Source organism: Streptomyces sp. NPDC021225 (assembly GCF_044332865.1).
GTDB lineage: Bacteria > Actinomycetota > Actinomycetes > Streptomycetales > Streptomycetaceae > Streptomyces.
Window position 1 is genome coordinate 435,793 of the sequence record NZ_JBIRPV010000003.1, and the last position, 461,373, is coordinate 897,165.

Genomic DNA, 461,373 nt, shown 5'->3' on the forward strand with positions numbered 1-461,373 from the left:
GGCCCTCGTGTCCCACCGTAATGCCCCGCTGACGCCGACGGGCAGGCTGCGTCTGGCCCGGTGTGTCGTCGAGGACGGCTGGCCGCTGCGTCGGGCAGCGGAACCCTTCCAGGTCGGCCACACCACCGCCGCACGCTGGGCCGGCCGCTACCGGCAGTGGGACGCCGAGGGCATGCACGACCGCTCCAGCCGCCCCACCACCGGTAGCAAGCGCCACCGGCGGCGGCACCGCGTTACGGGATGGCCCACGGGCTGGTGAGCGTTGCCAGCCCCCGCGCTCCGTCGACGTATGGGCGCTGACGTTGTCGCGTGACCCGGGTCACGCCGTCAGCGCTGCAGTGTCAGCAGACCCGGACGGTAGGGCAGGAGGCCGTAGTCGCCGCCGGAGTTGGGGCTGCGCCCCTGGTAGAGCAACTGCAGATTGCAGGGATCGACGGTCATGGTCTGATCGGGGCTGGTGCGGATCAGTTCGCCATGGCTGATGTCGTTGGTCCAGGTGGCGCCACTGTTGGCCTTGCCGGCGAAAGGATTGCTCTCGGTCGCGGCCTGGGGTGTCCATGAGCCGTTCAGACTGGTGGCCGTGAACGAGCGGAAGTAGCGGCCCTGCGAGCCGATCGCCTCGACGATCATGAGGTAGCGGTTCTGGCCCTGCAGCTTGTAGACCTGCGGGGCTTCGAACAGGTTGTTCGTCGTATCGCTCATGATCACTGTCGAGGTTGTGCCGAAGCTGCCCGGGAAGTTCCCGATTGGCATACTGGCCCGGTAGATCTTGCCGTTGTCACCGGCGAAGAACAGGTACATGTTCGTCCCGTCACCGATGAGCGTCTGATCGATGGGTCCTGTTCCGGAGCCGGAGATGCTTCCGGAGAAGAGCACCTGCTGGGATGACCAGCCATTCGGGTTGGTGGGGTCGCTCGACGTCCGGTAGGAGAAGGCGGTCCCACCCCACTGGTAGGCGAGCACCCAGATGTTCTTCGGCGCGAAGTAGAAGAGCGTGGGCGCGACGGTGGAAGCCGACATCGTGTTCTGACTGGCCGAGGCCATCTCCGGCCAATTGGTGAACAGGCCGAAGTTCATCGAACCCCAACTCGTCCCCGTGTCGTGCGTCGTCGCATAGACGAGTTGCCTGCCGTTGTAGGGGACGACGGTGAAGTCCTTGAGCGAGACCCACCCCGGCTTGGGCTGCGCCAGCGCGCCCGTTGATGTCCAGCGGTATGTCGATGGAAGATCGCACGGGCCGGGGTTGCCGCCGCCGACCTTGACGAGCTGCCACTGCTGGTTGGTGCCGCCCCAGTCGTCGTACTGGACGACGTTCGCGTTGTCGGCGGTGGAGGCACCTTGTACTTCGAGGGCCTTGTTGCTGTGGCGCGAAATGAACCTCACGTAGCCATCCGAGCTGTCGGCCAGCTGCCACTGCTGGTTGGTGCCGTTCAGGTCGGCCCACTGGACGATCGAGCCGCCGTTCGCGGTGGACGAGTTGTGGATGTCCAGGACCTTGTCGGAGTGGCGGGACTTGATGCGGTAGTAGCCGCCCCCGGAATCGACGAACTGCCACTGCTGCTGGTTCTGATCGTTCCTGGTCCACTGGGTGATGCGGGCGCCGTCGTCGGTCGCCATGTTGTAGACATCCAGGGCCTTGCCGCTGTTGCGGTTGACCAGCACATACGAGGCGTTGAGGTCTACGGTCGCCGCGCCGGCGGGCTGGGCACCGAGGAAGGTAGCCATGAGCAGCAAGGGCGCAAGGACGGAGAGTAAGCGTCTCAGACGGACCGGGGACGGGTGGCGAAACCACATAAGAGGGCCTCCTTTGGGGGCGGGGGTGAGGTGACCTCGATGAACCGCGGAGCGCACGTGCCGGGGGACAGCAACAACCTGGAAATTTTCGAACAATTTCCGGATGCTTTGACGCCACAAGCTAGGAATGGGGGGCCCTCTCGTCAAGGCCTGTCGCCGATCTGTCCACAAACAGCGCCTCCCTTTGGGCTTGACACGTCAAGCAAGTGGCGTCTGCGCAGCGTCCCGACCCCGATCCCGACTCTGGAATGTTTCGGGCGAGGAACCGAAAATTTTCTGCGGGGAGTATTGACGATCCATCGTCAATGCCTCAATCATCCCTGTCTGAGAAAGCGGTCATAGTTCGAGATATCGAACCACGTCAGCCCTGAGCAATCTGTGCTGCACGGCAGATCCATGCACAGCTGCACGACAGATCCGCGCACCCAAGCACCTGCGCCACCCCGTTTCGTTCCGGTGAGGTTCGCACCAGCGCCTCCTGGCTCTTCGCGCAGTTGGAGAGGTACGCGACGCCGCGGGGCGGTCCCCCCCCGGCTGAGCTGCGATGGAGTACCCCATGCCTGTATCGAAACACCGCCGCTGCCCGCCGTACGTCACCCGACGACCGACCGGGTGCCGTCCGTGCCGGTTGAGATCGTCCCGGTCCCGTGATCGTGGTGTCCGGTGATTCCGTGCTGCCCGGGTTCCGGCCCGCCCCGTCCATCTGCCGAGTGGGAGCGGACGACGCATTCCCCTGCGCTTCAGTCCTTCCGTGATTCCTACCTTGGAGGCACAGCCATGGGCTCGTATGCCCTTCCCAGACGCGTTATCCGCCAGAAGATCCGCGGCCTGCTGTTAGCGCTGGTCGTCGGCGTCCTCGGTGCGGTCGCGACACTGGTCGCGCCGCCGACCGCACACGCCGCCGAGAACACGCTCGGCGCCGCGGCGGCGCAGAGCGGCCGCTACTTCGGCACCGCCATCGCCTCGGGCAGGCTGGGCGACTGGGCGTACACGACGATCGCGGGCCGTGAGTTCAACTCGGTGACGGCCGAGAACGAGATGAAGATCGACGCCACCGAACCGCAGCGGGGCCAGTTCAACTTCACCGCCGGTGACCGCGTCTACAACTGGGCGGTGCAGAACGGCAAGCAGGTGCGCGGTCACACCCTGGCCTGGCACTCCCAGCAGCCCGGCTGGATGCAGAGCCTCAGCGGCAGCACACTGCGCCAGGCGATGATCGACCACATCAACGGCGTGATGGGCCACTACAAGGGCAAGATCGTCCAGTGGGACGTCGTGAACGAGGCCTTCGCCGACGGCAGCTCGGGAGCCCGGCGCGACTCCAACCTGCAGCGCACCGGCAACGACTGGATCGAGGTCGCCTTCCGCACCGCGCGCGCCGCCGACCCGGCCGCCAAGCTCTGCTACAACGACTACAACGTCGAGAACTGGACCTGGGCCAAGACCCAGGCCATGTACGCCATGGTCCGGGACTTCAAGCAGCGCGGCGTACCGATCGACTGCGTCGGCTTCCAGTCGCACTTCAACAACGACAGCCCCTACAACAGCAACTTCCGCACCACCCTGCAGAACTTCGCCGCCCTCGGCGTCGACGTGGCCATCACCGAACTCGACATCCAGGGCGCCTCGGCCACGACCTACGCCAACGTGACCAACGACTGTCTGGCCGTCCCGCGCTGTCTCGGCATTACCGTCTGGGGTGTGCGCGACTCCGACTCCTGGCGACCGGAGCACACGCCGCTGCTGTTCAACCGCGACGGCAGCAAGAAGCCCGCCTACACCGCCGTCCTCAACGCACTCAACGGCGGCTCCTCTACACCCCCTTCGGATTCCGGACCGATCAAGGGCGTCGGTGCGGGCCGCTGCCTGGACGTGCCCGGCGCCAGCACCACCGACGGCACCCAGCTCGACCTGTGGGACTGCCACAACGGCACCAACCAGCAGTGGACGTACACCGCCGCCGGCGAGCTGACGGTCTACGGCAACAAGTGCCTGGACGCCGCCGGCACCGGCAACGGCACCAAAGTCCAGATCTACAGCTGCTGGGGCGGCGACAACCAGAAATGGCGCCTCAACGCCGACGGATCCATCGTCGGCGTCCAGTCCGGCCTCTGCCTCGACGCCGTCGCAGGCGGCACCGCCAACGGCACCCTGATCCAGCTCTACTCCTGCTCGAACGGCAGCAACCAACGCTGGACCCGCACCTGAGAGGACCTGCCACAAACGAAAGGGTGAATCGATGAAGACCTACGGTGCGGCTTCCCTTGCCCCTCCACGAAGACTTCGCTGGTGGTCCCGGGTCGCCGCCGTGGTGGCGGCGACCCTCGCGATCGGCATGGTCGCCGCGGTGAATCCGGCGCCCGCCGAGGCGGCGACGGTGGACACCAATGCCTGGTATGTCCTGGTCAATCGCAACAGCGGCAAGGCGCTGGACGTCTCCGGCGCGTCCACCGCCGACGGCGCGCAGGTCAGCCAGTGGACGCGCAACGACGGAGCCAACCAGCAGTGGCAGTTCGTGGCCTCCGGCGACGGCTTCTACCGCCTCAAGGCCCGGCATTCGGGCCAGGTTCTCGACGTGGCCGACGCCTCGACCGCAGACGGTGCCGCGATCCAGCAGTGGGCCGACCACAACGGGGCCAACCAGCAGTTCCGCCTGGCCGACTCCGACGCGGGCCACGTCCGGCTGATCAACCGCACCAGCAGCAAGGCGGTGGAGGTGCAGGGCGCCTCCACCGCCGACGGCGGCAACGTCGTCCAGTACACCGACTGGGGCGGCGCCAACCAGCAATGGCAGATGATCAAACTGTCGTCCGGTGGCGACGGCGGATGCGGCAGTGCCCCGACTCTGGCGAGCGGTACGCACACGATTCAGAGCGGCGGTAAGAGCCGCAGCTTCATCCTCAGGGTTCCCGCCAACTACGACAACAGCCACCGCTACCGGCTGATCTTCGCGTTCCACTGGCGGGGCGGAACGGCCGGCGACGTCGCCTCGGGCGGCACGAGCGGGAACGCCTGGTCCTACTACGGCCAACAGGAACAGTCGAACAATGGCGCGATCCTCGTCGCCCCCCAGGGCCTCGGCAACGGCTGGGCCAATTCGGGCGGTGAGGACATCACCTTCGTCGACGACATGATCCGGCGAATCGAGGGCGGCCTCTGTGTCAACCCGGCACAGCGTTTCGCCACGGGATTCAGCTGGGGCGGCGGTATGAGCTACGCACTCGCATGCAGCCGGGCGAACGTCTTCAGGGCCGTCGCGGTCATCTCCGGCGCTCAGATCAGCGGGTGCAGCGACGGCACCCAGCCCATCGCCTACTTCGGAATCCACGGCATCAGCGACTCCGTCCTCAACATCGCGCAAGGACGGTCCCTGCGCGACAGATTCGTCAGCAACAACGGCTGCACCCCCCAGAGCCCGCGCGAGCCCGCGCCGGGCAGCCGAACGCACATCACCACCACCTACGCGGGCTGCCGTGCCGGATACCCGGTCCAATGGGCCGCGTTCGACGGAGGCCACATACCCGGTCCGGTCGACGGCTCCCCCGGCGAGAGCGGCGTCGCCACTTGGACCAAAGCAGAGATCTGGAGGTTTTTCTCACAGTTCCAGTGACATGCCCGAACCACGGAGTGGACCCAGGATGATCCTGGCTCCACTCCGTGGGATCAGCTTTGTGCCGCCGTTCACGCCGAATCGGAGCCACTGGCCCCACCGTCCTTACTGGCTCAGGCGTTTCAGGGTCAGTCCAGTCTCTTGAGGCGCGGGACCCGTCGTGATCTCGAACACTGGCCTGCCTCGGCCGAGCTCAGGGTGTACTGGGCCATAAGCGACCGGATGTCGAGAATGCTGACCGGAACCTCCACCCCCGCCTGGCGGGGCGTATGAGTGGTGGGGAATCGCCTCTGGCAGCGGTGTTGGCCCGGCTGGAGGAGCGTGAGCGGGAGATCGCCGCGCAGGCCGAGGCGGCCCAGGAACGCATCGCGGAGTTGACCGCGCAGTTGGATGGACTCGGCAAAGCTGCCGAGGAGATCCGGATCACCCGCAAGACCCTGCTGGAACTGCCCGAACCTCAACCGCCCGCGCCGCCGCCCGCCCAACTGCCCGACCATCCGGCCTACCAGCAGATCATGGCGGTGTTCGCCCAGGCCGACACCCCGCTGTGGGCACGCCAGGTGCCTCCGGCTTGGGCGGCGACGGCCTCGGCGTGGACGGTGTGGTAGCCGAGCATCCCAGCGCCGCACCGCCGCCTCCGGCGGCGCCCTGAGCCGCGGCGGGCCGAGGTGGTCGGCCCGCCGCGGCTACCGGTCAGAGCCCGAACAACTGCTCTGCGTTGCGGTGGGTGATCGCCGCCCGCTCCTCGGCGGTGAGGTCGAGCCCGTCGATGAAGTCCGGTACCTTCCCGAGCTGCAGGAAGGGATAGTCGGTTGACCAGATCACCCGGTCGAGTCCGATGGTCGAGCGTACGAACTCGAACTCGGCGCGGTGCTCCATGCCGCTCGGAGTGACCCAGACGTTCGAGCGGTAGGTCTCGGTGATGGTCCGCGACAGCCCCGTGTCACCCGGCGACAGCACGTCGTCGAGGCGGTTCAGGAAGAACGGCACCATCTCGCCCCAGTGACCGCTGACGACCTGCAGGTCCGGGAGACGGTCGAAAACCCCGCCGAGGATCATCCGCAGCACCTGGATCCCGGCCTCGTGGTGCCAGCCCCAGCCGCCCAACGACAGCTCCGCCGTGACCTTGTCGCCGAACCCTGCGTAGTACGCCTGCTGGACCTGGGGAACCGGGACGAACGGGTGCACGTAGAGCGGCACCCGCAGCTCGGCGATCCGGGCCAGGACCGGCCGGTACACCGGGTCATCGAGGAACCGCTCGCCCGGCCGGCCGAGGATCAGCACCCCGCGCATGCCGAGCCCGGACACGGCCCGGTCCAGCTCGGCGACCGCGGCGGCCGGGTCCTGCCACGGTAAGGCCGCGAACCCATGCAGCCGGTCGGGGTGGGCGGCCACCGCCGCCGCGAGGCGGTCGTTGGCCGCGCGACACAGCGCGATGCCCGGATCGGCGGGCACCATCTGGACCGGGCTCGTCCAGGACACGATCTGCACGTCGATGCCATGGTCGTCCATCCGCCGGATCCGGTCCTCGCCGAGATCGGCGCCGAACCGGTACGCGGTCGCCTGGTCGACCGCGGGGGACCGCCCGGGACCCGGCCGCACGGGCGCCGAGCTGGTGCTCTGGATGCGCAGATAGGGCGCCTCGCGGGCGAGCATCGGGCCTGCGGCCTCCATGATCGCCAGGTCGATCGCGTGTTCCTCGACACAGATGAGAGTCATCTCGTCCTCCTGTGGTGCGGTCAGAAGCGGGCCGCGTCGACGGCGGGTCGGAGGACCTCCGTGCACCACTGACGGAAGGTGGTCGGCGTGCTGTTCTCGGCGATGCGGACGACGCCCTCGTCGAGGCCGTCGATCTTGGCCCTCGCCATGTCGGCCATCGCCCGAGCCATGCCGGGCGACGCGCCGAAGGAGAGCATGGCGGCCTCCAGCGACGCAGCCTCGACCTGCACGTAGCGCACCGGGATACCGAGCACGTCGGTGATGACGGCGGCCATGTCGTTGCCCGACAGGTCCTCCGGGCCGAGCACCGGGACATCGGCGAACCCGGCCCAGCTGCGGTCGAGCAGCAGGCGGGCGGCGGCGGTGCCGATGTCTCGGGTGGCCACCAGCGGCAGCTTGCGGTCGGGCGCGAAGGGCCCCGAGATCACGCCCTCGCCCAGGATCGTGCGGATGTCGCGCAGCGTGTTGTCCATGAAGGTCGGGTTGGCGAGCGAGCGGTAGTTCGTGACCGTGGCGAACAGGTCGTCCATGGCCAGTGAGGCGGTGACGTTGCCGGCCCGGCCGGCGACGGCGGTCCCCCGGCCCAGCGCCGAGACCCCGACGACGTGGCGGATGCCGTGCGCGGTGACGGCCTCGACGCCCGGCCTGCTGGCCTCGACGTAGGAGGTCATCACGTCGGGGGCGCGGAGGTCGCTGGGCATCAGCCAGAACACCGCGTCGGCGCCTGCGAAGGCCTTGTCGACCACTGCGGCGTCGCGATGGGAGCCCTCCACGAGCTCGACACGGTCGCGGACGGTGGGAGAGAGTCGCCGCGGGTCGCGGACGACGACCCGGACGGGCTCGCCGGCGTCGAGCAGCTGCTCGACGACATGGCGGCCGATTTTGGCGGTGGGTGCGGTGACGACGATCATGAGCAGTCCTTTGCACGGCGCAACATGTAAACTCAACTGTACCGTTTACTTCAGGGAGGGGTCACCATGGTGGCGCGACGAGGCGAGAAGCTCCGCGAGCACATCCTGTGGACCGCGAAGGACGTGTTCCTCGAGGCCGGCTTCGAGCGCACCTCGATGGACGTCGTCGCCCAGCGGGCCGAGACCTCCAAGCGCTCGCTCTACGCCCACTTCCCCAGCAAGGACGCCCTCTTCTCCGGGGTGGTCGCCCTGGTGCGCGAGCTCTACCTCGACCGCCTGGGCTCGCCGGAGTGCTACGTCACCGCGGAGCGGGCCGATCCGGCCGACGCCCTCGTGCGCTACTGCGGGCGGCTGCTGCAACTGCTGCTGTGGTCCTCGTCCCTGCGCACGCTGCGGATGGGGATCGCGGAGGCCGAGCGGGTACCCGAGATCGCGTCCGGCTACTACGAGGCGGTCTTCGAGGCCCCCATGGCGCGTATCGGCGCGTATGTCTCCCGGACCTGGGGCCTGACGCAGGAGGAGGCGCGGGAGGCGGCCGAGATCCTCGTCGGCCGGACGGTCTACCCCGGACTGGTGCAGGGCCTGCTCGGCGTGCGGGAGCCGATTGCCGAGCGCCCCGACGAGGCCACCCTCGCCGCCGACGTCGACCTCGACCAGATCGCCGCGAGCGTCCGGCGACTCGTCCTGGGCGAACCAGCGTCCTAGCCTCAATACCGGTAAAGCCTCCCTGTTTCGCTTGGAGTCGGCTGGGCCGGGTTGATTGGGTTGGGCGGGGCTTTTCGCTGTCTGTCGGCGGGTGGGTGTGGCTGGGGCCCGCGGCGGGCGGCCACGTGCAGCAGGCGGTAGCGGAGTTCCTTCGGTTCTGTGGCGGCCAACTCAACGTCCAGCAAGAAGGTCTGGGTCCAGGCAAGCAGGTCGAGAGTGCCAGCAGCCCTCGAGCAATTCCCGGCTCAACGGCGGGTCGATTCGCAGGTGGCAACTGCGGAGTTCGCCGTTGGTCCAGGTGCTCCGCGAGTGGCGGACGGGTCCGATGTAGACGGCTGGACCGTCGACCCGGACGAACAAGTGCGCCGCCTGGTCCAGATCCGGTTCCGGTCCTGCGAACGGTTCGCGAGATCGAGTGTCACGCTCACGTCAACGATGTCCGAACGCTGCGGGTGCCGATACATCATCCACGCAGCTCAGGCCGCATGCTGGTATGCGTGGAGGGTTCTGCCGAGTCGGTCTCTTCGGTCGATGTTCAGGTGGGCGAGCTGGGCTTGTCGCGTGATGAAGCCGGCGGGCTGGTGGCCGGCCACGCCGGGTGGGTCGTCGTCGGGTGCGCGTTCCTCGACTCGCCGGCGGCGTCGTTCGTCACCGGCGTCGAGATCCCGGTGGACGGCGGCTTCTCCGCGCACTGATCTCTCCTCGCTCAGGATAGGGGCGCGCCGACTGCGGTGGGCCCCTGTCCTGAGTCCCGCGCGGTCCGAACAGGGTGCTACGCCTACCGGGCCGAAGCGCTCATACACGCGGAGCACGACGGGCAGCACAAGGGCCGGGTCTTGGCCGACGAGCACATGGCCCGGCCCCGGTTTCCGATGCTGCGGCAACCGGGGCCGAGGTGGTGACGCGGGCCCAGGAGAACTCAGCGTGCGTCGACGAGGGGGACGTCCAGCAGCGATTCGAGGTCGGCGAACGTCGTCCCGTGGACGGACAGGACCTCGACCCCGTCTCGGGAGACGGCGAAGGTCGCGAGGTCTGTGTAGATCCGATCCACGCACGCGAGCCCTGTAAGGGGGTAGGTACAGCTCGACACGATCTTGGGCGCACCATCCTTCGTGAGCAGCGTCATCATGACGAACACGTTCCTGGCTCCGCTCGCCAGATCCATGGCACCGCCCACCGCGGGGATGGCTCCGGGAACGCCGGTGTGCCAGTTGGCCAGGTCGCCTTTCACCGACACCTGGAACGCACCGAGAACGCAGAGGTCGATGTGGCCGCCGCGCATCATGGCGAAGGAGTCCGCGTGGTGGAAGTAGGACGCTCCCGCAGGCTCGACGACGGGGATCTTGCCGGCGTTGATGAGATCGGGGTCGACCTCATCACCGACCGCGGCCCGGCCCATGTTCAGCATGCCGTTCTCGGTGTGGAGGACGACACCGGCGTCGGCGCGGATGTGGTCGGCGACGAGGGTCGGTTGTCCGATGCCGAGGTTGACGTATGAGCCGACGGGGATGTCGCTCGCGATGGCCGCGGCGATCTGGTCCTTGGAGAGCGGGTGATCCGTACTCCGCGCATGCGTGATGGTGTTCACTGATGGTCTCCGACGGCGACCACCCGGTCGACGAAGATCGACGGGGTGATGATCGTTTCGGGGTCGAGCTCGCCGGTTTCGACGATGCGATGGACCTGGGCGATGGTCGTTGCTGCGGCAGTCGCCATGACGGGGCCGAAATTCCGCGCGGTCTTTCTGTAGACGAGGTTGCCCATCCGGTCTGCGATGTGGGCTCCGATCAGGGCGACGTCGCCATGGAGCGGGTACTCGAGGACGTGGGTCCGGCCACCGAGCTCACGGGTCTCCTTTCCCTCAGCCAGCACAGTGCCGGCGCCGGTGGGGCAGTAGAACGCGCCGATGCCGGCACCTGCGGCGCGCAATCTCTCGGCGAGGGTTCCCTGGGGAACAACCTCGAGTTCCACGTGACCACGGCGGTACAGGTCGTCGAAGACCCATGAGTCGCTCTGCCGAGGGAATGAGCAGATAACCTTGCGGACCCTGCCCTTCGCGAGCAGTGCGGCCAGCCCCGTGTCTGCGTTGCCGGCGTTGTTCGACACAACGGTCAGATCGCTTGGACCCGCGTCGATGAGCGCGTCGATGAGCTGAGTGGGCATCCCCGCCATGCCGAAGCCGCTCACGAGAACGGTCGCACCGTCGCCGATGCCGGTGAGTGCTTCCCGGGCGCTTGCGTAGATGGCGGTCATGTGACGTTCTCCAAGACCACGGCCAGACCCTGGCCTACACCGATACAGATTGCGGCGACGCCCCACCGCTGGTTCGCTGCCCGCAGCCGTTTGGCAAGGGTGGCGAGGATACGGCCGCCCGAGGCCCCGAGCGGGTGTCCGAGAGCGATCGCGCCACCCCGTGTGTTCACCAGTTCCGGGTCGATGTCCCATGCGTCGATACAAGCAATCGCCTGCACTGCGAAGGCCTCGTTGAGTTCGACGGCACCGATGTCGCTCCAGCCGATACCCGCTCGCCGGAGGGCCTTGTTGGCGGCTTCCACGGGCCCTATCCCGAAGTCCTGGGGGTTGAGCGCGTGGACGCCCCGGGCTGCGATCCTGGCGATAGGCGTTGTGCCGACGATGTCCGCGGCCTTTTCGCTGCCGAGAACGAGAGCAGAGGCACCGTCGGTGAGCGGAGAAGCGTTTCCGGCAGTGATCGTTCCGTTGGGACGGAACGAGGGGCGAAGCCCCGCGAGGCTCTCAAGGGTGGAGTTCGGCCGGATGCACTCATCCCGCTCAAGCGTGGTTCCTGGTATCGGTGTCACCAGGTCGTCGTAGAAGCCGTCCTCCCACGCCTTGTGCGCGAGCCGGTGCGACCGTGCGGCGAGAGCATCCTGGCGTTCCCGGCCTATCGCGAGCCTGTCACCCAGCGCCTCGTTCGCTTCGCCGAGCGACACCGTCCATTCGGCCGGCATCCGGTCGTTGACGAGCCGCCACCCGAGCGTTGTGGAGAACGCGGCCACGTTGCCGGCCGGGAACGCTCGCTCGGGTTTTGGCAGCACCCAGGGTGCTCGCGTCATCGACTCCACACCGCCGGCGATGATGACGTCTGCGTCGCCGGTCTCGATGGTTCGCGAGGCGGTGATCGCCGCGTCGAGCGACGAGCCGCACAAACGGTTCACGGTTACTGCGGGCACTGAGGCCGGGAGCCCGGCAAGAAGCGCGGCCATGCGACCGACGTTGCGGTTGTCCTCTCCTGCCTGGTTCGCGCATCCCCAAGCCACGTCGCCGATGGCGGCCGGGTCGAGGCCGGGAACCTTCGCGAGGACAGAGGTGAGCGCGGACGCGGCCATGTCGTCGGGCCGCACCTCGGCGAGGGCGCCTCCGAAGCGGCCGAACGGAGTTCGGTTAGCGGCAAAGATGAAACTGGAAGTCACACACCCAACGCTAGGCACGACAATCAATTACGTCCAAGATTGAATCCGACTTGATTTATCATGTTGAAGCATGGAACTGCGGGATCTTCGATCATTCGTTGCCGTCGCGGAAGCTGGTGGGTTCGGACGAGCCGCAGATCAGCTTCATATCGCGCAGCCAGCCGTGTCACAGCAGGTCAAGCGGCTTGAGCGCGAGCTCGGAGCGCCTTTGTTCCACCGCACGACCCGCAGCGTGGAACTCACTCCCGCCGGTCGGCGCCTGCTGGAGCGGGCCAAGTTCATCCTTGCGGAGATCGGCCGAGCGGCAGACGAGGTGCGGCAAGTCCACGCCGGGGGCATCGGGAAGGTGTCCGTTGGATTCGTCGGGACGGCGACCTATGACCTGCTGCCGACCCTGTCCCGCCGTGTGCGCACCCAGCTGCCCGGCATCGAACTCGACCTTCGAGGCGAACGACTGAGTCCGGCGCTCTCGGCCAGTCTCCTCGAATCGGAGCTTGATCTCGCCGTCATGCGTGATCCAGGTCCGGAGAGCGGGCTCGAAGTGTCGAGGCTACGCACGGAGCGGCTGGTGGCAGTCCTGCCCACCGACCATCGACTCGCGACCGCAGGGAGCATCGAGATCGCCGACCTACGCGACGACGTCTTCGTCCTGCACCCCTCCGGCCGGCGCTCGGTCGTCCATTCGGCGGTCATCGCGGCCTGCCGGTCGGCAGGCTTCGCTCCGGTGGACATCATCGAGGTTGCCGAGACCGCGACCCTCGTCAACTTCGTGGCAGCAGGCGTCGGTGTTGCAGTCGTTCCGCATCCGGTGAAGGCCCTCACTCTTGAGGGTGTTCGCTATGCAGAGCTGGTCAACCCACCGCAGCTCGACCTGGTGCTGGCCTGGCGTGCGGGTGGCCAGCGCCCCGATTCGGCAGCGGTGGCGCGCATCATTGCCGCGATTATTTGAGCAGGCCGGGGCGGATTCAACTGGTCGTCGCAACACCTCGATGATGGAGGAGAGTGTTGTGGCCCAAGGAAGAGCGCGTGCGGCGATTCAGGCCGGTCGTTCGCCGCTGCGGTCGCCGGGGCGTCCCCCGGCCGACCGGCGGGCGGCAAGCGGTTCACGAGTCACCCCAGCCGATGCCCTGCGGCACGCTACGGGCAGCCAACCCGCCCGCGCACCACTGCCGCCATACAAGTCAGCGGTTCACACCGAGACTCCCAGAGCGGGATGAGGCGACAGCGTCGGCCCTTCTCCAAGCGCTTCGGAGAAGGGCCGACGCCAATGGGCTGATCAGCGCGCCGTGTAGCCGCCGTCGATCGGCAGGTTCACGCCCGTCACCCAGTCCGCTTCGTCCGAAGCCAGGTAAAGGACCCCGTAGGCGACATCGATCGGATGACCCAGGCGACGCAGAGACTGGTTCCCCGTCATGTACTCCTCGTAGGCCGACAGACCACCGGGGAACTCAGCCGCGATGCCCTCGACCAGCGGGGTCAGGACCGTACTCGGGTGCACCGAGTTCACGCGAATGTTGTACTTGCCGTAGCTGGCCGCGTCCTGCTTGGTCTGCATCGAAACCGCGCCCTTGGCAACGTGGTACGCCGTGAACTCGTCGTTCCCGATCATCCCGTAGATGGATGAGTAGTTGACGATGCTGCCCTTGCCGCGCTTGATCATGTGCGGGATGGCATGCTTGGTGCAGAAGAAGACGCCCTTCACATCGACAGCGAACAGAGCGTCCCACTCGGCCTCGGTGAGCTCGTGGGTCGGCTTGTCGACGCCGATGATGCCGGCGCAGTTGACGAGGATGTCGAGACCACCGAACTCCTCTGCTGCTGCGTCGATCACCGACTTCGCCTCGGCCTCCCGGGCAACATTCAGGCTCCAGAACTCCGCGGTCCCGCCTGCCGCGCGGATCGCCGCCACGAGCTCCTGGCCCTTGACCTCGTCCAGGTCTGTGACTGCGACCTTGGCGCCCTCAACCGCGAACAGCTCTGCGGTCGCTCGGCCCATGCCCATTGCGGCCCCGGTGATCAGGGCGACCTTGTTCTTCAGACGTCCCATGCCGATTCCCCTTCCCCGTTTGGTTCTCAGGCCCTGACCGACTGGTTGGCCAGAAAGGAGCGGTAGCCGTCCGCCTCAGCTGCACGGCAGAACTGCTGATAGACCTGTCCGCCGCCCATGTAGACCTGGAACTCCTCCGGCTTGCCGGGCAGGTTGTCGCCCAGGAACCACGCCTTGGCCTTCTTGCCCTCGGAGTACATGACGGTGGCCTTGCCGGCCCGCTCGGTCTCCTCCATCCACCAGGTCTCCGACTCGGGGGTGGCCTCGAGGAACGGAACGTCGTTCTCACGCGCCCACGCGATGGCCCTCTGGAGCCACTGGGCACCGAGCTGGATCGGGACCGGCAGGTTCGAGTACGGCGTCTGCGGGCCGAGGGACATGAAGAAGTTCGGGAACCCGTTGGCGTTGATGCCGAGGTTCGACTTCAGGCCGTCGGCGAGCCACTTCTCACGCAGCGTGCGGCCACCGCGACCCACGATGTCGATGTTGGTCAGGGTCCCGGTCATGGCGTCGAAGCCAGTGGCGAAAATCAGCACGTCGAGCTCGTACTCGGTGTCGCCGACCACCACGCCGCGCTCGGAGATCCGGCTGATCGGCTGCGAGGCGACGTCGATGAGGTGCACGTTCGGCTCGTTGAACGCCGCGTAGTAGTTGTGGCCGGTCGGGACACGCTTGCCGTTGAACGAGTAGGTGGTCGGCGAGAGAAGGTCGGCGACGGCCTGGTCTTCGACGATCTCGTGGATCTTCTTGCGGATGAACTCCGAGGCGAGCTCGCTGGCCTCATGGCTGGTGGCCAGATCGGTGAAACACTCGTTGGCGAAGTGGAATCCGCCCTCGTTCCACTTGCTTTCGAAGATCCGGTCGCGCTCCTCCGCGGAAACCTCGAGGGCGCTGTGCTCGGCCGACTCCATGGCGACGCCGAAGGGATGGTTCGCCGCCTTCTCGTAGATCTCGTCGTAGTGGTCACGCAGGTGGACCATGTCCTGCTCGGTCACCGGGTCGTTCGTGGTCTCGACGATAAAGTTCGGCGTGCGCTGGAAGACGTAGAAGTCGCCGACGACCTTGGCGATCTCAGGCACCATCTGGATGCCGGAGGCACCCAGCCCGATGAGGCCGACACGCTTGCCGGTCAGGTCTGCGCCGCCACGGGGCCACATCGAGGAGTGGTACTTCTCGCCCTGGAACGTGTCAATGCCGTCGATGGCAGGGAAGATCGCCTGCGAGAGGACGCCCATGCCAGAGACGAGATAGGTCGTGGTCAAGGTGGAGCCGTCGCCGAGGTGGACGGTCCACGTGTTCGCATCCTCGTCGTAGACGGCCTTGTTCACGCGGGTGGACAGGCGGATGTCCTTGCGCAGGTCGAGCCGGTCGGCGACGAAGTTGAGGTACTTCAGGACCTCCGCGCCAGCCGGGTACCGCTCGGTCCAGGTCCACTCGTCGCGGACCTCCTTGGAGAAGGAGAAGGAGTAGTAGCTGTACTCGCTGTCGGTGCGGACGCCGGGGTAGCGGTTGACCCACCAGGTGCCGCCGATGCCGTCCTCGCCGTCGACCACGAGGGTCGAAAGACCGATCTCGCGCAGGTGGTGGAGTATCGCCAGGCCGGAGAAGCCGGCGCCGATGACGATGGCGTCGTAGTCGCGCTTGCTGGTCATGTGTGTGTCGGTCCTTTCACCGAGTGATGACAGATGGGCACTCAGGGGGGAGCGCGCAGCAGGAAAGGCGGATAAGACCCGGTCAGAGGTCTGGCCAGGGTGCCGGTAGGTGCTGGTCAGGACCGGTACCAGGCGGCCATGGAGGCGATCTCCTCGTCGGCGCGCGCGAGGCGCCCGGCCTGGAACGGGAAGACGTGCTGCATGCCCTTGCCAATGGAAAACGTCACGTCGACGCCGGCGTTCTCGGCCAGGTCGACCAGACGCTCAGAGTCCTCGAAGAGAGATTCGGTGTCGGCTGCGCAGACGTAGAGCCGCGGGAACCCCTCATAGGTGGCGTACAGCGGGTTGACGTACGGGTCCGTCGGGTCCGTGCCCCCGGAGAGGTACCGGCCGATGTTCCCGGCGAGGCCTTCGCGAGTGATCAGGAAGTCGGTGTCGTTGTTGGTCTCGATCGTGGCACCGCTGTTCTCCATGTTCAGCCACGGCGACATCGTCAGGACACGTCCGGGCAACGGGCGGCCGTCGCGACGCAGCCTGAGTGTCATCGCGACCGCGAGGTTCCCACCGGCGCTGTCGCCGACGAAGCACACGTCGTCGGCCTTGATGCCCTGGTCCAGGACGGCCTGGTAGACAGCGAGGCCGTCCTCGATCTGCGCCGGGAACGGGCACTCCGGCGCGAGCCGAAAGTCGAGAACAAACGCATGGGTTCCGCAGGCCTTGGCCAGGTGCCCAGCGAGCTTGCGGTGGCTGGCAGAGGATCCGAGCGCGAACCCTCCGCCGTGCATGACCACCATCACCTGAGAGGGATCCGCGTCAACCGGGGTCACGAGGACGCCCGGTACGCCACCGATGGTGGTCGTGGCGTAGGTGACCCCTTCGGGCTCAGTGGTCGCTCGCTGCCAGTCCTCGAAGACCCAGCGCATCAGCTGGAGCGACATCTCCGGGTTGGCCTCGAACTCCATGCTCCACTCGGCGTAGATCTCCCCAAGAGGGTCTGAAGGACGGGGAAGGGGCATGGGGGCTCCTCAACGTCATCGTTGGTGGTACTGGCTGTTCCTCGGGCCGACAAACGACCGACCCAGCCATTCGAGGATCCCCACGCCCAAGCGTCGAAGGTGAACGCTGTCACAAAATGAGGCACCACCGTCTCACAGTGACTCGCGTCACACGGTCCTGCTCGCGACAGCCTTCAATCGAGGCCCTCACCGAGCCCGTTTCCCTCACCCAAGCGATCACGTCACTCCGATCACGCCGGCGATCCCGGCCCTCGGAGTCAGGCCAGGCACTCCGCTCTCACCGCTCGGCGCTTCCGCGCACCTGGTGCTCGCGGGCCACCGAGGTCCTTCACAGCTCTCAACGAGGAGACATTCCATGCACATCAAGAAGCGGGCCGTCGCAGCGACCAGCGTCGCAGCCGCCACGGTCATGGCGCTCAGCGCCTGCGGCGGTCTGTCGACCGGTACCGGTGGCTCCGACGCCTCCGGCGGCTCCAGCAGCCCGTGGCCGACCGTGAAGGTGGGCGGTGTCGGCGTGCAATCCGACATTCCAGACATCACCAAGTTCTGTGGCACCAAGCCGATCAAGGTCGGCTACGCCGACGGCAACAACAACAACACCTGGCGCAAGGCTACGATCGCGCTCTTCAAGGCCCAGGCGGCCAAGTGTCCGAACATCACCCAGGTCATGGTGACCGACGCCCAGAACAACACCCAGAAGGCGATCTCGGACATCAACTCGATGGTCGCCCAGGGCGTCAACGTGATCGTCACCTTCGGCGACGCCGGACAGGCCCTCCTGCCGACCATCCAGAAGGCGACCGCGGCCGGCGTGGCGGTCGTGCCGATCGTCTCGGACATCGGCGGTACACCAGGCAAGGACTACGTCGACTTCGTCTCCGAGAACGTCGACACGTACGGCAAGACCCTCGCTGACTGGACCATCAAGGCGATGCACAAGAAGGGCAACCTGGTGATGCTGGGCGGCGTCGCCGGCAGCGCCTACTCTCAGGCCGTCTACGACGGCGTCAAGAAGGCGGTCGCGGAGCATCCCGGCGTCCGCCTGCTCAACTCCGACGGCTACGTCGCCACCGATTGGGACGTCAGCAAGACGCAGCAGGTCGTGGCCGGTCTCATCACGAAGTACGGCAAGATCGATGGCATCGTCTCCGACTTCGGCGGCGGCTCGGTCGGCGGTATCCGCGCATTCATCGCCGCGAACAAGCCTCTGCCGGCCTGGTCGGCCAATGACTCCAACGAGTTCGCCTCCCTCTGGTACCAGTACCACAAGCGGTACCCGAGCTATCAGATCGCGACCGAGTCTTCCCGCAACTGGGTCGTCGAGGCTGCTCTGAACAAGGGCCTCGCGGCCTACAACGGCATCACCGACACCGAGCCCTCGACGTACAACCTTCAGATCATTGAGGACTCGACCAACCCGAAAATGATGCCGAAGTATGACAAGTCGCTGCCGGCTGACGCGATCCTCTCCTCCGGACTGACCACCGAGCAGATCAAGGCTCTCTACAAGTAGCCCTTGAGCAGCCCAGTCGGCTTTCAGGCCATCTCGGCCAGACCACCGTCATGTTCACCGACAGAACCGGCCGCAGTTCTGGCATTCCCCGCAGGTGCCCGGGCCTCCGCGACTCCCTGGAAGGCCCGGGCAACTCACCGCGACAACGCAGCGGCGTACGGATATCCGAGGAGCATCATCATGAACCGACTCAAGGGCAAGGTCGGCATCGTCACCGGTGCCTCGCGAGGCATCGGCCACGCGATCGTCGACGCCATGGCAGCTGAGGGCGCGGCCGTCATCGCGACCAGCCGCGCTGCCGTCGACGACTCATTCGGCGCCGGCGTCATGTACGCGACCCTTGACGTGGCCAGCGAAGCCGACTGGCAGCGTGTGATCACCGAGGTCATCGACCGCCACGGGCGCGTTGACTTCCTCGTCAACAACGCCGGCATCATCGCCTATGAAACCGTCCACGACCTCACCAGTGAGGAGTGGAACCGGGTCATCGCGGTCAACCAGACCGGCACCTGGCTCGGGATGCGCGAGGTGATCCCACAGATGATCGCTCAGGGCGGCGGCAGCATCATCAACGTCTCCTCGATCTGGGGCAGCGCCGCTGTCGCCGGTGCGCACGCCTACCACGCGACCAAGGGCGCGGTGCGCAACATGTCGAAGAGCGCCGCCGTCAGCTACGCCAAGGAACGCGTCCGCGTGAACTCAGTTCATCCCGGTTTCATCTGGACCCCACTGACCGAGGCACAGGCCCCGGAGGTGAACGAGTACGTCATCTCCCAGACCCCGATGGGTCGCGCTGGACGACCCGAGGAGATCGCCGCCGGAGTCGTCTTCCTCGCCTCCGACGAGGCCAGCTTCGTGACCGGTTCCGAGCTCGTCATCGACGGCGGCTACCTCGCCCAGTAATGGGTCCATCAACGGGCCGAGGCGCCGGCCCGACTCCTCAGGTCTGCGCCCCTCAACATCTTCCAGGAGTCCGACGTGACCAACTTCGGCAGCAACGGACCTGAGACTCAGGTCAGGCCACCGCAGCAGGGTGCGAGCCCCGTCCCCACCCAGGCCAACCACGCGGCAAGTCAGACAGCAAGCCAGGCGGCCGACCATGTCGCATCGGTGCTCTCCATGCAGGGCATCGGGAAGTCCTTCCCGGGCGTGCGCGCGCTGGACGAGGTGAGCTTCGATGTCCGCCCGGGCGAAGTTCACGCCCTGGTCGGCGAGAACGGCGCCGGCAAGTCCACCCTGATGGCCGTGGCCTCGGGTGCATTGGCGGCAGACGACGGCACAGTCCTCATCGGCAGCGACCAACTCACGCATGCGCAACCCGAGCAGGCTCGCAGCCTCGGCCTCGGCATCGTGCGTCAGCATCCGGCGCTTCTTCCGGACCTGACCGTGGCGGAGAACATGGCACTCGGCGTCGGGTACAAGCGCGTCGGCGGGCTTCGCCGCGCGGTCGCCTGGGCCTGCGAGACCCTCGCGCCGTGGGAGATGAACATCGACCCGCGCGCCCGCGTCGCCGATCTGTCGATGGAGAAGCGGTTCATCATCGAGATCGCCAAGGCCCTCGCGCTGAACCCGAAGGTTCTGATCCTCGACGAGCCCACCGAGCATCTCAACGCCGAAGAAGTACAACGTCTCTTCACGAAGGTCCGCGAGACCGTCGCAACTGGCGCCGGTGTCGTCTACATCTCCCACCGCATTCCTGAAGTCAAACAGATCGCCGACCGGATCACCGTCCTTCGCGACGGCCAGACCCGCGGAACCTTCGACGCCGACGCCGTTACCGAGGAGCAGATCGTCGAGCGCGTCGTGGGCCGCAAACTCGAGACGGTCTTCCCCACCAAGGAACCCGTACCTGCGGACGCGGCCGAGCGACTCGTCGTGACCGGACTCTCCGGTCCCGGCTTTGACAACATCTCCCTGACCGTCCGCTCCGGCGAGATCGTCGGCTTGGCCGGGGTTCAGGGCAATGGCCAAGCCGAGCTCGTCCGTGCCCTGGCCGGCCTGGCCTCGACTTCAGGCAAGATCGTCGTCGACGGGCAGCAGGTCCGCGGCGGAAACGCAGCGGCCGCGAACGCCGGTGTCGTCTACGTGCCTGCTGACCGGCACGGCGAGGGTGTCTTCCTACCACTCGGCGTGAGCGAGAACATCGTGGCGCGCACCTTGCACAAGGTCTCACGCCTCGGCCTTGTCAGCGACGCGCTGACCCGGGCCACCGCGAAGGACCAGATCCGCAACCTCGCGATCAAGACCCCGACCCCCGAGACGCCGATCAGCTCTCTCTCGGGAGGCAACCAGCAGAAGGCCGCCATGGCCCGCACGCTGTTGGCTGCACCGAAGGTCCTCGTGGTCGAGGAGCCCACTCAGGGTGTCGACGCCGGTGCACGCGTCGACCTGTACAAGATCCTGCGCACCGCGGCCGATGACGGTGCCGCCGTCATCGTGCTCTCCTCCGACAACGTCGAGCTCGAGGGCCTGTGCCACCGCGTGCTGATCATGTCTCGCGGAAGCGTCGTCGAGGAACTCACCGATGCGGAGATCACCGAAGCGGCCATCGCTCACGCCGCACTGACCTCGACGACCGTGCGCGGCCACGAGAAGACCCGCCCGGAGAAGCGTCGCCGACTGCGGGCCTGGCTGGCCGGCGACCAGGCCCCTGCGGCGGTGATCGCCGCGATTGTGGTGCTCCTCGGCCTCGGGACCGGGCTGCACAACAGCGACTACCTCGGTCAGCTCAACCTCAACAACCTCCTGCTCATGCTTGCGCCCCTGTTGCTGGTCGGTGCTGCGCAGCAGGTCGTCGTCATGGGAGCCGGGTTCGACCTCTCGGTCGGACCCCTCATGGGCTTCCTGGTCGTGATCGCGTCGTACTGGATCGTGGACGGCGGAAACCTGGTCCTCGGTCTGGTCCTCATGGCCCTCGGCGCGGTCGCGGTAGGCGTGATCAACGGCGTCATGGTGACCTGGTTTCGCGTCAACCCGGTCGTCGCGACCCTCGCGGTCTACATGGCCCTCCAGGGCATCTACCTGTCCCTGCGAGACACGCCGGGCGGCACGATCTTCCCGTCGGTGGCAGCCGACATCCAGGCCCACTTCGGTGCGGTTCCGCTGGTGACCATCGTCGCGGTGCTCCTCGTTCTGCTCCTTGAGCTGGCGCTGCGTCGCACCAGGTGGGGCGTCGAGCTTCGGGCTCTCGGGTCTGAGCCGGACGCCGCGGAGCGTCTCGGGGTGAAGATCCGACTGATCCAGTTCACCTCGTACGTGATCTGCTCGGCACTGGTCCTGCCCGCCAGCATCATCCTGATGGCCCAGATCGGTATCGGTGACGGTCGTCCTGGTCTCGCGTACACCCTCAACTCAGTGACCGTGGTCGTGCTCGCGGGAGCCAGCATCTTCGGTGGCCGTGGTTCGTTCATCGGGATCATCGCCGCTGCTGTCCTCGCTCAGCAGCTGGTCAATGTCTCCCCGTTCCTCAACCTCTCCCCTGCCTGGGGCTACTGGCTCCCGGGCCTCATCACGATCGGCGCCGCGGCGCTGTACGCCCAGCTGCGCCGTACCCGCCGGACGGGAGCACACGCATGAGCACCCGACCCACCAACGCCTCCCGCCGCAACCCGCGCCATCAGGGGAACGCGATGAACAACTTCGACGCGGGCACCACCTGGCGCCGCCTCCTTTCGGGCAGCTGGGTCGGGATCGTGATCGCCACGATCATCCTCTTCGCCCTCAGCCCCGCCATCGCGCACGGCAGCGTCGGCTCAGCCCCGTTGCTCAGCATGCTGCCCTTCGCCGCTGTGCTCGCCATAGCAGCCGCCGGGCAGACCCTCGTCGTGCAGCAACGTGGCCTCGACCTGTCGGTGCCAGGCATGATCGCGCTCGCTGCGGCCATCTGCACCTGCATGGTCCAGTCCCACGGTTGGCCGGCGTGGCTCGCCGTCATCGTCGCCGTGGTCGCCCCCGGTCTCGTCGGCCTGGTCAATGGAGTCCTGGTCGCTGTCGCCCGCGTCATGCCGCTGGTCGTGACGCTCGGCATGAACGCGGTCCTGCTCGGCACGGCCCTGGAGATCTCCGGCGGCTCGCCGGCCACAGCACCCAACGGCCTGAGCCGGTTCGCCGTCGACCGGACCCTCGGAATCCCCAACACCTTCATCATCGCGGTCGTCATGCTCGCCGTCGGTGGCATCATCGCCAAGCGCTCCGCGGTCGGGCGCCGATTGACCTACATCGGTGTCAGCGTTCCCACGGCCTCGGCTCTGGGCATCCGAGTCACCCTTTACCAGGTCGTCGCCTACGGTTTCGCGGGCCTCGCCTACGGCGCCGCCGGCGTTCTCCTGGCCGGCTACACCCGGACTCCCGGGCTCTTCATCGGGGACACCTACGTGCTTCCGACCGTCGCGGCCGTGGTCCTGGGCGGCACCGCGATGACCGGCGGTATCGCGAGCATCGTGGCCAGCGGCGTCGGGGCGCTGTTCCTGACACAGCTCGGACAGCTGCTTCGCTCGTTGGGCTGGAACGACGCTCAGCAGCTCATCGCGCAGGCAGCAGTCCTCGCCGCGGTGGTCCTGCTTCGCCAGGCCACCCCCGCTCTTCGCGGGCTGGCACAGCGTCGCCGGCAACGGGCGTTGCCTACGGTCAGCTGACGGCCGAACCACAGGTATGCACAGAGTGTCCGGGAGCTCTGCTCCCGGACCACTCTGTCGCGCCGCACCTCCGAGGTGGCTGCGCGGCGGCCGTTCTGCAGTCACCCGTCACGAGTCGGTGATCTTGTAGGCCTTCATCTTGCGGTAGATCGTCGCTCGGGACAGGCCGAGCATCTCCGCGGCGCGGGAACGGTTTCCGTCGGCTTCCCGCAGCGCCCGAGAGATCACCTCAAGCTCGGCACGCTCGATCATGGTCCGCGAACTGGCACCCTGGATCCGCTCCGGCAGGTCACTGGGGAGGACGTATCCGCGTTTGCCGGCAAGCGCCAGCCCCTCCACGACGTTGTGGAGCTCCTTGAGGTTGCGGGGCCACTCGTATCCGGTGAGCAGGTCAAGGGTCTCCGCACGTGGCTCCAGGCCGACGCCCGGCATGGCCCGGTCCGTGAAGTAGCGCCACAAAGCAGACAAGTCGGCGGTGCGCTCCCTCAGCGGGGGAACCCATACGTGTGACGCCCCGAGACCCACCGCCGTCTCCTCGGCCTCAGCGGCCGAGCGAAGCGTGGCGGTGAGCATCACAGGGCCCTTCGGAACGCTCATCTCCAACAGCCCGGACAGTGCGAGCCTCGCTGCGGGGTCGAGGGCGTCGATCCCCTTGACGATCACGGGCGCTCCGCCTTGCAACCGCTCCGCGATGCCGCGAAGCCATCGCTTCCCGCCGATCAGGGTCCGCTCCACCGTGTCGATCACGATGTGAGCGCCTGGTCCGGGCTCGCCGGAACGGAACGGGAACCCCAGGGCAAGTGACGTCTTCCCGACGCCGGCCTCGCCGGCGATCACCACCGGCCGCGTCGCCCCCCGTCTTCGTGCGACCGCGTGCAGAGCCGCCATCCAGTCCGGCGAGCGTCCGATCAGCTGCGCCCGAGCCGGCCCCAGCGCAGTGGTGGTCGAGGTCCTGCCCCGCTGGAAGGACACGATGGCTCCGGCGCCGCCCTCAACTGGTGCCAGCCGGACCTCGGTGGGGGCGCCGGAGAGTTCGATGATGAACCGGCCACCGGATTGCCGCTGGGCCAGATCTCCAAGCGCCGCGACATCTGCGCTGGACAGGCGGGCAGCGCCCTGGCTCTGCATGATCAGTCCCTGCGGACCGAACCCGACCACCGCACCGGCCTTTGCCTTCGAGGCGTCCAGGAATGCTTGGAAGACCGCCCGGGCCTTGGGGGAGGCCACATCAAGGAGATGCTGCTGCAACTGGTCGGCGACCGTCTTGACCATGGGCCGCAGCAGCGAACGGCCCTCGATGAGCCCGCTGGACAACGTCACCACAGCAACGATCTTCTGGGTCAGCGGGTGCCGGATCGGCGTTCCGGTACAGACGGCCTCGCTGTACATGTCCGCGTAGTGCTCCGCGCCCGTGATCTGGATGCTCTGCCCGGTCGCCAAGACCGTGCCGACGCCGTTGGTGCCCACGAGCGACTCATCCAGGACGGCTCCGCGGCCGGTTCCGACCATGTCGAAGTGACGCCACGCGTCACGGTCTGCGGCCCAGCGTCCGAGAATACGACCTTGGGCGTCCGCCAGCAGAAGGCCGACGCCCGTTCCTGACAAGTCAGCGGAGAAACGTGACATCGGCGCCTGAAACAGATCCAGGAGATGCTGATCGAGCTCATCTTCCGCCACATGCGGGACCTCCCGGACGTTGGCCGGCACACCGAGCGCCTCCCGGGAACGCTCCCAGGACCTCAGCAGCGCAGGCTCGACATCTATGCGGTCGGTGCTCCCTGTCAACCACTCGTCTTTGAGCGCGTGGACTGGCCCAATCGACATGCTCTTCCCTTCCTCATGCAGAGCCGGAGCATAATGCGATATGGCGCGTATAGTGCCACATCACAATTCATTCCGTAATGGGAGAAGCTCGACGAGCGTCGATTCCTGATCATGCGAGTCGCTCGAGGTCTCAGGCCAGACGACGGCGATACTCATCGACGGCCAGCGCTGCTGCGCCGCGGACATGGTGCTCGCACGCGGCTCGCGCCGCGGCGGCGTCACACGCAACAGCCGCGGCTTCGATGATGCGGCCGAATTCCTCAAAGGAGATCCCCGCCCGTTGGTCGTCCATGAACGCGTAGCGGCGAAAGATCTGGACCCGAGCGTGAATGCGGGCGACATCCTCGGTGAGGACCGGGTTGCCGGCGCCTTCGAGCAGGAGCCCGTAGAACCGCTCGTTTGCCTCCTCGCGTGTCTTGATGGTCCCCCTGAGGTAGGTCGTCTCCATCTCGATCAGGAGCTGTCGCAACTCGCTCTTCACCTGCTCTGACGCGCGTGCCACGAAGAGTTCGCCCATCAGGCCCTCGAGCGCGCGCCGTACCTCGTAGATCTGCTCGATGTCCTGCGGTGTCAACACGGTGACGACCGGTCCGTGGTGGGCGACCACCGTCACCAGCCGCTCAGCCTCGAGCTGGCGCAGTGCTTCTCTGACTACGGTGCGCGAGACTCCGTAGGCCTCGCACAGGCCGCTCTCGCGCAGGGCGTCGCCAGGCTGGAAGGCCCCGCTCAGGATGTCTTCACGAAGCAGGCGTGTGATCTGCTGCCGCAGCGGTGCCGCATGTCGAGTCAGTCTCGAAGTGCTCATGACGGGTCCCTCAGCCTCCAACTGTTGCTTGCCAGGCCCAGCGGCTCTTGGGGCTCGTGAGGCACTGTCTCAAATCGATGCACCGGACCATATCCCGCGCTTTGGCTCGTAGCGTATTACGAGATGACGGTAATACGTCACCGCGCGAACGTGCCGTGCGGCACCGACGGCAGCTCTACCCGAGCCGGCTGGTTGCCGCCGCACCCGCTCCCGCCGAAAGAGGAGGACCCCTTCCATGACGACACCGACCGCGCCGGTCACAGCACAGGTCCGCGGACGGGAGATCCCCGTCGATCTGTACATCGACGGTGTGTGGACACCCGCCGCCGAGACGTTCTCGGTCGTCAACCCCGCAAAGGGTCAGACGATCGCCGAGGTCGCTGACGGCACCGTCGATCAGGCACTCGCCGCGCTCGATGCGGCCGTCGCCGCTCAGGATGCCTGGCGGCACGTGCTTCCGCGCGAGCGTGCCGACCTGTTCCACCGCGCGCACCGGCTGCTCCTGCAGCGTGCCGACGAGATCGTCGAGACCATGACGCTGGAGAGTGGCAAGCCGTTGGGCGAGGCCCGGGGTGAGTTCCAGCTCTCGGCCGACTTCTTCCTCTGGTACGCCGAGCAGATCGCCCACCTTCACGGCACCTACGCACACGGCTCCCGAGGCGCCTACCGTGTCGTCACCACCCACCAGCCGGTCGGCCCGTGCCTTCTCATCACTCCGTGGAACTTCCCGTTGCTGATGATCGCCCGCAAGGCCGGCGCGGCGCTCGCTGCCGGATGCACGGTCGTGGTGAAGTCCGCGAAGGAGACTCCGCTGACCTGCGCGCTGTTCGTGCAGGCGCTGCACGATGCCGGTTTCCCGGCGGGTGTGGTCAACCTCGTCCACACGACGACCTCGTCCAAGGTGTCGGCAGCGCTCATGGCGGACAGCCGTCTGCGCAAGGTGAGCTTCACCGGCTCGACCGGTGTGGGGAGTACCCTGCTGAGCCAGGCGGCTGCGAACATCACCAATGCTTCGATGGAACTCGGCGGCGACGGTCCGTTCATCGTGCTCGATGACGCCGACCTCGACCTGGCGGCCGAGCAGGCGATCGTGTGCAAGTTCCGCAACGCCGGTCAGGCGTGTGTGGCGGCCAACCGGATCATCGTCGACAGCCGCGTCGTGGAAGAGTTCACGGCCAAGTTCGTCGCGTTGACCGAGAAGCTGAAGGTCGGCGACGGGTTCGACCCGGCCACGGAGGTCGGCCCGATCATCTCGGCCCAACAGCGCGACACCGTCAAGGAGCTCGTCAACGGCTTCTCTGAGATCGGCGCGACCCTGCTGACCGGAGGCAAAGAGGTGCCGGGCGACGGATTCTTCTTCGAGCCGACCGTCTTCTCGGTGACGGAGGCGGATGACCACCTTTGCCACCAGGAGCTGTTCGCCCCCATCGCGACGATCTACACCGTTGACTCGGTCGCCGAGGCCGTCAAGGTCGCCAACGACACCACCTACGGCCTTGCCGCGTACGTGTTCACCCGCAACGTGGACCGCGCCATTGCCGTGAGCGAGCGCCTCGATTTCGGCATGGTCGGCATCAACCGCGGCATCATGGCCGACCCCGCAGCGGCGTTCGGCGGCATCAAGGCCTCCGGCCTGGGCCGCGAAGGCGGACACGAGGCGATCTATGAGTTTCTCGAGCCCAAGTACCTCGCCATCACCGTGGACGAGACGGAGGCAGGCCTGTGACCGCCTGCGTCGCCTCCATCGGCGTCCTGCGCCAGCCCAAGACCGTTCTTTTCGGTCCCGGCGAGCGGCGCCACCTGCCCCATCTCCTTGCCGAGATCGGACGGCACGTCCTCGTCGTCACTGACGCCCGTATGGCACAGGTGACCGAATTCAAGGACATGGTGACTGCCATCGAAAGACAAGGGATCACGGTCTCGGTGTTCTCTGAGGCTGAGCCGGACCTGCCTCGCGAGAACGTACTCACCCTCGTCGACCGGTACGGCGACGCCGGCGTGGATGCGCTGCTCGCGGTCGGCGGCGGCTCCTGTCTCGACTTGGCGAAGGTGTCCGCTGCCGTCCTCGCACACGGCGGCGACGTTCGGGACTACTACGGCGAGTTCCTCGTCCCGGGCCCCGGGCTTCCGGTCATCACCGTACCCACCACCGCCGGTACCGGCGCCGAGGTTACCTGTATCTCGGTCGTCTTTGACCGGGAGAAGGGCATGAAGGTCGGCGTGGCCAGCCCACACCTGGAGGCGTACGCCGCCGTCATCGACCCTGAGCTCACCGTCTCCTGCCCGCCGGCACTCACCGCAGCCACGGCGGCCGACGCGCTGACTCACCTGGTCGAGACGTTCACCGACCGGGTCAAGGACGTGACGCCGGAGTTTCTGGTCAATCATCTCTACGTCGGGAAGAACCCGCTGACCGACATCTTCTGCCGCAGCGGCCTGACTCTGCTCAACTCGTCCCTGGAGGGCGTGGTCGCTGACCCGTCCGACATCGAAGCACGCTCCGCGACAATGCTGGCCGCGTACAACGCAGGCATGGCCATCAACACCGCCGGTACCGCCGCGGCACACGCGATCCAGTCCCCGATCGGTGCGCTGACCCACACCTCGCACGGGTTCGGTGTCGGAGCGCTTCTGCCGTACGTGATGCGCTTCAACCTTCCGACCCGGATCGCGGAATTCGCCGAGATCGGGGCGCTGCTCGGTGCCGCGGACCCCGAGTCGACCCCGTTGGATCAGGCGAAGGCCGGCATCGCCCGCGTAGAGGCGCTGCTGGAGACCGTCGGCTGCCCAACCGACCTGAAGACGCTCGGCCTGGACCCGAAGGACTTCTCCTACGTGGCCGACCAGGCGATGCTCGCGACCCGCCTGACGGCCAACAACCCGCGCGATCTCACCCACGAGTCCGTTGTTGAGATCCTGCAGCGTGGCTACGACAACGACCGCACCTGGTGGTCGGTGTGACGAGCACAGCTGCGACACCGACAAGTGGCCCGATGGAGCCGGTCGCCGTCGCCGGCGCCGGCTCCATCGGGGTCGCCTTTGCAATCGTCTTCGCACGAGCCGGGCACGCGGTCCGGGTGTGGGATCCGTTCCCGGACGCTCTGGAGCGCGCCCACGGTGAGCTCTCCGATCGCCTTGTCCAGTTGTCCGTGCACGGCCTCGTCGAGAATCCAAGCGCTGTGAGTGCGCGGGTCACGTTCGCCCGTGACTTGGCGGAGGCGGTCGCGGGAGTAGCGCTGGTGCAGGAATGCGCCCCGGAGCGGGTAGACGTCAAGCAGGAGCTGATCCGGCGTGCGGCCCAGAGCGCGCCTGATCAAGCGGTGTTCGCCAGCTCGAGCTCAGCGATACGTCCCAGTCTCATCACAGCCGACCTGCCCGAAGAGCTACGGGACCGGATCCTGGTCGGTCACCCCGGCAACCCGCCGTACCTCATCCCGGTGATCGAGCTCGTCCCCTCCCCCTGCACTGCTACGTGGGCCGTCGAGCGCGCCCGTGCCATCTACACGGGCGCAGGGCTACGCCCGATCACGGTCAACCATGAACCGGAAGGGTTCGTGTTCAACCGTCTTCAAGGCGCGGTACTGCGTGAGGCCTACTGCCTGGTCCGAGACGGGGTTGCGACCGTTGACGAGATCGACGAAGTCGTCCGCAGTGGTCTTGGGCGCCGGTGGAGTCTCGTCGGCCCATTCGAAACCGTCGACCTCAACACCCGCGGCGGTCTTGAATCACACGCGGAGAAAATGGGACCCGCGTATGCACGAATGGGCGCTGAGCGCGGTCAGAACGACCCATGGACGCCGGACCTCGTGTCGACCGCCGTACACCAGCGTCGCACTCTTCTCTCACTCGACCGATGGGAAGAGCGGGTTCGCTGGCGAGACGAGCAGCTCATGCGGCTGACGCCACTGTGGGAGGACATCCGCGCCACCTCCTGAGTTCCTCTCGGGTCTTCACTTGTCGGCGCGGATGGCTGGTCGAGGGACATCAAATATGTGAACTGTCCGAGGCGCCTCGATCACCCAACGACTCCGACACGTGACGGCGGCCATGGAGAACGGTTCTGATCCACTCTCTGTGGAGCGGTGACTGGCTGTGACATCGGTCAGTCCGCGTGGAGGATCTGCAAACGGAGTAGGTCGAAGCCAGCGCGTCCATACCAGTCCCTCTTGATCCGTTTCACCCGGTTTACGTTCCCCTCGACTCGACCGGAGTTCCACTCCATCGTGAGGCCGGCGATGACGGCGTCGAAGTCCTGGCGGAGCCCTGCGCTTGCCGAATATCTCGTCCGTGCAGGTCACGCGGCATGTCTGTATTCGTGGAGGATGCCGCCAAGGCGGTCGTGGCGTCGGATGGCGAGGTCGTTCAGCTTGTCGGGATCGTCGATTGGTGTGGGGAGTGGGTGTAGTGGTCGGGCGTTCGCGATGCCCTGGTGCGGTCGATGGGAGTTGTAGAACTGCTCGAATTCTCGTAGGGCGTGGAGGAGGTGGCGCTGGTTCCGGATCAAGGTCCGGTCCAGGAGTTCGTGTCTGCAAGGTCTGCGCCCACCTTTCCGTGATCGAGTTCATTCTCGGCATCTGGATGCCGGTGAGGACGATCTCGATCTCCGTGTCCTTGAGGACGGCGTCGAACGGGGCGGGGAACTTCCCGTCCCTGTCCCGGATCATGAATCGTGCCCGGCAGCCTACGTCCTCGAGATCCATGACCAGATTCTTCGCCGCTTGGGTTACCCAGGATGTGGTCGGGTGTGCGGTGGCGCCCAGGACCCGGATGCGGCGGCTGCTGTGTTCGATCACCGCGAGTACGTACATCCGGGCGCCGGACAGGGTGACCGCCTCAAAGAAGTCGCAGGCCAGGTGGGCGTCGGCTTGGGAGCGCGGGAAGTCGGCCCATGTGCTGGAGCTCCGGTCGGGCGCCGGATCGATGTCGGCATCCTTCAGGATCTTCCAGACGGTCGAGGCGGCCACTTTCACTCCCAGCACGAGCAGTTCGCCGTGAAGGCGCCTGTAGCCCCAGCTTGGATTCCTCGCCAGCCGCAGCACCAGAATCCGGATGGACCGTGCTTTACGAGGTCGACCGGGTCGCTTGGGCCGCGATAAGGCGGCATGCCGGCGCCTTGCGAGGTCGCGATGCCAGCGCAGCACCGTGTCAGGCGCATGAGCAGCCGCACCCGCCGCAGAGCCGGCAACGGCAGCCGGTGCAGCAGCGCCGCCAGGAACGCCCGGTCGCCCGGGGTGAACCGTACTCGGGCACCACCGAGTTGGCGTTCGAGCACTGTGATCTGATGGCGGAGGGCCAGGATCTCCGCATCCTTGTTCCGGTCGCTCATCGGCAGCAGACGCAGCAGCGCGAATGCGTTGGTCACTCCCCGGTAGGCCACTCGCAGCAGCACGGTCGATCATCATGACGCGTCGACTACCGGCTACGCGAGAGCGCCGACTCGAGCGACGAGGCCGACGACCGCCAGTCCGGGTCCAGGCTTCCGACCAGGGCGGATGACATTCTCGGCAAGCGCAGGGCCTCGAAGGCCAACGCCCGCTGCGAACGAGTGATCGGCACTCTCCGTCGAGAAGTCCTCGACCACATACTCATCCTCGGTGAAGGTCACGCGCGCCAGGTCCTGGCCGCGTACCAGAGGCACTACAACGCGCACCGCCCCCACCGGGCCCGATGCCAACTACCTCCCCAAGCTCACGGACAACCACCTCCAGTCCTGAAGCCGGCCAGCCGCAAAGTCCTGCGCACTCGCGTCCTCGGCGGTGTGATCAACGAGTACAGATATGCCTCTTGACCAGGAGCGACGATTATTCGAGCCCCGCAGGCCACAGCCCACATCCGTGACACGCCGTGTGCCTTCTGCCTCGTCCAAACGGTCTCGACACCACCGTGCCTCCCGTCGGCGGCCGCAATCCGGGAGTCAGCGGCGTCGAGACCGCATCGCGCCATGTCATCGGCGGGCATCCAGTGCCGCATCAGGCAGCGTCTGCCCTGTTGTGGTGTGACGCGCCGCTCGGGTGCTGGCACAGGCGGTGCGTCACCACGTGAAATCGGCCTGTGTGGGTGTCAGCCTTCTGCGGTGTGTGGTTGGGGCCATGTGGTCTGGGTGACGTGGTCGTGGAAGTCGGCTCGCAGGGTCAGCTCGCCGCCGAGGGCGGTGATGTAAGCGGCCATGGTGTCGATCTGCGGGGTGCTGGCTCCGTTTTCGATCTGCGCGATCCGGGCCTGGCTGACTCCCAGTTCCCGGGCCAGTGCCCGCTGGCTCATTCCTCGGCTGCGCCGGGCCTTTTTCAGGAAGGCCCCCCAGATGTGGGTGGTGGTCTTGTCAGGCGGTGCCGCGTCGGTGTGCTTGGCCGGGTGTGTGGTGTGGTCCATGGTGGCCGTTGTCCTTGTCAGTCGACGCTGCCGCGTGGGGCGATCCACTGGTGGGGTTGTCCGGTCACTTTGGCGATGGTTTCGAAGTCCGCGTCGTAGTGCAGCAAGGTCAGTCCGCATAGTTCTGCGGTGGCGGCGGTCATCAGGTCGACCGCTCCCGGCCCCTGGTGCCAGCTTGTGGCGACGAGAAGGTCTTGCACCTGCCGGGCCCGGGTGAGAGCACGGTCGGGCACAGGGGTCCATCCGAAGGCGTCGTGGAGGTAGCGCTCCAGCACGGCCCGCTCGTCGCGGCCGCCGGTGGCGCGGACCAGTTCGAGTTCGGTGATCTCGCACACACTCGCGCGGCCCTCGTCCAGGACCGTGGCCCAGTGTCGTTCCACGGCGGGGGTGAGGAACAGGCGGTTGCAGGCGCTGGTGTCGATCAGGTAGTGGGACGTGCTCACGCCGGGCGGGCCTCGCCGAAGGCGCCGCCCTCACCCGCGAGCTCGCTCAGCCGCTGCCGGGCCGCGCGACGCTGGTAGATCGCACCGACCGCAATATCCACCGCCTTGGCCACGACTTCGGCGTCATCCTCGGTGTGCAGGAGTTGCTTGGCCTCGGCGAGGCGCTCCTCGTCGATCTCAATGGTGATCTTGGCCATCATGTCCTCCCTGAATGCCTGGGCACCCTCATGACGATAACAAATCCCTTATCGGCGGCGCCGGCGCAGGTGTCGCGCGGTCGACATCAACGCGTATGCCGAGGGTTGGCCTCGGCTGCGATACCCCGCGCCGGCTCCCATGGACGGGCGAGGGGGGCTCGGGTCCACGCGGTCAAAGTCGCCGGACCGTGGTCCGCGTCACTCGAAGGAGGGATACGTCGCCCGACTGCGCCCCGGCGACGCCGACTGGCGCGTAGTGTGCGGGGTGTGTGCTTCTTGGGCTTCGTGCGGCGGTGTATGGCCCTGAATGGATTGCTACAGCCTGATACGGGTGGTTGCAGAGAGTAGTCACAGGGCTGGGGGTCAAGGGGTCGCAGGTTCAAATCCTGTCGTCCCGACCAGCATCATCGCAGGTCGGAGGCCGTTTCCGCGAGTAGCGGAGGCGGCCTTAACCATGTCCGGGCTGGGAGCAAGTGGGAGCCCTCGTGCTCCCAACTCGCAGACGTGTCAACGGTGCCCGATTCGTCCGTCACCCGATCCGGTAGACCTACAGCGCCGTACCGCGCCGTCAACCACAGTCCCCCTACGTCACCCGATCGATCCGGATGTCTTCTGCATCGAGAGGCATAAGGACCCCTTGTCGGCTCCCGAGCACCTTTCGCGGTGGGAGCACGATGTCGTGCTCCCCGTGCGACAGGGGCGGGGCTGACTGCTGTTGATCTCTCCGGGCCAGTTTTCGCAGGCAGCTCGCGCGTGGGGTTCCTGGCTGCCGGGGTGCGCCCCGCGTCAAGGCGGGGTAAAGCCCCTTGTCGCCGGCCGGCAGATGGGGCACTCCCAGGGCGTGAGCGCCGTATCCGGCTCTGTGGTGCCGTAGCGAGACAGTTCGCAGAGGTGCGCTTGCCGGAAATCACATCCTGACAGGTCATGCGGCATGTCGGTGCTCGTGGCGGATGCTGCCGAGGCGCTCGCGCCGTCGTATATCGAGGCTGGCGATCTGGGCCGGGGCGGTGACCGCCGCGGGTCGAGTCTCCAATCGATCCGCGGCGGTTCATGATCAGCTCGCGGGGTGCCGCTGGCGGTAGCCTCCAAGACGCCGGCCACCACGCCTCTACAGCCACTGGGTCCCCAACGCAGCCCGCGAGGCCGTCACCGCCATCGGCACAACCCTGGAACGCGCCGACCGCAAACACGCTCTCAAGGGCCCGGCTCAGCAGCCCGCTCGGTAGGTTGACACACCGAAGGGTTCAGCCGAACTCGCCTGGTCAGTCGTACAGGGCGACCAGTCGGCCGATGACCTCTCCTCGTTCGAGCCTGCCGATGCCGTCGCCGATCTCGTCGAATCCGATGTGGGTGATACGGGAAGCGACCTTGGCGTCGGCGATGAGTTGGACGACCGCCTGGCAGTCCTCGGGAGTGCCGGCCTGGGAGCCGATGAGCGTGACCTGGTTGAGGGTGAGCGTTTGGAGATTGATGGTGCCTTCACCGGTGCCCAGACCCACGAGTACGACGCGCCCGTCGCGTCGTACGGCTTCCACCGCCGCGTTGGTCGTGGTGCCGACTCCGACGAAGTCCACGACGACGTCGAACTGCACGTGGGCGAACGCGGCGATGTCCGCCGCGACATCCGTGACGCCGAGTTCGCGGGCGAAGGCGTGCACCTTCTCGTTCTTCTCGATCACATAAACCTCGGCGCCGACGGCGAGGGCCACCTGGGCACCCAGCGAGCCCAGCCCGCCGAACCCGATGACACCCACCTTGGTGCCGGCCGTGACGCCTCCCTGCACGATCATGGCGTGGTAGGAGGTGAGCCCCGCGTCGGTCGCGGCGGCTGCCTGGTCCCAGGCGATGCCGTCCGGCAGCGGGATCACCAGGTCTTCGCGTACGGCGATCCTGGGCTGGAAGCCTCCGTTCGACGAGGTGCCCGGACCTTCGATCGCGGCGGGCACGGCGACCTTGTCGCCGACGGAAAAACGGGAGGCTCCGACGCCGGTGGAGGCGACGACGCCCGCGATCTCGTGGCCGAGGGTGATCGGGCGGAAGGGCAGCAGTGAGGTCAGGGTGCCGTCGAGGAATCCGACGTCACTGTGGCAGAGACCGGCCGCCTTCACCTCGATGACGATCTCGCCGGCCCCGGCTTCCGGTTCCGGGATCTCGTTGCGGGCGAGGGGCTTTCCGACCTCGGTGAACTGCCATGCCTTCATGTTGATTCCTTTCGGGTCCACCGGCCGGTGGACCGTGTTGCTGGTCCGGCCGCTCGTTTCCTGCTATGCGGCGTCGTGCTTGGCGGCGGCGGAGAAGTGGGGGTCGACGCCGGTGATGCCCATGGCGGTGAACGCCTTGCCGACGACCGAGCCCATGTCCCGGTTGGACACGGAGGTGATACCGCCGTCGACCGCAATGTGCTGGCCGGTGATGAACGCCGAGCGGTCGCTGGCGAAGAACAGGGCCGCGTTGGCCAGATCACGGGGCAGACCGCCGCGGCCGATCGGGTGCAGCTCCCCCAGCGGCTCCTTGAGCGCGTCGACGAAGGCCGGGTACTGCGAGGGATCGAGGTCGGTTCCCTTCGCCATGATCGGCGTCAGAATGAGACCCGGCAGGATGACATTGGAGCGGATCTTGTAGGGGGCCAGTTCATGGGTGGCGGTCCGGGCGACCTGGAGGATTCCGGCCTTCGCGGCGTCGTACGACACCGAGGACAGGCCGGCCTGGATGCCGGCGATGCTCGACATGGACACGATGCTGCCCCCGGTGCCCTGCTGCTTCATCCGGCGGCCGGCGTACGTGTGGCCCAGGACCACCGAGCGGAGCAGAAGGTCGCTGGTGCGGGTGAAGCCGTCGGGGTCGAGGTCGAGCAGCCCGCTCTGTTCGCCGAGGGCTCCTGCGTTGTTCACCATGATGTTCAGCTCGCCGTACCGGCTCACGGCCCGAGCGATGAGGGCCTCCATGTCGGCGGGGACCGTGACATCGGTGTGCTCGAAGGTGACGTCGTCGCCGAGCTCCCGCTGGAGTGCGTGACCGGCCTCGTCGTCGATGTCGCCGACGACGATCCGTGCACCCTCCTCCAGGAAGACATCGACGATGCCCCGGCCGATTCCGCTCACCCCTCCGGTGACGACGGCGACCTTGTCCGCGAGTTCCTGTGCCATGCGCGTGTACCTCCTTGGGACGGCGGAAGACCCTCCGGGATCGCCCGCGCTCCCGCGCGGCCCGGTCCCGCCGGTTAATAATGGTACTTGGTTCCGAAAATATTCTGAGCGGTGAGGACGTGCCGAGATGACCCAGGTCAAGCGGCCCCGAGGACGGCCACCGGTGTCGTCGCGCGAGAAGGTCGAGGCGGTGGCCATCGGGCTCTTCCTGGAGCGCGGCTACACCGAGACCAGCCTCGCGGAGATCATCGCGGCGTCCGGCGTCAGCAAGACGACGTTCTTCCGCTACTTCGGGTCGAAGTCGGAGATCATCTGGTACGCCTTCGACGCGCACACCCGTCATCTGCGACACCTGTTGGCGGAGGCGGACGCGCGGGAGCCGGCCATGACGGTGGTCAGCTCCTGCGTCGTGGAAGCCCTGCGCTCCTCCGTCGACGAGCGGGGAATCTGGTTGACGCGGTTCATCGTCTTCGACAACTCCGCCGAGCTCAGGGCCGAGGGGCTGGTGCAGTGGATCAGCTGGGCCGACGCGGTGAGCGAGTACGTGGCATCACGTCTGGGTGTCAGCGAGCGCGATCTGGTGCCGGCGAGCATCGGTGGCGCCGTCCAAGCCGCCTTCCTCGCCGCCCTCCGCAGCTGGCGGCCCTCGTCGAAGCCCGCTTCCGAGCTGCTTCGCGGCCTTGCGGCGGATCTCGCTCCGCTCTGCGATGTGCTGCAGGAATGGCTCGACCGACGGTGAGGTCCTTGGGGGTTACCTCAGGCTCCGCACGCCGCGATTATTCGCGACGCACGCTGAGGCGGGGACGGGCCTTGTGCACCGGCCCGGGTCCTTCACCGGCGATTTCCGCTCAGCACAAGCGACTTGTCGGTGAGTGGCTGAGTCGTGGGCCAGCGGCAGCGGATGCAAAGCGGGCCTCTGCTGTCAGCTGATGTTGGTCATTCCCCGGTGCTGGCGGCAGGAACCCGTCCGAGGTCGCGTCCGCGCATGCGGTAGCTGTCTCCCTTGAGGGAGATCACTCGGCATGGTGGACGAGGCGGTCGATCATCGCGGCTGCGACGGTGTCGTCGCCGAAGACATCGCCCCAGCATCCGGAGAGGTTGTTGCTGGTCACGATCACGGACGCGCGTTCGTAACGGCCCGAGACGAACGGGAAGAAGAGGTCCGCCGCCTCCGGATGTCGCGGGTGCCGTCCACGGTCACCGCCATCACGACGTAAACCGGACGGTTCGCGACCTGCCCATCCCTGATCTTCACGTTGATGGCGTCCACGAACAGGACCGGGTAGCCAGCGGCCGGTTCTGCCATTCGGCCATGCCGTCCATGATCTTGTCAGTGATGGTGGAGATGATCTGCTTGGACACCTCCGCGCCGTACACCTCGGCCAGGTACGCGGAGATCTCGCCGTGAGTGACTCCCTTCGCGGACAGCGACAGCACCATCTCGTCCACGCCGGTCAAGCGCCGCTGCCGCTTCTTGACGATCTGCGGCTCGAAGCTGCTGGCGTGGGCCGCCACTCTCCCGGGCCTGGAGGGAGCGCTCCAGGCTTGCCGGAGGAGATCTACCGGGGAAGGGGTGCGTGGCCCCCGTCGAGTACGGCGGCCACGCACCCCTTCCCATGACCACGGGCATGGATGGCTCAGCCGTGGTCCCCGAACGGGCGGACGCAGGGGTGCCTGCTTACCGCGCCGGTTGAGGAGACGGAGTCGGCCCCGTCCCCTGCGTTGGGATCAGGTTGCTGTGGGGCGCTTCAGTTCAAGGTGAGTTCGAGCACGGTGACGGAGAGCGCTGGCACGGTGGTGGTGAAGGTCGCGGCGGCGCCGGTGACGGTGGCGGTCTTCGGCGTCAGGGTGTCCGGCTTGTCGAGCGTGTTGGTCGTGGTGCGTGAGGGGCCGGTGAGGACGGTGGCCTTGGCCTTTCGCCTGACGCCTCCGTTCAGCCCGTTGAGCGTGATCGGCAGGTCCACTTGGTGGGAGGCGGAGTTGACGATCGCGAGGTAGACGGTCTTCCCGGAGCGGGTGGCGACCGCGGCGACGGAGGGCAGCGCCCGGGCGGTGGCGGGCAGCACGGTGGTGCCGAGCTGCTGGGTGAGCATGTGCTGGACCCAGTAGCTGGGTGAGGCGTAGCTGGTGAGGTTGTTGTAGGCGATGAGGTTGGTGGCCCAGGTGTTGTTCTCGACGTGGGAGAAGAGCGGTGCGTAGCACTCCATGAGTACCTGGTCGGAGTTGCGGATCAGGCCGGTGAGCCAGGCGGCGTCGGCCAGGGCGGCGTTGAGGTTGGGTGTGGGCCTGCCTTCCTGTGCGGCCCACTCGCCGACGAACACCTTGGTTGAGGCGCGGTCCCGATTGTCGTACTTGTGGGTGGAGGCTTGGCCGGCCGAGGACGAGAAGTAGTAGTGCTCGTCGATCACGTCCGGCGTGCGGCTGTTCACCGGCATCGTGGCGATGAGCTTGATACGGGGATACGCCGCCCTGATCGCGTCGTGGAAGGCGGCGTAGCGCTCCTCGTAGGAACCGGACGTGTCGAAGAAGTCCTCGTTGCCGATCTCGACGTACTCCAGCGGGAAGGGCGCGGGGTGGCCGTCCGCTGCCCGCTTCGCGCCCCACGTGCTGGTGACGGGCCCGGTGATGTACTCGATCTCGTCGAGGGCGTCCTGCACGAACGGCTTGAGTTCGTCGCCCGTGACGTGCCCGCCCCACAGTGAGTAGCCCGCGAAGACGCCGAGGACGGGCTGGGCTCCCATGTCCTCGGTCCACTGGAGGTATTCGGGCAGGCCCAGGCCGTCGGTGGACCAGTAGCCCCAGGCGTCGTCCTGGTGGCCGGGGCGCTCCCACGCCGGGCCGATGGTTTTCTTCCAGGCGAACCGGTTGGCGATGATGCCGCCCTCGAGGAAGTTGCCCCCGGGGAAGCGCAGGAACTTCGGCTTCAGGGCGACGAGTTTTTCCATCAGGTCGATGCGCAGCCCGTTGGGACGGTTCTTGTAGGTGGGTGGGAAGAGGGAGACATGCTGGAGCCAGAGCGTCGTTCCCGCGGCGGTGGGGTCCGTGGTGGTGACGGTCAGCCGGGCGTTGCCGGTTACCGGGACGTCGCGTCCGGTGTGCAGGGTGAGCGTGACGGGCTGGTCGGGGAACTGCGTGCCGACCTGCCGGAGCTGCGCGGACGCATACACCCGGGAGCCGTCCGCTGATTCGACGGCCACGGTCAGTGGCCCGATGTGCTGCGACGCCTTGGCGAAAAGCAGGGCGGTGTAGGTGGTGTTGGGGCGCACGGGGATTCCCCAGAACCCGTCGTTGGAGACTCCGGCGCGGCTGCCTGTCCCGGTGCCGGCGGGCAGTTCCACTCTGAGGGAGCGGTCGAGGGCGTCGTTGAGGGGGTGCGCGGTGTCGAGACCGAGGGTGGATCCGCTGACTGCCGACCAGTGGACTGGTGTGTTGTTGTCCGCCATCATCGAGCGGTTCTGCACCAGTTCGGCGTAGATGCCGCCTTCCCCGGAGTGGTTGATGTCCTCGAACATGAGGCCGGGCAGGATCGGTGAGACGGCGTGGGCAGGCGAGCCCGTCTCCACGGTGAGCAGCGGTGTCGTGGAACCGACCGGCACTCCGGCCAGCTGCGCCGCCTGCTCGGCGGTGAGGACGGACGGGAAGAACCAGACGTCGTCGATGAGCCCGTGCCACTGGTCGACGTGGCCGCCGCCGTAGAGCGCCCGGCCTATCGCGGTCTCGCCGGTGCCGGCCCAGCCGGCGGTGCAGTCGACCTCGCCTTCCAGAACGCCGTTGACGTAGAGGCGGATGACACCGGACGACGGGTCGCTGACCCCGGTGAGGTGGGTCCAGGCGCCGGTCGTCGGTGCTGCTGCGGCGGCCGCGACCACAGCGCTGCCGCCGGCATCCGTGTTCAGACGGGCGAAGGAGAAGGTGCCGGTGTCGTCGCGCACCCCCAGGTAGAAGGCGCTGACGGTTCCTCCGTTGATACTCACCGCTGTCTGGTAGCCGCCGAGCTGGGCGAGGTTGACCCAGGCGGACACGGAGAACGCCTTGGAGGTGTCGAGGACCGGCGGTGGTGGTGGTTGCGTTGCCGCCACCCGTGAGGTCGAGGCAGTGAGCACCGGTCTTGCCGGTGCCCCAACCGGCTCCGCCCTTGAGGGCCGCGTCCTGACCGCTGCCGGAGGAGTCGGCGGCGGTCGTTCCGCTGCCCTCGTCGAAGGTCCAGTGCGCGTCCGCTTCGGGGAGTTCGACGGCCGCGGTGGCCGTCGGCGCGTCGGCGGCTCGTGCGGAGCCGGTCGTGCCGAGGGCGCTGACGAGCGGCACGGCACTCAGTGCGGCGATGACGGCCCTGCGGGGCAGTCCGTTGTCGGTTGGCACGGCGCACTCCTTTGCGATGAAGGAAAATGGGGTCTGCGCCGGCTACGGCGCGGCCGCCTCGGAACGGAGCGCTCGCTGGGGCGGCAGGATGAAGAGCGATGAAGCGGCTGAGGGCGCTGCCCTTGACCGGTTGGCCACAGAGCTGCCGGGCGCTCCCCGGCCCCGGTTGTGATCACTGCGCTGTCCGTTGCCGCCCGCCCCCCGCTCCGTGCGCTGCACGCCCGCAGCACCTGCTGAGGGCATCGGCGCAAGCCGAGGATCATGGGGCCGTTGAGAACTGCCACGAGTTCACGTTGAACAGGTAGCCGCTGCCGCCGGCGAACTTGAGGTACAGGTCGCGGGTCCCGGCCGCGCCGTGCACCGGGCAGGAGACGTTCACCCAGGTCTGCCATCCGCCGGTGCCCGGGACGGTGCACGTCCCTACCTGCGGGCCGTCGGCGCCGTCCAGGCGCAGCTCGATCCGACCGCCGGTGGTCTGGGAGGCGACCCTCGCGGTGAAGGAGGCCGCACCAGCACCGAAGGCTGCGCCCTTGACCTTGATCCAGTCCCCGTTCTCGATCCAGCCGACGCTCATGCCGCCCTCGCTGGACGGCTGTGTTTCGATACCGGAGGCCCAGGCGCTGGTTTCGGCTTCCTGCCGCACGTAGGGGTTCAGCGTCCCTACCTGGGGTGCCCCGGCCGAACTCATGGTGATCGTCGGGAACGTGCCGTCGGCGTTGTACGCGAAGCGCTCCACCGCGACCGACCGGGTGAATCCGCCGCCGCCCGGCAGGGCCCCGTTGTGGTAGAAGAAGTAGGAGTTCCCCTTGTAGTCGACGACACCGGCGTGGTTGGTGAAGCTGCCGCCCTCCCGCGGCATGATCGTCCCCCGGTAGGTCCACGGCCCCGTCGGGCCGGGCGCGGTCGAGTAGGCGATGAACTCGGAGCAGCATTCCGCCGCGAACACCATGTAGTAGAGGCCGTTGCGCTTGTAGACCCACGGCCCCTCCTCGTACAGGGTCGAGCGGTCCGGGTTCCCGGTGCGGCTGCCGAACCCTTCGGTGGTGAGGGGGATCTGGGTCGGGCTGCCCGAGTACGACGTCATGTCCTCATTCAGCGTCACGTACCACAGGTTCGGATTGCCCCAGTACAGGTAGGCTTGCCCGTTGTCGTCGATGAAGACGGTGGGGTCGATTTCGCCGTTCTCCACCAGCGGGTGTCCGAGGGCGTCCTGGAAGGGCCCGAGGGGGCTGTCCGCGACCGCCACCCCGATGGCCATGCGTCCGGTGGCCGCGTTCGTGACCGGCACGTACCAGTAGAACTTCCCGTTCCGTTCGGTGACCTGGCCCGCCCACGCGTTCGCGCTCGCCCAGCTGAAGGTCTCCACGCTGAGCGGGGAGCCGTGATCGGTCCAGTTGGCCATGTCCGAGGACGAGAACACCCGCCAGTCCTTCATGGTGAAGTTCGTCGAGCCGTCCTCGTCGTGACCCGTGTAAAGGTAGACGCGTCCGTCGTGGACCAGGGGGGCTGGGTCGGCCGTGTAGATCGTTTGGACGACGGGGTTGTCCGCTCGGGCCGCGGTGGGCGCCAGTACGGCGGTGAGGCAGAGCAGGCTCACGAGCCAGATCAGGCTGCGACGGACCAGGGCGGACGACATTCTCGGCAAGCGCAGGGTCACCCAACTCGCCCGCAATCTGTTCATGGGCATCGAGGACAGAGGCGGATGCTTCCGATTCCTCATCTGTGACCGGGACAGCACTTCATCGCCGTGTTCGACGCCGTCTTCGTCGGCAACGGCACAGCCGTCATCCCGACCCCGCCGCACAGGCCGCGGTCAAACGCGTTCGCCGAACGATGGATACGCACAGCCCGCGTCGGATGCACCGACCGACTCCTCATCACCGGTGAGCGACACCTGCGCACCGTTCTCACCATGTATGCCCAGCACTACAACGTCGGACGAGCTCACCTCGGCCTGAGTCTTCGGGCGCTGAACGATGCTCCCGACGGCATCCCACATTGACACCCTTCAGGAGGAACCCGGGCGGGGGAGGCGCCCGAGGGAGCGGGTGGGGGCTCAGCCCTTGACCGCGCCCTGCATGATGCCGCCGACTATCTGGCGGCCGAAGACGATGAACATAGCCAGCAGCGGCAGGGTGCCGAGCAGCGCGCCGGCCATGATGAGCGACTGGTCGCGCACATAGCCCGCGCTGAGCTGGGTCAGCGCGACCGGGACGGTCGGGTTGCTCATGTCCAGCACGATGAACGGCCAGAAGAAGTCGTTCCAGGCGTGCACAAAGGTGATCATGAACAGGACTGCCATCGGCGGACGGGCGATCGGCAGCACGATGCTCCAGAAGATGCGGAGCGAGTGCGCGCCGTCCACCCGCCCTGCTTCGATGAGTTCGTCCGGTAGCGCCTCGGAGAGGTACTGTCGCATGAAGAACACTCCGACCGCGCTGACCAGCGTCGGAAAGATGACGGCGGGCAGCTGCTGACCCCATCCCAGTTCCGTCATCATCATGAAGAGCGGTACGACACCGAGCTGCGGCGGCACCATCATGGTCCCGATGACCAGCATCAGCGCGATGTTGCGTCCCTTGAAACGCAGTTTGGCGAGGGCGAACCCGGCCAGGGTGGCGAACAGCACGGTGGACAGGGCGATGGCGCTCGCCACGATGAGACTGTTCATCATGGCCTTGCCCAGTGCCGCGTCCTCCCACGCCTTGCCGAGGTTGTCGAAGAGATTCGGCCCGGGCAGGAACGGTGGCGGGGTCTGCGTGACACGGGTGTTGTCGCTCGACGCCGCCACCACCGTGAAATATAGCGGGAGGAGGGAGAACACCGTGGCCAGGCCGAGCAGGACGTAGGCGACCGGACCGGCGTGGTGCTGGCGCCCGGCCCTGGGGCGCAGTGAAGGGCGGAACCGGCGCCTGGACAGCGTTGACGTGTCCCAGGGGGTCCCCGAACGCGCGCCCGCCCGGGGCTGGAGGCTTTCGGTGGTCATGGCTGGCTGCTCCTGGTCAGGACTTGCGGGAGGTGAAGCGCTTGAGGACACGCTGCAGGGCGAAGATGAGGATCAGCAGCAGGAACATCGCCCAGGCGACGGTTGCCGCCCGCCCCATCTGGTAGTTCTTCCAGCCCTCTTCGTACAGCAGCAGGCCGAGCGTCTGATATTGGTTGTCCGCACCGCCGGTGACGCCGTTGGGTCCCTGGCCGAAGATCAGCGGTTCGCCGAACAACTGGGTTGCGCCGATGGTGGACAACACGATGGTGAAGAGGATCGTGGACCGGATGCCGGGGACGGTGACCTTGGTGAACTGCTGCCAGCGTGACGCGCCGTCAATGGCCGCCGCCTCGTACCGGTCCCGCGGAATGGCCTGCATGGCCGCCAGGTAGAGCAGCGCGTTGTAGCCGGTCCAGCGCCAGATAACGATCACGGAGATCGCGCTCTGAGCAGCCCATTTGTTGTTCTCCCAGTCGACGTTGTCGATGCCGACCAGGCTCAGCATCCAGTTGATCAAACCGAAGTCGCGTTCGAACAGCATGGTGAACACCAGGGCAGCAGCACCCACCGAGGTGGCGTACGGTGTCAGGGCGGCGACCCGGAAGAACGTCGAGCCGCGCAGTCTGTAGTTGAGCAGATGGGCCAGACCCAGGGCCATCAACAGCTGGGGGACGGTGGACAGCACACCGATGGTGAAGGTATTGGACAGCGCGTTCCAGAACCGGTCGTCCTGCCAGAGTTCGGTGTAGTTGCCGAAGCCGCGCCACTCCATGAGGTTCATGGAGGCTAGCTCCACGTGGTGCAGGGAGATCCAGAACGTGTACAGCAGCGGGTAGAAGCCGAAGGCCGCGAAGACGATGAAGAACGGAGCGATGAAGGCGTACGGCGCCCCCTTGATGTCCAGGCGGTGCAGGAGGTTGCGCCGGCCCTGCCTGGGGCGGTCTCCGTCACCGCTGACGCCGGGCGCCTTCACGGCGCCGGCCGGGATGTTCTGGGTGCCGTCGGCGTGCGGTACCGAACTGGAAGTGACCACCTTCAGGCCTCCTTTCGAGACATGGGTGAGGGGTCGGTTCCGGCGGCCGCCGCCGTGACGGCCGCCGGAACCCTGGAAGTGCGTACGGTCAGCCGGTGGCCTTCGCGATCCGCTTGTCCGTGGTGGCCCATGCCTTGTCGGGGCTCTGGTTCTGCGACTCGATCAGCGTCAGCCCCTGGGAGAAGATGTCCTTGATCGTGCCGTCCTTCCGGCCCAGCACCTGCTTGTCGGGGATCTCCTGGGCCGCGGTGCCGAAGATCTTGCCGATCGGTGCGCCGCTGAAGTACTCGGACTTCGCCTCCGCCACACCGGGGGACTTCAACGCCCTTTCGGAAGAGGGAAAGTTGCCGAGCTTCTTGAACAGGTACTCCTGCTGCTCCGGCGCGGTGAGCCAGGCCACGAGCTTCTTGGCCTCCTCCTTGACCGGGCTTTTCTCCAGGACGCCGAGGAAGGAGCCGCCCCAGTTGGCGCCCTTGGGCGCCTTCGCGACATCCCACTTGCCCTTGTTCGCGGCTCCGGATTTCTCGCTGATGTGGGCGAGCATCCAAGCGGGGCAGACGGTGGCGGCGAAGGTGCCGTTGGCCAGCCCGGGATCCCAACCGGGCTGGAACTGCCGGAGCTTCGCCGTCAGCCCCGAGGTGGCGGCCTCCGAGGCCGTGGCCCAGGCCTCCTTGACCACAGGGTTGTCCTGATAGATCAGGTCGCCCTTCTCGTTGTAGTACTGCTTCGAGGCGCCGTAGACCATCGCGTTGAACAGCCCGCTGGCGCTGTCGATGTAGGCGACCTTGTCGTCCTTGGAGCTGGACTTGAATTCCTTGCCCACGTCGACGAACTTGGACCAGTCGCCTTCCCAGAGCCTGCCCACCTCCTCGCGGTCGGTGGGCAGGCCCGCCTGCTTGAAGAGATCCTTGCGATAGCAGACGGCCATCGGTCCGATATCCGTGCCGAGACCGATGACCTTGCCCTTGGAGGTGGTGACCTGGTTGAGCTTCCACGGCAGGAAGTGATCCGTGCCCGGCACGTCCGACAAGTCGACGAACTTGTCCGCCTGGGTGTCGACGAGTTCCTTGGCCCGGCCGATCTCTATGCCCTGGATGTCCTTGAGCCCGCTGCCCGCCGCGAGGTGTGTCTGCAGGGCGGTGTAGTACGTCTGCTCATCGCCGGCCACCTCGGCCTTGATGGTGACGTTGGGGTTTTCCTTCATGTACCGATCGAGGAGATCGGTCTCCTTGAAGCCCATGACCCCGAACAGGCCCATGGTGATGGTGACCTTGCCGTCCTTGGACCGTCCGCCTCCCGTTCCCGAGTCACTGCCTCCACCGCAGCCGGCGACCAGCCCGAGAGCGAGCGCGGCCGAGACGGCAGCCGCACTTCTTGTACGTAAGAGCTTGTAGGGCCCACCCATTTCTTCCTCCTGACAACGGCACCGGCGCACCGGAGTACCAACCACTGGGACGGCTCATGGCTACATCCGCAAGTGGGAACGCTCCCATTCGTGGTGGGTACGTTCCCAGTAAGTCCAGGGAAGACTGGCGGCGGGAAGACGGCTGTGTCAAGAACTTGAATCCAAGTTTGTTGCCGCCAGATGTCGTGCCTTCACTTTCCGGCCGGTGGCCGGTGAAACGCTCTGGCACAATGCGCTGGTGAGCGCCAGGGGAGCAGCGCGCAGGAGGAGGGAATCATGGGCGCCAGCCAGCGACCGACCATCAAGACCGTGGCCGCACGGGCCGGGGTCGGACGCACCACGGTCTCTCGGGTGATCAATGGATCACCGCTGGTCAGCGACAGGGCCCGAGCAGCGGTGGAAGCCGCGATCGCCGAACTCAACTATGTGCCGAACTCCGTGGCGCGCGGCCTGGTCACCAGCAGGACCAACACCATCGCACTGGTCATCCCTGAAGTGGAGAGCAGGCTGGACTCGGAGCCCTACTTCTCCGCCGTGATCCGTGGCGTGAGCACCGGTCTTGTTGACACCAAGACGCAGCTGCAGCTCGTCCTTGTGCGTGACAAGGGTGAACTCGACCAGCTCACCGAGTCGGTCGCCGAGCGACGGGTCGACGGCGTACTCCTCGTCTCCGTGCACAGGGACGATCCGATCCCCGGGCTGCTGGAGGAATTCGGCCTTCCCACGGTGCTGGCCGGGCGGCGGTCTCCCTCCGAGCCGCTGAGTCATGTTCGTTCGGACAATCTGGGCGGCGCCGAGGAGGCCGTGCGTCATCTGCTGGGACGCGGCCGGAGAAAGGTCGCGACGATCACCGGGCCGTTGGACATGGAAGTCGGCCGCAGCAGGCTCCAGGGCTGGCGGAACGCCCTGCGGGAGGCCTGCCGGGAACCCGAGGAGGTGCTTGTGGCCCGGGCGGATTTCACCGAGAAGAGCGGGCAGCGGGCCATGCGCGAGCTGCTGCGACGCGTTCCCGACCTCGACGCCGTGTTGGTCGCCTCCGACGTCATGGCCGCAGGCGCCCTGGTCGAACTGCGCGCGCAGGGGCGGCGGGTCCCGGAGGATGTGGCCGTGGTCGGCTTCGACGACTCGATCATTGCCCGTCACACCACCCCGTCCTTGACGAGCGTGCGCCAGCCCGTCGAGGAGATCGGCAGTACGATCGCCCGGATCCTGATCCAGGAGATCTCCGACCCCAAGACGCCCCGCCGACACGTGGTCCTGCCCACCACGCTGGTCGTCCGCGACTCCTCCTGATCCGACCGAGAGGGTCGCCTGGCGGTTTTCTCCCGCTCCTGTGCCGTTGAGGCCCGGATCGTGGCCGTTTCCTGTTGTGCAGGCAACCGGAAGCAGTCTTCGCTGTCGAGGCGGCATCGGTCAGCTATAAGACGCCGAGTGATGGAGCCCATCGGCCAACGCTCCGCGCAGTCCCTGTCAAGGTTCACCAAGATCCAGGCTCGGAGCCGCACTCGGATCTGCGGATGTGTGCGGGGGACGCGACCCAGCGAGGACCTGCGTCGGATGCGTTCGTGGGAGCACCGGGTTGACACTTGACAACTGCCGGCTACGGCTTCGTAAGGAGCTTGACAGCGCGCCAGATCTGCAGGGGTAACAAGATGGGCTATAAGAGACCTACCGCGCCGTACCGAGTCCCTGCGCGCCGGGTGCGCCCCGCGTCAAGGCGGGGCAAAGCCCCTTGTCGTCCGCCGGCAGATGGGGCACTCCCAGAGCGTGAGCGCCGTATCCGGCTCTGTGGCGCCGTAGCGAGACAGTTCGCAGAGGCCCTGCGGTAAGAAAAAGTGTGCCAAGCGGGTGGGAAAGTGGCGGCGGTGGTGCATGGGCCAGGTGTGGTGATCGAGGCCGGGGCGTGCGTCACGGGGCATGGTGTCGCCGAAGCGGACGACGTGTCGGTGTCGATGCCTGGGTGGCTAGTGCTGTGACCGCATAGGTTCGCCGGGTTGGTCGTCGTGGCGGTTGGATGTGCGGTGACGTCTGATCCGACCGCTGGAGGCGCGGTGGCCGAGCCCGTCCGTGTGCGCAGACTGACCGACCAGGAGGGGCAGCGGCTGCAGCAGATCGTGCGCCGGGGCAGCACCAACTCGGTGCGCTATCGGCGCGCGATGATGCTGCTGGCCTCGGCCGGCGGGAATCGGGTGCCGGTGATCGCCCAGCTGGTGGCGGCCGACGAGGACACCGTGCGCGATGTGATCCACCGGTTCAACGAGATCGGCCTGGCCTGCCTGGACCCTCGGTGGGCGGGAGGCCGTCCCCGCCTGCTCAGCGATGACGACGAGGACTTCGTCGTCCAGACGGCCACCACCCGCCCCACCAAGCTCGGCCAGCCTTTCACTCGCTGGTTGCTACGCAAACTCGTCGCCTACCTGCGCACAGTCCACGGCCGAGTGATCCGTATCGGCCGCGAGGCGTTACGCGGCCTGCTCGCTCGCCGTGGAGTCACCTTCCGGCGCACCAAGACCTGGAAGGAATCCACCGACCCCGACCGCGAGGCGAAGCTGGACCGGATCGAGCACGTCCTGGACCGTTTCCCCGACCGGGTCTTTGCGTTCGACGAGTTCGGCCCACTCGGGATCCGGCCCACCGCAGGCTCGGGCTGGGCCGAACGGAAACACTCCGACCGGGTGCCGGCCACCTACCACCGCACCCATGGAGTCCGGTACTTCCACGGCTGCTACTCGGTCGGCGACGACATGTTGTGGGGCGTCAACCGCCGCAAGAAAGGTACCGCGAACACGCTGGCCACGCTCAAGTCGATCCGCGCCGCCCGGCCCGACGGCGCCCCCATCTACGTGATCCTGGACAACCTGTCCGCCCACAAAGGCACCGACATCCGCCGCTGGTCTACAAAGCACAAGGCCGAGCTGTGCTTCACCCCGACCTACGCCTCTTGGGCCAACCCCATCGAGGCCCACTTCGGACCGCTGAGGCAGTTCACCATCGCCAACTCCAACCACCTCAACCACACCGTGCAGACACGAGCCCTGCACGCCTATCTACGCTGGCGCAACGCCAACGCCCGCCACCGCGACGTCCTGGCCGCCGAACGCAAGGAACGCGCCCGCATCCGAAGCGAGAAGAGCATCCGTTGGGGCGGACGCCCCCTCAACACCGCAGCCTGACCAACCGCGAACTTACACAGCCACAGCGCATCATCGGTCCGCTCGTGGCCAAGCGCGGACGACCGAAGCGTTGTGAAGATGATCTCGGCTGGGCAGACCCGGAGCCCCGAACGGGGCCGGTTCAGGAGAAGGACGGCGCCAGAGGAGAATGACTCAGGAGGCGGCCGGCTCGATCTCCCCCGCGAAGACGATGACCTGGTCGATGAGGCTCCGCCGCAGATGGACGACGTCCGTTCCCGCCAGGCGGGGGCCTCCATCCGGCGTCGTGAAGACCCACTGGTACCGGGCCCACTCGTTCGGCATGTCCACCGCCGAACAGCGCACCATCGTGCCGGTCCCCGCGGGGTGGCGCCGGATGTCCAGCACGAACCGCTCGACCGCCTCGATCCCCTCACTGCGGCCCAACGGTCCCCAGAAGACCACGTCCGAGGTTAGGGCCTGGGAGAGCAGCGCAGTCACATAGCTGTCGTCCGAGGCGTTGAACGCGGAGATGAACGTGTCGATCGCGGACCGCGCGGTCTCTTCCTGCATGCACCAGTAATACCACTCGCCTCGCGGACCGCGCTCGTCCCGTGAGCCGTCTCCCGACCACGGTGAACCATCCCGGTCGCAGCACTAGCTGACTGGCGTTACCCAAGCCGAAGTTGAGTTGGGCATTGGGTTTATGGAGGCGTTGTGGATGACGCTCCAACCGGCCGAGTCGAGTCGAGTCGAGTCGAGTCGAAGCAGCGGTCATCTGGTATCACTGATACCGCAGGTATCATGAGTGAGTCCAAAGAGCCCAAAGCCATGAGCCTGCGCTTCCCTGACCCGCGGCAGCGTGCGGCGATCGCCGCCGCGGCCAAGAATGCCGGGGTCAGCTCGGCCAGCAGGAACGTACCGACGCAGATCGCGACGACGGCCTCGCCCGCGGCGGCGTGGGAGCGGATCGCCGCGATCTCGGGGGCCAGCGACGCCAGTTTCATGTCCACGTCAAGGCCGGGCGCGAGTTCGAAGCCGGGGACCTCGAGGACGCAGCCAGCAAGGCAAAGTTGCTCATCCGCGACCGCGACTCGAAGTTCACAACCGCCTTCGACGTCCTCACGGCCGATGCCGGTCCCAAGGCCGTCACCACCGGCATTCGGATACCCCGGATGAACTCGGTCATGGAGCGCTGGATACAGACCTGCCGCACGTGAACTCCTGGACCGGACCCTGATCTGGAACCAGAGCCACCTCCTCCACGCCCTGCGCGAGTATGAATCCTTCTACAACGAGCACCGCCCGCACAGGGCCCTGGAACAAGCCGCTCCATGCCGCCCACTACCCACACCCATCACCCAACAGGCTCAACTCGCCCACCTGAATATCGACCGAAGAGACCGACTCGGCGGGGTCCCTCCACGCATACCAGCATGCGGCCTGAGCTGCGTGGATGATGTATTGGCACCCGCAATCTCGGAGTTGTTGAAGCAACGAGGTACGCAGGAGGCCCTGTTGTCGCAGTTGTACGTTCTCGAGCCGTCCGAGTCCAACGCGTACACTTCGTCGTGTGACTGTCTCGCGCACAGGTTCGGTAACGCGGCGGATCAGCCCGACCGGGCGCCGGTGTGCGACACGGATCTGACGGATGAGCAGTGGGCCCAACTCAGGCCGCTGCTGCCGGTGCCGGCGTGGATGGAGGGCCGGGCCGGGCGTCCTAAGGGCTACTGCCACCGCCAGATGCTCGACGCTGTCTTCTACGTCCTGGAATCGGGATCAAGTGGCGGGCGATGCCGGTGGACTTTCCCGCCTGGGACCGGGTCTACGCCTTCTTCCGCCGCTGGCGCCGGACCGGGCTGATCGCCGAACTCCACGACCGGCTGCGCGGGAAGGTCCGCGAACAGGCGGGCGTGAAGCGGAGCCGAGTGCGGCGGTCATCGACTCGCAGTCGGTCAGGGCCGATGCGGTGGTCGGGGCCGGCAGCCGGGGCTACGACGGCGGAAAGAAGATCAACGGCGGGCGTCGGCACCTGATCTGCGACACGACCGGCCTGCTGCTGATGATCAACGTGACCGCGGGCGACGTCACCGACCGCCAGGCAGCCACCGACATGCTGCCCGCCCTGCACAGGCGCTTCCCTGCTGGTAAGTCCGGCTATCAGAACCTGCGGAATGACCTGCGGTTGAGGTCGTCAGGTACCACGCGGGGCGTACATGATCACGGTCATTCCCGTGAGGCAGACGAGGGCTCCGATGACGTCGAAGCGATCGGGGCGGTATCCGTCGGCGATCAGGCCCCAGGCGATCGACCCGGCACCCACCCGAAGGCGGTCTCGGACCTCAGGACATGCTGCCCCGGCACACCGTCCCCGGGGCCGGGGTGCGGCCCGTGCGGAGGTATTGGTCGACCGTCTCCGTGACGCAGCGGTTCTGCGGGTATGTGCCGTGGCCCTCCTCCTCGGCCGTCAGGAGCACGCCGACACCGTCGCCCAGGGCGCGGGCCATGTGGCGGGCGCCGGGGTATGGGGTAGTCGGGTCGCCGGTGCCGCCGACCACTAGGACGGGGGCCGCGCCGTCGGCGTTCACCTGGGGCGTGGCGCGCTCGCCGTCGAACGGCCAGTCGTAACAGAGGTAGACGCCGGTGGCCCAGGCCGCGCCGAAGACGGGTGAGGCGGCTTTGATGCGGGCCTTGTCCCTGTCGAGGCGTTCGAAGCCGGGGCGCAGGCTGGAGTCCGCGCAGGTGATCGCGGTCTGGGCGGCGCGGCTGCTGTCGCGCGGGATCGCCGCGCGGTCGGCGGAGCCGATGCCGTCCGCGCCCTTGCTCAGCGGACGGCCGTCGTTGTGGTCGATCAGCGCGGTGAGGGCCTTGGCAAGCGGCGACCAGCCGTCTGTGCCGAGGTCGAGATGGTCGCTGACGGCGTACGCGAGGTCGTCGGCGTCGAGGTTCCTTCCGCCGCCGGCCGGGGCGGGCTTCTTCTCCAGGCGGTCGGCCAGGCGCGCCATGCGTCGCGCGGCCTCCTCAGGCCTGTCGCCGGTCGGGCAGCGGGGGATACGGGCCGCGCAGTGCACAGCGAACCGGTCGAACGCCGCCTGGACCGCCTTGACCTGCGACACCTGCTCCTCGTCGAGGTCCTCGGTCGGATCGACGGACGCTTCGAGGACGAGCCGTCCGACGTGCGACGGGTACAGGTGGGCGTAGACCGCGCCGAGCGCCGTTCCGTACGAGACGCCGAAGTAGTGCAGCCGCTCGTCGCCGAGGAGGTAGCGCATCAGGTCGAGGTCGCGCGCGGTGTGCGAGGTGCCGATGTACGGGAGGAGCGCCCCGGAGTGTTCGGCGCAGGCGTCGGCCCCGTCGTAGCCGGTGTCGTCCGCGGTCTTCCCGCAGCGCACGGGGATGGTCGCGCCAACGCCGCGCGGGTCGAAGGAGACCAGGTCGTAGCGGTCGAGGAGCGGCTTGTACTGGTTGAGGAGTTCGGGCAGTCCGCTCACGCCGGACACGCCGGGGCCGCCGAAGTTGAGGACGAGCGAGCCGATGCGCCGGGCGTTCGGGCCGGTGGCCTTGCGGCGGATCAGGGCGACGTCGATCGTCCTGCCGTCTGGTTTCCGGTAGTCGAGGGGGGCCTTCATGGCGGCGCAGTCGTAGCCCGTGCGCGCGGTGGGCGGCGAGGTGCAGCGGGACCAGTGGAGGTGCTGGCCGGTGGTGAGCGCGGTGGGCAGACCGGCGGGCGGATTGTTCGCGGTGAACTCCGTACGCGGCTCCGCACTCCGGCCGGGAGCGTCGTGCTGGAACCAGGCGCCGACGGCCCCGATCGCGGCGAGGACGACCCCGGCGATGATGCGCGCACCGACCGAGAGGCCCGGTCTGCGGCTTCGTATCGGATGTGCGTCACTCATCGAAATCCCCGCGCTCCCGCCCCTGGACGCCCACCCCGTGCCCGCATGCCCGTACCCGTGATCGTCCGATCGTCGAATGAGTGCAGGGTACATGCCGCCTCCGACAGCACGGCTCGCGAGAGTACGCGGAAATTTAGACCGTTCCGTGCTCACACGACTCCTCCTGCGGTCCGGCCCGGCGTGTGCTGGACGCCGGGCTGCTGGGTGTGCGGCGGCGAGGCCGTCACCGGGGCGGACTTGTGGCCGGGGGCCGCGGGCGACGGCGCGCTCCCGCATGCCGTCCTGGAGCCTGGCGGCCAGCAGGGCGGCTGCTTCGAAGGTCCGGCGGGACTGCTCCACCGTGTCGACGTCGACGCCGGACTCCTGCTCCAGAAGGCGGCCGGCCCTCCGGCCGGTGTGGAATGGCCGCGAGTGCGACCTCGATGCGGCAGGCACGGCGACGGCGTACGGCCGGGAGCCCAGGCGCTCCGCATGTCGCGCTGCGTTGACCCGGGCGGCCAGGGCGCCGGCAGCGAGGCGGACCGGCTCGTACGGGGGCGCGGACCGCTTACCGCTTACCGGGCAGCGGGCGCAGCCACGGCCTGGTCCTCGGTGTCGCGCGGGTCCAGGGCGACGCGTGAACGCGCCGCGCATCACGTACACCACGGCGACAGTGTCCACGGCCGCCAGGACGACGCTGACCACCGGCCGCACCCGGGCCCATACCACCGCAGCCGCCTGAAGGGTGTCATTACTGCCGTACGGCGGCTGACCTGGGGCTTTGCGATGGCCCGAATATGGGCATGATCGCTGATTGTGGGTCCGCGACTGCTCTACCTGATCTTCTGCCGACTGCTGGGCTGCCTCCTCGAAGTTTCAGCTCAGCAGCGCAGGAGCCCTGTTGGTTTCCTATCCTGCCGCACTCGACCTCCCACACGCCCTGGTCGAGTGGGTCACGATGCTCCAGTTGACGGGTTTCGCCAGACAGCACGCTCAGCACGTGACCTTGCGCCCCGCCCAGCAACTCGTGGGCATCACATAACCCTGAACGCGTCATTCACGCTCCAGGCAGGATGTCTCCGTGCATCACATCCTGTGCGGGCTCGCCGCCAACCCTGCCTTGTCGTCCGAGCTGGTCGACCGGCTGATATCCATCGCGGACGACGACATCGCCGCGGGCCTCTCCTGTCGCGCGGACCTCAGCCGTGCACAGGCGGTCGCGCTGGCCGAGCGCGTCGACGAGAGCGCGGTGCAGCTCGCGTACGAGGGTCGGCTGACCGCCGCCGACATCGATCCCGCTGCCTGGCCGGATGCCGCCCTCGCCCTGCTCGACCAGGGTGTCGGCCGCCCGGAGTGGGCGCGTCTCCTTGTGGCGGATCCGGTCCGTGAGCGTCGGGAGAAGCTGGCAGCCTGCCGCGGACTCCCGTCCGACGTGGTGGACACGCTCGCGGCGGACCCGGACGTACGTGTCGTCGCCGAGCTTGCGTTGTGGACCACCCCGGACGTGGCCGCGAGGCTCGCGGCCCATCCGCACGCCGAGGTCCGCCGTGCGGTGGCGAGCAACGAGGCGACACCCCCGGCCGCACTGGCAGCGTTGGTGACCGGGGAGGGGCTGCCTGCGGCGCGACGCTGTCTGGTCTGTGACCGCGAGGAGACCCCCTTCGTTCACGATCGGCAGTGTCCACGGCCCGACTGCGACCTGCTGCCGGGCGCCTCCTGCGACGGCTCCCACCAGTCCACCGTCCACGTTATGCGGGAGGCTGCGCTCCGTAATCCCGCCACCCCCGTCGAAGCCGTCGTCGGCTTCGTGGACCATCCGTCGATGCAGTTGCGCTGGGCGCTCGCCGCCCGTCAGGACCTGCCCCAGCAGGCCTGCGCACGGCTCGCTTCGGACCCCACTCCCGGCACCCGCGCCGACCTTGCCGAAAATCCTGCGATCGACGATGCCCTGATCCGTGCGCTGGCTGGCGACCGTGACCCCGACGTGCGCCGCAGGCTCGCACACCATCCCCGCGTACCGCTCGACGTGCTCGCCCACCTGGCCCGGACTACCAAGATCGGTGCCACCCTTCTGCCCCGTATTGCCGCCTCTTCTCCCACCGAGGTCGAAGAGCTGGCCACGTCGCCAGACCCGGCCACCCGAACGCTCGTGGCCCAACGACGCGATTTGCCGCCCGAGATACGCGACCGGCTGGCCGACGACCCCGACGCGAAGGTGGTCAAGGCCCTCGCTCCGCACCCGGGCCTCACCGAAGCGCAGTTGCGCACCATGGTCGACCGACACGGTGTCCGTGTCCTGGCCAAGGTGGCGGCCAACCCAGACGCGCCCCCGGCCCTGCTGGAGGACCTGCTCCGGCACGAACCAGCGGTGCAGAAGGTGTTCCGTGAAGTTGCCCGACATCGCGGGGCGACGGCCTCGGCGCTGGTCGCTTGCCTGGCGGACAAGCGGGCGAGACCCGCAGCCGCCGGCCACCCAGCACTTCCGCCACCGGTCATCGCAGAGCTGCTCGCCGACACGGACTGGCAGGTAGTGGAAGCAGCAGCAGCCAACCCGTCCCTGCCGCTCGCCGTGATATCGGATCTGGTTGGCCGGCAGTGAGCGCACCCCCCGCCAAGTCGACAGCTCACTCGCCAAGTGAAGCGCTCAGTCACACTGCGCCGCCAGAATCCGCGCGCCAGTCCTCTACCCGCAGTAGAGTCGAGGTATGGCAGACGAAACGAGTATCAAGGTGAGTGCGGCTACCCGCGACCGGCTGGCTGCGCTGGCGGGCGAGCAGGGCACCACGATCCGGCAGCTCGTCGAGGAGCTCGCCGAAGGCCGGCCGACCCGGGCCGAGTACGCCGAGCGCGCCGAGCAGGCCCGCGCCGAGCTTGCCTCCGTCCTGGGCGTTGTGCCCAGCGAGCAGGCTGAGGCGAAGGCCCGCGGTCTCCTGGAGCGCCTTGGTGGCCGCCAGGGCTCGGCGGTCGCGTAGTGGGGCCGATTTCGGTCGTCCTGGACCACACGACCGCCGCCGCCCTCCATGATCCCAAGGACCCGCACAACGAGGCCGTCGCCGCGTTCTACGTCCGGGCCTCCGGCGGGCTGGGCACCCTGTACGCCCCCGCGCTCTCCCTCACCGCCGGCGACGCCGAGCAACCCGGGCTCCTCGCCTACATCAACGGACTGCGGTTCATCACGATCGAGCCCTTCGACACGCAGGCCGCGCTCATCGCCAGCGAGCTGCTGTACGCCGGGCACTCCTGGGCGGCCGTCCACGCCATCCACGCCGCTCGCCCCTCCGCCGACTTTCCTGCTGGGCGCTTCCTGCTCACCCTGACGCCCGAGGTGTACGAAGGGACCGGTGTCCAGGCCGTCCATCCCGACCAGTAGGCCGATTGGTGATGGCGATTCCTGAAAACGGCCGGGGTCACTCCTCGCCTCACTTGGTTGGTCCTTGATGTGTGTGGGGAAGCTGGGGAGCGAGGAGCGCGGCTTGATCACCTGTGGGTAGGTTCTGGCCATGACTGGTGACTGGCGGATGGACCGGAGCGGGGCTGCTCTGCGCGGGGAGAACCCAACCGTGCTGCGGCGGCTTGAGTCGGGATTCGCGGTGATCGGGGACGTTCAGTTCTTGTCGGGCTACTCGGTCCTCCTCGTGGACGAATCCGGTGTTCAACGGCTGTCTGACCTGCCGAAGGCCAAGCGGCTGGCGTTTCTGTCTGATATGGACCAGCTCGGGGAAGCGGTTGAGCGGGCCTGTCGGCGGCTGGATCCCGATTTTCGCCGGGTCAACCTGGAGATCCTCGGCAACACGGACCCGTTCTTGCATGCCCACGTCTGGCCGCGGTTCGAGTGGGAGCCGGCCGAGCTGGTGGGCAAGCCTGTGTGGCTGTATCCGCATGAGCGGTGGAGTGATGAGCGGTTCAGGCTCGGTCCGCAGCATGACGTGCTTCGGGATGCGATCAGCAGCGAATTGGACCGGTTGCGTTCGACGGTCTGACGGTGTGGGTCCGCCGACCGCCAGGTCGGCGGGATCATTGGCAGGGGTGGCGGCTGGGCACCGCACTCCAAGGCGCTCGTCGGCTACCTTGAAGTCGTCGACCAGTGGGAGGACAACGCCCTGCTCGGCGTGCTGTAGGTCACGCTGTCCAGATAGCACTCGCGGCGCGTCTGACGTCGATGAAGGCGTTCCGCCGACCTTGCGCTTGCCGAAAATATCATCCGCCCTGGTGGGATGCGGTGCGCACGGTGTACCGGAGGTCGACCGGCGAAGTCGCCTGAAGGGGCGCCCTCGCGAGGCCGGCGCTTACCGCGGCAAGATGATCGACCGTGTTGCTGCGACTGGCCTGCTTGGGCGTGGCGAATGCGTTTGCCATGCTGCGCCTGCTATCGATGGGCGATCGGGACAAGACTGTCGAGATACTCGCCTTGCGGCACCAGATCATGGTGCTGGAGCGCCAACTCGGCAAGGAATCGGCTGCGGTTCACCCCGAGCTCCTCGCCCTCGGCTATCCGCCCTTCGTCCTTGAGGGCACCCCGGCCCACCGGCTGGTCGCCTACTGTGCCGAACCCGCGACTCCCGAGCACGACGCCGCGGCCCTGCTGGACCTGCTCACCCAGGAGCCCTCCCGGCGCGGCGTGGACCGGGTCACCCCTTCAGACCTCCGGCCAGGAGATCCGCTCGCCAGAAGCGCTGCAAGCTCAGGACCAGGGCGATCAGTGGAAGGACCGAGACGGCCGAGCCCATGATGACCAGGGGGTAGAGGTCGGTGTCTCCTGCTCCCTTGGAAAGAAACGTGTACAGGCCCAGCGTAATGGGGTATTTGTCCTGGTCGGAGAGCATGACGAACGGCAGCAGGAAGTTGTTCCAGATGCCGACGAACTGCAGCAGGAACACCGTCACGAGACCGTGGGTCATCATGGGCAGGGCGATGGAGGCAAAGGCCCGCACCTCGCCGGCCCCGTCCAGACGAGCGGCTTCCAAGGTGCTGTCCGGTACCGCGGAGGCGGCGTAGACCCGGCACAGGAAGATGCCGAACGGGTTGATGATGACGGGCAGCAGCACGGACCAGTACGTTCCGGCGAGTCCGAGGCGCGCCATGAGCAGGTACTGCGGGATGGCGAGCACGATGCCGGGGACGAGCACGCCGGCGAGGATGGCGGAGAAGAGGATTTCCCGGCCGCGGAAGCGGAATTTCGCCAGGGCATATCCGGCCATGGCGGAGACCAGGGTGGATGCCAGCGCGCCAACGCCCGCGTACAAGAGGGAGTTGCTCGCCCACTGCCAGAACTGTCCCCCGGCGTAGGTGCTCAGGTTGCTGAGGTTCCGGAGCAGTCCCGTACCGGGCGCGAAGGAAAAGCTGGTGAACAGTTCGCGGGGGCTCTTGGAGGCGGCGATGACGACCCACACGACGGGGGTGAGGCAGTACAGCGCGCCGAGGAGGAGGGCGATCGTCGGCAGCCAGGGCCGTCTGACCGGGGGGTTGCGCCGGGGCAGCGGGCGGGTGGCCGGGCGAAGGGCGCGTTCCCGGGCGGGCGCGCTCATGCGTTGTCTCCGAAGGTGCGGCGCTGGAGAACACGCAGCAGGAGCAGCGAGAGGGCGAGGATGCCCAAGGCCAGTACGGCGGAGGCGGCGGCCGCACCACCGAGATTGTCGTTCATGAAGGCCTCTTGGTAGATCTTCATCAGAGGTACCCAGGTGAAGGAGATGGTCGTGGTGAGCGGCCGTAGCGTGGCCGGTTCGCTGTACAACTGCAAGGTTCCGATGACGGAGAACAGGCCGGTCAGCACGAGGGCGGGCGCGACCAGGGGGACCTTGATGCGGAGAGCGATCTGCAGTTCGCTCGCGCCGTCGATGCGGGCCGCCTCGTAGACCGAGGGCGGGATGGACCGCAGCGCGGTGTAGATGATCACCATGTTGAAGCCGACGCCGGACCACAGCGCGATGTTGGCGAGGGAGAAGTACAGCGTCGGATAGCCGAAGAAATCCAGTGGGCCCGCGTGGAGTTTGTCGGCGAGGTAGTTCACCGGGCTGGTGCTGGGCAGATACAGGAAGCCCCACAGGAGGCTGGCGATGACGCCGGGCACGGCGTAGGGCAGGAAGATGGCGGTTCGGGCGAAGCCACGGGCACGGATGCGGGGAGTGTCCAGGAGCAGCGCAAACAGCAGCGCCAGACCGAGAACACTGGGGACGGCGATGACGCCGTACAGGAGGGTCCGGCCGAGCCCGGCGAGGAATTCGTGATCGGTGAAAACAGCCTGGTAGTTGTCGAGCCCGACGAAGGTCTCGACCCGTCGGCCGAACGCACCGCCGCCTTGGATCCGGAACCCGCGGAAGCTGAGGTAGAGCGAGTACCCGATCGGGATGATCAAGAACATGACGAAGAGGAGGAGGGCCGGGGCGGCGAACAGCCACGGCGTGGCCTGGGTCCGGATTCGCCTGCGGCGGCTCGGCGGTGGGGCGGTGGCGGGCCGCGGGGGTGAGGCGGCGGTGCGTGGCATAGTGGGTCCTGGTGTTCTCGGAAGGCCGCGTAATGGAAGCGTCCGGCCCGGGCCGCGTTACTGAGTGACGGTGTAGCCCGATTTCTTCAGGTCGTTGACGACCGTTTTCTGGGTCGCTCGGTACACCTCGCGGAACGAGGTCTTGTTGAGCGCGGCTTTGTTCAGCGCATCAGTGAACGCGCTCTGGGCGACGTTGACGTTGGGGCCCCAGACGACCCGGATGGTGGTGTTCTTGATGACCCGCTCGGCGACCTTGTAGAAGTCCTTCTGCTGCGGCATGAGCTTGGGCGGCTCATGGGTGAGGGTCGCGGCACGGCCGGCGTTGCCGCTGGGGTAGATGTCGAGGCCGAGCAGCAGTTTGGAGCCCTCGTCGGAGGCGCCCAGCCAGGCCGCGAAGGCCGCCGCCTCCTTGGCGTGCTTGGACTTCGCCGGCACCAGGTAGGTGGAGCCGCCCTGGAAGGGCACGGCAGCGTCCCCGGCCTTCCACTGCGGCAGCGGCGCCGAAGCCCACTTGCCCGCCGTGTCCGGGGCGACGGAGTAGAGGACACTGGGAGCCCAGGAGCCGGCGGCCCAGCTGAGGATCTTCCCGTCGTTGACCTGTGCGTTCCACTCCGGTGTCAGGAGCGGCTCGACCTTGACCAGGCCCCGGTCGACCAGGTCCTGCCAGAAGTCGGCCGTCTTCAGCGACGCCTCACTGTCGATGCCAACGGTCCACCTCTTGCCGTCGTTGCTCCACCATTGGGCGCCGGCCTGGGCGGCGTGAGCTGCGAAGAACTCGAACTGGGTGGCGGAGAAGCTGGCGATGTAGGCGTCCGGGTCCTTCTTGTGGATCTGTTTGGCCGCGCTGGCGTACTCGGCCCAGGTGGTGGGGACCTTGACGCCGTACTTGGCGAAGAGGTCCTTGCGGTAGGTGAACATCATGGGCCCGATGTCCTGCGGAACGCCGTAGATCTGGTTGTTGAGGGTCGTCACGTCCCAGATGTTCGGATCTATCTTGTTCTTGACGCTCGCAACGTCCTTGGTGATGTCCTTCACCGCCCCGGCCACCACCAGGGACGGCAGCGCCCGGTACTCGAGTTGCACCACGTCGGGGGTGTCGTCGGCGCGATCGGCGGCGAGCAGCTTGGAGGCGGTCTCCGCGGTGCCCCCGACCTCCGACAACTTGATCGTGACGTTGGGGTGCTCCTGGTGGTACTTGTCCACGATGGCCTTGGCCGCCGGGTCCCCGCCCTTGACGCTATAGGTCCAGAACTGAAGCGTGACCGGCCCGCCGTCGGAGGCTGAGTCGTCGCTGGAGGAACAGCCGGTCAGCGAGGTGGCCGCGAGAACGCCTGCCAGTGTGGCGGTGGCCAGGCTCGCGGGGACTGGACGCCGCCACGGGCGGCCTGACCGGCTGGAGGGCAGCGGTGATGCGGTCATTTCACGTCTCCTTCGACGTGTGGTGCGTTCCGGCGTCTGCCGGTGTTCTTTGTCGGGATCTTGATGTTAACGTGAACAAGTTGTCAAGGCCTCTGCCGTGACGAATGCCGCTACGGCCCCACACCTGCCTCGGGCTCCCGCCCCACACCTGCCTGGAGTGCGCCCCATGCTGACCTTCGCCAACCCCGTTCTTGCCGGCAATCATCCGGACCCGTCGATCTGCCGGGTCGGAGAGGACTTCTACCTGGTCACTTCATCGTTCGCGTACTATCCCGGGATCCCGGTCTTCCACAGCCGCGACCTGGTTCGCTGGAGGCCACTGGGGCACGTGGTGCATCGGTCTGCCCAGGTGTCACTGACTGGGCTGGACGTCTCGGACGGCATCTGGGCCCCCACCATCCGTTATCACGAGGGCACCTTCTACGTGGTCTCCACCGTGGCGAAACACCGCCGGGGCAGCGTCACGTTCCTCTCCACCGCCTCCGACCCCGCCGGCCCCTGGTCGGACCCGATCGTGCTGGAGGCGGAGGGCATCGACCCCTCACTGTTTTTCGACGACGACGGTCGCTGCTGGTTCACCGCCTGCCGCGACGCCGTCCAGCCGGACGCGGGTGGCCCCGGTGAGCTGTGGATGCGCGAACTCGACCTCGAAACGCTGGCCTTGACCGGCCCGACCCACGTCCTGTGGCACGGCGCGATGCGCGGCGCCTGGGTCGAAGCGCCACATCTGTACAAGCGCGAGGGTGTGTACTACCTGGTCGCCGCGGAGGGAGGCACCGAAAGACATCACGCCGTGACCGCGGCCCGTTCCGACGCCGTGACCGGCCCCTATTCCACGGACCCCAGGAGCCCATTGCTCACCCACCGCCACCGCGGGGCGGCGGAACCGATACACAACGTCGGCCACGTCGACCTCGTCGACACACCTGCCGGAGAAACCTGGGCCGTGGCCCTGGGGGTGCAGTCGATCGGCGGCACGCACACCCTTGGCCGCGAGGTGTTCCTCGTCCCGGTCGAATGGACTCCGAGAGGTCCCGTCTTCGCACCGGACACCGGACGGGTGAGGCTGGCGGAACGGCTGCCTGCGGGAACCACGGCGACGGCCACGGGCCCACACCAGGACAGCCGAGTGCGGGACAACTTCAACGGCACCGCACTCGGCCTGGAATGGAACAGCCTCCGCGGACCGGTCGACGACCTCATTTCACCCCGCCCTGGGGGCGGCCTGACCATCCGCCTGTCCCCCGAGCCCCTCACATCCACGGGTACCCCCGCCTTCATCGCACGCCGCCAGCAGCATCTGCGCGTACGCGTCAGCACCCGCATCCGCTTCACCGCCGACACACCGGCCCAGGAAGCAGGGCTGACGGTCTTCCAGAACCACAACCACCACGCCACCCTGGCTCTCACCGTCGACGCCACCGGCACCCCTCATGTCGTACTCACCACTCGCGAGGCAGGCGCTGAGACCCGCCTCGCGGCGGTCGCCATGACGGACAGCGAGGTCATCCTCGCGGTCGACAGCGACGAGTCGGGTTACACATTCCACGCCAAAGACAGCACGTGGACCACGCTGGGCAGCATCGACCGGCCCTTCTTCAGCACGGAACGAGCCGGCGGGTTCGTCGGCGTCTACATCGGCCTGTACGGCACCGGCCACGCCGAAGCCGGCGAGGGGGAGGCGCACATACACTGGTTCGACTACGAGCCCGCTCCGGCCTCCCCGGACAGGGCCGGGAGCGACGGCACGGGCGGGCAGCTACAGCTGACCACCCGCTAGTGCTGTGACCGCAAACGATCACCGTGGTGCTCGGGCCGGTTGGATGTGACGACACGTCCGATCGGCACGGGGAGGCGGGATGGCGCAACCGGTCATGGTCCGCAGGTTGACCGGGGCGGAGGGGCAGAAGCTGCAGCGGATCGTGCGGAGGGGCAGCACCAGCACGGTGAGGTTCCGCCGGGCGACGATGCTGCTGGCCTCGGCGGGCGGGAACAGCGTCCCGGTGATCGCCCGGCTCGTCCAGGCGGCCGAGGACACCGTCCGTGACGTGATCCACAAATTCAACGAGGTCGGACTGGCCTGCTTGGACCCTCGGTGGGCGGGAGGCCGCCCCCGCCTGCTCACGGATGACGACGAGGACTTCGTCATCCAGACGGCCACCACCCGCCCCCACCAAGCTCGGCAAGCCCTTCACCCGCTGGTCGATCCGCAAGCTCGCCGACCATCTGCGGCGCAACATCGCCCGTCCGATACGGATCGGGCGCGAGGCCCTGCGCTGCCTGCTCGTGCGCCGCGGCATCACCTTCCAGCGCACCAAGACGTGGAAGGAGTCCAACGACCCGGACTTCGACGCCAAGCTGGACCGGATCGAGCATGCGCTGAACGAGCGCCCGGACCGGACTTTCGCCTTCGACGAGTTCGGGCCCCTGGGCATCCGCCCGACCGCCGGGTCCTGCTGGGCCGAGCAGGGCCGTCCCAACCGGCTGCCGGCGACCAAGCTGTGCTTCACGCCGACGAATGCCTCCTGGGCCAACCCGATCGAGGCGCATTTCGGGCCGCTGCGCCAGTTCACCCTCGCCAACTCGAACCATCCCAACCACACTGTTCAGACGAGGGCGTTGCACCGCTACCTTCGCTGGCGCAACGCCAACGCCCGACATCCCGACGTCCCGACCGCCCAGCGGCGTGAACGCGCCCGCATCCGCAGGGAGAAGGGCATCCGCTGGGGACGCCCCGCTACCAGCCGGCGACGTCTGATCGGTCACTCCGGCAAGGCCGGGCAGGTCAGCTCCGTGGCGTGAGTTCCCTCGGACCGTAGAGGGCCGTTGTCTCTCCGGTGGTCAGAGCCCAGTAGCGGTCGCCAAAGGACCAGTGCCACCATTCCGTGGGGTAGTTCACCAGGCCCGCAGCAGTGAGCACGGCACCCAGCACCTTCCGGTTGGCGCGGGCTTCCTCGCTGATGTTGAGGGCGTGGGTGTAGCAAGCGCCCGCGCTTTCCTCCGGATCCGCATTCATTCGCGTGCCCAGGTCCAGCTCGCGCCCGGCGGTGTCGGCCAGGGTGAGGTCGACGGCCGCGCCAGCACTGTGCGGGGCAATATCGGGCGGGGACACATATCGGCTCGCCGCCGCGTGGATCTGCTCGGCAGGCCATCCCGGGTGGTCGGCGCGCAGTTGGCTGGCATACTCCTCGAAGTACTCCCGCTGCAGTGAGGGCGGCCGGTACCCCTCGACGAAAAGCAACCGCATGCCCTGCGGAAGCATCGCCTGAGCCTTGAGCAGCCGCTCCAGCATGCCTTCCCGCAGGTACGCGAAGGCATCCGCTGGATCTTGCTTGCGTACATCGACCAGCAACGAGCCGCCACGGCGGACGTCCACGAGGCGTTCACCGCATTCCGCAACGGGTATGGCGGCGACTTTCGGGTCAGCCATCAAGACGATCTCATTCATGACGCGATCATCCCGCACGGCTCACCCCTGCGAACCTCCCGGTCAGAGCACTAGACGCAATACCAGGACTCTGTTGGTGATCTTCTGGGGTCATGCGGTGGCCGTACACAGGGCGTGGAAGCGTGTTGACCGGGCGGCGGGTGGTCGTGGGCTCGGCTACCCAGTCGGCGATGCGGGTGAGGTTGCAAGCCAGCGCGGTCAGGACGTGCTGTACGTGCGTTCTGGCGAGACCGCGGTAGCGGGATCTGGCGCATCCCGCAGGTGCGGATATTCTGGGAAATGGCGGCCTCGATCCCAGACCGGATCGCACAGCACCGCTGCCATGCCTCGGTCTGCTGTTCCACCCGGTTGCGGGTCTGGATTTCGTGGAGTTCACGTGTAGGCAGGAGCGCGAGAGCGCGGGGGACGGGTGGCGGAGGTGGTGCACTGGGGACGGTCGGAGCAGGCCAGGCATGTGGCCTTGTCGAAACGGACCTGGATGTAGTCATGGCCGTTGATGCGCAGTGGCCCCCAGTTCCGGCTGACCTGCCCGCGAGCGCAGGTGACCTGCTCGTTGTCCCAGTCCACGGCGAAGGCGGACTTGTCGAAGCCGCCACCGCTTTTGGCCTGGCGGCTGTGGTCGGGCACCACCGGGCCCAGCAGGGTGATGCCGTGGACCCGGCGGGCACGTTCGATCCGGGCCGGGGCGATGTAAGTGGCATCGACGGCATGTTCGGACGGGGCCAGGCCCTGCGTCGGCAAGATCGTCGTGGATCTGCTCTGTGAGTTCGCCGTCCTGGACCGGGGCGATCGTGGTGGCCACGTGGATGACCACCTCGGGCCGGTCGGTGTCGCAGGTTTCGGTCAGGTGGACCCGGTAGCCGCTCCAGGCGGTGTCCCGCTGACGCAGTAGTGGGCATCGGTGTCGTACGGGGAGTCGAACCGCAGGCGAGCAGGGGGCAGCGCTGACCGTCACGCCAGCGCAACCGCCCTCGGGCGTCCCAGTGGTAGTGATGAACCCACACCCGACGCAGGATCTCCACCTGCGGTAACACTCGCAGCCGGGTGGAGCATCAGGTGCCCACGCGGCGGTCAGGATCTTCTGGCCGTCCCGGCCGAAGGTCTCTGCCATCGCGGCGACCTTCGGCCCTCCCGCCGAGGACCTTGCCGATATCCACCTTGCGTCCGTAGCGCTTGCCCCACTCCGGCTCGATCAACGGCAGCAGCCAGTCCCCGTCGACCCCGGCCAGCTCCTCCAACGGGCCCGCAGTATCTCCCCGGCCAGTTCCAGTCGGCTCAGCGTGCGGACCGCCGCAAGCACATGGGTGGCATCGGTACGCTGCCGGCCCCGGATTTCAGCAGCCCGGCCTCCACCAGCCGCTTCAGCATCACCTGCAGCAGCCGGTCAGCGGCATCCCCTTCCGCCGGCCGGCCCGGAACTCGCTGAGCACTGAGTAGTCGAATCCCGGATCCTCCAGCTCCAGCCCCAGCGCGTACGTGAAGTCGATCCTTGTGCGCACGGCGTCCGCACGGTCCGACAGGTTCTCCGCGAACTGCAGCACCGACACCAGGGCCAACTGCCGCGGCGAGAACCCCGGACGGCCATCGCAGGGATACAGGTCCGCGAACTCCCCGTCCGCGAACAGCACATCCAACCGGTCCCGCACCAGCATCGCCGGCGTCCCCTTCGGACACGCCGCCGGTATTCAGGACGCGGAACCGGCGCGCGGAGCAGCGGTGCTGTGCCGCACGACGAGCTCCGGCGCGATCTTCTCGCGCGCTGCCTGCTCCCCGCGCAGCATCCGCATCAGCAGCTCGATGGCGTTTCTGCCGAGGCGGACGAAATCCTGTCGAACCGTGGTTAGGGCAGGCACCAGGAATCCGGCGCCCTTCATATCGTCGAACCCGACAAGTGACACGTCGTGCGGCACCTTCACGCCCCGTTCCGTGAACGCTGCCAGCACTCCCATGGCCATCTGGTCGTTCCCCGCGAAGACCGCGGTCGGCAGACCGGCGTCGTCCGTGCAGAGTTGGTGGCCGAGGCGAAACCCGCTCTCCGCGCTGAAGTCCCCTTCCAGCAGGGTTCCCTCCCCTCCCGCGGCAGCGAGTTCGGCCTGCCAGCCTTCGACGCGCGCCCGCGCGTCGAAGGTGCGCAGGGAACCGGTCAGATGGGCTATGCGCCGGTGCCCGAGGTCGAGAAGGTGCCGAACCGCCAGACGTGCGCCGAGCCCCTGATCGATCTCCACGAAGCTCAGATCGGGGTTGGGCACGCTTCCGGACATCACCACCGCCACAGGCACCCCAAAAACGAGGTCGGCCAGCGCTTCCACCGCGACGGGGCGGTCGGCGACGACCGCGATCGCCTCCACCGACTGATCGGTGAGCCGCTGCAGTGTCTCCACCAGGTCACCGGTGGTGCTCTCGCCCTGCCAGCTCGCCAGGCTGACCCAGTAACCGGCCTGTCTGGCAGCCGTCTCCACTCCCAGAAGTACGCGGGGCAGTTCAAACAGCTCCGACCCGACGATCACCACACCTATCGTCGACGAACGGCGGCTCTTGAGGGCCCTGGCCACGCTGTTACGGCGATAGCCCAGCTTCCGGATCGCGGCCTCGACTCGGGTACGGGTCTCCGGTCGCACCGACGGATGACCGTTGACGACACGGGAGACGGTGATGTGCGAGACGCCGGCCTCCCGCGCCACGTCCATCATTCCCGGCGGCCGGTTCATGTCACTCATTTCCCTGCTCTCGACCCCAGCACACAGCCTTACGCCACCACCGATACTGTCACAGGCTTGGCCTGTGCAGCCGAGCCACCGGCTGCGTCGTGCGGGGCGCATGCCCGCACGGCGCCGACCGAAGGCCCTCACGAAGTGATCACGAGCGCTCCGAGACCGTCACGGGGTCGCCCTGCCCGTCAGCGGGGGCGGCGGTCAGGGTCCAGGTGTTGGCGCCATCGGGGACGGTGGGGTGGCCCTCGGTGGTGGTGCGGTCTCAGGGACCTCGACGGTGCTCCCTGAAGGGTGTCTTTATTGCCGTATGGTCGTTGACCTGGGGCTTTGTGATCGTCCACGTGTGGGCATGATCACTGATTGTGGGTCTGCGACTGCTCTATTTGATCTTCTGCCGGCTACTGGGCTGTCTTCTTTTGTTGGGCCGGTCGGCCGCCGCGAACAACGCCGAGATCCTCGTGCTTCGTCATGAGGTCGCTGTGCCGCGTCGGCAGGTCGAGCGGCCGCGGCTTTCATGGGCTGATCGTGCCGTGCTCTCCGCTCTTGCCCGGCACCTGCCATCCGTCTTGCGCCGGCATCGCCTGGTTACCCCGGGGACGCTGCTGGCCTGGCACCGTCGTCTGGTGCGCAGCCGTAACTGTCGCAGGACGTGCAGTGGCAGCCGGTGAAGCAGCGCCGCCAGGAACGCCCGATCGCTGGGCGAGAAGCGGATCTTTTCCTTGCCGAGTTGGCGTTCCAGCACGGTGATCTGGTGGCGCAGGGCGAGGGTCTCCGCGTCCTTGTTCCGGTCGGTCATCGGCAGCAGGCGCAGCATCGCGAACGCGTTCGTCACACCGAGATAAGCCAGTCGCAGCAAGCACGATCGATCATCATGACGCGCTGACAGCAGCCGCGCGAGGGCGTCGGCTCGAGCGACTGCGGACATATTTCGGGAAACTGCGGGTGCCGATAAATCATGCGCGCAGCTCAGGCGGCGTGGTGGTATGCGTGGAGGGTTCCGCCGAGTCGGTCTCGTCTGTGGACTTCCAGGTGGGCGAGTTGGGCTTGTTGGGTGATGGGTGTGGGTAGCGGGCGGCGGGGCGCGGCTTGTTCCAGGGCTCTGTGCGGGCGGTGCTCGTTGTAGAAGGATTCGTACTCGCGCAGGGCGTGGAGGAGGTGGCTCTGGTTCCAGATCAGGGTCCGGTCCAGGAGTTCGGTGCGGCAGGTCTGTATCCAGCGCTCCATGAGCGAGTTCATCCGTGGTATCCGAATGCCGGTGGTGACGGCCTTGGGACCGGCATCGGTCATCAGGGCGTCGGAGGCGGTTGTGAACTTCGAGTCGCGGTCGCGGATCAGGAACCGTGCCCTGCTGCCCGCGTCTTCGAGGTCCATGAGGAGGTTGCGTCCGAGCTGCACGATCCAGTCCCCGGTCGGATGCGCGCTGGCACCCAGAATCCTGATGCGACGGGTGATGTGCTCGATGACGGCGAAGACGTACAGGCGCGCCCCCGTCAGCGTGCGGACTTCGAACAGATCGCAGGAGAGAAGGGCCTCGGCCTGGCTGCGGAGGAAGTCGGCCCAGGTGGTGCTCTGCCGTTCGGGGGCGGGTGGGATGCCGTGCTCGCGGAGGATCTCCCAGACGGTGGAGGCGGCGACCCTGATTCCCAGGGCTGCGAGTTCGCCGTGGACCCGGCGATATCCCCACGAGGCATTCTCCTTGGCCAGGCGCAGGATCAGGGCGCGGATCGATCGCATGGTGCGTGGGCGTCCGCGTCCCCTGGGTACGCAGGTCGCGGCATGGCGCCGCCTGAGCAGTTCACGATGCCAGCGCAACACTGTGTCGGGGCGGACCAGGAGCAGAAGGTGTCGCAGTCTGTCTTTGGGGAGGTGGTGGAGCAGGCCCGCGAGGATGGCACGGTCGCTGTCGGTGAAGCTCGGCTTGCCGACCTGGCGCTGCAGGACCAGCAGTTGGTGCCGGCGGACGAGGATCTCGATGTCCTTCTCGTTGTCGCTCATCGGCAGGAGGCGTAGGACCGTCAGGGCATTGGTCGCGGCGAGGTAGGCCAGACGCAGCAGCACGGCACATCATGATGCCGCCGGTGCGTTGGACAGGAGAAGACGCCTGGGCCAGCTCATGCAGAGCCGAAGATTACTGATCAAGCCCCCACCTGCATGGATGATTTTTCGGCACCCGCAATGTGCGGCCGGGGACGACCGGTGGCACGCGCACCGTCTGGGTTACACGGTCAAGACCCTGACCCGTGCGTGCATGGTTGCCACCGGACAGCCGGTGAAGCATGTGATCGATGCCCGTGCCGCGTTGGAGGTGCAGCGGTTGCCGGCGCACACGGATGAGCCGGTGGCGACCGTCGCCAGCCGTCTGAGTTTTCCCGCCCCCACCAACTTCGGGACGTTCTTGACCCGTCACATCGGCACCTGCCCCGGCACCTTCCGCCACATCCACCAGGGCCAGTAGCGGTTCCGTGAAGGCTAGGTGGCGGGCGCGGCCGATGTTTCGAAGCGCTTCGACAGCGATGTCCGCAGGTGAAGGAAATGTGTCTTCCTGTGCAGAGCCTTGCTGTTCAGAGGCCCCGTCATTACTGTCCACGCAGACGCAAGCGCTTCGACACTTCGCACCTGCGTCTGGCAAGCCCGGTGCTTGAAAGTAAGGGGACCGAGCACCGTTCCCGCAGTTCTTGAGCGCGCCACCTCGACGACACGAGCCACCCACCATCGCGAGCAGCACCGCATGCGAACGGAGCGAAGGTGTCAACACGTCAGCTGATCGACCATCTCGGCCGCCTCGCTTTCGGCAGGGACTCCAACTGCGAGCAGTGGAAGGAACCACTTCGCCCAGGGCCGGCCATCAAGCCGATCAGTCGGCCAACTGCGCAAGCACCTCGGACGGGGCTGGGTCGCGCCGCCCCGAGCCCGGACTCGCCGGCGAGCGACACCTCGCGGCGCCAGAGTCCGACACCAGACCGGGGAGTCCGGAACAACCCATCGCCGTCCTTGGAGGGACACATGAGATGGCAAGCCCTTAAATCCATCAGAAGCAAGTCGGCCGGGTTCGGTCGGCTGGCCCTGATCGTCGCCGTGATCGCCGGGTTCCTGAGCTTCGCGTCTCCGGCGCAGGCCCAGGTGTCCTCCACCTGTGACCGGTGGGGTCAGTACACCCAGGGCACCTGGACGATCTACAACAACGTCTGGGGCGAAAACTCCGGCACGCAGTGCCAGACCGTCAACAGCATCAAGTCCTGGTACGTCGATGCCAACCACTCCGGCGGCGGGATCAAGTCCTACCCGAACACCTCGGTCCGGCCCCAGACGCCGCTGTCGCAGTTGAACTCGGCGGGCTTCTGGTACAACACGTCGTCGGCTCCCGTCGCCGGCAGTGACCACTGGAACTGGACGAGCGACTTCTGGTCGACCGGCAACCAGGACGAGATCATGGTCTTCACCAGCTGGTCCGGGACGGCAGGCGGCTGGGGAAGGCAGATCGCGTCCAACGTGACCATCGGCGGCGTCCAGTACGCGTCGGTCTGGCAGGCCGATCCCGGTTGGAACGTCCTGCAGCTCATCCCCGCCCAGCAGAGCGACACCGGCTCCATCGACGCCTCGGCGGTCTGGCGATGGGCCGCGTCGCAGAACCTCCTGCGCAACACCAATTTTGACACGATGCAGTTCGGCATCGAGATCACCTCGACCAGCGGCGTGCAGAAGCGGTACTCGCTGAACGCCTACAGCGCCTGGTGGAACAACACCTCCGGCGGCGGATCAAGCATCTAGCCGCAATACGCGCGACACGACGGTGCACTCCGTCCGCGCACAGAGACGAACGCCGGAGCGATTCCCCAACGCATACCTTGCCGCCGGGCCTCGAACGACGAATTCCGGCGGCAAGGTTTGCGGAGTCTTCGAATTCAGGCGGGGTGGAGGTGGCCTCGGGCCCGGCGGATGGTGACGCAGCGTGTGCGTAGGCGTTGGTTGGTGGAGTTGCGGAAGCCGTGGGCGGCTCGCGCGGCGAGCTTGATCATGCGGTTGATGCCTTCGCTCTTGGCGTTGCCGTGGCCGGTGGCAACGAACGCTTGGATCTCGGGCCAGTCGCAGTCGGCGCACCAGGTGAGGAACATCCAGCGCAGGTGGCCGGCTCGGTGCCGTGTCGGCGGAGCGGGCGCGTGCGAGCAGGTCACGCAGCTTCTCCTTGGCGATCCACGCGGTCAGCAGCGTCATGCCGATGTCGCCGGTGCCGATGAGCTGGTTCCACATCGTGCTGAACTGGGTGTCGGTGAGGTCTTCGCAGTTGCGCAGCAGGCGGCGCCGGGCCTTCCATTCCGGGTCGCCGGCCCGTCCGCGTCGGCCGCGCAGGGTGGCGGTGGCGCGGCGGCGCACCAGGTTGAGCATCTTGTTCGCCGGCTGGACGACGTGGAAGTGGTCGACTACCACGGTGGCGTGGGGCAGTCCGGTACGCACGGCGGCCCGGTAGCCGGGGGACATGTCGATGGCGATGTAAGCGATCTGCTCATGCCAGGGCTTGGGGGTGGTTGCCGGCCAGGCCTGCACGTCGCTGGGGGCGCGGCCTTCGGCCTGGCCCAGCAGGCCCTGGATCCCGGTTGCGTCCACGAAGCCGGTGTGCCAGCGGTCCGCCGTCGGCTCCCACCGGCCGGTGCCCGGATCCTGGCGCCACTGCATGCGACCTCGGCGGGTCTCGTCGATCCCCAGCACCGTCACCGGCTCGGGAGGGGCCGTCATCACCTCCTGCCCGACCTGCCGGAAGGCGTCCATCACCGTCGGCCACGACAGGCCCAGGTCCCGGCCGGCCTGCACGACCGTGGATCCGGCATCCCGCACCCGCCTCCCGGCCGCCTGCCGCAGCCGGGTGGTGATCCTCGCACCGGCCGGGACCTGGCGAACCTGCTCGGTGAACGACCGGCGGGCACAACCCGGTCGGGTGCAGTACCAGCGGCGTTTACGCCATACCAGCTCCAGCCCCCGCTCCCCGCAGGGCAGGTCACGTGGCCGGGTGACCACCCAGCCCTTCACCCGCGTGGCGAACACCCCGCACGCAGGGCGGGCCCGCGCCTGCTCATCGGCGGTGGCCAGGTACACCCGCCGGGTGCCGTCCTCCAGCCGCTCCACCCGCACGACGGCCAGGCCGTCAAGGTCGAGCAGCAACGTCGTATCGTTGTCCAAGCCCGTGGTTCCTGATGCTCGTTCTGCGTCGAGAACAGAAATGATCACTCACGACCACGGGCGTCCTGCTGCCGGGACCACCCCTGCCCCTCACCCAACGTGACAGCCAGTCAGCCGCTCAGGACGACACACCGCTCAAGTTCGAAGACCCGACATACGCCGACACGATCGCCTCGGCGGCATCCTCCACGCATACCAACATGCGGCGTGACCTGCATGGATGAGGTTTCCGGCAGGGGCACAGTCGCAGCAGCGCGGTCGACATCATGACGCGTGAACCACCGACTACGCGAGAGCGCCTACCCGAGCGGCGAGGCCGACGCGACCGGCTGATCGCCCACGGCCTGGAACAGCAGATCTTGGACGCCATCCTCGCGCAGTGCGGGACTGGAGAGGCGACCGGCCATGTCAACACTATCCACGAGGCCGGCTTCGCTCCGGCACCAAAGGGCTGTCCATCCGCCCAGCTCGGCCATTCGATCGGCTTGACCTGCGGCGTTCATCCATAAAGTCCTGCGAAATATTTCGGCGTTGCTCGCGAATCTTGCGAGAGGTATTGACGCCGCTCACCGGTCTCCTACCATCCAGATTGCTCGACACGTCGACGCTTTTTCGATATCGCGAACATATAGAGCTGCTCCACCCGCACAGCAGGGCACCTCCGTCACGCCCACCGAAACGGCCGAGCCGCAAGGAGCATGCCGCTCATGCAGATGTCATGGCTTCATCAGCTCTCCCGTCGTCGTGCGCTGGGGGCCGCCACCGGCCGCATCCAGGGCCTCACCGCCACCGCCACGGTCCAGCTCGACCACTCCGCGGTGCGGGACGGTGACCGGGCCGGACTCGCGCCGCTGCGCGACTCCTCCGCGTGGATCGGTGTCAAGCGCCGGGGCGGAGCCATGCGGGTGGCGATGGTCAGCGGGCTGACCATGGACAGCAACTGGAACACCGTCGGCACTGGCCTCGAGCTCGCGAGCGCGGACCGTTCCGGGGAGCTGCATCTGGCTGCGCGTCAGCGCGGACATCCGCCCCGGCGCGGCACGCCGGGACTTTCTCCCGCAGCATCGACGGCATCACGTTCACCTGCCTCGGACCCGACTTTTTCACGGGCAACGACTGGCGGTTGTTCACGGGCTACCGGTTCGCCCCTTCAACCACGCCACCCCGGCGCTCGGCGGCTCGGTCCGCCTCACACGGTTCGAGCTGTCCACGCCCTGAACCAAGCCGACCCCGGCCGCGCCCACCGCAACCGAAGGCCCAGGGCGCCACCGGTGTGTCAGAAGGTCCTGCAGGACCGAGAAGCCTCAAGGGGTCGGTCCGGTGCCCACGGACCGCTACGAACCGCAACCACATCGACAGTCCGGACAGCCTCTGGCGGGGCCAACCGGAACCGCTTACTCAAAAATCAAGAGGTCCTCATGCGCAGAGGAAATTCCAGCCGCAAACGTCTGCCTGCGGTGCTCGCAGCCGCGGTTGCGGCCCTGGCCTCGTTGGCGGCGACGCTCGTCGCCAACCCGGCTCAGGCGGCCACCAGCGCCTGTTCTCTTCCGTCGACGTACCGGTGGACGTCGACGGGCGTGTTGGCGCAGCCGGCGAACGGGTGGGTCTCGCTGAAGGACTTCACCAACGTGGTGTACAACGGCAAGCACCTGGTCTACGCGTCGAACGTGTCGGGATCGTCTTACGGCTCGATGAGGTTCAGTCCCTTCACGAACTGGTCGGACATGGGGTCGGCCGGCCAGACCGGGATGAGCCAGGCCGCGGTGGCGCCCACGCTGTTCTACTTCGCGCCCAAGAACATCTGGGTGCTGGCGTACCAGTGGGGTGCGTGGCCCTTCATCTACCGGACGTCGAGCGACCCCACCAATCCCAACGGCTGGTCCTCGCCGCAGCCGCTGTTCACCGGTAGCATCTCCGGCTCCGGCACCGGCCCGATCGACCAGACCCTGATCGGTGACGGCCAGAACATGTACCTGTTCTTCGCTGGTGACAACGGCAAGATCTACCGAGCGAGCATGCCGATCGGGAACTTCCCGGGCAACTTCGGCTCGTCGTACACGACGATCATGAGCGACTCCACGAACAACCTGTTCGAGGGGGTGCAGGTCTACAAGCTTCAGGACCAGAACCAGTACCTCATGATCGTTGAGGCGATGGGTGCGAATGGGCGCTACTTCCGCTCGTTCACGGCCTCCAGCCTGAGCGGTTCGTGGACTCCGCAGGCCAGCAGCGAAAGCAATCCCTTCGCGGGCAAGGCCAACAGCGGTACCACCTGGACCAACGACATCAGCCACGGTGACCTGGTCCGCAACAACTCCGACCAGACCATGACCATCGACCCCTGCAACCTGCAGTTCCTCTACCAGGGCAAGTCCCCCTCCGCGGGCGGTCCCTACGACCAACTGCCCTGGCGGCCGGGTGTCCTTACCCTGCAGCGCTAACCTGCCTGATCCACGGTGATCGCGATTTGTGCGGTCTGCCGGCGCGTAGACGAGCGGTTTACGGCATGGGCAACTTCCACCTGCTGACCGCCCGATAGTCACCGCCTCGAGGAACCCCAAGCCTGCGCCGGCTGGGGTTCCTCTCCTTTGTGAACTTCATCGTGGGTACGGACCGAAGCGCTACGACGCCTCTTCGCCACACCGGACGGGCCCACCGCAGCCTCGACCTACGAGCACCCGACGACCACCCGAGCGTCACCCCCTGCCCGCTGCCGTAGTCCGACGGCGACAGCTACTCGGCGGCCTGCTCAACTCCGCCCCGGCCGTTGGCGTTCCAGTAGACGGTGTAGTTGTGGCCGTGCGCGTCGTGGAACGGGCCCAGGTTGACGGTGGAGCCGTTGGCGGTGGCGGTGAAGGCGAGCGAGGTGCTGCTGGTCCGTGTGATCGAGGACGTGTTCAGCGACGGGAGGGAGTTGAGCGAGGTGTTGCCGTAGTTGCCGGACAGCACCACCGGGCCGTAGGTGACCGCGGCGACGTTCGCGTTGTCGTTGGCCGGCCGCATGATGATCCGCATGGGGAGGCGCACGGTGACCGTGTCGCCGGAGGTCCAGGAACGGGTCAAGGTGGCATAGCTGCCGGGTGTTGTGGTGATGTTCTGCGTCGTGCCGTTGACGCTGATGGTGGCCCCGGTGGTCCAGCTCGGGATGCGGACGCGCATGGCCCAGGTGCCGCTGACGTTGCCGGTGACCTGGAGGGTGGTGGTGTCGCTGACGGGGTACGACGTGGTCTGGGTGACCGTGATCCCCCGCTGTGACCAGTTGAGCACCGAGGGCACGAACAGGTTCACGATCAGCGTGGTGTCGCTGGAAAAGTAGACGGAGTCCATCAGCTTGGTGTGCATCTCCAGGCCCGTGCCCTGGCAGCACCAGAAGCTGTCGTAGTCGGTGCTCCAGGTGCCACCGCCCCACGCCGGACCCACCCCACGTCGGCCCCCCGGGTTGAGCGGGGTGAAGTAGGTGACGTGGCCGTGGTTGTCGGCCGGGTTCTGCTGGCCGATCATCTGGTTCAGCCACGCCCGTTCGTAGTAGTCGAACAACGCGACCCGGTCCGGGTCCAGCGTGAACAGCTCCCGGGTGAGCGTGAGCATGTTGTACGTGTTGCAGCTCTCGCACGTGTCCTGGTTCAGGTAAGCGGCGATGGCGTTCGGGGGGCGGAAGTGTTCCGCCTGGCTGTTGCCGCCGATGACGTAGGTGTGCGCGTTGACGCAGATGTTCCAGGCGTTGGTGGCGATGTCCCGGTAGCGGGTGGTGCCGGTGGCCTTGTATTCCCGGGCGGCGCCGATCCACTTGGGCACCTGGGTGTTGGCGTGCAGTCCGTTCAGCCGGTCCTGATTGGATGCCAGCGGGTCGAACACCGCGCCGTGGTCGAACCGTTGCGCGGTGGTGAGCCATCGCGAGTCGCCGGTCTGGAGGTAGAGGTCGGACAGCACGGCGTTCATGCCACCGAACTCGGTGCCCAGCGTGGACTGCATCTGCTGGCCGCTCAGCCGACCGGTGCGCCAGTCGACCCATCCGGCCAGGCTCAACAGCACGTCACGGGCTTGCGTGCTGCCCATATGGCGCCACACATCCAACAGGCCGGCCAGGAGCTTGTGGATGACGTAGTACGGCACGTTGCCGTTGGACAGGGTTCCGGCCTCGAGAGCGCTGAAGTCGGACTCGGGGAAGCCGGACAGGTACCCGCCGTTGAACCCCGCGGCGCCGTTGTTGGCCTGGCACTTGGCCAACTCTGCCACCATGTAGGCAGCCTTGTCCCGGCAGATGGTGTCCCCCGTCACGGCATACACCTGCGCCCACGCGGTGAGGAAGTGCCCCTGCACGTGGGTGCGGAAGGGGAACGTCGGTCCGTCCCAGCCGCCGTTGGAGGCGGCACCATGGGTGGGCAACCGGTGGTTGGCCCGGAAGTTGTACAGCAACCGGTCGGCATCGACGAACCGCAGGTAGTTCCGCGTGCGGTTCTCGTTGTCCAGCCATCGGCTCGCGGTCAACCGGACCTGACCGAGTTCGAAAGGATAGGCGGACACCCCGATCCCGGCCCGGGCAGGGGCGCTTTCCGCCCGGGCGGGGGAGGATCCGACGACGGATTCAGCGGCGGAGGCCACGGCCGTGGCCCCGGCGGCCTGCAGCAGCCGGCGTCGACTGACGGAGGAGGACAATGTGCACCCTTTCCATGATCAAGGAAAGCGGGATACGTCCGTGGTGCTGACATGGCCATGTAATGCTCTGCTCATTTTTGCGCTGCCTTGTCGTTGGTGCAATCCCTCGCCCCTGCCTTCCGCGGAACGGTGTGGGTGCCAAGAATCTTGTCCGCGCTGGTCGCGCTGCATGTTGGTACTCGCGGAGGGTTCCGCCGAGTCGGACGGCGCGCCGCCGACGGCGAGTAGGTGTCACGAAGCCCTACCCGCCGTCCCCACACCCATACGGAACTTGCCCCGCGGGTAGCACATCGGCGCGACCCGGGACACCTCGGCCATCAGACAGTCCGGGCTGCAGGGGCCCCGCCCTGGCTGTCGGGTTCAGGCCGGGTACGGCAGGTGGGCCTCCGAGGTGCCGGCGGGCCGGGTGTGCACGGTTGCGTTCGGGCCGCCGGTCCGCAGCTGCCACGGGTGCGGGCTGTCGGTGGTCACGTGCAGGTGGCCGCCCTGGCGGCGCAGGTGGAAGCGGGCCGTCTCGCCGGGGCCGTCGGTGCTGGGAATCACCACGGTGCGCTCGGCGCCGTCGGCGAAGGCGTGCACCCGCAGTTCGACGCCGTCCGCCCAGGCGGAGACCGGGTGCTGGTCGTCGGCTGCCAGCGCGATGACCGAGTCGGGGCGGGCCAGCAGCGGCAGGGTGTGGAAGCCGTGCTGCTCACGGGTCCAGCGCGGACCGGTGACCTGAGCCCCTGTCAGTACATTGGTCCAGGTGCCTTCCGGTACGTAGTACTCGACTGTGCCGTCGTCGGTGAAGACCGGGGCGACGAGCAGGTCGTCGCCGAGCATGTACTGCCGGTCGAGGGTGGCGGCGGCCGGGTCGTCGGGGAACTCCAGCACCATGGCGCGCATCACCGGGACACCGGTGGTGTGCGCCTGCTGCGCGGCGCGCTGGAGGTACGGGGCGAGGCGGTGCTTGAGCAGGGTGAACTCGCGGGTGACGTCGACGGCCTCCTCGCCGTAGTCCCACGGCACACGGTACGACTTGCTGCCGTGCAGGCGGCTGTGCGAGGAGAGCAGCCCGAACTGCACCCAGCGCTTGAACACGGCCGGGGTCGGGGTGCCCTCGAAGCCGCCGATGTCATGGCTCCAGAAACCGAAGCCGGACAGGCCGAGGGAGAGCCCGCCGCGCAGCGACTCGGCCATGGCGTTGAAGTGGGATTCGCAGTCGCCGCCCCAGTGGACCGGGTACTGCTGGCCGCCCGCCGTGGCGGAGCGGGCGAACAGCAGCGCCTCGCCCTCGCCTCGCTCGGCGCGCAGCAGTTCGAAGACGGCCTGGTTGTAGAGGTGGGTGTAGTAGTTGTGCATCCGCTCGGGGTCGGAGCCGTCGTGCCAGACGACGTCGGTGGGGATGCGCTCGCCGAAGTCGGTCTTGAAGCAGTCCACGCCCTGGTCGAGCAGCGTCTTCAGTTTGCCGGTGTACCAGTCGCGCGCGGCCGGGTTGGTGAAGTCCACCAGGGCCATGCCGGGCTGCCACAGGTCCCACTGCCACACGCTGCCGTCCGGGCGCCGCACCAGGTGGCCCTCGCGCATGCCCTCCTCGAACATCGCCGACTTCTGCGCGATGTACGGGTTGATCCAGGCGGAGATCCGCAGCCCCTGCTGCTTGAGCCTGCTCAGCATGGCGGCCGGGTCGGGGAAGGTCTCCGCGTCCCATGCGAAGTCGCACCACTGGTACGCGCGCATCCAGAAGCAGTCGAAGTGGAAGACGCTCAGCGGGATGCCGCGCTCGGCCATGCCGTCGATGAAGCGGCCGACCGTGGCCTCGTCGTAGTCGGTGGTGAAGGACGTGGTCAGCCACAGGCCCAGTGCCCAGGCAGGCGGCAGGGCCGGGCGGCCGGTGAGCGCGGTGTAGCGTTCCAGGACCTGCTTCGGGGTCGGGCCGTGGACGACGAAGTACTCCAGCGACTGGTCCTCGACGCTGAACTGGACCTGGCCGACCGACTCCGAGCCGACCTCGTAGCTGACCTTGCCGGGATGGTTCACGAAGACGCCGTATCCACGGTTGGTCAGATGGAACGGGACGTTCTTGTAGGCCTGTTCGCTGCTGGTTCCGCCGTCGGCCTGCCAGATGTCCACACTCTGCCCGTTCTTGGCGAACGGGGTGAAACGCTCGCCCAGGCCGTAGACCAGCTCTCCGACGTCCAAGGAGAGCTGGCCGAGCATGTGGTGGCGGCCCTCGGCGTCGGTGACGAAACCGGTACCGCGCTCGCCGGCGGAGGTCAGCACGCGTCCGCCGGCGGTGAACTCCAGCCGCCACGGCTGTTCCGTATCCACCCGCAGCGTCAGTTCGCCGGAGGACAGCTCCAGCACCGCTCCGTCCCGGCATACCTTGCCGGCGTCCGCACCGGCGCCGGGCAACGCGAACTCCGGTCCCCGGCGGACCGATCCGGCATGGTGGGTGGTCCGCACGCCGATGATTCCCTCGGCCGGGGACCAGCACTCCACCGTCAGTAGCGGGCTGTTGAGGGTCTGCCCGCGTCGGCTCACGTGTTTCACGGGTGCGTACAGCGTCATCCGGTGGTCATCGGCGCGGATGTCGGCGACCTCGGTGGCATAGCGGGCGGTGCAGCCCGGACGCATCAGCCAGTAGCCGTCTGTGAACTTCATCGGGCAGGTTCCTCCGTCCGCGCGCGGTGCGCGGTGATCAGCCCCCGGTACCAGTGGTAGCGGTCCTTGGGGGCGCGGTTCAGGGTGTCGTAGTCGATCGTCGCGATGGTGTGCGCTGGAGAGCCGGTGGTCCCACGCAGTGCTGAAGAAGCCGAGTCCGGCACCGAGCCTTCCGGTGCCGGACTCCTGTGCGGCGACTCCCGCGCACATGGGGTCGATGCGGAACTCAGACGGAGAAGGTGACGCGCGCGAGCCGCACCGGGCCACGCAGTCCGAGGCGGACGTCGTGCACATCGGCCGCCACGACGACGGGGACGCTCACCGTGGAGTAGTCGTAGGGCCCGGCCGTACCCGGGGACAGCGTGAGCACTGCCAGTACCGGACCGTCACCCAGCGAGAGTTCGACCGTGCCCTCACCCGCGGCCTCCACCGTGATTCCGGCAGCCCCCTCTCCGAAATCACAGTCACGGAATACCAGCTCGCCCTCCACGCCGGCCACTGGAGCGACGGAGTCACCGGAGGTCTTCGCGCGGTCCACGATCTCCGTGTCCCTCTGGTCGTCAAAGTCCACCGCGTCCAGGCCGCCTACCATGACCGGCCGGGGGACGGACGGCTCGCCGTCGAGGTCGACGGTCTGGACCAGGCGGATGTCCTCGCTGGACGCTCCGACGAGGATCTCGTGGAGGCCCGGTGCCACCCGCAGACGTCCCTGCGCCACGTCCCAGAACGCGAACGCCGACATCGGCACCCGGAAGGCAATCTCCGTGACCTCGCCGGGCGCGAGCGTCACACGCTGGTGCGCGGCCAGTTCCCTGCGGGGCCGTGGCACGGACGGCTCCATGGCCCGGGTGTAGAGCTGGGCGACCTCCTCCGCGGTGACGTCACCGGTGTTGCCGACCGTGAAGGACACGTGCAGAGTCCCGTCCTCGACGCGAGTCGTGAGGCCTTCGTAGGAGAAGGACGCGTACGACAGGCCGTGGCCGAACGGGAAGAGAGGCGTGCCCTCGAAGTAGAGGTACGTCTGGCGGCCAGCGATCACGTCGTAGTCGAGGAGGTCGGGCAGGTCGGAGTCGTCGGCGTACCAGGTCTGCGGGAGGCGGCCGGCGGGGGAGACGTCGCCGGCCAGGATCCGGGCCAGGGCGCTGCCGGCCGCCTGGCCGCCGTGGGCCGTCCACAGCAGCGCCGGCACCTCGGCGTGGTCGACCGCGTACGGGTACGCCGACACCAGCGCCAGCACCGTGTTCGGGTTGGCCGTGCGGGCCGCGCGCAGAAGGCGCTCCTGGTGGCCGGGGAGGGCCAGGGTCGTACGGTCCTCGGTCTCGCGTCCGTTGATGTGCGGATCGTTACCCGCGACCACCAGGACCACGTCCGCCTGCGAGGCGACTTGGCTCACCGCGTCCTCGCCGCTTTCGACGACGACGACCTCGAAGATCTCCCCGTCGCCGTCGGCGACCTTGAGGCCGTCGGCGGCGACGGAGATGGGGTGACCCGTACCGATGTGCCGAAGAAGGTGCCCGTTCTCGTGCGGTTCCAGGCGGAACGTCTCCTGGACGACCCAGCCTCCGGGCTGGTCCGCGGAGGCTCGGACATGGCCGTCCTCGGCGACGGAGAGATAGCGGCCGTCGGGGGCGCGCAGGGTCAGCACGCCCTCGCCCCAGTCGATGAGGGAGAGCTCGGTGCCGGTCGCGTCGGTGGTGAGCGGGGGCAGGTCCGTCCGGCCCGCGAGCAGGGCCGGGTCGAGGGCGCCTTCGACGCCGCGAACCTCGTCCTCGGCGTCCGCCTCGGGCACATGCAGGAAGGTTCCGGCCGAGGTCTTCAGCAGAATCCGGTCCACGCCCTCCGCGAACTGCACGCGCTCCGAGCCGAACCGCTCGCGCAGGCCCGCCAACGGCGTGCAGCGGTGCAGGAGCGTGCCGCTGTACCAGTCGAGCTTGCACTCGTCGGCGAGCAGACCGACCACGGCGAGCCGGGTGTCCGGGGCGAGCGGCAGCAGGCCGCCGTCGTTCTTGAGCAGCACGACCGCCTGCTCGGCGGCCTCCTGGGCGAGGGCGCGGTGGGCCGGGGTGTCGAAGTCCGTGGTGCGCGCGTGCGGGTCGTACTCCGGGTCGAACTCGCCGAGGCGGAAGCGGACGGAGAGCTGGCGGCGGACCGCCGCGTCGATGTCCGACTCGGTCAGCAGGCCCTGCTCCAGGGCGCCGCGGACCCGTCCGGTGATCTGCGAACTGTCGGTGCCGTGGTCGGTGAAGCTGTCGACGCCGGCCCGCAGAGCGGCGGCCGTCGCCTCCTCGTGGGTGTCGAAGTAGTGCTCGGAGTCGACCAGATTGGAGGGCGCGCCCGCGTCCGAGCAGACCAGCAGGTCCTCGTCGGTCCAGGTGCGCAGATGCTCGCGCAGATATGGCGAGACATGGTTCGGGCGGCCGTTGACCAGGTTGTACGCCGGCATCACACCGGCCACGGCGCCCGCCTCGACCGTTTCGCGGAAGGCGCGCAGGTCGTATTCGTGCAGGACGCGCGGGCGGACCGAGGAGGACGTGACGTCGCGGCCCGTCTCGTTGTTGTGGGCCAGCCAGTGCTTGAGGACGGGCGCGGTGCGCCAGTACGTCGGGTGCTCGCCGCGCAGGCCGTGCGTGTAGGCGGTGGCGATGGCCGAGGTGAGCTTCGGGTCCTCCGAGTAGCCCTCCTCGTTCCGGCCCCACAGAGGGTGGCGCAGCAGGTTCACGGTTGGGGACCAGACGTTCAACCCCACGCGGTCGTCCCGGGCGCGCATCGCCCGGACCTCCTTGGACACCGCCTCGCCCACCCGTCGTACGAGATCTGTGTTCCAGGTCGCGCCCAGGCCCACCGCTTGCGGGAAGACGGTGGCCGGACCCATCCAGGCCACGCCGTGCAGGGCCTCTTGGCCGGTGCGGAACGCGGCGACGCCGAGCCGTTCCACGGCGGGCGCGAACTGGTGCAGGAATCCGATCTTTTCGTCGAGGGTGAGCCGCGACAGAAGGTCGTCGATGCGCTTCGCGAACGGCAGTTGCCGATCACGGAAAGGCGGAGTTGGCGGCGTGTTTGCGGTCACTTGGGGGTCCCCTTGCGGTGGAGCGGTGAGGCGCTTTCGAAGCGCTTCGATGCTCAGTCGACCCGGGGGTGGGTGTCAAGTCTCCCCGGCGCAATATCTCCGACTCCTGACTGTTATTCAGGTGAGATCTGGGCGTGGTCGGGTCCTCCACACCTCGGAGGAATCTTGGAATCGACTCTTGTGCGCCCTCATGCCTTCACTTAACCTCGCAGCAACATCGAAGCGCTTCGACTAAGAGGCCGACCCGCCCTGTGTGGTGGGTGCTCCTCGGTAAGTGGTCGGAGGACTGCTTCAGCTCAGCGAGTTCCACTCAGGACACTACAGCCGACGGCCACCGCCGAGTGTCCAGGTGCGCCATGAAGGGTTGACGCAATGACGCCGAATGCCGCCTCCATCTCCTCAGGACCCAGCCGGAGAAGCTTCCTCGCCTCCACAGCGGTCGCCACCGCAGCGGTGGCCGGTGGGATGCCGCTGCTCACCGCCTGTGGGGGTTCGGACAACGGTTCGCGAGAGGGTGCCACGTCGGGCAAGGCCGCAGACAAGCTGATCCCGACGTACGTCGCCAGCGCGGTCGCCAAGCCGGACCTGCCGTCGAAGAACGGTTCGTCAGCCGGCTACACCAGCAAGGTCGACATCGCGGCGCTTGCCACCTCGGTCCCGGACAAGCTCGGTACCGGCGCTCCCATCAAGATCATGTCCCCGTTCTGGGGCACCCCTCCGAAGCCCGGGTGTGCGTACTACAAGGGGGTCGATGCGGCGGCGGGCACCAAGGTCACCTGGCAGAACCAGGACGGCACCACCTACGGCGAGAAGCTCGGCGCCGTCCTCGCCTCCAGCTCCATACCCGACATGGTGGTCGTGCCCAGCTGGGAGATGGTCAGCAACAAGATCCCGAACGCGGTGAGCGCGAAGTTCATGGACCTCGGCCCCTACCTGGCGGGCGACAAGGTCAAGAAGTACCCGAACCTGGCCGCGATCCCCTCCGACTCCTGGCGCATGTCCATCTTCGGCGGCGCGCTGCGCGGCATTCCGATGCCCTCCGCCCCCGCGACGTTCATCATGCCCTACTACCGCAAGGACATTTTCGACAAGAAGGGCTACACCGTACCCAAGTCGGCCGACGAGTTCCTCAGTTGGGCCAAGGACGCCACCAGCGCCAGGGCCAAGGTGTACGCCTGCGGCGACATAGCCTGGGTCTCGGGGAGCATCTTCGGCGCCTGCCCCGGCTGGAACATCGATGACGACGGCAAGCTGAGGTACGGCTTCGAGCGGCCCGAATACCTTGAGGCCCTGGAGTGGACCCGCAAGCTCTTCGATGCCGGCGTGGTCCATCCCGACGACAAGGCGCGCACCGGCGACGCGGGCCAGCGGTTCACCGCCGGAGAGATCCTGGTCTACGCCAGCGACGCCTCCGCCTGGTACGTCAAGACCGCCGAACAGGCCAAGGCCAACCCCGACTTCCAGATCGAGGCCATGGACATCTTCGGCGCCGACGGTGGCAACCCGACGCTGTACGCCTCCGCGCCCGCCACCATCTGGTCGATGATCCGCAAGGGCGCCTCCAAGGAGACCGTGGAGAACGCGCTGGCCGCCGCCAACTTCGCGGCAGCGCCCTACGGCACCAAGGAGCGGATGCTCGTCGACTACGGCGTCGAGGGCACCCACTACACGGTCAAGGACGGCGTCCCGGTCAAGAACGACCGGGGCAACTCCGAGGTGATCAACGCCTGGGTGATGCTGGCGGCCCCGGCTCCCTACTTCGCCCACCCCGACTTCCCCGAGGTCGCCCGCAAGCAGGCCGAGTGGCAGCAGCGGATGGGCGCCTTCATGAAGAAGACGTCCACGTACGGCATGAACATCGTCGAGCCGACCCGATACGCCAGCCTCACCAGCCAGTTCGAGCAACTGCAGATCGACTACGTGCGGGGCCACAAGAAGCTGTCCGATGTGCAGCAGGCCATCTCCACCTGGAGGTCCTCAGGCGGCGACAAGCTGCGCGACTGGTACAAGAAGCTCCTCGACAAGAACGGCAGCGGCAACTGATGTCCATCACGGCCGGTAGCAGGCCTGACGGGACCCGTCCCCCCGCGGCCGTCGAGGAGCCGACGGCCGCGGTCGCCTCCGCGGCGGCGAAGGACCGGGCGCCACGCAGGACGAGCAAGGCCGGCAAGGCGGGCAAGGTCCCCTGGCGGATCCGGCTGCGCCGCGACCGCGCGCTCATCCTGATGACCTTGCCCGTCATCGTCCTGCTCCTCCTCTTCAACTACGTCCCCCTGCTGGGCAACGTCGTCGCCTTCCAGGATTACGACCCGTACGTCTCCAGCAACGGCATCACGGCGATCTTCCACAGCCCCTGGGTGGGCGTGGAGCAGTTCTCGCGGATGCTCGACGACCCGCTGTTCTGGAGCGCCACGAAGAACACCATCGTCCTGTTCATGCTCCAACTGGTGCTGTTCTTCCCGGTCCCCATCGTCCTCGCGCTGGTCATCAACAGCGTGATCCGGCCCCGGGTGCGGGCCGTGGCGCAGGCGATCATGTATCTGCCGCACTTCTTCTCGTGGGTCCTCGTGATCACCGTGTTCCAGCAGATCCTCGGTGGCGCGGGCATCATCGCGCAGACCCTGGAGAAGCACGGGTGGAGCGGCTTCGACCTGATGACCAACGCGGACCTCTTCAAGTATCTGGTCATCGGGCAGGCCGTCTGGAAGGACGCCGGCTGGGGGATCATCGTCTTCCTCGCGGCCCTGTCCGCCGTCAGCACCGACCTGTACGAGGCCGCCGCCATGGACGGCGCGGGGCGCTGGCGACGCATGTGGCATGTCACGCTGCCCGCGCTGCGCCCGGTGATCGCCCTGCTGCTGGTCCTGCGGGTCGGCGACGCGCTGAGCGTGGGATTCGAGCAGTTCCTGCTCCAGCGGTACGCGGTCGGCGCGGGGGCCAGCGAGGTCCTCGACACATACGTGTGGAACATGGGTATCCAGAACGGCGACTTCAGCTATGCGGCCGCGGTCGGCCTCGCCAAGGGAGTCATCGGAGTGTGTCTCGTCCTGGGCGCGAACAAGTTCGCGCACCTGCTCGGCGAGCAGGGGGTGTACAAGAAGTGAGTGTCAACACGCAGCTCATCCGCAGCCTGAAGGCTCCCGCCCGCCCCGCCTGGGAGGAGCCGCCGAGCAAGGTCGGACTCACCGCCAAGGGCGGCTTCCTCCTGCTCTGCTGCCTGGGGGTGCTCGGTCCGCTGTGGATCGTGATCGTCACCAGCCTGTCTCCCAAACCCGTGATCGACCGGGTCGGCGGCCTCGTCGTGATCCCTCAGGGCATCACCTTCATCAACTACACCGAACTGCTCAGCGGTGGCCAGGTCAGCCGCGCGATCATGGTCTCGGTCGGTGTCACGCTCTTCGGCACGCTGTTCTCGATGACGGTATCGGTGTTCGCGGCCTACGGGCTGTCCCGGCCGGGCAGCCTGGGGCACCGGTTCTTCCTGATGACCATGATGGCGACCATGTTCTTCGGAGCCGGGCTCATTCCGACGTACCTTCTGGTGCAGTCGCTGGGCCTCACCGACAGCTATCTGTCGCTGGTTCTGCCGAGCGCGGTCAGTGTCTTCAACATCCTCGTCCTGCGGGCCTTCTTCATGGGGATCTCCCCCGAGCTCACCGAGTCCGCTCGCATCGACGGGGCCAGTGACCTGCGCATCCTGCTGACCATCATCTTGCCGCTGTCGCGCGCGGTACTGGCCGTCATCTCCCTGTTCTACGCGGTCGGCTACTGGAGCGCCTGGTTCAACGCCTCCATCTACCTCACCGACCAGCAGATGATGCCGCTCCAGAACGTGCTCATCCAGCTGGTCCAGAAGAACACCCAGGCCCCGACCGGCCTCCAGCAGGCGGTCCACACCGGACAACTCTCCTCTCTGGGGCTCCAGATGGCCGTCATGGTCCTCGCGCTGATCCCTGTCGCGGTCGCCTCCCCCTTCGTCCAGCGGCACTTCAAGAAGGGCATGCTCACCGGAGCCATCAAGGGCTGAGCCCCCTGGGCTCCGAGTCCCGCCGTAGGTCCGGCCGTCGTGTGCCGCCCCCGGCTCTGCCGTGGCTGGTCGCGCAGGTCCCGGAGCCCCTGGCCCCAGCTCAACTTCTCCCTTCGTCAAGTCCGAGGTATGTCATGGGCACGTTTCACTTCAGCAGACGTTCCGTTCTTGCCGGTTCCGCTGCTGCCACGGCCGTCGCGAAGAGCGGATACCGGTGGCGCAGCGTCGTCATGGGCGGCACTGGTTCCATCACCGGCGTCCTCTTCAACCCCGCCGTCCGCGGCCTCGCCTACGCCCGCACCGACATCGGCGGTGCCTACCGCTGGGAGGACCGGGCCGACCGCTGGATCCCGCTGACCGATCACCTCGGCTGGGACGATGTGAACCTGCTCGGCGTGGAGGCCATGGCCGTCGACCCGGCCCACCCGAACCGGGTGTGCGTCGCCACCAACGGGCGCGGTGTGCAGTACGGGGAGTCCGCCTGATGCCCGGCCTGAGTGACGCGACACGGGGCCGCCTGCTCTTCGGCGGCGACTACAACCCCGAGCAGTGGCCCGAGGAGACCTGGCACGAGGACGTCCGGCTGATGAACGCGGCCGGGGTCAACTCGGTCACCCTCGGCGTCTTCTCCTGGTCCACGCTGGAACCGGAGCCCGGCGCCCGGGAGTTCGGCTGGCTGGACACGCTGATGGACCTGATGCACAACAACGGCATCGGCGTCGTCCTCGCCACTCCCACCTCCTCACCCCCGCCCTGGATGGGGCGGCTGCACCCGGACACCCTGCCCGTCACCGAGGACGGCCGCACCGAGTGGTGGGGCGGCCGGCAGCACTTCTCGCACTCCAGCGCCACCTACCGGCGCTACGCCGCCGCCATCACCGAGGACCTCGCCGCCCGCTACGGCGGTCACCCGGCCCTCACCATGTGGCACATCAACAACGAGTACTGCACCTTCGACTACGGCGACCAGGCCGCAGCCGCCTTCCGCCGCTGGCTGCGCGAGAAGTACGGCTCACTCGACGCCCTCAACGAGGCATGGGGCACCGCCTTCTGGAGCCAGGGCTACGACACCTGGGACGGCATCCTGCCGCCCCGCCTGCCGCACTACATGCGCAACCCCGGTCAGATGCTGGACTTCAGGCGCTTCACCTCCGACATGCTCCTGGAGTGCTACGTCGCCGAGCGGGACATCGTCCGCCACCACACCCTGCACCTCCCGGTCACCAGCAACTTCATGCCGCTGTGGCTCGGCCAGGACGCCTGGCGCTGGGCGGAGGAGGAGGACGTCGTCTCCGTCGACATCTACCCGGACCCGCGCGACCCGCTGGGCGCCCAGGGCGGCGCACTCGTCCAGGACATGACCCGCTCCCAGGCACGCGGGCCGTGGATGCTCATGGAGCAGGCGGCCGGGCCCGTCAACTGGCGGGGGGTGAACCACCCCAAGCCACGCGGCCTCAACCGGCTCTGGTCCCTCCAGGCCGTGGCCCGGGGCGCCGACGCCGTCTGCTACTTCCAGTGGCGGCAGTCCCGGCAGGGCGCCGAGAAGTTCCACTCCGGCATGGTCAGCCACGCCGGGGAGGAGGGGCGGACCTATCAGGAGGTCAAGCAGCTCGGCGCGGACCTCGCGCGGATCGCCCCGGACGTCACGGGCCGGCACGGCACCGCCGACATCGCCGTCCTGCACGACTGGAACTCCTGGTGGGCCGGCGCCCAGGACGGCCGCCTGTCCACCCAGGCGGACTACCCGGACGTCCTGCGCGCCTGGCACCGAGCACTCTGGCAAGCGCACCTCACCACCGACTTCGCCCACCCCGAGCACGACCTGACGCCGTACCCGGTGGTCGTCGTTCCACAGCTGTACGCGCTCACCGACGCGGCGATCGACAACCTCCTCGCCTACGTCCGCGGCGGCGGCACCCTCGTGTGCGGTTTCCAGACCGGCGTCGCAGACGAGGACGACCGGGTCCGCCCCGGCGGCATGGACGCCCGGCTGCGCGAGCTGTTCGGCATCCGCACCCTGCACGAGTGGTGGCCGCTGGGCGCCGGGGAGACCGTCACCTGCGAGGGCTTCCGGGCGTCCCTGTGGTCCGAGGAGCTGGAGGCCGACGGCACCGCCGAGGAGAGCGTGCCGTACGAAGGCGGTGAACTCGACGGACTGCCCGCCGTCCTGCGCAAGGGCCGGGCCTGGTACGTCTCCACGCTCCCGGAGCCGGAGGCGCTGCGCGACCTGCTGGCCCGGATCGCCTCCGGCGCGGGCGTCCGGCCGGTGCTCGACGGCCTCCCCGAGCAGGTCGAGGCCGTACGCCGGGGCGAGGTGTTGTTCGTGCTCAACCACGGCCGCGAGCCGGTGACCGTGGAGGTGCCCGGCACCCACCACGACCTGCTGACGGGGGAGGCCGTCACCGACCGGGTGACCCTCGGCCGCTACGGCGTGGCGGTGCTCCGGCCATGACCGCGATCAACGGGCCCGTCCACGGCACCTGGGAGCCGCACCCGGCCGCCCGCTGGGAGGACGGCTTCCTGAGCGGCAACGGCCATCACGGCGCACTTGTGTTCGGGGGACCGGACGCCGAGCGGGTCGTCGTCACGCATCACACCCTGGTACGGCCGGGCGGCGACGGCGAGCACCGCCGGCCGCCCCGGCTCGCCGCCGAACTGCCCGCGCTACAGGACCGCCTCCTGGCAGGCGACCGCACCGCCGCGGAGGGCTTCACCGACGGCCGTCCGATGCAGTGGGTACGGCCCTTCCACCCCGCCTTCCAAGTCCGTCTGACCCGCCCCGTCGCCGGCTGCCACGACTACCGCCGCGACGTCGACTTCACGACCGGCGTCGTACGGGCGACCTGCGCCGGCTGGAGAAGCCGGGTCTTCGTCTCCCGCGCCGACGACGTGATCGTCCAGCACATCACGGCGCCCGGCCTCACCCTCGACATCTCCCTGGACCACCGCCTCCCCGGCGCCCCCGCCCACCTGGCCGTCGGCCACGGAGCCGTCGTCACCCCCGAGGGCGCTCTGCTGAGCCTGCGCGCCCGCTACCCCAACAGTGACCGCGCCTTCACCGGCGTCACCCTGGTCGTCGTCACCGGCGGCACGACGACCCTCGCCCCACCTCACGCGCACGTCGAGGGCGCCCGTTCCGTAACTCTCCTCACCCGGGTCCGGCGGCACACCGGCGAACTCGACCTGACCGTGGAAGGCCGGGCCCTGCGCGACCTGCCGACGGTGTACGACGAGCTCCTCGAACGCCACGTCGCACTCCACCGCACCGCCTATCAGCGAGTCACCCTCGATCTCGCCGCCAACGCGGCCGAACGGGCGCTGCCAGGCTCGGAGTTGCTGAAGGCCCCGCGCGACGCTGCCCTGCTGGAGCGCCTCTTCGCGGCCGGCCGCTACCACCTGCTGTCCGCGGGCGGCCTCTTCCCGCCCCGCCTGACCGGCCTGTGGACCGGCGACTGGAACACCGCCTGGTCGGGCGCGTTCACCAACAACGCCAACCTCAACCTCCAGACCGCCTCCGCCGCGGCCGCCGCCCTTCCCGAGGTCACCGAGGCCCATGCCGCGCTGATTCACCGCCAGCTCCCCGACTGGCGCGACAACGCCCGCGCGGTCTTCGGCGCCCGGGGCGTGGTCGCCCCCGCCCACACCGACGGCGAGTCGGGCCACTCGTACCACTTCAACCGCGAGTACCCCCTGCACCTGTGGACCGCGGGCGCCGACTGGCTGCTCAAGCCGCTCGTCGACCACGACGAGACCCACGGAACCCGCGACCCGCGCACCGCGTCCGCCCTCACCGAAGTCGCCCTGTTCTACGAGGACTTCCTCACCCGCGTCGACGACGACGGCCACCTCGTCGTCGTTCCCTCCTACTCACCCGAGAACCGCCCCGCAGGCGCGAGCTGGGGCACGATCAACGCCGCCATGGACCTCTCAGCGGCCCGCCACGCCCTGCTCACGGCGGCCGACTACCACTCGGACACCCCGGAAGCCGACCGCTGGCAAGCTCTCGCCGAGCGGCTCCCGCCGCATCGGATCAACGAGGACGGCGCCCTCGCCGAATGGGCGTGGCCCGGCCTCCTGGACTCCTACGACCACCGTCACCTCAGCCACCTCTACGGCGTCTGGCCGCTCGACGAGATCACCCCCTACGACACCCCCGACCTCGCGGCCGCCGCCCACCGCGCCCTCGAGCTGCGCGGCGCCGAGAACGACTCCGCGCACGGCCACCTCCACCACGCGCTCATCGCCGCCCGGCTCCGGGACGGCGAACGCGTCGCCCACGCCCTAGGCCAGGTCCTGGACGGCGACTTCTTCCACGCCTCCCTGATGAGCGCCCACTACCCGAACCGCCACGTCTACAACGCGGACGCCGCGCACACCCTGCCCGCCGTACTGATCGAGATGTTGCTCCAGTCGACCCCCCACCGACTGGCCCTCCTGCCCGCGCTGCCGCCCGCTCTCCCGGCGGGCCGACTCACGGGCGTGCGCACGCGATTCGGCGCCGAGGCCGAACTGACCTGGGGGCCCGACGGGGCGACGGCGGTCCTGAGGCCGACTCGGACCGTCCGAATCGAAGTCAGATCTCCGTCCGGCGAGGCGGAGCTGATCGATCTCGTCGCCGGAGAGGACCACGCCCTCAGCATGGGGGCGTGGTAGCACCCCCCCACAATTCCCCTCACCCGTGGAAGAGACACCTGGTTAAAAGCAGAACACGCAAGATCACCATGGCGGTGCTCGCGCCGGCGATGGCTCTCGGCGCCACCGTCGGCCTCGCCTCCGCCCCCGCTTCGGCTGCGGCAGTCTGGAACTCCTGCGACCAGTGGGGCAGCACCAGCCTCGACGGCTACAAGCTCTTCAACAACATCTGGGGATCCGGCGCGGGCAGCCAGTGCACCTGGGCTGCCCGGCGGCGAGACCATCGGCGACGTCCAGTTCGGCTATGAGATCACCTCGCCGGAGGTTGCGAGTACCTCGTCGCCGGCTCTCTCGTGTCCGGCCGCACGTATGTGACGAGGGCTCGCTCCGAGCTCGCGGCGGCAGGCCTTGTTGAAGGCCTGGAGGTCGGCAATGCCCACGGCCCCGGCGATGGCGGTGATGGACAGAGTGGACGACAGAAGGAGGTGGCGGGCGCGTTGAAGGCGCCGGCGCCGGACGTACGACACGACCGTGAGGCCGGTCTCGGCACGGAACACGCGCGTCAGGTGCGTGTGGGAGATTCCGACGGCCCGAGCGACGTCCGGTACGGACAGCGGGCCGGCCAGGTGCTCCTCGATGTAGCCCTGGGCGGCGGCGACGAAGGGGTGGTGGCGCCCGGCTCCGTCGTTCCTCGGCAACTCGGCAATGCGCCACAGGGCGGCCCAGACCTCGGCGGAGGCCCGGGAGGGAGAAGCCGGCATGGCCGTCACGGCGTGTCGGAGCAGATCGGCCAGGCGCGTGCTCTTGGCCGCGGCGTCCTGCATCACCGGTACCACCCGCGCGGTTCCGCCATCGTGAAGCCGTAGATGAACGTAGAAATGCTCCGATCTGCCCCGGTAGTGAAAGTGTACCTCCGTGTTCGGCGGTACCAGGCTGACGTGACCGGGCCGGATGGCGTGGACCGACTGCCCGAGGGAGAGTTCGCCCGCGTAGTTGTACAGGTGTAGCTGCCACAGGTCGGGCAGCCGGAAGACGTCGTGCGCGGTGGAGACACCGTGCACCCCGACGCCGGCATCGACCACGGTGGGCGGCTCCTCGAGCCGTAGTGTTACGAGCTTCACGAGGACGGAAATTTACCAGCAATGGAGGATTTTAGGCCACGACTCAGCCGGACGGAGCACGTACGTTCGTCGCATGTCAACCAGCAAGCAACTCCTGACCTCGGTTCAGGTGGCGCGCTTCGTGGCGCAGGGATTTCTGCGCTTGGACGGAGTGGTGCCGGATGAGATCAATGAACGGGCCGTCGCAACCTTGACCGAGGGCATACCAGATGTGCCCTACGGCACTCCGCTGGGCAAGGCGTTCGCGCAGAGCAACTTTGTCCACGAGCTGCTCGCTCTGCCGGTCATCGCCGGCGCCGTGGAGAGCCTGGTCGGCCCTGAGCCGACCGTGGATCACCATGCGGTGCATGTGCGTGAGCCGCACGAGGGACAGGCACAGCCGCTCCACGGAGACGCGATCATCGACGTGCGGCCGGACGCGTTCGACATCCAGCTCATGTACTACCCCCACGAGGTGACCGCCGAGATGGGCGGCACGCTCAGCGTGCCCGGAAGCCATCTGCGAAGGATCAACGAGACGGACGTCGGCCGCGTGCAGAACCTCAGGGGACAGACACGGCTGACCTGCCCGGCAGGCACGGTCGTCCTCGTCCACCACGGCATCTGGCACAGTGGTCGCCGCAACGACACCGCGCGCCGTCGCCACATGTACAAACTCCGTCTCAATCCGACCGTGCCACAGGTGCGCCTGTGGGACACCTCCGACCTGCACGACCCGGCCGTTACCGCGGAACTCAACACGTATTTCCCCTGGTACGAGCAGGCCACCGCTCGGCTGGAGATCTACAACCGGGTCCTCTTGTGGCGAGCCCTGACCGGCGACCACTCGTTCGACATCGATTACTGGGTCACGCGCGTCAGCAACCGGCCGACCTTGGGGAGCCACTCATGAGACAGCACGTTCTGGTCCTCTATCTCGCGACGTCGGCGCTCGACTCCCACGTCGTGGGCTGGTCCCGATACGACGGGACCGGCCGAACTCGTCCGACAACCGGCGACAGCGACGAGCCGCCCTACCCCACCGGGCTTGCCGCCCTGCACGACGGGTGGCGTCTGTTCCAGGCCTCCCAACTGCTGCCGCCGCAGTCCGGCCACGAGTACGACGTCTCCTTTCTCAAGCACGAGTTCTTCTTCGAGAAGCTGGAGGAAGGCTCCCGCCCTTGACCCGGTACGGCAACCGCGCCCGAGCGGCCCGGCCGGAAGCGTCCAGCCACGGGTGAACGGTAACTCGTGGCTGGACACGTCCAGGGTGCCCGGCGGAGTTCAGCGGTTGAACGTCAGGCGCGGTGCCGCGTTGCGGGCCAGTGCGTGGGCCTGGTCGGGCGACCAGGTGCCGGCGGGCGGGTCGACGATGCCGTACTCGGGGTCGATCGTACCGGCGGTGTTGCGCGTGCAGCGGCCGTCGGACTCACCGGGGAGCTTTATCCACAGGTAGGCGTCGACGAGCGGGACGCGGGTACATGGATGGATGTGAATCAGTAGCCGTAGATCATCTTGTAGGCGACCTCGGGGAGGAACTGTCCGGCCGAGGAGCCGCCTCCGACGCCGCAGTTGCCGTCGGACTCGCCCGGGGCCTTGATCCACAAGAGCATCTCGGCGCCTCCACCCTGCTGGGTGGGGGTGCCGATACGGCGGCCTGAGGGGTTGCACCACTGGCCGTTGGAGCCGTTGCCATTGCGGCTGGTGTCCACGACGAACGGCTTGGTGTAGCCGTAGCGGGCGTTGAGTTCACTGTTGACGGCGTTGCCGTAGGCGGTGTTCTCGGCCGTGGTGAAGTAGTTGGAGACGTTGAGGGAGAAGCCGTGGGCCTGGCGGAGGCCGGCTTCGTGGAGGCGCCGGGCCATGGTCGCCGCGTCCGCCCAACCGGGGTTGCCGGCGTCGAGGTAGACCCAGGTGTTGGGGGCCTGGCGGCTGAACTGGGTGAGGGCGCCGGTGAGCATGCCCTCACGTTCATCGATCTGAGCCTGGGTCATGCAACCGTAGTCCCCGAGGGAGTCCGGTTCGAGGATGACGACGGCCGGGCGGTTGGCGATCCCGCCGGCGAACTGGGCGATCCAGGTCGCGTAGGCGGACGGCGAAGCGGCTCCGCCCGCGGAGTGCCCACCGCAGTAGTCGCGGTTGTAGACGTTGTAGGCGACGAGGATGGGCAGTTTGTCCCTGGAGTCCGCGGCGCCCGCGTACGCGCCGGTGGCGGTGCCGATGGTGCCGCTCCAGGAGCCGAACCAGCGGGCCATCGGGGTATCGGCGAGGGAGGCGTTGATCGCGGGCGCCCGGCCGTCGCCGGGGTTGGCGGCGACCCACCTCTTCGCGCTGGAGTCGGGGTCCACGTAGAACCCGCTGGTCATGGTGGTCGGGTCGGCCGCGTGGGCGGACGGTGCGACAGCGAGCGCAAGCGGCAGCGTGAAGAGCGCTGCCACCAGGACGCGGAGTCTGCGGCGCATGACTGTACCTCGGTTTCCTGACAGGGATGCGTCGCACGCTCTGGTCCCGAGCGTGCGACCTGCTGAGGAAGTGCGGTGGTACGGCGTCCCGTCGGCGCGGCGACTCTCCGGCAGGGACGACATCTCCGAAGGTCGGCAGAGAGCATCACTGGGAGCGCTCCCATTGGGAGCGGTCCCAACAGCGCCGTGGCCTTTGGGGTGTGGTCGGTATCGTGTTGCGGGCTGGTCAAGCTGTCAAGGGTCGACGTAACAACCCGCCCTTCACATGGCGAGGACGAAGCTTTACAGTCCACAACTGGAAGCGCTCCCAGCCCTCTCCGGTCCCTGAAGCTCCGTACCTGTCCTGTCTCGCCCACCGGGCGGTGGCGGCGGCATGGGCCGGGGTGAGACGCTTCCCGTCCGGCCGAGCGGGAAGGGCTCATGGCTCATGGCAGAAGATGCGCCGCGTCGGCAGCCGACGCTCGACGAGGTGACCGAACTCGCCGGCGTCTCCCGCTCCGTGGCCTCCCGCGCCCTCAACAACGCACCGCACGTCAGCCGCGCCAAACGCGAGGCGGTCGAGCGGGCCGTCCGGCAACTCGGTTACGTACCCAATCCGACCGCCCGCGCTCTGGCCACCCGCCAGACAGGAGCGGCCGCCCTGGTCGTCTCGGGAGAGGATCCGTCGATCTTCGCGGATCCGTTCTTCGCCCAGGTGATCGTGGGGGCGTCGGCCGCTCTGGAGGAGGCCGACCTGCATCTGATGCTGTGCCTGGCCGCTTCCGACCGGGGTCGCAAGCGGGTGGAGGAACTCCTTCGCTCCAAGGGCGCCGACGGCGTCATGCTGATGGCGCTGCGTGAGAACGATCCACTGGCCCGTATGGCCGAGGAGGCGGTGATGCCCGTCGTGTTCGGTGGACGCCCGGTCGGATCGGCTCCCCGGTGGTACGTGGACGTCGACAACGTCGGTGGAGCGCGCGAGGCGACCGAGTACCTGGTCTCGCGGGGCCGGACGCGCGTAGCCGCGATCTGCGGGCGTCTGGACACCGAGGCCGGGCGCGCCCGGTACCGCGGCTACCGGGACGCCATGCTGGCCGCCGGCCTCGATCCGTTCCCGCCGCAGGAGGGGGACTTCACCGAGCCCAGCGGGGCCGCCGCCATGGCCGCACTCCTGGCGAACCGCCCCGACCTGGACGGGGTGTTCGCCGCCAACGACAACATGGGTGCGGGAGCGCTGCGCACGTTGCGCGAGGCCGGCCGACTGGTCCCCGCCGATGTCGCAGTGGTCGGCTTCGACGACCTGGCCGTCGCCCAGATCGCCGATCCGCCGCTCACCACCGTCCGTCAGCCCATTGCGGCTTTGGGACGGGAGATGGCACGCATGCTCGTCGCGCTCGTCAACGGACAGGACCCCACCCCGCTGATCCTGCCTACCCGCCTGGTCACCCGCTTCAGCGCCTGACGGCTGTGACCCCTACTGCTGAGGGGCCAGACCGCGTTGGCGCAGCCACTTCAGCTGCACCGCGGTGTTCCGGCCGAAGCCGCCGCCGTGGTCGGCGAAGGGCCAGACGGTCATGGTCCGGTCCACACCCGCGTAGTGGTTGAAGGCGGCGTAGACGGTGGAGGGCGGGCAGATCGGGTCCATGAGGCCGACGCTGAACAGTGCCGGGGCCGTCGCCCGACGGGCGAATTGGACACCGTCGAAGTAGTCGAGTGTGGCGAAAGTCGTCTCGACGCGGTGCGGACTGTGCCAGCGCAGATATCTGGTGAGTTCCAGGTACGGGCCCTCCCCGCTGATCCGCGCCGCCTGGCGGAAGTGGCACAGAAACGGGAGGTCCGGAACGACTGCCGCCACCCGGTCCGGGGCGAGTCCGGCGACCGCGAGGGCCAGGCCGCCACCCTGGCTGCCGCCCGCGACAACGACCCGCCCGGCATCCAGTCCGGGCAGTTCGACGATCGCGTCCAGGGCGCGTACACAGTCCGTCATGAGGCGGCGGTAGTAGTAGTTGTCAGGTGAGTCGACGCCGCGGGTCATGAAGCCTTCGGCCCATTGCGTTCCGTCGCCCTCGCCGTGGTCCGGGGTGTCGTGGCCCTGTCCGCGGCTGTCGACGACGAGCTGGGCGTAACCGGCCGCGGACCACAGCAGGTGGTCGGTGGGCAGCCCGCGGCCGCCGGAGTACCCGATGTAGGTGACGACGACCGGCAGCGGCGCCTCGGCGCCGCGCGGGCGCAGCAGCCAGGCGGCCACGGGTTCGCCGTTCCAGCCGGGGAAGCGTACGTCGTCGACCTCGACCGTGCTCAGCAGGTGCCGGTCGGTGACCCGCTCAGCCTTCACCGCTCCGCCTCGGGCGCGGGCTTCTGCCAGGGTCCGCTGCCAGAAGGCATCGAAGTCCTCCGGCGCGGACACCTCCGGCCGGTAGGCGAGGAGTTCGTCAGGATTTTGATCAGACAGAGCCATGGTGGTCCTTGTGACGAGGGGCAGGAAGGGAAGCAGCGTGGCGGCCTCGGGCGCGGGAAGCCGACTCGACGCCGGAGACGGCGCCGGGGTGCAACGGGCAGGCGAGGCAGGACGCAGGGTTGATCGAAGGTGTCAGAATGGCGGTTGCAGCAGTCGAGGGGATGGGGAAAGGCGACCGTGCCGGACAACCGATCGGGAAGACCTTCGGCGGACGAACACAGGGAGCGTGGCGCGGGACCCGCATCGGTGACGATTGCGTACATCGCCGAGTCCGCGGGCGTCTCGATTCCCACCGTGTCGAAAGTGCTCAACGGTCGTTCCGGAGTGTCCGACGAGACCCGGGCCCGGGTCGAGCAGCTGATCCATGAGTACGGCTACCGCAAGCCTCCCCAGAGCCGGAGCAATCTGGTGGAGCTGGTGTTCCGCGAGCTGGAGCACCTGTGGTCCGTGGAGATCATCCGCGGAGTCGAGCGCGTGGCCCGCAGGAACGGGGTCGGGTTGCTGGTGTCGGAGTTCGGGCTTCTGGACGCGGACGGAAGGTCCATCGGCGACACGGTGGGGCGGCGACCGCAGGCCGTACTGTCGGTGGCCCAGCTCCTCGAGACGGAGCGGGAGCAACTGACCGCCAAGGGCATCCCCTTCGTTGTGTTCGACCCGATCGACGAGTTGCCCGACGGAGTGCCGTTCGTGGGAGCGACGAACTGGAGAGGTGGTCAGGCGGCGACCCGGCATCTGATCGAATTGGGGCACCGGCGCATCGCCATGATCAGCGGGCCGGACCACGACTTCTGCCGCGCTCGGCTCTCCGGTTACGTCTCCGCCTTGGCGGAGGCGGGCCTGCCGACGGACCCCGGTCTGGTGGTGAAGACGCAGCTCTCGCGTGAACACGGGTACGTGGCGGCGCGGGAGCTGCTGTCCCGCCCCGAACGTCCCACCGCCGTGTTCACCGCCAACGACATGCAGGCGCTCGGTGTCTATCAGGCCGCGCGGGAGCTGGGCCTGGGTATCCCGCATGACCTGAGCGTGGTGGGTTTCGACGACGTGCCGGCCGTGGCCTGGATGGATCCGCCCCTGACCACTGTCCATCAGCCGCTGGCCGAGATGGCGACGGCCGCCACCGAGCTGGCCCTCGCGCTCGGCCGGGGTGAGGCGGTGCCCCAGGTGGGGCTGGAGATCGTGACCACCCTCACCGTCCGGGAGAGCACGGCTGTGCCGAAGGAGGAGTGAGCCCGCGGGGAACGGACCGCTGTGCCCTGGCCGCCCGGGGGAGCGGGCGGCCGGGGAGCGAGGCCGGTCAGGAGGCCGTGCCGGTGACCGAGGATCCGGACTTGGTGACGTGGTAGGTGACGGTGGCTCCGCTGTAGAAGTGGAAGGTCAGCGTCACCGGCTCGGTGTCGCGGAGCGCGTTCAGGAATTCGGGGGTCAGGATGATCTCGCCGCCCGGGTAGTCCGGTGAGTAGGCCTTGTTGAACTCCTGGTAAGGAGTCCAGCTGGTCTGGCCGGCGTTGGTGCCGTCGGCGTACGTGGCGTGCATGGTCGCCAGTACGTCACCCCGGTACTGCGTGGGGATGGTGAACGAGCTCGTCGTCCCGGTGGCGTCCGTCAGGACCGGCGTGTCGTGGCTGACCACGTCGATCTGCCACGGCAGCCCGCGGGAGAACCGGGCTCGGAGCGTGGCGTTGACCCCGTAGGCACGATCGCCGGCGAGCCGGGTCAGGGCCTTGGCCGTGAGGGTGAGCCGGTTTCCGGAGACGGTGTAGTCGCGTCCCGCGACCAGCTTGGTGCGGCCGTGCCACAGGCCGCGGAAGCTGGTTCCGTTCCGGTTCAGGGTGAGCGACTGGGCGGTGATGGGGCTGGACTTCGGCAGGAAGATCTTGTCGAAGGAGGTGGTTCCCGAGCGGGTGGTCCAGCTGGACTTGATCCAGGCGAACAGGGCGGGGTCCCGCCATTGCAGGGTCTCGCGGTTCAGGTAGGCGAAGGGGTCCCACAGCGCCGTGGTGACGCCGGCGACTCGCGCCTTGTATCCGAGGTGTTCGAAGTACTTCAGCGCCTCGCCGCGCTCGACGCGGTCCGGATGGTTGTGGTCCGGCCAGCTGAGCAGGCCGTACTCGCCGAGGTAGACGGGGATGCCCTTGGCGACGAACGTGTCGTGCATGCGGGCGAAGGCGTCGTCGAGGTCCTTCTGGGCGTTGTCGTCGTAATGGGTGCCGCCCGCGATGTTCACGCTGAACGGGTACCAGCTGTAGTAGTGCACGGTGGCGACGAGGTTGCTGTCGTCCAGCGCGTCGATGGTGGCGGACAGATCGTCCATGAGGGTCTGGGAGGGCGTGCAGCCCACCGTGGGCAGGACCAGCAGACGGTTTGCGTTGCCGCCGCCGGAGGAGCGGACGATGGAGTGGAAGGAGGTGTTGAGCTCGTTGAGGAGCTGGGTCTTCCGCGCGTCCGTGGCGTTGTCGAAGACCGGTTCGTTGACGCTCTCGAAGAGCAGGGCGCGCGGCGCGTCCCGGAATCTCTCGGCTATCTGGCTCCACAGGGCGTTGAAGCGGGCGAGTACCTCGTCATGGTCGGTGGACATCTTCGAAATCCACTGCCATGAGTCGTGGTGGATGTTGATCACGACGTACAGGCCCTCGGCGAGCGCCCAGTCGACAACCTGCTCGACGCGGTTCATGTACGCGGCGTCGATGGTGTAGGGGGCGGTGGCCGAGTGGTGGTCGGTCCAGGTCACCGGGATGCGGACGCTGCGGAAGCCCTGCGCGCGGACGGTGGCGAGCAGCTTTCTGGTGGTCAGCGGGTTGCCCCAGGACGTCTCGTCGGGAATGGCGTCCAGGGTGTTGCCCAGGTTCCAGCTGGGCTGCATCGCCGCGACGGCGTCCATGGCGGAAGCCGGGACCCTGACCGCCGACGATGACGCTTCCCTTGTGCCGTCGGGCGCGGCCAGTGCCGTGCCGCCGGTCAGCCCCAGCATGACGACCAGGGTCAGCAGCAGGGCCGCCAGGCGTCCCGGGCCCCGACTTCGGCGGTGTGCGGGGAGCCGTATGTCCTTCATATGTCGTCCTTCTCGGTCGGTCGGGCCTTGATGCGCACTGCTGTCATGACGGCTCTTTGGGCGGAGAGGGTTGGCTAGCACTGCTCTGGCGGATGGTCAGAGTCGGCTGCAGAAGGACCCGTTCGTCCGTCGGCGGCTCGCCCCGCTGTGCGGCGGTCAGCCGCCGGATCATCTGGCCGACCGCCACGCGGCCCAGTTCCTGTCCGGGGCCGGACACGGTGGTGAGGGCGGGTGTGTGCTGCTCGGCAAGCTGCTCCGGGCAGAGGGCGACCACCGAGGCGTCCTCGGGAACGGACCGTCCAGCGGCCTTCAGCAGGCCGAGCAGCGGGCCGATCGCCGCCTCGTTCTGCACCACGAAGCCCGTGGTGCCGGGTCGGTCGGCGAGGATCCGGGTCAGGGTCCAGGCGGTGGATTCGTACGTGCCCTCGCAGGGCCGGTGCAGGAAGCGCACTCGCCGCTGCTCCGCCCGTTCGCGGAAGCCGGCCAGGGTTCGTTCGGCGTATCCGGCATGCCGCTCGTAGACGCCGGAGCCGTAGCCGATGAAGCCCACGTCCCGATGGCCGAGGTCCGCCAGATGGTCCGCGCACAGGGCGCCCGCGGCGGTGAAGTCGTGGTCGACGCAGGACAGTTGGTGCGGGTCGTCCGGTAGGCCGATCAGCACGGTCTGTGTGCCCCGGGCGCGCAGCGCGGGGATGCGAGGGTCGCCCAGTTGGACGTCCATGAGGATCACGCCGTCGGCCAGCCCGCTCGCCGCGACGCGCCGCACTCCCTCGGGGCCCTCCTCGTCGGTGACCAGCAGGACGTCGTACCCGTGCCGCCGTGCCTCGGTCGTGACCGAGATGGCGATCTCCATCATGACCGGGACGTACATGTCCGTCCGCAGCGGCATCACCAGCGCGATGATGCGGGAGCGGCGGCCGGCCAGCGTCCTGGCTCCGGCGTTGGGGTGGAAGCCGAGTTCCGCCACGGAGCGCAGGACACGGCCGCGGGTCGTCTCGGAGATCTGGTGGGAGCCGTTCAGGACGTAGCTGACCGTGCTGGACGAGACACCCGCGTGTTTCGCCACGTCGGCGATGGTCACCATGATGGTGTGCCGGCGTCCTTGAACCCGGGATCGATGCCTGTCTTCTGCTGTCCGCCATCGCGGTTCAACTCGTGCGTCATGGTCGGGCCCCTTCCCCTGGAGCTGTCGAAGCGCTTCACTTGGCACGGGAAGTTAGCGGGCTTGTTTCGTGCGAAACAAGAGCCCAGATGGAAAGAAAGTTTCTCTGCCTGGTCCATTGACAGCCCGTGCGAGCACTGGCAGCGTCGATGCGCTTCGACAAACTCACGCTCAAGCCGTCATTCATATCCGCCTGCAGAGGGATCTGATTCGTGGCCACTCCGTTCCCTTCCGCTGCCGTCCGGCTGCCGTTCCGTGATCCGGCCCCGCGACGCCGACACCGGCTGCTACCTCGGTCTCAAGGACGACGCCTCGCTCGTCGTGGACCGGACGGTGCTCAAGAGCTGGTTCATCAACGAAACTTTCCAGCCCGGCGTAGCGAGGACGGCCGGCGCCGTCCGCCCGGGACTCCCATCGGGCGGACAACGGCTCTGACGCGAACGACGGTGCTCACCGTGGTGACCGCCCTGTGGGTGGCGCTCCTGGCCGGATTGGGTGCCGCCGCGACGGCACGGGCGGCCACCGTGGATCCGAACGCGTGGTACGTGCTGGTCAACCGCAACAGCGGCAAGGCCGTCGAGGTGGAGAACGCCTCCACCGCTGACGGCGCCAAGGTCATGCAGTTCACCGACGGGGGCGGGGCCAACCAGCAGTGGCAACTGGTCCCCACGACGGGAGTGCTGGCGCAGGCGCACACCGCCGGGCGGGTGAAGGACGCCGGGAACACGGTGCAGTACAGCTGGCCCGGCGTGTACTTCGAGGGCACCGTCAGGGGTACCGGCGTGGGCATCGTGCTCAACGACTCGGCCGCCGACTACGACGTCCAGGTCGACGGAGCCACCGTCGCCACGCTCGTCACGCCCGGCCGGACCACGCACTGGATCAACGGTCTACAGGACCGCGTGCACACCGTCCGGCTCGTCAAGCGCAACGACAGCCCAGGGGACACCAGCACGTTCGGAGGCTTCGTCGCCGCGCCGGGCGGTGCCGTGCTGAGCAAACCGGCGGCCCGCAACCGCCAGATCGAGTTCATCGGGGATTCCCTCACGGTGGGCTACGGCAACCTCTCGACCTCGCGCGACTGCACCTGGGACCGGGTCAGGCGGACCACCAACGCCGACGTGAGCTACGGCGCCCTGACCGCCCGGCAACTGAACGCCGACTACCAGATCAACGGCTATTCGGGCCTCGGCATGGTGCGCAACTACAACGGAGGCTCTCCGGACGTCACCTACCGGACCTTCTACGACCGTGCCCTGCTCAACGTGTCCGGCGACGTCTGGCAGAACCCGGGCACCTGGCGCCCTCAGCTCGTGGTGGTCAACCTGGGCACCAACGACTTCTCGACCGCCATCAACCCCGGTGAGCCGTGGACGCCCGACAGCCTGGCGGCCGCCTACCGCACCGCCTACGGCGACTTCCTCCAGAAGCTGCGGACGCGCTACGGGGCCACGACCACCATCGTGGCGGTCGGCACCGGTCAGTTCGCCGGCCATGTCCAGCAGGTGGTCAAGGCACGCAACGACGCCGGTGACAGCCGGGTACGCTACTGGTCCCTCGACGACTCGGGGCTGGACTTCCTGGGCTGCGACTGGCACTACTCGGCGCACGACGACCGACTCATCTCCGACCGGCTCACGTCGTTCATCGCCGGTCTGCCGATCGGCTGGTGACGGCACCGACCACCCAAGAGCACCACAGACCCGACTACGGGACCTCCCACTCCGGAAGCGGTGCGGCTGGACCCGACGGTCGGGATCGCCACCCCCGGCCACCGTGCTCGGGCCGCCATGAGCTTCTTCATGGCGGCCCTTGCATCGGTGTCGTAGCACGGCGTTTTCGTGGCGCTGGACGAGGAGTCCGGCCCCCTTCGAGGCGTTCCGCCCGTAGAAGCACCGCGGGAACGCAAGCCCCCGGACTCGCCTCGCCGCCGGTCTTCACCGCCGCCAGTACGACCTGGTGATGGCCGGTTCCGTGCTCGCCGTCCTGCCGACCGTCGCGGTGTTCGTCCTGCGGCCCCCATACAGACAGAAGTGGAGAAACGCGTGTACGAGCCTGCCGAGCGGGTCCTTTTCGGCGCCGCTTACTACCACGAGTACCAGCCGCACGACCGGCTCCAGGAGGACCTGGACCTGATGGCCGAGGCCCGGTTCTCGGTGATCCGGGTCGGGGAGTCGGTGTGGTCGACCTGGGAACCGGAGAACGGCCGGTTCGCGCTGGAGTGGCTGCGCCCGGTGCTGGACGGCGCGCACGAGCGTGGGATAGGGGTGATCATCGGCACTCCCACCTACGCGGTTCCGCCGTGGCTGGCCAGGCAGTATCCCGAGATCGCGGGGGAGCGGCGCACCGGGGAGCGGATCGCGTGGGGCCACCGGCAGGAGGTCGACTTCACCCACCCGGCCTTCCGCTTCCACGCCGAGCGAGTCATCCGCAAGATCGTGGAGCACTACGCCGACCACCCCGCGGTCGTCGGCTTCCAGGTCGACAACGAGCCGGGCGTGGCGCTTCTGCACAACCACGGGGTCTTCCAGAGGTTCGTCGACGACCTGCGCCACCGCTACCAGGATGTCGAAACGCTCAACCGGGAGTGGGGCCTGGTCTACTGGTCGCACCGGCTCAGCGACTGGGCTGACCTGTGGCGCCCCGACGGCAACGCGCAGCCGCAGTACGACCTGGCGTGGCGGCGCTTCCAGGCCCGCCAGACCACCGAATTCATCGCCTGGCAGGCCGACCTCGTACGGGAATACGCCAGGCCGGGGCAGTTCGTCACCACGTGCATCTCCTACGACCGGGTGGCGGCCGAGGACGCCGAACTGACGAAGGCGCTGGATGTCACCGCCGGGAACCCGTACTACGCCATGCAGGACGGTCTGGCGCTTCCGGACCGGGACACCGCCCCCCAGGGGTGGGCGAGCCGCGGGACCTGGGCCCTGTACCAGAGCGCCGATCGGATGTACGCCTCCCGGCAGGAGCCGTTCCTGGTCACCGAGACCGACGCCCAGGCCATCGGCGGCCCGGAGATGAACTACCCGGCCTACGACGGCCAGTGGCGCCAGGCGGCGTGGGCACTGATCTCCCGCGGCGCGTCCATGATCGAGTACTGGCACTGGCACACCCTGCACTTCGGCACCGAGACCTTCTGGGGCGGGATCCTCCCGCACAGCGGCCGCCCTGGCCGCAGCTACCGGGAACTGGCCCGGCTGGGGGAGGAGCTGGAGACGGCGGGCGGTCTTGTCGCGGGACTGCGCCCGGACGCCGACGCGGCCTTCCTCTTCGACCACCCCAGTATGTGGGCGCTACAGCACCAGCCGCCGCTTTCCACCCCCGACGGCGGTCCCGACACCGGCTCCTACGGGCGCCTGTTCGGCGCCTTCTACCGCGGCGCCTTCGACGCGGGGCTGCAGGCACGCATCGTCCACCCGGGCCAGCTGGACACCGCCGACCTGCCGCCGCTGCTGGTCGCGTCCGGCTACTACATCGCCGAGGACCAGGTCCTGGACCGGCTGCTGGCGTACGCGCAAGCGGGCGGCCATCTCCTGCTCGGTCCGCGCACCGGCTACGCCGACCACGAGGCCAGGGCGCGTACCGACGTCCAGCCCGCACGCCTGGCCGCGGCGGCAGGCGTCGCTTACGAGGAGTTCTCCAACCTGGCGTCGGCGCTGCCGGTCACCGGTACGGATGCGATGCCGCTGCCGTCGGCCGCGCGCGCGACGGCCTGGGCCGACGCGTTGTCCCCCGCCGAGGCCGAGGTACTGGCCGCTTACGAGCACCCGCACTTCGCCCGGTGGCCCGCTGTGACCACCCACCGTTACGGAGCCGGGCGGATCACCTGCGTGGGCACCGTCCCGGACCAGACCCTGGCCCGCGCGCTGTTCCAGTGGGCCGCCACCGGCACGGACCCGTGGCGCCCCGGCCACCCGTCGATCACCTCCACCGGGGCCACCGCCAGGGACGGCAGCCGGCTGCGCTTCGTGCACAACTGGTCATGGGACCAGACCGCCTTCCCGCTGCCGAGCCCGGTCCGCGATGTCCTCACCGGCCGGCGGTACGCGGCCGGCGACACCTTGTCTCTGGGCCCGTGGGACGTGCGGGTGTGCGTCGAGGAAGCCGTGCCGTCGGCCGAACCGGGCGCCGACGCGAGCGAGTAGCCAAAGTGGTCGGGCCCCGGCCACGACCGGGGCCCTGCCCTTGCCGGGACGGCATCGGCCTGGGCCATCAGCATGGCTCATCTGCCGGTGGTCCCGCCGCCGGCCGCCCGCTTCGGCCTCCGGTCCGGGAGCAACCGCACCCCCGGACCGACGAATGGCTGGTCCAAGGCGAAATCGCCTAGGTGAGGGCCGCTTGCCAGGAGGTGCCGTTGCTGGTGGCATCGCTTTGCAGGCGGTCGCGAGCGGCGGTGTCGCCGTACAGGCTCCAGCGGAACCAGTCCAGGAAGGTGTTCTTCGTCTGGGCGTAGTACCGGTAGTCCGGGACCAGGTACTGGCCGTGGTCCGCCCCGACGTGAGTGAGGAACGCCTTCGGCGCGCGGAGTTCGTTGTACGCCTGCCGCGCCGAGTTGATGTCGCAGGTCCCGTCGTTGCTGCCGTGGATGAACAGCACCTTGGCGGCCAGGCCTGCCGGGTTGCCCATGTCCACGCAGGCGACCGGGACGGCGGCGACGATGCGGTTGTCCGGCCAGGCGGTGAGCAGGCCGTGGGTGGTCATACCGCCCATCGAGTGGCCGGATACCCCGACTCCGGCTCGGGTGTCGATGTGCCCGGCGAACGGGTCGCCCGCGGTGTTGTTCAGCGCCAGTGTCCGGGTGAGGACCTCGGAGACGTCCTTCGACCAGTTGCCGTTGTAGACGCTGCCGATGTTGGTGTTGTCGGAGAACGAGGGAGCGGGGCAGATGAAGCCCGCGGAAGCCAGGTCGTGGGTCTGCGAGGAATAGCAGTCGGAGTTGCACCCCATGCCGTGGCTCCATTCGGCGATGGGGAAGACGCCGCCTGCGATGGGGGCGTTCGGGATGGGGTTGCCGCCCGGGGTGCCGGCGGCCGGGTAGTAGATCTTCGTGGTCAGTTGGCGGTTGCCGCGGGACCAGTTGAACTGGCGCACACCGATGGCGAACTGCGCGGTGGGCGCCTGCCGCGGTGAGGACATCCGGGGTGCCAGCAGGGTGCCGGCGGCCGCGCTGCTGCCGAGCAGGGACATGCCAACGCCCGTCGCCGCTGCCGCGCCGAGGCCCAGTAAGGTACGCCGTCGCACTGACATTGATGACTCCTTGTTGGTGTGGGGGTGAGGCGGGCCGCACAGACGCGGTGCATCAGCGTGGTGGGTCCCGCGGTGTTGTTTTCATGGGGCCGGGCCGTCAGCTCGGTCCCCGGCCCCATGAAAGAGGGGCCGGGACGCTCATTGCCGGTGCGGATCAGTTCTCCGTGGCTGATGTCCTTGGTCCAGGCGCCGGAAGGGAAGCCCACGTTGTTGGCACGGGCGAAGGGATTGGATTCGCCGGCCGCGAGTGGCTGCCACTGGCCGTTGAGGCCGCCCCATTTGTTCGCGGTCGTCATGAAGACGTGCCACTTGCCGTTCGCGTACACCACTGACGGCTCCTTGAACGGGGGTCCGCGATGCGGGGGTGCCTCCGGAAGCGATGGTGGCTCCGGAAGGGGAGGCGAACAGCGCCATCGCCAGCCTTAGCAGCAGAGTTACGGCAGCGCGAACGTATCGCGAGCGCGGTCGGCGTCCTGGATGCATGAAAGCTCCATGGGGTCGGCCGGAGGCCCGTCACACAAATGTCGCGTGTGTCCTCGGAAACCAGCATGGCGGCAACGCGTGGGGGGCCTTACCGGTACGGATGGCGCGGGTGCTGTCGTGGGCGATCTGCGGGGGGTACTCGATATTCAGGCGTGGACGAAATATCGCGCGGTCGGCGAGGCGTGGCCGGCCGGGAAGACGCGCCTGTTGGTCGTCATGACATGACCTTCCGACGGCATGTACGGGCGGGGAGCGCAAAAACGGGGGGCGGCAAGTGGCGCCGATACATCCCATGACCTCTCTAGGGGTCCCATGGGACCTTGGAGCCTGTCAAGAGGCTTGACGTCGAATGATGCAGGGGGTTGCCGTGCCATTCGGGACGAAATCCTGCGGTGTGGCGGCGGTAGAGGAGGTCAAACATCACATCACGTTGACGAGCACGCCCTGCGGGAGCAACTCCGGTCGGCGGTTTCGTCGCGATTGCTACGCGAGTCCGGTGCGCGGTATTGACACTCTTCAGCGCTGCTCTACCATCCATCGTTGTCCGATAGTTCGGCCTTAGTTCGAGATGTCGAACACCTTGATTTCCACAGGAGAGGGGCGGCCTGTCGACCAACCCCACCTTTCTGCGGTTCCGCCAGGGAGACGCGGTCCTGGAATCGTTGCCGCTGTCGCCCGTCGGGGACGGCCGCGGGACGGCGCCGGCTCCCGCCGCCGGCGCCGTCGACGTGAGTTCATCGCTGCCGTACGAGCGATTTCGACTCGGTGGATGCCTGACCCTGCGCGTCCAGGACGTAGAGGTGATAGTCACCGACCGCTGGCGGAACCTTGATGGTCGTCGCGGTTCCCCTCGCCTTGGTCATGGTGGGGCCGACGGCGAACGTCGTCGTACCGGAAGGAGCCAGCCAGAGAGTTCTGCTCCCGTCACCGGCGCTTCGGACGGGAATGGACGACACACCCTTGCCGACGAACGTGCTGGCCGGCAGAACGTAGTCCGGCAGGGCCAGTCTGCCCCGGGGGACGATGTCCTTGTAGGTGTTCTCCAGGCCTGCGTTCACGGCGATGCTGTACGCCTGTGACGGCCACACGTTGTCCGCGTACGCGCGCACGTCCTCGATGGTGCTGTTCGGGACGTTCTTGTCGGCGATCTTGTTGATCGTGCCGTAGGTGTTGGTGATGCTCAGGTCGTGCTGTCGGCCCCACGTGCCGGAGTTGATGGCGTAGTTGACATTCGGGTCCAGGTGGAGCACGTTGTCGCGGTAATTGATGTAGGCGGAGCCTTCATCGGGGTGGAGTCCGTACTTGTGGCCGGCCGGAACGCCCTGGATATAGTTGTTGTCGATCTCGGTTCCCGGCTGGCTGCCCAACGTGTAGATGGGAGCGGAGTCGCCGAGCACCTGCATCGTGTCGATGATCTGGTTGTGGCTGATGGTGTTGTTCTTCGCCGTGGTGGTCGGCACGCCGGGGCGGACCGAGTTCGCCGAACCGTCGAAGTTCCACCATCCCCAGCCGAGTGTGATGCCCGCCCAGGGGGTCTTCTCGATCTGGTTGTGCCGCACGGACAGGGAATCGGCGAAGTAGGCCGATACGGCGCTGGACCCCTGGAACAGCACCGCACTGTCGTAGAGGTAGTTGTCCGTTATCGAGATGTTCTTGCAGACTCCCTCGACGTTTGCCGGGTACTTCTCGCCGTTTGACGAGGTGTGGTCCCCGATGTACACATGCTGGGGATGCCCGACGGTGACGGCGGATCCGGCGATGTCATTGGTGTAGTTGCCGATCAACTGCGTGTCCGTCACGTCGTTGACCATGTTGATTCCGTCAGCGCCGGTGTGCTGCACCGTGTTGCGCCGCAGGATGATCCCGTCGGCGTTCTCGATCTGTATGATCCCCGGCGGCAGGTCGACGTTGCGGTAGGAGTAGGCGTGGAAGTTCTCCTTCGCGTACACGAGTGAGCTCGCGTTTCCCTGCTGGCCCTGTCTGAACACGGAGCCCGCCACTTCGACCAGGTTCCAGTCGGAGTGCTCGACGGTGAGTCCGGAGAAGGTGATGTTCCGAACGTGGTCGGTCGTGGACGTTCCCGCGATCCTGATCAGGGTGGACAGCTTGTTCGGCGCGAAGACCTGTGCGGTCGTCATGTCCTCGGGGTCGGACTTGTAGTAGTACAGCCGGTGATTCGTCTTGTCGAAGTAGAACTCGCCCGGCTGGTCCAGGAACTCGTACGCGTTCATGAAGGTGTGGGTACCGTCGGCTTTGAAATGCCCGTTCGGCGGGCCCTGGGCGATGGCCGCGCCCGGCTGCTGGAAGAGAGCCACGCGATGGGCGCCGTCCGAGCTCGTGGTGATCTCACGGACTCCCACGATGGCCGTGGTCCAGGTCGTCGCGGACTTGATTTCGACGTCGTCCTGGTTGAGGGCGACCGCAGGCAGATCCGCGAGGCTGTACTTGGCTCCGTCGCACTGCGAACCGGACTCCCAGGCCCAGGGAGCCTGGCCGGCCGTGATGGTGTAGGTACCGTGGCATCCCGCCGAGCTGATCGTCTTCGAAGCCATCTGGGCCCGCTTGCCGTTGACGTAGAGCGCGCGGAGCTTGTCGTCGCGGTTCAGCCGAGCCTGCCAGATGTTCCCGCTGTGCCGAGTCCAGCCGGTCACCTGAACGCCTCCGTTCAGGACCGGCTTCTCGCCCCGGTAGGCGGCGTACACGACACGGTGGCCGTTGGTTCCGGAATCGGCCGGTGTGAAGTCGATCGTGCTGCTCACCGGGTAGTTTCCGCCGCGGAGATATACGTGGATGTCTCCGTTCATGTTGTTGTTGACGGTGCGCACGACGTCCCGCGCGTGCCGCAGGGTCTTGAACGGCGCCGTGATCGTGCCGGGGTTGGCGTCGTCACCGTCGGGGGCGACGTAGTACGTCGCCTGAGTCGCGGCCGAGGCCGGGGTCGGTGCCGTGAGGGATGTCAGCGGCACAGCGGCGACCGTCATCGCAAGCGCTGCCGACAACGTGCGGACGGTGGAGGTGACTGGCTTCATCGGCTGCTCCTCGTGCTGGTTCGGGCGGTGGGGCAGGCGTTCATGCGGCGGCTCCCTGGGCCGGGGTGTCGAACGGTGTGCGGTAGCTCGGGGCGTTGGTGCGCAGCTGGAGGCGGAGGGTGAGCCGAATACGGGTGGACGCGGGCAGCCGGACCGTCAGGAAGACGCTGTCGCAGGACTCCTCCGTCTCGGTGGCGGCCGGCTCGGTGTGGCCGTAGTCGTACATGTCCCCGATCCAGCCGTCGTCCTCGCAGGCTGTGTAACGGACGGCGGTGATGGTGTGCTCGGCGAAGGCGCCGGCCTGAACGATCACCGTGCGGTCTGCCTCGGCGGAAAGGTTCACCAGTTCGACCGTCGTCGCCTCGGGGTCGATGGAGGTGACCAGCGCGGCCACATCCGGCGGCAGTCCGGCGCGGCGGGCGTCGGCGTCGTGGTAGCGCAGCCGGGCCTGCTGGAGGCCGCCGTTGTACAGCACCTGGGGCCCGCCCCAGGTCAGCTGGACGAGGGCTTCGGTGACCACGGGGTTGCTCTGCTGCCACACGTGGATGTCGGCCTCGGGCACGTCCAGGTCGCGGTAGCGGTCGATGCGGCGCAGCCGGTGGCGGACCTGGGCCTGGGCGGCGGCGAGGATGCGCTCGGGATAGCCGGGGTCGTCACCGGCGAGGAAGGCGAACCACGCCTTCTCGTGTCCGGACTCCTCCTTGGCCCGGAACGGCCGGACGGTGCGCCAGTCGAGGCCGTCGGCTTCGCGCAACCGCTCCAGCCGGGTGCGGTCGGCGGCGGAGGCCGTGTGGTGCCACAGCGCCACCGGTACGGGCGGGGTGACCGGGTTGTAGTCGAACCAGCCCGAGTCGTTGTGGCGGAACGGAAGGTGGAGGGTGGGCGTGTGGATGTCCGGGCCGAGTTCGGCCACCCACTTGGAGGGGAGACTGGAGTCCGAGTCGGTGAAGGGCATCACCCTGCCGTGGCCGATGAGGGTGTCGAGTGAGGTCGCGACCATGGCGAGGTAGCCGTCGTCCCTGGTGACCGTCGCCGCCGCGAGCGCTGCCACACAGGCCGCGTGGCCCACGCTGTGCCAGCCGTGCGGCCAGGACCAGCCGTAGTGGCCGCCGTACCAGCGGCCTTCCAGCAGGCTGCCGACGACCCCGTCCGGCCCCGCGTTGTCCGGAATGAGACCGTTGTGTGCCTGGGTGCGCTCTCGCCACGCCCCCACGTACTCGACGATCCAGTCGCGGTAGCGGTCCTCGCCAGAGAGGATCCAGGCGTTGAGCACCAGACCGGCCGCCGCGAGGTTGACGGCGGTGTCGCCGACGCCCATCCGGTCGCGCATCCGGGCTCCGAGCCGAGGGTCCGAGGAGAGCGGGTACGGGCCGCCGTCCGCCTCGGGGATCCAGTCGAGCGGGAATCCGTACGTCTGCGCTTCCTTGGGCAGCCAGGGATAGACGTCGCCGTCGAACAGGCCCCTGCGGTCGGGGTCGCTGCCGTTGTGCGGATGGGTGATGACACGGTGCTCGGGGTCGTAGTTGCCCTTGACGGGGTCGACGTACAAATCGGCGAAGCGCAGGGCGCGTTCGGACCAGCGGTCGGGGGCGGCCATGCACAGGAAGTAGAGCAGGAGCAGGCTCTCGCCCTGGTGGAACCAGTCGTAGCCGCGTTCGAACTCGTCGCGCAGCATGTCCAGTTCGGTGAGCTGCCGGGTCACGCCTTCCCAGTGCTTCTCACTGGCCGGCAGCAGATCGTCGGCACCACCGAGGAGATACAGCTGGGGCCAGTTGAAGAACACCTCGTAGAAGTCGTCCACACCGTCACGGGTGGTCAGTCGGCCGGTGTAGTTCAGCCGTCCGTCCGGGCCGGTGAAGTCGCGGGCGAAGCGCCGCCAGGCGTGGTCCAGCAGGTCGAACAGGGCCCGCTGGGCCACGGCCCAGCCAGGTGGTTCGAGCAGCGGCAGCCCTGCCCGGATCTCGGGTGGCGGAACCGGGGGGCCGGAGGGCGGGGCGTCCTCGGCCGAGGAGTGGTCAGCAGAGCTGAGGGGCATGGAAGGAGCTCCGTTCGGGGTGGCGGCGCGATCGCGCACGCCGGGGACGACGGCCGGGCGGACGAGGCAGGTGTCATTCCTTGGTGGCGCCGGCGAGCATCCCGCCGACCAGGAAGCGCTGGGCGAAGAGGAAGACGATCAGCACGGGCGTGATGGCCAGCAGTGTCGCCAGCGCCAGCTGCGGACGCTGGATCGCGAGGGTGCCGACGGCCGGATTGAAGGACGGCACGTTGCTGAGCAGGGTTCCGACGCCCACCTGGACCGGCATCTGGCTGCTCTCGGGAAGCATGACGTACGGCAGGAAGTAGTTGGTCCAGTTGGCGACGAAGCTGAAGAAACCAACGAGCGCGATGACCGGAGTCGCCAGCGGCAGCGCGACGTGCCGGAAGACGCCGAATTCCGAGCAGCCGTCCATGCGTGCCGCTGCCAGCAGGTCCTTCGGCACGGCGGTGGTGAAGTAGATGTACGTCAGGTACACCCCGAACGGGTAGAACGAGTACGGCAGGATGATCGACCACATCGTGCCGATCAGGTGCACCGCATTGATCTCCAGGAACAACGGCACCACCAGCGTGGCGTTCGGCATGAGCATCACGACCAGGGTCGAGACCAGCAGGGTCCGTCGGCCGCGGAACTCGGTCATGGCCAGCGCGTAGCCCGCCGGTACGGCCACACAGAGCGTGATGACCAGGGAAATCGCCGCGTAGAGAGCGGAGTTGCCCAGCCACTGCATGATGGCGTTGTCCTGGAACGCCGTGAGCGCGTCCCAGTTGGCCTTCAGCGCCTGCCAGGAGCCGAAGGAGAGCGGGTTGTCGTGGACCAGTTGCTGGTCGGTCTTGGTCGCCGCGAGGACGAGCCACAGCACCGGCAGCACGAAGAACACCACGAACACGGCCAGCACGGAGCCGGTCAGCAGCCGGGAGGGGCTTTTAGTCGGCATCGAAGAATCCCGACCGTGCGACGAAGATCGCGGCGGCAGAGGCGCTGACGACCAGGAGCTCCACCGAGACCGCGGCGGCGCCGTTGATGTTGTTCATCTGGAAGGCGAAGTCGAACGTCAGCTGGTTGAGCGAGTAGTCGCGTCCGGCCACACCCACGCTGGCGAGGGAGAGCAACTGCGGCTCGACGAAGAGCTGCGCCCCGCCCGCGAAGGCCAGGATCATCATGTACACGATCCACTTGCGGAGCATGGGGATCTGCACGTGCCAGGCGGTCTGCCAGGCGCCGGCGCCGTCGATGCGCGCCGCTTCCATGACGTCCTTGGGGATGTTGTTGAGCGCGCCGTACATGACGACGATCCAGCCGCCCGCGCCGGTCCAGAACGCGATGACCGTGAACAGCAACGGCAGGTTGCCGGGAGCGATGACTTCTCCGAAGGTGTGGAACCCCAGCATGCTCAGGAGCGAACTGACCGGGCTCACCGTGGGGTCGAGCACGAACAGCCACACCAGCACGCTCGCGGCGCCGGCGAGCGCTCCGGGGATGTAGAAGAGGAAGCGCAGTGCCTTGCTGACGGTCCCGGAGGCCAGGCGGTGCAGCAGCAGCGCCAGACCCACCACGAACACCACCAGCGAGGCAAGCCAGAAGATGAGGTAGACCGCGACGTGGTTCACGGCGTCCAGGAAGCGGAAGTCGTGCGCCGTGGTGACGAAGTTGGAGAAGCCGGTAAACCTTCCCCCGGCTTCGGTGAAGGCGAAGTAGACGGCGTACCCGGTCGGAAGGATGCCGAAGGCGATCAGCAGGAGCACATAGCCGGCGACGAAGGCGGTGCCGGCCCGGCTCTGGCGGGCGGCGCCGCGACGGCGCCGGTGGGCGGGGCCGGCCGTGGAGTGGGCGAGGGTCACTGGGCGACCTTGTATCCGTTGGCCTTGGCGTACTTGACGACGGAGTCCTGCCAGGCGGGCAGCATCGACTCGACGGTCTTGCCCTGGGTCAGGGCGGGTTTGACGGTGGCCGCCCAGATCGCCTCCTGGCTGAACTGGCCCGAGCCCCAGCCCGGCCAGACCTGGGAGGCCGCGTCCTTGAGCGCGCTCAGGTCGCCGGCGAAGTATCCGGAGGCGTCCTGCTCCTTCAGCCAGGTCTCGGCTGCGGGTGCGTAGGCCGGGAAACCAGGCGCCTTCTCGCCCTGGTAGGCGTTGTCGGTGGTGACCCACTTCAGGAAGTCGGTGGCGGCCTTGATGTGAGCGGAGTGCCGGGACAGCAGCCAGGTGCCGCCGCCGACGTTGCCGGTGGACGGCGAGGTGTCCCCCTGCCACTGGGGAATGGGCGCTGCCGCGATGTGCTTGGCCGGGGTCTTGAGGGTGTCCTTGAACACCGCGCCGCCGAACCAGGCGGGGCCGGGCATGAGCAGGACCTTGTCGGCCTTGTTCTTGCCGAAGTCGGTGCTGAAGACCCCACTGATGGACAGGGACTTGTTCTTGATCAGCACGTCCATGAGCCTGGCCATCTTGGTACAGGCCTCGCTGGTGGTGTTCACCGAAACCGACTTCGGGCCGGTGATGTGGTTGGCGCCGCACTTGCTCGCCCACAGGTAGATCTCGGGGGCGAAGGAGTCGCCCGCGTCACCCACGAGATAGCCGGGGTGTTCCTCTGCCACCTTCTTGCCGAGCTGCTCGTACTCCTCCCAAGTCGTCGGAACCTGGTAGCCGAACCTCTTCAGCAGTGGCGCGTTGTACCAGAGCACCGCCTGGGAGAGGTCATTGCGCAGGCAATACACGGTGCCGCTCACCGTGCAGACGTCGTTGGCGCCCTCGGCGAACCGCCCCAGGGTCGCAGGGGGGATCAGGCCCTTGTTGAGCGGCGCCGCGAAGCCCGCGTCGACTGCCCAGGTCACCTCGTTGTTCTGAGAGCTGAAGACCACGTCCGGCCAGCCCTTGCGGGTGCGGTTGAAGAGCTGGACCTTGGTCTGAAGGTAGTTCGAGCCGTTGGCGTTGCCGTCGTAGGTGACGATGTCCAGCTTCACGTCCGGGTGCAGCTTCTGGTACAGCTTCGCGGAGTCCAGACGGGTCGCGTCCACCCAGACGGTCAATGCGCCGTCCTTCTGGGGTACCTGGGCGAAGCCGTCCTTGGTGGTCGTACCGGCAGCGCCTCCGCCGCCACAGCCGGCCGCGGTCAGCACCACGGTGGCCGCGCAGCCGGCCAACCATGCCGAACGTCTGTTGCTGACCACCCTTACCTGGCTGAGCGAAGGCTTGTTGACGGTCATATGCGACTCTCCTGGGTTAGCAGGCGGCCCGAGCAGATCGGCAGAGCAGCGGCGCGGATGAGGTGACGCCGGACCGTCCCGGCCGGGCGTCGGGTAGCGCGGACGGCTGTGCCGCTGCCGTCTCGGAAGAAATTAGCCGCCTTATCGAGGCATCCGTCAAGGGTGTGTGTGGCTGTCTTCTCGATGATTTATGGATGATGGCGCAAAGTTGAGGCCGAACTATGCCCAACAGATTCATGAATCTTCCGAATTGCCATAGAAGTCTATGGCGTGGAGTCATCTCCGAATGAGTACGACTCATTGTTGCCTGCGGTACGATGAGCGCGGCTCCACAGCGATCAGCGGCCCTCGTCGCAGTCACCCCGGAGGCACGACAGATGAACGACACGCCCGCAGCCGAAGCGGCCTTGCCTGCGCAGGTCTCTTACGCCGAGGCGGCAGCGGTGAACGGCTCGGGCCAGCGGCGTGACTATCGCCCCGGTTACGAAGTCGTCGCGGAGCGGATCCTCGAGTTCATCGCCGAGGCCCGTCTGGTGGCGGGCGATCGGCTGCCCACAGAGAACGATCTGGCCCAGATGCTGAATACCAGCAGGGCGGTGGTGCGTGAGGCTGTGAAGATCCTTTCGGCGCTTGGCCGGGTCCGGGCGCACAAGGGGCGCGGACTGTTCGTCGCGGACGACGAGGGCATGCTCCTCACCAGCCGTTGGGGCGGCTTTTTCCGCCCCGTCGACCTTGATCACGTCCTCATGCTGTTCGAGTTCCGGAGGATTCAGGAGATGGCTGCCAGCAGTCTGGCCGCCACCCGTGCCACGCCCGCCGAGCTGCGTACCATCGAAGCCGCCACGCAGCAGTGCCGAGACGGGTTCGTCCACGGTCAGGTCGATGTGTTCAACCAGGCGGATGAGGACTTCCACGCGGGCGTCGCCGCGGCCTCGCACAACACCTTCCTCGTCAGCGCCGTGCGGGACGCACGGCGACTACAGCGGCAGTCGAGCGCGATCGGGATCCACGACAGGCTCGGCGAGGGCACCGAGTCGGCGGTCGAGGAGCATGAGGCGATCTACCGAGCCATTCGTGACGGCCGGCCCGACGAGGCGGCCCAGGCCACGGCGGCACATCTCGACAGGACGCTCGAGGATTACCGGCGGGAGATCCAGCGGCGCCTGTTCGGATAGCGTTCCCCATCGGACCCCGCCGCGACACGCGGTCTTCTCGGCCACCTGTCACGCGGCCTGCCGGTGCCCGGGGCGGCAGGCGGAAGACCGCTCCAGCCGCCCCGGGCGCCCCCGGGCCCATCGAGGTTCGGTTCGAAGCGGTCGGCCCGGCGCCCACCATCCGGCTGCGCCACGTGCGCTGATGCTGTGGTCAGAACCGGTCACTGGCGGCCGGGGTGAACTGCCACCAGTTCACGTTGGCCAGGTAGCCGCTGCCGCCGGTGAACCGCAGATACAGGTCCTGGGTTCCCGTCGCCCCGCTGACCGGGCAGGACACCGTCGTCCAGGTTTGCCAGCCGCCCGTGTTCGGTACTGCGCACCGGGCCGCGACCGTCCCGTTCGGACCGCCCACTCGGACTTCGACGGTGCCGTCGCCGGTCGCCGAGGCCACGCGGGTGGTGAAGGAGGACGCGCCGGTGCCGAAGGCCACGCCCTTGACCTTGACGTAGTCGCCGTTCTCGAGCCATCCGAGGTTCATCCCGCCCTCACTCGACGGCTCGGTTTCGATCCCGGAGCCCCAGGCGATCGTCTCGGCCTCCTGGCGTACGTACGGGTTGAGCGTGCCGACCTGGGGCGCTCCCGTGCTGGTCATGGTGATGGTCGGGATCGTGCCGTCGGCGTTGTAGGTGAACTTCTCCACGGCGACCGAGCGGGTGTAGCCGCCGCCTCCCGGCAGGGCACCATTGTGGTAGAAGAAGTACGAGTTGCCCTTGAAGTCGATGACGCCCGGGTGGTTGGTGAAGCTGCTGCCCTGTGTGGGCATGACCGTCCCTCGGTAGGTCCACGGTCCGGTCGGGCCGGGCGCCGTGGAGTAGGCGATGAACTCCGAGCAGCACTTGGCCGCGAACACCATGTAGTACAGGCCGCCTCGCTTGTAGACCCAGGGCGCTTCCTCGAACAGCGTGGGCCGGTTGGGGTCGCCGGCGCGGGTACCGAAGCCCGCGGTGGTGAGCGGGATTTTGGCCGGACTCCCCGAGTACGAGGTCATGTCGGCGTTCAGCCTGACGTACCAGAGGTTCGGGTTGCCCCAGTACAGGTAGGCCTGGCCATCGTCGTCGACGAAGACGGTGGGGTCGATCTCGCCGTTCTCCACCAGGGGGCGGCCGATGGCGTCACGGAACGGCCCGGTGGGGCTGTCCGACACCGCCACGCCGATGGCCATCCGGCCGGTCGCCCGGTTCGTCACCGGCACGTACCAGTAGAACTTGCCGTTGCGGTAGGTGGTCTGCCCCGCCCACGCGTTGGAGGACGCCCAGCTGAAGGTGGCCAGGTTGAGCGGCGAGCCGTGGTCGGTCCAGTTGACCATGTCGTCGGAGGACCACACCCGCCACTCCTTCATGGTGAAGTTGGTGGAGCCGTCCTCGTCGTGCCCCGTGTAGAGGTAGACCCGGCCGTTGTGGACCAGTGGGGCAGGGTCGGCGGTGTAGATGTGCTGCACGATCGGGTTGTCCGCCCTGGCCGCCGGGGGCTGTACCGCGGCGGGGACGACGGCGAACGCCAGGACGAGGGCTACCACCCAGGCCACGGCTCGGCCGAGCCTCGCATGGGTCGGGGTGGGCCGGGCAGGGAGCATCGTGGCCTCCACGGAGGGCTGGTCGACGAGTGACGTTGGACGGCCGCCAGGGCGGACACCGCCGCGATCGGGCCTCACGCACGGCTCCATTTCTGGCCGGCCCGGCCGTCGCAGGTCCACAGGACGAGCGGGGTTCCGCCCGCGGTGCCGGCTTGGTCGACGTCCAGGCACAGGCCGGCGTGCGCGTTGCGGATCGACCCGTCGGAGTTCACGGTCCACTTCTGGTTGTCCTGCCCGTTGCAGGGCCAGGTGATGACACGGGTACCGTTGGTGGTGCCCTGGTCGTAGGCGTCCAGGCACTTGTCGCCGAAGACGCGGACCTCACCGTCGGCCCATGTGGTCCACAGCTGGCTCGCGGCGGTGTGACAGTCCTGGATCAGTGTCCTTGCCCCGGCCGCGGTGGAGGCGCTCTCCACGTCCAGGCAACGGCCGGACCCGTTGCCGCGCAGCCGGGACGTGGCGGCGGCCAGCGGGGTGCCCCCGGTCACCCGGAACACGGCGACGCCGTGTGCGGGCACGCTCGCCGAGATCTGGCCGGTCGTGCTCGAAGTGCCCCCGGTCCACAGGTCGGTGAGGGTGAACGACCCGCCGGACAGACCGGCCTGGGCCGCCGTGGTGGTGACAGTCGCGGCGCCGCCGCCCCGGTTGAACAGGCCCACGGCGACCGAGCCGTCGGACAGGGGCTTGGCGAACACCTCGGTGTCTCCGTCGTCGCGCACTCTGCGCCCGCCCGCGCCCAGGGGGTCCTGGTTCACCGCCAACAGGCGCGGGTTGCGCAGGATCGCGCTCACGTCGGCCGACATGGTGCGGATGTCGTTGCCCGCCATGAGCGGCGCGGCCATCAGCGCCCACAGGGCGAAGTGGGAGCGGGACTCGGTCAGCGACAGGCCGGGTCGGCCGACGACGAGCATGTCCGGGTCGTTCCAGTGGCCCGGACCCGACTGCGCGGCCAGCGGCGCGGTGACGTCCAGGACGTTGCCCACGCCCATCGGATAGCTGTTGGTGTTGCCGTTCTGCCAGATGTCGAGCAGATCCTCGGTCGTCCGCCACAGATCGGCGACCTCGCCCCAGTTGTACCTGTCGCCGGTGATGGCGTGGAAGCTGTTCGGGTTGATGCTGTAGACGATCGGGCGCCCGGTCGCGCGCAGGGCATCGCGCATGAGCGTGAACCGTGCGACCTGCTCGTCCCGGGTGCCGGCGGAGGAGCACCAGTCGTACTTGAGGTAGTCCACGCCCCAGGAAGCGAACATGCGAGCGTCCTGGGTCTCGTGCCCCTTGCTGCCGGTGGACCCCGGGTAGCCGCCCGTGCCCTGGGCGCAGGTGCGCTCGTTGGGCACCTGATAGATGCCGAACTTCAGGCCCTTCTGGTGGATGTAGTCCCCGAGTGCCTTCATCCCGCCGGGGAACTTGGTGGGGTTGGCCCGCAGGTTGCCCGCGGCGTCGCGCTGCGGGTCGAACCAGCAGTCGTCGACGACCACGTACCGGTATCCGGCGTCCCGCATGCCCGAGGACACCATCGCGTCGGCGGCTTGGCGGACCTGTGCCTCGGTGACCCCGCACCCGAAGCTGTTCCAGCTGTTCCAGCCGAGCGGCGGGGTGAGCGCCGGACTGCCCGGCGCGGCCTGAGCCGGCGAGTGGACCGAGGCGGTGGTGAACGCGGTGGCCGTCAGAGCGGCGGCCACAAGGAGGCGGAGCAGTCGTCCGCGTGGTCGTGTGGGCACCTTGGTTCCTTTCCCGGAGGGGTGCCGCAGGGGCGTCACTGACGGCACCCGCCTGTGTGCTGGATGGAGTGACCGGGTCGATCGGGAGGGACCTCGGCGCGGTGCGCGTCCCGGGGGCTGATGTCCGCGCCGAGACCGGGTGTCTCCGGGTCGGTCAGCAGGAGGAGTTGGTCTGGGTGAGCAGGCCGAGCCGCCAGGGGAGGGTGTTGTAGTCGCCGCCGGCGTTGGGGTTCATGCCCTGGTAGAGGTACTGCATCTTGCAGGGACTGATGGTGAGGGTCTGGTCGTAGCCGGCGCGGATCAGCTCTCCGTGGCTGATGTCCTTGGTCCAGGCTCCCGCCGGGAAGGTGGTGTTGCTGGCGCGGGCGAACGGGTTGTTCTCGGAGGCGGCCAGTGGTGTCCAGGAGCCGCCGATGCTGCTGGAGGTCCAGGAGCGGAAGTAGCGCCGTCCGTCCGAGCCGATGGCCTCGACGATCAGCAGGTACTGGTTGCTGTCCTGCACCTTGTACACGTTGCTCGCCTCGAAGAGGGCGTACTTGTTGGAGTCCTGGGCGGCGATGACGGTGTTGGTGAACCCGTTCGGGAACTGGGCGAGGGTGGTCTGGGAGCGGTACAGGTGTCCGTTGTCGTCGGAGGAGAACAGGTAGCAGTTGGCGCTGTCGCAGATCACCCACATGTCGACCCAGTAGCCGTTGCCGATGTTCTGTTTGATGATGTCCGGCATCGAGGAGTAGAAGTTGCGCGGGGCGCTCCACCCGTTCGGGTTGCTGATGTCGGTGTTGGTGGAGTAGGAGGCGTTGCCGGTCTGGTAGACCAGGTACCAGGTGCGTTGGGGGGCGAAGTAGAAGACCTGGGGTGCGGCCCGGTATCCGGTGCCGATTCCGCTGCGGTCCAGGTAGTAGTGGGTGGCCGAGGCCGCCTGGGACCAGTCGGTGAAGTTCAGGTACACCAGGCTGTATCCGGAGGAGCTGGCGACGCTGGCGAACACGTGGTACTTGCCGTTGTAGTAGACCACGGTCGGGTCCTTGAGCCCGGCGATGTTGTGGGTGGAGTCCGGCTTGGGGGACATCAGGACCCCGCTGGAGCTCCAGCCGTAGCTGCCGGGCAGGGCGGCGGCCGACGAGGCGGGGGAGGCCGGGCTCTTCGCGGGGGTCTTTGCCGCGGCCTTCGTCACGGTGTTTGCCGCGGCCTTCACTGCGGGGGTGCCGCCCAGCGCGGTGAGCGCCGAGTTGTAGGCGGGTTTCTTGTTGCCGCCGCCGTCGAAGAGCAGGGGGTTCTCCCCGGCGCGCCAGGAGTCGGTGTCCCGGATGCCCCACACCGTGATGCCGTTGCACCGCGCCACGTTCATGCAGGCCTTGACCGTGTTCGTGTACGCGGTCGTCGGCGCCTGCGCGATGTCGAGTTCGGTGATCTGCACGTCCACACCGAGGGCGGCGAAGTTCGACAGGGTGGTCTGGAAACTGGCCGGCGGGCCGCCGGTGCCGAAGTGGGCCTGGAAACCGACACAGTCGATGGGCACACCGCGCGCCTTGAAGTCGCGCACCATGCGGTAGACGCCCTGGGTCTTGGCGTCGGTCCAGTTCTCGATGTTGTAGTCGTTGTAGCAGAGCTTGGCCGACGCGTCGGCCGCCCGCGCGGTGCGGAACGCCTCCTCGATGAAGCCGTCGCCCAGCAGGTTCTGGAACACCGAGGGGCGGTGCGCTCCGCTGCCGCCGTCGGCGAACGCCTCGTTCACCACGTCCCAGGCGTAGACCTTGCCCTTGTAGTGGCCCATCACGCCGTTGATGTGGTTGTTCATCACGCTGCGCAGGGTGTTCGCGTCGCCGATGGAGCTGACCCAGCTTGGCAGCTGGGAGTGCCAGACCAGGGTGTGGCCGCGTACGCGCTGTCCGCGCGAGGTGGCCTGGTTCACGATCTGGTCGGCCGGGCCGAAGTTGAACGATCCGCGGGAGCGCTCGGTGGTGTCCCACTTCATCTCGTTCTCGGGGGTGACCATGTTGAACTCGCGGTTCAGGATGGTCGAGTACGTGCCGTCGCCGAGTCTGCCGCCGGCCACGGCGGTCCCGAAGTACCGCCCGGACTGGGCCGCCTGAGCACCCAAGGTGGACGCCTGAACGGAGTCGGAGGCAGCGGCGGAGTCAGTGGCCGTGGCAGTGGCGGACGCGGGCGCGGCGGTCCCGGCCACCGCCATCACGCCGGCGGCCAGCAGACCTAACGCGAGGTTTCGGTATCGGCCGGGTGGCTTCACAACAGTCATGGTTCTCCTTGGAGGTCGAGGCGTTCTCATTGGGAGCGCTCCCAATGACGGCTGTGGTGCGGTCATGCCCATGTTGAGGAAGGCTGCTGACGGCCCCGGCGACCGGGTGGCCGCGGCTGCCGGTCGGGTGCGGGTACGGGGAAACTCCCTGTGTCGGCTGGGGATGGCTCCCTTGAACGTCGCCGCCCGTGTCCTCGAACTCCGGCACGGTGACGTAGGGGGGAATCTCACCGGGATACGGCTGTCAACGGTGGTCTGTGGGGCCGACACAAACCTGTCCACCCGGATTGTCGTTCGGTATGGCGAACGACAATCGGAAGGCCGGACAAGCATGGATGATAGGCGGACTCCGTGGGACGTCAACACCCCTCGCGCCAACCAGCCCGTCGATGGCCGATGAAGGCTGTTTGCGCGTCCGGCACTCGGCTCATGTGGCCGGAACGGCACTCGCGCTGCCGCTTATTGGCCGGTCCCGCGCCATGGGCCGGTGCTCTCGCGGACGATCAGGGCGGGCTCGTCGCAGGGGTCGGGAGCGGGGGCCGCGGGGTCGAGCAGCCGGTGCAGCAGTCCGAAGCAGGTGCGGCCGAGCCCCTCGAAGTCGAGTCGGACCGTAGTCAGCGCTGGGGCGAGGAAGGCCGCGACGGGTACGTCGTCGAAGCCGGCCACGCTCACGTCGTCGGGGATGTGACGTCCGGCTTCGCGGGCCGCCCGCATCACCCCGGCGGCCACGTCGTCGTTGCCGCACAGCACCGCGGTCACCGTCCGGTCCGCGACCAGCTCCCGCGCGGCGAGGTAGCCGGTACGCGGCGTCCAGCCGCCTTCCGCCACGGGCGGTTCCGGGGCACCGGCCGCGCGCAGCGCGTCCAGCCAGCCCTGCGTGCGCTGGGCCACGTCCGCGGTCGAGGAAGGCAGCGCCAGGTAGTGCACCGTGCGGTGGCCCAGGCCCAGCAGATGGCGGGTGGCGTGGGCGGCGGCGAGCCGGTCGTCCAGCCAGGCCTGCGGCCGAGACGAAACCGGCTCACTGCCGGAGGGGTGCTCTACCGCGGCCACCACCGGTGTGTCCGCGGGCAGCAGCCGCAGGGCATGCACCCCGGGGGCGTCGAAGGCGATGACCACGACGGGTTCGCCCGGCCGGGCGAGGCGGGCGCGTAACTCGGCCCGGTCCGCATGGGCGTGCCGGTCCAGCACACTGACCGCGACCGCGAATGAGGCGGCTCGGGCGGCCTCTTCGATGCCGCGCAGTGTCGAGGCGGCCCCGTACAGGCTGGTGTCGCTGGTGAGGACGGTCAGCGAGCGGGCTGCCTTGCCCGCGAGTTCGCGGGCCGCGTGGTTGGGCCGGAATCCGAGCGAATCGATGGCCGCTTCGACCCGGTGACGGGTGGCATCCGCCACGGCGGAGTGGCCGTTGATGACGCGGGAGACCGTCTGGTGGGAGACGCCGGCTTCCCGCGCGACATCGCGGATGGTCACGGTGGGGGCGCCGCTGGCGTCAGGGGCCGTGCCCATCACACTGTGCCCACTCCGGGAAGGCGACGGTAGCCGCTCGGCATGGCTGGCTCCTTGCTCCTTGCCGGTGCGGCCATGTGACCGGTCACGCGGGCGCGGGTCCATCCTCAGCGATCATCTGCACGGCCGCCGGGCCCGGCCCGGCGGAAGAAGCCCGGAGAAATCCATGCTGCGCGAACTCTTGACACTTCGGATTCCGACGCCACAATCATGCGGTGATGTGACCGTTAACACAAGTGGTCGGGAACGGATGGAAACCGAACTCCTGCCGCGCCTGGGGCTGCCGTACCCCGACGACCACTCCTGAACGGGTCCACGGTCGCCAGGGCCGGCGCCGTGAACCCGTGATCGACGGCTCCCAAGGGCAGCGGCTGCTCAGCCCCGGAGCCGAGTGAACAGCAGGATCACCGGGGCGTGGGTACGTCCGGCCGGCATCACCACATCGGCCGCAGTCTCGTGCAGGAAGCGGGCGAGCATGGCCGACTGGTTCATGCCGGTGCCGATCGCGCCGATCACCCCCCTGGTCGCGCAGGTCCGCAAGGGTGGACGGGGCTTCTCGGCGGCCTGCCGTCAGTGGGCGTCGGGGGCGTGCACGTAGACGACGTCGAGGCGATCCAGACCCGTACGCTCTCGCTGCTCGGAGAGGCCGAGCGCGTAGTGCGGCGCGGTGTCGAAGTACCGGATGCCGCTGTCCCGGGCCGCCTCGATGGCCGCTGCCGCGTCCTGGGCCGGTGTGACAGCCGGATCGGGGGTCACCGTCCCAGCCATCCGCCGTCGACCGGAAGTACGGTGCCGTGGACATAGGCGGCCGCGTCGGAGGCCAGGAACACGGTGGCGCCCGCGAGGTCGTCGGCGGTGCCCCAGCGCCCGGCAGGGATGCGGTCCAGGATCGCCTTGCTGCGCACCGGATCGTCCTGCAGCGCCTGGGTGTTGTCAGTCGCGATGTAGCCCGGGGCGAGAGCGTTGACGTTGACGCCGTGCGGTGCCCACTCGTTGGCCAGGGCCTTGGTCAGGCCGGCGATGCCGTGCTTGGCGGCGGTGTAGCCGGGGACGGTGATGCCGCCCTGGAAGCTGAGCAGCGAAGCGGTGAAGATGATCTTCCCCTGGCCGCGGGCCACCATCGCCGCGCCCACCGCCCGGCTCAGGGCGAACTGCGCGTTGAGGTTCACCTGGAGCACCAGGTCCCAGTCGGTGTCGGTGTGTTCGGCCGCTGGTGCGCGACGGATGGTGCCGGCGTTGTTGACCAGGATGTCCACCGGACGCGCCCGTGCGGCGAGGTCCGCGCCCAGAGCACGTACGGCGTCGGCGTCGGCGAAGTCCGTGCGGATCGCCTCGAAGGTGCGTCCCGTGGCGAGGACATCCTTCTCCACCTCGCTCCCGGACTCCTCCAGACTGGCGCTGACGCCGATGACGTCTGCTCCGGCCTCGGCCAGAGCACGGGCCATGGCCCGGCCGATGCCCCGTCGGGCTCCTGTGACGACAGCCAGTCGGCCCGTCAGGTCGAACGCGCTCATACGGCCGCTGCCTCCGTCTCGTCGGTGCAGTCCACGAGGATCTTCATCACATCGCCACCGGCCTCCAGCGTCTCGAACGCGGCAGGTGCCTCGGTGAGCGGCACGATCTTGCTGATCAGCCGCTCCGCGGAAATCGTGCCGTCCGCCACCAGGGCGACCGCCCTCTCGAAGTCGGTGCGGTCGTACAACCGCGCCCCGACGAGGGTGAGTTCGCGCCAGAAGAAGCGGTGTAGGTTCACCTCGCGGGGACGGGGGTGGATGGCCACCAGGCACAGCCGACCGCGCACCCCGAGGACATCGACCGCCGTATCCACGCCACCTGCCGCCCCGGAGACCTCGAAGGCGACGTCGGCACCCGCGTCGCCGGTCCACTGCCGCACCAGCTCGGGCACGTCGCCGGCGGCCGGGTCCCAGGCGAGCAGGCCCAAATCAGCGGCGAACCGCCGCCGATGAGCGCTCGGCTCGACGACGCGAACGTCGGCTCCTTCGGCGCGCGCGACCAGCGCGATGAGCACGCCCACCGGCCCTCCGCCGACCACGACGACCCGCTCCCCGCCACGGACTTCGGCCCGGCCGACGTCGTGGACGGCGACGGCGGTGGGTTCGACGAGCGCGGCCCGGTCCAGTGGGACGGACTCAGGCAGGCGTACGAGTGTCGAAGCGGGCACTGTCCAGCGCTGCTGCATCGCGCCGGGCGAGTCGATGCCGATGAAGTCGAGTTTCTGGCAGATGTGCTGGTGGCCGGTCAGGCAAGCGCGGCAGGTGCCGTCCCAGCGCAGCGGCATCACGGTCACCGCGTCACCGGGCTGCCAGCCCTCCACGTCCGGTCCGACGCGTACGACACGTCCGGACATCTCGTGTCCGAGGACCGCGGGGGTGGCGACCCGGCTGTCCATGTCTCCGTGGAAGATATGCAGGTCGGTGCCGCAGATGCCGACGTAGGCGGGGGCCAGTTCCACCTCGCCGGGGCCGGGGGAGCGGGTATCGGCCGGCCCCGTGTCCAGGGTGCGGGCGGCCGTGTAGCGGACTGCGAGTGTCATCGTGGAGTCAGGGTCCCTTCAGCGCGGACGCCGATGGTCAGCAGCAGATTGGCGTAGGTACGGATGTCGGCGGTGACGATCGTCAGCGCGAGGTCGGGGGAGCGGGCGGCGTCGTAGAACTCGAATCGGCCCAGTGCCTCCACCGGGGCGGGCGCCAGGCGGGAGCGGCACTCGGCGACGGCCGGCGGCTCCGGTTCGCCCTCGGGCCCCACCATGACATGGGCCGACTCGACGGGGATCGCCCGCAGCAGGACATCGAGCACGGTGGTGACGTCCAGCAGGCCCGGCCGCAGATTGAGGTGCACGGTCCGCGCCCACTCCCCGGTGGCCGTACTGGCGGGGTAGTGGCCGTCGGCGAGCAGGACGCGGGCGCCGTGGCCCGAGCCGGCCAGGGATTCGAGGATTGCGGGGTGCAGCAGTTCCGTCAGGAGCACGGAGTCCCCTCCTTCGACGGGGCGGTCGTCAGGTGGTAGAAGGCGGTCGCGGTGCCGGCGAGCACCGCGTGGATCTCGGTGGCCGAGCAGCCGTCCAGGAGTTCCTCGACGGTGGCGGCCCAGCGGTTCCAGCCGCCGGCGAGGACGCAGACCGGCCAGTCGGAACCGAACATCAGCCGGTCGGAGCCGAAGGCGGAGAGCAGGACATCCCACACCGGGCGGATGTCGTCGACGGTCCACTTTTCGTGGTCGGCCTCCGTGACAAGCCCCGACACCTTGCAGCGGACCTGGGGATGCCGGGCGAGTCCGCGCAACTGCTCGGCCCAGTCGGTCAGTTCCCGCCGTGCGAGAGGCGGCTTGCCCGCGTGGTCCAGGACGAGGGGCAGCTCCGGCAGCCTTTCCGCGAGCCGGATCGCCTGGGGCAACTGGTGGCTGCGAATGAGCACGTCGTAGCCGAGACCGCTGTCCTGCACGGCCCGCAGGCCCCGTTCGACGGCGGGCCGCTGTAGCCACTCCGGATCGGACTCGTCCTGCACGATGTGTCGCAGGGCCCGCAGGTACTCGCCTCCGGGCCGGGCGCGCAGTTCGTCGAGCACGTCGCCGATCGCCGGGAACGTCAGGTCCGCCCAGCCGACGACGGCACCGACCAGCGGGTCGCTGTCGGCCAGAGCGAGGAGGTCGCGTGTCTCGGGTACGGACGTGATGCACTGGACGACCACCGTTCTCGTAAGCCGCCGTCCGGCGATCGGCCGGGTCGCGGCCGATCGCAGGGCGCGTGAGCTGAAGCTGCGGCGGAGCGGCTCGTGCCCGGGCTCGTCCAGCCAGGGCTGCGGCCGGAGGTCCAGGTTCCACACGTGGTGGTGGGCATCGACGAGGGCCAGGGCGTCAGACACGGGCGGTCCAGACGGGGCCGTCGGGGTACGCGTACTCCTTCAGCGACTCGGGATGCATCTGCGCGCTCAGCCCGGGAAGTTCCGGCGCCAGGTAGTGGCCGTCGGCGATGCGTACCGGGTCGACGAAGTGCTCGTGGAGGTGGTCCACGTATTCGATGACCCGGTCCTCCAGGGCGCCGGAGACGGCGATGTAGTCGAACATCGACAGGTGTTGCACCATCTCGCACAGACCGACGCCGCCGGCGTGGGGGCACACCGGTACGCCGAACTTCGCGGCGAGCAACAGGATCGCGATGTTCTCGTTGACCCCGCCGACCCGTGCCGCGTCGATCTGCACGATGTCCACCGCGCCGGCCTGGAGAAGCTGCTTGAACACGACCCGGTTGGCGATGTGCTCGCCGGTGGCGACCTTGATGGGGCCGACGGCCCTGCGGACCGCGGCATGACCGAGGATGTCGTCGGGGGAGGTGGGTTCCTCGATCCAGTACGGCTGGGACGGCGCCAGAGCGCGCATCCAGTCGATGGCCTGCGCGATATCCCATCTCTGGTTGGCGTCCACGGCGATACGGACACCGTCGCCGACCGTCTCGCGGGCGGTGCGCATGCGCCGTACGTCGTCCTCCAGGGACCCGCCCACCTTCAGCTTGATCTGGGAGAAGCCGTCGGCGACGGCCTCGCGGGCCAGGCGGGCCAGCTTCTCGTCGGAGTAGCCGAGCCAACCGGGGGTGGTGGTGTAGGCCGGGTAGCCGCGTTCCAGCAGGCGGGCGATCCTCTCGTCGCGTCCGGGTTCGGCGCGGCGCAGGATGTCCAGGGCCTCCTCGGGGGTGATCGCGTCGCTGAGCCAGCGGAAGTCGACCTGCGCGACCAGATCCTCGGGGGACATCTCGCCGAGGAAGCGCCACACCGGCTTGCCCGCACGCTTGGCCGCCAGGTCCCAGGCGGCGTTGACCACCGCGCCGGTGGCCATGTGGATGGCGCCCTTCTCGGGTCCCAGCCAGCGGAGTTGAGGATCGTGCACGAGGGAGCGGGAGAACGCGCCCAGGTCGGAGCAGACCTCCGCCACGGACCGGCCGACCACGTGTGGGGCGAGGGCCGCGATGGCGGCGGCCTGCACGTCGTTGCCGCGTCCGGTGGTGAAGGCCAGGGCGTGGCCCTCCAGCCCGTCACCGGCGTCGGTGCGCAGGACGACGTAGGCGGCGGAGTAGTCGGGTTCGGGGTTCATCGCGTCCGACCCGTCCAGATGCTCGGATGTGGGGAACCGCACGTCCAGGACGTCGAGGGCGGTGATACGGGCAGATGCCGAGGGAGGGGACACGGCAGAGGGCATGACAGCGACTCCTGTGAGAAGCAGGTGGAAACCCGGCTCCCCGCGACGGAGGGGGAGCGGCGGGCGGTGTTCGGCGGCGACGGCCGCCTGATTCACTCCTGGACCCTGCCGCCCGTGATGGTGGAGCCGCTGCCACATGCGCTGAGCAGCGCCGGTGCGGACAGGGTGGAGACGGCGGAACAGAGGACGGTTCTGAGTCTCATCGATGCTTCCTCGTACTGGTCCCGTAGCGGGAGAAGTTTCGCCTCGACGACATCTGTCTATCGCCGTACAACAGAGATGGGATGTCTTTATAGGCGCGCTCCTGCTGTGCTGTCCAGTCTCTCGCTCGATCTCTTGCAAAGTGCCAGCTCGGTGCGCATTCAAAGTGAGGGCCTGGGGAGTCGGGATCGCGATCCATCCCATCAATCCTGCCCCTTCGGTGAGGGAGCCGGTCGCGAAGTAGCTGCCAGACATGCCATGTTTCAGCAGTCGCAAACACCCATCCAAAGGTGTAAATCATGCAAATTGACTGGCTGTGCGATGCTTTTCATCCCTGCACGCCCGTTGACATCCCTGGGAGACATGGTCGACCTTCGTGCCTAACAAGCGACGCTCCAGGCACAAGCAGCCATGCCAATCGCTGTCCCCTGATCCCCCTTCCTCTCCGCCCCAGGGATGTGTCCATGCCGAGCTCGATCAACAGACGCCAGTTCCTGGCCAACGCCACCTGCGTGGCCGCGGCGGCCGTCGGTGGAGGTGTGTCAGGCGCCGGCGTCGCCCAGGCGGCGCCCAGCACGTACACGCCCGACTGGAACTCGGTCGACCAGCACCCGCCGGCCCCGGAGTGGTTCCGGGACGCGAAGTTCGGGATCTACTTCCACTGGGGCGCTTTCAGCGTCCCCGCCTTTGACAACGAGTGGTACCCGCGCAGCATGTACCAGGCCGGCAGCCGGGCCAACCAACACCACACCGCGACCTACGGCCAGCCATCGGCGTGGCCCTATCACCACTTCATCAACGGAGCGCGGGACCTGGCGGGCACCGTCGTGAAGTTCGCGCCGAAGCTGAAGTCGGCCGGCGGGAACTTCGACCCCGATGAGTGGGCGCAGTTGTTCGTCGACGCCGGCGCCAAGTTCGCCGGCCCGGTCGCCGAGCACCATGACGGCTTCTCCATGTGGGACAGCCAGGTCAACGAGTGGAACTCGGTGAAGAAGGGTCCGGGTCTCGACCTGCTGCGGCTCTTCTCCACGGCCATCCGCGCCAAGGGCCTGAAGTTGCTGGTGGCCATGCACCACGCGTACAACTTCAACGGCTTCTATGAATTCGTATCCCCCCAGACGGACAGCAGCCTCAAGAAGCTCTACGGGCAACTGGGGCCGGCCGCGGAGAACCAGCTGTGGTTCGACAAGCTCAAGGAGGTCATCGACCGCGCCCAGCCCGACATCCTGTGGCAGGACTTCAAGCTGGACGCCGTCGACGAGACCAAGCGCCTGAACTTCCTGTCGTACTACTACAACCAGGCGGGCAGCTGGGGCCGTGAGGTCGTCGCCACGTACAAGGACGGCATGAACAGCAAGGGCGAGGTCTTCGACTACGAGCGCGGCGGCCCGGCCGACATCACCACCCCGTACTGGCTGACCGACGACAGCATCTCCAGCAGCAGCTGGTGCTACACCCAGGGCATCGGGTACTACACCATCCCGCAGATGCTGCACTCGTTCATCGACCGGGTCAGCAAGAACGGCAACATGCTGCTGAACATCGCGCCGATGGCCGACGGCACCATCCCGCAGGCGCAGAAGGACATCCTGCTCGGTATCGGAGACCACCTGACACGCTTCGGCGAGTCGGTGTACGCGACCCGCGCCTGGACGGCGTACGGCGAGGGCCCGACGAAGATGGGCGGCGGCTCGTTCACCACCCCGCATGCCGGCACCGCGGAGGACATCCGCTTCACCCGCAACAAGGCCGACAACATCCTCTACGCCACCGTCCTGGGCTGGCCCGGCAGCTCGCTGACGATCAAGACCCTCAACTCGGACCGGATGAACACCTCGTCGCTGACCTCGGTGAAGCTGCTCGGCTCCACCGCCGGCACCTACATCGACCTGCCCACGCCGACCCAGAACACCTCCGGTCTCATGGTCACCCTGCCGTCCGCAGCCCCGTACAGCGCCGGCGCCTACGTCCTCAAGCTCGCCTTCTCCGGCACGATCCCGGGCCTGCGGCCGCTCGCCGGAGCCGTTGCCTTCAAGGAGGTCGACTACAGCGGCGACGCCGCCGTGCTCGCCCTCGGCGACTACACGGCGGCCGACCTGATCGCGGCCGGACTGGGCGCGCGCACCCTCTCCTCCCTCCGGCCGGCCCCCGGCTACCAGGTGATCGGCTACGCCGGGGACGACTTCACCGGCACCTCCTGGACCTTCACCACCGAAAACCCAGACCTGCGGATCACCGGCAACAACGACCAGATCACCTCGCTGAGAGTCCAGTTCAACCCGGGGACGCACTTCCGGATCACCAACGTCACCAACGCCCTCGCTTTGGACAGCGGCGGCAACGTCGCCTCCGGCTCCAACCTCAAGCAGTGGACCTGGGACGGCAGCTCCAACCTCCAGTGGCAGGCGGTGGAGGTCCCGGGCGGCTGCTACAGGCTGGTCAACCGCACGAACGGCATGGTCGCCGACGGCTGGGGCGCCACCGCCGACGGCTCCGCCGCCAGGCAGGCCGCCTGGAACGGTGGCAACAACCAGCAGTGGACGATCACCCACCGGGGCGGCGACCACTATTCGATCGCCAACCGCGCCACCGGCCTGGTCCTCGACGGCGGCGGCAACGTCGCATCGGGGTCGGTCACCAAGCAGTGGACCTACGGAAGCAGCACCAACCTGCTCTGGACGTTCACACCTGTGAGCATGGCGACCCCTCGAGGAGACATGGGATGAATTTATAGGGCGCTACGGGAATGGCGTCCGTCGCTCTCGCGCGCAAAAGCGATCGAGAGGCGATCACCTGCGGGTACGGGCAAGTCGATGCGAACCCTGATGATGCGATCACTCCGCTCCTTCCTGGGCTGTGGGATGTATTGGTACGCTGCCGACGCCCGGGGATGAGCAGGGGGTAGCGCAGCATGTCATTGACCGACAAGGCCATCGACCGCATCAGGGAGCTCGTCCAGTCGGGTGAGCTTCCTCCGGGTGCCAAGCTGCCGCCCGAACAGCAGCTCGCCGCGGAGCTGGGGCTGTCCCGCAATCTGATGCGGGAGGCGGTCAAGGCGCTGGCCGTCTCGCGAGTGCTGGAGATCCGGCGCGGCGACGGCACGTACGTGACCAGCCTGGAACCGGAACTGCTGCTGAGCGGCATCGGATCCGCGGTGGAGCTGCTGCGCGGCGACACTCTGCTGGAACTCACCGAGGTCCGCCGACTGTTCGAGCCAGTCGCCACCGGCCTGGCCGCCGGCCGCATCTCGGCCGAGGGGCTCGCGGAGGTGAAGCGACACCTGGAGGCGATGCAGGCGGCCCGCGACGATGTCGAGGAGCTCAACGAGCACGACGCCGCGTTCCACCGCGCGGTGATCGCGGCCACGGGCAACGCGACGCTCGCCACGTTGCTGGAGGGCATCGCGAGCCGGACGCTGCGCGCGCGTGTCTGGCGCGGACTGGTCGACGAGGATGCCGCCGGCCGCACGCTGGCCGAGCACGAGGCGATCTACCACGCGCTCGCCGCCGGCGACGCCGCCCTCGCCCAGGCCGCCGCCCTCATGCACGTCAACACCACCGAGCAGTGGCTGCGCGAGCACCTGGACCGGGACGGCGCCTCGTAGCCGCGAGCGCTGCGCGTGGGCCCGTGGGCTCCGAAGCCCCATTGACCGCTGACATCGACGGCGCGTTCCTGGCCGTCACAGGCGCTCAACGGAAGGTGTCAGAATGGCGGCGGGAGCAGGCGAGGCGATGGGGAAAGGCGATTGTGCCGGACAACCGATCGGGAAGATCTTCGGCGGATGACGACAAGGAGCGTGGCGCGGGACCCGCGTCGGTGACGATCGCGTACATCGCCGAGTCGGCGGGTGTCTCGGTTCCCACCGTGTCGAAGGTCCTCAACGGCCGTTCCGGAGTGTCGGACGAGACCCGCGCCCGCGTCGAGCAGTTGATCCTTGAGTACGGTTACCGCAAGCCTCCCCAGAGCCGGAGCAATCTGGTGGAGCTGGTCTTCCGTGAGCTGGAGAGCATGTGGGCCGTGGAGATCATCCGCGGTGTCGAGCGCGTGGCCCGCAGGAATCGGGTTGGGCTGCTGGTGTCCGCGTTCGGAACCCACGAGTCAGCGGGGATGATCGACGACACGGTCGGACGGCGCCCTCAGTGCGTTCTGTCGGTGGCACAGCTCTCCGATGCGGAGCGGGAACAGCTGAAGGCGAAGGGCATCCCGTTCGTCGTCTTCGACCCGATCGACGAGCTGCCCGACGACGTGCCGTTCGTCAGCGCCACGAATTGGCGGGGCGGCCAGACGGCGACCCGGCATCTGATCGACCTGGGACACCGGCGCATCGCCATGATCAGCGGGCCGGATCACCCCTACTGCCGCGCCCGGCTGTCCGGTTACTTCTCCGCTCTCTCGGAGGCCGGCCTGCCGGCGGCACCCGAACTGGTGGTGAAGACCCAGCTCACGCGCGAGCACGGATACACCGCGGCGCGCGAGCTGTTGTCCCGCCCTGATCGCCCCACCTCGGTGTTCACCGCGAACGACATGCAGGCGCTCGGTGTCTACCGGGCCGCGCGCGAGCTCGGTTTGCGCATCCCGCACGATCTCAGCGTGGTGGGCTACGACGACGTCCCGGCCGTGGCCTGGGCGGATCCTCCCCTGACCACTGTGCATCAGCCGCTGGCCGAGATGGCGACAGCCGCCACCGAGCTGGCCCTGGCGCTCGGCCGCGGCGACGATGTGCCGCGGCTCGGACTGGAGATCGCGACGACCCTCACGGTCCGGGAGAGCACGGCTGTGCCGAAGGAGGAGTGAGGTCGCGCGGGGTCGCGGGTGTGCCCTGGCTGCCCGGGGAGCGGGCAACCAGGGCGAGGGGCCGGGTCGGTCAGGACGTCGTGCCGGTGACCGAGGATCCGGACTTGGTGGCGTGGTACGTGACGGTGGCGCCGCTCCAGAAATGGAACGTCAGCGTCACCGGTGCGCCGTCGCGGAGTGCGTTCAGGAAGTCGGAGGTCAGGATGGTCTTGCCGCCCGGGTAGTCCGGCGAGAAGGCCGTGTTGAACTCCTGGAACGGAGTCCAGGTGGCCTGGCCGGCGTTGCTGCCGTCGGCGTACTTGGCCTCCATGGTCGCCAGCACGTCACCGCGGTACTGCGTGGGGATGGTGAACGAGCCGGTCGTGCCGGAGGCGTTCGACAGCACCGGAGGGTCATAGGTGATGATGTCGATCTGCCAGGGCAGCCCGCCGGAGAACCGGGCCTGGAGCGTTGCGTTGACCCCGTACTCCCGGTTGCCGGTCAGCCGGGTCAGCGCGGCGGCCGTGAGGGTGAGCTGATCGCCGGAGACGGTGAAGTCCCGTCCCTCGACCAGCTTGGTGTCGCCCTGCCACAGGCCCTGGAAAGTGGTGCCGTTCGGGTTCAGGGTGAGTGTCTGGGCGGTGATCGGGCTCGACTTCCGTACGAAGACCTTGTCGAAGGAGGCCGTAGCCGAGCGGGTGGTCCAGCTGGACTTGATCCAGGCGAACAGGGCGGGGTCGCGCCATTGCATGGTGGAGCGGTTCAGGTAGGCGAAGCCGGGGTCCCACAGGGCGGTGGTGACACCGGCGGCGCGTGCCGCGTACCCGACATGCTCGTAGTACTTCAGTGCCTCGCCCCGCTCGATGCGGGAGGGGTGGTTGTCGTCGGGATATCCGAGCAGACCGTACTCGCCGAGGTAGACGGGGATGCCCTTGGCGACGAACGTGTCGTGCATGCGGGCGAAGGCGTCGGTCAGGTCCTTCTGGGCGTTGTCGTCGTACCGGGTGCCGCCCGCGATGTTCACGCTGAACGGGTACCAGCCGTAGTAGTGCACGGTGGCGACCAGGTTGCTGTCGTGCAGTGCGCCGATCGTGGTGGACAGGTCGTCCATGAGGGTCTGGGACGGGGTGCAGACCTGCGTGGGCAGGACGAGCAGGCGGTCGGTGTTCCCGCCGCCCGAGGAGCGGACGACCTTGTGGAAGGAGGTGTTCAGCTCGTTCAGGAGCTGGGTCTTCTGGGTGTCCGTGGCGTTGTCGAAGACCGGCTCGTTGACGCTCTCGAAGAGCAGGGCGCGCGGCTCGTCCCGGAACGTCGAGGAGATCTGAGTCCAGGTGGCGTTGAAGCGGGCGAGCACGTTGTCGTGGTCGGTGGGCATCTTCGATATCCACTGCCACGAGTCGTGGTGGACGTTGATCACGACGTAGAGGCCGTCGGCCAGCGCCCAGTCCACCACCTGCTTGACGCGGCTCATGTACGTGGCGTCGATGGTGTACGGGGCGCTGGCTGACTGGTGGTCGTTCCAGGTCACCGGGATACGGACGCTGCGGAAGCCCTGCGCGCGGATGGTGTCGAACAGATCCTTGGTGACCTTCGGGTTGCCCCAGGACGTCTCGTCCGGAATGGCGTCCAGGCTGTTGCCCAGGTTCCAGCTGGGCTGCATCGCCGCCACGGCGTCCTTGGCGGCGGCCGGAACCCTCACCGCCGACCGCGATGGCTCCCTGGTGCCGTCGGGCGCGGCGGACGCGCTGCCACCGGACAGCCCCAGGATGACGAGTAGCGCCAGCAGCAGGGCCGCCAGGCGTCCGGGACCCCGGTTCCGGTGGTGCGCGGGTTGCCGTATGTCCTTCACGTGCCGTTCCTTTCGGTCGGTCGTGCGGATGGTGATCCGACCCGTGGCGATCAGCCGCCACAGTCGGCCCTGCCTGTCCGTGCAGGTCCATGGGGCGGTGCCGGTTCAGCGGCTGATGGGCTCGTAGTCGAACCAGTCGAAATGGACGGTGCCGGCCGCGGCGTACATGCCGATGACGCGGCCGGTGAAGCCGCCGGCGACCTCGGTCGACAGGTAGCGGCCGTCGAGCGTCGCGAGCACGCTGAGGGTGCCGTCGGGCTGCTCGACACCGAAGGAGATGGCGTCGGGGCCGGTGCGGGCGTCGTGCGGAGGCGGCGGGTCGCCGATCATGAGGCCGAGGACCACAGGCCCGTCGGGTACGGGCTGTGCGGCCACCACCGTGCGCAGGGAGCCGACCCGCGCGACCACCCGCACCTCGCCCCCGGACACCTCGATGGCGTAGTGGTGCCGCTCGTCCAGCCGCACGGCCAGGCCGCCGCATCCCTCCGAGGGATCGACCAGGGTGCGCGCCCGGCACGACAGGTGCTGCTGGCGCCGGCCGGTGAAGACGACGTCGGGCTCGTCCAGGGAGCCGCCCCGCGCGCGCAGCGTCAGCCATCCGGGGCGCTCCTTGGTGGTGCAGTGCTCTGCCGGACGGTCACGCACAGAGATCCACAACGGCCGCAGTTCGCTCAGGTCGAAGTCGTCCCGCTGCTCCTCGACGGGGCCCGGGACAAGGGGCCAAGGGAGCTCCGGCAGGTCCAGCGCGACCTCGCCGACGACCGGCCAGCCGTCCACCCAGGTCACGGGCGCCAGAAAGGACTCGCGGCCGAGTACGTGCCAGCCGGGCGTGCCGCCGCCCGGCCGTACCCCGAGCAGCACCATCCACCACGAGCCGTCCGGGGCCTGGACCAGATCGGCGTGCCCGGTGTTCTGCACGGGATGGTCGGTGCTCCGGTGGGTGAGGATCGGGTTGGCCGGGCAGGGCTCGAACGGGCCGCTCGGCGTACGGCCGCGGGCGATCGCCACGCCGTGGCCGCGCTCGGTGCCCCCCACGGCGATGAGCAGGTACCAGTAGTCGCCGATCCGGTACAGATGCGGCGCCTCCGGCGCCTTGGCGCCGGGTGTGCCGGACCACAGCTTCTGCGGTGGTCCGTACGTCCGGCCGGTGTGCGGGTCGATGCGGACCTGTGCGATCCCGGCGACGGTGCACCAGCAGGTGCCGTCCTCGTCCCAGGCCAGGTCGGGATCGATGCCGGGCACGCCGGGGAGCCGGACGGGATCCGACCACGGTCCGGCCGGGTCCGTGGCGGTGACGACCAGGTTGCCACCGCCCTTGCTCACATTGGTCACGATCAGCCAGAAGCGTCCGTCGTGGTACCGGAGAGTGGGGGCGTAGATCCCGGCGGACGACGGCACGTCGGCCGCCAGACGCAGCTGGCTCGGCCGGTCCAGGGCATTGCCGATCTGCGTCCAGTGCACCAGGTCACGACTGTGGAAGACGGGCACACCGGGGAAGTACTCGAAGCTGGAGCAGACGACGTAGTAGTCCTCGCCCACCCGGCAGATGCTGGGATCGGGGTGGAAGCCGGGGATCACGGGGTTGGCGGGTCCGGTGTCTGACAAGTCACCAGGTCCTTTCGAGGTGTCGGGTGTCATGGCCTGCGCAGCACCGCGCAATCACCGGGTGGCAGCTCATGGGCCGTGGTGTCGGTGAGCAGGTCGTGGACGGGCTCCGGCAGGGGCACGGCGTCCGCGCCATGGTTGATCAGTACGTGCCAGCGGCGGCCGTCGGGCGCGTGCCGGGTGACGGCTTCCACACCGCCCGGCAGACCCGGTGCTTCCGGGCCGGCACCGGCCTCGTCGAGCAGTCGGCGGACCAGAGCGCCGTAGTCGGCGTCGTCGAGGCGAGTGGACAGATACCAGCCCTGTCCGGTTCCGAACCGGTGCCGGGTCAGCGCCGGGCTGCCGGCCAGCATGCCGTGGGTGTAGGCGGCGAGCGTCTCGGCACCCTTGGTGTGCAGGGACTCGCTCCAGACCGTGCCCAACGACCCGTCCGACAGGGCGATCCGTTCATCCGCCCGCAGCGGTCGGTGCTCCTCGACACGGACGCCCAGGGCGTCGCGCAGCGGGCCGGCGGGATAGCCGCCGAGCCGGGCCTGCATGCGGTCGTCGACGCATCCGTTCGCGTGCTGGACGAGGAGCGTCCCGCCGCCGGCGACATAGCGGCGCAGGTTCTCGGCGCCCGCGTCGGAGAGGAGGAACAGGGCCGGGGCGATGACGAGCGCGTAGCGGTTCAACTCGTGCTCGGGATGGGCGAAGTCGACCGTGACGCCGGCGTCCCACAACGCCCGGTGCGCTCGGCTCAGCTCCTTGTGGTAAGCGAGGCCGGCGGAGGGCAGACCGTCGACGCTCAACGCCCACCAGGCGTCCGCGTCGTGCAGGACGGCCACGGACGCGTCGACCGTCGAGCCCGCCAGCTCGCCGAGCCGGGCGACCGCCTCGCCGACCTGTGTGACCTCCCGGAAGATACGACTGTCGGGCCCCGCGTGCGGGACCATTGCCGAGTGCCATGTCTCGGCGCCGGCCCGGGACTGCCGCCACTGGAAGAAGAGGGCGCCCTCCGAGCCGCGCGCGATGTGGCCGAGGGTGTGGCGCAGGATCTCCCCGGGCTCCTTGCCGAGCACCCGGTCACCGTCGTAGACGGTGTTGGTGCCCTGTTCCATCAGCAGCCACGGAAGACCGCCGGCCAGGGAGCGGACGCGGTCGGCGTGGAAGGCGACGTCGGCGGCGGCGTCCAGACCCGGTGACCCCGGGTAGTGATCGGAGGAGACCACGTCGAGTTCGCGGGCCAGGGCCCACAGGTCCACGTTCTGGTAGGCGGGCAGCATCAGGTTGGTCGTCACCGGCCGGTCGCTGTGCGCGCGGATGGCGTCGCGCTGCTCGCGGAAGGCGGCGATTGTCTCGTCGGACCAGAAACGGCGGAAGTCCAGGGTCTGGCCCGGGTTCTTGTGCCACTGCGTCGCGCGTGGCGGCAGCACCTGCTCCCAGGAGGTGTAGCGCTGGCTCCAGAAGGCCGTTCCCCACGCCTCGTTGAGGGCGTCCAGCGAACCGTGGCGCGCGCGCAGCCACTCCCGGAAGGCCGCCGCGGCGTGCTCGCAGTAGCAGAGGGTGGCGTACTCGTTGTGCACGTGCCACAGCGCGAGGGCGGGGTGGTGGCCGTACCGTTCGGCCAGGGCGGAGGCGATCCGGCGGGCGGCGCTGCGGTAGGCGGGCGCGGCCAGGCAGTAGGTGTCGCGGCTGCCGTGGGTGAGGCGGGTGCCGTCGGGGGTGACCGGCAGTGCGTCGGGGTGGGTGAGGGTGAACCAGGGCGGCGGGGAGGCGGTCGGGGTGGCGAGGTCGACGGCCACGCCGTTCGCGTGCAGCCGCTCGATGTGGGCGTCGAGCCAGGCGAAGTCGTAGCGGCCCTCCTCCGGTTCGAGCAGGGCCCAGGAGAAAACGCCCACGGTGACCAGGTTGACCCTGGCCTTGCGCATGAGTGTGTCGTCCTCCTTCCAGACGGGCTCGTCCCACTGCTCGGGGTTGTAGTCCCCGCCGAAGGCGAGGCCGCCCAGGCGGTCGGTGATGCTGCGGGTGGTCATGGCTGCTTCTCCGGTACGGGAGTCAGGTCGTGCTCCGGCGGGTGGCCGGCACCGGCGCCGCCAGGAGGTGAAGGCCGACGGCCGACGCAGCCGTGGCGGGGGAGCGATTCCTATCACGCGGCGGGGAAGGGCGAGAGCGTCGAAGCGCTTCACCTGGACAGTGGAAAAGTAACCGACAGGTTTCGCGCGAAACAAGAGGCTTAGCTCGAAGAAAGTTTCTTTCCGCAGGTCCATTGACAGCCCGTCGCGCGCGGTGGCAGCGTCGATGCGCTTCGACATTCCGGCTCTCAGCCCGCCATCCACATCCGTCTGTTGAGGGGTCTGACTCGTGGGATCTCCCTCCCTTTCCGCCGCTGCCGTCCGGCTGCCGTTCCGTGATCCCGCGCTTCCCCTCGGGGAGCGCGTCGGCGACCTGCTGGACCGGCTCACACTGGACGAGCGGGTCGCGATGCTGCATCAGTACGTTCCGGCCGTCCCACGCCTGGGCATCGCCTCGTTCCGCACCGGAACGGAAGCGCTGCACGGGGTGGCCTGGCTGGGAGTGGCGACCGTATTTCCGCAGGCGGTGGGGCTGGGAGCCTCATGGGACGAGGATCTGGTGCGTGCCGTCGCCGAGGCGGTGGCGGTCGAAGTGCGCGCCTTCCACCGGCACCGGCCGACCCCGACCGGGTCCGGCACCAACGGCCTCCAGGCCTGGGCGCCGGTGGTGAACCTGCTGCGCGATCCGAGGTGGGGCCGCAACGAAGAGGGTTACTCCGAGGACCCGCTGCACACCGCACGCCTCGCCACCGCCTACTGCCAGGGCCTGGCCGGCGACCATCCCGACTTCCTGCGCGTCGCCCCGGTGCTCAAGCACTTCCTCGCCTACAACAACGAGACGGATCGCTGCGTCACCTCCTCCGGCCTGCGCCCCCGTGTGCTGCACGAGTACGACCTGGCCGCCTTCCGCCCGGTCGTCGCCTCCGGTGCGGCCACCGGCGCGATGGCCGCCTACAACCTGGTCAACGGCCGCCCCTGCCACGTCAGCCCGCTCATCGAGACGGAGCTGCGGACCTGGGCCCGGACCACCGGCCACGAGCTGTTCGTGGTCAGCGACGAGCAAGCGCCCTCCAACCTGGTGGAACTGGAGCACTACTTCGAGGACCACCCCACCTCCCACGCCGCCGCGCTGAAGGCCGGCATCGACAGCTTCACCGACCACCGCGAGGACAGCGCCACCGTGATCGGCCGACTGCGCGAGGCGCTGGAGCGCGGACTGATCGAAGAGGAGGACGTGAACCGGGCGGTGCGCCGCCAGCTGCAACTGCGGTTCCGCCTCGGAGAGTTCGACCCCGACCTCGACCCGTACGCCGCGATCGGCTCGGAGGTGATCGACAGCCCCGAGCACCGCGCCCTCGCCCTGCGTGCCGCGACCGAGTCCGTGGTGCTGCTCAAGAACGACGGGCTGCTGCCCCTGAACCCGAACCGCGCACCGCGGATCGCCGTCATCGGGCCACACGCCGACACCTTGTACGAGGACTGGTACAGCGGCACCCTGCCGTACCAGGTCGGCGTCGCGGCCGGCCTGCGCACCGCGCTCGGACAAGACCGCGGCGAGGTGACCTGTGTGCCGGGCGCCGCCCGGATCACGCTGCGATCCCGCACCACCGGCGAACCTCTGGGCGGAACCGCCTTCGACGCCGAGGAGTGGGGCGACGGCGTCCTCACCCTGCGCGACGCCGACACCGGCCGCTACCTCAGTCTCCAGGACGACGCCTCACTCGCCGCGGACCGGACGGTGCTCAAGACCTGGTTCATCAAGGAAACCTTCCGTCTGGAACCCGACCCGGGCGGCGACAACGACACCTTCCTGCTGCGCAACGTCTTCACCGGCCGCTACGCCGCCCTCGATCCCACCGACGGCCGGGTGCGCGTCACCGCCGATACCCCCGAGATGGCCGAGCGGTGGCAGCGCGAGCTGCTGCGCGACGGCGCGGCCGAGGCACGGGCCGCCGCGAAGGAGGCCGACGTGGCGATCGTCGTCCTCGGCAACCACCCGATGATCAACGGCCGTGAGACCGAGGACCGTACCGGAACCGGCCTGCCCCGGACACAGGAAACGCTGCTGCGCGCGGTCGCCGCCGTCCGCCCGGAGACCGCGCTGGTCGTCATGAGCAGTTACCCCTACGCCGTCGACTGGGCCGACACCCACCTGCCGGCCGTGCTGTGGACCTCCCACGGCGGACAGGAAACGGGCCGCGCCCTGGCCGCCGTCCTGCTCGGCGAAGCCGAGCCCGCCGGCCGGCTGCCACAGACCTGGTACCGGGGCGGCGACCCACTGCCGCACCCGCTCGACTACGACATCATCAAGGCGGGCTGGACGTACCAGTACCACCGGACAGCACCCCTCTATCCCTTCGGACACGGCCTGTCGTACACCGACTTCACCTGCCGTGACCTGCGGCTGTCCACGCCCGCCATGGCCCAGGGCGGCGCGGTGCACGTCTCGGTGACACTGACCAACACGGGCACGCGCTCCGGGAGCGAGGTGGTCCAGCTCTACGTCCGAGCGGTCGACGCCCGCTACGAAGCCCCCCGGCTCCGGCTCGCGGACTTCCGTAAGGTGCGGCTCCACTCGAGGGAGAGCCGGGAGGTGACCTTCGACCTGTCTGCCGAACGACTGGCGCACTGGGATGTCGCCGCGGGCGCCTTCACCGTCGATCCCGGCCGTTACGAGGTGCTCATCGCCCGCTCGGCCCAGGACATCGTCCTCAGCACGCCGCTCGTCGTCAGCGGTACCGCCCCCACGCCGCGCGAACTGGTGGGCCGACGTACTCTGGCCGTCGACTTCGACGACTACGCCGACATCACTCTTGTCGACGCCACCCGCGCCACGGGCGATGCCGTCACCCCAGCAGAACCCGCTCGCCCCGCGACCCTGCTGTTCCGCTCCGCGGATCTGACCGGTGCTTCGCAGTTCGAAGCCGAGGTCGCGCGCGAGGCCACCGGACCGGGTGAGGCGCGACTGGAGGCGCGGGCGGGAGACCAGCTCCTTGCGGAGTTCGCCGTACCGGTCACCGGCGGCCGCCACACCTGGACGACCGTGACCGCCGCGATGGCGGCGCGGAGCGACGGCCACCACGACCTGTGCCTCACCCTGCACGGCGACTTCCGGCTGGCTTCCTTCCGCTTCACCGCGCCCGACGGCCCTGCCACGTAAGGGCCTTGGACCGCAGGTCTTGACAGGCCCCCACGTCGGGCCTACGGTCGACAACCGACAGCCTGCCGTGAACGTTCACGGACGAGCCAGGAGGTGAACATGGCGAGGCGCGTCACGATCAACGATGTCGCCATGGCTGCGGGTGTGTCCCGGCAGACGGTCACACGCGCCCACAACGACCTGGGCGATATCAGCGAGGCCACCAAACGACGTGTTCTCGAGGTCAGTGCCCAGTTGGGTTACCGGCCCAACCGCTTCGCCCGCAACCTGGTCGGCCGACAGCGGCCCCGCGCTGCCGGCCTGCTGGTCGGTTCCTTCAGTAATCCGTACTACACGGAGATCGCGGGCGCCTTTCTCGCGGCCGCCGCCGAGCGCGGCTGGCAGGTGATGATGGCCTCGGGGGAGTCGGGGGACGAGACCGCCGCCGTCGAGATGCTGGCCGGACACGTCGACCTGTTCGTCGGGCATTTCAGGCTGTCCGGCGACGAACTGGCCGCGGCCGTGCAGGGTATTCCGACGATCCTGCTCGATGACCGCTGTTCGCGTCGTGGCTTTCACTCTGTCGAGATCGACCTGCGCGCGGGCGTCCGTCAGGCGATGGCCGCGCTCGAGACCAAGGGTGTTCGCCGGGTGGGAATGATCGACTCGTCCTATTCCCTGCGTGCGTCACCCACCTACTCGCCGACGCCGCGCCGGCGGTTCTTCGAGGAATTCGCCTTCGGCGCCCCGGAACCCGCGGTCGTGGTGGGGGAGGAGTCGATGGCCGGTGGCGGCCATGCCTTCCGCGCGCTCATGGCCCAGTATCCGGATGTCGACGGCGTCCTCGTATTCAACGACATGATGGCCATCGGTGCGCTCCAGGCCGCCCAGGCGCTGGGCATCGAGATCCCTGGCCGTATGAGGATCCTCGGTGTCGACGGCCTGACACTTGGTGAGGCAGTGCATCCGACGGTCAGCACCATCTCGCTCGACCGCGAGGCACTTGTCACCAGTGCTCTCGATATCGCCGACGCCCTTGCGGCGGGCAATTTCACCCACACCGAGTCGTTGCACCGCACCGTCATGCCGCGCCTGCTGTGGCGGGAATCGGCGTGACGCCACCCCGAATACATCGCTGAAACAAACAGCCGAGTGAACCACCGCCGCAGGCAGGATACGCCAGCGGCGTTTAATGCTCTGCCGTTACAAATTGATTCGGCAAACCCCGTTCTACGGCCGTGAACGGGGCTTTTGGCATGTGATCCGGCTGGCGAACCGGTGTTGAAATTTAACGTGCCGGCAACCTTGACAGCCGAGTTCGGCCTCCTTAGCGTGTGCTGCACGCTGCGGCCGTGAAGGTTCACGGCCCGTTGTGAGATGCAGCCGGCGGAGTCTTCGCGATTCGAATGACTCGTCAATTCATCAATACATTCAAAAGAATTCATGGACCGGATCTCGGCGGCCCGGGCCGCGCCGCTGACGTGGAAGGGACCGCAGCGTGAACCGCAAGGAACTGATCAACAGGAACTGGAAGTTCACCCACGGAGACCCCGAGGGCGCGACGCTGGAGGCCTTCGACGACAGTGACTGGTACGACGTGGGGCTGCCCCACTCGTTCGGGATCCCGTACTTCATGGAGACCGGCTTCTACGTCGGCCGCGGCGTGTACCGCCGCACCTTCGAACTCGCCGCGGAGGAGACGGGCAAGTTCGTCGCGCTGGAGTTCCACGGTGTCTTCCAGGATGCCGAGATCACGGTGAACGGTGTGCCGGTGGACCGCCATCTGGGCGGTTACACGGCCTTCATCGTGGATGTCTCCGAGGCCGTGCGCCCGGGGACGAACCAGCTCGCGGTCCGCGTGAGCAACGAGTGGAACCCACGGCTGGCGCCCAGGGCGGGAGAGCACGTCTTCAACGGCGGCATCTACCGCGATGTCTCCCTGATCATCGCCGAGCGGACGCGGATCGCCTGGTACGGCACGGGCGTGGTGACGCTCGGCGTCGGCACCGACGGCGCGGCGGTGGAGGTCACCACCGAGCTGGTGAACGAGACCGACGCGCCTTTCGATGGACTGCTGGCCGCGGAGGTGACCGGTCCCGGTACACGCCCCGTCGAGGCGGTCGCAGCGGTGAACCTCCCGCCCCGCTCGACCACGGTGCACCGGCAGCGTCTGGTCGTGGACGACGTACGCCTGTGGCGCCCGGACTCCCCACACCTCTACACCCTCAAGCAGACGCTGCGGACGAGCGAGGGCGCCGAATGCCACCGCACGGGTACCGAGTTCGGCATCCGCACCTTCGAGTTCACCGCGACCGACGGCTTTCACCTCAATGGGGAGCGGTTCGCGATCCACGGTGCCAACGTCCACCAGGACCACGCCGGATGGAGCGACGCCGTCACCCACTCCGGGATGCGCCGGGACGTCGCACTCATCAAGGAGGCCGGGATGAACTTCATCCGCGGCTCCCACTACCCCCACCACGACCAGTTCGCGACCGAGTGCGATCGACTCGGTGTCCTCTTCTGGTCCGAAGCGCCCTTCTGGGGCATCGGCGGAGCCAACTCCGAGGGGTTCTGGAACGCCAGCGCGTATCCGCCGGACGAGGCGGACCAGGCCGAGTTCGAGGACAGCTGCCTGCGTGCCATGGCGGAGATGATCAGGGTGAATCGCAATCACCCGAGCATCGTGGCCTGGAGCACCGGCAACGAGGTCTTCTTCAGCGACGAGCATGTGATCCCGGCAGCGAAGAAACTGACCCGGCGTCTGGTGGACCTCGCCCACGAACTCGATCCGACACGTCCCGCCGCGGTCGGCGGCGCACAGCGCCGGGGCTTCGACGAGCTGGGTGACCTGGCGGGATACAACGGCGACGGCGGTGAGCTGTACCTCAACCCGCCCTGGCCCAACATCGTCTCCGAGTACGGCAGCGTCGTCGAGGACCGGCCCGGCAGCTACACCCACCGCTTCCGCCACGGCAGCGAGAACGCATACGCGTGGCGCTCCGGAGTCGTCCTGTGGTGCGGCTTCCACCACGGCAGCATCGTGCCCGACATGGGGCGGATGGGCTTCGTCGACTACTACCGCCTTCCCCTGCGGTCCTGGTACTGGTATCGCCATCAGTTGAGAGGGATCGCGCCGCCCGCGTGGCCCGAGCCGGGCACGGCCACCGCGCTGAGGCTGACCGCCGACCGCACCATGGTGCTCACCGACGGCACCGACGACGCGCAGCTTGTCGTGGAGATCGTCGATGACACGGGCCGAGTGGTGGCGGACGAGCGCCCCGTGCGGATCGAGGTCGTCCAAGGTGGCGGTATCTTCCCCACCGGCACGTCGATCGAGCTCAACCCGGACAACAAGGGGCTGCTCGACGGCCGGGGCGCCATCGAGTTCCGCTCGTACCACGCCGGCCCCAACCGGCTGCGGGCGACCGCGGAAGGGCTTGCTCCCAGCGAGATCACGATCGAGGCGGTCGGCCCCGAGCCGTGGACGGGACAACACCGTAACTTCGCCCCCGGCCCACCGTCACGGGTCCACTTGCCCGAGACCCTCATGCCCCCCCAACTCTCCGAGATGCGACCCGCCTTCAGCAGCGGGGCCCGGCCGGACCGTCCCGCCCGTCTCGTCACCGACCACAGCGTCGACCACGGATGGATCAGCGCCACGGACGACCCGGGTGCCTGGCTGTCGGTCGACCTCGAAGGACTGTGGTCGATCACCACGATCCACGTCGAGTTCGGTGCCGGGCCCCAGGTGCCGTACGTCATCGAGCTCTCCGACGGCGGCCGGGACCTCGTGCCGCTGGCCGCCGGCACCACCGGGTCCACCACCGTGCGGCTGGAACCCGACAACACGCAGGCCCGCGCGGTCAGGGTGACCTTTCCGCAGGCGCCCATCGAAGTGATCAACATCCGGGTGCACGGTCACTGAGCGAGAACTGCCCTCAGAGCATCCGATCACGATCGGCAGTACATGCGATACATGTTCACGAAAGGCCAGTTCAATGAAGAACAGAAGAGTCCTGCCGCGGGTCGCCGCCTCGGCCACCGTGACAGCCATGGCGCTGGCCCTGACCGCCTGCGGCGGCAGTGGTTCCTCGGCGAGCGACGGTCTCACCGTCTGGTACGCGCCGGGCTCCGTGCCCAAGGCGTCCCTGGCGGTGCAGAAGAACTTCCCCGGCCTGAAGATCAAGCTGATCCCGACGCCCAACCTGGAAACCAAGCTGAAGACCACTTTGCAGACCGGCTCCGGACTGCCGGACGTGGTGGTCATCGGCAACCACATCAGTTCCTACGCCGACATCTCGACCAAGTTCGTCGACCTGAAGACCATGGGCGCAGACCCGAAGAAGGACTACGTCACCTGGAAGTGGACCAACGGCACCCTCCCCGACGGACGGGTGATCGGGTACCCGATCGACACGGGGCCGCAGGGGCTGTTCTACCGCAGCGACCTGTTCCGCAAGGCCGGCCTGCCCACCGACCCGGCCGCGGTCTCCAAGATGGCCTCCACCTGGGACGGCTACCGCACCATGGCCGAGAAGGCGAAGAAGGCCGGCTTCAAGGCGTGTGACGACGCCAACCAGGTCTACTTCCTGCAACTCGAGCAGAAGGGGCAGGGCAGCTTCGACACCTCCGGTAAGTACCTGGGGGACAACGCCTCGACCCGCAAGGCGTTCGACTACTCCGCCAAGCTGCTCTCCGACGGCCTGTGCACCAAGGCGGCGCCATACAGCACGGACTGGAACAGCTCGGTCGCGCAGAACGCTCTCGGCGGCTTCGTCGCCCCGGTGTACGAGGGTCCGCTGCTGGAGACCGCGGGCAGCCCCAAGGGGGTATGGCGGGTGGCCTACCCGCCCGGTGGCCCCGGCAGCAAGGGGGGCTCGTACATGTCGATCCTCAGCTCCAGCAAGCACCGGAAAGACGCGTACAAGGTCATCAAGTGGATGATGTCCCCGGCCAACCAGGCGTCGGGCTTCGACGACGGCCTGTTCCCCTCGGCCCTCGCTGCGTACAAGAGCCCGGAGCTGAACGCAGCGCAGCCGTTCTACGGCGGTCAGTCGACGGGGGTGGTGTTCGCGAAGGTCGCCCAGGAGTCGCCGACGGTCCCGGTCACACCGCAGGACGGGGTCGTGGAGGGCGCTCTCGTGGACGCACTCAAGTCGGTGGCGCAGGGCAAGGCCTCCGCTGACGAAGCCTGGAAGTCCGCACAGGCCCAGATCGCCAAGGAACTGAAGCGGTGACGAAGGTCGTGGACACGAGCATGGGCGCGTCGGTCCCGGCGCGACCCACTGCCCGCCGGCCGACGGCGGACGGGCCCCGGCCCGCTCCCGGCCCGTCCCGGCCCCGGCGCTGGCGGTCCTATCTGGCCAGCTATCTCGCCATCTCCCCGTTCTTCGTGCTCTTCGCGGTGTTCGGAGTGTTTCCGCTCGGCATCGCGGCCTATCTCAGCTTGCACACGTGGGACGGCATCGGGACGATGCACTACGTCGGATTCGAGCAGTTCCACCGGCTGCTCGAGGACTCCCAGTTCTGGCAGTCGCTGGTCACCACGATCGAAATCTTCGCCATGTCCCAGGCGCCGATGGTGGTGGCGGCACTGGTCGCGGCCTTCGTGCTGAGCAGCGACCGGCTGCGCTTCCGCGGTGTCTACCAGACGGTCTACTTCCTGCCCCAGGTCACGTCGATCGTCGTGATCGCGATCGTGTTCCAGTCCCTGTTCGGCGGCAACTTCGGGATGATCAACCGGCTGCTGGTCGCTGTCGGTCTGCCTTCGGTGGACTGGATGGCGAGCACCTGGGGTGCCAACACGGTGATCGCTCTGATGATCATCTGGCGTGGCTTCGGCTATCTGGTCATCTTCTTCATGGCGGGCATGGCCACGATTCCCCCCGAACTGTACGAGGCGGCGGAACTCGACGGGGCGGGGGGCCCGCGGAAGCTGTGGTCGATCACCCTGCCGATGATGCGCCCCACCGTCGTGTTCGCGCTCCTGACCGGCATCGTCGGCGGCCTCCAGGTCTTCACCGAACCCCAGATCCTGGACGTCAGCGGCACGTCCGTACCCGGGATGACCATGATGCTGTTGCAGTACCAGTACCTCGGACAGTCGCCGAGCGCGAGCGTGGGCGCCGATCTGGGCTACGCCAGCGCGATCGGCTGGGCCGTGTTCGCCCTCGTCACTCTGGCCTCGCTGGGCACTCTGCTCATGCGGCGCGTCACCGGACACAAGGAGGTGATCTGACATGAGCGCCGATGTGCAGGAAACGGGCCGTGGCACCTACCCGGTGCGGAAACGCGGCGGCGGACGCCGACCACAGGTCGGCAAGCACCTCCTGCTGCTGTGCGCCGCCCTGGTCAGCCTGTTTCCCTTCTACTGGCTGCTCATCATGGCGACGAGCTCCAGTGGTGAGGTCTTCAAATTCCCGCCCCGGCTGATCCCGGGAACGAGGCTCTTCGAGAATCTGGGGAAGGTGTCCGACGCGGTCCCACTGGGCGCCACGTTCGTCAACTCGCTGGTGGTCGCCGTGAGTGCGGTCGTCCTGACGGGCTTCCTGTGCTCGCTCGGCGGGTTCGTGTTCGCCAGAATGCGTTTCCCCGGCCGTGACAAGCTGTTCGGATGCGTGCTGGCGACACTCGTCTTCCCGACGGGCGTGAGTCTGGCGCCCTCCCTCCAGATCTACTCGCACCTCGGCTGGATCAACACCTTCCTGCCGTTGATCGTGCCGGGCGCCGCTTCGGCCTTCGGGCTCTTCTGGATGCGCCAGTATGCGGTCTCCGCGATCCCGTACGAGCTGATCGAGGCGGCGAGACTGGACGGCTGTGGCCTGCTCCGCATGTACTGGCACGTCGCGCTGCCCGCCATGCGGCCCGCCATAGCCTCGTTCGGGATCTTCACCTTCATGTGGAGCTGGAACGACTATCTCTGGCCGTTGCTGGTTCTGAACGATTCGCAGAAGTACACCGTGCCCGTCGCCCTCGCGCAGCTGAAGGGGGCCTACGGCAACATCGACTACAGCGTCGTCACGGCGGGCACGCTGGTCGGTGCCATTCCGCTCATCGTGCTCTTCCTGTTCGTCCGGAAGTGGATCTTCCGCAACATGGTCGCCGGCGCCGTCAAGTAGGCGTGGGCCGCGTGACCTCCGGTGCTCATGCACCCGCCCTACGTGGCAACTGGGCGGTCGCGTAACGGGCCATCGCCACCGGACACCGTCACCGAGAAAGAACGACAAAATGCGACGTCACACCATCCAACTGACCGAGCCGGCGACGGCGTTCCACGACAGTTTTCTGATCGGCAACGGATCACTGGGCGGGACACTGCGCGGAGCCGTGGGAACCGAGCGCATCGACCTGAACCTCGACAGCCTGTGGTCGGGCGGCCCGGTGACCGCTGAGAACACCGGGTCACCGGCCGACCTGCTCCCGCAACTGCGCGAGGCCATCCGGGCCGAGGACAACGTCCGGGCCGAGAAGCTGGCACAGGCCATGATGGGACCTGGCTGGACCGAGTCCTACCAGCCCCTCGGATGGCTCGAATGGCACTACGCCGACACGTCGGACGCCACCGGATACCACCGTCGGCTGAACCTGGCCGACGCGGTGGCCACCACCGGCTACGGGCCCGCCGGAGCGGAGGCCGAGATGTCGAGCTTCGTCTCGGCCCCCGACAACGTGCTCGTGGTCACGGTGACCGGGCCCGGTGCCGCCTCGCACCCTGTCCTGCCCACCTTCGTCTCCCCCCACCCGGTCACCACCGCCACCCCGCGACCGGGCCTGCTCGTGGCCACCGGCCGGGTGCCGGCCCGGGTGCTGCCCAACTACGTCGACGAGGAGCCCGCGGTCGTCTACGGCGAGGACGAGCCCGACGGTGCCGGCACCGTGGCCGCCGGCGCCGGGTTCGCGGTAGCGGTGGCGGTCGAGCGAACGGGACCGGAGGAACTACGCCTGATCGCCGCAGCCGCCGGCGGGTTCCGTGGCTACGACCGGCGGCCCGGCGCCGACCTCGCCGCCCTCGCACGCTCGGCGGAAGAGACGGTGACCCGAGCCCTGACCCGCACTGCCGAACAGCTCGTCCAGCGCCATGTCCAGGACTACCGGAGCTACTTCGACCGCGTCGACCTCGACCTGTCGGCGTCACCCGCCGCGGACCACGGCGACCCGGCACGGGCCGAACTCCTCTTCCACTTCGGCCGCTACCTGCTGATCTCCAGCTCCCGCCCGGGCACTCAGGCCGCCAATCTCCAGGGAATCTGGAACATCGACGTCCGCCCCGGCTGGAGCGCGAACTACACCACCAACATCAACGTCGAGATGAACTACTGGGCCGCCGAGAGCACGGCCCTACAGGACGTGCACGGCCCGATGCTCACGCTCGCCGGCGACCTCGCCGAGAGCGGCACGGACACCGCCGCGCGGTACTACGGCGCCGCGGGCGCAGTGGTCCACCACAACACCGACATCTGGCGGTTCTCCACACCCGTCAAGGGCGATACCCAGTGGGCCACCTGGCCGACGGGCCTGTACTGGCTGGCCGCGCACGTGTGGGACCACTACGAGTACGGCGGAAACGATGACTTCGGCGCGGGGTCCGCCCTGCGTGTGCACCGCTCGGCCGCCCTGTTCGCGCTCGACATGCTCGTACCCGACGACGACGGCTTGCTCGTCACGAGCCCCTCCACGTCACCCGAACACCGCTTCGTCCTCCCCCCGGCGCCGCGGGGGTCCGCGGTTTCCGAGGGAACGACGATGGATCAGGAACTGGTCCATGAGGTGCTCTCCCGGTACGTCACTTTGGCCGAACGCTTCGGACGTGGTGACGACGACGGGCTGCTTGCCCGCGCCCGACACGCGCTGGGTGTCCTGCGTCTGCCCGGCATCGGCGCGAGCGGTGAACTGCTCGAGTGGAAGGACGAGCGGCCTGGTTCGGAGCCGGGCCACCGCCATCTGTCCCACCTCTACGGCATCCACCCCGGGACGCGTATCACCGAGGGTGGCACTCCCGAGGTGTTCGCGGCAGCCAGGAAGGCTCTCGCGACCAGGCTCCAGCACGGCAGCGGATACACCGGCTGGAGCCAGGCTTGGATCCTGTGCCTTGCCGCGCGACTGAGGGACACCGGGCTGGCCGAGCGTTCCCTCGACGTCCTGCTGAACGACCTGACGTCGTGGTCCCTTCTGGACCTGCACCCGCACTCGGAGTGGCCGGGCGGCTACATCTTCCAGATCGACGGCAATCTCGGCGCCGTCGCGGGCATCGTGGAACTGCTGGTGCAGAGCCACGAGGGAGCCGTCAGCCTGCTGAAGACGCTCCCGCGTGGCTGGCGGAGCGGTCACGTGGCCGGTATCCGCTGTCGTGGCGGACTGACCGTCGATGTGGACTGGGACGCGGGAGAACTGACCACCGCCACGATTCGCACGGGCTCCTCGGGCCCCGTCGTCGTGGAGATCCCGGCCACCGGGGGCGACCTCACCGTCACGGACGCGGCGGGTGATCCGGTCGATGCCTTCGACACACCATGTGCGGTGCCCGGACGCCGTCGCCTCACGTGGGACGGACGTGCCGCTTCGTACTACCGGCTCGTGAGCCAAGGGGGCCGGAGCTGAAGCTTCCCCTTGATCGTGGACCGGAGACTGGATGTGAGATTCCAGAGGAAGCAGTGCCAGGTGGGCAGTCAGTACTCGAAGCGGTATTTCGAGGAGCTCAAGTGGGACGCGATCGCGGTGGCCCGCTCCTCCAGCAAGACGATCACCGAGATCGTGCGGGATCTGGGGGTGAGCCGGCAGGCCCGGCCAGCCCGGAGCACCGGCCGGACCGGTTCCTGCTTCTACTCAAGGAAGAGATCGGTACCCGCGACAGCGGTTCCGCAACGAGAGGCTGATCTTGAGGATCTGAGCACGGAGTCACCGTGTGATGATGAGGCACTACCTACCGGAGGTCCAGCGGGATGCGGTCGCTGTACACCTCGCGGCCGGGGCTGGCGCCGCACTGCGGTCGCGAGGGTGGGCCGACAGACCGGCGACGCCCGGCGCGCCGCGCGGATTCGGACGATCCACCGGGACTCCGACGGGACCTACGGCGTTAGTGTGTGGCGGTTGACGTCGGCCGCACGGAACGCGATGTGACCCCGCAGCGCCTTCTCCCCGGCCGGCGGTATCGCTTCCTCCTTCGCGTCGCGAACTCCGACTCGCTGGACGGCTCGTGCTCCCGTGCTCGCGGGGATGGTCCCCTGGGTGCGCGCGACCGTAGAAGCGATGGTGGCTGCCCCCCGCGCCCGTCACCTGCCACCCGTCTTACGTCGCCAACGGCCGGTCACCCCGGGCACTCTGCTGGCCTGGCACCGCCGTCTGGTGCGCTGGAAATGGCGCCAGACCCCAACCGGACCCGGCCGACCACCGCTGCCGGAAGAGACAGTCGTGCTCATCCAGCGCCTGGCGAGAGAGAACCCGACCTGGGGGTACGTCAGGATCCAGGGTGAACTGCGACGGCTTGGTCATCGGGCCGCCGCCGCAACTATCCGGCGCGTTCTGCGCCGTTCCGGCCTGCCACCCGCACCGCAGCGCGCCTCCCTACAGACCTGGGGGGGGCAGACCCGCTCGCTATGTATCAACCGCAACGACTGCGGCTGAAGTGTCAGCGGCCAGTCCGGGATCCCCATGTACGGCCAGTTGAGATGTCACTCTCGGTTTCGGATTGACCGGTTCCTGATGTGGCCGGTCACGTACAGGTGGACGCGATGGGATGCCGGCCAGGTCGGTACCGGGGACAGGCGATCAACTGTCTGCGCAGGCGTCTTGGCCGACGAGTTGTGCCACGCGCTCCATGCAGCGGATCCGGGCAGGAGAGAAGTCGTAGGGCATCTTGGTGATCGCCTCCGAGGCGCCCATCTGCGTGTCCTCCTGCTCTGCCAGGTCGGCGTCGTAGGTCTCGAAGAGCTCGTCATCGGCCGTGTCCAGCCCGGCTGCCGTGATGGCCTGTACGAGGGCCATGTGGTGGGTGTATCGCTGTACCGCGATTTCCTCGACGCGCGGGTCATCGGGGTCGACGCCGTCGTCGAGGGCGGCCTCAGCCTCGTCGAGACGGTCCTCCTCGGCCCGTAGGTCGGGATGGGTGGCCAGCACGATGTACACGCTGGCCTGTAGTGCGGAGCCGAGCGGACCGAAGATCCGTTCCGTGACCAGCAGGGCCTCCATGTCGGAGGCGCGCAATGCGCCAGGGGGCAGGTGGCTGAGCCGATCCGTCACCAGTTCGGAGAGCAGGCCCTGCGGGCTGCCCACAGCCCGCAGGCGCCTGACGGCCGCGCGCTGACGTTTGATGTCGGCCTCCTGGGCAGCCAGGGATTCCTCCAGCCGGCCCAGGGTCTCCTCGATGTCCCCGGATTCGTCGAAGGCAGCTCGCATGTCGTCCAGACTGATGCCGACCTCCGCCATTCTGCGGATCCACAACAGGCGGATCATGTCGTCGTAGCCGTAGCGGCGGCGGCCGTCTCCACCGCGCTCGGGTTCCGGCAGCAGACCGATCTGGTGGTAGTGGCGGATAGCGCGTGGGGTGATCCCGGCGAAGGCAGCGGCAGCGCCGATCTTGACCTGGCGGGGCGGTGTGACGGAGGGGTACATCGCAGACGGAGCCTTTCGTGCTGTGGTGCCTCAACGACACCACATGCCGCTACGGCAGGTGCAACAACACACCACCCGGGTTCCACCGACCGCGAGGCCCTGGCCACTGCCGGAACCGATCACTGTGACGAGGCATCCCGCATCCCACTGGCAGACCTCTGCACCCTCATCCGCCAGCCGTTGTGTGCGAGCCCTCCGCGCCGCCCACCTCACCACCGCCCACCGCGACGGCAAGACCGTCTGGCACTCCTGCACCCCACTGGGGCTCGGATTCCTCACCGGCTCTCCCAGCACCACAAAAACCTGACTGCCTCGGGCACGGCGAGGTAGTAGCTCTCGATGTCGCGCCCGTCGGGCACCGATGTCGGTTCGTCCTCGCGCCACGGTCCGAGCCGCACAAGCAGCTCGTTGCGACCGCGCCTGAGCGCACCGCCGAGGCGCGTCGCTGCTCGTTGCGGTGATCCTCGACGCGCTGGGTGAACAGCTTCAGCGCCGCGACTTCACCGACGTCGCCGAACTCGCGGTAGGGGCCGATGCCAAGTGTGACAGCGTTGGCCTCTTGCTCGATCGCATCCTGTGCCGTTCGGAAACTCGTCGTTCCCGGTCAGGCGGCGTATCTGTACTCGTTGATCACGCCGCCCACGAGCCTGGTGGGGGCGATGACCGTTGCAATGCCGGGGTAAGCATCGAGGACCTGCCGAGCGTGCGTCTCGTTCCAGATCAAGAGGTGGTCGAGGGCCTCGCGGCGCAGGGTGCCGATGACACGTTCGCAGTGCGCGTTCATCCGTGGGGACCGTGGCGCGGTCCTCATGACCTGGATGTCGTCGGCTTTGAAGACCGCGTCGAAGGACTCGGTGTACTTCGCGTCCCGGTCGCGGAGCAGGAAACGCAGCGAGTCCACCCGAACACCCAACTCGACGGCGAGGTTTCTTGCCTGCTGCACCGTGTGCCGTTCAGAAATGCGTCGCTGCTGCTCATAGGGGGCTGGCGAGACCGGGGATGTTGGGAACACGCCGGGGTGATCGTCTCGCTGGTGTATCAGGTGACGCGGAAGCTGTTGTCGGTTCCGGCGGTGCTGCTGCGTCGGCAGGCGGCCCAGGATGCTGAACTGCTGGCGCTCCGTCATGAGAATGCGGTGCGGCGCAGGCAGCTTGCGGGCCGGGTGCGGTTCGAGCAGGCGGACCGGCTCTGGTTCGCGGTTCTGTCCTCGCTGATACCCCGGTGGCGCTGGACGCGGGTTTTCCCGGTGACTCCGGGGACCCTGCTCGCATGGCACCGAAGGCTTGTTGCACGCAGATGGGACTACAGCAAGTGCCGGAGCAGCCCTGGGCGGCCGCCTACCGCGAATGTGGTAAAGGATCTGGTGGTGCGGTTGGCTCGGGAGAATCCGCGCTGGGGCTGCCGCAGGATCCAGGGCGGGCTCACGCGGTTGGGGTATGAGATCGGCGCCTCGACGGTCTGGGAGATCCTGACGGCGTCCGGCATCGGCCCGGCTCCCCGCCGCGGCGGGCCGGCGTGGCGTGAGTTCCTCACAGCACAGGCCGATTCCATCATCGCCTGCGACTTCCTCCATATCGACCTGGTGGACCTGCGCCGGGTCTACGCGCTGGTCTTCCTTGAGCACGGCACGCGTCGGCTGCACGTCGCTGGGGTGATCGCACACCCGACCGCGCGGTGGACGGTTCAGCAGGCTCGCAACCTTGTCGTCGAAATGGGCGTGCGTTTCGAGTCGCTGCGCGTCTTGATCCGCGACCGGGACGGCACATACAGCGAGTCCTTCGACGCGGTCTTCGCGGCCGAGGACGTCGAAACCGTGAAGACCGCACCACGGACCCCGCGGATGAACGCACACTGGCGAGAGAGTCATTGGGACGTTACGGCGTGAGGCCCTCGACCACGTGCTGATCTGGAATGAGGCCCACGCTCGACGCGTTCTCGAGACCTGTGCCGGGCACTACAACGGGCATCGCCCGCATCAGCCCCGAGGGCGACTACCTCCCCTCGCCGACGACCGGACCGCGCCGTTGACCGACCTGGGCACCAGGCGATGGCTAGTCCGCACTCGTGTCCTTGGCGGCCTGATCAACGAGTACAGGTACACGGCCTGACCTGCCGCGACGGGTTCCTGAACGGCACAGGCTTGACGCCTTGTGGTTCCGGAGCGGCAGCGCGGGCAAGCGCCGGATTACCGATGAGGCGCTTGCCTTCGGCAGGATGGGCGCATGACCGAGATCCGCACATCCCGTCTCCTCCTACGCCGCTGGCACGACGACGACCTCGCGCCGATGGCGGACATCAACGCGGACCCGCGGGCTATGCGCTGGATCGACGACGGTTCGGTGCGCGACCTGGACCACACGGTGGAGGCCATCGAGCGATGGGAGGAGGAGTGGGACGAGGAGGGCTTCGGCCTCTTCGCCGTCGAGCTGCTGGCCTCGGGCGAATTGATCGGCTTCACGGGACTGTCCGTGCCCGAGTTCCTGCCGGAGGCGATGCCCGCCGTGGCGATCAGCTGGCGGCTCGGCTCACAGTTCTGGGGCCAGGGATACGCGTCCGAAGCCGCGCATGCCACACTGGAGTTCGCGCTCCAGGACCGCGGCCTGGACCGCGTCATCAGCATCAACCAGGTGGGGGACAACGCCTCCGAGAACGTCATCCGTAAGCTCGGCATGGTGTCCGAGCGGGAGACGGCGCACCCGGTGTACGGCTACCCGCTGCGCGTTCACGCCATTGATCTCACCGAGTTCCAGGCGTGAACCGGCCGAGCTGTCGATCATCACAAGACAGCCGACCACTGTCCCTACGTCCCTGAGCGCATTGATCGCGACAGTGCGGACATCGAGGGACGGACGGTGTCTTCCCGTCGCTGACCCACGCTTTCACGGAACTGCGGCCAGAGCCGTGAAATCGGCCAATATCGCTCTTCATGCCCCACTCGGTTGCCGTCGGCAACGGGAGCCGGGGCCACCCGCCTGTGGAGTGTGCGGGCCGTGACGAGCGGTCGTGAGATGTCTTCGGCGGCGCTGCGCGCTGGGCTTCGCCCGCCCTGGACAGCTCGACGCGCCCCCAGACCTGGCCGGCTACGGGGCGGACCCTCCGCTGTGGTGCCCGACCTCAGGCAGGCGCGGGCGGCTGGGGTTACGAGCGCGTCGTGCGCCCGCCGGGCGGCGTCGCCGACCGCGACCCGGTTCCCGACGGGATGGCACCGAGGGCGCTGGAGGCGGCGACGACGTCGACGGCGAGAACGGCGTACCGACGAAATGGGGCTGTGTGGGTAACGAAACGCAGTCCGTCGTCGGCCGGACGATTGGGCTGACACCGATCCCACCGAAGGCGGCTCCCGTGTGCGGGAACTTCTGCGTATCTGCGCGGGATACACGCCCTGCTGGACTTGCCGGCCCACGATGCCAGCGCATTGCGTCGGTGGCCCTATCGCCCATGTGCATCGACGCGTAGTACCGCTGGCGAGCTTCCTTGACGTCCTCCGGGAAGGCGTCCACCAGGCCGAAGTCGGTGATCGAGTTGTCGAGCTTCTCAATCGCCGTGTGCACTCTGGAGGTTCGCCGCGGTCTCAGTCTCGGGCAGTGCGGCCTCGCGCCGATGGTCGGCGGCTCCTTACTCTCCCCCGTCGGCGGAACGGAGCTGGAAGTCGACGACGACGCAACCAACCTGTCCGTCGTCGGTGCGGCCGATCCAGACGGGGTAGGCCCCGTCACCCCGGCCGGCACGGAAGGCGATGAGGTTCGGCTCGGGCTCCGTGCTGGGCAGTTCGACGGTGAAATGGCTGTCGAGGGGTATGAACAGGTCCTCGTCCAGCTGGTCTTCGATCCGTGCGCGCCTGTGTCACCGACTCCGAGCCCGTCTCGCCCTGGTCCGCCGTGGACCGCATGTCCACCGTCACCCGGTTCTGCGCCTGGTGCCTGGAGGAGTTCCTCCCCCTGGACCGCGAAACGCTGTTCACCCCCGACACTGTCGAACGCTACGTTCTGACCGGTATGCGGGATCTGCAGGCCTCATGCCGGCGCACGCATCGCTCCCAGCTGTCCGCCATCGGCCGCACGATCACCCGCCGTGCACCCTGGCCACCTGCCAGGACTGGGCTGGCCCGCAACCGGCTGGCCACCCCCTACACCCCCGCCCAGGTCGCCGGATACCTGGAAGCAGCCGGGCAGCAATCCACACCAGTGCGCACCAGGGCGGCGTTCGGGCTCCTCGCCGCAGGGCTCGGTGCCGGACTCATGCCCGGCGAACACCTCACCATCACCGGCCGCTCCCTGGCCACCACCGAGCGCGGTACCACCGTGCTGAGCATCGCCGGTATCCGGCCGCGCGCCATCCCCGTGCTCGCCGCGTACGCACCCCTGCTGCACACCCTCGCCGCCCGCCATCCCGGCGAGCCACTGATCGGCCCGACCCACAACACCGACAAGAACCGCCTCAACCACCTCCTCCCATCAAGGCTCTGACCGGCTACGACCCCTGGGACGCCCTGCAGCGTTCCACCCTGGAGACGGCGGCGACGGGGGCACCTCTGCTCGGCTGGCCGGAAGCGCCGCTGTAGACGCCTTCCCGCACCGTTCGGTTCCCGCGTTAACGGGACGTCAGGGGTGCATAAAGATTGCCGGAATCCGGCAATGTGCGGCCGTGCCTCCAGGTGCCAGCATGACGGGGCCCGAAGACGAGGAACGGGGGTGGCATGTTGCTGAGTTCTTGTGGCCCGCGCTGGGGTTCCCGGCCGTCCTGTTCAGCTTCGCGCTCCTCGTCGTCGCCGGTTACTGGCTGGTGGTGCTGATCGGGGGAGCCGGCGGCGTGGACGCTTTTGACGGGGGCGATGGCGTCCACGCCGACGTGGCGGGCCTTCCGGTCACCATCATCGTCTCGACGGGCGTGGTCATTTCCTGGTTCGTGAGCCTGATCGGTACGGTGCTGATCGGCTGGCCCTGGCTGCGCGCCGCAGTACTCCCCGCCGCGCTGGGCGCGGCCTGGGTCGGTGTCCGCCTCCAGCGACGCCTGGCCGCCCGGCTGCCGTCCTGAGCACCTCAGGGGACTTGAAGCAGTCGTTCACGAAGCGTGACGACCCAATCCCTGCCCGAAGGGTCATGGCGGGGGCCCGCAACGTGCCCATGGCCAGCGCTGGGCACGGCACCTGATATGCAGCGATCTTGCTTACTGAGGCAACTTTGGGGGACTCATGCCGCAAGTTGACGATGACGACTACGAGCCGGTCTTCAAGAAGAGCAACTGGGGTACAAGCCGGTACGTCTACAACCCCAACAACCCCGTAGGGATGGCCTTGATCATCTTGAGCCTTGTCTTCGCGCTCGTGATGATGTTCCTGATGGAGGAGCGGAAGGGCCCCTTCGAGCCCCCGAAGGAGACGCCCTGGAGCCCGCAGATCGATGACAATCCCACCTATCCGTGGGACGAGGACCCATACGCGACGCCTCCCGACGGCACGACGCCGATGCCAAGCCCTACCCCCTGAACACTCAGCGGGGCGGCCAATCGGTATCCCCGCAGTTCCGATGCCCGGTGGCTGGGGCCGACGGCGTCCGAGCCTTTGGGATTGTCCGTGTGTCGGATCTGCCTGAAGGGTGTCCTTATTGCCGTACGGTGGTTGACCTGGGGCTTTGCCATCGCCCAAGTATGGGCATGATCTCTGATCGTGGGTCTGCGACTGCTCTACCTGATCTCCTGCCGACTCCTGGGCTGCTTCCTGTGCTGGGTCGATCGACCGCGGCGAACAACGCTGAGATCCTTGCTCTCCGCCATGAGGTCGCTGCGCTTCGCCAGCAGGTGGAGCGGCCGCGGCTCTCGTGGGCTGACCGTGCCGTGCTCTCTGCCCTCTGCTCTCGCCCGGTACCTGCCACCTGTCTTACGTCGCCATCGGCTGGTCACCCCGGGCACCCTGCTGACCTGGCACCGTCGTCCGGTGCGCTGGAAATAGCGACAGGCACCAGCCAGGCCCGGTCGGCCACCGTTACCGGAAGAGACGGTCGTGCTCATCCAGCGCATGGCGAGAGAGAACCCGGCCTGGGGGTACGTCAGGATCCAGGGCGAACTGCGACGGCTCGGTCATCGGGTCGCCGCCTCCACCATCCGGCGCGTTCTGCGCCGCTCCGGCCTGCCGCCCGCACCGCAGCGCGCCTCCCAGCAGACCTGGCGTACTTTCCTCCGAGCCCAGGCCCACACGCTGCTCGCCTGCGACTTCATGCACGTGGAGACCGTCTTCCTCAAACGTCTCTACGTCTTCTTCGTCATGGAGATGCACCCTGCACGTTCAGGTCCTGGGTGTCACCGCCCGTCCCACCGGCGCATGGGTCGCCCAACTCGCCCGCAACCTGCTCATAGATGTCGAGGAGAGGGCTGGGTGCTTCCGGTTCCTCATCCGCGACCGGGACAGCAAGTTCACCGCAGCATTCGACGCCGTCTTCACCGGCAACGACACAGCCGTCATCCCGACGCCGCCGCAAAGCCCACGGTCCAACGCGTTCGCCGAACGATGGATACGCACAGCCCGCACCGAATGCACCGACCGACTCCTCATCACCAGCGAACGACACCTGCACACCGTCCTCACCATGTGCGCCGAGCACGACAACGCCAGACGAGCCCACCGCAGCCCCGACCTACGTGCCCCAGACGACGACCCGCACATCATCCCCCTGCCCGCCGCCACGGTCAGGCGCACGCAGATACTCGGCGGACTGCTCAACGAGTACCACACCGCGCCACCCCGACCGTCTCACCATCTACAGGAAACGCCCAGCTCAGCAGCCTGATCGGAGTATTGACACCCTTCAGGCGTTTGACAAGGTCGCGGTGCCAACGCAGCACCGTGTCGGGGCGGACGAGTAGCCGTAATCTTCGCAGGACATGCAGTGGCAGCCGGTGCAGCAGCGCTGCCAGGTACGCTCGATCGCTCGGCGTGAACCGAATCTTGTTCTTGCCGAGTTGGCGTTCCAGCACGGTGATCTGGTGGCGCAGGGCGGGGCTGATGAGATCGGGCAAGACGTCGGGGCCCGCCTCCTGACGGAAGCAGGCCCCGACGCAATCATCCGCTCCGGGTCGGTCGAACTGTCAGGCGACCTGAGGTGCAGGCGGATCCAGGAGGTGATGGACGCCCAGCGGGTCGACGCCGTCCTTCAGTACCTCCTCGAGACCCGGGTGATCTTGGTCGTGAACCCGTCTACCAGGGGCTTCACTTATCTGTCACGGCAACTGCCGAACCAGCACGGCAGGTTGGAAAGGGCTCAGTGGATCCGGGGTGAGTCAGCGCACCAGGCAAGGGGGGCTCTCACAGTACCTGTATCACCAGGGTCTCCCAGACGTCCAGAACGCCTGTCAACCTGGTTGAGTCGAAAGCGCCGACAACACTCCATGGACACGCACTGCAGCTTTACCCCCATCAGTTCAATTCAGCTGCCCCGAATGCGCGACCATGTCGGCGATTTCTTCCACGAACGAAGGGACGGAGACCAATGGCGGACAACCAATTCACCACTCGCACAGAACTTTTCGATCTGAGTGGGAAGTACGCCCTTGTCACTGGCGGCACCAGGGGCATTGGGATGATGATAGCGCGCGGCCTTCTCCAGGCGGGCGCCCGCGTCGTCATCAGCTCACGCAAGGCAGACGCGTGCGCGGAGGCACAGCATCTACTGTCTGAATTCGGCGACGTTCAAGCAATCCCCGCCGACCTGTCCAGGCACGACGAGTGTCAGCGCCTCGCTGATCTTGTCATGGCCGACTCGGAACGCCTGGACATCCTTGTCAACAACGCGGGAGCGATGTGGCGCGAGCCGCTGGCGACGTTCCCGGACGAGGCCTGGGACGCAGTGATCGACCTCAACCTCAAGTCGCCGTTCTGGCTGGTGCAGGCGCTGCTCCCCGCACTTCGCAGGGCGGGCACCGCCGATGATCCCGCGCGGATCATTAACATCGGCAGTATCGCCGCCATCCACGTCGCCCAGGCGCCCAACTACTCGTACGCCAGCAGCAAAGCGGCACTCCATCAACTCACCAGAGTGCTTGCCAGGGAGCTGGGCCCACAGCACGTCACGGTGAACGCGGTAGCACCGGGAGTGTTCCCGTCGCAGATGATGGCGTCCACGCTCGATGCCATCGGCGACAAGATCGCGGCGGCGGCCCCTCTGCGCCGGCTCGGCCGCGACGACGACATGGCGGGTATCGCCGTGTTTCTCGCTAGCCGGGCTGGGTCCTACCTCACGGGCACCATCATCCCGGTAGACGGCGGCACCGCGACGACCGCAACGGGTACCCCCTAGACTGCGGGACGGGCTTACGGTGAGGGGATGGCCACGATGGATCTACGCACCGAGATCCGGGAGTTTCTCAGCTCGCGTCGCGCCCGCATCGCACCCGAGCAGGCGGGCCTGCCCGCTTACGGCGGCAACCGTCGGGTCAAAGGTCTGCGCCGCGAGGAGGTAGCGCTACTGGCGGGGGTATCCGTCGACTACTACGTGCGCATGGAGCGCGGCAGCCTCGCCGGTGCCTCCGATGGCGTGCTCGACGCGTTGGCCTCTGCCTTGCAACTCGACGAGGCCGAGCGCGACCACCTGTTCCACCTCGCGCGCCAATCCAGGGCGCCCAGCGGCCCACGCCGGCGTAGGCCTGCCGTGACGGTGCGCTCGACGTTGCAGCAGGTGCTCGACGCGATCTCCGATGCGCCGGCCTGGATCGGTAACGGCCGTTATGACGTGCTCGCCATGAATCAACTCGCTCGCGCGTTGTATTCACCGGTGCTGGCCGACCCGCGACGGCCCGCGAACACAGCGCGGTTCGTCTATCTAAACCCCGAGGCGGCCAGAGATTTCTTTGTCGACTACGACCAAATTGCCGGTGCCGCGGCCGCGAAGCTACGCATGGAGGCCGGCCGCAATCCGCATGACGAGGAGCTGATCGCCCTAGTCGGCGAACTGTCAACGTGCAGTGAGCTATTTCGGCAGCGGTGGGCATCTCAGGACGTGCGGCTGCACCGGTCCGGCCGCAAGCGTATGCGCCATCCGATCGTGGGCCAGCTCGACTTGGACGTCGAGTCCCTGGAACTGCCCGCCGAACCCGGCCTGCACCTCAACGTCTACACCGCACCCGCGGGCACACCGACCGCTGACAATTTAGCGCTCCTGGCGTCGTGGGCGGCCACCCAACAGACGCTGGCGACCGAGCTCGAAGCACACAACGGATAGTCCAACCTCTTCAGCCGTACTAGTCAGCGGACCATGACGTGGGGCAACAATCTGCCGGAAAGTAAACACGGGAGTGAGACAAAAATCAGTGTGGACACGCGGGTGAACCGTTGAAGATGGCGCTGTGGTGGCGCGATGACGCCCGACGCCGTGTCGGTGACGGGCTGATCCATCACAGCGATGCCGGGCCGATACAACTCGAATGCGATTGCGGAAACTGCTGCGCTGGATGGAATTGCATCATCGATTAGCAGTAGGGGGATACCTACGACAACGCGCTAGTGGCTCGTGTGCCGCTCAAAAAGTCATCGCCGCAGGTGAGCGGGGCGCGGTCAGTCCGCTGGGATCATGTCCTCTGTGATCGTGTCCTTGCTGTACAAGGTGACCCGGAAGCTGCTGACTGTCCCATCGGTGCTCCTCCGTCGCGGGACGGCGAAGGACGCGGAACTGCTGGTGCTGCGGCACGAGAACGCTGTCCTGCATCGCCAGTTGGCCGGGCCGGTCCGCTATGAGCCTGCCGACCGGTTCTGGTTCGCAGTCCTGTCCGGGCTGATACCCCGGCGTCAATGGCGCGAGATCTTCCCTGTCACCCCTGGCACCTTGCCTGCCTGGCATCGCAGGTTCATCGCCGCGAAGTGGGACTACACCGCGCGCCGGCGTACCGGACGCCCACCCACCTCGGTAGCGATCAGGACGCTCGTTATGCGGTTGGCCCGGGAGAATCCGAGGTGGGGGCACCGGCGGATCCAAGGGGAGTTGACTCGACTCGGGCATCGGATCGCCGCCTCGACGGTGTGGGAGATCCTCGACGCGGCCGGCATCGACCCTTCTCCACGTCGCTCAGGTTCCACCTGGCGCGAGTTCCTGACCGTGCAAGCCGAGGGCATCATCGCGGCAGACTTCTTCCACATCGACACAGCCCTCGGCAAGCGGCTGTACGCGCTGGTGTTCCTCGAGCACGGCACCCGGCGACTGCGCATCACCGGGGTCACCGCCCACCCGACCCGGGACTGGGCGGTGCAGCAGGCGCGGAATCTCCCCTCCGACCTGGGCATACGCATCGAGTCCCTGCGCTTCTTGTTACGCGACCGCGATGGCAAGTACGGCGAGGCCTCGACGCTGTCTTCCAGTCCGAGGAGATGGAGATTCTCAACAGTGCGCCACAGGCTCCCCGCATGAACGCGCACTGCGAACGGACTATCGGCGGCATCCGACGCGAAGCCCTCGACCACGTTCTCATCATGGACGACGCCCATGCCCGCCGCGTCCTCGCGGCCTACGAGCGGCACTACAACGAACACCGACCCCACCAGGCCCGCAACCAGCTACCACCCGACGCTCACAAACAACCCGCCACGGCGCATGACCTCCACACCCACAGAGTCGAGCGCACCCGGATCCTCGGCGGCCTCATCAATGAGTACAGATATGCAGCATGACATGCAGCGATGACTTTTCGAGCGGCACACGATGACCCATGTGATGACGAGACGCCTCACCGGCGCGAACACCCCCACCTGACGTGAAGCGGCGGTGGCCACGTGAACATCCAACCTCTCCTTCAGGCACTGGACATCCAGGAGGAAGCCACCCGGGCCCAGGCCGACGACCTCCGCACGCAGATCGACGACCTGCAGACCCGGCTGCGAGAGGCCGAGACACACCTCGAGCACCTCGCGATCACCCGCAAGACCGTCACCAGCCTCGCCGACCGGATCCCCGCCGGAACTGCCCGAGCATCCGGACTACGCCCGCATCCTCACCGTGTTCAACGAGGCGACCGGACCACGGCGGGCCACGGACGTCTGCCAGGTCCTCGACCACGAACTCTTGCCCAAGAACGTCGAGGGCATCCGAGCCAAGCTAAAGCGTCCTGGTCAAACTTGGCGTCCTCACCGAAGCCGACACGGGTAACTTCACGAGTAAGCAATAGTCACCGCCACGACCAGCACCTCTGACACAAGCCCCACCCGCAAACGGACATCACTTCACGAACCGTCCACTCAGGGCTGCCTACCACCCTCCCGCGCGTCTCCGCGATCAGGCTGCCCTCAGCTTCGCCAGCCTGCTGCGACAGACCAGCGGTGGGGGTTCTTCCACCCCCACCCGGAAATAGCGGCGCCTCGTGGCGCACCATGGCGTACTTGAAGTCGATGCGGCAGCACACCGCCTCGGCCGCCTGCCGGTCCGACAGGTCGAGCAGGAACTGCAACACACAGACGGTGGCAAGCTGGGCGGGCGAGAGGCTCGGACGCCCGTGGCGCGGGTACCAGTCGGCGAAGTCCTCATCGCACCACAGCCGTCGAGGCGGTCTCTCACCCACATCGTCGTCGTACCGCCAGGGTTGCTCGCCCGAGCAATCTGCACGGTCAGAGACCGGACTTGCTCACCGGAACGAGGACGGAGCGACAACGAACACCTCGGCATGTATCGGTCTTCGGAACAGCCGAGCATGCCCGCTGATCATGCTGCCGCACCGGGAAACTCCAAGATCCCCGACAGAGTCAAGTTAGCAACGCCCTTGCCATGGGACTTGGTAGGAGCTGCTGATCTTGTATTGACCTGCGGCAGGCACCTTGAGACGCGTCCATTCGCCATCGCGTTCCAGGCACCCCTCATTGGCACGAAGCCAGGGGGAGTACGCGATGCGCAGGCTGACCGTCCCACTATCCCGCGCCTGTAGCGTCACCGTGGCGTTATCACTGCTGACGACCTCCGCCCCGGCACCTGAAATCATCGGCTTCGCACCCTTGACTTCATATATTCGCCAATGGGAATCCCGCCACACAGGTTTCAACCAGTCAGGCTCGTTACGGACGAGTTCAGCCTCATCCTTTGCGGCCCAGTCCGGTTCACCTTCTGGCAGAACTACGTAGCCTACAGCCCAGTCGTTGAGCCAGGCACGGTACTTCGCTGACGAGAAACGATTCTTGTAGAAGAGATCGCCGCGCTCCACATCGACTTGACGATTCCAGCCCCGGGCCAGATTGATATGGGGCCCTAGCACAGTGGTTTCTCGGTGATTCACAGCCGGGACCACCTCAACGCGTGTGCGGTCCGCCCCCAGCCGATCAAGGGCCGTCAGCACACCGCGGGATTCCGTAGCCCACGTTGGCACCGGAGTTGACATCCTCGTCACATGAATGGTGTGTTCCGTGACCCAATACACGGAAAGCGCCAGAGCGAGGGCGAGCGCCACCCTTTGAACTTTTAGCCCCTTATGGGAGAGAAGCGCAGCGAGCAACACCGGACCGCCAAACACTTCGGCTAGACGAACGACGTTGGAACCCACAGGCGAGGGAATCAGGGCCGACAGAAGGACTCCGACCGCGTACGTCGCGGCGCCGAAGCGGAGCACTCGCCACTCCCGCGGAGCAAACACCGCAAGCAGTACGCCGAAAAGGACCGGCTTCCAAATATCGTTTGCGGACATTGGCATCATGCCGCTGAAGGGGAAGAGCAGGGTCGTCAAGCCCACCACCACAGTGGGTGGGACGCACAGCGCGAGTGCACTACCGAGGTCTCGATTCAAAAGCCAGCCTGCCCCGCACACAAGAAGGAACAGTCCTGCCACCGGGCTAGCCATGGTCGCCAGCGCGCTGAAGATACCGGCCAGGGCAAGGCGCCGACCATGCCTCACCAGCACGAGGCACGACACCAAGGCGAGCGCAACGCCCAGCGCGAAGGCAGACCGACCGGACGCTACGTTGCCCCAAAGGAACAAGACCCCCAGGAGGGTGGGCCACAAGGGGTGACGGACACCGCTACGTACGAACACGCAGCCCACCAGCCATGAGGCAGCCATACCCGCGGCGACAGTGACAGTTCGCACACCGAACAGTGCCATCAACTGTGGGGCCAAAACACTGTAGTTGCCTACATGGACGCCCCCATACCAGCCAAGGCTGTAGGGCGATCCAGGATGTTCGGCGACGAAGTTGGTCCAGGAGACCTGTGCCGCAAGGTCCCCCCCTCCGGTCCCGAGGAAGATAAACCATAGAACGTACAGAGGAAGGGCGAGCGCGCTGGCCAGGATAGGCACACGATGCCGCTTCCAGAAGGCGCGAACCCACCTCTGTCCAGCAAGGGGGATACGTATACGTCGCGCAGGCAGCTCGGTCGACGAGACAGTGGATGCCACTGATGATTCCGTTCAGTAATTTGCCGAGAAACCGGCCCACCTCGTAGGCCTGTTCGAAATTGGCGACTATTTCCGGGACAGCACTGCCTGGGCGTTACCCATATAGCGCCGGTTTACCTTTTTGATTTCATCGAAATAGGACCTACTATTGTGATTTCGATTTCCTCTAGCCTCTTTTCGGCGGAGAGCCAAACAGCAACTATCTTTGGTCTGCTGCTTGCACTTGACATCAGCCTCAGCGGTTGCAATCTCGCGCTCCAAAGGGTCCCCCTCAGTGCCCCATTTACTAGCCGCACCCCAGGGCGTCGCGTAGTCAAAACCAGCCGTCTTCATGCATGCACTCCAACGACTCACTACGCTCCTCACGCTTTGATCACGTTTCTCGGCATCGAACCTACTCGACTTCCGCAGTTGTTCTTTCCAGAGTTGGCGTCGTCGTTCATCGCCGTGCCGCTGGACCAGTTGTTGCCAACGAAGTTCGAGTCATTCCCCGAGAACGCGCGGGACTCGTCCTTGTCGCCAGCGGCCTGCCAAAGTGTGACGCACGAGGCTTGCGCGCCGCTTTCCGAAGCAGTCGCAGCAGGAGCAATGGCGATGAGGCTGGTGGCGCACACGGCCGCAAGGCTGAGCGAAAGAGTGAGCTTACGCATGAGTTCCTCTCGAAGTTTGGTCAGAAGCGAGAGCGCGTGATGCGGAGCGGAATTTCTCCCTCCACTTCCCGTGAGCCCGCCGGTCGAACTCCTGAATACAAGCATTGCGTTCGTGTGAAGGTCAATGAATTTCCAATGACGGCGGCCTGTGCCGCTCGAAAAGTCGTCGCTGCATGTCACGCGGCGTATGGGTACTCGCTGATGAGGCCGCCGATGATGCGGGTTCGCAGCAGTCGGTGAGCGCCGGTGTCCGTTGGGCAACAGGCTGATTCTGGGCATCGGGTTGTAGTTGGGTGCGGGCCTGGTGGGGCCGGTGCTCGTTGTAGTGACTCTGGTAGACAGCAAGGACCTTTCGGGCGTGTGCTTCGCCCAGGATGAGGACGTGGTCGAGGACTTTGCGGCGGATGCTGCCGATGACGCGTTCGCAGCGGGCGTTCATCCGAGGTGCTCGTGGCGCGCTCTTGATCACGTTCAGTTGCTCGGCGTTGAAGACGGCGTCGAATGCCTCGCCGTACTTGCCGTCCCGATCGCGCAGCAGGAACCACGGGGACTCCATGCGCATGTCCAGGTCAGCGGCGAGATTCCTCGCCTGCTGCACCGTCCATCCCCGCGTGGGGTTGGCGGTGACGCCGGTGATGTGCAGGCGCCGGGTACCGTGCTCGAGGAAGTCCAGCGCGTACAGCCGCCTGCCGAGCACGGTGTCGATGTGGAAGAAGTCCACTGCGATGATGCCCTCGGCTTGTGCGCTGAGGAACTCACGCCAGGTCGGACCGGAGCGACGCGGCACCGGGTCGACGCCGGCTGCGTGCAGGATCTGCCACACCGTCGAGGCTGTGATCCGGTGTCCGAGCCGGGCCAACTCGCCCTGGAACGGGCGTCGACCCGCTGGTCCCGAAACGGTCCTGGCCCGCGGAATCCACGATCCGGCGACTGCTCGCCAGAATCGACGCGGACGCCCTGGACCGGGCGGTCGGAGCCTGGCTCGCGGACCGGCAGACCAGGGGACAAGGGCTGCGAGGGCTCGTGGTCGACGGGAAGTCGCTGCGGGGTGCGGCCCGCGCGAAGGGACGGAAGATCCACCTCCTGGCCGCCTGCGACCACGTGAACGCACTGGTCCTGGCCCAGATGGACGTCGGTGAGAAGACCAACGAGATCACCCGCTTCCGGCGTCTGCTCGACACCCTCGAGGATCTGGCCGGCACAGTCGTCACCAGCGACGCGATGCACACCCAGCATGACCACGCCGTCTACCTGCTCGACCGGCAGGCCCACTACATCGCGATCGCCAAGCGCAACACGAAGAAGCTCCGTCGGCAGCTCAAGTCCCTTCCCTGGACGCAGATCCCACTGCAGGACAGGACCCGTGCGACCGGTCACGGCCGCCAGGAGATCCGCCGGCTGAAGGTGTGCACGGTCACAACCTGCTCTTCCCCGGCACCCGCCAGGCCGTCCAGATCGTCCGCCGCCGCGTCCACCGCAAGACCGGGAAGATCAGCCTCAAGACCGTCTACGCGGTCACCAGCCTCACCGCCGAACAGGCCGGCCCGGCTCAGCTCGCCCGACTGATCCGAGGGCACTGGACCGTCGAGGCCCTGCACCAAGTCAGGGACGTCACCTTCGCCGAGGACGCCTCCCAGCTGCGGACCGGAAACACCCCCAGAGTGATGGCCACCTGCAGAAACCTCGCGATCGGAGCTCTCCACCTGACCGGCGCCCGCAACATCGCCTCCGACCTCCGACGGGCAGCCCGAGACCAAACCCGGCCCCTTGCCCTTCTCGGCCTCACGTGATCAAAACGGACGACAGCAAACTACGCCGAAGCCCTGGCCGGCTTGGGAGCGCAGGAAGTCGGCCCATGTGCTGGAGGTCCTGTCGAGGGCTGGATCGACGCCGGATTCCTTGAGGATCTTCCAGACGGTCGAGGCGGCCACCTTCATGCCCAGCACGAGCAGCCTGCGCCATGTTCCGTGGTCGGATGGTCGTTCCCGCCGCACGGATGGCACGGCGACCGATGTGCACGTGCGGCGGTACGATTCAGATCGACCTGGGCGAGGCAGCGGCTTCGTCCGAGCGCAATGAGATCCGGCACACCGCGTATGTTGCTCACAACTCCGTCCCATAACCTCGTGCATGGAGACGTCGGATGCCACGTGTATCCACTCTGAGGAGGCGATGGTGTTCGGAAGGGATACGCGGTTGTTCGCGGGCGTCGTGATCGTGGCCTGCATGGTGCTCGTCGGCCCCAGCGCACCAAGCGGCGCGCCCCTCGCCAGGCCACTGCCCGTCGATGCCGTCAAGGGTGTCGTGCCGAACCGGGTCATGACGTGGAACATCTGCAACCCCTGTGAGGAAAGCAACGTCGACCGCGCAGCGGAGATCGCCACGTATGCGCCCCAGGTGATCGGCCTACAAGAAGCGTGCGTGCGTGACGTCGAGAGGATGCGGGACTATCTGGAGGGCTTTTACGGGCTGGTTTACCACGTCGAGTACGGAATGGTTCTTCGGAATTGGGGCCGCTGCGGGGGAGCGCCGTGGAGTCCGGGGGCATTTGGCCAAGCGGTCCTCTCGGCGGCGCCGATGACGAACCCGGTCAACGTGGAATACCCCGACGGCGGATCCGAGGACCGTGGGTACATGGCAGTCACCACCAGTGTGGGCGGCCGGTCTGTCCGGGTCTTCAACACACACCTCGCTGAACGACGTCAGGAGGCAGTCCGAGCAGACCAGACCGACATACTCGCCGCAGACGTCGCCCGGCACGACCGCGCGATCGTTCTCGGCGACTTCAACGCTGTGCCGGACGCTCCCGAGCTCACCGGGATGTGGGCACTGGCCGCGGACACAGACCCCTAGTGTCATCCCTCGTCTACCGGAACCTGCAAGCCGACCACCGACTGGCAGAGCAAGTTTGACTACATTTTCCTGCGAGGCATCGTCCCGCTCGAGCACCGTGTGCTTCCGACCCCGTACTCGGACCACCACCTGCTGCACACCGACCTGGACCCAACTTGAGTGGGCGCCCGCGGCTTGGAGGTCCATGGTCATATTGCGGGCGGCCTGGGTGGCCCAGGCCGCGGTGGGGTGTGCGGTCGCGCCGGGGATCCGCACCCGGCGGGTGGCGGGCTCGATCAGCGCGAAGACGTACAGCGTCGATCTCGAAGAAGTCGGCGGCGAGGATGGCCTGGGCCTGGGAGCGCAGGAAGGTCGCCCAGGTGGTGTGTTGGCGTTCGGGTGCGGGGTCGATGCCGTGGTCCTCGAGGATGTTCCACACAGTGCCGGCGGCGACCTTGATACCGAGGACGGCGAGTTCGCCGTGGATGCGCCGGTACCCCCAGCTGGAATTCTCTCGTGCCAGCCGTAACACCAGGGCGGGCACGGATCGTACAGTGCGGAGTCGTCCCGGCCGTTTGGGGCGGGAGGCCTTCGCGTGGCGCCGGCGCAGCAGCTCACGGTGCCAGCGCAGCACCGTGTCACGCGAGATCATCAGCGGTAGTTGACGAAGATGGACCCGGGGGAGACGGTGCAGGAGGGCGGCCAGCAGCGCACGGTCTGGCCAGGTGAGCTTTGGGTTGTCGGTCTGTCGCTGCAGCACGGCCAGTTGATGGCGTAACACCAGGATCTCGGCGTCTTTGTCACGATCACTCATGGGCAGAAGCCGTATCAGCGTGAACATGCTCGTCAAGGCCAGGTAGGACAGTCGCAGCAGCACCGGACCATGCTGGAATCGGTGAGGTCGCGTCGGCAACGGGGGGATGGGTCCTCCACCGTCACGGTTGACCGGCAGGCCCGCTGCAGCGCTCAGGCTCCCTGACCAGCACGGACGAGGTTTCTGGCGCGTACACGACTGCCGCGAGCAACGTCGACATCCTCGCGCTTCGCCATGAGGTCGCCGTCCTGCGCCGTCAGATGGAGCGTCCGCGGCTCTCATGGGCTGATCGTGCCGTGCTCTCCGCTCTCGCGCGGCACCTGCCACCCGTCTTGCGCCGCCACCGGCTGGGTGACCCCGGGCGCACTGCTGACCTGGCACCGGCGTCTGGTGCGCTGGAAATGGCGCCAACCCCCGACCGGACCCGGCCGGCCACCGCTGGCGGAATAGACGGTCGCGCTCATCCAGCGCCTGGCGCGAGAGAACCCGACCTGGGGATACGTCAGGATCCAAGGCGAACTCCGACGGCTCGGTCATTGGATCGCCGCCGCCACGATCCGGCGCGTCCTGAGCCGCTCCGGTCTGCCGCCCGCAGCGCAGCGTGCCTCCCAGCAGACCTGGCGATCCTTCTTCCGCCCCCAGGCCCACACGCTGCTCGCCTGCGACTTCATACACGTGGAGACCGTCTTCCTCAAGCGTCTCTACGTCTTCTTCGCCATGGAGATCAAGACCCGGCGAATCCATGTCCTGGGCGTCACCGCCCACCCAACCGGCGCATGAGTCACCCAACTCGCCCGCAATCTGCTCATGGATCTCGAGGAGAGGGCTGGGCGCTTTCGGTTCCTCATCCGTGTACCGGGGCAGCAAGTTCAAGGACGCGTTCGACGCCGTCTTCGCCGGCAACGGCACAACCGTCATCCCGACCCCGCCGCAAAGCCCCCTATCCAACGCGTTTGCCGAACGATGGATACGCACAGCCCGCGCCGAATGTACCGATCGCCTCCTCATCACCGGTGAACGACACCTCCGCGCGGTCCTCACCACGTACGCGGAGCACTACAACGCGGGACGGGCCCACCGTGGCCTCGGCCTACGAGCACCTGACGACCACCCAAACGTCATCCTCCTGCCTGCCGCCGCGGTCAGGCGCCGCCAGGTACTTGGCGGACTGCTCAACGAGTACCACACCACGTCACCACGGCTGCCGCACCGTCCACAGGAAACGCCCAGCTCAGCAGCCTGATCGGAATATTGACACCCTTCAAGCATACGGTCGTGGACCTTGGCATCCCGACCATGCGTGGTGATCGATGAACCCACGAAGGTGGGCTGCCGCATGGCCCTCAACCAAGATCGAGAACAGGTTTAAAGTAGCGTGCCTCAAACGCCCTTCAGAACACGATCAAGTGCCGCGCGGCCTGCAGGCCCCCAGTGCGGCTTGCCGCCGGGAAGGCCCCGATCTCCGTTCTGCCCCATGAGCATCAGGAAGAGACTCTTCATCGCGGCCAGCCCGCGGGCGCGCCGGATCGCCGGCTCGTCTGCATGCGCGTACATGTCGAAGAACCGTGAGGCCATGCCCGCAGGCAGCAGCACCCATACGGCGGCGAGGTCCCACGCCGGGTCGCCGGCGAACATGGCACCGAAGTCGACGATGCCCGAGAGCGTTCCGTCCGAGACGACGACGTTCGCGGGATGGAGGTCGCCGTGGACCCACACTGGCGGGCCCTCCCACGCATCGGCCGCAACGGCGTCGTCCCAGACGGCCCGGACGTCAGCAGCGATGTCGTCGGGGACAACGGCCTGGAAGAAGTTCTCGAAGCCGTCCGTGCAGCTCCTGGGATGGGCACCGCGGTCCGTAGAGATCGGTGGACGGGGGCGATCAGGGGGATGTAGCGCATCAGCCGGTGCAGTCGGCTCTGCCGCGGCGCTTGCGCTTCACCCTCGGCGGGCCGGGTGTTGCTGGTGTCGGTCACGCTTCCCCTCCCTGACCGGGCTGCCGTCTCGCGCACTGTATCCGGTCGCCTTGGGCCGGCCGGACCGGCGTTCACGGGCGCGGCCCCTTAGGACGAAGGGTTCTCTGCGAAATGGCAAGACGCCGCCGCAGACACCTCCCTTGGCGTGAGCGGCGATCAGGTGCTACTGCCCGGCTTGGTACTGCCGCCAGTGGAGGGCGTGGTCGGCGGGACGATGGCCTAAGCCGATGATGGCGAGTACCGGCCTCACTGAAGCCGGTCAATGCACTCCCGAAACAGGGCGTTGATGTACCCCGAGTGAGGGAGGTCGTCATCACGCCTCCTCCGTGCTGAGCCTTCTGGAACAGCGGCGCTCACCCCAGGACAGGGCCTGCGCCGGGCCATTCAGGGGAGGCGTGCTGTGGGTTGGACACGCGGCCGCCGCTGCCGGACGGTGGTGAGCCTGTTCCCCCGGGCAGCAGGCATGCCGGTCCTGGGACGAGGGCGGCTCCGACTACGTGCCGAACCCGCAGACTGAAAGGGGGCCGGGTCATCGGCGAGGCCGACCACGCTGCCCTGCTCGTACACGACGATCACAAGCTGTTTGTTCTGCCAGGCCTGGAGTCGGGAACCGCCGCTCATGGAGTGCACGAGCCCGCCCATGGCGCGGTTCGACGCGATCCCCGAGAAGGACGAGGGCACTGGTATGCCGTCGCTGCGCTGCACGTCATCTCCCACCTGAAGCCGCCGGCCGTGGCTCCGCTCCCCGGCTGGGCAGGCCAGCTTCAGCCCGCACCGTACACCGGACGTGAGCCAGAAGCTTGCTCTGCGCTCTCGCACGGCACCTGCCATCCGCCCTACGCCGCCATCGACTGGTCACCCCGGGCACACAGCTGACCTGGCACCGCCGCCTCGTGCGCTGGAAATGGCGCCAGACCCCAACGGAACCCGGCCGGCCACCGCTGGCGGAGGAGACTGCGGCGCTCATTCAGTGCCTGGCGCGAGAGAATCCGACCTGGGGGTACGTCAAGATCCAAGGTGAGCTCCGACGGCTCGGTCATCGGGTCTCGGCCGCCTGTCGGACTCTGTCGCCCGATTCGCGGTGAGGCCCGATTCGATCAGCGTGACCTGAGCATTCAGCGTCAGCGGCCTACCGGTTGCGCCAGGTCGACCGAATCGGGCGACAGGGTGGCACAGGTTGGGCGTGTGCGGTAGGCGTCCCCGTCAGGACAGGCAGCCCACGTGGGCGAGTGCCTGCTTGAGCAGGACTCCCTGGCCGCCCGGCATTTCGTTCTGCACCAGTGGCGATGCGGCTTCTTGAGGGCTGAACCAGACCAGGTCCAGGGCGTCCTGGCGGGGGCGGCAGTCACCGGTCACCGGGACGACGTAGGCAAGGGCCACCGCGTGCTGGCGGGGATCGTGGAACGGTGTGATCCCTTGCGTCGGGAAGTACTCGGCGACAGTGAAGGGTTGCAGCGAGGCCGGGACGCGGGGCAGCGCCACCGGTCCGAGGTCCTTCTCCAGGTGGCGCAGGAGGGCGTCCCGGACCCGTTCGTGGTGCAGCACTCGGCCCGAGACGAGAGTGCGGCTGACCGCGCCGTCCGGTCCGATGCGGAGCAGTAGTCCGATGCTGGTGACTTCGCCGCTGTCGTCGACTCGCACGGGCACGGCCTCGACATACAGGATTGGCATCTGCGCGCGCGCCTGTTCGAGGTTGTCGGGACTCAGCCAACCGGGTGTGGTTTCGGTCATGTCAGCCATTGCGTGATCGTACGTTCAGCGCGTTCCGTTGTTCGCGCGCCGCTCCAGGCACCTGCGATCCGTACGGGCCTGTGGGTGCCGTCACGCCGCATGGGTGTACTCGTTGGTCCGGCTGCAAGGACGTGGTGGGCGTGGGGCTCGTTCGTGATCAGGATGTGGTTGAGGCTTCGCGTCCGCCGCCGCCGACGACACGTTCGACTGGCGTGTTCATTCGGGGAGCTCGTGGTGCAGCTGCCGGGCGCGGCAAAGCTGCTTTCCCGCAAAGCAATGATGAGTCTGTCTATAATAGGGTGGCTCATCATTGGCTGGGGTGATGGAGGTGTGTGGTGGACAAGCCGGTGGGGATGTTCGACCGGGATTTCGAGTGGGAGGAACTGGTCCGGTTCGCCTCCTACGCGGGGGCGGAGGCGACGCTTGGAGTGGTCTCGGGCCGGCGGCGTCAGGGGAAGACGTTCCTGCTGGATGGGCTGTGCCGGGCGGCTGGAGGTTTCTTCTTCGCGGCGAGTGAGGCGACCGAGGCGGAGTCGCTGCGCCAGTTCGGGGCGGCGCTGGCACGGTTTGAAGGGCGCCGGGCGCCTTACCGGTTCGCGCACTGGGAGGAGGCGGTTTCCGAGCTGATGGGCCTGACGGGACCCGGTGGTGCGCCCCTGGTGGTGGTGCTGGACGAGTTCCCTTTCCTGGCGAAGGCTTCGCCGGAACTGCCCTCGCTGCTGCAGCGGGCCCTGGGGCCACAGGCTCGGCACGAGAGCGGTCCGGTGCGTCTGCTGTTGTGCGGCTCGGCGCTGTCGTTCATGGGGCGCCTGCTGGCCGGCACTGCTCCCTTGCGTGGCCGGGCCAGCCTGGAACTGGTGGTGCCGACTCTGGACTATCGCCTGGCCGCCCGCTTCTGGGAACTGACCGACGATCCCCAGCTGGCGCTCTTGGTCAACTCCGTGGTCGGCGGAACGCCTGCCTACCGGCGCGAGTTCGTCCTCGGCGACACGCCCGCCGGTCTGGACGACTTCGGCCCGTGGGTCCTGCGCAACGTCCTCAACCCGGGGCGCCCGCTGTTCCGGGAAGCCCGCTTCCTGCTGGCCGAGGAGCCCGACCTGCGGGACACCGCCCTCTACCACGGCGTGCTCGCCGCCATCGCTCAGGGCAACCACACCCGCGGCGGCATCGCCGGCTTCCTGCAACGCAAGTCCACCGACCTCAGCCACGCGCTGACGGTGCTGGAAGACACCGGCATGATCGTCCGCGAGCCGGATGCCTTCCACGGCAAACGCTCCGCCTACCGCATCGCCGAACCCATCCTGACCTTCTACCACGCACTGATGCGCCCGGAGTGGAGCGACCTGGAGCGGCCCGGCCAGGCACCCGCCGTATGGGAACGCTCGCAGGCCACGTTCCGCAGCAAGGTCATCGGCCCCCACTTCGAACAGCTCTGCCGCACCTGGACCCGCTGGTACGCAAGCCCCGACACCCTCGATGGACAGCGCACCCGCGTGGAATCCGGCACCGTCCCAGACCCGACCGCCAAGACCACCCACGAAGTCGACCTCGCCACCTTCGGCCGTGACGAGGACGGCCGCGAGGTCCTGCTGGCCATCGGCGAAGCCAAGTGGAACGAGACCATGGGCCTGGGCCACCTCCAACGCCTCGACCACATCCGCACCCTGCTGCGCGCCCGGCACGGTGTGCACGCTGAGCGGACCCGGCTGCTGTGCTTCAGCGGCGCCGGCTTCACCAGCGACCTGCGCGACCTCGCCCACCGCGATTCCACGGTCCAACTCGTCGACCTGGACCGCCTCTACAGCGGAGACTGATGCCCACCTTTCCCAAGGCGCAGGAGACGGTGCTCGCGTGTCGCCGGATCTCCTCGTGCGCACCGCGGCGAGAGGGGATTAAGATGCCGGGTGGGCCCGCAGTTGTCGGTGTGAGCTCGCGGGCGTCGGCCCGGCGGGCCTGTCCTTGACGGGCACAGCAAGCGTAAGCTGGACGTATGTGCTGCATGGTCAGGCTGTCAACTCTCAATCAGCCAGAAGTTCAGGGGCCGAAAAGCGACCCTGGCCAGGCGCAGGACCAGGGCGCGGATCGAGCGGATTGTGCGGGGGCGTCCACGTCGCCTGGGAACGCAGGTCGCGGCATGGCGCCGCCTCAGCAGCTCACGATGCCAGCGCAACACCGTCTCGGGGCGGACCAGCAGGAGAAGGTGCCGCAGTCTGTCTTTGGGTAGGTGGTGCAGAAGGCCGGCGAGGACAGCGCGATCACTGTTATTGAAGGCAGGCTTGCCGACCTGATGTTGCAGGACCAGCAGTTGGTGCCGGAGCACCAGGATCTCGATGTCCTTGTCTCTGTTGCTCATCGGCAGGAGGCGTGGGATGGCCAGGGTGTTGGTGGCGGCGAGGTAGGCCAGGCGCAGCAGCACGACAGATCATGATGCCGCCGGGGCCGGGGGCAGGTGAAGACGCCAGGGCACGTGTCGGTCACAGCCGAAGATCTCTGATCGAGCTCTCACCTGCGTGGATGATTTATCGGCACTCGCGGAGACAACCTCTAAGCCTTGATTGGTGCGGCCGACCTGGCGGCCTGCTCGATCTTCGTGCAGTAGGCTGCGCGGGCTTCCTCGTCGATCTGCTGTTCGTGTTCGGCGCGCACCCCGGTCCGGCCGTCGAGGCCCTCGCGCAGGATATCGGCGTGCCCGGCATGCCGGATGGACTCGCCGAGGACATGGACCATGATGGCGAACAGGTTCGTGTTGGGATAAGGCTCCGGCCACCACGGCACGTGGCCTGGGGCGTCGAGGGGAAGTTCGTTGATCGTCGCGTCCGAGTGTTCCCACGTGCGCCGGTAGAACCCGATGATCTGATCGCGGGTCTCGTCCTCGGTCGCCCACAGATCGCTGCCGTTGTAGTCCTGCCACCGGGGCAGCGGTTCCGGGGAAGGGCGGTCGAAGACCTCGCCGAAGTACCTGGCCTCGACGGTGGCCACGTGTTTGACCAGGCCGAGGAGGTTGGTCCCGGTCGCTGTCAAAGGTCGGCGGGCGTCGTATTCGGACAGGCCGTCGAGTTTCCAGAGCAGCGCCTTGCGGTCCCGCCGCAGCCTCCCGTGCAGGTTGTCTTTCGCGAATTCATCGATCATGCGGTATGAGCCTGCCATGGGCTGCTCGTGGTCTCAAGATCCCCTCGCGGAGCGCGGGTTGCGACAAGGCGGCGTGCGCGGCCCCGACCGGCGCCGAGCCTCGGCGCCCCTGCGAGTCACTTCTGTCCGCCGAAGGGTTGACGTCCACAGAAAGCGCTTGTTACAACGTTGCAACAACGTGGCAACGGCGCCCGGTGTGACAGGTCGCGCGTCGGTGCTCCTGCCTGCCTCCACGAAAGGGCCGTATGCCTGACGTCGCCGCGCACCCGGCCGCCGCACTGCGCGCGGTGCCGACGCGCGCCCCGGCCCGGACTGCCCACGGCTCGTCGCACGCCCGACCGGCTCCGGAGCAAGGGCACCGCCCAGGACCAGTCGCCAACCACTCTTGATGGAGCGTGACATGGCCAATGTCCCCAACCGCCGTGCCGTCGTCGGCGCCACCGCCGGCGTGGTATTCACCGGGGTGCTCGCCACACCCGCCAATGCGTCCGCCGCGCCGCCCGGCCACGTCACGATCGTCTCGCCGAACGGCCGGCTGCGGATGACCGTGCGGGTGACGGACGGACGGCTGCGCTACCAGGTCGCACGACACGGAAGGGTCCTGGTGCCCTCTTCCGGGCTGGGGCTCGACCTGGCCGACCGACCCTCGCTCACCGGCGGCCTGGTGCTGGAATCCGTGCAGCGCAGGACCATAGACGAGAGATGGCGGCCGGTGTGGGGGCCCGACGCGCTCGTCCGCAACCATGCACGGGAGTGCGTACTGCGGACCGTGCAACCGGCGACCGGGCTACGGCTGGACCTGATCGTCCGGGTCTTCGACGACGGCGTCGGCTTCCGCTACCGCCTGCCGGCCCAAGCCGGGCTCGACCGCTACACCGTGACCGCTGAGAGGACCGAGTTCTCCTTGCCACCGACCGCCACGAGCTGGTCGCTGGCGGCGGGCACGGACTGGAATGCTGATGAACGGCACTACCGGCATGCCCGGCTGGCGGACGTGAAAACCGCCCAGACCCCGCTGTCGTTGGCCACCCAGGGTGGTGAGTACATCGTGGTGCACGAGGCGGCGCTGATCGACTATCCGAGCATGACCCTCGCCGCCGACGGTAACCGGCCCGGCACCTTCACCAGCGAGCTGATCAGCCTTCCCGATGGCGCGAAGGCCCACCTCAGGGGTGAATTCTCCACCCCATGGCGCACGCTGGTCATCGGCGGCCGACCCGGCGATCTCGCCGAATCGCATCTGATCGAGAACCTCAACGAGCCGTGCGCGCTCACGGACACGTCGTGGATCTCACCCGGCACGTACGTCGGTGTCTGGTGGGAACTACAGCGGCGACACACGACCTGGACCGAGGGACCGCGTCACGGCGCCACGACTGAGCGGGTCAAACGCTACATCGACCTCGCCAGAGAGGCGGGCGCGAGTTCCGTACTCGCCGAGGGCTGGAACACCAACGCCGGCGGCAACTGGACCGGCCAGGACTTCCTCACGCCGCGGGCCGACTTCGACCTGGCCGAGGTACTGCGCTACGCCCAGGCCAACGGCATCGGGTTCACCGCGCACAATGAGACCCGCGGCTTCGTCGACTACTACGAGCAGCACCTGGAAACGATCTTCGCGCGATACGCGGAACTGGGCATCCACTCGGTCAAGACCGGCTACGCCACCAAGTTCGTGCTGGGCGGGGTCAACCGCAGCCACTTCGACCAGGAAGCGGTGCGTCACTACCAGCGTGTCGTCGAGACTGCGGCCCGCCACCAGATCATGATCATCGCGCACGAGGCAATCAAGCCGACCGGGCTGGCGCGCACCTATCCGAACATGATGACCAGCGAGGGCGTCGCCGGCATGGAGCAGCACAACTACATGGGTCGGCTGGGCAACCCGCCGGAGCAGGCCACGATCCTTCCGTTCACCAGGTTCATGGGCGGGCCGGCCGACTACACCCCGGGCGTACTCAACGTGACCTGGGACCCGGCCGGACTCGGTACCCGCGTACAGACGACCTCGGCCGCACAGCTCGCGCTGTACTCGGTGTTCTTCAGCCCGCTGCAGATGCTGGCCGACACCGTGGAGAACTACCACTCCCACCCTGGATTCGCCTACCTCAAGGACATGCCTGCCAGCTGGGACGAGACCCGCTTCCTGGACTGCGTGATCGGCGACTACACGGTGGTCGCCCGCCGCAAGGGCCACACCTGGTATCTCGGCGCCATCACCGACGAGCACGACCGGACGCTGAGGCTGCCGCTGCGGTTCCTGGGACGCGGCCGGTACAGAGCCGAAATCTACAGCGACGCCGCGGACACCAGCTGGCACGACAACCCACTGCCGATCGACATCCGGACCGAGACGGTGCGAGCGTCCACCGTACTGAAGCTGAAACTCGTCGCCGGTGGGGGCACCGCGATCCGCTTCCGCCGCGCGCGCTCCTGACCGTTGGGCTTTCCAGGAAGAACGCGCTCAGATGCCCCGCTGCCGTTGCCGGTCTGCCTGCGCTTGCCGGAAATCCCATCTGTGCAGGTCAGTCTGCACCCACCGCTCCGTGATCGCGTTTACTTTCGGCATCTGGACGCCGCTGAGTACGACCTCAATCCCCGCATCGGTAGGGACGGCATCGAACAGGGCGGGGAACTTCCCATCTCGCTCCCCGATCAGGAACCGCGCCCGGCAGCCCGCGTCCTCAAGGCCCATGACGCATGTTCAGCACGATTGATCATCATGACGCGTGGACCACTGGCTACGCGAGAGCGCCGACTCGAGCGACCGAGGCCAACGACCGTGGGGCCCGGTGCGCGCCTTTGACCAGGGCGGATGACATTCTCGGCAAGCGCAGAGTTGGGTGACCCATGCGCCGGTGGGACGGGCGGTGACGCCCAGGACATGGACGCGCAGGGTGGTGATCTCCATGACGAAGAAGACGTAGAGGCGTTTGAGGAAGACGGTCTTTATGTGCATGAAGTCGCAGGCGAGCAGCGTGTGGGCCTGGGCGTGGAGGAAGGAGCGCCAGGTCTGTTGGCTTGTTCGTTGCGGTGCGGGCGGCAGACCGGAGCGGCGCAGGACGCGCCGGATCGTGGCGGCGGCGACCCGATGGCCAAGCCGGCGCAGTTCACCCTGGATCCTGACGTATCCCCAGGTCGGGTTCTCTGTCGCCAGGCGCTGGATGAGCGCGACTGTCTCTTCCGGCAACGGTGGCCGACCGGATTCGACCGCTGTCTGGCGCCACTTCCAGCGCACCGGACGGCGGTGCCAGTTCAGCAGGGTGCCCGGGGTGACCAGCCGATGGCGACGCAAGGCGGATGGCAGGTGCCGTGCGAGAGCGGAGAGAACGGCACGATCAGCCCATGAGGGCCTTGGCCGCTTGATCTGCCGGCGCAGCACGGTGACCTCATGACGACGGGCAAGGATCTCGGTGTTGTTCGCGGCGGTCGATCGGCCCAGCAAAAGGAAGCAGCCCAGCAGGCGGCAGAAGATCAGGTAGAGCAGTCGCAGACCCACAATCACTGATCATGCCCACACTTGGGCGAGCACAAAGCCCCAGGTCAACCACCGTACGGCAACAAAGACACCCTTCAGGTCAGCACCCGGCCACCTCGGCCCCCGCCGGGCAGAGCTGTGATCCGGAGCCTGACCACCGCCCGGTCCCCGCGGCTGCGAGCCCTGGTGGACCGGGCCGACATCGCCCGATGCGGCACTGGGCACATGGCGTCGGCGTACGCCACGGAACGGGGTCCCCTGTGGGGCCTGCTGGGTCGGCTTGCCGGGGCCGGGCAGAGAGGGAGGGCGCTGAGGGACCCTATCGGGGATCTTGATTTTCGAAGGTCGCTGTCCTTGGTGGCTCTCACGGTGATTCGTGGGGTCCGGCACAGGCCCCGCGAGTGGTCAATGTCCGTGATGCTGAAAGCGGGACTTGCTGATCGACCCCGACGGGCCGTGGGCCGGCTTCGCCCGCGACACGGTCGAGGACTGGCCGGCGCTGCTGGCCCGCAGCCAGCCCGCCGCCGGGCGCGACACCGAGGCCGCACGCGCGCAGCGCACCCTCGTCCTCGCCGTCCTGCGCGGCGCCCTGCTGGACCTGCTCGCCACCGGTGACAGCGCGCGCACCACTGCGGCGCTGCACCTCCAGCTCGACCTGTTGGAATGACGTGCTGCGGCACGACGGGTCTTCGGGGCCTCCGGCACAGGGGGGCGTTCTCGCACCTGGCGGCCGGGGTGAGGGAGTGGCCGTCGGGTGACAGGCCTCGGAGCTACGACACGATCGGGCGGTCGGACACGTGGGCGAGCCTGGTGAAGTAGGTGCGGTAGAGGGGCTCGTCGGCGGTCGGGATCTCGATGGTGGCGAGCAGGTGTCCGGGCTGGGTCTTGGGCGCGTACAGCGGTTCGTCGAGGTGTGCGATGTTGCCGAAGTGCAGCCGGGTCACCCCACTCTTGCAGGTCTCGGTGCGCACCTTGAGCCAGCTCAACGGAGCCCGGTAGGGGCCGATGGTGCGGTTGCGCCGGAACACCTCGAAGATGCCGTGATCGACCCGCAAGTGCACATTGCCGTGTTCGAAGACCAGTGGTTCCATGTCAGATCACCGGCCGGTCGGCGAGCGCGGCCACTTCGGTGAAGTACGCGCGGAACAACGGCTCGTCGCTGTGGGGCACCCGGACCGCCTCGGTGGAGCGGTACCCGAAGGAGGCCAGGTCGGTGCCGTAGAGGGCGGCGTGTGGATTGCGTACGCCGCCGAAGATCAGCTCGCCGGGTTTGCCCGGCTTCCTGTAGTGCACCAGTACCCCGAGCCAGGGCAGCGGGATCCGGAGCGTGGTCTCGAGGTTGTACGGCCGGAACAGTTCGAACACCCCCCGGTCCACGCGCACATGCAGGTTCTCGTAGTCGAACGTGAGGGGATCCATGGGGGAGAAGTCCTCCGGTGCGTACCATCGCTCGTCGGGTGTCACAGCAGTGTCGCCCCGACGACGACCGCGGCCACACCGAGGAGCAGCGCCACGGTGCCGCTGGTGATGTCGAGCGCGCGGGAACGGTCTTCGGACGCGAGGTCCGGGGTGAAGACGGCGGGGTCGTCGGGGTCGTAGTGGATCGTGATGTTGCGGCCGTGGGAGTTGGTGGGGTCGGGCAGTTGGTCGGTGCAGTAGGCGGTGACGGTCGTGCCCTCGCGGGTGGTGAAGGCGATGACCGGCGTGTGGCTGGTGTAGGTGCCGCCCTCGCTGTCGGTGTCGGTGTCGGTGAGTACGGCGATGACGTGGCCGGGAACGGGGGGTTGGGAGGACAGCGCGTCGGTACGGCGGCGTACCGCGCGTGCGTTCTGGGGCATGTACCACACGCCGGACAGGGTCCAGGGCACGCCGAAGCCGATCAGGGCCCATGGCCAGCTCCAGTCGATCGCGGCGAAGACCACCAGTCCGACGTAGATCAGGAAGAGCGCGAAGTTGGGCCACCCGAGGCCGCGTCGGCCTGCCCCGAGGTCGCCGGTAGAGAACTGGTAGGCGTGCGGTCTTCCGCGCGGGTAGCGGACCCCGATCTCCCGGCCCGTCCAGGCCGCCGTGATTCTCTCCCCGTGGTCCCGGTCGTTCGTCACGGTGAACACCTCACCGCTGGAGGGATCCTGGAAGGAGACGACCACGGGTATCCCGTCGCGCTGCGAGCTTCCGTGTCTGGGCTTGCGGACCTGCTCGATCCGCCCCAGGACCCGGACCGCCCGCTGGGCCGCGGTCACTCCGGCCAGCGACCGGGCGTAGCCGACCAGTGCGACGGTGCCGAACACCGCACACCACAGCGCCAGATACCCCTGCAGGCCCATGCGGTTTCCCCTGTCTTCCTCTTCGTCGGTGAGATGCGGCAGTGAGACGCGGCCGGCGCGGCGTCCGTCAGTGCGCCGGGGTGCGCCGCACCACCTTGCCGTCCCCGTCCGCCTCCAGCGAGGCCGCTCCCTCGGTCCCCGTCACACTGACCCTGATGGTGAGGGAGCCGGTGAGGCGTTCGACGGTGAGCTGCCAGGTCTGCGGCGAACCGACGCCCAGGCCCGTCCGCGCCTTCTCGACGAGGGCGGGGAAGCGGTCGTAGGGCAGGGAGTCCGGGTCGAACGTCGGGGCCTGCGAGCCGGTGGGCGCGTACACGATCGACAGCAGCCGGTCCTGTACGACGACGGTGAGCGCCGCGCGCGCGTCCGTGCCCTTGGCGAGCGAGGCGACGGCCTTGCGCAGCTCGCCCTTGTCGAGGAACGACTGGTGCGGACCGAGGGTGACCGTGCCGGAGGCCGACGACACCACCGTGGTCGACGAAGAGGAGGAGGCCGACGGCTGGGCGGAGGACGGCGGCGGTGCGGAGGCGTCCTCGTCGAACAGGTCGGCGCGGAACAGCAGGACCACACCGGCCGCGGCGAGCAGCACGGCGAGCAGCGTGACGATGCCGACGGCACAGCCCTCTGGGGGCTCGCTCACCAGGGCCGGCCCCGGCGCCGAGTCCAGGAGGGCACCGGCCGCCCGCTCCTCCCACTCCGGCGTCGGCCGCTTCACGATCCTCACCCGCCACGGCCGGTCCGGCGGGTACTGGACCACCACGACGCCGCCCGGCCGGTAGTCGGGCAGGTCCGCGAGGTTGATGTCCTGCGTGAACGCGACGCGGTACGCCGGTACGTCGTCCGGCGCGACCGTCGACACGAACCGCACCGCCACGTCGCTGGTCGCCTCGCCCCCGACGGCTTCCACGCTTTCGACCATCGCGAGCGCCGTACGGGGCGCGATCGCCGCCTCCCGGGCCCGCCTCGGCACACCGGCGAGGAAGTAGAGCAGGCCGTAGACCACGGGAAGACCCAGTCCGGCGGCGAACAGCGGCCACTTCTCGATGATGCCGCCGACGACGAGAGCGGCCAGCGACGCCCCGATCACACCACCTGTCAGGACCCCCCGGGCGAGGACGAGGGGTGTGTTCCGCGCGGGGGGCGCGGCGCCCGTGGCGATCGTCATATGGGTGATTGTGTCGGGGTCGGGTGACGGCCGGTGGATCTCCACGTGTCTGCCTCCGGGGCTGCTGGGAACGACCCCACGCGGGGAGTGGGCGGGCCCGGCGCCGGCGTCCGGGCCCGGTGCGCCGGCAGGGGCCGTTCCGGCCTCATTTGAGGCCCGAGTGGGCCAGGCCCTCGACGAACTGGCGCTGGGCGATGACAAAGACGACCAGGACCGGCAGAACGGTCATGGTGGCGGCCGCCAGTTGGGTGTTCCACATCTCGGCCCCGTAGGAGTCGGTGAACCGGGTGAGGGCCTGCGGCAGCGTGAACAGCTCCGGCGAGGTGAGGTAGACGGTGGGTTCCAGGTAGAGGTTCCACGAGGTGAGGAAGGTCAGGATCGCGACCGCGGACAACGCCGGCTTGGCCAGCGGCAGGAAGATCCGCCACCAGAGCGCGGGGCGGCCGAGGCCGTCCAGCCGACCCGCCTCCTCCAGCTCGGCCGGAAGGGCGATGAAGAACTGCCGCATGATGAAGGTGGCCAGGACGCACGGTCCGGCCAGCGCGGTGACCAGGATCAGCGGCCAGTGCGTGTTGATCATCCCGGCTCGTTTGAACATCTGGAACAAGGGCACGATCGTCACCTCGCTGGGCACCAGGAGGCCGACCAGCACCACCAGGAAGAGGGCGTTCGCGCCGGGGAAGCGGATCCGGGCGAAGGCGTATCCGGCGAGGCTGGAGACCAACAGGGTGATCAGGGTGACCAGGACGGCGATGTAGACGCTGTTCATGTACTGCCGGGCGAACGGCTGGAAGCTGAACGCCTCGGTGTACGCGGACAGGGTGGGGTCGGCGGTCCACAGTGACGGCGGGGCTTTGAAGATCTCGGGCAGCGGCTTCACCGAGGCCGCCACCATCCAGACGGTCGGCACCACGAACGGGATCGCCAGGACGCCGAGCGCGGTCAGCAGGGCCACCCGCCTGAGGACGGGGGAACGCGGCTTACTCCTCATGGAACACCCACTTACGGCGCAACTGCCACTGCACCAGCGTCAGCAGCATGACGAAGGACAGCAGCATCAGGGCCAGCGTCGAGCCGTAACCGATGTGGTTGAACTCGAAGGCCTGCTGGAAGACGTAGTACACGAGCACGGTGGTGCTCAACTCCGGGCCACCGCTTGTCAGTACGGCGATCTGCGCGAACGACTGCAAGGCTCCGACGATGGTGATGATGGCGGTCAGCAGCACCGTGGGGGAGATGAGCGGCAGGGTGATCCGGGTGAAGATCACCCTGCTTCCCGCGCCGTCGAGCCGGGCGGCTTCGTACAGCTGTGTCGGCACGCCCTGCAAGGCGGCCAGGAAGAGCACCATGTTGACGCCGACGCTGCGGACCACCTGGGTGACGATCACCGACAGCATCGCGGTGTCGCCGCGCTGGAGCCAGTTCGGGCCGTCGATGCCGACCGCGCCGAGAACCCCGTTGACTCCGCCGTTGTCCTGGAGCAGGAAGCCCCAGACCAGGGTCCAGGCGACCACGGAGACGACGACCGGGGAGAAGAACAGAGTGCGGAAGAAGGTCGCGCCGCGGAACCGCCGGTTCAGCAGTACGGCGAGCAGCAGGCCCAGGCCGATGTTCAAGGCCACGACCCCGCCGCAGAAGATCGCGGTCGCCCCTAGTATCGACGGGAGTTGCGGATCGTCCGCCAGGGCCTTGTAGTTGTCGACCCCGACGAAGGTCTGCTCGCCGGAGAAGACGTTCCAGTCGTTCAGGCTGTACCAGATCGCCAGCCCGACCGGGATCAGCACGAACAGCACGACCCCGAGGAGCTGCGGCGTGATGAACAGGTAGCCCGCGAGTACGTCTCGGCGCCGGGTCGTCCAGAACGGCGCTCCGGAGGTGTTCCGGGCCGTGGCCGGCGTCCTGGAGGTGTCAGGTGCCCTTGTGCGGGGCTTCGTGAGGCCGGACATGGTCACTTGGCCAGGATCGGATTGATCGCGGAGCAGACCGACTTCAGTACGGCGGGGATGTCGGCGTCGGCCTTCCACATCCCGTCCAGCGCGGTCTTGCCCTTCTGGGCGATCTCAGCCGGGTTGGTGTGGTTGGGCAGGGTGACGGCGTTCGGCAGCTGGTCGACCACAGCGGCCTGGAGCTGCGCGGCGGTCAGGACCTTGTTGTCGGCGGCGAGCTTCGCGCCGGTGAGCATCGACTTGCGCGGCGGCGGGAAGAACTGCGCCAGCTTCGCGGAGTTCGCCGGATTCGTCAGGTAGGCGAGGAAGTCGGCGGCCTGGGTCCTGTGCTTGCCCGAGGCGAGGACGCCCACGCCGGCCTGGCCGATGACGGAGTACCGGCCGGCCGGGCCCGCCGGCAGCGGGTACAGCGCGTACGTGAACTTGTCGGTGAGCAGCGAGGCGCGGGAGACCTGGGCCACGGTGAAGGCGGAGTCACCGGCGAAGAAGTCGGCCGTCGTGCCGGGGCCGGGCATGGCCTTGGTCTTGAACGCGGCGTCGTGCAGGAAGGTGAACGCCTTCTGCATCTCGGGGCTGGTGAACGTGCAGGTCTTGCCGTCCGGGCTCCAGGCGGATGCGCCGAAGCCGGTCCACACGGTGGCCAGCGTGTTCCACGACTTGTAGTCGAAGTCCCGGACGACGAATCCGGCCTTGCCGGTGTCCGCGTGGACGGCCGCGCCGGCGACTGCGACCTGGTCCCAGGTCAGGTTCTTCGGGTCGATCTTCTGGTCGGCCTTCGCCAACAGGTCGGTGTTGACGTACAGCGCGTACGGCGAGGTGGAGAACGGGTAGGCGTACAGCGTGCCGTCCCGGCTGAACTCCTCGGTCGCGCTGGCCTCCAGGTCGTCGTACTGCCAGCCGGGGGTCGCCTTCAGCTTGTCGGTCAGGCCGACCAGCGCGTCGGAGGCCATCAGGTCCCTCGACAGGTCGCCCATCCAGGCCAGGTCGGGAGCGTTGCCGCCGGCGATCTGGGTGGTGAGGGTGGTGTTGTAGTCCTCGAAGGGCAGGCTCTCGAAGGTGATCGAGGAGACCTCGGGGTGCTTGGCACGGTAGGCGTCGGCGATCGAGTCGAACAGCTTGAGCTGGTCCTGGTTCGAGGTCCAGACCGTCATCCGCAGCTTGACGTTCTTGGCGTTCTTCCCGCCGGACCCGTCGGTGGATGCACCGCAGGCGGCTGTCAGCGTCAGCGAGGTCGTCAGCGCGAGGGCGCCGAAGACCTTTCTTGCTCTGTTCATGGTGTGCGTCTTTCGTGGTCTCGGCGCGTGCTGCGCCTTCGGGTTGGGGCTAGTAACCGGCGATCTGCGGCCAGTGGAGTTCGATACCGGCCGCGGTCAACCTGCCCTGGAGTCGGTCGACGAGGCGATCGTCGGTCGCGATCTGCCTCGGGGTCAGACCGAGTTCGAGACAGTGAGCAACCAACTCCCCGGCCGATTCGCCGACGTTCCACTCGACAGGATGCAGCCGGTAGGCGCCGTTGGTGATGTGGGTGGTGCCGATGTTCTTGGCGGCCGGAACCAGGTTCTGGGTGGCCACCGGGACCAGCGCGCCGAGCGGTATCTCGAACGGCGCGCACTCGACGTCGATGTAGTTGTCGCCACCGGTGGAGGGATGCAGGTCGATCCGGTACATCCCCACCCCGACCGAGCCGTCGAAGCGGGCCGGTCCGGCGCCCCCGCGGGCCTTGACCGAGATGTCCTGCTCGCGCACGGTGGTGAGCGCCCTGATCCGCCGGGACTCGCGGATGTACGGCGCCTGCGCGAAGCCGTCGGCGGTGCCGACCAGGTCGCCGCGCAGCCGCAGTCCGGGCCAGCCGCGGCCGCCGTCCGGGCGGGGCGCCTCGGTCTGCAGCCAGTACACGTAGGCACGGGACTGTGCCTTCGCCGCCTCCAGATGGAGCTGCCGGTCGTCGGTGTCGATGATCGAGCCGCCCACGTAGTCCAGTTGTGGCCAGTTGGCCAGCACGATGTCGCTGTCGTAGAAGCCGTCGGCGAAGTTCTGCCGGGCGGCGATCCGCCGGAACTGCCACAGATCCCGGTCGCCGGCGTCGAACCGCGGGTCCCCGGTGGCGTCGGCGGCCGGGTTGACGTTCATGGTCCGGTCCTCCGGCACGAGGGTCCGGGGGTTCGGCGCGGTGAAGGACAGCATCGGCGCGCCCCAGAAGGGCAGTTCGAAGGCGCGCCAGAAGTCGTAGTCGTCCGGCCGGGCGATGGTGTGGTCGCCCGCGACGTGATCGAAGACGAAGCACCACGCGATCGACTGCACGTTGCCCGGATCGGCGGTCTCGGGAGCGCTTGGCTCACCGGTGTCGGACCGCGCCTCGGCGCCGACGACGTACTCGGTTCCGGTCAGCGGCAGCAGATCGCCGGTCTCGGTTCCGTCCAGGACGTACTCGGCGGTGATCACGGTCTCGGCCCCGGTGCGCGGGTCCGCGACGGTGACGGAGCGGACCGTCGCGTCGCGCACCTCGGCCGCGACGGGCACCGCGGGTTGCAGGACGGTGAGCCGCCCGGTCGACCGGTACGGCGCCAGCAGGGAGGTGATCACCGCGTCGGCCACTCGCGGTTCGTGGCACAGCCTGCTCACCCGGCCACGGCCCGGGTTGAGTTCCCGGTCGGCGCGCGCGGCGGCCGTCAGCGGGTAGTGGTCGCGGTAGTAGCGGCGGATGTCCTCGCGCAACGCGCGGTAGCGGGCGGTGACGCCGAACTGCTCCACCCAGATGTGCTCGTCGGGCGGAACGGCCTGCGAGGTGAGCTGTCCGCCGAGCCAGGCGTACTCCTCGGTCATCACCACCCGGCGGCCACGTTGCAGAAGAGCCAGCGCTGCGGCGACGGAGCCGAGTCCGCCGCCGATGATCGCCACCTCGGCCGTGATCCCGCTGGTCATGACGGCGACTCCGTTCGCGCGACGATCGTGTCCCCCGGCTCGACCTCGGCGACCAGCAGCCGCTCACGGTCCAGACCGGCCCACTCCTGCGGGGCCGTGCCGATCAGGAGCTGGAGGAGGTCGAGCGCCTCGGCCGCCAGTTGTGGTCTGGGCACGTGGAAGCCGGTCAGTGTCCGGCCCTCCACCCGATGGCCGCGCACCTCACCGAGCGCGGCGAGCGAGACCTCGTCCGGTACGGCGACCCCGGCACCCAACAGGGCGTGCGCGACGTCCTCCGCCAGGAACGCGTCCTCCGCGATGATCAGGGTGGCACCGGTCGCCCGCGCCAGTCGGGGCAGGTCGGCGATTCTCTCCTCACCGACCAGCAGGAAGGCCAGTCGGCCCGCCGCGGAGGCGCCCTCGACGGCATCGCGCCGGTCCCGCGCGGTCGGCGTGTCACGGCCGCGGTGGACATACAGCGCCTGCTGATGCCCGCCGGCCGCCGCCTGATCGAGCAGCGCGGTGGTCGGAGTGGTGTAGTCGATCGCCACGTACGGCACCGCGGCGGCGGTCTCGTCCCGGCGGCCGATCGCGACGAACGGGAACTGCTCGGCGACCAGCCGCTCCAGCTCGGACGCGACCATCTGCTGGCCGAGCAGCACGCAGCCGTCGGTCAGCCGCAGCCGGGTCTTGCGGTGGAAGAGGCTGCGCGTGTTGTTCTCCACCGGTGAGGAGGTGAAGAACAACAGGTCCCAGCCGATCCGCTCGGCGGCCCGCTCGATCCCGTTCAGCAGCGGACCGTAGAAGTCCATGCTCTCGGGGGACAGCGCGGCCTCGTACGTGAAGACGCCGATGATCTGGTTGTCCAGCCCGGCGAGCCGCCGGGCTGCGGGGTCCGCGACGTAGGAGAGCTGCTCGATGGCCCGCTTGACTCGCGCCCGGGTGGCCTCGGGGACCCGCACGTTCGAGCCGTCGCGGTCATTCAGTACCACCGACACCGTGGTCTGGCTGACGCCCGCCAGCTCCGCGATCTCGCGTTGCGTGACACGGCGAGGTCTCGGCGACATCGCTCCTCCATCGTGATAATGCCTAACTTCTTCTGCTGGCGATGACCGTAACGCACGGTGGATCGCCAGGACAAGCGTCTGTTGACACCGGGGTAGCGGCCTGGAAACGTGTCGTTCACGAAGTTGAAGATAGGCATTATCAGCGTGCGCACCCAGCGCTGGACAGGAGCAGACGATGACCTCCGAAGCCTTCTCCCGACCCGCCCTCGACCGCCGGCGCTTCCTCGGCGCGGCCCTCGCCGCCGGTGTCGTACTCGTCGCGGAGTCGACCCCGGTCACCGCGCACGCCGCGGCCGGCGACGTCACCCTGTCCGCCGGTGGCATCAGCCTGCTGGCCAGTGCGGGCGGCAGGCTCGCCATCCGTGACGACCGTGGCGTGACCCGGTCGGCCGGGTCGAAGTTCCAGGTCAAGGACAGTGTCACCGGCATCCACGTGTCCACAGGCGGCACCCCGACGCTGAGCGCGCTCGGGGACGGGACGCCGGCGATCCGGATGGACTACACCTTCGACGCCGCCGCCGGATCGACCGCCGTCACCGGCTGGTTCAGCGTCACCACCTCCCATGCCGTACTGGAGTGGCACGTCACCGGGGCGGACACGCTGGTCCCGGACGGCTTCCTGTTCAGCCGGGCGATCCAGGCGCCGACCGCCCCCGACGACTACATTCCGATCACCGAATGGGTCCGCGACACGGGCGGCGGCATCCCCTACGAGACCACCCTCGGCGTCGCCCACACCTCCACCTGGTCAACCGCGCTGCACGGCCTGTTCCTGCTGGACCGGTCCCGCCAGGCATGGACGAACGCGACCTGGGTGCACGCTCCGGGTCTGGCCGAAGCGGCCGGCGGCTGGACCAGCCGGGCCGACTTCTTCTTCTCCGAGACCCGGCCGTCCGCCACCGCCACCATCGGCCGGGGCCGTGAACTCGGACTCGAACTCACCACGAACCGCGACTTCAACCTGTACGAGTCGGCCGGTGAACAGATGGAACTCACCGCCCTGGTGGCCAACGGCGGCGCGGCCAAGACGGCCGAGCTGGAACTGTGGATGCGCGACTTCGACGGTGACCTGCTGGCCGCCACGACCACGACCGGCAGCGTCCCCGCGGCCGCCACCTGGCAGCACACCTTTACCCTGACCGCACCGGCCGGCGGGATCGCACTGGCCGAAGTGGTCGTCAGATCCGGTGACGACGAGGCGTTCGCCCGCACCAATCTCGCGGTCCTGCCCTCCTACGACTACCAGGCCGGCACGGACAGCATGTTCGCCGTCGCCAACTACCCATGGCTGCAACGGCCGAGCGCCGACACCGTACTGGACCTGTGGCAGAAGGTCGGCATCAGCCTGGTCCGGATCTCCTACGACGGCGGACCCGGGCTGCCACCCTCCGTCTTCGACGCCCGCGGCATGCGCCACAACATCGAACTCCAGCCGTCCCTGGACGTCACCGACACCGAGGCTGCCACCTGGGCCGCGGACAAACTGGCGGTGGCGGTCGCTGCCGGCGCCGACTACTTCGAGGTCGGCAACGAGCTGAACAGACCCTTCAACACCGGCGACGCCGCGCAGGCATACCTGGACAAGGCACTACGCCCGGTTTTCGACCGGCGAGCAGCCACCGGCGACACCGTGAAGCTGATGAACAACGGACTGGCCGGCATGGACAAGCCATGGGTGGAGAACTTCATCGCCGCCGGCGGCTGGGACCTGATCGACGCCTTCGCCTACCACCCGGGACGCGGCAACTTCACCCCGGACTACATACCGCCGGGCGACGACTGGACCACCGGCGGCGACGGCACCTACTGGAACTTCTACGGCGGCCTGCGGCAGTTGAAGGCGCTGATGGCCGAGCACGGCGAGAAGGAGATCTGGCTGACCGAGGCATACGCGCCGACCAAGCCCAACAGCTGGTGGCACGACACCTACCGGCATGCCGCGGAGAACGTGCTCCTCACCCTCGCCCTGGCCAAGGCCGAGGGGATCCGGGGCGTGTGCTGGTACCAGTTCCACGACAGCGTGCTCGGCATGCCCCAGGTCGCCGACCCGGACAACGTCGAGTACCACTACGGCCTCATGAACCGCGACCTCAGCCCGAAGCCCTCGCTCCTGGCCTACGCGACCGCGGCCCGCACGCTCGACCAGGCCACCTTCCGGGGCCGGCTGACCTTCCCCGACCCGCAGACCTTCGGCCTGTGGTTCGACACACCCGACGGCCCCGCGGTCGTGCTGTGGAACCGGGCCGACGGCTACCTGCTGAACACCGCCGGCCAACGCACCGACTGGCACTTCCCCGCCCCCGAGGTGTGGACCGACCCCTGGCCGACCAAGACCCCGCTCGTGGTCGCCGCCACGACCGCCGTACGGCAGGTGGACGCGATCGGACAGGTCACCCAGATCCCGGTCACAGGCGGTGGCGCGACGCTGACACTCGACGGCGCGCCCCGGATCTACTACGGCCTCGCACCGCACGCAGACGCCGCGGGCCACCACAGCCTGCCGACGCCCGCCTGAGACACACCGACAGGTCCGAGTCCGACATGAAACGACCAAGGAGCAACAACACCGTGCCCGCCACCACCGCCACCACTCCCTGGTGGCGCGACGCCGTCATCTACCAGGTCTACATCCGCAGCTTCGCCGACGGCGACGGCGACGGCGTCGGCGACATCGCCGGCATCCGCTCCCGGCTGCCCTACCTCAAGTCCCTCGGCGTGGACGCCCTCTGGATCAACCCGTGGTACAAGTCACCGATGGCCGATCACGGTTACGACGTGGCCGACTACCGCGAGATCGATCCGCTGTTCGGGACGGTCGCCGAGGCGGAGCGACTCATCGCGGAGGCGCACGCGCACGGGATCCGCATCATCGCGGACATCGTCCCCAACCACTCCTCCGACCGACACGCATGGTTCCAGGACGCGCTGGCGGCAGGCCCCGGCAGCCCCGAACGCGCGCGCTACATCTTCCGCCCTGGCCGCGGCCCCGAGGGCGCCCTGCCGCCCAACGACTGGGACTCCCGCTTCGGCGGCCCGGCCTGGACCCGGGTGCCCGACGGCGAGTGGTACCTCCACCTCTTCACTCCCCAGCAGCCGGACCTCAACTGGCAACACCAAGACGTCCACACCGAGTTCGAGTCCGTCCTGCGCTTCTGGTTCGACCGCGGAGTGGACGGCTTCCGCGTCGACGTGGCCCACGGCCTCGTCAAGGACCCCGAACTGCCGGACCTGGCCGACCGCGACGGTGGCGTGCACCCCTTCTGGGACCGCGACGAGGTCCACGACATCTACCGCGCCTGGCGCAAAGTGGCCGACGAGTACCCCGGCGACCGCTCCTTCGTCGCCGAGGCTTGGACGGACACCCCGGAACGGCTGGCCGCCTACGTCCGCGACGACGGCCTGCACACCGCCTTCAACTTCGACTTCCTCATGGCCGAGTGGGACGCGAAGGACCTGCGCGCCGTCATCGACACCACCCTCACGACACTCGGCACCGTCGGCGCCCCGGCCACCTGGGTCATGTCCAACCACGACGTCATGCGCCACGCCAGCCGCTACGGCCGCAGGGCCGCAAAGAAGTGGGTGGCCAACGAGTCCTACGTCCCCGCCGGCCCCGCCGACCTCGAACTGGGCACCCGGCGAGCCCGCGCAGCAGCCCTGCTCACCCTCGCCCTGCCCGGCGGCGCCTATGTCTACCAGGGCGAGGAACTGGGCCTGCCCGAGGTGGAGGACCTGCCCGAATCCATGCTCCAGGACCCCGTCTGGGAACGCTCCGGCCACACCGACCGGGGCCGCGACGGCTGCCGCGTCCCGATCCCCTGGTCCGGACGGACCACACCGTACGGGTTCAGCCCCCAGCCGCCCGCGGGCGCGGAAGACCCCATCGCCGCGCCCTGGCTGCCACAGCCCTCCGACTGGGCGCCGCGCACAGTGGAAGCCCAGAGCGGCGACCCGGGCTCCATGCTGGAGCTCTACCGCGCCGCCCTCCGCCTGCGCCGCGAACACCCTGCCCTCGACGACTCCACCCTGACCTGGCTGGACGACACCCCCGCCGGAGTTCTCGCCTTCCACCGCAAGCCCGGCTTCGTGTGCGTGGTCAACCTCTCGACCGAGCCGTACCAACTGCCCGAACACGCCTCGACCCTGCTGGCCAGTGGCCCCCTCGAAGACAACCGACTGGCCCCGGACCAGACGGCCTGGCTCAGCGTGTAGCGAGCCACACCCCGATATCCCCAGGGCCTGTCCGGCCTCACGCCCCGCCGTCCGGACAGGCCCTGGCCTTCACCAGCCCATGGCCGCCGCCGATGCTGCGCTTGCCGGAAATCTCATCCGGGGAGGTCACGCCGCCGGCTTCGAGCCGCAGATCGCCTACGAGGCCCACGACTACCAGGAGGCCCGGGCCATGGTCGCCGCCGGCATCGGCATCGCCCTCGCCCCCACCCTGGCCCTGGAGGGCATCCGAGCCGGCGTCAGCGTCCTGCCGCTTCAACCCCCCGCTCCGGTGCGTCGCATCCTCCTGGTCCGCATGAGTGACCACGTCCTCACCCCTGCCGCCGAGGCGTTCGCGGGCTTCCTGCGCGACAGTTCCGCGGCTTGAAGCGGCGCCTGGCGCGTGTCACCCGCCAGTAGCCCGGGACCGCCGACCATGGCGGACCCGGGCACCGTGCCTTCGTGGCACCGACGGTTTGAGTGGACGCGACCCTGCCGGGCGGGGCGTGGCGGAGCGGTCGCTACCCGATCTTTGCGCGCGGCACATCGCCGCCGGTGTTGATCACCTCATCGCACCTCCTCTGCGTACGGCGCGACGGTGATCCGGTCGATCAGCGGTGCGTAGCGGGAACGGAGCAGCACCCCGGGGAAGGTGTCCGAGGCGTAGGTGGTGCCGTCGAAGTTCGGCAGTTCCTCGGAGCGGAAGGTGATGGTGTTCTGTCCCTTCTTGAGGTGGACCGGCACGGTCAGCTCCCAGAAGTTGTTCTGGTGGAAGCTGTGGGGGAAGGTCACGCGCTGCGCCTTGCCGCCGCCCACCGTGATGTCGGCGTGGCGGGCGAGTGGGTCCGGGTTGTAGTGGGTGGCTTCGGACTGCTCGGGGTTGGAGTAGCGGATGCGCAGCGCGTTCAGGCCGGCCCGGTCGGCATTCACGGTGAAGGTCGCGGTGTTGCCGTTGCCGGGGTCGCCGCCGATGCCGGTGATCGCCGTGCCGTCGGTCGCCAGAGAGAGCGGGGTGAGTGTTGCCGAGCCCGCGAGCTTGGCGTCCTGGGCCTCGTATGTGCGCGCCGTGAGCGTGCCTTCGGTGGGCGTGACGGTGAGGCGGTCGACGAGGGTGGCTGACGAGCCTCCGGTGAGTGTCACCTTGTTGATGCCGCCGGAGAGGGAGACCGCGACGCTGTGCTTGCCCCTGGACAGGCGCAGGACGTTGTGTCCGTTGACGGAGAGCCTGGCGTTCGCGCCGCCGAGGGTGTCGACCTTGAGGGTGGCCTCGCGGTCGGCGGGGGAGTAGACCCAGAAGGTGGCGGTCCCGTTCTTGGGGAGCTGGATCGCGCCCGAGCCGGTGGCGGGGGTTCCGGTCCGCTTGGGCAGGTCGTAGACGGGCCGTGCGCCGCCGTCCGGCCAGGCCAGTTCGCCTTCGTACACCTGGGTGGCGGCGGAAGGATCGGGGAGGGAGAGGGCGAGGCGGTCGACGATGGCGTCGCCCTTGGTGGCGCGCTTGCCGTCGAGGCTCTTCGCGGCGAGCGTCAGGTTGTGCTTGCCCTTGGTGAGGTGGACCTTGGTGTCCGTGTGGTCCCACACCACCCACTTGTAGGCGAGCGGCAGGTGCAGTTCCCGTTCGCTGTCCGCTTTGCCGTCCACGCGCAGGAAGACGTTGGTGGGGCCCTGCTCCTTCACCTTGTCGAAGGTGTTGAGGGAGTTGGCGAAGACGCCCAGGTCGTAGGTGCCGTCCTCGGGCACGTCCACGGTGAAGTCGAGCGTGACGTCCGAGCCGGTGCGCAGACCGCCCACGTCGTAGCCGCCGGAGGTGTAGAACTTCGACACCTCGCGGGGCGAGCCCTCCGGGCCGTTCTTCGAGTAGCCGGACCCGGTGTGGGCGGCGTCCTCCGCCTCGTACGAAGCCTGCCAGCGCACGGGCGTGGACTGCGTGTCCTTCGCCTTCCCGGCCGGGCTGAGGACGATCTCGTACGCCGAGGACTCCTTCAGCTTCGGCAGTCCGCCGTCGCCGAAGTCGACGACGACCTTGCCGTCGTCACCGACCTTCAGATTCGTCTCCGTGAGCAGCTTCGGGCCGGAGTTGTCGCCCAACTGTCCGCTCCACTCGATCTCTCGCACCCAGGCGTGCACACGGTTCCCGAAGAGCTTCTTCGGGACATCGGCGAAGCTGATGTGGCCTTTCCCGGTGGACCCGCCGAAGAGCAGCCGGGCCTGCCGCTTCTTCTCGTCCACGGTGGCGACGCCCTGCATGGTGTAGTTCTCGCCCGGGAACGGCGGGGTGACCTTCACCGTGTGCCCGCTCATCGAGGCGTAGGAGTGCAACAGCCACCACTGGCCGTTGGCGCGGTTCGACTGCACGGCGGAGTCGGAGAGGTTGCCGTCGATGTTCCAGTACGCGATGTCGGCGTCCACCTTGGACTCCTCGATCGCGGATACCCACTGGATCATCTGGCCGGGGACGGAGGTGTGGTAGTTGAAGGCGTACTCGTTGATGTTGATGGGGAGCTGGGTGCCCTCTTTGTCGGTGCCCTTGAACAGTTCCTTCTCCCACCCCCGGTACTTGGCGACGCTCTCGCGGACCGCCTCGGGGTGGCTCAGCTCGTGCCAGGTGATGACGTCCGGGAGGGTGCCGGCGGCCAGGGTGTGGGTGAGGAAGCCCTTCACCTGGTCGTACAGGATGCTGGTGTTGGGACCGGCGATGCGGGCGCCGGGCATCTTGCGCTTGATGAGCTTGTAGACGTCGTCCCAGGCGGCGAAGTAGTCGTCCGGGTCGCTCAGCCAGCTGACCTTGTTGTAGCTCCACTCCCCGGTGCCGAACATGTTGCCCTCGGGCTCGTTGAACGGCACGAAGACGATGTTGTCCTGGTACTGCTTCGGCAGGTGCAGGACCTGGTCGACCTGGACCGCGATCTTCTCCTTGTAGAGCCCCAGCTTCTCCTCGGGGGTGTCGCCCGGCCACTCGTACGGGAAACCGCGGTGGATGTCGGTCATGTAGATGTACACGTCACCGTCGGTGGAGTCGGCCAGCGGCTTGACCACCTCCAGAGCGTCGGCGCCGGGGTGCTGTGGGCCGTCCTGCGCCTTCGTGGAGACCGTGCGCAGGCCCATGCCCTCGATGAGGTTGTTGGTGGGGACGTCCGGTCCGTACACGCCGTAGAGGGTGCCGGAGGCGCCGCCGTGGAACGCGCCGGTGTCCGAGCCGAGGTCGACGGTGAGCTGCCCCTCGCGGACCACGGTGACGGTCGCCTCCACCGCGCGCCCGGCGGCCGTTCCCGCCACGGTGAAGGTGCCCGGCTGGGCGTACTTGTCGGGAGCCACGGCGTCCCAGGTGATCGGCGTGTCGCGGTCGTATCCGTCGGAGAAGGAGGAGCGGACGGCGGCGGGGAGGGACGGGGCGGTCCCGGTCGCCGTACGGACCTCGAACGACATCTTCGAGAGCTGCTGGAGGGTAGGCACCTCCCCGGCCATGCCGGCCACCTGCTCGGGGCTGAGCGCCGAGTGCCATACGGCGAAGTCGTCGATCGCGCCCTTGAACAGCGGATCCGGGTAGAAGGACTTGCCGATGTAGCCGGCGGCCGTGGCCGAAGTGTCCAACAGCTCACTGGCCTTGATGCCGGTCGCTGCTGAGGAGACCGCCACGCCGTCGAGGTAGGTGGTGAGCCGGCCGGCGGTGGTGTCGAGGGTGACGGTGACGGTCCGCCACTCGTCGGCGGGGAGCGGTGCGTAGCCGCGGATCTGAGTCTCCGCGCCCCCTCCGCCGGTGGTCACGGAGGTCTGCAGCAGCCCGCTGTTGTTGGACGGGGTGGCGAAGAGGTACTTGGTGGTGTTGGTGCCCAGATCGAAGATCCGCTGCCACGACGACGTGTCGCCGCTCCACCTCACCCGGGCGGAGACCGTCAAGTTGTCGGCGTCGCCGACCACTTCACGGGGCAGACGGACGTACGCGCCGGTGGAGGTGGGCGCCCCGCCGGGGAGAGCGAGCGCCTTGCCCCCGCCCGTGCCTGCGACGGACCGGGCGGTGGAGCCGTTGACCAGACTCGCCGTCAGGCCGTTGCCGGAGCTGTCGGTGATCTTGCCGGAGGACAGGTCGTCCTGGTCGAAGGTGTAGCGGGCGGTGGGCTGGGGCGTGTCGGCCGCCTGTGCGGGGACGGCTGGTGCGGCCAGCAGGCCCGCGCCGAGGGCCAGCGCCACGGCGGCCGGTGCCCGGCGCCGGGCGGATCTGTCAGCGGATGGCATGGATTGCGTCCTCATCCTTGAGTTGGCGGTTCCGGTCGGCCGGCCTCGGTCGGCTGCTCGTCCATGGGGCGCGGCCCGGCGGGAGAGTTTGAGGGTGGGAGGGTGGTGTTGGTGGCAGGCGAATGGGTTCGATTTGCTGCGCCACGGGAACCTCTCCGGCCGGCCGGGGCGGCAGCTCCTCCCCTCGAGGGTGTACGGAGCGCGCCCAGGGTTGCCGGAAGGATCGCTTCGTCGAACCGGTTCGCGAAGCTAGCACCGGGAATCCCGACCAGCAATCCCTGCGACGGAACTGCGATACCCAGACCTTGGGCGGGTCGAGAAAGTGATGTTCAGGGTGTTGACAGGCGTTCAGGCGGTTCCTACCGTCACTTCACGCGAACCGGTTCGACGACCGGGGCGCCCCTCTCCTCCCGTACCGCATCCCCACAACCGGCGGCCGCTCCTCCTGTGAAGCGGCGAGCCGGTTCGAGCAAGGAGTTGCCGTGAACATCGGTGAGATCGCGCGGCGGGCCGGTGTCTCGCGGAGCACCGTGTCCTACGCGCTGAGCGGCAAGCGCCCGGTGTCGGAGGACACGCGCCGGAAGATCCAGCAGGTCGTCGACGAGCTGGGCTACCGGCCAAGCGCCAGTGCCCGCGCCCTGGCCAACGGGCGGACCAGCACCCTCGGCCTGGTCTTCCCGCCGGCCGGGAACCACTACACGGGGATGCAGCTGGACTTCATCGGGAGCGTGGTGGAGGCCGCCGCGGCCTACGACTACGACGTGCTGCTGTCGCCGAGCGGTATGGACAGTGACCGGTCGTTCCAGCGGCTGCTGGGGGAGCGGCGGGTCGACGGGGCCATCCTGATGGAGATCAGACTGGAGGACGACCGGGTGGACCATCTGGCCGCCCTGGAGTTCCCCTCCGTCACCATCGGCCGCACCGCACGTCCCGAGGGCATCTGGTGGGTCAGCCTGGACCACACCGCGCTGGTGCAGGCGTGCGTCCACCACCTGGCGGATCTCGGCCACCGCAGGATCGCCTTCGTCAACCGTCCCGAGCAACTGCTGCGGACCGGGTACGAATCCGCGCACCGCGGCCTGGACGGTTTCACCAAGGCGGCGGCCGAGCGCGGACTGACGGTCCGGACGTACTGCTGCGGGGACGACGCCGCCTCGGGCCAGAGCTGCGTACAGCGCATCCTGCACGACGATCCCGCCACCACGGCCCTCGTCACGCTGAACGAGGCCGCGCTGGGCGGTCTCTACCGGGGGCTCGCCCAGGCCGGCCGCCACGTACCGCGCGACTTCTCCGTCACCGGAGTGGTGGCCGGCCGCTGGGCGGAGACGGTGACCCCGCAGCTCACCGCGGCGGACGTACCGGCCGCCGAGATGGGCCGGCTCGCCGTCGAGCTGCTGGTGGAGCGGCTCGACCATCCCCACGCGTCGCCCCGGCACCATCTCCTCACGCCGCCCATCTCCCTGCGGGCCAGCACCGGGCCCACGGGAGTCACGCCCGCGGCGGACACCTGGCCCGACACGACCCCCTGACCGCACCTCACGCTCACCTCCTCACGCCCACCGGACGCTCGAACCGCTCAGCAGTTCTCGTTCGCCGTGCCCGCACCCTCCCCACCACCTCCAGCCCTCGGCACCGGCATGCCAAAAACAAAGGACCGGCCATGAAAAGCTCCTCCAGACGGCGTCGCCTCACCGCCGCAGCCCTCACCGCCCTGGCCGTCGCGACCAGCGCCACCGCCTGCGGCTCGGGAGGCACCGGGACGAAAGCGTCGGACAGCGGCACGTACACCATCTGGGACCCGTATCCCCAGTTCGACAAGGGCTCGGCATGGGTGAAGCTGCTGGACGAGTGCGGCACCAAGGCCGGCGTGAAGGTCAAGCGCACCGGCTTCGACACCAGCGACCTGGCGAACAAGGCACTGCTGGCCGCGCAACAGGGCAACTCCCCGGACGTCCTCATCGTCGACAACCCGGTGGTGTCGACCCTGGCCGAGGCGGGCGTCCTCACCACCACCGACGACAACAAGCTCGACTCCTCGAAGGTGGATCCCAACCTGCTCGCGGCCGGCCAGTCGGGCGGCAAGACCTACGGCACCCCCATCGGCGCCAACACCCTCGCCCTCTACTACAACAAGAAGGTCCTGAAGGAGGCCGGGGTCGACATCGCCTCGATCAAGGACTGGAAGTCGCTGACCGCGGCGCTGGAGAAGGTCAAGAAGGCAGGCAAGAAGGGCATCACGTTCTCGGCGATCGGCACCGAGGAAGGCAGCTTCCAGTTCCTGCCATGGTTCTGGGGCTCGGGCGCGAAGCTGACCGAGCTCGACTCCGCCCAGGCCGTTTCCGCGCTGTCCCTGTGGAAGGACTGGCTGGCCAAGGGCTACGCCCCGAACTCGGTGCTCAACAACACCCAGACCACCAGCTGGCAGGAGTTCGCGACCGGCGACTACGCGTTCAGCGAGAACGGCACCTGGCAGCTCGCCAACGCCAAGAAGGCGGGCTTCGACTACGGTGTCCTGCCCATGCCCGGCATCGAGGGAGGCAAGGCGTCGGCCCCGACAGGCGGCGAGTTCGTCACCGTCCCGGTCCAGGACTCGACCGACCGCTACGCCACCACGCAGAAACTCGCGACCTGCCTGACCAGCACCCAGAACCTGTACGACACCGACACCACCCTCTCCTACGTCGCCCCCACCTCCGAGGTCCAGGACAAGCAGGTGGCGGCCAACCCCGAGCTGGGGCCGTGGGTGGACGCGGTCAAGGCCGCCCGGGGCCGCACCAGCGATGACCTGGGCACCAAGTACCCGAGGATTTCCGAGCAGCTGTGGAAGGCCGTGCAGTCCGCCCTGAGCGGCTCGAAGTCTCCGAAGGACGCACTGAGCGCCGCTCAGTCCGCCGTCAAGTGACGCACTCCAGGGCCTTTTGATGAGTCACACGACACAAGTGCCGCATCGCCGAACCGTGCCCGACCCCACGGCGGTCCCTACCGCACCGCCCCGGGCACGACGCCGCCCCAGCTCCCAGCAGTGGGCCGCCTGGGCCTTCCTCGCCCCGGTCACCCTCTACCTCACCCTCTTCTACGCCTATCCGCTGTACCGCAACCTCGATCTGAGCCTTCGCAACTACACCGTGCGCTCCTTCGTCCAGGGCGACGCACCCTTCACCGGCCTGGCCAACTACCGCACCGTCTTCGACGACCCGACCTTCGCCCCCGCCCTGTTCCACACCGTGGTGTTCACCGCCGTGTGCCTGCTCTTCCAGTACGCCATCGGCCTGGCCCTCGCGGTCTTCTTCAACCAGCACTTCCGGCTCTCCGCCACCCTGCGCGCCCTGTTCCTGGTGCCCTGGCTGCTGCCGCTCATCGTGTCCGCCTCCACCTGGTCATGGATGCTCAACAGCGACTCCGGTGTCGTCAACGCCGCCCTGCACGCCGTCGGCATCGACCCGGTGAACTGGCTGACGTCACCCTCCTGGTCGCTGACCTCGGTGATCACCGCCAACATCTGGATCGGTGTCCCGTTCAACCTGGTGGTGCTCTACAGCGGCCTGCAGTCCATCCCCGCCGGCCTGTACGAGGCGGCCGCCCTCGACGGGGCGGGTGCCTGGCGCCGGTTCTGGAGCATCACCTTCCCGCTGCTGCGCCCCGTGTCCGCGATCACCCTACTGCTGGGGCTGGTCTACACGCTCAAGGTCTTCGACATCATCTGGATCATGACCAAGGGCGGCCCGGCGGAATCATCCACGACCTTCGCCACCTGGTCCTACCAGCTCGGCTTCGGCAACCTGCTGCCCGCATTCGGCCCGGGTGCGGCCGTCGGCAACCTGCTCGTGATCGCCGCCCTGGTCTTCGGCCTGGTCTACGTCCGGGTGCAGAGAAAGCAGGCGCTGACATGATGCGAAGCTCCAAGCGCACCTGGGGAAAGACGACGATCGGCCTTCTGCTGACCGGGATCATGCTCTTCCCGGTCTACTGGATGCTGAACGTGTCCTTCACCCGCGACCAGGACATGCGTAAGAGCCCACCGGACCTGTTCCCCGTCCACGGCACGCTGGCCGGCTACCGCAGGGTCCTCGACGAGCAGTTGCCCTACCTCGGCACCAGCCTCGTCATCGGCCTGGGCACCGTCGTACTGACCGTGGCCCTGTCCGCGCCCGCCGGTTACGCCCTGGCCAAGCTGCGCCCGCGCGGCGGCGGGGTACTGAGCTTCCTCCTCCTGGCCGCCCAGATGATCCCCGGCATCATCATGGCGATGGGCTTCTACGCCATCTACCTCCAGCTCGGCCTGCTCCAGTCCGTGCCCGGCCTGATCGTCGCCGACTCCACCCTGGCCGTCCCCTTCGCGGTCCTCATCTTCACCGCGTTCATGTCCGGGATCCCGGGCGAACTGCTCCAGGCCGCGAAGACCGACGGCGCCGGCCCCCTGCGCACCTTCTGGTCGATCGTCCTGCCGATGAGCCGCAACGCCGTCGTCACGGTGTCCCTGTTCGCCTTCCTGTGGTCCTGGTCCGACTTCGTCTTCGCCAGCACCCTCGCGGGCGGCGCCACACACAAGCCGATCACCCTCGGCATCTACCACTACATCGGCAACAACAACCAGGAGTGGAACGCCATCATGGCCACCGCCGTCGTGGCCTCGCTGCCCGCCGCGGTCATCCTCGTCCTCGCCCAGCGGTACGTCGCCGCCGGCGTGACCGCCGGCGCTGTCAAGGACTGACCTTCCTCGGCGATCCTTCCCCCGCCCGCGGGAAGCTCCCGCCGGGACGCCGCACACCATCGACCGGTACGCCGCCACAGCCGCCCGGTATGCCGCCGACCCGCCACCGCTGAAGAAACGAGTAACGCTCATGACCGCCGCCCCGTCCGGCCCGGCCTTCTCCGTCCACGACATTCCGTTTAGCACCCACGGGTCCTGGTTCGGCATCTCGCCTGTGGTGGCCCAGAAGACCTACGCCGACGACCTCCACCTGGTTTCGCACCAGAACGGTATGCACGCAGTGCTGCGGTTCGTCCCCCTCGATGCCGGGACGGGTGCCCGGGCCACGACCCGCATCGAGGCGACACCGGGACTGCTCAGCTGGACCGGCGAAGGCGGCCGTATCGACCTCGCCTACGAGTCACCGGACACCATACGGCTGCGCGGTGAGGGGCTCGGCCTGCGTATCTGTGCCGCCGAGCAGACCCTGACACCCTTCACCGGCGCCTACTTCTTCCGTGACCCGGTGGACGGGGCGTACGTCTTCACCTCGTATGAGACCGGACGCCGCTACCGGATCACCGCGCTGTCCGCCGGCGCGGTCGGTGCGTTCGGCGCCCAGGACCTGGGCAGCGCGGAGCGCGGTCTGGCCATCGCGGCAGAGAACGGCGGGGTCTGGGAGGCCGCTGTCGAGGAACTGGACAGCGCACGCTGCCCCTACACCGCGCAGACGGCCTTCGACCAGGTCGTGACCGCCGCACAGAACGCCTTCGCCCAATTCGCTGACGCGGTCGCCCCGTGGCGCTCGGCCGACACCCCGGCCGCCGAACTGGCGGCCTACGTCCTGTGGTCCGCGACGGTGAACCCAGCGGGCTTCGTCACCCGGCCCGCGGTGCTGATGTCCAAGCACTGGATGGACAAGGTCTGGAGCTGGGACCACTGCTTCAACGCCCTGGCGATGGCCCCCGGTCTGTCGGCGTCCGCCTGGGACCAGTTCTGCCTCCCCTTCGACCACCAGGACGAGAGCGGCGCCCTGCCCGACTCCGTCTGCCACTCCGAGATCCTCTACAACTACGTCAAACCCCCCATCCACGGCTGGGCTCTGGGCCACCTGCGCCGACGCCTGCCCGAACCGCTCGACCCGGCGGAGCTGGCCCGGACGTACGACCGGCTGGCACGCTGGACCGCGTTCTGGCTCACCGCGCGAAGAGCGCCCGGCAGCGCCCTTCCCCACTACCAGCACGGCAATGACAGCGGCTGGGACAACGCCACGACCTTCGACCCGGAACGGCTGGTCGCCACCGCCGACCTCGCCGGGTTTCTGGTCCTCCAACTGCGCGAACTCGCGGCCCTGGCCGAAGAGCTGGGACGGCCGGACGACGCCGGCCGGTGGACGAGGACCGCGGACGCGACTCAGGCCGCGATGCTCGACGACCTGTGGAAGGGTGACCACTTCGTCGCCCGCGGAGCGCACAGTAGGGACACGTGGAGCAGTTCCAGCCTGCTGGACCTGATGCCGATCGCGCTGGGCGAGCACCTCCCGCAGCACGTCGCCGCGGTGCTGGCCGACCGTATCGAGGCACACCTGACGCCGTACGGGCTCGCGACCGAACTGCCCAGCTCACCGCACTACCTCTCCGACGGCTACTGGCGCGGCCCCGTCTGGGCCCCCGCCGTCGTCCTCATCGAGGACGGCCTGCGCCGCAGCGGTCACCAGAACCTCGCGCACGAGATCAGCGCCCGCTTCCGGACCCTGTGCGAGACACACGGCTTCGCGGAGAACTTCGACGCCCTCACCGGAACCGGCCTGCGCGACCGCGCCTACACCTGGACCGCCAGCGGCTACCTGCTCCTCGCCGAAGCCCACGCACTCCGGCCCGCCAGGCCCGCCCCGCAGACGGGCGGATGAAGATGTCCTTGCCGAGAACTGCATCCATGCAGGTCAGGCAGCATGGTGATATGCGTGGAGGAGGCTGCCGAGGCGGTCGCGTCGTTGTATGTCGAGGTGGGTCAACTTGTCCGGATCGGTGATCGGTGCGGGCATCGGGTGCAGTGGCCGGGCGTTCGTGATGCCCGGGTGGGGCCGATGAGTGTTGTGGAACTGCTCGAACTTCCGGAGTGTGTGGCGGAGGTGGCTCTGGTTCCAGATCAGGGTCCGGTCCAGGAGCTCGTGTCTGCGGTCTGCCCCCACCGTTCCGTGATCGAGTTCATTCGCGGCATCTGGATGCCGCTGAGGATGACTTCGATCCCCGCGTCTTTGAGGGCGTCATCGAACGGTCCAGGGAACTTCCCGTCCCTGTCCCTGATCATGAACCGGGCCTGGCAGCCTACGTCTTCGATCCAGACGGTCGACGCGGCCACTTCCACTCCCAGCACGAGCAGTTCGCCGTGCAGACGCCTGTAGCCCCGGTTCGGATGCTCCCTGACCAGGCGCAGAGCCAGAGTCCGGACGTAGCGCATGGTACGAGGCCGGCCGGGTTGCCTGGGCCGTGATGAGGCGGCATGCTGGCGCTTTGCGAGGTCGCGATGCCGGCGCAGTACCGTGTCAGGACGCACGAGCAGTACTCCAGCGCCGTGCACACCGCGTCCCGCCGCCTGGGCCCCCCGCTCCCGGCTCCGTCACGTTTGCTCCGGGTCAGGGCTGTGCCGACTGCGGGATGCCCAGTCGGCTGGCCACGGAGGTGAGGGCCGTTCCCAGCGGGAGCGCGACCCGGGTGACGGCGTGCCGGTCGCCGCGGGTCGGGTCCAGGTTGACGATCAGTACCGGCTTTCCGGCCTGGGCCGCCTGGCGGACGAACCGGAGCCCGGACATCACCGTCAGTGACGAGCCCAGGACCAGCAGCGAGGTCGCCTCGCGGACCAGCTTGCGGCAGTGCTCGACCCGCCGTGGCGGAACGGCTTCGCCGAAGAACACCACGTCCGGTTTGAGGATGCCGCCGCAGACCGTACAGGGCACCACACGGAAGTCCCCGACTTGTTCGTCGGTGAGGTCGGCGTCACCGTCCGGGTTGATTCCGGCGGCCACCGGCTCGAAGCCCTCATTGGCCTCCTCCAATCGCCGGGCGAGTTCGCGGCGCGGGCCGAGGGCGCCGCAGGAAAGGCAGACGACCCGGTCCAGGCTTCCGTGGAGTTCCACGACGCCCTCGTTGCCGGCGGCCTGGTGAAGGCCGTCGACGTTCTGCGTGATCAGACCCGAGAGCAGGCCATGCCGAGCAAACGCGGCCACGGCCCGGTGCCCGGTGTTGGGGCGGGCGCGGCCGAAGGTGCGCCAGCCGAGGTGGCTGCGAGCCCAGTACCGGCGCCGGGCCTGGGCGTCGGCTGTGAAGTCCTGGTAGGTCATCGGGGTATGCCGGCTCAGGCTCCCGCCCTCGCCCCGGTAGTCGGGGATGCCCGACTCGGTGGAGATGCCGGCCCCGCTGAGTACCAGCACACCGCCGGTGCTCAGCGCTTTGGCGACCGGTTCCAGATCCGTGCTGCCCGCCGGCAGGTCCTCGGCAGGGGTCCAGCTCAAAGTGGGACGCATGCGCATGCCGCCAGAGTACGGAACAGGCCGCCACCCCCGCTTCCGCCGTCGATCGCACCATCTGGGCGTTCACGGGTCCGGCGCATGGGGCCAAAAGGTCGCCGAGGCCGGGCCCAGCGCCGTTTGCCCTGGGCGCCTCGGGGGCCCGGACGGGAGCGACTCGGCGGACGGAGTGTCGCCTGTCCAGCGGGTTGCCCTCGTACAAGTTCGGGTACGGCAGCACCATCCATTCGACACCGGGGTCGGCAGGTGGATCAGCCGTATCACCACGACCGGGACGCTGCCTCGGAAGGGCCCGCTGTTCTGAGGTCTGGCACATCCGAACCAGCGGGTCAGCCCGGATGACCGGCGCCCGCAAGCCTGAGCGGGTGTCCGCTTTCCGTGGTGCATGGCTGGGGCCATGTGGTCTGGGTGGCGTGGTCGTGGAAGTCGGCTCGCAGAGTCAGTGCGCCGCCGAGGGCGGTGATGTAGGCGTGCGTGCGCCGGAAATGTCATCCGCCCTGGTGGGAGGTGGTGCGCGCGGTGTACCGGAGGTTGACCGGCGAGGTCGCCGGAACGGGCGCTCTCGCGAGGCTGGCGCTGACCCGCGGCAAGATGATCGACCGTGCTGCTGCGACTGGCTTATCTCGGTGTGTCGAACGCGTTCGCGATGCTTCGTCTGCTGCCGATGTCCGACCGGGACAAGGACGCGGAGATCCTCGCGCTGCGCCACCAGGTCACCGTTTTGGAACGTCAACTCGGCAAGGTCAAGGTCCGGTTCACGCCCAGCGATCGGGCATTCCTGGCGGCGCTGCTGCACCGGCTGCCACTGCACGTCCTGCGAAGATTACGGCTGCTCGTACGCCCTGACACGGTGCTGCGTCGGCACCGCAGCCTCGTCGCGCGCCGCCATGCCGCCTCCTGTCGGCCCAAGCGTCCGGGTCGGCCGCGCACGGTGCGCTTGATCCGCGTCCTGGTGCTGCGGCTGGCGAAGGAGAACCCGAGCTGGGGGTACCGGCGTCTGCACGGTGAGCTGCTGGTGCTGGGGGTGAAGGTGGGCGCGTCCACCGTCTGGGAGATCTTGAAGGAGGCCGGCATCGACCCAGCACCCGAGCGGAACTCCAGCACCTGGGCCACCTTTCTTCGCTCTCAGGCTGATGCCCTGCTGGCCTGCGGCTTCCTGGAAAGAGTCACTCTGTCGGGGGGTGCGGATGTACGTGCCACCCTGGGTAGCGCAAGCGGCGAAGAACCTGGTCATGGACCTCGAAGGCCTCGGCTGCCGGGCACGGTTCATGATCCGGGACCAGGACGGGAAGTTCCCTGTCCTCTTCGATGCCGTCCTCAGGGACGCGGGGATCGAGGTCGTGCTCAGCGGCATCCAGATACCGAGGATGAACTCGATCGTGGAGCGCTGGATACAGACCTGTCGCCGCGAGCTACTGGACCGGACGTTGATCTGGAACCAGCGACACCTTCTCCATGCCCTGCGCGAGTTCGAGCAGTTCTACAACGGACACCGACCACACCAGGGCATCGCGAACGCCAGGCCGCTACAGCCCCTGCCCCCGCCGATCGACGACCCGGACACATTAGCCCGCCTCAACATACGTCGACGCGATCGCCTCGGCGGCATCCTCCACGAGTACCGGAATGCGGCTTGACCTGCACGGATGAGGTTTCCGGCAAGGGCACTGTTCCAAGCGGATGTGTCGGTCCGTCGAGTGCTATGTCGAGGTGGGCAGGTGCGGGGAGCGGAGCACGAGCAGGGTGATCTCGCTGGGGGCGAAGACGCGGAACGGTGGGCCCCAGAAGCCGGTGCCGCGGCTGGTGTAGAGGAGGGTGCGGGGGCCGTGGTGGCTGAGGCCGGCGAGGGCGGGCTGGTCGATGCGGACGAGGTGGTGGAAGGGCCAGATCTGGCCGCCGTGGGTGTGGCCGGAGAGTTGGAGGTCGATGCCGGCTGCTGCTGCCCGGTCGATGAATTTGGGCTGGTGTGCCAGGAGCAGGACGGGTAGGTCGGGGTCGGCGCCGTTCAAGGCTGCGGCGAGGTGGGCGCGGTGGCCTGCCAGGCCAGAGGACTCGGCGGTGACGTCATCCACGCCGGCGACCACGAGGGTGTCGCCTCCGCGTTCGAGCAGCAGATGGCGGTTGCGCAGCGGCTCCCAGCCCAGCTCGTCCATCAGGTCGACCCAGCCCTGGGCCTCGCTGTAGTACTCGTGGTTGCCGGTGACGTATACACGGGCCCGGGTGGCCCGCACGGTACCGAGTGGGGCGGCCTGGGCGCGGCGGCGTTCGGCCGTGCCGTCCGCGATGTCGCCGGTGTGGCAGACCAGGTCGGCTTCCAGAGTGTTCACCGTCTCGCATACCTGTGCCGACCAGCGAGTGCGATCGAGCGGGCCGTAGTGGGTGTCGGTGATGAGGACGACGCGGATGCCGTCCAACCCGGCACCAAGTCGTGGGAGTTGCACGTCGAGTCGGCGCACGCGTGGCACGCGGCGGGCCTCGGCGTACCCCCAGCCGAGCAGTACGGCGGTTATGCCGAGGACGGCCCAGGTGACGATTCGGGCTCGGTCCTGGCTCTCGCCGACGCCGGCCACGGTCAGGGCGAGCCGCAAGAGGACGCCGAGCAGAACGGACCAGGTGAACAGAATCCAGATGGTGCCCAGCAGGGTGTCGCCGATGATCGCCGCCCGGTCCTGCTGGCGCCGGCCGTGGCCGCGCACCATCGCGAGCGGCATACCGATGAGACCGAGGGTGAACAGGGCGGTGCCGGCCAGCGTGACGGGCAGCGGCCAGTGCTGGCTGGTGTGCAGGAGCACCCAGCAGGGCACGGCCCACAGCAGGACGGGGGCGATCAGGGGGATGTAGCGCATCAGCCGGTGCAGTCGGCTCTGCCGCGGCGCTTGCGCTTCACCCTCGGCGGGCCGGGTGTTGCTGGTGTCGGTCACGCTTCCCCTCCCTGACCGGGCTGCCGTCTCGCGCACTGTATCCGGTCGCCTTGGGCCGACCGGACCGGTTCGGCCTTCGCTGAACTCCTGAAGGGTGTCTTTAGTGCCGTACGGTGGTTGACCTGGGGCTTTGCGGTCGTTCAAGTGTGGGCATGATCGCTGATCGTGGGTCTGCGACTGCTCTACCTGATCGTCGGCCGAACCCGACCTGGGGATACGTCAGGATCCAGGGCGAGCTGCGACGGCTTGGCCATCGGGTCGCCGCCGCCACGATCAGGCGTGTCCTGCGCCGCTCCGGCCTGCCCCCCGTACCCCAGCGCGCCTCCCAGCAGGCCTGGCGCTCCTTCCTCCGTTCACAGGCCCACGCGCTGCTGGCTTGCGATTTCATGCACGTAGAGACCGTCTTCCTCAGACGTCTGTATGTCTTCTTCATCATGGAGATTGCCACTCGGCGCGTCCATGTCCTGGGCGTCACCGCCCACCCGACCGGCGCATGGGTCACCCAACTTGCCCGCAATCTGCTCATGGACCTTAAGGAGAGGGCTGGGTGCTTCCGGTTCCTGATCCGGGACCGGGACCGGGACCGGGACCGGGACAGAAAGTTCACCGCCGCGTTCGACGCCGTCTTCGCCGGCAACGGCACAGCCGTCATCCCGACACCGCCGCAAAGCCCACGGTTCAACGCGTTCGTCGAACGATGGATACACACGGCCCGAGCCGAATGCACCGACCGCCTCCACGGCTGTAGCAGGCCAGGTCTGTGCCCTTGGGGAAGTACTGCCGTAGCAGGCCGTTCGTGTTCTCGTTCGAACCGCGCTGCCAGGGACTGCCGGGATCGCAGAAGTAGACCGGCATGTCGGTGGCGGTGCTGAACTGCTTGTGCAGGCCCATCTCGGAGCCCTGGTCCCAGGTGAGAGAGCGTCTGAGCTGGGCCGGGAGGGACGAGACGGTGTGGATGAGAGCGTCCCGCACCTGGGCGGGCTGGCGGCCGTCGGGCAGATGGACCAGGGCGACGAAGCGGCTGGAGCGTTCGACGAGCGTGCCCATCGCGGACTGCATGGCTTTGCCGATGATGAGGTCGCCTTCCCAGTGCCCGGTGAGCGCACGGTCGGTGGCCTCGGCCGGCCGCCCGCTGATCATCACCATGTCCGCCGACATGCGAGGCCGGCGCCGGTAGGACTGCCGGTGCGGCCGGCGCATGGTCCTGCCGGTCCGCAGGGCCCGGGTCAGCTCGCGGCGGAGTTCTCCGCGGCACTGGACGTAGAGGGCCTGGTAGATCGTCTCGTGGACCACGTGCATCTCCGGCCGCTCGGGGAAGGCGGTCCGTAGAGCCTGGCAGATCTGTTCGGGGCTCCAGCGGCGTTCGAGGTGGTGCTGGATGAAGTCCCGCAGCTCGGTGTTCTGACCGATCTTCCCGGGCTTCGGGCGTGGGCGACGCTCCTCGGAACGTCGCTGGGCGGCATGAGGCCGGTAGGTCCAGTTCCTGCCCCGCCACAACGCTCCGTTGCGCCGTATCTCCCGGCTGATGGTGGACGGGCTGCGGCCCGGTTCAGCGGCTATCTGCCGGATGGACGCCTTCTCCCGCAGCCGGTCGGCGATGTGGATGCGGTCCGTCTCGCGGAGATACCGCGATGGCTGGGGCGCCGGAGCTTCCACGGTGATGGGCGGCTTCGGCTTCCCCGTCGGCGGAGTGTGCCAGCCGTTCCGCCACCGCTTGCCGGTCCGCGGGTTGATACCGACGATCCGGCCGGCCTCTCGATTGCTGTAGCCCTGCTGCATGAGCTGGAGATATACCTCCCGCTCACGCAGCAGACGGCTACCGCCCCCTGGTCCCCCGTTCTCCCGGATCTTGAAGTCCATCGCACCCCTTGAGCTGGGGTGTTGCGACGACCACTAGAACTGAAGGACTGGGTAGGGGGCTTCTGGCCATTGACCAGGCGACTGGGCCGCAGTCATGTCCGCACTCCAGCATCCCGGCCGCATCAGTCATGGGCCAAAACCTGAAGTCGCCAGCCGGGCCGACTGTCACCCCGGGTCGAGGATCGCGGAAACCACCGTTGTGCCAGCGCGACAGGTGAGGTAGCCCCTCTGGCCACCCGTTCACCAGCCGTTATATTCCCCACAGGCCGGTGCGGCTTCAGCCTTTGTGGAGTGCGCGGCTGGCGCCGCCTGGGCAGGCGCGGCCACCCCGATGAGGACGAGTGTGCCGCCGAGGACAGCGGTCACGAGAGCGGTACGTAAACGCATGTGCAGGCTCCTTATCTGGTGGGAGGAATCTGCAACAGGGCCGACGAGGGAACCCGTCGGCCCTGTTGTTCAGTGGCCCGCGTCAGCGGTGGATCAGGCATTCAGGTCACGGAGCAAGCGGTCCGAGGGCCCTGGGCGCGGGTGACGTCGCTGATCACGACCCGGTGGTCTTCGTTGACCGTTCGCAGGATGCAGTTCCGGGAGTTCACGCCTCGGTGGAGGATGTAGTCGAACTTCTTACCCGAGTTGCGGCCAACCTGTGTCCCGTTGCATCGGCGGTCCCAGTCCTTGCGGCAGAAGGGATCAACATCCGAGTACTGGGCATCCCAGATCGCACGCATTTCCCGGTACCACGGCTGGGCGTTGAAGTCGCCGCCGAGTAGCGTCGAACCGTACCGCCGCCCTGCGGCCACCAGTTCCTGAACCTGTGTCTTCCTCTCCGCAGCGTGACCGCTGTCGCTGAGATGGGTGTTGAACACCCGGACCTGTCGGCCTGCGAGCCGAGTGGTGAACGCCGTGTAGGCGCGGGTTTCCCACGGCCCCTCGTCGTCGCTGTACCTGACCTCGCGGTAGTTCTGTATCGGGGTGCCCTTGGCGTACACGATGGCCTGGCCGTTCATGCTCCAGCCGTCGCAGCCGATGTTGACGGTGCCCGGTCCGAGTTTGAACTCGTACTGGAACCCGATTTCGTTGAGGAACTTGACGGCCTTGCGTACTTCGGTCCGGCAGGATTCCTGTAGGAGGACCAGCTGCGGGCGGAACCGCTTGATGTGGTCGACGATGTCTTGCGGTGTGCTGAGCTTTTGCCCGTTGGAGTTCCAGCTCATGACCCGGTTCGGGATCACTGTCGCGGGCAGGTTGACGGCGGCCTTGGCCTGTGCGGGCGCCTGGTTGGCGGAATTGGCTTGTGCGGGCGTGATCAGCCCTAGGATCACCACTGATGTGGCTATGCCGGCTTTCGCGGCGAGGCTGCCCGCGCCGCGGGTTGTGCTGTTCATCATTCCCCCTGTTGTGGACCTTGGGTGTGGCCGTGTCATCCGCTGACGAGCCGCTCTTGGGGGCCTTGGTGCTTCGTGTTGACGCGGCCCGACTGGTGGGCCGGTCGGTCACCGGATCAGAAGTAGGTGACCCAGAGATCCCACCCACGGAGGGTCTTGGTGCAGGACCACGACGACCACCGGCCGTGTATGTCTCCGGTGACTCCCGCGTTCTCGCACGCGGCCTTGCTCGAGTAGGTGCTGTAGTACTCCGCGTGCCCCGGTGCCCACGTAGTGTTGGTGCCGATTGAGGCCGACGTGGACGGGGCGGCCGACGATGCCTGGGCGGATGTGGCCATAGCGGTGAGGGCGAGTGTGCCGCCGAGGGCAGCGGTCACGAGGGTGCGACGTAAACGCATGCGGGCTCCTTGTTCAGGTGCGGAGACTGTGCAGCCGTCCGGCTTCGGAGGGCCGCAGCACCACCGTGACGAGTGGGCATTGCGCAGACGTTGGGCGAACCTTGAATCGCCTGGTCGCACTGGAGCAATGCGGAGCCCCCACTCGAGACCGTTAGTGGGGGCTTCGCTGTGGTCGCCTCAGTTGGTTGCGCCGGCTAGGGGTCGGTCGTCGATGACCATGCGGGTGAGCGGGAAGTCCGGCTGACTGGATTCTGCCGACTCTTCTCGACGCGTCGTCTCGTCGGCCGGCTTCGCTTTCGCGAGGGCTTCACCGATGCGCTGGGAGAAGATGCGGGCGACGGCCTGTACGCCCAACGCGGTCTTCGCCTCGTGCTGGAGTGCCCAGAGGGCTTCAAGCGCGGCGGTGAGGGTGGGGCCGGACGCGTGGACGGAGACGCGGCCGTCGGCCTGCTCCGTCGCCTTTCCGGGGGGCCGGAAGAGGTCTCCGTTGACGGCGTGCTTGACGAGGAAGTTCCACATGTCGCGATGGCAGGTGATCTCGGCGGAGCTGATGCTGGCGGCCCGGTCCAGGTGGTCGCGATGGTTCTCGTCGTCCTGCTCGCCGTTGCCAGCGGGTGTCTCGGGGGTTTCCGTGGGCGCGGCCGATGCGTCGTCCGCGGCTCGGCCGACTTGTGCGGCGTCTGCTCGCCAAGTGTGAGCTTGGGATGACGCGGCGGGTTTCGGCCGCCGTCGCGCGTCCGAGGCGACCACCACCCGGTCTCGAGTGGGAACGCCACTTTGCTTGTCGCCCGTTTGGGTGATGGTCGGCCCGGGTGGCGACGTCCGTCGCTAGCCTGCTGTGTCGATGACTGATGTCGCCGATTGGGTCTGCGACTGCTGTACCTGATCTTCTCCCGGCTGCTGGGCTGTCTTCTTTTGCTGGGTCGATCGACCGCCGAGAACAACGCCGAGATCCTCGCGCTTCGCCATGAGGTCGCCGTGTTTCGCCGGCAGATCAAGCGGCCACAGCTCTCATGGGCCGATCGTGCCGTGCGCTCTGGTCTCGCACGGCACCTGCCACTCGCCTTACGCCGCAATCGGCTGGTCACCCGGGGCACACTGCTGAACTGGCACCGCCGTCTGGTGTCCTGGAGATGGCGCCAAACCCCAACCGGGACTGTGGGCGCCGGAAACGGTGTCACCCTAGGCGACCTGCGTGTATTCGTGGACGAGGCTGCCGAGTCGATCGCCTGGGGAGGGAGCCGATCCGTAAATGTGTCGCGTGTTATTGCAGGCATCGGGATACTGCCGCGGTGACGCTTACCGCACTGCCTCAACTGCCCCAACTGCTGCGCCCTCGGGCCCTCGTGTCCGGTGATCTTGTCGTCATCGCGGCGCTGTCCGGGCCGCTCCATGCCAGATACGCGCCCGATCTCGAGCGGGCCGTGGCCGAGCTCGAGGGGATGGGATTCCGCGTGCGTCTCGCACCGCTCCTCGAGGCCGGGCGGCACCGTTGGTGGAGCGTGGCGCGGCCGGACGAGATCGCTGGGGAGTTCAACGGTCTTTTGCGTGACCCCGAGGTGCGCGCGATCGTCGCGCACGACGGTGGCCAGACAGTGTTCGGATATCTCGATCTGATCGACTTCGACGCGATCAGGGCCGACCCCAAACCGATCCTCGGCTACAGCGACATCTCGCTGCTGCATCTGGTGCTCTACGCGCGTACGGGCCTGGTCGGATTCCATGCCGACCTGGCCACGCCCGGTCTCGGCGGGCACTGGCAGAGAGCGTCCGTGGCCCGCCGGAAGGAGCTGGGGAAGCTGTACGCGACGCTGCTGACCGGCACGGAGCCGATCGGCGCGCTGCCCGCCGGCCCGTCGTGGGAATGCTGGCGTGCTGGGCGTGTCGAAGGTCCGCTGATCGGCGGGGTCATCAACCGCATTGTGCTCGCGCAGGCGACGCCTTTCGCGCTGCCGCTCGAACGGTTTGACGGTGCGGTGCTGTTCTGGGAGGAGTTGGGCGGCCAGGCGTCGTACGTGTGGAGCTACCTGCAGATATTGCGGCACAGCGGCATCCTCGATCGGATCGCCGGCATGGTCGTGGGTGTTCCTGAGGCGATCGACGGGCTCGGCTCACCCGACGGCTCCCCGACCCTGGCCGAGATCGTCCTCGACGTTCTCGGCGACCGTGACATCCCGGTCCTGGGCAACGTCGAGGTCGGACATGCGGGCCCGAATCTGCCGATGCCGGTCGGCATCCGCGTCGCTCTCGATGCGGAAGAGAAGACGTTGTCGCTGCTCGAACCGGCAGTACGTGCCGCTCGTGGCGACGTGACCGGTCGGTCGAGCCACGCGGATCAGTGAGGATCTTGCATCCTCAGGCTGCGGCGGTCAGCTCCAAGGTGAGGACGGCCTTGACCAGGTCGGTGATGCGGGTGTTGCTGCACCGGAGTTTGCGCAGGAACCGCCAGGTCTTGAGGGTCACCATGGCTTGCTCGCCGAGCGCGCGGACCTTCGCGTGAGCGCGGTTGACGGCCTTCTGGCCTGCGGAGAGCTTGCCAGTCGCAGCAGCACGGTCGGTCATCTTGCCGCGGTGAGCGCCAGCCTCGCGAGAGCGCCGTTCTGGCGACTTCGCCGGTCGACCTCCGGTACACCGCGCGCACCGCCTCCTACCAGGGAGGATGACATTTTCGGCAGGCTCAGGGTCAGGTCAGCACCGACGCATGTGTCCCCGCCTCGGTTTGGTCGGGCAGGCGGGACAGGCGCACAGCCATGTAGGGACGGCCCGGCAGCTCCACGCGGACGCAGCTGCCTGTCGTTATGCCGACACGGTCGACCGTCATGGCCCATGTGTCGATCACGTCGATCGCGAAGCGCTCGTCGGCGGGCACGCTGATATTCCGGAAACGAGGGCGACTGAGGCCGAAGTAGATGACTTCATACGTGCCCTGGATCCCGCCGCGCGGGGCGTCCCAGTCGGAGGGGAGCGGGTCGAGGACCCCGGTGGGGGAATCGCGGATGACACCGTGAAGGAACGCTATGCGTTCGGGGCTGGTGCCCGTCAGCCGGCCGCCCTTGGACCACCACAGCTCCTCGGCGTCGTTGAGGTAGGTCTCACCGTGCTGCACGTACCCGCCGCGGACCGCGCCCTCCCAGCAGCGCCGCACCAGTTCCTCACTCGTGAGGTTGCCCCAACCCTGGTCGATGTCGCCCTCGTACCCGCACTCGTCGATCACGACGGGCTTGCCCCACAGCTCTCGCCAGGTGTCCGTGTTCTCCGCAGTGCGGTACACGTCGACGCGCTGGATGCTGCAGTGCGTGATCCAAGGTGTCGTGTGGTCGTAGAAGGAAAAGCAGTTGTGGATGGAGGCCAGGTGGCCGAACGGGTCTTCCTCGGCCACGATGCCGGCGAGGCGCTCCCAGTCGGCCTCGGTCTTGGCCCGGACCAGGTCGTACTCGTTCGCCATTGACCACCAGACGTTGGACAGCGCCGACAGCCGGCGCACGGCGTAGCGTGTCAGCCGGTCGTCGGCCTCGCGGCCCAGCTCGGCGAAGCCCCACCGGTCGTACGGGTGGAAGAGGATGACGTCCGCCTCGATCCCCAGCTCCCGCAGCGCGCGCACCTCGTCCTCGAAGCGTCGGAAGAACCGGGGGTCGAACCGGGTGGTGTCCCAACTGTCCGTCGGGGAGCCGGGGAAAGGGTATAGCTCCGGCTCGTCGGTGTTGTACGCGTACGACTTGGGCAGCAGGCACATACGGATCTTGTTGAAGCAACTGGACGCCAGCGTACGTCGGGTGGCGGCCCGCAGGCGTTCCACCTGGTGCGTCCAGGCGTACGCGGTGGTGCCGATCGGCAGGTATCGCGTGCCGTCGGCGTACGCGAAGTGATGGCGGTCGGCCACCCGGACCGGACCGTGGTGTTCCGGTGCGGCGGGCCCGGCCAGGAAACGGCCCGCGATCCCGTCGAGCGACCGTGCCGTGGAGGACGTGACGAAGGTCCAGGGGCCCTCGGCATCGGGCATGAACCGGATCAGGTACTTTCCGTCTCCGTCGTAGAAGCCGCCCGCACGCTGCTCACGCCGGCCGTCGCTGAAGGTCGCGCCGAGGTCGACATCGGTGAACGGGTTGCCGTGCGAGGGCCCGTCGAGTTCGATCTCGAACACATCCCACCGAGCGCAGTGCTCGTCGTGACGGATGCGCGCTGTGGCCTTGGTATGGGGAGCCATGGAGCGGACCTTTCAGTCGGAGGGCAGGGACCGTGCAGGACGTTGCGGGGTGCCGTTGAGGCTCGTACGGTGCGGCCCGGCCGGCGAGACGCGATGGTGTTCCAGCCGAGATCTCAGGTGGGGCTGGAGAATGTGACTTCCGCCTCCAGGGCCTGCGGTCACGTCACCGGTACCGGTTCCCCGGGTGTGATGCCTCCTTCGCCGAACGCGTCCACCGCTACCCAGTACTCTGCGTCGGCGTTGAGCGAGCGCAGGTCGAGTGAGGTCCGCTCGTGGACCTGCCAGCTGTGGTAGAGCTTCTGTGGATGGCGGCCGTAGCGGATGTTGTAGCCGGTGGCCTCGGTGGCGGCGTCCCACTCCACCCTGGCGGTGCGGCCGTCGACACGGCGGGCCTGAGCGCGAACCGAGCGCGGAGCCGCGCCGTCACCTGTGCCGAAGACCCGTACACCGCTGACCGCGAAGACGCCGTCGAACGGCATGCGGCCGCCGGTGACCCGGACGAACCGGGCGCGCAGCGGCGTATCCAGCACCATGAATGCGTGCGGGGCATCGGTGTTCGTTTCCCGGGAGTCGCGCAGGACGGTCCACTGCCGGCCGTCCGGCGAGATCTCCACCACGGTCTCCGCCGGTTCATGGGCGGGGAAGATGCCGCGCCAGATGTGGGGGTTCCAGTCGGCTCCTTCGGCGGTCTGTGGCGCTATGTCGCCCAGCTCGTGATCCGCCAGGTTGATCTGTACCGCGTGCACCGTCTTGCTCGTTCCGAGGTCGACGGTCAGTGACTCGCCGGGTTCGCGCCCCCCGGCTGCCCACCAGGTGCGGATGTCCTCGTCGGCCGCCGACGTGGGGGTGTGGCCGGGGGCGGAGGACGAGGCGGTGGTGTGTGCTTTGTAGGACAGCAGCATCCAGGGCGGGGGCGTCCACGGGTCGAACGGCCCGTCCGGGACGACGAAGGGGTAGTCGGCGAAGTTCTGGTTACAGAAGAGGACGCCGTCCTGGTCGAATCCGGCGGGGAAGATTCCGACGCGCCGCTCGAAGTCGTCGTTCACCGAGATACGCATGGTCGACGCGTGCCACCAGTTTCCATGACGGTCCTGGAATGTGCTTCCGTGACCTGCCCCGGTGATGAAACCGCCCGGCTTCGACGAGAACGGGCTGTCGAGCGAGTACTCGAACGGGCCCAGCGGGGATGGGGCCGTGTAGTAGCCGTCGGCGTAGGTGTTGAGTTGCGTCGCGGGCGCCGCGTACTGGAGGTAGTACATGCCGTCGTGCTTGGTCATCCACGCGCCCTCGATATAGGGCTTGCCCTGGAGACGGGAGAGGACTGCCGCCTGGTCGGGCTGCGCCGACGTGCCGATGTAGTCCTCACCGACCTGTTCCCAGCCGTGGGTTGCGACATCAGCCCGGATCAGGGGCGTCGGTTCGCCGATCTGCTCGAAGGTGCCCGAGAGCCGCGCCCCGTAGAGGGGCGTGTTGTTGTCACATCCCCAGTAGAGATAGACGTCGCCGTCGTCGTCCTGGAACAGATTCGGGTCCCAGAAGGGGAAGGTCCCCGGCGTGACCTCGACGAAGTCGTCGGCCAGCGGGTCCACGCTGCGGAAGAAGGGGCAGTTGTCCGTCTTCCGCGACGCGCTGATGTACAGGGCTCCGTCGACCTCCCGGACATCCGGTGCGTAGTCGAGGGCGGGCAGTTTGGAGGTCGGGCGGTACTCCCACCGCAGCAGATCCTCCGAGTGCCAGAAGCCCGCCGACATCGAGACGAACATGTAGAAGCGATCCCGGTACAGCACGACGGAGGGATCCGCCGCCTCCCGGTGGACGGACCGCCGTGGCTCACTGTTGTTCATGCCGTCGGCGCTGCCGGTGGCGCGGATGTCCTGGTAGCGGTAGGCGAGGTCGAGGGGATTGCAGAGCACGCGCCGGGAAGAGCGCATCGTTGGGTCTCCTGAGGTGTGTGGCAGTCGCGCGTAAGGGCAGCGCCGGTACAGGGTGACGTCGGATCATCGAGGCACAGGACGACGCTCGGTTCGCATACCGGTCCGGGGGCTGTTCAGCTGTTCCCAGCCCCCGGACCTGCCGGATCAGCCGCGTTCTATGAGCACCTTTACGTCCCATGGACCGAGGTCGACCGACTGGCCGACCTCGTAGGCGGTGTGCGTGAGGACGTCTTCCGCGGCGGTCGGCATCGAAACGGACACCGGGTTCCACGACCAGTTGTGCAGGAAGCGGACCCGACGGCCGTCACGGGCGGTGGCCGAGGTCGCTGTGACGCTCGGGTGGGGGCGGCCCCCTGCCTCAGCCGGGGCGGTCCAGCGGAACAGGGCCTCGCCGAACGCATGGTCGGGCACCGTGCCGACGTAGGTGATGCGGCCGGTGCCGTGCCGGCGGGTCGTGGCGGCGGGCCAGTGCCCGAGGTGCGGGTCGTCGTAGGTGGCCAGCACCTCCGCCCCGTCCGGGATGAGTCCTTCTGCCCAGTGCAGGGCCTGGGCCGCGGGCGGCAGCACGAGCGCGGCACTGCCCCGCACCTGCACCGCCGTGTCCAGATTGCTGAACTCGTCGTAGGAGACTCCGGCGGCTGTGGCGAGGCGGCCCGGCTGGATGTCGGTGCGGGCCCGGGCTTCGAGGTCCGCGTAGCCGGTGCGCGGGCCGATCACCAGATGCCCGCCGGACTCCGCGTAGGCGAGAAGCCGGTCCAGCGTGGCATCGTCCGCGGCATAGAACGCCGGGACGACGAGCAGTGGCGGCAGGTCCACGGTCTCCAACTGGTCGGGATGGATCAGGCGTGCTTGCAGGCCCGCGTCGAACGCGCCGCGGTAGAAGGCGTCGAAGATGGTTGCGTAGGAGCGCTCGTCCGGCGAGCCGTCCGGCTTGGCCAGTGACGGCTTGGCCTCCAGCGCCCATTTGCTGGGCAGCGAATACAGGAAGACGACGTCCGCGTCCGGGGTGAGGGAGGCGACCAGCTCGCCTGCTGTTTCCAACTCGGCGCCAAGAGCGGCGAGTTCGCGGTATATCCGTCCCGGTCGGCCGCTGTGCGGGAGGATGCCGCCCACGTAGGTCTCGGTGCCGTAGTGCAGGGTGTGCCAGTGCCAGTACTCGATCATTGAGGCGCCCCGGGAGATGAGTGCCCAGGCGGCCTGCCGCCATTGCCCGTCGTAGGCGGGTTTGTTGCGCGAGGAGCTGCCGATGGTCTGGGCGTTGGTCTCGGTGACCAGGAACGGTTCCTGCCGGGAGGCGTAGATACGGTCGGCGATGCGGTAGAGGGCCCAGGTTCCGTCGTTGGAGATCGTGCTCTGGTGCGAGGGGCGGGTGTCCGGCAGCGCGAGGGAGTCCTGCATCGCGTAGTAGGGGTTGCCGGCGGTGACGTCGAGGTTGCGGGTGAGTGCGTCGTCCTCTACTGCCGGGCGGTCGTAGGCGATGCAGGTGGTGACGAACTGGTCGGGGCTCGCGTACTCGCGGACGATGCCGGCCTGCCAGTCGATGAACTCGGTGGTCAGGCGGGCCTGGAAGCGTCGCCAGGCCAGGTCGTACTGCGGCTGGGTGTTGCCGTCGGGTGTCCACAGGTCGGCCCAGGTCGACAGCCGGTGCGACCAATAGGTCAGGCCCCACTCGCGGTTGAGGGTGTCCACGTCGCCGTAGGTGTGGCGCAGGTGGTCGACGAAGCGCTGAAACACTCCGTGGTTGTGGAACAGCTCCAGGCCGGGCTCGTTGTCGACCTGGAATCCGATGACGGACGGGTGGTCGGCGTACCGGGCGACGACTTTGCGGATGACGCGTTCGGCGTGGAAGCGGAAGGCCGGGTGGGTGTAGTCCACTTCCTGGCGGGAGCCCCAGGGGATGCGGTGTCCGGTGCCGCGTTCGCCGGCGATCTCGGGGTACTGGCGGGCGAGCCACGGGGGTATGGCGTAGGTCGGGGTGCCGAGGATCACGGCGATGCCGCGTGCGTGCGCGCCGTCGAGGACCGGCTGGAGCCAGTCGAGGTCGAAGCGCCCGTTGTCGGGTTCCCAGGTCGACCACACCGACTCGCCGACGCGGATGACGGTGAAGCGGGCCTCGGCCATGAGGTCGAGGTCGTCCTCGAGCCGTTCGTAGGGCTGGTACTCGTGGTAGTAGGCGGCGCCGAACAGGACGCGCTGAGGAGGCTGGAACATGGCTTTCCTTCGGGTGCGTCGGTTCTGGTTCTGAACTCTCCGCAGAGGGAGGGAAGGTGGAGCTGATAGGCAGCGCCTCCGCTGATACACACGGTTGGAGCGGTCCGTCATCCGTTCGCGAGCATGTCCAGATGCCGGTCGCGTTGTACGCACTGGTCCAGTGCGAAGGAGTCGGCCAGGGCGAGTACGTCGTCGTCGCCGAGGCCCCGGAAGAGCTCGGCGTACTCCTGGACCAGCGGCTGGCCCAGCATGATGTGCCGGATGAGGACGTCGAGCCACTGGCGGGTGCTGAACGGCTGTGCGACGAAGCCCGGGAATTCGTCCGCGAGGATTTGTTCGAGCGGCCTGACCAGCTCGCGGGCAGCGCCGCCCGGGGAGCCCCAGGCCTCCGCGCCCAGGCGGTGCTTCTTCGCCATGAACGCGGCGAAATGCCGGTCGTAGGCGCTGTCCGGGGTGAGATGGACAAGCCCCTGTAGACCGACGTCCTTGTAGGTCCAGATGGTCCAGTTCGCCTCGTGACGACGGTAGATCTCCAGCTGGTCGGCGAGCAGCCGGCCGCACTGCTCGTCCCGCACGGGGTCGCCGGTGTACACGGGGCCGAACTCGCCGACCCAGATCGGGGTGCCGGTTCTGCGCATGTACGCGGTGCGGCGCAGGAAGGCTTCCTCGACCTGTTCCTTGTCGATCCAGACGCCGTCGGTGTGACCGGGGTAGCCGGTGCTGCGGGCGAAACCGGCGCGTGCGTAGTCGTGGCAGGTGTAGACGGCGTTCTCGATGGGGTCACCGAAGATGTCGAACTCGGTGGAGTAGTGGTTGCCGTCGAGGAAGAGGATGTGGCGCGGGTCGACCGAGCGAATCGCGGTCGCGAGGCGGTCGTAGAAGGCGGGCAGCACCCGCCCGGACTCGTCGGCGGGCTCGTTGACCGGGTTGTAGCCGGCCACCCACGGGTTGTCCTTGTAACGGTCCGCGATGACTTCCCACAGGTGTACCACCCGGTCCTGGAAGTGCGGGTGTGTCCAGAAGGACGGAAGGTGCGTGGGGTTGTCCGAGTGCCACTGGTGGTTCTGGGCGCCGGGCAGGGAGTGCAGGTCGATGATGGTGTAGATGCCGTGTCGACCGCAGAGTTCCACCACTCGGTCGAGGTGGGTGAAGCCCTCCTCGCGTATCTCGAACGGGCGGGCGTCGTCCTCGAAGTGACGGTAGTTCACCGGCAGGCGCAGGCAGTTGAGGCCCTTGGACGCGAGCAGCGCGGCGTCGGCGTCGGCGAAGAAGACGCTCAGCAGCCGGTCGAAGAACAGCTCGTAGCGGCGCTCGCCGAGGACCTTCCGTACGGCTGAACGCATGGCGTCCTCATTGCCCGGATAGCCGGTGATGAAGTTCTCCATGTTCATCCAGCCGCCGAGCCCGGCGCCGCGGAGCCGGACTGGGGTCCCGTCATGGGTGGTCAGACCGGTGCCGGAGATCCTCAGCAGCGGGTTCGGGATCGTGCCGTGGGAGCGGGGAGCCGCAGGTGTCGTGGTCAACGCGGGTTGATCCTTCGCGGTGCGGTGGTGGACAGTGATCGGTGGCGGGGCCGAGGCGTACGCGGACGGCCGGGCAGTTGGGAAGCACCCGCGGTCGCGTTCTCGGGCTGCCGACGCCGCGTCGTCGGCGGTGACGACGATCCGTACGTCCCAGGGCGCCCAGCCCCGGTGGGGGACGCCGAGCAGGCTCCGCTGGGGCTGCTGGAACATTGCCTGACTTCGGGTCGGTGGTGTGCGGGCGGCGGGCGACTGGGGCCCGGTTGAAGGCGGCGGGATGGGGACGGTGGCGCCCCGGCAGCGGGCGGCACAGCGCTCGGGGAGGCCGGGGTGGCTGCCGGTATCAGTCGCGCGGGGGCCGGGTGGACTCCCGCACGACCAACTGCGTGGCCAGCTCGACGTGGTGGGAGTCGATCTTCTCCCCGGCCGCCAGCTGAAGGGCGGTGCGCAGGGCCACGGCGCCCATCTCGTGAACGGGGCCGTGGATGGTGGTCAGCGGCGGGGAGGTCACCTGGGCCAGCGGGGTGTTGTCGAAGCCGATGATGCTCAGGTCGTCGGGTACGCGCAGGCCGCGTAGCCGGGCGGCTTCGATGACCCCGGCGGCCAGTTCGTCGGAGGCGGCGAACACCGCGGTGGGCGCCGGGTCCACGGCCAGCAGGTGTCCGCCGTGCTCGATGCCCTCGGCGGCGTGGAACGTGCCGGCATGGCGGACCAGTTCGCCCGGCACCCGTGCGCCGACTGCCTCCACCGCACTGCGGAACCCGTGCAGCCGGGCCTGGTTGGACCAGGCGTGCTCCGTGCCGCCGAGGTAGGCGATACGGCGGTGGCCGAGGGAGAGCAGATGCGCGGCCGCGGCGTGGCCGCCGGAGAAGTTGGTCGCACCGACGCTGACGATCGAGTCGTCGGGCAGTGACTCCGGGTCGAGCAGTACCAGCGGCATTCGGACCCGGTTCAGGGCTTCGTGGATCGCCGGCGACAAGGTGTTCGCCGTGACCGCGATGACGGCGCGCCGTCCGGCGGCGGCCAGGTCGCGGGCCCAGGCGGCGGGATCGGCCGTCGGGTCGTGGTCGCCGCGCCTGCCCACCACCACGGCGATGCCCTCACGGGCTCCCGCGTCCACCACGCTCTGAATGATCTCGGTGTGGTAGATGCTCAGCCGCTCGAACCCGAAGAACAGCTCCACGGTGGGGTGCGAGCGCAGATCGTCCCGGTATCCGCCGTAGTTGTAGTGCCGCAACAGGTCCAGAACCTTGTCGCGCGTCTGCTGGGCCACGTCGGGGCGGCCGTTGATGACCTTGGAGACGGTGGCCACGGATACGCCGGCGGTCTGGGCGACCTTCGCAAGGGTGACGCGTTGGGGGTCGGATGCCATAGCTCTCCCAGGACAGGGCGGCGGGTCAGCGGCCCGCGCTGCGCAGCACCGTAGCACCGAAACTATTTTCGAAATACCTCTAGATCAAGACCGTCGATGCGCGAAAATTCACCGTGCGGTAAGGATTGACGGACACGTGACACCCGCTTAACGTTCACCGCCAGCGCGACCGACAGAAATTACTTTCGAGCAGCAGGGGCCAAACTTCTCGGTCCTCCATGCCTGGCGGCTCCTCGCGCGACGTCTTCGCCACTCACCCAAAGGGGCAGACCCGAGATGACGCGATTCCACACGGCAGGTTCGACAGGTCCGACCGCCACCACCACGGGACCCTCCCGACGCGGCTTCCTCCTGGGAGCCATCGGCACCGGTCTCGCCACTACGTCCCTGGCGGCCTGCGGTTCCGGCGGCTCGGGCGGCTCGGGCGGCTCGGAGGTCGTGTTCATGAACCAGTCCCGCGGCCAGGCCGCGACGCTGAAGGCACTGGCCGAGCAGTACACGAAGCAGTCCGGGGTGAAGATCAGGATCGACGACGTCGGCCCCACCGACTTCCTGACCAAGCTCCAGTCGAGCTCCCAGTCTCGCAACATGCCGGACATGTACTCGGTGGTCGACGGCCACTCCATGGCGCCGTACTACAAGGCCGGCTGGGCCATGGACCTGACCGACCGGATGAAGGGCGGCTGGGGTGACACCTTCCGGCCCGCCACGCTCAAGACGACGACGTTCGGGGCGGACAATCCGCAGCATGTGAAGCCGGGGATCTACAGCGCCCACTGGGAGACCCCGGCCCTGGGGATCTTCGTCAACGCCGCGATGTACAAGGCCGTCGGCCTTGACCCGGACAAGGCGCCCGCCTCCATGAGCGAGTTCATCGATCAGCTGCGGAAGATCAAGAAGTCCGGGAAGGGCCCCTTCTGGTTCGCGACCAGCCTCTCCAACCAGGTGATCCAGTCGTACGCGTCCAACTACATGACCGACGATGAGCTGAACGCCACCTTCGTCGGCGATAACAGCTGGAAGAGCGAGGGCTGGCGCAAGACCCTGCAGCTCGTGGTCGACCTGCGGGACGCCGGCGTGATCGCCACCGGGTCGCTGCCGAGCGGCAACACCGACAACCCCACGGTGGAGAAGGCCTTCTTCAACACCCAGGGCGTCGCGACCATCTTCGACGGCACCTCGGCCGTCGGCGTGGCCCGTGCGACCGCCCCGGACTTCACGGACTTCCGCTCCTTCCCGTTCCCCAAGGCCGATGACGGCACACAGGCCCCGCGCATGGTCGGCGGCGCCGCCAAGGGCGCCGCGGTCAACCCCCGGAGCAAGAAAGCGGCCAAGGCGCTGAAGTTCCTCCGGTGGCTGACGGCGCCTGACCAGCAGCAGGCCTGGGCCAAGGGGGTCCCGCTGATCCCCTCCGCGCGCGCCGTGTCCGAGAAGAACATCCCCAAGCAGCTGACCGGCATCGCCGCGAAGATCTCGGACATCCAACTCGTCCAGAACCAGATTCTGGAGCAGGTCAACACCGCCCTGCAGAAGGGCACTCAGGCACTCGTCCTCAAGGAACGCACGGTCGACCAGGTCCTCGGCGATCTTGACGCTGCACAGAAGAGCGCGTAGTGCGGCGCCGCAGTCGCGTGCTGGCCGCCTGGCTGTTCCTGGCGCCGGCGCTGGCCATGATCGCCGTGTTCACGGTGGTCCCGTTCGGGCAGGGCATTCTTCTGAGCTTCCAGACCTGGGACGGGGTGAGCCTGGACACGCCGTACGTCGGGCTCGACAACTACCGCTATGTTCTGCACGACACCCAGTTCTGGGGTTCGATGAAGAACGCCGTCTTCTACGGCGTGGTCGGACTGATCGTCGCCAACGCGGTGTCGATGGTCATGGCGCTGGCCGTGCACCGGGCCCGCCGCGGGTCCGCGTTCTTCCGCACCGTCTACTACTTGCCCGGCGTGTTCTCCACGGTGGTGGTGGGCGTGATGTTCTCGTGGTTCCTCGACCCGAACATCGGGGTCGTCAACCAGATGCTGAAGGCTGTCGGCCTCGACGGTCTTCAGCACAACTGGCTGGGGGACCCCAAGACGGCCGTGATCGCGGTTGCCGCTGTGTTCGTCTGGTACCACTGGGGATTCGGCTTCATCCTCTTTCTCGCCGGCCGGCAGGACGTACCCAAGGAGCTGTACGAGGCCTCGTCACTGGACGGAGCCCGCGGATGGGCCCAGTTCCGCTACGTCACCTGGCCCGGCATGTCGCATGTCACCGGCATCGTCAGCGTGCTGACCCTGCTGAGCGGCCTGCAGATCTTCGGCACCGTCCAGGTCCTGACCAACGGCGGCCCCGCCGGCCACACCGAGGTCCCCACCCTGCACATCTATCAACAGGCCTTCCAGTACAGCGAGTACGGCCGCGCAGCCGCGATGTCCGTCATCTTCGGGCTGTGCCTGGTCGTCCTCGCCTGCGTCCAGCTGTGGGTCTCCCGCAGGCTCGGCGGATCCACCGAGTCCAGCACGGAGAAGGGACGTTGACGGTGAACACGCTTCTTGACCCGGCACGGGGGTCCGATACGTCGTCGGTGCCGAAGCCGGTACCGAGCCCACGACGCCGCGGCAGCCGCCTGCCGCGTATGGGCCTGTACGCCCTGCTGATCGCCGGAGCGCTCGAAGCACTGGTGCCGGTCCTGTGGGTGCTGAGCGGTTCCCTGCAGAACGCCGAGCAGTTGTACAAGGGGACCGACCCCGTCCCGCACCCCTTCGAGTGGGGCAACTTCGCCACCGCGTGGAACGAGGGCGGCTTCAGCCAGTACCTGCCCAACAGCCTTCTCTACACGACGGCCGCGGTCGTCGGGATCCTGATCATCGCGAGCCTGGCCGGATACGCCCTGGCCCGCATCGAGTTCCCCGGACGAGGCGCCATCGTGGCCGCCATTCTCGTCATCATGATCATCCCGCTGCCGGCCTCGTTCATCGCCCAGTACAAGCTGCTGATCACGCTCGGGCTTGCCAACACCCGCATCGGCTACATCCTCGTGCTCATCGCCGGCGGGCTGCCGATCTCCATCCTGATCATGCGCGGGTTCTTCGCCAGCCAGCCCAAGGAACTGGAGGAGGCCGCCGCCATCGACGGCGCCTCCCTGCTCGGCACCTTCTGGCGGATCATCCTCCCGCTGGCCCGGCCGGGCCTGATCGCGGTGGCCGTCATCCAGGCCATGCAGGTCTGGAACGAGTACCTCATGGGCCTGGTGCTGTTCAACGACAGCTCGCTGATGCCCGTACAACGCGGGCTCACCAACTTCGTCTCCGCGGAATCCCCGCAACAACAGATCCTGCTCGCCGCCTCGCTCATCGCGGTGCTGCCGATCGTCGTCTTCTACGCGATCGCGCAGCGCCACATCATCAGCGGTCTGTCAGCAGGAGCGCTCAAGTGACCAGGCAAGCCACCAGTGAGGAAGCTGCAATGATCACGAGAGTTCGGAGTGTGCGTTCCATCCTCGCGAGAGGCACCGCGGCCGCCGTACCGGCGCTCGCCGCAGCCCTGCCCGGCGCCCAAGCCCCGGCTGCCGCCCAGGCGTCCACGGTCACAGAGGCGGCGGGTGCGAACCAACCGCGGGTCGACATCAAGGAACTGCCGGTGCCGCCGACCGTTCCGGACAACGGGGTCTGCACCCATCCCCGATCACCGCTCAGCTGTCCACCGCAACGGCAACCGCCGCTTCTTCTCACCGTGGCTCGTCGACGTACGGGCCAGCCGCGGCTTCCAGATCAACACTGGGAACGACCCGCACTGGAACGCCGCCGCGGACCCGGTGTGGCTCGCCGACAGCACCGCCGTGGTCTACGCCGAGAACCTGGCCTGCGGCGCCAACCCGACGCCGCACCGCTGTGCCGACTCGACAGAACCAGGGGGACGCAACAGCCGGCTGATGATCGCCCGCTTCCCGGACCTCGAGCCCAGCACGGCCGTGTCCCCTGCGCCGGTCTCCGACAAGACCTGGGGTCTGCCGTACGACCCGGACACGACTCCGGAACAGGCGAAGCCGGTGCCCGCCGGCACCTGCACCCTGCCCGGGCGTGCACAGGGCTCGGCCACCGTACGGATCACCAACAACAGCGCCGGCACCCAGAGCCTCAGCATCGCCGTCGACTACAGCAACTACAGCGTCGACGGCACGAACATCATCAACGGCTCCGAAAAGGTGGAGCGCGTCTCCAACACGACACTCGGCTGCACACCCGGGACAGCCACCGCCCTCGCCTGCGTCACCTGGACCGAGGATCTGACACTGTCCGGCCGGCACACCGGCACCAAGCGCACCGGCCCCGACGGCTTCACCCTCGGCCCGGCCGTGTGGTTCAACAACGACTTCCAGGCAGACGGCACCCTCACCACCGAGATCGACGGCACCACCTACACCCGGCCGCCCAACGGCGGCTGACCCTCATGTCCCCAAGCCCCCTGACTCGCCCGGAAGCCGGAGGAGAGAGTGCTCATGGCCCCCAACGTTCCGTACGACCTTGCGATCGACTATGGGGGCGACGGGATTCCGGTCGGCGGCAGCCGCCCTCGCCTCTCCTGGAAACCTCCCCGGACCGCTGCGGCGCCGGACGGATACGAGCTGCAGATCCATATCCACGGAGATCCGGAGTACAGCGCCCGTGCAGTCGGCCACTTGTTCGTCGACTGGCCGGTGCGCGCGCTGCGCAGTGGTGAACGGGTGCGCTGGCGCGTGCGATCCCGCGCCGCCACGGAGGTGTCCGCATGGAGCGTCTGGCATGCCTTCGAGGTCGGGCTGCTCGACGCAGACTGGACCGCGTCCTGGATCACCCCCGCCGACGACCCGCAGGCCGCGCACCTCGCGCCCGGAACGCGCCCGGCGCACGTCCTGCGTGGCTCGTTCCACACCTCGGACGTGGTCCGCGCCCGTCTGTACGCCACGGCCCTGGGCGTGTACGAGGCGTTCGTGAACGGCGAACGCGCCGGCACCGTCGAACTCTCGCCCGGATCGACCTCCTACGACCGCAGCTTGTACGCCCAGGCCGCCGACGTCACCTCGTCCGTCCGCCCCGGCACCAACACCATCGAGATCGTCCTGTCCGACGGCTGGTACCGCGGCCAGGTCGGCGCCTTCCGTAAACCGGCAGGCTGGGGCGAACTCCTTGCCGCCCGGCTGGAACTGCATCTGGAACACGCCGATGGGACGCGACAGGTCGTCATCACCGACGAGCGCTGGACCTCCGCCCCGAGCGCCACCACCCGGGCCGACCTGATGGACGGCCAGATCACCGACTTCCTTGCGGCCCGAGGCCCGGAGCGGCCGGTCCTCGCCGACGCCGTCACCGCGCCCGCGATCGACTGGTCCCCGGCCCCGCCCGTACGACGTGTCGAAGACCTCCCCGCCTCCCTCACCCGGCTGCCGAACGGCGCCTGGATCGCCGACTTCGGCCAGAACGCCTCCGGCTGGATCGCCCTCACCGACCTGGGCCCGGCCGGCACCCGCACCGTGATCGACTACGGCGAGCACCTCGACCCCTCAACCGGAGACCTGACCACCTCCCACCTCGACTGTCAGCGCCCGGGTGACCCGGTGACCGTGTTCGTCCAGCACGACGAGGCCGTCTCCTCCGGAGCGGTCGGCGAGGTCTTCGAGCCCCGCCACACCGTGCACGGATTCCGCTACGCCCGCCTGGAGCGCGGTGACGTCCCGCTGGGCGCGTCGAGCCTCACCATGCGGGTGGTCCACACCGACCTGCGGCCCACCGGCACCTTCGCCTGCTCCCACCAGGACCTCAACCGCCTGCACGAGGTGGCCCGCTGGAGCTTCCGCGGCAACGCCGTCGACGTGCCCACCGACTGCCCCACCCGCGAGCGCATCGGCTGGACCGGCGACTACCAGGTTTTCCTCCCCAGCGCCGTCCGCCTCTACGACGTGTCCGGGTTCAGCCGCAAGTGGCTGCGCTCGGTGCGCGACGACCAGCTCGACGACGGACGAATCGCCAACTTCTCCCCGGACGGACGCCGTATCAAGCTGCGCGGCGATCAGCGGTTGGACATGATGACGGGCTCCGCCGGCTGGGGCGACGCCATCGTGCTGGTGCCATGGGCGCTGTACGAGACCTACGGCGACCGCCAGGTGCTCAGCGGGAACTGGGACGCCATGGTCCGCTGGGTCGAATGGGCGCTCGCCACCGCCCGCACCGCACGCCACCCCTCCCGGGTGGCACGCTCCGCCGAACCACTGCCCCATGAGGAGTTCGTCTGGGACGGCTCCTTCCACTGGGGCGAGTGGGCCGAGCCGAAGCCCCGCACTGAGGACGGCTCGCTCGTCGAACCGGCGCAAGGCGACCCCGACGGATGGATGGCGACCGACAAGGGCGAGGTCGGCACGGCGTTCCTGTTCCGCTCGACCGCCACCCTCGCCACGATCGCCCGAGTCCTGGGCCGCAGCGACGAGGCCGCCCGGTACGCACACCTCGCGGAACGGATCAAGGACGCCTGGCGTGCGGAGTTCCTCGACGACACCGGCCGCACCACCGTCGACACCCAGGCGAGTTACGTCCGCGCCCTCGCGTTCGGACTGGCACCCGAGAAGCTGCGCGACGCGGCCGCCGCCCGCCTGGCCACGCTGATCCGCGAGGCCGGAACGCACCTGGGCACCGGCTTCCTCTCCACCGCCGACCTGCTGCCCGTCCTCGCCGACTCCGGCCACGCCGACCTTGCCTACGAGGTCCTGCTCCAGCGCACCTCGCCGTCCTGGCTCGGCATGCTCGACCGTGGGGCCACCACGATCTGGGAGGAGTGGGACGGCGTCGACGACAACGGCGACGCGCACGCCTCGCTCAACCACTACAGCAAGGGCGCGGTCATCAACTTCCTGCACACCCACACCCTCGGGCTGCGGCAGGCCGAGGGTTCCGTGGCCTGGGAGTCCTTCGTCGTCGCACCGGTAGCCCACTCCTTGATCCGCTGGGCACGCGGCACGTTCGACAGCCCACAGGGCACCATCGCCGTCGAATGGCGACTGGAGGGCGAGAACCTGCACATCGACGTCGATATACCACCAACCGCCACCGCCACCGTCATCCTCCCCGATGGCAGAAGGCTGGAAGCGGGCCCGGGCCGTTTCCAGGCAACCGGCCGCAACGTTCCGTCCTGACCGCGCGGCACACATCCGCACCAAGGAGTACACGTGTCCGCCTCCCACAGCGACGACTCGGTCGCGAAACTGGCCTCCCGGCTGACACTGGAGCAGAAGGTCGCCCAGCTGTGCGGTTTGAGCGTCATGAACCTCACCGACCGAAAGAAGTCCCTCCCGGCCGGCCGGGGCCCGGAGCCCGATCTGAGCAAACTGGCCGAGCTGCGGCCGCACGGCGTGGGCCACCTCTCGATGGCCTGGTTCCTCGGCCACCACGCGGACGGTCTGCGAACCGGGTTCGCCGACCTCCAGGAGGCGGTACGGGAGGTGACGCCGTTCGGGATCGGAGCGCTGATCCACAATGAGGCGGTCAACGGGTTCATGCACGCCTGCGGCTCCGTACCCGGCCGGGCCGTCACCCAGCTGGGCCGCCGCGCGCTGACCGACGAGTACGCCCTCCCGTTCCGGCGCGCGATCGCCGAGTCCGGGCTGGGCGTGATCATGAACTCCTACAACGAGATCGACGGCATCCCGGCCGTCGCCAACCGATGGCTCTTCAACGACCTGCTGCGCGGCGAGCTCGGCTTCGACGGACTTGTGGTGAGCGACTACGACGCACTGCCCATGCTGGTCCAGGTCTTCCACACCGCCACCACCTCCGGGCAGGCAGCCGCCCAGGCGCTGACCACGGGGATGGACGTCGACCTACCCCACGGCAAGATCTACGATCACCTCGTCGCCGAGGTGGAGTCCGGACGGCTGGACGAGAAGCTCGTCGACCAGGCCGTGCTCCGTGTCCTTCGCGTCAAAGCGCGCGTGGGGCTTATCCCCGCGTTCGGTCCGCCGCCGCCCGTCGCTGCCCCCGATCCGGCACAGGGCGCGGCCCTGCGCCGGGAGATCGCCGACCGCGCCGGTGTTCTGCTGTCCAACGACGGAACGCTCCCGCTCACCCCGCAAGCACAGCAAATGGTCGTCCTCGGCCCCGCCGCGGACGAACTGCGCATCCACTTCGGTGCCTACACCTCGGCCGCGAGCCGGGAGATGCTTCTGGGCACGCAGGCCCTGATCACCGGCCAGGTGCCGGGGGTCGATCCGTCCTCGCTGCTCTTCACGGACGTCTTCAACGTGACGATGCCCGGCATCGAGCCGCACTTCGAGGAGACGACGCGCTCGCTCCACCCGAACATGGCGACCGTGATCGAGGCCCTGCGGGGACAGGACAACTCGATCCGCCATGTGCCGCTCGGCGGATTCCAGGCCGACCCGGCTTCGCTGACCCCCGACGCGGTCGCCGACGCGGTGGCCGGCGCCGACGTGGTGGTCGCGGTGCTCGGTGAGCGCACCGGATGGCTGGGCAACAACACCGCCGGGGAGAACCAGTCCACGGCCCACCCCGCACTCCCGGGCGACCAGGAGCGACTGGTGGAACTGCTCGCCGGCACCGGCAAACCCTTGATCACGGTGGTGATCTCGGGCCGGCCGCTGCTCCTGGAACAGGTGGCACGGCAGTCGAACGCCATACTGCTGTCCCCGCTGCTGGGGGAGGAGGGACCACGTGCCATCGTCCAGACCCTCTACGGCGTGATCAACCCCAGCGGCAAGCTGCCCAGCACCTTCCCCCGCGCCATCGGGCAGGTACCGCAGCACCACGGCCACCACTTCGGCAGCGGCTACGACCATCCCACCGGGCCGCACTCGCACTACAACGATCTGGCGGCGGACCACGGACCGCTGTACGCCTTCGGCCACGGACTGTCCTACACACAGTTCGCGCTGTGCTTCGATGAGACCCGTCCGGCACCAGTAGTCGAGCAGGACATGATCACGGCTCATTTTCTGGTCCGAAACACCGGTCGGTTCGAGGGTGAGACCGTGGTCCAGCTCTACGTCCGTGACGAGGATGCCGCCATCGTCCGCCTGGTGCGTCAGCTGCTCGACTTCACGCGTGTCCGGCCCACTGCCGATGAAACTCGCCCGGTGTCGTTCTCGGTCCCGCTGGAGCGGCTGCAGTACACGCTCCCCGACGGCCACCGTGGCTTCGAGGCGGGTGACATCACCGTCCAAGGGGCCTTCGCCGCGGACGACATCCGATGCCACGCGACGGTGTCGGCTCACGCGCTGACGTAATCTCGGATCGTCGGCGGGCTGCATGCCCGAAATCCTTCTGTCGAGTTCATCCTTGGCATCTGGATGCCGCTGAGGACGATTTCGATCCCCGTGTCCTGAGGACGGCATCGAAGAGGGCGGGGAACTTCCCGTCTCTGTCCCGGATCATGGACCGTGCTCGGCAGCCGAGGTCTTCGAGGTCCATGACGAGGCAGCTCGGGTTCTCCTTCGCCCGGCGCAGCACCAGGATGCGGATCGAGCGCACGGTGCGTGGTCGTCCCGGGCGTTTGAGCCGGTAGGAGGTGGCATGGCGGCGTGCGACGCGGTTGCGGTGTCAACGCAGTCCCGTGTCGGGGCGTACGAGCAGCCGTAATCTTCGCGGGACGTGCAGGGGCAGCCGGTGCAGCAGCGCCGCCAGGTACGCCCGATCGCTGGACGTGAACCGGACGTTGTCCTTGGCGAGTTGGCGTTCCAGCACGGTGATCCGGTGGCGCAGGGCGAGGATCTCCGCATCCTTGTCCCGGTCGGTCATCGGCAGCAGGCGAAGCACCGCGAACGCGTTCGTCACACCGAGATAGGCCAGTCGCAGCAGCACGATCGATCATCATGACGCGTGGACCACCGGCTACGCGAGAGCACCGACTCGAGCGACCGAGACCAACGACCGTGGTGCCCGGTACAGGCCTTTGACCAGGGCGGATGACATACCCGGCAAGCGCAGTGTCTTTATTGCCGTATGGTCGTTGACCTGGGGCTTTGCGATGGTCCACGTATGGGCATGATCGCTGATTGTGGGTCTGCGACTGCTCTACCTGATCTTCTGCCCGCCGCCGGCTACCGAACGAGGGCCATCGACCACGGTGCCCGCCATCGGGCACTGGCGGACAGTGTGGGGGCGGTGAAACGCCCCAGTGGGCGCGTATCTGAGTACGAGCGCTCATGCGGTATCCGACCTGGTGGAGTGGGATGATGGCATGACCACTTCCCCAGCATCTCCGGGGGATCAAGCCTCCGCCGCAGCGGAATCCCCGTTCCACGATGCCGGCCCCGCCGCGCGGAAGTTCGCCGTCGTTGGCCTGGTTCTGCTCCCCCTCGCCCTGCTGATCGCGCACCTCACGCAGGGCGTCCGGCAGCTGGAACGCGACACATGCACCGGCGCGGGGTGCCACTACGGGCTGATCGAGTACGAGCAATGGGCCGTGCCGATCTTCGGCGCATCCGCCGCTCTGGGACTGATCGCCCTGCTCCTGCCCGCGGGGAACGCCCGCTACTGGCCCGTCCGCTTTACTGCCCTGATGCTCCAGTGGGTCCTGCTCGTCTGTCCCACACTGATCTGCGGCTACCCATAGCCGACCGAGCCCTGCGGCACCGATTCGGAGTCGCCGCGGTACTCCTCGCAGGTCGGACCGGAGCGACGCGGCGCCGGGTCGATGCCAGCTGCGTGGTTCGCGGGTCACATGCGTCGCACGCCGTGACACCGGGCATCTCCAAGACCCGCCGGCCCTCAGTTGGCTATGCCGACGGGGTGGACCTGGATCTTGTCGTCGTACGGGCCGGCCAGCTTCAGTGCGTCCGCAGGCCATTCCAGGGTCACGCTGTGGGTTTCGTTCGGCGGCGTCACGATGATGTTGGTCGGGGACGCGAGGCTGTCGCCACTGAAGTCGACCTCGTAGGAGATGCTGAAGGTGGCGGTGTCACCGGGCTTCAGGTCGGTGATGCGGGGTTGCTCACCGCCGCGGTCGACAGGGGCGGACGTGCCGTCGATGTCCTTCAGGTCGACGCCCGCGAAGCCCGTCGCCGAGCAGGTCTTCGCGCCCTTGTTGGTCATCTGCACGGTGACCTCACCCACCTTCTCGTCGGGCGAGCTGTCCACAGCCTCCATGATCAGGTCGCTCGTGCGGCAGAACTTGCTCTTGCCCCCGCCCTTCGCCGCACCGTCGGTGGCGTCCTGCCCGCCGCCCGCCTCCGAGCCCCCCTTGTCCTTGGTGTCGGAACCCTGCGCACCGCCGGAGGAACCCGAGGAGCTGCTGGACCCGGCCGGGGCCGTCTCGGCCGGGCCCGCGGACTTCGCGTCACCGTTGCAGGCCGTCAGGGTCAGCGCGGCGGCCGCGGTCAGGACCGCGGCGGCAACGCGGAAGGAGCGGCGGCGGGCGTTGCGGGCGGTGGTGTTGGAGCGCATTCCGGGTCCCCCAAGGGCGATCGGTGTCGTCGTCTGCTCGGTACGACAACAACTCTGGCCGGGCCCACTACCGCACCACTACCGCCCCACTAACATCCCACTAACACGACAGTGACCAGGGAAAAGACGCCACCATGAGACGGTGAAGCGCCGTCGGCCGCCTTACGCGGACCGCCGGCCGGCGCGAGGCGAGCTCGGCCGGGCTGGCCGTGTACGTCTCCGGCCGCCGCCGTACGTCTCCGAGATGACGTACGGCGGCGAGCGCCGGGAGCACGACCACTCGACGGGTTGCGGGCTCAGGCAGCCGTGGCCCTGACGCCTCCCTTGCCCCGGTAGTCCGAGGTCTGCGTCGTCTTCTGAGGCTGCTTGTGCTGCCCGGTACGCGTCTTGGTCGTGGCGGGGGTTGCCTTCTTCTGGGCCCGGAGCTGGGCGACCCGGTCCGTGACGCAGGTGTCGTATCCGCCGCACTCGACACGGGCCTGCTGGTACAACGGGTCCACATTGGACTTGTCCGCGACCGCCTTCTGAGACTCGATCAGCTGCGGGTTCTCGCGCCCCAGATAGGTCAGGTATTCATCGCCGATGCCATCGCCGATGACCCCGAGAACTTCAGTGCCGATGCCGGTGCCCGTGCTGCCCCGGAACCCGGTATTCGGCATCTTGAGACTGCCTCACCCCTTCCAGGACGCCCTGGGGCCGGTGGCGGTTGTGCTGCTGTGCGGGGCTGGCGCTGCACCGACGGAGCACCGGGGACACACTGCGATGGGGCGTGTGGGCCGGGCTCTTATCAGGTCACGTCCGGCGGTCCGCCAATGCCACTGCACGCGCACTCCCGGGTGCTGGACTGGTGGTCGAGCCCGCTGCGAGGTTGCGCATGTCCCGGCCGGGCGAAGGCCAGTCCGCCGGTTATGCGGCGGTGGCGCCCAGCAGGAGGTCGAAGGCGTCATTCGCCTCGCGGAGCACCGCCGTCGCGTCGTGGCTGCCGAGGCGCCACGCCGCCTGGTAGCAGGCGACGGTCAACTGGGCGGCGAGGACGGCGGTGGCCGACGGGGTGCCGTGGTCGATCAGGTGTTTCTCGAGGAGGTCGGCGTAGTGCCGGGTCTTGCGGGTGTGGCGGTCTTCGAGCTCGGGGTGCTGCTTGACCAGGCGGTGGTAAACCGCGTAGTGGCCGGGGTTGCGGGCGGCCTCGGTGCAGATCACGAGCAGCAGCCGCCGAGATGTGGCCAGTGCCTGCGCGAGATCCTGGAGCGGCTCGGTGGGCGCATCGCGCATGGCCGCGGTGAGCGCGCGCAGGAAGTCGTCCTCGGTGGAGAAGACGACTTCCTGCTTGTCGCCGAAGTAGCGGAAGAAGGTGGTGCGGCCGATCTCGGCCCGCTGGGCGATCTCGTCCACGGTGACGACATCGAACCCCCGCTCCATGAAGAGCGCGAAGGCCGTTTCGATGATCCGTTCCCGGGTCTGGCGGCGTTTGCGGTCCCGCAATGACTCCACCGGAAACTTTCTCGCGCTCATTCGGCCAGGATATCCGCCCGTTCCACCCCGCGGTCAGCGTCGACGAGGCGGGCGGCCTCGCGCCACAGCTCCTCCTCGCGGGCCTCGTCGTGCGACTCCGGCGACGACGGCATGTTGCGGCCGCGATCGAGGTAGGACCCGGTCCGGGCGGTCAGCCCGGTCAGGATCGTCTCAGCGAGCCGCGCGCCCGCCTGCTGCGGCGTCATGCCCCGGCCGAGGAATCGCTGAAGCTGGAAGAATCCGTTGAGCACGCCCCGCACGGGCCCCGGGGCGTGGCGGAAGAAATCGGTGCCCGCGACGAGCGCCGGGTTGTAGGAGTAGACGCCGACGCTCTCGGGCAGGCGGCGGGCCAGCGCGTGGGTCAGGTAGATGACGCCGAGTTTGCTGGTCGCGTACGCCCGCCCGGCCTCCCGCGCGCCACCGGCACGAGGCGTGGCCAGTCGTTCCGGCGTCTCCCAGCGCGGCGGAGGCGTGGCGCCGAGCGTATAGCGGAACTGCCCGAAGTGGCAGTCGCTCGAGGTAAGCACGATCCAGCCCGGACCGGTAAACCGGGGCAGCAGCTCCCTGACGAGCAGATAGTGGGACAGCACATTGACCCCGAAGGTCATCTCGTACCCGTCCGTGGTGCGTTTCTCGGTCGTCGTGACCGTCAGGCCGGCGTTGCCGAGATAGCCGCCGAGCGGCGGCAGGTACCCGGTGTCGAGCCCACGCAGAATCTCCTCCACCGCCCGCCTGATCTCGGCGAGCGAAGCGAGGTCACAGTCCACGCCAGTGACCGCGGAAGCGCCGGTGGCCTGGGCGAGTTCCGCAGCGAGGCGTTCGCCGCCGCGGCGAGCCAGGACGACGTAGTGGTCCTGTGGCCGTTCCCGGATCAGCAACTCGACGGACTCGCGGCCGAAACCGCGGGTCACGCCGGTCAACACGATGGTCCGGCTATCCATGGCACACTCCTTGGTATCAAGTTCCAAGTGGTACTCAGTACCGTAACATGCCATGGCCGACTTCCACATCGAGCGACGAAACCGCAGCTGACACGCCGGCCCGCATTCCCAGGCTCGAACGGATCTGCATCCGCGGCGTGTACTTCCCGGCCGCGAGGCGTGTGCGGGACCCCGCGGACTGGTACCCGAACTTCAAGCCGGCGATCGACGGGCCGACCGACAAGAAGCGCTGGGACCCCACCCTTTCGGCTCCCCGAGCGGTGATCATTGTTGCTGCAAGGCGGCAGGCCGGCAGGGTGGCCGCCATGGCGAACACCAGGCGCTCCAAGCCGAGTTCACACTCCGCACCGAGCCGGACCGTCCACAAGATCAAGGTCACCTTGCGAGACTCCCGCCCTCCCGTCCGGCGCCGCCTGGAAGTGCCGTCGGGCATCACCGTGCGGGCGTCGCACGGCATCATTCAGGCAGCCTTCGGCTGGGAGGACCACCACATGTGGGCCTTCGGGATCGGCCACGACCGCTACGGCGTTTCCGACCCCGGGCTCGGCATCCGTAGTGCCGCCTCCAAGCGGCTCGACCAGGTGGCGCCCAGGACCGGCGACCGGCTGCGCTACACCTACGACTTCGGCGACGACTGGGAACACGACATCCTCGTCGAGCACGTCACCGAGCCCGAGCCGGGTGCTGCCTACCCCCGCTGCCTCACCGGCCGCCGGGCCTGCCCGCCCGAAGACAGCGGCGGCATCTGGGGCTACGAGTACCTCATCGAGATCCTCGCCGACCCCCAGCACGAAGAACATGAAGAGCGCCTGGAATGGCTCGGTCTGGTCTCCGCCGACCAGTTCGACCCCGCGCCCTTCGACGCAGCCCAGGTCAACTCCGCGCTATCAGCCCTAGCCGCCGTACTGGTCAAGAACTGACCCGCCACCTGCCACTGCCGTCGGCCCGACCGAGACCGACGGCAGCCACAGACCCTCGCAAGATCAATGCGGCGCTGCACTAGGCCGCGCTTGATGTGGACGCTCGCACGTCGTGCGCTCGTGCTTCTTGCGTGCCGCCGGGCAGAGCGTCCCTCGGCATCGATCCCGTCCGGGTGAGCGAGACGATCAGTCCAGCGGCTGTTATGGCGAGTGTTGCGGCGGCGTAGATGATTGCTGCGGGCACCAAACCGATGGCGTCACTGAGGAAGCCGGCCACGATGGTAGGGATGCCATACGCGAGATAAGCGACGACGTAGACGGCGGAGAACAGCTTCGCGCGCTCCTGCGCTCGCGTCAGCGGAACAAGGAGCCCGAGCGTACTGGAAAAGACGGCGCCGAAGCCGAGGCCGGTGATGATCGCGCCGCAGATGATGAGCGACGCGAGGCCCGCCGCGAACGAGCACGCCTCCAGCGACACACCGGCGAGGACCGCTGCATATCCGGCGAGCATGAACCGTCGGGGCGGCATCAGCGGGCCGAGTACGAGCGCGGAGACGGCCGCGGCCAGGGGCTGGGCTGCGACCACCAGGCCGAGGGCGGCTCCGCTGGTGATGTGCAGGGCTTGATGGACGATCGACGCCCCGAGGCCGAGGATCAGCCCGGCCGACATCCAGATCCCGATCATCCCTGGGGCAGTGCGAGCGAACGCGGTCCGGGCCGCGGATGGAACGCCGATGCGTGACACGAGGGCATCGCCGATCCCTTGACGCTTGCCGACCGTCTCAGGCGAGGCCGCTGTGACGACGATGGCGATGACGATGATCGCGAGTCCGGCTCCGAACACGACCGCGGCGGGTGCTGCCGCGAACTGGATGGCGACGCCGGTCAGGGCGACACCGATGCCGAGACCGGCGACGGATGCGATGCTCCCGACCAGTGCTGCGACCTTCTTCTGCGCCGCTGGTGCGACCTCGGCGATGTAGGCGCTGAACGCGCTCGTGGCCGCTCCCGTCGCGAAGCCCTGCAGCGCCCTCGCGACGATGATGACGCCGATATCCGGGGCGAACAGGAACACCGCCATCGCGACCGCCTGGAGTGCGAGGGCCGCGATGAGTACCGGACGGCGACCGATTCGATCCGACAGGGAACCGATGACGAGGAGCGCGAGGAGGAGCGCGAAGGCGTAGATCGCGAACGCGACCGTCAGCTCGCTGTCGGGGAAATGCCAGTGCTGCTGGTAGACGACCAGCAGGGCGCTCGGTGCTCCCGCGGCGGCCATCACTGCCATGAACGCGATAGCCGATGTGACGAAGGCGACGACCGGCGGAACCGTTGGACGCGGCATGGAACCCCTATCCACTCGACGTAGGACCGAACCCGACTGGACGGCCCACTCAGTGTCGAGCGGTTGGACGACACCCTCTAGTGGCAGGAATGCCAATATGTGCGAGGATTGTGCCACTGGGGATTGATCGCCGCGAGCTGTGGAGATGGACGACGATGAGTTCACACCGGGTGACGGTGCTTGTGCTGGACGGCGCGCTCCCGCTCGACGTCGGCATCCCGACCCAGGTGTTCCATCCGCGTGACGGACTCCCGTACGAGCTGACAGTGTGCGGCGTCGCTGCGGGAACGGTGCCGTCCAGTGAGGGTTTCGGGTACGCGGTGCCGCAGGGTCTCGACGCGCTGATCGGGGCGGACACCATCATCGTCCCCGGCTACGCGCCGGTCGGCCGACCGATCCCGGCCACAGTGCACGAAGCGCTTCGGAGGGCGCATGCAAGAGGATCCCGTATCGCATCGATCTGCTACGGCGCGTTCGCCCTGGCCGACGCGGGTCTGCTGGAAGGGCGGCGCGCGACAACGCATTGGGACGCAGCGGAGATGCTGGCGCTGCGCCATCCGGACATCCTGGTGGAGCCCAATGTTCTGTTCGTCGATGAGGGTTCGGTCCTCACATCAGCCGGTGTCGCGGCGGGCATCGACCTGTGCCTTCACATCGTCCGGCGCGACCTCGGCGTGAGCGTGGCGAACGACATCGCCCGCCGTCTGGTGACGGCGCCCTATCGGAGCGGCGGCCAGGCTCAGTACCTTCCCCGCAGCAGCCCGGCACCGCATGGCGATACGCTCGCGGCGACCCGGGAATGGGCGCTGACGCGCCTCCACGAACCGCTCGCAGTCACCGATCTCGCGAAGCACGCGCGGATGTCGCTGCGCACCTTTATGCGCCGCTTCGCCGAGGAGACCGGCGACACGCCGCTGCAGTGGGTCCTGCGCGCTCGGGTCGACGCTGCCCGAGCGCTCCTGGAAACCACGAAGCTCCCGGTCGACCAGATCGCCGAGCGCGTCGGGCTGGGAACCGGATCCAACCTCCGCCTGCATTTTCGGAGAATCCTCGACGTGTCGCCCTCCGCGTATCGGGCCGCGTTCTCCGGCCGGACGATTCTGACTCCTTGAGCGGGAGCTCCTGGCGCTCTGCGGCTCCCTGGCCTGCCCCCACGGCGGGACCAGCTCACCCTGGAAGCCCACCCTCGGCGATGGGCACCCCGGCTGCCGGTGCTCTTTCCACGCAAAGCCTGCCGAACGGCCCTGGTTCGAACAGAGACTCGATTTCATGAAAGGATCGAGTCATGGCACGACCTTCCGGTGCCCGCTTGAGCTCCGCCGCTGCGCGGTGCGCATGGTCGCCGAGGTGTGCGACGACTACCCGAACTGTGAGTATGGGCTGTGAGTATGGGGTCGTGCTGTTTCGGCCGGTGGCCTGACTCATTCCCTAACTGGCCTTCGGTGCCTGTTGTCTCGATCTGTCGACCACGGACGGGAGCGGTGCTCGCTGCCGTCGGACCGGCGCGGACGTGCCCCGATAGGGGCTTTCGCGACAGGCGCCGTCACGGTTCCGACCGCCCGCCCAGTCCGACGTCGGCTATCCCACCCCGAAGTCGTCGAGAATCGGGACAGTCATGACCAGCACGCCGGAGCAGACAGCGACCGTCGAATCCACCCGCCTGCCCACCGCCGACTAAGTGGTGCTCGGAGTCGACACCCACAAGGACGAGCACGTTGCGGCTGTCGTCACCACCCTCGGACAGGCCGGGTTCGCGGCGCAGATGCCCGAGAGTCGCGAGGTGGCGCAGGGTGTAGCCGGTCGGTTTCAGCGTGTGTTCGACGTCGCCGCGCACGTGCCTGCCGAGGGCTGCGAGCAGGAAGGCGGTACTGGTGGGCTGCGGCGGGACGGTCACGGCACCCCACTCGATCGAAGGTTTCAGTTTGACTGTAACTTGCGGATGAGGCAGTCTTCGCTCCTGTCGGTGAACGGCGCGGTGGAGTACCCCCCTCCCGCGTTTCAGTACGACAGGAACGCTGCAAGCCTTCTAATCTAGGAGGTTCCGAAAAATGACGGATCAAACCACGAACTGGCCCGATCACCTGACAGGCGATGCGCAGCCACTGGAAGTGGGCATCCTTCTCTACGAGGGACACACCGCACTCGACCTTGTTGGTCCATACACCACGTTTGCACTGGCGGGCATGAAGGTCCACCTCGTGGCCGAGACCCTCGACCCTGTCGTCTCGGACGACGGCGGCATGACCATCGCTCCCACCACCACCTTCGATGACTGCCCCGAGCGGCTCGACATTCTGTTCGTCCCTGGTGGCGGGATGGTGTACAAGCCGATGCTCGACCCGGCCACCATCGCCTGGCTGGCAGACCGCGGTGCGACGGCTTCCTACATCACCGCGGTCTGCAACGGTCCGCTCGTTCTTGCGGCGGCCGGACTGCTCGACGGTTACCGCGTAGCTACGCACTGGGCGTCCCGGGACCAGCTGGCACGGCTGGGCGTCGAGGTGTCGACGGAACGTGTGTGCATCGACCGGAACAGGTTCTCCGGGGGCGGCGTGACCGCGGGAATCGATTTCGGGCTCACCGTCGTCGCGCACACCCTCGGCGATGGCCAGGGCGTCCTTGGCATCCGTTTTGGCCTCGCCGCGGCAGGCGCCGGACATGCGGTTGACCGTGCGACCGGGCACGTAGACCGCGTTCTGACCGTGCGCGACGAGCAGGGCCAGCAGCAGGGTCGAGGAACGGCCGGCGATGTCCATCGCCCACCGCACCTCGTCGGCGCGCGCCCGAGCAGCCTCGATCAGCGTCAGCATCTGCGCCTCGTCGTTGATCACCTTCGTCGAGAACCACGTCTTGCCTGAAGGGTGCGGTGGAAGTGGCGCCAGATGGCGGTCGAACCCGGTCGGCCACCGCTGTCCGAAGAGATTGCGGCGCTCATCCAGCGCCTGGCGCGAGAGAACCCGACCTGGGGATACGTAAGGATCCAGGGCGAGCCTCGTACATCGTGCTTACGGCTTGTCGAGCACCGTCCCCGTCAGCACCGGCCTGTCGGGCAGCGGCTCGGCGTTGCGGTCGGTCAGCGCGAGGCGCATCGACTCGGTCGGCTCGACCACCTGGTCCCGCACGGTCGGCACGACGAAGTCCACGCTGGTGCTCCCGGGCGGGATGTTCAGCCACATCCACAGGTTCGCGTCGGACAGCGGCCGCTCCGGGTCGGGCACGTCACCGGACCACTCCTGGAGCCACTGCGGATCCACGTCCTTGGTGGACAGCTCGGCGCCCTCGGTGACCGGAAGCACCCGCACCGGCTGCCAGATCTCCACTGCCGTGGGCGCGTCCACGGACATCCGCCAGGTCAGCGCCTCTCCCTCGGTCACCCGGTCCACGACCGGCGACAGGGTGATCACCGGCTCGGGGTCGTCATTCTCGACGGTGAGCCCGCCCCGGTGCTTGCCGACAACGGCGTTGTGCACGGCCTTGACCGCGATGTCGTGCTCTACGTCGTCGCCGTAGACCGTGTCGCCCTTCACCTCGACCGGCACGTCGATCCCGTCGCTGCCGGGCCGTACGGTCACGAGGCGGTTCTCGGCCGGACCGCCTTCCGGGTCGAGGACGTACACGCGGACCTGCCCGCTGCCGTGCCCGGAGATCTCGACCGGAATCCGGTAGGTACGGGTGCCCGAGTCGCCCTCCTTGACGACCGCGCGGCCCACGTCGACACGCGGCAGTGCGGCCGCCTTCACCGCCAAAGTGCCGGGTGCCCAGCCCCAGGCGTCCATCAGCCAGGCCCGACCGGACTGCGAACGGGGCGTCAGCCCAAGAGACTTGACATGCCTGAGATCGAGCCCGGCCCGGGTCGCGGCCGACAGCGGGACACGCAGCTCCTGGGCCCAGTACGAGGCGGTGTTCACAGAGCCCGGAAGCCCGTCCACCTGGACCGAGCCCAGCGTCACCCGACGGTTGGATGAGTCGGTGACGGACACGTCGAACTTCGTGCCGGTCGTGTTCGGCGGTACGAAGACCCGGAGCGCGAGCTTCTGGGAGCCGCGGAGGGAGAGCGGCTTGGCCGGAGTGAAACGCGCGGCCGTGCCCGGCGCGGACCATTTCAGGTCCACCGCGCTGCGGCCGGTCTCCTGTTCCGTCTCCCACGACGCGAAGTGCGGTGACGATCCGAGGGTCTCCGGGTCCAGACAGGCCACGGCCGGGTCGGGGTCGATCGCCGAACACAGCCGGGCGCCGGTCACCTTCGCCCCGCCGTCCGGCAGAAAACCACCGCTGCGGCGGCCGCCGACCGCGTGGGTCAGCACCCGGGCCGGGTCCGCGGATGGGGCCCGCTTGCCGGAACCGTCGAGCAGCGGACGCACCCGATCGTCCCCGGCGAGGAAGAGCCGGGCCGCGGCGGCGATGTACGTGGCGCCCGCCTTGTGCTGCTGGGCGGCGGTCAGCCGGGTCGGGGCACCCGGCGTGCACACCGGGTCCGGCTGCTCCGGGTCGGTCCCGAAGTCGTCCATGGCCGGTGCGACGGCCTCGCCCGGGGTCCACTCGCTGTTGAAGTAGTTGTGGTTGGCGCCGACCATGTAGACCGCGCTGTGCAGTGCCGTGCCTCGGCTGATCCCGCGCGTCCCATCGACGAAGTCCTCGCCCTGAAGGTTCGACACGTCGCCGTCGCAGCCCGGCAGCAGCGTCACGGACGGCACGTCGGCGACCGGATTCTGGCCGAAGATCGTCGGTCCGATGAGCACAGTCCCGCGCACCTTCCAGCGCACCGGGCCCCGGTAGCCGTCCTCGGCGGCCGGCGGCGGATAGAGGCTGTCCATGGCGGCCCGGTTGACGCCCTCGCCACCGCGCGAGTGGCCGACGAGCAGGACCTGGGAGAGGTCCGCCTTCGCCGCCTCGCGTACGACGGCCGGGGCGGAGGAGCGATGAGCGGTCCAGTCGGCCCAGCGGGCGAGGTGCTGCCGTACCAGCGAGGAACGCGCTTGCGCGCCGGCGTCCTCGGGCTCCCAGTCCTGAGCGTTGATGCCGTTCGCCGAGATCGACACCGTCACATATCCCTGGGTGGCCAACAGTTGCTGGTCTCGCAGATAGCCCAGGTAGCTCGGGATCGGCTTGTAGCCGTCCGCGCAGGGCCAGTCGCCGGTCACGTCGTCCTCGGAGCCCGGCTTGTAGCAGGTGTCGTGGCGGCCGTGCAGGAACAGGGCGAGCGGCCGGCTGCCGGTAGCACCCTTCGGCGCCACCACCTTGGCGGTCATCTCCACCGGGGTGTCGAACCCGGGCAGGCGCACCGGGTCGAGGTCGTACTCCCCGGTGACCGTGCGGTACGAGCCGGGTTTGCCCGGATCAACGCCGTTCGCCGGCGCCTGCGCGGGCATCCGGGCCCCGCGCGAGCCGGACTTGTGCGTGTCGTCGGCCGCCGCGTCCAGCCGACGCCCCGCGGCCGTTACTTGAAGGCCCGCCAGCTTCTTGGGCAGCGCCTCGTCGAGGGCGAGCCGGAAGGTCCGCCCGTCCCTCGCCGGCTTCGGCACCCCGAGCAGCCGGTCCCCGGTACGGAACTCGACCCGCGCATCCCCCATGGGCACGGCCTTCGGCGCACGCCAGACCAGCTCACGCGCCCCGCCCTCCCCGTCGATCCGCCACCCCGGCGGAAGTGGGTTGTCGTCCGTCGCGCTCAACGGCCCCGGTTGGTGTGGCTGTTCAGCCTGTGCCAGTCCGGGCGAGGCCGCTAGGGCCGCCAGCACCGCCACGGCGGTCACACATATTCGCCGGGCACGGATCAATGGTCCTCTCCTCAAAACCCCGTGCGCAGACGTCCCGTCGGTCCCGGGCGCCTCTCGCGTCACCTAGGACGAGGGCGAGGTGTCTGTGGGTTGTCTGTGAGGAGACGCCGAAAGCGGGCGGGCGACGCGATCAAGCCAGCGCAGCTGCGGGGACTAGCCGATCACCGAACGGGGGAAGCCCCGCACCGCGGCGCGCCTCCCGGCAGACCTGGCGTTCCTTCCTCCGAGCCCAGGCCGACACGCTTCTGGCCTGCGATTTCATGCACGTGGAGGCTGTTTTCCTCAAAGCCTCTATGCGAGTCTGCCGGCCAACAGCCGGGGCATCGCCTGGGTTCCCGATCACGAGCAGGACCGGCAAGGCGGCCGCATAGGGACCTTCCACAAGAAGCAGCGCGTGCTGGACGGGGACGCCTTCTGGGGCGAAGTCCGACCCAAGCCCCCACAGCCATAGGGTCCGCCGTGTGCAGCACCAACTGCGGAAGACGGCGTCAATGTACCGCGTCGTCCGCAGCGTATCCGGGGCAAACGGGTGAAAGGGTGCCGTTTGCGCAGGTAGAACGCTTGCGGTCGCGTCCGTGAGAGATCGGTGCCGGGGGCGTGGCATCGTCTGAGGCGGCGTCCGGGGGCCAGCGTCCCGGGCGACTTCGCGTACCTGCTCCTTCGGTAGCCTGGCGGATAGGCTCGACAACGTGTCGCAAGATCACCAAAGCCCTGGTTCCGGGCACCGAGAGTCGTCTATGCAACACCCGGACCCGCGGTATGCCGCGCGGCTTGCCACTTATGGCACCGTGGCCACGCACCTGTCCCTGCTGAGTGACGGTCGGCTCGGCGAGGTGGTGGGCGCAGCCGACCCGCTCGGGTCCGGCATCGGCGGCAGGTCGGCGGAGCTGGACATCGACGGCACGCGGGTGTTCGTCAAGCGGATCCCCCTGACGGAGATCGAGTTGCGGCCGGAGAACGCGCGGTCGACGGCGAACCTCTTCGGACTGCCGATGTTCTACCAGTACGGGGTGGGCTCAGCGGGGTTCGGGGCCTGGCGGGAGCTGGCCGTGCACGCCATGACCACCAACTGGGTCCTCGGGAACGAGTACGAGGGCTTTCCGCTGATGTACCACTGGCGCATCCTGCCCGACTCACCTCCCGAAGGGGTCGCCGCCGAGTTCGGGGGCATCGACGGGGCGGTCGTGCACTGGGAGGGATCACCGGCCGTGCGTGGGCGGCTGGAGGCTATCGGCCGGTCCTCGTCCAGCCTGGTTCTCTTCTTGGAACACCTCCCGCAGACACTTGCCGACTGGCTGCACGACTACCGGACCGCCGCGCCGGAGGGTGGGGAGAGCTCGCCGTACCCGTGGGTGGAGCAAGCCCTGGCGCGCGGCACCGCCTTCATGAGCTCGCACGGACTCGTCCACTTCGACGCCCATTTCACCAATGTCCTGACCGACGGTCGACTGCTGTACTTCGCGGACTTCGGACTCGCCCTGAGCTCCGGCTTCGAACTGTCGGCATCCGAGGCGGAGTTCTTCTCCGACCACCTCGTGTATGACCGCTGCCACACCGTGAGTCATCTGCTTCGCCACCACCTGCCCGATGGCCTGCGCGGCGATATGGAACACGAGGTGTTCCTACGCGAGTGGATCGCCGGCCACCAGCCCGGTGACGTCCCGCGCGAGATCGCCGCGATCATCGACCAGCATTCCCGAGCTGCCGTTGTCATGGGCGAGTTCGCCCGCCGTCTGCTCATCGAGAGCAAGCGGACGCCATTTCCGACCGCCGAGATCGAGCGGGCCTATCGCACCACTGCGGTCGCGGCGCCCCACTGAGGCCAGATTTCCCCAGAGGATCGCCGTCAGGACGTCTCGGGACGGGTGGTGTGCCGGGGCCTGCGTGGCGGGCCGCGGCGGATCCCATCGCTGTCCCTGATCATGATCCGGGCCCGGCAGCCTGCGCCTTCGAGGTCCATGGCCAGGTTCTTCGTCGTTTGGGTTACCCAGGAGGTGGACGGGTGTGCGGTGGCGCCCAGGATCCGGATGCGGCGGTTGCTGTGTTCGATCGCCGCAACTACGTACATCCGGGCGCCGGATCGACGCCGGATTCCTTGAGGATCTTCCAGATGGTCGACGCGGCCACCTTCACTCCCAACCCGCCGGCGATCCCTTGGAGCCAGCCGTCCAGCGGCGGACACGCCCAGGTCCTCCCACACAGCCCATGGCTCCCTGACCTCGGTCAGGAGTCCTGTACGAGCAACCGCCCCTGCTTGGCGTCCGGCGAGACGAACGCGAACGCTGTAGGCGCTGCGCCGAGATTGAGGTAGAACGGCTGGAAGTTCGGGCTCAGCTGCAACGCCAGCTTCCAGGGCCCGCCGTCAGGCCAATCATCGCCTTGAAAGAACGCTGGCGTTCCGCCGATCTTGGCACCGCTGATCTGCTCCCAGTATTGATCGTGATCATTGGGCGGCGGCCTCCCGTGGTCGTGCTGAGGACGGAAGTCGGGGTCCTTGTCCGGCTGGAGCCGGACGGTGTACTCGGCGTCGGACCCATCCTCGATGTGGTATAGGCTGGGCCCGGTGGCCAGCGGGAGCGTTGAACCGCCGTAGACACCACCCGGCTGCACGATGACCGCGTTCGCGCCCTCGTCTGGAAAGGCGATGTCGGGGTCGAAGAACGTCTCGTCGCCGTGGGCCGCGTGAGTCACGAAGACGTACGCCAGCTTGCCTCGCCCCACGTCGCCGAGCACAGCCCCGAGCTCGATTTGGCAGATGAAGCGCATCGGCTCATCCCATGCGTCATTGACCGGCCACTGCGGCTCGGAAAGCCACACCGGCTGGCCCCCGAACTTGGTGACCGGGGCCGTGATCGGCACGCCGGCGGGAACGAACGCACCGATCCTCAACGTCGGAACCATGAGCACTCTCCTCGTCGTGACGGCCCAGAGACGAGGGTGCCTCGTCAGCCCAGACTGCTGACCTGTCGGCACCCGCACTGCACGCGGCAACAACCGGCAGCCTGGCCCAGGGCTCGTTGATCGTCTTCAGCTGATGGTCGGGGCCCTGCCCCGCCGGCCGGACTGGGTGAAGATGTCGTTCGCCACCATCTGGGCCAGGTCCCTGTCCTTCTCCGGCACGTTCACCTTCACCCACATCCGCCAGGTCAGCTGCCTGCCCTTGCTGTGCCAGATGAAACTCCGGCGCAGATACATGGTGTAGCACTGTTCCTGGTCGACCGTCTTGGCCTCCTGCGCGTAGGCGGCCGTACCAACGCGCTCAGGGGACGACGGGACGCTCGTCCACCGCGGATCGCCGTACTTCAGGAGGGCGCGCTCGTAGGCGTCGGCGTCCCGTTCGTGGCAGGAGGCCCCGCAGTCGAGGTTTGACGCGATCCGGATCTTGATGTCGGGCACCTGTGCTGCCGCCGTCGCCGTGGCGCTGCGCTCACACTCGTACGTGAGGAGATCGTCCTTGCCGCCGGTTTGGCAGAACAGCGGCTTGGGCGCGCGGAAGGCGAACGGCAGGCGCGAACTTGCCCACACGTACGACCGCTCCTTCTCCTTCCAGGTCGCCCCGTAGACGGACTGGCTTGGGATGTGGGTGTACTTGGCCAGTCGGGTGCCCTGCTTCGGGACCTCGGCGCGCGGAACTTCGGCCAGTCGGCGCCTGCTCGCCGTCAGCGTCCCCGTCCCGTGCCCGCCACCGGAGTCGTCCAGGCCCGCGCGCCGCAGGAAGTCACGCATCAGGATCTCCGCGATCACTCTGGTGCGCTCGCGGCCGGCGAACTCCTCGGCGTAGGTGACGACGGACAGCGCGTTGCCGACCCGTACCCGCACCATCGTCTGCCAGGGCTTGGTCTCCATGGCCGACATCCCGAACCCGTCCTTCGTGACGAGTTCGGTGGCCTCGATTACACGAGGTCGCCAGTTTCACACCCCACTCGGCGCCGAAGCGGCGGTGCGGGACGCGGTGCCGCTGTACCTGCTCATCGACACCGGCATGCGCATCGGCGGCGTGGTCGGCGCCGACCACGCCGACCTGGGATTCCAGGACGTGTATTACTCGGCTGTTGGGTGGTTGTGGTCACCGTGAGTGCCTGTTCCTGATGCGGTCATGCCATGAAGGTATTGGTGGATCCTGGGTTCGTTGCGCTCGCCCGTCAGCCGTGCTTGGCTCGCCCGATGAACTTTCTGTTGACGGCGAGTGGCCTGCGCAACGAGACACTGCGGGATGCGCTGCGGGACATGCTGGGAAAGCCGTTCGGATCCGCGAACGTCGTGTACGTGCCCACGGCATCAGTCGCCGAGCCCGGGGACCACGGGTGGTTCGTCGCGGACATGAACCGGCTGTACGGCCTCGGCTGGCGGGAGTTCGACGTCCTGGAACTGAACGGCCTGCCCCGGCAGATGGTGCTCGACCGGCTGGCCCACGCCGACGTCATCTATGTTGAGGGCGGCAGCCACTACCACCTCGCGCGCAGCATCACCGGCAACGGCCTGGCCGACGGCTTCCTGGAGACGCTGGAGAACCGGGTCTATGTGGGGGTCAGCGCCGGCTCAATGATCTTCAGCCGTAATCTCACCGGACACTCCGCCGACGTCATCGGGGACACCGCGGACCTCCACGTGCTCGGCGCGACGACCGTGGAGCCGCCGTTCGGCCTCTTCGACTGGTATCTCAAGCCTCACCTGTACTCGCCGGATTTCCCCGAGAGGGACGACGCCTGGGCTGATCGCATCGCTGCGCGGGCGGACTTCCCGATCTACTTCATCGACGACGAGACGGCCGTTCGCGTCAGGGACGGCAAGGTGGATGTCATTTCTGAAGGCCGGTGGCGGTTCCATCCGTGACTCAACGCGTGGTGGGGAGCCGGCGACCGCTGCCGGAACGCGATGAGGTGGCTTGGGAGTCACCGTGAGTGGTCACCGGGGGCATAGTGGCGCCAGGTTCCTCCGGCCTCTTCGGCGAGGCGGGCTGTGGTGTCGGCGTTGTAGCCCAGCATCCGGGCGACCACCGGGTCCGGGGCCTGGAGGACGAGGTGGCGGATCGCCGCGGCGCGTCCTCGCTGGGTCGGGGAGCCCAGGTGGCGGAGCCGGAGTTCCAGAGTGCCTGCGGTCATGGGTTGTCCGGCCCGGCGGCCGGGGAAGAGCCATCGGGCGTTGGGGTTGGTCGCGGTCATGGTGTTCGGCCGCTGCCCCAGGTAGTCCAGCAGCTTCCCGGCGAACGGGGCTGGGACGGGCGACGGCGGGTCACCGAGTCGGACGAGGACTTCGCCGTCTTCGTGCTGGACGTCGTCGGTGCCGAGCCGCGCAATCCGTGTCAGCGGCTGCGCGTGGAGGAGGACGAGCGCGGCACCCACACGGCCCTGGAGTGGGACGTCGTCGTGGTCGACAAGCTGTGCTGGTGAGGCTCTGGCCGGGGGACATGTTCCCCGGCCAGAGCCTCACCAGCACAGGGCTGACTTCGTGGTGCTCAGTTGGCTATGCCGACGGGGTGGACCTGGATCTTGTCGTCGTACGGGCCGGCCAGCTTCAGTGCGTCCGCGGGCCATTCCAGGGTCACGCTGTGGGTTTCGTTCGGCGGCGTCACGATGATGTTGGTCGGGGACGCGAGGCTGTCGCCACTGAAGTCGACCTCGTAGGAGATGCTGAAGGTGGCGGTGTCACCGGGCTTCAGGTCGGTGATGCGGGGTTGCTCACCGCCGCGGTCGACAGGGGCGGACGTGCCGTCGATGTCCTTGAGGTCTACGCCCGCGAAGCCCGTCGCCGAGCAGGTCTTCGCGCCCTTGTTGGTCATCTGCACGGTGACCTCACCCACCTCCTGGTCGGGCGAGCTGTCCACAGCCTCCATGATCAGGTCGCTCGTGCGGCAGAACTTGCTCTTGCCCCCGCCCTTCGCCGCGCCGTTCCCGGAGCCGGCACGGGACGAGGCGCCGTCGCCGGAGCCCGACTTGGCGTTGTCCGGCTGGGCATCAGTGCCCTGCGCTCCGGCGGAGGAGCCTGCGCTGCCGGCCCCGGCCGCAGGCTTCGAGGCGGTGTCGTCCGAGTTGTTGCAGGCGGTCAGGGAAAGGCCGGCGGCTGCGATGAGTGCCGCGGCGGCGACGCGCAGGGTGCGGCGACGGGCGGTGCGGACAGTGGTGCTGGAGCTCATTTCGGTTCCCCCCCCGGGGGTGGTTTGCGTCGTTGTCTCCTCGGTACGTCACCCACCCTGGTCGAGGCCACTATCGCTAGGCTGCCGCTCCACTAACGCCCGGCTAAAACGGCCCGGCGCTCGTCTCCGACGATGGTGACCAGTAGCCCCGCTCCGGCGAGCGCGACCGTCAGCGGCTGGGTGCGCACCGGGTGGCGGCACTCGTCGCAGACGATCGGTGCGGGCGGCCGGGTCTTCCGCACGGCTTCCCAGCTTTGTCCGCACCCGAGGTCCGGCAGGTGCCGAGGGCATGCGGATCATGCGGGGGTGCTGGCGTAGGTGTTGGCCTGAGTGCGACACACCGCCGCATACGCGCCGCTCCCGGTGCTGTGGTCGAGGAGAGTCTCGTGGGTCCCTTCTTCGACGATCTCGCCGCCGTCGAGGACGACGATGCGTGCGGCGGCGATGCGCTGCCATTGGCCGCCGGAGAGGTCGCGGCCGCCCCACCAGGAGGGGGGCGAGGCTGGTGTCGAGTCCGTCGGGGAGGGTGGCGAGGACGCTGTCGGCTCCGGCTCCGGCTCCGGCTGCGGCTGCGGTGATGGTGGGGTCGTCGCCGGGGCCCTTGGCCGAGGGTGATGTTCTCGCGGGCGGTGACGGGCCAGCGGCGCCAGCGGCGGTAGTCCTGGGGCAGCATGGCGAGGTTTTGCCAGATGTGTTCGGGAGGCTCTGAGCCACCCGGAGTGAGCGGACAAGTTTCAGGCAGTATCACGGCAATGGGCAGGCAATGGGCCGGGGCTACGGTGAGTGCGGCCGCGTCGGTGCTTTCGCGGGGTGGCCGTATCGTTGTTCATTTCATCGGGAGAAGCGTTGAAGAACAAGCGCCGTACATTCGCGGCTGTTGCCGCCACCGCGATCGCGACCTCGGTCCTCGCCCTGGGGGCTGCTGGTGCGGCCTCCGCCAGCCCCGTACAGCCCAGGTGGTTCAGCACCATCGGGGAGTGCCAGACCTACGGCAACCAACTGGCTCAGCAGGGGAGGCTCCTGGGCTTCAACTGCGTGGCCGCGGAGGGTGGGTACTTGTTCTACAAGTGGTAGACCCTCGGCTCCGCCATGAGGGCAATACCCACGTCGGGTTGGCGTAGGACCACAGGTCATCTGTGACCCTATGCGCACGCGTGGGGGTGGCGGACCACCCCCACGCCCGCGGGGCGGGTCCCGGCGTGGCCGCCCGGTCAGCCGTCGAGCGCGGCGGAAGGTGCGTCCCCGTTCTGGGCCTGTCGGGTACGCTTGGCGAGCATTGTGGCCAGGTCCCGGACTCCGTCCTCGTCGATGCCGCCCTTGCCCGCGGAAGCCGCCTCGGTCCACAGCAGCGCCGTGCCGACCCGGGTCTGGGTCACGGCGCCGGGCTCGCCGCGGAAGCCCAAGGAACCGAATCGAGCGTCGCGCTCGTCACCGATCGGGCCGATCCCGAACGTCTTGGCCCTCTGTCCCGCCCTCTTGGCGTAGTGGCCGTCCCAGAGCACGTCGTACGCCTCCCGGGCGGCCTGTTCGCTGTCGTAGGCGATGATCAGAAAGGTGACGGTGGCGGCGCTGTCGTCGTGCCGGAAGGTCGAGGCGCCGAAGAAGCGGGAGTTCTCGCAGCCCGCGTTGTCCTTGATGGGGCAGGCCTGCGAACGGTAGAGCTTGTCCATCTCAACGGCCGTGGGCCGAGCGGACTCCTTCCAACCCGTCATGGCCTCGCCATCCGGCAACGTCTCCCGTACTTGTTCCTTCGTGAGCGCTACCGCCTTGTCGTTCCCGCTGCCGCTCTCCGCGCCACCGCCACAGCCGGCCAGTAGCAGTGCCGCCGCGATCGCCGCGCACCACCGGTAGTTCCTCATGGTCATGCCACCACCCCTCGAGCGGTGATCTTACGCGGACCGTCTTCGCACACAAGGCGCTCGCGTTGTTCCCAGCGGATCCGCAGTCGGCGGAAGCCGTGCAGCCAGGCGATGCCTGACCCACCACCTGCTGCCCTGACCAGATCCGTCCACGTGGGAGCCGCAACAAGACCGCGGCTCTCACGCCGCAGCCTGCCGTAAGCGGTGTCCCACGTATGCCCTGTGCCACGCAGGCACAGCACGGGTGCCGCTATTCCTGCCACCGTGCCCATGCCGGAGGGGCCATGCCCGTCGTGCCGTCGTCCCTGCTTGAGCCGCTCTGGCAGCACCCCAAGCGAGACAAAGAGACTTCGCTCGGCAGCGTCGCCGCCGAAGCGGCGACGCTGAGAGAGTGCAGCGAGCCCGTTGCGCGGGTCAGCTGGGCCCGAAGTGACGGAAATTGACGCTGATCCTGTTGGGTGCGACGTCGAGGACGTGCATGGCCGAGCCATCAGGGCGGGAAAGGAAGACGAGGCCCTCGGTTTCGGTGTCTTCGGAGAGGCCGGAGTCGAGTACGTCGCTGACGGATCCGGAATCGGGGTCGATACGGAGGACCGATTTCGTGGGGCCGTTGGACGAGGCGTAAAGCTGTCCTTGGTAGATCTTGGCTCCCTGGACCTTGGGCACGGGCTGGCTGAGGGGGATCTGCTTGACCAGGTGGCCGTCGGTGAGGCTGTAGGCATTCAGTGCCGTGGCGTTGTACTCGGACGAGTAGAAGTAGCCGCGGGCGGGATCCACGGCGACCCAGGGGACACCGTCGCGCTGGACGGATTGGGGAAGATCGTAGGATATGCCGGTGTATTCGAGCGTGGCGGCGTCGAAAACGGCCACGTGGCCGTGTTGGTAGGCGGAGCCGTCCTCGATCGGTACATAGAGTCGGCTCTGGTAGTAGTCGATATCGCCGATGTGGTTGTCCCCTTGGGCCAGGAATTCGGCGGGAATCGCGAGCGTCTTGCTGGTCAGCGTCGACTCGCCGTCGAGGGTGACCTTGCTCAGGCCGAACTGCCAGGAGAAGTACCAGTACTGGCCGTCGGTGGTGACTCCCTGAGATCTTTGCAGCGCGGTGAGCAGATGGAAGCTCTGGTTGGAGACCTGCCGCCACTCCGCGGCGCTCGCTGTCGTCGTTGTGGTACCGAGAATGAGTGACGTTGTGGCCGCGACCACGGCCAGGGAAATCCTTCTCATGGAAAATTCCGTTCTGGCGTCGAGGGAATGAGCCAAGCGTCAGGTTCGATGGCCTCGCTGATCAGAGGTCCTACCTGCCGGGTGGGGTCGGTAGTGGTGCGCGCCGACACGGTGGTTGCTCCTAGGGGTTTCGAAGAGGAACGGGTGTCGCCGTACAGGGCGCGCCCCCGCACACGTCGATCACTCGCCCCGTCGTGAGGAACGCGCCCTTCTGCGCGCGCGCCGCCGCGGAGTTGCGTGGGTCGGAGTGCGGGTCGTGGCCGTGGCCGGTGGGCGGGGCGTTGGTGGTGGGTGGCGACGGGGCGCCGCTGTCCCAAACCGTCATCGCCGAGCCGCGATAGGGGAGTCGGCGGATCGGCCGGATGCCCCAGTACGGGGTGCGGTCGGGGCTGCGTCCGGCCGCGAGGGCCGGGGTGACGAGCCGGGCGCCGAGGGCGCGGGCCTCCACGTCCGCCGCCACGTTGGCGACCTGGTGGTCGCCGTACGCGATATGCATCAGGACCTGATGGTGTGGCGTGCCCGGGAGATGGTCGTGGGTGAGGTGTGCGGCGTATCCATTGGTCTCGCCGTGGTCCCAGAGGAGCTGCGCGAGCCCCAGGTACAACTGCTGGTCGAGTTTGTCGGGGTAGGACCGGTCGAGCACCGCCCGGAAGGGGGCGAAGTCCACGCTGCGGTTGAGCAGCAGCCCGTAGTTCATGCCGGTGACGCCGAGCACACCCCGCTCGATGTCGGGCGAGACCGCGATGAGGGCGCCGCCGAGGATCCCGCCCTGGCTGTTGCCGTCGTACGCGAGTCCGTGCGTGGTGTCGAGCAGCGGCCGTCCGTCGGCGGTGCGCAGGGCAGGATCGGCGGGGAGCCCATCCGGATGGACGAGGGCCCGACCCAGGAACACGGCGTTGAGCAGGCCTTGTTGGAGCCGTTCGGAGAGTTCCGGGAAGCGGCCGAGGTCGCCGAGCGCGGCGGCTGCGGTCGGTACGTCCTCCCTGGCCATCCCGGCCCAGTCCGTGGCGCAGAAGGTGAAGCCGTGTTCTTCCGCCATTGCCCTGACGTTGCCGCCGCCGACTTCGTCGCGCCCGCCGAAGAGCCCGTGCCCGTACAGGGCAGGCCTCGCCGGCTTCGTCAGGGCGGACCGGGGGATCTCACAGCGAAACGCCGCCTTCTGGGTGTTGCCCGGCAGCTGTCGCGGCGCCCCGTCGGAGCCCCGGTGGAAGCGGGAGCCGGGTGGCCCCCCGGGCGTGTCCAGGTAGCTGGGAACGGTCACCTCGCCGCGTACCTCACGGGTGACGTACGGATCCTGCTGCTCGGTGAAGTCCTTGACCCCGGTGATGGCGTACGGGGGTGCGAAGCCGCCGAGTCCGCGCAGGGCGTCGTCACGGATGGTGAGGAGGTCGCCGGTGAGGCTCTGCCGCGAGGCCACCGTAAAGTCCCAGGCGAGTCCGAGCCTTCCGAGCCCTCCCGACCTTTCGCGGGCCACGCCCGCTCGTGCCAGTGTCCTGAGCGCGGGCCGGAGTTCCCGCTGCCGGGCCGCCAGGGGGTCTGTGGCGGGCAGCCGCGGACCCGCCACTTTCGCGAAGGCCTCCGGTACGGGCAGCGGGGCGCCGTTCGAGTCGCGCAACATCCGCAGCCCGACGGCGTATCGATGTCCTTCGACGAGGTTCTTCGCCGGATGGATGAGGAGGGCCCGCCGGTCCGGGCGCGTGGCGTTCGCGTCCGGTTCGACCCAGTAGGGTGCGCGCTTCCCGGTGTCCATGTCGACGAGGACGATCGGGGCGTCCGGCGCGAGGGAAAGTCCGATGTCGGTGACCGGAGCGATGCCGGTCGCGTCCGGGTCGAGGTCCGGGACCTGGACGGTGAGGGTGGAGCCCGGCGAGAACCCGTCGAGCCGGTTCCAAGGCGCCGGATCGGGCCGCGTGCCCTGGGAGTTCGCGGGCAGCGCGGTCCGGTCGAGGGCGAGCCTGCGGCCGGTCGGGGAGCGTGGGTCGGGCCGGGTGAACCAGTCGTTGGGGAAGGGGAGGAGGCAGGCGGACGTGCCGAGCGGGTCACAACCGCTCTGCCTGCCCCACCCGTTGTCGGCGGGCAGGGCGGGCTGGCTGCTGCCTTGCTGAACAGGCCTGGTGCTGCCGGAATCATCGCCGTACGAGACCGGGGCGCCCGCAAGACTCAGGCCGAGCGCCCCGACCAGCGCCCCGACCAGCGTCCCCACGAGCCCGACCGACCGGAACCTCCCGTCGCGTGGCGCTCGCACCGTGCTCAGCCCTTCTGGAGCTGATCGTCGATGATCCGGGCGTAGTTCTCCTCGCCCTGCCGGTTGGGGTGCAGTGGCGCCGCGAGGTGCATCGGGATGAACCCCTCGATCCAGCGGTCGCCGGGCGCCGCGCAGGCGTCGTGGCCCTTGCTCGGGGTGCGCAGGTCGACGTACTCGGCACCGTGCGTGGCCGCGGCCTGGGCGATGGCGCCGTTCATGCGGTCGACACTGGCCTGCAAGTAGTCGGCGTCGACGCCGAGCACGGGCTGGAGCGGGAAGCATCCGCCGGGCTTGATGTAGTCGCCGTAGCCGACGGCGACGACACGGGCCCTGGGGGAGCGGGCGTGGATGCCGTCGAGCACCGCGGCGATTCTCGGCTTGAACTCCTCGATGCGCTGGGCGATTTGGTCCACACCACCCTGTGTGTACCTGTCCTTGCACGGGGTGGCGCCCGGGTCGAGCGTCATGCAGTTCTGGGCGACGCCGACGAGCCCGGTGTCGTTGCCGCCGAAGGTCAGAGTGACCAGGGTCGTGTCCGGGCTCAGCGCGTCGAACTGGGGCGGCTCGGTTCCAGTGGGCAGGCCGAGTACGCTGCCCGACTGGGGCTCGGTGGTGTGCTTGGTGCTGGCTCCGCTGCACGTCACATCCTTGAAGGAGGCGACGTTGAGGCGAGCGGCCAGCTCGTGCGGGTAGTTGTGCGTGGAGCGCCCGCAGGCCAGCGGGCCGGTGATGTCGGGGACGAGGGGGCCGGAGGCGAAGGAGTCACCGAGCGCCAGGTAGGCCTCTCCCGAGGCGGGGGCCGCCGGCCCGGGCTCGGCCGACGCGGCGCCGGTCCCCGCGCCCACCAGCATCCCGGCCAGCGCGACCGCTCCGAGTGAACGCTTGACGGGTCGGCGAGTCCCCGGTAACCGAGTTGAGTTCACGGATAACTCCTCTCATAGCCGTGCAGTCCTGTGGCCCTGTTCTTGCATCGCGGGACATCATGCAGACTTGGCCAACGTTCGTTAACTGGCGAGTACGGCAGACTTCGCGGAGGCCCTTTGTGACGGGCGACAAAACCGGGACCACACACGACCTCCGTATCGGCGGCCGCTCCCTCGCCCCCTTGCTGCGCGCCCGCGCCCCGCGCCTCTCCCAGCGGGTCCTGGAGCGGCTGCTCAGCGAACTCCCCACCTACACCGAACTCCCGCGCGAGGCGGTCGCGGGCGACGTCGCGGACATTGTGCAACACAGCGTCCGGCTCTTCGCCGACGTCCTGGAGCGGCGGCGGCCCGCCGCCGACGCCGCGCTCGCCCGGCAGCGGGAGTCGGCCGCACAGCGAGCCGAGGAGGGGGTGCCGCTGGACGCGATCATCACCGCGTACCACCTTGGCGTCGCCATGATCGCTGAGGAGCTGACCGCCGACGCCCGGCCCGGCGACGTGGCCGACATCCTTGAGCTACAGCGTCATCTGCTCCGCACACAGCGACAGTTGACGTCGGCCGTCAGCGCCGCCTATCTGGAGACGCGGCAGCTCATCGACAGCCAGGAAGACGGCGGGCGGCACGCCCTGATGGCCGCGCTCCTCGCGGGCGAACCCGTCGGGGACCGCTCAGGACGGCGCGGCGCACTGCGCCCCGCCGACTGGTACGTGACGCTCGCCCTGTTCCTCGTCCCACACCCGGACGAGACGGACCACGGCCGCGCCCCGGGCGCGGCGATCGCCGCGCGCCGCAAGATCCGCAGGGTCCGGGTGGTGCTCGACCGTTATGCCGGACAGCCGGTGATGACCGACCTCGACGCGACGGGCGGCACCGCCCTGGTCCCCGTCCCGGCACCACCGCCCTGGGACGAGCTGCGCGGGCTCGTCGCCGCCTGTGCGAAAGCGGCGGGCGCGCCCATCACCGCGGCGGCCGCCACGGCCGACCCTGCCGACCCGGCCGCCGTCCCCTCGGCGGTTTCCCAGAACACCGACATCGTGGAACTCCTGCTCCGCACCGGGAGACCTCCCGGTCTCTACCGCCTTGCCGACGTCCTCCTCGAATACCAGCTGAGCCGCCCCGGCGAGGCCCGCGACAGACTCGCCCTGCTCCTGGCCCCGCTCGACCACAAGCCGGTGCTCCTGACCACCCTGGAGACCTATCTCCGCGAGGACTTGGATCGCACTGCCACCGCCACGTCACTGCACGTGCACCCGAACACCGTGGCCTACCGGATCCGCCGTATCACCGAACTCACCGGGCTCTCCCCACACCGCCCGACAGACCTGCACCACCTCCACGCGGCGCTCCTGGCGAGACGTTGCGGCCCCTAGCCACTCCGGCCGGACATCTGCGTATCTCCTGGTCACCGGCCCGACGGTGGGGGAGTGGCGGTTCGTGGCGCTGTTGTCGCTGATCCCGCGGTGACGGTGGGCGAACGGGGCAACTCCGGGTCAGGTCTGCGGCTGCTCGACATCCGCGCGGATCGCGCGCATGATCGGAGCGACGCCCGGGGAACACGAGTTCCGGTGGTGGATCCGCTGTTTGCAGGACACGAAGTGGCCGAGGGCTGAAGGGGGCATCACCAGGTACGCCGAGCATGACAACGCCGGACGAGCCCACCGCAGCCTCGACCTACGTGCCCCGGACGACGACCCGAACATCATCCCCCTGCCCGCCGCCACGGTCGGGCGCGAGCGGATACTCGGTGGACTGCTCGACGAGTACCACACCACGGCACCCCGACCGCCGCAGCATTCGCCGGAAACGCCCAGCTCAGCAGCCTGATCGGAGTATTGACGCCTTTCAGGTCCGGAAGCTGCGGTACCGCTGCGCGTCCGCCGATCGCGACTCCGCATTACGCGACCACGCCCTGCGCTGGATGCCGCGGTGGTGGCCCGACCACCCGGAATACACCGCTCTCTTCGTCACCGACCCGCGAGCGGCGGACGCGCCCGGGAGGAGGGGCTCTGGATCCAGAACCGGATGCGGCACGTCGAGCGGCTGCGGACGGCTCCCGGAGTCGTGGCCCCCGCGTGGCCCCCGCCGTCTTCCACGAGCGGCTGTTGACCGGCCTGCGGCGGCTCCTCAAGGCCCGGGCCCGGGTCAAGGCCCGGGCCCGGGTCGGCAGCGCGGGCTGAGCCGCCCTGACCACCGGTGAGGCATACGCCCGCCCCGCCCACCACCAAAAAGGAACGAAGCCGCGCCGCCAACCGGATTACGCTCCCGCGAGTGACCACACGTCCGACGAACGAAGTTTCTATCCAGCAGTGGAACACGATGCCCCGCGAGGTCATGGAGGCGATGGAGCCTGACGGCGACTTCGCCAAACGTCATCTGATCAACCCGGTGCTGCTGCGCATGCTCGGTGACGTGCGGGGCCGGTGCGTCCTGGATGCCGGATGCGGCCAGGGCTACTTCAGCCGCATGCTGGCCACTCGCGGCGCCCACGTCACCGGCGTCGAGCCCACCGACGCGATGTTCGCCTACAGCCAGGAGAAGGAGCTTGCCCTCCAGCAGGGCATCCACTACATCCAAGCCGATCTGACCCGGATACCAGACCTGGGCAGCGGGTACGACGCCGTCGTCTGCAGCATGGTGCTACCCGCCATCCCCGACTGGAAGCCCGCCATGCGAGCCTGCGTGCAGGCCCTGAGACCTGGCGGGCTGTTCCTTTTCTCCGTCAACCACCCCGCCTTCGAGCAACTGCTGGCCACCTGGCGCAAACACGGGGAGTACCGCCTGAGGCGGTACCTGGAGGAATACGAGATCCCCCTCACCCACGCGACCGACTTCCACCGGCCGATCTCGGCCTACCTCAACGAACTGGCCGCGCTCGGATGCCGACTACGCGAGATCGCCGAGCCGGGCCTCGAACCCGACATCGCGCGGGAGACAGCGGACAGCGAACCTGGCATCGAGAGCTACGTCCACCTCCCCAACTTCTTGATCGTCGCAGCCGAGCATCCGTGAAAGCGGAGGTTGAACGACCTTCGCCCTGTCAGTGGTGTCTTGCATGATCGGCGCATCGGTCCTTTCAAGGAGACGGGGGAGCCTCATGTCGATCACAAACGAGCGGGTAGCAGGGCATGCGTTTCTGCGCCAGCTGTCGCGCGGGAGGAGATTGCTGAGGACTTCTGGTTTGTCGCATCGGCCTATGGGTTCACGGACGTGGACGTAGAGGAGATGATCGCCACCCGGGATTGGTGAGCAACGACCGGGAAAGCAGGCACAGGTCAGGGCCATTCGCTGAGGGCTGCGATCAGCACGGTCGCTTCGTAGCGGACGGCGAGCTTGTCATACCTCGTTGCCACGGCCCGGTGCCGCGTGACGCTCGCGGTAGTCGGTCTTGTCGAACTTCGGTGGGCGTCCACCTCGGGAGCCGCGCCTCCGCCGGTTCCGGGCGCGGTCTGCGGGGACCGGGGCGAGGTGATCGACTACACGGCGGTCGACTTCACCGGGGCGGTCCGCGACATCGACGTCGTGCTCGACACGATCGGCGGCGACACCGTCGAGCGGTCGCTCGAAGTACTCCGCCCAGGCGGTCACCTGGTGACGGCGGTCGCCGAGGAGGATTCGGAGCTCGCGGCCAAGTACGAGGCGGCGGGGATGCGCTTCAGCGGTATCGCGGTCGACCCCGATCCGGTCGCCCTGCGAGGTCTCGTCGAACTCGTCGAACAGGGCAGGCTCCGGGTCCACGTGCAGGAGACGTTCCCGTTCGAGCGCGTCGCCGTCGCGCACCGGCTGCTCGACGGCGGTCACCTCCAGGGCAAGCTCGTCCTCACCGTCTGATCCCGTCGTGGGGCCTCGCGCCAGGGGCTGGATGAGCGCAGCTCTCTTCCGCCGGCGGTGGCCGTACGCGACGCGGAAAGGGCGCCGGCCCCACGCACTCCCGGATGCACGCTCGGCTGCCAAGCGATGTCACAAATCGAGTCGCCTGCTCGTCCTCCTGGAGAACGGCATCCCGTCCCGGAGTGCCCGACAGTACTATTCTCTACAGAAGCGGATAATTCGTGTACGCCACCTACGTTACGGTCACCATCCTCGGCGCGGTCTTCAACGGTGCCGCCGCCGTCACCTACTTGATCGGTCACGAATACCCCAAGACCCAGGCGGACATGAAGGGCATACCCCGGAAGTGGGTTCCGGTACTGGGCACCCTGCTGGCGGCGGGCACCGTGGGGCTGCTGGCCGGGTTCGCCGTTCCGCTCCTGGGAACCCTCGCTGCCACCGGCCTCGTGCTGTACTTCATCGGCGCGATCATCGCCCACCTGCGGGTAGGCTCCCGCAACATCGTGGGCGGGATCGTGTTCCTGTCCACCGCGGCAGCCATCCTGGCGCTGGGACTGGTCGACCACGGCCCCTGGTAACCCGCAGGGCCCAGCAGCTCCCTGAGGGTCCTTTGCGCCGTGGGTGCGCCGGTCAACGACCTTGTGCCGTTCGGAAGCTCGTCGTTCCTGGTCAGGCAGGGTATCTGTACCCGTTGATCACACCGCCGGGTATTCGGGTGGGCAGAACCTGGTGAGTGGACGGGGCGGCCATGGACGTGGGGTGTTCCGGGGGAGGGGAGGGAGCTGCCGGCGAGCCCGGTGGGGGCGATGACCCGGGTGCGGTAGCCGGTACTTGCGAGGTCGAGGCTTGAAGAAGTGTGCCGAGCGCCCCTGGTCGCCGGGTGCTATGCGGTGGCCGGCAGCACATGATCGCCGACCTTGTCCGTGCTCAGGCACAGTGAGCAGACGGCCGCGTCGTGGGTGGCGCAGGCGGTCAGGTCGGGGCGTTCGTAGGGCTGGTGGCAGACGTGGCAGTCGAGGGTGAGTGCGCTCGGGTTGCCGTCGGTGTCCAGGAGAGGCTCGGCGATGCCGTCGTCGGTGCGGCGCAGATAGTACCTGCCCTTGGTGACGATCGCCATCAGCGGGGTGAGGATGAAGGCGATCACCGCCGCGGCGACCGGGGAGTACGGCTGGAGGGTGTCGCCGAGGACGTGGAAGTACATGGCGATCGACAGTCCGGAGGCTGCGACGAACGCCACGACGCCGACCGGGTTGACGGCGTGCAGCATGCCGCGGCGGAACTCCGGCTGAAGCGGGGAGAGCTTCAGCAGGTACTTGTTGATCCCGATGTCGGTGGCGACGGTGACGACCCAGGCGATGGCGCAGTTCGAGTAGAAGCCCAGGATGTCGTTGAGGAAGCTGAACATGTCGGCTTCCATCAGGGCCAGCGCGAAGCCCAGGTTGACCAGGACGAATACCATGCGGCCCGGATAGTGCTTGGTGACGCGGGTGAAGGAGTTCGTCCATGCCAGCGAACCGGAGTACGCGTTCGTCACGTTGATCTTGATCTGGCTGATGACCACCAGGGCCACGGCCAGCGGGATGACCATCCAGGAGGGCATCATCGCGTCGAACGCGCCGCGGAACTGCTGGATCGGCTCGGTCGCGGCGGCCGGGCCGACCTTGGCGAGGATGTACACGGCGAGGAAGACGCCGATGGCCTGCTTCAGCGCGCCGAGCACCACCCAGCCGGGGCCCGCCATGATCACGGCGGCCCACCAACTGCGCTTGTTGGCATCGGTCTTGGGCGGCATGAAACGCAGGTAGTCGATCTGCTCGCCGATCTGGGCGATGAGGGAGAGGCACACGCCCGCGCCGAGGAGTACGGAGGCGGTGTTGACGCTGCCGTCGCCTTCAGTACCGGTGTAGGCGAGGAAGCGGTCGACCGTGCCGGGATCGGTGGTGACCAGGTAGACCAGCGGGCCGACCATGAGCAGCAGCCAGATCGGGGTGGTCCACACCTGGAGCTTGCTCAGGGCCTTCATGCCGTAGATCACCAGGGGGATGACCATGAGCGTGGAGACGAGATAGCCCAGCCACAGCGGGAGCCCGAGGCCGAGCTTGAGGCCCTGAGCCATGATCGAGCCTTCGAGGGCGAAGAAGATGAAGGTGAAGCTGGCGAAGATGACACTGGTCAGCACCGAGCCGTAGTAGCCGAAGCCGGAGCCGCGCGTGATCAGGTCCAGGTCGATGTTGTAGCGGGCGCCGTAGTAGGCGAGCGGGAAGCCGGTGATGAAGATGACCACGGCGGCTACCGCGATTGCCACCAGCGCGTTGCCCGTGCCGTGCGCCAGCCCGATGCCGGCGCCGATGGAGAAGTCGGCCATGTAGGCGATGCCGCCGAGTGCGGTGGTGGCGACGACCATCGGGGTCCAGCGGCGGTAACTACGGGGCGCGAAACGGAGGGTGTAGTCCTCCAGCGTCTCCCGGGCCGCCTGGTCGGCGGCGGTCTTCGTCGCGCCTGTCGTTTTCAGCGGTGACTCGGTGGTGCTCATGTCGCGCCTCCCGGTGGTGCTGGGTGCCGGTGCTGCGATGCGGTGGAGAGCCCCGCGTGGCGTCATCGACAGAACGGGGGAGTCTCGACGGGTCGTCATGAGTCGTTCCGGCGGCCCTGTATACGACTCTGATCCCTCGGCCGATCACGCTAGGAAGCAGTTGTTACCGTCGGTTTCCTCTTGTCATGAACGCCATGTTTCCGGGGGCTCACGGCGCTGGCACCGCCGACCGCTGAAGGGGTCTTCCGCTCACGCCGGGGCCCTCGTTGGTAGGCCAAGCCGTCCTTCGACGCATCGCGCACCTCAAACCGCGTGCCTTCCGGACACTGTCCTCGACGTCAACTAACCGTCTGGGCGGCCAGGTTGAGCGGGACGCTCCCCGTTGAGCTGTCGTAGCAGGCCGAGCAGGGTTGCTCGGTCTGCGGACGGGAGGAGCGAGAAACACTCTTCCAGGACCTTGTTGCTGACCAGGTGGCCGGCGGCCAGAGTCTTTTCGCCGGCGGGCGTGAGGCGATGTTCGACGCGGCGTCCGTGGCCCGGTGTGCGCTCCACCAGTCCCTGGGCGGCCAGACGGCCCACGAGCGCTCCGAACGCCTGCTCGCTCTGGAATGTCACGGCGGCCAACTCGCGCGCCGACGCTCCGGGCCGGCGGCTGATGGCGCGCAACGCATCCCACTGCGCCAACGTCGTCCCGACCTCGCCCAGCGCACTGTCCAGCGCTCGGTGCTGCCGGTACTGCGCCTGCTTGACCGCGCGCCCCAAAACCTGCAGATCAGCATCCATGCTGCAAGTCTACCCGCATTGAAACTAGCTTAATTAAAGAAGCTTAGTTAGTGTGTGGGGCATGACAGCGGACATCAACTCCCTTGCCCACAACGCCTCGTGCGACGACCTCGCCCTCACCCTGTCCGAGGCGGGCACCGGCCGCCCGGTGCTCATCCTGCACGGAGGCGGCGGGCCCGCCACGGTCGCCGGCATCGCCGCACATCTCTCGTCCACCGCGCACACTCTCACCCCCGTGCACCCCGGCTGGGAGGGAACGCCTCGCCCCGGCTGGCTGACCGGCGTGGACGATCTGACCATCACCTACCTGCACCTCCTGCACGACCGCGGCCTGCGCGACGTCCTGGTCATCGGCTCCTCGCTCGGCGGCTGGATCGCAGCCGAGATGGCGGTACGTGACACAGCGGGTGTGATCAGCGGCCTCGTCCTGATCGACGCGGTAGGTGTGCACATCGCCGGCGAGCCGATCACGAACTTCTTCGCCCTCGACGCCCGCGGTGTGGCGGAGCATTCCTGGTACGACCCGGACCGTTACTACGTGGACCCCGCCGCCATTCCGGCCGACCAACGCGCCACCCGGCAGGCCAGCATGGCCACCATGCACGTTCTCGCAGGCGAGCCGTACATGCACGATACGAAACTGCTGCGCCGCCTGAGCCGTGTGGATATACCGGCACTCCTGCTGTGGGGGGAGAGCGACCGCGTGGTCACGCCCGCTTACGGCGCTGCCTACGCCGCGGCCTTCGCCGACGCCCACCTCGAAGTCATCCCCCGAGCCGGTCACCTGCCGCATATCGAACAGCCCGAAGTCACGCTCGCCCTGATCGAAGCCCACGCCCGTCGCACGACCACCTCCAACGCCACCTGAATTCCTCTGTGCGGAGTGCCTGGCGGTACTGCGTGATGACGTGTCCCATCTCTCCCGTTGCGGATTCCGTGTGCCGTTACCTGTTCCCCGGCGCGGTTCCGGCAGACGACCCCCGGCAGGCGACCCCCGCGATGCGGCGCCCGTACCGAGGGCCGCGTCGACACTCCTCGACCGGAGTGGGCGGCACCGGCCACTTCACCCGGGCCGCTTGGCCGGCTCGGCGCGACAACACCCTTTCAGGGATGAAGAGTTCCGTACCACCGGGGGTTCTCCGGGGCTTCCCCGATGCCCTGTCCGCCGCCCGGCTGGTGAGCTGGACTCATGGGATCACATCGGTTACGTCGTCGCCCTCTGGCACTGCTCTGCGCATGGGGCGCCCTGGCTCTCGCGACCCCGGCACTCGCAGACTCCTCCGACCCGCCCCGTCGCGCGCACGACCGTACGCAGGCGGCTCTCGACCGGATCGTCGCGCAGGGCACGCCCGGGGTCATCGCCCGCCACCTGCTCAACCACACCAGCGGCATCTCACGGCTCCTCAGAGGCGAGCTGCTGCCCGCCGCACAGCAGCGCCGACTGCTCACGGCCGTGTCCGTAGCGGGGGACAAGGGACATGGCGGTGAGGACGACCTGTACGGCCTCGGCATACGCCGCTTCAAGCTCGACGGGGACGGGGACGGCGACGGCGATGGCGATCGCGACGGCGACTGCTGGGCCTGGGGACACGGCGGCATGATCCCCGGCTCGGGAACCCGCACGGTCGTCTCCGGTGACGGGCGGCACGCCATGACGATGAACCGCAACGGTGACTGGGGCGAGCAGAAGCTGGAGGACGCCGCCGTCATCGCGGAGTTCTTCCGGTGAGCCGGCCCTCGGCGCCACCCCAGAAAGCCCTTGGACGGTAGCATTTCGCCTGCGGGCCGGATGGTGGACGCGGGGCCAGGGGGAAACGTGGAGAGCACCGGTCATCACAGCGACTCACTCGTCGTGCTGACCGCGCTGGACGTGGAGTACGAGGCCGTTCGGGCACATCTGGTCGATCTGCTGCCGCGAATGCACGCGTCCGGCACCCTGTTCGAGGTCGGCCGACTCGTCGGTACGTCATGGCGTGTAGCGCTTGCCGAACTCGGCGACGGCAACCAGGGGGCGGCCGTGCTGACCGAGCGGGCGATCGCCATGTTCCGCCCGCGGGCGGTGGCGTTCGTCGGGGTGGCCGGGGCGCTCAAGGGCGATATCGAGCTCGGCGACGTGGTCGTGGCCACGCATGTGTACGCGTACCACGGCGGAAAGGACGAGGACGGCGAGTTTCACTCCCGCCCGAGGGTCTGGCCGGTGCGCCAGGAACTCGACCAGCTGGCCCGCTTCGCCCGCAGGTCCGGTTCATGGACCGGATTGCTGCGGGACCGCCCGCCCGGCGCCTCCCTCCCGGCCGTCCACCTCAAGCCGGTGGCCGCCGGGGAGGTCGTCCTCAACTCCGCGGACTCGCCCCTGCGCCGGCAACTGCGCCGGAACTACCAGGACGCCGCCGCCATCGAGATGGAGGGCGCCGGCGTGGCGCAGGCCGCCCATCTCAACGCGGCCTTACCCGCCCTGATCGTCCGCGGCATCAGCGACCGGGCCGACGGGGAGAAGTACGACGCCGATGCCCAGGGCTGGCAGTCCCGCGCGGCCCGCCATGCCGCCGCCTTTGCTTTCTCCGTTCTCCGCGCACTGCCGCCCGGTGGCGATCCGGCCCCACCCGGGCCGGGAAATCCCACGGGCCCGGCGCCGGCGTACGAGGTGGGCCCGGAAGGGCCGGCGGCACCGGAGCCGGCACCAACACCAACACCGGCACCGGAGCCGGCATCGGATCCCGACGAGGGGAGGCCGTCGGACAGCGAGTCGGCCGCACACCGGCAGCTCCTCCGATGGGCACGGAGGTTCTCGGACGATCTGGACATCGTGGCCTCTCCCCGGCCGGACGGCGGCACCGGCTCCCCGCCGCAGCTCAGCGGCGGGCTGTATGTGCGGCGCACCGTCCAGGACCGGGTGATGGAGGCCCTCTACGACGGTGATCCGCAGGCAATCCTGGTGACCGGGGACGCCGGGAACGGCAAGAGCAGTCTGTTGTGGGGCATCGCCCAGGACCTGACCGCGCTGGAGGACACCGAGGTCTTCCTGGTGAACGCCGCCTGGCTGTTGCGCCCCCTGAGCGGCACCTCCGGAAGCCCCATGCTGACCTCCCGGACCGTGGTGTCCGGGGCGGACCATGCCCGGGCTCGGGGGCGCGCACCGGTCGTGCTCCTCGACACCGCCGATCTGCTGCTGCACGACGACTTCCACGAGATGGCGCTGCTCGACCTGTGCGAGGATCTCGCCGCCGCTGGTGTCCGCATGGTGCTGACCTCCCGGCCGGAGGAGGCGAACCGGCTGCGCACCGGCTTCGTCCGGATGTCGCTGGGCCCCTACGACGACGGCGAGATCCCCCACGCCATCCGTGGACACGCCGCGCTCTACTGCCCCGATGCCGTGCCCCGGGACGACGGGGCACGGGTGCGGAGGCTGATGGAGCCCGTCGCCCGCGGACTGCCGGTGCGCGAGGTGTGCAGAAGCCCCCTCCAGCTGCGGCTGCTGTTCGAACTCGCGCGGGACGACGGGGCGTTCCCCAGCGCCGAGATCGACGCCACCGGCCTCTACCGTCGCTACTGGGACCACCGGGTCGTCACCGATCGGCGCGTTTACGGCAACCAGAGCGCCACGTCGCCGGAGGATCTCTCATCGATCACCGGTGCGATCGCCGTCGTACTCATGTCGGCCGGCCGGACCGAGCTGTCCCACGAGGACCTGGTCGAGCGGCTCACCTCGGCGGACGCCGGCCCCCGCCCCTCGCGGCCGTACGAACCGGCCCGCGTCGGGGCGGCCATGGATCTGCTGATCGACCGGGGCGTGCTGGCCAGAGGAGCTTCGGACGGTATCCACTTCTTCCACCAGACCATGTTCGAGTACGCGGCCGCGCGTGGCCTGCTGCGCCTCACCGGGGTGCGAGCGCTGCGGTCGCTGTCCGAGTGGGTCGGCTCCCATCCCCATGACTTCTTCGTCGGGGCGATCCTCGAACAGTTCCTCATGCTCGCGGCGGGGCCGGAGCGGTATCGCGGCCCGGTACGGGACACGCTGAGGCGCATGGCGGCGCACCCGGACGCCGTGATCCTCCATACCGTCGCGGTGGCCGTCGCCGCCCGGAACCCGGCCGTGGGCGTGTCCGTCGAGCCTCTGCTCGCGACGGCGCCGCACGGCGTGGCCCGGCGGTACGCGGTCCTGGCCCCGACCGTACGCGACACGGACGTCGACGCACTCCTCCCGCTGCTGCGTGGGCTGTGGGAAAGGAAGGAACCCAGTCTGGAGGAGGCCGTGCTCGAAGCCCTGGAACGGCTGGCCGCGCAGAACTCGCTTGCCGTGCACGCCGCCCTGGCCGACTGGGGCTGCGTCCGGGAACTGACCGGGCGCCGTACGGGCAGCGTGGGCATCGACATCCTGCCTCGGCTTCTCGTGCTGACCTCACACCTCGATGTGGCATCCGCCCAAAGGGGTCTCATGGGGGTGCTCGACTTCGCCCTGTCCCGGGGGTTGGCGCAGCTGGCATCCGGTGTGATGACCCTCTGGGCGCGGCACTGGAGAACACTGGGCTCGCCGGAGTGGGCCGCCGCCGTCCAGAAGCGGATCGAGCGTGTGCGCATCCCGCCGAAGTCGGGGGACGTCGAAATCTTCCGAACAGCCCTGGCCAGGGTGGTGGCCGCCTCCTGGACCCATGACCACGGGCTCCCGGGCGACGGCGCCGACGGCCGTCCCGACACCGGAACCCACCCCTGGACCCACTGCCTCGACCATACGTTGGCGCTGCTCGAAGCGGACGACCAGGACACCGTGGGCAATGCCGGACTCATCGCCGTCACCGCGATCCTGACCACGCTGCCGCACGGACACTGGGCCATCGAGACCACCCTCGACCGCTGTCTGGAGATGACCGGCCACGGAGCGCCGCACGCACTGCAGCACCGCATGGTCTTCCCTTCGCTGCTCAGCAGCGACTGCGCCGCGGCAGAGGTTCTCATGCACAGGCTCGCGGCCATGCTGAAGGCACTGCCCTGCCCCGAAAACCAGCCGGTCACGCCCTCGAAACGGCGAGCACTGGTCGCCCGCCGGATCCTCGCCCACCGGGACGTTCCCCCGCACCGCGTCCGGCAGGTCCTGGAACACTCCGGCTGGGACGCCGACTCCGACATGTGGCTGTCCCGGGACGGCCTGGCGACGCTCCTGCTGCCGGCCGCGCTCGGCGGTCACCCCACCGCGGTCCACAGGATCGAGAAGGCGACGACCGCCCCCGCAGCCGCCCGGGGCCTCATCCGCCGTTCCCTGCACCGAGCGGTCACGGACGCCGGTCTCCACACCGAGCGCCACATCGGCCTGTTGGTGACCCTGTCACTCCTGGACGCCGACACGGTGCTCCTGGAGGCCATCACCACCGGCCGGGCCAAGAAGGGCACCGGTCCGCTGACTCCCCTCGCCCATGAGCGGGTGCTGGGCGCACTACGGGCATCGGCCCCGGCCCTCACCGGACTGATCGCGGACGAAACGGCCGAGGGCAACAGCGGCAAGCGGCAGCGCCAGGCACTGACGCTCTGGGAATGCTCCGTGTCAGCCGGTGTTCTCCCCGCGCCCGGCTTGACCGATCTCCTTCCGCGGTACGGCATCTTCTCCGATCAGAAGACCCGGGCGGCCTTTGTCGGGCTGGTGGGAACCATCGCCGCGCGCGAACCCGGCCAGTACCCCACGGCAGACCTCTTCCTTTCGGGGCTGGTGTTCGACGCCTCGGGAGACATCCCCCACCTCAACGACACATCGGCCAGCACCCGAAACGCGGCCCGGAAGGCGCTCCTCCACGCCGCCTGCGAGTCCGGCCCTCTCACCCACACGGCCGTCACCAAGGCCCTCGACCTGGCTTTCGCCCCACCGACCGACGCCGGACTGATCAGCGGGCTCGGCCAGCTGGTGCGCCGGCTCAGCACCGCACACGGCGCGGCACCCGCCACCGAGCTGCTGATCCGCGTCATCGGCAGGGCCGTGGCCTCACGACAGGGCCCGGCCGCGGAGAACCACCTGGCCAAGGCGCTCCGCGGCGCGATGGACAGCATCTTCGACCACGGTTCCCCGGCTGTGTACCGGAGACTGTGGGAGCACCTCAAGGAGCCTGGTGCGGAGGGCGACGTCGGCCACGTGGCTTTTCCGGAACGGTACGCCTTGGGGCTGGTGAGCTGCGCGGTCCGCCGGGCCTATCCGACAACCCGCCACGACTTGGAAGAACTCGTCGCCCACCCACGGGTGCCGCAGCGCACCAAGATGTGGATCAGCGACCAGCTCAGCGCCCGGTCCCGGGAGCACACGGATCACGACCTCAGCTGGGTACTGGGAGGTGAGGGGCCTGACCGGCACCTCTCACACCCCGTCAACCCGAGCTGAGGACCGGAGTCGACCGCTACGACTAAGAAGCATCCAGCCGACTCCCGCGCCAGGCGCAGTGCTTGCGAGGCTGCGATGCCGGCGCAGCACCGTGTCAGGACGCACGAGCAGCCGCACCCGTCGCAGAACCGGCAATGCCAGCCGGTGCAGCAGCACCGCCAGGAACGCCCGATCGCCCGGAGTGAACTGTGCTCGATCATCGCTGAGTTGGCGTTCGAGCACCGTGATCTGATGGCGGAAGGTCAGGATCTCCGCGTCCTTGTTCCGGTCGCTCATCGGCAGCAGACGCGGCAGCGCGAACGTGTTGGTCACTCCCATGCAGGCCAGTCGCAGCTGCACGGTCGATCATCATGACGCGCCCGCTACCGGCTACGCGAGAGCGCCGACTCGAGCGACGGGGCCGACGACCGCCAGTCCAGGTGCGCGCCTCCGACCAGGGCGGATGGCATTCTCGGCAAGCGCAAGCTCCTTCAGGTCGACGTGCTCTCTCCTGCACGGCAACACCGTGCTCCAGCGGCTCGACAGGATCACCCAACTGCTCGGCAGCACATGGCGGAACTCGGAGTCGTCGCGAGTGGAGCGGAGCGGCGTCAGGAGTAGAAGCGCACGTAGTCGAAGCGTGCGGTCACGCCCTTACCGGCCAGGGAGACGAGGCCGATGCGCGGGTCGGAGCCGGCGGGCAGATGCCAGACCCCGCCCCAGATGTAGTGCTTCCCGTCCCGGCTCGTGGCCGGCTGGAATGTGTGTTCGCCGGTCTTCGGATCGACGGTGTGGCGCAGCCGCAGCCACATGGTGTCGGCCGACGGGCCCAGCTGCATCTCCGGCCAGCTGTCACGGTCTCGGCCGATCCACAGGAAAGCCTGCCGTGACGGGCCGGTCCGTGTCGGGGCCAGATGGATTGAGTTCTCCGGGCTCTGGAAGGCGATCATCCCGGCCTGGCTGCGCCCGTCGGGGGCGTCGGTGATCGGGAAGTGCAGCTTGGTCTCGACCGTGTAGGTGCCGGTCGGAGCGTCACGGAGCAGCGCCGATGCCATGGTGCCCTTGCCGGAGAAGTCGGCATCCTGCGTCGGCCACACATACTGGCCGTCGGTGACCTTCCCGTCGGCGGGGCCGAACCACGTCCAGCCGTCCAGCTGGTTGTCGTCGAAGTCCTCGTCGTACTCCGGCAGCCGGGTTCCGATGTGGGGGTCCGGCTGTTTGACGGTCACCGGCCGGTAGAGCCGGGTCACGCCGACGTTGTCCACCTCGCCGGCGCCGCGGGTCGAGGCGGCACCGCCACGGCGCCAGTCCTCGGGCACGTCCACCTTCAGCTCGGCCAGCGGCATGTCGAGCATGGCCGAGCTGACCTGAACATGCGCCGCCCCGTCGCGGATCTCGGCCGTGAGCGAGTGCCAGGTCCGCGGATCGGCGTTCGTGTGCAGACGAGCGGTCCGCTTCCGCACCACCTTCCGGTCCCGGGTGACCTCGACGGAGAGTGTGCCGGTGGAATCCAGCCAGGCCACGGCGTGGTCGGACGGGCCCGCGGACGCCAGGACCAGGCCGACCCGGCCTTCGTCGTCGCGCAGCCGGACGTCGGCCTCGATCCTCACATCGCCGTCCGGGGCCCGACGCGGCAGCAGCAGCTGCGGGACCGCGGCCCGGGACCGGCTGCGGGCATAGCGTCCCGAGTCGGGATCCGAACCCGTGGTCCAGGAGCCGTGTCCGGGGATGTCGAAGTGGACGAGGCCGTCCTCGAAGGTGCTGCCCGCGTCCCATGCGCCGGTCGGCGCGGTCTGCCGGTCCTCGCTGGTCCAGGCCCCCGCGCGGACCGTCGGCCAGCCGTCGATCCAGTCGAGCCGGTCCATCACGCTCGGCCGTCCGCCCCAGTGGGGATCGCTCTCGTGGCGGTCGAATCCATTGGTGAGGATCCAGTCCTGGCCCGATTTGTCGACCACGTTCGCCGAATGGCCGGTCGCGACCCACTTGTTGCCGTTCGGCGCGTTGACGATCGTGCCGCCCGGGTGCAGATCGGCCAGGCCGACGCTCTCGGCGTCCTTGAACGGGCCCATGGGGTTCTCGGCCCGCCCGACGAACACCGGATAGGCGCCCTTGTCCCGGGCACAGCAGCCCAGGCCGGAGTAGAACAGGTAGTACCAGCCGTCGCGCTTCACCGCGTACGCGGCCTCGCCGCGCCGGGCGCCGACCACCTGCACCGGATCGCCGACCGGCGCGGTGCCCTCCTCGTTCAGACGCACCGCCTGGATTCCGCCGTCGCGGAACGAGCCGTAGTAGAGGTACTTCTGGCCGTCGGAGTCGACGAACACCGACGGATCGATCTGATTGACCGTCGTCCCGTACGGCAGCACGGGGTGACCGATGTCCTTCCACGGGCCGGCCGGATGGTCCGACGTGGCCAGCGCGATGGTGTTCTTGTCGCCGCCGGCGACCGAGTAGTAGAGGTAGTACTTGCCGTTGATGTAGCGGATGTCGGGTGCCCAGTAGTAGGTCGTCGCGAAGTCGCGCCACTCCGGGTGGTTGTCGGGCCCGAAGACGTCACCGACGTAGGTCCAGTTGACGAGGTCGGCCGAGCGTGTGATCGGCATGAAGTGCTGTGACTCCCAGGGGCCTCCCTGGTTGTCCCGGCGCATGCTGGTCTGGGTCGCATAGGCGTACCAGTAGCCGTCCTTGCCGCGGATGATCGACGGGTCGGAGAAGGCGTCCGCGACGTTGTCCATCACGGGGTTCTGGTACGTCCCGGGCTGATCGGCGGGATCGGCCGCGGCCGGTCCGGGATGCGCACTGCCGAGGCCGAGGACCATGAGCAGGGCGAGGAGGGCGGCGCCGGGTCTGCCCCGGAGCGCGGGGAATCGTGCCGGCTTCCATGTCATGTCGGGGACTCTCCTTTGCGGATGACGGATATGCCGGAGGTGGGTGTGCGGCGCGGAGGTGGCTCAGACGACGACGAGGGCCGCGATGCGCCAGAGGCCGTTCAGCTTCGAGCCGGTGATCTCCAGGTCGGCGGTGCGCCCATCGGCTCCACCGTCGAGGGCGAAGGAGAACCAGACGAAGGCTCGGCTCGGCAGGCTGTCGTCGCCGGAGCGTCCGAGGACCGTGCCGTCCTCGGAGATGGTGGTGACACCCGAATCGGTGAGGGAGTCGCCGGTCAGCACCCACACCGTGTGCTCGCCGGCCGGCACCGGGACGCGCAGGACGGTGGGCTTGCCCCGCTGCATGACGATGTCGCGGCGCAGATCGTCGGCGTTGCCCCGGTCACGGGTGTTCGGCCGGTCGCCGACCCAACCGAAGCCGCGGTCGGCGGAGTAGACGTCCTCGGGGGACAGCCTGGTGTATCCGGTCAGCAGCGGGCTGGACGGCGGGCCGGCGTCGAACGCCGTGGCCGCGTCATCGGGGTGTGGTGTGGTGACCACGGACACCGACCGGCCGTGCTCGATCTCCTCGTCGCCGCTGGTGAGCCGGATCTCGACGGTGGCGAATCCCGGAGTGGGCACCGGGGTCGCGGTGACGGTCAGCTCTCGCTCGGCTCCGGCGGTGACCGTCACGGTCCGCTCGGTGCCTGACCAGCCGTCGGGGGTGACGAGGCGGGCGGTGACATCGCGGTCCTTGGTGCCGGTGTTGCGTACCAGCACCGTGACCGGGTTGGCCCGGCCCGCCCACCACACCGGATCCGCCACCGCCCTCATGACGACCAGGGACGGCACCGGGGCGCCGGGGTCCGTGACGGCGAACGCGGACAGCCGCCAGGGGCCGCCCACCCCCGTGAACGTGATGTCCGTGGTGCGGCCGGTGGCACCTCCGTCGAGGGGGAGCTCCAGCCAGGTGAAGGTCCCGCCGGGCTGCTTCGGACTGGTGGCGACCGTGGCGCCGTCGACCGCGACCCGGGTCGGCGAGGCCGTGGCACCGGTGTCACCGACCAGCGCGTACCCGGTGTGCTTGCCGGCCGGCAGGGCGACGCGCAGCACCCGGGACGCGTTGTGCCAGAGGTGGTCGCGCAACAGGGGCTCGCCACCGCGGTCCCTGGCCGACGGGGCGGCGCCGACCCAGCCGTGGCCGGCCGACGCCGACCACGCCGACTCGGGGGTCAGCGCGTCGTAGCCGGGCATCGACGTCCCGTTCCGTGGACCGGCGTTGAGCGCCTTGAGGCAGCGCCTGCCCTCGGGGGCTACGACCAGGGACGGCGGGCGGCCGTCGAGCCGGGTGAGCTTCGGCGCCACCTCCAGGTCCAGGGCGGCGACGGTGCCCGACAAGGGGGGCGTGACCGGCAGTTCGAGCTCGGCGGTCGCAGCGCCGGCCGCGGACTGCTCGGCGGGCTCGGTGCGCCAGTCCGCCGCCGGTGGCCGCAGCGCGACCGTCAGGTCGCGGTCCCGCGCCGAGGCGTTGGTGACGGTGACCGGCAGGAGGTTCGGCCGGCCGCCGAGCAGCACCCGCGAACCGTTCAGCGCCGCTTGCAGCCATTCCCGCCGCGCGTCGACGACGCGGCTCTTGTCGAAGAAGAATCCGACCACCGTGTCGCGCCAGAACCTCGCGTGCGCCCGCTGGGCCTCGATCCCCGCCTTGACGGCGGCATGGCGCTGCCGGTCGACTTCCCCGGACAGTTTGCTCCATCCGGCGAGGAACCGGTCGATGCGGTCGACCCCGGTGAAGTGCGTATCGTAGATGTGCTGGATGACGGTCTTGCCCGACCGCAGTCGATGGTCGTACGGCACCCAGTGCATGAACAGCAGCAGGTCGTCGGGACAGGTCGCCGTGGACTCGTAGTGCTTCTGCCACAGCCGTGGGTAGAGCCCGGTGAAGCCGCTGCCGGTCGCCTCGGTGCGGTCGAAGCCGGTGCCCTCGGTCGTGGAGTGGTGTGACTGGAAGAGGGTGCCCAGCGGGCTCGGGTCGAGATGGTCGCCACCGGGGTCGGTGAGATAGCCCATCCCCAGCGGCGAGGTGTAGTCCTCGTACGTCCGGCGCGAGTGCACGAGGATGTCGGCCACGACCTCGGTGACCGCGCCGTCGGTGCCGAAGGTCAGCCCGGCCCACTCCGCGGCCAGGTCCCGGGGATCGGCGTCCGGGTCCCAGCACATCCTGCCGAAGGCATAGGTGTTCGCCGCTCCCATCAGATAGCCGGTCCAGTTGCGGGCGTTGCCGAAGTTGCTGACCCCGGCGATGCCCGCCCGCGGCGCACGGCCGTCGCCGGCCGCGAGGATGTCGGCGACGGTCGGTCCGGTGCCGGGCCCCCGCGTCGGGAAGGTCAGCACCTCCCGCCACAGCGGAGCCAGATAGGTGGCGTGGAGCGTGTGGCCCGTGTACTCCTGTGTGAGCTGGAGTTCCAGCATCTGGTTCGTGTGCCGCATCGCGCCGAACAGGGGGTGTACGGGCTCGCGGATCTGGAAGTCGATCGGTCCGTACTTGGTCTGGAGGATGACGTTGTCCTCGAACGTGCCGTCCAGCGGGGCGAACACCCGGTACTGGTACTCCGCCCAGTCGCTGAAATCCTCGTGGACGAAGCTGCGCCAGACGATCTGCCCGTCGTGCGGGGCGACCGTGCGAGCCAGCATGTTCGCGCCCTCGGCATGGGTGCGTCCGTAATCCAGCGGGCCGGGCTGCCCCTCCGAGTTCGCCTTCACCAGCAACCCGCCGAATCCGGGCAGGCTGTTGAAGATTTCGGCGCTCTTGTCCTGCCACCACCGCTGGACCCGTCGATCGGCGGGATCGGCCGTCGTGATCGGATCCGCGTCGTCCGCGGTCAGGATCATCGGACTGGCGTAGTTGACGGACAGCCAGACGGAGATGCCCCATGACTGGAGAAGTGCCGCCAGGGGTCTGAGCGCGGTCAGCATCTCGCCGGTGATGAAGTCGGCGTCGGCGTTCACATTGTTGAGCACCGAGGCGTTGATGCCGATCGATGCCATGGACCGTGCGTAGTCGACGAGCCGGTCGGAGATGTCCGGCAGCTTGTCCCACTCGAAGAGCGAAGTGCCCGCGTAGCCACGCTCGACCGACCCGTCGAAGTTGTCCCAGTGATTCATCATGCGCAGCGCGGTGCGCGGTTTCTCCACGACGGACAGCTTGTGCAGTGGCCGCTCGAGCTGGAGCAGACGGATGAGATGGAAGACTCCGGCCAGCACGCCCCGATCGCTGCGGGCCCCGACGACCAGTCGCCGCCTGCCCGGCGGTCCGGTCATCTCGATCACGTACCCCTGCTCACCGATCCGGGCCAGCCGATCGGGGCTCACCTCGGAGCGCACGACCGGCGACTCGTCCACCGTGCCGATGACGACCGAGGCGCGATCGGCGGGAACCCGGGCCGGTTCGCTTCCGGTGAGGCCCCGGGCGGCTCGGCGCAGTTCCGACTCGGCGTTGCCGATGACCTGGCCCTCGCCCTGACGTGCCAGACCGGCCAGGGCCTTCCGGTACTCGGCGAGCCGCCGGGGATCGGCGGTGGGACGGTAGCGCAGCCAGAGTTCGTAGCCGTCCTCATCGGGGGTGCCTGCCGAATCGGGGGTGCCTGCCGATAGGGCGAAGCCGGCCGCCGTGCTCCACGGGCTCAGTACGGTGGCCAAGGCGAGAGCGGATGCCTGGAGGACTCGGCGACGACTGTGCCCGTACTCGGATGGCGCCATTGCGGTTTCTCCTCTGCGGAATCAGATGGCGAGACGCGCTATGTGCGGGTTCGGGTGAGAATTTCGCGCAGTTCGGCCAGGGGAATCTTCGGTTGGCGGTCCGGTGTGAGCAGGCCGTTGATCTCTTGTTCCGTGTCGGTGAACTGGGTGTAGCAGTAGCCCGCGAGCCCGGAGTCCACCGCGGCGGTCACCAGGTCGGCGAGGCGTTCCGCGAACTCCTCCTTCGTGGCCACGGTGTCGTAGCCGAACCACTCGGCGCCCTCGGCCGGCTCGAAGGTCGCGCCGCCGAACTCGCTGAGGACGACGGGCTGCCCTTGGTGGCGGACGCCGTCCAGGGTCAGCCGTTTGGCGCCGGGCCACTGCTCGGCGAGCTCGCCCTGCCGCAGCGAGGCGTGGCCGTAGCGCCTGCGCAGTACGTCCCCGTGCTGGGTGTAGTCGTGGACGCCCCAGATATCGGCGGCGGAGATCTCCCAGCCGTCGTTGGAGACGGCGGGGCGGGACGGGTCCAGGGCCTTGGACAGGTGGTACAGGGCGTCCATGAAGTGGCGCTGCGCGGGGACGAGCGCCGGGTTCGGCACGGACCAGGACTCGTTGATCGGGACCCAGGCGACGATCGAGGGGTGGCTGAGGTCGCGGGAGATGGCTTCGGTCCACTCGGCGACCACGCGCTCGACGGTCTGTGCGCCGAAGGCGTACGCCGACGGCATCTCCTCCCACAGCAGCAGCCCGAGCCGGTCGGCCCAGTACAGGAAGCGCGGGTCCTCGACCTTCTGGTGGATACGCAGCCCGTTGAGGCCGATCTCCTTGGCCAGTTCGACGTCGCGGCGCAATTCCTCGGCCGAGGCCGACAGATGCGATGCGGGCCAGTAGCCCTGCTGGAGCGCGAACCGGAGGAAGTACGGCTTGTGGTTGAGGAGGAAGACGCCGTCGTCCCAGCCGATGTCGCGCAGGCCGAGGTAGGACGTCGCACGGTCGACCGGTGTGTCCTCGGCCGCGTCGCGCAACTCCACCACGGCGTCGATGAGTTGCGGCCGCTCCGGACTCCAGAGCAGCTCGTCGAGATCCTGCCCGTGGCGCAGGGCGGGCACCGCGACATCGAACTCCGTCTCCTGGCCCTCGATCAGCGTCCGCTGCTCGGCGAGCACCCGCTCACCTCGCGTGAGGCGGACCGTCACGGTGAGCGGGCGCTGCGGCCAGTGGCCGAGCCGCAGCCGGCAGCGGACGCGGGCGTGGGCGACCTCGGGGGTCCAGTGCAGGAGCGCGATGTGCTCGGCCGGGACCTCTTCCAGCCACACCGGCTGCCAGATCCCGGAGGTGCGGTGGTACCAGATGACATGCGGATCCCGGCGCCAGTCCTGCTTGCCGCGGGGCTGTGCGGCGTCGAGCGGCTGGTCCTCGGCGCGAACGACGACGGTCTGCTCGCCGTCCCGGTCGATGGCGTCGGTCAGATCGCAGGTGAAGCCGGTGTGCCCGCCCTCGTGCCGTCCCACCAGGCGGCCGCCCAGCCAGACCTCGGCCCGGTGGTCGACCGCACCGAAGTGCAGCAGGAGCCGCCGCCCGGCGGTCGGCCGGGACACGTCGATCGTGCGCCGGTACCAGAGCACGGGGTGGAAGGCGGTGTCCGCCACGCCCGAGGCCGCGGACTCGGGCGGGTAGGGCACGGTGACGGTGCCGGTGAACGGTGCGGAGTTCGCCGGGTCCATCCAGCGGTCGGCGCGACCGCGGTCCTCGTCATCGTGGGCGAACTGCCAGGGACCGCCGAGGTCGCGCCAGTCGGGATCGCGGATCAGCTGCGGCCTCGGATGGCCTGCGGCGTCCAGGTGCGGGTGGGGCATGCGTGAACTCCGGTGGTGTGGTGCGTGGGTGGGGGATGGGAGGGTGCCGCGCTGCCGTTCAGTTCTCCTGGGCGTTCACGGGCTCCTGGGCGTCCGCGGGGGAGCGGAGGTCCACGACCGTGGCGGCGAACGCCAGTGGGCCCGGCAGCAGCGGGATCAGCAGCGGAATCGACCAGGCCAGGAGCCCGCTGAGGATCACTGCACCGGCCAGCAGAAGGCTGCCGCGCGGGTTCGCGGCCGAGCGGAGCAGCGCTTCGCGTGCGGACAGGACGTGCGGTGCCTCCAGCGAGGCCGCCCGTAGCGCCACGACCGCGGCGCCCAGGACGAGCAGCGCGAGGGCGGGCGCCATGACGGCCGCTCCGGGCAGCGCGGCACGCATCAGCGCGGCATCGATCAGGACGACCACCGCGAGCAGTGGCGGCACCAGACCGAGGGCCGCCGACCGCGCGGACAGGTGGGCACGGAGGTGTGCGCCGTACGTACCGGCCCTGACCTGCACGCCGTTGCCCGCGGCCCCCCGGAGCGTCGCGGACGCCGCGGCGAACGCGGCCGGGGCCGTGACGACCGGCAGGCAGGCGAGGCTGGTGAGCAGGCCGATGAGCAGCATGTCGGCGAAGAGGGTGAAGCCGGAGCCGAAGACCTCTCCGGGTTCCCGGCGCTCGCGCCCCGGCGCGATCGGTGCGTGGGCCATGGTGTGCCGTGTGTCGGCCATGGTGTGCCTCACCCCTTCAGTCCGGACGTGGCCATGCCCTGCACCAGGTAGCGCTGGAAGACGAAGAAGAACAGCACGATCGGCAGCACCGAGATCACCGACATGGCGAACATGGGCCCGTACGCGGAGGTGCTGGACTGGTCGACGAAGCTGCTCAGGGCGAGGGTGATGGTGTACTTCTCCGGCGCGAAGAGATAGATCATCTGCGTGAAGAAGTCGTTCCACGTCCAGATGAACGTGAAGATGGCCGTGGTGATCAGCGCGGGCCGGGCCAGCGGCAGGGTGATCGACCAGTACGTACGGAAGGGACCGCAGCCGTCGATCCGCGCGGACTCCTCCAGCTCACGCGGCAGGCCGCGCATGAACTGGACGATGAGGAAGACGAAGAACGCCTCGGTGGCCAGGAACTTCGGCAAAATCAGCGGCCAGTAACTGTCCACCAGGCCGAGCCGGTTGAAGATGATGTACTGCGGGATCAGTACGACGTGGTGCGGCAGCATCAGCGTCGCCACCATGAAGGCGAACATCACCTTGCTCATGCGGAAGCGCAGCCGGGCGAAGGCGTAGGCGGCCAGCGAGCAGGACAGGACGTTGCCGAGGACGGCGCCCCCCGCGATCAGCAGGGTGTTGCCGAGCAGCTGGGTGACCGTGACGCCCGAGACCCCGTCCAGGGCGGTCGTGTAGTTCGACCACTCCAGGTGGCTGGGCCACAGGTCGAGGCTCGTCATCACCTCGTCGGCCGGCTTCAGCGAGGTGGCCAGCAGCCAGGCCAGCGGATACAGCAGGACGAGCAGCGCGACGGCCGAGACCGTATGCGGCAGCCACCGCTTCGTGGCGATGTTCATCGGCCCTCCTCGTCCGCGTAGAAGACCCAGGACCGGGAGGTCCGGAACAGGATCAGGGTGATCGCGCCGATGGCGATCAGCAGCAGCCAGGCCATCGCCGCCGCGTATCCCATATGCGAGGCCGTGAAGCCGCGCTCGTACAGGTACAGCGTGTAGAACATCGTGGAGTCGGCGGGGCCGCCGTCGCCGCCGCTGATGGCGAAGGCCGGGGTGAAGACCTGGAAGGAGTTGATGACCTCCAGGACCAGGTTGAAGAAGACGACCGGGGACAGCATCGGCACGGTGATGGACACGAACTGCCGCCAGCGGCCGGCGCCGTCGAGCGCCGCGGCCTCGTAGAGGTCGGGCGAGATCTGCTGGAGGCCCGCCAGGAAGATCACCATGGGCGCGCCGAACTGCCACACCGTCAGCAGGACGATCACGTACACCGCGAGATCGGGGTCGCCGACCCAGCCGCCGGTGTGGATGCCGACCGAGTCCAGGACGTCTGCGACGGTGCCGCCGTCGTTGAACAGCGCCTTCCACACCAGGGCGATGGACATGCTCGCGCCGAGCAGGGACGGCGCGTAGAACGCGGAGCGGTAGAAGCCCCGGCCCCGGCTGAGGTTCCTCAGCAGCATCGCCACACCGAGGGCGAGGCCCAGCTTCAGCGGGACGGCCACGACGACGTACAGCATCGTGGTGCCGACCGACCGCCAGTAGCGGGGGTCCTCGGTCAGCATCTCCCGGTAGTTGCGCAGCCCCACCCAGTGCGGCGGGTCGAACAGGTTGTAGTCCGTGAACGACAGGTACAGGGACACGGCCATCGGCACGAGGGTCAGCACGACCGCGCCGATCATCCATGGGGAGAGGAACACATAGGCGGGCCACTGCCGTTCCCGCACCTGGCGCCGCTTGCTCTTCCGCGGGCTCGGCCGCGTCGTACGGGCGGTGCGTTCGGGCGCCCTCGTCGTCGAGACCGTGCTCATGACTCCAGCTCCCGGTTCGCCTCGTCGATGAATTCACGTGCCGCCTGCCGCGGTGTGGCCATGCCGTACATCACGCGCTGGTAGCCCCGATTGAGCGCCGTCTGGATCGCGAGGTCGCCGGGCGGCGGTGCGGTCGGCGGGGCATCCAGGCCGTACTTCTCCATCGTCTGCGCGTAGTCGTAGATCTCCCGCTCCGGTCCCTCGAGCGCCTTGGCGACGCGGGCGGCGATCTTGCGGTTGGGCGGGGTGGACCGGGAGAAGCCGAGGATGTCGCCGGCCCGTGGGTCGTTGAGGAGGAAGTCGATCAGCTGGGCCGCCTCCTGGGGGTGCTTGCTGTTCGCGCCGATGCCGAGGAGCATGCTCGGCTTGAAGTACGCGCCCTGCCGCCCGTCGGTCGTGGGCACGGGTGCGAAGTGGATGTCCTCGCCGAGCAGGGCCGTGTATCCGGGGAACGGCGCGTCCCAGGTGAAGTCGGCGGCCGCGAGACGGCGGCCGATGGGGCTGGTCTCGGTGCTCCCGGCCTGCACGGTGTCCCGGGCCTGGGCGATGGCTCCCTCCCTGCGGAGCCGGTCGCGGAACGACCAGAAGGCGGTCAGGTCGTCCTCGTTGAAGCCGAGTTCCGTCTGGTCCGCGTAGAGATTCTTGCCGCGGCTGCGCAGCCAGGTCTCGAAGACGTCCTCGTTGTCGCCGCCGTCGTTGGAGCCCGTGTAGGGGCGTCCGTCGGGGGACTTCAGCCCCAGGGCGGCGATCTTCTTGTTGGCCTCTGCCCAGTCCTGCCAGGTCCAGCTGGGCCGGGGCGTGGGGATACCGGCCTTTTTGTAGACGGCGGAGTCGTAGGCGTATCCGGTGATGCCACGCCCCATGGGCAGGGCGAACTGCCTGCCCTTGTAGGTGCCGGTGCGCAGGAAGTCCTGGTCCATGTCGGAGGTGCGGATCGTCCGGCCCTTGATGGCACCGTCCAGCGGCATGATCGCCTTGCCGCCCGCGTACTGGGAGATCTGCCGGTAGTCGAGCTGCACCACGTCGGGTACCCCGCCGCCGGCGGCCTGCGTGGCCAGCTTCTGGAGATAGGAGCCGAAGTCGCTGTTCGATGTGCGCACGGTGACACCGGGGTGTTCCTTCTCGAAGAGGCGGACCGCCTTCTCGGTGCGCGCGGCACGGTCGTCGTTGCCCCACCAGGAGAACCGGAGGGTGATGCCGGACGTGTCGCCGCTCGCGGCGGAGCACGCGGAGAGCGTGCCGGTCAGGGCGGTGCCGAGGCCGACGGCGGCAACGGCCAGGACGGCCCGGCGGCTCGGGTGTGGGAGCCGGCCGCAGTTGACGGTGGGCCAGTCGTAGACGCGCAGCCGGGACACGCCGACCGCCGCGGGAAAGCCGTCGTACGTCGCGCTCACCATGTGTGCCTGTCCAGGTGAGCGGTGACCTGCTCGCGGTCCCAGGCGCCGTCGGCGACGGTCACGCGGTAGCCGCGGGAGAGGGTGTCGCCGGGGGCGAGGACGAGCTCCTCGTGGAACGCCCAGGACGGCGCGACCGCGGCGAACGGGTCGCTGCGCACGAACCAGTGCGCAGGGTGCGTCCCCTTGTCGCCCGCGTGGTCGTTGGCCGGGGCGTGCTCGAAGACGACCGTGGCGTGGCCGTCGCGCCCGTCGTGCTCACCGACGTACGCCAGCCAGGGCGCCTGGCTGCCCATGAGGTCGCCGCCGTCCGCCTCGGCGGTGAAGACGTGGCCGTCGCGGAAGGCGCGCGGGCCCCGCCAGAACAGGCCGGTGTATCCGGCCGCCGGGCGGCCGTGGGTGGTGGGGCTGCCGAAACGCAGCGGTTCGGTACGGCGGTTGGTGACCGCCGAGGTCCACGTCAACGACCAGCTGCCGGCGCGCGGATCGACATCGCTCACCTCGATGCGGCGCTCCTCCTCGGCCCACAGCTCACCGTCGTACGGATGCCAGGTCAGGCGCTCGGCGATCACAGCCCGGCCGTCCTCGGCGGCGACCTCCTCGAAGGCGGCGTGTGCCATCGAGCCGATCCGCTCCGGCAGCGCGACATACCCCTCGCCGTGGACATAGGTGTTCCCGCCCCACAGGTTCTGGCCCGACAGATGGGAGGCCGTCAGCTGGAGCCCCTTGTGCCAGCGGTGGTCGTTGGGGCGGTAGTCGGTGACGAGTCCGCCGGAGAGGGTCCGGACCGGGTGCAGATACGGCTTGGGGGACTCCCACGCGGCTTCGGGGCGGTACACATAGGCGAACAGTTCGGTGCCGGTCGCCTCGTGGGCCACAGTGATGCGGTCGCCGTGGGCGTGGGTCAGTGCGAGCGTCATGCGTGGGCCTCTTCCTTGCGGGCGGTGTCCGGCGCCCAGCCCTGGGCGCCGCCGTGCAGCTCGGTGTAGTAGGGGTCGCCGGGGCCGATCTCCCCCGCGCGCACCGGGGCGTCGGTGAACGCGGACTTGTACAGGGCGGTGATGAACTCGAGCGTCTGCCGGCCACCCGCGCCGCTGGTCGCGTGGCGGCGTCCCGCCCTGATGTCGGCCACCAGGGCGCGGAGCTGGGCCAGGTGCGAGCTGGGCTCGTCCGTGCCGAAGTCGCGCCAGGCGGCCACGGTCTCCTCGGGGACACCGGGAGCCGGGGTGATGCGCCAGTCCGCGTTGCGGTAGCCGTAGAGGTGGGTCAGTTCGATCGTGGCGAGCTCGCAGTCGATACGGATCCGGCTCACCTCGTCGGGGCTCAGCACACTGTTGACCACGGTGGCCACGGCGCCGCTCGCGAACCGCACCTGCGCCGTCGACACGTCCTCGGTCTCCACGTCGTGCACGAGCCGTGACGCCATCCCCCGCACCTCGCTCCAGGGCCCCATCAGGTCCAGGAGCAGATCGGTCTGGTGGATGCCGTGTCCCATGGCGGGCCCGCCGCCCTCGGTCGCCCACCGTCCCCGCCACGGAACGGAGTAGTAGGCGGCGTCCCGGTACCAGGTGGTCTGGCAGTGGGCGACGAGCGGGCGGCCGAACGCCCCCTCCCGCAGCAGCCGCCGCACATGGCGCGCGCCGGAGCCGAACCGGTGCTGGAAGACGATGGCGGCGTACGGTCCCGCGTCCCCGGGCTTCTCGGCGGTCTCGATGGCATCGAAGTCGGCGAGGGACGGGCACGGCGGCTTCTCGCACCACACCCAGGCGCCCGCCTTCAGCGCGGTCACCGCCTGGTCGCGGTGGACAGCGGGCGGTGTGCACAACACCACGAGATCGGGACGCAGTTCGGCCAGCGTCGCGTCGAGGTCCGTCGAGGCGTGCGGGATCCCGGCGCCGGCCGCGAACGCGCGCACCGCGTCCATGTCGACGTCGACGGCGGCGACGATCTCCACCTCGCCCGCGTCGGCGAGCGCCCGCAGCGCGGGCAGGTGGCTGGAGCGCGCGATGCCCCCGGTGCCGACCACGGCTGTGCGCAGTGGGGTGGTGGAGCGGTGCGAAGACATGCGGACCCCCTGATGGGATGTGCGGTGAGCGTCGGCGCCGTGGGCACGGGCGGGCAGCCCGGACCCGTCCGACGGACAGCGGTCGGCGGCTGCCCGCGTGACGCCCTCGGTGGCAATCGCTTGCTATCGATCGGTTCCAACGTTGTAACCGCGATATCTCGCCACGGTCAACCCCTCGTCCGGAACGGGATTCCGAGCTGCCCCGGAGCTGACAGTCCGCCGCAGCCCATGCATAATGCGGAGAAGCACAGGTGAGGAGGTTGGCCAGTGGCCGCGGTGACACTCAAGGACGTGGCGGAGCGGGCGGGGGTTTCGATCAAGACCGTGTCCAACGTTGTACGCAATGCTCCCCGCGTATCCGAGGCCACGCGGAAGCGCGTACTGAAGGCCGTGCACGAGCTCGGCTACCGGCCCAACCCATCGGCCCGCCGCCTGCGCACCGGGCACAGCGGCCTGATCGGCCTCGCCGTCCCGGATCTGGCCACACCGTACTTCGCCGAACTCGCCCAGCACGTACGGGCCGAGGCCGCGCACCTGGGCCTGACCGTCCTGATCGAGGAGACGCTGGGCGACGCGACGGAGGAACTGCGCCTGGCGACCGGCGTCGGCGCGTCCCTGCTGGACGGTGTGATCCTGTCGCCCCTGGGTGTCTCGCCCGACGAACTCGCCGCCGTGGCCAATGAGTTCCCGCTGGTCCTGCTCGGGGAGCGCAGCTACGCGCGCGACCAGGTGGGGGCCGACCACGTCCTGATCGACAACGTCGCGGCGGCACGCGACGCCACCGCGCACCTGGCCGCCCTCGGCCGTACGCGGATCGCCGCCATCGGTGTGGACCAGCAGGCGTCGGCGACCAGTCGTCAGCGCCTGGAGGGCTTCCAGCTCGCCCTGCACGAAGCCGGGGTGATCTACGACCCCCGGCTCGCCCCCGCCATCAAGGAGTTCGACCGGCGCAATGGCCTGCTGGCGATGCGCGCCCTGGCCGCCCTGCCGGCCGGCGTACGCCCCGACGCGGTCTTCTGCTTCAGCGACCTGCTGGCCGTCGGTGCCCAACGCGCCCTGTTCGAAGCGGGGTTGACCATCCCGGACGATGTCGCCGTGGCCAGCATCGACGGCACCGACGAGGCGCTCTACAGCACGCCGTCCCTCACGTCCGTGGTCCCCGACAAGACCGCCATCGCCTCGCTGGCCGTGAAGTGCCTGGCGGCCCGCATCCGCTCGGACGAACCCCTGCCGTTCGAGGTGCACACGGCTCCGCACTGGCTGCACGCCCGGGAGTCCACGAACGGCGGGCGCCAACAGCTCTTTCCCTGATCCGCGCCGAGGGGACCGTCGGATGAAGGACGGTCCCCTCGGGCGCGCGAGCGCTCAGCCGCTCCTGGTGACGGTCATGTGCCGCCGGTTTGCGGAAGCCCTTCATGCTGCGGTGCTCGACCGACGACATGACCTCGCGGTGGGCGGCACCGTAGCTGCGGAGCGGCGCATCCCCATCCCCGCGCGGCTCAGTTTGATCTTGCTCGGGCAAAGGGCTCTGTGTGTGTGACGGGCCCGGCTAGGCTTGGCTCCGCTTCTCCAGGCGACTGCCGCGTGGAAGGGTGACGGACATGATGTCGCTGGGGCCGTCCAATGTGATGCGGTGCCATCGCCCGCGCGGGACAATGACCGCCGTTCCCGCCGCCAGCCTGATCTCCTCCTCTTTCTCATCCGGTTGTTCCGGGCGGAAGCAGACACGTATCCCGCCGCTGAGGCAGGACACGACTGCGTTGCCCGCCGGCTCGAACGGATCGGTAAGACCCTGAACATCGAACTCACCGAGCCCACTGGCTTGATACGAGCCGGGCTCGCCCTCACCACATGGCGGCTGCTCAACAACTGAGGAAGATGGCGACAGATGGCCCGCGCGGTCGGCTGCTGGAAGAAGTGCCGGCCCGGCCCTCAGACACCCGCTGCCACCGCGGCGCCCAGCCCAAGCAGGACCACGCCGGTCGTCACACTGAGCCCCCGCAGGACCGTCGGCCGCGATACCAAGGCGCGCCCTCGGCCGACGGCCCAGGTGAGAAGCAGGTACCAAGAGGCACTGACGAGCGCCCACAGAGCTCCCAGGGCGACGGTCGACAGGAACACCGGGCCCTTCGCCGTCACGAATTGGGGCAGCACCGAGACGGCGAACACGCCGGCCTTCGGGTTGCCGAGGTTGGTGCTCAGGCCGGTGAGGTATCCGCCCGCGAAGCCGGTGCGGCGCCCGCCCTCGCGGGCCGGACGGGGGGATGCGGTGGTGAGCGCGGTCCGCAGCGTGTTCACCCCGAGGATCATCAGCACGACGCCGCCTGCGATCCGGAGCACCGCGTACGCACGCGGGCTGGCCAGCAGGACAGCGGACAGCCCGGCCGCGGCGGCCGTGGACCACAGCAGGAAGCCGGTGGCGTTGCCCGCGAGCGTGCCTCGGACTGTGCGTTGCCCGCCTTCCAGAACCTGCCGGATCATCATGGCTGTACTCGCGCCTGGCAGCATCGCCAGCAGCAATGTGGTGGCGATGAAAATGGGCACATGCGTAGGCATGGGGAAAGAACCCTTCCAGGGATCGGGGTCGATGGGTGCACCACCAGGCTTCCTCTCCCGCACTTATAAGAGAAGTTAAAAGAGAAGGGTGCAGCGTTAGGATGAGTGAATGGTGGTGGACCCGGGACAGCTCCGGCTTCTCGCGTTGATCGAGCGGCACGGCTCCTTGACGGCGGCGGCTCACGCCCTCCAGCTCACGCCCGCGGCGGTCACACAGCAGGTGGTCAAGGCCGAGCGCGACTGGCAGGTGCCCCTGGTCATCCGTGGTCCGCGCGGAGCAACGCTCACCGCGGCCGGTGCGCTGCTCGCCTCCCACGGTCGAACCGTGGAGGAGACGTCGGACAAGGCCGAGGCGCAACTGGCCGCACTGCTCGGTCACCTCTCCCTACGGCTGCGGATCGGAACGTTCCAGGCGGCTGCCCTGCACCTGCTGCCACCCGCTCTGACGGCCCTGCGGCACCGCCATCCGGACGCCGACGTCTCCGTCGTGGACGTGGTGTCCGGACGGGGAGCGAACGAGATCAGCGCAGGGCGCCTGGACCTCGCCATCGTCGCGTCCTGGGGCACACCGCTCGCGCCGCCCCCGCACCTACGCGCCCACCCGCTCCTGCTGGACCCGATGGTCGTGGTTCTCCCCGACGACCACCCACTGGCCACCGGGCAGCCCGCGGACACCGAACTGCGCCTGAAACAACTGCGCGACGAATCGTGGGTTTCCATCCTGGCCGGCCACGCCGCACGCGAACAGTTCCACGACGCTGCCCGCGAGGCCGGCTTCACTCCCACGGTGCGGTTCGAGACCGAGTCCTACGACGTTGTCCAGGCCCTCGTCGGCACAGGCAGCGCTGTGGCTCTGGTATCGCGCCTGGCCCTGACCCATGCGCCCGGCACCACCCATCGCGAACTGGCCCACCCCAGGCCCTACCGCCAGCTCTACGCCCTGACCAGAACCGACGCCAGCCTCACACCACTCGCAGACATGCTGATCGACCTCCTACGTGATGTCGCCCGCGACATCACCGCCACCTGGGAGGCTCCCCTGCAAGAAGAACAACGCTCATCGGACTCACCGCACGGAGCCTGAAAAGCCCCTGGTCCTGAATCGCCACCGCCTGGTCGATGGTCGGCCGGCCCCCGCCGTAGCCGGAGGCCGGGGGTGGTCGGCACTTCACCTGGAGGCTGCGGGCTGCGGTTCATCCGTCTGTCCCTTGTTGTGGTCAGGGCTGCTCCTCTGCCGGGTTGGTGGCGAGGACACAGGCGACTGGTGGGGCTAGAGGGAGGGTTTCCATGCGGGCTTGAGTGAAGCCTGCCTGGGTGAGCCGATCGTGAAGTTCCCGGCCGGCTCGGGCGGTGGTGTCAGCGGTGGCCCCGGCGCAGCGGGGCTGGCTGGCGAGCGCGATGCGTCCGCCCGGGCGGAGCAGACCGCGCAGCTCGCTGAGCTGTTGCGTGGGGTTGGGCCAGAACCCGAGCGAGTTCACGGGGTGTGCCATGACCCATCCGACCAGCCGTCCGGGCACACCGTGCGGACGGCCGAACTGGCGCAGGATTCTGGTGGTCACGCGCTGCTTGAGCGAGGTCGATGTCATGGGCGCGAGCCAACAGCTTCAAGTACCCTTGAAGTCAACATGGTGGACAAGCAGCCTATGAAGCAGTTGACGATCGGTGAGCTGGCCAGGATCACTGGGGTCGCTACCTCGGCGTTGCGCTACTGGGAAGAACTGGGCCTGGTTCCCATCCCGGCCCGGGTCTCGGGCCAACGGCGGTACCCGGCTTCGGCAGTGGGACTGGTCGGACTGATCCTGCTCCTACGAGACGTCGGTTTCACGCTGCGCGAGACCAAGGCGCTCGTCGCCCCTCGCTCCGATGACCCCAGCGCCTGGCGAGAACTCCACCAGCGCAAGCTTGCCGAGCTCGACGAACATATCGCCCAAGCCCAAACGGCGCGCACCGCCATCGCCCACGCATTGGCCTGTCCACACGACGACATCCACAGTTGTCCCAACTTCGCCGGCGTCCTCGGCGCCCGCCTTGCCGGAGCACCCCTTCACGAGGCCCACCCCCACTGACGACGTGGGGCAACGCGTATCAGCCGCAGTCTGCGATCAGACAACGCGAAGGAACGGACAAAGGCACGACTCAGAACACCAGCGCCTCGTACGTCGCTGAGCATGAGCGGAGGCAAGCGGTACCCGGGGGCGAGCCGGTACCCGCCGTAGCGCCGCGCACCGATTCCACGGGCACGTCCAGGTCGATCAGCTGGTCGTTCGCGGCCCCACGCGAATTCAGGACCGATTCTGTCCGCTATTTCTCCTAGCCTGCGACGCGCACGCCTCCAGCACAGCCAAGGAGATTCCCATGGACTTCGTCTCGATCCGCATCATCACCAGCGACGTAGCGCGCCTTGTCGAGTTCTACGAGCGAGCCACAGGGGTGCGGGCGACATGGGCCACCGAGGACTTCGCCGAACTCAGGACCGCGGGCGCCACCCTCGCGATCGCCGGCACCCGCACCGTCCCGCTGTTCGCCCCGGGCTCCGCCCGTCCGGCGGACAACCACAGCGTGATCACCGAGTTCCTCGTCGACGACGTGGACCGCGTTCGCCAGAACCTGACCGGCTTCGTGACCGACTTCGTCACCGAGCCCACCACGATGCCCTGGGGGAACCGGTCGCTGCTGTTCCGCGACCCCGACGGCAACCTGGTCAACTTCTTCACGCCGGTCACCCCGGCGGCCATCGAAAAGTTCGCACGCTGACGCCATGCACAGCCGCTCACGCGGGAGCCCTGAGATCCCAGGGCTCCCGGTGAACGCGGCCGCCGAGTCCAGGAGCGCCACCAGCAGGGGATATCGGAACGCACCGCCACCAGCCCCGCCCGCACCCCCGAGGACATCGCTGACCTGGTGGAGGCATTGCGGCGGCAGACCAAGTACGGCCCCGCGCGACTCGCCGCCGACCTTCAACGGCTGCACGGCACGCTACGACACGGGCCCCGGGCAGAAAGTCGAGATCGCTGGACCGACGTCCGTCTCCGGTCACACGTCGATGCCCACGAGCAGGGTGAGCGAGCCCACGGCGGCCGTCGGCCTGGCACCCGGCACTGACGCGGAACGCGTCAAGCAGGAGACTCAGGCCCCGGTGTAACCGAGTTCTGGCAACAGGGGCAGTCGCTTCGGCATCCGCAAGGTTCCTGGCCCGGCTTGGCGACTGGGACGACGAGCATAGGCTCAGCCCCTCGAACCGGCCTCACGTAAGGCTGCCGGCGGTCGCCGCCCCGCCGTCGCCGAGCGGGCCGCACTCGACGACGGCGCCCCGGGGGCCACCGTGATCCCGGCCCAGCGCAAGGCCCGCCGCGAGTACGAGAGTCGCGTCAACGCCCTTGCGGCTACAGCCGGACCATGATCCGGTCAGCGGCTGCCGCTGACTTCCGTTCGGATACTCCCGGAGGGCCGATCAGTAGAAGCGGCGGATGAAAACGTCCGACTTGCCGTTGGTGTCGCCGGGCACGATGTCGTCGGCCGTGGAATGGAAGACCACGTCGCGCCCACCGGCGCTGACCGCGTCGGTCCCGGCCGAGGCGAGCTGGTTCGAGACGATCTCGTCGGTGCCCGTCTCCAGGTCGCGCAGCGTGAGCGACGGTCCGTTCGTGTCGTGTGGGGCGTACAGCAGATAGCGGCCGGTGGGATCGATGGCCACGCCCCGCACGTTCGGCACCAGTTGGTCGGTGCCCGAGCTCTCGTCGTGGACGTAGGTGTCGGAGCCCGAGAGGTAGACGACCTTGCTGCCGTCCTTGCTGAGCTGGACGAGTGTCGCCGCCTTGGACGGGCCCTCGATCGGGCCGGAGGAGGTGTCGTCGGTCCGGTCCCACACGAAGACGTCCTCCGCCTGGCCGTCCTGGTAGGCGACAAAACGGCCGTCGCCGCTGATGGACGGCCGGGCCGAGACGGTGTGGTCGAACTCGGCGACGGTCTCCGTGGTGTCGGTGCGCCAATCCCGCACCTCGATCCGCTGCCGGGACGGCGGTCGGTTGAAGGTGGCGACCTGGGCGACGTAGCGGCCGTCCGCGCTCAGCGACGGCTGGCTGCAGCTGAGGCCGGGGCAGTTGATGCCGATCGTGCTTCCCGAGCTCACCTGGGACAGGAAGGACTTCGTGTCTCTTTGCAACAGCCCCCAAAAGGCGACGTATTGCCCGTCACCGCTGATCACCGGGCCCTGATTCGTTGGGGTGATGCTGCTCATCAGCGTGGTCTGGCTCGTCCGCTGGTCGCGGACGAACACCCTTTCCCATGTCACTGGATTGGCGGGTGTGAGATTCTTCGCCAACGACGAGAAGGCGATACGCCGGCCGTCGGCCGTGATCGTGGCGCCGGCGGAGTCGCCGTCGCCCTGGGTGCCGTCGGTCGCGACACTGATCCGCTCGACCCCGGCTCCGCTGGCGCCCGCGACGCCCGGCACGGTCAAGGGCTCAGCCGAAGCGGCTCCCGGCAGCACCGTCGTCACCGCGCAGACCACGGCCGTGGCGCCTAAGGCGGCCCGCACACGTCTGGTGGCGCTCCGATTCGCGTTTCCCCTCATTTTCCCCCCAAGACAGGACATGGCCCTTCTCCCCGGCTCCCCACCGGAGGGCCACAAGCATGCAACCGCGATGGCGCTGTGGGGTCAATGCGTCGTATGACTATCGAGAGGCGCGGTTCCGGTCTAGGTGAGAGCGGTCGGCGGCAAGCGGATGGCCGCGCGAGACCTCAGCCCTCTCCGCACCTGCAGCCCTTCGGGGCTGTAGACGCCGGCGGTTTCGCGGTCCGCAGCAGCGCAAGTCCCGGCGGAGACGCGGGTCTCGCCATGGTCCTCGGCACGCTGGCTCTTCGGGAAGTTGGCGGATCGGCCCGGTTCGGCCGTAGGGCAGAAGCACCTTCAGATCGAGGGCAGGGGCCGTGCTGTCTCCTTCCGGCGGAGCCCTGTCCTCCGTGGATGCGCTCCGCCACACTGGGGCGGGGCATGGAGGGAGGGGCCGTATGGGCCCGGAGGCCGAGCGGTCGACGGCTGCTGCCCGGCGCGGTGAACTGGACGCGCTGCGTGCCCTCGTTGTGCTGGGCCTGGTCTTCTTCCACGCCGCCCTCGTCTTCTCCCCGGACGACGACTTCTACGTCAAGAACGCGCAGACGACCGGCGCCGTCACCGTCCTGGCCGGGTTCGGCGTGGTGTGGGCCATGCCCATGCTGTTCCTTGTCGCCGGCCTCGGCGCCTGGCACTCGATCCGCCGCCGTGGCCGGGCTGGGTTCGCCCGCGAGCGCCTGCTGCGCCTGGGTATCCCGCTCGTCTTCGCGACGCTCGCCCTCAACCCGCTGCCGCAGTGGCTGCGGCAGCGGGCCGCCGACCCCGGCTACCACGAGTCGTACTGGCACTTCTGGCCGCGCTTCCTGACCGTCCACCCGGACCCCGATGACTTCCCCTTCGTCCTCAGCGGCCGCTACTTCGAGACCGGCCATCTGTGGTTCGTCGTCCTCCTCCTCGCCTTCTGCCTGCTCCTGGCACCCGTCGCGGCGGCGGTGCAAGACGGCGGCGAGCATGCGGGATCCGCGGTGACCCGCTGGCCCGTCCTGCTCCTGCTGCCCGCGCTGCCGCTCGCCCTGCTCAATGCGCTGGCAGGTATGGAGGAGGACTACGCGGGCTGGAACCGCTGGGCGTACCTGGTGTTCTTCCTCTGTGGCTACGCATGGGCCGGCGACGAGCGGATCCGCGCCGTCATACGCCGCCTGGCCGTACCGGTCGGCGTGCTCGGGCTCGTCCTGTTCGCCGGGACCGCGCCCGGCTTTCTGGCGGAGGGCGATCCGTTCACCGCGCGGAGTGGGTTCGCGATGTTCACCCGGGCGTTGTTCGGGGTGGCGGGATGGTGCTTGGTGGTGGCGATCCTCGGCCTGCTGGACCGGCCCCGTGAACCTCGCGAGGGCAGGCAGGCCGCGGACGGGAGCAAGCCGGTGTGGGGGTATCTCACCGTCGCCGCGCTTCCGCTGTACGTACTGCACCAACCCGTCGTGGTCGCCTTCGCTTACGCAGTGGTGGGATGGTCCGTGCCGTCCGCGGTCAAGTATGCAGGCATCGTGGCCGGTTCACTGGCGGTGATCCTCGCGGTGTACGAGTGCGCAGTGCGCAGGATGCGGGTGACGCGTTTCCTGTTCGGGATGCGCCACAAGCCCAAACCTTCAGGAACCGAAAGCAGTTGGGTATAGGCTCTCCGCCTCGGAAGTGCTGGTCGGGGTGGGATAGAGACGCTGGTGCCCGCGTTCGATTGTGACAGGGTAGATCTCGCGCCAGTGGCGCCGGGGTATCAGTCCGCACATGATGGCGAACCAGAACCGGTCGGCGGGCTGCTGCCTTCCTGTGCTGCCGCCCGCTGGAGGCCGCGGCACAGGAGGGCGCGGGTCACCAGGGCAGGGTCAGCCCGTCACCAGTGGCATCGGAGCAGGTGAACGTTCCCGTGGGTCCCCCGTCGGACAAGGCGGCCATCCGCACCGGCATACGGGCGCCCTGTTCCGGGGTGAGGATCCCGGAGTGGCCGTTGGCGTCGGTCGGGACCCAGTTCGGGGAGACCGCGTTGACGAGGATGCCTTCGGCAGGCAGTTCGTTGGCGTACATCACGGTGAGCGAGTTCACCGCTGCCTTCGACATGCTGTGACTGAGGATCACAGGGAACTGGCCGTCGGGGAAGGCCCCGGTGGGGTCGTGGTTCTCGGCCGCGGCGGTCAGGGAACCGATCACGCTGCTGATGTTCACGATGCGCCCCGCGTCGGAACGGCGCAGCAGCGGGAGCATGGCGTTGGTGACCCTGATGTATCCGAACACGTTGGTATCGAAGGTGTCCTGCACGTCCTCGACCGCTGTCTCGCTGGGCAGGTCCCAAGGGCGGCTGATTCCGGCGTGTTGACGGGCACGTCGAGTCGGCCGCTCTCGCGCCCGATGTGCTCGGCGGCGAGAGCGACGGTCGCCTCGTCGGTGACGTCGAGCCGGATGAAGCGGACGTCGAGACCGAGGTCGCGCAGTTCGCTTTCGGCTTGCTTGCCGCGCTCCGGGTCCCGCGCACCGAGCCAGACAGTCATGCCGAGTTCGGCGAGCTGCTGGGCGATGGTGCGGCCGACACCCTTGTTGGCTCCGGTGACGAGGGCGATGCGAGGGGAAGGGGACGAGGTGCTGGAGGTCATGCTGATGGCCTTAGATCGGGGTGTTCAGACGGCGGGGGTGATGTTCTTGTTGAAGCGGAGCAGGTTGTGGGGGTCCCAGGGTCCGCATGTCGAAGTCGTCTCACCGCCGGAACTTCGCGAGGAACTCGCCCGCGTCGCCACGGACATTGCCTCCCTCTACCGAGCCGAGTAACAGGGGTGGGGCGGGAAGGCGCGGCTGGAACGTGCTGCTCGCACGCCCCTGGAGGATAACGATTCGGCAACCCGTGGGCCCTGTGTGCGTTAGGGTCCAGATTGGAAACGTCGTCCGTCGCCTTGCCTTCCGTCGCACGCTCCGAGACCTGACCGTTCTGCGTCACGTCCGTGCCTCGGTTCCTGTTGCCGACGACCCGTGACGCACAGAGTTCTGTGAAAGCGGGCTTCCTCCTTGAGCGCACCCCCCACTTCGTACGAGCAGTCCCTCGTCGTCGCGGAAAGGGCCCTAGCAGCCGATGAGACAATCTCCCTGACACTTCGCCACCCCGAGGGCGAGGTGTTGCCGGACTGGCAGCCGGGAGCACATGTCGAGCTGCTGCTCGGCAATGGCCTCACCCGTACCTACTCCCTGTGCGGCGACCCTGCCGACGGCACGGCCTGGCGCATCGCCGTGCTGCGCACCCCGGACAGCCGGGGCGGTTCGGCCTGCGTGCACGACAAACTCCATCCCGGAGACCGGGTCGAGGTACGCGGTCCCCGGAACAACTTCCCGCTGCGCCCGGCACGTCGGTACTTGTTCGTGGCCGGCGGCATCGGCATCACGCCGCTGCTGCCGATGGTCGCCGCGGTGGAGGCGGCGGGCACGCCGTGGCATCTGCTGTACGGCGGACGAAGCCGCGCCTCGATGGCGTTCACCAGCCAACTCGCCTCGTACAGCCAGAAGGTGTCACTCCGGCCGCAGGACGAGTACGGGCTCCTCGACCTCGATGCCCACCTCGGCGAGCCCGACGGGGACACCCTCGTGTACTGCTGCGGGCCAGAGCCCCTGCTCGCCGCCATCGAGGAGCATTGCCGCGCCTGGCCCACCGGGGCGCTTCAGATGGAGCGGTTCACGGCGAAGGAGCGGGAGGCACAGGGTGCCGGTACCGCCTTCGAAGTCGTCTGCGCCGAGTCCGGCGTCACCGTCCAGGTGCCCCCGGAACACACCGTGTTGTCGGCCGTGCGGGCGGCGGGGATCGATGCTCCGTTCTCGTGCACCGACGGTATCTGCGGCACCTGTGAGACGGAGGTGCTGGAAGGCGAACCGGACCACCGGGACTCCGTCCTGAGCCCCGAGGACCGGGCGGCCGGCGAGACGATGATGATCTGCGTCTCCCGCGCCCGGGGCCCGCGTCTCGTCCTCGACCTGTGACCCCGTCCCCGGAGATCCGGAGAAGTCCATGCCCCCTGTCGAACACGTCGACTTGTGCCACCTCAGCGCCCCGGCCGGAGGTTCCCGACGGCTGAACGGGCACCTCGCTCGCCCCACCGGCCCGGGCCCCCGGCCAGGAGTGGTCGTCGTCCACGAGGCACTCGGCGTCGACGACGTGATGCTCCGTCAGGTAGAGCGCCTGGCTCGGGCCGGATACCTCGCTCTGATGCCGGACCTGTTCACGCAGGGCGGCGTACGGCGCTGCCTGGTCCCCACCATGCGCGCGGCGCTGTCCGGCACCGGGCGCGCCTACCAGGACATCGAAGCCGCCCGCGCCTACCTGGCGGCCCTGTCCGACTGCACCGGCGCGGTCGGCGTCATCGGGTTCTGCATGGGCGGCTCCTTCGCTCTGATGACGGCCGGGCGCGGTGGCTTCCAGGCCGCCTCCGCCAACTACGGGATGCTCCCCAAGGACCTGGACGCCCTCGCCGGCGCCTGCCCCGTCGTCGCCAGCTACGGAGGGCGCGACCGTGCCCTCCAGGGCGCGGCCGCCCGGCTGCGCACCAGCCTCGACCGGCTCGGTGTCGTGCACGACGTCCACGAGTATCCGCAGGCCGGCCACTCCTTCCTCAACGACGCCGAGGTCGGCCCCCGCCCGCTGCGCCCCCTGTTCCGGGTGATGGGCATGGGCCCCGACCCGGAAGCCGCCGCCGACGCCTGGCAGCGCATCGAGACCTTCTTCGCCACCCATCTGAGCACCCCCCACACCGAGAAAGCAGAGTCATGAGCACCACCGAGACCGAGACCGACACCCCGACGCAGACCGACGCCCGGCCCCGAGACGGCTGGTACGTCGATGACCGCTGCCTGAACTGCAACATCGCCCGCCAGTACGCCCCCGGAATGATCACCTACGCGGAGGGCGGCAACTACGGCGGCGTGTCCTCCGTCGTACGCCAGCCGGAGACGGAGGAGGAGGTGCGGCAGATGTACCAGGCCGCGTACGCCTGCCCGACCCGGTCCGTGCACCCGCCGCAGGACCAGTGGGGCGAGGACTCCGACCCCTACCCGATGCCCCTCGACGAGGACGGCATCGTGCTGCTGTGCGGATACGCCTCCCCGCAGACCTACGGCGCCACCTCGTACCTGCTGCGCCGCCCCGACGGCACCGCCATGATGATCGACACCCCGCGCTGGCGTCCCGCGCTCGCCCGGCGCTACTCGCGAGCGGTCGGCGAGATCACCGACGTGCTGCTCACCCACCTCGACCACGTCGCACACGGCCGGAAATACGCCGACGCGTTCGGCGCGCGCCTGTGGATCCACGAGGGCGACCTGCACTCACGCCCCGACGCCGATTCGGTCATCCGGGGCCAGGACCCGGTGGAGATCGGGCCGGGCGTCATCGCCCACCCCTTCCCTGGCCACACGGCGGGCAGCACGGTGTTCGTGGCCGACGACAGGTTCTGCTTCACCGGCGACGCGTTCTTCTGGTCCCACTCCGAGCAGGATCTCGAGGTCGCCGACAGCGTCGTCTACGACTCGATCAAGACGCTGGCCGCGTCCGTCACCCATGGAGCCGACGCCTTCACCTTCGAGTGGGTGCTGCCCGGCCACGGATCGTTCCACCACCTCCCGCCCGAAGAGATGCGGGCGCGGATGCGGGACTTGGGCCGGCGCGCCGAGAGCTACCCCGAACAGGAAGTCGACTACGGCAAGGTCCGCTACTGACCTGACCGCGGACCCCGAACTCCACGGGCCCGGGGCGAACCCCAGCCCCGGGCCCGTGGCCCGGCCTGCCCGCACGCGTCCCCAGCAGCCCTGCCGAAACCGGCCGAAGTGAGCCATGACGAACACCGAAGCACCGAAACCCGCCTCCCGCCGGACCTCGCCCACGCACAGCGCCCGGGCGGCGCTCACCGCGCTCTGCCTGGGTCTTTTCATGATTGTCGTCGACACGTCCATCGTGTCGGTGGCGGTCCCGGCCATGGTCCGCGACCTGCATGCCGGTCTCAACGCGGTCGTCTGGGTCACCAGCGTCTACCTCCTGACCTATGCCGTCCCGATGCTCTTCACCAGCCGGCTCGCCGACCGGCACGGACCCAAGCGGCTGTTCGTCGCCGGGCTCGCGCTGTTCAGCGTGGCGTGCCTGGGAGCGGCGACGGCGCCGAACATCCAGGTGCTGATCGCGGCGCGGGCGATCGAGGGGCTGGGCGCCGCACTGCTCACCCCTCAGACACTCACCCTCATCACCCACCTGTTCCCGGACGGCGAACGGGGCCGTGCGATGGGCATGCTGGGCGCCACCTCCGGACTGGCCACGGTCGCCGGCCCCCTGCTGGGCGGTCTCCTGGTGGACCGCCTCGGATGGGAGTGGATCTTCTACCTGAATGTCCTCCTCGGCACCGGCACCCTGGTGATGAGCCTGCGGGTGCTTCCCGACTGGCGACCCGGTCACGCCCGCCGCATCGATCCGCTCGGCATCCTGCTCTCCGCCGCGGGCCTGACGCTGATCGTGTTCGGCGTGCAGAACGGCAGGTCCTACGACTGGGGCGCGCTCGTCGGCCCGGTTACCGTGCCCCAGGTCATCGTCGCCGGTGTGGTCCTGCTCGGCGCCTTCGTCCTGTCACAGCGCTTCACCCGTGACGATCCGCTGCTGCCCCTGCGTCTCTTCCGGGACCGCAATTTCTCGGTCAGCGCTCTGATCACGGCGGCCCTCGGCTTCTCCATGACCGGCATGTTCCTGCCGCTCGTCCTCCACCTCCAGACCACCCTCGGCCTCACACCCACACAGGCCGGGCTCCTCACCGCGCCCATGGCGCTCATCGCCGCCACGATGGGCCCCTTCATCGGCCGTCTCTCCGACCGCGTGAACGCCAAGTATCTGGTGCTGTCCGGCCTGTTGGGCATGGCCCTCGGCCTGGCGCACGTCGCCCTGCGCACCCTTCGCGACGCACCCGCATGGCAGTGCGTCCCCGGACTGCTCCTGTGTGGCCTCGGCATGGGCCTCGCCCTGGTCCCGCTGAACAACACGGCCCTGCGCACCGTCCCACCGGAGTTGCGCGGCACCGCTTCCGGCACCTACTTCACCGCCCGCCAGCTGGGCGCGGTCCTGGGGAGCGCCACGACGAGCGCGGTCCTCCAGGCGAGGTCCGCCCAGGCTGCCTACCTGCCGCTCATCCTCGTCCTGCTCCTCGCCGGCGCGGCCGCGGCCATACTGCGCGGGATCGGAGATCCGCAGCGAATGCCTGACGCCACATGACAGGTAGGGGCCTGAATGCCGGGCCGGACGGACTTGGCGGACCTGCGTCACCCTCGGCCTACCGGGACCGCCTGTGCCCAGCACGATGCGACGAAGTGTCTACCAGCCGTTGCCGATTTTGACGGGTGTTTGGTTGGAGTAGCCGCGTTGGCTGTTGCCGGGGTAGAGCCATAGGTCGCCGGTGGTGTCGTTGCGGGCGATGATGTCTTGGTGTTGGTCGTGGTCCCAGTCGGTTGTGCCGAAGGGGGTGTATCCGTTCCAGCCGTTGCCGATTTTGACGGGTGTTTGGTTGGAGTAGCCGCGTTGGCTGTTGCCGGGGTAGAGCCATAGGTCGCCGGTGGCGTTGTTGCGGGCGATGATGTCCTGGTGCTGGTCGCGGTCCCAGTCGGCCACCCCGAAAGAGCTATAGGCGCCGGTCGCGGCCGCAGCGCCGGTCGGGTTCAGCAGTTGCAGGGTGCTGGCGAACAGCACGGTGGTCAGGGCCCCGAGCCGCCGCTGTCTGCGGCGGTTTCCGAGGCATCGTAGGACGGTAGTGCGAGTACTGGCCTTCACGGTCCCTCCATGGACAGTGCGTCACAATGTCCGCCGCGATGCGTATCCGCCCCGGGGGGCATGCGACGGTCCATCACATTCCGGATACGGCATGCCGTTCTTCCGGTGCAGACAGGCAACGGCCCGCACACCGGGCTGCCATAGCGGCTGATTGCGCTCTCGATCGGATCGGGGACGCCGTCGGACGGCGAGTCCGGCGGCGCTGTCCCCCCTTGCGTGCCTCATGCACGGGCACCTGGAAGGAAACTATCCCCGGAGCGACGTCGTGTCGTGAGTAATCTGATACTCAATCCTGGCCATGGGCCCGCCGGGCCCGAGGATGGGGCTGGTCCGCGCAGGAGGGCTCGATGGAAGATCGGGAACAGCGTCCGGCGCCGCTGGGAGGCCCGGGTCCGTCTCCGGGGTCTTGGCCGCTCACCGGCCGGGACCACACATTGGCCGAGTTGCTCTCGCTGCTGGAGCACCCGGAGCGGCCTGCTCTGTTGATCGCCGGTCCCGCCGGTGTCGGCAAGACCCGGCTGGCCCGCGAGCTGCTGTCCCGGGCCGCCGCATCGCAGGGGCGGGTACTGGCGGCACCGGCCTCCCAGAGCGCCTCGCAGATCCCCTTCGGGGCGATGGCGCACCTCTTGCCGGCGACGCTACCCGCTGCCGAGGGGCGCCCCAATCTTCTGCGGATCCTCGCCGATGCGCTGCTTGCCCATGCCCGCGGAGGACGACAGATCCTGTTCGTCGATGACGTGCACCTGCTCGACACCGGATCCGCCTCCCTGCTGCTGCAACTGGCGGTACGTGGCGGCATCCGGATCGTTGTCACCGCACGTTCCGGTGTGCCGATGCCGGACGCGATCACGGCATTGCTGCGCGGCGGCTATGCCAGCCGGGTCGACGTGCCCGAGCTGAGCCCGGATTCCGTCGGTCTCCTGCTCGAGCGGGCACTCGGCGGCCCGGTGGAGAGCGCGACCGCGCGCCGGCTGTGGAAGTACAGCGGCGGCAATGCCCTGTGGTTGCAGCAGCTCGCGGACGCGGGGCTGGCCTCCGGGGCTCTGGCGGTCACAGCGGAGGTGTGGCGCTGGCAAGGGGCGTTGGATGTCAGTGAGCAACTGATCGATCTGGTGAGTCGCCGTATCGGACAGCTCCCTTCGGACGTGTCGCGCGCCGCGGAACTGCTGGCATTCGGGGAACCGCTCGGTGTGACGGTCCTCGAACAGCTCACCGGCGCCGCGGTGATGGACGAACTCGACCGCCGCAGCCTCATCACGAACGAGGAGGACGGCTGGCGCGCACAGGTACGGCTGGCCCATCCCCTCTACGGGGAGGTGCTGCGTCGGCGGACGCCTCCTCACCGGCGGCGGCGGTACTGCCGGGATCTGGCCGCGGCGGTCCAACGGACGGGCATGCGCCGACGCGAGGACCTTGCACGCGTCGGCGGCTGGCGGCTCGAAGCCGGCGATCTCACCGATCCGCAGCTTCTGCTCTCCGCGGCCGGCCATGCCATCATGACCATGGACTTCACTCTGGCGGCCCGGTTGGCCAAGGCGGCCTGTGACGCCGGCGGCGGCGCGCCGGCCCGGCGGGCACTGGCTGTTGCGTTCGGCCACACCGGGCACGGTGCGCAGGCGGAGCAGGCCCACAGCGGCCTGCCGCACACCGTTGCGCCCGATCGCGATCAGTTGCGGTCGGTGCAACTGCGCGCCGCCAACATGTACCTGTCCCTGGACCGGCCCTCCGACGCACTGGACCTGCTGCGCCGCGCCGAACAGGCGATGAGCGACAGCGCCGCGTGTGCGGAACTGGCGGCGCTACAGGCCGTCCTGCTCGCGGCGCAGGCCGACTGGCCGGCATATACGCAGGCCATTGCCCGCGCACGGCAAGGTGGATCACCGAACCCGCGCACAGCCGTGCGGATCCACTACGCGGAGTGCATCGATCACTTCTGCCACGGACGGCCAGGTGCCGCGTTGCAACTGATCGAATCGGCATTGCCGATACTGCCGGGCGAGGACGACCTGCCGATGTTACGAGCCGGTTTGCTGAGCTGGTTGGCCACCGCGCAGGCCTTCGCGGGTCGACTGGACGAAGCCGAAGCCACCGCCACCGCCCAGTACCAGCACGCACAGGATGTCCATTGGGTCGGCAGTCAGGGCGCCTGGCAGTTCTACCTCGGCAGGATCGCCGCCCGCCGGGGACGTCTGCGATCGGCCCGGCGGCACATGCGGGAGGCGGCCTCCACGCTGCGCGACGACACCACCTGGGGCCAGCAGGCGCTGCTGCTCGGCGAGTGGGCCACCATCGAAGCGCTGACCGGCAGCACGGCCAAGGCGCAGACGCTGCTCGACCAGGCGCACCTGGCCCGCGTGGAGTCCTACCGCATCCTCCACATCCCGGCCTTCTCGATGGCCCGGCCATGGATCCTGGCCGTTCAGGGCCGGGTACGCGACGCCACGCGACAGGCGATGCGCGCGGCCGACGACGCGCGGCGCGAGCACGTCCAGCTCTGGGAAGCGGAGTTGCTGCACATACCCGTACGGCTCGGCCGTCCCGCGGCCGTCACCGGGCGGCTCATGGAGCTCGCCACCGCCTCGGACACCCCGCACATCAGGATCTATGCCCAACACGCCGACGCACTCGCCACCCGAGACGCGGCCGCCATGGAGCAGGTCTGCACCGCGTTCGACACCATCGGCATGCGCCTCCACGCCGCCGAGGCCGCCGGGCACGCGGCGGACCTGTGGTTACGCAAGGGCAGTGCGCAGGACGCCCAGCGGGCCGCCGACCGATGCCACCGACTCGCGCACCACTGCGAGGGCGTCACGACCCCCGCCATCGCCGCCTGCCGAACGCCCGAGCTGACCGATCGGGAACGCGACATCGCACGCCGTGCCGCCACCGGAGAGAGCAGCCAGCACATCGCGAGGCAGCTCGGCATCACCGTGCGGACCGTCGACAACCACCTCTACCGGGTCTACCGCAAGACCGGCGTGACCAGCCGAAGAGAACTGCGGAAGGTCCTCGCGGTCGCCCCCGGCGCCGCTGATGAGGCTGCGGACGGATGAGAACCGGGCCGAGCCTGTGGGCGTCGGAATCCGGTCGGAGGCCCCTGTCGCCCGATTCGATCAGCGTCATGGGGTGTGGCGGCGGACCGCGTCGAGGAGTTGGTCGATGTCGTCCGGGGTGTGGGTGAAGGAGGTGACGAACCGGACGATCCCGGGCGCCCAGCGGTCGTGGTAGAAGGTGTAGCCCTCCGCGAGAAGCTGCTCGATTGTGTGCCGGGGCAGGCGGCAGAAGAGGAGGTTGGCCTGCGGGCTGCCCAGAAGTTCGGTGCCGGGGATGGCCTTGAGGCCGTCGCCGAGCCGGGCGGCCATCGTGTTGGCCTGGCGGGCGTTGCCCAGCCACAGGTCGTCGGTGAGGTAGGCGTCGAGCTGGGCGGCGTGGAAGCGCATCTTGGAGGCGAGTTGACCGGCGCGCTTGGCGCGGAAGGCGAGCTCGGTGGCCAGCGCGGGGTCGAAGGAGACGATGGCGTCGGCGGTCATGGCCCCGTTCTTGGTAGCGCCGAAGGACAGCAGGTCGATGCCGGCCTTCCAGGTCATCTCGGCCGGGGTGGCATCGAGATGGTCCAGGGCGTTGGCGAAGCGCGCGCCGTCCATATGGACGCGCAGTCCCGCGTCCTTGGCGATGACGCCCAGGCGGCGGATCTCGTCGAGGGTGTAGACGCTGCCGCTTTCGGTGGCCTGGCTGATGCTCAGCACGGACGGCTGGACGCTGTGTACGTCGCCGGCCCGGCGGCGCACCGCCGGTCCCAGGGCGTCGGGGTCGATCTTGCTTTCGTCGCCGGGGACGGTGACGAGCTTGGCGCCGTCGGTGAAGAACTCGGGCGCGCCGCATTCGTCGTTGTTGATGTGGCTGTCGGGGTGGCACAGCACGCTGCCCCAGGGCGGGGTGAGGGCGGCCAGCGCCAGGCAGTTCGCGGCGGTTCCGGTGGAGACGGGAAAGATATCGACGTCCCGTTCGAAGATCTCGCTCAGCTTGCGGCGGGCGCTGTCGGTGAAGGGGTCGTTGCCGTAGGGCGGGGCGTTCCCGGCCGCTGCCGCGGCGACGGCCCGCACTATCTCGGGTGAGGCGCCGGCCATGTTGTCGCTGATGAAGGCGCGGCCGGACGGGGTGACTGCGGTGGTGCTCATGGGGAGGGTTCTCTGGCTTTCAGGTGTTGATGGGGGAGGCGAGGACGACGGTGATGTCCGCGGGCTCGGTGTCGGTGCGGTAGAAGTGAGGGGCGTCGCCGGCGAAGGCGAGCATGTCGCCGGGGCCCAAGTCCTGCGGGGCGTCGACCGGACCGGCGGTCATGTGTCCGGTCGAGACGAGCAGGTGCTCGGTCGTGCCGGTGGCGTGGGGCACGCCGGCCAGCTCCGTCTCGGGCGGAACACGCAGGCGCCAGATCTCCAGGCTGTTGCCGCTGCTGATGCGGCGCAGCAGCTCTCGGGAGACTTCGCCGGGTTCGGCGACCGTACCGGGCCGGTAGACCGGGCCGGTGTCGGCCTCCCGTGCCAGCAGGTCGGCGAGCGGGATGCTCAACGCGATGGCGATCGCGTCCAGGGTGTCGATCGTCGGATTGCCCCTGCCCGCTTCCAACTGCGACAACGTGGCCTTGCTCAGCCCGGCGCGCCGGGCCATCTCGGCCGCGCTCATACCGCGCTGCCGGCGGCGCAGGCGGATCTTCGTACCGACCGCGGCGGCGGTGCTGCTCGCCGGCTGCCGACCGGACACAGAGGCTGCCATCAAAGACTCCGGTGGGCGGCGGTGTAGGAGACGCGGACGCGCCCCTTCTTGACCTTCAGTGTCGGCAGGACCACCTCGGCCAGATCGCCGAGGCTGCGCACATGGGTGCCCCCGCACGGCGCGGCATGCAGATCGTGCAGGTGCACCACGCGCCGCCCCTCGCCCTCGTACCGCGCGAAGACGGGCAGATCATCAGCGATCGCCACCGCCACCGAAGCCCGCAGGATGGCGGTCGCCTCACCCCGGCCATCCGGATCGGCCAACCGCGTCTCCGTCTCCGGCACCTGGAACTCGATCCGCGCCTGACCTGGGAAGTGGTTGTTGCTCACCATCTCCCAGCCCTGCATCCGCCCCACAGCCTCGACCAGGTGTCCGGCCGTGTGCAGCGCGGCATGCGCCATGCGCGCCTTCGGGTCGATCCGCGCCCGTACCTGCTGCCCCTCGGCGAAGAGAGGCAGGCTGCCGCCCTCCGGCGCCATCGCCACGATCAGCCCCGACTCGCGGTCCCGAACCGGAACGATCTTCGCGTCCTCCAGCCAGCCCCGGTCGGCGGGCTGGCCGCCGCCCTGCGGATGGAACGGACAGTGCTCGACAGCCACCCACGGCGCCCCGTCCCGGTGGCCGACTGCGATCACCCGCGTATCGGCCTGTTCCAGGTAGGTGTCATCGAGATAGGTGCTGATCTGTACAGCGTCTCGACTGATCCCAGTAGAACGAATCATACGTTCAGTATAACGAACTCAGCTAGAGTGTTGAACTAATCGTTCGGCATAGTGAACGATGCCCGCAACATCAGCTGGCTTGTCTCACCAAAGGTTGAGCGAAGGGTGTTCCGTCCCCAGCGGAGCGCGGGGCACGAGGCGATGGGGAAGACCGGGTGTGCTCACCGTGTCAACGCGAGCAGTTCATCGATCACCGGTTTCTCACCACCGTCACCGAGGTGAGCGATGGCCGCAAACGGCGCGATCACCTGGCTCCAGGCATGGAGCCGGTCGCCATCGAGCCCGCACGCCGCCGCCACGCGCGCGCAGCGGGTCTCGACGCCCTCCAGCCCGGCGCCGGCCAGGACGTAGTCCACAGCGTCGAAGCACGGATCACCGACACAGGCTTTCGGATCGATGGCCATAAGACCGCGGTCCGGGCCGCCGTCGAGGACGTTGCCCAGGTGCAGGTCACCGTGGAGCAACACGGTTGTCCCTTCCGTGTCCAGCAGCCGCTCGCACCGCTGGATGGCCCTGTCCCACGCGGTGACGTCCATCCGCGCACTGATCGCAGGCTCGGACAGCCGCCTGCCGACCCGGGCGAAGGCCTCCTCGCACCGCCCACGCAGCACACGCGTCGGCAGCGGAGGCGGAGCGACCCCGTGCAAGGCGGCGAGCAGATCCGACCACTGTTCCGGAAGCGAAGCAGCAGGCATGTCCTCCGCCGGTGTTCCGGGCACGATCTCCTCCAACACCATTGCACCCGCCTCCTCGTCGACGGCCAGCACAGAGGGCACCCGGCCCGAGGCAGCGAACCACCTCAGCATTTCGACCTGCTCGGCCAGAAGGGCCCGCTCCGGACTGATTTTCAGCACCGCAGGCGTGCCGTCGGGCCAACGGCACCGCAACGCGACCGACGAAGCACCGTCCGGGAGGGACTCACCGAGCGAAAGTCCCCACTGGGACGTCAGCCGCGCGATGAGATCCGGCGTGTCAGCGCACCATTCGGCAACCTGGGGGCCGAATCGACGTACCAACCGCGTAGTGACGCTCTCCACATCCACCGGCAGTCGTTTCACAGGGGTCAGTCTGCCGCTGGCGCGATCTTTGTCCACCGCTTTTCCACCGCTCGCTGCCCGTCCCGCAGCGCAGGGATTGAGGCGGCCGCTGAAACGGGGGCCCGGGCCGGAAAAGATCCTCCGCAAGCTTCAGGGACAGTGGAGACTGCGGGACAGCCCTCTGCGATGTGATCAGGAGCCCCAGTGGACGACATGGAATTCGCCGAAACTCTGGAGACGGTCCTGCGGGACCTCCAGGCGCAGTGCGCGGTGCAGCCGCGGATACGTGCGGACGACACGTACGGGATCGTGCTCTTCGCCCCGGACGGTTCGGGCCAGGGCCTGACTTCACCACCTGGTGGCACCGCCGCAGAGCGGCTGGCGAACCTGGCGGATCAGGTCCAGGAATGGGCGGTGGAGGCACTGTGGAGCGAAGGCGCATCGGCGGTCTGGCCACAGTGCCCGACGCACCCAGACACGCATCCGCTGACGGCGACAGTCCGCACGGACACGGCGGTGTGGGTATGCCCGAAGAGGGGAACGACGCTGGCGCGGATCGGGGAACTGGAGACCCAATAGAGCGGGCGAGGGCATGCGGCGGAATATGGCAGAGGCGGGGGAATTATTGAACTGGAGGTCGCCCAAACTGCCGACTGTAACTATTTCCGACTGCGCAGACTCGCGGCGCCGGCTGAAATATCGGGCTGATAATGGAAAACCTGCGGATGTCAAACCGGGAGGGCGCCGCTCGATCAGAGCCGTGGCGCAGGGCCTCTGGTTTGGGTGGTCGGCCCGGACGACGGGATGGGTAGGTCCACTTCCAGGCGATGGGCCGTGCGCGCCAGCGAAGGACCGACCATGGCCCGGCACCGTGTGCGCGGTGCCGGGCCGTGAGTCTGCCGACGGGTGAGCGGTCAGCCTTGGCGGGCCTTGAAGCGTGGGTCCTTCTTGTTGATCACGAAGGTCACGCCACGGCGGCGCACCACCTGGGCGCCGGGCTTGGTCTTCAAGGAGCGCAAGGACTTGCGTACCTTCATCGTGGTCCCCTTCCAGGATCGAACGGGTCCGGCCGTCAGTGGCGAATGGGAGCGGTGCGGCCGTAGCGCCGCTCGAAGCGCTCCACCCGACCAGCGGTGTCCAGGACCCGCGAGGTGCCGGTGTAGAACGGGTGGCTCGCCGACGAGATCTCAACGTCAACGACCGGATACGTGGCGCCGTCCTCCCACTCGACCGTCTGCCGGGCGTCGATGGTGGAGTGGGTGAGCAGCTGGAATCCCGATGCGCGGTCGCGGAAGACAACGGGGCGGGAGATGGGGTGGATGCCGGACCTCATGGGTTGTGCCTCCTCAGGGGGCCTCCGTCGCCGGACGACGGAGGCAGGTGTCAACGTTCTTCGCGGAACAGGACGTGCTCGCCGACCACCGGGTCGTACTTGCGCAGGACCAACCGGTCGGGGTCGTTCAAACGGTTCTTGCGGGTCACGTAGGTGACTCCGGTACCGGCCGTCGACCTCAGCTTGACGACGGGCCGCGTGGTGCTGCGTGCCATGGGGGACTCCTTTCGCCACCACCCGAGTCTCGAATGACTCGGCCATGTCAGACGTCCCCTTCAACCACACGACCCGGCACCACATTCCCGGTGGTGACCGTCTCGGCGAGCGAAGGGGGCGCATCAAAAAATGTCCGCCACCGCCCTCCACGCGCTGGACGGCGCTCATCTGTACATGGCCGCCGGCGACGTCATGGTCGACGGCAGCGGCATCCGCGACCTTTCCGTGCCCACCTTTCTGATCGAGCACGAACAGGGTCTCGTGTTGATCGACACCGGGCTGGCCCCGGAGAGCTTCGGCGGGCCGGAATATGGGCGGGAGGCGGTCTACGGGGACATCCGCGATTTCGCGATCGCCCGCTGCGAGCGGGGAAAGTCCGTCATCGACCAGCTCGCCACGGTGGGCAAGCGCCCGGAGGACGTTACCCATGTGGTTCTCACCCACGACCACTTCGATCACACCGGGGGGCTCCCTCACTTCCCTCAGGCCATCCTCCACATCGGCAGGGCCGACTGGGAAAACGTGCAGGGGGAGTGCTTCAACGCCTGTTGGCGAGACGAACGTCAAGTGGTGCGTGCAGCATCGGCTGTGGTCGCGTTGGTACGGGTGTAGCGGGCCCTCATGGCGGGGCTGGCGGCGGGGCCGGCGGCAAATATGTATGCGTGGCCGTCGTCGAGGCGGCGGCCACTCTTGGCATCGACAACCACGGGGTCGACTTCTTCGCCGCTTCCGGTGTCGATCAGGATCATGCTGCGCTGCTCGGGAGCGAGGCGGGAGTTGCCCCAAGCCGCCAGAGTGATGATCACCGGGCGCAGGGAGCGGCCCAGGTCGGTCAGGACGTACTCGTAGCGGACGGGGTTGGTCTGGTAGGGGCGGCGCTCCAGCAGGCCGTCGGCGACCAGAGTCTTGAGGCGTGCGGTGAGCATGCTGGTGGAGATGCCGAGGTTCTCCTGGAACTGGTCGAAGCGGGTGTAGCCGTCGAAAGCGTCGTGGAGGATCAGCAGCGTCCACCACTCGCCGACGTGCTGCACGGTCGTGGACAGCGGGCATTCGAGGTCTTCCGCCCTGATGCGGCTTGCCAAGGTTAGCCACCTCCGCAGAGTTACTGCTAAAGTCGAAGTTAGTAGCTTCTATTTTAGCAGTAATGGTGGGCGCGGTGTTCACACCTGCCCGCACACCGAAACGGAACCCGTCATGACCACACCCGTCAGCGAAATCAGCGAATCCATGGAGGGCCGACGCGCCCTGGTCACCGGCGGCACGAAAGGCGTCGGTGCGGCCGTCGCCCGACGCCTGGCCCAGGCCGGCGCCACCGTGCTGGTGACCGCGCGCAGCCGCCCGGACGGCGTCGCGGCCTCAGACATCATCACCGCGGATCTGGCCACCCCCGAAGGTGCCGCCACCGTGATCGAGGAAGCCCTCCACCGCCTCGGCGGCGTCGACATCCTGGTCAACAACCTGGGCGGCTCGGAAGCACCCTCGGGCGGATACGCGGCCCTCGGCGAGGACGACTGGGCCAGGGAACTCAACGTCAACCTCCTCGCCGCCGTCCGCCTGGACCGTGGCCTGCTGCCGGCCATGATCGAAGCGGGCCGTGGCGTCATCATCCACGTCTCCTCGATCCAGCGCCGCATGCCGCTGTGGAACGGCACCCTCGCCTACGCCGCCGCCAAGTCCGCGCTGAGCACCTACAGCAAGGGCCTGGCCAACGAGGTCGCCCCGCACGGCGTCCGTGTCAACACCGTTGCTCCCGGCTTCGTCCAGACCGCCGCCGCTGACCACCTCGTCGCCCGGATGGCCGAGAACGCCGGCACCACCAACGAAGCGGCACTGAACCAGCTCATGGACTCCCTCGGCGGTATCCCGCTGGGCCGCCCCAACCGTCCGGAAGAAGTCGCCGAACTCGTCGCCTTCCTCGCCTCCGACCGCGCCTCCGCCATCGTCGGCGCCGAGCACGTCATCGACGGCGGCACCATCCCCACCGTATGAACCCTCCGACTCCCAGGAGCCGCCATGCACACCGAGCAGCCTCAGAACATCGCCCCCAACGCCCTGCCCGAGGTGATCACCCGCTATCTGGAAGCCCACCGCGGCAAAGACACCGCCGCCGCACTCGGCGCCTTCCACTCGGACGCCACCGTGACCGACGAGGGCAGGGTCCACCGGGGTGCCCTGGCGATCGAGACCTGGCTGACCCGCTCCGCCGGCGAATACACGTACACGATCGAACTCACCGGGGCATTGAAGATCGACACGACCCACTACGTCGCCACACACCACCTTGAGGGCAACTTCCCAGGCGGGGTTGTGGACCTGCACTACCGCTTCACCCTCAGCGAGGGCCTCATCCAGGGCCTTCTCATCGAACCCTGACGCGCGGCCCCGGCACGGCGGGAATCGGCCCCGGTTCAGTAGGTGGCGGGCCCCTTACACGGACCGCGAACCCGGGCCGGTTGTGCGACCTGCGCTTGGCTCGGGGTATGGATGGCCTGCTCGGGAGGGCATCGCAGGTTGGGCTCCAGCGTCGCGATGTCACTTCCGCCGACCCAGAACCGGCCGGGCCCCAACCGAGAGTTCTGCATGGCCTGGACGCCGGCCCAGGCCAGCGGGCCTGTGTTGCTGCGGAGCCTGAAGGATCAGGTGACGTTCTTTTCCAGGGCGGCGAGGTAGCTGTGGATGGAGTGGTCGCGTACGCCGTCGCTGGCGGGGGCGAAGAGGTCGGCGGTGAGTCCTTTGATGCGGTCGGTGAGCCCGCCCAGGAGGGACATGGACTCGTGGACTGTGCCGTCCGAGTCGATGTAGCGCAGGGCGTCGACGTGGGTGTAGGCGGGCTCGGGCGGGAGCTGGGGGACGATGTCGTTGTTGTTGACGAACCGGTACATGCGTTCTTTGAAGCCCTTGTTGTACGCAGCGGCCAGCAGGCGGTCGCAGGTGCGGGGCTGGCCGTAGGTGTAGACGCCGTCGGCGGTGAGCCGGGGGTCTTCCAGGTACATGCGGGCGCCGGCGATCATGGCCAGTGCGCCGCCGAGGCTGTGGCCGGTGAAGTAGACGCTCTGGCCGTTGCCGCGCAGCTGGGCGTGGGCGTCTTTGAGGTCGGGGTAGATGGAGTCGAGGGCTTCGGCGAAGCCGTAGTGGACGTAGCCGGTGTTCGCGGGGCCGGGCCAGGGTGGGGTGGTGGCGTCGGAGAGCCAGTCCTTGATCTGGGCCGGTTCCGTACCGCGGAACGCGGTGACCATCATGGTCTCGCTGGCCAGGGTGTAAGCCTGGGTGTCTTCGAGGGGGAAGGGCGGGGTGAAGCGGGTCCGGTGGTGGCGGATGGTCGTAAAGCCCCACGCACGGGCTTGCTGCTCGATGGTGGCCTCGTCCTTGTAAGCGAGGTCGGATGCCTGAGCCAGCCAGTAGGCGCGGTCCACGCTGTACCCGGCCGGCAGGCCGTCGATCCTGACAGATGCAGCCACGGTTGATCCCTTCACGGAGGAGATGGGTGTGACACGGGGCGCCCCGGCCGCGGGCGACCAGCGAGCCCGGGGTGACCAAACCCGTCATAGCTGGCGCGCCGGTGGCGGGCGGTAAGACACACGCGCTGCTCACCCTGATCGCCCAAGGTCTTCGGCACCCAATGGCGGCTCGGTGTGCGGGCGCGCCGATCGGCGGCGCGCCCCCGGTACTGAACGGCCGGCCGGGCTGACCGCCGGAGAACAGCCAGGGAGAGTCTGTCCGGCCGAGGACAGCATGGCTGCGGCGAATCGCGCCCTGCGGGCAGGTCGACGGGGACGTCGCCGAGTCGGAGGCGGACTGCTCCGCCGGTCTGCGGGGCCGTCTGCCGGACCAGGAATCGAGGCTAAAGGAGACGGAGTTACCGATTTCACATGTGCACACAGGCCCGTTTATGATCTTGGTTGTGACTGTGCAGAACTCTGACAAGACGCCGTCCCGTAAGCAGCGACTCCAAGAGAAGCAGCGTCGCCAACTGTCGGTGGTCGACACCGTTGACAAGGCCGAGGTCAAGGTCCGCAAGGCAGAAGCCGAACTGGCCGTTGCTGTCGCAGAGGCGGTGCAGGTGTTCGGCGACGAACGCTCCGCCTCTGAGGGGCTCGACATGCCCGTTGAAGCCATACGTCGTTTCGTCGGCATCGCGGCGAACGAAACCGCCTTGGCCGACGAGACCAACCCCGCTGGCCGGTCATAAGCTTGTGGCGGTCGCCTGGTGGCGGGTGAGGCGGGTGAGGCGGGTGATCAGGTCGATGATGGCGGCGCCGCGTTCATGATCGAGGGCGCTGATGGGCTCGTCGACCAGGAGAATGGTGGGGTTGTTCATCAGGGCGCGGGCGATGTCGACGCGCTGACGCCGGCCGCCGGAGAGTTGGCGGGGGTGGCGGTGCGCGCGGTCGGCGAGGCCGACGGCATCGAGTAGTTCCATGGCCCGGCCGCGGGCCTTGGCGGGGGAGCGGCCATCGATCCGGGCCATGACCTGCGGTTGTTCGGCGGCGGTGAGCGAGAGCAGCAGATTGGGCTGCTGGAAGACGATCCCGATCTTACGGCGGCGCAGGTCGGCGAGTTCGCCATGGGTCATCCCGGTGGTGGTGATTCCGTCGACGGGGACGGGACCGGTCGCTCCCAGAGGCCGGTCAGGTGTTCGTGGAGGACGTCGTGTGCCTCTTGCGGGGTGAGGTGACCGATGAGGACGTGCGTGGTGAGGCCGTCCGCAAGGGCGAGGAGGGCGCGGGCCTCGCGCGCTGGTTCGAGAGGCACGGCGCGGCCAGCGCCCTCGCCGACTTCCGAGATGAGTCGGGTGAACGTCTCTTGCAGGGCTGCGTAGTTCGCCTTCAGCGTCTCGGCGAGCGCCTTGCTGACAGCCGCCTGCGCGACAAAGGCGAGCCAGACCCGGGCCTCGGCGCGGTGTTCTTCCCTGAGCAGTGAGATCTCGGTGGCGGCGTGGCCCAGGGCGGTGCCGGCGGACTGGGCCGGGCTCCTGACGAGGCGGGCCTGCACGCGCTCGCTGATCCGCTCGCTGACGTGCCCAAGAGCGAATACGAGCATCTCTTCCTTGGTGCGGAAGCACCGCTGAACGGCGCCCATGGACACCTGCGCGCGAGCGGCGACGTCGCGAAGGGTCACGCCCTCAAGGCCACGTTCGTCGGCGAGGTGGCAGACGGCCTCGGCGATGAGGCGGCGTCGGCCCACGTGGTCCACCTGCCTGGGCATGCCCGGTCGCCTCCCTGCTCCACGGTTCTCTGCTCGCAGCGCACTTTATGCGATGCGCTCGTATCGGTACCAGGGTACGGTTGCGGTTCCGATGCAAGCGCATCGGTACGTAGGGGAGGAAGGAAAGGCCATGCAGGACGCCCTGTGGAAAATGTCGGCCGCCGCCCAGGCGGAGGCCGTGCGCGGCGCACACGTCTCGGCACTCGAACTGGTCGACAGCCACCTCAACCGCATCGCCGAGGTCAACCCACAAGTGAACGCGGTCACACAGCTCCTGGCGGAGCGTGCACGCGAGGCCGCGACACAAACAGACCGTCGGCGGGCCGCCGGTGAAGCGCTGGGGCCGCTCGCGGGCGTGCCGTTCACCGTGAAGGAGAGCACCGCCGTCGAAGGCGTGCCGACCACGTTCGGCACGGAGCGCTTCCGCGATCTGGTGGCGCCGGCCGACGCGCCCCCGGTGGCGCGGCTGCGCGCGGCCGGAGCCATCCCCATCGGGCACAGCAACATTCCCACCCTGATCCTGGCGGGGATGCACACGCGCAGCGAACTGTTCGGCGACACGGTCAATCCGTGGGACAGCAGCCGGACCCCGGGCGGCTCCAGCGGGGGCGACGCGGTGGCCGTGGCCACAGGCATGGCGGCGCTCGGGCTCGGCAACGACTCCGGGGGATCGGTGCGCATCCCGGCCCAGTTCTGCGGCGTGGCCGGGCTGAAGCCGTCCACGGGCCGGTTCCCCGCCGACCACCGCATTCTCGGCCCGGACGACCCAGGCCCGGCGTCCCAGATACTGGTCACCGACGGCCCGCTGGCCCGGAGCGTGGGCGACCTACGGCTGGCTTACGAGGTGCTGGCCGGGACCGATCCGCGAGACCCACGGGCCGTACCGGTGCCCGCGTACGGCGAAGCGCTCCCCGGACCGGTGAAGGTCGCGGTCGTGGCGGACCCCGGCGGGCACGGCGTCCACCCCGCGGTTCGCGGAGCCATCGAGACCGCGGCCGATGCGCTCCGCGACGCCGGATACGACGTGCGCGAGGTACGGGACGTACCGCGGATGGACGAGGCTCTCGAGGCGTACGGCCGGATCACCGTGACCGAGTTCGCCCCGACCTGGCCGGTGGTGCGCAAACTGCTCGGCAAAGGCGGGGACCGCTACATCGAGATGGCGATGGAGCAGACCCCGCCCGCAAGCGCGGACGAGTTCATGAAGCTGATGGGCACCTGGATGACCATTCGCCGCTCGTGGGCCGAATTCCTCGACACGTACCCGCTGCTGCTCGGCCCGTCGTTCACCGAGCCACCGGTCGAGCCGGGGCTGGAGTCGCGCGACAGGGCGGGCCGGGACCGGGTCGGGTCGGGAATGCGCCTGTGCAGCGTGACCAGCTTCGTGGGCGTGCCCGGTGTGGCCGTACCGACCGGCGTGGTCGACGGGCTCCCCTTGGGGGTGCAGATCGTCGGGCGCGCGTTCCGGGAGGACCTGTGCCTGGACGCGGCCCAGGCGATCGAGGACCGGCTCGGAGTTCTCACACCGGTCGACCCGCGCGTGGGAGGCCGGGCTGAGTGAGCCGTTGCGTCAGGGAGAGCGCGCTCGGCGTCCCCGCGTCCCCCCCCGCAACCCTCACCCTCAGCAGGCCGGCCCCGTGCCGACTATGCGCTCGGACCGTGTCCTGCGACGGGCGGTCCCGCCCCGCACTCCGGGCACCATGGGCCGCTCGCCCCGCCCCGCCACGCCACGGGGGGCGAGTTCGTCTTCAGTCACCCGGCCACCGGGAACACCCCTGATGCGGCGACCGTGACCCAGACCCGTCTGTATGGAACGGCCACCTGGCGACCAGCGTCGCCTCGCCGGACCTGTGGGAACACGTGGAGCGCCTCGCGCCGCTGGAGCAAGCGGACGGTGCACCGGTACGAGCCGGACAAGTTCTCCGCCGCCGGACTCACACCGGCTCGCTCCGAGGTCGTGCGGCCTCCGCGTGTCACCCCTGGAGCCCGCTCATCTACAACTTCCGCCACTATCACGGCCTGGCTCCCCAGGTCGGCCACGGCTTCCGGTCGGAAACGGCCAGGAGCGCGGCGCGCACAGCGTAGGCCGGGGTCACGGAGGTGTACCTGAAGGCACAGGATTACATTTTGTCCTATGCCAAACTTATCTTTGACATAGGACAAAGTGTTCAGCTGTGCAGTGGAGGCGGTGATCGTGCCGATCAGCGAGACGACGGCGACGGAGATCGTGGGCAGTGTGCGAGATCTGATCGCGTCGGGCGAGCTGGTGCCGCGCGATCTGCTCCCGCCGGTGCGGACGCTGGCGGCCGAGCTGGGGGTGAACCGGAACACGGTGGCGGCGGCGTACCGGCAGCTGGTGGCTGCCGGTGTGGCCGCGACACATGGCCGTGGCGGAACCATGGTGGCCGGGATGGTTCAACTGGCCGGCGAGGGCGCGGGGTTCGGCGGCAGGCTGATCGACCTGGCCAGCGGCAACCCTGATCCCGAGCTGCTGCCCGATGTGCTCGCGGCGGCCCGGCGCGGTGAGTATCGGCAGCCGCTGTACGGCGCGCCGGCGGTCGATGCCGGGCTGGCCGAGTGGGCGGCCGACGGATACGCCGAGGACATCGCGGGCCAACCGTTCAGGGTTCTGGTGGCCAACGGCGCGGCGGACGCGACGGAGCGGCTGCTGAACGCGTACCTGACGCGTGGCGATGCGGTGGCGGTCGAGGACCCGTGTTTCCTGGGGACCATCGGCACGGTGCGGTTGAACGGCTACCGCACCGCCCCGGTCGCGGTCGATCACGCCGGGATGCGCCCGGAGGCCCTGCGCGCCGCTCTCGAGAGTGGCGCGCGGGCGGTGGTGTGCACGCCGCGCGCCCACCATCCGACCGGCGCGAGCCTGACCGCCGGGCGGGCCGCGGAGCTGCGCGCGATCCTGGCCGAGCACCCGGAGGTCCTGATCATCGAGGACGACCACTTCTCGGCCGTCTCCACCGTGCCGTACCACCGCATCACCCCGCCGCGGCCGGCCGCCTGGGCCCTGGTGCGCTCGGTGTCGAAGTTCCTCGGCCCGGACCTGCGCCTGGCCCTCGTGGCCGCCGGCGAGGAGACCGCCCGGCGCCTCGAGACGCGGCTGAGCGCGGGGACGATGTGGGTGAGCCATCCGCTGCGGCACACCGCCCGTGAGCTCTTCCTCGATCCGAAGGCGCGGGCGCAGCGCGAACAGGCGCGCACCGCCTACGCCGAGCGCAGCGCACGGTTGATGAAGGAGATCAACGCCTGCGGCATCGGCACACCGGCCGCCTACCGGCCCGACGGGCTGAACGTGTGGATCGACCTGGACACACAGGCGCGGCCGGTCGTCGACGCCTTGGCCCGGCGCGGCTGGCTGGTCAGGCCCGGCGACCTCTTCGCCACCGCACAGGCCGACCGCCAGGCCCTCCGGGTCACCACCGCCACGCTGACCGAACAACGGGCCCGCGAGTTCGCCGCCGACCTCGCCGCCGTCCTTGACCACCCGGACGCCGCCTGAACACAACCGCCGCCCGCCCCCGGCCGAACGCACCAGGCCATGTCACTCCGCGAAAGGAACCTCCTGCCATGTTCACCGGTCTCAGCGCCTTCCCCCTGACCCCCATGAGCGAGTCGGGCATCGACGAGCAGGCGTACGCCCGGCTTGTCGCGCGCCTCGCTTCCGCGGGGGTGGACTCGATCGGTGCGCTCGGGTCCACCGGAAGCTACGCCTATCTCTCCCGCGAGCAGCGCGCCCGGGCCGCGCGGATCGCCGTCGAGGCCGCCGAAGGGACCCCCGTCATCGTCGGTATCGGCGCGCTGCGGACCTCACAGGTCCTCGCGCTGGCCGAGGATGCCCAGAAGGCGGGCGCGTCGGCGGTGCTGCTGGCCCCGATGACGTATCAGCCGCTGACCGAGGACGAGGTGTTCGGACTGTACGAGGACGTCACCCGCGAGCTGTCCGTTCCGCTGTGCGTGTACGACAACCCGAACACCACCCACGTCCACTTCACCGATGAACTCCACGCTCGCATCGCCGGGTTGCCCCAGGTTGCCGCCATCAAGATCCCGCCCGTGCCTGACGAGGCGGCCGCCGCGAAGGAGCGCGTTCAGGCGCTGCGGGCGCTGGTCCCGGACACCGTCAGCATCGGGGTGAGCGGGGACTGGGCGGCGGCCACCGGGCTGACGGCCGGGTGCGGGGCGTGGTACTCGGTCGTCGGCGGGCTGTTTCCCCGCACCGCGCTCGCCCTCACCCGTGCCGCCCAGAGCGGGGACGCGGAACGGGCCACGGCCCTGTCCGATCGGCTGCAACCGCTGTGGGAGCTGTTCCGCCATCACGGCAGCCTGCGCGTGATCTCCGGTGCCGCCTCCCACCTGGGCCTTGCCTCCGAGACGAATCTCCCCTTGCCGCTGCGCGGCCTCGCCCCCGACGCCCGCGATCGGCTCGTCACCGTGCTGGACGGCCTGAACCTCGATGCCTCCTCGTGAGCACCACAGCTCCTGTCGTCCCGCACAGCCGCACGCCATGGGCTGTGCCCGTGCGGCTGCTCAGGAACGGGCGGCGTCGGCCTTCTTCGGAGCCGGGACCGCCATCACTCAGAGGTGCCCGGCGGCCCGGTCCCGGGCACCTCCCCGTCCATTCCGCCCGGATTGATCAGCAATCAGGCAGAAGAGCAACCCGCCGACGCACAGGTGTCTTCAGGCTCAGGCCCAGCGCTTCAGGAACTCGATCGCTGCGGAGCCGACCTCCGCGGGATGCGAGGCACTCAGGAAGTGCTGCCCGTTCTCAATGATCTCCAGGCGCGCCTCGGGGGAGCGGGTGAACATCCGGATCTCCTCCTGGGCGTTCGGCACGGAGTACACCTGGTCCGCGGTGCCGTGCAGCCACAGGACGGGGCAGCGGACCTCGTCGAGCCTGCCGTGGAGCCCGTCGCGGTCCCGCAGGTTCACCGTGCTGAGGCGCAGACGGTGGCGTCCGGCGTCACCGGTGTAGTTCGCACGGTAGGCGGTGAGCCAGAACTCGCGTTCCTCGGCCGAGACGCCGCCCAGGGCCGCGGTGAGGACGGCGTCTACGACCTCGTCCGGCACGACCCAGTCCTCGCCGACCGGGTCGGCGAGGGCGTCGACGAGCGGAGTGTTGGACGCTATCCCGTCCCAGCACCCCAGCTCGCGGCTGCGCGGGCTCTCGAAGTCCATCGATGTGCCGAGCGGGATGAGGCCCTTCACGACGTCCGGGGCGAGCAGCGCCATGCGGACCGCCACCCAGCCGCCCTGCGAGGTTCCCAGCACGAAGGCCTCGTCGATCCCGAGGGCCTCGAGGGCCTGCAGGTTCGCGACCGCGCTGTCCCAGTAGGTGAAGTGCTGGTACGCCGCCCTCGTGCGGCCGTGCCCGTAGGGTTCGAGGGCCAGCAGGTTGGCCGCGGACCCGAGCTCCGGGTCGGCGAACTGCGGCCGGTACAACTCGGCCGAGGTGGTGTACGAGTTGATCAGGACCAGCGTCGGGAGTGCGGGGTCGTACGGCTTGCCGAAGGTGTACCCGACGGTAGATCCCCCGAGGTGAGGGATCTCGACGGTCTGTCCGGGCTTGCTCACGGTGTACTCCTCGATTCGTGTGCCGGGGTCTCTGAGAACGAGGCGTCGGAGCGGAGGACGGGAGTCCGGAGACCTCCGGCAGGCTCCGGTCCGCTCCACGCTTGCCGGCGGGTGGCGATGCAGGCGGTTCCAAGGCGCTGCGCTCGGCGCCGCGCCTGGCCTGTCATGGTCACGCAATAAGTCCCTTCGGAGGACGGCTCCGGTCGAGCCCACTGCCATGATGGGCAGATGATCCACATGATGTCGAATAATGGTTCGGCCGCACCCTGTTCGCGTCTTTCGTAGCGGTGGCCCAAGAGGGTTCGATCTCGGCGTGCGCCCGCCGACAGGGAGTCACACAGCCCGCGAATGACACGTCAGATCCGGCGGCTCGAGCACGATCCGCTCGGGCGTCGCTACGGGTGAAGCGGGTCGGGGGCGAGCGTGATGGTCATCCATGGCACGGCGGCTTCACGGAAGCTGTGCCCGACCGGGTCGATGCCGCTCTGTTCGGTGAGGCTGAAGGTCGCCACCATGATCATTTCTGAGTCGTCGGCGACGGAGACCAGATGGGTCCCGCAGCGCGGGCAGAAGCCGCGGTGCAGTGTAGGCCAGGTCGAGTACCAGGTCGGCTCACCTCCATGGCCGGTCCAGGTCAGTTCCTCCCGGCGGAAGCCGACCCATGCCATCGCCGGCGAGCCGGAGAGGAGCGTGCAGTGCTCGCAGGAGCACAGGTGGGGGTCGTCCGGAGCGCCGGTTACCTCGTACGCGATGTCGCCACACTGGCAGCGGCCTGTCCGCTGGTCCCGGGCGGCGGTCGGTTCGGTCACGTGAATGTCTCCTGTGGTGCGGAGCGCGGTTGGGGTGTCAGTGTGCTACCGGCCGAGAGGTCCCGTGCTGGTGTTGGGAATTCGACGCCCCGCAGACGGGATCATCTCGTGAGGAGACTTGGCCCAGGAGATTCCGCGAGTCGCGATGAGTTCTGCGGCGTTCGGCGGTCGTACTGTCGAACCCGTTACCGAGGAGGACTTCTGATGCGTAGCGTGACCTATTCGATGAGTGTCTCACTTGACGGCTACATCGTCGGGCCGGACGGCAACTTCGACTGGACGGCGCCCGACGAGGAGGTCTTTCGCTTCTGGATCGACGAGATCCGAGAGGTCGGCGTCCACCTGTTGGGACGACGGCTGTACGAGACGATGCTGTACTGGGAGACGGCCGACCAGGATCCATCGCTCGACGACTCACAGCTCGAGTGGACCGCGCTCTGGAACCCGCTCCCGAAGGTGGTGTTCTCCACCACGCTGTCAGCGGTGCAGGGCCATGCCCGCCTGGCCTCCGGCGGCCTGGCGGAGGAGATCGAGCGGTTGCGAGCCGAGCCGGGGGAGGGCGACATCGCGATCGGCGGCGCGACTCTCGCCGCCGAGGCGGCCGCGTCGGGGCTGATCGACGAGTACCGGATCGTGGTCTACCCGGTGCTGGTTGGCGGTGGCATTCCGTTCTTTCCCCAGCACGAGCGCCGGGAGGATCTCGAACTCGTCGAGACCCGCACCTTCAACTCGAGATTCGTCTACCTCCGCTATCGCGTGGCGCGCTAGCCGGCTCACCGCCGAGCCCCGGGAAGAACGGGACGGCCAGTGGGGTTCTCGCAACGGAGATCATTTCCATTGGCCGTCGTCCGGTGCGGTATGCGTGGGCGGACCGGCTGTGGTTCGCGGCGTTGTCCTCGCTGATCCCTCGGCGGCGCTGGGCGCAGGCGTTGCTCGGCCGGCATCGATGTCTCGTTGCACTCAGGCGGGACTACAGCGAGCGCCGGATCGAGCCAGGCAGACCGCCGACAGCGAGAGGCGTGAAGGAGTTGGTGCTGCGGCTGCCGCAGGATCCAGGCAGAGCTTGCACGCTTGGGCCACAGGACCGGCGCAGCGCCCGCGTCCGCAGTGAAAAGGGCATCCGCCGGGGCGGACGCCCCCTCGCAACCGCAGCCTGACCACCCCGGCGCCGGCGCGCCAGATGCCGGCAAAGGATCCGTACCTGACTTCGCCGTAAAACCACTTAGCTGCACCAGGGAGGTCGGACAGCGCGGCCAGGCGACTGACTTGCGCGGTGCCCGAACAGAACGGCCGACACCTGCGCTCGGGGTCGCTGAGCCGGTAGGTGATCCGTCGGCCGCGGGGCAGCCGCCGGACCGTGACGCGGATCAGCACGGCAACCGCACCAGGAACACCGTCTCCACGCGCGGCCGGCTCGTCACGGTGACATCTCCGCCGTGTGCCCGCACCAGTTGTCTGACGATGGACAGCCCCAGCCCGCTGCCTCCCGTCCGCCTGCTGCGGGACTGTTCGGCCCGCCAGAAGCGGTCGAACACCCGGGGCAGGTCCTCTTGGCGGATGCCGCCGCCCGTGTCCCTCACCTCGATGGCGACGGCGCCTGCCACGCGGCGGGCGGTGAGGGTGACGCGGCCGTCCGGCGGGGTGTGGCGTATCGCGTTGGACAGAAGGTTGCCCAGGACCTGGCGGAGGCGGACCGGGTCGGCATGGACCGAGAGGCCGTCCGGGGCATGGACGGCGGTCTCGACACCGCCGGCGTGTGCGGTCGCCTGGTGCGCGCTCATGGCCTGCTCGATCAGCTCGCGGAGGTTCAGCTGCTGCGGACGCAGGCGCAGGGTGCCGGCATCTGCGGCGGCGAGCACCTGGAGGTCGTCCACGATGTGCTGGAGGAGGTCCGCCTCCTCCTGGAGCGAGGTGAGGAGCGCCGAGTCGGGCTCGGCCAGGCCGTCCTGCGCCGCGTCCAGCCAGCCGCGGATGTTGGTGAGGGGCGTGCGCAGTTCGTGGGCGATGTCGCTGACCATGACCCGGCGCTGCTCGTCGGTGCGTTCGCGGCGTTCCGACAGGTCGTTGAGGGCGGCGGCCAGATAGCCGGTCTCGTCCTTGGTGGTGACGGGGATACGGAGGTGCCGGCCCGAGGGAGCGCGGGCCGCGTTGGTCAGCGCGCGCAGCGGACGTACCAGCCTGATCGCGATGACGGCGGTGACGGCGATGGTCGCGGCCAGGACCAGACCGGTGGTGGTCAGGACCCGGAGGGTGCCGGCCGGTGACAGGTCGAAGACGGCGGTGGCCGTGCGGGGCGGGCCGGTGACGAACAGGAGGGCCGCCGGGGCGACGTGCGCCGCCAACTGCTCCCGCCGGCCTTCCTCCACACAGTCGTCCGCTGCGGCGGAACCCTGCGCGGAGTCGTCGCCGTCCACCCGGAAGTCCACCGTGATGGTCAGGGCGGCGGGCAGGCGTACGTGGTTGCGCTCCGCGCAGCTGCGGACGAGTTCGGTGAGTTCGGCCAGGGCCGCGGCCTCGGTCGGGGTGGGGGCGAACAGGTCCTTGGACGCGCAGGCCTGGGTGGAGCCCGCCGAGGGCCTGAGCGTGCGCACGGCGGGTCTGCCACTGGCCTCCTCAACGATGTGCGCGCGTACTCCCGCCCGGTCGTAGAGGCAGGTGACCTCCTCACGGGCGAGTTGTCGCAGACGCGCCCGCTCCTCGGCGGGCAGGCGGTAGGGGCCGACGGCTCGTGGGTCGATGCGGGAGACCTGCCCCGCCGGGCCGACTCCCTGATCCGTGAACGGAGCGACGTGCAGCGGATCGATCACGGCGCTCGCGTTGAGGGGCAGCCGTTCCGCGGCCGGTCGATGCGACGTGGCGATGACCTGGCGCGCCCGCGTGGTCAGGATGATGGTGCGCCCCGTCGACCGGGAGAGATCCAGGACGGTGCGCTCGACACCGTTCCAGTTCCGGTGCGCCGCGGCGAAGCCCTCCAGCGTGTCCTGGATGGTGGCGTCGTCCGCGAGGACCTGGCCTCGCTCCTGCTCGATGGCGAGGGTGGTGCCGCGTACCGTCAGCCAGGCCGTGGCCCCGATGGACACCAGGGAGATCAGCACGGAGGTGATCAGCAACCGGAACAGCAGGCTGTTGCGGAGCGGGACTTCAGACGTCAAGGTGGCCTCGGGACAGCTTGTATCCGACGCCGTGGACGGTCAGCAGCAACTCAGGTCTGTGCGGCGAGGTCTCGATCTTCTTCCGCAGGTTCAGTATGTGCACGTCCACGGTGCGTTCGGTCACGGCTCGGCCGTGGTCGGTGATGCAGCCCAGCAGCTGAGCCCGGGTGAAGACCCGGTCGGGTGCGGCTGCCAACGTGCTGAGCAGGCGGAATTCGCCAGGAGTGCAGTTCACCGGCCGGCCGTGGACGGACACCTCGTGCCGGTCCGGGGCCACGGTCAGCGGTCCGGCCTTGAGGACCACTTCCTCCGTATGCTCCGGATGTCGGCTGCGCCGCAGCAGGGTCCGGATGCGGGCCACCAGTTCGCGTGGCCTGAACGGCTTGGTCATGTAGTCGTCCGCCCCGATGTCCAGGCCCAGCAGCAGATCGTCCTCGGTGGAGCGGGCGGTGAGCATCAGAATGGGCATATCGCCCGTGGCGCGTATGCGGCGGCATATCTCCAGCCCGTCCAGACCCGGCAGCATCCAGTCGAGAACGAGCAGGTCGGGTGGCCGCTGGGTGGCTTCCTCGAGGGCTGTCGGGCCGTCGTGCACCACGGTTACGGCATGGCCGTCATGCACCAGGTAACGACGGATCAGTTCTGCCTGCTTTTCGTCGTCTTCGGCCACCAGCACGTATGTGGACATGGCCCGATGATAAACCTGCGGGGCGCGGGGTGAGCGCCGGCATATCTGGTTCAATTCCCTGACAACTTCCTGACAATCGCCTGAAGGGGTCCGGTGGGGGGAAGGTGCTGACACCTTTCTGACAAAGTCTTGTCATGCTTCCGGGCATGCGAAACAACTCAGGCCGCCCTGACCCCGGTCCGGGCCGCCCGGACAAGAAGATCCTGTTCCTTTCCTGCACCGTGCTGGCGGTGACGCTGATCACCGGCTGTTCCGGGGGAGACGTCGACAGCCAGGGAGGCGGAGTTGTCTCCGTCACGGAATCCGCTGGAGGTGGAGAGGGCGGGGCGACGAAGAGCCCGGCGGCCGACGATTCCGAGTCCGGTCGCCCCCAGATTCGGCTGGACAGTACGGACGCCGAGGAACTGCGTATGTACCAGGGCTACCTGCGCTGCCTCAAGGATCACGGAGTGTCCATTCTTCCGGCCGGGGACAAGTTCGCGGACTGGGCCGATCCCGATTCTTTGGGGTACCCCGGTGAGGATGTGGCAAAAGAGCATCCGGAAGCGGAAAAGGCATGTCTCGGAAAGAAGCCGATGCAGCCTGCTGAGCTGGATCCGAAGAAAAACCCCGACTACCTGAACGATTACCGCAAGTATATCGAGTGCAACAACCGCAGAGGGCTCAAGGTGGACCCCCTTCCCGACGGAAGCGGCTGGAACTACAAGCCTGGCGTGAATCCGCCCAGGAATGCCGAACAGATCGACGAGGAATGCATGCGTGAGGCGTTCAGTGGTAAGTGAGCGCGACGCCGGGGACACCATGCCCCTGCGGGTGACAGCCCAGGAAGGGGCAGGCCCCCGCGAGCCGGCGGCGGGCCGCCGGAAGAAGAAGGCCGTGTATCTCGCCGTCGTCGCCGTACTGCTGGCAGGAGGAACGGGGGCCGGGCTGCTGTGGGTCGACAAGGGCGGGAACGGCTCCGAACCCGAGTCCGGCCCGAAGATCAAACAGATCGCCGTGGTCAAAACGGATCTGTCGGGCAGCAGAGAGATGGAGGGCACCCTGGGCTACGACTCCGCGCGCACGATCCGCAGTGTCGGCGAAGGACGGGTGACGTGGCTTCCAAACCGGGGTGCGACGGTCAAACGCGGCCGGCAGCTGTACCGCGTCGATGAGCGTTCCGCCGTGATCTTCTATGGCAGCACACCCCTGTACCGCAGGCTCGACACCCCTGGCAGCGTCGGCCGTGACATATGGGTCGTCGCCGACAACCTCAAGGCTCTCGGCTACGACATCGGGGCACAGCCGGCGCCGGGCACGGTCGTCCGGCAGCAGGCCCCCGCGGACGACCCCCCGCCCATGACAACGGACCCTGGGCAGGGGGAGACCACGCCCCCGGCAGGCCAGCCCGCGGCCGGACAGTCCTCGGCTCCGGAGGGCGGAGCCGGCCCAAGAACCGATGCGTCACAGGAGCGGCCATCGAGCCCAAGTCCGTCGCAGTCCACGGTCAGGGAGGGCGACGGTGTGCTCACCACGTCCCTGATGTCCGCGATCAAGCGCTGGCAGAAGGCCGTGGGCATCAAGCCGACCGGCATTCTCGATATCTCCGACGTGGTCGTGACGAAGTCGGCGGTGCGGGTCTCGGACGTCCTCGCCCAGCCCGGGGACGAGGCGTCGGGAGACCTGATGACGGTGACCGCCACCACCAAGTCCGTGACCGTTCCGGTGCAGTCACTCGACATCGGGTCCATCAAGTCGGGCCAACGGGTCACCGTGGTGCTGCCCGACCGGTCCACCGCCGCGGGCCGGGTCGCCGCGATCAGCACCACCGTGCAGGGAGACCAGGACGACACGGGCAACGCCCGGCAGACCAGGATCAACGTCACCGTGTCGCTGGACGACCCACAGGCCGTCAAGGGTATCGACTCCGCTCCCGTACGGGCCCAGTTCCAGGGGGAGTCCAAGAAGGGCGTACTCGCCGTCCCGGTCGGCGCCCTGCTCGCCCTGCGTGAGGGAGGGTACGCAGTCCGGCTCTCCGGCGGCAGGCTCGTCCCGGTCGACACGGGCATGTTCGCCAAGGGACTGGTCGAGATCAGCGGCCAGGGCATCAGCGAGGGCATGAAGGTGGAAACCACGGCATGAACCACGGCATGACCCAGGTCATCAGCGTGCACGAGGCGAGCGTGACCTATCCCCCCGAGGTGAGAGCCCTCGACCGGGTCTCCCTGTCCGTCGCGCAGGGCGAACTGCTCGCCATCCTCGGCCCTTCCGGCTCCGGCAAGTCCACGCTGCTCAACATCATGGGCACGCTGGCCCCGCCCACCAGCGGCAGCGTGGTCATCGAGGGGCAGGACGTGACGGAGTTGTCCGACCGTCAGCTGTCCGCCCTGCGGGGGCGGCGTCTGGGTTTCGTCTTCCAGCACTTCCACCTGACGGACGGCCTCACCGCGGCGGAGAACGTGGCGACCGGCCTGCTGTATGCCGGTGTGCCCAGGAAGCACCGGAAGAAACTGGCCGAGGAGGCCCTGGCCCGGGTCGGACTCACCCGCCGGGCCGGCCACCTGCCGCAACAGCTCTCCGGAGGGGAGCGCCAACGGGTCGCCATAGCCCGCGCGGTCGTCCATGAGCCGGCTCTGGTCCTCGCCGACGAGCCGACCGGCGCACTCGACACCGTCAACGGCGCCGCAGCGCTCGCCCTGTTGACCGAACTCAACGCGGCGGGCACCACGATCGCGCTCATCACTCACGACCGTGACATCGCCAACCAGTTGCCACGCAGGGTTCACTTGCGTGACGGTCGGCTGGTCGCGGACACCGCCCTGACCGAAAGCCCATCATGACCGCCCCCGCCAAGCCGTCCCGCGCCGCGCTGCGGCACGCTCCCCGGCGTGCCCAAGACAAGATCAAGCCGGTACGTCTCGCCTTTCTCGACCTGTTGGGTCTGGGCCTCCTCGGCCTGCGTACCCGCAAGCTGCGCGCCGCGCTGTCGGCACTCGGCATCTCGATCGGCGTCGCCACGATGGTGGTGGTGACGGGAATCCCGGCCTCAAGCCACCGGGCGCTGATGGACGAGATGTCGGCGTTGGGGTCCAACATGCTGCGGGTGCAGCCGTTTTCGGGACAGACCGTGCCGGTCAGGATTCCCGAGGAATCGGTCGACATGGTGCGCCGCGTCGGACCGGTCACCGAGGCGAGCGCGGTGGCCAACACCGGTGCCGTGGTGCAGCGTTCCGACCTCATCGGTGAGGACGACTTCTCCAGTACGGGACTCAGCGTGCTCGCGGCCCGACGCGACCTGCTGAGCGTGGTGGGCGGAAAAGTCTTTTCGGGAAGGTTCTTCAGCGGCGCCGACGAGCAGTTCCCCACGGCCGTACTGGGCTACCGGGCCGCCAGCCGGCTCGGCATCGGGGAAATCCCCGAAAACGAACCGGCTCCACAGATACAGATCGACAAGTCGTGGTTCACCGTGATCGGCATCCTGCACCCCATACCGCTGGCCGACGACCTCGACAACGCCGTACTGACGGGATGGCCGGCCGCCAAGAAGACACTGCGCTTCGGGGGAAACCCCACGGTGATCTACGTCAAGGCACGGGAGTCCCATCTGGAGGACGTACGGAACGTACTCGCCGCCACCGTCTTCCCGGAGCAGCCCGGACAGGTCCAGGTCAGCCGCCCGTCCGACGCCCTGGCGGCCAAGCGCGCCACGCAGAACACCTACTCCTCCCTCTTCCTCGGCCTGGCCGGTGTCGCCCTGCTGGTCGGCGGAATCGGCGTGGCCAACACCATGGTCATCTCGGTCCTGGAGCGCCGAAGGGACATCGGGCTCCGCCGGGCGCTGGGCGCGACCCGCGGTCAGATACGCGTCCAGTTCCTCACCGAGTCAGTGGGACTGTCGCTGCTCGGGGCCATCGCCGGAACCCTGCTCGGTGTCCTCGTCAACGTCGGCTACGCGGCCTACCAGGGCTGGCCAACGGTGATCCCCCTGGTCCCGGTTACGGGCGGCTGCCTCGGTGCCGTGCTGATCGGGGTGGCGGCCGGCGTCTATCCCTCGGTCCGCGCGGCACGCCTTCCTCCTACGGAGGCGCTGGCGTCGACGTGAGCGGTCGGCCGCGGGCGCGACCGCAAGCGGGGGTTCGGCGAGGACGAACCCGGACAGCACGTCGGTTGGGATGTCGCGCACAAGGTGGACGGGTGAACGTGTCCGGGTGACTGGAGGTCGTCACCTCTCCGGCCGAGCGTCTCCCGGGAATGAGACCACCGACCGAACGTGATGAGACGGGCATGCGCTGGTGACAGCCATGGGCCCGGACCAGAGCGGCAATCCGACCCACGTCCTGGCCGACGGGGCCGAGGTCAGTCGGCGAGCACGGTGTCGAGCCAGTCGAAGGTGCGCTGGTGGAACAGGGCGAGGGCGCCCTCGTGGCAGTTTAGCACGCACGCGGCGATGCGGTGCTCGAAGGCGGCCGCCCGCGCCGCGAGGTAGCCGCCGAGGCTCGTGCCGACCAGCGTGAGCCGCTCGGGGTCCACCTCGGGCAGGGTGAGGGCGAAGTCGACGGCCGGGGTGACCACGGCCTCCCAGTCCGGCCGGAAGTGCAGGCCCTGTTCGCGGACGGTGCTGCCCTGGCCGGGGCCGTCGAAGGCGAGGACGTTGTAGCCGCGGCGCAGCGCACCTGCGGCCAGCGCCAGGTAATTCTCCTCCAGCGTGGAGTCGTATCCGCCGTGGTACAGCAGGGTCGGGCGCGGGGTGCCCGACTCGTCGACGAGGAACAGGTACGCGGGCAGCGTGGTGTCCTCGTACGGGATGCGCAGGGCGCGGGCCGGGGTGTCGAGCAGGGCGGCGGCGTCGGCGAAGGTTTGCTGGGAGGCCTCGGCGAGCCGCGCCGACTCGGCGTCAGCGGCTGGGTTCTCGCGGCGGTAGAAGTCGGCGGTCCGGTAGTAGTTGGACGCGCGCAGCAGCGCCTCCCGGGCGCTGACGCGGTGACCGGCGGCCAGCGCGTCCCGGCCGATGCGCTCGATGCGCGCTGCCGTAGCTGCCCACCGGACCGACCAGGCCTCCTCCCGGTCCCGTCTCGGAGACAGGTGTAAACACGATCCTCCCGGCTGCCGCCGGGCGTCGGCCAAACGGGCGGCAGAGAACCACTCGGATGACGGTTAAATCTGTTCACGGCGAGCTGCTTGACCGCCCGGCCCAGGTAGAGACCGAGCCACAGCGTATCCGGGGCAAACGGGTGACCGGTGGGTGTTCGTGCAGCCAGAGCGTTTGCGGTCGCGTCTGTAAGTGTCTGATGCTTCGAGCTTTTCGTAGTCGACGTCCTCTGTGCGAAGTCGGGATCGTGATTACCTTGATGGGATCTGCTGTGAACCCGTCAGAGGTGGACGATGAAACCGAGGGTCCTGGTCAACGAGGTGAAGGGCGAGGGGCCGCCGGTCGTCCTGGTACCTGGCCAGCTCACCGGATGGGTGTCGTGGACGCCGCTCGCGGACGCCCTGTCGGCGAGATGGCGGACCGTCAGGGTGCAGCCGATCCACAATGAGCTCGGCTCGGCCGGCGAGCGCGGGGACGCCGGGTACACCGCGGCGATCGAGCGTGAATCGCTGCTCATCACAGTGGACGCCCTCGGGGTCGAGACGGCCGACTTCACGGGGTGGTCCGGCGGCGGGCGGGCCCTCATCGAGTTCGCCCTGGCCCATCCGGAGCGGGTGAGGACGCTGACGCTCGTGGAGCCGGCGGCGTACTGGATCCTCGACGGCCGCGGCGAGTCCGCCCCCGAGGTCGCCCGATTGAACCAGTTCCTGCATGCACTGGCCGGACAGGAGGTGAGCGAGGATGACCTGGCTGAGTTCCTCGAACTCGCCGGACTCGTGACGTCGAAGGACCAGGCCCGCGTCCACCCCGCCTGGCCGCGCTGGGTCCCGCACCGGATGGCCCTGTCCTGGAGCTCGGAGCAGGCCGACCGGCCCGACCGCGACGTCGCCGAACTCGCCGGCATCCGGTGCCCTGTCCTCCTGGTCCACGGCTCCGCGACCACCGACTGGCTCAAGCGGGTCGTCGCCGTCCTCGACGAACGGCTGCCCGATACCCGGGTTCTCGAACTGCCCGGCGACCACGCCTGTCACCTCGAGAACCCGGACGCATTCCTGGCTGCGTTGGAGCGACACCTGGCTCAGTGAGCCGAGGTCGAACGTTGCACGGCGCCGAGGAGCACGTCAGCCACCTACTGGCGGACGTTCTAAGAGATCAACGTCCGGAGAGCTCGGAGGCGGGAGGTGTGCTGCGGGCCGAGGCGGCGACGGATCTCGGTGTTTCGGCAGAGGAAGTCGAGCGAGACGTCGGAGCTCCGCGCCAGACCGCGGAAGGTGATGGGCCGGCTGCGGCGGATCAGCCCTCGGGCCGGAGCGTCAGCGGGTCGCCGCAGCGGCGAGAGCGGGAGGGCTCTATCGTTCCAGGGTCGGGTAGTCGGTGTAACCTCGGGCGCCGTTTGTATAGAGGTGCTCGGTGTCGATCGGCGTGGTCAACGGCGCGTCAGCCGCGATGCGTGCGGGCAGGTCGGGGTGGGCGAGGAACGCCCGCCCGTAGGAGACGAGATCAGCGTGGCCCTCGGTCACCACGCCCTCTCCCTGTTCCCGGGTGGTGGGGGCATGGTTCTCGCCGACATTCGCGATCAGGGTGCCTGTCCAGCGTGGGCGAAGGTCGGTCAGGGCCGGATAGTTGTCGTTATCGGTGAGGTGGAGGTAGGCCAGCCCGAGCGGGTTCAGCGCCTCGACCAGCGGACGGTAGACGGGGCCCGGGTCCCGTTCCACCATCCCGAACTGTGGATTGCCCGGCGAGAGGCGCAGCCCCAGGCGATGGGCGCCGACGGCCGCGGCCACCGCCTCGACCAGTTCGACGGCAAACCGGGCCCGGTCCTTCCCGTATCCGTCGCTACGGAGATTGGTGTTGTCAGCCAGGAACTGGTGGATCAAGTAGCTGTTCGCGCCATGGAGTTCCACCCCGTCGAAACCGGCCCGCAGGGCGTTGCGTGCGGCGTTCACATGGTCGTCCACGGCGACCCGGATGTCATCGGTCGTCATGGTCCGCGGTGTCGGCGCCTCAACCTTGCCATCTTTGACGTGCAGCGGGCCCGGCACGGCGACGGCGGAGGGCCCGGCGGGCAGGTCGCCGAGCAGTCGTGAGCGCGGGTGCCCCTGCCGACCGCCGTGCATGAGCTGTGCGAAGATGCGCCCGCTCCGGGCGTGCACGGCATCGGTGACCGCGCGCCAGCCCTCGGCATGGTCCTCCGTTTCCAGGCCCGGCATCCGCCAGCCGCTCTGTCCGCGGCGGTGGGGCCAGATGCCCTCGGTGACGATGAGACCGGCCGCGGCGCGCTGCGCGTAGTACTCCGCCACGATGGGCAGCGGCGTTCCGTCCTCCTTGGCGCGGAACCGGGTCATCGGCGCCATCACCAGCCGGTTGGGGAGGCGAAGGGCGGCCGAGGTGTACGGGGTCAGGAGCGGGGAGGTGACTGTGTGCGACATGCGGGAACTGTAGGATCTGACACCGGTGTCAGCTTCAAGCCCGGCGGCGCGGCCTGGCCGGGGCCGGGAGGTGCTCATGAAGATCGGTGATCTGTCCCTCCGCACGGGCGTCAGCGTCCGTTCCCTGCGGTACTACGAGCAGAAGGGCATGCTCGCCTCGGAGCGCACCTCCGGAGGTCACCGGGTGTATGCGGAGGTTGCCTTCGACCGTGTCGTCCTTATCCAGCAGTTGCTCGCCGCGGGGCTGAGCGGTGACAAGATCGCGAGCATCCTGCCCTGCATGCGCGACCACGACGGCGGCCCGGCCGAGACGGCAACGCCTTGGCTGGTCGAGCAGCTGGAGACCGAGCGGGCCCGGATCGACCGCTCCATCGAGGGTCTGCGGTACACGCGCGAGGTGCTGGACGACGTCATCGCCGGGGCGCGCGGCTGAGTCCGGCGCCGGCGGTGCAGCCCTGGTCGGGTGGCGGGCGGGCGTTGGGGGGTGCCGGATCTGCGGCCGGGTCGCCGGGTATGTTCTGTGCGGCCTGTGGCCGTATCGGCGATGATCTGAGGCCCGGGCAGGCGGCAATGCCGGAGGTCGCTGTATCCGGGAGCGCGGGCCGCCGGCCGGACGTGCTGGTCCGGCCGACGGCCGACGGCCGTCGTTCAGGAGGCCAGGTCACTCGCGGCGAACAGTACGGTGCGCGCGACGTCGTCGGGGCGGCCCGAACCCGCTCCTGGCCGACCCCGCGGCCATCGGCGAATTCGACCGCGCGCTACTCTTCTGTCCGCGACCTCGGCTACCCCGAAGAGCTGGAACCACTTGTGCACTGCGCGCACAACTTAGACGGCTGGGAGAAGAGCTGGGGCGTCTCCTTCGAGGAACTCAACAGAGAAGCGATCGAGGCGGTGAAACAGTTCTTGAACAGGCGCCCGACAGCGGAGAACTGACAGTTTGTTTTCGTCCCCAGGATTGGGCCAGCTCCTCTCTGCGCCCCTCGCCGTTTCCAGCGCACCAAGCGGCGGTGCCAGGCCAGCAGTGTGCCAGGGGTGACCAGCCGATTGCGGCGTAAGAGGCCCGTCTCATTTGGTATTCGTTTGGTGGAGGTACAGCCTGCCCATTCCCCTATCGTGCTGGCATGGGGTGCTGGACGGCGTATGCCCTGCGGGCCGAGGACGGCACGAGCTGGGTCATGGGGGAGAAGTGGGGGATGTGGGACCTCACCGACGCGACCGACCGCGTGCGCCTCGTCGCGATGCGGAACACGGACCGCCGCGCGCTGCGCGTCGACCCGAGAAACCTGCGAACACCGCGGGTGGAGGTGGTCGACGACGGCCGGGAAAGTTAAGGCACGTTCCTTGCGTTGGGTGGCCAGGACGTCGTGGTGGCGGGCGTTGGCGCTGCGCCGGCGCAGGTAGGCGTGCAGAGCCCGGGTCTGCACGGTGTGCGGATAATCGGCGCACGCGAGGGCGGTGCTCAGGTGGTGTTCGTCCCGCACCGCCGGCGTTGTGAATGACGCCGTTCGGGATGAAGAACGGGTCCCCTGCGCGCAGCCGGACGAGCAGGCTGTGCCGGCCTGACTCCTTGTGCCAGGTCCGCCGTGGGATGCGCTGTACGGCGGCAAGTTGGTGTCGTGGCACCAAGCTCTCCATGTCTTTCGCCGCGCTTGACCGGGCCGGCAGTGCGAGCCATCGGGTGGTCTGACACCCGAGTAGACAGATCAGACGCATCGCCACGACCCGGCATCATCTCCCGGCTGGGCGGATTGTTCGCGCTCGGGACGACTAGTCGTGGGAATGCGGAGGCTTGTCGGCCATCTGCATACATACGATCACCATCGTGGACACACCGCGCTGAAGGGCCAGCGACCCACCGGCCGCGTCCCCAACCTCACCAGGCAATACACCACCATCACCAGGCAGGCATTTCGACATGACGGTCCCCGCCTCGCACCCCGCGCTCATACGTGCCCGTCCCTCCGCACCGTCCGCCCGCACTGTCATCACCACGCTCCTGGGCACCACCCTCCTCATCAAGGCATGCGGGTTCGCCTACGACTTCCTGGGCTACTACATCGGCGACGCCCACGGGACGACGGCGGCCGGTGCCGCACTGACGGTGTTCGGCGTCGGCTGGTGCGTCGGGCAACTGGCCAGCGGTGCGGTGACCGACCGGCTGGGAGCTCGGACGGCGTGTTCGATCGGCCTGCTGCTGGCCGCCGTTGTCTGCGCCGGCCTCGCCGCCGCCGACACGTTGCCGTCGCTGCTGCTGCTTGCGTTCTGCCTCGGATGCACCATGGATGTATCGCGGCCCGCCCTGTCCGCGGAGATCAACGACCGGGTGACGAGCGAGGGCGCTCGCACCCGCGCCCAGGGCTGGTTGTACTGGGTATCGAACGTGGGTGTCTCCCTCAGCGGTGGTGTGGGAGGCTACTTCGCCCACCAGCACGGTTACCGGGCGCTGTTTGTCGCCAACGGTGTCGCCTGCGTGGCGGCAGCCGTGCTCGCACGCCGAGTGCTGTCCGGCCGCCCGTCCCCGGTCCGGGCCGGACGAGAACACCGCTTCTACGCGCAGATGCTGGCCGACACCCCCCTGCGGTGGATGGTCGCCGCCGCGATCGGCGCGATGGTGTGTGCCTACGGCCTGGTCAGCGTGCTCCCTCTGGTGATGAACGCGGACGGCCTTCCCCCGTCCGCGTACGGCACCGCCATGATCGCCAACACCGTCGCCGTCCTGGTGCTCAGCCCGCCTCTGACCCGTTTTCTGGTCGGCCGGGACGACCGCGTCCGCTACTCCGTCGCTCCGGTGCTCGCGGTGGGGAGCCTGATCCTGGGTGCCGCCATGGGGCTGGCGGCCCTCCAGCACACCACCCTCGGCTACTCCACGGCGGCCGTGGCCATGGTGCCCGGAGAGGTCTGCTACAGCGTCGCGATCGGTGCCTACCTCGCGACGGCCGCTCCGCCCGGCGCGATCGGCCGCTATCAGGCGGCACTGAGCGGAGCCGGCGCCATTGCCTCGCTCACCCCGCTCGGCATCGCCTTCGCCCTCAACACCGGTGGCCGCCCACTGGTCGCGGGCCTGCTGGCAGCCAGTGCAGCTCTCGCCGCCCTCGCGTGCGTGCCGCTGTCCCGCTCCCTGCGTACGTCAGCCCCGCCCCGCCCCGCCGCCGAGCCCGTCCAGGCCCAGCACTGACCACGCGGTATCGCGATGCCGCGCCGCTTCCCCGCTGTGAGAGGAACAACCACATGAAGATCGCGATCGTCGACGGGTACTCGACCGGGGCCGCCCTGGCCCGGCGTCTTGCCGGAGCGGGCGTCGCGTGCGTCCACGTGCAAAGCCGCCCGGACGTCCAGCCCTTCTTCCTCCGGGCGTTCCGCCCGGAGGACTACGTGCTCGACCTGGGCTTCACCGAGGAGGTGACGGGCGTGGCGGAGCAGCTCCGCCGCCATGGCGTCTCCCGCGTTCTGGCCGGCACGGAGTCCGGCGTCCTCCTGGCGGAGACGCTCTCGCACGCGCTGGGCCTGCCGACGAACGTGCCCGAACTGCTGCACGCACGTCGGGACAAGGCACTCATGGCCGAGGCCGTCCGTGCCGCGGGCCTGGCGACTCCGCACAGCACCGTGGTGCGATCCGCCCGCGCCGCAGCAGACTGGTTCGCCGCATCCGGGCTGGCCGAAGCCGTCGTCAAACCCCTCGCCAGCGCCGGCACCGACGGGGTCACGTTCTGCGGTTCGCCGGAGGAAGCCGCCCGAGCCGGCCACGCCGTCCTCAGCGCGCCCAACGCCTTCGGCGAGCCCAACCGCGTCGTGCTCGTCCAACAACGCGTGCACGGCACCGAGTACTACATCAACACGGTCTCGGCGGCCGGCATCCATCACACGGCGGAGATCTGGCGCTACACCAAGCGGGTCGGCCCGGCGGCCACGCCCATCTACGACTTCGAGGAGCCCGTCGCACCTGCCAGTGCCGAAGGACAGGTGCTGACGGCCTTCGCAGGGGAGGTGCTGGACGCTCTCGGCATCGCCGAAACACCGGCGCACACCGAGGTCATGCTCACCCCCGAGGGCCCCGTACTGATCGAGACGGGCGCCCGCCTGGGCGGAGCCACCGCACCCGACGTGGTGGACACCTACCTGGGCTTGTCCCAGACATCACTGGCCGTCGCCGCCGTGACCGATCCGCAGTCGCTGGGCAGCCACGGTGCCGCCGAGGTCTCCGGCGGCCGGTGGCTTCGCTGCGTGGAGTTCATCAACCACCACCGAGGACGCGTCAGCGCCGAGGCCCTCACCAAGATCTCGGAACTGCCGAGCGTCGTGTTCGCCACCCCGGCCGCCGACCCGGGCACGCTCCTGGAGCCGACCACCGACCTTCTGACGTCTCCGGGCTACGCCTACTTCGCCGCCTCGAACCTCACGGAACTGATACACGACTACGAGACCCTGCGAGCCTGGGAGCACCAGGGCATCTACACCAGGTGAGCCCCGCGTGGGGTCGGCTTCCACGACCCGCACCCGCACGCGCCGGCATGTACTCGTTATCGACACCCTTCACCCTCGGGTTCGCGGTACGCCCGGTCATCCGATATCCGATATTGAAGGGGGACCGTACCGAGGCCGTTTCACACAGGAGGACTGATTCATGAATGACTTGCCCTTGACGCTCATGGCGGTACACGCCCACCCCGACGATGAGGCCACCGGAACAGGAGGTGTCCTCGCGCGGTACGCGGCGGAGGGCATTCGCACGGTCCTCGTGACGTGCACCGACGGCGGTTGCGGTGACGGACCGGGGGGTGTCAAGCCGGGCGATCCCGGACACGATCCGGCGGCCGTCGCCTTGATGCGGCGTCAGGAACTCGAGGCGAGCTGCGAAATCCTGAAGGTCAGTCATCTGGAGACGCTGGACTACGCCGACTCCGGGATGATGGGCTGGCCGGCCAATGACGCCCCAGGCTCCTTCTGGCAGACACCCGTGGTGGAGTCCGCTGCCCGACTCGCGGAACTCCTGAGGCGCTACGAGCCCGATGTGGTCGTCACCTACGACGAGAACGGCTTCTATGGCCACCCCGACCACATCCAGGCCAACCGCATCACGATGGCGGCGCTGGCGATGACCGGGCTGACACCAAAGGTGTACTGGACGACGGCGCCCCGCTCGATGATGCAGCGGTTCGGGGAGGTCATGCGCGAGTTCGGGGCGGACTGGCAGGAGCCGGATCCCGCTGAGGCCGCCGCGATGGCCGAGATCGGACTCCCCGACGAGGAGATCACCACCTGGGTGGACACCACCGCGTTCGGCGGCCAGAAGTTCGATGCGCTGGCCGCGCACGCCAGCCAGGGCGAGAACATCTTCTTCCTCGCGATGGGCCAGGAGAGGTTCACCGAGTTGATGGGCGTCGAGACCTTCGTACGTGTCCAGGACACCACCGGCGCGGCCGTGCCCGAGAACGACCTGTTCGCCGGACTGCGCTGATCCGCCCGCCCCCTTGATCATCAGTGGCCCTGCTCGGTCGCGTGGCGGTTACGAGGACGCCGGTCCCCCCCGCTCACCCGGGCAGGGCCGTTGAGCGGGAACGTTCGACACCGCGGGTGTGTGCTTCGGCGTCATCGTCCCGCCCCCGACTCGTGTCGCTGTTGTGGTGGTGTTTCGGTCGCCGCCGGGGGACCGGCGCCCTCGACGATCGCCCGGAGCGCCGCGACGTGCCCCTCGAAGGCGGTGCGGCCGCGGGCCGTCAGCCGTACCCTGGTGCGCCGCTTGCGGCCGCCGCCCACCTTGTGGAGCTCCAGATATCCGGCCTCCTCCAGGGTGTGCAGCTGCTTGGAGAGCGCGGAGTCGCTGAGCGAGAGGCTGTCGCGGACGAACGCGAAGTCCGCCCATTCCGTTGCGGCGAGCAGCGCGACCACCGACAGCCGGGTGGCGGGATGGATCAGCTCGTCGAAGCCGGCGGGAATGCTCATCGGCCCGCGCCTGCCGGCCGTGCGGTGCGGCTCCGCGCCGACCCGGCCGCCCAGCGGTTCGTCGGCGCGACGAACAGCACGAACACCCCGGCCGAGATGGTGGCCTGGATCAGACTGGCGGACATCGGCTCCAGCGAATCGACCAGACGGCCGGACAGCAGGGCCGTCCCGCCGGTCACCACCGCCCCCGCGGCGAAGGTGCCCAACATCCGCCGGGTGCACCGGGTGTGGTGCAGGCGCACCCGGCCGCGGCGGTTGTGGAGCAGGGCCAGCACGCTCATCAGCGCGATGTACGCGGCGAGGACCAGCCATACGCCCCACCCGGGCAGGTCCAGGCCCAGACCGGCCAGGAAGAGCCACATGAGCGCGGCCGTGGCCCAGGTGGTGCCCGAGCCGCCCGCAGCGGACCGCTCGACCTCGTCGTACACCCGCTCCTGCGGCACTCGGATGCGCTGTAGATCGCTCCATGCCTGTTCGGCATCTACCGGCGTGCTCATGACCCGTGCCCTCCTGCCCTCACTTTACTTTCCCAGGAGGAAAGTTATCCTTGGCTTTCCTCGCAGGCAAGTCGGTGGTCGGTCGGTGCCGGCACCGGTGGAAACGGGAAGAGGGCTCATGCAGAAGGACCTGCTCATCGTCGAAGACCTGATGCTGCTGATGTTCGACGACTCGTCGGGGGCGATCGCGGGGGCCGGCACCCTGTACTACACCCTGGGCGGCGCGGTGCTGGTCGAGCTCGCCCAAGCCGGCCGCGTCAGGCTCGACGAGCAGGACAAGGGGCTGAACGGGCTGCGGGTGCACGCCGTTGCCGGTGAGCCGCTGCCCGACCCCCTGCTCCAGGCCGCCAACGAGAAGGTCGCCGAGCGAGCGCGGGGCGTACAGACCCTCCTCATCCAGATCGGCACCGGGCTTCGCGAGACCGTGCTGGACCGGCTCGTCGAGCGGGGTTTACTGCGCCGGGAGAGCAAGAGGACGCTGGGCGTGTTCCGGACGACGGCCACGCGGGCCGCGGACACCCGGCACAAGGAGGCCCTCGTCGAGCGGGTGCGCGCGGCGCTGGTGGACGGCGCGGAGCCCGATACCCGTACGGCGGCGGTGATCGGACTGCTCTCCGCGAGCGGCACGCTGCCGAGCCTGCACCGCGTCATCCCCTGGTCGGGCGCGGTCCACAAGCGCGCGAAGCGGCTGGAACAGGCCAGCTGGGGCGCCGAAGCGGTGAACACCGGGGTGATACGGACCCTCGCGGCGACCACCGCGGGAGCTGTGGTGACCGCGGCCGCCGTCACCAACTGAGCAGGTCTGAGACGTTGGTTGCACTCCTGAGAGGGCCTGTGCCCAGTAAGCGGCGATCACTTACCGTTCGCGTTATGCGGACTCCTTCGCTCCCGGCCGATCCGCTCGTCGGCAGACACGAGTTACAGCAACGCGTCGACGAACTGACCCGCGCTGCGCTTACGGGACAGGGCGGCGCGCTGGTGCTGGAGGGCGAGGCGGGCATCGGCAAGAGTGCCCTGCTGGACCACGCCCACAACGCGGCGCCCGGGTTCCGGGCGGTCCGGGCGTCCGGGTCGGAGTTCGAGCAGGAACTGCCGTACTCCGCGCTGCACCAACTGTGTGTGCCGATGCTGAAGCACCTCACCGAGCTGCCCGGCCGGCATCGTGACGCCCTTCAGGTGGCCTTCGGGTTGGCCGAGGGCACACCCGACCCGTTCCGCATCGGTCTGGCGGCCCTGGGACTGGTAACGGCGGCGGCCCGGGAGCGGCCCCTGCTGTGCTTGATCGATGACGCGCAGTGGGTTGACAGCGCGTCCGCGAGGGCGATGGTCTTCCTCGCTCGCCGGGTCGCCGCCGACCCGGTGGCGATGATCTTCGCAGCGCGGTCAACGGACACGGCGACCGGACTCGGCGAGCTGCCGAAGCTGGCCGTCCGTGGTCTGAGTGACGAGGACGCCAAGGTTCTGCTGGCGAAGCGAAGCCCGTTCCCCCTCGATGACCAGGTCCGGGAGCGGCTCGTCGCCGAGGCCCAGGGGAACCCGCTGGCGCTGCTGGAGCTGGACCGTGCCGGTGGCTTCGTCCCGCCTGACATGTCCTCGGTGCCGACCCGGATCGAGTACGGCTTCCGAGCCAGGCTGGCCGGTCTGTCCGCCGAGGCCAGGCTTCTGCTGACCGTGGCGAGCGCCGACCCGACCGGTGACCCCGGCCTGCTCTGGCCGGCCGCGCGTCAACTGAACCTCGATGTGACACCGGCCGGCGCGGAGGCGGACGCGACGGGACTGGTCGAGTTCGGTACCCGCATCCGCTTCTGCCACCCGTTGGCGCGTTCGGCGGTCTACCGAGCCGCCGACGCCGGCCAACGCCGCACGGTGCACGCCGCTCTGGCGTCCGTTACCGACCCGGTCATGGCGCCGGACCGCCGGGCCTGGCACCGCGCCCAAGCCAGCCCTGGCCCCGACGACGACGTCGCCGACGAGTTGGAGCGGTGCGCGACGCGTGCCCAGGCGCGCGGGGGCGTGGCGGCCGCGGCGGCCTTCCTCGAGCGCTCGGTGGCGCTGTCGCTGGATCCCGCACGCCGGATCGGACGAACTCTGCACGCCGCCCAGGCCGGCTTCGACGCGGGGGCGCCCGGCAAGGCGGCCAACCTGCTCGCGACCCTGGAGACCACCACACTGGACGAGTTCCAGCAGGCGGACGTCGGCCTGCTCCAGGGCCGCATCGCCTTCACCCGGCACGGCGACGGCTCCGGACCGATGCTGATGGTGCGCGCCGCTGGGCGGCTGGCGAGTCTGGATCCGGACCGGGCACGTGACTGTTTCCTCGACGCCGTCGAGATGAGCCTGTCCGTCGGCCGCGGTGGTGTCGTCATCGACCGGGTTCTCACCGCGGCCCGGTCCACGGCGCCGCCACCGGGCTCGCCGGACGCCCTTGACGCCTTGATGGTGCTCGCCACCGACGGGTACGAAGCCGCGGTTCCGCTGCTTCGCCACGCCCTCTACGACATCGGCGACGCGTTCTGGACGCGGCGTCCCGCGCTCGCCACGATGATCGCGATCGAGCTGTGGGACCCGGACACCCATGCCGCCATCGCCGCATGGCTGGTGAAGGCGGGCCGGGCTTCGGGCTCGCCGCTGCTGCTCAGGCTCGGCCTCGCGCAGAAGGCGGTCGACGCCACCCTGATCGGTGACATCGGGCAGGCGATCGCGGCCACCGCGGAGGAGGCAGCGATCGCCGACGCGACCGGCGCACCCCCGCTGCTCCATCACCGGCTGCATCTCGCCGCGCTGCGCGGCCGCCGCGACGAGGTTCTCCAGCTGCGCGAGGCAGCCGCCGCGGCACCGGTCGCCGGAGGTCCGGGACAGGTCACGAACCTGCACTGGACAACAGCCATGCTCAACAACGGGCTGGCCGACTACCCGGCCGCGCTGGCCGCGGCTCGCAAGGCCACCGAGCACGGTGATCTGTTCCTCACCGGAGCGGCCCTGCCGGAACTGGTCGAGGCCGCGGTCCGTTGCGGCGACCACATCACCGCGGCGCAGGCAGTGGACTCCCTCACCGAGCGCACACAGGCCGGCGGAACCGTCGCCGGCCGGGGAATCGCGGCCTACTCACGAGGACTTGTGACCGGCGTCGAGGATCACTACCGGGAAGCAATCGACCTGCTCACCGAGGGCCCGCTGCTTCCCTACCTGGCCCGGGCGCACCTCCTGTACGGCGAATGGCTGCGGCGCGAAGGCCGTCGGCGTGACTGCCGCGAGCACCTGCGCACCGCCCACGAACTGCTGTCCAGGGCGGGGGCGGATGCCTTTGCCCGGCGGGCCGCCGGCGAGCTGCGCGCCACCGGCGAGAAGGTCCAGGCCCGGTCCGGGCAGACGTACGAGAAGCTGACCATGCAGGAGGTTGCCGTCGCCCGCCTGGTGGCCTCGGGCGCCACCTCGAACGAGGTCGCCGTCCAGCTCTACATCAGCAAACGCACCGTTGACGCTCACCTGCGCAACATCTTCCGCAAGCTCGGCATCAACTCACGCAGGCAGCTCAAAGATCACCCCGACCTCGTCATCAAGGACAGGCCCGACAGCCGGTGAGAGGGGATCGTGCACGTGCCTACGTGCCGGCGCCGTCGAATAGGCAACTCGTGCCGATGTGACGGGACACCAGGCCAGTTCATAGTCGGCTCAGGTGCGGCGCTCCTGCTCTGCACCGTGTCGGCGGCATACGTTTCGCCACCTATGAATTCGCCACCTGTGAAAGGGAGCACGATGATCTACCACAGCATCCGGCTGAAGGCCAGGGCGGGCGTGACGCAGGAGCAGATTGAAGAGGCGCTGGAGAGCATGCGCAACCAGGGCCGGGTCATCCCGGCGGTGAAGTCGTTCGTCGTCGGCCGCGACTTCGGAGGCGAATTCGACTGTGGCGCCGTGTTCGTCATCGAGGACCTCGACAGCTACTGGGAGTATCTGACGCATCCGGCGCACGCGCACACCGACCGGGTCGGTATGCCGCTGGTCGAGAAGTATGACTCGTACGACATCACCGACGATGACGACCCGCAGATGGGCGCGAAGATCGCCGAACTGCACCGGCGACGGTACGAAAGCGACCCCGAGCTGGCCGCGCTGCTGAGCAAGCTGCCTTAGTCCCCGGGACCCGCCTTTCGGCCCGCAGGCACCCCCAGCCGCAGGTGTTGTCGGATGTCACGGCTGTCCCTACGGATGGGGGGTGCGACGGACCCTCCCTGAACCTCGCCCACGGCCTTAGCGTCGAGTTATGAACGATGAACAATTGATCGCGGACCTGCACAGCCGCTGGGTGTTCGGTTGGGAGCGCAATGAGGGGGACGCGCCATTCGACTTCCGGCGCACCTTCGGCGAGTTCTACGACTTCAGCTCTCCGGACGTCCGGCTCTACGACGACTTCGACCCCGAGCAGCGTGTGGCGACGACAGCTGCCGGGTACGGCTCGATTTGGGAGCCCAACTTTCACAAGATGGTTTCCGCGCATCATGCCGTCGACGACGGCCCGCACGTCATCGCCGGCCACGATCTGGCCGCGTCCACCCTGACATTCGTAGCGCGGATCACGATGCCCGACGTCACCACGGACATTCGCACCACGACCTCGCTGGTCTGGCGACGAACGCCGGACGGCTGGCGGATTGTCCGCGAACACAACTCGACCAAGGTTCTGCCCGCGGGGGAGCCCGTAAACGGTTCCGCAAAGGAGAGTTCACATGCTGCACCAAAGCATTTCCCTGGTCGGGTCGGTGGAAAACGGGGAATTGGCGAGAATGGTTCGCGCCGCGCCGGCTGAACGGCAGAAAAAGATTCCCGTGGTGGTCCACGCGCCGGATCCGATCCTACGGGAAGGCGCGATCAGCCAGCTCCGGCGGCACCCGGAGGTCGACCTCGTCGACGAGGCCACCCCTCATGACGACGGCGTGGCCCTGCTCCTCGCCGAATCACTCGACCAGGCATTGCTGTCCCGATTACGCAGACTGGTCCGCAGCGAGGGCCTGCGCTCCGTCCTGGTGATCAGCCTGATCCGTGAGGCCGAGTTGCTGGACGTCATCGAAAGCGGTGTCGGCGCCATCGTCTGGCGGCACGAGGCCACCAGCAGCCGACTGCTGCGGGCGGTGACCGCGGCCTTCCACGGCGACGGCGACCTGCCCTCCGATCTGCTGGGCCGGCTGATGAACCAGGTCAGCATGTTACGTCCGGGAGCGGTGGCCAACCCCGCGGCCCAGACCAGTCATCTCACCCCGCGCGAGATCAACGTCCTGCGGCTGGTCTCGGAAGGAATGGACACCAATGAGATCGCCGAGAAGCTGTCCTATTCGGAACGAACCATCAAGAACATCATGCAAGGACTCACCACACGGCTGAATCTGCGCAATCGCGCGCATGCCGTGGCGTACGCACTGCGTGAGGGGTACATCTCGTGATTCACGAAGTCGACGGGCTGTTGCGGAAACTGCTTCAAGGCGGCGCGCTGACCGGAAGCGACATCGACATCGTCTTCGACGCCCCGACCGGCGAATGGGCCGCCCGGCGCAATGCGCCGGTATTGGACTGCTATCTGTACGACATACGCGAGGACGTCAAGCGTCGCGAACGCGGCATGGCCCCCGTCCGCGACGAGCGGGGCATCACCGTGAGCCGGCGCCGCGCCCCGCGCTGGTTCCGGCTGTCGTACCTGCTCACCGCCTGGGCCAAACGGCCCGAGGACGAGCACAGGCTGCTGTCGGCCGCGCTGGCCACCCTGATGCCCCAGGAGGTGCTGCCGCCGAGCGGCCTTCCGGAACCCCTCGCCGGGCTCGGCCTGAGCGTGCCGCTCACGGTCGCCGGGGTGCAGGCCGAGTCCCGTTCGCTGGCCGAGATCTGGTCCGCGCTCGGCGGCATGCTCAAACCGTCGATCGACCTCGTGATCACCGTGCCGTTCCCGTCCTACCCCGACTACGACGCCGGACCGCCCGTCACCGAAGGCGCTCTGGTACGCGTCCGCGAACTGGACGGCCCTCTGGAGGATGACGGCCGGACACACCAGCCGCGCCACCTCACCCGGGTGGCCGAGGGAGCACGCCTCCGGTGACCGACAGCCCGACGCCCGCGTCCGATGTCCCCTCACCCCGCCGCCGCGCCGGCGACCCGGCGAGCGCGGTGGTCGCCCGGCTCGCCGTGCTGCGGACGCGGATCACCGCCCTCGTCGAACGGCGCAGAGCCGGCGACCCCACCGCGGCCGACCCGCTGCGCGGCCTCTACCTGTCCGATGAGGCCATACGCCACCATCTGCGACGGCCCGGCGACGGCGACCCGCCGCCCCTGGCGGACGACGGGAGCCCGGAGCCCACCGAAGGGCCCTCGCCGGCCGGTGAGCCACCGCGGGCAGACGACCGCCTGCCCCGGCTCGCCCAGCGCCTGGGCCTGACCGAGCTGGACACCGCCGCCCTCCTCATCGCGCTCGCCCCCGACCTCGACCGCGGATTCGAGCCGCTCTACGGCTACCTCAACGACGACGTCAGCCGCCGGCGGGCCACCATCGGGCTGGTGCTCGACGTCTGCGGGCTGCCCGCGACGCATGCCGCCGCCCGTGACCGGTTCCACCCCACGGCGCCCCTGTCCGCGCTCGGCCTGCTGATTGTCGAGGAGCCCGAACGGCCCTTCCTCAGCCGCTCGTTGCGCGTTCCGGACCGGTTGGCCGCCCATCTGCTGGGCGACGAGGCGCCGGACGCCGCGCTCGACGGACACCTCCGCCCGCTGCCGGCCTCGCCCGCCGGGGCGGACGCGGGCGACGGCGGTCCACTGGCCCACCGGCTCGCCGAGCACCTCGACGCCGCGCCCCTCACCGTCTACCTGCGCGAACACCGGGAGGGCGAGGGCCTGCTGTGCGCGGCCACCGCCCTGCGGGCCGCCGGATACGGTGCGCTGCACTACACCCCCGTCCCCGTGGGGCACACGGACGGACACGAGCCGGGCGGCGAGGGCGGCGCCGGGCACGGCGACCATGCCGCCCACGCCGCTGAGCGTCATGGCGCCGCTCCTCACGGCCCGGTGCGGGAACTGCTGCGCGAGGCGCGGCTGCGCGGCTGCGGGATCGTCGTCTCCGAACTGCCGGGACGGCCCGGACCCTTGATCCGGGCGCTGTCCGTACGCGACGTACCGGTGCTGTTCACCGGAGCGCGGCCCTACGATCCGCAGTGGTCCGACCGTGACCCGCTGGTGCTGGACGTCGAACGGCTGCCCTCGGGCGGGGTGGAGGTGTGGTCGGCCGCGCTCGGCATCGACCCGGCGGACGACCCCGGGTTCGATCTGGCGGCGACCGTCGCCCCGTACCGTGTCGGCGGTGAGCGGATCCACCGGGCCGCGCGGTCCGCGCTCGCGCTGGCGGCGTTGGAGGGCACCCCCCTGGCCGCCGTCCATCTGAAGCGCGCGGCGCGTCAGCTCTCCGCCTCCGGGCTGGAGCAACACGCCCGCCGGATCCGGCCGGCCGTCGGCTGGGACGACCTGGTGCTGCCCGACGAGCCGCTCGACCAGCTCCGCGAGCTGGCCCGGCGCGCCCGCCACCGCGACCGGGTGCTCGGGGAGTGGCGGCTGAGCGCGGGCGGCGGGCGGGGACACGGCGTCCTGGCACTGTTCGCCGGGGAGTCCGGCACCGGCAAGACCCTCTCCGCCGAGGTGGTCGCCGCCGATCTGGGACTGGACCTGTACGTGGTGCAGCTCTCCTCGATCGTCGACAAGTACGTCGGGGAGACCGAGAAGAACCTGGAGCGCATCTTCACCGAGGCCGACCGCACCGATGCCGTGCTCCTCTTCGACGAGGCCGACGCGGTCTTCGGCAAGCGCTCCGAGGTCAAGGACTCCCACGACCGCTACGCCAACATGGAGAGCGCGTATCTGCTCCAGCGGCTGGAGGCGTTCGACGGCATCGCCCTGCTCACCACCAATCTGCGGGCCAACATCGACGATGCCTTCACCCGCCGGCTCGACCTGGTGGTGGACTTCCCCTTCCCCGACGCCGGGCAGCGGCTGGCCCTGTGGCGGCGGATCCTGGTCCATGTGCCGTGCGAGGAGGGCATCGACCCGGGCCCGTGCGCCCGCGAGTTCGAGCTGGCGGGCGGCTCCATCCGCAGCGCGGTGGTGACCGCCGCCTACGCGGCGGCCGACCGCGGCGAGCCGGTCACCGGCGCCGATCTGCTGGCCGGTGCCCGGCGGGAGTACCGGAAGGCGGGCCGCCTGGTGCTGGACGAGGTGTCCTGGTGAGCGGCGGCCCGCACCAGGCGGACTCGCTCAGTTCCCCTCGTTCTCGGGCTTGACGATGAACCACCTCTGATCGTCGTCATCAGAGCAGTCGAAGAGGGTGAGCTTGGCTCCGTCCGCCCGGTCCGTTCCCCGGGAGGCGTAGCCGGAGACGTCCAGGCAGAGCTGGTTGCTGGCGTAGTTGTGGATCCAGTAGAGGCCGCCTGTGTTCGGCCGCTCCTCCACCCACCAGAGCTGGTTGTCGTCGATCTTGCGGTTGCAGGGCGCCTCCTGCACGACCGTTGTGGCGGGTGCCGGGTCCGGTCCCGGCAGGTCCATGCAGTAGCCGTCCATGGTGTTGCGGATCTGGAGGAGGTCGGCGTTGCCAGGCCCCTTCCCCTTGAACACCGTTTCGAGGTTCCACCGCTGCCGCGGCTTGGCCTCGTCGCAGGGGAACTGGGCGGTCTTCCCGCCCAGCTCGCCCCTCGGCTCGACCGGGGCGGCGCACTTCTGCGTCGTCCCGTTCCGGAGCAGGACGCGGGTGAACGTGTCGTCCGGCTCCCGCTCCTGCTCCTTCTCCGGTTTGGGCTCGCCGCCGCCACCGGCGCCGTTCCCGTCGCCGCCTGCTGGCTGACTCGGCTCGGGCTCCGGGCTCGGCGTGGGCAGCGAAGGACTGGAGGCCGATGGCCCCGGGGTCGGCAGCGCGGAGGAGTTGACCTGCTCGGTCCGGGGCTGGGCCCGGGTGTTCACCTGCGGCTTCTTCGCGAACCAGATGCTGACGAACGCGATGGTCAGCGCGATCAGAACGCTCAGGAACATCCCCAGCCACCGCGGCATCAGCCCCGGCTGCTCGTAGGTGCCCCGCACCGGCAGCGGTTCGGCGCCGGATCGCTGTACGGAGAGCGTGAAAGGCCGGGCCTCTTTGGGGCCCGCCCAGATGATCCCGCGCGGTTTGAGGGTGGTCTTGATGAAGGCGGCCCGGCCGGGCTCGATCTGGACGTTGGCCGGGTGGATGTCGTACGCGATCTGGTCGCCGTTGTCGCTGCCGCTGACGGAGGCGGTGAGCTTGACGTTGCCGAGATTGTCGACCGCGAGCTTCGGCCGCCCCCGGAACCTGCCCTTCACCGTCTGCGGCACGAGCTCGGCGCGCACCTCGCTGAACGGAGTGACGGTGACGTTCCCCTCGGGGACGGTGGTGGCCTCGGGGTGCTCGGCCGGGAGGATCTGCACCCCGTACGGATTCGGCCCGGCCGTCGCCTCCGGGGTCCGGGGCGGGGCGAAGGTCAGCTCCACCGTCCCGGTCGTGCCCGGGTAGAGCCGGAGCGTCTGCGGCTCCACGGTCGTCCAGGGGGACAGGGCGCCGACCGGTACGAAGCGGTACTCGTCGACGACGTCGCCGGTGTTGCGCAACCGCAGCCGCACGGTGGCCGAGCCACCGGGGTTCACGGTGGTCGAGGCAGGTTCGAGGGAGGTCCAAAGGCTCACCGTACGGACGCTATGGCGGGCGGCCGCCCGCCGTCCCAGGCCTGGGGGCAGGGTCCGTTGCCTGGAAGGTGTGGCGCCGTGCCCCGACGGGCGGCCGGTGGCCCTCGGGGCCGGGTGGTTGCCCCCGAGAACGGGGAGGGCTGCCCCGGGGCATCTACTGAACACGCGGACGCGTGGCGTATCGAGAGAGGACGTATCGGAGCAAGGAGAGGCGAGGCGATGCACGAGCGACAGACGCCGGAGAACGAGCGGTCCCCAGGCCGTTCCAGGCCCTGGATCCGCCCCGCGGCGGCCCACACCACCACAGGGCCGACGGCACACCTTGCGTTCCGCGATCCGGTGACCCCGGGGCAGATGGGCACCCTCCAGAGCCTGGCGGGCAACGCCGCCGTCGTCCAGAGACTGGCACAGGACCAGGAGCAGGACCGGCACGAGCACGACGGGGCCTGCGGACACACGCCCTCTGTGCAGCGCTCGACCGTGCTCGACGTGCTGGCCATGCCGGGGCAGCCCTTCGACGGCCCGCTGCGCACGGAGATGGAGGCCCGCTTCGACCGGCCCCTGTCCCATCTGCGGGTGCACACCGACGTCGTTGCGCAGCGCTCGGCGGAGGAGATCAACGCCGAGGCGTACACCTCCGGTCACCACATGGTCTTCAAGCCGCAGAGCCTGCGGAACAAGCGTGTCGTCGCCCACGAGATCGCGCACACCTTCGACCAGGAGGAGGGGGAGGTCCCCGGCACGGACCAGGGCGACGGGACACGGATGTCGAGCCCGGGCGACGCCGGCGAGAAGGCCGCCGACGCCAAGGCGGACGAGGTCATGAGCAGGCCGGTCCCGGCCGGTGCCGCAGCGGCTTTCACGCCCACGTGGACGGGGACGGGGACGGCGGCCCACGCGGGAACGGCGACGCCGACCGGAGACGTCGCTGTCCAGCGATGGCCCGGGGCCAGGCAGTCCACCCGCGACGCGCGGCGGCGTCCGGTGGACAGGCGCGGTCGTACCCGGGAGGCGGAGCGCCAGCGCAATCACGATGGCACGGAAGACCTGCTCACCGCGGCCGAGAACTTCATACCCAGCAGGAGAAGGATCAACGGCACGCGGTTGTGGGATGGAGACCGGGTGCCTTTTGCCCCGGGCGTCAGGGAGCAGATTCTCGCCAGCGATGAAACAAAGAAGAGGCTGAACAGCAGGGGTGAGTTGACCTACCGCTGCCGGGGGCGATGCAAGGAGTACAAGACCGCCGACAAAATGGACATCGATCACGTCGAGGGGATCATCGCCTACATCGTCCGGGCGGCGAACTTCACGTACTTCCAGGTGGACCTGGGGCTGTACCAGGAGAGTTTCGCGGGGATCTACCGCGACCTATGGGCGATTACCCAAGACGACGCCATAGCGGCGGCGAGCCAAGCGACGAACCTCAGGGCGAAGTGCGCACGCTGCAACCGGAGAGACGGGCAGGACAGCGAGTCCCGCGACATGGACAGGAGCATGCAGGAGTGGGGCGAGCCCTACTACGCGCAGGCCAACGAGCAGACGGCCGCTCCGGGCGGCACCAGCTCGTACGGCGGTGGCGATTACGGCGACGGCGGGGGAAGTAGCGGTTACGGCGGTGGCGGTGCCGGTTACGTGGGCGCGGACATCTACACGGTCACCAGAGAGCCGAACTTCTAGGCAGAGCGAGGCCCGGAGCCTGGCCGCCGCTATACCTTCGTGCACCGGCTCTGCACCGGGCCAGGTACCCAGGGACCTGGGCGGGGGTGCGGCGTCCCGTCAAGAGTGAGGGTGGCACGGTTTCCCCACCCTCCGAGGAGCACAGCGCATGCCGTCGTATCTGTCGCCCGGCGTCTACGTCGAGGAGGTCGCCAGCGGCTCCCGACCGATCGAGGGGGTGGGCACCTCGGTGGCCGCCTTCGTCGGGCTCGCCCCCCGCGGACCGCTGAACACCCCGACGCCGGTGACCAACTGGTCCGAGTACGTCGCGTCCTTCGGCGAGTTCAGCGACGGGCTCTACCTCGCACACGCCGTCTACGGCTTCTTCAACAACGGCGGCTCCGCCGCCTACGTCGTGCGGGTCGGTGGCACAGCCGAAGGGGAGGCCGGGGCCGCCGGTGGACCGGCCGCGGTGGTGGGGGGTGCCGGTGGACCGGCCGAGCTGCCCCCGGGCGCCCCCGCCGAGCTGGGCACGTTCACCGTCCGGGCCCTCACACCCGGCGGCGCGCTCAGCGTCGAGGTGGCGGACGCGGAGGGGGAGGGCCCGGCCGAGCGGTTCAAGCTGATCGTCAAGGACGAGGGCAAGGTCGCCGAGTCCTTCGACGTGACGGCCAAGAAGGGCAACCGCTCCTACGTCGTCACGCAGGTCAAGGAGCGCTCCAGGCTCATCACGGTCCAGGAGGCGGCCCCCGCCGCGCAACTCGCGCGGCCGGAGAACCAGACGGTGGCCCTGGCCCGTCCCGCCGCCCCCGCCCCGGCCGGCGCTCCGGCCGAGGCGGGTGAGGGTCACCCCGGCCCCGCCCAGTACCTCGGCGACTCCGCCGACCGCACGGGCTTCGGCGGCCTGGAGGCGGTGGACGAGATCTCCATGGTGGCCGTCCCCGACCTGATGGCGGCCTACCAGCGCGGCGCGATCGACCTGGAGTCGGTCAAGGCGGTGCAGCTCGGACTGATCGCGCACTGCGAGCTGATGGGCGACCGCGTTGCCGTCATCGACCCGCCGCCCGGCCTCAACGCCCGTGACATCCGGGTCTGGCGGCAGGAGACCGCGGGCTACGACTCCAAGTACGCGGCCCTCTACTACCCCTGGATCAAGGTCTTCGACCCGGCCACCGGCCAGTCGGGCCTGGTCCCCCCGAGCGGTCACATCGCGGGCATCTGGGCGCGCAACGACTTCGAGCGCGGCGTGCACAAGGCCCCGGCCAACGAGGTCGTGCGCGGCGCCATCGACCTGGAGACCCAGGTCACCCGCGGGGAGCAGGACCTGCTCAACCCGATCGGCGTCAACTGCATCCGCGCCTTCCCCGGCCGCGGCATCCGCGTCTGGGGCGCGCGCACCGTCTCCTCGGACCCGGCCTGGCGCTACATCAACATCCGCCGGTACTTCAACTACCTGGAGGAGTCGATCCTGATCGGAACCCAGTGGGTGGTCTTCGAGCCCAACGACCACCACCTGTGGGCCCGTATCCGGCGCAACGTCTCCGCCTTCCTGGTCAACGAGTGGCGCGGCGGCGCCCTCTTCGGCTCCTCTCCGGAGCAGGCCTTCTACGTCAAGTGCGACGAGGAGACCAACCCGCCGGAGTCGGTGGACCTGGGCCGGGTCGTCTGCGAGATCGGCATCGCGCCCGTCAAGCCCGCCGAGTTCGTGATCTTCCGGCTGGCCCAGTTCTCCGGCGGAAGCGGCGAACTGGAGGAGTAGAGCCGTACGTAGCCCGACCTCCGATCAGCAAACAAGTAGAAGGACAGACAGCGGCTCATGACCATGGCACCCGGCGATACCCTCACCTCACACAATTTCGGCCTGCAGATCGACGGCGTCATGGTCGAATACCTACAGAAGGTCGAAGTCCTGAGCTACCAGCAGGACGTCATCGAATACCAGCAGGTCTCGGCCACCGGCCAGCCCAAGGTCAGCAAGATGCCGGGCGTGCAGAAGGCGGGCGAGTGCACCGTCGTGCGCGGCATGACGCACTCCTCGGCGTTCACCGAATGGATCAAGGAGTCCATCGAAGGCCGCATGTCGACGGCCCGTAAGAACGCCACGATTCTCGTGATGGACCCCGAGAGCAACCCGGTCAAGCGGTACAACCTGCGCAACGCCTGGTGCTGCAAGATCGACGCCAGCTCGGTCGAGGCCGGCGCGGCCACGGCGCTCACGGAGACCGTGACCATCACCTACGAAGAGCTGGTCATCGAATAATGCGCCGCACCGCCCTCCGGCCCGCGACCGTGGCCACCGGTACCGACCCGGCCGCACCCCCGGCCCAGCAGCCCGCGGCAGCGGAGCACGTCGCCGAACCGCAGCGGCTGCGCACCGAGTTCGAGTTCGAGCTGCCGCGCGGATACGTCGACGAGTCCGGCACCGTGCACCGCACCGGGGCCATGCGGCTGGCCACCGCCCGGGACGAACTGGTGCCCCTGCGGGACGTCCGGGTCCAGGAGAACCAGGCCTACCTGTCGGTGGTGCTGCTCGGCCGGGTCATCACCCGCCTCGGCACGCTGCCGATGGTGCACGACGGGGTGGTGGAGAACATGTTCGCCTCCGACCTCGCCTTCCTCCAGGACTTCTACCGCCAGGTCAACGCCGAGGGCCACACCAGGGCCGGGGTGACCTGCCCGCACTGCGAGCACGCCTTCGAGGTGGAGCTCGGCGGGAGCCGCCTGGGGGAATCGTGACGTACGCGGCCGACCGTATCCACGAGGAGATCGCGTACATCGCCTACCACTTCCACTGGAGTCTGGAGGACCTCCTGGACCTCGAACACCGCGACCGGCGGCGCTACGCCCAGGAGATCGCCGCCCTCGTCACCCGCGCCACGGAGGGGTAGATGGGACTGCTCGACAGGCTGCGCGGCCGCCGCGCCCGCGCGGCCCGCGCCGAAACGCCCGCGACGGCCGCGACGACCGGGACGCCCGCGACGCCCGCGACGACCGGGACGGCCGCGACGACCGGGACGGCCGCGACGGCGGACGGCGCGGCCCAGGCGGTGGTGGAGCGCGGGGCGGCCGGCTGGGCCGGCCTGCCCCCGATCCGGCCGATCGCCGCCGCCCGGCCACCGCGCGGTGTCGCCGACCCCGGCTTCGGCGGCGCGCTCACCACCTGGCAGAACCCCTCCTTCGCCGGGACGCTGTCGCACGCTGTGCTCGACGGCGCACCGGGCGGCCTGGTCCGCGGCGCCCTCGTCACGTCGGGCAACCCGTCCCCGGCCCTCGGCGCGCCCGCGCTGACCCTGCCGGTGGCCCGGCGGGAGGAACCCGCGGGGCCCGCCGGTGCGGCGCCCGCGGCGCCGACGTCCGCCAGGGCGCTGGGGCCCCGGGTGCGGCCGGTGCAACGGAGCGCCGTACGTACCGCCCGCCCGAACACTCTGACCACGGCCCCGGCGGCCCGCGCCGTAGAGCGCCGCTCCCTGCCGACGGCCCCATCGGAGCTCCGGCCGCCCGCCCCCGCTCCGGCTGTCCCTGCTCCGCCGGCTCCTGCTCCGGCCGCCGCCGCTCCGGCCGTCTCTGCTCCGCCTGCTCCCGCTCCGGCCGTCCCTGCTCCGGCTGTCCCTGTTCCGGCCGCTCCCGCTCCGGCCGTCCCTGCTCCGGCTGTCCCTGCTCCGGCTGTCCCTGCTCCGGCTGTCCCTGTTCCGGCCGCTCCCGCCCCGGCCGTCCCTGCTCCGGCCGCCGCCGCTCCGGTCGTCGCTGCTCTGCCTGCTTCCGCTCCGGCCGCCGCCGCTCCGGCCGTCTCTGCTCTGGCCGCTCCCGCTCCGGCCGTCCCTGCTCCGTCGCCGACACCGGAGCCCGGTGTCGGCTCGGCCGAGCGGCAGCCGGGCGGCCCGGGCGCGCCGACGACCCGAACGCCCCCGTTCTCCGCCTCCCCTTCATCTGTCGTCCCGTCACCTGCCCCTCCGTCACAGCCCATGCACCGGCGCCCCTCGGCGGGGCATGGCGGAACCGGTCCGTCCGCCGGTCCGTCCGCCGGGTCGGCCCCGGGTCGGCGGCGTACGGGCCTGGGCACGCCCATGACCGGGAAGCCCCCGGCACCCATTGATCGGCGCGTCTCGTCCGCGCCGGGTACGCCGTCCGCCACCCCCTCCGGGCCCGGCCTCCGCACGGGCCTGGGCGCACCCCTGCCGTCGAGTCCGGTCCCCGCGACACCGGGCGCCGCGACACCGGCTCCCGCGACACCGGCACCCTCGGCAGGTCCGCAGGCGCGGACACCGTCGCCGGAGCCAGGACGGCACGACCCGTCCCCGCAGGCGTTCACACCACCCACCCCCGCCGAGGGGGCCACGCCGACCGCGACTGCCGCGCCGGTCGTACGGCCCGAGGCGAGGGTTCCGGTACTGGCGGCCCCTTCCCCCGCCCCCGCTGCGGACGCCGGTTCCGCATCGGCCGGGCCCCGGCGGGAGACCAGCCGTCCCAGGCTCCCCGCCTCGCTTCCCCTGGCGTCGGCGCGGGCCCTTACCTCCGCGCTGGCGACGGCGGCCCCGGCCGGGGCCACCCCCGTACAGCGCGCCAGTGCGCCAACGGCGGTGCCGCTGCGCCGCGTCGGCCGGAGGACCGCACCACAGCCGGGGGGTTCACCGGCCGGGCCGGTGACCCGGCGCTCGGCGGCAGCCCCCGTCCCCAGCGCCGCGACCACCGGTCGCGGTCCCCGGGCGGTCTCTCCGGTGCAGGCCATGCCCGCGCCGTCCGTGTCGGCGACGCCGCCGGGCACCGCGGCGACCGGCACCCGTATCCCCCAGGCGGCACCGTCACGGACACCTGGTCAGCCCCTTTCCGCCCCCCGAGCCGTCGCGCCGTCAGGCGCGGACGGCAATGCGAGCGTGGCCTCGTCGGTGCGCCGCGCGGCCGGACCGGCCGAGTTCCGTACGCCCATGCAACGCAAGGCCGTCTCGGCGCCGTCACCCTCGCCGCCCACGTCGGGTCGGGAGGGTACGGACGGCCCACCGGGTCAGCCCACAGCCGCACCGGCACCTGCGGAGGTCGGGCCCGCGGCGACGCCACCCCCCAGGCCCCCCGCCGCCGATGCCGTTCCTGTGCAGCGCAAGGCGGCCACGTCAGGAGCGGTGCGGTCCGCCGAGGCCGAACCGGCCCCACAGCCCCCACAGCCCCGACCGCGCGCCGGCGCGCCGATGCGCTCGCCGCAAACCCCTCCGCCCGTGCGGCGGGAAGACAGGGAGGGCGGCGCGAGCGCGGTTCCGCCGGGGCCGCGTGCTGCGGCCGGGCCGGTCGGGTCCCGTACGCCCGTGCAACGCGAGGCCGTCACGGTGCCGTCCCCCTCGCAGCCCGCGCCTGGCCGGACGGATACGGACAGCGGGCCCGCGGCGGCGCCACCCCCCAGGCCCTCCGCGGCCGATGCCGTTCCCGTGCAGCGCAGAGTGGCCACACCCCGCAACGGTCCCGCCGACGGGGGAGGAGGTTCATCCACGCCCGCAGCACCCCAGGGGCAGCCGGAGGCGCGCTCGGCGGCGGGTGTTGAGGGTGCGGCGTTTGGCGGGGTGACGATGCCGGTGGCCGCGCCGCCCCGGGCGCCGTCGTCCGCCGCGCCGCTCGTAGGGTCCGTGACGCAGCGGACGGCCGCGGCCCGTACGCCCGGCGTGGCACAGTCGCTCGCGCAGCCCGGCCACGCGCTCGCGCGGCGGGCCTCGGGCGGTGGTTCACGTGCCGCTCTGCCGGTGCAGCGCGTGGCGGCCCCTCCCCGCAGCCCGGCCCCGTCCCGCCCGCGGCCCCAGCCGCCCGCGCCCCGGCACGCTTCGCCCGCCGCACCCGTACGGCCGCGGCGGGCGGAACCCGCACCGCCCGTACCGCTGCCCGTGCAGCGGAGCGGCGCCACACCGGCCCGTACGACCGCCTCACCGCGCCCCCCGCTGCCCTTCCCGAGCACAACGCTGCCAACCCCGGCAGCCCAGCCCCCGCCGGCCCGGACCGTCCAGCGCACCCCCACCGCGTCCCAGAACCCACGGACGACGAGCACGAGGACCAGCACGCACACCACCAAAACAGAGGCAGGCGAACGCACCGACACCCGCAAGTCCGCCGCCTCCGAGCGCACGCCCACCGCCGGCTTCGACCCCCGGGCGCTGACGGACGGCCAGCTCGACGAACTGGTCCACCGGCTGATCGGCCCGCTGACCCGGCTGCTGAGGACCGAGTTCCGCCTCGACCGCGAGCGTGTCGGCAGGCTCCGTGACCCACGCCGCTGACCACCGGACCGACGCTCAAGGCCGCAGCGCACCCAGACCGCACCACCCGTAGCAAGAAAGAAGGCCGACCCCGATGCCCAGTGATCTCGACCCGGGATCCACGATCTTCTTCACCCTCACCATCGACGGCGAGAGCCTGGGGTACTTCAACAGCTGCGAGGGCCTGTCGTCCGCGGTGGAGATCGAGCAGCACCAAGAAGGCGGCAACAACGGCTTCGTCTGGCAACTGCCGTCCCGCGTGACGTTCTCCAGCATCCGGCTGGCCCGGCCCCTCACCCCGGACACGGCGAAGGTCGCGGCCTGGATCTCGTCCGTCACCACGGGCGTCACCCGCCCCACCGGCCAGATCGCCGCGCTGCGCGCGGACGGTTCGCTGGTCGCCCAGTGGGGGCTGATAGACGTGCTGCCGGTGAGCTGGCAGGGGCCCTCACTCAACCCGGAGAGCCCGGCGGTGGCCACCGAGGTGCTGGAGATCACCCACCACGGCTTCACGGATGCGGGGGCGGCGTAGATGGCCGGGCACGGAGGCAGGGGTGGCGGAAGGGGCGGCGCGAAAGGGGGATCCAAGGGCGGCGCCGGCAAAAGCCTGGTGCGCGCCTCGCTGGCGATCCACCAGCCCCCCGTCGGGGAGAGCACCACCCCCGGCGCGCTGATCAAGAACTTCACCTTCGACTTCAACCCGTCCCAGCTCACCATGAGCCGTCGCACGACCTGGAAGGCCACCCCGAGCGCGGCCGTCCGTGACGGCTCGGAGCCGGAGTTCATGGGCCCCGAGCCCCGACGGCTCGGCATTGACGTGTTCCTGGACTCCTCCGACGAGCCGGACGGCAACAGCGTGCTGAAGAAGGTCGAGGCGCTTTTCTCCTGTTGCGAGGTGACCGCGGCGAGCCTCGCCGCCAAGCAGCCGTCGACGCCGTGGGTGGTGTTCCAGTGGGGTTCGTTCTCCACCGCACGCTTCACGGCCTACGTCGAGTCCGTGGACGCGACGTACACCCTCTTCTCCACCACCGGGGTGCCGATCCGGGCCACCTGCCAGGTCCGGTTGCATGAGATACCGAGCACGACCGAGAGACAGAACCCCACGTCGGGTGCGCTCACCGCGCGCCGCGTCCACCGGCTGGTGGCGGGCGACTCGCTTCAGTCGCTGGCCTGGCGGGAGTACGGGGACGCCACCGTCTGGCGGGTGATCGCCGAGACCAACGGCATCGACGACCCGTCGCGGCTCGAGCCCGGCACGGAACTCATCCTGCCCGCGGTCGAGGAGGTGACCGCCTGATGACGAAGATCGCGTACTCGAGCGTCATCCACGTGAAACTGAACGACACCGTCCTGACCCCGAAAGTCGCGAGCCGACTGACCGAGGCATGGGTGGACTTCGGGGCGGGGGTGCCCGGTGCCTTCCAGCTCACCTTCCGCGATCAGCGGCGGAAGGTGTTGCAGCAGGCGCGCGTCACCATCGGCAGCGAGGTCGTGCTGGCGCCCGTGGCGGACGGCCAGGGGGCGCAGGATCCGCTGTTCACCGGCGAGGTCACCGGGCTGGAGACGGATTACGACGGCACCGGCACGTTCACCGTCGTACGGGGCTACGACCTCGGCCACCGCATGGTGCGCCAGCGCCGTGTGGCCGGATACCTGGGCCTGTCCGCCGGCGACATCGTCAGGAAGCTGATTAAGAAGAGCGGGATCCGGGCGGGACGGATCGAATCCACCGGGTCCGCGTACGACCACGTCACCCAGGACAACGTCAGTGACTGGGACTTCCTGGCCCGCCTGGCGGACGAGAACAAGAAGGTGATGTACCTGGACTCCCGGGGGAAGTTCCAGTTCGTCAGCCGTGAGAGCGCCGCCGGGGCGCCTCCGCTGAGCATGGACGGTGACAGGAGCCCGTTCGTGCTCCAGGGCGGCCGGGACATCCTGCGCTGCCGGACCTCCGTCACCTCCGCCGACCAGGTTCCCCGGGCGCAGGCGCGCGGATGGAACGTGCAGGACAAGGCGCCCCTCACCGCCCAGGCGTCGACCAAGAGCAACCCCGCGCTCGCCATCGGCACCGGACCCGGCTCCGGCAAGACGAAGTTCAAACCGGTCAACCTGGTCGAGACGGCCATCCCGTACGACCAGGACGGACAGGTCGAGCGGGCGGCGGAGTCGCTGGCCGACGACGTGACATCGGCCTTCGCCGAACTGGAGGTCACCGTCCGCGGCAACCCCAAGCTGCGCCCCGACATCCCGGTGACGCTCAAGGACGTCGGCAAACCCTTCGAGGGCAAGTACACGATGACCGGTGTCCGCCACGTCTTCGAGCCGGGCAACCACTACCAGACCTGGGTGACCGTCAGCGGCCGCCAGTGGCGGTCGCTGTACGGCCTCGCCTCCGGCGGAACGGCGGCCGCGCCCCGGATGCCGTCCGTGGCCAACGCGATCGTCACCAACGTGAAGGACCCGCTGGAACAGGGCCGGGTGAAGCTGGAGTTCCCCTGGCTGGACGCCACCTACGAGAGCGACTGGACCCGCACCGTGCAGTTCGGCGGGGTGGACGGCGGCAGCATCCTCCCGCTGGACGTCAAAGACGAGGTGCTGGTGGCGTTCGACCGCGGCGCACTGGACCATCCGTACGTCATCGGCGGCCTCTACAGCGGCAAGGACAAGCCGGAGCCCGGCGACGTACCGCTGTACGACTCCCTCAAGGGCAAGGCGACCCGGCACACCGTCGCCGACCGGGAGAACAACCGCCTGGACCTGCTCAGCCAGCGGCTCGGCAGGCGTGGCGTGCGGCTGAGGACCGGCGACGACCGGCTCACCATCAACCTGGACCGCACCAAGACCGAGATCACCGTGGACAGCAAGGGCTCCGTCGTCATCAAGGGAACCCGGTCGGTGTCGGTCGAGGCCGGCACGGACCTCAGCCTCAGGTCGCACGGCACCATGAACCTGCGGGCCGGGGGAGCGATGACCTTCACGGCGGGCGGGGCCCTGTCCGCCACCGCGGGCGGCGCCTTCAGCGTCAAGGGTGCCACCGGATCCATCCAGGCCGGGACCCTGAGCGTGACGGGCGGGAACGTGAACGTCCGCCCCGGGACCCTCCAGATGATGACGCCCGGCGTCATCACCATCGGGGGCACCTCCGTCGCGCTGACCGGCCTGGTCACCGTCAACGCCAAGCCGGTGCCCCTCTGATGGCCGGGCAGTTCGTCGGCTCCGGCTGGTCCTTCCCCCTGCGCGTCAGCCCGATCGGGGGCATCGCCCTGGTCAGCGGGGAGCGGGAGATCGAGGAGGCCATCCGGCTGGTGCTCGCGACCGCCCCGGGCGAGCGGCGCATGCGCCCCGAGTTCGGCTGCGCCATCCACGACCTGGTCTTCGCGCCCGTCAACGAGGCCACCGCGGGCCGGATCCAGCACGAGGTGTACACAACCCTCGACCGCTGGGAGCCCCGTATCGAGGTGCGTGAGGTGGAGGTGACCGCGGGCGACGACCAGGGGGTGCTCTTCATCGATGTCCGGTACGTCATCCGCGGCACCAACAACCCGCGCAGCCTCGTCTTCCCGTTCTATGTCATCCCCTCCCACGACGAACCCGATCCGTCCTCCGACGCCGCCGGCCCCGACGGCGACGGCCCCGGCGGCGGACCGGGACCGGCCACCGAAAGCGATCGCTGATGGCACTGCCCTCCCCGAAACTCGACGACCGGCGCTTCCAGCAGTTCGTCGACGACGCCAAGCGCTACATCCAGCGGCGCGCCCCCGAGTGGACCGACCACAACGTGTCCGACCCCGGTGTCACCCTCGTGGAAACGGTCGCCCACATGGCCGACCAGATCGTCTACCGGCTCAACCGGATCCCCGAGAAGAACCACCTGGCCTTCCTCGACCTGGTCGGCATCACCCTCTTCCCGCCGTCCGCCGCGCGCACCGACGTCACCTTCTGGCTGTCCGCCCCGCAGGCGGACCCGGTCCGCGTCCCGCTCGGCACCGAGACCGCCACCCGGCGCGGCGACAGCGAGGAAGCGGTCGTCTTCGCCACCGAGCGCGAACTGACCGTTGTCCCCAGCGAACTGCGCCATCTCGCCGTGCAGCACCGCGGGCAGCAGGTCACCGACCGCACCACGGACCTCGTCGAGGGGACCGACGTGCTGTGCTTCGCCGAGTCCCCGGCGCCCGGGGACTGCATGCTGCTCGGGCTCAGCGCCGCCGTCCCGCACTGCGCGGTCGCGCTGCGGCTCGACAGCCAGGTCGACGGCGTCGGCGTGGACCCCCGGCAGCCGCCGCTGGTCTGGGAGGCGTGGACCGCCGACGGCTGGGTGGTCTGCGAGGTCGACCAGGACACCACCGGCGGCCTCAACCGCCCTGGCGACGTCGTCCTGCACGTCCCCGGCGGGCACGTTCTCTCCCGCACCGGGCGGAAGGAAGCGGGCTGGCTGCGCTGCCGGGTCACCGAGCCCGAGCCCGGCCAGCCCTTCTACGCCACCTCGCCCACGGTGCGGTCGGCCGAGTCGTTCACCATGGGCGGCACCGTCCCCGCCGTCCACGCCGAGACGGTGGACGACGAGGCCCTGGGCGAGTCCACCGGGCTGCCCGGCCAGCGGCTGCGGCTCGCCCACGCCCCGGTCGTCGGCGACGTACCCCCGCTCCACCTCCAGGTGGCCGGCCACGCCGGGGAGGACGGCTGGATCGACTGGGAGGTCGTCCCGCACTTCGCCGCCTCCCGACCGCACGACCGCCACCTGACCCTCGACGCCGCGACCGGCGAGATCGCCTTCGGCCCCGCCGTCCGCGAACCCGACGGCACCCTGCGCCAGTACGGGGCCGTACCGCCCAAGGGCGCCGTGATCCGTGCCCGCCGCTACCGCACCGGGGGCGGGCGCACCGGCAACGTCGCCCGCGGCGTCATCCGTATCCTGCGCGACTCCGTCCCGTACGTCGCCGAGGTGGTCAACCGCGAGGCCGCCCACGGCGGAGTGGACGGCGAGACCGTCGAGGAGGCCAAGGCCCGCGCCCCCATCACGCTGCGCGCCCAGGACCGCGCCGTCACCCTGCGCGACTACGAGGAACTCGCCCGCCGCGCCGCGCCCGAGACCGCCCGCATCACCTGCCTGGAAGGCGAACCCGAGAGCCACGGCGCCTACGCCGTACGCGTCCTCGTCGTCCCCCGCGCCGTCCCCGACCCCGGCGGACGGCTCCGCTTCGAACAACTCGTCCCCGCCGACGCGCTGCTCCAGCGCATCACCCGCTACCTCGACGACCGGCGGCTGATCGGCACCCGGCTCGCGGTCGGCCCGCCGTACTACCAGGGCGTCACCGTCGTCGCCACCGTCCACGCCTTCCGCGGCGTCGACGCCGACCGGGTCCGGCGCGACGCCCACGACGCCCTCCACCGCCACATCGACCCGCTCACCGGCGGCGCCGACGGCACCGGCTGGCCCTTCGGCCGCCCCGTCCAAGCGGGCGAGATCTTCGCCGTACTCCAGCGCGTCCCCGGGGTGGAACTGGTGGACGAGGTACGGCTGCACGCCGCCGACCCGCTGACCGGCAAACGCGGCAACCCGACCGACCGGATCGACCTCGACCCGCCGTCCCTCGTCTTCTCCTACGACCACCGTGTCCGGGTGATCGGAGACGCCTCATGAGGGGCTCCATCGACGGCCTTGCCTCCTCCACCCCGCTCGCCCTGATGCTGCCCGCCGTCTTCGCCGACGACGACCTGATGCAGCGCTTCATCGCCGGGCTCGACGAGGTCCTGGCCCCCCTCCACAACGTCCTGGACTGCCAGGACAGCTACTTCACCCCCGCCCTCGCCCCCACCGACTTCACCCGCTGGCTCGGCATCTGGATCGGCGCCGAGACCGACGGCATCGAGGACGACAACCCGGAGGGCGTGGCCCGGCTGCGCGACGCGGTCGCCGCCGCGGCGTATCTGCACCGCGTTCGCGGCACCCGCGGCGGCCTGGCCGAGACCATACGGCTCGCCTTCGGCGTCGATGCGGAGATCACCGAAAGCGGCGGCGCCACCTGGAGCGCCCGCCCCCGCGGTGCCTTCCCCGGCGAACCCCGCCCCGGGCTCCACGTCACCCTGCGCCTCCCGTCGCCGACCCCGGCCGACGAGCACCGCCTGAACGAGATCGTGGCAGCCGCGCGCCCCGCCCACGTCCCCTACACGGTCCAGGTGACCGCTGCGGAAAGGACCCCTCAGACATGACCGCCAGTCAGGCATCCGGTGGCCGCGACACCAGGGAGCCGACCCTGGCCTGCGCGGAGTGCGGTACGCGATATGAGCCGGAGCAGTCCTTCTGCGACGGCTGCGGCGCGGTGCTGCCCTGGCCCCCCGCCCGGCCCCCGGCCCCGCACCCCGACCGCGAGACGGCGTCCCGCTCCGAGGGCGAGCCCGTGTCCGGCGCCGCCCACGAGCCGTGGCCGGGGCGGGCAACGGTGGGTGGTGAGCCGGAGGGCAGCGGGCCGGCCGGTGACGCGTCGGCGTTACGCCGCTCGGCGGCCGGTGTCCCCGGCTCGCCGGGCCCGATGACGGCAGATCACCCCGCCCCGCCCGGATCCGACTGGCCTGACCTCGCGCGGGGCCGGCCTGGTTCGGCCGACGCCGAGGACCGGCCGGGCACCGGCGATCCCGGCGCGGACGACCACCCCACCCGACCCGCGCCCCGGGCGTGGGCCACCACCGGAAACGGCACCGCCGCCCGGGACCAGGAACGGGACCAGGAACGGGCTCAGGAACGGGACCGGGCCAGAGACCTCCTGGTGCCCGTGGCCGACCCTCAGGGCGAACCGGAACGCCCCCCATCGGTGGCCCCGGTCCTCCCCGGCCGCCCCGCCCCAGCCCGCCCGGAGGTCCGCACCCCGGGAGAACCGGAGAGCCACGGCGGCGTCGCGTGCCCCTGGTGCCGCACCGCCAACCGCCCCGACCGCCACTTCTGCGCCCGGTGTGCCATGCCGATGGCCGAGGGCCCGGAGAACCCGGCCCGCCGCCCCTGGTGGCGGCGGTTGCTCGACCACCGCAACAGGGAGGTGCCCTGGGCGGGCGACCGCCCCCGCCTGCGCCACCAGATCGGCCGCATTTTGCGCTGGGTGGCCCTCGCGGCGGTGCTGGGGCTGGTGGCCTGGGCCCTTTTCCAGACCCCGCGGGCCGTCACTGCCGTACGCGACCACTTCGCCAAGCGCGCCCCGCTCGTCCCGGACTCCGTCAAGGCCTCCCGCTCCTACCCCGAGCACGGCCCCGACAAGGCATTCGACGCGGTCAGCAACTCCTGGTGGGGTCCGGGGGTCCCCCAGTCCGCCGAGGGCGAATGGCTGGAGGCCCGCTTCCGGGACCCGGTACGCCTGCTCGACATCGGCATCACCCCCGGCCAGTCGGCCCGCGGTGACACCCTCACCAAGTCCGCCCTCCCGCACCGCGTCGAGGTCCGCATCACCACGGACGACGGCAAAACCATCACCAGGGAACTCAACCTCGACCAGGGCGTCGGCTTCCAGCACCGCCCCTTCCGCGCCGAGAACGTCACCGTGGTCCGCTTCACGATCCGTTCGGCCTACGGAGCCGACGCCAAGAAGCAGGTGGCCATCGCCGAGATCGAGTTCTTCGGCCCCTCCAATGCCACTCGCTGAGCTCGATGCGTCGAGGGACGCCCCTTACTCAGCTGGGCTCGAGGCTTTACGGGCCACGCCGATGACACACGGAGAGCTGGGTGTGGTGCGGCTGTTGATGAGGAAATCGAAGTGCCTTGCGCGTTCGATCGTGAATCCGGCGGCAGTGATGGCTGGTTCGGGATTCCGGGTCAGGTTGCAGCCTCCCCCCAGCAGCGGCCACACCACGTTGACGATCCGCTGTCGCCTGGCCAAGGCGGGCCGCGTCGACCTGATGTGCTCGTAGAAGTACAGATATCCGCCCGGCCGCAGGACGCGGGCCGCTTCGGCGAGTGTGGCGGGGACGTCGGCGATCGAGCACAGGACAAGTGAGGCCACCACGCCGTCGACGGAGGCGTCGGGCACGGGCAGCGCCTCGGCCCGGCCCGCCCGGATTTCCACGGGCACCGGACAATCGGCCGCCGCGCGTTCGGCGAGTGCACGCAGCCGGGGCTCGGGCTCGATGGCAATGACCTGCTCGACCTCCGGCGGGTAGTGCCGGAAGTTGGCACCGGACCCGGCGCCGATCTCCACGATTCGGCCGGTGGCGCCGGCGAGCAGTTCCCGCCTGTGTTCCAGCGCGCCGTGAGCTTCGGCGAAGGCGTTGATCCTCGGATAGACGCGAGCGAACAGCGGGTGGCGAATCTGCTTGTTCCGGGCGGCGGCCATGGCAATGACTCCTCTCGGGGCGCAACATCCATAACCTACTACGCTCGCGTAGTAATTACTACCTGCTCGTAGTAGAAGAGGGCTCGTCGTGCACTCGACGCTCAGTGCCCCCGTCCCAGGCAGATCAGGGGAGTCGCCGCAATCAGCCAGGCAGAGCCGGCGATCGCCCATGCGTAGAGCGCGGCCCCGGCCGCGGTGACCGCCACCTGTCGACGGTCCGGGCGCGGGGGTGGTGGCGGATCGCCCTCCAGCTGGGTGATCCTCGCGGCGAGCAGGGCACGACCCCCCATCGCCGCGGCGGGCGCGGCGTGCGCCCACCGCGGCGCGTCGCCGACCTTCAGCAGCGCCCCTGCCACGGCGCCCGCGCCGCAGCGCGCCATCGCGCAGCGGTCCGCGGCCAGTTCGCGATCGGCAACGACCGCCGCCCGCAGGTGGCCCAGCAATGGGAGCGCGAAGTGCTGTGCTGTCAGAAAACTGGCAACCAGGGCTCTGAGCGGGTCGCGGCCACGGACATGCTCGGCCTCATGGACCAGAACCGCGCGCAGTTCCTCGGAGGTTGCCGACTCCACCAGTCCGCTGCTGACCGCCACCCGGGGACGCAGCAAGCCGTAGGCGAACGCCGCACCGGCCCATACGGCGCTCGACAGCAAGCCGGGACCGACCCCGTGATGGGTGATCCGCCAGGCCGGCGCCATCGCCAGGCAGCAGCCGAGACAGGCCACCGCCGCTCGGATGGTCGCGGATATGGCGACCAGCGTCCAGAACGCCCGGTGGCCGGTCACGGCGACTGCTCCAGCAGCCGCCGCAGACGGTCCCGCAGCTGCGGGTCCAGTGACGCCTCGGCGGCGAAATGCGTGACCGCGGCATCCCCGTGCGCCCGCAGGACCTCCCGTACGGCGATCGCGGCCTCGTCGGCGACGGCCGCCGTGTACACGTAGCCGCGACCCTGCGGGGCCCGGTCGAGCAGGCCCTTCTCGGTGAGGCGGCTCATCACCGTCATCACCGTGGTGTAGGCCAGCGGCTGGTCCCGGCCCTCATTGAGCCTGCCGAGTACGGCGCGGACGGTTACAGGCGCTTGGACCTCCCAGCACACCCGCATGACCGCGCCCTCCAATGCTCCTAGGGCCACTGCGACCATCCCTTCGAAACGTTGTCTACTACGCAAGCGTAGGACGTGCGGGGTCGTGAGGGTTCGCCGAGAAAGACGATGGGATGCGCGCTTGACTGGCCTACGCAAGAATTTGCGTTACTTGCGTGCGCTTGCGCTGTCGAGGGCAGGCCGAGGCCTCGGTGTATGCGGTGAAAAGTATGCCGTCGTGACCGTAGACGCACGCACATGGTTCTGCAATATTCCGATGGAAACAATGCAAAAAGTCGAACATGGCATCCCGTGTGGGTTCGTCCTCTCCATACGGGGAGCTCTCGCCGCCTTGCCGTACCGCGCCACCGCTCTGACCAGGAAAGAGCCGTCCTCGCCGCCCCTCCGGCGCGCGCGAACCTCCGCAGGGAGTGATCCCGCATGACTCGACACAAGCCGAGATCCTGGAGACGGCGCGCAGCAACTGCTGCGCTCGCCTCCGCTGTCATGGTTCTGGGCCTGCCCGCCGTCGGCGCGCAGGCGGCCGGCGGTCCCAACGCCGCCGCGGACGCCCCGGCCAAGTCCGGCAGCGCCCTCGGCACCCACTCGGCCGCCAATGTCGCCGACGGCGACGCCGACACCTACTGGCAGGCCGGAAAGAAGTCCGCCCAGTGGGTGCAGACCGACCTCGGCCGGACCGAGCGCGTCCGCCAGGTCGTGCTGCGTCTGCCCGCCGACTGGAAGACCCGCAAGCAGACGCTGGCGCTCCAGGGCAGTGCCGACGGCAAGAGCTTCGCCACGCTGAAGCCGTCGGCCCAGTACGTCTTCAGCCCCGGCAACGGCAACACGGTCAAGATCTCCTTCCCCGCGACCCTCGCCCGGTACGTGCGCGCCGACTTCAGCAAGAACTCGGTCGCCTCCACCGCCCAGCTCGGCGAGATGCAGGTCTTCACGGGCGCCGCCTCGACCCCCAACCTCGCCCTGGGCAAGACCTTCACCGAGAGCGCGCACGCCGACGTCTACGGGGCGGCCAACGCCGGTGACGGCAACCGGGCCACCTACTGGGAGAGCAAGAACAACGCCTTCCCCCAGTGGCTCCAGGTCGACCTCGGATCGTCGGTCAAGGTGAACCAGGTGACCCTGCGGCTGCCCAGCGGATGGCCGAGCCGCAGTCAGACGCTCAAGATCCAGGGCTCGACGGACAACCAGAACTTCACCGACCTGTCGTCCTCGAAGGCATATACCTTCGAGGACGACAGCGGCAACGACCAGTCGGCGACCATCGGCTTCGACACCACCACGACGCGCTACCTGCGCGTGCTGATCACCGCCAACACCGGCTGGCCCGCAGGGCAGTTGTCCGAGCTCGAGGTCTACGGACCGGCCACCGGCGACACCCAGGCACCCACCGCGCCGACGAACCTGAGCTACACCGAGCCGACCACCGGCCAGATCAAGCTGACCTGGAACGCGGCCACCGACGACACCGGTGTGACCGGCTACGACATCTACGCGGGCGGCCAGCTGCGGGCGAGTGTCGCCGGGAACGTCCTGACGTACACGGACACCCAGCCGGCCGACAGCGACATCACGTACTACATCCGGGCCAAGGACGCCGCGGGCAACGTCTCCGCCAACAGCAACAGCGTCACCCGCAAGGGAACGGGCGGCGACACCCAGGCCCCCACGGCGCCCGGCAACCTCGCCTACACACAGTCCGGCAGCGACGTGAAGCTCACCTGGCAGGCGTCGACCGACAACGTCAAGGTCACCGGCTACGACGTCTACGCGGGCGGTGAGGTCGTCAAGTCCGTGGCGGGCGACGTCACGACGTACACCGACACCCCCTCGGCCGCGGCGACGGTCACCTACTACGTGAAGGCGAAGGACGCCGCGGGGAACGTGTCGGCGGCGAGCAACAGCGTCACCCGGCCCGGTTCCGGTTCCGGCTCCGACCTCGCCCAGGGCAAGCCCATCGAGGCCTCCTCGTACACCTTCACCTACGTCGCCGCCAACGCCAACGACGGCCAGACCAGCACCTACTGGGAGAGCGCGGGCGGCGCCTACCCGGCCACCCTCACCACCAAGCTGGGTGCCAACGCCGACCTCGGCCAGGTCGTCGTCAAGCTCAACCCCGACGCGGCCTGGTCCACGCGCACCCAGAACATCCAGGTGCTCGGCCGCGACCAGGACGCGACGGCCTTCACGAGCCTCGTGGCGGCGAAGGACTACACCTTCAACCCGGCCGGCGGAAACACCGTGACGATCCCGGTCACCGGCACGGCCGCGGACATCCAGCTGAAGTTCACCGCCAACTCCGGCGCTCCGGGCGCGCAGGTCGCCGAGTTCCAGGTGATCGGCACCCCGGCCGCCAACCCGGACCTCAAGGTCACCGGCATCACGAACACGCCCGCCGCCCCGGTGGAGACCGACGCCGTCAGCCTCTCGGCGACCGTCACCAACAGCGGCACCAAGGCCTCGAAGGCCACCGACCTGAACTTCACGCTCGGCGGCACGAAGGCCGCCACGGCGGACGTCCCGGCCCTCGCGGCCGGCGAGTCGAAGACGGTCACCGCGAGCATCGGCACCCGGGACGCCGGCAGTTACGCGGTCGGCGCCGAGGTGGACCCGTCGAACAAGGTCATCGAGCAGAACGAGGCGAACAACGCCTTCACCCGCTCCGACGCCCTTGTCGTCAAGCCGGTCTCCAGCTCCGACCTGGTCGCCGCACCGGTCTCGTGGACCCCGTCCAGCCCGTCGGCCGGTGACGACGTCAAGTTCACCGTCGCGATCAAGAACCAGGGCACGACGGCCTCGGCCCCGGGCGCCCACGACGTGACGCTGACGATCCAGGACTCCAAGGGCGCCACCGTCAAGACCCTGACCGGCTCCTACAACGGCGCCATCGCGGCCGGTCAGACGACCGCACCCGTCAGCCTCGGTTCGTGGACGGCCGCCAACGGCAAGTACACCGTCAAGACCGTGATCGCCGACGACGCCAACGAAGTGCCGGTCAAACGGGCCAACAACACCACCACGCAGCCCCTGTTCGTCGGCCGCGGCGCGGACATGCCGTACGACATGTACGAGGCCGAGGACGGCACGGTCGGCGGCGGAGCCAAGGTCGTCGGCCCGAACCGGACCATCGGCGACTTCGCCGGCGAGGCCAGCGGCCGCAAGGCGGTCACCCTCAGCGCGACCGGCCAGTACGTCGAGTGGACCACCCGCGCGGCCACCAACACCCTGGTGACCCGCTTCTCCATCCCCGACGGCACCAACACGACGCTGAACGTCTACGTGGACGGCCAGTTCCTCAAGGCGATCGATCTGACCTCGAAGTACGCCTGGCTGTACGGCAACGAGACCGCACCCGGCAACTCGCCCGGCTCCGGTGCGCCCCGCCACATCTACGACGAGGCGAACCTGCTGCTCGGCAAGACCGTCCCGGCCGGTTCCAAGATCCGGCTCCAGAAAGACGCGGCCAACACCTCCGCCTACGCCATCGACTTCATCAACACCGAGCAGGCCACCGCGGCTGCGAACCCGGACCCGGCCGCCTACGCGGTCCCGGCCGGCTTCTCGCAGCAGGACGTGCAGAACGCGCTCGACAAGGTCCGCATGGACACGACGGGCAAGCTCGTCGGCGTCTACCTGCCCGCCGGGGACTACGAGACCTCCAGCAAGTTCCAGGTCTACGGCAAGGCGGTCAAGGTCGTCGGAGCCGGACCGTGGTTCACCCGCTTCCACGCGCCCTCCTCGCAGGAGAACACCGACATCGGCTTCCGGGCCGACGCCACCGCCAAGGGCTCGACGTTCGCCGGATTCGCCTACTTCGGCAACTACACGTCCCGCATCGACGGCCCGGGCAAGGTGTTCGACTTCGCAGGCGTCTCCGACATCACCATCGACAACATCTGGGTCGAGCACATGGTGTGCCTCTACTGGGGCGCGAACACCGACAACATGACCATCCAGAACTCCCGCATCCGGGACATGTTCGCCGACGGCATCAACATGACGAACGGCTCCACGGACAACCACGTCGTCAACAATGACGCCCGGGCCACGGGCGACGACAGCTTCGCCCTCTTCTCGGCGATCGACGCGGGCGGAGCCGACGAGAAGAACAACCTCTACGAGAACCTGACGTCCACACTCACCTGGCGGGCCGCCGGAATCGCCGTCTACGGTGGCTACAACAACACCTTCCGCAACATCCGGGTCGCCGACACCCTGGTCTACTCCGGCATCACGATCTCCTCGCTCGACTTCGGCTACCCGATGAACGGTTTCGGGACCGAGCCCACGACGATCGAGAACGTCTCCCTGGAAAGGACGGGCGGCCACTTCTGGGGCGCGCAGGTCTTCCCGGCCATCTGGGCGTTCTCCGCCTCCAAGGTCTTCCAGGGCATCCGCGTCAACGACGTCGACATCGACGACTCCACCTACGGAGGCGTGATGTTCCAGACCAACTATGTCGGCGGCCAGCCGCAGTTCCCGGTGAAGGACACGATCTTCACCGACATCACCATCACCAACTCCAAGAAGAGCGGAGACGCGTTCGACGCCAAGTCCGGGTTCGGCATCTGGGCCAACGAACTCCCGGAACCCGGTCAGGGCCCCGCCGTCGGTGAAGCCACCTTCCGCAACCTGCGGATGAGCGGCAACGCCCAGGACATCCGCAACACGACCAGCACGTTCAGGATCAATGTCGAGTAGACCGCGAACAGCGCCGAACGGCACGGGGCCTCTCTTCGAGGAGAGAGACCCCGCGCCGTCGTGCACCGGCGGAGCACAGTGGCACCGTCGGCGGTGCTGGTCGCCGAGGACATCGACATGCGTGAGACTGTGCTCCGTGACGGCACCGTGCCGCTCGCAGGCACTGTGCAGGCAGCCACTGACCCGGGAGGACCAGCAGCGTGATCATTTTTGGCACCAAGGGATACCTGTACCAACTCGCCATACTGACGCTGGTCTGCGGCCACTGTGGCAACCCCTCCGCGCACACGCTCAGGAAGCGCGTCACGAAGTTCACGCTGTTCTTCGTGCCGCTGTTTCCGTTCTCCACGAAGTACGCAACGCAGTGCACCTTCTGCGGCGCGGAGCAGAAAGTGACCAAAGAACAGGCGGAGCAGCTGCGGGCGCAGAGCGCGAGCGGCCACGACGGTCAGACGTACGGGCAACCGCGACAGCAGCCGTCCCAGCCCTGAGGCCCGAGCCTGCCGGGTCAGGCTGCCCCAGCCCGTGTGAGCACCTCGACGATCTTGTCGCGGCCCCTCTCCCGGGCGATGCCGAGCGGCGTGTCGCTGTCGACCCTGAGCCCGGACGGATCGGCGATCCGGGCGTTGACGTCGGCCCCGGCGGCGATGAGCGTTTCGACGACGCCGGTCCCGGCTTCCCGCCACACCGCGTAGTGCAGGGGCGTCGCGCCCGCCGTCGTGCGCGGGTCGGGATCGCCGGTGCGTTCGAGCATCAGCCGGAGTACCTCCTGGTGGCTGTCGCTCGCGGCGGCGTGCAGGGCGGACACGCCTTTGATCCCGAACAGGTCCTTGTGCGCGGTGCGCCGCGCCGGGTCCGCGCCGGCGTCGAGCAGCGCCGCGACGAACTCCGGCGCGTCGACCGCCACCAGCAGCGGCGTCAGACCGAGCCGGTCCTCGGCCTCGACGTCCGCGCCTGCGTCGATGAGGCAGCGCAGGATCTCCAGCCGCTCGGCGACCGGCCGCTCGCGTTCGTAGGGAAGCCGGCTCTCGGCCACGACATGCAGCGGCGTCCTGCCGCGGCGGTCGGTCGCCCGTGGGTCGGCGCCGGCGTCGAGCAGCGCCCGCACCACCTCCACCGAGGGGCCGGGCCGGTCGGTACGGAACGGACCTCTGACGGCCATCCAGAGCGGTGTCACCTTGCGCTCGATCCGCTCCATCCCGAAGTCGGCGGGGTGCAGGCCGAGCTCCGTCAGGAGGCTGTCGTGGCGGGTCCGCGCGCCGGTGTCGGCGCCCGCGGCCAGCAGGGTGCTCACCGTCTCGGCCGAGCCCGACATCACCGCGAAGTGCAACGGGGTCATCGCCGAGCGGTCATCCTCGGCCGGCCCCAGCGGGACACCCGCGGCGATCGCGGTGGCCAAGGTCTCCAGCTCGCCGTAGGCACAGGCGTTGGCCAGCCGGGCGGAGTCCGGCGGCGCGTAGACGGTCAGCTCGGCCAGCATCCGCGACAACCGCCGCGGATGACCGAAGGCGTCCTCCACGTCGGACCCGTCGTGGTCAATCCGGTGGACGCCGGGATCGCCGGGCCGCGGATCGTCGAGGTCGACGACCCAGTAGCACTGCGTCGACTCGTTGAACCCGATCACGAAGCACGGCCGGTCCACCCCGAACGGATCGCCCCCGCTGATCCCCTGCGGAAAGCTCACCCGGTCGCCGTACTCGGCGGTGACCAGCAAAGTACGCGGCGGCCACGTGATTGCCATCAGCATCTCGATCTCCGGCGGCAGCGGCCTGGGCGCGTCGGTCCAGTGCACCCCCGCGTCGACCGTCCCGGGTAGGGTCCCGCCGAGCCGCTCGATCTGACGCAGCACCTCGGTGTGCACACCTTCGCTTCGCATCGGGTCAAGCTAGCAGCAGTGCGCCACGGCAAGACGGCGCGGCTCCACCCTGCACCGTGCCCGCCGGGACGGCGCCTCGTGTTTCGCAGGTGGGCCCCTGACCGGAGAGAACGCCGATCAGGGGCCACCCGACACGTGAGGTCGCGTCAGCCGTCGTTCTCCGCCGAAGGGATGGCGGCGCCCGGCACGTCCTGCGGAGCGTAGATCTTCTTCTCACCCGGGTACGGCTTCGCCCAGTTGTGGGTCTCGTACCACGTGAGATGGTTCATCTGGGCGGGGGGAGCGTAGTCCGGAACGGCGTTGGGACCGGTCAGCCGCTGCTTCGACTTCCACTGGTCCCACTGGGCGGCGACGTTCTTCATGTCCGCCGGCACCGAGGCCGACGGCACGGCCGCCGCCTTCAGGTTCTGCGCCGCGGGGGTGTCCAGACCACAGGAGGGCGGGGTCTTCACACCGTCGGTCAGCGAGGTCCGGTTGGGCAGTGCCTTGAACGGCGTGAAGTCCGGTCGCTGGGTGAACGCCGAGGCCATCGGGGTGGCCGCGGTGTCCTTCTGGTTCATCGGCTGGATCCCGAGGATCTGCTCGATGGTCCGCGCCATGTTGATCTGCGAGTAGTAGTGGCTGTCCACGGTGGAGTGCTTGGCCCAGGGGCTGATGATCTGGACCGGGGCACGGTGGCCGTCGACGTGGTCGAGACCCGCCTGGGAGTCGTCCTCGACGACGAAGATCGCCGAGTCCTTCCAGTACTTGCTGTGCGAGATCTTGTCGACGATCTGGCCCACGGCGAGGTCGTTGTCCGCGACCTGCGAGGCAGGGCTCACCGGACCACCGGTGTGGTCGCTGGAGAGCCAGAACATGTTCAGGTTCGCCGGTCCGTTCTTCTCGAAGTCCTTCTTCCAGATCTGTGCCCGGTAGACGTCCGGGACGCTGGTGTCGAACTTCGGGAAGCCGTGCACCGACACGTCGTTGAGGGACGGGATCGGCGAGGTCGAGTTCAGCGGGTAGGCGGTGTCCTGACCGGTCGCCGCCATGTTCTTGGTGTCGCAGTACAGGTTCTGCCAGCTGGCGCCCGCCGGCTTGGTCAGGAACTGCTGGAACTCACCGAAGTTCCGGACCGACTTGCGGGCCGCCTGCGCACCGGTCCAGATGAAGCCGGTCTTCTGGTGGCCGAGGGCGTCGTCCTCGGTGTCGTAGCTGCGGGTGTACTCACCGGCCGATGACTCGGTGTACTCCGGGTCGTCGGCCTGCATCAGCCAGTTGTGACCCTCGGCGGAGTTGGTGCCGATGTCGTACGTGTTGTCGTACAGGCCGAACTGCTGGGCCAGGGCGTGCTGGTTCGGCGTGACGTTCTCACCGAACTCGGTCAGCGACGGGTCGCCGTTGCCCTGCGGTATGTCACCAAAGACCTGGTCGTAGGTCCGGTTCTCCTTGACGAGCAGGAAGACGTGCTTGATCGTCGAGGGGTCGCCGAGCTTGACCGGGACCGGCACCGGCTTGGCCGGGGAGCCGTCGGACTTCTTGAGCGACGCGCCGTTCCAGCCGTTCTGCTTGAAGACCTTGCCGGTGTAGGACTTGATCACGCTGTCGTCGGGCAGCGTGAACTTCTGCACGCTCGACGTCGTGTCGTGGGTGCCGCGGCCGCCGGTGGCCTTGCGGCGGGCGTCGATGCCACGGGTGTTGGAGACGTACACCTCGTTGCCGGAGGTGGTGATCTCCGAGGGGAAGTAGTCCGTGGGGAGCAGACCGACATAGCTGACCGGCTCCTGCGCGGAGGTGTACTTGTAGACGGCGACGGCGTTGGCGCGGCCGAGGGTCACCAGCAGGTGACCGTCGTCGGTGAGGGTCACCGCGTCGGGCTCGTAGCCCACCTGAGCCTTGGCCCACGGCTGGGTGGAGATGGTCTGGACGACCTTGTCCTTCGCCGTGTCGATGACCGAGACGTTGTTGTCGGCGGTGTTGGTGACGAACACCACGCCGTTCTTGGCGTACACGGCGGTCGGGTGCAGACCGACGTCGATGCTGGAGACCGCGGCGTCCTGGTTCGCCAGGTCGATGACGCTGACCGTGCCGCTGGTGGTGGCAGCGGTCTTCTGGTCGGCGAGTACCTGCGTGCCGTACGAGTTGATCGTGGGCTCGCCGGGCTTGGCGGGGCGACCGCCCTCGTTGCTCACGTAGAGCTTGTCGCCGACGACGACCATGCCGCGCGGGGCGTTGCCCACGTTCCAGCTCTGCTTGATGGTCCCGGTCGCGGCGTCGATGGCGACGACCCGGTTCTGGCCGTTGACCGCGGAGTACGCGGTCTTGCCGTCGGCCGAGAACGCCGCCGCGCCCACCAGGGCGCGCTTGGACCCCTGCGCCGGGATGCTGACGGTCCTCGGGTCGGCGACGCTGCCGTCCGCGTTCACGGTGAACACGGTGTAGCCGTCCGGCTGGCCCAGCCACAGCTGCTTGCCGTCGGGCGAGTACGTCGGGCCTTCCTGGCCCACGTTGTTGCTGCTGATGCGGGGGTTCGACGACGCGGCATTGCTGACGAGCTGCTGCGTCTTCCAGTTCTTCAGGTCCACGATGGCCAGGGCTGCGCCACCGTCGGTGACCGAGGCGGCCATGTGCGTGCCGTCCGGGCTGACCGAGGACGACATGATCTTGCCCTGGTTGATGACAAGCCGGTCGCCGTACGGGGCGATGTACTGGTTGCTGGAGACGACCTGGCCATTCTCGGTGACCTGGCCGACCTGGTCCGTGCCGAACTGGTGGGTCTGCGCGAGCGCCGTGCCGGCGGCCACGAGGGCGACAGCGGTGGTGCCCGCCGTCAACAGCGGCATCCGGCGGCCGATGCGTCTGCCGATGAGGTTGATCCGAGCTTCCTCGACGAGTTTGCGGCGGCGAGTCACCTGCATTGCGTGTTATCCCTTCGGGGTGGTGTCGAGCAGTTCGACGTTGCCGTCGAACTGCCACAGCGGGTTCGGTGCGTCCCCGTCAGGGGTCCGCACCAGGAAGTAGCCGTTCACTTCCTTCGGTCCATCGCCATCGGCCATGAACCGCCCGTCCGGAGTGACGTCGAGTTGGTAGATGGCCTGTCCTGTGCCCTCGACGCCGGGAAGATGCCAGGTCACGACGCAGCGCCAGTCGTTGCCCGGGCCTTGTGCCGCGACCCTGGTGGATCCCTTGTTGCACGATGCCGTCGCCTTCAACTGGGCCTCGGTGACGGCGGGCCGGTTGAGTTGGTCGGTCTGCATGCGGTACAGGTGCGCGAACGCCGTGGCGAGCGAGTGCTGCACCTTGTCCTGCTCGATCCCGGAGCCCGTCGCCGAGGTCGACGCGGCGACGACCGCGAACGACGCGGCGGCCACCCCGACGAGCGGCAGGACTCCGACGGTGATCGCGCGGCGGCCCGAACCGTCGTGGGTCAGGTTGGTGAAGTCGCGCCGTACGAAGAGCACATACGCCAGCGCCGTCGCGACCACGGCCCAGACAAGGCTGACAACGATGCCGATCAGCAGCGGGCCGAGTTGCTGGGGGCTGGTGAACAGGCCGTTCCAGGAGATGAAGGCGTAGCTCGGCAGGGCGACGCGCACGGCCACCGGAAGCGGCAGCATCTGGGCGACCGCCATCGCGAGCGAGACGAGCACGGGCACCAGCAGCCCCATCGGGGACCGTCCCAGCGTGACCGACCCGAGGAGGCCGAGTGCGGCGAGCGCCAGGGTCGGAGCGAGGACGCAGACCCAGGCGAGCAGGACCGAGACGGCGGCGTCCGACGGTGCCAGGAGATGGCCGTCGAGACCGACCAGCGGCTGGTTGCCGACCACGAGGAGGCCGCCGACGGTGCTGGAGACCGCGAGCCCGGCCACGAGCAGCAGCAGGACGGTCAGACTGGCCACCGCCTTCGCCACGAAGATCCGCCGGGGCGAGCGGACCGCCACGAGCAGATGGCGCCAGGTGCCGAGCCGGTCCTCGGAGGCGAACACGTCGCCGGCCACGACCGAGGTCAGCAGCGGGAGCGCCCAGGTCCCCGCGAAACCGAGCATCACCAGCGGCCCGGCCCACCCGGAGGCGAGCATCCAGCGCCCGAAGAGGGTGTCGACGGGAAGCGTGCTCTGCTGGCTCACCCCGGCGACGAAGAGGGCGGGAGCGATCCAGCAGACGAGGACCAGCAGGCGGATTCGCCACTGGGAGACGAGCTTGACGAGCTCGAAGCGACAGGCTCGGGTGACGGGGACGCGACGGCCCTCGGTCACCTGCTCCTCCTCCTGTTCCCGGCTCTGGGCGAGGGTCGCGGTCATCTGTCCGCCTCCTGCTGCTCGGTGAGGGTCAGAAACGCGGCTTCGAGCGGCGACACCACGGGAGTGAGCTCGCGCGGCACGACGCCCTTCTCCACGAGCCGCACCACGAGTTGGTCGAGGGCGGGCACCAGGGCGCGTACGACGAGCAGTTCGGCGTCCTGCCGTATCCCGGCGTCGTCGACGACCTGGATCCCCGGCGTGTCGTCCGCCAGCCGGCGCGCGGCCTGCGGGTCGGAGGTGAGCAGCCGGTAGTCGAGTTCACGGTTCTCGGTGGCCAGCTCGCTCAGCGGGCCGGAGAAGACGACGCGTCCGGCGGCGAGGATGGTCACCTCGGAGCACAGCGCCTCGAGGTCGTCCATGTTGTGGCTGGAGAGCACGACGGCGGTTCCGTCGGCCGCGAGCCGGCTGAGGACACCGTGCACGTGCTTCTTGCCCGCCGGGTCGAGGCCGTTGGACGGTTCGTCGAGCACGAGCAGCCGGGGCTTGGTCAGCAGGGCGGCGGCGAGCCCGAGCCGCTGGCGCATGCCGAGGGAGAAGCCGCGGGTACGGTCGTCGGCGACGTCGGTGAGACCGACCTCGGCGAGTACGTCATCGATCCCCGCCGTGCGCGCGTCGTGGCCGCGGAGCGCGGCCAGCGCGGCGAGGTTCTGCCGTGGGGTGAGCGAGGGGTAGAGAGCGGGGCCGTCCACGAAGCCGGCGACACCGTCGGGAGCGTCGAGTGCCCGCTCGACCGGTGTACCCAGGACCTCCAGGCGACCGCCGTCGGCCACCGCGAGCCCCAGCAGAAGGCCGAGCAACGTCGTCTTTCCGGCGCCGTTCGGTCCGACCAGGCCGTGGATCTGTCCCTGCGTTACATCGAGATCGATGCCGTCCAGGGCGACGACATTACCGAAGCTCTTCGTGATACCGCGAGCCCGGATCGCGCGGAGTTCTTCCATGGGTCCCTTCCTTGAAATGCCTCAAGGACCCTATTGGATTGATCATGCCGCTCATGGGGATGGCGAGTTGAATGTATGTGGAACACGAAGCGACTTGGCATTCTCGGCATCGCCGCCGAACGGAAACCGCCCACGTTTTGACCAGCATCTTTGCTATTACTTGGGCAAAGCTAGATGCTTTCATGAATGAGTTGCAATGGTGAATGTCGCGGTGAATTCCAACCGGGCACGGAGCGGAATTGAGCTGCGGCCTCGGAGTCCCTGCGAGGTTCGGCATGGACCGGCGACGACATGCGGTCGTCGGCCCGGGCCACCGGCGAAGCGACGGCCCCGAATCCGGACGGTTTCCGCCGATCGGGGCCGTCGGAACGGCTCGGGGCCGGGACGTCGTCCGCGGCCCTCAGGGTGTCGTCGGGACTCCCACACCTGGCGTCGTCTCCAGGCGGGCGCGGGCGGCGGCGCCCACGGGTACGGCATCGGTGCCGAGACGGGCCCGGACCAGGCGTACCGGGTGACCACTCACCGGGGGCTCCTCGGCGAGCCCGGCCCGTATGACGGGCTCGAGAAGGTGCCAGGCACCGCTGACGCCGCCACCGATCACCACCGTGGTGATGTCCACCAGGCCCGCTGTCATGACGACCGCCCGCGCGAGCCCGGCGCCGGCCGCGCGGTACACCTCCAGGGCGTCCTCGTCGCCGGACGCGGCCGCGTCAGCGACCTCTCGCGCGGTGAGCCGGCGGCCGGTGCGCTCGGTGAATCGGGCCCCGATGGAACGGCCGGAGGCCAAGGTCTCCAGGTGGCCACGCCCCCCGCAGGTACAGGGCAGGTCGCCGAATCCGGGGATGTGCCCGATCTCGCCGGCCGCACCGTGCGGGCCGGCGAAGAGCCGGCCGTCCGCCCAGAGCGCGCCGCCCACGCCCGTGCCCAGCGCGATGCCGAGAACATCGGGTTCGCCCCGTACCACGCCGCCCGACACCTCCCCGCGCAGGAACGCGTTGACGTCGTTGTCGAGGAACGCGGGAACGCCCAGGGCGTCCTCCACGGAGGCGGTGACGGGGAAGCCCGACCAGCCGCTGAAGGAGTCGCTGGCCACCAGGATGCGGCCCACGGCGGTGTCCACCACCCCGGCCGCGCCGACGCCGGCGCCGATGAGCCGGCCGGGCGTACGCCGCAACAGCGGGGCCAGTACACCGAGCGCGGCGTCGATCATGGCCTGCCCGCCGGAGGCCGCCGGAGTGGTCGTTCCGGCCCGGTCGAGCACCGTGAGGTCGTCGTCGCACAGCACTACCTGGGTCGTGGTCCCGCCGATGTCCACGCCGGCGAACAAGGGGCGGTCGTTCACGCCTCGGCCTCCGTGCGTCCGGCCGCCAAGGTGGCCAGGCGTTCGGCTCTGCGTCCGCGTTGGACCACCGGGTCGGGGACCGGCACGGCGGCCAGCAGCCGCCGGGTGTAGTCGGTTTCCGGGCGCAGCAGCGTCCCACCGGTGGGGCCCTGCTCCTCGATCCGCCCGGCCCGCATGACGGCGACCCGGCGGGCGAAGTGCTGGACGACGGCGAGGTCGTGGGAGACGAACAGGCAGGCGAAGCCCAGCTCGTCCTGTAGTTCCGTGATGACCTTCAGCACGGACTCCTGCACGCTCACGTCGAGCGCGCTGGTGGGCTCGTCGGCGACCAGCAGCCGGGGCTCGAGCACCAGCGCGCGGGCCAGACTGACCCGCTGGCGCTGACCGCCGGACAGCTCGCCGGGGGCGCGCCGGACGATGTCGCGGGGCAGCCGGACCCGGTCGAGCACCGCTTCAACCCTGCTGCGCTGGTCCCGGGCGGACAGTTCACGGCGATGTACCCGCAGCGGCTCGGCGACGCACTCGCCGACCGTCATCCTGGCGTCGAGCGAGGCGACCGGGTCCTGGAGGACCACGCCGATGCCGGACCGCAGCCTGCGGCGGGCACGGGAACGGGTACGGGCCAGATCGGCACCGAACAGCGACACGGTGCCGGACGTCGGCGGGATCAAGCCGAGTGCGACCCGCGCCGCGGTGGACTTGCCGGAGCCCGACTCGCCCACCAGGCCCAGGGTCTCGCCGGGGCGGACGACGAGCGAGATACCGTCCAGGGCGCGCACCGCGCGCTTTCCGCGACCGAACACCACCGAGATGTCGCGGAGTTCGACGACCGGCGCGGTGCCGTCGCCGCTGCCGGACCCGTCGTCCGGGCGGGCCTCGCCGGCCGGCGGGCGCTCGTCGGACTCCGCGACCGACAGCCGGGGCACGGCGGCCAGCAGCCGCCGGGTGTAGTCGTGGGACGGGCGCAGCAGTACGTCCTCGACCGGGCCGGTCTCCACGATCCGGCCCTGGTACATCACGGCGACCCGGTCGGCGAAGTCGGCGACCACACCCATGTTGTGGGTGACGAGCAGGACGCCGGTGCCGGTCTCGGCGGCGAGCCTGCGCAGCAGGTCGAGGATCTCGGCCTGCACGGTGACGTCCAGCGCGGTGGTCGGCTCATCGGCGATCACGAGGGCCGGGTCGTTCGCGATGGCCATGGCGATGACCACCCGCTGGCGCTGGCCCCCGGAGAGCTGGAAGGGGTAGGCGGCCGCGCGTTTCTCCGGCTCGGGGATGCCGACCCTGCGCAGCAGGCCGACGGCGCGAGCGGCGGCGTCCTTGGCGGAGATGTCGTTGTGGTTGCGGATCACCTCGGCGATCTGCTTGCCGATCCGGGTGAGCGGGTCGAGCGCGGTGGCCGGCTCCTGGAACACCATGGAGACGGTCCGGCCGCGCAGCGCGGCGAGCCCTGCCTCGTCGGCGCCGACGATGTCGGTGCCGTCGATCACGGCCCGGCCCGTGGCGCGGGCGTTTCCGGCCAGCAGCCCCATCGCGGCCAGCGCGACGGTGGACTTCCCGGAGCCCGACTCGCCGACCAGAGCGAGGGTCTCACCGGGACGGACGTGCAGGGACACCCCCCGTACGGCGGGAACCTCCGCGGACTCGGTGGTGAAGACGACATCGAGGTCGTCGAGTTCGAGGATCGGCTCGGCCGCCGGGGCGCCGGAGGCCTGGGTGGCGGTCATCCGCGTCCCCTCACGTCGAATGCGTCACGGAGCCCGTCGCCTATCGCGTTGAACGCCCACACCACCAGGATGATGGCCAGGCCGGGCGGCAGGATGAGCCACCAGTAGCCGGAGTAGGCGGCGGTGAGTCCCGCGGAGAGCATGCCGCCCCAGTCGGTGGCCGGCGGCTGAAGGCCCAGGCCCAGGTAGGAGACGTAGGCCACGAGGAGGATGGAGTCGGCGATCTGGAAGGTCGTGGCGACGACGATGGTCGACACGGAGTTGGGCAGGATGTGCCGCAGGATCGCGCGGGCGTGCGTTCCCCCGATGGCCCGCAGGGTCAGTATGTAGTCGCGATTCTTCAGGCTCAGGGTCTCGGCCCGGATGAGCCGGGACGGCACCAGCCATGACACCAGTCCGAGGATGAGGATCAGGCCGGCCAGGCCGGGGGTGGTGATGGCGGAGACCACCAGCAGGATGAAGAGGGCGGGGATGGCGATGCCCGCGTCCACGACCCGCATCATCACCGCGTCGATCCAGCCGCCGGCATAGCCCGCGGCCGCGCCCCACAGGGTGCCGATGACGGTGGCCAGGACGCCTGCGGCGAGACCGACGACCAGCGACACCTTGCCGCCGTACATCAGCCGGCCCAGCTCGTCGTGGCCGACGGCGTCGGTGCCGAGCCAGTGTGCGCCGCTCGGCGAGAGGTTGACCTGCTGGAGGGCGGTGTGGGTCTGGTCCGTGTGATACACCAGCGGGCCCACGAAGCAGAACAGGATGAAGAACACCACGACGCCGAGCCCGGTGACGGCGAGCCGGTTGCGCAGGAAGCGCCGCACCGCGAGCCGGGTGCCGGAGGTCTCACGGGGGGTGTCCGCGGTGCCGGGCGTCTTGGCCGGCTGGATGACGGCGCTCATGTCCGGCCTGCCTTCACTCGGGGATCGATGATCCGCTGGACGATGTCGGCGAGCAGCGTGCCGACCACGGTGGCGACGGAGATGACCAGCACGCAGCCCAGCAGGACCGGGTAGTCGGAGGCCTGTGCGGCGGACCAGAACAGCAGCCCCATACCGGGGTAGTTGAAGAGCTGCTCCACCACCAGCGCACCGCCGAAGAGCACCGGCAGGTAGTAGCCGAGCATGGCGACCACGGGGGTCAGGGAGTTACGGAAGACGTGCCGCCGCAGGATGGCGCGGGAGCGGGAACCCCCGGCCCGCGCCGTCCTGACGTAGTCCTCGGAGAGATTCTCCAAGGTGGCGGCGCGCATGTAGCGGCTGAACACCGCGACCATGGAGGCGGCGCCGGCGGCCACCGGCAGTACCAGGGCCTGCGGGTCGGAGAACACCTGGGCGAGCGAGTCCCCCTGCGGCGCCTGAGACGGGAACCACGGCAGCACCTGGCTGAACACCAGAACCAGGATCAACCCGAGGAAGTACACCGGGGTGGAGTAGGCGATGAAGCTCAGCGTGGTGATGACATAGTCCACCGGCCTGTTGCGGCGCACGGCCTGCCACATTCCCAGCGGGATCGCCAGGAGAAGGCCGATGACCATCGACAGGACGGTCAGGACCAGGGTCTTCGGCAGCCGCTCCCCGATGAGCCGGGAGACCGGCGCGTTCAGGGTGTACGAGGTGCCGAGGTCTCCGTGCAGCAACTGGTTCAGATAGTGGAGGTATTGCGCGGGCAGAGGCTGGTCGAGGCCCTGTTCGTGGTTGAAGTGGGCGATCTGCTGCGCCGTGGCCTGCGGGCCGAGGATGCCGCGGGCGGGACCCCCGGGCAGGGCGTGCAGCAGACCGAAGACCACGATCGTCACGATCACGATCACCACGACGGCCTGGAGAACCCGTCTGATCAGGTACGAAGGAGTACTCATGTGTTTTCCGGTCGCTTCGGCTCAGGAATGCGCTGGGTCACCGGCCGGGCTCACTTGTTCGTCCACTTCCACATGGCGGGGTGGAAGTTGGCGAGCGAGTCCTGGGCGAAACCGCCCAGCCCGTTCTTGACCACGGAGACCTGGTAGTCGGGCTCCGGCAGCCAGATCACCGGCAGGTCCTTGGCCAGCGCGGCGCTGTACTCCTGGACGGCGGCGGGCGACTCGGAGGTGGTGGTCTGTGCGATCAGCTTGTCCACCGCCGGGTTGGAGTAGCTGCCGAAGTTGGAACCGCCGCCGGTCTGGAAGAGTGAGTCGCCGCTGGGGTACGCCGGGAAGTACCAGCTGCCCGCGGTGCCGAAGAAGGACAGCTGCCACTTGCAACCCGGGTCACCGGACTTGCACTGGCCGGACTGCGAGAGCACGGAGTTGACGGGGGCCGTCTTGATGGTGAACTTGATGCCGGTCTTCGAGAAGGAGGACTGCAGCGCGCTCATCATGTTGTCGGTCACGGTCGAACCGGACTGGGACAGCACCTGCATCTCGAACTTGGTGCCCTTGGCGACGCCCGAGCCGCACTGGTCGTCGCCGCTGCCCGCGTCGGTGCACACCATGGTGCCGTTCTGCTCGCTCCAGCCGTGCGAGGTCAGCAGCTGCTTCGCCTTGGCGGTGTCGAACGGGTACGGGTTCTTCTTCTGCTCCGGAGAGACGAAGTCGGAGGCCTGTCCCTGGGGGATCGGGCCGTAGGTGGGGACCGCGGTGCCGTTGAAGATCACCTTCGACAGACTGGTCTGGTCGACCGACATCTGGATCGCCTGGCGGGCGTAGAGCTGCTTGAAGACGGCGCCCATGGCCGGGTTGTTGAAGTTGTAGGGCATATAGGTGATCGCCCAGCCCGCCCACGGTTTGACCGTGTAGCCCTTCGACTTGAAGGACGCCTCCTGGCTGAGGTCCGTGGCGTTGATGTAGCCGTAGTCGACCGTGCCCGCCCGCAGCGCGTTCGCCTCGGCGTCGGTCGTGGTGAACGGCAGCAGGTTGACGTGTTTGATGTTGGCCTTGCCGCCGCCGTCGTACTTGGCGTTGGCGGTCAGTTCGACCCTGCCCGCGGTGGAGAAGGACTTGAGGGTGTAGGGACCGCTGACGGTCTTCCACAGCGGGTCGGTGGCGTAACCGGAGATGTTCTTGGCGGCCTTGTTGAGGTACGTCCAGACCTTCTTGGCGCCGGCGGCGGTGCGGTCCAGGTCGGAGACGGCATCGGAGTCGCCGGTCTTGTCCCAGACGTGCTGCGGCATCGGGCGGATCATGCTCAACTCGTTGGCGAGCATCCACTGCTTGTTGTACGCCTTGTCGAACGCGATGGTGAAGTGAGTGTCGTCGACGATCTTCAGCGAGGTCCAGTTGTCCGGCGCCTTGCCCGGGCTGTAGTTTGCCCAGTCGGCCTTATTGGCCTTGATCAGGTTGAACCAGAACTCGACGTCGCGCGAGGTGATCGGCTTGCCGTCACTCCAGTGCCGGTTGCCGAGGGTGATCGTGACGCTCTTGCCGTCCTTGGCGAAGTCCGCCGCGGTGGCGAGGGAGTTGTCCTTGTTCCAGCCGACCTCGCCGGTGGAGCCGTCATAGGCGATCAGCGGCTCCCAGAGGGACTGGGATATGGAGGAGTTGTTGGTGTTGAGGTGCGAGGCCGTGCCAACCGGGAGGATCCAGTTCGGCGTGAAGTTGGCCGGGAGCGCGTAGTTGATGGTGTCCGTCGAGTGTCCGCCGGACGACGAGGTGCCGCCCCCGGAACAGCCGGTGAGCAGTGCGCCGGACATGACGGCGGCACCCGCGACGAGGGCCCAGCGGCGGCCGGTCGCCGTATGAGCAAGGAACATGGCTCTCCTCGGAGTGAAAGGACCCGTGTGTGCCCCATTGGCCTGGGGCGGGCGCCGCGGGGATCGGCGCTGCGACGACAGTCAACGTCTCACGTGCTGATTAAACAAACAAGAATTAGTAAAAAGTAAGTTTCTGCGAGTTCGACAGAACTCTCCGAAGCCCTGTCCAGGTAGCGAAAACGCCATCTTTGATCCGGTTTGTCACGCTGTTGATCGCGGCATTGCCGTCCGGGAAGCGGTTCACGTACGCATTGCGCGGGCGTACTGTCTTCGTCACACCCACCGTTGCGGAAGTTACTTCGTACATGACTGAAATAAGTGCGCGGAACCGTCAGTCGGCGAAGGGGAGTTCCTCCCTCGCCGCCCGCGTCCTCGAACTCGTGGCCTCGGGCCAGGCCTCGTCACGCGCCGAGCTCGCCGCCCTGCTCGGTGCCGCCCCCTCGACCATCTCCCTCACCGTGGGGCAGCTGGTCGAGCGCGGGCTGATCGCCGAGGAAGGCACCCAGTCGTCCACCGGCGGGCGCCCCCGCAAGGTCCTGCGGCTGGGCGGCACCGACGAGTTCGCCGTCGCCGCCGACCTCGGCGGCCGGCATGCCCGGATCGGTGTGGCGCTGCCCGGCGGCCGGCTCGAGAAGGTCTCCACCGTTCCGTTCGTCATCGCCGACGGTCCCGAGCAGGCTCTGCCACGGCTCGCCGACACGCTGGAGGCCCTGGCCGAGGAACACGGACGCGACCGGATGTGCGGTGTCGGCCTGTCCCTGCCGGGCCCCGTCGACATCCGATCCGGAGCCGCCATGCTGCCGTCGCGGATGCCGGGGTGGAACCGCTTCCCGGTCGCCACCTGGCTGGAGGAACGCTTCGGCGTCCCGACCGCGGTGGACAACGACGCCAACTGCATGGCGATGGGCGAGCACACCGTCCGGCCCGCCGAACACCGACAGTCGATCATGGTGAAGATCGGCTCGGCGATCGGCGCCGGCGTCATCGTCGACGGTCGCCTCTACCGGGGCGCTACCGGCGCCGCCGGCGACATCACCCACATCCGGATCGACGGCGCCGCCGACATCCCCTGCTCCTGCGGCAAGACGGGCTGTCTGGAGACCGTGGCCTCCGGCGCCGCCCTGGTGCGCATCCTGCGCGAGCGCGGCGCCGACGTCAGCAGCCTCGAGGACGTCGTGGGCCTCGCCGCCGACGCCGACCCCGAGGCCACCCGCGCGGTCCGCCGAGCCGGAGAACACCTCGGGCAGGTGCTCGCCGCCAACGTCAACTTCTTCAACCCGGACGCCGTCTACCTCGGCGGCATCCTCTCCACCCTGGAACCCTTCGTCGCCGCGGTCCGCAGCCAGCTCTACGACAGCTGCCACCCGCTGGTCACCGAGCACCTCACGATCGAGCGGGCCAGCCTCGGCGTCGACGCCGGAGTCGTCGGGGCCGGACAGTTCGCCCTGCAACGCGCCATGGCGCACGCCCTGCGCAACGTCGGCGGCACCGGGCTCGGTGTCGAGCACCTCGGCCCCGCCGCACACCGCACCCCCTGACGCACCACAACCCGCACGAGGAGCCATGCCGGAAACCCGTACCGCATCCCGCACCGCCGCCCGCCCGGTCATCGCCATCGCCGGGCTGGGCATCGAGTCGTCCACCTTCTCCCCGGCCCGCACCGAGGCCCCCGCCTTCCACCCCTCGCGGGGTGCCGACGTGCTCGGCCGCTACCCCTTCCTCGCGCCCGGCGAGGAACTGCGCGAGGCCGCCGACTGGCACGGCGCCCTGGTGGGCAAGTCGCTGCCCGGCGGCATGGTCACCGCCGCCGCCTGGTCCGCACTCACCGACGAACTCATCGACCGCCTGGCCGCACTGCCCCGGCTCGACGGTCTCTGGTACGACATCCACGGCGCGATGACCGTGGAGGGCGTCGAGGACGCCGAGGCCGTCCTGCTGGAACGCATCCGTGCCACCGTCGGCCCCGACGTGATCGTCTCCACCTCGATGGACCTGCACGGCAACGTCTCCCGCGAACTCGCCCACCGCAGCGACCTCATCACCTGCTACCGGATGGCCCCGCACGAGGACCACATGGAGACCAAGGAGCGCGCCGTGCGCAACCTGGTCGACCTGCTCGCCTCCGGCGCCCCCCGGCCGGTGAAGGCATGGGTACCCGTCCCGGTGCTGCTGGCCGGAGAGCAGACCTCCACCCGCATCGAGCCCGCCAGGAGCGTGTACGCGGCGGTCGACGAGGTCGAGGCCATGGACGGGGTGACCGACGCGGCGATATGGGTCGGCTACGCCTGGGCCGACGAACCACGCAACCGCGCGGCCGTCGTCGTCACCGGCCCCGACCGGAACGCCGTGTCGTCAGGCGCCGAACGCCTCGCCCGCGGCTTCTGGGAGGCCCGTCACGACTTCGACTTCGTCGCCCCGACCGGTACCTTCGACGACCTCCTCGATGAGGCCCTGCGCTCGCAGCACCGGCCGTACTTCATCAGCGACACCGGCGACAACCCCACCGCGGGCGGCGCCGGCGACGTCACCTGGGGCCTGACCAGGCTGCTGGAGCGCCCGGAGTTCCAGAAGGACGACGGCCCGACCGTCCTGTACGCCTCGGTGCCCGGCCCCGCCGCCGTGGACACCGCGGTCGCCGCCGGCGTGGGCGCCACCGTCACCGTCACCGCCGGAGCCGAGGTGGACGACCGGCACGCCGGTCCCGTCACCCTCACCGGCGTGGTCCACGCGATCCGGCACGGCGACCGCGACGCCGAGACCGAGGTCGTGGTCCGAGTCGGCAGCGTGTACGCGATCCTGACCCGGCAGCGCAAGCCCTACCACCACGAACACGACTTCGCCGACCTGGACCTCGACCCCCGCTCCGCCGACGTGGTCATCGTGAAGATCGGCTACCTGGAGCCCGAGCTGTTCGACATGGCGGCGGCGTGGAAGATGGCCCTCACACCGGGTGGTGTCGACCAGGACCTGGTGCGGCTCGGTCACCAGCGCATCCGTCGGCCCATGTTCCCCTTCGACCCCGACATGGCCGACCCGGATCTGACGGCCCGGATCGTCCCGGCCTCCGACCAGCCGCTCACCGGGGACGACGAGTGACCGGCCGCACGCCGGGAACCACCCTCGAGATCGCGGTCACCTCCCCGGCGGGTGCCCGTGCCGCCCGCGACCACGGTGCGGACCGGGTCGAGCTGTGCACCGGGCTCGAACTGGGCGGCCTGACCCCGTCGGCGGCCTCGGTGGAGGCGGCCGCGGCCGTCGGGCCGCCGGTGCACGCTCTGGTGCGGTGCCGTCCCGGTGACTTCGTGTACGACGCCGAGGAGATCGCCCTGATGGTCGCCGAGGTTCGCTCGGTGGTCGCCTCGGGCGCCTCGGGCGTGGTGGTCGGTGCGCTGACTGCCGAAGGCCTCCTGGACACCGACGCCGTCACCCGCCTGACCGACGCCGCCCATGAGGCGGCCTCGAACCACGACCGCTCCGTGGACGTCACCCTGCACCGCGCGATCGACCAGTCCGCCGACCCGGTCGCCACCGCGGCGCTGCTCCCCTCACTGGGGATCACCCGCGTTCTCACCTCCGGCGGCGCGGCGACCGCGGCCGACGGGGCGACCACGCTTGCCGCGATGGTCACCGCGGCCCCTGGTGTGCAGGTCATGGCAGGCGGCGGCGTCCGCACCGCTGACATCCCCGCCCTGGTGGCCGCGGGGGTCGCCGCAGTGCACCTCTCAGCCAAGACCCGGGCCGAGCCCCGGCGCGGCGGTGCGTGGATACCTCTCGGAGCCGCGGGAGCCTCTGCCCTCCAGGACACCCACTTCGTCACCGACCCGAAGGTGGTGGCCGAGGCCCGGCAGGCACTGGACGCCGCACGGACCACCGGCCGCCCGGACCGTCCCGACGACGATACGGCGTGACCCCGAACCCGAGGCGTGCGTGGGAGTCGTGAAGAGTTCGCGCGCGATTCTCGGGATTCGGTGACGGGAGCGGAAGACTTGGAGGGCTCAATCGGCGCTTTCGAACTGGTCGGGCGCCGACCCATGCGAGGGGAGATCGGTCAACGATGTTCACTCTGGTACGGAGCAGAGTACGGACGGCCGCGTTCGCGCTCTCGGCGGTCGCGGCCCTCGCCTTCGGCGGGACCGCCGCGACCGCCGCGACCGGCGCGGCAGCGGCCCCCGCTGCCGCGAAACAGGGTCCGACCTCGGTGGCGTACGTCGAGGTGAACAACAACAGCATGCTGAACGTCGGCAAGTACACCCTCGCCAACGGCGGCGGCAACGTCTTCGACGTCGCCGTGGTCTTCGCGGCGAACATCAACTACGACACGGGTACGAAGTCGGCGTATCTGCACTTCAACGAGAACGTACAGCGCGTCCTCGACAACGCCGCCACGCAGATACGGCCGTTGCAGCAGAAGGGCATCAAGGTCGTCCTCTCGGTGCTCGGCAACCATCAGGGCGCGGGCTTCGCCAACTTCCCGTCCCAGCAAGATGCTTCGACGTTCGCGAAAAAACTGTCGGACGCCGTGGCCAAGTACGGCCTCGACGGCATCGACTTCGATGACGAGTACGCCGAATACGGCAACAACGGCACAGGCCAGCCCAACGACAGCTCGTTCGTGCACCTGGTGACGGCGCTGCGCGCGAACATGCCGGGCAAGATCATCAGCCTCTACAACATCGGCCCGGCCGCGTCGCGCCTCTCCTACGGCGGCGTCGACGTCTCGTCCAAGTTCGACTACGCCTGGAACCCGTACTACGGCAGCTGGCAGGTTCCCCGCGTGGCACTGCCGAAGTCGAAGCTGTCGCCGGCGGCTGTCGAGATCGGCCGGACTTCGCAGAGCACGGCCGCCGACCTTGCCCGCCGCACCGTCAGCGAGGGGTACGGCGTCTATCTGACGTACAACCTCGACGGCGCCGATCGCAGCGCCGATGTCTCCGCGTTCACCAGGGAACTGTACGGCAGCAACGCCGTCTACACGCGGTAAGGCGAGGTGCTGTCTCTCCTCGCCGTGTGAGTACCCGATAGACGACGGTGCCTGACCGGGGCTGTCCCCGGTCAGGCACTGCGGGTGCCGTAGGTCTCACCGCCGCGGCGGCCGCCGGCCGGCCGCGTCTTCAATCCGGGTGGCCGCGGTCGGCTGACGCGGGTGATGTCGGACCCAGGTAGGAGACGGCGCCACCCGCTCCTACTGCGATAGCGCACAGTACGGGGATCGGGCTTTTCGAAGTGCACAAGAGGAGGAGTGGCTCAGCCGCGAGGCTGTCCGAGCACGGGCCGGCCCGTGAGGAGAAATGCCGCGATGCCGACGTCAGCGATGGTGACCACGTCGGTGTCGTGGACGCTGAGTGCCTGTGCGTCGAGGTCCATGCCCAACTGTTTGGAGGCGGCCTTGATGTGGCTGCGGACCGTCGGGTCCGACAGGTTCAGGGCCTGCGCGGTGGCGGGAATCGAGAGGTCGTTCTCCAGCCATGCGGACACGGTGGTCAGCAGGTCCCTGTTCTGAGGGTCCGAGCGCAGTTTGCTCAGCCGCTGTTCGGCCCACTCCTGGACGGTGTCGCCGGCCGCGGCGATGAGTCCGGCGAAGTCGGGAGCCGGCTCGGGCGTGAAGTCATCCGAGGTCGGCAGCGCAAGAAGGTTGAATGCGAGGAGCAACAGGACGCGGTTGTTGACGCTGTTGAGGTCGAGTCCCAGGAGGTGTCCGGCGCGGCTCAAGCGGCCCCGCAGGGTGTTGCGGTGGATGCCCAAGGCCTTGGACGCCTCGACCGGCTTGTACGAGAGGCCGGTGGGCAGGGTCTGAAGCAGCAACGTGTGCTAGGGCTTCAGCAGCGGGGCAAGAAGCGCTTGTGCCCAGGCGGACGCCTTGTTCCTGGGGAGCAACGGGGCGATCTTCGGGTCCGCGCCGACCGCGACCCGTTCAGGGGAATGCGCTGCCACGAGAACGGCATGCGCGGCTTCCGCGTAGCCCGCACCCGCGGCGTCGAGCGGGTACGGCGTGCTCACTCCCATGGCCAGCCCCCGACGGGCGCCGATCAGATGGCCGAGATCGGACTCGACCCCTGCGTCTTCGCGGGCCGGAGTCACCACGATGATGTGCTGGTCCTTGCCGGGGCAGGGGGAGACCAGTGATCTGCGCCCCATGTGCTTCAGGCACCACTGGAGGTGCGGGTCGCGAGCCTGGCTGCCGGTGTCGATGATCCGGACGCGGACCAGCTCGGTGTCCATCAGAGCAGGTGCGATCAGACCGGCGATGACCTGCGTCTTGAGCACCTCTCCACCGAACAGCAGCTGGGTTGCGGCCTGATGGACTGAACGGGAGGCGAGCACGGCGGACTGGGCGGCTTGGTGTTCGAGCCGGGCCTGCTCACACAGACCCAGGAGTTTTGCCGCGTACCGGAGCAATTTCCCGGCCGTCGACTCGAACGCGCGGCGGGAGGCGACAGCCAGCAGTACACCATCTTCCGCACCGAGGACCCGGACGAGCTGTGTGTGTTCGGCATCGGAGCCGTCGGTACCGGCCGCTGAGTCGGCCGCTACAAGGGAGCGGGCCAGATTGGCCGGGCCGGCCGGGGCTACGGCGAAGGCTCCTCTTTCGCCGGAACCGGCGGCGACATCCGCGCCCAGCGCGTCGGACAACCAGCGCACGATGCGACTGGCCGCCTCCGGGTTGGCCAGCTGGGACGGCAACGCGTTGAGCAGCGACTCAAGCTGCTCGACCTGTCGCTCGGCGACGAGGGCCCGTTGCCGCTGTAGATCCTCGTTGATCCCCGCCCACTCGCTGTCGGCGGCCGTGACGAGGAGCGGAAACTCCAGCCGCTGCGCCAGCGTACGGATGCTGGGCGGTATGGCCGGTACACCGCCGGGCGAGTGCAGTGCCAGGCCCGATGCTCTGCGTTGCTTGAGGTACCGCAGTAGTTGATCAAGGGCCCCCGACGCCCGCTCATCGAGGTCGTCGGGCAGCCTCACCAGGGCCAGCGCACCTTGGGCGGGCGACTTCGTGGCCTGGTCAGGCGCTTGTGTCAGTGGCACCGCACAGACGCTGGTCACCCGGTTCTCCGCGCAGGCGCGGCCCTGCCGCGGGTCCACGAAGAGCAGCCCGAGGTCCGGCCTTCCGGACGTCAGGTATCCCAGGGTGGGCATGCTCCGTCCCCCTTCACTTCACGCTCTCGGTGCCCGACGCCGCCCGCGCAGCTGCGCGCCGGTCCGGCAAGGGTTCCGTTACTCAATCACACCGTATGTGCGCCGTGGCCCCTGACAAACCCAACGTGGGCCGCCCCGATCGTGGCGGTACCGGCCATCGGCGGTACCGGCACGATCGGGGCGCCGCCTACCGTCTGCTGCCGGCCTGGCGGCCCGGCCTCACTTCAGGTGCCGGCCGAAGAACCGGTCCCCGTCCTCCACCTCGAACCATGGGGTGCCGGTGTGCCCGCCCAGATTGGCGTGCAGCGTCTTCTCCTTGGTGCCGAAGGCGTCGAACAGGTCCAGGGCCCGCTGCCGGGGGTTCCCTTCGTCGTCCCACTGGAGCAGGAACAGCAGCGGAATGGTGACCTGCCGGGCCTCCTCGCGTTGGGCGCGGGGCACGTAACCCCCGGCGAAGAAACCGGCGGCCGCGACGCGCGGCTCGACCACCGCCAGCCGAATGCCGACGGCGGTCCAGCCCGAGTACCCGACCGGGCCGCCGATCTCGGGCAGCGAAAGGAGGGCGTCCAGGGTGGTCCGCCATTCCGGGACCGCCTTTTCGACCAGCGGGCCGATGAAGGACTCGAAGATCTCATCGACCGGCTCGCCGGCCTGCATCGCCCGGCGGAGGTCGGCGCGGGCCTGCTCGTCGGCGGCGGAACGGGGCCGGTCACCGCACCCGGAGGCGTCGATGGTGGCCACCGCGTAGCCGTACGCCGCGGACTGCCGGGCCCGGGCCACCAGCCGGGGTTCCCTCTTGGGCAGGCCGTTGTTGTGGGCCATCAGGATCAGCGGGGCCGGCGCGGTGGATCCAGGCGTCCACAGGGTGCCGGGGATCTCGCCGAGGGTGAATTCGCGCTCGAGGATGCCGTCGTCGAGGCGCTGTTCGGACGTGAATTGCATGGTCGTGCCTTTCGGGAGTGCTCTTGAACGGCGCTCCCGGACGACCTATCGCCCGACCGTGACCCCGGAGGGAAGCACCCATGTCGATACGTTCACGGGTACCACCTCCTCATTCTCTCGCACGGCCTCCGGAAAGGTAGCAGTGGTCGCCGTGGTCCGCCAACAGGTTTTCGCGGAGGCTCCGGGGCCCACCGCGAACGCGGTCACGCTCAGCCGGCAAGGCCGCCGCACCCCGCCGTGGCGGTCAGGACGTCAGATAGGCCTCCACCTCGCTGAACTGGGCCGCCGGCCAGCCCGTGTTGGCGGTGACGTGGAGCCTCAGATAGCGCAGGTCGGTGTTCTGGGGCAGGCTGAGGGTGACGGCGTTGCTCTGCGCCGGGTCGAAGCGGTAGCCCTGCGAGCCGACCACCGTGGAGTACGACGAGCCGTCGGTGCTGCCGAGCACGGACAGGGTCTGGGTGCGGGCCTGCCACGCCGAGGAGGGCGGCAGCTTCAGCACGACCCGGCGCACCGCCTGGCGGGAGCCGAGGTCCACCGTCCACGACTGGGGGAAGGCGTTGTTGGCGGACTCCCAGTAGGTGTTCGCGTCGCCGTCCACCGCCTTGCCGGGGGTGTAGACGTCCTGCGATCCCGTCGCCGTGGCCGGCCGGCCCTTGAGGAGGTTGCGGGCGGGGTCCGGGTCGGGGTTGCCCTGCCCCGGCTGCGGCCAGGTGGAGCAGTCCGACCAGGTGCCGCTCCAGCCGGAGTTTCCGCCGCCGTCGGTGAGAGCGAAGGAGCCGGAACCGGCCGGGTAGGGGCAGTTGTAGACGCCCGCCACGCCGACGCCGGTGGCCGCGACATCGCTGAGCTTCGCCGCGCCCTGCGCCTCGGCCTGGACGACGACGGTTCCGGTGTTCCTCACGGTCGCACCGGTCACGTTGACGTTCTTGACCGCGTAGCCGTGGCCGCCGCCGGAGACGAACTCGAACGCGCTGTATGGGCTGTTCGTGATGGTCGTGTTGGTAATGTTGACGGTGGCGTTGATGGCGCTGTCGTAGGAGTCGACGCGAAGGGCCCCCATCGGGTGGTTCCAGTTGGGGTTCATGGCGCCGGTGCGCACCAGCGTGTTTCCGTCGACCGTGATCGTGCCGGAGAGAGAGTGGAAGGGGTCGAGGAACTTCTGGTTCGAGATGGCGATCCCGCTGCCGAGGGCGTTGGTGTCGGAGATCAGGTTGTTCTTGACAGCGATGTCGGTGCCGCCGTAGATCGCGATGCCGTTGGCGAGGTTCGGTTGCGAGATGGTGTTGTTCTCGAAGCTGCTGTCGGTGTCCGGCGCATTCAGCGACCACATGGCGAGCGCGTCGTCGCCCTGGTTGCGCAGGAAGTTGTCGCGGACGCGCACGCCCTTGGCACTGCCGTTGAGGTTGAGCCCGTCGGCGGTGGTGTCGAGGATGCGGTTGTGTTCGACGACGAGATTGTCGTTGTTGCCCATCAGCCAGAGGCCCACCTTCAGGTGCTGGAGCCACATGCCCGACACGCTGGAGTTCGGGCCGAGTGAGCCGTTGACGAAGTTGTCGGGGTTGGAGTCGACGCGCTCGGTGACCTCCCCGATGACCGCGAAGTCCTTGATGTGGACGTTGCCGGACGAGCTGGACTGGTCGATGAAGCGCGAGGTGTGCACGGTGGAGTACCAGTGCCCGGCGCCCCGCAGGGTGACGTTCTGGACGCCGCTCAGGGAGGAGGTCAGCTTGTAGTCGCCCGGTGGGATCCAGACCACGCCGCCCTGGGCGGAGGCGATGGCGTCGCGGAACGCCTGCGTGGAGTCGCCCTGCCCGGTCGGGTCGGCGCCCTTCGAGGTGACGGAGACCGATCCCGCGGGCTGCGTGGCGGCCGGCTCCGCCTGCTCGAAGTCGACCACGTCGACGGTGGCCTGGACGTTGGTCGCCTCGAACGCGATCTTGTCGCCGGCCTGGACGCTCTGGCCGAGCACAAGCCGGGCGTTGTCGTAGAAGTGGTGGGTCTTCGCCCCGGCGATCCAGCCGGTGTCCACGTACGAGTACTTGGAGGTGACCGCCAGGGTCTTCGCCAGCTTGGTTCCGTTGACGTACACGTTGAGCGTGCCGGACTGGCCGTCCGGCACGCTGTAGGAGACGGTCACGGCGTTGGCCGCGCGGGGTGCGGTGAATTCGACGCGCTGGCCGGAGGCGAGACGGACGGCCTGGCGGCCGGATGCCTCGGAGGCGAGGGTCCCCTGGGTGTAGTCGGGGCCGATCTTGGTGCCGGTGGTGGTGGCCGACTCGGCCTCGACCGAGGTGAAGGGGAGGGCGGCGCCCGCGGCGGCGTGCGCGGCGGTGGGGGGCAGGACGAGCAGCATGCCGGCCGCCAGGGCCACGGTTGCGCCGATCGCCGGCATCCGCCTGACCGATCCGAAGGTATTGCTGCGCATGAGCTGATCCCTTCGTGTGGGGGGTGTGGGGTGAGAAGGAAGCACGGTGCGGTGGCGGCTCAGGCGAGCAGCCAGGCCGCGGTGTCCCGCGGCAGGCGGCCACGGTCGTCCAGTGGTCCGCTGACCAGCAGGGAGCGGGAGTGGTCGGGCAGCCGGGCGGGCGTGTCCGCGAGGTTCACCACGCATATGAGCCCGTCCGCGCCGGCGAAGGCGAGGACGTCATCGGGGGCGGGGAGCCAGGTGAGCGGGGTGTCGCCGGAGCCGGACGTGGCGCGGCGGATACGGAGGGCATCCCGGTAGAGGCTGAGCATCGAGCCGGGGTCCTGCGCCTGGCGGTCGGCCGCGTAACCGGGCCAGTCGGCGGGCTGCGGCAGCCAGGGTTCCACGCGGGAGCCGAAACCGGCGTACGGCGCCTCGGCCGCCCACGGCAGCGGCACCCGGCAGCCGTCCCGGCCCGGGTCGGTGCCGCCGGAGCGGAAGTGCATCGGGTCCTGGACGCGGTCGCGGGGGATGTCCGCCTCGGGAAGGCCGAGCTCCTCGCCCTGGTAGACGTAGACGGCGCCGGGCAGGGCCAGCGACAACAGGGCGGCGGCCCGCGCCCGCCGGGTGCCGAGAGCGAGGTCGGCGGGGGTGCCGAAGGCCTTGGTGGCGAAGTCGAAGGAGGTGTCCTCGCGGCCGTAGCGGGTGACCGTGCGGGTCACATCGTGATTGCACAGCACCCAGGTGGCGGGCGCGCCCACCGGAGCGTGCTGGGCCAGCGTCTCGTCGATCGACGCCCGCAGGCGCCGGGCGTCCCAGGGACAGGCCAGAAAGGAGAAGTTGAAGGCGGTGTGCAGCTCGTCGGGGCGCAGATAGCGGGTGAAGCGTTCGGTGTCCGGCAGCCACACCTCGCCGACGAAGATCCCGCCGTATGCGTCGGCCACCGTCCGCCAGGAACGGTAGATGTCGTGCAGTTCGTCGCGGTCGACGTAAGGGTGCCGGTCACGACCCTCGACGAAGTCGGGCAGGCGGGGGTCCTTCACGAGCAGGGCGGCCGAGTCGACGCGGACCCCCGCGACGCCCCGCTCGAACCAGAAGCGCAGGATGTCCTCGTGTTCCCGGCGGACGGCCGGATGGCTCCAGTTGAGGTCGGGCTGCTCGGGGGCGAACAGATGCAGATACCAGCCACCGTCGGGCAGCCGGCTCCACGCCGGACCGCCGAACTGTGATCGCCAGTCGTTGGGCGGCAGCTCACCGTGGTCGCCGCGGCCCGGCCGGAAGTGGAACAGCTCGCGCTCGGGACCGCCTGCGAGAGCGGCGCGGAACCAGGGGTGCTGGTCGGAGACGTGATTGGGCACGATGTCGATGATCGTGCGGATGCCCAGATCCCGTGCCTCGGCGATGAGCTTCTCCGCCTCGGCCAGGGTGCCGAAGGCCGGGTCGATGGCGCGGTAGTCGGCGACGTCGTAGCCGCCGTCCTTCAGCGGCGACAGATACCAGGGCGTGAACCACAGTGCGTCGACGCCGAGTTCGGCGAGGTACGGCAGCCTGGCGCGGACGCCCGCGAGGTCGCCGGTGCCGTCGCCGTCGCCGTCGGCAAAGCTGCGCACGTACACCTGATAGATGACCGCGGAACGCCACCAGTCGCGGTCCGTCCGGGCAGGGGTGGGCTGTGCCACGGCGGTGCCTTTCTTCTCGAGGGGGTGGGAGCCGGTCCTTCGCGCTGCGGGCGGGGTCAGCCCTTTGTGCTGCCCGCGCTGATCCCGGCGATGATGTGCCGTTGGAAGACGAGGAACAGCGCGACCATCGGGATGCTGGCGATGACCATCGCGGCGATGAGCACGGTCAGCTGGATGTTCTGGGACAGCTGCACCAGTGCCACGCTGATCGGCTGCTTGTCCGGGTCGGAGAAGACCATCAGCGGCCACAGGAAGTCCTGCCACACCGCGACCAGAGCGAAGATGGACACCACGCCGAGCACGGGACGCGACATGGGCAGCACGACCGACCACAGGGTGCGCAGCTTTCCGGCGCCGTCGATCTCGGCGGCCTCCAGCACATCGCGCGGGATCTGGTCGAAGAAGCGCTTGAGGAGATACAGGTTGAAGGCGTTGGCGACCGCCGGAAGCCAGATGGCCAGCGGGTCGTTGAGCAGGCTGGTGTGGAGCAGCGGCAGGTCGGCGACCGTCAGGTACTTCGGTACGACCAGTGCTTGGGCCGGGACCATCAAGGTGGCGAGGATGCCGCCGAGGATCACCTTGCCGAAGGCGGGCTTCAGCTTGGACAGGGCGTAGGCGGCGGCCGTGCAGAACACCAGCTGGAACAGCCAGGCACCGGCCGCCTGGACCACCGTGTTCCACAGGTGGGTCGGCAGCTGCATGAGCTCCCAGGCGTCGGTGTAGCCGCTGACGCGCCAGTGGGACGGGACGAGGGTGGGCGGGGTCCGGGCCACCTCGTCCGGTGACTTCGCGGCCCCGGTCACCATCCAGTACACGGGGAACAGGAAGGCGAGCGCGAACAGCACGACGACACCGGTGAAGACGGTCCAGTAGACGGCCTTGCCGCGGGGGCGGGCCAGGGTCGCGGGGGAGACGAGGGTCCGGGTGCTCATGCGTCCACCTCCCCGGATCGGGTCAGTCGCAGATAGAGGGCGGAGAAGAGCCCGAGCAGCACCAGGAGCATGACGCTCAGCGCACAGGCGCCGCCGAAGTCGTTGTAGAGGAAGGCGTACTTATAGATGAGGTACAGAACGGTGACCGTGGCGTCCTCCGGGCCCCCGCCGGTGATCACGAAGGGCTCGGTGAACACCTGCATCGTCGCGATGATCTGCAACAGCATCAGCATGAGGATGACGAACCGGGTCTGCGGAACGGTCACATGCCGGATGCGCTGCCACAGATTCGCGCCGTCCAGCTCGGCGGCCTCGTACAGCTCACCGGGGATGGACTGGAGCGCCGCCAGATAGATCAGGACCGTGCCGCCCATGTTGGCCCAGGTGGCGACGGCGACCAGGGATATCAGGGCGGTGTCGGCGCCGTTGGTCCAGTTCGAGGTGGGCAGGTGCAGAAAGCGGAGCGCCTCGTTGGCCAGGCCGGCGCCGGGGTCGTAGAACCACTTCCACAGCAGGGCGGTGACCACCGGCGGAATCATCACCGGCAGATAGACCACGACCCGGAAGAACGCCTTCGCGTGCCGGAGTTCGTTCAGCACCAGCGCCAGTACGAACGGGATCGCGAAGCCGATGAGCAGGGCGAGCAGGGTGAAGGTGAGTGTGTTGCGCCAGGCGGCACCGAACTCGGGATCGTGCAGGACGCGGGTGAAGTTGGCGGTGCCGACCCACTCGGGCGAGGAGCCCGGTGTGTACTTCTGGAAGGCGATGACCACCGCGCGGATCGCCGGATACCAGGAGAAGAGAGCGAAGCAGAGCAGGCCGCCGAGGAGGAAGGCGTAGGCGCGGGCCTGGTCGTGCAGGCGCCGCCGCCCCCGGCCCGCCACCGGGGGCGGCGCCTTGACGGGCCGTACGGCGATCGCGTCGGCGGGGCGCCGGGCCACGGTCCTGGTCATCGGTGTCAGCTCCGCGACAGGATGCTGTCGATCTTGCCGGAGGCGCCCTCGAGGAGCGCGTCGATGTCGGCGTCCTTCTTGGTCAGGACCGCGGAGACGGCTCCGTCGAGGACGGAGTAGATCTGCTGGGCCTTCGGCGGCTCGATCTTCATCCGCAGGTCCTGGTTGCCGTCGAGGAAGGCCCGGTAGTTCTCCACGGGGACATTGGCGTTGGCCGTCTTGACCTGCTGGTCCTTGGCGTCGGCGGCGCCGGTGAACAGCCGCGGCTCGGGCAGGCCGACGGGGGCGTCGCGCTTCTTGGCGCGGGCGTAGTCGCCGAGGAAGCCCTTGCCCGGCGTGAGGAACATGTGGTCGAGCCACTTCAGACCCGCTCGGATCTGGGCGGGGGAGTCCCCCTTGTGGAACATGTAGCCGTCGCCGCCGATGAGCGTGCCCTTGCCACCGGGCATGGGGGCGATGGCGAGGTCCTTGTAGTTGCCGCCCTTCTCCTTGACCAGGATCGGGATGTTGTCGGGCGCGGCGAGGTACATACCGAGCTTGCCGGAGCCCATCAGCTGCTGGACGTCGTTGAGGATGAGGAGCTGCTTGCTGCCCATGGAGTCGTCCACCCAGCGCATATCGTGCAGGTTCTGGAGGACGGCGCGCCCCTCGGGGGTGTCGATGGTCGCCTTCTTGCCGTCGGGGCTGACGACGTCGCCGCCCTGGGAGTACAGCTCCGCCGTGAAGTGCCAGCCGCCCTGGTTCTGCGCGCTGTAGTCCGCGTAGCCGACGGTTCCGCCGCCCAGCTCCGCGATCTTCTTGGCGTCGGCGCGGACCTCCTGCCAGGTCGTCGGCGGCTTGTCGGGGTCGAGGCCGGCCTTCTCGAAGAGCTTGCGGTTGTAGATCAGGCCCATCGAGTAGCCGGTGCGCGGGATGCCGTAGACCTTGCCGTCGACCGTGTAGATGTCGCGCAGTTCCTTCCGGATGGTGTCGTAGCTCTTCAGCTCCTTGAGGTACGGGGTGAGGTCGGCGGCCTGACCGATGTCGACGACGTGCTTGGCGTCGGTGAAGTAGGTGTAGAAGACGTTCTCCATCTGGCCGCCGGCGAGCTTGGCGTCGAACGTCTTCGGGTCCTGGCAGGGGAACGCGTCATGCGCGACAACATCGATGTCCGGGTTCTGCTTTTCGAAGGAGGCGACGTCCTCAGCGAACAACTCGTGGTCGACCTTGGCGCTCTTGGGCGGCATGCAGTTGACGGTGATACGCGTCTTTCCGCTCGCCGCGTCGTTGTCCGAGCCGCATGCGGTGAGGGCAAGGGAGCAGACACTCAGCACGATGAGGCGACGACGGAACCCGGTGCTTCTCATGGTGGACCCCTCTGGACAGGAGCAGGGAAGCCCCACGCCGGTGGGCGGAGCGCACACAGCCGTGGGTGCGCCGCACACTCAAGCACCGTCGACATCATGCTGCAAGATGTCGCGCAGAAACTGAAAACAATCGACAGGTCTTACAGGCGTTCGAGTCCGGGTCGAGTTCACCCGCGCGGGGCTTGCGCGGTGGAGGCGCGCACCACCAGTTCGGGCTCGAACAGCAACTCCTCGGCCTGTACGGCCAATCCGCTGATCTGCGCGTTCAACAGCTCCACCGCCGCCCTGCCCATGGCCTCGATGGGCTGGCGCACGGTCGTGAGCGGCGGCTCGGTGCAGCTCATGAGCGCGGAGTCGTCGTAGCCGATGACGGATATCTGCGACGGCACGCCGAGCCCCTTGCGGCGCGCGGCCCTGATGGCCCCGAGAGCCAGCGGGTCGCTGGCGCAGACGATGCCCGTGACCCCCCGGTCGATCAGCCGGGAGGCCGCGGCCTGGCCGCCCTCGATCGAGAAGATGGCCCGGGCGACGAACTCGTCCGGCAGATCATCGGCGACGGCTCGGGCGGCGGCCAGCTTGCGGGCCGACGGCATGTGGTCGCCGGGCCCGAGCACGAGCCCGATCCGCTTGTGGCCGAGGGAGGTCAGATGGCGCCAGGCCTGCTCCACCGCCACGGCGTCGTCGCAGGAGACGCCCGGGAAGCCGAGCTGCTCGATGGCCGCGTTGACCAGCACCACCGGAATGTTGCGGTCGGCGAGCAGCCGGTAGTGGCCGTGCTCCGCGTCGGCCTGCGCGTACAGGCCGCCGGCGAACACTACGCCGGAGACCTGCTGTTGCAGCAGCAGCGTCACGTAGTCGGCCTCGGAGACCCCGCCCTTGGTCTGGGTGCACAGCACCGGAGTCAGGCCCATCTGGGCCAGGGCCCCGCCGATGACCTCGGCGAACGCCGGGAAAATGGGGTTCTGCAGCTCGGGCAGGACCAGTCCGACCAGGCGGGCGCGGTCGCCGCGCAGCTGCGTGGGCCGCTCGTAGCCGAGGACGTCCAGGGCGGCCAGCACGGACTGCCGGGTGGCTTCGGACACTCCGGGCTTGCCGTTGAGCACCCGGCTGACCGTGGCCTCGCTGACCCCCACCTTTTTCGCCACTTCAGCAAGTCGTCGCGTCATACACGCAAGAGTATCGCAAGTTATGCAAGTCGCTTGCGTAAATGCTCCATGGACTGCCTCACAGGGACTTTCGACTTGTTCGGGACAAAGTATGGACGGTTCGAGATGTTGTTCGTACGCTGGGCGTCGCTTTCGTACGGACGTCTGCGTGCATCACGGCGGAATGCCGCTGCACCACCCGTACGTGGACGAGCTCCACTCCATGGCCGCGGTCCGCCGTCGGCCGCTCCGCCTAGCGCCCAGCAGGAGGAAGAGTGACGCCACGCAAGTACCCGAGCCTCCGTAGCCATCGCCGTAGACCACGAAGAATCACCGGCCTGCTCCTCGCGGCCCTTTTCGCCGGCGGTCTCGCGACACCGGCCGCCGAAGCGGACGAAAAGCCCTTCGGGGACCTGCCGCCCCAGGAACCCGGCGTCACCCTCCGCGTCTTCGATATCCAGTCCCCGCTGAGCAAGCTCTGCGACCTCAAGCCGGCCCAGACCCCCAACGTCGACAAGCTGATCCCCAACGTCGACTGGTCCTCCACCGAGGGCTTCGGTTTCACCGACAACTTCGTGTCGCAGATCATCGGCAACATCAACATCCCCACCGACGGCACGTACACGTTCCGCCTGATCAGCGACGACGGTTCCCGACTGCTCATCGGCGACAGAAGGGTCATCAACCACGACGGACTGCACGGTGCCGAGCCCAAGGACGGCGAAGTCGCCCTTACGCCCGGCTACCACGCCCTGCGCATCGACCACTTCGACCGCGGTGGCGAGCAGCAGGTCACCCTCCAGTGGAAGCCGCCGGGCGCCGACGACTTCACCCTCGTCCCGAACTCCGTGCTCAGCACCGACGCCGGCGTCGTCCGTGTCACCGCCCCCGGCCGCAAGGAGTGCGAGGGCAACTATGACACCCCCGGCGACGGCCTCCCGCTGACCTCGGTCAACCCCGGCTACACCCTCACCGATCTGCGTCCCGAGGGCTTCGAGCCGCAGGTCTCCGCGATGGACTGGCTGCCGGGCGGCAAGCTCGCCGTGACGACGTGGGGCGGCAGTACCAAGACGGAGGGAGAGGTGTACGTCCTCGACCATGTCACGGGTGACACCGGCCCGGAGAAGGTCACGTACAAGAAGATCGCCGGCGGGCTGAAGGAGCCGATGGGGATCAAGTACGTCGACGGAAAGCTCTACGTCTCGGAGAAGCACCAGCTCACCGAATTGTCCGACATCGAGGGCGACAACACCGCGGACGAGATCCGCAAGGTCGCGGAATGGCCGTACGGAGGGAACTTCCACGAGTTCGCCTTCGGACTGCTCTACGAGAAGGGGAACTTCTATCTGAACCTCTCGGTGGCCATCAACTACGGCGGCGCGACCACCGATCCACAGCCCGCCGCGAACCGCGGCGCCACCATCAAGGTGAACAAGAAGACCGGAAAGGTGAGTTACCTGGCCGGCGGCCTCCGTACCCCGAACGGGATCGGACGGGGCCCCGAGGGCGATCTCTTCGTCACCGACAATCAGGGCGGCTGGCTGCCCGCCTCCAAGCTGCTCCACGTCAAGCAGGACCGCTTCTTCAACCACTACACCAACCCGGACGGCCCGTTCGACGACCGCCAGGTCACCAAGCCCGTGCTCTGGCTGCCGCAGAACGAGATCGCCAACTCGCCCAGCACCCCGATGCTGTTGAAGAAGGGACCCTTCGCCGGGCAGATGCTCTTCGGCGACGTCACCTACGGCGGAATCCAGCGCGCCGACCTGGAGAAGATAGACGGCGAATACCAGGGCGCGGTGTTCCGGCACACCCAGGGCCTGGAGGCCGGCATCACCCGGATCAGCACCGGACCGGACGGTGCGATCTACGCCGGCGGTCTCGGCGCCGACGGAAACTGGGGCCAAGAAGGCAAACTCCGCTTCGGCCTGCAAAAACTCACCCCGAACGGCACGACCGCCTTCGACATCAAGACCATGCGCGCCACCCGCGACGGCTTCGAACTCACCTATACCAAGCCCCTGTCGGCCGAGACCGCCGCCAAGCTGACGAACGGCGCCTACTCCGTCGAGCAGTGGCGCTACGTCCCCACCCCGGCGTACGGCGGCCCCAAGGTCGACGAAGAGACTCTTCCCGTCGCAGCCGCCCGACTGTCCGCCGACCGTCGCACGGTCCGGCTCACCATCCCCGGCCTCAAGACCGACCGGGTGGTGCACGTACGCTCACCGCGCCCCTTCGCCTCGGACACCGGTGACCAACTCTGGTCCACCGAGGCCTGGTACACGCTGAACGCACGCCCCGGCCCCGAGCAGCCCGTCACCTCGTACGACGCGGAATCGGCACGCCTGGCGGGCGGAGCCGGCATCGACACCGAGCACGCCGGCTACACCGGCGGCGGCTTCGTCGACGGCTTCGGCACCCCGGGCGCCATGGCCACCTTCGAGGTCGACGCACCCGCGAAGGGCAGCTACGACGTGGGACTGCGCTACGCCAACGGCCCCCACCCCTTCACCGGCACCAAGACCTTGGGCATCACCGTCAACGGCGGGCAGGCGCAACAGACCAGCCTCCCCTTCACCGGCGCCTGGAACCGCTGGTCCACCAAGACCGAGCGGCTCTCCCTGCGCAAGGGTCGTAACACCATCGCCTATACCTATCGATCCGAGGACACGGGCCACGTCAACCTCGACATGATCGAGGTGCGCAGACCCGGCAGCCGGATCGACCTGTTCTCCGGCGGGAGCGTCTCCACCGCCTGGCAGCACACCGACGGACGCAGCGTCGAATGGCCGCACTCCGCCGAGGACTCCATCGAGGTGTGCTGCGGCGACATCCGCACCAAACAGGCTTTCGGTGACTTCAGGCTGCACGCCGAATTCCGGGTGCCGAAGCTGCCGGACGATGTCACCGGGCAGGACCGCGGGAACAGCGGCATCTACCTCCAGGAGCGGTACGAGATCCAGATCCTGGACTCCTTCGGAGTGGAGAAACTCGCCCCGAACGACGCCGCGTCCATCTACAACAAAAAGGCCGCCGACCTGAACGCCGCCACCGCACCGGAAACCTGGCAGACGTACGACATCGATTTCCGCGCGGCCCGTTTCGACACCGAGGGCCGGAAGACCGATGACGCCAGGATCACCGTGGTGTGGAACGGCAGGAAGGTCCACGACAACGTGGCAGTAGACGGCCCGACCGGCGGCGGCGACGCCGAATCGGCGGCGACGGGCGCAATCCGGCTCCAGGACCACGGCAACAAGGTCCGCTTCAGGAACCTCTGGATCGAACCGCTGGACTGACAGCCACGAAAAGAACTGTCCCGGGCCGGTGAACACCGTGCGTGAGAACGCACGGATTCGTCGGACCCGGGACAACTGGGCTCATGATTCTCTGCGTTCTCTCCCGTCAGGCCCGAGAGGTCACACGCGCAGCGCCCACAGTGTGCCGCTGTCGTCGAGGAACACGACCGAGTCGCCGCTCGCGGCAGGCTCGCTCATGACCGTGCTGTCGAACTGGCCTGTCCAGAGCGTGCGGCCGTGTTCCACTCCCACGATTCGCACGCTGGTCCAGCGCTGGAACACTCGTTCCTGCCCTGTCCCGGAGAGCAGGGCGTATTCGCCGGTGGTCCGCACTCTCTGAGTATCGGCGTGCCACCGTTTTGTGCCGTCGTCGGCGGCCAGGCACACCGGTCCCGATGCCGTGGGGAGGACGAACCCGCCCGCCACGCTGGTCGTCCCCTGTTCCTTCAGGCCGACCTCTTGGTACGTACTGCCGTAGGTCCAGATCTGCTCGCCGGTGAGTCCGTTCAGTGCGGTCGGTTTCCGGCGGGACCCCGCGGCCAGCGGAAGGAACACCGTGGTGTCCGACACCAATTCATCGAGCGGCTGGAAGGCCCCGGTGCTGAAGGTATCCGGTTTGGTCGTCTGGAACGGGCTCCGCCACATCACCTCACCTGTGTCCGCCTTGCGGCAGACGAGGTCGACGGGGGCGGTCCTGCCGTCCTCGTAACAGAGCAGGCCCTCACCCAGGGGCTGCGCCAGGTCGCCCTGCGGCTGGAAGTTGGAGCGGGTCCACAGCCGCTTGCCCGTCTTGCCGAGTACCGCGATTCCGCCGCGGCAGAGGATCAGGTCGCCGGCCAGGATCCATGTGGCGTCGTAGGGGGAGGACACGTTGGTCGCCCATCGCTGGCTGCCGGTGCGCGGATCGATTCCGATCACGTAACCGTCCTCACCGGTGATCAGCAGGCCGCTGGGCCGGTGCACATCCAGCCTCATGCCGCTGTTGGAGACCGAATGCTGCCACCGGCGATCCCCGGTGGCAGCGTCGAAGGCGTGCACCTGTCCGCCCTTGTTATCGGAGTCCCGGGTCAGGGCGAGCAGCGTGCCGCCGACGACCGTGAAGCGTGTTTCCCGGGACCAGGCCGCGTTGAGGGACGTTTTCCACAGACGCTTACCGGTGGCAAGGTCGAAGGTGTGGAGCGCGGCGGTCTCCTTGTAGTAGTGACCGGCGGCCACATGACACCGGCCGTCGGACAGGACGACGTCCGGCCCGTCGGAGTTGATCAGGTCGACGTCTGCGATCTTCTGCGACCAGGCGACCGGGTCCCGCTCGGGGTCGCCGGTCAGGTACATCACCGCCGCCCCTCCGGCGACCGTGACCGCGGCGACACCCGCGCCCCCCAGGAGCAGGCTGCGCCGGCTCATGCCTGTCCCACCGGACGGCCCGGTGGGCGCCTGAACCGTAGCTGCCGCCGCGAGATCGTCGGACACGGAGGCAGCCGCGGGCGGTGAGCCCGCCCCGTGCTCCTCCCGGACGGCGACCGTGGGGGTGTAGCGAACCGCGGGTACGGCCTGCCGCACACCACCGAGGCGCCGCAGCTCGTCGGCGAGCGCGGCGGCCGATTCGTATCGCTCGCGCGGGTCCTTGGCCAGCAGCCGACCGACCAGACGGTCCCATGGAGCCGAGACGCCGGGCACGAGGCTGCTCGGCACGGGCGGCGGATCGTGAAGGTGCGCCGTGATATAGCCGAGGGTGTCCGGGGCGTCGAACGGCATCCGCCCGGTGAGCAGTTCGAACAGCACACACCCGAGGGAGTACAGGTCGCTGCGCTGCTCGGGGCGCCCGCGTGCCTGCTCCGGTGCCATGTACGCGGCCGTGCCCACCATGAACCCGGTGTGGGTCAGCCGGTCACCGGTAGCCGAGGCGTCGGCGGCGCGGGCGATCCCGAAGTCGAGCACCTTCAGGCCACCCGAGGCCGCGACGAACAGATTCGCGGGCTTGATGTCGCGGTGGAGGATGCCGGCGGCATGCGCCTCACCCAGCGCGTCGCACGCCTGCGCCCCCCACCGCGCCACCTCCTCCTCGCCGAGTGGTCCGCGCCGGACAACGGCGTCCAGGCCCTCGCCCCGGAGCAGTTCCATCACGAGGAACGGCGTCGTGCCCTGGCCGGTGGTCGCCTCACCGAGGTCGTGGACGGTCACGATATGGGGATGCTGAAGCGCGGCGGTGATCCGTGCCTCCCGCAGAAACCGGGCGCGCGCCTCGTCGGCCCGACTGCCGCCACCCGCAAGGACCGAGATCACCTTGACCGCGACCGGCCGCCGGAGACTGGCGTCCTGCGCCTCCCACACCTCCCCCATCCCGCCGTGCCCCAGCGGACGCACCAGGCGGTAGCGGTCAGCGAGTATCAGATCCCGGTCGTCCACAGCCCCACGTCCCCCGGCGGTATGCGGTTTTCACTCGGCAGCGATGATCGTAGACCGTGCCCCCGATGACACAGGACCCGGGCGACAGCAGACATCGCCCGTCCGCTCTCGCGCAGGAGCTCACGGGGTCACCGGCCCAGTGCTCCTTGCGGTACCCCAGTCACTTCCCGAGCCGCTTCGCTGCGGCGGCGCGCCGGGCGAACACCTTGTCCTGGGAAGTAGGGGCCGGGGACGGACAGGCACCCTTCGGCTTCCTCCATCAGGCGGCGGTCGCGGACGAACTGGGCAAGCTGCGCCCGTCGCCGCTTTCGCGAAGCAGGCTCAGGCCATCGCCGGAGGCGGCGGGGCCAGGATCAGCGGCCATTCCTCCCCGGAGTGGAGGCCGGCCACAATCTGCTGGGGCGTCGCCTCGGCCGGGGCCGTCAGTACAGCCGTCGGATCGAGTGCCTGTTCATACTGGCGTCCGGCGACACGAGTACTCACCCGCAGAAGCCGGACCGCGTCTGGTTCGACAAGCGAGCGTTCAGGGAAGCCGGCTGCGTCGATCTCCAGCATTTTGAGTACAGCCGGGTAGACCACGATGTCAACGGTCAGGACTTCCCCTTGCAAGCGCCGCTCGGCCCAGCCGTCTGTCCGGACCAGCATGAAACTGCCGTCGCCCTCGTACGCGCACGAGAGGAGTTCACCGACAGCGCGTTCCTCCGGTGTCCCCTCCGGATCTACCACCACGGCGACTACGACCGCTTCCGGGGCGTCCGGGTCCATTCCGCTGCGCAGCCAAACCTGTGCCACTTGTGAGTCCCTGCTTCCCGTCGACGCCTCGAGGTATCGACTGTGTCCGCGGCCGCCGTCTTCGAGGGAACCGACCACGCTATCCAAGCACCGTCTCGGAATCGCCCTCGGTGCCGTACGGGATCCGGCGATGAATGTCCTCGAGCAGGTCCCGCATCGCCATGTGAAAAATCTCGGCCTGATGTTCGCCGATGAAGGAGGTGTGCCCGAACACCTCCAGGACGACCAGGCCGTGCAGGTGGCCCCATGCGCCGAGGAGGAGAGCGCTCGCAGGAGGCGGCAGGGTTTCCGGGCCGTGCGGAAACAGGGGTTCCAGATGCTCCTGGAGTGCCGACGACAGCCCCCGGGTGTCGGCTGCGGCCAATTGCGCCGTGGTGAAACCGTCGAACATCTCGCGCTGGAATACCGCGCACATCCGGTGCATCGCCTGAGTGGTCGGGCCATCGTGGGGCGCCGCGTAATGACGCAACGGCGCTCCGTACAGCAGCTGGAATCGCTCGACGTGGGTGATGGCCCACCGGCGATAGCCCTCGGCGGCGGCCAGGAACCGCAGCGCAGCCGACTCGTCCGCCGCTGTGTCGGCAGCTGCCGACACAGCATCGGCCAGGTCCTCGTACGCCTTGGTGACGAGAACTGTGACGAGGGCGTCCCGGTTCGGAAAGTAGTGGTAGAGCCCCTGGACTGTCATGCCGAGGTTGCGGGCGACCCCTCTCAGGGAAAGGGCGTGCGGCCCGTGCTCGGCGATGTAACTCTCGGCGGCCTCCACGATCTCCTGGGTGGCGACCGCTCGGCGTCGCTGGCGCAGGGTTGGCACGGCCGTCGTATGCGCGTCTGCGGACATGCGGCGATCCTACGACGGCTGATCCGACGGGGCATCAGAGAGCCATAGCGGGTCAAATTTTCTCACAGGTGTCAGGTAAATCTCCTACTGCTCAAACACCGGCTGTCTTACTAGCGTCGATCTCGGCGACGAAGAGCGCGGCACCGCACGCCCCCTGACGGGGTGGGCTGACGGGGTGGCAGGGACTCTGCGGTGCATTGAGCCGACTCCTGCCCGGCCGACGCCCCTCGCCTATCGCATAAGGCATTGAAGGAGATCATCCGTGTTCGAACGTATAGCCGAACTGGCGATTCGCCGGTCCCGGCTGGTGCTTATTTTCGCCGTCCTGGCCTTAGCTCTCATGAGCGCGGTAGGTGCGGGCGCCTTCGACAAGCTGAAGGGGGGCGGCTTCGACGACCCCGCCTCCCCGTCCACCCGAGCAGCGGAGGTCATCGACGAGAAGTTCGGCGGCGAGACCAACCTCGTCCTGCTGGTCCGCTCGTCCGACGGCCGCATCGACACCTCCATCTCCCGAAAAAGCGGCCAAGACCTGCTGGCCGACCTCGGGAAGGACAAGCGGCTCAGCAACGTCGTCTCGTACTGGGAGACGAACAGCCCCGACCTGCGCTCCAAGGACGGCCGCGAAGCCATGGTGCTCGCCCATGTGAGAGGCGACACCACGGAGCAGCGGGAAAACGCGAAGGAGATCCTCGACACCTACAGCGGCACCTACAAGAACACCCTCACCGTCCAGGCCGGAGGAGGCGCCGCCGTAGGTGCCGACCTGTCGAACCAGGTGGTCGAGGATCTGATCCTCGCCGAAGCGATCGCCATACCGCTGACCCTCGTACTGCTCATGATCGTCTTCGGCAGTGTGGTCGCGGCCCTGCTGCCGCTTGCCATCGCGATCTTCGCCATCATGGGCTCGTTCGCCCAGCTCTTCCTGTTCGGCAGCGTCACCGATGTCGCCGACACCGCGACCAACCTCACCACCGCACTGGGCCTCGGACTGGGCATCGACTACGCCCTCCTGATGGTCAGCCGTTTCCGGGAGCAGCTCGCGGCCGGGGCGAGCGTGGACGACGCCGTCCGGCGCACGGTGCACACCGCGGGCCGCACCGTCGCCTTCTCCGCCGCGACAGTCGCGGCAGCCCTGGCGTCGCTCCTGGTGTTCCCGCACTACTTCCTGCGCTCGATGGGCTTCACCGGAGTCGGTGTCGTCGCCATCGCCGCGCTGAGCACCCTGTTCGTGATGCCTGCCCTGCTGAAGGTTCTGGGGCACCGGGTCAACAGCGGGCGGCTGCCGTGGGCGAAGTCGCAGCGCTCCGACGCCCGGGAACCCCTGTGGGGACGGCTGGCGCGTACCGTCATGCGGCGGCCCGCGCTCACAGCACTGCCCGTCCTCGCCGTGCTGCTGTTCGCGGCGAGCCCGCTGCTGAACATCACCTTCGGCACACCGGACGAACGCGTGCTGCCCAAGGACGCCGAGAGCCGCCAGGTCTCGGAGACACTGTGGAAGAACTTCGGCGGCAGTGAGGACTCGGCCCTCCATATCGTCATCGGCCAGTCGGTGGACAAGGCCCCGTTGGCGTCGTACGCAGGCCAACTGTCCGCGCTCGAGGGCGTCGAGCGTGTCGAGACCAGCACGGGAACCTACACCAAGGGACAGCCCGCGGCGACCGGCCCGGCCAACTCCGCCCTCGGTCGGCCCGACGCACAGCGGATCAGTGTGGTGAGCAGCCTGACACCGAAGTCGGAAGCGGCCGAGAGCCTGGTCAAGCAGGTGCGCTCGGTCACCCCGCCCCCTGGGACCCACCCCCTGGTCGGGGGGAATGACGCGGTACTCGTCGACGCCAAGGAATCCATCGCCGACAAGCTCCCCCTGGCCGTGACCCTGATCGTCCTCACCACCTTCCTGCTGCTCTTCCTGTTCACCGGCAGCATCGTGCAGCCGCTGCGCGCACTGGCCCTCAACCTGATCAGCCTGGCAGCCACCCTCGGCGTCATGACCTGGATCTTCCAGGACGGCAACCTCTCCTCACCGCTCGGCTTCACCGCGCAGCCGATGGAGATGACGATGACCGTGCTGATGTTCTGCATCGCCTTCGGCCTCTCGATGGACTACGAGGTGTTCGTCACCAGCAGGATCAAGGAACTCCACGACCACGGGGCCGACAACGAGACCGCCGTGGTCAACGGACTGGGCCACACCGGGCGCATCGTCAGCGCGGCCGCCTTCCTGCTCGCGGTGAGCTTCTTCGCCTTCGGCACCGCCAAGATCAGCTTCATGCAGATGTTCGGTCTCGGCAGCGGACTGGCCGTCCTCCTCGACGCCATCGCCGTACGCGGGGTCCTCGTCCCCGCCGCGATGCGTCTGCTCGGGAAGACGGCCTGGTACGCGCCCGGCTTCCTGCGCAGAATCCACATGCGGTACGGCCTCAGCGAAAGCGGCCCCAAGCCGACGTCCACACCCGGACCTGTGACCGTGGCTCCGACACACATGGAGAACTCGACCAGGGTCTGACCAGGCGCGCCGTCCGGGGCGACGTCCCGCACCCTGGTGCCTCCACACCATGGCGCGTGGCCCCGGCCGGCGGCGGCGGGACGCGCGCCGCGATCTGCTCGCGAGCGTGCTCGCAGTCCGCGAAGCTGTACGGGCAGTCGAGGGCGTGCTCGATCAGGTCCTTGGCCGCGCGTGCCCGCTCGATGCGCTGTTCCAGCTCGGTGACGTGGCGGCGTAAGAGGTCCTGGTGATCCATGGGATCCGGCGTGGACATCAGGGTTTTCAGCTCGCGCAGTCCGAGACCGGCCATCACGGATCCGTGGTTCACCGAACGATGGTTCCTGCGTTTCGGTGAGCCCCTCGGCCTGCAAATCGCCGATCTGCCGCCGCTCGCCGCTGTCGTCGTCTGCCTACGCTTTCAGCACGGCCGGTTCCCACCTGTTCTTCGGAGGAGAAATCGCCGAGGCAGCGTCGCTGGAACGGTATCGGGCGGAGCATCCGCGGGTCGATCTGGCCCTGCTGCCGGTCAACGGTCTGCGGCCGCTGTTCGGGCCGCGGCTGGTGATGGGCCCCGCCCACGCGGTCGCGGGGGCGTCCGTGCTCGGAGCGACCACGTTGATCCCGGTCCACGACGCCCACGGGCGCGATCCGCTCTCCGCGCTGTTCCGGCCCACGGGAACCGCCACGGACGCGGTGGCTTTGGCCGGCCCTGGCCTGCGAGTGGTGGACCTCCCGACGGGTGAGCGCTGGGAGCCGGCGCGATGAGCCTGTTCCGGTCCCGACCTGTGCGCCTTGGCCTGGACACCAGGTACCCACGTGCCGACGTGGTGCGCGCCGCGCTCACGGCGACGGCGGCCGGCTGAACGCACCCTCGGGCAGCGGTGCCGCGGGCCGTATCCGCGGCCACAGCGCATCAGGGATGGGCTCGTCGACCCGCCGCGCAGCGAGGCGCACCTGGTCGGGGGAGGCCAGGCCGGCGACCACCGACGCCACCTCCGGCCGCCACAGCGGGAAGCGGAGCGCGGCGTGGGCCAACTCGACGTCCGCGGCCCGGCAGAGCGCGGCGAGCTCGCGGGCGCGGCGCAGCACCGGCTCGGTCACCGGCGCGTAGTCGAAGGTGTCGTCCTCGCCCGGCTCGGTCCGCGCGAGAATGCCGGAGTTGAACGGCGCCGCCGCGAGCACCGACACGCCGCGCTCGGCGCAGCGGCGCAGCAGCGGCTCGCCGGAACGGTCGAGCAGGGTCCAGCGTCCGGCGAGCATCACGGCGTCCACGTCGCAGCGGTCCACGATCTCCGCGAGCGGCTGCCAGTAGTTCATGCCGACGCCGACCGCCGAGACCAGGCCCTCGTCGCGCATCCGCAGCAGCTCCGGCACCGTCTCGGCGATCACCTGCGGGACATTCAGGTCGGGGTCGTGGACGAGGACGATGTCGACGTGGTCGACGCCCAGCCGGGTCAGGCTGTCTTCGAGGCTGCGCCTGACCCCGGCGGGGGAGTAGTCGAGCCGCCGCCGCAGCGTGTCCGGCACGGCGAACCCCGAGTCGAGATCCGTGCCACGCGGATCGTCGTTGGGGACGAGGAGCCGCCCGACCTTCGTCGAGATCACGTACTCGGCGCGGGGCCTGGACGCCAGCGCCTGGCCGAGCCGCCGCTCGGCCAGGCCGAGCCCGTAGTGCGGCGCCGTGTCGAAGTACCGGACGCCGGCCTGCCAGGCCGCGTCGACGGTCGCCTGGGCCTGCTCGTCGTCGACGGCGGCGTACAGGTTCCCGATCGGCGCGCTGCCGAAGCCGAGCTCGGTCACGTGGACGCCGGTCCGTCCGATCCGCCGGCGGTTCACGCGGCGGCCCCGCTGCCAAGAGCGAGCCCGTACCAGCGGTTGGCGGTGCCCCCGTACACGGCGGCCCGGTCCGCGTCGTCGAGCGTCTCCAGCAGCGCCGCCGTGATCGACAGGGTGTGCCCGTAGTCGGCGGCCAGGGTGCACACCGGCCAGTCCGAGCCGAACATCAGCCGCCGAGCGCCGAACTCCTCCAGCAGCGGCCGGGCGTACGGGAGCAGGTGCTCGGCGTCGCGCTGCCCGTCGCCGGCCTCGGTGAGCAGGCCGGAGAACTTCACCGCGACGTTGGGCAGGGCCGCCAGCTCGGCGATGTGCGTCGCCCACGGCTCGATCGCGCCCGCCGCGATGGGCGGCTTGCCCGCGTGGTCGAGGACGAAGGACGTGCCGGCGTGGCGCCGTACCGCCTCGATCGCCGAGGGGAGCTGTGCGGCGGTGACGATCAGGTCGAAGACCAGCCCGCGGTCGCCCAGGACGTCGAGGCCCGCGGCGACGTCCGGGCGCAGCAGCCAGTCTCCCTCCGCCGCGCCGGGCGGTTCGAGCTGAACCTGATGCCGCAGGCCGACCAGGCCGGTGCCGCCCTCGGCCGCGCGCAGCCGGTCCAGGGTGGCGGCGAGGTCGGGGGCGGTGAGTTCGGCCCAGCCGACGACACCGGCAACGCGGGTGTCGTGCGCGTACAGCCGCAGCAGCTCCACGGTCTCGTCCGCCGAGTCCACCGTCTCGACGACCACGGTCGCGTCGATGCCGTGCGCGTCGAGCTGCGGTGCCAGGTCGGTCATGGTGAAGTCGCGGCGCAGTACGGGCAGGTCCCGCGTCCATGGCTGGTCCCGGACCGACAGGTCCCACACGTGGTGGTGCGCGTCGACACGTGGCGGTCCCGCCACGCCTTCGGCGGCTTCAGCGTGGTCCGTCGTCATGGAACACCTCCTCCATCGGCGCCCACCACTCGCCGTCGGCCGCCGAGGTGACCGGCTCCTGGCAGGGATCGGTCAGCTGCCACCACCGCTGCGTCGTCTCGTCTTCGGCGAGCCGCGCCAGATCGGTGTGCAGATCGTCCCCGGTGTACTCGTAGTAGCTGAACAACAGGCCGTCCCGGAGGAAGATCGAGTAATTGCCGATCCGGGCGCGGTGCAGCGCGGCCAGCACGTCCGGCCACACGGCCGCGTGCAGCTCCCGGTACTCCCGCTCCTTCTCCGGCCGCAGCCGGATGACGGTGGCCACCCGTTTCATCAAGGCTCCTTGCTCCTTACGTCGTTCAGGCGACCCGGTGGTCGTCCAGGGCGTCGGGGTTCCAGTCGATTCCGATGCCGGGTACGTCGGGAGGGGCCACGCAGCCGTCCTCGATGGCGAGCGTGCTGTGCGTGATCGCCTGGAGTTGCGGTATGTGCTCCACGAAGATCCCGTTCGGCACGGCCGCGGCAAGGCTGACGTGCAGCTCCATGAGGAAGTGTGGGCTCACCGCGACGTTGAGGGCCTCGGCGGCGTGCGCGACCTTCAGCCAGGGGGTGATCCCGCCGACGCGGGCGACGTCGACCTGGACGATCCCGGCCGCGCCCGCGGCCAGGTAGGCGCCGAACCGCTGGACGGAGTACAGCGACTCGCCGACGGCCACCGGCACGCTGGTGGAGGCGGACAGCCGGCGGTGCCCGGCCAGGTCGTCGGCCGGCAGAGGCTCCTCGAACCAGGCGATGTCGAGCGGCTCGTACGTGCGAGCGCGGCGGATCGCCTCGGCGGCCGTGAAGGCCTGGTTCGCGTCGACCATCACCTCCAGCTCCGGGCCCACGGCCGCGCGGACGGCCGCGAGCCGCTCGGCGTCCTCGGCCGGCGACTCCTTGCCCACCTTGATCTTCACGCCGCGCAGCCCGGCCGCGGCCGACCGCTGCGCGCCTTCCACGACTTCCTCGATCGGCAGATGCAGCCAGCCGCCCTCGGTGTCGTAGACGGGCAGCCGCTCGTGGGCGCCGCCCGCCATCCGCCACAGCGACTCGCCGGTACGGCGACCGCGCAGGTCCCACAGCGCGGTGTCGATAGCGGCGAACGCCAGCGAGGTGATCGCCCCGACGGTCGTCGCCCGGGTCTGGTCGAGCATGTGCCGCCACAGCGCCTCGATGGGCCGGGCGTCCCGCCCCAGCAGCGCCGGGATCAAGTGGTCCCGGATGAGCGACAGGACTGCCCGCCCGCCGGTCCCGATGGTGTAGGAGTACCCGATGCCGGACAGCCCGTCGGACGTGTGGACTGTGACGAGGACCGTCTCCTGCTTGACGAAGGACTGCATCGCGTCGACGCGTACGGCCGCCGGCTCGAGATCCACCAGCTGGACGTCGATGCGTTCGATTCGGGTCATGTGGTGTGCTTCCTGGATCGGGGCACGGTACGGCTCACTTGAGGGCGCCCAGCGTGATGCCGTTCGTGACGTAGCGCTGGAAGATGAGGAAGAGGATGACGATGGGGAACGTCGCGATGGTGAGGCCTGCGAAGAAGGCTCCCTGATCGCTGACGAACTGTCCCTGAAAGGACAGCAGCCCGACTGAGAGCGTGCGGTTCTGCGGGCGGGTCAGCAGGACCACGCCGAACTGCACCTCGCTCCAGACGAAGATCAGCCCGAGCATCGAGACCGAGATGAAGCCGCCCTTGCTGATCGGCAGGACGACGCGCAGCAGCGCGGCGAACTCCCCGCACCCGTCGATCTTGGCCGCCTCGAGCAACTCGCGCGGCACGGCGGCGAACACCGACCGCATGATCAGGGCGATGGTCGGCGTCATGAACGCCGCGTACACCAGCGAGATGCCGAGCACGCTGTTGAGCAGGCGGTACCTGCCGAGGAGTTCGAACGTCGGGATCAGCGCGACGATCAGCGGGATGCTCAGCGCGAGCACCATGATGCGGCTGACCACGCCCGACAGTGCGCGGGTCGCGCGGGCCATGCCGTAGCCGGCCAGGCTGCCGCAGGTCACGCCGATGGCGAGGCTGCACAGCGTGATCAGCAGGCTGTTGCCGATGTACGTCGGCAGCGGTGCCCCGCCGACTGTGCCGCGCCAGGCGGTGGAGTAGTTCGACAGCATCCAGCGACCGCTGAGGCCCAGCGGATGGGCGTAGATGTCGGCCGTCGGATGCAGTGACAGCAACAGCATCGACAGGAACGGGACGATGGTGATCAACGTCCAGACGAGCAGCAGCAGGTATCCGAGGTACCACAGCGGGCCGCGTCGCCGGAGCCGTCGGTGTTGTCGGTGTTCTCGGTGTTCTCGGTGTGCTCGGTGCCGGCGTGCGCCTGCCGCCATGTCGGCCGTCCGGGTCCCGGCGCGCCGAGCCGGTGTCGTCGGGGCCGTCATCGCGCGTCCAGCCGCTGCTGGCGGAACAGTTGCAGGACCACGACGCCGATGACACTGACGATCAGCGTCGTCACGACGGCGGTGGCGGAGCCGTAGCCGTAGTCCTGGTCGATGAACGACTGTTTGTAGACCTGCACCGGCAGGATGCTCGTGGCGTTGCCGGGCCCGCCCCGGGTCATCGCGTAGATGATGCCGAAGGCGTTGAAGGAGAACACCGACATCAGGGTTGTGACCGTGCCGAGCATCGGCACGATGTTCGGCAGTGTGATCCGGAAAAGCCGTCCGGCCTCCGACACGCCATCGAGCGTGGCCGCCTCGTGGACCTCGGGGGAGATGGTGTCCATCGCGCCCAGCAGGATCAGCATCGCGTACCCGGTCTGCGTCCACACCGCGACGAAGATCGTCACGATCAGCGCGCTCGTCGGCGACGCGAGCCAGGTGTGTGCGTCGCCGAGTCCGAGTGAACCGAGCACCGTGTTCACCACGCCGGTGGAGGGCTGGAACGAGTTGGACCAGAAGACGCCCGCGACGCTGACCGGAACGATCACCGGCAGGAACCAGATGGTCTTGAAGAAGCGGGCGCCGGGGACCTTCCGGTTGATCGCGTTGGCGAGCAACGTCGCGATCACCACGGTGCAGACCACGGTGCCGACGAAGAACACCAGGCTGGTCACGATCGACTGCCGGACCAGCGAGTCGTTGATGAGCCGCCGGTAGTTGGCCAGCCCGCGGTAGGTGACGGATCCGATGCCGTCCCATGAGCCGAGGCTGATGTGCACCGACTCCGCGACCGGGTAGGCGATGAGCAGGGTCATCAGCACCAGCGCCGGTGCGATGATCAGAATCGGGAACTTCTGTGCCTTTTCGCGCGGCCCGCGGGCGGTGGCGCGGGCGGCAACTGGAGGGATCTCCTGGGCGGCCATCAGTCCGTCGCCCCGGAGACCTTGCCGGACTGTAGGTTCTCCAGCCCGGTCTGGAACTCCTGGGCTGCCTGCTGCGGGGTCAGCTTGCCGGAGACGAGCTTCTGCAGCACCGGCACCGCGAACGACTGGCCGAGCGTGGACGGCACGGTCGAGTCCCAGATGTTGACCACTCCGACGGACTTGGACAGCTCGAACTGCTGCTGCACCAGGTCGCCCAGGTTCGACAGGCTCGACGGCTTGATCGAGGTGAACACCGGCAGGGAGCCGCTGGCGGCGACCACGCTGACCTGGTACTTGTCGGTCATGAAGAACTTGAGGAACTTCTTGGCCAGCCCCGGGTTCGCCGCCTTGGCCGGGATGACGAGGGTGTCGCCGTTGAAGGCGTTGAACGGCGTCTTGCGGCCCTCCGTGAGCGGCGGCAGCAGGAACCAGCCCATGTCGAACGACGGCTTGGCGGCCTTCAGGTCCGCGTAGCTGTAGTTGCCGCCCTGGAGCATCGAGAGCCTGCCGCTGGTGAACAGCGCTTGGGCCTGTGTGGTGTCCATGCCGAGCATCCCCTTCTGGAAGATGCCCTTCTTCTGCCAGTCCCGGATGGTGTGCAGTACCTTCACGAAGCCCGCGTCGGTGTACTTGACGTTCGTCGGCGACCCCGGCTTGAAGTTCGTGAGCATGGCCTGGTAGTCGCTCTCCGACACCGCGGTGGGCAGCAGCGCGTCGAGCGTGTGCCCCAGGTCGTACGGGCTCGACCCACCGACGCCGAGGCCCTCGTACCCTGCGGCCTTCAACTTGGCCACCATGGACTCGAACTCGGCGACGGAGGCAACCTGGTGATCGGCAGGGTCGGGGACGCCGGCCTTGGCGAACGCCGCCTTGTTGTAATAGATCGGGGCGATCAGCAGTTCCTCGTAGAGAACGCCGTAGTGATGCCCGTTGGTCGTGTAGTAGTCGGTCTGGCTCTTGGCGTACTTGTCCGCCAGACCAGCGGCGTTCCACACATCATCAATCGGGGTGAGCTGCTTGTTCTTCAGCAGCGCCGACCAGACGCCGGTACTGCGCTGGAGGTAGCCGATGTCCGGGGTGGCGGTCGAGCTGAGCAGGGCCACGTTCGGGCCGCGGGAGCTGTTGGAGTCGACGCTCTCGAAGGTGACCTTGGTGCCTGGGTTGGCCTTCTCGAAGTCCTTGCCGACCTGTTGCATCCGGTCGGCCATCGGCCCCGCGGGTATCTGTATGCGCAGCGACTTGCCGTCGCCGGAGGAAGCGCCCGGACCGGTGCCGCACGCCGAGACGATGCTCGCGGCCGCGAGCAGGACGACGGCGCGCCTGGCCGCCTTGGAAGTGTTAAAGGCCCGCACGTGACTCGTCTTTCCGGGAGTTGGACAGTTCGATGGCAATGACATCGATGAGGGCGCCGGTCGGTGGCGGCACGGTGATCAAGAGCTCGCCGAGGGGCTCGTCCTCGGCGCCGTTGGCCTTGTGCACTTCCTCATTGACGGAGTACTCCAGAGGCTGCTCGGTGCCGAGCATGCGCACGCCGGCCACCGAGCCGATCGGCACGTTGCGCACGACGAGGAGGTCCTGCGGCTGGAGCAGCAGGTGCAGGTAGATGGTGTCGCCGTGCTGGGTGGCGGGGCCGTGGAAGTCGAGGCGTTCGGACGCCGGCCCGGCGCCGAAGAGGCTCTCGCCGTGGCTGGCGAGCCAGGCCCCGAGCCGCTTGAGTACGGCCACCTCGGTCGGCACAAGCGACCCGTCACCGCGCGGCCCGATGTTGAGCAGGAGATTGCCGCCGCGCGAGACGACCTCGCTGAGGTAGCCGGCGAGCAGGCGCGGGCTCTTGTAGTCCAGGTCGTCGGGCCGGTACGCCCAGCTGTCGCTCATGGTGAGGCACAGCTCCCACGGCCCGCCCGGCGGACGGCGCGGCATGCCCTGCTCGGGAGTGGCGTAGTCGCCCTGGCCCGGCAGCCGGTCGTTGATGATCACTTCCGGCTGTAGCGACTTGATCAGCTCGCGCAGCTCGGCGGCGTGCCACTCCTCCGCGGTGCGTTCCCACTCCCCGTCGAACCAGAGCAGGTCGATCGTCCCGTACCGGGTGAGCAGCTCGGTGAGCTGTCCCTTGACGTAGTCGATGTAGCGCGCCCACCGCTCCGGCGACGGCCGGCGGTACCGGTCGTGCGGATAGGGGCGGTCGGCGTCGGTGAAAGCCGGGTAGTCCGGATGGTTCCAGTCCAGCAGCGAGTAGTAGACGCCGACCCGAAGGCCCTCGGCGCGCAGCGCGTCGAAGAACTCGCGGGTGATGTCACGTCCGTACGGTGATGCCGCGATGGAGAAGTCCGAGTGTTCGGTGTGGTACATCGAGTAGCCGGCGTGGTGCCGGACGGTGAAGACGACATAGCGCGCACCCGCGGCGCGGGCGAGGCGGGCGACCGCCCGCGGATCCCAGTGGTGCGGATCGAAGGTCGCGGCGGTCGACTGGTACTGCGCGACCGTGATGTCGGCTTCAGGCTCGGTACGGCCCGGCAGGATCGAATGGCCGACCAGCGGCCAGCCGATCTCCACGCCTTGCTGACTGGCGTGGTCCCAGTGGACGAAGAGCCCGAAGGCCGCTTCACCGAACCAGTCGGGGATTGACATGAGGGCACCCTCCGAATCGAGAGGATCTTGATCCCGGATCGGATACGATACGATTCTGATTGAGGATGCAGGTGTTCCGATCAGGCGTCAACCAGGCGTCGCGAAGATTTCACAACGTTCGAAGCCGTCCTCCTGATGGATCGGCGTCAAGCGCGTAGATTCAGTGATCGACGATGTGGAGGGTTGATGAGTGAGCCCATGCGGCTGACGGTCGCGGCCGCGACGAACAGCTCGGGTTCCCGTGGATCGGTCAAGATCAACGTTCGTGAGTCCGTCTTCCAGGCGCTGATGACCCTGCTCATGGATCACGATCTGGAGCCCGGTACGAAGCTGTCGATCGCCGGGCTCGCCCGCCAGCTCGACGTATCCCAGACGCCGGTCCGCGAAGCCCTCGCCCGATGCGAGTCCGAGGGCCTGGTCGTGCGCCGGCCGAACGCCGGCTACCTGGTCGCCCCCCTGCTCGACCGGACCGCCCTGGACGACCTCTACGACATCCGCCTGCTCCTCGAGCCGGCCGCCGCCGAACGCGCGGCACGGTACGCGACCGAGGCCGAACTGGCCGACATGCACCGCACGCTCGAGCAGATGAGACCGCCGCTGCGCGGCGACACCTACGAGGCGTATCGCGGCTTCGCGGAGCTCGACGCCGCCTTCCACAACGCGATCGCCGAGGCGAGCCGCAGCCCGCTCATTGCCGACACGCTACGCCGGTTCCGGGCGCACACCCACAGCTACCGCCTCTACTTCCGGCACAGCATCGCCGGTGAGGCCGTCGCCGAGCACCAGTCGGTGCTCGACGCCATCCGCGCCAAGGACCCGGAGGCCGCGGCGCGCGCCATGCACGACCACCTGGAGGCGTCGAGGTCGCGCCTGAGGAACACCGGCGACTCCTGACAGGACGCCCGAGCTCGCGCACCTCGACAGCGGAGGGTGACGGCTCGGCGGCAGGGATCAACGCTCCGGAGAGAACTCCGGCAGCACGCCCTTGGTGAGCAGGAAGCACCCGTACGGCCTGTCCTCGCCCGTGATGACCACCGCGAACGCGGAGCGGGCACGCGCATAGAACGCGTGGCGTTCGACCGTCTCCACCCCGAGAGGGCGGCCCGATGCCTCCTCCGCGGCGGCGACGAACTCCGTCTGTACCGGCGGCTCGGCGGCGGCGTCGCCGACGACCCCCATCCTCGCGATGGGCTCGGCGACGAACGTGTCGAGCGGCAGCAGTCCCAGCACCGCCCGGCCCGCCGAGACGACGTCGGTGCCATCCAGCCGAATCACATGGTCGTTCACGGAGTGCGCGGGGAAGTTCCTGTCGACGAGCGCGATCGTGTCCCCATGCCCCATCCGCGCGAGCGCGTACAGCAGGTCCGGGGTGAGGAGGGGGTCGAGTCCTTTGAGCAAGGTGGATCAGCCTTCCGTGATCGAGGATGAGCGGGGGCCGGAGTCGCGGGGGCCGGAGCCGAAACCGTCCGGGGGCGCACCGAGGTCAGGATTGGCGAGCGCGTGGCTCAGCAGCGGGGGCGCGAGCAGTCCGCACGGCTCGGGCTCGGCGCGGAGCCCGGTCCCGGCGTAGTAGCGGTTGGCCGCCGACGGCGCGACCCGGATGCGGAGTTCGTTCCCCCCGGGCCGCAGGGCGTCAGCGGGGATCGTGACGCGGTACGGCGTCCAGGCGCGCGCCCCCACACGCACGCCGTTCACGGACACGATCACAGCTCCGGCGACAGCCGGGAGCGTCAGCTTCAGGGGGACCGGCGCGTCGAGCTCGATCTGCCGCACATAGTCGGCAGTGCCCGCGAACGCCGGAAGGCCCTGGCGCTCCCAGCCGTACGTCACCGCGATGTCGCGGCGGGTACCCGCCTCCTCGTACGCGTCCTCGGCGACCTCGAGCAGCCAGCAGGACTCGAGCTCCTCGGGCGCCGACCATTCCGGCGTGCCGTGACCGGCCGCGGCCTCGGAGTCTCCCGCGGCGTGCGCCCGGCCGGAAGCGGGCTCCGCGCCCCTGCACACGCGCAACAAACGCAACGCGTTCTGCTCCAGCCGCAGCACGACCGGGCCCTCGGCTGCTTCGAGGGTGCGCACGGTGCCGTCGGAGGCCTCCCACTCCTCGATATGCCAGGGCCCGTCGGGCAGCAGAAGCTCCACCGTGCCCTCGGTCTCGGCGAAGCACGCGAAGCGGAAGCCGTCGGCCGCGTCCGGGCCGCCGCGCCAGCGCACCGGCGAGCCCGCGGGGACGCGCAGTGTCGGCTCGGTCTGCCCACGCCGCGCGACGAGCCCGCGCAGGGCCGCTTCCTCGGGGGCCGTGGCGAACACCTCCACGGCCGGGGCGAGGCCCGCCCAGTCCTCGACGGCGGTCTGCGGGCCCTCCTGGTAGACAGCGGGCGTCGCACCGCTCGCGAGCACCCGTACCCCCGATTCGGCCAGGCCGCGAAGCCGGCGCAGCGATGCGGCCGAGCGCAGCGTTGTCACGGCGGGAAGCACGAGCGCCCGGTACCGGTGGTCCCCGATCCGCACCGCGCCTTCCTCCACAGCGGCGGCGTCGAGATCGCGTTCGTCCACGAGGTGGAAGCCCACCCGGGCCTCGGTGAGCGCGCGGGCCCACTCGCCCAGTGCCGACGCCTGCTCGCCGAGCTGACCCGCGGTCCACACCGTACGCAACGGGTACAGGACCGCCACGTCGCTCTGCGGTGACACCGGCTCGAGGAACTCGCTCAGCCGCGCGCTCTCGAGCGCGAACCCCAGGTGATGATCGGCGAACCACGGCTCGAAATTGATGCCCGGGGGAAAGTCGAAGCGCGGATTCCGCAGCGACTCGTGATCGTCTCCATGGCCGTGGGTCTGATAGAAGCCGTGGAAGACCATCTGCCGCATGCCCAGCAGATGGTGGTTGATCGCCGTGGTGCGCAGCTCCTGAAGGGTCAGCCCCCAGTGGCCGGACCACGGGGTCCCACCTTCGGGCGGGGTGAGGAAGTACTGCTCGACCATCGTCCCGCCGCGGCCGTGGTGGCGGGCGACCGAGTCGCCGAACACGGGGCTGAGCTGCACCAGGGCGTCCTGCGCATCCACCGCGGTGAGGTCGCGGTAACCGTCCACGCCGAAGTGGTCGAGTCCGAAGTTCACGCGCAGGTCCCAGTTGGTGAACGCGGTGTCGAGCGCCCAGCCTCCGACGTGCCCGAGGACTTCATGGCCGGTCTGACGCAGGCCGTGGGCGTGGCTCCAGGTGCGCAGCTTGCCGAGGAACGTCTCCATCGCGTAGCCGCTGAAGTGCTCGTAGAACTGGGCTCGAAGGCTGAGCCGCTCCGGCTCGTCCCCGTCGAGTACGGCGGCGAGCACGTGGGGGGTCCGCTCTGCCCAGCGCTCCCGGATCGAGACGGCCAGGCTCTCGTGGAACGGCATCGCCGAACGCAGATCGCCTGTGCGCTCCGCCCAGTCGTAGTACACGGCGTGCGGCTGGTCGAAGAACATGTAGGCGACGGTGGAGCCGAAGAAGTCGCCCAGGGCGTCGGCGAAGGGCTGGTAGCCGGCCTCGATGAAGCGATCGACCGCGACCGGGTCGACGGGGTTCACGAGCCGGGAGGTCGCGCAGCGGGCGGAGACGAACACGATCGCTTCCGCGCCGTCGGGCACCGGGTCGATGAGGCGGACACGACACCTGTCGGCGGTGCCGTCCGCGCGGTCGACGAGCTCGGGCCGCTCGGCGGCCACGCCCTGCTCCCCTTCCACGACCAGCGCGTACTCGACCCGCCAGTCGGCCCAGGCGACGACGCCGCCCTCGTAGTGCCAGTCCATCGCGGCGGGGCCGAGGTTCTCCGTCGCCGAGCGGATCCCGCTGAGCGAGCCCTCGCTCGCGCCCGCGGGGATCCGCACCCAGAACATGTGCCGTTCGCGCAGTTCGTCATGCCCGGTCACGGCCCGGCCCGCCGCGTGACCGGTCTGCCAGTTGTAGTCGTCGTAAATGCCGACGATCATGCCGAACTCGGCGGCCGTCTCGACGGCCGCACGGCACGCGGCGAGGTAGTCGTCGTCCAGGTAACCCTCGATCGGGTACGACAGCCGCGCCTGCACCTGGAAGCTCCGGATCCCGGCGTCGTACATCTGCCGCACCTGGGCGCGGATCGTGTCCTTGTCGGGCAGCCGATGCCAGAACCAGTAGGCGGCGGGCGCATGCCACGGGTCCGGGTTCCGGAATCGCTGGAGCGAGGTCTCATGTGCGGACAAAGGGGGTCAGCTCCTCGAGCGGCGGCGAGACCCGCGTGGGCCTCGCCGCCACGGGTCGGTCAGCGTTCGGTGCGGTCGGCCGCATGCCTGCCGGCCGCGTCGGGAGTCGGAACCTCGAGCCCGCCCTCCCCGCGAGTGGCGTCTCCCGCGGTCACGAGCGAGTAGTCGGGCTTCGGGTCCAGCCGGAGTCCGAACGTGAGGATCCCGTAGAGCGCGGCGCCGAGCGCCAAGGCGATGACGATGCCGAGCCCGCTCGACCCGAACACGCCGGTGCGGCCGCTCTCGGTGAGGAGGAATCCCGTGATCTTCCCGAAGTTCGGGTCGGAGCTGGTCACGAGGCCGAGACCGACAACGGTTCCGGTGATCAGACTCAGAATCGCCGTCCAGCGCCCGTCGCGGCCGCCGTAGCCACGCGGGTTCGCCATGTCGGTGTTCCAGCCCATGCGGCGCTGCCGTATGAAGTCGACGACCTGGATGCCGCCCATGGTGCCCATCATCACGGCGATGAGCGACAGGAACGACTGGAACGTCGCGAGGAACGAGGTGGAGATGAACAGCAGGTAGAAGGCGCCCGCCGCGATGATGATCGCGTTGATCGAGGTCGTCACGGAGCGGCGCAGCCGTACGCCGACCGCCATGAGCGCGAGGCCGGAACTGTACATGCCGGTGATGGCCGCCGAGACGAGCGAGATGACGATCACGATGGAGAAGGGAACGAAGAACCACATCGGCAGGAGCTCGGTGAGCGCCCCGATCGGGTCGGACGCTGTGGCGGCACCGAGCTTCGAGTCCCCGCCGACGAGAAGCGCGCCGACGGCGAGGAGGATGACGACCGGCAGGCTGAGCCCGGCGACCGTCCAGCCGATCACGCCGCGCGCCGGGGTGTCGCGCGGGAGGTAACGGGCGAAGTCGCCGCCGTAGTTGAGGAAGCCGAGGCCGACGAGGGTCATCGCCATGATGATGCCGCCGATGAACACCAGCGGGCCGCCCGCGGGGGTGTCACCGAGGTGCGCCCACTCGATCTCAGGCACCATGAACCCGAGGAACGCGACCGTCATGATGCCGGTCACCCACGAGATCCAGACCTCGACCTTCATGATGAACTCATGGCCGAGGACGGAGACCGTCATTGTCACGGCGAGCACGAGCACGAACCACAGCACGATCGTGAACGTGGCGCTCGACCCGTCCGCGTCGGCGAACACCGACGGCCACAGCTTCGCGAACAGGTTCGCGCCGGTGGTCGAGGCAAGGGTGATAATCGTCACCTTCCAGCCCATATTGGACAGGTAGGCGAAGAACGCGGGGATCCTGTTGCCCTTCAGGCCGAACGCGAAGCGCGTCTGGGCGAGGGTCGGCAGTCCCGTGCGGGGCCCGCCGACCGCGAGGATGCCCACGAGGGCGGACGAGGCGAGGTAGCCGACGGTCCCGGCGACGATCGTCTGCCAGACGTTCAGCCCGAGGCCGAAGACGAAGATGCCGTAGCTGATGCCGAGGATCGAGATGTTCCAGGCGAACCACACAGGGAACAGGCCGCTCGGCTTCCCTCGCCGTTCGGCATCGGGAACGGGATTGACGCCGTTCGATTCGACGGTTGTGCCTCTACGACCTTGCTGAGCCTCATTGCTCATGGAAGGGCGCCTTTCGATGTATAGCGATGTGGGGAGGGGCGGGTGGTGTTCGGGGAAGTCATGGGTTCGCGTGCGACGTGCGGCGTGCGCGGAGGGGGCATCGCGGTCGCGGCGGAGGCGTGTGCGGCGGTGAGGCGGACCGCTAGGCGGTGGGGTGGACCGCTAATCCGCCCTGTACGGGGACGACAACGCCGCCGGAGCCGAGCAGGGTGACGTCGGCGCAGGGGCGGCGGGCGGCGAGGGCCTGGTGCGCGCCCCTGCCTCCGCGCGGCAGACGCGGCGGCGTGCGGCCGAGGCCGAGGTTCACCGATCCGACGACGAGCACCCGTCCGCCGCCCCCCGGGGCGTGCGGCGCGCGGTCGCGCGGTACTCTCATCGTCGGGAAAACCATTTCCGAACCTAAGCACGCTGGCCCCTGCCGCGTCAACGGGTCGCCGAGACCCCCCTGATAGCATCCACGGCCAGGAACCAGGGGAGATCAGGATGGGCGCGCGCATCGGCTTGAAGGACGTGGCGTTGCGCGCGGGGGTGTCGGTGCCGACGGCGAGCCGTGTGCTCTCCGGTGTTCAGCGCAACGTCGATCCGGAGCTGGCGCTGCGGGTGCGGAACGCATGCGAGGAACTGGGCTACAGGGTGAACGCCGCGGCGCGAGCGCTGCGGATACAGTCGACGGATTCGTTGGCGCTTGTCGTTCCGGCGATCGCGAACGCGTACTTCGCGGAGCTGGTGTCGGCGTACTCGCGCCGCCTGGATCTTGAGGGCAAGCGGCTGGTGACGATCGACACGGACGAGAGCCCGGAGACCGAGCAGCGCCAGCTCGGCACCATGGATCGGGTGCTGGTGGACGCGGTACTCGTGGTGCCTGCGGCGTTCGAGCGGAGTGGCGCGGCGATCACGGAGCTCGCGCGGTCCAACCGTGTCGTGCAGGTCGACCGCCGCGCACGAGGCGTCGAAGCGCCGTCGGTACGGCTCGACAACGCGGCGGGGGTCCGCCTGCTCGTGGATCACCTGCGGGCGCGGGGCCGCCGCAGCATCCTGATGGTCGACGCCCAGGAAGACTCCTCGTCGAGCATCGAGCGCACCACCGCGTTCCGCGCGCTCGCCGGGCCGGACGACCGGGTTCTGGAAATGCCGAACTTCACAGTGGCGAGCGGCATCGACGCGGCACAGCTCCTGCTCGAGAACCCCGGCGACACAGATGCGATCATCTGCACCGCTGACACCGTCGCGCTCGGCCTGCTGACGGCGCTTCAGCACGCCGGTAAACGCGTGCCCGCCGAGTACGCGATCACGAGTTTCGACGGCACGTACATCTCCGACACCGCCGCGCCGGGGCTCACCACCCTGGGCTCGACCGCCGAGCGCATGGTCGAGGCCTCCCTCGGCCTCCTTGACGGCGGCAGCGGTGATGTCGTCCTGAAGCCCGAGCTCGTGGTCCGCGGTTCCAGCGGCTGAGTGTCGAGCGCTCACGTCCAGCCGCCACCCCTAGGGCAGAGTGACCGGAGCCGGGCCCGTGATCAGTTCCGCCCAGATCGTCTTGCCATGACGGCCGTGTCGCGTGCCCCAGCGTTCGGCGAGCTGGGCGACGATGAACAGACCGCGGCCGCCTTCGTCGTAGGTTCGGGCCCGCCGCAGGTGGGGGGTGGTGGTACTGCCGTCGGAGACCTCGCAGATCAGACTGTGCTCTTCGAGGATGAGGCGGAGCTGGATCGGGGACTGCGCGTAGCGGATGGCGTTGGTGACCAGCTCACTGGCTATGAGCTCGGTCGTGAAGACTGCGTCCTCGAGCCCCCATGCGGTGAGTTGGTCGGACGCGTGCGCGCGGGTGTCGGCGACGGCGGCGGGGTCTGTCGGGACGTCCCAGGTGGCGACGTGGTCGGCGTCCAGGACTCGGGTGCGTGCCATGAGCAGGGCCACGTCATCGGCGGGCTGGTCGTTGAGCAGTGCGCCGAGAACGGCCCGGCACCGTTCGTCCAGCGACGGCTCCGGGATGCTCAGTGCTTGCAGCAGCTCCTGGAGTCCGCTCTCCAGGTCGCCGTGGTGCTCGCGGATGAGGCCGTCGGTGTACAGGGCCAGGAGACTGCCTTCCGGCACGTGCACGTCCACTGATTCGAAAGGTAGGTTCCCCAGGCCGAGGGAAGGGCCCAAGGGAGTGTCAACGATCTGGGCGTCATGATCCGGTGTGACGATGGCGGGTGGAAGGTGGCCGGCGCTCGCGAGGGTGCAGCGGCCGGCGATGGGATCGTAGACCGCGTAGAGGCAGGTTGCTCCCACCTCTCCTGCGGTGTCGTCGGTATCCGGGGCACCCACGGCCTCGTGTACGGGTCTGCTTTCCGTACTGAGCCGAAGGACGACGTCGTTGAGGTGGGTGAGGAGTTCGTCGGGTTGCAGGTCGATGTCGGCCAGTGTGCGCACGGCGGCACGCAGCCGGGTCATGGTGGCCGAGGCGTGCAGTCCGTACCCGACGACGTCACCGACGACGAGCGCGACGCGAGCGCCGGACAGCGGTATCACGTCGAACCAGTCGCCGCCCATGCCGGCGCTGTGGCTCGCCGGGATGTATCGGCTCGCCATCTCGGCCGCGGCGAGTTCGGGCATGTGTCTGGGCAAGAGGCTGCGCTGCAAGACCAGCGCGGTGTCGCGTTCACGGGCGTACCGTCGGGCGTTGTCCAGGCAGATTGCGGCCCGTGTCCCGATGTCCGCGGCGAGAGCGAGGTCGTCGGTGTCGAATGGGCGGGGCGGCCGATGCCGCAGAAGCGTCACCGTACCCAGGGCCCTCCCTCCGGCGCACAGCGGAACAGCGATGGCTGAGCGCATGCGATATGCGTCTTTCTGGACGGTGTGATCCCGCGCCAGCCAGCGCTCGATATCGGTGGTGTCTACGTAGCTCGCCCGTGCGGGTGCGCACGCGGTCAGGTAGCGCGCGGGGAGCGATACGCCCCAGAGCCCCTCCTCCTTCTTGTTCCTCTCAGCCTTCAACTCGCCGTCGGTGCGTCCTGGGGGATCGGGACGGTGGGCGACGTGGCGCAGCGCGATGGGCTCCGTGAATGGTTCGGTGGGGGGCTCTCTGCCTTTCAGGACAGCATCGAAGAGGTCCACACTGACGTAATCCGCGAATGCGGGTACGGTAACCTCCGCCAGTTCCCGAGCGGTTTGCGTTACGTCCAGCGTTCTGCCGAGGTGCTCGCTCGCCTCGCTCAGCAGAGACAGTCGATGTCGGGCGACCATGATGTGCATCCGGACCCTGCACACCGCGACGCTGATGACCCCCGCCAGTGCTACACCCGTGATGACTACGACGCGGCCGCCTACGGAGATGACGGGCAAGGCGACGCCGTAGATGCAGGCGGCCGCCGCAAGGGAGAGGACGCTGATCATCAGGGTGTGCCGGAGCGGCAGCAACGCGGCGGCCACGAGAGGTGCGACCGTCGCGTACAGAGCCCACCGGAGGAGGCCGTTGCCCGAAACTTCGACCACCAGGGCTGAGAACAGCGCTATGTACCCGACGAGGACCGCGACTACCCATTCGTCCCTTCGAAGGGTGATCGCCATATCCTGCTCTCCCTTGCCTGTCTCCCTTGCCTGGAGGCGAGTCCCCTGGTTCATGCGCCGCGAGGGGAACCTGAATGACGCTGGAGATAGTCGACCGTGCGTGGAGTTTCTTGGGAAGGCCGGTTACTTCTCACACGCTAACAGACGGATGGTTTTCCGTCCTGCGGGGTTGAATAAGTTTCCGACGTCAATTGCAAACAATAAGCTTCGTGTGGTCACCGCCCGTAGTTGGAGGGTGGATGCAAATAATTCCCAATGCGAAGGAAAATGCGGCCCTGGAATGATGAGTGCTGTGCTCCCAGGGGCGCGGCGGCACGGCAGGTATCAGGGGAGGGCTACGGTCAGGGTGAATGACGCGGTGAGTCCTTGTTCCAGTCGGCTGGGATCCACCGGGCTCACGTCCAGGAGCAGGTCCGCACCCCCCCGCGGACTGGTAGACCAGGTCGTCCTGCGAGGTGTCCGGAGTAGTACCCGAGGGCGTCGCAGTGCCACACCTCGACCGTGGCGCCGGGGACCGGGACCGGTTTGCCCTGAGCGGCGCCGAGGACGGTGATACGCAGCCGGAGCGGAACTCCGGGGCGGCCCTCGGCGATGTCCGCCCGCCGGCCGGCTTCGTCGTCGGCGTCGATGTAGTAGGGCCCTTCGGTTGTCTGCGGGGATGCGCTCGTGAGAACTCCAAGGTTGAAGTGAGAGTCGCACCAGATCGCTTCACGCTTGAAGTGACACAGCGGCGGCATTCACTCCAACCTTGGAGTACATTGGCGGCATGGAAGACGCACCGGACGCTGTCGAGCCGCGCTGGCTCGACGGCGATGAGCAGCAGCAGTGGTACGCGTTCGCCTATGTGCTGACGCAGTTCCCGGCCGCGCTGGAGACGCAGATGCAGCGGCATGCGGGCATCTCACACTTCGACTACGTGGTGATGTCCGCCCTGTCGATGGCCCCGGAGCGCACCCTGCGGATGAGCGAGGTTGCCCAGTACGCGGGCAGCACACTCTCGCGGCTGTCCAACGTGGTCATCCGACTGGAGAAGCGTGGCTGGGTACGCCGTCACCCCGATCCTGCCGACGGGCGCTCGACGCTGGCCACCCTCACCGACGAGGGTGTCGCCAAGGTCGAAGAAGCGGCCCCCGTGCACGTTGAAGCGGTGCGCCGCTGGGTCTTCGACCCGCTGACCAAGGCGCAACAGCGCCAGCTCGGTGCTGTCTCCCAGCGGATCCTCGGCGCTCTCCACGCCCCGTGTCCCACCGACTGGCCGGCGCCCGGCACGCCGTCGCCGGCCGACGGCGACTGACGCCGGTACGCCTCCGGCCCGCCCTCCCCGGCCGTCCGGCCAGGGCCACACCACCCCCTTGTCCAGGAGCACGTATGCCCACCATCGCCATCGTCGGAGCCGGACCCGGTCTCGGCCTGTCCATCGCCAGGGTTTTCGGCGGCCACGGCTTCGACGTCGCCCTCGTCTCCCGCAGCAAGGACAAGCTCGACGCGCTGGTCGCCGAGCTCGCCGAGGCCGGGATCACCGCGGAGGGCTTCCCCGCTGACGTGGCCGACTCCGCCCAGCTCGCCACCGCGTTGGAGCGGGCGATCGCCCGGTTCGGGCGGATCGACGTCCTGGAGTTCTCGCCCCACGCCGGGCTGACCATGACCGCGCCGCAGGACGTCACCGTCGACGTACTGCGCCCGCTGATCGACAGCCTCCTCTACGGTGCGGTCACCGCAGCTCAGACCGTGCTGCCCGGAATGCTCGAAGCCGGCTCCGGCACCCTGCTGTTCACCACCGGTGGCGGCGCCCTCACCCCGTACCCGATGCTCGCCGACGCGAACATCGCCCAGGCAGGCCAGCGCAACTGGGCGCTCAACCTGCACAACACCCTTGCCGACAAGGGCATCTACGCCGCGAACGTGGCCATCAACCTCATGATCGGCACCGAGGCTCCGGAAGGCGTCCCCCACCGTTCGCCCGACGACATCGCGCTGGACTACTGGAACCTTCACGTCAGCCGCGACCAGGCCGAGCACTTCATCGGCAACTGAGCCCCCGCAACGGCACTCGGGCGGCTGCCGGCTCACACCGCCGTCAGCCGGCGGTCGCCCGCCCTTTCTCCCGGAGCACCATGAAGGCCATCCTCATCGCCGGAGGCAACAGCGGCATCGGTCTCCAGACCGCCCGCGACCTCCTCGCCGACGGCCACCGCCTCGTCCTGCTGGGCCGAGACCCGCGCAAGGGCGAGGCCGCCCTCACCCTGCTCGACGCCCCCGCCGACAGGGCCTCGTTCCTCGCCACCGACCTGTCCACCCACGAAGGCGACCGCGACGCCGCCAGGCGCATCCTCGACCAGCACGACCACCTCGACGCGCTCGTCCACACCACCGGCGTGCTCACCAACCAGGACAGTCGCACGGTCGACGGCCTGCACCCCTTCTTCGCGGTCAACTACCTCAGCCGCTACCACCTCACCCAGCTCCTGCTGCCCGCCCTGCACCGCGCCGAGCGGCCGGTCGTACTCACACCACCCCGGGCCTTGCCGCAGGCGTGGTGAACGCGGGCGCGGCGAAGACCGACATCATGCGCGCCCCTCTACTCGGGCAGGCCCGGGAAGTTCGAACAGCGCACACCGATCGATCTCAGCACCACAAGCACCCAGCACCTCATGGATATCTCCCGCACCCTCACCGGAGCCTGACACCACGGCCAACATCCCCGGGCCATGCGCTGACGGCCCTCAGCAGGCCGGGATCCCGTACGGGGGACACCGCCAACGCCCGAGTACGTGAATGCCCCTCGCCGACGGGGGATGCGGCGAGGGACACGTCCAGTGTGGCACGACATAAGCATCGAAGTGCCCGATCCGGGCGATACACATCGCATATATCTACAAGCGGAGCCCGACCATGTCCTTCGCCTCGGCGGCGGTGGCCCACCGGTACCAAGGGCGAAGATCACCGACAGAGCCAAGCCGAGCACGGATCCGTTTCGTGTCACCCGGACGCCTTCCACGGCTGTCTGCTGTCCCTGACCTGTGCGAAGTTCGATTCGGGCCTCGGGGAGTATTCCATCCGGCAGACGAGTGAGGAGAGCAATGTCGACAGGCTCGCCATACTGGGTGTCCCTTACCGCGGCCGAAGCGGCGTTTCAGAGTGACCTTGGCAGTGTTCAGGTAGTCGATGGGCAGAGCCTGCCGATCCTCAGCCGACTGTCCATCAAGCGTGTGGTTCTCGCGCCCGGGGCGGTTCGTGAACCGCAGTGGAACGTCAACGCGAACCAGTTGGCTTACGTCGTCAGCGGCGAGGTGCTGGTCTCCTTGCTGGCGAACGGGGGACAGTTCGCCTCCTTCGTGGTCGGCGAAGGACAGATGTATCACGTGGAGTCCGGAGCGGTTTACCACATCGAGAACCTGGGCTCGGCGGATGCCGAAATCATCATCGCCCTGCGGAACGAGCGGCCCCAGCACTTCTCCCTGCGCGACAGCCTGTCGGCCATGACCAACCCGGTACTCGGCAACACCTATGACCTGCCGAGTACGGCGTTCGCCGCCTTCGAGCGGGCACCCGCGGAGCAGATCTTCGCCCGCCGGGGCAGCATCACGGTCGATCCCACCCAGAAACTACCGAACGCCCGTCTCTTCGACGTCGCGGGTCAGCACGCCCCTCTGTCGTACGCGTACGGTTCAGCGAGCCTGGCGCGCAAACAGTTCTGGGCAGCCCTCGACGACATCTCGATGTATTCCCTGCGGATCAAGGAAGACGGGATGCGGGAGCCTCACTGGCATCCGGTCACCGCCGAGATGGGCTACGTCGCCAAGGGGCGAGCGCGCATGCGCGTACTGGCACCCGACGTCACTCTCGGCGAGTACGAACTGGGTCCGGGCGATGTGTACTTCGTGCCACGCGCCTACCCGCACCATATCGAGGTCCTGGACGACGGGGGCTTCCACTTCCTCATCTTCTTCGACCAGCCGACGCCCGGCGATGTCGGCTACCGGGCGACCGCGACGGCGTTTTCCCGTGAAGTGCTCGCCGGTACCTTCGGCATCCCGGAGCGGGAACTGCCTCAGTTCCCCTTCACACCGCAGGACCCTCTCATCGTCCCCAGACGCAACCCCATCGGCGCCACCGAATGACACGGCGCAGAACCCGATGTGAGCACCAGGGCCGGCGCGGATGACCATCGTCAAGGCTTCTTCCGCACAGCGTCTCGACGACCGGGCCGCAGTTGCCGCCTCCTGGCGCATCGGTCCGGCCTTCGTGGCCGCAGTCGCCTACGTCGACCCAGGGAACGTCGTCACCAATGTGGCCGCAGGTGCCAGCCATGGCACAACCCTGCTCTGGGTCGTCGTACTGGCGACACTGGTGGCCGGGCCGGTGCAGTACCTTGCCGCGAAGCTCGGTGCGACCACGGGGAAGAGCCTGCCCGAGCTGATCGCCGACCGGTGCAGCCGACCGGTCCGGTTGGCCTACTGGCCCCAGGCCGAGGCCGTGTCCATCGCCACCGACCTCGCCGAAGTGCTCGGAGCCGCGATCGCGCTGCACCTGCTCTTCGGCATCCCTCTGCCGCTGGGCGGGCTGCTGGCCGCCGTTGCGGGCGCCGTCCTGCTGGCCGCAGGCGACCGCTTCGGACCATGCTTCCTCCGGAATGTCGCAGTCGTCTCCCTCGCCCTCATCGCGGGCGCCTTCATCTTCTGCCTGCTCGCCCGTCCGCCCGGTCTCGATGAGCTCGGCGCGGGACTCATTCCCTCGCTGGAAGGCGATGGTGTCCTGGTCCTTGCCGCAGGCATCGTCGGAGCCACGATCATGCCGCACGCGGTGCACATTCACAGCGCACTCGCTCGAGACCACCGTCGGCTGTCCGCTCACCGGACCGACGTGGCTCTGGCGATGCTCGTCGCCGGGACGACCAATGCCGTCATGCTCCTCGTCGGTGCCGGCGCCCTCCAGGGGTCCACCAGCGGTGGCTTTGGCGCCATCGCCACCGACGTGGCCGCCCGCATCGGGTCCGCCGCCCAGTTGGCATTCCTTGTCGCGCTACTCGTCAGCGGCGTGACATCCACGGTGGTGGGAACTCAAGCGGGCGCTGTCGTGACAAGCGGGCTTCTCCGCCGCAGTGTCCCGCTCTGGGCACGGCGCTGCACGACCGTCCTTCCCGCCGTCGTTCTGCTCGCCCTCGGCGTCTCCCCGGTCACCCTGCTCATCACCAGCCAGGTCGTCCTGGCTATCGGACTCCCCCTGGTTCTTGTCCCCCTGGTCGCCGCCACGTCCTCCCCACGCGTCATGGGTACAGCCGCGAACACCCGCCCACTGGCGATCACCATGGTCGCAGCAACAACGGCGGTGATCTGCCTGGACGTGTCCCTTCTCGTGCAATTCGTGCAGGGCTGCCTCCAGGCCGGGTAGCGTGCGACGCCGGAAGGCACCGCGCATCACGCGGTGCCTTCCGGCGAGTCCGATCGGATCAGGCGTTGAGCAGGAGCCAGCCCCCGAGGCCGCTGCACATGCTCGCGTTGTAGGCATCGGTGCGGAAGCCGGGCGGTATGGGCACGCCGGGGCAGATGTACTGGCCGGCGCGGGCCTGGACCTGCAACCACGAGCCGATGTTGCCGCAGCCGGTGTTGATGTGGGCGGTGAGCACGTAACCGGTGGGAATCGGCGAGCCCGCACAGACCCACTGGCCGTCGCGGGCCAGTTGCATGAACCAGGTGTCGATGTTTGCGCCGCACCCTTGGGCGGTGTGGAGCGTGAGTACGTAGCCGGTGGGGATCGGCGAGGTGGCGCAGACCCAGATCCCGTCCTGCACGGGCTGTATGTACCAGGAGCCGGCACCGTTGCACCCGCTCGCGTTGCGGAAGGTGACCACGTAATCCGGCGGGATGGGGGTGCCGGGGCAGACCCATCCGGGGGACGCCGCCTCAGTGGCGGCTGCGACCGGCGCCGCACTTGCCGTGCCGGCGGTCGCGCCGGTGAGGGCGGCCACCAGCAGCGCGACCACACCCACCGCGGCGGCGAGCCGACTTCGGACCGTCACCACCAAGGAACGACCGATAAAATCGCGAAACTTATTCTTCACACTTCACACCTTTCCAATCGATTGATTTCGCGAAGCGCCGCACGGTGTTGTGCGGCACTGAGCTGTGGAAGGGGAATGCGGCCATTCCTTCGGGGCTGGGCTCAGCTTCTGACGTTGAGGTTCGGTTCGAGCAGCATCCGCTGGTGCCGCGCGCCCACGCGGTCGGTGAGCTGCTGATGCAGCAGCCGGAAGCAGTGGCCCGCGGCCTCTTCCAGCGGCTGGACCACACTGCTGATGCCCAGCGCCAGAGCGGCGGCGGTGTCGTCAAAGCCGACGAGCGCGAGGCTGCGGCCTGTTTCGAGGTTCCGCCTGGCAGCGCCGACGGCGATCGAGTCGGACACGCAGACGGCGGCCGTCACGTCCGGGTGTTCGTCGGCGAGCTGGTCGGCCATGGCGGCGCCGTTCTCGATGGTGTCCGCCCTGTTCAGAGAGATGAACTCGGCAGCCGGACTTTCGGCCAGCGCGCGCCGCCAGCCCGACTCGCGGTCGTCACCGACTCCGGCCGAGTCGTCCCAGCCGAAGAACGCGATCTTGCGATGCCCGGCGTCGAGCAGATGGCGCGTGGCGGCGTAGGTGCCGGCCGAGCCGTCGACGTCGACCCAGGAGTGCTCGGGTGCGGGTGACCAGGACCGGCCGAAGGCGACGAAGGGAATGCCACGTTCGGTCAGCCATCCGATGCGCTGGTCGTAGCGGTGGGTGGCGACCACCACCACACCGTCGAGGTTCAAGGTGGCCAGCAGGTCCTTGTAGGTGGCGATCTCCTCTTCGTCGCTGTCGGCCACGAAGACGATCAGGTGGTAGTTCTCGGTCCGCGCGGCGGCGCACAGGGCGTGGGTGAACCGCTCCAGGGCGAGGCCGCTGACCCCTTCGGGGGCCGATGTGATCCGGACCGCGATCGCCTGGGACCGGTCGGTGCGCATGCTCCGTGCCGCGAGGTGGGGCCGGTAATCCAGCGCGGCGATCGCCTCCTCGACGCGCTGCCGGGTCTCCGACGCCACCATCTCCGGCGTGTGCAGGAAGTTGGAGACGGTCTGCCGGGAGACGCCGGCGTACTCCGCGACCGACGTGATCGTCGCCCTCCCGGTCTTCCTCGCCACCGTTACGACTCCCCTCAGCTTCTTTTCGATTGGAACGTGCAAGCAGCGGACTTGAACGTTCAAAATCGTGGTTTGCACGTTCAAGTCGAACAGGCATCAGTGTCATGTGACGGATCTGAACGTGTCAATGCGTCGTGCGCACCCAGTCGAAATCCGGCGACCGTCCTCGAGGTACCCGCCCAGGCGCTGTCCGCGCGTTCGTACCCTCCCCGAGCAGGTGCGGAGACGTTGGGAGAGAGCTTCTCGCGCAGTCGGCGTGTCCTTGACATGATCAGCAGATGTATCGCATACGTCGTCTGGGCGCGGCCCTGGCCGTTCTGCTCGGCGCCGGTGCCCTGCTCGCGCCCGCAGGCTCGGCCCAAGCAGCGGGACCGGCCGTCGAGTTGGACGTGCCGAAAACGGCGTACCTGCCCAAGCGCGGGACCAGCCCCACCGGCGGCCTCCGTCTCTGGCTGGCCCCGCAGCCGGGCGCGGGTCGCGCGACGCAGTCCGATGTGACGCTGAAGGTCGACGCGTCGGACCTGGACAGTGTCGCCCGAATCCGCACCCGCCGTGAGTGCGGAGATCACGCCATGGGCGCGACCGACGTCGTCGACTGCGCTTTGGGCACCCTCACGCGCGGCAAGGACAACTACCCGGACGCCGTCTACATCGAGGCCGTCCCCGGAGCGCGCCTCGGCAGTCACGGCACTATCCGCTACACCTTCAGCGCCCCTGGAGCCGAGGATGTCGTCTTCGAGACGGACGTACGGATAGAGGGACCCGACCTGCGCCCGCGCAAGGAGAAGCCTCGTGAGGGCGACGCGCCCGGCGCGAGCTTCGGCTTCAAGCCGCAGATCCGCAACGCCGGCGCGTTCCCCGCCCAAGGCTTCGGCCTGACCATCAGAAGCCCACGTGTCGCCTTCGCCAGGCAGTACGGCAATTGCCGGTACGGGCCCGAAGGCGCCTCAACCTCCGCTGACTGCTGGTTCGATCAGCGGATCGAGCCGGGCCAGGCGTACGAGGTCGTCGAGCCCATCTCCGTCGCCGTGCCGGACACGATGGTGAACGGCAGTTTCACCTACAAGCCGTACCTCCAGGGCATGACCGGAAACGCCGAGGAGGATCTGGGCGCGACCGGCACCGACCCGGGCTTGCGGCCGGGCACGGGCCCCGAGCTGAAGGTACGTCCCGTCGACACCCCGGCCGACGCCTTCACCGACAGGTTCGGCCTCGGTGAGGTCCGGCTCCACACCTCACAGACCGCCGACCTACAGGTGCGCGCCGACGCGATCGAGGGCACGACAGGCAGCACCGCCGAGTCCACGTTCCATGTGCGCAACGCCGGACCGGGCCGGATCTCGGGCACGAGCCTGCGCATCACGGTGCCCGAGGGCCTGAGCGTCGTGGCGCCCACGCCGCCACCCGACCCCGACAACGAGCTGGAATGGGAGTGGGAGTGCTCCCGCATCGAGGAGCGCGTCTACCTCTGCGGCCCTGACAACCCCCTGGAGCCGGGCGACACCTGGGAGACGACCCTCGAGTTCCGCATCGACCGGAACGTACGCGGAGCCAGGGGTCTGCTCGAAGCGGTCCACGATCCTGAGCGGCCCGCGAACGACCCGAAGAAGTCGAACGATTCGGCACCCATCGAAGTACGCGCCACCGGGGGCCCATGGGTCGAGCCCACCGAGCCGAACCCGAAGCCGGCATCGGCCACCGGGGACAGCGAGGGCAAGGACGACTCCATGCTCTTGGTGATGGCAGTGGTGCTCGGCACGGTCCTCGGGGGCGGTGCGCTGGCATTCGCACTGCGTGCGAGGGCGGCCCGACGCAAGGCGGTACCGGAACCCACTGGTCCGACGGGACACGGGGAGACGTCGGGCCCGGATGAGACCTGACCGTTTCTCCGCGCCGCTTCTTCCTGCGGCGGTTTGGCGCGACCACATTGTTGGCTAGGGTGGCCAGGAGAGACTGATGGACGGGCTGATGGCTCCCGCGCGGGCCAAGTCGGTCATGACGGGGGGCTCGTTGGTGGGGAGTTGGCGCCGGCAGAGGCTCGAGGACACGTCGACCGGGCGCGGCGGGCGTGTGACCGGCCGGTCGGCGCCCGCGGTGCTGCCCTCATCGCTGCGCGTGTGGCTCGGGATGGTCGCGGCCCTCGCCGGGCTGGTGGTCGTCGTGCTCGGGGTCCGGTATGCCGACGACAGCAAGCCCGGCATGGTGGACGCGCGGATCGGGGCCGCGGTGGACGGTGCGGGGCTGCCGTGGCGGCACGTCGCTCTGGCCACGGACTTCTTGGGGGAGCCCGGGGGAGCGGCGATGCTGGTCGTGGCCACCGTGACGGGCTGCCTGCTGCTTCGGCGTCCTCGCGCGGCGGTGCTCGTCGTTGTCGGCGTCGGCATGGCCGTGGGGACGGCGACGCTGCTCAAGTCCCTGGTGGGGCGCACCATCCACGACGGGAACCTGTCCTACCCGAGCGGGCACACCGCCTTCCTCACCGCGCTCGCCCTCGTGGTGGCGCTGCTCGCGACCGGCCGGCTCGGCCTCGGCAGGACGGCCGGCACGTCACTCGTGCTCGCCGCGGCGCTGGTGGCCGGCGCCGCCATGGGCTGGGCGCAGGTCGCCCTGGGTGCCCACTACCCGACCGACGTCCTCGGCGGCTGGTGCACCGCGCTGGCGGTGATACCGGCGACCGCGTGGCTGGTCGACCGGACGGCCGACGCGGTTCTCCGTAAGCGCCGCTGACGTTACGTCACGCCAAGCGGCGGAATACGGGCTTCACCGGTCGTCCTGCCAGCCAGGGGGTGGGGTCGGCGGCCTCCAGTGCCTTCCGGTACACCGCACATGCCTGGGCCACCACGTCGACGGTGTGATCGATGTCGGCGTCGCCGAGCGCGCTGCTCACCACGAACGACGGGGCCAGCACCCCGCCCGCGAGGAGCCGGCGCAGGAACAGGGTGCGGTACTGCTGCGACGGCTGCCCGTTCTCGTCGAGGGTGGCGAAGACCAGGTTGCTGGCCCGGCCTCGGACGGCGATGTGGTCGCCGACGCCCATGGTGGCCGCGGCGTCGCGGACACCGGCGGCCAACCGCTCGCCGAGGGTGTGCAGCCGCGCGGTGACGCCCTCTTCGACGTAGGTGGTGAGCACGGCCATCGCGGCTGCCAGGGAGTGCGTTTCCGCACCGTGCGTGGTGGACAGCAGGAACACCCGGTCGCCGGAGTGACGCTGCCCGCCCAGCTCCATCAGATCGCGGCGCCCGGCCAGCGCGGAGACCGCGAATCCGTTGCCCAGCGCCTTGCCGAACGTGGAGAGGTCGGGGACGACGCCGTACAGGCCCTGGGCGCCCGCCTCGGACCAGCGGAAGCCGGTGATCATCTCGTCGAAGACGAGTACGCAGCCGTGCCGGTCGGCCAGCTCGCGCAGGCCGGCGAGGTACCCGGGCGGGGGCTCGGTGTGGGTGGCGGGTTCGAGGATCAGACAGGCGATTTCGTCCTGGTACCGGGTGAGCAGTTCCTCCGTGGCGGCCAGGTCCCCGTACGGGAACGCCACGGTGAGCTCGCTGGTCGCGGCCGGAACGCCGGCGGACATCGGCGTGGTGCCGATGAACCAGTCGTCGACGGAGAAGAACGGATGGTCGGCGCAGATCGCCACCCGCGGGCGCCCGGTGGCGGCGCGGGCGAGGCGCACCGCGGCGGTGGTGGCGTCGGAGCCGTTCTTCGCGAACTTCACCATCTCGGCGGTCGGCACCGTGGCCAGGAAACGTTCCGCGGCCTCGACCTCCACGATGGACGGACGGACGAAGTTGCTGCCGCGGTCGAGTTCCCGCCGCACCGCCTCGATGACGCGTGGGTGGGCATGGCCGAGGCTGACGGACCGCAGGCCGGAGCCGTACTCGACGTAGCGGTTGCCGTCGACGTCCCACACGTGGGCACCGCGGCCGTGGCTGATGACCGGGGCCAGGTTTTCGGGGTACTGGTCGTCGGCCTTGGCGTAGGTGTGCGCGCCCCCGGGGATCAGGGCGTGCAGCCGCTCGTTCGCCAGCCGCGACCGGGGCAGGAGGAACTCTTCGGTGTTTTCGGTGGCCACGCCGACCTCAACTCCCTTTTTGCTTGAGGACCTCGGCGAGGCTCGGCGCCTCCCGGTCCCGCTGGGACATCGATGTGACCGGCAGCGGCCAGGGGATGGCGAGCTCCGGGTCGTCGAAGGCGATCGTCACATCCTCGGCCGGATCGTGCGGGCGGTCGATCCGGTACGAGGTGTCGGCGGTTTCGGTCAGCGCCTGGAAGCCGTGCGCGCACCCCGCCGGGATGTACAGGGTCATCTGCGTCTCGTCGGACAGCTCGAAGAAGGCCCGGTTGCGGTATGTCGGCGAGTCCGTCCGCAGGTCCACGACGACGTCGAAGATCCTCCCGTACGAGCACCGCACCAGCTTGGCCTCGCCGGCGCCGGAGCGCAGGTGCAGGCCGCGCAGCACGCCCCGGACCGAGCGGGACAGGCTGTCCTGGACGAAGGCGTCCGGGTCGAGGCCCACCGAGCGGACCACATCCGCGTCGAAGGTGCGGCAGAAGAAGCCGCGATCGTCGGCGTACGGCGTCGGCTCGAACAGGTACGCGCCGACGATCGCCGGGACTTCGGTCGCTTTCATGGAGACTCCTGACGAGCGCGGGCATGGGCATGGTCGGCCGCCGGGAACAGGGCCGCGGTCAAGGCGGTGAACTGGTGCTCAAGCTGCCGGGCGGCGGCCAGGTTCCGCTCGGCGAGGGTCCGCCGCAGCTCGGCCGATCGCCGCTCCAGGTCCCGGAACTGTTCGAGCAGCCGGTCGGCGTCGACCTCGCGCGCCGGATGGCGGTACGCGGCAAGGCCCATCCGCGCCATGAGCGCGTCGCTCTTCGCCGCATAGCTGAGAGCGAGTGTCGGCGTGCCGACCTTCAGCGCGCAGATCAGGTTGTGGTAGCGGATCGCCACCACGGTGTCGGCAGCCGCCGTCTCCTTCATCAGGTCGGCAAGCGAGGCCGTCTCGGCTGCGGTGACCAGCGGCGAGTCCACCGCGTCAAGGATCGCGGCGACCACCGACGCATCGCACTTGTCGCCGGTGAGCAGCCGGACGGGCCTGCCGTCCTCGACCAGTGCGCGCACGAACCGGATCGTCCCGTCGAGGTAGCGCCGGTGGATCTCCTCGGCGCGGGCGCGGTCGTCGTTGCCGCCGTGGAAGTCCATGACGCCGACGCAGACTTGGCCCGGCCGCCCTGAGGGAGCGCTCCCGGGCGGCGTCGGCAGGGCGAACGCGAGGTCCGGGTGGACCTCGTCGCGCGCGGTGTCCACGCCCATCGCCCGCATCGCGTCGCGGGACTGGGCGTCCCGGTACGAGCGGTACGCGGCCAGCCGCGCCGACCAGCGCACCAGGGTTCGGGTCGGCCGGTTGCCGATCGCGGCGGCGCCGACGCCGACCAGCGCGACCCGGGTGCCGAACAGCCGGCCACTCGCGCAGAGCAGGAACAGCGAGTACGGGAAGCCCCACGGCCGCAGCGGCAGCGTGGCCTCCAGGACGCCCATGCCCGGCACGATCACCACGTCGTGCCGGCGCACCCAGGCGGCGGTGCGGAAGACGTCGACGAGTTTGCCCAGACCCTTCGCCGCGATCGCGCCCGCACGTGACGCGGTCCGGTACTCCGCGCGGTTCCAGTGCAGCCGCGTGGCGGGGATCCCGAACCGGGTCGTCACGGCCTCGGGCCCGCCGCACAGCGCGTCCACGACCGCCTCCGGGTGTTCGGCGCGGAGATACCCCAGCACGGCCTCGAGCGACCCGTCGTTGCCGAGGTTGCCGGAGCCGAGCAGGCCGAACACCCCGACGCGCACCGGGGTTTCGTTCGCAGGCGTCATGCCCGCCTCCCTTCACGGCCGGCGACGAGGGCGTCGACGGAGACCGTGAGCAGGGCCGGGTCGACCGGGGCGCGGTCCTCGACCCGCTCGCCGGCGCCCGGCCGGACCCGGCTGGTCATCCACGCGGCCAGGTGGCGGTAGCACGCGCGCCGGTCGGCCGGGGACAACGGCGCCCGCCGGATCGCCGAGGCGAAGCCCCAGACGTACTCGGCGAGCAGCCGGGGCGTCGGGTGCAGCGGGCCTGCCCGGCGCGGGTCCAGGTTGACGCACCGGGACCGCTTGGAAGGGTTCGCCCGCTCGGCGCGGGTGGGGTGATCGCGGCGGAAGTACATCAGCTCCGGCACCTGGTGGAAGGGCCCGTGCAGGGTGATCTCGGCGACGAACGTGCGGTCCGCGTGGTGGTAGCTGTCCATCGGTTTCACCCGGCGCAGCATGTCGGCCCGCAGCACCCCGTAGAAGTCGTCGCCACCCGGCTCGAACAGCAGACTGCGGAAGCGCTCCGGCGGGTGCGGCGAGTCGGTGGCGAGCCCGTACTCGTACGGGACCTTCACCTGGCCGTCGCCGTCGATGACCGCCTGGCCGGTGTGCGCGAGGATCACGTCCGGCCGCTCGTCCAGCGCCTCCACGCAGCGCCGCAGCAGGTCCCGGGCGTACAGGTCGTCGTGCGAGGCCCACTTGAACAGCTCGCCGCGGGACTCGGCGAACACATGGTTGTGGTTCGGCGTGGCTCCGATGTTCCGGGGCAGCCGGAGGTACCGGATGCGTGAGTCCTGCGCGGCGTACGTGCGGCAGATGTCCTGGGTCCCGTCGGTCGAGGCGTTGTCGGAGATGATCAGCTCGAAGTCCTCGTAGGTCTGGCCGAGCAGGGCGTCGAGCGACTCGGCCAGGTATTCCTCGCCGTTGTACACGGGCAGGCCGATGCTCAGCCTGGGTCGGTCGGTCATGAGGTCCTCACTTCGGGTGTGGGGGTGTGGTGGCGCTCGCGCAGGGCGGACCGCAGTTGCAGCCACCACACGGCTGAACTGCTCAACGTCGCGGCGGCGACGCCCCAGGCCGAGCCGACGGCGCCGGCGACGGCCGCCCCGCCGAGCCCGCCGCCGACGTAACCGGCGGAGGCGAACAGCTGGCAGCGCAGGCTGCGCCGGGCCGCGGCGAGTGCGCGCAGCCCGGCCGCCGCGCCGGTGCCGAGGCCGGCGCCCGCGACGCCGAGCGTGATCGGCACGATGAGCTGCGAGGCGGAGGGCCAGACGCCGCCGAGCATCAGCTCGCCGAGCCGGTCCGGCATCAGCAGCAGCGCCACGCCCCAGAGCAGCGCGGCGGCGGCCTGCCCTCCGCCCAGCAGGAGACAGAACGTGCCGAGGCGGTGTGGGGCCTGCCGCAGCACCCGTGCCGCCTCCGGGACGGTGACCAGGGACAGCCCCATCAGCACCGCGAGGAACGGGCCCATCAGGAGCTCGGCGCCCCGCACCGCACCCACCGCGCCGAGCCCGACGATCGCGCCGAGCCCGTACGCCCGCAGCTGGCTCGCGCCGCTGAGGGCGACGTTCTCGACCAGGTACCGGTAGCCGAGATCGCGCTGCTCACGAAGCCACCCGCGCGCCTCGGGCATCCGGGGCCGGATGCCGGACTGGAGGCAGCCGTACCCCGCGGCCACCGCGGCGGACGCCCCCCAGGCGAGCAGATACGCGGCCACGCTGCCCACGCGGGCCGCCACCACCATGGCCGGGACGAGCGCGACGCCCCACACGAGGTCGTTGACGAACGCCTTCCGCCCGTTGCCGGCGGCGAAGAACGCGAACCGCCAGGCGTCCTGAAGCAGCAGCGCCGGCAGCACGACGCCGAGGACGGCGAACGCGGACCCCACGCTGCCGCCGAGGGCGAGCCCGACCACCAAGCAGGGCGCGCCGAGGGCGGCACCGAGGCCGAGCGCGGTACCCGAGGACCGGGCCACCGCCGCGCGCCAGGACGCGGCCGGCACACCGCTGAAGCGCACCACGAGCGGGTCGGTGGCCAGCCCGCGGGAGACGTTGAGCACCACGCCGTAGGTCACCCAGGCCAGGCTGAACACGCCGAACGCGGCCACCCCCAGCGAGCGGGCCACATAGATCCCCACCACGAAGTTGGACATGCTGGAGGCCGCCTGGTCGGCCAGTCCCCAGGACAGCCGGCCGACCATGGCCCGCTTGGCGGTCGGGGCCGCCGGTGCCGTCGCCTTCTGCCCCTCGGCGGTCATCGGCGTCATGCCTTGATCAGCCCGGCGCCGTGCAGGGCGCCGGCCGCGGCGGCGACGGTGTCGAACGGCAGCCCGGACCGCTCGGCGACGTCCAGCAGACTGTGCTCGCCGTCGGAGAGACTGAGCACCCAGAGCATGGCCATCTCGGCCTGCTTCGCGTCGCTGCGGCCGCCGAGCGAGTCGTACAACCCGCGCCGGCCCAGCTGCGGCTCGCCGTAGGGGCTGAGGTTGACGTACCGCCGGTTGCGGTCAAGGACGGCGAATGCCTCGCGGCAGACGGCGAGCGTGTCCGCCATCGCCTCCGGGGAGACGAAGTCCGGGTTGTCCGCCGAGGTGTGGTACTCGGGGTAGCCGGCGTACGGGGTCCGGCTGAGCGAACCCACGCCGAGATCGAACCCGGGCGAGCAGTACTGCCGCTCGTCATAGCCGTACGGAGTGAACTCGGCGACGCGGTGCGGGCGTTCGGACGCGGTCAGCACGTGCCGCATCACCCGGTCGATCTCCGCGTCGCCGCGCCTGCTCTGCTTGTACGTCAGCTGGCCCAGGTCACCGGCGCAGGCCAGCACCAGGCCGTGCTTGACCCTTCCCCGAGCTCTCGGCTCCGCTCGAGCAGGGGATACCCCATCGATCCGCTCCGCGTTGCGTGCCAGCCAGGTGATCGCTCCGATGGTTCCGGGCGCGAAGATGAACCGGTAGGTGTAGTACGGCGTTTGCTCGGCCAGCGCCCGCGCCAGGAACGTCGCCACCGCGATGCCCGCCAGGTTGTCGTTGGCCAGCGACGGGTGGCAGACGTGGCAGGAGACGATCACCTCGTCGGCGATCTGCCCGGGGACCACGTGCTCGGCGTAGGTGAGGTGGCCGTCGGCGAGAGTGGAGTCGACGCACACCTCGTAGTCGCCGTCCGGGAGCGCGTCCAAGGTGTCCTGGGCCAGACAGAAACCCCACTCCGGCTTGTAGTAGCTGGTGCGGTACGGCACCCAGCTCGGGTGGTCCGGCAGGGTGTGCAGGTGCGCCCGGAGCTCGGCCAGCGGCATGGTCGCCGACACCGGCACGCTGTAGCCGAGCACGTGCAGGTTGGACGCGGCGAAGTCGACGACCCGGTTGCCGGCGGCATCGGCGATGTACGCGTCCCGGATGTTCCACTCCTGCGGCACCGTCCAGTCGAGCACCTGAGTCCCGGTCGACACCTCGTGCACCCGCAGAGGGATGTACTCGCCGACGATCGCCAGGGTGGCGCGCACACCGTCGCCGGTGATGCTCCGGCACAGCGGGTACAGCCGCTCCACCAGCGCGTGCATCTCCTCGCCGGGCGCGGTCATCGGCGCCACCGCAGGGTGTTGTCGACGGCGCCGGCGTCGGACGCGGCGCGCAGCACGGCCAGCCGGGTGAAGCGTCGCTCGAAGTCCTCCCGGGTCAGCCCGTGTTTCCGGTAGGCGTCGGCGAGTTCGAGCGCGCCCTGCTTCACCGTCCACTCGCAGTCGAAGCCGGGTATCGCGGCGCGGAACCGGGAGAAGTCCACCCGGTACGACCGCGGATCGGCGCCGGTCTCCCCGGTGATCACCACCTTGGCGCCGGACACCGCCTCGGCCACCTGCTCGGCGATCTCGGCGACCGTGACGTTGTTGATCTCGCTGCCGATGTTGAACGCCCGGCCGTGCACGGCTTCCCGCGGCGCGACCAGCGCGGCCGCGAAGGCCCGTGCGATGTCGGCGGCGTGCACCAGCGGCCGCCAGGGGGTGCCGTCGGAGAGCACCAGCACCTCGCCGGACAGGAGCGCGTGGCCCACCAGGTTGTTCAGCACGATGTCGGCGCGCAGCCTGGGGGAGTAGCCGAAGGCGGTGGCGTTGCGCATGAACACCGGGCTGAAGTCGCCGTCGGACAGCGCGTGCAGGTCGTCCTCCACCCGCACCTTGGACTCCGCGTACGGCGTCACCGGGCGCAGCGGGGCGTCCTCGGCCACCAGGTCGTCACCGCCCGCGGCACCGTAGACCGAGCAGGTCGACGCGTACAGGAAGCGCCGCACTCCGGCGTCGCGGGCCAGCCGGGCCAGCCGCACGGACGCGTGGTGGTTGATGTCGTAGGTGAGGTCCGGCGCCAGCGCTCCCAGCGGGTCGTTGGACAGGGCGGCCAGGTGGATCACGGCGTCCACCCCGGCCACGTGTTCGGCCGTGACGTCGCGCAGGTCCACCCGATGGCCCGCCGGGTCCGCGGGAGGCGGGCCCAGCACGCAGTCGGCGAACAGGCCGGAGTCAAGGCCGACGACTTCGTGTCCGGCGGCGTTGAGTACCGGGGCCATCACGGTGCCCAGGTAGCCCTGGTGTCCGGTCAGCAGTACGCGCAAGGTTCATTCCCCCAGGTCGAGAGTGAGTTTGGTGACGGCGAACGCCTCGGCGTAGCGCGCGTGGCATTCGATGCCGCGGATCCGAGCGAGACCGAGGAATGCCTCCCGGTCGTACCAGGGCCGGTGCCGCTGCGAGGGGTAGTGCTCCTGGAGCAGCCGCACCTTCCGCTCGGCGATCTCCAGCGACAGCGGCTGGTACGCCGCCGGGCGGCCGAGATCGCCGTCCCACTTGACGATCTCGTAGCCGAGGACCAGGTGGTCGCGGAACGCGGTGGGTACCAGCTTCGCCAGGCCGCGGTGGTCCTGGTGTGCGTCCTCGGTGCGCGGGGCCAGCACGAGATCCGGCTCGGTCCGCTCGCGCAGCTCCTCGACCGCGGCCTTGGCCTCGTCCCAGTGCGTCGGCAGCCGGCCGTCCGGCAGCTTGAGTACGGTCAGCCGCAGGTCGGCACCCGGGCAGAAGGCGGCGAGCGCGGCCCGCTCCTCCTGCTCCCGCTCGCTGCCGCCGCCGGAGAGCACCAGCGCGTCGACGCGGATACCCGGCCGCGCGAGGCACAGCGTCAGCAGCGTGCCGCCGGCGCCGATGGCGATGTCGTCGCAGTGCGCGCCCAACGCGACGATCCGGTCCAGACGCCCGGCGCCGAGCCGGATCACGCCCGCGCTCCGGCGATGTCCCGCTCCCACACGGCCCACGGGCGGTCGCCCCGGGCGTAGGCGGCGTCGAGCGCCGCCCGCTCCTTCACGGTGTCGGTCGGCTTCCAGAAGCCGCGGTGCTGGTGCGCCACCAGCCGGCCGCGCTTGGCCAGTTGGGCGCATCCGTCAGCGACCAGGTCCCCGTTCTCCGGGATGTGGTCGAAGACCTCCTGGCGGAGCACGAAGTAGCCGCCGTTCTCCCACAGCGGCAGTTCGCTCACCGGGGTGATGCCTCCCACCAGGCCGTCCTCGCCCAGGTCCACGCAGTGGAACGAAGACTGCGGCGGCACCACCATCATCGACGCGCCGGCGTCGCGCCGGGCGAACCGGTCGATCATCTCCGGCAGCGGGGCGTCGGTGAGCACGTCGGCGTAGTTGGCGAGGAACATCTCGTCGCCGTCCAGGTGGTGCCGCACCCGGCGCAGCCGCTCCCCGATCGGTGACTCGGTGCCGGTCTGCGCGAACGTGATCGTCCAGTCGGCTATGTCGGTGGACAGCAGCTCGGTCCGCCCGCCCCGCAGCACGAAGTCGTTGGACGTCGTCTCCTCGTAGTTGAGGAAGAAGTTCTTGATGTGGTGGGCCCCGTATCCGAGGCACAGGATGAACTCCGTGTGCCCGAAGTGCGCGTAGTAGCGCATGACGTGCCAGATCAGCGGCCGGGGGCCGACCATCGCCATCGGCTTGGGCACGTCGTCCGCGGCACCGCTCCGCATCCGCATCCCGTAACCGCCGCAGAACAGAACGACCTTCATGCTGCTACCTCTTTCACGACGCGACCTCGACGATGCTCAGTTCCGGGATGGGGAAGACCAGACGGCCGCCCCAGGTGTGCACGAAGGACAGCTGCTCGACCAGCTCGGCCCGCAGGTTCCACGGGAGGACGAGGACGTAGTCCGGTCTGTCGGCGGCTATCTGCTCGGGCGGCAGGATCGGGATGCGGGTGCCCGGGGTGAACCTGCCGTGCTTGTAGGGGTTGCGGTCGACCGTGTACGGGAGCAGGTCGGGCCGGATGCCGCAGTGGTTCAGCAGGGTGTTGCCCTTGCCCGGGGCGCCGTAGCCGACCACCGTCTCACCGCGCTCGGCCACCTCGATGAGGAACCGCAGCAGGTCCCGGCGCACCTTGGCCACCCGATCGGAGAACTCGGTGTACCCGGACAGCTCCTGGAGCCCGGCGGCCTTCTCCCGGGCCAGCACGTCGGCCACCTGCCGGGTAGGCTCGCCCGCCACCTCGGCCGGCCGGGCCCACAGCCGGATCGAGCCGCCGTGCGTGGGCAGCAGCTCGACGTCCACGAGCGTGAGTCCGCCGCTCTCCAGCGCGCGGATCGCGGACGCGACCGTGTAGTACTGGAAGTGCTCGTGGTAGATCGTGTCGTACTGGTTCTCCTCGATCAGGGTCAGCAGGTGCTGCACTTCGATGGAGACCCAGCCGTCGTCGGCGACCAGGGCGCGCAGCCCCCGGGTGAACCCGACCACGTCGGGGATGTGCGCGTACACGTTGTTCGCCACGACCAGGTCCGCCGGGCCGTGCTCGGCGCGGACGGCCGAGCCGGTGTCCGGGGACAGGAACTCCGTGAGCGTGGGCACACCCGCGTCCCGCGCCACGGCGCCGACGTTCACCGACGGCTCGATGCCCAGGCAGCGGATCCCGCGGTCCACCACGTGCCTCAGCAGGTACCCGTCGTTGCTCGCGACCTCGACCACGAAGGAGTCGGGGCCGAGGCCCACCCGCTGCACGGCGTCGGCGACGTATGTGCGCGCGTGCTCCACCCAGGAGGTCGAGAAGGAGGAGAAGTACGCGTACTCGCTGAACGTCTCCTCCGGCGTGATCAGCGGCGGAATCTGCGCGAGCCAGCAGTCGGTGCAGACCCGCAGGTGCAGCGGGTACGCCGGTTCCGGCTGGTCCAGTTGGTCCGCGGCGAGAAAGCTCTCACATGGTGGCGTCGCCCCGAGATCGACGACGCTCGCCATCGCTTCCGAGCCGCAGAGTCGGCATTGTGTCATCTATTGCCCCCCATTGATTCCATCCGACCCGCGATCGCGGTGCGGTACCCCTCCACCAGGCGCTCCAGCCCGACGGCCGGGCTGAAGCCCTGCTCGTAACGGCGCCGGGCCGCCTGCCCCATCTCCCGGTTGCGCGCCGGCTCGGCCGTGATCCGGCGCAGGCCGGACGCGAGCGAGGCGGGCTCGCCAGGCCGGTGCAACAGCCCGGTCACCCCGTCCTCGACGAGTTCGACGAAGGCGCCGTGACCGGCGGCGACGGTCGGAACCCCCGCCGCCATCGCCTCCACGACCACCAGGCCGAACGCCTCCAGCCACGTCGAGGGAGCCACCACGGCGACCGACCGCGCGATGGCCTGCCGGCACTCCGCCGTGTCGTACAGGCCGACGTAACGCACGTCGTCCCGGCCCGCCCCCCAGGCGGTCACCTCTCGCTCCAGCGGCCCCGCGCCGGCGATCACGAGCGGCACGCCCACACCGCCGCTCGCGGCGATCTCGTCCCACGCGGCCATGAGCAGCCGCACGCCCTTGGCCTCCGCGAGCCGGCCGAGGTAGAGCAGATGCTCGCCGGCGCCCGAGCGGCGGGTGTCAGTGTCGGGCACGAAGTTGTGCTTCACCGCCAGCCGCTCGGCCGGCATGCCGGCCCGCACCAGGACCTCGCGCTGCGCCGCGGAGATGCAGAAGAACCGCTCCACGCCGGACCACCACCGCCGCCGGTTGACCGACAGGCTGACCGCGAGCGGCACCGTCGCCAGCCGGGAGCTCCGGTAGCAGCCGTGCCGGACGGCGGGCAGCGGCGCCGAACCGACGCACTCGGTGCACGGCCGGCCGTCCCGTTGCAGCGTGCCGGGCGGGCAGACCTGGGTGTAGTTGTGCAGCGTGGCGACGGCGGGCACGCCGGCGTCGGCGCAGGCGGCCAGCACCGCGGGCGACAGGAGCGGGAAGACGTTGTGGACGTGGACCACGTCCGGCCGCTCGGTGCGGAGCCGGGCGGCGAGCTCCGTGCGGACCCGCGGGTTCCAGGGCACCAGCAGGGGCACCGCGGCCTTGCCCGGGAGGGAACGGGCGGCGATGTCGTCGCTGCGCCGCTCGAACAGCTCGACCCGGTGGCCGGCCGCGCGCAGCAGCTCCACCTCCTGGTCGACGACCTTGTTCTCCCCGCTCGGCTGCGCCGAGGAGTAGCGGTTGTGCACTACGAGGACGTGAATGTCGTGCATGCTCAAGGGACCTCCGATCTGCGGGCCCATCGCGGGACGCGTCGAGGAACTTCGGGCGCCGGAACGGGCGTGGCCGCGGCAGGCGCCGCCAGCAGCGAGGCGGCGACGGCCAGATGCAGCAGATACGGCGAGGCGTCGCCCAGCCCGGCCTCGGTGTACGACGCGATCGCGCAGTAGCTGATCAGGAAGATCGCGCAGGCCCTCTGCAGCGACGGCGGCCGCAGTAACGCGACGCCGCCCAGCACGATGATGACCGCCGCCACCAACGCGATGCCGATCAGACCCTGCTCGTTGTAGACGGCCAGCCAGCTGTTGTCGATCGGCAGCCCGCCGAACGACTTGTCACCCAGGCCCACGCCGAACACCTGCTCCGCGGTCGTCCGGTCCGCTGCCAGCAGGGCGTCCCAGACCTTGGCCCGACCGGTGAGGCTGGAGAAGTTCTCCTTGCTCTGTCCGCGCAGGAACCACGCCTGGAGCACGGAACCGAGCGCCACCGCGGCCACCGCGGCGCACAGCACCGCCCAGCTGAAGAACCGGCGGGCGGCGGCGCTGGTCAGGATGAGCGAGGCGATCGCCAACGCCAGCCCGATGAACAGGCCGAGCGTGGCCGTCCGGGTATGGGTCAGCGCGAGCAGGACGAGTGACGGCACGATGACCAGTGCCGCGCTCGCCCTGTCGGTCCGGCGGCCCAGTACGAGCAGCACGGTGAGCCCGATGATCACCGCGGCGTACTGTCCGATCTGCGGCGGCGTGAGCGGCCACAACGCGCCGACCAGCCGCCCGCCGTAGAGCCCGGGCATGGCCGCGCCCGGCGAGACGACCAGGCCGGCGGCCACCGACCCGAGCACCGCGAAGTACATCCGGATGTGGTGCCGGACGAACGTCAGGTCGCCGTCCCACCAGCGGCCGACCAGCCACAGCGTGCCGACGAAGAGAGCCAGCCGGGCGCACCGGAACAGCGCGCCGAATCCGGACTCCAGGTGCGCACTGGAGATCACGCTCGGCACCAGCAGCAGGGTGAGCAGGAACAGATAGGCGCTGGGTCGGATGCGCAGCCGGAGATTGAGAGCGAGCGCCAGCGCGAACGCGGCGACCAGCGCGCCCATGGTGACCAACTGGATGAGGGAGCGGGGCAGCGGGATGATGGTCTTCGCCCCGGCGGAGCCGAGCGTGTTGAGGACCAGCAGCCCCCAGACCGTCCCGACGATCTTCGACGTGTGGGTCGAGTGGCCGGCGCTCATCTCAACCACCGTCCCGTGCACGGAAGGTGCTGCCCGCGTCCTGCTGGTACGGCGTGCTCTGCCACTGCCAGGAGTCAAGTATCCGGCTCGGGTCGTGGGCGATGAACTTCCACGGTCCGAGGTAGACGTTGTCGTGCCAGCGGTTGTGCTGCTTGCGGGTGATCGCCTCGGCCACCCGCTCGCCCTGGTACGGAGACCAGTCCGGATAGGTGCCGTAGTTGGCCAGCACCGCCATCCGGTCGCACTTCGCCGTGCAGTCGACGACGGACTTGTCCAGCACGAAGCGGTTGCCGTGGATGTCCACCCGCTGGGTCTTCCACCGGCAGTCGGCGTAGAGCGGTGCGGTGGCGATCGCCGGCTGTGCGCAGCGGTCGGTGTGCTTCACCAGCAACGTGCAGTCCCCGGACGAGGTGTTGGCCGGGCTGTTGCAGAACCGGTCGGCGTTTTCCCACAGGGTGATCCCGGACCAGTTGTTCTCCAGCACGTTCCGGTAGATCTCGATCTTGTCCGTGCGGGCTCGGATCCGTGGTTCGCCTCCGGACTCGGACAGGTAGACGGTCGCGAACGGGAAGTTGTCTCCGCGGTCGGCGTACCTGCGGCCCTCGACCCAGTTGTTCCGCCGGATCGTGTTGTTCCGGATGACCGCGTTGTAGCTGGTCTCGTAGATCAGCGCGGCACCGTCGTTGGCCTCGAGGACGTTGTTCTCGATGCGGAAGTCGTTGTTGTTGGTGTCCGCCCATAACCCGGTTCCGCGGTTGTCGTGCACCCAGTTGCCGCGCACGTCGGCTCCGTTGACGGCCCAGAACTTGACGCCTCCGGTGCAGCCGCAGCCCGGCCGCCGCCGCTCCCAGTCGTCCCTGTTGTTGCCCACGATCTCGTTGCCCTCGACCACCAGGTCGCTGATACGGCCGGTGGACTTGTAGGCGTTCATGCCGTACTGACCGTTGCCGCGCAGGCAGCTGGCGTGGACCCGCTGGTGGGCACCGGCCATCAGCCCGGCGCCGGAGTTGTTCTGGATCGTCGCGTGCTCGATCACCCACCCGTCGGCCGAGTCATGGTTGACCACGCCCTCGTCATGCGGCGCGACGAAACCCTGCACGGTCAGATAGCGGATGGTGACGTCGCGGGCGGTGCCGCCGAACGCGTACTGGTTGGTCTTCCGGCCGTCGAGCACCGCGCCCGGCGCGCCGAGGTAGCTGTTCCCCTCCTTGGGAATGACCTGGGCGTAGCGGTCCGGCCCGAGCCTGTGCTTGCCCGGTCGAAGCCAGAACGTGGTGTTCGGAGGGCTGCTCCTGGTCTTCGCGGCCAGGTCACCGGCCACCCCGGGGTCGACCGTCACCGCCCCCGCCGGCGCCTTCGCCGGCCCGGCCGCGGGCTTGGCGCACACCCGGGCCACGGACGTGGACGGCGCAGCGGGCGGCTTCGGCCGCGCGTCCGGCGTGCTCTCACAGCCGGTCGCCGCCAGCAGGGCCAGCGCCAGCGGTGCCGCCGGTAACGCCCAGTGCCGCCACTTGATCCCCAAGCGTCCTCCCTAGCCGTGGAACCTGAGTACGGTGGTGAACTCCCCCAACAGCGCAGCGCCGTCGGCGAAGCCGGTGCCGACCAGCGTGGTGGTGGGTTCCTTGCGCCCGAAGCCGGCGGAGTACCAGCCCAGCGGCGGGTCACTCTCGCCGCGATGCGCCCGCCAGCGCAGCTGCCCGGGCAGGTCGAGCACCGCGGAGCGGTCCTCGCCGTCCCGGGTCCAGGTGAGCGATGCCCGGTTTCCCACCAGGTCCGCGGCGATCGCCGGGCCGAGGTGGAACGCCAGGTGCACGGCCCGGCGCGGGCCGCGCACCTCGTCGACCACCCTCAGCTCCTTGGCCGCGGCCGTCAGCTCCACCCGGCGGCGGTGCACGGAGGGCTGGTAACCGTCGTGCTCGGCACACCAGCGGGCCGTCCCCCGGTCGGAGGCGCCGGATGCGTCCGCGACCAGGACGCGGCTGCGGGCATGCCGGGTCCACAGGAACGGGCCGCCGGAGACGGACTGGTCACCGCCGTCCATTCGCAGGGTGTTGTGGCCGAGGGTCGACCGGAAGTACTGCCGCCACTCGGGCTGCCCGTGGTAGCAGTACGTCCCCGGGTCGGCGAGCACATCGACCCCGTCGTGCCGGACCTCCACGGACAGCGCGTCCGCGTGAGCATGCGCGGCGATGGACAGGAATCCGTGCGGACCACCGTCGCAGCGGCACCAGATCTCCGCCGGACCGCGCAGGATGGTGAGCCCCGCGTCGGCGAAATGAGCCGGTCGGCTCGGCGGGCGGGACACGGCCGGCGCGGTTCCGTCTTTCGAGTACGGCCGGATGAGCGCGGCCAGCAGCGGGGTGCGCACATCGGTGCCGGTCACCGTCGGCCACCAGGCGAGCCGGCCGAACACGGCGTCCCCGGTGGCCAGCAGCGAGGCCCAGCGGTCGGTGCCCGCGCCGTCCACGACCAGACCGTGCCCGTCGTCCGCGTCCCCCTGGCGCGGCGGCCGTAGCCGGTTGTCCACGATGGCCGCGAGCGCGTCGGTCATCCGCAGCAGCACCAGCCGGATCGAGGCGGGGACCGGCACGCCCGCGGCATCCGCCTCGGCCACCGCGGCCAGGCCGAGCTCCAGCACCAAGCCGTGATACTCGGTGGCCAGCTCGCGGTTGAGGCCGGAGCCGAAGGTATTGCTGCGCAGCTGCCGCTCCAGCGACCGCAGCGCGTCGGCTCGCAGGCGCGCCGAGGAGGGGAACCACCCGAACGCGCAGGCCGCGGCGAACTGCCCGGCGGCCTCGGCGATGACGTGGTTGTTCGCCGAAGACCCCCGGCTGGGGAAGGCGGCCAGCCAGCGCTGGTGGTGCCAGATCTGGTTCAGCGCCACCGGGTTGCCCTCGAACAGCCCGGCCGCGCCCGGCCAGCCGTCGAGCAGCCGACGGATCCACACCCAGGACAGCAGCCGGATCCCCAGCTCGATGCCGCTGGTCCAGTGCACCCCGCGCAGCGGCGCGTTGCCCGCCCACCACGACCGCAGGTGCTCGGCCACTCGCTCGGCGTACCGCTCGTCCCCGGTGATCGCGTAGGCGGCGGCGAGCTGGGTGAGGTACTGATGCCGGGACGGCTCCCAGATCTGCTTGATGTCCCCGACCGCGTCCTCGTCCCGGTACGGCACGTCGAAGGCGTAGCCCCACGGAGCCCGGCGCCCGGTCTTCGGGTCGTACCACCAGTCCGGGTCGGCCAGGTCGTCGCGGACCACCCCGAAAAACTCGGCGTGCCCGGCCATCAGCCGGTCCGCCTCGGCGATGAGACGTTTCGCGGCGTCCGGTGGCACCGCGGCGATCGTCCCCGCGGGCAGCGCCGCGGTGAACCGCGCGCCGGTCACGCTCGGGCAGTCCGGCCGCGCCGACCGCCACCGCCGCCTGCGCACCGCGTCGCCCACCCGGCCGCCGACCTCCCGCGGTCCCATCCGGGACAGCCGCCGCAGGTACCAGCTCGGGCTCCCCGAGTTCACAGTCATCGCGCCCTCGCCAACGTCACCGGTGCGCCGCCGGCCAGGCCGGTCTGCACGGCGAGGGTGGCCGCCGTGGTGGCGACCAGCGACTCCAGCGGCACCGGCATCGGCCCGCCGGTCCGCACGGCCTCGAGGAACGCGTCCAGCTCGGCGCGCTGGCCCTTGTCCCGGGCCTTGGGCAGCCGAGAACTGATCCACCGCTTGCGGCCGTCGTACACAGCGGCACGGACGAAGTCGTCGAGCCGCAGCGCGCGGCCGTCCGCGACCAGGTCCAGCGTCTCCTTGGGGAAGCCGGCCGGGCCGGTGGTGACGTAGCTGAGGGTGGCGGTGGACCCGCCCGGGTAGCGCAGCACAACCTGAATGTCACCGCTGTCCTCGTTGCCGGGCGTGGAGAGCGCATACACCGAGACCGGGTCGGCCTCGAGCAGCCAGCTCGCCGTGTCGATGAAGTGCCCGCCCTCGCCGGCGAACCGCGAGCCCTCGGTGCCTTGCTGGAGGTACCAGCTGCCGTGGTCCAGCCGGCCCGCGTTGACCAGGTAGCGGACGTGTCCAGGCCCGGTCCGGGCGCCGAACCGCTTCCTGGCCTCATTGAGCAGCGGTGCGAACCGGCGGTTGAAGCCCACCTGCAGCCGGTCGTTGCCGGACTCCTCCACCGCCGCGAGCACGCAGACCAGTTCGTCCTCGGTGAGGGCCAGGGGCTTCTCCACGAACACCGCCTTGCCGGCCAGCAGCGCCCTTTGGGTCAGTTCGGCGTGCGAGCTGTGGCGGGTGACCACGAACACCGCGTCGATGGACGGGTCGCCGAGCACGGCGTCGAGATCGGTGGTCGCCTCGGCGAAGCCGAACTTCCGCTTCGCGTTGGCCGCGGACAGCGCCGTCGTGGTGACGACCGTGGACAACTCGACGCCGTCGCGCCGCGCCAGATGCGGCAGCAGCATCGACGTCGCGTAGTTTCCCGCGCCGGCGAACGCCAGCCGCACCGGCACCTTGGCGGACCGGGCCGGGGCGGACACTCCGCCGCCGGCTCTCGTCACCGCGGGCATGGCAACCGCCGGGGCCTCCGTTTCCGCAGCTCGGTCGGGGCGGTCGGGGTACCGGAACAGCACAGCCACGGCCTTCAGGTCGCCGTCCTTCAGGCGCTGGTACGTCTCGACGGCGTCATCGAAGTCGGCTATCCGGGAGACCAAGGGCTCCACGTCGACGCGGCCGCGGGCGAGGAGATCGAGGAAACACGCCAGATTGCGGCGCTCGGTCCAGCGCACGTAGCCGATCGGGTAATCCCGCCCCTCCAGCTCGTACTCCGGGTCGTAGCGCCCGGGGCCGTAACTGCGGGAGAACCGGACGTCGAGCTCCTTCTCGTAGTACGCGTTCCACGGCAGGTCCAGGCGGCACTTGCCGATGTCGACGACCCGGCCGCGGTCCCGGCACAGCCGGGCGGCCAGCTCCACGGGCTGGTTGCTGCCACCGCCGGCGGCCAGATACACCTGGTCCACGCCGTGACCGCCGGTGAGTTCGGCGACGGAGTTCTCCACGGCCGCGGAGGCGGGATCGCCGCAGGCCGCCGCGCCCAGGCGCTCGGCGAGCTCGCAGCGCACCGGGTCGGGGTCGACCCCGACGACGCGGACCCCCGAGGCGGCCAGCAACTGCACCACCAGCTGCCCGATCAACCCGAGGCCGATGACCAGCGCCACGTCGCCGAGCTGCGGCTCGCCGCGGCGGACGCCCTGCATCGCGATCGACCCGACGGTGCCGAAGGCCGCGTGCCGCGGCGCGAGACCGTCCGGCACCCGGGCGTAGAGGTTCTTCGGCACCCAGTTCAGCTCGGCGTGCAGCGCGTGCTCATTGCCGGCGCAGGCCACGAGGTCGCCGACCTTCACATCGTCGATCCCGGAGCCGACCTGCTCGACCACCCCGCACAGCGAGTAGCCCAGCGGCGTGTAGGAGTCCAGCTTGCCCATCACCTTGCGGTAGGTGGCGCCCACCCCGTTGGTGGCCACGCTCTGCACGACCTTGGCCACCTGGTCCGGCCGGGAGCGGGCCTTGCCCAGCATCGACATGCCGGCCTCGGACACCTTCATGAGCTCGGTCCCGGTGGAGATCAGCGAGTAGGCGCTGCGGACCAGCACACCGCCCGGCTTGCACCCCGGCACCGGCACGTCGAGCAGCGCCAGCTCGCCGCTCTTGTAGTTCTGCACAACCTGTTTCACCCGAACTCCTCTGATTCCTAAGCCGTTAACCGAGTGCTCTGGCCGGACCCAGAGGTCGCGTCGCGATACCAGTACTCGAGGGTCAGCACATGCCACAGATGCTTGGAGAAGTCCCGCTGCCCGGCGGCGTCCTCGGCGGCCATGCGTGCCAGCGCGTCGCGGCGCAGAAGCCCGGAGTTGACGAGCACGCCGTCGTGCACCACCTCTCGTACCAGCGGGGCCAGATCCCGGCTCATCCAGGCCCGCAGCGGGGCGCTGAACAGGCCCTTGGGCCGGTAGACGATCTCCCGGGGCAGGATCGAGGTGGCCGCCTCCTTGAGGACGGCCTTGCCCTGCCGTCCGACGATCTTGCGATCACCGGGCACGGCGAACGCCGCCCTGACCACCTCGACGTCCACATACGGCACCCGCACCTCGGTCGACGCGGCCATGCTCGACCGGTCCGTGTACGTGAGGTTCAGGCCCGGCAGGAACATCCGGGCGTCGCCCAGGCACATGCGGTTGACGAAGTCGTCGAGGTCGTTGTCCTGGTAGATATCCGCGTGCTCGGTCAGCACGTCCTCGACCGTGCCGGCCAGGTCCGGATCGACCAGGGCGAGCAGCTCGTCCTGGTCGTACATGGTGTAGCTGCGCCGGAACGCGGTCTCCTCCGGCAGATCGGCGAAGGAGAGGAACCGCTTCGCGAAGCGCACCGACCGGTACCCCCGGCGGGCCGTGGCGACCGGCAGCCGGTCCACGGCCCTGGACAGGCCGCGCCGCAGGGGCCGCGGGACGCGCTGGTAGCGCAGCGCGATCAGATTGGCCAGGTGCTTGCGGTACCCGGCGAACAGCTCGTCGGCGCCCATCCCCGAGAGCATCACCTTGACCCCGGCCTCCCGGGCGGCCGAGCAGATCAGGAACGTGTTGATCGCGGCGGGGTCGCCGATCGGCTCGTCCAGGTGGTACGTCATCCGCGGCAGCAGTTCGAGCACGTTCGGAGCGATCTCGATCTCATGCAGGTCGACACCGAACCGCTCGGCCACCCGCCGGGCATAGCGCAGGTCGTCCGGCATCGCCTCGAACCTGGCGTCCTCGGCGCGGAACCCGATCGTGTAAGCGGAGATCCCGGGTTGGTCGCGGGCCGCCAGCGCGGTCAGGTAGCTGGAGTCGAGACCGCCGGAGAGGAAGGTCGCCACGGGTACGTCGGAGAGCAGGTGGCGCCGAGTCGACTCCTCGACGATGGCGGCGACATCCGGCTGCTCGCCGCCCCGGGCCCGCTCCCGGGCCTCGGCGGCGACGTCCTTCAGGTGCCAGTACCGGCCGCGCTCCACCCGGCCGTCGGGTCGGCACCTCAGCCAGCTCCCCGGCGGCAGCTTCTCCGCTTCGCGGAACGCGCACCGTGAGTCCGGCACCCAGTAGTACAGCAGCGAGGCCACCAGCGCCGCATGGTCCACCTCCAGCGACCCGCCGGTCCCGGCGGCGAGCGCCTTGAGCTCGGAGGCGAACACCAGACCCTCGCCGCGCCGGATCAGGAACAGCGGCTTGATACCGAGCTGGTCGCGGGCGAGCACCAGGTCACCGGTTCGCTCGTCGAAGATCCCGAACGCGAACATGCCGCGCAGCCGGGGCAGGCAGTCCGTGCCCCAGCGGCGCCAGGCCTCCAGCAGCACCTCGGTGTCGGAGGTACCGCGGAAGCGCACCCCGGCGGCCGCCAACTCGGCCCGCAGCTCGGGCGCGTTGTACAGCTCGCCGTTGTACGTCAGGACGAGGCCGCCCGAGACCATCGGCTGGGCGCCGGTCTCGGACAGGTCGATGATGGCCAGCCGGCGGTGCCCGAGGTGCACTTCGCCGTCACCGGCGGGGTGGCTGTACCGGCCCGCCCCGTCCGGACCGCGGTGGGCGAGGGTTTCGGTGAGCCGGTCGGTCACGACCTTCCCGTCCGGCCATCGGTAAGTGCCTGCGATGCCACACATGTCCTACCGCGCCTCCTGGTCGCTGTCCGGGACCCGTCCCGCCCACATCGGCAGCCGCTCCGTCCGCCGCCGGCCCGTCCCGTTCTGCCGGGCCGGCCGCTCGTTCTGGCCGCGCAGCCCGGTGTGCGGCCCGTCCCACAGCGTGCCGTCGGTCCGGTCACGCGGATCGGGGTCGATCAGCACCACACCGACCACCGGAATGCCCTGGTCCGCGAGGTGCCGCGCCACGGTGTGCAGCCATGCGGCGCTGCCGTGCCCGGCACGCACGACGAGCACGGTCCGGGCGCCGAGGTACTGGAGGTCGGTCCACGCCGTGCCGGGCGCCACCGAGCCGACGCCGAACCGGCGTTCCTCATGAGACACGGCCGCGGCACGCTCGCCGCTGACCACGGTCGGGTCTCCTGGTTTCTGGCGGCGGCCCGCGAGCTGCGGGCCGGGCAGACCATCGATGATCACCACTGGCCCGTCCGGTGCCAGTGCCCCGGCGAGGTCCAGGGCGATCACGCTCGTGCTGCGCGCACAGCCGAGTTCCAGCAGCGACACCGGTTCCGCGGAGCCGCGCACGGTGCGGGCCAGGGACGTGGTGAGCCTCGTCCGTGCCGCCCGGATCCGTCGGCGCTGCCACAGCCTGCCCGACCGGCGGGGCAGCTCCGCGATGACCGAGGCGCCCAGGTTCGCCGCGATGTCCCGGCGCAGCACGGGGCGG

At 68.9% G+C, this 461,373-nt stretch carries 362 protein-coding genes and 43 pseudogenes (1 of these 405 only partly in view); 179 read left to right on the forward strand and 226 right to left on the reverse strand.

Annotated elements, in window-relative coordinates; all coding sequences use genetic code 11:
* Window positions 1–7: 7 nt before the first annotated feature.
* Window positions 8–196 (forward strand): annotated as a pseudogene (locus ACH4S9_RS15640) (leucine zipper domain-containing protein); the annotation flags it as partial.
* A gap of 131 nt (window positions 197–327) precedes the next feature.
* Here the strand turns inward: ACH4S9_RS15640 and ACH4S9_RS15645 are convergent.
* The gene (locus ACH4S9_RS15645) at window positions 328–1,794 is read right to left on the reverse strand and encodes a non-reducing end alpha-L-arabinofuranosidase family hydrolase (protein WP_398372230.1); all 1,467 of its coding nucleotides are present in this window, start codon (window positions 1,792–1,794) and stop codon (window positions 328–330) included.
* Window positions 1,795–2,571: 777 nt separating this feature from the next.
* Here ACH4S9_RS15645 and ACH4S9_RS15650 point away from each other — a divergent pair.
* The 3 genes from ACH4S9_RS15650 to ACH4S9_RS15660 all read left to right on the forward strand — a co-directional run bounded on the left by ACH4S9_RS15650 (window position 2,572) and on the right by ACH4S9_RS15660 (window position 6,012).
* A complete protein-coding gene (locus tag ACH4S9_RS15650; protein WP_398372232.1) occupies window positions 2,572–4,002 on the forward strand; it encodes an endo-1,4-beta-xylanase in 1,431 nt (476 codons plus the stop codon).
* A gap of 100 nt (window positions 4,003–4,102) precedes the next feature.
* Window positions 4,103–5,404 (forward strand): RICIN domain-containing protein, encoded by a 1,302-nt coding sequence (locus ACH4S9_RS15655; protein WP_398372988.1) that lies wholly within the window; start codon window positions 4,103–4,105, stop codon window positions 5,402–5,404.
* A gap of 269 nt (window positions 5,405–5,673) precedes the next feature.
* Window positions 5,674–6,012, forward strand: a complete 339-nt coding sequence (locus ACH4S9_RS15660) for a hypothetical protein (protein ID WP_398372234.1) — start codon at window positions 5,674–5,676, stop codon at window positions 6,010–6,012.
* 85 nt (window positions 6,013–6,097) lie between these two features.
* Here ACH4S9_RS15660 and ACH4S9_RS15665 read toward each other — a convergent pair whose 3' ends face one another.
* The gene (locus ACH4S9_RS15665; RefSeq protein WP_398372236.1) at window positions 6,098–7,123 is read right to left on the reverse strand and encodes an amidohydrolase family protein; all 1,026 of its coding nucleotides are present in this window, start codon (window positions 7,121–7,123) and stop codon (window positions 6,098–6,100) included.
* 20 nt (window positions 7,124–7,143) lie between these two features.
* On the reverse strand, window positions 7,144–8,034 hold the full coding sequence (locus ACH4S9_RS15670; RefSeq protein WP_398372238.1) for an NAD(P)H-binding protein: 891 nt from the start codon (window positions 8,032–8,034) through the stop codon (window positions 7,144–7,146).
* Between the two features lie 66 nt (window positions 8,035–8,100).
* Between ACH4S9_RS15670 and ACH4S9_RS15675 the strand changes: the two genes are divergently transcribed.
* Both ACH4S9_RS15675 and ACH4S9_RS15680 read left to right on the forward strand, forming a co-directional pair.
* Window positions 8,101–8,739 (forward strand): TetR/AcrR family transcriptional regulator, encoded by a 639-nt coding sequence (locus tag ACH4S9_RS15675; protein ID WP_385349333.1) that lies wholly within the window; start codon window positions 8,101–8,103, stop codon window positions 8,737–8,739.
* Between the two features lie 497 nt (window positions 8,740–9,236).
* On the forward strand, window positions 9,237–9,434 hold the full coding sequence (locus tag ACH4S9_RS15680) for a hypothetical protein (protein ID WP_385349330.1): 198 nt from the start codon (window positions 9,237–9,239) through the stop codon (window positions 9,432–9,434).
* Window positions 9,435–9,658: 224 nt separating this feature from the next.
* On the opposite strand, the gene ACH4S9_RS15685 is transcribed toward ACH4S9_RS15680, so the two are convergent.
* From ACH4S9_RS15685 to ACH4S9_RS15695, 3 genes are read right to left on the reverse strand one after another with little or no spacing between them, the layout of a single operon-like run.
* Window positions 9,659–10,327, reverse strand: coding sequence for a 3-oxoacid CoA-transferase subunit B (locus ACH4S9_RS15685; RefSeq protein WP_385349327.1), 669 nt, complete (start codon window positions 10,325–10,327; stop codon window positions 9,659–9,661).
* A complete protein-coding gene (locus ACH4S9_RS15690) occupies window positions 10,324–10,992 on the reverse strand; it encodes a 3-oxoacid CoA-transferase subunit A (RefSeq protein WP_398372241.1) in 669 nt (222 codons plus the stop codon). Before ACH4S9_RS15690 ends, ACH4S9_RS15685 begins: the two co-directional genes overlap by 4 nt.
* The gene (locus ACH4S9_RS15695) at window positions 10,989–12,170 is read right to left on the reverse strand and encodes a thiolase family protein (protein WP_398372243.1); all 1,182 of its coding nucleotides are present in this window, start codon (window positions 12,168–12,170) and stop codon (window positions 10,989–10,991) included. The genes ACH4S9_RS15690 and ACH4S9_RS15695 overlap by 4 nt, the downstream gene beginning before the upstream one ends.
* Before the next feature lie 70 nt (window positions 12,171–12,240).
* Between ACH4S9_RS15695 and ACH4S9_RS15700 the strand changes: the two genes are divergently transcribed.
* Complete coding sequence (locus tag ACH4S9_RS15700) at window positions 12,241–13,119, forward strand: LysR substrate-binding domain-containing protein (RefSeq protein WP_385349318.1); 879 nt, start codon at window positions 12,241–12,243, stop codon at window positions 13,117–13,119.
* Between the two features lie 327 nt (window positions 13,120–13,446).
* On the opposite strand, the gene ACH4S9_RS15705 is transcribed toward ACH4S9_RS15700, so the two are convergent.
* From ACH4S9_RS15705 to ACH4S9_RS15715, 3 genes are all read right to left on the reverse strand, one after another.
* Window positions 13,447–14,217 (reverse strand): SDR family NAD(P)-dependent oxidoreductase, encoded by a 771-nt coding sequence (locus ACH4S9_RS15705; protein WP_398372246.1) that lies wholly within the window; start codon window positions 14,215–14,217, stop codon window positions 13,447–13,449.
* A gap of 26 nt (window positions 14,218–14,243) precedes the next feature.
* Window positions 14,244–15,869: a flavin-containing monooxygenase gene (locus ACH4S9_RS15710; RefSeq protein ID WP_398372248.1), complete on the reverse strand. Its 1,626-nt coding sequence runs from the start codon at window positions 15,867–15,869 to the stop codon at window positions 14,244–14,246.
* A 116-nt stretch (window positions 15,870–15,985) separates the two neighbouring features.
* Entirely contained in the window at window positions 15,986–16,831 is an 846-nt protein-coding gene (locus ACH4S9_RS15715; protein ID WP_398372250.1) for an alpha/beta hydrolase, read from the reverse strand.
* 409 nt (window positions 16,832–17,240) lie between these two features.
* On the opposite strand from ACH4S9_RS15715, the gene ACH4S9_RS15720 reads away from it, so the two are divergent.
* From ACH4S9_RS15720 to ACH4S9_RS15735, 4 genes are all read left to right on the forward strand, one after another.
* Window positions 17,241–18,398 (forward strand): substrate-binding domain-containing protein, encoded by a 1,158-nt coding sequence (locus tag ACH4S9_RS15720; protein ID WP_385349306.1) that lies wholly within the window; start codon window positions 17,241–17,243, stop codon window positions 18,396–18,398.
* Window positions 18,399–18,578: 180 nt separating this feature from the next.
* A complete protein-coding gene (locus ACH4S9_RS15725; RefSeq protein ID WP_398372253.1) occupies window positions 18,579–19,301 on the forward strand; it encodes an SDR family NAD(P)-dependent oxidoreductase in 723 nt (240 codons plus the stop codon).
* A 75-nt stretch (window positions 19,302–19,376) separates the two neighbouring features.
* Window positions 19,377–21,974 carry an ATP-binding cassette domain-containing protein gene (locus ACH4S9_RS15730; RefSeq protein WP_398372255.1) on the forward strand — a complete coding sequence of 866 codons (2,598 nt, stop codon included), beginning with the start codon at window positions 19,377–19,379 and terminating at the stop codon, window positions 21,972–21,974.
* Entirely contained in the window at window positions 21,971–23,032 is a 1,062-nt protein-coding gene (locus ACH4S9_RS15735; RefSeq protein WP_385349295.1) for an ABC transporter permease, read from the forward strand. Before ACH4S9_RS15730 ends, ACH4S9_RS15735 begins: the two co-directional genes overlap by 4 nt.
* A gap of 108 nt (window positions 23,033–23,140) precedes the next feature.
* Here ACH4S9_RS15735 and ACH4S9_RS15740 read toward each other — a convergent pair whose 3' ends face one another.
* The gene (locus tag ACH4S9_RS15740) at window positions 23,141–24,856 is read right to left on the reverse strand and encodes a sigma-54-dependent Fis family transcriptional regulator (RefSeq protein WP_385339955.1); all 1,716 of its coding nucleotides are present in this window, start codon (window positions 24,854–24,856) and stop codon (window positions 23,141–23,143) included.
* Between the two features lie 130 nt (window positions 24,857–24,986).
* Window positions 24,987–25,661 carry a GntR family transcriptional regulator gene (locus tag ACH4S9_RS15745; protein ID WP_385339953.1) on the reverse strand — a complete coding sequence of 225 codons (675 nt, stop codon included), beginning with the start codon at window positions 25,659–25,661 and terminating at the stop codon, window positions 24,987–24,989.
* 235 nt (window positions 25,662–25,896) lie between these two features.
* Here ACH4S9_RS15745 and ACH4S9_RS15750 point away from each other — a divergent pair, with 235 nt between their 5' ends.
* From ACH4S9_RS15750 to ACH4S9_RS15760, 3 genes are read left to right on the forward strand one after another with little or no spacing between them, the layout of a single operon-like run.
* Complete coding sequence (locus tag ACH4S9_RS15750) at window positions 25,897–27,387, forward strand: NAD-dependent succinate-semialdehyde dehydrogenase (RefSeq protein ID WP_398372258.1); 1,491 nt, start codon at window positions 25,897–25,899, stop codon at window positions 27,385–27,387.
* Window positions 27,384–28,622: an iron-containing alcohol dehydrogenase gene (locus ACH4S9_RS15755; RefSeq protein WP_398372260.1), complete on the forward strand. Its 1,239-nt coding sequence runs from the start codon at window positions 27,384–27,386 to the stop codon at window positions 28,620–28,622. The genes ACH4S9_RS15750 and ACH4S9_RS15755 overlap by 4 nt, the downstream gene beginning before the upstream one ends.
* Before the next feature lie 32 nt (window positions 28,623–28,654).
* A complete protein-coding gene (locus tag ACH4S9_RS15760) occupies window positions 28,655–29,596 on the forward strand; it encodes a 3-hydroxyacyl-CoA dehydrogenase (protein ID WP_398372262.1) in 942 nt (313 codons plus the stop codon).
* A 359-nt stretch (window positions 29,597–29,955) separates the two neighbouring features.
* Here the strand turns inward: ACH4S9_RS15760 and ACH4S9_RS15765 are convergent.
* Window positions 29,956–31,050 (reverse strand): annotated as a pseudogene (locus tag ACH4S9_RS15765) (integrase core domain-containing protein).
* 108 nt (window positions 31,051–31,158) lie between these two features.
* Between ACH4S9_RS15765 and ACH4S9_RS15770 the strand changes: the two are divergent.
* Window positions 31,159–31,449, forward strand: a complete 291-nt coding sequence (locus tag ACH4S9_RS15770; protein ID WP_398372990.1) for an integrase core domain-containing protein — start codon at window positions 31,159–31,161, stop codon at window positions 31,447–31,449.
* A 272-nt stretch (window positions 31,450–31,721) separates the two neighbouring features.
* Here the strand turns inward: ACH4S9_RS15770 and ACH4S9_RS15775 are convergent, their stop codons facing one another.
* The 5 genes from ACH4S9_RS15775 to ACH4S9_RS15795 form a co-directional block, all read right to left on the reverse strand.
* A complete protein-coding gene (locus ACH4S9_RS15775) occupies window positions 31,722–32,030 on the reverse strand; it encodes a helix-turn-helix domain-containing protein (RefSeq protein WP_398372264.1) in 309 nt (102 codons plus the stop codon).
* 17 nt (window positions 32,031–32,047) lie between these two features.
* Window positions 32,048–32,473: a PIN domain nuclease gene (locus ACH4S9_RS15780; protein ID WP_398372266.1), complete on the reverse strand. Its 426-nt coding sequence runs from the start codon at window positions 32,471–32,473 to the stop codon at window positions 32,048–32,050.
* On the reverse strand, window positions 32,470–32,673 hold the full coding sequence (locus ACH4S9_RS15785) for a hypothetical protein (RefSeq protein WP_311729210.1): 204 nt from the start codon (window positions 32,671–32,673) through the stop codon (window positions 32,470–32,472). The genes ACH4S9_RS15780 and ACH4S9_RS15785 overlap by 4 nt, the downstream gene beginning before the upstream one ends.
* A gap of 1,259 nt (window positions 32,674–33,932) precedes the next feature.
* Window positions 33,933–34,871 (reverse strand): zinc-binding dehydrogenase, encoded by a 939-nt coding sequence (locus ACH4S9_RS15790; protein ID WP_385339941.1) that lies wholly within the window; start codon window positions 34,869–34,871, stop codon window positions 33,933–33,935.
* Window positions 34,872–34,934: 63 nt separating this feature from the next.
* The gene (locus ACH4S9_RS15795; RefSeq protein ID WP_385339939.1) at window positions 34,935–35,816 is read right to left on the reverse strand and encodes an SDR family NAD(P)-dependent oxidoreductase; all 882 of its coding nucleotides are present in this window, start codon (window positions 35,814–35,816) and stop codon (window positions 34,935–34,937) included.
* A 127-nt stretch (window positions 35,817–35,943) separates the two neighbouring features.
* Between ACH4S9_RS15795 and ACH4S9_RS15800 the strand changes: the two genes are divergently transcribed.
* The gene (locus ACH4S9_RS15800; RefSeq protein WP_398372269.1) at window positions 35,944–36,555 is read left to right on the forward strand and encodes a TetR family transcriptional regulator; all 612 of its coding nucleotides are present in this window, start codon (window positions 35,944–35,946) and stop codon (window positions 36,553–36,555) included.
* 274 nt (window positions 36,556–36,829) lie between these two features.
* Here the strand turns inward: ACH4S9_RS15800 and ACH4S9_RS15805 are convergent.
* The 4 genes and pseudogenes from ACH4S9_RS15805 to ACH4S9_RS15820 form a co-directional block, all read right to left on the reverse strand.
* Window positions 36,830–36,949: pseudogene (locus tag ACH4S9_RS15805) on the reverse strand (ATP-binding protein); the annotation flags it as partial.
* 41 nt (window positions 36,950–36,990) lie between these two features.
* Window positions 36,991–37,319, reverse strand: a pseudogene (locus ACH4S9_RS15810) (transposase); the annotation flags it as partial.
* A gap of 245 nt (window positions 37,320–37,564) precedes the next feature.
* The gene (locus ACH4S9_RS15815) at window positions 37,565–39,895 is read right to left on the reverse strand and encodes an alpha-L-arabinofuranosidase C-terminal domain-containing protein (RefSeq protein WP_398372271.1); all 2,331 of its coding nucleotides are present in this window, start codon (window positions 39,893–39,895) and stop codon (window positions 37,565–37,567) included.
* Between the two features lie 539 nt (window positions 39,896–40,434).
* Window positions 40,435–41,811, reverse strand: a complete 1,377-nt coding sequence (locus tag ACH4S9_RS15820; protein WP_398372273.1) for a glycoside hydrolase family 43 protein — start codon at window positions 41,809–41,811, stop codon at window positions 40,435–40,437.
* 111 nt (window positions 41,812–41,922) lie between these two features.
* Between ACH4S9_RS15820 and ACH4S9_RS15825 the strand changes: the two genes are divergently transcribed.
* Window positions 41,923–42,177 (forward strand): integrase core domain-containing protein, encoded by a 255-nt coding sequence (locus ACH4S9_RS15825; protein WP_385339929.1) that lies wholly within the window; start codon window positions 41,923–41,925, stop codon window positions 42,175–42,177.
* Window positions 42,178–42,231: 54 nt separating this feature from the next.
* Here the strand turns inward: ACH4S9_RS15825 and ACH4S9_RS15830 are convergent, their stop codons facing one another.
* The 3 genes from ACH4S9_RS15830 to ACH4S9_RS15840 all read right to left on the reverse strand — a co-directional run bounded on the left by ACH4S9_RS15830 (window position 42,232) and on the right by ACH4S9_RS15840 (window position 45,599).
* Entirely contained in the window at window positions 42,232–43,161 is a 930-nt protein-coding gene (locus ACH4S9_RS15830; RefSeq protein WP_398372276.1) for a carbohydrate ABC transporter permease, read from the reverse strand.
* Between the two features lie 16 nt (window positions 43,162–43,177).
* Entirely contained in the window at window positions 43,178–44,134 is a 957-nt protein-coding gene (locus ACH4S9_RS15835) for a carbohydrate ABC transporter permease (protein WP_238545596.1), read from the reverse strand.
* Window positions 44,135–44,282: 148 nt separating this feature from the next.
* Window positions 44,283–45,599 carry an ABC transporter substrate-binding protein gene (locus ACH4S9_RS15840; protein ID WP_398372278.1) on the reverse strand — a complete coding sequence of 439 codons (1,317 nt, stop codon included), beginning with the start codon at window positions 45,597–45,599 and terminating at the stop codon, window positions 44,283–44,285.
* 276 nt (window positions 45,600–45,875) lie between these two features.
* Here ACH4S9_RS15840 and ACH4S9_RS15845 point away from each other — a divergent pair, with 276 nt between their 5' ends.
* The gene (locus ACH4S9_RS15845) at window positions 45,876–46,892 is read left to right on the forward strand and encodes a LacI family DNA-binding transcriptional regulator (RefSeq protein ID WP_358844314.1); all 1,017 of its coding nucleotides are present in this window, start codon (window positions 45,876–45,878) and stop codon (window positions 46,890–46,892) included.
* A 758-nt stretch (window positions 46,893–47,650) separates the two neighbouring features.
* Window positions 47,651–48,772 (forward strand): IS630 family transposase, encoded by a 1,122-nt coding sequence (locus ACH4S9_RS15850; protein ID WP_398372281.1) that lies wholly within the window; start codon window positions 47,651–47,653, stop codon window positions 48,770–48,772.
* Window positions 48,773–48,925: 153 nt separating this feature from the next.
* Here the strand turns inward: ACH4S9_RS15850 and ACH4S9_RS15855 are convergent, their stop codons facing one another.
* Window positions 48,926–49,303, reverse strand: a complete 378-nt coding sequence (locus ACH4S9_RS15855) for a nuclear transport factor 2 family protein (RefSeq protein WP_311729201.1) — start codon at window positions 49,301–49,303, stop codon at window positions 48,926–48,928.
* A gap of 470 nt (window positions 49,304–49,773) precedes the next feature.
* Here ACH4S9_RS15855 and ACH4S9_RS15860 point away from each other — a divergent pair.
* The 3 pseudogenes from ACH4S9_RS15860 to ACH4S9_RS15870 all read left to right on the forward strand — a co-directional run.
* Window positions 49,774–50,177: pseudogene (locus tag ACH4S9_RS15860) on the forward strand (integrase core domain-containing protein); the annotation flags it as partial.
* A 5-nt stretch (window positions 50,178–50,182) separates the two neighbouring features.
* Window positions 50,183–50,547 (forward strand): annotated as a pseudogene (locus ACH4S9_RS15865) (transposase); the annotation flags it as partial.
* A gap of 152 nt (window positions 50,548–50,699) precedes the next feature.
* Window positions 50,700–50,807, forward strand: a pseudogene (locus ACH4S9_RS15870) (IS5/IS1182 family transposase); the annotation flags it as partial.
* 117 nt (window positions 50,808–50,924) lie between these two features.
* Here ACH4S9_RS15870 and ACH4S9_RS15875 read toward each other — a convergent pair.
* A pseudogene (locus ACH4S9_RS15875) lies at window positions 50,925–51,047 on the reverse strand (hypothetical protein); the annotation flags it as partial.
* A gap of 25 nt (window positions 51,048–51,072) precedes the next feature.
* On the reverse strand, window positions 51,073–52,626 hold the full coding sequence (locus ACH4S9_RS15880; RefSeq protein WP_398372283.1) for an alpha/beta hydrolase: 1,554 nt from the start codon (window positions 52,624–52,626) through the stop codon (window positions 51,073–51,075).
* Between the two features lie 880 nt (window positions 52,627–53,506).
* On the opposite strand from ACH4S9_RS15880, the pseudogene ACH4S9_RS15885 reads away from it, so the two are divergent.
* The 5 genes and pseudogenes from ACH4S9_RS15885 to ACH4S9_RS15905 form a co-directional block, all read left to right on the forward strand.
* Window positions 53,507–53,629: pseudogene (locus ACH4S9_RS15885) on the forward strand (IS5/IS1182 family transposase); the annotation flags it as partial.
* Between the two features lie 57 nt (window positions 53,630–53,686).
* A complete protein-coding gene (locus ACH4S9_RS15890) occupies window positions 53,687–55,204 on the forward strand; it encodes a hypothetical protein (protein ID WP_398372285.1) in 1,518 nt (505 codons plus the stop codon).
* Window positions 55,205–55,310: 106 nt separating this feature from the next.
* Window positions 55,311–55,577 (forward strand): hypothetical protein, encoded by a 267-nt coding sequence (locus ACH4S9_RS15895; protein ID WP_398372287.1) that lies wholly within the window; start codon window positions 55,311–55,313, stop codon window positions 55,575–55,577.
* A complete protein-coding gene (locus tag ACH4S9_RS15900) occupies window positions 55,577–55,975 on the forward strand; it encodes a hypothetical protein (RefSeq protein WP_361188784.1) in 399 nt (132 codons plus the stop codon). Before ACH4S9_RS15895 ends, ACH4S9_RS15900 begins: the two co-directional genes overlap by 1 nt.
* A 130-nt stretch (window positions 55,976–56,105) precedes the next feature.
* Complete coding sequence (locus ACH4S9_RS15905) at window positions 56,106–56,585, forward strand: HIT family protein (RefSeq protein ID WP_398372289.1); 480 nt, start codon at window positions 56,106–56,108, stop codon at window positions 56,583–56,585.
* Between the two features lie 648 nt (window positions 56,586–57,233).
* On the opposite strand, the gene ACH4S9_RS15910 is transcribed toward ACH4S9_RS15905, so the two are convergent.
* From ACH4S9_RS15910 to ACH4S9_RS15920, 3 genes are read right to left on the reverse strand one after another with little or no spacing between them, the layout of a single operon-like run.
* Window positions 57,234–58,130 carry a carbohydrate ABC transporter permease gene (locus ACH4S9_RS15910; protein WP_311730105.1) on the reverse strand — a complete coding sequence of 299 codons (897 nt, stop codon included), beginning with the start codon at window positions 58,128–58,130 and terminating at the stop codon, window positions 57,234–57,236.
* Window positions 58,127–59,086, reverse strand: a complete 960-nt coding sequence (locus ACH4S9_RS15915; protein WP_385339917.1) for a carbohydrate ABC transporter permease — start codon at window positions 59,084–59,086, stop codon at window positions 58,127–58,129. The genes ACH4S9_RS15910 and ACH4S9_RS15915 overlap by 4 nt, the downstream gene beginning before the upstream one ends.
* Before the next feature lie 57 nt (window positions 59,087–59,143).
* Window positions 59,144–60,505 (reverse strand): ABC transporter substrate-binding protein, encoded by a 1,362-nt coding sequence (locus ACH4S9_RS15920; RefSeq protein WP_398372292.1) that lies wholly within the window; start codon window positions 60,503–60,505, stop codon window positions 59,144–59,146.
* A gap of 166 nt (window positions 60,506–60,671) precedes the next feature.
* Here ACH4S9_RS15920 and ACH4S9_RS15925 point away from each other — a divergent pair, with 166 nt between their 5' ends.
* From ACH4S9_RS15925 to ACH4S9_RS15935, 3 genes and pseudogenes are all read left to right on the forward strand, one after another.
* Window positions 60,672–62,285, forward strand: coding sequence for a glycoside hydrolase family 43 protein (locus ACH4S9_RS15925; protein ID WP_398372294.1), 1,614 nt, complete (start codon window positions 60,672–60,674; stop codon window positions 62,283–62,285).
* Between the two features lie 187 nt (window positions 62,286–62,472).
* Window positions 62,473–62,676 (forward strand): annotated as a pseudogene (locus ACH4S9_RS15930) (transposase); the annotation flags it as partial.
* On the forward strand, window positions 62,633–63,307 hold the full coding sequence (locus ACH4S9_RS15935; protein WP_398372296.1) for a hypothetical protein: 675 nt from the start codon (window positions 62,633–62,635) through the stop codon (window positions 63,305–63,307). The pseudogene ACH4S9_RS15930 and the gene ACH4S9_RS15935, both read left to right, overlap by 44 nt.
* On the opposite strand, the gene ACH4S9_RS15940 is transcribed toward ACH4S9_RS15935, so the two are convergent.
* The 7 genes from ACH4S9_RS15940 to ACH4S9_RS15970 form a co-directional block, all read right to left on the reverse strand.
* Window positions 63,291–63,953 carry a M15 family metallopeptidase gene (locus ACH4S9_RS15940; protein WP_398372298.1) on the reverse strand — a complete coding sequence of 221 codons (663 nt, stop codon included), beginning with the start codon at window positions 63,951–63,953 and terminating at the stop codon, window positions 63,291–63,293. The two genes, ACH4S9_RS15935 and ACH4S9_RS15940, sit on opposite strands and share 17 nt — an antisense overlap.
* A 372-nt stretch (window positions 63,954–64,325) precedes the next feature.
* Complete coding sequence (locus tag ACH4S9_RS15945; protein WP_398372299.1) at window positions 64,326–64,694, reverse strand: hypothetical protein; 369 nt, start codon at window positions 64,692–64,694, stop codon at window positions 64,326–64,328.
* A gap of 311 nt (window positions 64,695–65,005) precedes the next feature.
* Window positions 65,006–65,191, reverse strand: a complete 186-nt coding sequence (locus ACH4S9_RS15950) for a hypothetical protein (RefSeq protein ID WP_311730111.1) — start codon at window positions 65,189–65,191, stop codon at window positions 65,006–65,008.
* A gap of 129 nt (window positions 65,192–65,320) precedes the next feature.
* Window positions 65,321–65,605, reverse strand: coding sequence for a transposase (locus ACH4S9_RS15955; protein WP_398372302.1), 285 nt, complete (start codon window positions 65,603–65,605; stop codon window positions 65,321–65,323).
* Window positions 65,606–65,638: 33 nt separating this feature from the next.
* Window positions 65,639–66,670, reverse strand: coding sequence for a LacI family DNA-binding transcriptional regulator (locus ACH4S9_RS15960; protein ID WP_361188764.1), 1,032 nt, complete (start codon window positions 66,668–66,670; stop codon window positions 65,639–65,641).
* Between the two features lie 460 nt (window positions 66,671–67,130).
* Window positions 67,131–67,520, reverse strand: coding sequence for a hypothetical protein (locus ACH4S9_RS15965; protein ID WP_398372304.1), 390 nt, complete (start codon window positions 67,518–67,520; stop codon window positions 67,131–67,133).
* A gap of 110 nt (window positions 67,521–67,630) precedes the next feature.
* Entirely contained in the window at window positions 67,631–68,722 is a 1,092-nt protein-coding gene (locus ACH4S9_RS15970) for an integrase core domain-containing protein (protein ID WP_398372306.1), read from the reverse strand.
* 142 nt (window positions 68,723–68,864) lie between these two features.
* Here ACH4S9_RS15970 and ACH4S9_RS15975 point away from each other — a divergent pair.
* Both ACH4S9_RS15975 and ACH4S9_RS15980 read left to right on the forward strand, forming a co-directional pair.
* Window positions 68,865–69,119, forward strand: a pseudogene (locus tag ACH4S9_RS15975) (helix-turn-helix domain-containing protein); the annotation flags it as partial.
* 548 nt (window positions 69,120–69,667) lie between these two features.
* Complete coding sequence (locus ACH4S9_RS15980) at window positions 69,668–70,432, forward strand: hypothetical protein (protein ID WP_311730115.1); 765 nt, start codon at window positions 69,668–69,670, stop codon at window positions 70,430–70,432.
* Between the two features lie 134 nt (window positions 70,433–70,566).
* Here the strand turns inward: ACH4S9_RS15980 and ACH4S9_RS15985 are convergent, their stop codons facing one another.
* Entirely contained in the window at window positions 70,567–70,776 is a 210-nt protein-coding gene (locus ACH4S9_RS15985) for a transposase (RefSeq protein WP_361188818.1), read from the reverse strand.
* A gap of 43 nt (window positions 70,777–70,819) precedes the next feature.
* Window positions 70,820–71,884, reverse strand: a pseudogene (locus ACH4S9_RS15990) (ISL3 family transposase); the annotation flags it as partial.
* A gap of 713 nt (window positions 71,885–72,597) precedes the next feature.
* On the opposite strand from ACH4S9_RS15990, the pseudogene ACH4S9_RS15995 reads away from it, so the two are divergent.
* Window positions 72,598–73,054: pseudogene (locus ACH4S9_RS15995) on the forward strand (xylosidase); the annotation flags it as partial.
* A 320-nt stretch (window positions 73,055–73,374) separates the two neighbouring features.
* A pseudogene (locus ACH4S9_RS16000) lies at window positions 73,375–74,277 on the forward strand (non-reducing end alpha-L-arabinofuranosidase family hydrolase); the annotation flags it as partial.
* A gap of 322 nt (window positions 74,278–74,599) precedes the next feature.
* Here ACH4S9_RS16000 and ACH4S9_RS16005 read toward each other — a convergent pair.
* From ACH4S9_RS16005 to ACH4S9_RS16020, 4 genes and pseudogenes are all read right to left on the reverse strand, one after another.
* Window positions 74,600–76,492 (reverse strand): annotated as a pseudogene (locus ACH4S9_RS16005) (glycoside hydrolase family 127 protein); the annotation flags it as partial.
* 360 nt (window positions 76,493–76,852) lie between these two features.
* Window positions 76,853–79,135: an alpha-xylosidase gene (gene yicI, locus ACH4S9_RS16010; protein WP_398372308.1), complete on the reverse strand. Its 2,283-nt coding sequence runs from the start codon at window positions 79,133–79,135 to the stop codon at window positions 76,853–76,855.
* Window positions 79,132–79,299, reverse strand: a complete 168-nt coding sequence (locus ACH4S9_RS16015) for a hypothetical protein (protein WP_398372310.1) — start codon at window positions 79,297–79,299, stop codon at window positions 79,132–79,134. Before ACH4S9_RS16015 ends, yicI begins: the two co-directional genes overlap by 4 nt.
* 62 nt (window positions 79,300–79,361) lie before the next feature.
* Window positions 79,362–82,202: a glycoside hydrolase family 3 C-terminal domain-containing protein gene (locus tag ACH4S9_RS16020; RefSeq protein ID WP_398372312.1), complete on the reverse strand. Its 2,841-nt coding sequence runs from the start codon at window positions 82,200–82,202 to the stop codon at window positions 79,362–79,364.
* A gap of 372 nt (window positions 82,203–82,574) precedes the next feature.
* Here ACH4S9_RS16020 and ACH4S9_RS16025 point away from each other — a divergent pair, with 372 nt between their 5' ends.
* From ACH4S9_RS16025 to ACH4S9_RS16050, 6 genes and pseudogenes are all read left to right on the forward strand, one after another.
* Window positions 82,575–84,245 carry a Tat pathway signal sequence domain protein gene (locus ACH4S9_RS16025; RefSeq protein WP_398372314.1) on the forward strand — a complete coding sequence of 557 codons (1,671 nt, stop codon included), beginning with the start codon at window positions 82,575–82,577 and terminating at the stop codon, window positions 84,243–84,245.
* Entirely contained in the window at window positions 84,245–85,306 is a 1,062-nt protein-coding gene (locus tag ACH4S9_RS16030; protein WP_398372316.1) for an ABC transporter permease, read from the forward strand. Before ACH4S9_RS16025 ends, ACH4S9_RS16030 begins: the two co-directional genes overlap by 1 nt.
* Complete coding sequence (locus ACH4S9_RS16035; protein WP_014182541.1) at window positions 85,303–86,229, forward strand: carbohydrate ABC transporter permease; 927 nt, start codon at window positions 85,303–85,305, stop codon at window positions 86,227–86,229. Before ACH4S9_RS16030 ends, ACH4S9_RS16035 begins: the two co-directional genes overlap by 4 nt.
* 134 nt (window positions 86,230–86,363) lie before the next feature.
* A pseudogene (locus ACH4S9_RS16040) lies at window positions 86,364–86,675 on the forward strand (1,4-beta-glucanase); the annotation flags it as partial.
* A 38-nt stretch (window positions 86,676–86,713) separates the two neighbouring features.
* The gene (locus ACH4S9_RS16045; protein ID WP_398372318.1) at window positions 86,714–88,681 is read left to right on the forward strand and encodes a beta-galactosidase; all 1,968 of its coding nucleotides are present in this window, start codon (window positions 86,714–86,716) and stop codon (window positions 88,679–88,681) included.
* Entirely contained in the window at window positions 88,678–90,882 is a 2,205-nt protein-coding gene (locus tag ACH4S9_RS16050; protein WP_398372320.1) for a glycosyl hydrolase family 95 catalytic domain-containing protein, read from the forward strand. Before ACH4S9_RS16045 ends, ACH4S9_RS16050 begins: the two co-directional genes overlap by 4 nt.
* Window positions 90,883–91,163: 281 nt before the next feature.
* Here the strand turns inward: ACH4S9_RS16050 and ACH4S9_RS16055 are convergent, their stop codons facing one another.
* Window positions 91,164–91,982: a helix-turn-helix domain-containing protein gene (locus ACH4S9_RS16055; protein WP_398372323.1), complete on the reverse strand. Its 819-nt coding sequence runs from the start codon at window positions 91,980–91,982 to the stop codon at window positions 91,164–91,166.
* Between the two features lie 73 nt (window positions 91,983–92,055).
* Here ACH4S9_RS16055 and ACH4S9_RS16060 point away from each other — a divergent pair, with 73 nt between their 5' ends.
* Window positions 92,056–92,874 (forward strand): phytanoyl-CoA dioxygenase family protein, encoded by an 819-nt coding sequence (locus tag ACH4S9_RS16060; protein WP_361188736.1) that lies wholly within the window; start codon window positions 92,056–92,058, stop codon window positions 92,872–92,874.
* Window positions 92,871–93,146, forward strand: a complete 276-nt coding sequence (locus tag ACH4S9_RS16065) for a hypothetical protein (protein WP_358844274.1) — start codon at window positions 92,871–92,873, stop codon at window positions 93,144–93,146. The genes ACH4S9_RS16060 and ACH4S9_RS16065 overlap by 4 nt, the downstream gene beginning before the upstream one ends.
* A 99-nt stretch (window positions 93,147–93,245) precedes the next feature.
* On the opposite strand, the gene ACH4S9_RS16070 is transcribed toward ACH4S9_RS16065, so the two are convergent.
* Both ACH4S9_RS16070 and ACH4S9_RS16075 read right to left on the reverse strand, forming a co-directional pair.
* Window positions 93,246–93,566 (reverse strand): glycoside hydrolase family 6 protein, encoded by a 321-nt coding sequence (locus tag ACH4S9_RS16070; protein WP_394816881.1) that lies wholly within the window; start codon window positions 93,564–93,566, stop codon window positions 93,246–93,248.
* Window positions 93,458–94,423, reverse strand: a complete 966-nt coding sequence (locus ACH4S9_RS16075; protein ID WP_398372326.1) for a glycoside hydrolase family 6 protein — start codon at window positions 94,421–94,423, stop codon at window positions 93,458–93,460. The genes ACH4S9_RS16070 and ACH4S9_RS16075 overlap by 109 nt, the downstream gene beginning before the upstream one ends.
* A gap of 427 nt (window positions 94,424–94,850) precedes the next feature.
* On the opposite strand from ACH4S9_RS16075, the gene ACH4S9_RS16080 reads away from it, so the two are divergent.
* A complete protein-coding gene (locus ACH4S9_RS16080) occupies window positions 94,851–95,864 on the forward strand; it encodes a LacI family DNA-binding transcriptional regulator (protein WP_361188729.1) in 1,014 nt (337 codons plus the stop codon).
* Between the two features lie 12 nt (window positions 95,865–95,876).
* On the opposite strand, the gene ACH4S9_RS16085 is transcribed toward ACH4S9_RS16080, so the two are convergent.
* Complete coding sequence (locus ACH4S9_RS16085) at window positions 95,877–96,860, reverse strand: acetylxylan esterase (protein ID WP_398372328.1); 984 nt, start codon at window positions 96,858–96,860, stop codon at window positions 95,877–95,879.
* A 246-nt stretch (window positions 96,861–97,106) separates the two neighbouring features.
* Here ACH4S9_RS16085 and ACH4S9_RS16090 point away from each other — a divergent pair, with 246 nt between their 5' ends.
* Window positions 97,107–98,087, forward strand: a complete 981-nt coding sequence (locus ACH4S9_RS16090) for a LacI family DNA-binding transcriptional regulator (RefSeq protein WP_398372330.1) — start codon at window positions 97,107–97,109, stop codon at window positions 98,085–98,087.
* A gap of 67 nt (window positions 98,088–98,154) precedes the next feature.
* On the opposite strand, the gene ACH4S9_RS16095 is transcribed toward ACH4S9_RS16090, so the two are convergent.
* Both ACH4S9_RS16095 and ACH4S9_RS16100 read right to left on the reverse strand, forming a co-directional pair.
* Window positions 98,155–99,909, reverse strand: coding sequence for a cellulase family glycosylhydrolase (locus ACH4S9_RS16095; RefSeq protein ID WP_398372332.1), 1,755 nt, complete (start codon window positions 99,907–99,909; stop codon window positions 98,155–98,157).
* A 43-nt stretch (window positions 99,910–99,952) separates the two neighbouring features.
* Window positions 99,953–100,993: a LacI family DNA-binding transcriptional regulator gene (locus ACH4S9_RS16100; protein WP_398372334.1), complete on the reverse strand. Its 1,041-nt coding sequence runs from the start codon at window positions 100,991–100,993 to the stop codon at window positions 99,953–99,955.
* Window positions 100,994–101,326: 333 nt separating this feature from the next.
* Between ACH4S9_RS16100 and ACH4S9_RS16105 the strand changes: the two genes are divergently transcribed.
* From ACH4S9_RS16105 to ACH4S9_RS16115, 3 genes are all read left to right on the forward strand, one after another.
* A complete protein-coding gene (locus tag ACH4S9_RS16105) occupies window positions 101,327–101,506 on the forward strand; it encodes a hypothetical protein (protein WP_311730134.1) in 180 nt (59 codons plus the stop codon).
* 20 nt (window positions 101,507–101,526) lie between these two features.
* Window positions 101,527–102,744 carry an RICIN domain-containing protein gene (locus ACH4S9_RS16110; RefSeq protein ID WP_398372337.1) on the forward strand — a complete coding sequence of 406 codons (1,218 nt, stop codon included), beginning with the start codon at window positions 101,527–101,529 and terminating at the stop codon, window positions 102,742–102,744.
* A gap of 372 nt (window positions 102,745–103,116) precedes the next feature.
* Window positions 103,117–105,219, forward strand: coding sequence for a beta-galactosidase (locus ACH4S9_RS16115; RefSeq protein WP_398372339.1), 2,103 nt, complete (start codon window positions 103,117–103,119; stop codon window positions 105,217–105,219).
* Window positions 105,220–105,397: 178 nt separating this feature from the next.
* Here ACH4S9_RS16115 and ACH4S9_RS16120 read toward each other — a convergent pair whose 3' ends face one another.
* From ACH4S9_RS16120 to ACH4S9_RS16150, 7 genes and pseudogenes are all read right to left on the reverse strand, one after another.
* Complete coding sequence (locus ACH4S9_RS16120) at window positions 105,398–106,321, reverse strand: alpha/beta hydrolase family protein (RefSeq protein WP_385339876.1); 924 nt, start codon at window positions 106,319–106,321, stop codon at window positions 105,398–105,400.
* Window positions 106,322–106,455: 134 nt separating this feature from the next.
* A pseudogene (locus ACH4S9_RS16125) lies at window positions 106,456–106,596 on the reverse strand (non-reducing end alpha-L-arabinofuranosidase family hydrolase); the annotation flags it as partial.
* A gap of 942 nt (window positions 106,597–107,538) precedes the next feature.
* Window positions 107,539–109,833, reverse strand: coding sequence for a right-handed parallel beta-helix repeat-containing protein (locus tag ACH4S9_RS16130; RefSeq protein ID WP_398372342.1), 2,295 nt, complete (start codon window positions 109,831–109,833; stop codon window positions 107,539–107,541).
* 40 nt (window positions 109,834–109,873) lie between these two features.
* Window positions 109,874–111,868, reverse strand: a complete 1,995-nt coding sequence (locus tag ACH4S9_RS16135) for a hypothetical protein (RefSeq protein WP_398372344.1) — start codon at window positions 111,866–111,868, stop codon at window positions 109,874–109,876.
* Between the two features lie 73 nt (window positions 111,869–111,941).
* Window positions 111,942–112,808, reverse strand: a complete 867-nt coding sequence (locus tag ACH4S9_RS16140; RefSeq protein WP_385339870.1) for a carbohydrate ABC transporter permease — start codon at window positions 112,806–112,808, stop codon at window positions 111,942–111,944.
* The gene (locus ACH4S9_RS16145) at window positions 112,798–113,712 is read right to left on the reverse strand and encodes a carbohydrate ABC transporter permease (protein ID WP_398372347.1); all 915 of its coding nucleotides are present in this window, start codon (window positions 113,710–113,712) and stop codon (window positions 112,798–112,800) included. The genes ACH4S9_RS16140 and ACH4S9_RS16145 overlap by 11 nt, the downstream gene beginning before the upstream one ends.
* On the reverse strand, window positions 113,709–115,073 hold the full coding sequence (locus ACH4S9_RS16150; RefSeq protein ID WP_398372349.1) for an ABC transporter substrate-binding protein: 1,365 nt from the start codon (window positions 115,071–115,073) through the stop codon (window positions 113,709–113,711). Before ACH4S9_RS16150 ends, ACH4S9_RS16145 begins: the two co-directional genes overlap by 4 nt.
* A 377-nt stretch (window positions 115,074–115,450) precedes the next feature.
* Between ACH4S9_RS16150 and ACH4S9_RS16155 the strand changes: the two genes are divergently transcribed.
* Window positions 115,451–116,248 carry an FCD domain-containing protein gene (locus ACH4S9_RS16155; RefSeq protein ID WP_361188701.1) on the forward strand — a complete coding sequence of 266 codons (798 nt, stop codon included), beginning with the start codon at window positions 115,451–115,453 and terminating at the stop codon, window positions 116,246–116,248.
* A gap of 190 nt (window positions 116,249–116,438) precedes the next feature.
* On the opposite strand, the gene ACH4S9_RS16160 is transcribed toward ACH4S9_RS16155, so the two are convergent.
* The 10 genes and pseudogenes from ACH4S9_RS16160 to ACH4S9_RS16205 all read right to left on the reverse strand — a co-directional run bounded on the left by ACH4S9_RS16160 (window position 116,439) and on the right by ACH4S9_RS16205 (window position 128,552).
* Complete coding sequence (locus tag ACH4S9_RS16160; protein ID WP_398372352.1) at window positions 116,439–117,860, reverse strand: glycoside hydrolase family 43 protein; 1,422 nt, start codon at window positions 117,858–117,860, stop codon at window positions 116,439–116,441.
* 74 nt (window positions 117,861–117,934) lie between these two features.
* The gene (locus tag ACH4S9_RS16165; RefSeq protein WP_398372354.1) at window positions 117,935–119,581 is read right to left on the reverse strand and encodes a glycoside hydrolase family 27 protein; all 1,647 of its coding nucleotides are present in this window, start codon (window positions 119,579–119,581) and stop codon (window positions 117,935–117,937) included.
* Between the two features lie 154 nt (window positions 119,582–119,735).
* On the reverse strand, window positions 119,736–121,838 hold the full coding sequence (locus ACH4S9_RS16170) for a non-reducing end alpha-L-arabinofuranosidase family hydrolase (protein WP_398372357.1): 2,103 nt from the start codon (window positions 121,836–121,838) through the stop codon (window positions 119,736–119,738).
* Between the two features lie 459 nt (window positions 121,839–122,297).
* Window positions 122,298–123,344 (reverse strand): LacI family DNA-binding transcriptional regulator, encoded by a 1,047-nt coding sequence (locus tag ACH4S9_RS16175; protein ID WP_398372359.1) that lies wholly within the window; start codon window positions 123,342–123,344, stop codon window positions 122,298–122,300.
* 420 nt (window positions 123,345–123,764) lie between these two features.
* Window positions 123,765–124,112 (reverse strand): annotated as a pseudogene (locus tag ACH4S9_RS16180) (hypothetical protein); the annotation flags it as partial.
* Entirely contained in the window at window positions 124,097–124,858 is a 762-nt protein-coding gene (locus tag ACH4S9_RS16185) for an SDR family oxidoreductase (protein ID WP_385339856.1), read from the reverse strand. The gene ACH4S9_RS16185 and the pseudogene ACH4S9_RS16180, both read right to left, overlap by 16 nt.
* The gene (locus tag ACH4S9_RS16190; protein ID WP_398372362.1) at window positions 124,855–125,898 is read right to left on the reverse strand and encodes a zinc-binding dehydrogenase; all 1,044 of its coding nucleotides are present in this window, start codon (window positions 125,896–125,898) and stop codon (window positions 124,855–124,857) included. The genes ACH4S9_RS16185 and ACH4S9_RS16190 overlap by 4 nt, the downstream gene beginning before the upstream one ends.
* Complete coding sequence (locus tag ACH4S9_RS16195) at window positions 125,895–126,332, reverse strand: RbsD/FucU domain-containing protein (RefSeq protein WP_398372364.1); 438 nt, start codon at window positions 126,330–126,332, stop codon at window positions 125,895–125,897. Before ACH4S9_RS16195 ends, ACH4S9_RS16190 begins: the two co-directional genes overlap by 4 nt.
* Entirely contained in the window at window positions 126,323–127,225 is a 903-nt protein-coding gene (locus ACH4S9_RS16200) for an amidohydrolase family protein (protein ID WP_398372367.1), read from the reverse strand. The genes ACH4S9_RS16195 and ACH4S9_RS16200 overlap by 10 nt, the downstream gene beginning before the upstream one ends.
* Window positions 127,218–128,552 carry an enolase C-terminal domain-like protein gene (locus ACH4S9_RS16205; RefSeq protein ID WP_398372369.1) on the reverse strand — a complete coding sequence of 445 codons (1,335 nt, stop codon included), beginning with the start codon at window positions 128,550–128,552 and terminating at the stop codon, window positions 127,218–127,220. The genes ACH4S9_RS16200 and ACH4S9_RS16205 overlap by 8 nt, the downstream gene beginning before the upstream one ends.
* A gap of 665 nt (window positions 128,553–129,217) precedes the next feature.
* Here ACH4S9_RS16205 and ACH4S9_RS16210 point away from each other — a divergent pair.
* The 3 genes from ACH4S9_RS16210 to ACH4S9_RS16220 all read left to right on the forward strand — a co-directional run bounded on the left by ACH4S9_RS16210 (window position 129,218) and on the right by ACH4S9_RS16220 (window position 133,547).
* The gene (locus tag ACH4S9_RS16210; protein ID WP_398372371.1) at window positions 129,218–131,479 is read left to right on the forward strand and encodes an alpha-L-fucosidase; all 2,262 of its coding nucleotides are present in this window, start codon (window positions 129,218–129,220) and stop codon (window positions 131,477–131,479) included.
* 185 nt (window positions 131,480–131,664) lie between these two features.
* A complete protein-coding gene (locus tag ACH4S9_RS16215) occupies window positions 131,665–132,357 on the forward strand; it encodes a FadR/GntR family transcriptional regulator (RefSeq protein ID WP_385339844.1) in 693 nt (230 codons plus the stop codon).
* 212 nt (window positions 132,358–132,569) lie between these two features.
* Window positions 132,570–133,547 (forward strand): LacI family DNA-binding transcriptional regulator, encoded by a 978-nt coding sequence (locus tag ACH4S9_RS16220; RefSeq protein ID WP_361188671.1) that lies wholly within the window; start codon window positions 132,570–132,572, stop codon window positions 133,545–133,547.
* A gap of 70 nt (window positions 133,548–133,617) precedes the next feature.
* On the opposite strand, the gene ACH4S9_RS16225 is transcribed toward ACH4S9_RS16220, so the two are convergent.
* The 3 genes from ACH4S9_RS16225 to ACH4S9_RS16235 all read right to left on the reverse strand — a co-directional run bounded on the left by ACH4S9_RS16225 (window position 133,618) and on the right by ACH4S9_RS16235 (window position 138,995).
* Complete coding sequence (locus tag ACH4S9_RS16225) at window positions 133,618–135,375, reverse strand: cellulase family glycosylhydrolase (protein ID WP_398372374.1); 1,758 nt, start codon at window positions 135,373–135,375, stop codon at window positions 133,618–133,620.
* A 105-nt stretch (window positions 135,376–135,480) separates the two neighbouring features.
* Window positions 135,481–136,980, reverse strand: coding sequence for a glycoside hydrolase family 43 protein (locus tag ACH4S9_RS16230; protein ID WP_398372376.1), 1,500 nt, complete (start codon window positions 136,978–136,980; stop codon window positions 135,481–135,483).
* Between the two features lie 29 nt (window positions 136,981–137,009).
* Window positions 137,010–138,995, reverse strand: coding sequence for a beta-galactosidase (locus ACH4S9_RS16235; RefSeq protein WP_398372378.1), 1,986 nt, complete (start codon window positions 138,993–138,995; stop codon window positions 137,010–137,012).
* 328 nt (window positions 138,996–139,323) lie between these two features.
* Between ACH4S9_RS16235 and ACH4S9_RS16240 the strand changes: the two genes are divergently transcribed.
* From ACH4S9_RS16240 to ACH4S9_RS16270, 7 genes are all read left to right on the forward strand, one after another.
* Window positions 139,324–142,194 (forward strand): glycoside hydrolase family 3 C-terminal domain-containing protein, encoded by a 2,871-nt coding sequence (locus ACH4S9_RS16240; RefSeq protein WP_398372380.1) that lies wholly within the window; start codon window positions 139,324–139,326, stop codon window positions 142,192–142,194.
* A 99-nt stretch (window positions 142,195–142,293) separates the two neighbouring features.
* A complete protein-coding gene (locus ACH4S9_RS16245) occupies window positions 142,294–143,289 on the forward strand; it encodes a LacI family DNA-binding transcriptional regulator (RefSeq protein WP_311730161.1) in 996 nt (331 codons plus the stop codon).
* Between the two features lie 382 nt (window positions 143,290–143,671).
* Window positions 143,672–146,101, forward strand: coding sequence for a glycoside hydrolase family 2 TIM barrel-domain containing protein (locus ACH4S9_RS16250; protein WP_398372383.1), 2,430 nt, complete (start codon window positions 143,672–143,674; stop codon window positions 146,099–146,101).
* Between the two features lie 73 nt (window positions 146,102–146,174).
* Window positions 146,175–147,413, forward strand: a complete 1,239-nt coding sequence (locus tag ACH4S9_RS16255) for an extracellular solute-binding protein (RefSeq protein ID WP_398372385.1) — start codon at window positions 146,175–146,177, stop codon at window positions 147,411–147,413.
* Complete coding sequence (locus ACH4S9_RS16260) at window positions 147,410–148,414, forward strand: carbohydrate ABC transporter permease (RefSeq protein ID WP_398372387.1); 1,005 nt, start codon at window positions 147,410–147,412, stop codon at window positions 148,412–148,414. The genes ACH4S9_RS16255 and ACH4S9_RS16260 overlap by 4 nt, the downstream gene beginning before the upstream one ends.
* 1 nt (window position 148,415) lies before the next feature.
* Window positions 148,416–149,294 carry a carbohydrate ABC transporter permease gene (locus tag ACH4S9_RS16265; protein WP_398372389.1) on the forward strand — a complete coding sequence of 293 codons (879 nt, stop codon included), beginning with the start codon at window positions 148,416–148,418 and terminating at the stop codon, window positions 149,292–149,294.
* A 109-nt stretch (window positions 149,295–149,403) separates the two neighbouring features.
* Window positions 149,404–151,773 (forward strand): glycoside hydrolase family 95 protein, encoded by a 2,370-nt coding sequence (locus ACH4S9_RS16270; RefSeq protein ID WP_311730166.1) that lies wholly within the window; start codon window positions 149,404–149,406, stop codon window positions 151,771–151,773.
* A gap of 1,167 nt (window positions 151,774–152,940) precedes the next feature.
* Here the strand turns inward: ACH4S9_RS16270 and ACH4S9_RS16275 are convergent.
* The 3 genes and pseudogenes from ACH4S9_RS16275 to ACH4S9_RS16285 all read right to left on the reverse strand — a co-directional run.
* On the reverse strand, window positions 152,941–153,783 hold the full coding sequence (locus ACH4S9_RS16275) for a MerR family transcriptional regulator (protein ID WP_398372392.1): 843 nt from the start codon (window positions 153,781–153,783) through the stop codon (window positions 152,941–152,943).
* 275 nt (window positions 153,784–154,058) lie between these two features.
* A complete protein-coding gene (locus tag ACH4S9_RS16280) occupies window positions 154,059–154,181 on the reverse strand; it encodes a hypothetical protein (RefSeq protein WP_398372394.1) in 123 nt (40 codons plus the stop codon).
* A 237-nt stretch (window positions 154,182–154,418) separates the two neighbouring features.
* Window positions 154,419–154,729, reverse strand: a pseudogene (locus tag ACH4S9_RS16285) (integrase core domain-containing protein); the annotation flags it as partial.
* A gap of 72 nt (window positions 154,730–154,801) precedes the next feature.
* Here ACH4S9_RS16285 and ACH4S9_RS16290 point away from each other — a divergent pair.
* Both ACH4S9_RS16290 and ACH4S9_RS16295 read left to right on the forward strand, forming a co-directional pair.
* Window positions 154,802–155,891 (forward strand): annotated as a pseudogene (locus tag ACH4S9_RS16290) (integrase core domain-containing protein).
* Between the two features lie 114 nt (window positions 155,892–156,005).
* Window positions 156,006–156,539, forward strand: coding sequence for a GNAT family N-acetyltransferase (locus ACH4S9_RS16295; protein WP_398372396.1), 534 nt, complete (start codon window positions 156,006–156,008; stop codon window positions 156,537–156,539).
* Window positions 156,540–157,398: 859 nt separating this feature from the next.
* Here ACH4S9_RS16295 and ACH4S9_RS16300 read toward each other — a convergent pair.
* Entirely contained in the window at window positions 157,399–157,611 is a 213-nt protein-coding gene (locus ACH4S9_RS16300; RefSeq protein WP_311730186.1) for a DUF4241 domain-containing protein, read from the reverse strand.
* A gap of 2 nt (window positions 157,612–157,613) precedes the next feature.
* Here ACH4S9_RS16300 and ACH4S9_RS16305 point away from each other — a divergent pair, with 2 nt between their 5' ends.
* From ACH4S9_RS16305 to ACH4S9_RS16320, 4 genes are all read left to right on the forward strand, one after another.
* Window positions 157,614–158,249 (forward strand): hypothetical protein, encoded by a 636-nt coding sequence (locus ACH4S9_RS16305; protein ID WP_398372398.1) that lies wholly within the window; start codon window positions 157,614–157,616, stop codon window positions 158,247–158,249.
* Window positions 158,250–158,445: 196 nt separating this feature from the next.
* On the forward strand, window positions 158,446–158,817 hold the full coding sequence (locus ACH4S9_RS16310; protein WP_398372400.1) for a hypothetical protein: 372 nt from the start codon (window positions 158,446–158,448) through the stop codon (window positions 158,815–158,817).
* Between the two features lie 157 nt (window positions 158,818–158,974).
* Window positions 158,975–159,268 (forward strand): hypothetical protein, encoded by a 294-nt coding sequence (locus ACH4S9_RS16315; protein WP_311730174.1) that lies wholly within the window; start codon window positions 158,975–158,977, stop codon window positions 159,266–159,268.
* Window positions 159,269–160,289: 1,021 nt separating this feature from the next.
* On the forward strand, window positions 160,290–160,565 hold the full coding sequence (locus tag ACH4S9_RS16320; RefSeq protein WP_398372994.1) for a transposase: 276 nt from the start codon (window positions 160,290–160,292) through the stop codon (window positions 160,563–160,565).
* On the opposite strand, the gene ACH4S9_RS16325 is transcribed toward ACH4S9_RS16320, so the two are convergent.
* Window positions 160,495–160,794, reverse strand: coding sequence for a hypothetical protein (locus tag ACH4S9_RS16325; RefSeq protein WP_398372403.1), 300 nt, complete (start codon window positions 160,792–160,794; stop codon window positions 160,495–160,497). The two genes, ACH4S9_RS16320 and ACH4S9_RS16325, sit on opposite strands and share 71 nt — an antisense overlap.
* Window positions 160,795–161,264: 470 nt before the next feature.
* On the opposite strand from ACH4S9_RS16325, the gene ACH4S9_RS16330 reads away from it, so the two are divergent.
* The 3 genes and pseudogenes from ACH4S9_RS16330 to ACH4S9_RS16340 all read left to right on the forward strand — a co-directional run bounded on the left by ACH4S9_RS16330 (window position 161,265) and on the right by ACH4S9_RS16340 (window position 164,431).
* Window positions 161,265–162,071 carry an SDR family oxidoreductase gene (locus tag ACH4S9_RS16330; RefSeq protein WP_385339823.1) on the forward strand — a complete coding sequence of 269 codons (807 nt, stop codon included), beginning with the start codon at window positions 161,265–161,267 and terminating at the stop codon, window positions 162,069–162,071.
* Window positions 162,072–162,098: 27 nt separating this feature from the next.
* Window positions 162,099–162,992, forward strand: a complete 894-nt coding sequence (locus ACH4S9_RS16335) for a helix-turn-helix transcriptional regulator (RefSeq protein WP_398372405.1) — start codon at window positions 162,099–162,101, stop codon at window positions 162,990–162,992.
* A 357-nt stretch (window positions 162,993–163,349) separates the two neighbouring features.
* A pseudogene (locus ACH4S9_RS16340) lies at window positions 163,350–164,431 on the forward strand (integrase core domain-containing protein).
* A 494-nt stretch (window positions 164,432–164,925) separates the two neighbouring features.
* Here ACH4S9_RS16340 and ACH4S9_RS16345 read toward each other — a convergent pair.
* The 4 genes and pseudogenes from ACH4S9_RS16345 to ACH4S9_RS16360 form a co-directional block, all read right to left on the reverse strand.
* Complete coding sequence (locus ACH4S9_RS16345) at window positions 164,926–165,315, reverse strand: transposase (RefSeq protein WP_398372407.1); 390 nt, start codon at window positions 165,313–165,315, stop codon at window positions 164,926–164,928.
* A 186-nt stretch (window positions 165,316–165,501) separates the two neighbouring features.
* A complete protein-coding gene (locus ACH4S9_RS16350; RefSeq protein WP_398372409.1) occupies window positions 165,502–167,034 on the reverse strand; it encodes a hypothetical protein in 1,533 nt (510 codons plus the stop codon).
* 461 nt (window positions 167,035–167,495) lie between these two features.
* Window positions 167,496–167,783 (reverse strand): hypothetical protein, encoded by a 288-nt coding sequence (locus tag ACH4S9_RS16355; RefSeq protein WP_398372411.1) that lies wholly within the window; start codon window positions 167,781–167,783, stop codon window positions 167,496–167,498.
* A 176-nt stretch (window positions 167,784–167,959) separates the two neighbouring features.
* Window positions 167,960–168,666, reverse strand: a pseudogene (locus ACH4S9_RS16360) (integrase core domain-containing protein); the annotation flags it as partial.
* 74 nt (window positions 168,667–168,740) lie between these two features.
* Between ACH4S9_RS16360 and ACH4S9_RS16365 the strand changes: the two are divergent.
* Together ACH4S9_RS16365 and ACH4S9_RS16370 are read left to right on the forward strand one after the other, a co-directional pair.
* Window positions 168,741–169,148 (forward strand): annotated as a pseudogene (locus tag ACH4S9_RS16365) (ISAs1 family transposase); the annotation flags it as partial.
* Window positions 169,149–169,189: 41 nt separating this feature from the next.
* Window positions 169,190–169,573 carry a hypothetical protein gene (locus ACH4S9_RS16370; RefSeq protein ID WP_398372413.1) on the forward strand — a complete coding sequence of 128 codons (384 nt, stop codon included), beginning with the start codon at window positions 169,190–169,192 and terminating at the stop codon, window positions 169,571–169,573.
* Here the strand turns inward: ACH4S9_RS16370 and ACH4S9_RS16375 are convergent, their stop codons facing one another.
* A complete protein-coding gene (locus ACH4S9_RS16375; protein WP_385339801.1) occupies window positions 169,574–169,729 on the reverse strand; it encodes a hypothetical protein in 156 nt (51 codons plus the stop codon).
* Window positions 169,730–169,913: 184 nt separating this feature from the next.
* On the opposite strand from ACH4S9_RS16375, the pseudogene ACH4S9_RS16380 reads away from it, so the two are divergent.
* Window positions 169,914–170,795 (forward strand): annotated as a pseudogene (locus tag ACH4S9_RS16380) (endonuclease/exonuclease/phosphatase family protein).
* On the opposite strand, the pseudogene ACH4S9_RS16385 reads toward ACH4S9_RS16380, so the two are convergent.
* Window positions 170,784–171,492: pseudogene (locus ACH4S9_RS16385) on the reverse strand (integrase); the annotation flags it as partial. The pseudogenes ACH4S9_RS16380 and ACH4S9_RS16385 overlap by 12 nt on opposite strands.
* A 679-nt stretch (window positions 171,493–172,171) precedes the next feature.
* On the opposite strand from ACH4S9_RS16385, the gene ACH4S9_RS16390 reads away from it, so the two are divergent.
* On the forward strand, window positions 172,172–172,672 hold the full coding sequence (locus ACH4S9_RS16390) for an integrase core domain-containing protein (protein ID WP_398372415.1): 501 nt from the start codon (window positions 172,172–172,174) through the stop codon (window positions 172,670–172,672).
* Between the two features lie 137 nt (window positions 172,673–172,809).
* On the opposite strand, the pseudogene ACH4S9_RS16395 reads toward ACH4S9_RS16390, so the two are convergent.
* Window positions 172,810–173,295 (reverse strand): annotated as a pseudogene (locus tag ACH4S9_RS16395) (phosphotransferase); the annotation flags it as partial.
* A 1,310-nt stretch (window positions 173,296–174,605) separates the two neighbouring features.
* Window positions 174,606–175,133, reverse strand: coding sequence for an NUDIX hydrolase family protein (locus tag ACH4S9_RS16400; protein WP_358848447.1), 528 nt, complete (start codon window positions 175,131–175,133; stop codon window positions 174,606–174,608).
* Window positions 175,134–175,468: 335 nt separating this feature from the next.
* On the opposite strand from ACH4S9_RS16400, the gene ACH4S9_RS16405 reads away from it, so the two are divergent.
* Window positions 175,469–176,947: an ATP-binding protein gene (locus ACH4S9_RS16405; protein ID WP_398372418.1), complete on the forward strand. Its 1,479-nt coding sequence runs from the start codon at window positions 175,469–175,471 to the stop codon at window positions 176,945–176,947.
* Between the two features lie 239 nt (window positions 176,948–177,186).
* On the opposite strand, the pseudogene ACH4S9_RS16410 reads toward ACH4S9_RS16405, so the two are convergent.
* Together ACH4S9_RS16410 and ACH4S9_RS16415 are read right to left on the reverse strand one after the other, a co-directional pair.
* A pseudogene (locus ACH4S9_RS16410) lies at window positions 177,187–177,549 on the reverse strand (integrase); the annotation flags it as partial.
* 128 nt (window positions 177,550–177,677) lie between these two features.
* Entirely contained in the window at window positions 177,678–178,262 is a 585-nt protein-coding gene (locus ACH4S9_RS16415; protein WP_398372420.1) for a DinB family protein, read from the reverse strand.
* Window positions 178,263–178,662: 400 nt separating this feature from the next.
* Between ACH4S9_RS16415 and ACH4S9_RS16420 the strand changes: the two genes are divergently transcribed.
* Window positions 178,663–180,699, forward strand: a complete 2,037-nt coding sequence (locus ACH4S9_RS16420; protein WP_385339788.1) for a glycoside hydrolase family 97 protein — start codon at window positions 178,663–178,665, stop codon at window positions 180,697–180,699.
* Window positions 180,700–180,789: 90 nt separating this feature from the next.
* Here ACH4S9_RS16420 and ACH4S9_RS16425 read toward each other — a convergent pair.
* Window positions 180,790–181,761 (reverse strand): annotated as a pseudogene (locus ACH4S9_RS16425) (IS3 family transposase); the annotation flags it as partial.
* 412 nt (window positions 181,762–182,173) lie between these two features.
* Between ACH4S9_RS16425 and ACH4S9_RS16430 the strand changes: the two are divergent.
* Window positions 182,174–182,407 (forward strand): hypothetical protein, encoded by a 234-nt coding sequence (locus ACH4S9_RS16430; protein ID WP_361190783.1) that lies wholly within the window; start codon window positions 182,174–182,176, stop codon window positions 182,405–182,407.
* A gap of 103 nt (window positions 182,408–182,510) precedes the next feature.
* On the opposite strand, the gene ACH4S9_RS16435 is transcribed toward ACH4S9_RS16430, so the two are convergent.
* The 9 genes from ACH4S9_RS16435 to ACH4S9_RS16475 all read right to left on the reverse strand — a co-directional run bounded on the left by ACH4S9_RS16435 (window position 182,511) and on the right by ACH4S9_RS16475 (window position 191,143).
* Window positions 182,511–182,831 carry a hypothetical protein gene (locus tag ACH4S9_RS16435; protein WP_398372422.1) on the reverse strand — a complete coding sequence of 107 codons (321 nt, stop codon included), beginning with the start codon at window positions 182,829–182,831 and terminating at the stop codon, window positions 182,511–182,513.
* A 1-nt stretch (window position 182,832) separates the two neighbouring features.
* Window positions 182,833–183,159 (reverse strand): hypothetical protein, encoded by a 327-nt coding sequence (locus ACH4S9_RS16440; RefSeq protein ID WP_311721379.1) that lies wholly within the window; start codon window positions 183,157–183,159, stop codon window positions 182,833–182,835.
* A gap of 41 nt (window positions 183,160–183,200) precedes the next feature.
* Window positions 183,201–184,064, reverse strand: a complete 864-nt coding sequence (locus tag ACH4S9_RS16445) for a DUF3592 domain-containing protein (protein WP_311721380.1) — start codon at window positions 184,062–184,064, stop codon at window positions 183,201–183,203.
* Window positions 184,065–184,131: 67 nt separating this feature from the next.
* On the reverse strand, window positions 184,132–185,229 hold the full coding sequence (locus tag ACH4S9_RS16450) for a hypothetical protein (protein WP_311721381.1): 1,098 nt from the start codon (window positions 185,227–185,229) through the stop codon (window positions 184,132–184,134).
* Window positions 185,230–185,374: 145 nt separating this feature from the next.
* The gene (locus tag ACH4S9_RS16455) at window positions 185,375–186,220 is read right to left on the reverse strand and encodes a carbohydrate ABC transporter permease (RefSeq protein ID WP_311721382.1); all 846 of its coding nucleotides are present in this window, start codon (window positions 186,218–186,220) and stop codon (window positions 185,375–185,377) included.
* Window positions 186,210–187,175 (reverse strand): sugar ABC transporter permease, encoded by a 966-nt coding sequence (locus ACH4S9_RS16460; RefSeq protein WP_311721384.1) that lies wholly within the window; start codon window positions 187,173–187,175, stop codon window positions 186,210–186,212. The genes ACH4S9_RS16455 and ACH4S9_RS16460 overlap by 11 nt, the downstream gene beginning before the upstream one ends.
* Window positions 187,176–187,177: 2 nt before the next feature.
* Window positions 187,178–188,449, reverse strand: a complete 1,272-nt coding sequence (locus tag ACH4S9_RS16465; RefSeq protein ID WP_398372424.1) for an ABC transporter substrate-binding protein — start codon at window positions 188,447–188,449, stop codon at window positions 187,178–187,180.
* A gap of 49 nt (window positions 188,450–188,498) precedes the next feature.
* Entirely contained in the window at window positions 188,499–190,097 is a 1,599-nt protein-coding gene (locus ACH4S9_RS16470; protein WP_311721386.1) for an FAD-dependent oxidoreductase, read from the reverse strand.
* The gene (locus tag ACH4S9_RS16475) at window positions 190,094–191,143 is read right to left on the reverse strand and encodes a LacI family DNA-binding transcriptional regulator (RefSeq protein WP_311721387.1); all 1,050 of its coding nucleotides are present in this window, start codon (window positions 191,141–191,143) and stop codon (window positions 190,094–190,096) included. Before ACH4S9_RS16475 ends, ACH4S9_RS16470 begins: the two co-directional genes overlap by 4 nt.
* Before the next feature lie 175 nt (window positions 191,144–191,318).
* Between ACH4S9_RS16475 and ACH4S9_RS16480 the strand changes: the two genes are divergently transcribed.
* From ACH4S9_RS16480 to ACH4S9_RS16490, 3 genes and pseudogenes are all read left to right on the forward strand, one after another.
* Complete coding sequence (locus ACH4S9_RS16480) at window positions 191,319–193,658, forward strand: hypothetical protein (RefSeq protein WP_398372427.1); 2,340 nt, start codon at window positions 191,319–191,321, stop codon at window positions 193,656–193,658.
* A 26-nt stretch (window positions 193,659–193,684) separates the two neighbouring features.
* Window positions 193,685–195,355 (forward strand): glycoside hydrolase family 13 protein, encoded by a 1,671-nt coding sequence (locus ACH4S9_RS16485; protein ID WP_398372429.1) that lies wholly within the window; start codon window positions 193,685–193,687, stop codon window positions 195,353–195,355.
* 118 nt (window positions 195,356–195,473) lie between these two features.
* Window positions 195,474–195,740 (forward strand): annotated as a pseudogene (locus ACH4S9_RS16490) (LysR substrate-binding domain-containing protein); the annotation flags it as partial.
* A 179-nt stretch (window positions 195,741–195,919) separates the two neighbouring features.
* On the opposite strand, the gene ACH4S9_RS16495 reads toward ACH4S9_RS16490, so the two are convergent.
* Window positions 195,920–199,582: a LamG-like jellyroll fold domain-containing protein gene (locus ACH4S9_RS16495; protein WP_398372431.1), complete on the reverse strand. Its 3,663-nt coding sequence runs from the start codon at window positions 199,580–199,582 to the stop codon at window positions 195,920–195,922.
* Between the two features lie 482 nt (window positions 199,583–200,064).
* On the opposite strand from ACH4S9_RS16495, the gene ACH4S9_RS16500 reads away from it, so the two are divergent.
* From ACH4S9_RS16500 to ACH4S9_RS16520, 5 genes are all read left to right on the forward strand, one after another.
* The gene (locus ACH4S9_RS16500; protein WP_398372433.1) at window positions 200,065–201,111 is read left to right on the forward strand and encodes a LacI family DNA-binding transcriptional regulator; all 1,047 of its coding nucleotides are present in this window, start codon (window positions 200,065–200,067) and stop codon (window positions 201,109–201,111) included.
* 131 nt (window positions 201,112–201,242) lie between these two features.
* On the forward strand, window positions 201,243–202,484 hold the full coding sequence (locus ACH4S9_RS16505; protein ID WP_398372435.1) for an extracellular solute-binding protein: 1,242 nt from the start codon (window positions 201,243–201,245) through the stop codon (window positions 202,482–202,484).
* A gap of 19 nt (window positions 202,485–202,503) precedes the next feature.
* A complete protein-coding gene (locus tag ACH4S9_RS16510) occupies window positions 202,504–203,472 on the forward strand; it encodes a sugar ABC transporter permease (protein ID WP_311721393.1) in 969 nt (322 codons plus the stop codon).
* Entirely contained in the window at window positions 203,469–204,293 is an 825-nt protein-coding gene (locus tag ACH4S9_RS16515) for a carbohydrate ABC transporter permease (RefSeq protein ID WP_352133016.1), read from the forward strand. Before ACH4S9_RS16510 ends, ACH4S9_RS16515 begins: the two co-directional genes overlap by 4 nt.
* Window positions 204,294–204,423: 130 nt before the next feature.
* Complete coding sequence (locus ACH4S9_RS16520) at window positions 204,424–206,181, forward strand: MGH1-like glycoside hydrolase domain-containing protein (protein ID WP_311721395.1); 1,758 nt, start codon at window positions 204,424–204,426, stop codon at window positions 206,179–206,181.
* Between the two features lie 33 nt (window positions 206,182–206,214).
* On the opposite strand, the pseudogene ACH4S9_RS16525 reads toward ACH4S9_RS16520, so the two are convergent.
* Both ACH4S9_RS16525 and ACH4S9_RS16530 read right to left on the reverse strand, forming a co-directional pair.
* A pseudogene (locus tag ACH4S9_RS16525) lies at window positions 206,215–206,852 on the reverse strand (integrase core domain-containing protein).
* Window positions 206,853–206,907: 55 nt separating this feature from the next.
* A complete protein-coding gene (locus ACH4S9_RS16530) occupies window positions 206,908–207,801 on the reverse strand; it encodes an NAD-dependent protein deacetylase (protein ID WP_398372438.1) in 894 nt (297 codons plus the stop codon).
* Window positions 207,802–208,399: 598 nt separating this feature from the next.
* Between ACH4S9_RS16530 and ACH4S9_RS16535 the strand changes: the two are divergent.
* Window positions 208,400–209,435 (forward strand): annotated as a pseudogene (locus ACH4S9_RS16535) (integrase core domain-containing protein).
* A 63-nt stretch (window positions 209,436–209,498) separates the two neighbouring features.
* On the opposite strand, the gene ACH4S9_RS16540 reads toward ACH4S9_RS16535, so the two are convergent.
* The 6 genes and pseudogenes from ACH4S9_RS16540 to ACH4S9_RS16565 form a co-directional block, all read right to left on the reverse strand.
* The gene (locus ACH4S9_RS16540; RefSeq protein WP_398372440.1) at window positions 209,499–210,719 is read right to left on the reverse strand and encodes a metallophosphoesterase; all 1,221 of its coding nucleotides are present in this window, start codon (window positions 210,717–210,719) and stop codon (window positions 209,499–209,501) included.
* Window positions 210,720–211,460: 741 nt separating this feature from the next.
* Window positions 211,461–212,579: pseudogene (locus ACH4S9_RS16545) on the reverse strand (IS30 family transposase); the annotation flags it as partial.
* 488 nt (window positions 212,580–213,067) lie between these two features.
* A complete protein-coding gene (locus tag ACH4S9_RS16550) occupies window positions 213,068–213,964 on the reverse strand; it encodes an endonuclease/exonuclease/phosphatase family protein (RefSeq protein WP_385339763.1) in 897 nt (298 codons plus the stop codon).
* A 116-nt stretch (window positions 213,965–214,080) separates the two neighbouring features.
* A complete protein-coding gene (locus tag ACH4S9_RS16555) occupies window positions 214,081–214,362 on the reverse strand; it encodes a hypothetical protein (protein WP_385339760.1) in 282 nt (93 codons plus the stop codon).
* 177 nt (window positions 214,363–214,539) lie between these two features.
* Window positions 214,540–215,115: a hypothetical protein gene (locus ACH4S9_RS16560; RefSeq protein ID WP_398372443.1), complete on the reverse strand. Its 576-nt coding sequence runs from the start codon at window positions 215,113–215,115 to the stop codon at window positions 214,540–214,542.
* Window positions 215,116–215,190: 75 nt separating this feature from the next.
* The gene (locus ACH4S9_RS16565; RefSeq protein ID WP_311721402.1) at window positions 215,191–215,331 is read right to left on the reverse strand and encodes a hypothetical protein; all 141 of its coding nucleotides are present in this window, start codon (window positions 215,329–215,331) and stop codon (window positions 215,191–215,193) included.
* Between the two features lie 323 nt (window positions 215,332–215,654).
* Between ACH4S9_RS16565 and ACH4S9_RS16570 the strand changes: the two genes are divergently transcribed.
* Window positions 215,655–216,704, forward strand: coding sequence for an LD-carboxypeptidase (locus ACH4S9_RS16570; protein WP_311721403.1), 1,050 nt, complete (start codon window positions 215,655–215,657; stop codon window positions 216,702–216,704).
* 13 nt (window positions 216,705–216,717) lie between these two features.
* On the opposite strand, the pseudogene ACH4S9_RS16575 reads toward ACH4S9_RS16570, so the two are convergent.
* The 6 genes and pseudogenes from ACH4S9_RS16575 to ACH4S9_RS16600 all read right to left on the reverse strand — a co-directional run.
* A pseudogene (locus ACH4S9_RS16575) lies at window positions 216,718–216,894 on the reverse strand (transposase family protein); the annotation flags it as partial.
* 151 nt (window positions 216,895–217,045) lie between these two features.
* The gene (locus tag ACH4S9_RS16580; RefSeq protein ID WP_398372446.1) at window positions 217,046–218,566 is read right to left on the reverse strand and encodes a DUF5605 domain-containing protein; all 1,521 of its coding nucleotides are present in this window, start codon (window positions 218,564–218,566) and stop codon (window positions 217,046–217,048) included.
* Between the two features lie 158 nt (window positions 218,567–218,724).
* Complete coding sequence (locus tag ACH4S9_RS16585; protein WP_398372448.1) at window positions 218,725–220,497, reverse strand: family 43 glycosylhydrolase; 1,773 nt, start codon at window positions 220,495–220,497, stop codon at window positions 218,725–218,727.
* Between the two features lie 147 nt (window positions 220,498–220,644).
* Window positions 220,645–222,711 carry a beta-galactosidase gene (locus ACH4S9_RS16590; RefSeq protein WP_398372450.1) on the reverse strand — a complete coding sequence of 689 codons (2,067 nt, stop codon included), beginning with the start codon at window positions 222,709–222,711 and terminating at the stop codon, window positions 220,645–220,647.
* Window positions 222,712–222,818: 107 nt separating this feature from the next.
* Complete coding sequence (locus ACH4S9_RS16595; protein ID WP_398372452.1) at window positions 222,819–224,234, reverse strand: glycoside hydrolase family 5 protein; 1,416 nt, start codon at window positions 224,232–224,234, stop codon at window positions 222,819–222,821.
* Window positions 224,235–224,574: 340 nt separating this feature from the next.
* Window positions 224,575–225,603 (reverse strand): LacI family DNA-binding transcriptional regulator, encoded by a 1,029-nt coding sequence (locus ACH4S9_RS16600; RefSeq protein WP_385339743.1) that lies wholly within the window; start codon window positions 225,601–225,603, stop codon window positions 224,575–224,577.
* A 276-nt stretch (window positions 225,604–225,879) separates the two neighbouring features.
* Between ACH4S9_RS16600 and ACH4S9_RS16605 the strand changes: the two genes are divergently transcribed.
* The 6 genes from ACH4S9_RS16605 (at window position 225,880) to ACH4S9_RS16630 (ending at window position 234,853) form a co-directional block, all read left to right on the forward strand.
* Window positions 225,880–227,217 carry an ABC transporter substrate-binding protein gene (locus ACH4S9_RS16605; RefSeq protein WP_398372455.1) on the forward strand — a complete coding sequence of 446 codons (1,338 nt, stop codon included), beginning with the start codon at window positions 225,880–225,882 and terminating at the stop codon, window positions 227,215–227,217.
* Complete coding sequence (locus ACH4S9_RS16610; RefSeq protein WP_385339737.1) at window positions 227,217–228,122, forward strand: carbohydrate ABC transporter permease; 906 nt, start codon at window positions 227,217–227,219, stop codon at window positions 228,120–228,122. Before ACH4S9_RS16605 ends, ACH4S9_RS16610 begins: the two co-directional genes overlap by 1 nt.
* A 98-nt stretch (window positions 228,123–228,220) precedes the next feature.
* Window positions 228,221–229,021 (forward strand): carbohydrate ABC transporter permease, encoded by an 801-nt coding sequence (locus ACH4S9_RS16615; RefSeq protein WP_311721411.1) that lies wholly within the window; start codon window positions 228,221–228,223, stop codon window positions 229,019–229,021.
* Window positions 229,022–229,186: 165 nt separating this feature from the next.
* Window positions 229,187–230,029: a hypothetical protein gene (locus tag ACH4S9_RS16620; protein WP_398372458.1), complete on the forward strand. Its 843-nt coding sequence runs from the start codon at window positions 229,187–229,189 to the stop codon at window positions 230,027–230,029.
* A gap of 54 nt (window positions 230,030–230,083) precedes the next feature.
* On the forward strand, window positions 230,084–232,747 hold the full coding sequence (locus tag ACH4S9_RS16625; RefSeq protein WP_398372460.1) for a family 78 glycoside hydrolase catalytic domain: 2,664 nt from the start codon (window positions 230,084–230,086) through the stop codon (window positions 232,745–232,747).
* 33 nt (window positions 232,748–232,780) lie between these two features.
* Window positions 232,781–234,853, forward strand: coding sequence for a glycoside hydrolase family 3 C-terminal domain-containing protein (locus ACH4S9_RS16630; protein WP_398372462.1), 2,073 nt, complete (start codon window positions 232,781–232,783; stop codon window positions 234,851–234,853).
* A gap of 41 nt (window positions 234,854–234,894) precedes the next feature.
* On the opposite strand, the pseudogene ACH4S9_RS16635 reads toward ACH4S9_RS16630, so the two are convergent.
* Window positions 234,895–235,427, reverse strand: a pseudogene (locus ACH4S9_RS16635) (hypothetical protein); the annotation flags it as partial.
* Between the two features lie 379 nt (window positions 235,428–235,806).
* Here ACH4S9_RS16635 and ACH4S9_RS16640 point away from each other — a divergent pair.
* Entirely contained in the window at window positions 235,807–236,181 is a 375-nt protein-coding gene (locus ACH4S9_RS16640) for a hypothetical protein (protein WP_385339724.1), read from the forward strand.
* A 155-nt stretch (window positions 236,182–236,336) separates the two neighbouring features.
* Here the strand turns inward: ACH4S9_RS16640 and ACH4S9_RS16645 are convergent, their stop codons facing one another.
* From ACH4S9_RS16645 to ACH4S9_RS16665, 5 genes are all read right to left on the reverse strand, one after another.
* A complete protein-coding gene (locus tag ACH4S9_RS16645; RefSeq protein WP_398372465.1) occupies window positions 236,337–237,011 on the reverse strand; it encodes a DUF4232 domain-containing protein in 675 nt (224 codons plus the stop codon).
* A gap of 296 nt (window positions 237,012–237,307) precedes the next feature.
* Window positions 237,308–237,670, reverse strand: a complete 363-nt coding sequence (locus ACH4S9_RS16650) for a hypothetical protein (RefSeq protein WP_398372467.1) — start codon at window positions 237,668–237,670, stop codon at window positions 237,308–237,310.
* A 247-nt stretch (window positions 237,671–237,917) separates the two neighbouring features.
* A complete protein-coding gene (locus ACH4S9_RS16655) occupies window positions 237,918–238,523 on the reverse strand; it encodes a TetR family transcriptional regulator (protein ID WP_311721427.1) in 606 nt (201 codons plus the stop codon).
* On the reverse strand, window positions 238,520–239,491 hold the full coding sequence (locus tag ACH4S9_RS16660; RefSeq protein WP_398372470.1) for an SDR family NAD(P)-dependent oxidoreductase: 972 nt from the start codon (window positions 239,489–239,491) through the stop codon (window positions 238,520–238,522). The genes ACH4S9_RS16655 and ACH4S9_RS16660 overlap by 4 nt, the downstream gene beginning before the upstream one ends.
* A 7-nt stretch (window positions 239,492–239,498) precedes the next feature.
* Window positions 239,499–239,771 carry a hypothetical protein gene (locus tag ACH4S9_RS16665; RefSeq protein ID WP_398372472.1) on the reverse strand — a complete coding sequence of 91 codons (273 nt, stop codon included), beginning with the start codon at window positions 239,769–239,771 and terminating at the stop codon, window positions 239,499–239,501.
* Here ACH4S9_RS16665 and ACH4S9_RS16670 point away from each other — a divergent pair.
* Window positions 239,770–240,384 carry a plasmid pRiA4b ORF-3 family protein gene (locus ACH4S9_RS16670; protein WP_398372474.1) on the forward strand — a complete coding sequence of 205 codons (615 nt, stop codon included), beginning with the start codon at window positions 239,770–239,772 and terminating at the stop codon, window positions 240,382–240,384. The two genes, ACH4S9_RS16665 and ACH4S9_RS16670, sit on opposite strands and share 2 nt — an antisense overlap.
* A gap of 79 nt (window positions 240,385–240,463) precedes the next feature.
* Here ACH4S9_RS16670 and ACH4S9_RS16675 read toward each other — a convergent pair whose 3' ends face one another.
* Complete coding sequence (locus ACH4S9_RS16675; protein ID WP_398372477.1) at window positions 240,464–241,729, reverse strand: MFS transporter; 1,266 nt, start codon at window positions 241,727–241,729, stop codon at window positions 240,464–240,466.
* Between the two features lie 155 nt (window positions 241,730–241,884).
* On the opposite strand from ACH4S9_RS16675, the gene ACH4S9_RS16680 reads away from it, so the two are divergent.
* Window positions 241,885–242,841 carry a GlxA family transcriptional regulator gene (locus tag ACH4S9_RS16680; RefSeq protein WP_398372479.1) on the forward strand — a complete coding sequence of 319 codons (957 nt, stop codon included), beginning with the start codon at window positions 241,885–241,887 and terminating at the stop codon, window positions 242,839–242,841.
* Between the two features lie 431 nt (window positions 242,842–243,272).
* Here ACH4S9_RS16680 and ACH4S9_RS16685 read toward each other — a convergent pair whose 3' ends face one another.
* Complete coding sequence (locus tag ACH4S9_RS16685; RefSeq protein WP_398372481.1) at window positions 243,273–243,623, reverse strand: hypothetical protein; 351 nt, start codon at window positions 243,621–243,623, stop codon at window positions 243,273–243,275.
* Between the two features lie 154 nt (window positions 243,624–243,777).
* Here ACH4S9_RS16685 and ACH4S9_RS16690 point away from each other — a divergent pair.
* Window positions 243,778–244,260, forward strand: a pseudogene (locus ACH4S9_RS16690) (DJ-1/PfpI family protein); the annotation flags it as partial.
* A 57-nt stretch (window positions 244,261–244,317) separates the two neighbouring features.
* Here ACH4S9_RS16690 and ACH4S9_RS16695 read toward each other — a convergent pair.
* Window positions 244,318–244,611, reverse strand: a pseudogene (locus ACH4S9_RS16695) (transposase); the annotation flags it as partial.
* A 123-nt stretch (window positions 244,612–244,734) separates the two neighbouring features.
* Window positions 244,735–247,479 (reverse strand): hypothetical protein, encoded by a 2,745-nt coding sequence (locus ACH4S9_RS16700; protein WP_398372997.1) that lies wholly within the window; start codon window positions 247,477–247,479, stop codon window positions 244,735–244,737.
* 761 nt (window positions 247,480–248,240) lie between these two features.
* On the opposite strand from ACH4S9_RS16700, the gene ACH4S9_RS16705 reads away from it, so the two are divergent.
* Window positions 248,241–249,323 (forward strand): protein kinase family protein, encoded by a 1,083-nt coding sequence (locus ACH4S9_RS16705; RefSeq protein WP_398372483.1) that lies wholly within the window; start codon window positions 248,241–248,243, stop codon window positions 249,321–249,323.
* A gap of 83 nt (window positions 249,324–249,406) precedes the next feature.
* On the opposite strand, the pseudogene ACH4S9_RS16710 reads toward ACH4S9_RS16705, so the two are convergent.
* The 3 genes and pseudogenes from ACH4S9_RS16710 to ACH4S9_RS16720 form a co-directional block, all read right to left on the reverse strand.
* Window positions 249,407–249,642 (reverse strand): annotated as a pseudogene (locus tag ACH4S9_RS16710) (integrase); the annotation flags it as partial.
* 84 nt (window positions 249,643–249,726) lie between these two features.
* Complete coding sequence (locus ACH4S9_RS16715) at window positions 249,727–250,404, reverse strand: hypothetical protein (protein WP_311721436.1); 678 nt, start codon at window positions 250,402–250,404, stop codon at window positions 249,727–249,729.
* Between the two features lie 126 nt (window positions 250,405–250,530).
* Window positions 250,531–251,358, reverse strand: a complete 828-nt coding sequence (locus tag ACH4S9_RS16720) for a hypothetical protein (protein ID WP_398372485.1) — start codon at window positions 251,356–251,358, stop codon at window positions 250,531–250,533.
* Here ACH4S9_RS16720 and ACH4S9_RS16725 point away from each other — a divergent pair.
* Both ACH4S9_RS16725 and ACH4S9_RS16730 read left to right on the forward strand, forming a co-directional pair.
* Window positions 251,348–251,578, forward strand: coding sequence for a hypothetical protein (locus ACH4S9_RS16725; RefSeq protein ID WP_385339690.1), 231 nt, complete (start codon window positions 251,348–251,350; stop codon window positions 251,576–251,578). The genes ACH4S9_RS16720 and ACH4S9_RS16725 overlap by 11 nt on opposite strands.
* An 89-nt stretch (window positions 251,579–251,667) precedes the next feature.
* Window positions 251,668–252,336 (forward strand): Type 1 glutamine amidotransferase-like domain-containing protein, encoded by a 669-nt coding sequence (locus tag ACH4S9_RS16730; protein WP_311721440.1) that lies wholly within the window; start codon window positions 251,668–251,670, stop codon window positions 252,334–252,336.
* Window positions 252,337–252,395: 59 nt separating this feature from the next.
* On the opposite strand, the gene ACH4S9_RS16735 is transcribed toward ACH4S9_RS16730, so the two are convergent.
* Window positions 252,396–252,605, reverse strand: a complete 210-nt coding sequence (locus ACH4S9_RS16735; protein WP_398372488.1) for a hypothetical protein — start codon at window positions 252,603–252,605, stop codon at window positions 252,396–252,398.
* A 162-nt stretch (window positions 252,606–252,767) separates the two neighbouring features.
* On the opposite strand from ACH4S9_RS16735, the gene ACH4S9_RS16740 reads away from it, so the two are divergent.
* Window positions 252,768–252,893 (forward strand): hypothetical protein, encoded by a 126-nt coding sequence (locus tag ACH4S9_RS16740; protein WP_398372490.1) that lies wholly within the window; start codon window positions 252,768–252,770, stop codon window positions 252,891–252,893.
* 65 nt (window positions 252,894–252,958) lie between these two features.
* Here the strand turns inward: ACH4S9_RS16740 and ACH4S9_RS16745 are convergent, their stop codons facing one another.
* Entirely contained in the window at window positions 252,959–253,636 is a 678-nt protein-coding gene (locus ACH4S9_RS16745; RefSeq protein WP_398372492.1) for a DUF4232 domain-containing protein, read from the reverse strand.
* A gap of 92 nt (window positions 253,637–253,728) precedes the next feature.
* Window positions 253,729–253,878, reverse strand: a complete 150-nt coding sequence (locus ACH4S9_RS16750; RefSeq protein ID WP_385342839.1) for a hypothetical protein — start codon at window positions 253,876–253,878, stop codon at window positions 253,729–253,731.
* A 604-nt stretch (window positions 253,879–254,482) separates the two neighbouring features.
* Between ACH4S9_RS16750 and ACH4S9_RS16755 the strand changes: the two genes are divergently transcribed.
* Complete coding sequence (locus ACH4S9_RS16755) at window positions 254,483–254,710, forward strand: hypothetical protein (RefSeq protein ID WP_311721446.1); 228 nt, start codon at window positions 254,483–254,485, stop codon at window positions 254,708–254,710.
* Window positions 254,711–254,847: 137 nt separating this feature from the next.
* Here ACH4S9_RS16755 and ACH4S9_RS16760 read toward each other — a convergent pair whose 3' ends face one another.
* The 4 genes from ACH4S9_RS16760 to ACH4S9_RS16775 all read right to left on the reverse strand — a co-directional run bounded on the left by ACH4S9_RS16760 (window position 254,848) and on the right by ACH4S9_RS16775 (window position 259,887).
* Window positions 254,848–255,501: a hypothetical protein gene (locus tag ACH4S9_RS16760; RefSeq protein ID WP_398372495.1), complete on the reverse strand. Its 654-nt coding sequence runs from the start codon at window positions 255,499–255,501 to the stop codon at window positions 254,848–254,850.
* A 408-nt stretch (window positions 255,502–255,909) separates the two neighbouring features.
* Window positions 255,910–256,719 carry a DUF6923 family protein gene (locus ACH4S9_RS16765; RefSeq protein WP_398372496.1) on the reverse strand — a complete coding sequence of 270 codons (810 nt, stop codon included), beginning with the start codon at window positions 256,717–256,719 and terminating at the stop codon, window positions 255,910–255,912.
* Window positions 256,720–256,840: 121 nt separating this feature from the next.
* On the reverse strand, window positions 256,841–258,922 hold the full coding sequence (locus ACH4S9_RS16770) for a hypothetical protein (RefSeq protein WP_398372498.1): 2,082 nt from the start codon (window positions 258,920–258,922) through the stop codon (window positions 256,841–256,843).
* A 47-nt stretch (window positions 258,923–258,969) separates the two neighbouring features.
* A complete protein-coding gene (locus ACH4S9_RS16775; protein ID WP_398372500.1) occupies window positions 258,970–259,887 on the reverse strand; it encodes an SGNH/GDSL hydrolase family protein in 918 nt (305 codons plus the stop codon).
* A 119-nt stretch (window positions 259,888–260,006) separates the two neighbouring features.
* On the opposite strand from ACH4S9_RS16775, the gene ACH4S9_RS16780 reads away from it, so the two are divergent.
* The 6 genes and pseudogenes from ACH4S9_RS16780 (at window position 260,007) to ACH4S9_RS16805 (ending at window position 264,293) form a co-directional block, all read left to right on the forward strand.
* The gene (locus tag ACH4S9_RS16780; protein ID WP_398372502.1) at window positions 260,007–261,257 is read left to right on the forward strand and encodes a PucR family transcriptional regulator; all 1,251 of its coding nucleotides are present in this window, start codon (window positions 260,007–260,009) and stop codon (window positions 261,255–261,257) included.
* Window positions 261,258–261,468: 211 nt separating this feature from the next.
* Window positions 261,469–261,711 (forward strand): hypothetical protein, encoded by a 243-nt coding sequence (locus tag ACH4S9_RS16785; RefSeq protein ID WP_398372504.1) that lies wholly within the window; start codon window positions 261,469–261,471, stop codon window positions 261,709–261,711.
* A 444-nt stretch (window positions 261,712–262,155) separates the two neighbouring features.
* Window positions 262,156–262,896: a class I SAM-dependent methyltransferase gene (locus ACH4S9_RS16790; protein ID WP_358843548.1), complete on the forward strand. Its 741-nt coding sequence runs from the start codon at window positions 262,156–262,158 to the stop codon at window positions 262,894–262,896.
* 135 nt (window positions 262,897–263,031) lie between these two features.
* Window positions 263,032–263,133 (forward strand): annotated as a pseudogene (locus tag ACH4S9_RS16795) (DUF5713 family protein); the annotation flags it as partial.
* Window positions 263,134–263,349: 216 nt separating this feature from the next.
* Window positions 263,350–263,715, forward strand: a pseudogene (locus ACH4S9_RS16800) (zinc-binding dehydrogenase); the annotation flags it as partial.
* A gap of 221 nt (window positions 263,716–263,936) precedes the next feature.
* A complete protein-coding gene (locus ACH4S9_RS16805; protein WP_358843546.1) occupies window positions 263,937–264,293 on the forward strand; it encodes a DoxX family protein in 357 nt (118 codons plus the stop codon).
* 305 nt (window positions 264,294–264,598) lie between these two features.
* Here the strand turns inward: ACH4S9_RS16805 and ACH4S9_RS16810 are convergent, their stop codons facing one another.
* Together ACH4S9_RS16810 and ACH4S9_RS16815 are read right to left on the reverse strand one after the other, a co-directional pair.
* Entirely contained in the window at window positions 264,599–266,248 is a 1,650-nt protein-coding gene (locus ACH4S9_RS16810; protein ID WP_361182064.1) for an allantoin permease, read from the reverse strand.
* Between the two features lie 342 nt (window positions 266,249–266,590).
* Window positions 266,591–267,031 (reverse strand): MarR family winged helix-turn-helix transcriptional regulator, encoded by a 441-nt coding sequence (locus ACH4S9_RS16815; protein ID WP_398372507.1) that lies wholly within the window; start codon window positions 267,029–267,031, stop codon window positions 266,591–266,593.
* Window positions 267,032–267,092: 61 nt separating this feature from the next.
* Here ACH4S9_RS16815 and ACH4S9_RS16820 point away from each other — a divergent pair, with 61 nt between their 5' ends.
* The 3 genes from ACH4S9_RS16820 to ACH4S9_RS16830 all read left to right on the forward strand — a co-directional run bounded on the left by ACH4S9_RS16820 (window position 267,093) and on the right by ACH4S9_RS16830 (window position 273,389).
* Entirely contained in the window at window positions 267,093–267,899 is an 807-nt protein-coding gene (locus tag ACH4S9_RS16820) for an alpha/beta fold hydrolase (protein WP_398372509.1), read from the forward strand.
* A gap of 321 nt (window positions 267,900–268,220) precedes the next feature.
* Window positions 268,221–268,760, forward strand: coding sequence for a hypothetical protein (locus ACH4S9_RS16825; protein ID WP_398372511.1), 540 nt, complete (start codon window positions 268,221–268,223; stop codon window positions 268,758–268,760).
* An 87-nt stretch (window positions 268,761–268,847) separates the two neighbouring features.
* A complete protein-coding gene (locus tag ACH4S9_RS16830) occupies window positions 268,848–273,389 on the forward strand; it encodes a hypothetical protein (protein ID WP_398372513.1) in 4,542 nt (1,513 codons plus the stop codon).
* Here the strand turns inward: ACH4S9_RS16830 and ACH4S9_RS16835 are convergent.
* From ACH4S9_RS16835 to ACH4S9_RS16880, 10 genes are all read right to left on the reverse strand, one after another.
* Entirely contained in the window at window positions 273,366–273,728 is a 363-nt protein-coding gene (locus ACH4S9_RS16835; protein WP_398372515.1) for a hypothetical protein, read from the reverse strand. The genes ACH4S9_RS16830 and ACH4S9_RS16835 overlap by 24 nt on opposite strands.
* Window positions 273,729–273,979: 251 nt before the next feature.
* Window positions 273,980–276,256: a family 43 glycosylhydrolase gene (locus ACH4S9_RS16840; RefSeq protein ID WP_398372517.1), complete on the reverse strand. Its 2,277-nt coding sequence runs from the start codon at window positions 276,254–276,256 to the stop codon at window positions 273,980–273,982.
* Between the two features lie 63 nt (window positions 276,257–276,319).
* Window positions 276,320–279,934: an alpha-glucuronidase family glycosyl hydrolase gene (locus ACH4S9_RS16845; protein WP_398372519.1), complete on the reverse strand. Its 3,615-nt coding sequence runs from the start codon at window positions 279,932–279,934 to the stop codon at window positions 276,320–276,322.
* Between the two features lie 98 nt (window positions 279,935–280,032).
* A complete protein-coding gene (locus ACH4S9_RS16850; protein WP_398372521.1) occupies window positions 280,033–281,829 on the reverse strand; it encodes a sugar-binding domain-containing protein in 1,797 nt (598 codons plus the stop codon).
* A 58-nt stretch (window positions 281,830–281,887) separates the two neighbouring features.
* Window positions 281,888–282,541 (reverse strand): hypothetical protein, encoded by a 654-nt coding sequence (locus ACH4S9_RS16855; protein ID WP_398372523.1) that lies wholly within the window; start codon window positions 282,539–282,541, stop codon window positions 281,888–281,890.
* Between the two features lie 8 nt (window positions 282,542–282,549).
* Window positions 282,550–283,386: a carbohydrate ABC transporter permease gene (locus ACH4S9_RS16860; RefSeq protein ID WP_311721465.1), complete on the reverse strand. Its 837-nt coding sequence runs from the start codon at window positions 283,384–283,386 to the stop codon at window positions 282,550–282,552.
* On the reverse strand, window positions 283,383–284,354 hold the full coding sequence (locus ACH4S9_RS16865) for a sugar ABC transporter permease (RefSeq protein ID WP_311721466.1): 972 nt from the start codon (window positions 284,352–284,354) through the stop codon (window positions 283,383–283,385). Before ACH4S9_RS16865 ends, ACH4S9_RS16860 begins: the two co-directional genes overlap by 4 nt.
* Entirely contained in the window at window positions 284,351–285,751 is a 1,401-nt protein-coding gene (locus tag ACH4S9_RS16870; protein WP_398372526.1) for an ABC transporter substrate-binding protein, read from the reverse strand. The genes ACH4S9_RS16865 and ACH4S9_RS16870 overlap by 4 nt, the downstream gene beginning before the upstream one ends.
* Window positions 285,745–286,668, reverse strand: a complete 924-nt coding sequence (locus tag ACH4S9_RS16875) for a PmoA family protein (protein ID WP_311721469.1) — start codon at window positions 286,666–286,668, stop codon at window positions 285,745–285,747. Before ACH4S9_RS16875 ends, ACH4S9_RS16870 begins: the two co-directional genes overlap by 7 nt.
* The gene (locus tag ACH4S9_RS16880; protein ID WP_361182048.1) at window positions 286,665–287,813 is read right to left on the reverse strand and encodes a Gfo/Idh/MocA family oxidoreductase; all 1,149 of its coding nucleotides are present in this window, start codon (window positions 287,811–287,813) and stop codon (window positions 286,665–286,667) included. Before ACH4S9_RS16880 ends, ACH4S9_RS16875 begins: the two co-directional genes overlap by 4 nt.
* Window positions 287,814–288,080: 267 nt before the next feature.
* Here ACH4S9_RS16880 and ACH4S9_RS16885 point away from each other — a divergent pair, with 267 nt between their 5' ends.
* A complete protein-coding gene (locus ACH4S9_RS16885) occupies window positions 288,081–289,124 on the forward strand; it encodes a LacI family DNA-binding transcriptional regulator (RefSeq protein WP_385342799.1) in 1,044 nt (347 codons plus the stop codon).
* A 322-nt stretch (window positions 289,125–289,446) separates the two neighbouring features.
* Complete coding sequence (locus ACH4S9_RS16890; RefSeq protein WP_398372530.1) at window positions 289,447–289,686, forward strand: hypothetical protein; 240 nt, start codon at window positions 289,447–289,449, stop codon at window positions 289,684–289,686.
* 59 nt (window positions 289,687–289,745) lie between these two features.
* Here ACH4S9_RS16890 and ACH4S9_RS16895 read toward each other — a convergent pair whose 3' ends face one another.
* Entirely contained in the window at window positions 289,746–290,432 is a 687-nt protein-coding gene (locus tag ACH4S9_RS16895; protein WP_398372532.1) for a LysE family translocator, read from the reverse strand.
* A 46-nt stretch (window positions 290,433–290,478) separates the two neighbouring features.
* Here ACH4S9_RS16895 and ACH4S9_RS16900 point away from each other — a divergent pair, with 46 nt between their 5' ends.
* On the forward strand, window positions 290,479–291,453 hold the full coding sequence (locus ACH4S9_RS16900; protein WP_385342794.1) for a LysR family transcriptional regulator: 975 nt from the start codon (window positions 290,479–290,481) through the stop codon (window positions 291,451–291,453).
* A 133-nt stretch (window positions 291,454–291,586) separates the two neighbouring features.
* Here the strand turns inward: ACH4S9_RS16900 and ACH4S9_RS16905 are convergent, their stop codons facing one another.
* The gene (locus ACH4S9_RS16905) at window positions 291,587–291,955 is read right to left on the reverse strand and encodes a hypothetical protein (RefSeq protein WP_398372534.1); all 369 of its coding nucleotides are present in this window, start codon (window positions 291,953–291,955) and stop codon (window positions 291,587–291,589) included.
* A gap of 39 nt (window positions 291,956–291,994) precedes the next feature.
* Between ACH4S9_RS16905 and ACH4S9_RS16910 the strand changes: the two genes are divergently transcribed.
* Entirely contained in the window at window positions 291,995–292,435 is a 441-nt protein-coding gene (locus tag ACH4S9_RS16910; protein ID WP_398372536.1) for a MerR family transcriptional regulator, read from the forward strand.
* Window positions 292,436–292,506: 71 nt separating this feature from the next.
* Here the strand turns inward: ACH4S9_RS16910 and ACH4S9_RS16915 are convergent.
* Window positions 292,507–292,674, reverse strand: a pseudogene (locus tag ACH4S9_RS16915) (transcriptional regulator); the annotation flags it as partial.
* A gap of 50 nt (window positions 292,675–292,724) precedes the next feature.
* Between ACH4S9_RS16915 and ACH4S9_RS16920 the strand changes: the two are divergent.
* Complete coding sequence (locus tag ACH4S9_RS16920; RefSeq protein WP_358843528.1) at window positions 292,725–293,123, forward strand: VOC family protein; 399 nt, start codon at window positions 292,725–292,727, stop codon at window positions 293,121–293,123.
* Between the two features lie 697 nt (window positions 293,124–293,820).
* On the opposite strand, the gene ACH4S9_RS16925 is transcribed toward ACH4S9_RS16920, so the two are convergent.
* Entirely contained in the window at window positions 293,821–294,822 is a 1,002-nt protein-coding gene (locus ACH4S9_RS16925; protein WP_398372999.1) for a hypothetical protein, read from the reverse strand.
* Window positions 294,823–295,379: 557 nt separating this feature from the next.
* On the opposite strand from ACH4S9_RS16925, the gene ACH4S9_RS16930 reads away from it, so the two are divergent.
* On the forward strand, window positions 295,380–296,594 hold the full coding sequence (locus ACH4S9_RS16930; RefSeq protein WP_398372539.1) for an acyltransferase: 1,215 nt from the start codon (window positions 295,380–295,382) through the stop codon (window positions 296,592–296,594).
* Between the two features lie 193 nt (window positions 296,595–296,787).
* Here ACH4S9_RS16930 and ACH4S9_RS16935 read toward each other — a convergent pair whose 3' ends face one another.
* Both ACH4S9_RS16935 and ACH4S9_RS16940 read right to left on the reverse strand, forming a co-directional pair.
* Complete coding sequence (locus ACH4S9_RS16935; protein WP_398372541.1) at window positions 296,788–297,231, reverse strand: SDR family NAD(P)-dependent oxidoreductase; 444 nt, start codon at window positions 297,229–297,231, stop codon at window positions 296,788–296,790.
* On the reverse strand, window positions 297,135–297,563 hold the full coding sequence (locus ACH4S9_RS16940) for an SDR family NAD(P)-dependent oxidoreductase (RefSeq protein ID WP_398372543.1): 429 nt from the start codon (window positions 297,561–297,563) through the stop codon (window positions 297,135–297,137). The genes ACH4S9_RS16935 and ACH4S9_RS16940 overlap by 97 nt, the downstream gene beginning before the upstream one ends.
* 406 nt (window positions 297,564–297,969) lie before the next feature.
* On the opposite strand from ACH4S9_RS16940, the gene ACH4S9_RS16945 reads away from it, so the two are divergent.
* From ACH4S9_RS16945 to ACH4S9_RS16960, 4 genes are all read left to right on the forward strand, one after another.
* A complete protein-coding gene (locus ACH4S9_RS16945) occupies window positions 297,970–298,929 on the forward strand; it encodes a PDR/VanB family oxidoreductase (protein ID WP_398372545.1) in 960 nt (319 codons plus the stop codon).
* 28 nt (window positions 298,930–298,957) lie between these two features.
* Window positions 298,958–299,716, forward strand: a complete 759-nt coding sequence (locus tag ACH4S9_RS16950) for a dienelactone hydrolase family protein (protein ID WP_398372547.1) — start codon at window positions 298,958–298,960, stop codon at window positions 299,714–299,716.
* On the forward strand, window positions 299,713–300,660 hold the full coding sequence (locus tag ACH4S9_RS16955) for a 4Fe-4S domain-containing protein (RefSeq protein ID WP_358843519.1): 948 nt from the start codon (window positions 299,713–299,715) through the stop codon (window positions 300,658–300,660). Before ACH4S9_RS16950 ends, ACH4S9_RS16955 begins: the two co-directional genes overlap by 4 nt.
* Window positions 300,661–300,775: 115 nt before the next feature.
* The gene (locus ACH4S9_RS16960; RefSeq protein WP_398372550.1) at window positions 300,776–302,191 is read left to right on the forward strand and encodes a DHA2 family efflux MFS transporter permease subunit; all 1,416 of its coding nucleotides are present in this window, start codon (window positions 300,776–300,778) and stop codon (window positions 302,189–302,191) included.
* A gap of 99 nt (window positions 302,192–302,290) precedes the next feature.
* Here the strand turns inward: ACH4S9_RS16960 and ACH4S9_RS16965 are convergent, their stop codons facing one another.
* Window positions 302,291–302,662: an FG-GAP repeat domain-containing protein gene (locus ACH4S9_RS16965; protein ID WP_398372552.1), complete on the reverse strand. Its 372-nt coding sequence runs from the start codon at window positions 302,660–302,662 to the stop codon at window positions 302,291–302,293.
* A 428-nt stretch (window positions 302,663–303,090) separates the two neighbouring features.
* Here ACH4S9_RS16965 and ACH4S9_RS16970 point away from each other — a divergent pair, with 428 nt between their 5' ends.
* Window positions 303,091–305,796: an AAA family ATPase gene (locus ACH4S9_RS16970; protein WP_398372554.1), complete on the forward strand. Its 2,706-nt coding sequence runs from the start codon at window positions 303,091–303,093 to the stop codon at window positions 305,794–305,796.
* 66 nt (window positions 305,797–305,862) lie between these two features.
* On the opposite strand, the gene ACH4S9_RS16975 is transcribed toward ACH4S9_RS16970, so the two are convergent.
* From ACH4S9_RS16975 to ACH4S9_RS16990, 4 genes are all read right to left on the reverse strand, one after another.
* Complete coding sequence (locus ACH4S9_RS16975) at window positions 305,863–306,921, reverse strand: threonine aldolase family protein (protein WP_398372556.1); 1,059 nt, start codon at window positions 306,919–306,921, stop codon at window positions 305,863–305,865.
* Window positions 306,922–306,940: 19 nt separating this feature from the next.
* Window positions 306,941–307,516, reverse strand: a complete 576-nt coding sequence (locus tag ACH4S9_RS16980; RefSeq protein ID WP_398372558.1) for a helix-turn-helix domain-containing protein — start codon at window positions 307,514–307,516, stop codon at window positions 306,941–306,943.
* Window positions 307,516–308,238, reverse strand: coding sequence for a metal-dependent hydrolase (locus ACH4S9_RS16985; RefSeq protein ID WP_398372560.1), 723 nt, complete (start codon window positions 308,236–308,238; stop codon window positions 307,516–307,518). The genes ACH4S9_RS16980 and ACH4S9_RS16985 overlap by 1 nt, the downstream gene beginning before the upstream one ends.
* Window positions 308,239–308,399: 161 nt before the next feature.
* Entirely contained in the window at window positions 308,400–309,275 is an 876-nt protein-coding gene (locus ACH4S9_RS16990) for an aminoglycoside phosphotransferase family protein (RefSeq protein WP_398373001.1), read from the reverse strand.
* Window positions 309,276–309,488: 213 nt separating this feature from the next.
* On the opposite strand from ACH4S9_RS16990, the gene ACH4S9_RS16995 reads away from it, so the two are divergent.
* Window positions 309,489–309,854: a hypothetical protein gene (locus ACH4S9_RS16995; RefSeq protein ID WP_398373003.1), complete on the forward strand. Its 366-nt coding sequence runs from the start codon at window positions 309,489–309,491 to the stop codon at window positions 309,852–309,854.
* Between the two features lie 335 nt (window positions 309,855–310,189).
* On the opposite strand, the gene ykgO is transcribed toward ACH4S9_RS16995, so the two are convergent.
* Genes ykgO through rpmG form a run of 3 tightly spaced genes read right to left on the reverse strand, consistent with a single transcriptional unit; the run spans window position 310,190 to window position 310,823 of the window.
* Window positions 310,190–310,312: a type B 50S ribosomal protein L36 gene (ykgO, locus tag ACH4S9_RS17000; protein ID WP_030322549.1), complete on the reverse strand. Its 123-nt coding sequence runs from the start codon at window positions 310,310–310,312 to the stop codon at window positions 310,190–310,192.
* A 35-nt stretch (window positions 310,313–310,347) separates the two neighbouring features.
* Window positions 310,348–310,608 (reverse strand): type B 50S ribosomal protein L31, encoded by a 261-nt coding sequence (locus ACH4S9_RS17005; protein WP_311721495.1) that lies wholly within the window; start codon window positions 310,606–310,608, stop codon window positions 310,348–310,350.
* A gap of 50 nt (window positions 310,609–310,658) precedes the next feature.
* Entirely contained in the window at window positions 310,659–310,823 is a 165-nt protein-coding gene (gene rpmG, locus ACH4S9_RS17010; RefSeq protein WP_311721496.1) for a 50S ribosomal protein L33, read from the reverse strand.
* 130 nt (window positions 310,824–310,953) lie between these two features.
* Here rpmG and ACH4S9_RS17015 point away from each other — a divergent pair, with 130 nt between their 5' ends.
* Window positions 310,954–311,436 (forward strand): MBL fold metallo-hydrolase, encoded by a 483-nt coding sequence (locus ACH4S9_RS17015; RefSeq protein ID WP_398372564.1) that lies wholly within the window; start codon window positions 310,954–310,956, stop codon window positions 311,434–311,436.
* Here the strand turns inward: ACH4S9_RS17015 and ACH4S9_RS17020 are convergent.
* Window positions 311,388–311,906: a winged helix-turn-helix transcriptional regulator gene (locus tag ACH4S9_RS17020; protein ID WP_398372566.1), complete on the reverse strand. Its 519-nt coding sequence runs from the start codon at window positions 311,904–311,906 to the stop codon at window positions 311,388–311,390. The two genes, ACH4S9_RS17015 and ACH4S9_RS17020, sit on opposite strands and share 49 nt — an antisense overlap.
* Window positions 311,907–312,018: 112 nt before the next feature.
* Here ACH4S9_RS17020 and ACH4S9_RS17025 point away from each other — a divergent pair, with 112 nt between their 5' ends.
* Together ACH4S9_RS17025 and ACH4S9_RS17030 are read left to right on the forward strand one after the other, a co-directional pair.
* Window positions 312,019–312,813, forward strand: coding sequence for an SDR family oxidoreductase (locus ACH4S9_RS17025; RefSeq protein ID WP_398372568.1), 795 nt, complete (start codon window positions 312,019–312,021; stop codon window positions 312,811–312,813).
* Window positions 312,814–312,837: 24 nt separating this feature from the next.
* Window positions 312,838–313,197, forward strand: a complete 360-nt coding sequence (locus tag ACH4S9_RS17030; protein ID WP_398372570.1) for a nuclear transport factor 2 family protein — start codon at window positions 312,838–312,840, stop codon at window positions 313,195–313,197.
* A gap of 263 nt (window positions 313,198–313,460) precedes the next feature.
* On the opposite strand, the gene ACH4S9_RS17035 is transcribed toward ACH4S9_RS17030, so the two are convergent.
* On the reverse strand, window positions 313,461–314,282 hold the full coding sequence (locus ACH4S9_RS17035; protein ID WP_398372572.1) for a lipase family protein: 822 nt from the start codon (window positions 314,280–314,282) through the stop codon (window positions 313,461–313,463).
* 443 nt (window positions 314,283–314,725) lie between these two features.
* Between ACH4S9_RS17035 and ACH4S9_RS17040 the strand changes: the two genes are divergently transcribed.
* A complete protein-coding gene (locus ACH4S9_RS17040; RefSeq protein WP_311721502.1) occupies window positions 314,726–315,013 on the forward strand; it encodes a hypothetical protein in 288 nt (95 codons plus the stop codon).
* Here the strand turns inward: ACH4S9_RS17040 and ACH4S9_RS17045 are convergent.
* Window positions 315,011–315,433: pseudogene (locus tag ACH4S9_RS17045) on the reverse strand (ATP-binding cassette domain-containing protein); the annotation flags it as partial. The gene ACH4S9_RS17040 and the pseudogene ACH4S9_RS17045 sit on opposite strands and share 3 nt — an antisense overlap.
* The gene (locus tag ACH4S9_RS17050) at window positions 315,394–316,029 is read right to left on the reverse strand and encodes a TetR family transcriptional regulator C-terminal domain-containing protein (protein WP_311721503.1); all 636 of its coding nucleotides are present in this window, start codon (window positions 316,027–316,029) and stop codon (window positions 315,394–315,396) included. The pseudogene ACH4S9_RS17045 and the gene ACH4S9_RS17050, both read right to left, overlap by 40 nt.
* 130 nt (window positions 316,030–316,159) lie before the next feature.
* Here ACH4S9_RS17050 and ACH4S9_RS17055 point away from each other — a divergent pair, with 130 nt between their 5' ends.
* The 4 genes and pseudogenes from ACH4S9_RS17055 to ACH4S9_RS17070 all read left to right on the forward strand — a co-directional run bounded on the left by ACH4S9_RS17055 (window position 316,160) and on the right by ACH4S9_RS17070 (window position 320,511).
* Window positions 316,160–317,590, forward strand: coding sequence for an amidase (locus ACH4S9_RS17055; protein ID WP_398372575.1), 1,431 nt, complete (start codon window positions 316,160–316,162; stop codon window positions 317,588–317,590).
* Window positions 317,591–317,675: 85 nt separating this feature from the next.
* Window positions 317,676–317,902 (forward strand): annotated as a pseudogene (locus ACH4S9_RS17060) (transposase); the annotation flags it as partial.
* 321 nt (window positions 317,903–318,223) lie between these two features.
* Window positions 318,224–319,543, forward strand: a complete 1,320-nt coding sequence (locus ACH4S9_RS17065) for an aminotransferase class I/II-fold pyridoxal phosphate-dependent enzyme (RefSeq protein WP_398372577.1) — start codon at window positions 318,224–318,226, stop codon at window positions 319,541–319,543.
* A gap of 68 nt (window positions 319,544–319,611) precedes the next feature.
* Entirely contained in the window at window positions 319,612–320,511 is a 900-nt protein-coding gene (locus ACH4S9_RS17070; protein WP_398372579.1) for a dihydrodipicolinate synthase family protein, read from the forward strand.
* Between the two features lie 216 nt (window positions 320,512–320,727).
* On the opposite strand, the gene ACH4S9_RS17075 is transcribed toward ACH4S9_RS17070, so the two are convergent.
* Window positions 320,728–321,615 carry an alpha/beta hydrolase gene (locus ACH4S9_RS17075; protein WP_358843501.1) on the reverse strand — a complete coding sequence of 296 codons (888 nt, stop codon included), beginning with the start codon at window positions 321,613–321,615 and terminating at the stop codon, window positions 320,728–320,730.
* 395 nt (window positions 321,616–322,010) lie between these two features.
* Entirely contained in the window at window positions 322,011–322,424 is a 414-nt protein-coding gene (locus ACH4S9_RS17080; protein ID WP_361182007.1) for a GFA family protein, read from the reverse strand.
* A gap of 204 nt (window positions 322,425–322,628) precedes the next feature.
* Between ACH4S9_RS17080 and ACH4S9_RS17085 the strand changes: the two genes are divergently transcribed.
* Window positions 322,629–323,192, forward strand: a complete 564-nt coding sequence (locus ACH4S9_RS17085) for a dihydrofolate reductase family protein (protein ID WP_311721512.1) — start codon at window positions 322,629–322,631, stop codon at window positions 323,190–323,192.
* Between the two features lie 599 nt (window positions 323,193–323,791).
* On the opposite strand, the gene ACH4S9_RS17090 is transcribed toward ACH4S9_RS17085, so the two are convergent.
* Together ACH4S9_RS17090 and ACH4S9_RS17095 are read right to left on the reverse strand one after the other, a co-directional pair.
* Window positions 323,792–325,576 (reverse strand): sensor histidine kinase, encoded by a 1,785-nt coding sequence (locus tag ACH4S9_RS17090; protein ID WP_398372582.1) that lies wholly within the window; start codon window positions 325,574–325,576, stop codon window positions 323,792–323,794.
* A complete protein-coding gene (locus tag ACH4S9_RS17095; RefSeq protein ID WP_398372584.1) occupies window positions 325,566–326,264 on the reverse strand; it encodes a response regulator transcription factor in 699 nt (232 codons plus the stop codon). Before ACH4S9_RS17095 ends, ACH4S9_RS17090 begins: the two co-directional genes overlap by 11 nt.
* A 146-nt stretch (window positions 326,265–326,410) precedes the next feature.
* Between ACH4S9_RS17095 and ACH4S9_RS17100 the strand changes: the two genes are divergently transcribed.
* The 4 genes from ACH4S9_RS17100 to ACH4S9_RS17115 are packed head-to-tail and all read left to right on the forward strand — an operon-like array spanning window position 326,411 to window position 330,345.
* Window positions 326,411–327,046 carry a hypothetical protein gene (locus tag ACH4S9_RS17100; protein ID WP_398372586.1) on the forward strand — a complete coding sequence of 212 codons (636 nt, stop codon included), beginning with the start codon at window positions 326,411–326,413 and terminating at the stop codon, window positions 327,044–327,046.
* Window positions 327,024–328,385, forward strand: a complete 1,362-nt coding sequence (locus ACH4S9_RS17105) for a peptidoglycan-binding protein (RefSeq protein WP_398372588.1) — start codon at window positions 327,024–327,026, stop codon at window positions 328,383–328,385. Before ACH4S9_RS17100 ends, ACH4S9_RS17105 begins: the two co-directional genes overlap by 23 nt.
* Before the next feature lie 8 nt (window positions 328,386–328,393).
* Window positions 328,394–329,083 carry an ABC transporter ATP-binding protein gene (locus ACH4S9_RS17110; RefSeq protein WP_311722323.1) on the forward strand — a complete coding sequence of 230 codons (690 nt, stop codon included), beginning with the start codon at window positions 328,394–328,396 and terminating at the stop codon, window positions 329,081–329,083.
* Complete coding sequence (locus ACH4S9_RS17115) at window positions 329,080–330,345, forward strand: ABC transporter permease (protein WP_398372590.1); 1,266 nt, start codon at window positions 329,080–329,082, stop codon at window positions 330,343–330,345. The genes ACH4S9_RS17110 and ACH4S9_RS17115 overlap by 4 nt, the downstream gene beginning before the upstream one ends.
* A 254-nt stretch (window positions 330,346–330,599) precedes the next feature.
* Here ACH4S9_RS17115 and ACH4S9_RS17120 read toward each other — a convergent pair whose 3' ends face one another.
* Window positions 330,600–331,367 (reverse strand): alpha/beta hydrolase family protein, encoded by a 768-nt coding sequence (locus ACH4S9_RS17120; protein WP_398372592.1) that lies wholly within the window; start codon window positions 331,365–331,367, stop codon window positions 330,600–330,602.
* Between the two features lie 258 nt (window positions 331,368–331,625).
* On the opposite strand from ACH4S9_RS17120, the gene ACH4S9_RS17125 reads away from it, so the two are divergent.
* Complete coding sequence (locus tag ACH4S9_RS17125) at window positions 331,626–332,417, forward strand: alpha/beta fold hydrolase (protein WP_398372594.1); 792 nt, start codon at window positions 331,626–331,628, stop codon at window positions 332,415–332,417.
* A 264-nt stretch (window positions 332,418–332,681) separates the two neighbouring features.
* On the opposite strand, the gene ACH4S9_RS17130 is transcribed toward ACH4S9_RS17125, so the two are convergent.
* Entirely contained in the window at window positions 332,682–333,761 is a 1,080-nt protein-coding gene (locus ACH4S9_RS17130; RefSeq protein WP_398372596.1) for an alkene reductase, read from the reverse strand.
* 76 nt (window positions 333,762–333,837) lie between these two features.
* On the opposite strand from ACH4S9_RS17130, the gene ACH4S9_RS17135 reads away from it, so the two are divergent.
* The 3 genes from ACH4S9_RS17135 to ACH4S9_RS17145 all read left to right on the forward strand — a co-directional run bounded on the left by ACH4S9_RS17135 (window position 333,838) and on the right by ACH4S9_RS17145 (window position 335,092).
* Complete coding sequence (locus tag ACH4S9_RS17135) at window positions 333,838–334,194, forward strand: MerR family transcriptional regulator (protein ID WP_398372598.1); 357 nt, start codon at window positions 333,838–333,840, stop codon at window positions 334,192–334,194.
* Window positions 334,195–334,331: 137 nt separating this feature from the next.
* Entirely contained in the window at window positions 334,332–334,694 is a 363-nt protein-coding gene (locus ACH4S9_RS17140) for a hypothetical protein (protein WP_398373028.1), read from the forward strand.
* Window positions 334,695–334,882: 188 nt separating this feature from the next.
* A complete protein-coding gene (locus tag ACH4S9_RS17145) occupies window positions 334,883–335,092 on the forward strand; it encodes a hypothetical protein (RefSeq protein WP_361182109.1) in 210 nt (69 codons plus the stop codon).
* On the opposite strand, the pseudogene ACH4S9_RS17150 reads toward ACH4S9_RS17145, so the two are convergent.
* Window positions 335,093–335,194 (reverse strand): annotated as a pseudogene (locus ACH4S9_RS17150) (integrase); the annotation flags it as partial. It lies immediately after the preceding gene.
* Window positions 335,195–335,676: 482 nt separating this feature from the next.
* Between ACH4S9_RS17150 and ACH4S9_RS17155 the strand changes: the two are divergent.
* The 3 genes from ACH4S9_RS17155 (at window position 335,677) to ACH4S9_RS17165 (ending at window position 339,216) form a co-directional block, all read left to right on the forward strand.
* Entirely contained in the window at window positions 335,677–336,936 is a 1,260-nt protein-coding gene (locus ACH4S9_RS17155) for an MFS transporter (RefSeq protein WP_358843489.1), read from the forward strand.
* Between the two features lie 53 nt (window positions 336,937–336,989).
* Entirely contained in the window at window positions 336,990–338,222 is a 1,233-nt protein-coding gene (locus ACH4S9_RS17160) for a hypothetical protein (RefSeq protein WP_398373006.1), read from the forward strand.
* A 160-nt stretch (window positions 338,223–338,382) separates the two neighbouring features.
* Window positions 338,383–339,216: a PIG-L family deacetylase gene (locus ACH4S9_RS17165; protein WP_398372601.1), complete on the forward strand. Its 834-nt coding sequence runs from the start codon at window positions 338,383–338,385 to the stop codon at window positions 339,214–339,216.
* A 131-nt stretch (window positions 339,217–339,347) separates the two neighbouring features.
* Here the strand turns inward: ACH4S9_RS17165 and ACH4S9_RS17170 are convergent, their stop codons facing one another.
* The gene (locus ACH4S9_RS17170; RefSeq protein ID WP_398372603.1) at window positions 339,348–339,701 is read right to left on the reverse strand and encodes a transcriptional regulator; all 354 of its coding nucleotides are present in this window, start codon (window positions 339,699–339,701) and stop codon (window positions 339,348–339,350) included.
* The gene (locus tag ACH4S9_RS17175; protein WP_398372605.1) at window positions 339,698–340,198 is read right to left on the reverse strand and encodes a hypothetical protein; all 501 of its coding nucleotides are present in this window, start codon (window positions 340,196–340,198) and stop codon (window positions 339,698–339,700) included. The genes ACH4S9_RS17170 and ACH4S9_RS17175 overlap by 4 nt, the downstream gene beginning before the upstream one ends.
* Window positions 340,199–340,316: 118 nt before the next feature.
* Here ACH4S9_RS17175 and ACH4S9_RS17180 point away from each other — a divergent pair, with 118 nt between their 5' ends.
* From ACH4S9_RS17180 to ACH4S9_RS17210, 7 genes are all read left to right on the forward strand, one after another.
* The gene (locus tag ACH4S9_RS17180) at window positions 340,317–340,994 is read left to right on the forward strand and encodes a GPP34 family phosphoprotein (RefSeq protein ID WP_398372607.1); all 678 of its coding nucleotides are present in this window, start codon (window positions 340,317–340,319) and stop codon (window positions 340,992–340,994) included.
* 74 nt (window positions 340,995–341,068) lie between these two features.
* A complete protein-coding gene (locus ACH4S9_RS17185; protein ID WP_398372609.1) occupies window positions 341,069–343,780 on the forward strand; it encodes an ATP-binding protein in 2,712 nt (903 codons plus the stop codon).
* Window positions 343,781–343,954: 174 nt separating this feature from the next.
* Complete coding sequence (locus ACH4S9_RS17190) at window positions 343,955–344,332, forward strand: Dabb family protein (RefSeq protein ID WP_385342735.1); 378 nt, start codon at window positions 343,955–343,957, stop codon at window positions 344,330–344,332.
* 130 nt (window positions 344,333–344,462) lie between these two features.
* Entirely contained in the window at window positions 344,463–345,005 is a 543-nt protein-coding gene (locus tag ACH4S9_RS17195) for a nuclear transport factor 2 family protein (protein ID WP_358843482.1), read from the forward strand.
* Window positions 344,983–345,636, forward strand: coding sequence for a LuxR C-terminal-related transcriptional regulator (locus ACH4S9_RS17200; protein ID WP_385342845.1), 654 nt, complete (start codon window positions 344,983–344,985; stop codon window positions 345,634–345,636). Before ACH4S9_RS17195 ends, ACH4S9_RS17200 begins: the two co-directional genes overlap by 23 nt.
* The gene (locus ACH4S9_RS17205) at window positions 345,633–346,283 is read left to right on the forward strand and encodes a DUF4255 domain-containing protein (RefSeq protein WP_385342733.1); all 651 of its coding nucleotides are present in this window, start codon (window positions 345,633–345,635) and stop codon (window positions 346,281–346,283) included. Before ACH4S9_RS17200 ends, ACH4S9_RS17205 begins: the two co-directional genes overlap by 4 nt.
* A complete protein-coding gene (locus ACH4S9_RS17210) occupies window positions 346,280–348,451 on the forward strand; it encodes an ATP-binding protein (protein ID WP_398372612.1) in 2,172 nt (723 codons plus the stop codon). The genes ACH4S9_RS17205 and ACH4S9_RS17210 overlap by 4 nt, the downstream gene beginning before the upstream one ends.
* 27 nt (window positions 348,452–348,478) lie before the next feature.
* On the opposite strand, the gene ACH4S9_RS17215 is transcribed toward ACH4S9_RS17210, so the two are convergent.
* Window positions 348,479–349,912 (reverse strand): RICIN domain-containing protein, encoded by a 1,434-nt coding sequence (locus ACH4S9_RS17215; protein ID WP_398372614.1) that lies wholly within the window; start codon window positions 349,910–349,912, stop codon window positions 348,479–348,481.
* Between the two features lie 219 nt (window positions 349,913–350,131).
* On the opposite strand from ACH4S9_RS17215, the gene ACH4S9_RS17220 reads away from it, so the two are divergent.
* The 5 genes from ACH4S9_RS17220 (at window position 350,132) to ACH4S9_RS17240 (ending at window position 354,456) form a co-directional block, all read left to right on the forward strand.
* Complete coding sequence (locus ACH4S9_RS17220; RefSeq protein WP_398372616.1) at window positions 350,132–351,589, forward strand: DUF4157 domain-containing protein; 1,458 nt, start codon at window positions 350,132–350,134, stop codon at window positions 351,587–351,589.
* Between the two features lie 148 nt (window positions 351,590–351,737).
* Window positions 351,738–353,327: a phage tail sheath subtilisin-like domain-containing protein gene (locus ACH4S9_RS17225; protein WP_398372619.1), complete on the forward strand. Its 1,590-nt coding sequence runs from the start codon at window positions 351,738–351,740 to the stop codon at window positions 353,325–353,327.
* A gap of 57 nt (window positions 353,328–353,384) precedes the next feature.
* Window positions 353,385–353,828, forward strand: a complete 444-nt coding sequence (locus tag ACH4S9_RS17230; RefSeq protein ID WP_358843477.1) for a phage tail protein — start codon at window positions 353,385–353,387, stop codon at window positions 353,826–353,828.
* Window positions 353,828–354,304, forward strand: coding sequence for a hypothetical protein (locus ACH4S9_RS17235; RefSeq protein ID WP_398372621.1), 477 nt, complete (start codon window positions 353,828–353,830; stop codon window positions 354,302–354,304). Before ACH4S9_RS17230 ends, ACH4S9_RS17235 begins: the two co-directional genes overlap by 1 nt.
* Window positions 354,301–354,456, forward strand: coding sequence for a DUF6760 family protein (locus tag ACH4S9_RS17240; RefSeq protein ID WP_352130080.1), 156 nt, complete (start codon window positions 354,301–354,303; stop codon window positions 354,454–354,456). The genes ACH4S9_RS17235 and ACH4S9_RS17240 overlap by 4 nt, the downstream gene beginning before the upstream one ends.
* On the opposite strand, the gene ACH4S9_RS17245 is transcribed toward ACH4S9_RS17240, so the two are convergent.
* Window positions 354,408–354,728: a hypothetical protein gene (locus ACH4S9_RS17245; RefSeq protein WP_398372624.1), complete on the reverse strand. Its 321-nt coding sequence runs from the start codon at window positions 354,726–354,728 to the stop codon at window positions 354,408–354,410. The genes ACH4S9_RS17240 and ACH4S9_RS17245 overlap by 49 nt on opposite strands.
* A gap of 2,449 nt (window positions 354,729–357,177) precedes the next feature.
* Between ACH4S9_RS17245 and ACH4S9_RS17250 the strand changes: the two genes are divergently transcribed.
* The 8 genes from ACH4S9_RS17250 (at window position 357,178) to ACH4S9_RS17285 (ending at window position 365,426) form a co-directional block, all read left to right on the forward strand.
* Window positions 357,178–357,819 (forward strand): extensin, encoded by a 642-nt coding sequence (locus ACH4S9_RS17250; RefSeq protein ID WP_398372626.1) that lies wholly within the window; start codon window positions 357,178–357,180, stop codon window positions 357,817–357,819.
* Between the two features lie 73 nt (window positions 357,820–357,892).
* Window positions 357,893–358,330 (forward strand): phage tail protein, encoded by a 438-nt coding sequence (locus ACH4S9_RS17255; RefSeq protein WP_352130082.1) that lies wholly within the window; start codon window positions 357,893–357,895, stop codon window positions 358,328–358,330.
* Window positions 358,331–359,095, forward strand: coding sequence for a peptidase M23 (locus tag ACH4S9_RS17260; RefSeq protein ID WP_358843473.1), 765 nt, complete (start codon window positions 358,331–358,333; stop codon window positions 359,093–359,095).
* Window positions 359,095–360,993 (forward strand): VgrG-related protein, encoded by a 1,899-nt coding sequence (locus tag ACH4S9_RS17265; RefSeq protein ID WP_385342713.1) that lies wholly within the window; start codon window positions 359,095–359,097, stop codon window positions 360,991–360,993. Before ACH4S9_RS17260 ends, ACH4S9_RS17265 begins: the two co-directional genes overlap by 1 nt.
* A complete protein-coding gene (locus ACH4S9_RS17270; RefSeq protein WP_358843471.1) occupies window positions 360,993–361,472 on the forward strand; it encodes a GPW/gp25 family protein in 480 nt (159 codons plus the stop codon). The genes ACH4S9_RS17265 and ACH4S9_RS17270 overlap by 1 nt, the downstream gene beginning before the upstream one ends.
* Window positions 361,472–363,439 carry a putative baseplate assembly protein gene (locus ACH4S9_RS17275; RefSeq protein ID WP_398372629.1) on the forward strand — a complete coding sequence of 656 codons (1,968 nt, stop codon included), beginning with the start codon at window positions 361,472–361,474 and terminating at the stop codon, window positions 363,437–363,439. Before ACH4S9_RS17270 ends, ACH4S9_RS17275 begins: the two co-directional genes overlap by 1 nt.
* Window positions 363,436–364,008, forward strand: a complete 573-nt coding sequence (locus ACH4S9_RS17280; protein ID WP_385342707.1) for a phage tail protein — start codon at window positions 363,436–363,438, stop codon at window positions 364,006–364,008. Before ACH4S9_RS17275 ends, ACH4S9_RS17280 begins: the two co-directional genes overlap by 4 nt.
* Window positions 364,005–365,426, forward strand: coding sequence for an NADase-type glycan-binding domain-containing protein (locus tag ACH4S9_RS17285; protein WP_398372632.1), 1,422 nt, complete (start codon window positions 364,005–364,007; stop codon window positions 365,424–365,426). The genes ACH4S9_RS17280 and ACH4S9_RS17285 overlap by 4 nt, the downstream gene beginning before the upstream one ends.
* 24 nt (window positions 365,427–365,450) lie before the next feature.
* Here the strand turns inward: ACH4S9_RS17285 and ACH4S9_RS17290 are convergent, their stop codons facing one another.
* The 3 genes from ACH4S9_RS17290 to ACH4S9_RS17300 all read right to left on the reverse strand — a co-directional run bounded on the left by ACH4S9_RS17290 (window position 365,451) and on the right by ACH4S9_RS17300 (window position 367,251).
* A complete protein-coding gene (locus ACH4S9_RS17290) occupies window positions 365,451–366,113 on the reverse strand; it encodes a class I SAM-dependent methyltransferase (protein WP_311721526.1) in 663 nt (220 codons plus the stop codon).
* A gap of 101 nt (window positions 366,114–366,214) precedes the next feature.
* Window positions 366,215–366,895, reverse strand: coding sequence for a M56 family metallopeptidase (locus tag ACH4S9_RS17295; RefSeq protein WP_398372634.1), 681 nt, complete (start codon window positions 366,893–366,895; stop codon window positions 366,215–366,217).
* The gene (locus tag ACH4S9_RS17300) at window positions 366,892–367,251 is read right to left on the reverse strand and encodes a BlaI/MecI/CopY family transcriptional regulator (protein ID WP_311721528.1); all 360 of its coding nucleotides are present in this window, start codon (window positions 367,249–367,251) and stop codon (window positions 366,892–366,894) included. Before ACH4S9_RS17300 ends, ACH4S9_RS17295 begins: the two co-directional genes overlap by 4 nt.
* A gap of 381 nt (window positions 367,252–367,632) precedes the next feature.
* Here ACH4S9_RS17300 and ACH4S9_RS17305 point away from each other — a divergent pair, with 381 nt between their 5' ends.
* Together ACH4S9_RS17305 and ACH4S9_RS17310 are read left to right on the forward strand one after the other, a co-directional pair.
* On the forward strand, window positions 367,633–371,910 hold the full coding sequence (locus tag ACH4S9_RS17305) for a discoidin domain-containing protein (RefSeq protein ID WP_398372637.1): 4,278 nt from the start codon (window positions 367,633–367,635) through the stop codon (window positions 371,908–371,910).
* Between the two features lie 200 nt (window positions 371,911–372,110).
* A complete protein-coding gene (locus tag ACH4S9_RS17310; protein ID WP_311721530.1) occupies window positions 372,111–372,401 on the forward strand; it encodes a zinc-ribbon domain-containing protein in 291 nt (96 codons plus the stop codon).
* A gap of 17 nt (window positions 372,402–372,418) precedes the next feature.
* On the opposite strand, the gene ACH4S9_RS17315 is transcribed toward ACH4S9_RS17310, so the two are convergent.
* The 9 genes from ACH4S9_RS17315 to ACH4S9_RS17355 all read right to left on the reverse strand — a co-directional run bounded on the left by ACH4S9_RS17315 (window position 372,419) and on the right by ACH4S9_RS17355 (window position 385,793).
* Complete coding sequence (locus ACH4S9_RS17315; protein ID WP_398372639.1) at window positions 372,419–373,786, reverse strand: ankyrin repeat domain-containing protein; 1,368 nt, start codon at window positions 373,784–373,786, stop codon at window positions 372,419–372,421.
* 146 nt (window positions 373,787–373,932) lie between these two features.
* Window positions 373,933–376,683 (reverse strand): phosphoesterase, encoded by a 2,751-nt coding sequence (locus ACH4S9_RS17320; protein ID WP_398372641.1) that lies wholly within the window; start codon window positions 376,681–376,683, stop codon window positions 373,933–373,935.
* A gap of 6 nt (window positions 376,684–376,689) precedes the next feature.
* The gene (locus tag ACH4S9_RS17325; RefSeq protein ID WP_398372643.1) at window positions 376,690–378,066 is read right to left on the reverse strand and encodes an ABC transporter permease; all 1,377 of its coding nucleotides are present in this window, start codon (window positions 378,064–378,066) and stop codon (window positions 376,690–376,692) included.
* Complete coding sequence (locus tag ACH4S9_RS17330; protein WP_398372645.1) at window positions 378,063–379,004, reverse strand: ABC transporter ATP-binding protein; 942 nt, start codon at window positions 379,002–379,004, stop codon at window positions 378,063–378,065. Before ACH4S9_RS17330 ends, ACH4S9_RS17325 begins: the two co-directional genes overlap by 4 nt.
* Before the next feature lie 400 nt (window positions 379,005–379,404).
* On the reverse strand, window positions 379,405–380,331 hold the full coding sequence (locus ACH4S9_RS17335; RefSeq protein WP_398373009.1) for an ROK family protein: 927 nt from the start codon (window positions 380,329–380,331) through the stop codon (window positions 379,405–379,407).
* 11 nt (window positions 380,332–380,342) lie between these two features.
* Window positions 380,343–382,073: a dipeptide ABC transporter ATP-binding protein gene (locus tag ACH4S9_RS17340; RefSeq protein WP_398372647.1), complete on the reverse strand. Its 1,731-nt coding sequence runs from the start codon at window positions 382,071–382,073 to the stop codon at window positions 380,343–380,345.
* Window positions 382,070–382,969, reverse strand: a complete 900-nt coding sequence (locus ACH4S9_RS17345; protein WP_311721538.1) for an ABC transporter permease — start codon at window positions 382,967–382,969, stop codon at window positions 382,070–382,072. The genes ACH4S9_RS17340 and ACH4S9_RS17345 overlap by 4 nt, the downstream gene beginning before the upstream one ends.
* Complete coding sequence (locus tag ACH4S9_RS17350) at window positions 382,966–383,925, reverse strand: ABC transporter permease (RefSeq protein ID WP_311721539.1); 960 nt, start codon at window positions 383,923–383,925, stop codon at window positions 382,966–382,968. Before ACH4S9_RS17350 ends, ACH4S9_RS17345 begins: the two co-directional genes overlap by 4 nt.
* A gap of 50 nt (window positions 383,926–383,975) precedes the next feature.
* Entirely contained in the window at window positions 383,976–385,793 is a 1,818-nt protein-coding gene (locus ACH4S9_RS17355) for a peptide ABC transporter substrate-binding protein (protein WP_311721540.1), read from the reverse strand.
* A 305-nt stretch (window positions 385,794–386,098) separates the two neighbouring features.
* Between ACH4S9_RS17355 and ACH4S9_RS17360 the strand changes: the two genes are divergently transcribed.
* The 4 genes from ACH4S9_RS17360 to ACH4S9_RS17375 all read left to right on the forward strand — a co-directional run bounded on the left by ACH4S9_RS17360 (window position 386,099) and on the right by ACH4S9_RS17375 (window position 390,774).
* Complete coding sequence (locus ACH4S9_RS17360; protein WP_311721541.1) at window positions 386,099–387,331, forward strand: ROK family protein; 1,233 nt, start codon at window positions 386,099–386,101, stop codon at window positions 387,329–387,331.
* A 25-nt stretch (window positions 387,332–387,356) separates the two neighbouring features.
* Window positions 387,357–388,889 (forward strand): M81 family metallopeptidase, encoded by a 1,533-nt coding sequence (locus ACH4S9_RS17365; protein ID WP_398372651.1) that lies wholly within the window; start codon window positions 387,357–387,359, stop codon window positions 388,887–388,889.
* Entirely contained in the window at window positions 388,886–389,701 is an 816-nt protein-coding gene (locus ACH4S9_RS17370) for a copper homeostasis protein CutC (RefSeq protein ID WP_385342689.1), read from the forward strand. The genes ACH4S9_RS17365 and ACH4S9_RS17370 overlap by 4 nt, the downstream gene beginning before the upstream one ends.
* A gap of 146 nt (window positions 389,702–389,847) precedes the next feature.
* Window positions 389,848–390,774 carry an endo-beta-N-acetylglucosaminidase H gene (locus ACH4S9_RS17375; RefSeq protein WP_311721544.1) on the forward strand — a complete coding sequence of 309 codons (927 nt, stop codon included), beginning with the start codon at window positions 389,848–389,850 and terminating at the stop codon, window positions 390,772–390,774.
* Window positions 390,775–391,037: 263 nt separating this feature from the next.
* Here ACH4S9_RS17375 and ACH4S9_RS17380 read toward each other — a convergent pair whose 3' ends face one another.
* The 9 genes from ACH4S9_RS17380 to ACH4S9_RS17420 form a co-directional block, all read right to left on the reverse strand.
* On the reverse strand, window positions 391,038–391,595 hold the full coding sequence (locus ACH4S9_RS17380) for a helix-turn-helix domain-containing protein (RefSeq protein WP_398372654.1): 558 nt from the start codon (window positions 391,593–391,595) through the stop codon (window positions 391,038–391,040).
* A 6-nt stretch (window positions 391,596–391,601) separates the two neighbouring features.
* Window positions 391,602–392,927: a hypothetical protein gene (locus ACH4S9_RS17385; protein ID WP_398372656.1), complete on the reverse strand. Its 1,326-nt coding sequence runs from the start codon at window positions 392,925–392,927 to the stop codon at window positions 391,602–391,604.
* Between the two features lie 219 nt (window positions 392,928–393,146).
* Window positions 393,147–393,869, reverse strand: coding sequence for an alpha/beta hydrolase (locus tag ACH4S9_RS17390; RefSeq protein WP_311721553.1), 723 nt, complete (start codon window positions 393,867–393,869; stop codon window positions 393,147–393,149).
* 244 nt (window positions 393,870–394,113) lie between these two features.
* Window positions 394,114–396,294, reverse strand: coding sequence for a discoidin domain-containing protein (locus ACH4S9_RS17395; protein WP_398372658.1), 2,181 nt, complete (start codon window positions 396,292–396,294; stop codon window positions 394,114–394,116).
* A 59-nt stretch (window positions 396,295–396,353) separates the two neighbouring features.
* Window positions 396,354–397,952, reverse strand: coding sequence for a glycoside hydrolase family 13 protein (locus ACH4S9_RS17400; RefSeq protein WP_398372660.1), 1,599 nt, complete (start codon window positions 397,950–397,952; stop codon window positions 396,354–396,356).
* Window positions 397,953–398,008: 56 nt separating this feature from the next.
* Window positions 398,009–398,884, reverse strand: a complete 876-nt coding sequence (locus ACH4S9_RS17405; protein ID WP_358843446.1) for a carbohydrate ABC transporter permease — start codon at window positions 398,882–398,884, stop codon at window positions 398,009–398,011.
* Window positions 398,881–399,837: a carbohydrate ABC transporter permease gene (locus tag ACH4S9_RS17410; RefSeq protein ID WP_398372663.1), complete on the reverse strand. Its 957-nt coding sequence runs from the start codon at window positions 399,835–399,837 to the stop codon at window positions 398,881–398,883. Before ACH4S9_RS17410 ends, ACH4S9_RS17405 begins: the two co-directional genes overlap by 4 nt.
* A 5-nt stretch (window positions 399,838–399,842) precedes the next feature.
* Window positions 399,843–401,183, reverse strand: a complete 1,341-nt coding sequence (locus ACH4S9_RS17415; protein ID WP_398372665.1) for an ABC transporter substrate-binding protein — start codon at window positions 401,181–401,183, stop codon at window positions 399,843–399,845.
* A 167-nt stretch (window positions 401,184–401,350) separates the two neighbouring features.
* Entirely contained in the window at window positions 401,351–402,349 is a 999-nt protein-coding gene (locus tag ACH4S9_RS17420; protein WP_311721560.1) for a LacI family DNA-binding transcriptional regulator, read from the reverse strand.
* A gap of 254 nt (window positions 402,350–402,603) precedes the next feature.
* On the opposite strand from ACH4S9_RS17420, the gene ACH4S9_RS17425 reads away from it, so the two are divergent.
* On the forward strand, window positions 402,604–405,627 hold the full coding sequence (locus tag ACH4S9_RS17425) for a family 16 glycoside hydrolase (protein ID WP_398372668.1): 3,024 nt from the start codon (window positions 402,604–402,606) through the stop codon (window positions 405,625–405,627).
* A gap of 120 nt (window positions 405,628–405,747) precedes the next feature.
* Here ACH4S9_RS17425 and ACH4S9_RS17430 read toward each other — a convergent pair whose 3' ends face one another.
* The 3 genes from ACH4S9_RS17430 to ACH4S9_RS17440 all read right to left on the reverse strand — a co-directional run bounded on the left by ACH4S9_RS17430 (window position 405,748) and on the right by ACH4S9_RS17440 (window position 409,666).
* The gene (locus tag ACH4S9_RS17430; protein ID WP_398372670.1) at window positions 405,748–408,033 is read right to left on the reverse strand and encodes a PQQ-binding-like beta-propeller repeat protein; all 2,286 of its coding nucleotides are present in this window, start codon (window positions 408,031–408,033) and stop codon (window positions 405,748–405,750) included.
* Window positions 408,034–408,354: 321 nt separating this feature from the next.
* On the reverse strand, window positions 408,355–408,825 hold the full coding sequence (locus tag ACH4S9_RS17435) for a hypothetical protein (protein ID WP_398372672.1): 471 nt from the start codon (window positions 408,823–408,825) through the stop codon (window positions 408,355–408,357).
* 79 nt (window positions 408,826–408,904) lie between these two features.
* Complete coding sequence (locus ACH4S9_RS17440) at window positions 408,905–409,666, reverse strand: TetR/AcrR family transcriptional regulator (RefSeq protein WP_398372674.1); 762 nt, start codon at window positions 409,664–409,666, stop codon at window positions 408,905–408,907.
* Between the two features lie 262 nt (window positions 409,667–409,928).
* On the opposite strand from ACH4S9_RS17440, the gene ACH4S9_RS17445 reads away from it, so the two are divergent.
* The 3 genes from ACH4S9_RS17445 (at window position 409,929) to ACH4S9_RS17455 (ending at window position 412,913) form a co-directional block, all read left to right on the forward strand.
* Window positions 409,929–412,169, forward strand: coding sequence for an MMPL family transporter (locus tag ACH4S9_RS17445; protein WP_398372676.1), 2,241 nt, complete (start codon window positions 409,929–409,931; stop codon window positions 412,167–412,169).
* Window positions 412,170–412,218: 49 nt separating this feature from the next.
* On the forward strand, window positions 412,219–412,386 hold the full coding sequence (locus ACH4S9_RS17450) for a hypothetical protein (protein ID WP_398372678.1): 168 nt from the start codon (window positions 412,219–412,221) through the stop codon (window positions 412,384–412,386).
* A 113-nt stretch (window positions 412,387–412,499) separates the two neighbouring features.
* Window positions 412,500–412,913, forward strand: coding sequence for a hypothetical protein (locus ACH4S9_RS17455; RefSeq protein WP_398372680.1), 414 nt, complete (start codon window positions 412,500–412,502; stop codon window positions 412,911–412,913).
* A 75-nt stretch (window positions 412,914–412,988) separates the two neighbouring features.
* On the opposite strand, the gene ACH4S9_RS17460 is transcribed toward ACH4S9_RS17455, so the two are convergent.
* The 8 genes from ACH4S9_RS17460 to ACH4S9_RS17495 form a co-directional block, all read right to left on the reverse strand.
* Window positions 412,989–413,984 (reverse strand): aldo/keto reductase, encoded by a 996-nt coding sequence (locus ACH4S9_RS17460; RefSeq protein ID WP_398372682.1) that lies wholly within the window; start codon window positions 413,982–413,984, stop codon window positions 412,989–412,991.
* On the reverse strand, window positions 413,981–414,895 hold the full coding sequence (locus ACH4S9_RS17465; protein ID WP_398372684.1) for an amidohydrolase family protein: 915 nt from the start codon (window positions 414,893–414,895) through the stop codon (window positions 413,981–413,983). The genes ACH4S9_RS17460 and ACH4S9_RS17465 overlap by 4 nt, the downstream gene beginning before the upstream one ends.
* A complete protein-coding gene (locus tag ACH4S9_RS17470; protein ID WP_311721570.1) occupies window positions 414,876–415,208 on the reverse strand; it encodes an L-rhamnose mutarotase in 333 nt (110 codons plus the stop codon). Before ACH4S9_RS17470 ends, ACH4S9_RS17465 begins: the two co-directional genes overlap by 20 nt.
* 25 nt (window positions 415,209–415,233) lie before the next feature.
* Window positions 415,234–416,322: a mandelate racemase/muconate lactonizing enzyme family protein gene (locus tag ACH4S9_RS17475; protein ID WP_311721571.1), complete on the reverse strand. Its 1,089-nt coding sequence runs from the start codon at window positions 416,320–416,322 to the stop codon at window positions 415,234–415,236.
* A 34-nt stretch (window positions 416,323–416,356) separates the two neighbouring features.
* Window positions 416,357–417,136: a carbohydrate ABC transporter permease gene (locus ACH4S9_RS17480; RefSeq protein ID WP_311721572.1), complete on the reverse strand. Its 780-nt coding sequence runs from the start codon at window positions 417,134–417,136 to the stop codon at window positions 416,357–416,359.
* A gap of 170 nt (window positions 417,137–417,306) precedes the next feature.
* Window positions 417,307–418,233, reverse strand: coding sequence for a sugar ABC transporter permease (locus ACH4S9_RS17485; RefSeq protein WP_311721573.1), 927 nt, complete (start codon window positions 418,231–418,233; stop codon window positions 417,307–417,309).
* On the reverse strand, window positions 418,233–419,585 hold the full coding sequence (locus ACH4S9_RS17490) for an ABC transporter substrate-binding protein (protein WP_398372688.1): 1,353 nt from the start codon (window positions 419,583–419,585) through the stop codon (window positions 418,233–418,235). The genes ACH4S9_RS17485 and ACH4S9_RS17490 overlap by 1 nt, the downstream gene beginning before the upstream one ends.
* Window positions 419,572–420,861 carry an alpha-L-fucosidase gene (locus tag ACH4S9_RS17495; RefSeq protein ID WP_398372690.1) on the reverse strand — a complete coding sequence of 430 codons (1,290 nt, stop codon included), beginning with the start codon at window positions 420,859–420,861 and terminating at the stop codon, window positions 419,572–419,574. The genes ACH4S9_RS17490 and ACH4S9_RS17495 overlap by 14 nt, the downstream gene beginning before the upstream one ends.
* Before the next feature lie 186 nt (window positions 420,862–421,047).
* On the opposite strand from ACH4S9_RS17495, the gene ACH4S9_RS17500 reads away from it, so the two are divergent.
* Window positions 421,048–421,755: a GntR family transcriptional regulator gene (locus ACH4S9_RS17500; RefSeq protein WP_398372692.1), complete on the forward strand. Its 708-nt coding sequence runs from the start codon at window positions 421,048–421,050 to the stop codon at window positions 421,753–421,755.
* Between the two features lie 57 nt (window positions 421,756–421,812).
* On the opposite strand, the gene ACH4S9_RS17505 is transcribed toward ACH4S9_RS17500, so the two are convergent.
* The 4 genes from ACH4S9_RS17505 to ACH4S9_RS17520 form a co-directional block, all read right to left on the reverse strand.
* Window positions 421,813–422,259 (reverse strand): RbsD/FucU domain-containing protein, encoded by a 447-nt coding sequence (locus tag ACH4S9_RS17505; protein WP_358843430.1) that lies wholly within the window; start codon window positions 422,257–422,259, stop codon window positions 421,813–421,815.
* Window positions 422,260–422,265: 6 nt separating this feature from the next.
* Window positions 422,266–425,073, reverse strand: coding sequence for a hypothetical protein (locus tag ACH4S9_RS17510; RefSeq protein ID WP_398372695.1), 2,808 nt, complete (start codon window positions 425,071–425,073; stop codon window positions 422,266–422,268).
* 59 nt (window positions 425,074–425,132) lie between these two features.
* The gene (locus ACH4S9_RS17515; RefSeq protein ID WP_398372697.1) at window positions 425,133–426,704 is read right to left on the reverse strand and encodes a purine-cytosine permease family protein; all 1,572 of its coding nucleotides are present in this window, start codon (window positions 426,702–426,704) and stop codon (window positions 425,133–425,135) included.
* A gap of 142 nt (window positions 426,705–426,846) precedes the next feature.
* Window positions 426,847–427,080, reverse strand: a complete 234-nt coding sequence (locus ACH4S9_RS17520; RefSeq protein ID WP_385349178.1) for a hypothetical protein — start codon at window positions 427,078–427,080, stop codon at window positions 426,847–426,849.
* 107 nt (window positions 427,081–427,187) lie between these two features.
* Between ACH4S9_RS17520 and ACH4S9_RS17525 the strand changes: the two genes are divergently transcribed.
* Window positions 427,188–428,159 carry a LacI family DNA-binding transcriptional regulator gene (locus ACH4S9_RS17525; protein WP_398372699.1) on the forward strand — a complete coding sequence of 324 codons (972 nt, stop codon included), beginning with the start codon at window positions 427,188–427,190 and terminating at the stop codon, window positions 428,157–428,159.
* A 30-nt stretch (window positions 428,160–428,189) separates the two neighbouring features.
* Here ACH4S9_RS17525 and ACH4S9_RS17530 read toward each other — a convergent pair whose 3' ends face one another.
* Window positions 428,190–430,256 (reverse strand): SpoIIE family protein phosphatase, encoded by a 2,067-nt coding sequence (locus ACH4S9_RS17530; protein ID WP_398372701.1) that lies wholly within the window; start codon window positions 430,254–430,256, stop codon window positions 428,190–428,192.
* 766 nt (window positions 430,257–431,022) lie between these two features.
* Here ACH4S9_RS17530 and ACH4S9_RS17535 point away from each other — a divergent pair.
* The 5 genes from ACH4S9_RS17535 (at window position 431,023) to ACH4S9_RS17555 (ending at window position 435,647) form a co-directional block, all read left to right on the forward strand.
* Window positions 431,023–431,550, forward strand: a complete 528-nt coding sequence (locus tag ACH4S9_RS17535) for a MarR family winged helix-turn-helix transcriptional regulator (RefSeq protein ID WP_398372703.1) — start codon at window positions 431,023–431,025, stop codon at window positions 431,548–431,550.
* A 74-nt stretch (window positions 431,551–431,624) separates the two neighbouring features.
* A complete protein-coding gene (locus ACH4S9_RS17540) occupies window positions 431,625–432,290 on the forward strand; it encodes an SDR family NAD(P)-dependent oxidoreductase (protein ID WP_398372705.1) in 666 nt (221 codons plus the stop codon).
* A gap of 80 nt (window positions 432,291–432,370) precedes the next feature.
* The gene (locus ACH4S9_RS17545; protein WP_385349164.1) at window positions 432,371–432,796 is read left to right on the forward strand and encodes an SDR family NAD(P)-dependent oxidoreductase; all 426 of its coding nucleotides are present in this window, start codon (window positions 432,371–432,373) and stop codon (window positions 432,794–432,796) included.
* A gap of 540 nt (window positions 432,797–433,336) precedes the next feature.
* Window positions 433,337–434,377, forward strand: coding sequence for a cupin domain-containing protein (locus ACH4S9_RS17550; protein ID WP_311721590.1), 1,041 nt, complete (start codon window positions 433,337–433,339; stop codon window positions 434,375–434,377).
* 40 nt (window positions 434,378–434,417) lie between these two features.
* On the forward strand, window positions 434,418–435,647 hold the full coding sequence (locus ACH4S9_RS17555; RefSeq protein ID WP_311721591.1) for an Nramp family divalent metal transporter: 1,230 nt from the start codon (window positions 434,418–434,420) through the stop codon (window positions 435,645–435,647).
* 58 nt (window positions 435,648–435,705) lie between these two features.
* On the opposite strand, the gene ACH4S9_RS17560 is transcribed toward ACH4S9_RS17555, so the two are convergent.
* Together ACH4S9_RS17560 and ACH4S9_RS17565 are read right to left on the reverse strand one after the other, a co-directional pair.
* Window positions 435,706–436,275, reverse strand: a complete 570-nt coding sequence (locus ACH4S9_RS17560) for a hypothetical protein (RefSeq protein ID WP_311721592.1) — start codon at window positions 436,273–436,275, stop codon at window positions 435,706–435,708.
* A 143-nt stretch (window positions 436,276–436,418) separates the two neighbouring features.
* Complete coding sequence (locus ACH4S9_RS17565; protein WP_358843418.1) at window positions 436,419–437,414, reverse strand: LacI family DNA-binding transcriptional regulator; 996 nt, start codon at window positions 437,412–437,414, stop codon at window positions 436,419–436,421.
* A 278-nt stretch (window positions 437,415–437,692) separates the two neighbouring features.
* Here ACH4S9_RS17565 and ACH4S9_RS17570 point away from each other — a divergent pair, with 278 nt between their 5' ends.
* Window positions 437,693–439,294: a hypothetical protein gene (locus ACH4S9_RS17570; protein ID WP_398372709.1), complete on the forward strand. Its 1,602-nt coding sequence runs from the start codon at window positions 437,693–437,695 to the stop codon at window positions 439,292–439,294.
* Between the two features lie 190 nt (window positions 439,295–439,484).
* Window positions 439,485–440,141: a phosphatase PAP2 family protein gene (locus ACH4S9_RS17575; RefSeq protein ID WP_398373011.1), complete on the forward strand. Its 657-nt coding sequence runs from the start codon at window positions 439,485–439,487 to the stop codon at window positions 440,139–440,141.
* A gap of 7 nt (window positions 440,142–440,148) precedes the next feature.
* Here ACH4S9_RS17575 and ACH4S9_RS17580 read toward each other — a convergent pair whose 3' ends face one another.
* The 17 genes in view from ACH4S9_RS17580 to ACH4S9_RS17660 are tightly spaced (at most 17 nt apart) and all read right to left on the reverse strand, a layout consistent with a single transcriptional unit that may run on beyond the window.
* Window positions 440,149–441,483 (reverse strand): glutamate-1-semialdehyde 2,1-aminomutase, encoded by a 1,335-nt coding sequence (locus ACH4S9_RS17580; RefSeq protein WP_398372711.1) that lies wholly within the window; start codon window positions 441,481–441,483, stop codon window positions 440,149–440,151.
* A gap of 7 nt (window positions 441,484–441,490) precedes the next feature.
* Entirely contained in the window at window positions 441,491–442,042 is a 552-nt protein-coding gene (rfbC, locus tag ACH4S9_RS17585) for a dTDP-4-dehydrorhamnose 3,5-epimerase (protein WP_311721596.1), read from the reverse strand.
* Window positions 442,039–443,277, reverse strand: coding sequence for a polysaccharide pyruvyl transferase family protein (locus ACH4S9_RS17590; protein WP_398372714.1), 1,239 nt, complete (start codon window positions 443,275–443,277; stop codon window positions 442,039–442,041). The genes rfbC and ACH4S9_RS17590 overlap by 4 nt, the downstream gene beginning before the upstream one ends.
* Window positions 443,274–444,221: a glycosyltransferase family 2 protein gene (locus ACH4S9_RS17595; protein WP_398372716.1), complete on the reverse strand. Its 948-nt coding sequence runs from the start codon at window positions 444,219–444,221 to the stop codon at window positions 443,274–443,276. Before ACH4S9_RS17595 ends, ACH4S9_RS17590 begins: the two co-directional genes overlap by 4 nt.
* The gene (locus tag ACH4S9_RS17600; protein ID WP_398372718.1) at window positions 444,218–445,519 is read right to left on the reverse strand and encodes a hypothetical protein; all 1,302 of its coding nucleotides are present in this window, start codon (window positions 445,517–445,519) and stop codon (window positions 444,218–444,220) included. The genes ACH4S9_RS17595 and ACH4S9_RS17600 overlap by 4 nt, the downstream gene beginning before the upstream one ends.
* Window positions 445,516–446,838, reverse strand: a complete 1,323-nt coding sequence (locus ACH4S9_RS17605) for a DUF4910 domain-containing protein (RefSeq protein ID WP_398372720.1) — start codon at window positions 446,836–446,838, stop codon at window positions 445,516–445,518. Before ACH4S9_RS17605 ends, ACH4S9_RS17600 begins: the two co-directional genes overlap by 4 nt.
* Window positions 446,826–447,851, reverse strand: a complete 1,026-nt coding sequence (locus tag ACH4S9_RS17610; protein WP_311721600.1) for an SDR family oxidoreductase — start codon at window positions 447,849–447,851, stop codon at window positions 446,826–446,828. Before ACH4S9_RS17610 ends, ACH4S9_RS17605 begins: the two co-directional genes overlap by 13 nt.
* A 3-nt stretch (window positions 447,852–447,854) precedes the next feature.
* Window positions 447,855–448,502, reverse strand: coding sequence for a PIG-L deacetylase family protein (locus tag ACH4S9_RS17615; protein ID WP_398372722.1), 648 nt, complete (start codon window positions 448,500–448,502; stop codon window positions 447,855–447,857).
* Window positions 448,499–449,293 (reverse strand): glucose-1-phosphate cytidylyltransferase, encoded by a 795-nt coding sequence (locus tag ACH4S9_RS17620; protein ID WP_311721603.1) that lies wholly within the window; start codon window positions 449,291–449,293, stop codon window positions 448,499–448,501. Before ACH4S9_RS17620 ends, ACH4S9_RS17615 begins: the two co-directional genes overlap by 4 nt.
* Window positions 449,294–449,306: 13 nt before the next feature.
* The gene (locus ACH4S9_RS17625; protein ID WP_385349131.1) at window positions 449,307–450,542 is read right to left on the reverse strand and encodes a class I SAM-dependent methyltransferase; all 1,236 of its coding nucleotides are present in this window, start codon (window positions 450,540–450,542) and stop codon (window positions 449,307–449,309) included.
* A complete protein-coding gene (locus tag ACH4S9_RS17630) occupies window positions 450,539–451,747 on the reverse strand; it encodes a glycosyltransferase family 4 protein (protein WP_311722328.1) in 1,209 nt (402 codons plus the stop codon). The genes ACH4S9_RS17625 and ACH4S9_RS17630 overlap by 4 nt, the downstream gene beginning before the upstream one ends.
* Before the next feature lie 11 nt (window positions 451,748–451,758).
* Window positions 451,759–452,997 carry an O-antigen ligase domain-containing protein gene (locus tag ACH4S9_RS17635; protein WP_398372725.1) on the reverse strand — a complete coding sequence of 413 codons (1,239 nt, stop codon included), beginning with the start codon at window positions 452,995–452,997 and terminating at the stop codon, window positions 451,759–451,761.
* A 1-nt stretch (window position 452,998) separates the two neighbouring features.
* Window positions 452,999–454,519, reverse strand: coding sequence for a right-handed parallel beta-helix repeat-containing protein (locus ACH4S9_RS17640; protein ID WP_398372727.1), 1,521 nt, complete (start codon window positions 454,517–454,519; stop codon window positions 452,999–453,001).
* A 9-nt stretch (window positions 454,520–454,528) separates the two neighbouring features.
* Window positions 454,529–456,514, reverse strand: a complete 1,986-nt coding sequence (locus ACH4S9_RS17645; RefSeq protein WP_398372729.1) for an alginate lyase family protein — start codon at window positions 456,512–456,514, stop codon at window positions 454,529–454,531.
* Entirely contained in the window at window positions 456,511–458,715 is a 2,205-nt protein-coding gene (locus ACH4S9_RS17650) for a bi-domain-containing oxidoreductase (protein WP_385349119.1), read from the reverse strand. Before ACH4S9_RS17650 ends, ACH4S9_RS17645 begins: the two co-directional genes overlap by 4 nt.
* Window positions 458,716–458,732: 17 nt before the next feature.
* Window positions 458,733–460,667, reverse strand: coding sequence for an asparagine synthase (glutamine-hydrolyzing) (asnB, locus tag ACH4S9_RS17655; RefSeq protein ID WP_398372731.1), 1,935 nt, complete (start codon window positions 460,665–460,667; stop codon window positions 458,733–458,735).
* Window positions 460,668–460,670: 3 nt separating this feature from the next.
* Window positions 460,671–461,373 carry the 3' end of a Wzz/FepE/Etk N-terminal domain-containing protein gene (locus ACH4S9_RS17660; protein WP_398372733.1) on the reverse strand. It continues 818 nt past the right edge of the window, so only the last 703 of its 1,521 coding nucleotides appear in the window; its start codon lies beyond the right edge, outside the window; its stop codon occupies window positions 460,671–460,673.

Bases quoted from the DNA above. Each gene is read 5' to 3' on its own strand.
- ACH4S9_RS16650 (WP_398372467.1), bottom strand. From the start codon at position 237,670: ATGCCGAATACCGGGTTCCGGGGCAGCACGGGCACCGGCATCGGCACT.
- ACH4S9_RS17530 (WP_398372701.1), bottom strand. From the start codon at position 430,256: ATGGCGATCACCCTTCGAAGGGACGAATGGGTAGTCGCGGTCCTCGTC.
- ACH4S9_RS16875 (WP_311721469.1), bottom strand. From the start codon at position 286,668: ATGACGCTCGCACTGACCCACGCCCACGGCGACCGCATCACTGTGGCC.
- ACH4S9_RS17005 (WP_311721495.1), bottom strand. From the start codon at position 310,608: ATGAGGTCCGGCATCCACCCCATCTCCCGCCCCGTTGTCTTCCGCGAC.
- ACH4S9_RS16025 (WP_398372314.1), top strand. From the start codon at position 82,575: ATGACGCCGAATGCCGCCTCCATCTCCTCAGGACCCAGCCGGAGAAGC.
- ACH4S9_RS16705 (WP_398372483.1), top strand. From the start codon at position 248,241: ATGCAACACCCGGACCCGCGGTATGCCGCGCGGCTTGCCACTTATGGC.
- ACH4S9_RS16495 (WP_398372431.1), bottom strand. From the start codon at position 199,582: ATGCCATCCGCTGACAGATCCGCCCGGCGCCGGGCACCGGCCGCCGTG.
- ACH4S9_RS16815 (WP_398372507.1), bottom strand. From the start codon at position 267,031: ATGGATGCTGATCTGCAGGTTTTGGGGCGCGCGGTCAAGCAGGCGCAG.
- ACH4S9_RS17225 (WP_398372619.1), top strand. From the start codon at position 351,738: ATGCCGTCGTATCTGTCGCCCGGCGTCTACGTCGAGGAGGTCGCCAGC.
- ACH4S9_RS16275 (WP_398372392.1), bottom strand. From the start codon at position 153,783: ATGTACCCCTCCGTCACACCGCCCCGCCAGGTCAAGATCGGCGCTGCC.
- ACH4S9_RS16175 (WP_398372359.1), bottom strand. From the start codon at position 123,344: ATGGGCACGGCCCCTGACGCCAGCGGCGCCCCCACCGTGACCATCCGC.
- ACH4S9_RS17290 (WP_311721526.1), bottom strand. From the start codon at position 366,113: ATGGCCGCCGCCCGGAACAAGCAGATTCGCCACCCGCTGTTCGCTCGC.
- ACH4S9_RS17195 (WP_358843482.1), top strand. From the start codon at position 344,463: ATGAACGATGAACAATTGATCGCGGACCTGCACAGCCGCTGGGTGTTC.
- ACH4S9_RS17275 (WP_398372629.1), top strand. From the start codon at position 361,472: ATGGCACTGCCCTCCCCGAAACTCGACGACCGGCGCTTCCAGCAGTTC.
- rpmG (WP_311721496.1), bottom strand. From the start codon at position 310,823: ATGGCACGCAGCACCACGCGGCCCGTCGTCAAGCTGAGGTCGACGGCC.
- ACH4S9_RS16215 (WP_385339844.1), top strand. From the start codon at position 131,665: ATGTCATTGACCGACAAGGCCATCGACCGCATCAGGGAGCTCGTCCAG.
- ACH4S9_RS16980 (WP_398372558.1), bottom strand. From the start codon at position 307,516: ATGGCAGCCTCTGTGTCCGGTCGGCAGCCGGCGAGCAGCACCGCCGCC.
- ACH4S9_RS17410 (WP_398372663.1), bottom strand. From the start codon at position 399,837: ATGACCAGGACCGTGGCCCGGCGCCCCGCCGACGCGATCGCCGTACGG.
- ACH4S9_RS17055 (WP_398372575.1), top strand. From the start codon at position 316,160: ATGCAGGACGCCCTGTGGAAAATGTCGGCCGCCGCCCAGGCGGAGGCC.
- ACH4S9_RS17280 (WP_385342707.1), top strand. From the start codon at position 363,436: ATGAGGGGCTCCATCGACGGCCTTGCCTCCTCCACCCCGCTCGCCCTG.
- ACH4S9_RS15820 (WP_398372273.1), bottom strand. From the start codon at position 41,811: ATGTCGTCCGCCCTGGTCCGTCGCAGCCTGATCTGGCTCGTGAGCCTG.
- ACH4S9_RS16265 (WP_398372389.1), top strand. From the start codon at position 148,416: ATGAGCGCCGATGTGCAGGAAACGGGCCGTGGCACCTACCCGGTGCGG.
- ACH4S9_RS17360 (WP_311721541.1), top strand. From the start codon at position 386,099: ATGACTGAAATAAGTGCGCGGAACCGTCAGTCGGCGAAGGGGAGTTCC.
- ACH4S9_RS17315 (WP_398372639.1), bottom strand. From the start codon at position 373,786: ATGCGAAGCGAAGGTGTGCACACCGAGGTGCTGCGTCAGATCGAGCGG.
- ACH4S9_RS15895 (WP_398372287.1), top strand. From the start codon at position 55,311: ATGGCAGACGAAACGAGTATCAAGGTGAGTGCGGCTACCCGCGACCGG.
- ACH4S9_RS15880 (WP_398372283.1), bottom strand. From the start codon at position 52,626: ATGAGTGACGCACATCCGATACGAAGCCGCAGACCGGGCCTCTCGGTC.
- ACH4S9_RS17140 (WP_398373028.1), top strand. From the start codon at position 334,332: ATGCCGGAGGTCGCTGTATCCGGGAGCGCGGGCCGCCGGCCGGACGTG.
- ACH4S9_RS17555 (WP_311721591.1), top strand. From the start codon at position 434,418: ATGACCATCGTCAAGGCTTCTTCCGCACAGCGTCTCGACGACCGGGCC.
- ACH4S9_RS17415 (WP_398372665.1), bottom strand. From the start codon at position 401,183: ATGAGAAGCACCGGGTTCCGTCGTCGCCTCATCGTGCTGAGTGTCTGC.
- ACH4S9_RS17620 (WP_311721603.1), bottom strand. From the start codon at position 449,293: ATGAAGGTCGTTCTGTTCTGCGGCGGTTACGGGATGCGGATGCGGAGC.
- ACH4S9_RS16905 (WP_398372534.1), bottom strand. From the start codon at position 291,955: ATGACATCGACCTCGCTCAAGCAGCGCGTGACCACCAGAATCCTGCGC.
- ACH4S9_RS16335 (WP_398372405.1), top strand. From the start codon at position 162,099: ATGGCCACGATGGATCTACGCACCGAGATCCGGGAGTTTCTCAGCTCG.
- ACH4S9_RS17270 (WP_358843471.1), top strand. From the start codon at position 360,993: ATGGCCGGGCAGTTCGTCGGCTCCGGCTGGTCCTTCCCCCTGCGCGTC.
- ACH4S9_RS16485 (WP_398372429.1), top strand. From the start codon at position 193,685: ATGAAACGACCAAGGAGCAACAACACCGTGCCCGCCACCACCGCCACC.
- ACH4S9_RS15670 (WP_398372238.1), bottom strand. From the start codon at position 8,034: ATGATCGTCGTCACCGCACCCACCGCCAAAATCGGCCGCCATGTCGTC.
- ACH4S9_RS16295 (WP_398372396.1), top strand. From the start codon at position 156,006: ATGACCGAGATCCGCACATCCCGTCTCCTCCTACGCCGCTGGCACGAC.
- ACH4S9_RS16100 (WP_398372334.1), bottom strand. From the start codon at position 100,993: ATGGTGACCATCGCCGACGTGGCGAAACACGCGGGTGTCTCGTCCAGC.
- ACH4S9_RS15915 (WP_385339917.1), bottom strand. From the start codon at position 59,086: ATGCCACGCACCGCCGCCTCACCCCCGCGGCCCGCCACCGCCCCACCG.
- ACH4S9_RS16060 (WP_361188736.1), top strand. From the start codon at position 92,056: ATGTCAACCAGCAAGCAACTCCTGACCTCGGTTCAGGTGGCGCGCTTC.
- ACH4S9_RS17520 (WP_385349178.1), bottom strand. From the start codon at position 427,080: ATGAGAGTACCGCGCGACCGCGCGCCGCACGCCCCGGGGGGCGGCGGA.
- asnB (WP_398372731.1), bottom strand. From the start codon at position 460,667: ATGTGTGGCATCGCAGGCACTTACCGATGGCCGGACGGGAAGGTCGTG.
- ACH4S9_RS17450 (WP_398372678.1), top strand. From the start codon at position 412,219: ATGGCGCGTGGCCCCGGCCGGCGGCGGCGGGACGCGCGCCGCGATCTG.
- ACH4S9_RS16505 (WP_398372435.1), top strand. From the start codon at position 201,243: ATGAAAAGCTCCTCCAGACGGCGTCGCCTCACCGCCGCAGCCCTCACC.
- ACH4S9_RS16095 (WP_398372332.1), bottom strand. From the start codon at position 99,909: ATGAAGGACATACGGCTCCCCGCACACCGCCGAAGTCGGGGCCCGGGA.
- ACH4S9_RS16860 (WP_311721465.1), bottom strand. From the start codon at position 283,386: ATGAACATCGCCACGAAGCGGTGGCTGCCGCATACGGTCTCGGCCGTC.
- ACH4S9_RS16760 (WP_398372495.1), bottom strand. From the start codon at position 255,501: ATGACCATGAGGAACTACCGGTGGTGCGCGGCGATCGCGGCGGCACTG.
- ACH4S9_RS16190 (WP_398372362.1), bottom strand. From the start codon at position 125,898: ATGACACTCGCAGTCCGCTACACGGCCGCCCGCACCCTGGACACGGGG.
- ACH4S9_RS17545 (WP_385349164.1), top strand. From the start codon at position 432,371: ATGAAGGCCATCCTCATCGCCGGAGGCAACAGCGGCATCGGTCTCCAG.
- ACH4S9_RS16820 (WP_398372509.1), top strand. From the start codon at position 267,093: ATGACAGCGGACATCAACTCCCTTGCCCACAACGCCTCGTGCGACGAC.
- yicI (WP_398372308.1), bottom strand. From the start codon at position 79,135: ATGAAGTTCACAGACGGCTACTGGCTGATGCGTCCGGGCTGCACCGCC.
- ACH4S9_RS15985 (WP_361188818.1), bottom strand. From the start codon at position 70,776: ATGTTCCTCACCTGGTGCGCCGACTGCGACTGGCCCGAGATCCAAGCG.
- ACH4S9_RS17170 (WP_398372603.1), bottom strand. From the start codon at position 339,701: ATGAGCATTCCCGCCGGCTTCGACGAGCTGATCCATCCCGCCACCCGG.
- ACH4S9_RS17180 (WP_398372607.1), top strand. From the start codon at position 340,317: ATGCAGAAGGACCTGCTCATCGTCGAAGACCTGATGCTGCTGATGTTC.
- ACH4S9_RS16480 (WP_398372427.1), top strand. From the start codon at position 191,319: ATGACCTCCGAAGCCTTCTCCCGACCCGCCCTCGACCGCCGGCGCTTC.
- ACH4S9_RS17260 (WP_358843473.1), top strand. From the start codon at position 358,331: ATGGCCGGGCACGGAGGCAGGGGTGGCGGAAGGGGCGGCGCGAAAGGG.
- ACH4S9_RS16850 (WP_398372521.1), bottom strand. From the start codon at position 281,829: ATGCCCCACCCGCACCTGGACGCCGCAGGCCATCCGAGGCCGCAGCTG.
- ACH4S9_RS17160 (WP_398373006.1), top strand. From the start codon at position 336,990: ATGAAGATCGCGATCGTCGACGGGTACTCGACCGGGGCCGCCCTGGCC.
- ACH4S9_RS17190 (WP_385342735.1), top strand. From the start codon at position 343,955: ATGATCTACCACAGCATCCGGCTGAAGGCCAGGGCGGGCGTGACGCAG.
- ACH4S9_RS15920 (WP_398372292.1), bottom strand. From the start codon at position 60,505: ATGACCGCATCACCGCTGCCCTCCAGCCGGTCAGGCCGCCCGTGGCGG.
- ACH4S9_RS15700 (WP_385349318.1), top strand. From the start codon at position 12,241: ATGGAACTGCGGGATCTTCGATCATTCGTTGCCGTCGCGGAAGCTGGT.
- ACH4S9_RS17200 (WP_385342845.1), top strand. From the start codon at position 344,983: ATGGTTCGCGCCGCGCCGGCTGAACGGCAGAAAAAGATTCCCGTGGTG.
- ACH4S9_RS16600 (WP_385339743.1), bottom strand. From the start codon at position 225,603: ATGGCATCCGACCCCCAACGCGTCACCCTTGCGAAGGTCGCCCAGACC.
- ACH4S9_RS16550 (WP_385339763.1), bottom strand. From the start codon at position 213,964: ATGAACAGCACAACCCGCGGCGCGGGCAGCCTCGCCGCGAAAGCCGGC.
- ACH4S9_RS16050 (WP_398372320.1), top strand. From the start codon at position 88,678: ATGACCGCGATCAACGGGCCCGTCCACGGCACCTGGGAGCCGCACCCG.
- ACH4S9_RS17155 (WP_358843489.1), top strand. From the start codon at position 335,677: ATGACGGTCCCCGCCTCGCACCCCGCGCTCATACGTGCCCGTCCCTCC.
- ACH4S9_RS16665 (WP_398372472.1), bottom strand. From the start codon at position 239,771: ATGGCGGCCACCCTGCCGGCCTGCCGCCTTGCAGCAACAATGATCACC.
- ACH4S9_RS16155 (WP_361188701.1), top strand. From the start codon at position 115,451: ATGAACGACACGCCCGCAGCCGAAGCGGCCTTGCCTGCGCAGGTCTCT.
- ACH4S9_RS17485 (WP_311721573.1), bottom strand. From the start codon at position 418,233: ATGGCCGCCCAGGAGATCCCTCCAGTTGCCGCCCGCGCCACCGCCCGC.
- ACH4S9_RS16460 (WP_311721384.1), bottom strand. From the start codon at position 187,175: ATGTCCGGCCTCACGAAGCCCCGCACAAGGGCACCTGACACCTCCAGG.
- ACH4S9_RS17570 (WP_398372709.1), top strand. From the start codon at position 437,693: ATGTATCGCATACGTCGTCTGGGCGCGGCCCTGGCCGTTCTGCTCGGC.
- ACH4S9_RS16520 (WP_311721395.1), top strand. From the start codon at position 204,424: ATGACCGCCGCCCCGTCCGGCCCGGCCTTCTCCGTCCACGACATTCCG.
- ACH4S9_RS16440 (WP_311721379.1), bottom strand. From the start codon at position 183,159: ATGGATCCCCTCACGTTCGACTACGAGAACCTGCATGTGCGCGTGGAC.
- ACH4S9_RS16390 (WP_398372415.1), top strand. From the start codon at position 172,172: ATGTCCTGGGCGTCACCGCCCACCCAACCGGCGCATGAGTCACCCAAC.
- ACH4S9_RS15660 (WP_398372234.1), top strand. From the start codon at position 5,674: ATGAGTGGTGGGGAATCGCCTCTGGCAGCGGTGTTGGCCCGGCTGGAG.
- ACH4S9_RS16920 (WP_358843528.1), top strand. From the start codon at position 292,725: ATGGACTTCGTCTCGATCCGCATCATCACCAGCGACGTAGCGCGCCTT.
- ACH4S9_RS16855 (WP_398372523.1), bottom strand. From the start codon at position 282,541: ATGGCCGACACACGGCACACCATGGCCCACGCACCGATCGCGCCGGGG.
- ACH4S9_RS16950 (WP_398372547.1), top strand. From the start codon at position 298,958: ATGCCCCCTGTCGAACACGTCGACTTGTGCCACCTCAGCGCCCCGGCC.
- ACH4S9_RS17285 (WP_398372632.1), top strand. From the start codon at position 364,005: ATGACCGCCAGTCAGGCATCCGGTGGCCGCGACACCAGGGAGCCGACC.
- ACH4S9_RS16565 (WP_311721402.1), bottom strand. From the start codon at position 215,331: ATGGCGAAGCGCGAGGATCTCGGCGTTGTTCTCGGCGGTCGATCGACC.
- ACH4S9_RS16730 (WP_311721440.1), top strand. From the start codon at position 251,668: ATGAACTTTCTGTTGACGGCGAGTGGCCTGCGCAACGAGACACTGCGG.
- ACH4S9_RS15750 (WP_398372258.1), top strand. From the start codon at position 25,897: ATGACGACACCGACCGCGCCGGTCACAGCACAGGTCCGCGGACGGGAG.
- ACH4S9_RS16870 (WP_398372526.1), bottom strand. From the start codon at position 285,751: ATGGTGAGCGCGACGTACGACGGCTTTCCCGCGGCGGTCGGCGTGTCC.
- ACH4S9_RS17535 (WP_398372703.1), top strand. From the start codon at position 431,023: ATGGAAGACGCACCGGACGCTGTCGAGCCGCGCTGGCTCGACGGCGAT.
- ACH4S9_RS17130 (WP_398372596.1), bottom strand. From the start codon at position 333,761: ATGTCGCACACAGTCACCTCCCCGCTCCTGACCCCGTACACCTCGGCC.
- ACH4S9_RS15790 (WP_385339941.1), bottom strand. From the start codon at position 34,871: ATGAAGGCATGGCAGTTCACCGAGGTCGGAAAGCCCCTCGCCCGCAAC.
- ACH4S9_RS16400 (WP_358848447.1), bottom strand. From the start codon at position 175,133: ATGACCGAAACCACACCCGGTTGGCTGAGTCCCGACAACCTCGAACAG.
- ACH4S9_RS15840 (WP_398372278.1), bottom strand. From the start codon at position 45,599: ATGGGTGGGCCCTACAAGCTCTTACGTACAAGAAGTGCGGCTGCCGTC.
- ACH4S9_RS16150 (WP_398372349.1), bottom strand. From the start codon at position 115,073: ATGACCGTCAACAAGCCTTCGCTCAGCCAGGTAAGGGTGGTCAGCAAC.
- ACH4S9_RS16065 (WP_358844274.1), top strand. From the start codon at position 92,871: ATGAGACAGCACGTTCTGGTCCTCTATCTCGCGACGTCGGCGCTCGAC.
- ACH4S9_RS17375 (WP_311721544.1), top strand. From the start codon at position 389,848: ATGTTCACTCTGGTACGGAGCAGAGTACGGACGGCCGCGTTCGCGCTC.
- ACH4S9_RS17540 (WP_398372705.1), top strand. From the start codon at position 431,625: ATGCCCACCATCGCCATCGTCGGAGCCGGACCCGGTCTCGGCCTGTCC.
- ACH4S9_RS15980 (WP_311730115.1), top strand. From the start codon at position 69,668: ATGAGATGGCAAGCCCTTAAATCCATCAGAAGCAAGTCGGCCGGGTTC.
- ACH4S9_RS15735 (WP_385349295.1), top strand. From the start codon at position 21,971: ATGAGCACCCGACCCACCAACGCCTCCCGCCGCAACCCGCGCCATCAG.
- ACH4S9_RS17495 (WP_398372690.1), bottom strand. From the start codon at position 420,861: ATGTCAATCCCCGACTGGTTCGGTGAAGCGGCCTTCGGGCTCTTCGTC.
- ACH4S9_RS16515 (WP_352133016.1), top strand. From the start codon at position 203,469: ATGATGCGAAGCTCCAAGCGCACCTGGGGAAAGACGACGATCGGCCTT.
- ACH4S9_RS16745 (WP_398372492.1), bottom strand. From the start codon at position 253,636: ATGAGCTCCAGCACCACTGTCCGCACCGCCCGTCGCCGCACCCTGCGC.
- ACH4S9_RS15905 (WP_398372289.1), top strand. From the start codon at position 56,106: ATGACTGGTGACTGGCGGATGGACCGGAGCGGGGCTGCTCTGCGCGGG.
- ACH4S9_RS16445 (WP_311721380.1), bottom strand. From the start codon at position 184,064: ATGGGCCTGCAGGGGTATCTGGCGCTGTGGTGTGCGGTGTTCGGCACC.
- ACH4S9_RS17305 (WP_398372637.1), top strand. From the start codon at position 367,633: ATGACTCGACACAAGCCGAGATCCTGGAGACGGCGCGCAGCAACTGCT.
- ACH4S9_RS16210 (WP_398372371.1), top strand. From the start codon at position 129,218: ATGCCGAGCTCGATCAACAGACGCCAGTTCCTGGCCAACGCCACCTGC.
- ACH4S9_RS17145 (WP_361182109.1), top strand. From the start codon at position 334,883: ATGGGGTGCTGGACGGCGTATGCCCTGCGGGCCGAGGACGGCACGAGC.
- ACH4S9_RS17175 (WP_398372605.1), bottom strand. From the start codon at position 340,198: ATGAGCACGCCGGTAGATGCCGAACAGGCATGGAGCGATCTACAGCGC.
- ACH4S9_RS16160 (WP_398372352.1), bottom strand. From the start codon at position 117,860: ATGCTCCCTGCCCGGCCCACCCCGACCCATGCGAGGCTCGGCCGAGCC.
- ACH4S9_RS15955 (WP_398372302.1), bottom strand. From the start codon at position 65,605: ATGCTGGTGCGGGACCGGTTGGATGTGCTGTTCGCGGACGGGGAGTTC.
- ACH4S9_RS16235 (WP_398372378.1), bottom strand. From the start codon at position 138,995: ATGACCACCCGCAGCATCACCGACCGCCTGGGCGGCCTCGCCTTCGGC.
- ACH4S9_RS15940 (WP_398372298.1), bottom strand. From the start codon at position 63,953: ATGAATGAGATCGTCTTGATGGCTGACCCGAAAGTCGCCGCCATACCC.
- ACH4S9_RS16085 (WP_398372328.1), bottom strand. From the start codon at position 96,860: ATGGCTCTGTCTGATCAAAATCCTGACGAACTCCTCGCCTACCGGCCG.
- ACH4S9_RS15960 (WP_361188764.1), bottom strand. From the start codon at position 66,670: ATGAGTGACATGAACCGGCCGCCGGGAATGATGGACGTGGCGCGGGAG.
- ACH4S9_RS17385 (WP_398372656.1), bottom strand. From the start codon at position 392,927: ATGCCCACCCTGGGATACCTGACGTCCGGAAGGCCGGACCTCGGGCTG.
- ACH4S9_RS17440 (WP_398372674.1), bottom strand. From the start codon at position 409,666: ATGTCCGCAGACGCGCATACGACGGCCGTGCCAACCCTGCGCCAGCGA.
- ACH4S9_RS16030 (WP_398372316.1), top strand. From the start codon at position 84,245: ATGTCCATCACGGCCGGTAGCAGGCCTGACGGGACCCGTCCCCCCGCG.
- ACH4S9_RS15760 (WP_398372262.1), top strand. From the start codon at position 28,655: ATGGAGCCGGTCGCCGTCGCCGGCGCCGGCTCCATCGGGGTCGCCTTT.
- ACH4S9_RS16590 (WP_398372450.1), bottom strand. From the start codon at position 222,711: ATGTTCCAGCCTCCTCAGCGCGTCCTGTTCGGCGCCGCCTACTACCAC.
- ACH4S9_RS16135 (WP_398372344.1), bottom strand. From the start codon at position 111,868: ATGCCCCTCAGCTCTGCTGACCACTCCTCGGCCGAGGACGCCCCGCCC.
- ACH4S9_RS16995 (WP_398373003.1), top strand. From the start codon at position 309,489: ATGGAATTCGCCGAAACTCTGGAGACGGTCCTGCGGGACCTCCAGGCG.
- ACH4S9_RS16470 (WP_311721386.1), bottom strand. From the start codon at position 190,097: ATGACCAGCGGGATCACGGCCGAGGTGGCGATCATCGGCGGCGGACTC.
- ACH4S9_RS16615 (WP_311721411.1), top strand. From the start codon at position 228,221: ATGGGCCTGTACGCCCTGCTGATCGCCGGAGCGCTCGAAGCACTGGTG.
- ACH4S9_RS15720 (WP_385349306.1), top strand. From the start codon at position 17,241: ATGCACATCAAGAAGCGGGCCGTCGCAGCGACCAGCGTCGCAGCCGCC.
- ACH4S9_RS15740 (WP_385339955.1), bottom strand. From the start codon at position 24,856: ATGTCGATTGGGCCAGTCCACGCGCTCAAAGACGAGTGGTTGACAGGG.
- ACH4S9_RS16465 (WP_398372424.1), bottom strand. From the start codon at position 188,449: ATGAACAGAGCAAGAAAGGTCTTCGGCGCCCTCGCGCTGACGACCTCG.
- ACH4S9_RS17025 (WP_398372568.1), top strand. From the start codon at position 312,019: ATGACCACACCCGTCAGCGAAATCAGCGAATCCATGGAGGGCCGACGC.
- ACH4S9_RS17550 (WP_311721590.1), top strand. From the start codon at position 433,337: ATGTCGACAGGCTCGCCATACTGGGTGTCCCTTACCGCGGCCGAAGCG.
- ACH4S9_RS16810 (WP_361182064.1), bottom strand. From the start codon at position 266,248: ATGAGCACCACCGAGTCACCGCTGAAAACGACAGGCGCGACGAAGACC.
- ACH4S9_RS16675 (WP_398372477.1), bottom strand. From the start codon at position 241,729: ATGCCGCGTCCAACGGTTCCGCCGGTCGTCGCCTTCGTCACATCGGCT.
- ACH4S9_RS15910 (WP_311730105.1), bottom strand. From the start codon at position 58,130: ATGAGCGCGCCCGCCCGGGAACGCGCCCTTCGCCCGGCCACCCGCCCG.
- ACH4S9_RS16510 (WP_311721393.1), top strand. From the start codon at position 202,504: ATGAGTCACACGACACAAGTGCCGCATCGCCGAACCGTGCCCGACCCC.
- ACH4S9_RS16170 (WP_398372357.1), bottom strand. From the start codon at position 121,838: ATGACTGTTGTGAAGCCACCCGGCCGATACCGAAACCTCGCGTTAGGT.
- ACH4S9_RS16270 (WP_311730166.1), top strand. From the start codon at position 149,404: ATGCGACGTCACACCATCCAACTGACCGAGCCGGCGACGGCGTTCCAC.
- ACH4S9_RS15650 (WP_398372232.1), top strand. From the start codon at position 2,572: ATGGGCTCGTATGCCCTTCCCAGACGCGTTATCCGCCAGAAGATCCGC.
- ACH4S9_RS17330 (WP_398372645.1), bottom strand. From the start codon at position 379,004: ATGGAAGAACTCCGCGCGATCCGGGCTCGCGGTATCACGAAGAGCTTC.
- ACH4S9_RS17300 (WP_311721528.1), bottom strand. From the start codon at position 367,251: ATGGTCGCAGTGGCCCTAGGAGCATTGGAGGGCGCGGTCATGCGGGTG.
- ykgO (WP_030322549.1), bottom strand. From the start codon at position 310,312: ATGAAGGTACGCAAGTCCTTGCGCTCCTTGAAGACCAAGCCCGGCGCC.
- ACH4S9_RS17365 (WP_398372651.1), top strand. From the start codon at position 387,357: ATGCCGGAAACCCGTACCGCATCCCGCACCGCCGCCCGCCCGGTCATC.
- ACH4S9_RS17395 (WP_398372658.1), bottom strand. From the start codon at position 396,294: ATGCGCAGCAATACCTTCGGATCGGTCAGGCGGATGCCGGCGATCGGC.
- ACH4S9_RS17470 (WP_311721570.1), bottom strand. From the start codon at position 415,208: ATGAAACGGGTGGCCACCGTCATCCGGCTGCGGCCGGAGAAGGAGCGG.
- ACH4S9_RS15925 (WP_398372294.1), top strand. From the start codon at position 60,672: ATGCTGACCTTCGCCAACCCCGTTCTTGCCGGCAATCATCCGGACCCG.
- ACH4S9_RS17625 (WP_385349131.1), bottom strand. From the start codon at position 450,542: ATGACACAATGCCGACTCTGCGGCTCGGAAGCGATGGCGAGCGTCGTC.
- ACH4S9_RS15795 (WP_385339939.1), bottom strand. From the start codon at position 35,816: ATGGCACAGGAACTCGCGGACAAGGTCGCCGTCGTCACCGGAGGGGTG.
- ACH4S9_RS17320 (WP_398372641.1), bottom strand. From the start codon at position 376,683: ATGCAGGTGACTCGCCGCCGCAAACTCGTCGAGGAAGCTCGGATCAAC.
- ACH4S9_RS17085 (WP_311721512.1), top strand. From the start codon at position 322,629: ATGCGTAGCGTGACCTATTCGATGAGTGTCTCACTTGACGGCTACATC.
- ACH4S9_RS16205 (WP_398372369.1), bottom strand. From the start codon at position 128,552: ATGCCCTCTGCCGTGTCCCCTCCCTCGGCATCTGCCCGTATCACCGCC.
- ACH4S9_RS17115 (WP_398372590.1), top strand. From the start codon at position 329,080: ATGACCGCCCCCGCCAAGCCGTCCCGCGCCGCGCTGCGGCACGCTCCC.
- ACH4S9_RS16880 (WP_361182048.1), bottom strand. From the start codon at position 287,813: ATGTCTTCGCACCGCTCCACCACCCCACTGCGCACAGCCGTGGTCGGC.
- ACH4S9_RS16080 (WP_361188729.1), top strand. From the start codon at position 94,851: ATGGCAGAAGATGCGCCGCGTCGGCAGCCGACGCTCGACGAGGTGACC.
- ACH4S9_RS16825 (WP_398372511.1), top strand. From the start codon at position 268,221: ATGGGATCACATCGGTTACGTCGTCGCCCTCTGGCACTGCTCTGCGCA.
- ACH4S9_RS16645 (WP_398372465.1), bottom strand. From the start codon at position 237,011: ATGCGCTCCAACACCACCGCCCGCAACGCCCGCCGCCGCTCCTTCCGC.
- ACH4S9_RS16715 (WP_311721436.1), bottom strand. From the start codon at position 250,404: ATGGTTCCGACGTTGAGGATCGGTGCGTTCGTTCCCGCCGGCGTGCCG.
- ACH4S9_RS15785 (WP_311729210.1), bottom strand. From the start codon at position 32,673: ATGATGGCCAAGATCACCATTGAGATCGACGAGGAGCGCCTCGCCGAG.
- ACH4S9_RS16655 (WP_311721427.1), bottom strand. From the start codon at position 238,523: ATGAGCGCGAGAAAGTTTCCGGTGGAGTCATTGCGGGACCGCAAACGC.
- ACH4S9_RS17265 (WP_385342713.1), top strand. From the start codon at position 359,095: ATGACGAAGATCGCGTACTCGAGCGTCATCCACGTGAAACTGAACGAC.
- ACH4S9_RS16975 (WP_398372556.1), bottom strand. From the start codon at position 306,921: ATGAGCACCACCGCAGTCACCCCGTCCGGCCGCGCCTTCATCAGCGAC.
- ACH4S9_RS16315 (WP_311730174.1), top strand. From the start codon at position 158,975: ATGCCGCAAGTTGACGATGACGACTACGAGCCGGTCTTCAAGAAGAGC.
- ACH4S9_RS17420 (WP_311721560.1), bottom strand. From the start codon at position 402,349: ATGACGCGACGACTTGCTGAAGTGGCGAAAAAGGTGGGGGTCAGCGAG.
- ACH4S9_RS17390 (WP_311721553.1), bottom strand. From the start codon at position 393,869: ATGCAATTCACGTCCGAACAGCGCCTCGACGACGGCATCCTCGAGCGC.
- ACH4S9_RS16475 (WP_311721387.1), bottom strand. From the start codon at position 191,143: ATGTCGCCGAGACCTCGCCGTGTCACGCAACGCGAGATCGCGGAGCTG.
- ACH4S9_RS16735 (WP_398372488.1), bottom strand. From the start codon at position 252,605: ATGACCGCAGGCACTCTGGAACTCCGGCTCCGCCACCTGGGCTCCCCG.
- ACH4S9_RS17600 (WP_398372718.1), bottom strand. From the start codon at position 445,519: ATGACGCCGATGACCGCCGAGGGGCAGAAGGCGACGGCACCGGCGGCC.
- ACH4S9_RS17015 (WP_398372564.1), top strand. From the start codon at position 310,954: ATGTCCGCCACCGCCCTCCACGCGCTGGACGGCGCTCATCTGTACATG.
- ACH4S9_RS17095 (WP_398372584.1), bottom strand. From the start codon at position 326,264: ATGTCCACATACGTGCTGGTGGCCGAAGACGACGAAAAGCAGGCAGAA.
- ACH4S9_RS17515 (WP_398372697.1), bottom strand. From the start codon at position 426,704: ATGAGCAATGAGGCTCAGCAAGGTCGTAGAGGCACAACCGTCGAATCG.
- ACH4S9_RS16420 (WP_385339788.1), top strand. From the start codon at position 178,663: ATGGCCAATGTCCCCAACCGCCGTGCCGTCGTCGGCGCCACCGCCGGC.
- ACH4S9_RS17230 (WP_358843477.1), top strand. From the start codon at position 353,385: ATGACCATGGCACCCGGCGATACCCTCACCTCACACAATTTCGGCCTG.
- rfbC (WP_311721596.1), bottom strand. From the start codon at position 442,042: ATGAAAGCGACCGAAGTCCCGGCGATCGTCGGCGCGTACCTGTTCGAG.
- ACH4S9_RS16045 (WP_398372318.1), top strand. From the start codon at position 86,714: ATGCCCGGCCTGAGTGACGCGACACGGGGCCGCCTGCTCTTCGGCGGC.
- ACH4S9_RS15745 (WP_385339953.1), bottom strand. From the start codon at position 25,661: ATGAGCACTTCGAGACTGACTCGACATGCGGCACCGCTGCGGCAGCAG.
- ACH4S9_RS16955 (WP_358843519.1), top strand. From the start codon at position 299,713: ATGAGCACCACCGAGACCGAGACCGACACCCCGACGCAGACCGACGCC.
- ACH4S9_RS16765 (WP_398372496.1), bottom strand. From the start codon at position 256,719: ATGAGAAGGATTTCCCTGGCCGTGGTCGCGGCCACAACGTCACTCATT.
- ACH4S9_RS17255 (WP_352130082.1), top strand. From the start codon at position 357,893: ATGCCCAGTGATCTCGACCCGGGATCCACGATCTTCTTCACCCTCACC.
- ACH4S9_RS17590 (WP_398372714.1), bottom strand. From the start codon at position 443,277: ATGACGCCTGCGAACGAAACCCCGGTGCGCGTCGGGGTGTTCGGCCTG.
- ACH4S9_RS15935 (WP_398372296.1), top strand. From the start codon at position 62,633: ATGACGACGAGGACTTCGTCATCCAGACGGCCACCACCCGCCCCCACC.
- ACH4S9_RS16970 (WP_398372554.1), top strand. From the start codon at position 303,091: ATGGAAGATCGGGAACAGCGTCCGGCGCCGCTGGGAGGCCCGGGTCCG.
- ACH4S9_RS15845 (WP_358844314.1), top strand. From the start codon at position 45,876: ATGGGCGCCAGCCAGCGACCGACCATCAAGACCGTGGCCGCACGGGCC.
- ACH4S9_RS16900 (WP_385342794.1), top strand. From the start codon at position 290,479: ATGGTGGTGGACCCGGGACAGCTCCGGCTTCTCGCGTTGATCGAGCGG.
- ACH4S9_RS17405 (WP_358843446.1), bottom strand. From the start codon at position 398,884: ATGAGCACCCGGACCCTCGTCTCCCCCGCGACCCTGGCCCGCCCCCGC.
- ACH4S9_RS15725 (WP_398372253.1), top strand. From the start codon at position 18,579: ATGAACCGACTCAAGGGCAAGGTCGGCATCGTCACCGGTGCCTCGCGA.
- ACH4S9_RS17350 (WP_311721539.1), bottom strand. From the start codon at position 383,925: ATGAGTACTCCTTCGTACCTGATCAGACGGGTTCTCCAGGCCGTCGTG.
- ACH4S9_RS17345 (WP_311721538.1), bottom strand. From the start codon at position 382,969: ATGAGCGCCGTCATCCAGCCGGCCAAGACGCCCGGCACCGCGGACACC.
- ACH4S9_RS15690 (WP_398372241.1), bottom strand. From the start codon at position 10,992: ATGACCGCCATCTACGCAAGCGCCCGGGAAGCACTCACCGGCATCGGC.
- ACH4S9_RS16245 (WP_311730161.1), top strand. From the start codon at position 142,294: ATGGCGAGGCGCGTCACGATCAACGATGTCGCCATGGCTGCGGGTGTG.
- ACH4S9_RS16455 (WP_311721382.1), bottom strand. From the start codon at position 186,220: ATGAGGAGTAAGCCGCGTTCCCCCGTCCTCAGGCGGGTGGCCCTGCTG.
- ACH4S9_RS17100 (WP_398372586.1), top strand. From the start codon at position 326,411: ATGCGAAACAACTCAGGCCGCCCTGACCCCGGTCCGGGCCGCCCGGAC.
- ACH4S9_RS16720 (WP_398372485.1), bottom strand. From the start codon at position 251,358: ATGTCGGCCATGGAGACCAAGCCCTGGCAGACGATGGTGCGGGTACGG.
- ACH4S9_RS15715 (WP_398372250.1), bottom strand. From the start codon at position 16,831: ATGGAGTTCGAGGCCAACCCGGAGATGTCGCTCCAGCTGATGCGCTGG.
- ACH4S9_RS17595 (WP_398372716.1), bottom strand. From the start codon at position 444,221: ATGACCGACCGACCCAGGCTGAGCATCGGCCTGCCCGTGTACAACGGC.
- ACH4S9_RS16075 (WP_398372326.1), bottom strand. From the start codon at position 94,423: ATGCGCCGCAGACTCCGCGTCCTGGTGGCAGCGCTCTTCACGCTGCCG.
- ACH4S9_RS16580 (WP_398372446.1), bottom strand. From the start codon at position 218,566: ATGGCTCCCCATACCAAGGCCACAGCGCGCATCCGTCACGACGAGCAC.
- ACH4S9_RS16910 (WP_398372536.1), top strand. From the start codon at position 291,995: ATGGTGGACAAGCAGCCTATGAAGCAGTTGACGATCGGTGAGCTGGCC.
- ACH4S9_RS15775 (WP_398372264.1), bottom strand. From the start codon at position 32,030: ATGGACCACACCACACACCCGGCCAAGCACACCGACGCGGCACCGCCT.
- ACH4S9_RS15710 (WP_398372248.1), bottom strand. From the start codon at position 15,869: ATGACCAGCAAGCGCGACTACGACGCCATCGTCATCGGCGCCGGCTTC.
- ACH4S9_RS16140 (WP_385339870.1), bottom strand. From the start codon at position 112,808: ATGCCGACTAAAAGCCCCTCCCGGCTGCTGACCGGCTCCGTGCTGGCC.
- ACH4S9_RS15645 (WP_398372230.1), bottom strand. From the start codon at position 1,794: ATGTGGTTTCGCCACCCGTCCCCGGTCCGTCTGAGACGCTTACTCTCC.
- ACH4S9_RS16640 (WP_385339724.1), top strand. From the start codon at position 235,807: ATGACCACTTCCCCAGCATCTCCGGGGGATCAAGCCTCCGCCGCAGCG.
- ACH4S9_RS17110 (WP_311722323.1), top strand. From the start codon at position 328,394: ATGACCCAGGTCATCAGCGTGCACGAGGCGAGCGTGACCTATCCCCCC.
- ACH4S9_RS16930 (WP_398372539.1), top strand. From the start codon at position 295,380: ATGGGCCCGGAGGCCGAGCGGTCGACGGCTGCTGCCCGGCGCGGTGAA.
- ACH4S9_RS16585 (WP_398372448.1), bottom strand. From the start codon at position 220,497: ATGCGCTCTTCCCGGCGCGTGCTCTGCAATCCCCTCGACCTCGCCTAC.
- ACH4S9_RS15830 (WP_398372276.1), bottom strand. From the start codon at position 43,161: ATGACCACCGAAAGCCTCCAGCCCCGGGCGGGCGCGCGTTCGGGGACC.
- ACH4S9_RS16960 (WP_398372550.1), top strand. From the start codon at position 300,776: ATGACGAACACCGAAGCACCGAAACCCGCCTCCCGCCGGACCTCGCCC.
- ACH4S9_RS16940 (WP_398372543.1), bottom strand. From the start codon at position 297,563: ATGACCTCCAGCACCTCGTCCCCTTCCCCTCGCATCGCCCTCGTCACC.
- ACH4S9_RS16555 (WP_385339760.1), bottom strand. From the start codon at position 214,362: ATGCGTTTACGTCGCACCCTCGTGACCGCTGCCCTCGGCGGCACACTC.
- ACH4S9_RS16255 (WP_398372385.1), top strand. From the start codon at position 146,175: ATGAAGAACAGAAGAGTCCTGCCGCGGGTCGCCGCCTCGGCCACCGTG.
- ACH4S9_RS16725 (WP_385339690.1), top strand. From the start codon at position 251,348: ATGGCCGACATCCCGAACCCGTCCTTCGTGACGAGTTCGGTGGCCTCG.
- ACH4S9_RS17050 (WP_311721503.1), bottom strand. From the start codon at position 316,029: ATGCCCAGGCAGGTGGACCACGTGGGCCGACGCCGCCTCATCGCCGAG.
- ACH4S9_RS17340 (WP_398372647.1), bottom strand. From the start codon at position 382,073: ATGACCGCCACCCAGGCCTCCGGCGCCCCGGCGGCCGAGCCGATCCTC.
- ACH4S9_RS17185 (WP_398372609.1), top strand. From the start codon at position 341,069: ATGCGGACTCCTTCGCTCCCGGCCGATCCGCTCGTCGGCAGACACGAG.
- ACH4S9_RS15705 (WP_398372246.1), bottom strand. From the start codon at position 14,217: ATGGGACGTCTGAAGAACAAGGTCGCCCTGATCACCGGGGCCGCAATG.
- ACH4S9_RS15675 (WP_385349333.1), top strand. From the start codon at position 8,101: ATGGTGGCGCGACGAGGCGAGAAGCTCCGCGAGCACATCCTGTGGACC.
- ACH4S9_RS15855 (WP_311729201.1), bottom strand. From the start codon at position 49,303: ATGCAGGAAGAGACCGCGCGGTCCGCGATCGACACGTTCATCTCCGCG.
- ACH4S9_RS17070 (WP_398372579.1), top strand. From the start codon at position 319,612: ATGTTCACCGGTCTCAGCGCCTTCCCCCTGACCCCCATGAGCGAGTCG.
- ACH4S9_RS16310 (WP_398372400.1), top strand. From the start codon at position 158,446: ATGACGGGGCCCGAAGACGAGGAACGGGGGTGGCATGTTGCTGAGTTC.
- ACH4S9_RS17165 (WP_398372601.1), top strand. From the start codon at position 338,383: ATGAATGACTTGCCCTTGACGCTCATGGCGGTACACGCCCACCCCGAC.
- ACH4S9_RS16840 (WP_398372517.1), bottom strand. From the start codon at position 276,256: ATGACATGGAAGCCGGCACGATTCCCCGCGCTCCGGGGCAGACCCGGC.
- ACH4S9_RS16435 (WP_398372422.1), bottom strand. From the start codon at position 182,831: ATGGAACCACTGGTCTTCGAACACGGCAATGTGCACTTGCGGGTCGAT.
- ACH4S9_RS17475 (WP_311721571.1), bottom strand. From the start codon at position 416,322: ATGACCCGAATCGAACGCATCGACGTCCAGCTGGTGGATCTCGAGCCG.
- ACH4S9_RS16680 (WP_398372479.1), top strand. From the start codon at position 241,885: ATGAGTTCACACCGGGTGACGGTGCTTGTGCTGGACGGCGCGCTCCCG.
- ACH4S9_RS16530 (WP_398372438.1), bottom strand. From the start codon at position 207,801: ATGCGCATGCGTCCCACTTTGAGCTGGACCCCTGCCGAGGACCTGCCG.
- ACH4S9_RS17355 (WP_311721540.1), bottom strand. From the start codon at position 385,793: ATGTTCCTTGCTCATACGGCGACCGGCCGCCGCTGGGCCCTCGTCGCG.
- ACH4S9_RS16130 (WP_398372342.1), bottom strand. From the start codon at position 109,833: ATGAAGCCAGTCACCTCCACCGTCCGCACGTTGTCGGCAGCGCTTGCG.
- ACH4S9_RS17325 (WP_398372643.1), bottom strand. From the start codon at position 378,066: ATGACCGCGACCCTCGCCCAGAGCCGGGAACAGGAGGAGGAGCAGGTG.
- ACH4S9_RS16355 (WP_398372411.1), bottom strand. From the start codon at position 167,783: ATGCGTAAGCTCACTCTTTCGCTCAGCCTTGCGGCCGTGTGCGCCACC.
- ACH4S9_RS17525 (WP_398372699.1), top strand. From the start codon at position 427,188: ATGGGCGCGCGCATCGGCTTGAAGGACGTGGCGTTGCGCGCGGGGGTG.
- ACH4S9_RS16330 (WP_385339823.1), top strand. From the start codon at position 161,265: ATGGCGGACAACCAATTCACCACTCGCACAGAACTTTTCGATCTGAGT.
- ACH4S9_RS16605 (WP_398372455.1), top strand. From the start codon at position 225,880: ATGACGCGATTCCACACGGCAGGTTCGACAGGTCCGACCGCCACCACC.
- ACH4S9_RS16415 (WP_398372420.1), bottom strand. From the start codon at position 178,262: ATGATCGATGAATTCGCGAAAGACAACCTGCACGGGAGGCTGCGGCGG.
- ACH4S9_RS17465 (WP_398372684.1), bottom strand. From the start codon at position 414,895: ATGACGACGGACCACGCTGAAGCCGCCGAAGGCGTGGCGGGACCGCCA.
- ACH4S9_RS16120 (WP_385339876.1), bottom strand. From the start codon at position 106,321: ATGTCAGTGCGACGGCGTACCTTACTGGGCCTCGGCGCGGCAGCGGCG.
- ACH4S9_RS17220 (WP_398372616.1), top strand. From the start codon at position 350,132: ATGCACGAGCGACAGACGCCGGAGAACGAGCGGTCCCCAGGCCGTTCC.
- ACH4S9_RS16985 (WP_398372560.1), bottom strand. From the start codon at position 308,238: ATGATTCGTTCTACTGGGATCAGTCGAGACGCTGTACAGATCAGCACC.
- ACH4S9_RS16185 (WP_385339856.1), bottom strand. From the start codon at position 124,858: ATGAGCGCGTTCGACCTGACGGGCCGACTGGCTGTCGTCACAGGAGCC.
- ACH4S9_RS15800 (WP_398372269.1), top strand. From the start codon at position 35,944: ATGACCCAGGTCAAGCGGCCCCGAGGACGGCCACCGGTGTCGTCGCGC.
- ACH4S9_RS17500 (WP_398372692.1), top strand. From the start codon at position 421,048: ATGAGTGAGCCCATGCGGCTGACGGTCGCGGCCGCGACGAACAGCTCG.
- ACH4S9_RS16865 (WP_311721466.1), bottom strand. From the start codon at position 284,354: ATGAGCACGGTCTCGACGACGAGGGCGCCCGAACGCACCGCCCGTACG.
- ACH4S9_RS15665 (WP_398372236.1), bottom strand. From the start codon at position 7,123: ATGACTCTCATCTGTGTCGAGGAACACGCGATCGACCTGGCGATCATG.
- ACH4S9_RS17030 (WP_398372570.1), top strand. From the start codon at position 312,838: ATGCACACCGAGCAGCCTCAGAACATCGCCCCCAACGCCCTGCCCGAG.
- ACH4S9_RS17135 (WP_398372598.1), top strand. From the start codon at position 333,838: ATGAAGATCGGTGATCTGTCCCTCCGCACGGGCGTCAGCGTCCGTTCC.
- ACH4S9_RS17645 (WP_398372729.1), bottom strand. From the start codon at position 456,514: ATGACTGTGAACTCGGGGAGCCCGAGCTGGTACCTGCGGCGGCTGTCC.
- ACH4S9_RS16450 (WP_311721381.1), bottom strand. From the start codon at position 185,229: ATGACGATCGCCACGGGCGCCGCGCCCCCCGCGCGGAACACACCCCTC.
- ACH4S9_RS16625 (WP_398372460.1), top strand. From the start codon at position 230,084: ATGGCCCCCAACGTTCCGTACGACCTTGCGATCGACTATGGGGGCGAC.
- ACH4S9_RS17235 (WP_398372621.1), top strand. From the start codon at position 353,828: ATGCGCCGCACCGCCCTCCGGCCCGCGACCGTGGCCACCGGTACCGAC.
- ACH4S9_RS16670 (WP_398372474.1), top strand. From the start codon at position 239,770: ATGGCGAACACCAGGCGCTCCAAGCCGAGTTCACACTCCGCACCGAGC.
- ACH4S9_RS17125 (WP_398372594.1), top strand. From the start codon at position 331,626: ATGAAACCGAGGGTCCTGGTCAACGAGGTGAAGGGCGAGGGGCCGCCG.
- ACH4S9_RS17635 (WP_398372725.1), bottom strand. From the start codon at position 452,997: ATGAGCGCCGGCCACTCGACCCACACGTCGAAGATCGTCGGGACGGTC.